Source organism: Terriglobus sp. ADX1 (assembly GCF_036877645.1).
Lineage (GTDB): Bacteria > Acidobacteriota > Terriglobia > Terriglobales > Acidobacteriaceae > Terriglobus.
The window spans coordinates 57,672-409,811 of record NZ_JAEDXV010000001.1 but is presented as its reverse complement, the minus strand read 5'-3'; the positions used below and the strand labels follow the sequence as shown (position 1 = coordinate 409,811).

Below are 352,140 nucleotides of genomic sequence, written 5' to 3'. Positions count from 1 at the left end.
CTGAAGTAGCCAAAGTCCCCTTCATGGTGGACTCCTCCAAGTGGGAAGTCATTGAAGCTGGCTTGAAGTGCCTGCAGGGCAAAGGCATCGTTAACTCCATCTCGCTGAAGGAAGGCGAAGAGAAGTTCCTGCAGAACGCACGCACTGTGCGCAAATTTGGTGCGGCTGTTGTTGTGATGGCCTTTGACGAACAAGGTCAGGCCGCGACGTACGAAGACAAGATCCGCATCTGCGAGCGGGCCTATCGCCTGCTTGTGGACGTTGTCCACTTCCCACCGGAAGACATCATCTTTGATCCCAACATCCTCACGGTTGCTACCGGTATGGAGGAGCATAACAACTACGCCGTGGACTTTATCAACGCCACGCGCTGGATCAAGCAGAACCTGCCGCATGCCAAGGTGAGTGGGGGCGTCTCCAACATCTCCTTCAGCTTCCGCGGCAACAACAAGGTGCGCGAAGCGATGCACTCCGCGTTCCTGTACCACGCCATCGCCGCGGGTATGGACATGGGCATCGTCAACGCGGGCATGCTCGAGGTCTATGAGGAGATCGAGCCGGAGCTCAAGGAACTCGTCGAAGATGTCCTGCTCAATCGCCGTCCCGACGCGACCGAGCGTCTAGTCGACTTTGGCGAGAAGCTGAAGGCTTCTGGATCAGCCAACACGGAAGCTGCGGAGAAGAGGGTTGAAGAGTGGCGGAGTGGCACTGTGGAAGAGCGCATTGCACACGCCCTGGTCAAAGGCATCGACGCATACATCGACCAGGATACGGAGGAGGCACGGCAGAAGTTAGGCCGACCTCTGCTGGTCATTGAGGGTCCGTTGATGGCGGGCATGAGCATTGTTGGTGATCTGTTCGGTGCGGGCAAGATGTTCCTGCCGCAGGTGGTCAAGTCTGCTCGTGTGATGAAGAAGGCTGTCGCCTGGCTAACTCCGTTCATGGAGCAGGAGAAGGCTGCTCTCGCCGCTGCAGGTGTTGAGATCAAGGCACAGGGCAAGATCGTGCTCGCCACTGTTAAGGGCGACGTGCATGACATTGGCAAGAACATCGTTGGTGTTGTGCTTGCGTGCAATAACTTCGAGGTGATCGACATGGGCGTGATGGTGCCCGCGGAGAAGATCCTGGAGCGCGCCAAGGAAGTGCGTGCGGACATCATTGGCCTCAGTGGTCTCATTACACCGTCACTCGACGAGATGGTGCATGTGGCGCGCGAGATGGAGCGGCAGAACTTCACCTTGCCGTTGCTCATCGGCGGCGCTACTACCAGTCGCGCACATACTGCCATCAAGATTGCGCCTCACTACAGCGAGCCGGTCGTGCATGTGTCCGATGCGAGTCGTGCTGTTCCTGTGACAACAAGCTTGTTGAGCGAGGAAGGCCGCGCACAATTCATTGAGCAGCATCAGGCAGAGTATGAGGCGGTGCGCAAGGCGCATGCGGCGCCTAAGCAGCCTATGGTGCCACTGGCTAAGGCACGGGAGCGTCGCTCGCCCATTGAGTGGCGTAGTGAGGATATTGCTGCGCCCGAGTTTACTGGTGTACGCGTACTCCATGACTTCTCGCTGGAGACGTTGCGGGAGTATATCGATTGGTCTCCCTTCTTCCATGCGTGGGGCTTGAAGGGACTGTATCCGCGCATCCTGGATGACGAGAAGCAGGGAGTGGAAGCACGAGAACTCTTCGCCAACGGCAACAAGATGCTTGACCGCATTGTTGGGGAGAAGCTGGTTACAGCCCGCGGTGTTTACGGCCTGTTCCCTGCCAATGCGGTGGGTGATGATGTGGAGCTGTACACCGATGACTCACGCAGTGAAGTCCTCACACGCTTTCACTTCCTGCGTCAGCAGGCGCATCGTGAAGGCAATGAGCCTTGCCGCTCGCTTGTGGACTTCATCGCTCCCAAGGAGACAGGGCTTCCTGACTACATTGGCGCCTTTGCTGTCACCAGCGGGATTGGGTTGAAGGAACTCGTGACGAAGTTCCGCGAAGAGCATGACGATTACAGCGCGATCATGGCCGAGGCTATTGCTGATCGTCTTGCTGAAGCTTTTGCTGAAGCGCTGCATAAGCAGGTGCGTGACGAGTGGGGCTATGGCCGCTGCGAAGGGCTATCGGTGGACGACATGATCCGCGAGAAGTATCGCGGTATCCGTCCTGCGCCCGGTTATCCTGCGTGCCCCGATCACACGGAGAAGGGCACCATCTGGAAGCTGCTGAACGTGCTGGAGAATACCGGCATTGAGATCACCGAGTCCTTTGCCATGTGGCCCGGTTCCAGCATCAGCGGCATCTATTTCGCGCACCGGGAAGCGCGCTTCTTTTCGCTGGGCAAGATCGATCGTGATCAGGCGGAAGACTATGCGCAACGCAAGAACTGGACGGTCGCAGAGGTGGAACGCTGGCTGGGACCGAACCTTGGGTACGATCCAGAGGGGTGACCCCTCCCCCCCTCCCCTTGTTTTTCTAAAATCGTCTTTCTATTGGGTTTACGCCGCTAGTGGCGGTAAAATCGTCTGCCCATTGGGGTTAGGGGCAAAATCGTCTTTCTAAAGGAGTTAGGGCCGCGCTTAGAGCGGCCCTTTTCTCTCTGGTCCTATTTTAGTCGCGCCAAGGAAATATCATGCCAAGTTTATTTCTTTTGGTTTGTTGGGGTTAGGTGGTTCTGGGGCTTGACAAGGTTTCCCACGCGTCGTCGGCCTGACGAACTCTGAGTTGTCGGGTGGTGGAAATGCGGAATAAAGCGGGCCGTTGGCCCTTTCTTTTGCGCTGCCTATCGTACCTAGGCCTGCAGCCTAGGCTAATATCTGGTCGCGCCTTTGGCGCTTATTGCAGTGGCTCGGTAAGGTTCGTCATTTGTTTCAAGTTGACTTCAAAGCGAGTGCCCAGATTCGCATAACGAATCTGGGCATCTTTGGGGTTGGGTTGACGATTTGGGTGGCTATCCGGCTACGGCGGAGTCTGGGATGCCTCGCTGTTGCAGCATGGGGCCAATTTCCGGATCGCGGCCTGCCCATTCGCGGTATAGCTCTGCGGGATCGGCTGTGTTGCCGCGCGAGAGGACCATGTTGCGCAGGCGGTCGCCGTTGGCGCGGGTTAGGCCTCCGTTCTGCTCGAACCAGTGATAGGCATCGCTGTCCAGCATCTCCGCCCACAGGTAGGCGTAGTAGCCTGCGGCGTAACCGCCGCCGAAGATGTGTGCGAAGTAGGTGGAGCGATAGCGCGGCGGCACGAGCGCGAAATTGATCTTCTTCTCTTCCAGGGCCTTTGCTTCAAAGACATCGGCCTGTTGCAATGCATCGCTGGAAGGGAGAGTGTGCCACTGCAGATCGACTTCCGCCGCGGCGAGCACTTCCGTCAGCGCATGGCCACCGTTAAAGTTCTTCGTTGCCTTCAACTTTGCCTGTAGCGGCTCTGGCATCACCTCGCCGGTCTGCCAGTGCTTTGCGTAGTTTGCGAACACCGCGGGATACGAGGCCCAGTGCTCATTGAACTGCGATGGGAACTCCACAAAGTCACGCGGCACAGAGGTTCCGCTGAGTGACGGGTACATAACATCACTCAACATGCCGTGCAGTGCGTGGCCAAACTCATGGAAGAGCGTGTTCACTTCGTCGCTGTCAATAAGCGATGGCTGACCTTCTGCGGGCTTGGTGTAGTTGCACACGTTCGTGATGATGGGTGCGTATCCCAACAGCTTTGACTGAGTGAGTAACGAACTCATCCATGCGCCACCGCGCTTGGAGTCGCGACGATAGAAGTCGCAATAGAGCAACGAGAGGTGTGAACCATCTTCGTTGAAGACTTCATACGTGACGACGTCAGGATGGTAGACGGGCAGGTCTGTACGCTTGGCAAACGTGATGCCGTAGAGTTGCGTTGCGGCAAACAGAACACCGTCTTCAAAGACGCGGTTGAGATCAAAGTACTGCTTTACCTCGTCTTCGTTGATGTCGTACTTTGCCTTGCGCACCTGCTCTGCGTAGAAGGCCCAATCCCACGGTTCAAGCGTGATGCCACTGCCTTCTGCGTCAATGAGTTCCTGCATTGCGATGGCTTCTGCTTTGGCTCCGGCGATTGCGGCGGGGACGAGGTTATCGAGAAATGCGATGGCTGCCTGCGGTGTGCGCGCCATCTGATCGTTCAGCTTCCATGCAGCGTAGTTCCTATAGCCGAGCATGCGTGCGCGCTGGGCGCGCAGTTGTGCCAGCCGTACGATCATCTCGCGTGTATCGCTTGCATTGCCCTTCTCTGCACGCGACAACGAAGCTTCCCACAGTGCCTTGCGTGTTTCGCGGTTTTTCAAGGAAGCCAGCGCGGGCTGCTGCGTGGTGTTCTGCAGCGTGAGATAGAAGCCGCTCAGCTCGCGGCTCCTGGCAGCTTCAGCCGCTTCGGCTATTTCTGCATCGCTCAGGCCATCCAGATCTTCGCGTGTGGCTACCTGCAAGCCGCCTTCTTTCATGGCGGCCAGCACACAGTTGATGAATTTTGCCTGCAGGGTGGATTGTTCCTGATTCAGCGCCTTCAGTGTGTTCTTGTCGGGGTCGCTTAACAGTGCGCCAGCCTTCACAAAGCCGTCGTAGGTAAGCTCCAGAAGCCGCAGGGATTCCGCATCCAAGCTCAACGATGCGCGTTCGTCATAGACAGCCTTCACGCGTGCGAACAGGCGCTCATCCAGATTGATGCTGTCGCTGTGGGCTGCAAGCTTCGGTGCAACGTCCTGCTGCAACTGTAGCAATGTTGGGTTTGTATTTGCACCGGACACGGCGTAGAACGCATGAGCCACGCGGTTCAGCAGGTCGCCGGTTTTCTCCAGCGCGACAACCGTGTTCTGAAACGAAGGCGCTTCCGCATTTGCGATGATGGCGTCAACTTCTGCGCGCGCCTGCGCCATGCCAGCTTCGAATGCAGGCATGTAGTGTTCGTCGCGAATGAGATCAAATGGCGGAGCATAAAACGGCAGGGTGCTTGCCGCATAAAAAGGGTTGGTTGCATCGAAAACTGCTATGGCGGACGTCTGTTCCAGAACTTCAGGTGTGCTCATCTCTTCCCTTTTGACGGCAAATGCTAAAGGCGCGATGCAAATCCGCATCGCGCCTTTGGAAACACAAACTTCTTCATGAAGCTACGACAGCAACTCCACGCGATCTTCGCTGCTGCCGGGCTTCAATGCGCCTGCCGGTGTCGGCATCAGCAGATCTTCCTTGCGCATGACGAGGTTCGTCGCATTCAGGCTGGCCAGCTCAAAGCCGTGACCGTGCGTGATGGCGTCCGTGGGGCACGCTTCGACGCAGTAGCCGCAGAAGATGCAGCGGTTGTAGTCGATGTTGTAGACCTTGGCGTAGCGCTCGGCGGAGGAGATGCGCTGCTCTTCCGTGTTTTCGGCTGCTTCAATGTAAATGCAGTTCGACGGGCACGCGGCTGCGCATAGGAAACAGGCTACGCACTTTTCCAGGCCGTTTTCGTCGCGCTGCAACTGGTGCTTGCCGCGGAAACGCTCCTGGAAGATGGCGCCACGCATCGGCCCCGGGCCGTCGGGGTAGTTCTCAACCTCAGACGGCTGCAGCATCTCCTTGAAGGTGATGCTCATGCCCTTGGCAATGCCGGCAATGTTCTTCACGACTGACATGGCTTGAGTATACGATGCCCGCTCCGTTAGTGTTCTGGTTATGGCTTCTCTCCGCACCGCTCTTGCCGTCCTGATCGCGTTTTCCCCGCTGGTAGCCGCCGCCCAGAAAGAGTCTCCTGAGCTGCGTGCCTACGAATCCTGCGCCTTTCCCGATGGCCTTACCGTGACCGATATTCAGCCGATGCCGCCGGATGTGAAGGATCGGCCCGCCAAAACGAAGCAGGGGGAGAAGAGCATTCCGCTGCTGGCCGGGCGTCGCATCACCTTTTCCTACCCTGGCGCCGATCCTTTTGCCAGCGTGAAGGTGGAGGAGCTGCCGCCGGACAACTATGCCGTCAATAAGCGCTATCTGCTGGAAGATTTTGACGACATTGTGGCTTCGGACAAGGGAGTTGCGAAGAACACCACGCGTCCGGCCCGCCTGAGCGCTTTCAGCGTGACGGGGTTGGATCGAAAAGAAGTTTCCGGGAATACGCTGGGCATCTACATGCTGATGGATGACACGACGCACGTTGTGTCCACGATTTACCTGCTGAACCCGAAGCAGAGCCACTACAAGACGATTGAAGACTACACACGTCAGCGCGACACCTTCCTGTACAACTACACACGCTGCATCCGCAATAACCAGAACGGCGTTCTGTTCGGAGTGACGAAATGATGAAGTCTGTCGTGCTTTCCTGTGCGTTGCTGGCGCCTTTGCTGTCCGCAGCAGGGCAAAGCGGTATGGCTATGAACAAGCCTGCTACGCAGCCCTCCACGTCGCTGACGGTGACGGGGATTAGTGGCACGACCAAGACGTTGTCGCCTGCTGACTTGAAGGCGTTGCCGCATGTCACGGTGAGTGTCCACAACGTTCACACGAACAAGGATGAGAGCTACTCCGGTGTTCCTGTGAAGGATTTGCTGGCGCTGGTTGCACCGGCGAAGGGCGAGGGGCCGAAGGTGTCTGGCAACATGACGCTGATTATTGCCGGAGCCACCGATGGTTTTCAGGTGGCCATTACGCTCTGCGACACCAATCCTGAATGCCGCAATGGCCAGAGCATCGTTGCGGATGCGCTGGATGGTGCGGCGTTGGCGCAGGATGGGGCGTTCAAGCTTGTTCTCTCCGAAGACAAACGGCCTGCGCGCTGGGCGCGTAATCTGCAATCGCTGACGGTGAAGGCAGCGCAGTAGCCCTTACTTTGGCTGTGGTGCTGCTGCTGTAGGCGTAGGAGTAGAAGTCGCCGCGGGTGTTGGCGCGACAGCGGCAGGCTCCGTATTGCTGGCCGGTGGAGGCGTCGCCGGTGCGGCTACGGCATTTGCGGGAGCACTCGCCTTCCGCGGTCCCGTCGCTGGCGGCATGGTCGCTGTTACTGTGCTGATTACTTCCGGATCGTCACGGAGCTTCAGATACAGTGTGCGATTGTCCGCCGGGCGAGGCACGGACATGGATTCTCCGGCAAAGCCTAGCGGCACCTCTGTCTCATTTTGAAAGCTACTGTCGGCAGAGACAGAACCCAGCAGGTACAGGTCTCTGCCCGTGATCTGACATCCTGATTCGTCTTCTTTCGCTGCACCGCGTGTGCAGGTGACGCCTGTGATCACGGGCGTACGTACCAAGGTGCCCAGCGGAATCCAGTCGCCAGCCGTTCCATCGCTGGCAACGGCGCGTGCCTGAATGGGACCGAATGCGGAAGGACCGAAGGTCTTTGCGGGAGTCAGGAAGGCGAGAGCCGTGCGGCTGTCCTGCAGCACCACTGAGCCGTCAGCAAGCGACAGCATCGCCTTCAGCGAGCCATCCGATAAGGCGACCTCAATCTTTTCGCTGCGGGGGAAGCGATCGGGAAAACGCGACCGGAGCGCCAGCGTCACCCTCGCGTTCAGCGGAATGGCGTCCTCACTGTTGAGAATTAATGGGATACCGGAGCCGGCGTCCGCCTTCAATGTTTTGCGCAACAGGTCTACTGCTGGCCGCGCTGTATCCACGCTGTACGACACCGGCATCGTGCGGCCATCGGACAGCTTGGCTTCGGCGGTCCCGCTGTCGCCCGAGTTGAAAACAGGCTTGGCGTGGGAGTCGGGAGTCTGCTTGTCCTGCACTCGTACCAGTTGCAGCGACTTGCCATCCGGCGAAGGGCCGTCGCCGCTGGGTTTGTAGTCCACTCCCGCGATCTTGACCGAGACGATGCCACCCAGGCCTGTGCCAGTCAAGGTGGCAGCAGTATCGCCCGCGTGAATGCTGATTGCCTCCAGGCGAGTTTTGTCGGAATAAGCCGTTACTGCAACGTTCTCAACGTTGGGGGTGCCGTATTGCTTCACGAGCAGGTGGACGCTGCCAGGGGCTGCTTTCTCAAGCGGCAGACTTACCTGCAGTACATTCTTGCGGTCTGCCTGTTTCCATTTCAGGGGGCGATCCTGACCTCCCTGATCCAGCGCAACAGATGCGGTGCATGCTGTGCCGTCGGCGTGGAGGCGAAGCTGGTTCTCGCGGCCGGTGAATAGCTCGGACTGCTCTGCGGCGGTCCAGCCGCCGCCTGGCAACCGTTGCAGCGGCACTGTGACGCCCGAGAACGAGTCGAAGCCCCACATTCCCTGTAACGTGCCCGTGATCTGCAATGGGCCGTCTTTATCGGCGATTAGAGGCGTTGCGGCGTTCTGGTCTGGAACCGGATCGGACGCGGGCTTCTCGCGCGATGGGGCAGCATCACGAGCCTCAGGAGCAGCGACTGGCAGCGGCTTGCGACCACGTGCTTCTGTCAGCACCAAACCGCCTTCGAAGGCATCCGCTATCAGAGGCAAGTCGGTCTTTCCGTTCAAGGTTGCGCCGTTGTTCAAATGCAGATGCAGATCGTGCGCGAAGCTGGTGGCATACACCAGCGGAGCGCCTTCCAGCGGCAACACCATCTTCGGTTGCAGCAGGCAGGATACGTGCGACGCATCCTGAAGCCGAAGCGGGGGAGCCACCGACGACTGGATCGCCGGCAACGCAACCACAATCACCGACTTTGGATTGTGGAATGACGGAGCCGTATTCAAACGCAGGTTGAGCGACTCGTCATCGGGAAATGCGATGGCAGGAATGTACTGAAAGTGCGCGGTATGGATACCGCTCATCAGCCGCACAAGGTCGATGACGGTACCGACGTAGGCGGAGTACATGCCTGCGCCATTCGCAGTTGCCATGGGCGTGCCCGCTACAGCGCCAATCAGGTTCGCAGTGTCACCGGATGTCAGCGCAGCGGCCAGCGTCTGTCCGTGGCCGTCGTCCAGCAACAGTTGGGTTCCCGTCTGCCGCAAGCAATCCATCTGTTGGTCAGCAGGCTTTTTGAAGCAGTCACTGTTCGGCTTCAGGTTCAGTGTGGCCGCCAGTTTCTTGGAGTGATCCAACAACTGATCGGATGATCCATCCGGCACACGCTGCAGCGCCTGCATATACCGTTCAATACGCGCCTGCTCAAAGGACGCTTCATTCAGATCCTGCGAGGCCCGGACAAAGGTGCCGGGACGTCCAGTGACAGCCGATTTCAACGTCGAGAAATCGCCACCCGTCTCTGGAGCAAGGAAGATGAGCGCCTGTTGTGCCTCCTGGGGCACTGTTACCGTGACGCCTTCGGCAAACTTCTTGTCCCAGGTCTTGAGTTCGGTGAACCAGTTGTCCGGCGGCGGGTTTGTGCTGCCACGCAGAAACGCCACAATCAGAATCATGTGGACAGACTGAGTCCGCGGCAGGTCCGCATGAATGGTGAGCTTATCGCCCGCCTGAAGATTCGGCACCATCGCAATAGGCAGCGATTGGTCGCCGCGCTGCACATGCACGTTGATGCTAGGGCCGGTCAAATCAAAACGGCTTGCCTGCCCCAGCGCCATGGAACATGACACCGCTACCGCTGCAAGATGCAGCGCAATGCGAACTCCCAGGCGAAATTTTCCTCTCAAGCGTTGCGACATCCCTTGGCTTTAGACGGCAAACGTTCCAGAAGCGTCGCTTGCTACGCTTCCACAGGTACTCTGATCAGGCAACAATACCTGTCCTTACATCGGTAACTTCCGATGAATCGGCTATTTCCTTGCCCAAAGCGGATGCTGGATCGCTGCCAAATGGCAGAAAAATGCGGAAGGTGGTGCCGCCGGGCCTTCCCTGGCGCGCTTTAAGGCTGCGCAACTGGATTTTGCCATGATGTCGATCCACGATCTCTTTGGAAACCCATAATCCCAAACCAGTTCCCGTGACTCCCTTGGTAGAGAAAAACGGCTCGAAGAGGTGTTGGATCGTTTCCTGATCCATTCCGCTTCCGGTATCCGCAATCGTGATCACGAGTCCCTTTGCTCCCGTTGCGCAATCCTTCGCCTCGGTTGTCCGAATGAGCAACCGTCCGCCAGCGGGCATGGCATCAATTGCATTTCCCAGCAGATTGACAATGACCTGCCGCACCTCTCCCTCATAGGCAAAGAGAGGCTGCTGGCTACGAAAACGCTTGGAAATCACGATGTTCTGGCGGCGGATACGCGATTCAAAGAGTGCCACCACGGTTTCAATCAACTCTGACGGTTCCGTATGCACAGGCCGGCTGGATTGACGATGAAAACGAAGTGTCTGCACGGTAATCTGCGCGACACGGTCAAGTTCCTTCTGAGCCATCTCCAGATAGGAGCGTCCCATCTCGTCCATCTGCGATTGCTGCACCAGATAAAGGCAGTTCGTAATGGCTGCGAGAGGATTATTGATCTCATGCGCGATGGACGCTGCCAGCCGTCCTGCCACGGCCAGCTTCTCTGTCCTTCGCAGGACCTCTTCACTCTTCTTCTGGTGGCGAAGATCTGCGATGAATACAGCAACTTCACGATTCTCTTCTGTTCCACCGCCACCTTCGCGGTCCAGAAAAGTAACTCCCACAAGCGTCTCCACCTGCTCCCCGGAGGCGGTCAGGCAAACAGACTCAAACGGCTCTTCGGCCTCGTCACCATTCAGCTCAGCGAACGACCTTTGCAGATCGGGGAAGATATCCATCAGGGCGATTCTGCCCGTCATCAGTTCTACTTCGTCGTATCCCAGCAGACGGATTGCAGAATCATTCGCGTAGGTAATGCGACCCGAACTCTGACCAATCAACAACCCCAGCGGCATGGCGTCCACCAAGCGGTGGAAACGCATCTCGGAAACTTCCAGAGCGCGTTCCGCAGCGACACGGGAACGACGAGCCGCCGCTTCGCGAAGTTCACGTTCGAGTACAGGCACCAGTCGCGCCAGATTCTGCTTTGTAACGTAATCCTGTGCGCCGCGCCGCATGGATTCCACAGCGGTCTCTTCCGAGATGGCGCCGGACATCATGACAAACGGCAGGTCAAACCCGCTCTGACGAACAAGGTTCAGCGCTTCCGGGCCGCTGAAGTTGGGAAGGTTGTAATCGGCAATGACAATATCCGGCGGATGCGCAGCGATGGCAACGGTCATCTCTGCCGCTGTTTCGACACGTGTCACCGATGGCGCAAATCCATTGCGCTTCAGAAAACGCTCCAACAACGCTGCGTCATCCTGGTTGTCTTCCACCAGCAACAGCGATATGGGCCGCGCCTCTAGCTCAGGGGTGGGCATTCGTTCAACACCAGCCAGTACATGCCAAGCTGACGGGTGGCCTCGGCAAAGTCTGTGAAGTTCACCGGCTTGCGAATGTAGCTGTTCACGCCCAGCTTGTAACTACGCACCACATCGCGCTCTTCATCGGAAGAGGTAAGAACAACGACGGGCAACATGCGCGTGGTCTCATCCTCGCGAATGCGACGCAACACCTCAAGCCCTTCTACCTTCGGCAGCTTCAGATCAAGCAACACAAGTTGAGGACGCACAGCCGCCGGCCCGAAGAGCGCATCCAGAGCTTCTTCGCCATCGCGCGCAACACGCACTTCATTCACGATGTTGCTCTTCTTGAGAGCGCGAATGGTAAGAAGCTCGTGATCGGGATCGTCTTCTACCAGGAGAATGGTACGGCTCGTATCGGGCATGGGTGTCATCCTAACGTAAACCAGAAGGTTGCGCCATCATCTACAGTACTGTCGGCCCAGATACGACCGTGATGACGCCGAACCACACGCGCTACCGTCGCCAAACCAATGCCGGAGCCTTTGAAATCCTTGTCACCATGTAAACGATTGAAGGCATTGAATAGTTTATCGGCATAGTGCATATCGAAACCGGCACCATTGTCGCGCACGCGCCATGCCTTCTTCTCTGCATCCCAACCGAAAGAAATCTCCGCGTGTTCTTTGCGCGAAGTAAACTTCACCGCATTTCCCAAAAGGTTTTCCAGCGCCACCTGCACCAGTTTTGGATCGGCCTGCGCTGTGGGTCCCGGCGTTACGGTAAACGCAATGTTCCGGCCTGGGTTTTCTTCTTTCAGCACACTGATGACGTTTTCTGCGATTTCTACCGGTGAAACGGTCTCCCGCACCAACTCTGCTCGTGTAATGCGCGAAAGCTGCAGCAGCGCATCAATCAACTGGCCCATGCGCTGCACGCCGGTGCGCACGCGACGGATGTAGTCTCTTCCCGTCTCGTCCACAACTTCGGAGTAATCTTCCATGAGGGCCAACGAGAAGCCGTCGATGGTTCGTAGCGGTGCTCGCAGATCATGCGACACAGAGTAGGAAAACGCCTCCAATTCCCTGTTGGTGCTTTCCAGTTCCGCAGTCCGGTCGAGTACACGCTGTTCCAGTTCTGCATTCAACACAAAGACTTCTTCTGCAGATCTTTCTGCTTCTGCCTTGGAACGGATCGCCTCTTCCTTTGCCTTTTCCGCAGCCAGGCGCTGCTCGCGTTCCTGCCCGAAATACCATGTGACCGAGCCGATCATCAGCAGGTCCAGGATGCAGGCAAGACCTATGGCAAACATTGTCCGCACGCCATCCTGATGCACTTCCATCGCACGGTTTGCCAGCAACTTGCGCTCTTCGTTTTCCATGGCGCTTAGCAACTGGCGCGCCCGACGCATCTCTGCCTCGCCCTCACCCGAATCGACTAACGCAACGGCAGCATCCAGCCCGGATGCTTTGCGCGCATTCAGCATGCCCTGCAGCAGTGCCATGCGACGCCCGACGACGCCACGCAGTGCATCCAGATTTTTCTGCTGCTCGGGGTTGTCCACCGTCAAATCACGGAAGATTTCTAACTGTTGCGGGAGCTCGGTCTGTGCTGTATGGAATGAAATCAGCATGGATTCCCGCTGCGGCGCCATCACATACCCACGCACAGAGCTTTCCGCATCCTCCAGAAGCTGCATTACGCGCTCCTCCTGGCCGATGACTTCCCAGGTATGCGCGAGCCATGCTTCGCTTTCCATCAGCGAGCGAAGCGCCGACACAGCAAACCACGTATTCAATCCAACGACGATGAGCGCTGCTAACAGCGCCAGGGGGACTATCGAACGGGACGACCGTGCAGGCATATTCCACACATTGTAACGGCGCAGACTCCCCTGAAGCGCTGACGTCGCTCTTCTTAAAAGCCAATGGCTTCCGAATTGCCAACATAATCTCGCATAAAAAGAAGGCCGCAGCATGGGAGCTGCGGCCTTGGGATGAGGGCACTACGGGTTTGCTTAGAAGTTCAGCTTCAAAGCGGCCTGCACGTTACGTGGCAGGTTCGCCTGTGAGGTGATCTGTCCGAAGTTCGAGGCACCATAGGTGGTGTTTGGCAGGCCAAACTGCACCTTGTTGAGCACATTGAACGCTTCCAGACGGAACTGCAGCTTGATGCTCTCGTGGATTGGGAAGTACTTGATCAGAGAGAGATCATCCTGGAAGGTCTTTACGCTACGCAGGTAGCCCGAGGAACGCGGAACATTGCCGAGTTGGAAAGACTGCGCTTGAGTGAAGCCACTCCAGTTGAAGTAACCGTCCTTATATCCGGCACCGGCAGTTCCGAGATGATTGCGGACGTCGCCGTGGTTGAGAGGATCAACACCCTGAACAAACATGGGTCGTGATCCGGAGAACGCAGGGCCACCGGTTTGCGTGATACCAAGAGCGGCGCCAGACTGCACGGCGATGATGGTGTTCAATCCCCATCCACCGATGATCTGATTGACCCATCCTGATGCGCCGCTGCCGAAACGCTGGCCACGGCCAAAGGGCAATGTGTAATTTGCGTTGGCAACCAGACGGTGCGGTACGTCCGTAGATGCAACGGACCACTCGTAGTCACGGATGTGGTAGCTGTTCTGGTAGTTCGGCGTGCCGTTTGCATTGAGGAAGCCAGCCGTGAGCGGAACAGCGTTCGTCATGCTCTTGGAGAACGTGTAGCTGACAGTTGCCGTCAGGTTTGGCGAAGGCTGCATCGTCACGAAGGCCTGTGCCGCGTTGAACTCTGCAGTACCACCGCCGTAGCCGCTGATGTTGAGCGAACCGTTCGCCATGCCGCTGTTGGTGGTGTATTGCGGGTAGGCCGCGAGCAGAGCTGCGCGCTGCACCGTCGGCGTGTTCAGGTTGCCAACGTTCGGCTGACCATAGAACGGATTCGCAACGCTCGCCTGCAGGTAATTAACGTAGTTCGTGTCGCCGACTGCGCCCCAGTACTTGTCACGCAAATCGTTGGGACGGATGTTCTGCGGCAGGTGAAGGCTGTGGCTGCCGACATAGTTCAAGTGGAGAACGATGCCGCGGGCGAGTTGCCGCTCCACACCGAGGTTCCACTGTTCGTTGTAAGACAGAGGCGTGTCATAGAGAACGCCGGTGACACTGGTTCCTGTGCCTACCTGCACTCCGTTTGCGGCTCCCTGAGGAAGCTGAACGCCGCTTGGGAACGGGTTGGCGATGGTGGTGGTGGGAACCTGCGTGCTGACGAACGTGGTTGCGGTGCTGATGGAGTAGCCCAGCGTGCTGGCGCTATAGAAGCGCTGGCTCGTAGGAAGATACAGGAGCGAGAAGCCAGAACGAATCACCGTCTTTGGCGTTACCTGCCAGGCCAAGCCGAAGCGCGGCGAGAACTTGGTGTAGCTTGTCTTCCACGTGCGGTTGGGATAGTTCACACCGAGAAAGCGTGCGCCACCAGTGAACGGCAGTGCTGCAGTGGAGAGCGGGTTCGCAACGTTCAGATCGAGATCGGCCCAGCGGTTCTGGCGCTCGCGATAGCCAGTTTCGATGTCCCACCGAATGCCCATATTCAGTGTCAGCGTTGGGAATACCTTCCAGTCATCCTGGAAGAAGGGTGCGTGGTACCAGGAGTCATACGCTGGCAGCACCTGGCGCTGGAGCGAAGCGCTGGAGAATGTGCCAAGCAGGAAGGCCGCAAGAGAGTCCACGTTGGCCTGATTGCCTGTTACCGAACCTGTCGAATTCGGCTTCGTCAGAGTCGAATCAAAGGTGAAGTTGCCTACGCCGTTACCGGCGCTCTGCTGGTGCTCCAGAATCAAACGTCCGTCATAGCCAAAGGTCAGAGTGTGCAGCCCGCGTTGCCATACAGCCGTGGAGTTGAGGAAGTGGCTGTAGTGTTCCCAACGATTGGTGTTGGTGGCATTCGACATGTTGGCATAGCCAACTCCGGTGGTGGTGTTGTTGATGGTGATGAACGGCAGGCCTTGTAGCTGCTGCTGCGAATCAAAGCTGGAGTTGAAGCCATACTTCGAAGCCTGAAAGCCCGTGTAGTTCTGCGGGATCTGGAAGTTCTTCTGGTATGCAAAACCGTAGTTCGTCTGCAGCACAAGAGACGGCGTTACGGTCCAGGTGTCACCTGCGGCGAAAAGATAAGCCGTAAGCGCCTGATTGATACCGCTGGGGCCGGTGGTTCCGTTAAAGAGATCGTTCTCGTGGTGATTGTTGACGTCGCGCGAGCCACGCACAAACACGCGCTGGTTTGCCGAGAAGTTGTGATCGACACGGAAGTTGAACTGATCTTCCTTGTCACTGGTGGCATACGAATAGCTGTAGTTGCTCGACAGACCTGCAGCATTCGGCATTGGAAGGAACTGCAACAGTTGCTGTGCGACGGGATTGATGGAGGTCACACCGTAACCTGCGGCGAAGCAGCCAGCAGCGTTGCAGCCCGCGGGCAGCGGCTGGCGCGTGGTGCCGTTGTTGCTGTACGGATCGTAAACCTGCCCTAAACCACCTTCGGTAAAGATGCCCTGCCGCTGTAATGCCGTGGGAACCGTCACCGTGTTGAAGACGTTGGTGGTGTTGCGGGTGGCTTCCCAGCCAAACGTGAAGAAGGTCTTGTCTTTGCCGTTGTAGATCTTCGGTAACCGGACGGGACCATTCACGAAAACACCGTACTGGTTGTAGCGATGAGGAAGACGGAAGTCCTTACGCGTGGGGATGGGATACACACCGGAACGCTTGGTGAAGAAGTTTGCGGCGTCCAGCTTGTCGTTACGGAAGTATTCGTAGGCGGTGCCGTGCAGCCCATTCGTACCGGACTTGGTAACGATGTTCAGGATGCCGCCGGATGTGCGACCGAACTGAGCCGAAGGCGTGGACGTGATGACCTTGAACTGATCCACAACTTCAACCGATGGGGTGAGAGCAGGCTGGCCCTGGCAGCACACGCTGATTGGCACGCCGTCCAGCAGGATGTCATTCGCCGCGCTGAGACCGCCGTTCGCTTCGAAGTTGTTAGTGGCCGCTGCCACGACTGCACCACGTGCCGTCGCTACGCCCGCGCCAAAGCTGCCTCCGGGGTTGATGCCCGGCGACAGTGCAGCCAAGCCATACGGGTTACGACCGTTCAGCGGAAGATCGCTGACCTGACGTGCGCCGACCGTGTAGCTGATGGTGGCATCGCTGGTCTCAAGGTCTGCCTGGCCTGCGGCCTGTACGTCCACAGTTTCCGAATTGCTGCCAATTTCCAGCGTCAGATCGATGGAAGCGGTCTGACCGACAGTGAGGGTCAGATTGCTGGTGGCTTTCTTGAAGCCGGGCTGCTCCACGCTGAGGGTGTACTTGCCCGTACCGAGCGCGGGGAAGGTGTAGATGCCCTCGCTGTTGGTTTGGGTCTTCAGGGTCAGGTTTGTGTCGGTCTTCAGCAGGAGTACCTGCGCGCCGGGGATGATGGCACCGCCCGAGTCCGTAAGACGACCGGTAATGGTGCCGTTTGCGATCTGGGCATACATCGGAACCGATGCACCAGCAAGGCAAGCCACCAGGGAGAGCTTGGATAGATGTTTCATTCAGGGGCCTCTTAAAAGGGGTTGAGTAAGGTGGCGAAATTCGCGTACGAAATTTCGTCGTTATCTACTAGGCCAGCGAGTGTTGTTGAGTGGGACAACAAACGTCCAGTTCCAGCCTGTTACGTAACTGTTACGGACGTTTGTTATCAACCACTTGAAACACTTTCCTATGGCTGGGGGTGAATGCGAGAGCTGGCGTGGTGGGCCTGCTGGTCCAGATGGAGGATCGTTCCGTCCTTGCGGAGGATGCTCTGAAGCTTGTCTACCGGTACCTGCTGGACGGGAATGTTGCCCTGAATGGCGAGTGCCGCTGTGACTCCGGCTGCCTGCCCGATCATCATGTACTGGGGTTCCATGCGGACCGATGAATAGGCCACATGGGAGGCTGAGAGGCACACCGGAACAAGGAGGTTAGTTACCTGTTCGGGCTTGGGCAGGATGGCGCGGAAGCTGATTTCGTAAGGCTGCACGGCCACCTGAACGTCACCTTCGTTGAACACCGAACCGTCAGGCATACTGACGCGCTGCACGTTGTGCGAGTCAGAGTTGTAGCTGCCCATGGCAATGGAGTCGGGCTTGGTGCGGTCGGTCTGAAGATCGGCCTGGTGCATGACGTAAACACCGGTCATGCGGCGACCTTCACGGATGTAAAGCTGGCGCGGCCAGCCGTCCGTGTCGGTGAACTCGTCCTTGGCGCGGCCCCACTTGTTGGTGTCGTCGCGGAGGGATTGAGGGACGGAGGGGTCGGTCGCGAGGAAGTAGAAGAAGTCCTGCGTGTACTTGACGTGCGCCTTCCAGATGGCCTGACGCTCGGCGTAGGTCGCATCGGGATAGGTCCAGCTCTTGCCGATGAAGTCAGTCGAGAACGGGCCGTTGTTATTGAAGTCACACTTGTCGTGATCGAAGCAGACCGGGTTGGTCACAGTGGCAAGGACTGGATCCTTGCCCGTATGTTCCTTATAGCTCTGGACATAGCGCGCGAGCAGAGCGAATTGCTTCGCATCGTACCCGGTGGGTTTGGTCCAGGGCATCTTGTTTGCGGGATCGTTCGTCAGGATCAGGCGGAAGTTATAGGCCTGCACCTTCTTGTCGCCGCTGCCCCCCTTGGCCAGTGGGCCAGCGTCAACGTACGGCAGGAGCTTGTGGGCATCGTCGTAAGGGCTGATCTTCCACAGGAACTGGTGTTTCGGTGTCTCCGGACGAACACCCGCGAGGCTTTCGCTGTAGACCTCTTCGCCTTCGCGACCGACCACGTAGCTGACGTGAGCTTCGGCCATGGCATCGCCTTCGTAGCTGCAATCAGCAAAGACCTTGCCTTCCCAACGCTTGCCGTCCTCAGTGACGAGAGCGGTGACCTGCTTGCCCTTCATCTCGACGCCGCCGTGCTCCTTGAGGCGTTCGCCGAGACGGACATCCACCTTTGCTTCTTTGAGCCAGCGGTTAAAGATGGCCTCGCCGACTTTAGGCTCCGAGAGGAAGTCGGTGGGGTGGTCAAGGTCGCCCTTGCCGTAGGTGCTTCCCGCTTCCTTATAAAACTCGCGGGTGTAGCCGCCGATGATGGGGAAATAGGCGTAGTCCGTGGCGGAGAGACCGCCGGTGACCATGCCGCCCAGGTGCTGTGTGGGCTCCAACAGAATGACGTGGAGGCCCTGCCTGGCGGCGGAGTAGGCCGTCATGACGCCGGACGCCGTTCCACCGTAGACCACCAGGTCAGCGGAGACAGGCTTTGGAGCAGGTGCCGCCGCAAAGGCAGATGCTGCAAGGGACAGGAGAAACGTGGGAACCAAAAACCGTGCGGATGCAATCATGGCTGTCCATACTGCCATCCAAAAGGTGCAATCGTGACGTTTCGAGGGGTATGTTACGGAAAAATTTCTTATGAAATCAGCAACTTACATACTCTTTGAGGGAGGCGCCTTGGTATAGGCGTGCATGGTGACGGGCCAACTGCGGAGAGGCGTATTGCCCTCCAGTTCCGTCATGGTGACCATCTCAAAGAACTTTGGCGAGCCATGTTTGCGCCACATATCTTCAATCGCGTTTGATCCGGCGTTGGAGGAGAGGAGCGAGACCATGCCGCTGGTGTCGCGCGATTCCAGCATTAGCACCTTAAGGCCGGGGGCACGACCGGGGAGGAGCGCGATGATGGATGGTTCCACATGGCGCACGGAGATTCCACCCAACGGGTTGTTTTGAAAGACGCGACGGTATGCCGCTTCCTCCCCCGGTTCCGGGTGAGTGTTGATGACACGCTCTTCTCCGGGGGTCATGACGAAGTTCATCGTATCCATGTACTCCTTCATGGGGCGGAGCGTGTTGTCGGTACCGAGCATGATGACATTCGCCTGCTCAAGGGAGAGTAGCGATGAGTCTCGGGTGACCTCGAAGGAGATTCGCTTCCCCTGACCAATGCGGTCGAGATAACGAGAGATCTGGATGCTGGCGAGCGTGTCCCATGTGACGGTATAAGACTGCTCAAGCCCCATAGGCCCCCATAGCTTTACCAACTCTTGCAGCTTGGGGTCGTCTTTAACCTCGTCGAAGGAGTTGACCTGAACTGAGCGCACCCGGAGTGATGGGCGTTCCTTGAAGCTGAAGAAGATCGGCGTGGGCAGGACGATCCGGACCGGGGCGTCGCCTTCCAGGAAAGCCTTCCAAAAGCTGTTGGGCTTGTCGGGCGGATGCAGAGCAGCAGCCTTCAACTGACGACTTTGCCAGATAGCGAATCCAGCAGTGGTAATCAACAGGACCGCCATCACAATGCAGGAGACGGTGAGCACATCGACCTTATGCGCACGGACCCAGGCCATGCCGGTTGGCGGTGGCTCGGGTTCGGCGACCGGAACTTCCACCTGCTCTTCCGGCGGAGCTGGCGGTTGCAACACCAACTGGTGCGTGCCGGTGGGAATGACCAGCAGTTCGTGTTCGCCGGTTTCGCTGTAATAGTCCTTCAGCTTGCGGCGCAGACGTGAGATGTGAACGCGGATGCTGGCGTCGGTATTTGGATCGAAGTGGCTGTTACGCCCGAGTGCCTCAGTGGCGATGGCGTATTCGCTGAGCGGAAGGTGACGATTGAGCCAGAGGTAGTGCAGCAATTTGCGCTGCGTTTCCGCGCGCATGAACTGCGGACTGTTCAGGACGCGATGGACCGCTTCCTCTACCGCCGGATCGATTTCCTGGTGCACGTCCGGTGGGGTTTCAACAGCCATAGCGGGGATTCTACCGAAGTGAAAATTCGACACACAAGCGCAGCGACATGCGGAGTGTCCGTCAACGTAAGAAAGGTGAGATTACCGCCCCGTTGTCATCTCGGAGAGGGTGAGGTGACGGCTGGCGTGCGATTCATCCGTAAGGAGAATCTGTTGACCGTTGGGGCTTGTGGAAAGGCCTGCGAAACGTGGCGGCAGTCGCTTTAGTTTTGCAAAGTTGATTGTGTTTCTTGTGGCCGGATCATACATGCGCAGCGATGTTTGCGTTGTGTCCAGAAACACTATGCCGCGTGGTGTGACTTCCCAATAGCCCCAGTATCCCGCTGCGGGTTCGGGCAGAACCTGCGTCTCGGGACCGCCTTGGATGGGTACGCGCCAGATGCCAGCTTCGCCGCCGCGCGCGAAGTACAGGAACCTACCATCAGGCGACTCCTGCGGAACAATGCCGTCTCCCGTAGTGATGGGTTGCGGCGAACCACCGTTACGATCGACGCGCCAAAGCTGCCAGCGTCCGCCGCGATTGGAGCGGAAGTAGACGGTGTTGTCGTCGTTGGACCAGCGCGGGGTGATGTCGTTGAAGTCGCCATTTGTGAGTTGGCGAGGCGAGCCACCCGTCGCGTGGATGGCGAAGATGTGGGAGTGACCGCCGGTCCGGGAGTCGAAGAGAACTTCATCGTGTTGATGTCCCCACGATGGGCTGCCTGTCAGCGGACCGTTGCCGTGGGTCAAGGGATGCGCACCCGTGCCGTCGACTGCGGCCATCCAGATTTCCTGGAAGCCGGACCGCTGGGATTGGAAGGCGAACCGGAGTCCGTCGCGTGCGAAGGATGGCGCGGAGTCTTCCTGGGTGGAAGAAAGGAGTTGGCGGGAGACGCCTTCCGCGCCACGCGTTACGGAGATGATGCTCCAGATGGCTGAGCCCTGCGTGTAGGCCACACGAAGGATGTTTCCGGAGCGCGACACGGTGGGTTGTGCAGCGTCTTCTGTGCCGATGGGCATGCGGGCCGGCGTTCCTCCGCGCAGGAAGACACGCCACAGAGCACTCTTGCCGCCGCGGTTTGAGGAGAAGACTATGGATTTGCCGTCCGGGAACCATGCCAGGCTGTCAATACCGGCGCTATCGTGCGTGATCTGGTGGACGGGACCGCCGGTGGCGGCGATCCAATAGAGGTCTCGCACGGCCGTTTCGCTGGCGCGGGAGAAGGCGATGCGTTTGCCATCGGGCGAAAATGCCGGGGTCAGGTCGCCTTCCCAGCCGTCGGGTGGGGTCGTAAGTATCTGTGACTGGAGCGTTTTCAGGTTGAGTAAGACGATGGACGATGATGGATTGCTTCCGGCGTGGTCAGGAAAAGCGAGTGACTCACCATCGGGCGACCAGGTGAGTGCTCCCTGTTCCCACTGCGAAGCGGATTGGGGAACGAAGACCTTGCGCGAGGCGCGGGTCTGAACATCCACCAGGTAGATGCCCATGCCTTCGGCGGAATTCGAAAGGTACGCGATGTGGGTTCCGTCAGAAGACCAGGTGGGGCTGAAGTCGTCGCCGGGGCCGGAGGTTACGGGCGCGGAGCTCTCTGCCGTAATGGACTTTATATATATATGTTGCGGGCCACCGTTTTCAGGAACGGCAACGTAGGCGACGGTCTTGCCATCCGGCGAAAAGGCTGGCTGTAGCTGTTCGCCGTCGCGGCTGGTGAATGGCAACGTCTTCAGGACGGTTTCGTGCGGGGCCGACCACAGGAAATGCCACACAGCCAACGCCACGACTGCAAGGACGACGATTGCGAGCCCCGCAAGAACTGCCGGGTGCAACATGATCTGTCGATCCTGCTTCTGGACGAGCGGCCCGGATGGGCTGACGGTAGGAACTTCGACGCTGACAGAAGCGGGTGTCGGAGATGTCTCAACCGGCTCCTCAGCCGGCTCGGCTGGCAGTTCATGGATGGGGGCCAGCAGACGGTAACCTACCTTCGGCACCGTCTGGATGAAGTGCGGCATGGTCGCGTCATCCTGCGTCACGCGACGGAGCACAGAGATGCAGCGGGTCAGCACATCGTCGCTGACGAAGGTGCCCGGCCAGACAGCGGCGATCAGGTCTTCCTTGGTGACGACGTGGTTCGGATGCTCCGCTAAGGCGAGCAGCACCTTCATCACTTTGGGCTCGAGGTGCTTCTCCTGGTCGTCTTTCCGCAGGCAATTCAGCTCCGGTTCCACGATCCAATCGCCTGCCTGAAATGGCGCTCTGGGGTCTGTACTCAACGCGACGCGCCTACAGTCTGGTCAATCAAATGATTGATGATGAATGACTTGTTAACCATCAGAAAAACCTCAGTGAACTCTCGGCACCATCTCAGGACAATCGTTAGTTCGCGTCCATACCGTGTGGAGCGTTCGGAAAAAGCAGTTGAAAGCAGGTAGCAGAACCGTGACATCTTTTCGATCCAAATTTTTGTTGGCCAGTAATCCCATCTTTCAAGGACCGCTTAGCCGGCTCTGCCCCATTCCGGTGGCATGTGTTCTGGCGCTTGGCGCGGTCTCGACGGCGGGCGCTCAGGTCACGTCGGGCACCATTTTGGGCTCTGTACAGGATACAACCGGTGCACTGATCCCCGATGCCACCGTGAAGGCCGATGCGCCCGCTTTGGGCGTTAGCCGCACAGTCACTTCCACCGGAAACGGCACCTTCTCCATCCCAAACCTGCCCGCGGGAACGTACACCATCACCGTGACGCGTACCGGCTTCCAGCAGTTGAAGAAGGATGGCGTGATCCTGAACTCCGCCGACCGTCTGAACGCCGGAGCCTTCCAGCTTCAGGTGGGTACGGAAAGCACGACGGTCAGCGTTACGGCCGAAACCGGTCAGATGCAGATCCAGGCGAACTCCGGCGAGCGTAGCGATCTGATCACCGGCAAGCAGTTGAACGACATCGCTCTGAACGGGCGAAACGTTCTCGACATCGTCCGCGTGATTCCCGGCGTGTCCGGCACGGGCAGCTTCGGTGTTTCCGGCACCGGTGGTCTGGACAGCTACAGCATCAACGGCACCCGCGCTAACCAGCACGAGTTCACCCTGGACGGCGCCAGCAACGTGGACACCGGCAACAACGGCGGCACGCAGGTCACGCTGAACACCGACGCCATTGCTGAAGTGAAAGTGCTGACAAGCAACTACCAGGCCGAGTTCGGCAAGGCGGGCGGCGGCTCCATCGTGGTGACCAGCCGCGGCGGCACCAACGACATTCACGGTAATGTGCACATCTTCCATCGCAACGAAGGCATGGACGCGCGTTCGTGGATTGAGAACCATAACAAGACGCCGCAGCAGCTATACCGCTACAACACCGTGGGCGCGCAGATTGGCGGACCGATCAAGAAGGACAAACTGTTCTACTTCTTCTCGACCGAGTGGTATCGCCAGCTGATTCCCGGCAGCGTGAACCAGTACCGCGTGCCGACCGCGTTGGAACGCAATGGCGACTTCAGCCAGAGCCGCGACTCCAACAACAACCTGATCACTGTTTACAACCCAAACACGGGGCTGCCGTTTGCGAACAACACGGTTACTCCATCGCAGTTGACGACAGCGCAGGCAACAAACTTTGCGCAGATTCAGCGCATTCTGAATCTGTATCCTCTGCCGAACGTAACGGGCCAGTCCACGTATAACCGGCAGGACCCTCTTAGCTACTCGCACCCACGTACTGAGTACGTTGGTCGTATCGACTGGCAGATCACGCCGAACGAGCGTTTGTTCGCGCGTTACATCAACAACCAGGACAGCAGCACAGGCCCATTCAACAGCTTTGGCAGCCTGAACTGCTCCAGCAACCTGCAGTTTGCGGGCGGCTGCTCCAACCGTCAACCCGGCTGGAACCTGGCTGTCGATCTGACCAGCACACTTTCGCCGACCATTGTGAACGAAGTCAGCGTTGGTCCCAGCGTCTATCGCTCTGAAACGCAGGGCGTGAACGGCAATATCTCAGTTGGTGCGAACAACATCAACCTGCCACTGCTGTACCCTGTCACTTCGGATACGTCGATCCCGGACTTCTCCTACACGGGCAATGGACAGAACTACCCGAGCAGCTACCTTGGCGCTACGCCGTGGCACCAGGCCAACACGACCATCAACGCGAATGACAACCTGACCTGGACACTGAAGAACCACACCATGAAGTTTGGCGTGTTCTACCAGCGTTCGCGTAAGGACCAGATTGCGTGGGGCAATGCAAACGGTCAGTTCAACTTCAATGCCTGCTCCACATCACCTACAGGCTGCTTGAATGGTTCGACCAGCAACAGCAATCAGGGTTCGCCGTTTGCCAGCGCACTGGCTGGTGCATTCACGAGCTTTGATCAGTCATCTTCGCGTCCTACGGGCTACTTCCGCTACAACCAGCTTGAGTTCTACGCACAGGACACGTGGGTGATCAGCCCTCGCCTGACGCTGGACTATGGCATGCGTTTTGCATGGATTCCTCCGCAGTTCGATGCGAAGAATCAGATCGCACTGTTTACTCCTTCGGCTTACAACGCAGCGAACGCGGTGACCATTGATCCGACAAGCGGCGCTATTGTTGGCAACGGCGGCAATCGCTTGAATGGCATGACCTACTCCGCGAATGGCACACTGCCCAAGGGCGGATGGAATGGCCGTGGCATTCAGTATGAGCCGCGCGTTGGTTTCAGCTATGACTTGTTCAACGACCGCAAGGGTGTTCTACGTGGCGGCTTCGGCATCTCGCATGATCGTTCGCAGGGCAACCTGGTGTTCAACACGGTGTTCGGTAATCCCGCGCTGGTGAGGACGCCAACGATCAACAACGCGAACATCACCAACATCGCTACTGCAGCGCAATCGAACCCTGGTGTGCTGAGCGGTATCTATGGCGCAGACATCACAGGCCAGGTACCGACGACGTACAGTTTCTCACTGGGCATTCAGCGTGAAGTGGCTTCTGGCACAACGCTGGATATTGCCTACGTGGGAACACAGTCGCGCCACCAGGTAACCGCACGAGATCTGAACCAGATTCCGTATGGCACTACCTTTACCAAGGCAGCACAAGACCCGAGCCAGTATGCTGGCGGTGTTGTGCCCAATGTGGAACCGAACCTGCCACCGGAATATGCCGCTGCAGGTTATTCCTTCGCCGGTGACAAAGCATACAACCAGAACTATCTTGCACCGTACAAGGGTTATGACCAGCTTGAGTACTACAAGTTCGACGGTACGGCTGGATATAACTCGCTGCAGGTGTCGGTACAGCGCCGCTTCTCGCGCGGTCTGACCTTCGGCGGAACCTATACGTGGTCCAAGGCAATGACGACCTCCACGGCAGACGAAACGTTCGTGGATAAGTTCAACCCGAAGCTGTACAGCTATGGACCTGCGGGCTTCGATCGTCGCAACATTGGCGCCATTAACTACGTGTACGACCTGCCCAAGTTCACGCAACACTTTGGTGGACCGCGCTGGCTGGAATACGTTACGGATGGCTACCAGATCAGTGGTCTGGCGAACTTCCAGAGCGGCAACCCCGTGCGCAATGCACTGTGGTCGCCTGCGAATGTGATCACTGGTGGTCGTCAGTGGAGCAAGACTCCTCCGGCTTACGTAGGAGTGGATGCGCGAGGCAACCTGGTACTGCCGACTATCGGTCAGCCGTCGCAGGGCGCACCGGGCAGCATTCGCAACGACGCTCTCGTCACGTGGGATAACTCGATCTTCAAGAACTTCCCGCTGGGCAAGGGCGACAAGGGTCGTTACATCCAGTTGCGCGGCGAGTTCTTCAACATCCTGAACCACACCAACATCAGCAGCCGCGATTACAGTGCGAACCTAACGCTGCCGTCGTATAACAGCAGCACCAACACCTACACGCCGCTGTCCATCACGAAGAGCAACTCGTGGGGCACGCCCACCGCAGTCCGCAGCCCAAGCGGACCGGGTGGACCGCGCGTGATCCAGCTTGCGGCTAAGGTCTACTTCTAAACCAATCACTTTTCCCATGTGGGCTGGCCATAACATTCGGCCAGCCCATACTTTCTTGCACTACCATTTCCTCACCCAATCAAAGGATGTCTGCGTGATTCCCTACCGCCTCTTGGTGATGTGTTCTTCGTCCCTGCTTCTCTCCGTCGCTTCTGCACAGACGGTTCACGGTGTTCAGACATCCGTTGATCTTAGTAAGACACTTGCTCCACTTCCCGCTGCCAAGTTCGCAAACTCCGCTGCAAAATCTGACGTGACCATTACCGTCGATGAGACGAAGCGTTTCCAGACGATGGATGGTTTCGGTGCAGCCTTTGTCGAAGGCTCCGCCTATCTCTTGCAACACGAACTAACACCGCAGCAGCGCAGCGACGTGATGACACGTCTGTTCGATCCGAAGCGTGGCATTGGTCTGAGCGCAATGCGTCTTCCCATTGCAAGCACCGACCTTTCGCGCGCGCATTACAGCTATGACGACATGCCCGAAGGTGAGAGCGATCCGGAGATGCAGCACTTCTCCGTAGAGAAGGACCGTGCTGATGTTTTCCCCACTGTGCGTGAAGCGTTGAAACTGAATCCACGCATGACATTGATCGCTTCACCGTGGAGCATGCCTGCGTGGATGAAGACAAAGCCCACGATGAATGGCGGCGCATTGCGTGAAGATGCAGAGCCTGCGTTTGCGAAGTATCTTGTGCGTTCGCTACAGGCATTTGCGAAGGAAGGCATTACACCGCAATATCTGACGATCCAGAATGAACCGTTGAATGAAACGAAAAACTATCCCGGCACATTGTTGCTGGCAGATCAGGCAGCGCGTTTCATCGGTAAAGATCTCGGCCCCGCTCTGCGTACAGCAGGCCTGAAAACACAAGTGCTCGCGTATGACCACAACTGGGATCATCCGGAATATCCGCTCAGTGTTATTGCTGATCCAACTGCGCGTCCTTACATGGCTGGTTCTGCAATGCATTGCTACGGTGGTAACGCTGACGTGCAGGACGACATGCACGCCAAGAATCCGCAGATGGGCATCTGGATGACAGAGTGCTCTGGCGGCACATGGCAAAAAGAAGCGCCACTAGCGGTCACGGCTCACCTTGTTATTTCATCCACGCAGCACTGGGCAAAAGCCGTAACGCTCTGGGGCATTGCGCTTGATCCGAAGGGCAATCCACATGCAGGTGGATGTGGAACTTGCCGCGGCCTGCTGACGATTGATGAAACGCAGAAGCCATCCGCCATTACATGGAACGGCGACTTCTATGCGTTGGCGCACGCCAGCAAGTTTGTGCATCCTGGTGCGGTGCACATTGCATCCTCTACGACAACAAACGGCGTGGATCAAGTGGCGTTTCAAGACGCTGATGGAACCATCGCTTTGATTGCATTCAACGATACGGCTGAGGCGAAGACCGTGGATGTGCAGTGGCATGCACGCACTGTGCATCTCTCACTTCCCGCAACCTCGTTGGTTACTTACACGTGGAAAGCGACGCGTTAACGATCGATCTGGATACATGACGCACAATGCCCTGCCATCGCGGATGGCAGGGCATTTTTCTATACGCTTACGACTCAATGCCTTTGTCTTCAGCAGTGCTTGGCATTCGGGTTGTCGAAGGTATCGATATTGTCCGCATCGCTACGATCAATGCAGGCAAAATCTTTTTCAATCGTGATCTGCAACATCTCACCGCCGTAGACTGCCTGTTCGGAATATAAACCCACGGCGATGTTGTCCTGGGACCACGCAACAATATCTTCCGTGGGCGCAGTGATTCGGATGGAAAGCCCATCCTGCTCCGCTGCGATCGCCTTGTAATGAATACCGTGTTCAATCGAGTAGGACAATCGACCAGCAGGATTGGTGGCACTCAGCAGTGTGTGCGATTCGATTCTTCCTTCCTCCGCCAACGTTTGGACTTCCGTCCGCAGCAAGCGGAAACGTATGGAATTATCTTTGATTCTCAATTTCATACGACGCAACACACTCCTAAAGATGCTTTTGGAATTTGTAATTCAACTCAAAGTAGCCGTAGTTCGAATCGCGATTGCGAGGATAGATCGCCGCGATCACCGTCTTCCCATAAGCATGAGCATAATAGGCCGACAGCGATACTTGAGGCGTGATGGCATAATCCGCACTCATGTCGAAGATCGAAGAGAAGCTGGCACTTCCATTGGAAGGACGTCCCGTATAGCCAAACACTTTGTTATCAAACGCTCCCCCTCCCTGATACCAGAAGTCCTGCTTTGAGGTGAGTTGCAGGAAATGCAAGTCACTCCGCACTTCTACCTTCTTATTCGGATTATCGATCAACTGCACAAAGGTATCCGTGGAATTCATCAGGTTGTAGAACGGATAGCGCGCGTACACACGCGGCGTTGGCAAAATTTGGAAGAAAGTATTGTGCTTCCCATCATTTGGATTATTGTCGCCAGTGGAGCGAAGGTATCCTCCGCGAAGCCATGGCGTCGAGGCTACAGTGTTGAGCTTCATGCCCCCTTCTACTGCGATTGCACCTGCGGAGTGATCCAGGACGCCCCAACGTCCGCCTTGCCCAGCTCCCCACAACACAAAATCAACGGTAGTCTTACCGACAGGAAGCGCAGCGACAATATCACCGCCGTATGTACCAATGCGAATGTTTGAGTGATCCAAGGCTCTTGCTGCAGCCGTGCGATTATCTGTTTTTGTAAGCCCAGTACGACCATCGTGATATCCAATACCAAAGCCACGAATCAGCATATGTTGATTGATATAGCGAGAATACGAAAGGTACTGGATATCAACGTTAAGCTCGGGGTTGGCGTTCATATTGAAGACGCCTTGCGTTGCGCGACCTGCCATCGCGGTTACATCCCAGGATGATCCGCCAAACTTCACATCCGCTCCATCAAACGATCGCTGTCCATTGGAGAAACCAAAGTTTCCTACAAGGCGCTGAAGAACACGATTCGTTTGTAGCCAGCGGAGTGATGCATCCCTTGCTGGCATCTCTTGTCCTTCAAAGAATTCGAAACGTCCGATGCGCGCTGTGCTTGCATCCTCGCGGAAGTGATAACGAAGGAATCCCTGACGGAACGACGCGGCCGCGGGATAGGCGTTGTTACTGTTCGCGGCATAATACGTGCCCCCCAGACCAAGTTGGCCTTGAGCGGCAACCGGTGAAACTGCATCCGTTGGAAGAGCCAGCTCAGCGCTCTGTCCAAGATCCAACATGTAGTCAAACTTACGTATTCGTTGCGTTAAGGAAAGACGCAAGAGTGAATCCTGGTACCCATACACTTCAGCATTTGGAGTCGCAGCAAACCACTGCGTAGCATTCGTACGTTCGCGAATGGCTAGGGTAACCACTGGTCGATTTGGTGCCGGTGAAGGAGCCTGAGAAAACAAAGAGGGAGCGATGCTCGCAATCGCGAGCAAGAGGAGGAACTTCTTCATGAGTGTCTCCTGAAAAGTCTCGCGTCTATCTCAAATATGGTTAGGCTTGCGCCTCTCAATGCAGTCAGAGTGTCGTCACTAGGCAGCGACAGCTGAACTCGTTGCTCCAATGGCTTCGGCATCCACAGTGGCAGGAGCAATCGCTCTTCCTCCAACTCCCACCCAGCTCTTCGTCCATTTGCGAGCGACAAATCTCATTACGACCAACACCAAAAAGGCGAAGATGGCATAGACCGCAAAACCAGCAGAAAAGGAACCGGTCTTCTGTTTCGAGATTCCAAGCACATTGGGAAGAATGCTGCCACCGAGAGCACCAATCTCGCCGATCATGCCACCAGCAATTGCTGTCGTTAACGGCCAACGCAGAGGAACAAGCTGGAATGTGGCACCATTGCCCGCACCCAATGCTGCGAAGCACACCATAAAGAGAAACGTGGTTACAGCAAGTGAAGGAGATGTTGTAAGGCCAAAGATCCCTGCGATGGCGACCAGAAATACAACCGAGAGCGTGGTGATTCCGCCGATCTTATCGGAGAGCCAGCCACCAAGTACACGTGTCGCGCTTCCCAACAACGTTGCCATCATGGTCAACGTGCCGGCCTGTGTCTTTGCAATGTGAAATTGCGAAACAAACAGTGATGGCAAGAATGTGGCGAGCCCCAGGAAACCACCGAAGGTAATGATGTAAATGAGATTGAAGTACCAGCCATCGGCTTCTACGAGACATTTCAGATGTTGTCCCAGCGTCTGATGCTCCGTGTCTGGTGGTTCCTTGGCAAAGAAGATCATGGTCAGTAGCGGCAACAGCATGAACAATGCAGCAACACCGTACACGTGCGACCATCCGTAGACCTTGGCAAGACGAGGGGCAAAGAATGCGGCCAGAGCGGTTCCGCTATTACCAGCTCCAGCAATGCCCATCGCAAGGCCTTTGTATTCTTTGGGAAACCAGCCGGCACCAAGGGAAAGGGCTACGCCGAAGCTGGCGCCTGCCGTTCCAAGCAACACGCCCATCGCAAGTACATTCGAGAAGGTGTGTACGAAGAAGAACCCATACATCAAAGCCGCGATGATGGTGAGCATCTCAATAATGGCTGCACTCTTACGTCCGATATATTGGCTAAGAATTCCCAGAGGAAAGCGCATCAATGCACCTGCCATAGTGGGGATCGATATCATCAGTCCCGTCTGCGCGGGAGAGAGATGAAATTGCTCCGTAATGAAAGGGCCCATTGCTCCATTCAGCACCCATACGGCAAAGCTGAAATCGAAGTACAAGAAGGCTGCGAAGAGTGTAGGCGGATGTCCGGAACGTAAGAACGCTTTTGCGCTTGCCATGTTGTGGCTCCTAAGTCGAAGTGAGTTTGCTGTTTAAACTGCGCTTGCGGCTTGTGTTGCGGAGCGAACGTCATGGTTCGGCTCTTTACTGCGGATGGTGCACTCGCGGCGATCATGGCCGCGAGGATCTTAGCGGCTGCGTTCTACACGCACAGCACACTGCTTGAAGTTTGGCTCTCGGCTAATGGGATCAAATGCTCCCAACGTAACGAGATTCGAGTTCTGCTCGGCAAAGTGAAACGGCATGAAGACCTGTCCCGGTGCAACGATGCCAGTAATACGAAGCTCAATGCCTTCGACGCGAGCGCGGCGCGAGACAAGTGTGATCCTGTCATGCTGGCGTAACGAGAGCCTGTCTGCATCAACGGGATTCATTTCCAGCCATGCATTTGGAACCATTCTGTCCAACTGAGGAACCGCTCCAGTTTTTGTCCGCGTATGCCAATGCTCTACCGTGCGGCCAGTGTTCAGAATGAAGTCAAACTCTTTGTCCGGCTGCTCCGTGAAAGGTAAGCATGGAACGCAATGCAATTTAGCCCGTCCACCTTCATAGGGAAAGACGCCATCCCGATACAGACTTGAGCCACCCCATTGAACACCGCCCTGCTCTTCGAGCTGTTTCCATGTGAAGTTGCTGTAGTCGCACAACCGGCCTGCGGAAACACGCTGCCACTCCAGCCACGCATCATGTGATGAAGTCCAGCCAGGGAATAACTTTTCTTTAACACCGAGCCTCTCTGCGATAGAGAGGAATATTCGGAAATCTGAACGGGCCTCTCCAGGCGGTGCAACGAATGCATTTACCTTGCTGACGCGTCGTTCCGAATTTGTGTAGGTTCCTTCCTTCTCTCCCCAAATCGCTGCGGGTAGAACAAGATCGGCATAGTCCATGGTTGGTGTTGGAAAGAAGCCATCCTGAACCACAACGAATTCCGCGGTAGACAAGGCCTGCGTCAACAGCTTCACGTTCGGGAAACTTACAACTGGATTGGTTGCGATAAACCAGAGAGCACGAATGCGCTTGTCGAGTGCAGCCTCAATGATGTCTGGATAAGCGAGTCCGCGCGATTGCGGCAACTCTGCTTCGTCAATACCCCATATTGCTGCCAGTTCCTCACGGTCCTTGGGGCTATCAAATTTGCGATACCCAGGCATGCCTGAGGTAAAGCCACTCTCGCGTGTCCCCATGGCATTGCACTGCCCCGTAATGGAAAAAGGAGCAGACCCTAGTTGCCCGATCTTGCCTGTGAGCAGAGCGAGATTGTTGATGGCCGTAACGGTTACGGCTCCTTGCGTCGAATGGTTCACTCCCATCGTCCATCCGATGAAGGCAGACGAGGATTTCCCGTAAAGAAAAGCTACATACTCAATTGTCTCCACGGGGAGTCCCGTGGTGAATGAAACAGCATCTGGAGTGAATTCAGAAACAAAATTCTGAAATTCGTCTAGACCTTCTGTGTGTTGCTTCAGGAAGCTCGCATCGATCATGCCATCACGCAAAAGGATGTGAGCGATGCCATTCAACAATGCAATGTCTGAACGAGGTTTTACCGGAAGATGAATGTCCGCCATCATTGCAGTCTTGGTGACGCGGGGATCAGCAACGATGAGAACCTGACCTGGCTTCTTGCGCAGACGATTGCAGAGGATGGGGTGGTTGTCGGCAATATTTGAGCCTACTAACAGAACAACATCCGCGTTCTCCATATCAGCATAAGAGCCAGGAGGACCGTCAGAGCCAAAGCTCAGTTTGTAGCCTGAGACTGCGGATGCCATGCACAAAGTGGTATTGCCGTCGTAATTTCGGCTGCGGAAGCCAAGCTGCACTAGCTTGCCGAGCGTAAAGAACTCTTCGGTAAGTAGCTGGCCTGTTCCGATTACGCCAAGTGTATTGGAGCCATGGTCCTGCTGGAGTGCTGTGATACGCGTCACCATCACGTCCAAAGCTTCTTCCCACGTTATCGACTCAAACGGCGAAATCCGCCCGCCTCGACGCAGTAGCGGCGAACGTGCGCGCCCCGGCGTATCAATCATCTGGTGCTCACTCAGTCCTTTGGGACAAAGCTTACCCAGATTTACGGGATGATCTGGATTACCACGCACCGCTACTGCTTTCCCATCGCGCGTACCGACCAACATGCCGCAGCCAACGGAGCAATAACCGCATGTTGTCTTTGTCCACTTATCAGCAATCCTGGATTCCGATATATGGCCATAGATCGGGTCTTGCCCATAGGCATACTTACTGTTCGCAATATCGAGCCCTAAGGCCCTCTTCAGCCGTCTCGTAATGGTCATGCGGCCTCCGCATGATTACCGATAAAGCTCAAGCCCATGCTGAGCGGCACAACGGAAACGAAGAAGAGATATCTTCCGATTACAACGGTTACGAAACCTGCAAACAGTGCAAGCCACGGTAGCGGGGCATACGTAAAAAGAACAGCCGCACCTGCACTTAGGAATGCCAGTGCTACGCGATAGAACAATTGTTCCCCGCGCAGCAGGTTATAGCTGGCGCGCTGCTCGAACACAATCGCGTGGCGAAGTCGAATCATTCGAACAAGCTGATTCACGCTCCATAGCGATGCGAATATCAACACGAAATTTCGGTAAAGAGCATATCCAGGAGCGATTACGTCTGCCACCAAGCTTCCAAGCAAAGCTGCGGAAGCGAGGAAATCAATCGGAGTATGGACCGTGTTCCATGCAGGTCGCGCCTTCACCAGATAGAGAGCGGCACTTGCAAGCGTGCCACATAATCCAAACAAGATGCTGGCATACGCAATGGGTACAACTGCCCACTGCAATTGTGGAAGTCGTGCAGAAATTGCACAGGCGGTAACACTACTGTAGAAGAGGCCAAAGAGCAGAACTTCGCGACTGAGCCACGAACGCCGCCACATGCGAAGTGCGCGCCATGCATAAGCGGGACGACCAAGATGAAACACAGACACATTTAACGCAAAGGTTGTAAGCAACCAAAGCAACGTGAGGATGTTCGCCGTTAGTTGATGCGCAACCGTTGTGACAGCAAGTGCTCCAAAGGAAGCCTGCATCACCGTTGTCATTGCGATCAAGGAAGGATGTGCATGCTCCAGATGAAACGCCCCGGTGTCCACGCGCTCCAACCAGGAGGATGAGCGCTCAGGCAATGTAATGCGTGTTGTCGAGATTGTTTGTCCAGCCGCGGGCATTCCGGGAGATTCCGCGGTATGAAAATCCCTCTGCCATTCCTGCTTATTCACAATTTCAATCTGAATTGCGTTTTCTGGACAAGCGTTCACGCAAGCAGGCTCGCGCCCGTCAAGCAAACGGCCACGGCACATGTCGCATTTCCCTACGACTCCACGTTCCGCATTGAACTGGGGAACGCTATAAGGACAGTTCCACACACAATATTGGCAACCGATACATGCATCTGCAGAATGAAGGACGATTCCCGTAAGTGGGTCTTTTGTGTATGCATTCACCGGGCAGCCGCAAAGGCAATCCGCGCTAAGACAATGGTTACAGCCCATGGAAAGATACGTGCGCTGCGTATCGGGATACACGCCACCTTCGAGTTCGCCGACACGTCGCCACTGAATATGTGCCGGATTGCCATTCTGCTCGTTGCACGCAATTTCGCACGATCTACAACCGATGCACTTCGTCATATCGAAGTGAAAGCGATATTGTTCACCAGCCTCCAGCGGACGCGACGGGATAAGGGCCTGTGCCAGTGTGGGTGACGCTCCATTTGCAACGAGCGTCATCCGCACCAGATCGGCGCTGTCTGCTTCCATCGCGAGTTCCTGAAGAGGTAGAGACATAGGCGTTAGTACACGTCCCGGTGATAACGATGTTGTTCATGCAACGCAGAGACATAATCCTGCGCTGCCTCTGCAGTAAGGCTGCCATGAGTTTCCACGATGCGATGTAGTGCAACGTCTACATCTTTCGCCATGCGACTTGCATCACCACACACGTAGACGGATGCACCGTCGTTCAGCCAACGGAATAACTCCGCGCCGGATTCGAGCATGCGATCCTGAACGTATACCTTGTGCTCTTGATCCCGAGAAAACGCAGTGTCAAAGCGCGTGAGATGACCATCGTCAACGAAAGACTTCATCTCGCAGCAGTAAAGAAAGTCTGTCTTAGCGCTGCGCTCGCCGAAGAACAACCAGTTGCGTCCCGTATGTCCCAGCGCGCGGCGCTCATGCAAAAATGCACGGAAGGGTGCTACTCCGGTTCCGGGGCCAATCATGATGATGGGAGCCATGGAATCGACAGGTAGGCGAAAACGCTTGTTCGGCTGCAGATAGATTGGCACTCGTGCACCAACCTCCATCCTTTTTCCGAGCATGGTGGAAGCTACGCCTCCACGTTCACGTCCATGTGCGGTGTAACTTACGACTCCAATCGTGCAGTGGAGTTCGCGGCCATGTGCGCTGGGGCTGGATGAGATGGAATAGAGCCTGGGTGCGAGTCGAGGCAGAAGTTCTACTAACTCCTCCGCATTTGAAAGAACGCCCGGATAAGCATGGAGCAGGTCAATCAGACCTCGTCCATGCAGGTAGGTTTCCAATTCTCCTGCTTCCGATGTAAGAAGCGAAGAGAGTGTTTGACATTGTGCTTTCTCTGCAAACCTCTGAACGACTTTGCGCGTTAGCTTCGTTATCTGCAGATGGTGACGCAGAAACTCTTCTACAGAGAGCGGTTCTGACTTGGGCAAACTGGCGGTATCAGTCGCAGAAAATGACAAAAGAGTGAGTATCTCATCCACAAGCGCAGGATCATTCTGTGCCAGGACGCCACATGCATCACCAGCTTCGTACTGCAGTTCCGCATCGGTAAGGTCAAAACCGACGTGCACCGTCTGCTTGCTCGATGAAGGATGGGTCAGCAATTTCTTGTCGACCAGCTGCGCATGATAAGGGTTTTCGCGCGTGTGTTTCTGAACTACCGCCGCCGATAAATCAGCAGCTACAGCAGGATCATTCGCGGTCTTGCTAGGTTCAGATAAAGATCGCAACAACTGGCCGCTCCATGCGCCGAATGACGTATCCACATCCACGTCACTCTCCATGCGTCCGATCAGGCGTGAAGCACCCAAAGCCATTAGACGTTCATCCAGTTCGATACCAAACCTGCAGAAATACTCATAGGTTCGATCGCCAAGACAAAAGACGCTGTAACGAAGTTTGTCTATCCGAGGTGCAGTGTCTGCAAGAAGTGCCTCTCGGAATGAGCATGCGGAATCGGGAGCTTCACCGTCGCCGTATGTACTTGCAAAGAAGAGCGCATATTCCTCTTGTGCGAGAGCAGACAGCGCAATCCCTTCCACGGATTGTGCGGTTGCGGAATGACCATTTTCCTTGAGCAGCTTAACCATCTTCTTTGCAAGCCGTTCAGCAGAACCACTCTGAGAGGCGAAGAAGACGCTCACGTGATAACTCTTCGGTGTTCCTGTTTGTACGGGTGCAGAAAACAAACCTTCCAACAGCCTATTCAGCCATGCGCGCTGTTCGGCGCTGAAGGGAGCATCTTCAGGGATTAGGGGCATCCTATTTGTCATGCTGCAACCTCGTCAGCACTCTCCACCTTGCAATAGGAGCGGAGCTCCTCCACCGTATGGCGTGCACAGAAATCCAGAAACGATTCTTCTGATCTGACTCGTTGCGTGTAATGCTGCATGAAACTGTGTAGCGCGGGCCCCACCTCGTCGTATCGCATTGCAGGAAATAATTCGCGAGCGATTGCCTGATGATTGTCAGCGCCGCCACCAAGGTTCACCTGATAACCAGGTTCTCCGCCGATCTTGACGCCCATCAGACCGATATCGCCGATGTAGTGTTGCGCACAGGAGTGCGAGCAGCCGGTCACATGCAGGTTGATTGGTTGCAGGATGGGAAACGCAGCATCCAACGAGCGCGCAAGCTCGAGCGCATGTCCTTTTGTATCTGTTGCTGCAAAGCGACATCCACGGTTGCCAGTGCAGGCGACTGCACCGCTCAAAACATGCCCTGCGGTGAAATCAAGCCCGACAGATCGAATGGCTTCGCATGCAGCAGCGAGATCCTGCGTTTTGATATTTGGTATCAAGAGGTTTTGCCATACGGTTAGCCGTACTTCGCCACATCCATAATGGTCCGCGATATCGGCCAATGCTCGCGCTTGCGATGAGGGGAGCCAACCTACAGGAACACATACGCCGATGTAGTGCAGCCCTGATTGGGGTTGCGCGTGAATGCCGAGATGAGCCGTGCGGTCAATCGGCTGCCTCGGCTCAGACTCCCCTGCAGAGATACGCACGATAGGAAATGCCAGCTTCCGCTCTGTCTCTTCAAGGAAACGGTCGATTCCCCACTTATCAATGAGATATTTCAACCGCGCTTTTTTGCGATCTGTCCGATCACCATGTTCTGCAAAGACACGCACCATTGCAGCGGCAACTGCGACTAACTGGTCTGGGCGGAGAAGCAGTCCGCAGTCAGAAGCAAACTGCCGGTGTCCCGTGATTCCGCACAACAACACACGAAAGTAAATGCCCGCGGGAACGGACTTATTCTCGGAAATACGAACGGCGAGAAAGCCGATGTCATTCGTATCCGCAAGCGTGCTGATTGTGCCACCGCCATCAAAGGCAATATTGAATTTGCGGGGCAATCCGAACAGATCACGTGAGTTGAGAATGTATGCCTGAAGTGCGTCTGCGTATGGACGAACGTCAATCAACTCTGCAGCGTCCATTCCCGCAAGCGGCGACGCGGTGATATTGCGAATGTTATCTGCTCCAGAACCCTGCGAGGTCATGCCAAGGGCACGGACAGCATTCAACACATCGATGATCGTTCGCGGTGCAAACTCGCGAATCTGGATTCCCGCACGTGTCGTAATGTCTAACCGGCCGCAGCCAAACTGGTCTGCGATGTTCGCGAGTCCCCTTAGTTGCCGCGTGCTTAGAATTCCGCCTGGAGCGCGGAGACGCATCATGAAGCTATCCTGCGCTGGAGCTACATGAAACAGCCCATGAAACTTAAACCGGTAACGGTTTTCCGCGTTTGGCACTTTGTTCTCTGCCGCGTGGGCAAGCAACTCATCCCATAGATCAAGCGGATTCGCCTCGTACTTCCAACGTTCTTCCCCACAGAGATCCTCCACAGGTGTATTGAAGAACATTGGCGTGTTCGCCAGATTCGGGCCGCCGACATTGGAATCAGAAGTGAACTGCCCGGACGCAAGCTGTCCGAGGTACGGAGCGCTCTGAGCCACCGCCGCAAAGAAACCTTGCAGATAGGCCTTCTGTTCCGGCAGGAACTCTGCGGAAGCAGCGATTTCAGATGCTTGCAACTCTGTCATAAGCCAGGTCCTCAACACTACGTAGAGGGCGGGCCCAGAGATCACGGATCGGAGTGTGTATTCGCGGCACAAGCCTCGAGAACGCGCGGACGCACACTCAAATACAAAATCGAGTGACATCTGGGCTCGTCGTGGAGCTTGTTTCGTAAAGCCGGAGCTGGCGCGCCTGGGGGCCAGTTTATGAGCAGGAAGAAGATCGTCCGGCGATCATGGCGGGACACACCTTTAATACGCGAAGTATGACACGGCCCGGCATGGACTGCAATAGGAAAGATTCCTAACCACCGTTTGCCCCGGTCAGGTGGCCAACCCAGAATTGCCGCCAAACACGTTACACTCAAGAAAATTCGGCAGTTTCCCGTTACAACCACTGCCCATTCGCGTTGGGAGTCATTGCCATGCGTCACGCCAGCTTCGACGGTCTGCGAGTGTTATCGCTCGAGTCCCGCCGTGCACGCGAGGTCGAAAAGCTGATCCGCACCTATAACGGCGACCCCGTGGTCGTCCCTGCGATGCGTGAGATTCCACTCGAATCAAATACAGATTGTTTCGAATTTGGAGAGCGTCTTCTCAAAGGCGACTTTGACCTGATCATTTTTCTGACAGGCATCGGGGTCACCAAACTGATGCAGACGTTGGAAACGAAATACCCGCAAGAAGTCTTGCTTGAGCAACTGCGTCAACGCGAAATTGTGACTCGCGGCGTCAAGCCTGTTGCAGCACTCCGTGAGTTGCAGATTCCAGTTTCCGCATCCACCGAAGAGCCAAGCACCTGGCATGAGGTACTGGAATTACTCGATTCACAGTATGGTCCCCGGCTTGCAGAACTTCGTGTTGCGGTACAGGAATATGGGGCAACGAATCCAGAGTTCATTGCGGAGCTGGTTACACGATGCGCAGATGTAACGAAAGTCCCCGTCTATCAGTGGGGATTGCCTCTTGATTTAGAACCGTTGCGTAATGCTGTGCGTCGAGTATGCGACGGCGAGATCGATGTTGTTTTATTCATGACCGCCGTGCAGGTCATTCACCTCTTTCAGATTGCCGATGAATTGGGGCTGCGAGAGATGCTGCGAACGGCACTGCAACAAGCCCTTGTTGTCTCCATTGGCCCTACGACAACCGAAGAATTGAAGCACTACGGCGTTCAACCAGACTTTGAGCCGTCGCGTCCTCGCATGGGTTTCATGGTGAACGAAGCCGCTCAATATGCCAAAAAGCTGCTTTCGGAGAAGCGCTCTGTTTCTGCTGAATCCGCCTCCGCGCCGGGTACAAGAACACGCGCTCCGTATCGAGGAACCGTACAGCAGGTTGCGCCCTCAACATCCGCCATGTCCGGCTTCCGTGATGGCCTGGTTCCGTTTGACGTACTGCAGGAGATCAGCAGCCACATCGCTTCTACGGACCCGCTTCACGTAACTCTTTCACGGATCGTGACACTTGTGTCCATCGTGATTCCATGCGATTCCTGCTTCCTCTACACGCTTGAGGACGACAAGCTCATTTTGCGTGCTTCGCGTAATCCGCATAGCGATGAGTTGGATCATCTGAAGCTCTCAGTCGGCGAAGGTGTTACAGGATGGGTCGCAGAACATCGCGAAACTGTTGCCATTTCAGAACGCGCGAGTGAAGATTCTCGTTTCAGTGCGTTTGTAAGCCTGCCGGAAGATCGTTTCGAAGCCATGTTGTGTGCACCGGTTACCTGCGCAAACCGTGTCGTAGGCGTACTGAATCTGCAACACAGGCAGCCGTATCAGCACAGCGAGTTGGAACGGCGCATGCTCTCCACTGTTGGGATTCTGGTGGGAGCTGAGATCGAACGCGCTCGCCTTGAGACAGAGAACTCTGTACTCACCAACAGACTTGAAACCCGCAAACTCGTCGATCGAGCAAAGGGTATTCTGCAACGCGATCTGAATTTTTCAGAAGATGACGCCTATCGCAACATGCAACGCGAAAGTCGGCAGCGACGGAAATCCATGCGCGAGATCGCAGAAGCTATTCTGCTGGCGGACAGCTTGAAACGCGACAAAACTTCCTAACTGTACCTTCTATCGTTGGGCGACGCGCAATGTATCTCAGTGTCTCGACAAACTCAGAAGAAGTGTAGAGAGTCCATTCCAAAGAATCTGGACACCGATGCAAAGCAGAATAAACGCGACCACCCGCAGGATGCCGTGCGCGGTTGATGGAGCAATCGCCTTGGTGATGATCGGCGCATGGGCATAGCAATAATAGACAGACACGCTCAGCACAACAATTGCGATGAAAAGCCCTAGATGTCCGAAAACGATGGCACTTCGCGCTCCATCTGAGAAACGTGCGCTCAACGTCAACAAAACGACAAGCGTGCCGGGGCCAGCTGTAACAGGAAACGTGAAGGGATAGAAGACCTTGTCTTGAAGGTTGTTGAACCCGCGATCTGCATCAAGCTGTGCTTCTTCCCGCTTGTCATTAGCTGCAGCTTCAGAGTCCTTGGCATTTAGAACAGACCATCCAATAGCAGCAATGACAATGCCGCCTGCTACCTGAACAATCGGCAGAGATATCCCGAAGAAGTTGAGAATGGCTGAACCGAGCAGCTCGAAAATTCCAAGGAAGACAACGGTATTGATTGCGACCCTGCGAGCAAGCGAACGGTAGACTGATGGTGGCACATCTCCGACGAGTCCAAGGAAGACGAGCGCGGAGCTAAGCGGGTTGACAAGCGGCAGCAACGCGCTGAACGCAATCAAAAACGAGTCCCAAATGATCAAGCAGGCCCCCCTCAGAAGTGCTCCATCTTCGAATAGTACACATGGAACTCTACTGGTTGCTCATCATTGCATGCCCCAGACGGATCGGCGCTCACCCCGCGGAATGAGTGTATCGCCCTCCGGCGGAATCGACGGCATTGTCTAGAGCTTTACGGGCAGCATCCCTCGCTCAGTAGCGGCAACGACTCGCCTCTGAGAGCTTAATCAGCTTACAGAAGCGAGTCGTTGGGAAGACAGCATTCAGCGTGAAGACTTTCAGGAAAACTGTCCTTGGCTTGTGGGCATTTCCTTTGGAGATATGCCATTTACAGGCGCAGAGCGACCGCCCGGTGGCAGGGGTACCGGACCATGCAATAAAGGATCGTTTGTGGAGTGCATCCAGTCGTCCATGTGTTTTTGCATTTGTTGCAGTATCTCTGCATGCGCAGGATCGCGGGCCAAATCGTTGCGCTCCGCGGGATCGAACACGAGATCGTACAACTCTTCGCTATGCAACAGTTGCTGCTTCTGCCATCCCTCACGTAACCAGTACGATTTCGCTGCCCCGTCGTCGCAGTTAGGCAACACATAGGTAGTTCTTCCGTCATAACGACGCTGATACTTGTACCGCGCTGTCCGGACACAGCGCTTGGGTTCGTAGGCGGCGTGATACGTTACTTCCGCAAAGATCGCGTCGTTGACTTCTTCTTTCTCTCCACGCACAACAGGAAGAAACGATTTCCCTGCTAACCATGCGGGCTTGCTCATCCCCAGGTAATCGCAGATCGTTGGAAAGACGTCAATGTGCGATAGCAGTGCGTCGCAAACTCCTGCTTTTGAAAATTCACCTGGACCACTCATCATGAACGACACGCCTATGCCTCCATCGCAGAGGTTTGCCTTCATCGTTGGAAATGCAATGCCATGGTCTGTGGTGCTGATGATGAGCGTGTTTTCACGCAAGCCCTTCGCTTCCAGCGCATCCAGAATGCGGCCTACAGCCTTATCCATGTCGCGAGCGCTTTGATGAAATCCAGCCATGTCAATTCGAGTGGATGGATTATCCGGTAGCGGCGCAGGCGGCAGGATGTAGTCGGCGTTATCTGTTGGCGCCGGATAATCGCGGTGGGTCTCAAAAAATCCACAGTCGAGGAAGAATGGCTGTTTCGGGGCGCCGTTCAGAAATTCAACTGTATGCGTGGCTACATCGGCCGCAAGACGATGTGTGCCCGGCAATATCTCGTCAAAGCCAATGACTTTGGGATCGACCGCAATGTGCTGCAGTCCAGCAAGCACCGTGTAATAGCCCTTTTGCTCACGCAGGCTATGCAGGATGTGTTGCTTATAGTCATGCAGTTTCCACCCCAGATGAGCAAGACCATTCATCCCCGCTGCGTGCGGGCTTTGCCCCGTCAACAGTGCCGATCGACTGGCGGAACAGGAAGGCGCTGCGCAATGCATCTTCCGAAAGAGGATGCCTTGATTGGCAATGCGCATCAGATTCGGCGTGGGAACATTGTGACCGTAAGGTCGCAGGTAACGACCTGAATCGTGCGAATGCAAATACACGATGTTAGGCAGTGATGATCTAGCCTGTCCCAACGCAGCCACAGGATGAATTGCTGTGGCTGCGGATGCAGTTGCGGCTGCTTTAAGAAAACTGCGACGACTACCGGATGGATTGAACATTTCTTCTCCGCTTGATGACGCTGTATCCGTTGAGACTTTAGCTTTAGAAGGCCAATTTCACGGCGATCTGCAAAATCCTTGCGGCCTGCGTGCTTGAAATGACACCGGCTGTGGGTGATCCAATCGTGGCAGCAGGATTGTTGAAGTTCGACCGGTTGAGTGTATTGAATGCTTCGCCGCGGAGATCGAGGTCGTAGCGATCACCAAAAAGCACATGACGTTCTACTGTCATGTCCACGTTGAAGTAGCCAGGACCGGTGAGGATACCCGTTCCAGAATTGCCAAACGTGTACTGCGCTGGTGCTACAAAGGCTGTCGTATCAAACCAGCGATTGATCGTACGTCCTGATGACAAAGCGCCACTTCCAACGCGATTCGGGCGCTGCGTTCCACCGCCCGAAGAGTTCGATACGTTGCTGCTGTAGAAGACGGTGAAAGGCGAACCGGAATGGAGCGACCACACGCTGCTCACGCTCCAGGGGCCGGCAATGTGCGAGACGAATCCGTGATTGAGAAAACGCCGCTTCGGTCCGAAAGGCAGCTCATACACTTCATTCACCACAAGGTTATGGCGGAGGTCATCAGCGGACCGCCCATAATTGCAGCGCAGGCAACTGTTGTCCTGAATGTCATTGTTACCTCCGCCATTTGGATTGCCGAAGTCTGACAGATACTTTGAATACGTGTAAGAAACACCGAAGTTCAAGCCACCAGACGTTCGCTTCTCTGCATGCACCTGAAGGCTGTTGTAGTTACCATCCGCAACTCCACCACGATATGCCACATTCACAAGATTGGGATTGATGGTGTAGTAGGGGCGACGCGGCCCCTGATCCCCCGCGCCCGGTCGTGATTGGTTCAGGTTCAAACTGTTCACCAATAAATGATGGCTGACTGTACCGACGTAGCTCACATCCAGAATCACATCCTTGCGCAGCTCACGCTGTACGCCAAGACTGAATTGCGTCACGCTGGTCTGCCGCGTGTTGGGGTCCCATACGGTTGGGCTACCGGTGGAGATGGCACTGATGTTATTCGGATCCGGTGCCACCGGCGTCGGCAAGCCGTTGCGCAATAACGCTGTGGGCGCCGCGTTTACAGATGTAGTGATCGCCTGTGCGAAGTAATACGGCAGGTTTTTGTAGAGCTGCGCACCGCCCACAAGCGTATCTACATAGGAGATGCCGAAGCCCGCTCGCAGCACTGTTTTGCGTGAGCCATCCAGTGTGTATGCCAGACCAAGACGCGGCGAGATCGTCTTCAAATCAAAGTTGCGGAGACGACGTCCATTGCCATTCAATCCTGCCACCTTCAGCAGACCAGTCTTTATATCGAGATTCGCCCAGTGATCATGCACCTCATAGGGTGGTGCACTGATGTCCCAACGAACGCCATAATCCAGTGTCAGTCGATCCGTTGCACGCCATGTGTCCTGCACGTACGGAGCAAGCTGGAAGGTGCGCATACCAAAGCTACCGGTGAGAATGTTGCGGCTTGCACTGTCTGTAGCGCCAAGGGCAAGATCCGCCAGAGCGTAATACTGCAACTGCGTGGCTGATACAGTGGCGGCATTATTCAAACGGGTGTATTGACCGTTGAAGTCAAAGGTTCCACGCACGGGAAAGGCTGAAAAACCATTAAACCGATGGCGCAGGAAAAGCAGACCTGCCTTAATCGTATGATTCCCTGCTGTGTGTGTCAGATTGCCGTCGTACTGGAAGGTGGTGATGTGGCTAATTTCGGGATAAGTTGAACTGTCGCCCAGTGCCGAAAATCCGCTGAGAGTAAATGCAGGCAGACCACCTGATTGCGCACTGTAGTTGATGCCGGGAATTCCAAGGTTCGTTGCTGCCGGAACATTCAGATTCACCGGCGCGACATTGGCATTCCACCGTACGATAGCCGCATGCAAATCAAGCAGTGTGTTTGCTGAGAAGACATGCGAGTAGCCCAGTGTTCCCGATTGCGCGAAGGCATCGGTCTGGTATCCGTTGCTGCCAGTTGAAAGATACGGCCCTACCTGAATATTCGCAGCAGGATTGGGATACATGGTGCCGGGTACTGTCTGCGATGCGCGGTCATATGCGTACTTGAAGAAGAGCCTGTCCGAGCTGAATAGATTCTGATCTATACGAACGTCAAATTGGTTATCTCGCAACAGCAAGCTTGGCGTGATGGTGTAGTTGTTCGTCGCGTTGCCATTGGTGGGCAACGGGATCAGGCTTACCAGTTTTACTGCTGCAGGATCCAGATCAGCGGAGAGGTTGTTGCCCGCATACGGCGTGCGCGTTGTCACACCACCTACTGTGGTTGTCGTGTACGGGTTGTAGACCGTGACGGGCGCACCGCTGAAATTGCCTGTCTTCACCATGTTCACCATGGCCTGCGTTGGAATTGTTGTTGTCTGCGTTACAGGCGTGTGCTGCCGAATCCCTTGGTAATCCGCGAAGAAAAAGGTGTGATCGCGAATGATAGGACCACCCACGTTGCCACCAAAAACATTGCGGTTGTACTTTGGCCGCGCAAGTCCAGCCTGTTTTGCGAAGTATGTATTCGCATTCAGCAGATCGTTGCGCAGAAACTCCCACGCAGCGCCATGAAACTGGTTTGCGCCACTCTTTGTGCTGACCAGTGTGACAGCACCGGCCGATTCACCAAACTCAGCCGTATAGCTGCTCGTCAACACGCGGTATTCCTGGATGGAATCCACGACAGGCACGATCACCAGGGTATTCAGCCACTGATTGCGGTTATAAATCCCATCGATCAAGTAAGAGTTGGTTGCAGCGGTTGTGCCATTCACGCTGAAGTTGGCGCCACCGCGAATGGAGTATGCACTACCACCTTCGCCAAGATTGCTTGCTGTGCCCTGATGTGCTCCGGGAGTCAGCAGCACAAGGTCTGTAAAGTTTCGCGTTGCCAGCGGCAGGTTCACTACCTGCTTACTATCCACCAGCGATGACACGGTGCCGCTCTGCGATTGCAGCAATGAAGCCTGCGCACTCACTTCTACGGTTTCCGCAGTGCTACCCACCGTCAGCTCAAGGTCCAGCGTGAGCGAACTCGCCGTGGTCAGCGTGATGCCCGAACGGTCCAACTTCCGAAACCCCTGGGCTTCCACTGTGACGGTATAAGCACCAATCGGCAGCGATGATCCTACATATTCGCCGCTTGCATTCGAATGCAGTGTGCGCGAAAACTGCGTCGAATTATTCGTCAACGTAACTGTTGCATCAGGAACAACCGCGCCGGACTTATCGCGGACGGTCCCCAGGATATTACCCGTCTGCTGAGCAAACGCAGCAGCACTGACAAACAGCAAGGAGGGGAGGATAAACAGTTTCTTCATGGATGGCCTCAAAGATGGATCGTCAAAGTCGTGCATTGTTAAGCGTGCGGCTGTGGCGACGGCAGTTTCTGCCAGCGCCGAATCTGTGCTTTCATCGCTGCACATCGCTCTGCGTTTTCGGGAACTGCGGCAACGTTATGCAGTTCCTGCGGATCGGATTTCAGGTTGTAAAGCTCAGGGATATCGTTTTCCCAAAGGGTGTACTTCCAGTCGCCTTCGCGAAGCATGGTCTTGGGCTGCTTACCGCCCAGAGCGTATTCGGCATATACGGGTCCGAAGGCGTGAGGCTTTCCATCCAACAGCGGACGCATACTGCGTCCATCGTTGGGCTGCAGCAACGGGACACCCGCAAGATCGGTGAATGTGCTGCATAGGTTCACCTGACTCACTGGCTCTGTCACCGTGTTCGCACTCTGTCCGGGAACGCGCAGCAGCAAAGGGATGCCGCATGAACCTTCATAGAACTCAAACTTCGCCCAAAGGCCCAGTTCCCCAAGCATGTCGCCGTGGTCAGACGTGTAGCAGACAATGGTGTCGTTCTCCAGGTTCAGGCTGCGAAGCGTGGCCATGACCTGCCCCAACGCATCGTCCATTTGGGCGAGGTTGGCGTAATAGAAGGCAAGCCGCTTCTTCGCCTCCACGGGATCGTGCAGCTCTGGCGTGGGTGCGTCGAACGCAATTGTCTTTTGCACTTCCTGCGGCAGAGTCGCAAGGTTTGCCTTGCCCCAGCTCGCGGGCAGTTCCATGTCCTGCCAACGAAACATGTCTGCAAAGCGCTTCGCGGGCATAAACGGGTCGTGTGGCTTGAGGAACGACGACACCAGAAAGAATGGTCGATCCGCATTCCCAAACCGCTTGAGAAAGCGATTCGACTCTCGTGCCACAAACGATTCAAAGTGGTCTTGCTCTGGCATTAAGGAGATCTCGCCTACTGCCACAGATCCCTTCCGCGAATCCAGGGTGCGATGCCCTTTCCAGGGATCGCCTTCCTCGCGCCACAGGTCATCAATCTCCGGCAATCCGGAACCGGAGTTGGGACGACCAAGTTCATCCGCATACAACTGCGTCTTGGGTCCGAGTTGTTGGAACCAGTCATTGAAGCCCAGGTGGTAGTCAAAGCCGTGGGTCTGAGCATCCACCCAGTGCATCTTTCCCACTAGCCCTGTCATGTAGCCCGCCGCGGCGAAGTGGTGTGCCATCGTCTTGTGTTCGGGCGCGTACGGTGTCGCATTGTTCTGCGCCTCGTTGTTATGGCTGTACAGGCCCGTCATCAGCGAAGCGCGCGAAGGTGTGCACACGGGGTTCGTGCAATAGGCCTGGGTAAAGCGGCTGCCCGACGCGGCAAGAGCATCCAGATTCGGCGTATGGGCGACGCGGTCGCCGCTACATCCCATCACGCGACGATTGTGCTGATCGGACATTAGCAACAGAACGTTAGGCCGTCGTTGGTTGGGAGTCGACGCTCCCGATCCACGACTGATCGCCGTAACAGCTGCAAGCGATCCGGCCTGAGCAAGAAATGTCCTTCGATTCAAAGCGATATCTCCACTGGATTTATGAACCCTCGAAGCATTGGCTTCCGTACGCTTCCCTGCAAAGGTGAAAACACGGTGTGTTCTGCTAACTGGCGGCGGAAGAATAAGTTATGAATGCGGAGAGGGGTTACTTTACACCGTGTAAAACACGGATTGCGTTTGGCATCATCGGCAACGTACGATGTTCGACCAACAGCTCAGTCGCACATCATGGCGATGCTCGTTTACCACGACACAAATTTTCAGAAGGGTATTAGCGCAGGCAACAACAGGTGGCCGCAGAGGGACAGGCCAGACAACTGTCGAAGATGGGCAGCAGAGTGCTCATGTGCTTTTGCAGCATAACAACAAACGCACCTGGGTTCAAAATCATGGCTGAAGAAAAACGCGTCGCAGAACCCGACAACGGCATTCTCGCCACCAGACGTTCTCGTGTTGCGGAGGTCGCTCAGATTCGCGATGAGTCGTACACCGGCTCACTGGAGTGGCAGGCCGTTCTTCGTATTACAAGCAGCCACGGCTTCGCGAAATCAGCGCTGCTCTCAAACTTTCTACGCTATGTCTGCGAGAAAAAGCTGCAGGGGCGCGTCGGAGAAATCACCGAGCAGCAGATTGGCACACAGGCTTTTGGCCGTCCGGCAGCGTACAACCCTGGCGATGACAACATCGTGCGCAATTACGCACGCATCCTTCGTCAACGTCTCGAAGATTTTTACACCGAGGAAGGGCATGACGAAGCCTTGCGTATTGTCATCCCTCGGGGCAGCTATATACCTCACTTCGAACAGCAAACTCTTCATCGGGAGGATAGCCAAGGTCCTGTTGCAACATCGACTAATCTCCCACCGGCGTTGCCGATCGCACAGTCCTATGAAGGCAATGATCAACCAAAGGGCGCGGAGCCTCTATGGAGGAGCAGAAAAACCGGGACTATCGTAGCGGTAACCGTAGTGCTGCTGATCTTCGCTTTATACGCTGGCAGAAGAATCTGGGTTGCATACCATCCAGATGTCTACACCGAGTTCTGGAATGAAGTACTCACGCCGGGTCGGTCGAATGTGGTGGTGTTGGCCGATAGTGGTTTGGGTGTGTTGCAAGATCTCACCGGGGCTCGAATCGGTCTTCATGAGTATGCGTTCGGAGATACATCGTCGCTATCGACTGCGTTCGCACATCGTTATCCCGAGGCGTCTTTTGGGATTGATCGTTTTAAGAACTTAACCAGTACGGCCGATGTCCATTCCCTGCTCGATCTTGTCGGATTGCCCCAATTTGCTGCGGCCACACCTCGCGTCCGTTCCGCGCAAGAGGTACATATGGATGATCTCTCCGCTTCCAATGCAATCATTGTCGGCGGCCCGCGAGCAAATCCATGGGGCGATCTCTACGAGCCGACCTCAGACTTCCGACTTGAAATCCCAGGTGAATATCGGGCATCCCAGTTGGATGCACGTGTCGTCATCAATAAGAATCCCAAAGCTGGAGAAGCCAGTCGTTATTCCAATGGGTTCAATTCTGAAGAAGGCTATGTGAACCACAGCATCTTGTCCTTCCTGCCCAGTCTGGACGGCCATGGGCATGTTCTGATCTTCCGTGGCGGCAATATGGGAGCAACGCAGGCTACTGCTGACTTCGCCACGGATCGGCTTTCCATGGAACCGATCCTCAAACAAGCACGCAATCCCGACGGAACACTTCGCCCCTTTGAGGTGCTGCTGGAAACTCGTGTGATTGGCGCAAGTTCACCCAAGGCACAAGTACTGCTTGTGCACTACAAGTGAAATTTGTAACGGCCGAAGCCTGCATGTTCGGAGTTCCGGTTCAGGGCTGTGCGGGCAACTGGGTCGTGAACACGGTGGAGTTGTGTCGAAGGAAGCGAGTCGCCAGCAGTCGGCTGCCATCCTGCGCTACGTCAAACCCCTGCGTGACGATCGGAAGAGCTTCGCTATAGGCGGGAATGCGCCACATCGTCCGCTGTGATTTGTCAGCCGGATCGATGCGTTCGATACGCACGTATGGTTCATCGGCTTTGGAAACAGCAACGTAGACGCCGTCGTGTGTGACGACCAGGCTGTTCGTGAAAGCGGGCCGCGCGTCGATGCGTAGTATCTCTTCGGTTGTGCCATCGAACAGGTTCAGCCGACAAAGCCGAACTGGTTCCGTATAGTCGATGTAATAGAGCCACTTGCCGTCCGGCGAGGCGGCAAAGCTGGAGACAACCTGCGTGAAAAGCGGTTCAGCAGGACGCTTTCCGTCTGTGGCGATACGCCATAGACGCGGCGTTCCATCTTCATTGGAAGAGAAGAAGATGTAAGCACTATCGCTGCTGAATACGGGGTTGAAATTCCGGCTGCGTCCGTTCGTTAGTTTTCTTACATCACCACTTTTCGCATCAACAACGTAGATGTTCGTCGCGCCATTCTCGCGAAAACCGAAGGTAATCTGATCCCCGTTGGGTGACCAGTGTGGCGTAAACAGAAAGCCGTCTCCTGAAAAGTGCGTCAATTGTTCTGGCGCGTTGTCCCCTCTCCGGTAGCGCCAAAGCTGCTCTACTCCGGAGCGCGTACTAACGAACGCGATCGTGTTGCCGTCTGGCGAGTAAGTAGGAGCTTCGTCGATTTCGTTGCCGGGGAATAGCGGAGAAGGTGACGTATTGCCGTGCTGCTCAACAATCTCCGTTGCCAGATCGACATGCCGGAAGGCGAGAACGTCCTGGTTCAAAGCAACGGGTTCAACTGCTACGAAGCCATCTGGAGAAACTGGCGCGGGGGTTCCCCCTGTGACAGGAATTTTGTAGATGTTGAAGACGTCGTTCTGCGTGCGATCCGATGCGAACAGAATATTGCGGCTATCCGCCGAAAATGCGATGCCGCGAACACCGCGATTATCCGATGTTAGTTGGCGCACATCGCTTACGTTTTCCCCATTCAACCGCAACACGTATAGATCGCCCAGACCGCCCCGATGAAAGGCAACGTATTTGCCGTCTGGCGAGAACTTTCCCTCCAGATCACCGGAAGAGCGTATGGGCGGAGAGGTAAGCAAAACACGCGCTTGATCCGCAATTCTTAGCAACAACAGCCGCACCGGCACGTTCGGAGATACCTGGTTGTATGTGAGGAGATACTTGCCGTCCGGCGACCAGTCAAGGACTGGATGGTACAAGCTCACACCAAGGTAAGCCGTGAAAGGACCGGTTACCGTCTCATCTCCCGTCGCCATCTGCACGCGCACAATGCCAAAGCGTACGTCGTCAAGGCTTCGGATCAATGCAATCTGACGACCATCCGGTGACCACACAGGTCGGTATTCATTTCCATTGCCCTGAGTTAAACGCTGCGGTGCATGGCCTGGCCGCAATTCCATTGTGTATACAAAGGTCCGGTTATGCCCGTCAGCCTGAACAAATGCCACGCTCTTTTGGTCTGGCGACCATGCCACATCGGTTACATCGGGCGGCAAGAGATCGAGAGGACGCAAGGATTGCAGATTAGCAACCCTGTTGGTGACGTGGCTCTTATCGCCTGGCTTGAACTTTAGGAATGCGACAGTCGCGATAACAATTGCCAAAGTGGAGAGAAGAGCGATCCATCGAAGTGTCAGCGGACGGGCTTCTACAGGGGAAGCTGAAATTACCTGAGCAACCGGTGCAGTGGGTTCAGGTTGGAGGGTGGAGTCAGCTTCCTCCTTTACAATCTCCTGCGATATTTTCAGTGGTTCCGGCTCACATTCTGGCTGCTTCAGCAGCGACTGCGCTCCATTTGCCCAGAGAAACTGTGGCACGTAGCTTCCCTTGGGAAGCTCAATCAGAATTGGATCCCCGCGTCCGGTGGTTCTGTAATAGTGCGCCAGCTTCTCCCGAACGCGTCGGGCATGCACGCGAACAATTGGATCTACTTTGGGATCGTAGCTGGCTTCGCGTAGAAAGACCTCCATTGCAATGGAGGTCTCTTTCAAACTCCAATTCTCCCCATGGATTTTCGAGGTCACACAGTACGAGAGGAACTGGGAAGATCGCGCCGCATTGGCAAAGACATTCGACCGCAGGATGCGGTCCAACTGTGCCAAAATTTCCTCATTTCGCGGCATGCACTCAAGGTTAGTTACCGTCTGTTAACCGGAGTTGAACACTGTAACCCCTTTTTACCCGCGTTACGGCGATTTCTTTCCTGAAGCCGGGGCAACCTTGGCACATGACCTTCCAGCGAAATTCCTCGCTTCTTCGCGGTCCTGTGCTCAGTGCAGCGCTTCTGGCGATCGTTCCGGGAGCTTGGCACAGAGCATCGCGATCAGCGGCCACGTCACAGATGCCTCCGGGGCACCTATCCGCAACGCCAATGTCGATGTCACCAGCGCCGCGACCAATGCTGTCGTCAGCGTTCACACGAACGGTGAGGGTTACTTCCTGTTGCCGCCGCTCAACGCCGGCAAATATACGCTGCACGCAGTAGCGCCGACCTTCGCCCCCTACACGGTCAGCGACCTAACGCTCGAAGTGGGATCTTCACGCGGCGTTGACATTTCATTGAAGGCTGCCAGCGAAGCGCAGTCTGTAGAGGTCACGGCGACGGCTCCCGAACTGGTTACGAATCACCCGGATCGTGGCAATGTAATTGAGAGCCAGCTTGTGCAGAACACGCCGCTTAATGTGCGTAATCCATTGCAGCTGGTGAATTTCGCGCAGGGCGTCACGGCCTACAATTCACAGTCTGGTAACAACGAGCAGAGCCAGGCTTACACGAACACCTTTCGCATCAACGGCGCCAAGCTGGCAACGACGGAAAGTCTGCTGGACGGTGCGGCCAACACCACCACCTACGACTACAACGCTGCAGCGGCAGTTCCGCAGGTGGATTCCATCCAGGAATTCAAGGTGCTGACAACCGCTTACGCTCCGGAATGGGGTCGCACCAGCGGCGGAATCGTCACATTTGCCACGCGTTCCGGTTCCAACCAGTTGCATGGCAGCGTGTTCGAATACCTCCGCAACAGTCTTCTGGACGCGAACGGATACAACGCGAACGCCGCAGGTACCGCGAAGCCGCATTTCCAGCGTAACCAGTTCGGCTATGCGCTGGGTGGTCCAATCATCCTGCCGCATGTCTACAACGGGCGCGAACGCACCTTCTTCTTTTCCACCTTTGAAGGACTACGTCAAAGCCAGGCCGGATCTTACCTTGGCACGGTTCCCACGGCGCTGGAGCGGAAAGGCGACTTCTCGCAGACGCACGATACCAACGGAACCCTGATCACGATGTATGATCCGCGCACCACGCGACTGGATCCGACCGCACCGGCAGGCACCACGCGCTACATCCGTAATCCGTTCGCGGGCAATGTCATCCCGCAGAGCTACCTGAACACAACTGGCCTCGCCATCCTGGGGAACTACCCGCTGCCGAACCGCGCCGGTCAGGGTTACAGCAGCACCAATAACTTCTTCTCCAACGCGACGACCTCCAGCAATCAGAACAACGTCAATCTGCGTGTTGACCATCGCATCTCGGATCGCCAAAGCATCTATGGCCGATTTAACTGGTTCCAGCGCAACAACAACTATCCCGATCCCTTCGGCAATCACTTCAGCCCTGAGCCGGGAAATCAGCGCCTGCCCGGCTACAACATGATGTTGGACCACACATTGGTCCTGAATTCGCGGCTGGTTTTCGAGCACCACATCCTCTACGCGCATCAGGAATCAAACCGCGTGCCCGCCTCACTCGGATTCGATCCGGGAAGCCTTGGCTTCAATAGCAATGTGACTGCCGGGCTCACCTCCACAACCTTTCCAACAGTCACTGCGACACGCCTCAGCTCCATGGGCGCGACCGGCGGTCTGGAAAAGGATTACGGAACAACGTGGCAATATGCAGCGGCACTCACGCAGTTATTGGGTCGTCATTCGCTTAAGTACGGCTTCGACTTCCGCCACTTTTCTGTTGGCTTGAACATCGCACAGCTTGTAACGGTAACGGCCGCAGGCAATTACACGGGCGGCCCGAATCCGCAGGCAGCCGTAGGCACATCGGGGAGCGGCGCAGCGGACCTTCTGCTGGGTGCGGCTACGGTCAGCAGCGGCTATGCTCCTTCCTTCGTTGCCAGCCATCCGTACTTCGCTGGATTCGCTCAGGATGAATTCCACATCACTCCGAGGCTGACGCTGACCTACGGCGTGCGTTACAACCTGGAATTACCAGACCTGGAAGCAAAGAACCAATACGTCTATCTCGATCTGACCACGCCGTCACCGCTGAACAATCAGGTGAGTTCGCTGGGCACGCTGACAGGCGGACCGGGATTCGTTGGCGCCAATGGAAACAACCGTCGCCTTCAAAACACGCAGCACTTTAACTTCGATCCGCGTGTTGGTTTTGCCTACCGTGCGGACGAACGGACAGTGGTGCGTGGCGGCTTCGGTATCTTCCATGCGCCTGCCGTGGATCTGGCGAACTCCAGCATCGGCTATGCTGCCGTGACGACATCGAATCCGACACTTGCCGATGGTGTAACTCCGCAGTTCAACCTGAGCAATCCCTTTCCGAATGGCTTGACCCAACCCACTGGCAACTCGTTGGGGCTGAACACGAACCTGGGACAAAACATCACCGGTTCTGAGCGCCAGCAGCACATCAGCTACTACGAGCAGTGGTCGTTGGATGTGCAGCGACAGTTGCCCGGCAACCTGGTCCTCACCGCCGGCTATGCCGCCAACAACGGTCTGCACCTATACCAGCCGGTGAACTTCAATCAACTTGCGGACAGCAATCTTTCTCTTGGTTCGAGTCTGCTGAGCACGGTTGCGAATCCGTTCTACGGCGTTATCACGGATAAGACCTCCATCTTGAGCGCGCCCACCGTGCAACGTGGACAGTTGCTTCGTCCGCATCCGCAATTCCTGAACATGACAGCCACCACTGGCGTGGGTGCCTCCAACTACAACGCATTCCAGGTTTCGCTGGAACGACGTTTCTCGCAGGGCTTCTCACTGTTGGCCGCATACACCTTCAGCAAGATGTTCGACAACGTAGGCGATTACTTCACGACGGCACAGTTCCAGAACAACAACTGTCCATCGTGTGATCGCTCCATCTCGTCGCAGGACCTGACTCATGTTTTGCGAATCAGCGGTCAGTATGAACTGCCCATGGGACATGGCAAGCCTTTCCTGTCGCACGGCGTCATGAGTGAGGTACTGGGCGGCTTTACTGTCGGCAGCTTCTACACCTTTGACAGCGGCCTGCCCATCACAGTGTCCTCGCCGAATTACTGCAACTGCTTCGGCGTGGTACGTCGATGCGTCCCACACTCACAGGCGCTTCTACCGCAGTACAAGGTGGCCGAAAGATGACCAACGGGAGCCTGTACTTCAACCCTGCCGCATTCACCACGACTGCTCCTTACACCTTCGGCAACGCTCCGCGTTATCTCGCAGGTGTTCGGGCACCCGGAACGAACAACTTCGACATGCTGGCTTCGCGGCGCTTCCAGTTGCCCGAAACCATGGCGCTCGACTTCAAGGTTGAGTTCTTCAATGCCTTCAATCGTGTTCAGTTTGCTGGACCGAACACAAGCATCGCGTCCACAAGCTTTGGGCAGATCTTCCTTACACAATCGAATCTGCCGCGCGAAATTCAGGCGAGCCTTCGCCTCAACTTCTAAACCCCACGCACGAATGGGTTGCGCTCGGTTACTCCGAGCGCAACCAGAAGGATAGACCCATGCAATTTCGTAGTTTTTACGCGCTGCTTCTCGCCTCCGCAGTAACGGGAGCCGCACACGCTGACATCGTCAATCTGAAATGTGTGCAGACTGGCGCAGACGAATACAAGCTGACATACACGCTCACTGGCAACACCAAGTCTGTTGCGGTTCTCGCGAGCGCAGAAGCAAACAGCGTTCCAACCTCCGCCCCGTTGCGCACCGTGTCGGAGAACACTGTCACGATCCACGCAGGCAAGCCGCACGAGCGCATGTATTTCTACCTGAAAGCAGACACCGGCGAAGTGAGCGAAGTTTCCATTCGCCATCTTCCTCTGGAAGGCACACCAAACTTTCGCGATCTGGGTGGCTATAAGACAACCGACGGCCGCACGGTGCGTTGGGGTTTGCTCTATCGTTCAGGCGTGCTGACATACCTTACACCAGAGGATTACAAGTATCTTTCTGGCCTCGGCATCCGCGTTGTGTGCGACTTCCGTACGAAGGAAGAGGCTCAGGCCGCAGCGGAAACCTGGATTCCAGGAAGTTCGGCAGAACAGATCAGCCTTCCCATCGGCGCCAAACCCAAAGAGCCCGGCCAGGAACCCACAGTACGTCAGTCATTTGATCCAAATGCCACACCGGAACAGATGCGCAAGGCTATGTCTTCCACCTACGGCACCTTCGCCTTCTATTCCGCAGAGCAGTACGCGGCAGTCTTTCAGCAGTTGAAGAACGACCACTTGCCGCTGCTGTACCACTGCACCGCCGGGAAGGATCGCACTGGTGTCTTCAGCGCATTGGTATTGCTGACGCTGGGTGTGCCAGAAGAAACAGTGTTGGCAGACTACGCTCTTACCAACGAATACCTGGGCGCGAACATGAACAGCGAAGCCATGAAGAAGATGATGGCAGCGAGCGGCGCAAGCAATCTTAACGCCATGAAGAACCTGACACCGGAGCAACAGAAGGTCATGATGGTCGCCGATCCGGAATATCTAAGGGCAACACTCCGTCAGATCAATGAGAAGTACGGCAGCTTCGACAACTACCGCCGGACAGTTCTGCACGTCTCGGATGCCGATGCGGCGCAGTTACGCGAACGTCTCACCGAGCGATAAAACATGTTTCCAGGACCACCGCTGCGGGGAACCTCAATACCGGTTTCTCGCAGCGGGTCTTGCGTTTCGCTAGCTATTAACACGACTCGCAGCGTTTGCATCGACTTAGCGATGTGAAGCCTCAGAGTCGATGGCGAGGAAAAAGTTACCGCCGGGCATGAAGCTCTACTTCCGGCGGCAGTCAAGCTTAGAAACTGAGGATGACAGATAGGCTACTGCTTGATGACGACGCCTTCATGTAACTAGCGAACGAGTGCTGTCGATGGGACAGGAAACTCGATGGTGATGGAAGCCCCACCATCGTCGCGATTACCGGCCCGTACCTGTCCATCATGACTTCGCACTACAGCCGAGACAAATGCGAGCCCCAATCCATGTCCTGATGAGGCGTCTCCTTTGACATAACGTTCAAAGAGACGTGGGATAAGTTCATCTGGAAAACCGGCGCCATTATCTTCCACTCTCAGCATGCTCCGTTCGCCTTCATGAAGAACCGTCACAATGACCGACGTGCCGGATCGCGTGTGTTTCAAAGCATTGTCCAGTAAGTTTGTGAGCGTGCGCTGAATCAATGCTGAATCCCCGTCAATCATGGCTGGACCATTGCTTCTGAGTTGCAGACTCAATCCTGCCTGTGCAAAGGATGGCTCGTAGAGTTCGACCATCGAACTCACCAGGATCTCCAAGTCGATGGGTTCTTTGCGCAGTCGCAATGCGTCGGCGTTTGCTTCCGAAACATCCAGCGATGTATTGAAAAGGGTAGAGAGCCGATCAAGCTCTTCGATGGAAGAGATCATTGCTTCTTCCCTGACGCTGCCGCTTTCGCTCATCAAGGCGAGCTCGAGCTTTCCACGCATGGATGTCATCGGGCTACGAAGATCATGCGCCAACGAGTCAGACATGGTGTGCAACTGTTGCACGGCTGACTCAATACGGTCCAGCATTCCATTGAATGTGACTGAAAGCTGCGCAATCTCATCGCCAGTCGATTCCGTAGGCACTCTGCTGCGAAGATTGCTCCGCCCGATCAGCGAAGCCGTTTCTGAAATCACTTGGACGCGATGAAGCATGCGACGCGTGCTGACAAAGACAATCGCCGTGCCCAGCACAATGATTGCGCACCAAAGAAATGCAAACTCTATCTGGAGACGATGGAGCACCCGTCGTTCATAACTCGTGGATAGAGCCAGGTAAATATGGCCGCCTGCTGGCAATCTGCTTGATGCAACTCGAAACGGCACCGCGAACCCCGGTATGGCCACATCCCTAGGCCTGGTCAGATCCAAGTGAGTCTCTTGAATCGCCTTTAAATTCTCCGCACCATTCCCGGCTCCTGTATCCAGAAGCAATTCGCCTTGCGGTGTCGTCGCGATGAAGAACACTGCCCGCGTCATGGCATCGGGTGTGTTCTCGTCACGAGGCACTTCGCGGCTGGCGAGCTCTGCAACCTCGCCCACAACGACCTCATGCAGCCGATCTCCAGGCGTACGCTCTGCGACATCGGACAGTACACCCAGTTCTCCGGTCAACCACGAATCGGAGCGGTTCTGAATGTCATTCACCAGAAAGCCTTGTAGAAACCAAAAGGCAATGGCAGTTCCTATCGCAAACGCGACGCCGCTCCATAGCGAGATGCGCCATGCGGCCGTTCTGCCGCGGTGAGGCAAACTAACGGTCCCGGAGGACATAGCCGACGCCTCTCAACGTGCGGATCATTGGCATCTCATTTTCGAGGTCAACCTTGCTGCGCAGACGATAGATGTGTACATCCACCACATTCGTATCAGGCTGCACGTGGACCTTCCACACTTGTTCCAGGATCATCGACCGCGTGACCACACGTCCTGCATTACGAACCAGAAACTCCAACAGAGCAAACTCCTGTGATGTCAGCCGAAGCATGCGTGAACCGCGGGTGGCCTCGCGCCGCAACAAGTCGAGCTCGATATCGCCGGCGCGCAGTAGATTGGCAGAATTGCCACTGGTCGCAAGCGATCGGCGCACCAGGTTCCTCAAGCGCGCAGTCAGTTCCGCAATTGCGAAAGGCTTTGTCAGATAGTCATCGCCCCCCTGCTCCAGACCGCGCACGCGATCGGTTACAGACCGACGAGCTGACAAAATCAGCATCGGAGCAATTACTCCTTGCGAACGCAGGCTTGACATTAGATCGAAGCCATCGCGATCCGGCAATCCGAGGTCTAGCACAATGGCGGCGTAGTCCTGCTCGCAAACAAGGCGTTCCGCTGCCCGCGCCGTCGTCGCCTGGTCGGCCACATAGCCAGCCTCACTGAGACCACGTTTCAGGAAGTCCTGGATCGCCGCGTCGTCCTCAATCACGAGCACTCGCATGGCTTTCATCTTACGAAACGTAGCTGAAGATCGGCTGCAGATGACGCACTTGTCATCTGCGCGTGTCTTTTCCTCCATCTCTCTTGCCTATAAACCAGCTCAGTTGTCACGATTGGAGCTGAAAGCAATGAAGCCCTGGCTGCTTGGAGTGGTTTGTTTCGTCGTCGGCCTTCTGGCCGTTCCTCTGGCTGTCTTTGTGTATCTGGACTACGGCCGCCCACCCGTTGCAGTGTCAGACGCATCCTTTCCATTTGAGCGTCAGATCGTCAGGGCTCCCCTGCACCGCAGGATCGACGCGGAACTCACGCAGCCTCCCACGAAGGCGACCGATGAATCACTGCTTGCAGGTGCGGTCACCTATAAGGAGCAGTGCGCGTTTTGCCATGGCACACCCGATCACAAAACGGACATCGGTAAGAACATGTTCCCCTCTGCTCCGCAGCTCTGGGCGAAACACCGCAACGGCGTAGTCGGAGTCAGTGATGATCCGGTAGGCGAGACATTCTGGCGAGTGAAGAACGGCATTCGCCTTACCGGCATGCCCTCGTACCAGAAGACGTTGAGCGAATCGCAGATGTGGGAGGTCAGCCAACTTCTGGCTTCCGCGGCGGGACCATTGCCCGAAAGTGTGCGCGCAGCTCTGGCGAGTAAGTAATTCGTGGCAGCAGCCATAGACAATCCTCTGAAGCGTTCCATAGCGAATTATGCCAACATCCACGTTGCCAGCACGCAATTCGACCCGGTCCAAGTCCAAGGTGATTCTCTGGAGTGCACTTGGTCTCATCGCACTGTTTGTCTTCGTCACCTCTGAAGTGTTTCTCCTTATCGACTACCCGATGTACCACGCATACCGTTTGCAGGTAATTGCCGACCGCGGTTTTCTCATCCCGCACACACTGTCTGGCATTGCAGCTCTGGTCATCGGCCCGCTCCAATTTTCGTCGAGGTTTCGCACGCGTCATCTCAATTGGCATCGCAGACTCGGCCGCATCTATGTCATCTCAGTATTTGTTGGATCTTTCACAGGGATTGCGCTCGCTTCAGGCCGTCCTGGCTTTCCCGGAACCTGCATGCAGGCCACCGCGTGGATGGTCTGTACGACCGCTGCTTTCATTACAGCGCGCAATCGCCACATCACTGCACATCGTCAATGGATGGCGCGCTCGTACGCCGTGACGTTCACCTTCATCTCCAGCCGCGTACTGAATCTGTGGCCTCGCTACTGGAGCCACCTTGGGGATGTGTTATCTGCAGTTGGCGTTATCGCCTTCACGCTCGCCTCGCTGCTTATCGTCGAGATAGGGCTGAACTGGCACGAGCTCACGAACCGACGCAACTGATCAGGACTTCAAAATTTGGTTCCTTCAAGCTCTGAGCTAACAACCGGTCCCGAGCCACCCAGTTGTCCGAAAATCCTCATCACTTCCGGTTGCTCACCTTCCAGCACCCAGACCATCACGTCTTTCGGTTGCAGACCGAGCATGCGGGCGAACAATCCAACGATACGTCCCAGATCAGGATGGATGCGAAATACAGTTGCCTTAAGAGGCTGGCCTTCCATCTGAAATGGTCGCTCGCCTTCTGAAGATATCTGTATGTGAATTAACCGTCCGCTATTGACTGGCACAAGAAGAGATACACGAAACGGTTTGGTGTTGCGTGGCACATTCACCAACAACGTCCCGACAAACCCGTTCGACAGGTCCTTAGGCAGGTCTATGTGCTCACTCGCAGTGTGGAATCTTCCCTTCTTGTCAGTCGTAATAGTCGTCGCTGTCCCCGTTGTGCCATCCACGGTGAAGTCGACGGGACTTGTAAAGAATGGGCCTTTTTGTACGTGCTGATCACGCACCAACTGAAACGTTCCCTGCTGCCGGTATGTCGTCGTCTCGTCGTCGATGGAACCATCAAGGAATTGATACCTGAGACGCATCGTCACTTCATCGCCTTGCACAACCTGAGTGAATTCAGCGCGCCCGAGGATCTTCCCATTATCTGCACGAACATCCATGAACTGATGCATGAGCATCTGTCGATGCTGAACTTCCAGCTGCTCGGCGTTCGCCGCGATTCCCGGCAGTATCGCGAATGCTGCTCCTGCGAACACCTTCCGTACCACCGCAAGAACCATGCCGCATGAGTTGCTCACTTTGTCATTCTGCATCTCGCCCGCTGCTTTCAAAATGACGTTTTGTTCAGAATGGTCCATTTCTACGCACTTCCGCCGTCTACTAAGTATGTGGCTCAAGAGCGGGATGGGGATGCCATGGAAACGAGGAGAAGATTCATTGCGCAATGAAATCCTTATCATTGGCGGAGGAGTGGCAGGTTGTGCTGCTTCGATTGCTCTTGCGCGCAAAGGGTTAAGTGTCACGCTGATTGAACGCGAACCCACACCGCGCCACAAAGTGTGCGGAGAGTTCCTGAGTGGCGAAGCGTTAGAGGACTTGCATGCACTCGGCATCGACGTGGCATCACTTGGCGCCGTGCCAATTCAGCATGTCCGACTTGCGGCTGCCAGGCGCGCTGCGGAGGCGCCCTTACCGTTTCCAGCAGCATCGCTTACGCGTAAGACCCTTGACACAGCACTCCTTGCTGAAGCCCTTGTAGCGGGCGTTCACGTGAAGAGTGGATGTCGCGTGCAAACTCTCAATCGCAACGCGGACAACGTTTGGGAAGCTACGCTTGACGACGGATCAACACGAACCGCGCCTACCGTGTTTCTCGCCACGGGCAAGCACGATATGCGTGGTCACGGCCGCCCCAAAGACCCTCAACAATGGGTCGCCTTCAAAATGTACTTCCGACTGACGTCCGAGCAGACGGCAGAACTGGCAGATGCATCCGAGTTAATGCTTTACCCAGGAGGCTATGGCGGCATCCAGCCGGTAGAAGGCGGCATCGCAAACCTCTGCTGCGTCGTCCAGCAGCGCTATCTGGCGTGTGCCGGAAACCGTTGGGAGAACTTCCTCGCAAAGATGCAAGAAGACTGTCCACATCTTGCTATGAGGCTCAAAGGCGCAGAGCCGCTGCTCACCAAGCCGATTGCGATTACCCATCTACCGTATGGATTCATTCGTTCCTCCACCGAGGATGGACTGTACTGCATTGGCGATCAGGCTGCGGTCATACCATCCTTCACCGGCGATGGCATATCCATTGCATTGCATACTGCCCGCTGCGCAACAACCGCGTATCTTGCGGGCGTTCTCGCTCCCGCCTTCCAGACGAAGCTACGCTCAGACCTGCTGTTTCAGATGCGACTCGCAGAAGTCGCAGCGAACGGCTTGAATAACTCTCTTGCACGGGCAGTGCTGCCCTTTTGCCTCAAGGTGTGGCCCGGTGTCATGCGCGTCACCGCCAAGCTAACCCGCGTCGCTCAATCGGCAACAGCCCATCCGCATATGGTCACTGAATCTTGAGTGTGCACTCCGACATTTGATCGAAAGGAGATACCGTGCAAAACCTTGCAGTCTTCGCCCTGCTGAGCATTTTGGCTCCACTTGCTTCTGCGCAACATCAGACGTTCACTGTTACCCCTGGTGCCAGCGATGTGAAGATTACACTCAACACGACTCACGAAGTAGTCCATGGTGTATTTCATGTTCAATCCGGCTCGATTGAATTTGACCGTAACGACCCCAAGATATCCGGCTCAGTTGTCGTATCCGCCGGTAGCGGTAAAACGGGCAACGGTACACGAGACAAAAGGATGAATAAGGAAATCCTGAAAGTCGAGCAGTACACGGCAATTTCATTTGCTCCTTCTTCCTATGCGGGCGAGATCGTGCCATCAGGAGACTCAACGATTCAGGTCACAGGAATTTTCAAGCTGCTTGACGTGCCTCATCAAATTACCGTTCCCATGGTCGTCCATACTGAAGGTAAGACCGCAACGGCAAAGACGCACTTCACCATTCCGTATGTCCAATGGGGATTGAAGGATCCCAGCCTTCTGTTTTGGAGAGCGGACAAAGACGTGTCAATCGACCTGACTCTTATTGGGCAACTTTCAAACTAGTCGCCCATCCCAGGCGTGGAGTGGAATGTGGATGTAAAAGCCTACCTGCAACGGATTGCAACAGCAACATTCGACAGCGACGTTCATCGCGCGTTTGTGAGCTATGCCGCTGACATGCTGAAGGAATCTCGCAGCCGAGACTTGTTCCTGCGAATGGCCGAGCGCTCCGGCATTGACGCCCGATACTCGCCACTCAGCGTTGATCGAATCCCCCACGCCGATGAAGTGGATGCTTATCAGTTTTATCGAACAGGACAGTTCCCCTCGACCGGTGAGCGGATGCAGTTGTATAAGCAAGCAGCGCCCAGGTTGATGTATCGCGCACTCGATCGCCTTGCGTTAAACGATGACGAGCGAGCCAGCATCCGCCATGTCATCGTGACAACATGCACGGGCTTCTACGCACCTGGCCTGGATTTTGATGCGATGCGCTATCTGGGGCTCGATTCGTCCGTGGAACGGACAATGATTGGCTTCATGGGTTGCTACGCAGCGATCAATGCACTCAAGCAGGCACGTCACATCGTTCGTTCTCAACCACAAGACAGCGTCCTGGTGATCAATCTTGAATTGTGCACGCTGCATTTGCAGGAATCGCAAGACCTTGGAGAGGTGCTCTCGTTCCTCGTCTTTGGTGACGGCTGCGCAGCATCTCTCATCAGCGCTCGTCCACAGGGGTTAGAGTTAATTGATTTTCACGCGATAAGCCTCGCTGATACGGCCGATCTCATCACGTGGCACATCGGAGACCAGGGCTTTGATATGGTCCTCTCCGGGCAGGTGCCACTCTCGGTAGGCAAAGCACTTCGCGCACACAAAGATGAGCTGCTGCATGATGGCAGGGTGACCCAGTGGGCCGTGCATCCGGGTGGACGCTCTGTGCTGGACGCTGTGGAGGAAGCCCTTGATCTTCCCCCAACCGCGCTCTTGCATTCTCGCGACATACTGCGGCGATTCGGCAACATGTCCTCTGCAACTGTCATGTTCGTCCTGCAATCCATCATGCAATCCAGCGAAGCCGGGCAACTCGGTTGCGCCATGTCATTCGGTCCCGGCCTCACCGCTGAGACCATGCGTTTTGTCACCACGGGGGCGCAGTGATCGACTTTACCGCTCGCGCGAATTTGTCGGAATGGATGGACGAGCCGTGCTCCTACGACGACTTCCGTGACTGCCTTCGCGATCTTGCGCAAGTCAATCGCATGACATTCGGCTATCGTCCAACACTCAACTGGCTCCGCACCATCCTTCCGAAGGATGGAAGCACGTTGCACATCGTGGACGTTGGCTGTGGGGGTGGCGACATGCTGCGGGAAGTTGAGCATATGGCGAAGCGAGAGGACCTTGTTATTCGGCTGACCGGTATCGATCTGAATCCTCATGCAGCCCGCGCCGCTCGTGAGATGACGCCCTCCTCTTCATCAATTGAGTGGATAACCGGCGATGCATTTCACTACGATCCCTCGGTACCAATTGATGTCGTGATCTGCTCGCTCTTTACGCATCACCTTCCAGATGACGACATCGTAAAGTTCCTGCAGTGGATGGAACACGTAACTCAACGTGGTTGGTTTGTGAATGACCTTCATCGAGAACGCAATCCGTATTACGGCTTCATGTTGCTCTCAAAGGTAATGCGCTGGCATCGCTTCGTTCAGCATGATGGTCCTATCTCTTTTCGAAGAGCGTTCCGTCATGAGGACTGGATTGCTCACTTGAAAAACGCAGGCATTCCGAAACACGAAGTTTCATTGTTCACAGCCAGGCCGGCGAAACTCTGCCTGGCGCGAGTAAAGTCATGACAAAGAATGGGAACAAGACGGAATTGAATTCAGAAACGGTGGTGTCAGCGTGACAGACATAGAACAGGAATGCATCCGAAGGATCGCTGAAGCCAAGGCTGTCTCGCCAGACTCGATCACACCAGAGACCACGCTTGAGTCGCTGCAGGTTGACTCACTGGATCGCGTCTCACTCTCTTTCGATATGGAGGAGCAGTACGGCGTTCAGATATCTGACAGTCAACTTCACGAGATTGTGACAGTGCGCGATGTTGCAGTTGCTGTGGAACAGGCCCTCGCGAAAAAGCAGGCAGCTGAATCGAGCAATGCGAGCGCCGCATGAGACGCGTTGTCATCACGGGCGCTGGATGCATCACGGCCATCGGCAACTCCGTCGAGGCATTTAGCGCCAACCTTTTCGCTGGTGTAACCGGCATTCGCGAGATTGAGAACGCACCCCCAGGTTCACTGCTCTTCTCAAAAGTGGCAAGAGTCGTTGATTTCTCCCCAGCCGATTGGCTTATGCAATCACAGGTGCAGCTTGCAGAACGATCGTCACAGTTCGCCATCGCATCTGCGCGGCAAGCAATCTCCTCCTCTGCGTTAACCAACCACTATGCAGGCGAAGACACAGCCGTTATCTTCGGTTGCTCGGCCGGCGGTCGAACAGCAGAAGAGCCAGAGACAGCCAGGCTTTACACACAAGGGACGCGCGTACATCCGCTGACCGTTCCTCGCGCGATGGCGAGCGCAGGCACAAGTCTTGTCTGTATGGAACACGCAATCACTGGTCCCGCCTACACTGTCTCGACCGCATGCGCTTCCTCTGCACATGCGATTGGGCAGGCATTTCACATGGTTCGTTCTGGAATGGTTAAGGCAGCCCTTGCAGGTGGCCACGAGGCTCCGCTGACCTATGGCTTCATGAAAAGCTGGGACAGCCTTCGTGCCGTCTCGCCCACCTATTGCAGGCCCTTCGCTGCAAACCGCGACGGCACCACACTCGGCGAAGGCGCGACGATTTTCAGCCTGGAAGCAATGGACGCGGCCTTGGATCGCGGTGCTCCAATTCTTGCGGAGATCGTTGGATTTGGTATGTCATCAGACGCCACGCACATCACACAACCCAACCCTTCCGGTTCTGCCGCCGCCATGGATCGAGCACTGCGTGACGCCAGCATCAAGCCTCATGAAGTCGGTTATGTCAACGCACACGGCACCGGCACGGAGATCAATGATCGACTGGAGGCGCAGGCGATCCATAGCGTCTTTGGCGAAGCCGCGACCACGCTACCAATAAGCTCCACCAAGGGACTACACGGCCACGCAATGGGCGCCTCAGGAGCTATCGAGCTACTCGCGGCTGTCCTCGCGCTTCAAAAAGGACTTCTTCCGTGTGCAGGCGGCATTTCTAACCCTGATGAAACCTTGGGTCTGCGCTGTTTACTTCGAGAGAATAAAGTTTCGACGACTTCCTATGCGCTTTCCAATTCATTTGCCTTTGGAGGGCTGAATGCCGTGATCGCTCTGAAGCGATATCTTTCCTCGTAACACTGGAGTGCAGTTCGTCATAACGCCCATTGCCCTGCTAAAAGACGCGAAAATCAGGAGATTCTGTGCGCCAAATCTCACTTCGGCGGCGAGTAGCTTGATGGCATGAGGCTATGACATGGATCAAGACGATCCAAATACCTTACGAACAGCTTCCAGATAGGCCGTCCCGTGCTCCATATCTGGCTCCAGATAACTGCCCTCAGTCCATTCGTTCCACGAATTAAGAGTGACCAACTGCTTGCCTGCGGGTAGATGATGCTCGGCAAACTGCCTGGCCGAACGAAGAGAATCTTCAAAGGCTTGCGGAGAGTTGTTAACCACTACGGACGTAAAAGGGTATCCACTTACACGGAAGTTGTCGGTTTGACAGGTGCGAGGCGTGGCATCCCAGCCAACCGTTACATTCGGAAAGTACATACAACCCAGTTCGTCAGATGCCCGATCGCGGTACTTTTCATATTGGCTGCGGACGTCTTCGTATTCCGTCTGGAACCCTTTTGAAAGCTGGGCATGGTGAACCCACACATAAGATGTGGTGCTGTCGATTCGCAATTGCTTCAGAAGTTGTGGCAGATTTTGTACTTCTGCTTCGCCCGGCAGTAGCTTCACTCCCCAGGTGACGGCATTGATGTGGACGCCGGGAAAACCGACAGCACGTGCCTTTTGTCGGAGCGCGTCCAGTGCAAGTGCAGCCTGTGAAATACCTCCCATGCCCGCGATAAATCGAAAGAGTTCATAGATTGAAAAATAAGGTTCTCCATCAAGCTTGAGGTAGGAAGGGTGCTGGAATAGTTGGACAACACGATCGCACATGGTGTCGAAGGCCTGGCGTGAAATTCCTCCTTGAAACTGAACTTTGCCTGGGCTGTCCAACTTGGCAGGATGCAGATCGATCCAATCATGATTGGCCCACATCAGGGCAAATCGAACATCGTGGTTGTTCGGGGCCATGAGATAGCCCTTGTCCAACGCGCCGTTCAGGAATGGCCCATCCTCGTACCAGTACCAGTCGAATAGCAGAGCGTCGACACCATTCTGGCTGGCTGCGGCAATCTTCCTTTGGAAAACCTCAGGGGTCGCCTCGTCAGCGTAGCCCCACTGCGGCACTTTTGGTTGGTGATGACCAGCGAACCGTGGCGCCGCAGCTTTGACCAGATTCCATTCCGTCCACCCACTTCCGTGGGCCGCCTCATTCCTGGGGTCCACATGAAAGTTTCCGAAGTAGTATGCCGCGGTGATGCAGGCATCTGCCTTTGGTGGCTTTATGGCGGCTGGGGTCCCGATCAGACCGCCATGCAACAGCGTGGCGCCAGCCCTGGTAATAAATTCCCGACGATGCACAGAACTCCTTCGCTTGGCGCTTCTAATTGATTCGTTTCAATACAAATTGTCACGGGAGTAGGTGTGCCCCACTCCTGCCTGGCTGGAGACAAGCACTGGGTAGAAACCTTCCAGCCCGCTGGGACAGTTTCGTTTAAGCCCTGTAGCAATTCCCACCGTCGGGCAGGTGCCATTGTGCTGTCAACGTCCTGCCGGAACGGTGTAGGTGCGGTGCTGTATCATGGCTCCTCTGAAACGATTCAGCGTCTGCCGGTGGCTGCCGAGAGATAGACGGAATTCGAGGTGAAGCGATGCTTGCGATAAACGAGATCGAAACCACCTGCGAACGGTCGCAGGGCGAAGTTCATTATTCCTCTGAACAGATTGCGGAAACGTTGGATCAGATCCTCCGTAGCGCACGCTTCAAAGACAGCCAGCAATTGCAGACCCTCTTGCGATATGTCGTGGAAGAGACGGTTAAGGGAAATGACGAAAACCTTAAGGAGAGGATGATTGGCATCTACGTCTTCGGTCGACGTCCCGATTACGACACGACCGAAGATCCGATCGTTCGCTCCCGGATGGGTCTGCTCAGGAAACGGCTTGCTCAGTATTACGAGGGTGTAGCCGCAGATCAGGCCCCCATCCAGATTGTGATTCCGAACGGGACATATCGTCCTGGGTTTACGTCCCGGCCAATCACGAAGGGTAAGCGCACGCCGTCGGCTGTTGGCGAAACCAAGCCCGCCTCCATTGCAGTTCCGGTGATTACGAACATCGTTCCGGCAATTGAAACAACACAACCCATGGTTCCGATCCCGGACTCCCCTGCGGCACTCCCTTCGTCTTTCAGGATAAGAGTGGGCTTCAAAGTGGCATCCATCGCGGCGGCAATCGCTGTGATTCTCTTCGGAACCTGGTGGTTCTTCCTGCGGCCCCAGCAACAAGAGATGGATGCGCTATGGGCACCGATCCTAAAGGGCAAGCAGCCCGTCTATATCTACACCGGGACAATGCCTGTCTATGAACCCGGATCGCCAGCTGACGAAGCCTCCTCTCCGGCGGACCTTTACTGGCCGATACGCGTACCGGAACCTCCTTCAGCAGATCTGCCGAAAATGGGGCCGAATCAAGTCTTCTCATATGGCGAAGGCATGCTCACCGGCTCGGTGTACGCCGACATCAGGGTCTCTGCGTTTCTAAGCAAGTACAACCGAACTCCGGTGATGCGGTCGGGGCCAAATCTCCCCTATATGGACCTGAAAGGTTCGCCTCTCATCCTGATAGGATCCTTCGACAACTACTGGACGCGGGTTATGAATGAGAGTTTGCCCTTTTATTTCGATCGCGGCTTTGGAATTCGCGAACGCTCGGGCGCTCACCGGCGGTGGCATAATCCCCTGAAGGCGGAGATGACGCCACGCATGATGGATGACTACGCTCTGGTATTCCGCGTGATGGATTCGAAAGCCGGAGCGCCAGTGCTTGCCATTGCCGGCCTCTCCACATGCGGAACACATGCTGTCGCGGATTTCGTCACCGATCCCGTGCAGATGAAGGCACTATCCGGTATTCCGAAGGCTGCCCTTCTGAGCAAAAACATAGAACTGGTCCTGCACACATCGCTGGTAAACTGCGCTCCCACCTCGGTCCAGGTAATTGCCAGCAAGGTCTGGTAACGCCCTGCATTTTGACACTGGGCGGCGCCTCTTCCCCCATAACAGAACTTACTCACGGCCGCGATAAGCCGACGGTTGCGGTCATGGATGAACATGCCTCGCCTTGTTAGGTGCTGACGGAACATGGAGGACACTTTCGGAAAATCATTGCCCGCATTTTCCGGAGCGTCTGTACAGCACCGTACCTACACCACACCTCCGGAACATTGACAGTCGATTCGAACGAACCTTAGACCTTGCCGAGGCTATAAATACAGGTCTTTCACAGTTGCTGTGATTTGGAGGTTAAGATGCGATCCTGGTTCACTTCGGAAATCATGCCGCCGGTAGCGGAAGGCAAAAGGCAAATGGCACCGATGCGGGGTGCGGAACGACGAAGAGCGGCGACATTTGCAGGCTTTGTTTTTCCAGCTCTGGTTTCAGCATGCGTTCTGACGATTCCGCAGCGGCAGGCATACGCGCAGACAAACCTGGCCACCTTGTCTGGAGCTGTGACAGATGCCTCGGGAGCCGCAGTGCCGAACGTTCCAGTCAGCATTCAGAATGTGGACACGACGGCCACGCGCGTGGTGACTACGGATGCAAACGGCTTCTATACCGCTCCCTCGCTGACGGTTGGCTCATATCGCGTAACGGTTGCGGTTCAGGGATTTTCCAAGACGGTACTTCCTGCTTCGCTGACTCTGGGTGGCCTCAACCTGGACATACATATGAAGGTGGGCAATGTCTCGGAAGAAGTGACAGTCACCAGTTCGTCAGGATCGGTGGCGCTGCAAACAGACAGCCATGAGTTGGCTACGTCTGTGGACAGTGTGCAGTTGACCACGCTTCCGAATGGCGGACGCAGCATTCTCAGTGTCGCCACACTCGGGCCATCTTCTCAGGCGGGCACGGATGCTTCCACCTCTGCTGGCGACCAAAGCTTTTATGGCCAAACAAGCAATGCAGTCATCCTCGCCGGTTTGGGTCCAAACCAGACGCAGTTTCTTCAGGATGGCATCGATAACACAAACCTACTGACACAGACAGCAAACATTCTTGCGTCTGTGGAAGCAGCAAAGGAAGTGAATACCCTTTACAGCAACGCTCCTGCCATCTTCCGGCAGCCCACCGTGGTTAACGTCATCACAAAGAGCGGCTCAAACAAGTTTCACGGCACACTCTACGACTTCCTGCAAAACGACGCAGCGAATGCAAAGAACTGGTTTGCGACCACGAAGGCTCCGCTACGCTACAACCTCTTCGGCGGAAACGTTGGCGGTCCTATCTATCGCAACAAAATTTTCGGATTCTTTGACTACTCCGGCCTGCGAAGCCATTCCTCCGGTCTCTCACAGAATCGCGTCCCAACGTTGGCAGAACGCAACGGAGATTTCTCTGCTGACCCGACCATTTATGACCCTACGACCTATAACCCGGTGACCGGCACTTCCAACCCATTTCCGGGCAACAGGATTCCTGCGCTCAGCGCGTTCGCACAACAGTGGCTGCAAAACTATCCGCTGCCGAATGTCCCGCTGAACGCCAACAATGTGAACTATGTGACGAATCTGCCGTCGAGCAGCAATTATGACGAGTACCTTGCTCGAGGCGACTGGAACGTTTCACAGAAGAACCAACTCTTTGGCACGGTCGCTCGTTACAGCCACTCGGGCGGTGGAAGCACAATCACTCCCGGCCTTTTTGGCATCAGTGTTCCCCTTACCGGCACGAATGCTTCCATCACAGACACGCAGATCGTCAACGATCGCATCGTGAACGCGCTGAGGATCGGCTACAACCGCAGCAATCTGTTCCGTACGCAGCAAGGGACAGGGGCAAAAAACTACGCGGCCTTTTATGGACTAAACAACCTCAATCCTCTGCTGGAGCAGTCAACACCACCTGCGATTTCGGTATCGAACTACACCTCACTTGGCGATCCATACTCTCCCCAGGGTGCCATCCAGAATCGCTACCAGTTCACTGATCAGGTGACGTGGACACATGGAAATCACACGCTGAGCTTTGGCGGCGAATTCATCCGCGTACAGTTCAACGGCGATTGGGTCGTCACGAATAATGGCAACTACACCTTCGACGGATCAGCGACATCCCAATACGTAGGCGGAAAACGCAGTGCGTCCGACCAGGGCAATGCGCTGGCCGATCTCGAACTTGGATTCCCGGTCAGAGGCAGCGGTCTGACTGGCAACTCGGCCGGTGCGTTCCGCGAATTCGATGTCTCCGGATTTGTTCAGGATGACTGGCGAGCTTCACAACGCCTGACGCTGAACTTCGGCCTGCGCTACGACTACATCAATCCGCCCACTGACAAGAATGGCCGCGGCGCGCTCTATCTGCTTGCAACAAATTCCAACCGATCCGGAGCATGGAACGCCAACTATAACGACTGGGGACCGCGCGTGGGCTTCTCATACAAGGCCACAGATAACCTTGCCATCCGCGGCGGTTACGGCATTTACTACGCTCCTATTCTCTACAACAATCTGCAATTCATGCTGCTGTACTCTCCCAACGTGGTGGCGCAAAGCTACAGCCTGAACATTCAATCGCCGCAGAATATTCAGAACCTGTTCATCGCCAATCCGCCGTCAGTTCCAGGACAGGGAGGTTACTCTATCAACCCAACCCTGAAGGACACGTCTACGCAGGAATGGAACCTAAACGTGGAGAGAACTCTTGGAAGTAGCACCATGCTCACGGTGCAATATCTTGGCAATGTGACTCGTCACCAGTCTGCACGTGCAGATTTGAACCAGCCAATTGCACTCTCTGCGGGGAACACCTCCGGCAAACTCGACGTTCGTCCCTATCCCAGCGCAGGTCCTATTGACGGGCAGCTCAATGCCTATAGCGCGAATTACAACGCGCTGGGTGTGAAGCTTGACCGGAGACTCTCCAAAGACTTCCAGCTTCTAGTCGCCTATACGTTCCAAAAGGCATTGAACAGCATCGACGGTGATAACAGCGACATTCAGTCGATCTACCACCCAGAACTGACCTATGGTCCTGCCAGCTTCAACCGCAAAAACGACATCAACATCAGCCCGATCTATTACCTTCCCTTCGGCCCCGGCAAACATTTCCTGAACTCAAACAACATCATCAACCGCGAGATCATAGGTGGGTGGGAGCTTGCAGGCCTTCAGTACTTTGCATCAGGCCAACCAATTACCGTGACCGCAAATAACAATGCGGATACGAGCCCATACCATAGTGTTTACGCAAATCTCACCTGCAATCCCATGCAGGGATTTCACCGCACGCGATTCAACATCTTCAACCCTGCATGCTTCGCGCAACCTGCTGCCGGCCAGTACGGCACTACTCGCTCAGTAGGATGGCAACCCTGGATTTTTCAAACGAATCTTTCCGTCATCAAGAACTTCCAGATCGCAGGAGAACACCAGCTTCAGTTCCGTGCGGAAGCTTTCAATCTGTTCAACCATCCGCTCTTCAGCACAGGCGGTGGTGGCGTAACCTCACCGACACTCGGCATCGCAACATCGCAGTCAAATAGCCCACGATCGATGCAGTTCGCGCTCAGATACTCCTTCTGACAAAGAGAGTGGCGGTGCGAGTCACCAAACGTCGGTATGATCGGGCAATCGTGTATCGATGCCCGGTCAGCCGAGGATGGCTGACACCAGTCTCCGACACGATCAAGTGAGGCCTCTAGAAAGGTGCCTCCTGGTTCACTCATATACTCCATCTGGCAGACGGATAAGGGCAACATAGTCCAAACTCTTCTCCGGGCCACAAAGGACTATTAGCAGCGTTAGATCGTTGACGACAATCTCAATGCAGCACTGCTTCTTTTCGCTATCGCCAGTCAGCAGCAGACGACGAGGACCTGCGATGCAGTAAAACCGCATCCACTGTGGCTACAATGATTCGATGGCGGGATCGAAGACTCGACATTACGGTTCCGGGACGTTTGATAAAGGACTCGACGTTCTTGAAAGCCTGGAACGCGCTCCGGAGCCGCTGCGCATCCATGACATCGCGCAGCTGACTGGCCTTGACCGTGCTGCGGTTTTCCGTCTCCTGTGCACGCTCGAGGACCGCGGATATATCGAGCGTCTGACCGACAAACGCTACCGGGCAAAAAATCGCAAACGGATGCCACGCGTTAGTTACATCGCGCCACTCACAGGCAATCCGTTTCGCGAAGAGGTCACCAGGAGCCTGCAGCGTGCGGCCGCCAACAGTGGTTTGCAATTGGAGCTCGTCGATACCGGCGACATCGAACTTCCACGCGACCAGATAGACGCTGTACTGCGTTCCGGTGCAGAGGCAGTGATCCTTTTCCAACGTCGCGGCTCGCTCGCGCACTTACTCGCCGATCGTTTTCTTCAAGAGCAAATCCCGCTCATCAGCGTAGAAACACCTATCGCGGGTGCACTCTATTTCGGAGGCAACAACTATCGCGCAGGCCTGCTCGCCGGCGAAACTCTGGGCACATTCGCACGCAGACAATGGCAGGGAAACTTCGACAAGCTCGTCCTCCTCGAGTCGTCACTTTCGGCAGCGGCGACAATGGCGCGCCTCACGGGTACGGTCGAGGGATTAAATACAACGCTCAACATTGATGCTTCCACGCGTGTGATTCACGTGGATGGCCTCGCCTCCAGCGAAACCAGCAGGGCTGCGTGCCTGCGCGTGTTCAAGTCTCTGCCCCGCAGGAGCAAGGTGCTCATCTCGTGCTTCAACGACCTTAGCGCCATGGGAGCTGTGCAGGCTGTGCGAACGCTAGGAATTGCCGATCAGGTTGCCATCGTCGGCCAGAACGGTACAGCCGAAGCACGCGCTGAACTGGCACTTGCCTCGAGCCCGCTCATCGCGACCGTGGCCTATTTCCCCGAGCGTTATGGCGAAGAACTTCTCAAACTAGCCAGCACCGTTATTGCCCATCAGAAGACTCCGCTTGCAGTCTACGTTGACCACATCCTTCTGAATCGCGCCAATCTCAGGCGCTATTATCCCCGCACGTCTGCTTCCTCGCTGAAGTGATTGACTGCTTATGAACGCACTTCCTTACGTTCAATATGTGAACAATACTGAACAAAATGCAGACATTGCACCTGCTCGCTCTTGACAGTGGATTAGCGCAACAAGCATTAATGGTTCCCGCCAACATATACACACAGATGTTCACTATGTGAATAGGCGAGGTGACCATGAATTTTAGGCATTTCCGCTCCTCCCCAGTCCTGCTTGCGCTACCACTCGTAGCCCCTTTCATACTGCCCTGCTCGTTGCTCGGCCAGGGCTCTCAGGGGCAGGTCAATGGCCGCGTTGCTGATCCCACGGGCGCATCCGTCGCTGGGGCAACTGTGCAGCTGACGAACGTTGCAACGGCGCAGGTGAAAACGACAACCACCAATGCCGAGGGCTACTACAGTTTTCCCGCTCTCCTGCCGAGTGAATACAGACTCAGTGTCAGCATGTCCGGCTTCAAGACCATCGAATCTCGCGTCACTCTGGATGTGAATCAGACGCTCAAGGATGATGTGTCGCTTCAGATCGGCGAGACCAGCAGCAAGGTCGAAGTGCAGGCCACAGCCCCTCTGGTCCAAAGTGAGACTTCATCGACCGGCCAGATCATCACGGGACAGCAGGTACTGCAGATGCCGTTGAATGGTCGCAACGTATTTGCTCTTAGCCTGCTGGTACCGGGTGCTTCAGAAAATCCAGGCGCGCAAAGCACCTTCAGCATCAACGGTGCACGCGGCAATCAGACATCGGTATTGCTTGACGGCGTCGACGCCCGTCTCTTTCAGAACGGACGCCCGGCCATTACTCCATCCGTTGATGCCGTGCAGGAATTCAAGATTCAACAGAACGCCAACTCTGCTGCGTACGGCGATGGCCTTGCCATCATCAACACTGCAATCCGATCAGGTAGCAACGGCATCCACGGCGACGTGTGGGAATTCCTTCGTAACAACGTCCTTGATGCCAAGCCATATTTCAGCAAGACGACACCAGTACTGAAACGCAATCAGTTTGGCTTTACGCTAGGTGGTCCCCTATGGAAAGATCACACGTTTGCGTTTGGAAGCTATGAAGGTCTTCGCGTTCGTCAAGCCCAGACACTCTATGCACTCGTACCCACACCGGCTCAACTTGCCGGTAACTTTTCAGGAAGTGCTCAGCTCTACGATCCGTTTATTCTCACCGCCGGTGCTCGCACGCCCTACGCGAACAATCAGATTCCAGCGAACGAAATCTCAAAGATCGGCAAAGCGGCGGCCTCACTTTATCCTGCACCCAACCTGACCGGCGTTGCTGGGTATAACTATGTCGCATCCAGTTCCCTACCAGACGATGCCAACCAATTCAACATCCGCGTCGATCATCAAATCAGCAAATCCGACAACATTTTTGGACGCTTCAGCAACACGTCAGAGAACGCACAAAGCTACAACTTCCCTCTGCCCTACAGCGGCACCGTCAACAGTTACAAGGGCAAGCAGGCCATTCTGCACGAAACGCACATCTTCAACCCAAATCTACTCAACGAAGCAGCAATCGGGTGGACTTATGGTCTCTTCTCATTGCAACTGATTCTTGCGGACCACGATGTTGCTACGCAGGATTTTGGGTTAACCAATCTTAAGATCCCGACTTTTGAGCAAGGCGCGCCAATCCTTAGTGTGCAGGGCTATTCCTCCATGGGATCGCCCATCAACGTACCCACAGGTGGCTACGAGAATAACTATCAGCTCAATGACGATCTCACATGGATACGCGGTGCGCACACGATGCGCTTCGGTTTTGAGGCGCGTCAGTATCGGCCTGCGCAGTATGATCCCGCAACGCCGAATGGCAATCTCTCCTTCGACGGGCGCTTCACAGGCAGGGATGCAACGCATACGGGGAATCCCGTTGCCGATCTCATCCTTGGTATTCCATATACAGCAACAGTGACACAACTTGTCACTTCGAATGGCCTGGTGGTCCTTCGGTGGAATCAGTATCAGGCGTATGTGCAGGATGACTGGAAGGTGGCTCGGAACCTCACCCTGAACCTCGGCCTTCGTTATGAGTACAACCAGCCCTTTCGGGAAGTACACGGCCAGGCAAATGTCTGGGACCGTGGCTGTAACTGCTTCCTCACACCTGGAAATGGCATTGATGGACTGATCAAACCCGATCGCAATAACTTCGCACCGCGTCTGGGTTTTGCCTACAGCATCACGCCGCGCACGGTCATCCGCGGTGGCTCAGGCATCTACTACGGATTCATTCGTGGATCGGAGCTATCGTCAGGCTATGGATTGAATCCCCCTTTCCTCGCGAGCACAACGGTTAACTCTGCCTCCACAACACCAACCCTCACGGGTGGCATCTTCGGGCCGGCGTCACCCGCTGTCACGCCAACGTCCAACATCTTCTCCGTCGACCACAATCTGCCCGACAACTATACGTACCAGTACAACCTCACAGTCCAGCGCCAGTTGACTGATACGTTCGCAGTTCAGGCCGCATACGTCGGCTCGTCCGCGCACAAGCTTACAGGCCGCGACCTGATCAATCAGGCCCGCGTCGACGCGAATCCTGCTAACCCAACTTCTATCGCCTCACGCAGACCCTTTGCCGGTGCGGCAGACATCAGTATCACGCGTGCAATCGATCAGGCGAACTACAATGCGCTACAAGTTACTGCAGAGAAACGTATGTCTCACGGCATCTCCGCGCTAGCAGCGTACACCTACTCGAAAGCAATGGGCATTGCAGAGGCGGGCGATCAATCCGCCATCGGCAATGAGTACGTGCCGCGCCACCGCTACTACGGTCCCACGGTTTACAGTCAGCCACATCGACTGACGATCAGTCCCACCGTCGAACTTCCCATTGGTCGTAACCGTGCCTTCCTCAACAACACTCCGGTGATAGTAGATAAGCTGATCAGCGGTTGGAGTGGTAATGGCATCCTCACCTTTTTCAAAGGAGAGTTCATCTCACCCACCTCAAACATCAGCGCCAACGTTGGCCGTGTTGATCGCAACTTCCCCAACTGCATTGGCAATCCGAATCTTCCTAGCGGCCAACGCAGCATCACGCGCTGGTTTGATACGTCCAAGATTGTCTCGCAGCCGTTCGGTACATTCGGCAATTGTGCAACCGGAGTCATTCAAGTGCCCGGTGAAAACAACATCGATCTTTCGGCAGTGAAGAACACTGTCTTCCATGACCGTTATCGGTTGGAGTTTCGCGCGGAGTTTTTCAATGCCTTCAACCATCCCAGCTTCGGAAATCCCAACACGACTGTCGGATCACCATCGTTTGGTGTAATCACCAGCACACGCACTAACAACCGTCAGATTCAGTTCGGTCTAAAGGCATACTGGTAAGCCCATGAAAAATCCAACTCGACGTGACATCTTTCGCTACGTCGCCGCTTCGACTGTGGTCAGTGCAGCAAGCCGCTCCATCGAAGCGCAGCATGGTGCCGACATGGCGCCTCTGCGTAACGTGCCGTGGCCACAAGAGCCGAATCTTGAGAACACAGCATTTGATCGCGTCACGCTCGAGATGAGCCTCAAACCATTTCGGCAGACCGATCAGGCTTACATCGAAGCTGTCTGCCAGGATCTTTTCCATCAGTGGCTGCCATTGATACGACGAGTGGAGTCGGTCGCAGTCTTGCTGTGGTCTGCCGATGGCAGCGAGATCCTGGACTACCGCGGACGCAGTACAGACGAGTTTGAGTGGGCCAAGTGGATCGGCATCGGCAACAGGCCCGAGGCCGCACCAGGAGATGACCCTGACCGCAAAGGTTTGCACTCCATACCGCACCTTTACATCGATAATCCACCGGTCATGACATACGGCGTACTCGGACGCATTGTCGCCACGCTCAAACGTATCGGAACCGCTGTAACAGGCAAACCGGTCACAGTCGGAGCCACCTTTGATCCAGGGCCGGAGTTCGCGAAGTCATCCTTTAAGTACAAACGTCATCCTGAAATCGCGAATGACAACACGATGGGACACAGCACATTCGTGACATGTGTCACCCATCTTCACGCAGACAATGTTGCGTATGCCGCCTTTCCAAATGGCATCACGGAAGGCATGAGCCTCGGCACTTTTCTTGGAGGTCAGGCCCAGCATTTTCTCTCTGACCTTGGCTTCGATTGTCTCTGGCTTTCCAATGGCTTCGGTTTTTCAGTAAGCCCCTGGGCGGTAAAGGGACCGCTGTTCGATGGTACGAAGTTCGATGTCCACGCCGCCCCCTCACTGCGGGATGCCATCCTCGGTTTCTGGAAAGACTTTCGTAAGCAATGCCCAAAGTTTCCTCTGGAAACAAGAGGAACCAATCTGCTCCTCGGCAGCGATCTCGCAACGAATGCTTGCCCGCTGCAACAGATCTATGAGGGTGGCTTCAACATGATCGCGCCTCCTAATTCACCATGGGCCGCCATCGACGGTGATTTCGGACTTGAACTCGTCGGTTATCTTTCCCGCATCGCAGAGCTACCGCCGGATGGCCGATTCCCTTTCCGCTTCTATGTTCACGATCCCTGGTGGCTGAATAGTCCCTGGTTTGATCGCTACGGACGGGAACCACACGATATCTACCTTCCGCTTGCAGTAGCACGCATCAATGGCAACGCGGGCATCACACGTCCAGCATTCTTCGAGATGCTTACCGTGGACAACAGCTACGGTCGCATGCCGGAGCAAGCCGCAAATGAAGTGACGCCGCATGTGCTCGGTGCGGTCGATGACTTCTCCGACGCTCCGGGATTACTCACATGGATCTGCCCATTCCGTGAATATCACGACATGGTCTTTGGAAAGTCACCCAATCCCCAACTTCCGTTCTTTGCCGACTGGTACCTTCGCGGTGCCGTGAATACGGGACTTCCTCTCAACTCTGTTGTCTCCACGACAAATTTCCTATCTACGCTTCGTCAGAACCCCACGTTCTTTGACGAAACCGTATTACTCACTCTTGTTCCAACTGCAGGTTCGCCTTTGGAGGAAGTCCTACTGGATCGCGTACGCCGCGGCCTTCCTGTGCTCTTCTACGGCCCCGTGACCGATGCCAGCAAGATGATGCTCGAATACCTGGGGCTCACGCTGTCCGATGGAATCGATGGTGAGTTGACACTCCAGAGCAACCTTCATCTCGATGATGTTCAGCACGGTGTGCAGGTCATGCGTTTCCAGCACCGCAGCCTTACGAATGCTGGCAACATCAATACTGTTGCTCAGCCGGGCACAAAGGTTCTTGCAACCGTCAATGCAAACGGGAAGGAACGAGCCTACGCCGTACAGCATGACAACAGCGCATGGATTCGCGGCACCTTCTGTTCACGCATTCCTGAGAATGTCTCTGCCCGTATCCCTATACCGGATGATCCTGCAACATCATTCCCGGCAGAGGCACTTGCCCGCGCAGCGCTTGCGCAGCTTGGTGTCTCTATTGTGGTGAACAAGACCTCTCCAGAAACGCGGTTGCCGGTCATCTTTGGTGCACGCTGCCGCAACGGCTACTTCTTCTCTGGTTATGCACCTTCCACGACATCAAGCGTCCGTTTTCGCCTCTCCATCGGCGCTCCGCTTTTTGTCGGTCGCGAGGCGTGGCTTGAAGACGGCCATGCTGTCTACACATTGCCACGCGCTTGGCATCATGAGGCGCGTGTCTTCGTTCAAACACAGCAGATAGGGGAAGTTTCATGCGTCGAGTACTACGCAGGCATGACTGGTTTCCGACGCCGGACCTTAATCAAGGGACTTAAGGATGCAACGGTCACCTTCCTACCTGAAGACAAAGAACGTGTCATTTTTCAGGTCAACGACATGCGCCTCCATGTGGAACAAAACTCTATCCCTGTGACCCGCAGCGAAAACGGGCGCAGACTTACTGTCCATGGGATTACCGGCTCCCTCTTCATTTCCTGGTAATCAGCTAAGACGCGTAACGACAAAGGAGCTTGAACATGAATCCCCAGTTTGCAGAGACTACGAGCCCCGAAATTGCAGCGGCCACCAAGGTACGGAAAAAGCACACGCGCGCTCGCATTGGTGTTTTCAATGTTGGCTTTCATCGCTACTGGCCACAATTTCCCGGCTTACGCGAAGAACTTGCAGGCTATCGTGATCAGTTCGAAGAGCGACTCCGCGCAATGGATGTTGAGGTGATCTCCGGCGGTCTTGTCGATACGGTAGAAAGTGGCCGCGTTGCGGGAGACCTCTTTGCATCTCACAACGTGGATCTCATCCTGTGCTTCGTCACCACCTATGTACAAAGCGCGTTCGTGGTACCTGTAGCACAACGCGGCAAGGCGCACATGGTATTGGTAGGGCTTCAGCCCACGCCCGGCATGGATGTAAAGAAAGTAACCACGCATGTGCAGTTGGCGCATGATAATTGCACGTCGCTGCCGGAGATCATGTATGCGTTGCGACGCTGCGGACTGCGTGCGGATAGTGTTTTTGGCACCTTGCACGACGACCCTCGTTCTGCACGCATGATTGAAGATTGGATCTACGCGGCGAAAGCAGTCCATACGTTGAAGAATGCGCGCATTGGCTTGTTAGGTCACCCGTTTGAAGGCATGCTCGACATGAACGTCGATCCAACGTCTTTCACGGTTGCGTTCGGTATGCACGTCGACATGATTGAAATGGGCGATCTGGCGAAACGGGTGGACGAGGCGACCGAAGCCGAGATCGAAACCATGACGGAACGTATCCGTGCGTTTTTTACCTTTCCAGAGCCCGGCTCTGATTCCGCAATCGCTGGAAGAGTTACACCAGAGGCCATGCGCGACTCCGCGCGCGTCGCAGTTGGTCTTGAGAAGCTCGTCGCAGACTACAAGCTCGACGGCCTCTCCCACTACTATCGCGGCTTGCCCAACAATCAGGACGAGTTCCTCATCGCGAACATCATTGTTGGCGCATCACTACTCACCGCGCAGGGCATTCCGGTGGCGGGCGAAGGGGATCTGAAGAACTGCACAGCGATGCTCATCATGGATCGCCTGAACGCAGGTGGATCGTTCTGTGAGTTGCATCCGGCAGATTTTCGAGAGGACTTTGTCTTCATTGGCCATGACGGTCCTGGCCACATCGGTATCAGCGATGAACAGCCGGCACTGCGCGGTCTCAGCCTCTACCACGGTAAATTTGGCCACGGTGTCTCGGTAGAGTTCAAGGTGAAGAATGGGCCCATCACAATTACCGGTCTCACCGTACGCGAAGATGGTCGTTTCGCCTTCATCGTTGCGGAAGGATCATCACTTCCTGGAGGCATTCCAGAAACCGGCAATACCAACACACGTGGAAAGTTCGCCCCAGACATGCCCACTTTCGTGGAGAATTGGACGGACGCCGGTGTAACCCACCACTTCGCACTCGGTATCGGAAATCAGATCGACAAGCTTAAGAAGATCGCACGCATTCTCAATTTGGAGATTCAGATCGTCGCGCAATGATGAAACGGAAACGATTCCCGTGGTTCACCGTCGGCATGCTATTCATGGCGACAGCGCTCAGCTTTCTGGATCGCCAGGTGCTATCGATACTCGCGCCTAGTATCCTCGCGAATTTCGGGATAACAAACACTGCGTATTCGCATATCGTGTTTGCGTTTCAATTGAGCTACACAGCCATGGCAGCGTTCGGCGGCTACATGATTGACCGCCTCGGAGTGAAGCTCGGACTCACGCTTTCACTCGGTATCTGGTCGGCAGCCTCTGCGGCGCATGCATTCGTCCGAAACGGTACTCAACTTGCAATAGCACGCTTTGCACTGGGTTTTGGTGAAGGTGCATGCTTTCCTGCAGCTACGCGCGGAGCCGTGGAATACTCCGCTCCGGAAGACCGATCCTTTGCGACTGGAATTGCTATCGGTGGATCAGCACTTGGAGCGGTTCTTACACCACCCCTCACTGTGCTGCTGGCCATCCGTTACGGCTGGCGTGGAGCCTTCCTTATTTCCGGTCTGCTGGGTATCTTGTGGTGCGCGGTCTGGATCATCTTCGTTAAACCCGCTCCACGGAGTACACACAGCAGCACTGCATCGAGTTATGGCGACCTGTTAAAACAACCCGGTCTCATGTGGCTTTTGCTCGCACGCTTTGTCTTTGATCCCGTCTTCTACTTCTATATGTTTTGGATTCCGCAGTTCCTTTCCAAGGAACGCGCGTTGCCATTGCAAACCATCGGCAATCTCTTCTGGATTCCTTTCCTCATGCTGAGCGTTAGCCAGATCTTCAGCGGAAAATTGACTGATGTGCTTTCTGGATCGATGGGATCTGTTGCAGCGAAGCGGCGGATGTTACTGATTGCGGCAGCAATAACTCCCGTGTCCTGGTGCGCCGGATTTGTGGGTAGCATCCCTGCAGCCATTGGGTGCATGAGTCTCCTGTTGTTCGCACATGGCATCTGGATCACCAACTACCTTTCGCTCGTGACCGACTTGCTTCCTGCCGAGAACAATGCCTCCATTGTGGGTCTGACCGGCATGGTGGGTGGTATTGCAGGCATGATCTCAACCCTGATTATCGGCCCGACCGTAGACCGCTTTTCATTTGCACCTGTTTTCGCGGTCTCGGGTGTCGTATACCCGTGCGCGTACATTTTCGTGACGCTCGCCATCCGCTCGGCGGATCGTGCTCACTCGCTGCCCTTAACAGGAGTACCGATACATGCCGATCAATCATCGTAATTTCGAGATATGGACTGTCCTGAGCTTCCTGCTTTTCGTGTTCAGTACAGCGCTCGCACAAGAACCCGTCTTCCCTTCGGAAGAAGGCATGCGGGCAGCTTTTCAGTTACGCGCACGCTATGCCATGACGCCCAACATCACCTATTTACAAGCAAGTGGTGTAGACCTGAAGCTCGATCTCTATCAACGCATCGACACAGATAAACCCATGCCAACCCTCATTTTCATCCATGGCGGCGGATGGATCGGGCTCAACAAGGAGTATTCCATCGGCGCCTTCATGCCTTGGGTGATGATGGGCTGGAATGTTGTGAATGTCGAATATCGCATGGCGCACGTTGCACTCGCACCCGCTGCTGTCGAAGATTGTCTTTGTGCGCTTCGCTGGGTTGCACAGCACGCGAAGGACAAACACTTTGATCTTTCGCGATTAGTCATTGCCGGAGAATCCGCAGGCGGTCACCTCGCACTTACCACCGGCCTCATCCGCGAATCAGCAGGTCTTGATCGCGAGTGCCCCGGCGTGCCACTCCCGCATGTGGCTGCTGTCGTTAGCTGGTTTGGTGTAGGTGACATGGAAAAGCTGCTGCATCAGGACAATTTGCCTCCGGGCCGCGATGATGCTATTGCGTGGTTCGGCAGTATGCCCGACCGAGAAGCGATGGCGCACCGCGTCTCGCCTATTCACTATGTCCGAAAAGACGGTCCGGCTGTCTTCCTCATCGCAGGTAACGAAGATCCTATCCTCGACTTTCACCAAAGTGTTGACATGGACGCAGCATTGAAGAAAGTCGGTGAACCGTCAGAACTAATGATCATCGATCATGGCCTTCATGGACACTTCACTCCCGATCAACAGATCACGATTTACTCGAAGCTCCGCGCATTTCTAAAATCAAATCACGTGGAAGTTCAGCCTTGACCTTTATCTACGCCACAGCCTCGGCCGAATGGTGAAACCCGTTGTTTGTGTGAAACACAAACGTATCTCTGTTCCTCTTGTAAAAGTTGAACAAGTTTATGCACGGGAGCAGAAATAATAGCGGAGGTTCGCCAGGCGATCCTCCGCTATTGTGTTCCGCTATCTGTAATAGTTCACCTAAACAGATGAGTATTTTTTACAGAGACGCCGTATCTCTGCGATCTGAGCAGGGGTTCCACTCAGATCCTTCTCCTCACCTTCGTAGGACATGAAGCCCTTATATCCTGCATCCGCAAACATCTTCCATACGCGGTCCAGGTCGATTGGGGAATTGTCGTCAAAGCCAGCCCGAACGTGCGCGTGCGTGGCATAGGGCAAGCACGCAGCAATCTGCGAATAGCTATCGTGCCCGGGGGAGGGTACGAAGTGTGAGATGTCGATATTGATGCCGGCGTACGGTGAGTTCACACGCTGCATGATCTCAATGCAGACTTCCGCGCTTTGCGAAACGCCGACATGATCTTCCAACCCGAGCGTAATACCCTTCTTGCCCGAATAGTCGCTTGCAGCTTTGAATAGCTCGACGGTCCAATCAACGCATTGCGCCATTGTGCTGCCCTTTGGCTGGGGGCCTGCGAACACACGCAGATGCGGCGCACCAATTCGCTCGGTTACATCTACCCACTTCTTAATGTCCTGCAGTACCTCAGCTCGCTTGGTGGCGTCCGACTGCACCATGCTGGATCCACATGCAACACCGGAAAAGGCGACGCCGTGCTTATATCCCAGGTAGCGCAGATTCTCGATGTAACCGGGATCTGTGTTCTTCATGTAGTACGCCGTCATGTCGAGCCCATCGAGCCGCATGTCGACGGCTTTCTCAATGAAGGTCTCCAGCGTCAATGAGCCATTCAAGAAGAGATGGCGATAGGTGTAGGCGCAACAGCCGGAAAAGATGCGCGCTACTTTTCCTGTAAGGGTGTCTGCAGCGATCGTTCGCTCAGCCATCGACGATGCAGTGGTAAGCGACATGCTCGCAAGCACAGTAGCGCCTGCGTTCTTGAGAAAGTTCCGGCGTTCCATACGAGTCTTCATGGTCTCTCCCCTGGGCGGTTCCAGCATGAAACGATATCCGTCCGCCTGACGGAATACTGCATAATGAGCTTCTTGGTGCTTCACCTTAGCATCAGTGCTTATCACTGTGCAAGCGCTTGCATGCTACACTTCCCACAAACGGAGAACACCCGCTATGACATTGTTGGATCGCCGCGATTTCTTGAGACTAGGCGTCGCCAGTCTTGCTGCTGCCTCCCTGCCGACACTTGCCCAATCAACCAGCGCAGCCATTCCACAACTGGGTATGGTCGCTAAGGTCGTTGATAAAGGCACTGCGGAAGAGACGATTAAGCACGTGAAACAACTGGGGTTCCCGACGTGCCAGATCTACTTTGACAACCTCAACCTTGGCCAGGTGAAACCGTTGCAGGCGGCGCTTAAGACATATGGCGTCACGGTATCCGCGGTGAGCGAGCATAACCCCGGACCACGCGTGTTTGACTTTGATCGGGGACCCGCCACCATCGGTCTTGTCCCATCTTTATATCGTAAAGAACGCATTACCGCGCTCAAGCTTGCTGCGGATTTCGCGAATGCCTGTGGCGTAGATGCAATCCATACGCACCTCGGCTTCATCCCGGAAGACCCAACAAGCTCAGAGTATGAAGTCGCTGTTGCGGCAATTCGTGAGGTAACGGAGCACTGCAAGTCGAAGGGTGTAATGCTGCTGGCGGAGACGGGTGAAGAAACTCCCATTACTCTTCTGCGCACGATTCAGGACGTGGGAACCGGGAACCTGTTCGTCAACCTGGATACAGCCAATCTCATCCTGTATGGCAAAGGTAACCCGGTCGATGCGATGGATGTGATCGGGAAATACGTGCGTGGAACACATATGAAAGACGGGCTGTTTCCAACGAATCCACACACGCTGGGCGAAGAAGTGGCAATTGGAAAAGGCAGAGTCGACTTTCCAGAACTGTTCCGACGGCTGCACGCAGTAAACTACAGACGCACCATCACCATTGAGCGCGAGATTTCAGGACCGCAGCAGACTGCTGACATTCTGGCTTCAAAGGTGTATTTGCAGCGTCTCATCGAGGCGAACTACGGCAAGGGATAGATACCGCTTCACCTCATGACTCCAAGACGGTCTAACGCGGCGATCATCATTGACGATGTGGCAAGAGCCGCTGGGATCTCCACCGCGACGGTATCGCGCGCGTTCAGCCGCCCACATATGCTGCGCCCGGAAACAGTGGCACTCGTGCGGAAGCTCGCCGATCAACTGGGCTACCAACCGAATCCCGCAGCCCGCGCACTGAGCACTGGTCGCCAGGGGAACATTGCGATCGTTCTGCCGGACATTGCCAATCCCTTTTTCCCACCATTGTTACGCGCAGCCCAAGCGGCCGCAGATGCAGCCGGGTATAGCGTTTTCCTCGGAGACTCGGATGAAAACTCCACTCGAGAAGCGCGTTTGATCGGCAAACTAACGATGCAGGTAGAGGGTTTCATTCTTGCGTCGTCACGTATGACTAACCGGAAGATTGTTGAGCTTGGAGAACGGCAGCCTGTTGTTCTGATCAATCGCGATATCCCGGGACTGCCCCGAGTCCTGATTGATCCTGCCAAGGGAATTGGCGCTGCGGTTGAGCATCTCTCACAACTGGGACATAAGAACATTGCGTATGTGAGCGGGCCCGCCGCTTCATGGTCGAATCAGCAGCGCGAATACGCCGTGGAGAAGTCCTGCGCAAAACACAAGCTTCGGTTGCGCACATTGCCTATCGGACACCCGGACTTTGAGTCTGGCCGAGAGATCACAGAGAAGGTTCTTGCACTCAAACGTGTGACCGCCGTGATCACCTTTGATGATTCTGTCGCGCACGGTCTGCTGGCAGGTCTTGCGGAGCGAGGGATCGATGTCCCACGCGCTTTGAGTGTGATCGGGTGTGATGATGTGCTGGGAGCTTCAACCTATCCCGCGTTAACCAGCGTCTCAGCCCGCTGCGACGAAGCTGGTAGGTTGGCCTTTGAGCTTCTTCACAAATCGCTGAATGACGAAGGCGGAGACGACATCCGGTCAGTCCTGGACACCTGGCTGGTTGCCCGAGGAACCACCGGCCCCGCACGCATCGACTAAGAAACACTCCGAATGTCGACTGGATGTGTTTTGTGATTGCTTTATGCAAGCGCTTGCATGTAGTCTGCGAGGCATACGCGGCTATCAGGCTTAGCGCCGCATCGGGACGGTCACAATGATTTCCAGAAGGTCTCTTATCAGTGGCACCGTGATGACGGCTGCCAGCACTGCCCTGTTCGCACACGCGAAAAGCTATGGCAGCATCCTTGGGGCGAATGACCGACTCAATGTTGCAATTGTTGGCACGAATTCCCGGGCGCTTGCTCACCTGTCAGGATTGCAAGCCAACGCTGCAACCACACGGGTGACACACCTGTGTGATGTGGATAGCCGGAATCTCAACGCCTTTGCACAAAAAGCGTCGCACGCACTTGGATACTCGTCAGCCACTACAAAAGATTTTCGCGAGGTCTTAGCGGCACGAGATGTAGACGTGGTCACGATTGCCACGCCGGACCACTGGCATGCTCCCATGGCTATCCTTGCGCTTAAAGCGCACAAGCATGTGTATGTTGAGAAGCCTTCGAGCCATAATCCACGCGAAGGTGAGTTGCTGGTTGCGGCACAGAAGAAATACGGCAAGCTCGTTCAAGTGGGAAATCAGCATCGTTCCTGTACTCATGAGCGCATGATGATTGAGAAGATTCATCAGGGCCTGCTTGGCCGTACTTATGCGGCCACTGCGTGGTATTCCAACACGCGCGCATCCATGGGAGTGGGCAAAGTAGTTGCCGTGCCTGCAGAACTCGACTGGGAGCTATGGCAGGGGCCTGCTCCGCGCTCTGCCTACAAAGACAATATCCACCCGTACAACTGGCATTGGCTGCGGCGCTACGGCACAGGCGAGGCCTTGAACAATGGCACGCATGAGACGGATGTGTGCCGGTGGGCGTTGGATGTGGCCATGCCGAAGGGGGTGAATGCGATTGGGGGACGATACCAGTTTCACGACGATTGGGAGTTTTACGACACACTCAACGTGAGCTTTCAGTACGACGACAAGGTTCTGAACTGGAATGGCAGAAGTGATCAAGGGATGAAGCTTTACGGACGTGACCGCGGCGCTCTTATCCAAGGTGAACGCGGCTCTGTGGTCCTCGCAGCCGATGGCTACGAAGTCTATGACTGGAAGGGCAACAAGACCGATCAGTATCAACTGAAGAAGGCCGCTAGCAGCAGCGATTTGTTGAGCCAGGACGAGATGACCAACCTGCATTTCGCCAATCTGGTGGCAGGCATACGTAATGGCGAACCCTTGCACTCCGCAATCAGTGAAATCAATATTTCTATCACCGCGCTACAGCTGGCGAACATTGCCTACTTCACGGACAGGAGCTTGAAAGTCGATCCCACCACGGGGCATGTGCGGAACGATTCGGAAGCGATGGCTCTATGGAAACGTAGCTACGAGCCGGGATGGGAACCCACACTGTAAGCAACTGCTTACGACTATGGATCAGCGGAATGGATAACCGGTTACGCATTGGATTTGTTGGCCCCGGATGGATTGGCCGCGTGCAGTTGCAGAAGCTGCACAAGAGGACGGATGTACTGGTATCCGCAGTACATGGACGCGACTATGAGTGCACCGCTTCCCTTCTGCATGAGCTTGGTTTGCCAGCAGACTGCAACTGCAGGTCCTATGAAGCGTTACTGGACCGCGAGATTGATGCGGTGTGGCTTGCATCCCCAAATCAGCATCACGGTCCGCAAGCCATTGCCGCCCTCAAGGCTGGAAAGCATCTTTTCTGCGAAAAGCCGACAGCTATTTCGTACCGTGACGATGTGGAACTGCAGAGACTTGCTTCAGAGAGCCCGCACCTCATCTCCTTTGTGGACTTCGTTCTCTATTTCAATCCCATGGAACAGAAGCTTCTTCAGATGGTTCGGGAGGGTGTCTTTGGCGATCTGACACAGGTCCAGATCAACTACCGCCATCCCATCAACACCAGTGGCGGCAGAGCATGGAAGCTAACGAAAGCCGCGATGGGCGATGCTATCTCCATGGGTATTAGTCACGCCATCAGCCTCATCACATGGATCTACGCAGCCAACGGCCAACATCCCGTCTCCGTGTTTGCATTCTCAGATCGTGCTCGCGTACGAAACTTCGAACCCGACCCGATCTGGAACATCCTGATCCGTTTTAGTGGTGGTGGCACAGCATTTTGTTTTGGCAACATCGACTTCAACGCCGGATACGATCTGTACCACAACGTCACAGGCACAGCGGGCTCGTTCACGTTTGACTCTGCGCGGCCACATGAGCAGAAGGTGCGTTTCGTCTCTCAGAACGTAGAGGATGGCCAAACCATCTGGCCGCTTGCAGTCGGAACAGACACAACGCATGCGTGGCCTTCCAACATGACCTTACCGGATAGCGGAGATGTTCTGACGCATGGGCTGGATGACGCAATCGATTGCTTTCTGGCGAGTGTGAGGGCAATGAAGACCTCTCCCCTTAGCCTTCAGCATTCCTCAATCATTGCCGAGATTGGATGGGCCGCTCAACTGTCCGCCGTCACAGGACAGCAGGTTGCGTTGCCACTTGATCCATCACTGATGCAAGCGGTCACAGGCTAGAACTTCAGACTGAGAGTCTTAGTGCTGAACCAGCTTTACAGGGATGCTTCCCTGCTGCAGGCTTTGCTGTGCAGCCTGCATGAACGCGAAGATCTCCAGAGTCTCAGACTCAGCAACGGACGGCGTCTTCTCGCGCATGAAGCGGACGATATCCGCGACTTGTGGTGCGTAGCCAACATTGGTCGAGATCATCTCTGCGTGGCCGCCCTCGCGATACAGCACGGCACCATAGGTAGTACTGTCTTCCATCAAGCGGACAGTTCCGACACTCCCATCGCTCCACGTTGCAACGATCACATCAGCCTTACCGGAACGGGTTTGAGTGACCTGCGCAACTCCTGGCCCCATCAATCGATACAGACTCTCGATGGAATGGATGCCGTAGTAGGTAAGATCCAGCGGGAACTCTTCAATGTAGTGCGCTGGTCCCCATGTTTCCACACCGAGCAGGTGTTCCGGGCGTGGATCACATCCGTAGCGAATGGAAGATGTGCTGAACCAAGGGATGTGCTGCTGATCCAGCAGGGCCGCAATCGCCTGCGCATCTTCCAACGACCCTGCCAATGGCTTGTCAATGAAGATGGGCTTGCCGCAACGCGCGGCTTCACGAAGCTCCTGCAGGCGCAGACGAGCATCCACGCTTAGCAGCAGGATGCCGTCAATGTTGGGGCAAAGCTCAGCGATGGACGATACGAACGGAATCTTCCACGTGGTCTGCACTGTGGTTGAAAGCTTCTCGATGCGGTCATGGCTAATTGCAAGAGAACTGCCGCCGCGATATGCAACAGTGATCCGTGCGCCGGGCACGTGATCTTTTTCTCCTGTGCCATTCAATATGCGTGTGAACTCCACGGCGTGTGTGGAGTCTGTACCAAGCAGAGCCAGCCGCAAGTCCTGCGACTGCGCCTCTAGCTGAACGGGATGCAGGAGAAGAATGGCGACGATGAAGAGCCATAGTCTTACCAATCTGTCGTTACGACTATGGCCCTCAATGCATCCCATCACGCTTCTCCACTGTGGTGTTTTTTAGAAGATCAGTTTAGCGCCCAACTGCAGCACTCGCGTTGCTGCAGCGGATGTGATCTTGCCAAAGCTAGCCGATCCCACAGTTGCTCCCGGCGTGCTGTAGGTTGTCAGATTGAATGCATTGGTGCCATCCGCACGAACCTGCAGGTTGCTCTCGCGGAAGACATGGAACTGACGCATCAGTGACAGATCCACATCTTTATAGAACGGCCCTGTCATCATGTTGCGCGATGAATTGCCATCCACAGCTGCACCCGTCACAGCAGGATTTTGCGCGAACGCGGCGGTGTTGAACCATTGGCTCACGGTGCGATTGGAGAGATTGTAGTTGCCGACAAGTTGAGCACGGTCATACGTGCTGCTGCCATCGAGGTTGGCATCCACGCCATTCAGCACCGTGAAGGGAGTGCCGCTACGCAACTTGGCAATGGTGGATATTTGCCAGCCATTCAGCGTTGCCCGCAGGAGACGACGGTCGCCACTGTACCCGGTGGGCTGCCACACGATAGCAACCGAGGCCATGTGTCGCAGGTCGTCCGAGGCGCGGGCACGCTCTGCGCGCAGATTACGGTTGTCCTGTGCGCCAGAGAAACTCGTTGTGCTGCCCAGATCTACAGAATCAATTGTCTTGCTCCAGGTGTAATAGCCATAGAGACTCAGAGCAGTGCTCAGGCGTTCATGCACTTCCGTTTGAAATGCGTCGTAGTAGGCGCTCTGTGTTGAGTCGATAAGGTTCACAGCACCATAGACCGGGTTGGGACGGCGTGACAACACGTTGGCTGCGGTGGTGGTTGCGGTTGCGTTCGGCACGGGTGCATTCACGTCAGGACCATATGGCAGGTGCTTTCCACGCGATCCGACATAGGCAACCTGAATGCCAAGGCTGCTGGTCAATTGCTGCTGCACAGACAGGTTGTACTGGTAGGTATAGGGCCACTTGAAGTTCAGGCCAATGCCAGATGCCTGTGCACCGGTTACAAAACCGAACGTGAATGGGAATGGATTTGCAATGTTGCCGGTCGTATTTGTGCGGTATGGGTTGGCGAGCGTTGCGCCCGTGATTACGCCAGCATTGGGATAGCTGTAGCTGAGTGCGAAGGGCTGATAGTTCTGTGGGATGTTCCACTCATTGCCCGACACGCTGCCAAAGTACATACCGAAGCCGCCACGAATAGATGTAGCTCCGTGCCCGCTGGGATCATACGCAAAACCGAAGCGTGGAGAGACATGTGTGTAACGCACGGGCACAATGCCACGAGTTACGCCAGCATCGCCAGGAAACAGCTGCCCCGCTGGCGCATTGGCATATACGGTTGACTTGGCTCCCGGAACATATGTGGTGTTCTTGTTCTGCGGATCCGTTGGTGGTGTTTGTACATCCCAACGAAGTCCTAGGTTGAGTGTCAGTTCTCGCAGAATGCGGTAGTCGTCCTGTACAAACAATGCTGTATTAAAGCTGTTTGTAAAACCATACGTTGGTGATGCCTGAACAACGGATGCCGGAGACCCAATGATGAAACTGGCAAGAGCATTGCCCGCGTACTTTGTACTGACACCTGTTCCCGGCGCTGCTGTGGTTCCGGAAGTAAGTGTGGAGTTGAAGGTGAATGTTCCGTAGTTCGGTTGCGTCGCAACCTGAACGTCTTTATCCAGCGAGAACTCACCGCCCAGGCGTAGTGTGTGTTTGCCATGGGTCAGAGTGACAAGGTCGCGTACAGAATAGAAATTAGTACCGGCTTCTGGTCCCGCAATTCCTACAGCGAGACTGAAGTATCCTGTGACACCAATCGACGGAAGCGCTTTGGGCCCCTGAATGGTGTACGTGCTGCCAAGGTCTCCAAGCGAGGTTGCAGGCGTATTCAGACGTGCAGCCAGATTTCTTGTGTATGCAAGCCATACCTGATTGACTGCCGAGGGCGAGATGATCGTGGTCAAGCTGGTGATCGCGTTCTGCTGACGCCACTGATACAGAATGTTCGACCACGGAATGTTTGGACCACCGGATGGAAGGTTCGTATTGCCGCTTGTGTTGAAGTATTCCACCAGCAACTTATTGCGCTCGCTTAGTGTGGCATCGATCTTGGCAAGGAATTCGTCTGTGGTGTACTGCGTTGGAACGTATCCACGCCAGGCGTGTGTTCCAGAGTTTGCCTGCGGAATGTATTGGTCGATGATCTTGCGCGCAACGACATCCTGACGGTTGGAACAGATCACTCCGGCTACGCCGTTACAGGTAAAGAATGTGCCGGTGAGAGGATCAATCGGATAGGACGACGTCGGGTCCGCAGAGAAGTCGCCATTACGCTCCGCAGCAGTGGGAACAATGGCACCTGTGAGAAAGCTGCTGGTGCTTTGCCGCAATCCACCATACGAGCCGAAGAAGAAAATCCTGTCTTTACGAATGGGACCACCTAATGTGGCTCCGAACTGATTGCGTGTCAGTGGCGCTTTGGGCAACGAAGACGATCCCCAGTCGCGCGCTTTGAGTGCATCGTTACGGAAGAACTCAAACACAGAGCCGTGAAATGCGTTGGTGCCGGAGCGTGTCACCACGTTGATCACACCACTGGCAAAGCGGCCCTGATCCGCACTGTAGCCACTCGTCTGAACACGGAACTCCTGGGTGGAGTCGGGGTTAGGAACGATGTTGCCGGTGTTGCGCAACGAGGTCATGTTGGTGGCGCCGTCAAGGTAATAGCTGACAGAGCCGGTACCTGCATCAACGCCACCGTTGATCTTTGTACGCTGCTCGGGATACCCCAGCACGATGGAGTTCGCGTTGGACTGCACACCCGGCGTGATGTCGAGCAACGTATACGGATTGCGGTCCACGAGAGGGAGTTCCGTGATCTGGCGACGTTCAATCGTCGTGCCGATCTCAGCGCTTGCCGTGTTCACCGTTGCAACAGTCGCTGTGACGTCGATCTGCTCACTGGTTTCGCCAACCTGGAGAGAGGTATCCAGAGTAGCGGGAACACCCGCGGATAACGTAATGCCCTGCTGCACCTGCTTCTTAAATCCGGCAGCGGTTACGGTCAGTTGATAGTGTCCCGCGGGTAGAAGGTTGATGCGGAACTCACCCTGCGCATTGGATGTTGCAGAGTATGACTGATTGCGGTCTGTATCGACCAATACAACAGCAGCATTCGCAACGGCAGCCCCGGACGCGTCCGTCACCACACCGACCGCAGTTGTATTTGTAACCTGGCCAAATGCCGCGTTCATCAGAACTGCCGCAGCTGTGATCGTCAGAGACGTCTTGGTATGCATGGATGCTCCCGTTGAAAGAAGAATTTGCGTTTACAATTATGTGATATTTACTGAAATATCAGTTGGCATACTTCATGTCAACTGAAAGATGCGGGCTTTTTGTTCAACTTCGTTATCACGCCGTAATCAGGCATTAAACTGAGTAAGAAACGCATGTCTCACACAGACCACGTCCCATTCGGTGCCAGTCTTTCGCACGAGGCGTATCTCCAGATCCGCGAGAAGATTCTGCGCGGCCAGATTCCCATGGGCGGCGTCTTGTCTCGCCGACAGCTAGCGGAAGAACTCGGCATGAGTTTCTTGCCTGTCACAGAAGCGATGCAAAGGCTTGAGAGTGAGGGACTCGTGGAGAGCAGGCCACGCGTGGGTACGCGTGTCCGCATCCCTACACCGAATGACATTCGCGAGCGCTATATCATCCGCGAAGCATTGGAGACGCAGTCGGCTCGATTGTTCTGCGAACGTGCAAGCCAGCTGGAACGCCGCGGATTAACCGATATGGCTATTCGGTTAGATGAAGAAGCTGCACGAGTCTCTCCGGATCCCAGCGCTCAGTATGCATTCCAATCGTTCCACTTGCAGTTCCACATGCAAATCGCACATTGGGCAGGCAGCAGCCTGCTGTGCGAAATGCTTGAGAAGAACCAGCTTCTGGTTTTCAATTGGCTGTTCGACATCAATGCGGAATCGTCTATGCCCGCCGGTTGGCACACGGAGCTTGCGGAAGTACTTGTAGGCAAAAACCCCGACGCAGCCGCACTTGCTATGGGCAACCACATTCGCTCAGGCATGAGCGAGATTCAGGAAGCCATTGCAAGACGCTTCAGCATCAGCCTGCCTCCTATTGGCCGTCTTGGACGGGAGCCTGCACCACATCCGCCCACACCTGCAAAGCGACGCGCCGTTAAGAAAGCTACGCCTGTTAAGAAATCTACAAAGCGGAAGTAGGACGCATCAAAGAAGCGCCATACTTATGATGATCCCTGTATACATGGTTGGCTAATTCAGGCAAGTTATTCGCCGCGTACGACCTCTTGTATCTGCAGCGAGGTGTCACCATGCTTCCAATGAAAGAGCAGGAGATCAGCAGGAGCACCTACAGCAATGCGGCCCGTCTTGAGGGCTAGTACGTCTGCTGGATTGCTTGTGGCCATACGGATCGCTTGGCCTAGCGTGCAACCGCTCATCATGGGCGCACGAGCGACCGCATCGTTTAATGTGATACCCGAACCTGCAAGCAATCCACTCTCGCGCATGCGAATGCTGCCATCCGCGTAAACCGTGACATCTCCACCAATGTGCGAGTGATAGTGACCTGGAGTAATTCCTCCGAGAGCGACAGAGTCCGATACAAGGACTGAGCGTTCGACTCCCTTGGCACGCAGCATGACGCGAAGCGTATCCGCGGGAAGATGCGCACCATCGGCGATGAGGGCCGCGGTAAGTCGATCTTCCGCAAGCTGCGTCCAGATGGGATTGCTATGACGTGGCAACATTGCAGCAATGCCATTGCCCAGATGTGTTGAAAGCGTCGCTCCAGCATCTACAGCGCGATGAATCTCGTCTGGTGACGCATGCGTATGCCCAAGCGACACCACAACACCCCGCGCTCTAAGAGCGTGAATAAACTCCTCTATACCAGGCCAATGTGGAGATAACGTGACTAAACCGATCAGTCCATCGGCTGCGGACTGCAGTGCATCAAATTCTTCAAGAGAAGGCGGCCGAACATCTGCAACAGGATGCGCTCCACGATAGCCATCCTCAGGAGAGATATAGGGACCTTCCACATGGATGCATGGGATAGCGTTCGCTACGTCTCTGTTCCCTTCTCGCGCATGCACAATTGATCGCAGCCTTGACGACATGGATGCAATGTCAGCAGTGATAATTGTTGGCAAGAACGTCGTGGTTCCAGCGGCTGCAAGCGTACGAGTCAGGCGCGCAATGGCCGCAACGTCACAACCATCCTCGTTCAAATCGATGCCACCGTAGCCATTAACCTGCAGGTCGATCAACCCCGGTGCCAGCCACAGATCACCTGATGGTTCCAACCACGGACGCACTTCGGTGATAACGCCACCATCCACCTCAACTTCCAGGTGTTGCGATGTAATGGGATCTCGACCGCGGTAGCAACGCATCTTCGTTAATCAATCCTTCTTCCATAGTCCCGCAGCGGATTGGGCGTCCAGATACACGGTGCAACCCTCGTGTTTGCGCAGAATCGATGCAGGCGAACTCGCCTCAATCGGCCCTGTAAACGCCCGAGTTACTGCGGCCATTTTCAGAAATCCCGGTACACAGCAGAAGAGTTTACGCGCACGTAGAAGCCTTGGGATGGATAACGTGACAGCAAACTTAGGCACATCCTGCACGGCTGGAAAAAGACCTTCCTCAACCTGCTGCACGCGACTCGTCTGCTCCAGCTCCACCACACGCACATCGTTGGGTTCTTCAAAATCCGCAGGTGGATCGTTGAATGCAATATGGCCATTCATACCAATGCCAAGGCAAACAATGTCGATAGGCGACTCCGCGAGCGAAGCAGCATACTGCTTCGCCACAGATTCCGGATCATCCCCCGGCTCAATCAGATGAACACCACCGAGCGGCACACGATCGAAGAACTCACGCTTCAGCCATGCTCCAAAGCGCTGTTTTGCTCCAAGTGGCAAGCCTACGTATTCGTCCATGTGAAATGCGTGTACGCGTGACCAGTCGATGTTGGCTTCTTTCGCAAGTGCATGCAACATCTCACTCTGGCTTGGAGCAGCGGCAAAGATCATGCGCACCGTCGACTGCGCAGCAAGAAGCACCCGCAATTCCTTCGCCACGTCCGACGCGGCCAGTTCTCCGAGTTCCTTGGGATTCGAGAGGATATGGATGTTGTGGTTGAGCGTTGGGGTGGCGACTGTCATACGTACGTCATTCCTGATAGGTATCTTTCAATACCGGTTAGCGCAGTTCCAGCAGGAGCGCTGCTGCGCGTGGATTGTCATTCGGCCTGATCAGGCCGCTCACGATATACACAATTAATGAAACAACAACCGGGCCGCCGATTGACAGCATTAAGCTGCCTGAGCGTCCATTCACGCTGGATGGGACAAACAAACGAAGTGCAGCAAACATGGCCACTCCGGATATCCAGGACGAAATTGCAGAGAATGCCCCGCAACGTTTGAACACTGGAAGCATCCCCAGCATCATGGGAACGGCTACAGGACCGACCAATGCACCATACCAGAGCAGGATTAACCCAAGCACCCCACCCATGTGATTGGCGAGAAGTGCAATGATCATGCTGCCGGCCAGGAAACCGAAGGTACAAATGCGTCCTGCGGTGAGCTGCTTCGTTTCATTGTCGAGCCACGCTTCAGGCAGCACTGAAGGAGCAATGTCTCGAACAACCACCGCGGATACAGCATTTGCATCCGAAGAGGTCATGGCCATGGAATGTGCGAAGAGTCCTGCCAGTACAAGCCCTACGAGACCCTGCGGAAGCAGTCTCTGCGCAAGGATGGCGTAGCTGTCTTCGGGATGCACCGCGCCGGGCAACAGCAGAGGCGCAGCCCACATGGGATAGAACAGCACCAGAGGCCACACCATGTAAAGGAAGGCTGAAAGCAATGCTGATCGCCGTGCGGAAGCAACATCCGGCGACGCCATAAAGCGTTGTGCAAGACTCCAGGTTCCACCGTTATACGAGAGCAGGTTCACGAGCAGATACGTCAGTGCAAACCCCAGAGTGTACTGCCCATGAAAGAACTGCCGGTGCGATGCAGGCAAGCTACGCCACATCCCAGTAACGGCACCGACGCCGCCCAGATGTCTCATGACAACGACAAACATGCTGATCCCGGAGATCAACTGAATCACAAATTGACTCAGGTCTGTCGCTGCATCTGCCCACAGGCCGCCTACCACCGAATAGATCAAGGTGACCCCGCCAATAAGCAATACGCCCCACAGAAGGTCAATATGGGCGAACATCTGGAGCAGAAGTGCAGACGCTGTCCACTTAGCCCCTACATCAAAAATCTTTAACAGCGATCCACTGCATGCCAGGCATAACTTTGTTCCGTGCCCGTAGCGAGCCGTTAGATATTCCAGCGGAGAAATCATGCCTGTGTGCAGCCGCAGACGGACCCATCGGGTAGCGAACACACTTGATCCAATGATGAGCGCAACTGCAATGGAACACGCCCACCAGATGTAGAGGCTGAATCCTTCGGTGTAAGCAAGGGCCGCATATCCCACAAACACAGCCGCACTATATCCCGACATGTGATGCGAGATGCCTGACAACCACCAAGGCATCTTTCCACCCGCTGTAAAAAAATCGCGTGCGTTCTTCACGCGGCTGCGAATGGCAATGCCAACGGCCAACATCAGCACGAAGTAGAGACCAAGTGTGATCCAGTCAAGTGTTTTCAATTGAGGGGTCGCAATCCTAGTAGCTGTCGATATTACTGATATATCACTTACTATCAGAACGTGGCAAGTCTCAAACTTCCAGCGCACAACCTCCGCTAAAGCCGTTCAGTCCAATCTCTCTTGAACCTCCCATACTACGGACAGCTGCCGGAAGACGGCGCGACACTCTCAGCATCAAACACTCGGAGACATCGGCAACTGGATCCCCTGCGGGGCGAGTTCGGGCGCAACTTCTTGACAGGTTTGAGCTCAGATGCAAAGCTGTCCGGTATATCGATCTTCGACTATTCGATATCCGATGCCAAAGAAGAAGTTATATCCGCTTCCAAACACGGCCTTCCAAATACTTCTCGCACTGGCGGACGAGGACTTGCATGGGTACGGAATCATGCGACAAGTCCAGTCTCAAACGCAAGGGAAGATCAGACTTGGGCCTGGAACCCTCTACAGCTCTCTGCAAAGCCTTTTGGAAGAAGGACTCATTGCAGAAGGGAAACATACAGAACCTGTAGATGGTGATGACGAACGCCGGCGCTATTATCATCTGACCCTTATGGGCCGGAAGTTAGCTTGCACGGAAGCTGATCGCCTGGCAGCGTTGCTCAGAGAAGCCCGGAAGAAGAACATCCTGCGGGGGGAATATGTCTAATCTGTTTTCTTCGTGGTGGATACATTTGTACCCTCAGTCTTTCCGTGAGCAGTATGAAGAAGAAATGCTTTTGCTTTTCCGCGAACAAATGCGGGATGAAGCTGGATTCTCTGGAAAGCTGCGTATTCAATTCGACCTGTTGCGTGACCTGGTCACCACATTGCCGCAGGTCTACTCAGATGTTCTAAGCCGGAGTGGGCGCGCAAAGATCGTTGAGGGAGATGTGCAGGCTTTCCGTCTTCTCGACGACAAAGGACCTGGCTTATGGATCTATACAGCGAGTACAGTCGTCACTCTCTTGATTTTTCAATCGATTAAGAGCATGCATCCCTGCCCCGCGCTTACGCACCTGGGGCTCTCTGCTTTGATGTGGCTACAGATCAAGGGCCATGAACTGATCCATTTCTTTGTCTAATAGCACTACGAAAGTACCCAGTGAGCACATGTTGAAAAAGATTGCGGTGATAGGGGCAGGGCCGGGAGGGCTGGCAGCAGCGATGCTGCTGTCAAGTCGAGGCTTTGAAGTCGATGTGTTTGAGAAAGAGCGCGTCATTGGCGGTAGAAACGCAGAATTGTCGCTTGGCTCGTATCGCTTTGACCTTGGCCCCACCTTTTTGATGATGAAGTTTCTTCTCGATGAGCTGTTCGAGGAAACTGGTCGATCCATTTCGCAGTATCTCGACTGCGTTCAACTCGACCCTATGTACCGACTTACGTTTAAAGATAAGTCGCTCTTGGCTCGTTCCGAACCGGAGGCGATGCGCGCCGAGATTGATCGCGTTTTTCCTGGGGAGGGTGAAGCCCTCAAACTCTTTCTTAAGCGAGAGAGTGAGCGTTTTGAAAAGCTCTATCCGTGTTTGCAAAAGCCCTACGGAACGCTTACATCCATGCTGAGCACCACATTGGCTGCTGCTGTGCCGCACATCGCGTTGGGCCGCTCCCTGTTTGACGTTTTAGGGAACTACTTCAAGTCAGAAGAATTGCGACTCGCCTTCACCTTTCAATCCAAATATCTGGGTATGTCGCCTTGGGACTGCCCGGGCCTGTTTGCGATGATTCCTTACACGGAACATGCACATGGCATTTATCACGTGCAGGGTGGTCTATGCCGCATCAGTGACGCTTTCTCACGGGTTGCCGGGGAAAACGGCGCGAAGGTCTTTACGTCAACTCCGGTAAAACGCGTCTTAACGAAGAATGGCAGGGCGGTTGGTGTGGAGCTTGCTGACGGGGAGAAGCGTTCTTACGACGAGGTCGTATTGAATGCAGATTTCGGTCATGCCATGGGCACGCTTTTTGAGCCTGGAACGATACGGAAATATACGCCTGAAGTTCTGAGCCGCAAGCAGTGGTCATGCTCGACGCTCATGATCTACCTCGGCGTCAATAAGACATATCCCGATACAGACCATCACACCATCGTCTTCGCAAAGGATTATCACCAAAACCTGCAAGATATCTCACAACGCCTCGTGGCGTCAGAAGATATCTCGGTATACGTTCGTAATTCGGTCGTCACCGATCCATTCACCGCGCCAGCAGGCCACTCGGCGCTTTATATGCTGGTGCCCGTTCCCAACAATATGAGCGGCATTAACTGGGACGAAGAGAAGTGGAAGTACCGTGAGCGTATCTTCCGAGTCCTGAAGGAGCGTACTCCATTCAATGACCTGGAACAGCATATCGTCGAAGAGGTGATGATCACCCCTGCAGACTGGGAGAAGAAACAGTCTGTTTACCAGGGGGCGACGTTCAACATGGGCCATAACTGGATGCAGATGCTCTACCTGCGTCCACATAACAAGTTTGAAGAAGTCGATAACTGCTACCTGGTAGGCGGAGGTACGCATCCCGGTTCGGGCCTTCCCACCATCTTTGAATCGGCACGCATTGCGGCCAACCTGATCTGCGACCGATATCGCGTTCCGTACCGCGCAGCAGTTCCCTATCGAAATCTGGCTGTGGGTTCTGTTTGATCTATGGATCCTGCTCACATGATGGAGGCAGCCCGCGCTGCCGGCAGAGAATGGTGGCAGCAGGCGCCTGATGTACGCCGTCAAACGCTTTCGCGTCTGGCAGCAACCCTGGCTGCCAAGCAGGACGACCTAGTTACAGCGATTACCCAAGACACTGGCAAACCTGCGTTGGATGCGTTGGGTGGAGATGTGCTCGTCACTCTGGAGCACATGCGTTATTACCATCGCCACGCACACAAACTGCTTGCGCCGCGCGGCATTCACCGCGACTGGTTACTCTTCCATTCGACTCAGTTTGTGGAGCGGTTTGAGCCCCACGGAGTTGTGCTCGTCTACGGCCCTTCTAACTATCCTCTACAGCTTTCCATGGTCCCTGCTGTTACCGCGCTTTATGCCGGTAATGCAGTTGTACTCAAGCTTTCAGAGCAGGCACCCAGACTCTCTGATCTCCTGCGGCAAATCATTGCAGAAGCGCAACTGCCCGAACATCTTTTGCAGATTACATGCGACCAAGCTGCAACTGCCGGCAGCTATATTGATGCTCGCCCGGATTTCGTCTGTTTTACGGGGAGTTGTGGGAATGGGGCTCAGGTGGCGGAGCGCGCGGCGCGGCTCCTAATACCGACTCTGATGGAATTGGGTGGGAAAGACGCTGCGATTGTTTTCAGCGACTGCAACCTGGAGCGCTCGATCGAAGGTGTGTTGTATGGCGCATTTGCTAATTCAGGACAGGTCTGTGTCGGCATCAAACGGCTTTATGTGGAGCAGAGTTTCTACGCCACATTTCTCCGCCGACTAACCGAACGGATCGCTGGTCTTTCCATAAAGGCGACGGACGGTACGGAGAACGACCTTGCGCCACTTTCTTCCAAGCCGCTTTTGCAGCGTTTGCAGGCCCAGATTGCAGATGCCCTTGCTCGTGGAGCAGAGGTCGTAACGGATTCTGCGGACCTTTCGGGCGCAACTCCGCTGGTGTTGAGCGAGGTTCCCTGCGATGCGCTCTTGTTGCAAGAAGAATCTTTTGGACCTGTGCTTTGTGTATTTCCATTCAAGACCGAAGCTGAGGTGGTTGGACTTGCCAACGATAGCAATTTCGCACTGGGTGCCAGCATTTGGACCAGCGATCTTGCAAAGGCAAGACGTGTTGCTACCAAGATGCGTGCAGCAAATGTCGCGGTCAATGACGTCATCCGCAACATTGCCAATCCAGCCGCTTCGTTTGGTGGAAATCAATCCAGTGGCTATGGAAGGTACCACGGGCCTGCAGGTCTGTTTGCGTTCAGTCGCACGAAGAGCATTATGTATAACAAGTCCACCTCGCCACACCAGCCCAATTGGTTCCCATTCACGGCAGCCAAATATGAAGCTTTGCGAAAGATCATCCGGCTGCGTCACCAAACATTTGCTCGTTTCTCCAGATTTTTTGGAATAGCGATGCTCCTGCTGGGAATTGTTGCTGCGCAGGGCCAGCAAGGTGGCCACATCCATATCAGGGTGACGATACCGGATGGACTCAAGGGGCAGCTTGCCTACTCGATCTTTAACAGCTCCAGTGGCTTTCCCCAGCATACGGCGAAGGCGTTCCGTCATGGCTTTCTGGCAGTCGGTGCTCCGACGAACGACATTGACCTTGGCGAACTGCCGAAGGGGCGGTACGCCGTCAGCCTGTATCTGGATGAGAACGGCAATCACAAGCTTGACTCCGGATGGCTGGGAATCCCCAGGGAAGCTGTTGGAGTGAGTCGCAATCCTCGTCCTCGCATGGGACCGCCCCGGTTTGACGACAGCGTATTTGAGATGGGCGATAAAGACCTGACCCTTGAGATCACTATGGTGAAACCACGATGAAGTCACAGGAAAGTGTTGCAGTGATCGGCGCTGGTATCGGTGGCATGTCCGCAGCGATTCAATTGGCAAAGGCAGGCTTGCGTGTCACGATTCTGGAAAAGAATGAACGACTAGGCGGCAAGATGAATGTCTTGGAGACGGATGGGTTCAAGTTCGATCTCGGCCCGTCTATCCTCACTCTTCCGCAGGTCTTTCGCACTCTCTTTGAAAGTGACGGACGCAAGCTGGAAGACTACGTTCCGATGCGCCGTGTCGATCCGCAGTGGCGCAATTTTTTTGAAGACGGCACCGAGATCGACCTATGGGAGAGAACGGAAGATATGCGTCGCGAACTGGAGAAACTGCCAGACAGCGACTCCGCCTTTCAGGATTATGTTGCTTTTTGCGAATACACACGCCAGCAGTATGACGTTGTAGAGCGTGGCTATCTGAGAGAAGGACTGGACGGTTTCTGGCAGCTCATTCGTTTTTATGGACTGACTGGCGGTCGCGAGATGGACTGGGCTAACTCCATGTCAGGGGCAATTGCGAAGCGTGTACGCAATCCCTATCTGCGCGACATGTTTGGTTACTTCATCAAGTATGTTGGTTCGTCTGCGAACGATTCTCCTGGATTCATGAACCTGATGCCGTATATCCAGCTCGGATTTGGCTTGTGGTACGTACAAGGCGGGTTGTATGAGTTTGCTCGCGCCTTCGAACGGCGATTAAAGGAGCTTGGTGTAGAGGTTCGCCTGAATACTGAGGTTCTTGCCATCAACCACAGTGGAAAGAAAGTCACAGGCGTTCAGATAAGAAATTCTTCTGGCGAAACGGAAACACTACCTGCCGATTTTGTTGTTTCGAACATGGAAGTAATCCCTGCATCGGAACGACTTCTGAAGCAGAAGCCAGCACAGTTGAAGCGACTGCAAAAGTTTGAGCCTGCTTGCTCTGGCATTGTGGTCCACCTGGGTCTGGATCGTGTGTATCCGCAGCTTGCCCATCACAACTTCTTTTATTCAGCAGATCAATCCGCGCACTTTGATCGTGTTTTTCATGAGAAGAAGTTGCCGGATGACCCGACGATCTATCTGGTAGCTCCCACGCGCAGCGATCCGTCACAGGCGCCAGCCGGTTGTGACAACATCAAGATTCTGCCTCACATTCCATACATCAACGACAAAGCGCCTTACACCTATGAAGATTGTGTGGCGCTGAAAGAGTTGTGTTTCACCAAGCTGGAGCGTATGGGCCTGACCGATCTTCGCAAGCACATTGTCGTGGAAGATTTCTGGACGCCATTCGATATCGAAAAAAGTACTACTCCAACCGCGGTTCCATCTATGGGGTCGTGTGCGATCGACGTAAAAACTTTGCCTTCAAGGCTCCGAAACGCAGCAAGGACTATGACAATTTGTTTTTCGTTGGAGGAAGCACGAACCCCGGCGGAGGTATGCCTATGGTGTCTCTGAGCGGCCAGCATGCGGCTCGTATGATTTTGGAGCAGTTGCAGAGATGATTCTGCTGCTCATCCTCTGCGGAATGGGATTGCTCAGTGGGTTTCTGCTCATGGCACGCGTACCACTGTATGCGTCTCCGCAAGATGGTTCCGGTTCCTCTGAGGATGAGCGGGTTGCGATTATTATTCCGGCACGAAACGAAGAACGGAATCTTCCGCGTTTATTGGAATCAATCCAGCATCATCCGGCTCTGGCGGAGGTCATCGTTGTTGATGACGGCTCAACTGATAGAACACCGGCGATTGCGGAGAGCTATCATACACGGATCATCCATCCAGGCGAGCCACCACAAAACGTTACGGGCAAAGCCTGGGCTTGCTTCAAGGGAGCCACGAGTACGGATGTGTCTCACCTGTTGTTTCTCGACGCAGACACGTTCTTTATAGGGAACGGTCTTTCTCGTGTTCTGCAATCCTATGCCCCAGCGGCCAGTGGCACTGCGATTTCCGTGCTTCCGTTTGCCATCACAAAAAAGCCTTACGAGGAGCTTTCCCTATTCTTCAACCTGTTGATGGCCTTCGGAGCCGGCGGCTTCGGGGCATTTCAGCCTCCGCGTCTTTTCGGCCAGTCTCTGTTGATACAACATGCGCTCTACGACAAAGTCGGAGGTCATGCCGCTGTAGGCAATTTCGTGTTGGAGAACTTTCATATGGCGCGCCAACTGGAAGCGGCCGGTGCACGAATCCGATGCTTTGGCGGGAAAGGAACATTGCATATGAGGATGTTCCCGGAGGGCCTTCAACAACTATCCGACGGATGGACAAAAGCCTTTGCAGATGGAGCGCAGTCAACGGATATCCGCGTTTTACTGGTTTCCATTTTATGGCTCTCCGTATTGGCTTCAACGACGATTCTGTTGTGGGTTACGCCACACCAGCAGCGATGGATGGCAGAATTGCTTTATCTGCTGGCGGTAACCCAGGTTTATTTTTTTGCTCGGGAGATTGGGACGTTCCGCCCCTGGACCTGCTTGCTATTTCCGCTGCCGCTCGTCTTTTTCTTCCTTGTCTTCACTCGTTCTTTTCTTCGGAGAGCCTTGGGGCAGCGCACCAATTGGCGTGGACGGAACGTATGACCAGGACTTTAGTCGCGTTGGTCGATATCATCTACTGTCCCGTCGTACAGCTCTCAGTAAGCGCCGTACTGGTTCGCATTCCGGACCGCTTCTTTTCAACGGATACCTGGATTACACGTCCGCGGAATTTTGAACGGTCTCGCCGTTTGTATCGTGCTTTGGCTGTCCATCGCTGGAAGAAGGTTCTCCCCGACGCAGCCTCTTTGGTTGGCGGAACGATTAAACACGTTAAGCCATACTGCCAGACCGATGTCTTGCGATTCGTCACCGACACGCGCCGTGCCGAAACCGCGCATTGGTTGCAATTTGCGCTAATCCTTCCCTCATGGATATGGAATCCCGTGTGGGCTTCCATCCTTATGACAGGTTATGCAATTGGCGCGAATATACCTTTCATCGTGGCGCAACGATACAACCGCCTTCTCGTTCGCGCCAGGTTGCGATCAGTGTGAGTTTCTCTTCTGCGCAACCCGCCTCATTCAACATGCCGTATGAGTTGGGCCTCACAAGCACTTGAGAGATTCTCAATCCTGAACGCCATACTTGGTTTGTTTTTGAGTCGCGGCAACGTCGACTTCAGAAACCGCTGAGTGATTGACTGGCACCGATCCGAACATCCACCACGGGACAATCGAAGGCGTGATGCGTGAGCTATGCAACGCCTTTGTACGCTCCCGCGGACCGCGCCAAACGTACAGCAGTGATGGAGACGTATCGTCTCACTGCATGCCAAGTAGATAGTGTGCTGGGGAACGCAGGCTCTACGAACGTCTTCAAAGCTAGGGTCTCTGAGGAGATCTCTGTTTTCATCGCGAAGGCGAACGCAGAAATGCATTGGGGATCTCTGATTGGAGACTATTCGCCACCTGTTTGTGTTCCAGTAGCTATTCTTTCGGTGCGAGGTCTCCGAACCAATAAGCGGCGGTCACTCCGCCGTCCATAAGAAAGTCGCTTCCGGTGATAAAAGCTCCTTCAGATCCCATCAGCAAGGCGCCAACTGTTCCTACCTCGTCCGGGGTTCCCGCACGCCCTGCTGCAGATATCTCGATCATGCGACGGTATCCCGGGCCACGTGGCCCTGCCAGTTCGTCATTCGCAAGCGGTGTGATGATGATCCCAGGGCTGATCGTGTTGATTCGCGCTCCTCGCTTTCCCCAACGCACGGCTTCGGCCATGACACGCAGGGAGTTTCCGCGCTTAGAGAGCTGGTAGGCGTGAAGGGAGTCCTTTACCTGATCGAGTTGCAAGAATGGCAGGCTCAACAGATCTTCAACGGGGATGGTCGCCAGGCTTGCATTTTGCTCTACGCTGAGCGGCGGCAGACGGTGTCCGGATTGCGATCCGATCACAATGCCTGAGCCGCCTTCGGCGATCACGTTGCCGAAGAGTTCCAGGGCCAGCGCTGTCCCATACAGATCCACCTTGAGGATGGTCTCAGGCGATGCTTGCGTCGGCGAAACGCCCGCAGCGTGGATGAGGCCGGTCACACTGCCAATTTTGGTGGCTGTCTCGACGAGTGTTTCGACGGACTGGCGGGAGGACACATCCACGGAAGCTGTCGCCACGCTGAACCCCGCGTCCGTCAGAACCTTGGCAGCGGCCTCGGCGTTCTCTTTTTTCAGATCGGCGAGGAGGACATGCTTTCCTGGCGCGACTCGCCTGACGATGGCCTGACCGATGGATCCGGCTCCGATCACAACTATTACGCTTGGCATACTTTTCTTCCTCTCCTCAGAACTCTGTGACCTTACTGCTACGGATGTTGAGAGACAAACTGGTTTAAGGCACAGATATCGCACGCCTGCTCAGGCTGACGCCGGATCGATATAGCGCGGAGAACTTGGACTGAGAGCTTGCCTGGCCTCGGCCTCAGCCATTCCGAGTCCGACTTTGGCGAGCGTCATCTTCTGTGAGAAAACCGAAACAGAGGCGCAAGAACAGGCTTGCGAGTAGGATGGGCAATTCGGTTTTCATGATTCAGTTCCCGTCCACCGCGCCTGCCGCAAGCTTCCGCAGATCTTCCAGGACACGCTGGGGTTCTTTGTCCAGCGGCTGATTGGGCATGTCCCGAACGCCGTCGACCGCTCCGGGAAGGTCCGCATCCAGAGCCGCAAAGATTGGGTCCAGGTCCTCTTGCGCAGGACCCTTCTCTGCCACCAGTTCGAATGTCTTGCCGAGGGCAGGTTGCGAGGTCAAGCTGCTTACGAGCACCTGCGCGATCTGCGATCGAGCGATCACTCCGTCACTGGAATTGCCAGCCTGACGTGTGTCTCCCTGGAGGAAGATGAGCTGATTCTCGTCTGACTTGTTGTAGTCAAACCAACCGGGTCGGACGATGGTGTACGGAAACCCTCCCGCACGTACCAATCGCTCCGAACGACGCTTCCAATCGTGAGCTTCCGTCGAACGATTGTATGCTCCGTCACGATTCGTGACACCGATGGCAGTCATCAGCGCGATGCGTGGCCTCGCGGCTCCGAGAGCGTTCAGGATGTTGCGCACACCGCCATAGTCAATCGTCTCTGCTCCGCACTTCCCTTCTCCATCCGAACCATGTGTGAAGACAATGGCATCCATGCCAGCGATGGCAGGCTTGAGTGACTCCGGCTGTGTCAGATCACCGACGGCAATCTCGGCTTCACGCGGTAGCATACGCGCACGCGTTTGATTACGGACCAGCGCGCGTACAGAATGCCCTTGCTTCAGCGCTTCCGCGACAACGAGCGAGCCAATGCTTCCACTCGCGCCTACTACCAGGACGGTCAGACGGTCTGCGCTCATGCGGTCACCTTCATGTCTGGTGCAGGAACTACCTCGTCGACAACACGAAGGCCATTGAGCGTACGAGGATAGCCGATGAATGGAACCAGTTGAGTGAGGACGTCAATCAGCTTTGCGCGATCGTTGCCGACGTGGAGGTTCGCACTGACATGTCCTTTGACTTGCGCGTCACAACCTCCGAGCGCGACAAGCATACTGAATGTAAGCAACTCACGCGTGGGGATATCCAACCCTGTGCGAGTCAAATAATCACCAAAGCAGTTTGCCGAGAGATAGCGTTGAATGTGCTGCTCGTCTACGGGCGCGAACGCATAGAGTCTATCGACTCGGTCCTGGCTAATGATCTGGGCTTGGATGGCGCGCCCCTTTTCATAGCGCGTTTCCGGAGTTGTCGTAGCCTGCCCAGGCAGCGGAAGCTCGATGCCGCGCTCCCTCATAACTTCATTCGTCAGATAAAGAAAATCGATGACCTTTGCGATACCGACATACGGCACAGCCTGATACAAGACCTCTTTTGCCTCGACCGGTGTGACACCCATATTGAGCGCACCGCCCAGCATCACACGATATTCCATTACGGCGTGAGACGCGATGATCGCTGCAAGCTGAACCATCAGACGAGTCCGCTTATCAAGATTGCCGTGCTGAAGAACTTCATCAAAGGCGAAGTTATCGAATACTTCGATCAACTCTGGATCACTTACAGCCATGGTAGAAACGTAATTCGGCAGCAGCTCATCGTGATTCTTTTGTGCGACTGGATTCGGCGCCATTCTTTTCACTCCTCAACCTGTTTGAGTCTTCACGGCCATAGCTTGGATGCCGGGCTATCACAGGTTCAACAGTAGAGGGATCGACGAATCGAGGATATGCGCAACGCGCCATTTCTCTAGCAGAGAACGCCAAGTGGATGGCGAACGATCAATGACGCTTACGAAATCGGCACCATTGATCGAAACGTGCTGGAGGATAGCGAATTGGCACGTACCAAGTGCCCTGGCCGAGCCACGCTGACGTTGACACCTTCCATCTCTGCCTGTATCTCCGCAACGATGGCCAAAGCAATCACCGCAGGATTTCCGGATCCAATACTGAGGCCGACCGGCGCATGAAGACGAGAGAGACACTCTTCGGCTGAGAGGCCAACGTATTCAGAGATTGAGTTGATAATACGTTGGGTGCGTTGCAGCGGCCCAAGTATTCCCAGATAGTGCAAGGGCTTTGCTAGCAAACGCTTCAGGATCGCTCGATCCTGTTCATATGAATGCGTGAGGATGACGACGCTGTCGCCGTCATGGACGCCAAGCTCACTTGAAATCTCACGTGCATCCGATGAGTCAGAGTCATCGAATGGGATCAATTCCAGGTGACGTGCTTCCGGAAACCGCTCCTGGCGTAGCAAGTGGCGTCGTCCGTCGGCAACCGTTACTTCCCAACCTAGCTCCGCTGCAAAACGAACGATGGGTTGCGCATCATCGCCGGCACCGAACACGTGCAGTCGTGGTGGAGGCATGATCGGGATGCAAAGAGCTTTCGGGAGAAGAGACGGATCATCAGAAGATTGCGCGAGGACTCGGCCTTGAGAAAAAGATTCTTTTATAAGGTCTGAAAGCTGTTCAGCGCTGCCGATTTCTGAATGCTCCATGTGCTGTGTATCCACCACAACGGTGCGACATTCAGGCGCAAGGAAGGCCACGGTGACGGAGGCGATCCTTAGATCCAGTGCCTGTTGCGTTGCAGCCATCACCTTGTGCACGCTCTCGCCTGTCTCCATAAGTATCCAGATAGTGCCGCCACATCCGAGCCCGTATGGCACGCCCTCGTTATCGTCATCGAAGGACGACTGATAACTCTGAATGTAAGAGCCATCTTGTGTGAGCCAGGCAATCTTGCGACTCACTTCCGCTTCAAGACATCCTCCGCTAATGGTGCCGGCGCGCTCGCCGCTAGAAGTCACAAGCATGCGAGCACCCGGCTTACGGTAAGAGGATCCCTGGACATGCACAACCGTGGCGAGATACACATCCTCGCCACGAGCTCTTGCACGTTTCCAAAGTTCGACTTGCCGTTCCAGTTCCATGCTGTACCTTACCCTTGAAGGGTTACGCGCGACCCCTGTACTGTTCGTCTGTCACCTTTTCCATCCAGTCCACCGCCTTGCCATCCAGTTTTTCTGCAATCGCAATGTGGCTCATTCCTGTCGTTTCTGTTGCACCGTGCCAGTGCTTCTCGCCAGGCGCAAACCAAACGATATCGCCGGGGCGAATCTCTTCGATGGGACCGCCTTCGCGCTGAACCCAGCCGCACCCTGCCACAACAATAAGTGTCTGCCCAAGCGGATGCGTATGCCAGGCAGTACGGGAAGAGGGTTCAAACGTCACAGTCGCACCTCCCACGCGGGCTGGTTCCGTGCCTTGAAAGGGTTGGTCAACTCTCACAGTCCCTGTAAAGTACTCTGCCGGCCCCACTGCCGACGACTGTGTACCTACACGCTTGATCTCCACCTAGTTTCTCCTTGTGGTTTTGCTTCTATGAGTTGAGTCGGTTGCGATTTCGACTATGCGACATGCATCTTTGGGCCGGACGCTTCCAGCAAGTCTTCGATACGAATCGGCAGCTTGCGGACCCTGACACCAGTCGCGTGATAAACCGCACCCGTGATCGCTGCAGCAACGCCGGCCATACCGATTTCACCCACACCACGAGCGCCGAGAGCGTTCAACTTGTAGTCCGGATAATCCAGGAAGGTCACGTCAATTTTGGGACAGTCCGCGTTCACAGCAACGATGTAGTCAGCAAGGTTAGAGTTAATGGGCGCACCGGTGCGTTGATCGTATTCCGTATTCTCCAACATTGCCATGCCAATGCCCATCACCACAGCTCCTTCGATTTGGTTCTGTGCCGCACGCGGGTTCAACATGCGTCCAGCATCAATAACCGTCACGATACGGCTGACACGGAGGCGTGCAATCTCCGGCTGCCAGGTGACCTCTGCAAACTGGGCGCCGAAGCTATGGAAGGAGTAGTCAGTCTTTCCGCCCATGGTGCCTTCGGATTTCGCAGTGCCGCTTGCCGCTTTCACGTTCGCCATTCGCAGTACATCTCCCTGCGAGAGCTTTTTTGAGGGCTGTTCCTTCAATCGAACCATTCCGTCTGCGAGTTCGAGATCCTCCATTTTCTTACCCGCGAAGGGTGATCCGGGAGCTTTCAATGCAGCCTCCAGAAGAGTCTTCACCGCATTCTGCGTAGCTTCAAGAACGGCCGGCGTAACAGTGGCCGTTGTCCAGGAGCCACCGCTCACTGGCCCTTCCGGCAGGCGTGTGTCACCTAAGACAACTTCCACTTTGTTTAATGGGATGCCGGTCTCATGCGACACCAGTTGCGCAAAGATTGTGTAAGTTCCGCCGCCTATGTCCTGTGTGGCGCACGTCACGCGGGCCGTGCCGTCAGTGAGCAGTTCCACAGTGGCGGACGCATTGGTTCGCATCGCGCCCCAGGAACAGGCCGCAACACCCCAGCCTAACGTCATGCCTTCGGCATTCTTCATGGAACCCACAGCAGGATTTCGCTTGCTCCAACCGAACTTCTCAGAACCAACCGTGAGGCACTCGACGAGATGCCGCGAGGAAAAGGGCTTACCACTGCTCTCGTCCTTCTGGGGTTCATTCATTAGGCGAAGCTGTACGGGATCAATCTTCAACTTCACGGCGAGTTCATCCATCGCGCTTTCAAGCGCGTACAGTCCCGGAACGGCTCCCGGGCCGCGCATGGCTGTCGGAGTTCCGATGTTGCGGCGCGCCAGGCCACTGGTGACGCTTACGTTGGGGCATGAATACATGAGAGCGGTAGCCTCGCCACATGACTCTTCGTAGTCGTCGAGCATCGACGTGTGATTCACGTAGTTGTGCACGATGGTGGTCAGCTTGCCGTTTGTCTCCGCACCGAGTTGAATTTGCTGATCGATAGCAGGACGGTGACCAACGCTTTGGAACATCATCGAACGGCTGACGACCAGCTTCACGGGCCGATTTAGATTCCGCGAGCATGCTCCCGCAAGTGCAGAGTGTGGCCACGGCCACAGCTTTCCACCAAATCCCGAACCGAGAAAACGCGTGATGACCTGCACGTTTTCTTGTGGAACACCGAGGACTGCCGCCATCACGTCACGATGATTCACGACTGCCTGCGATGTCTCATACAGCGTGAACTTCCCGTCCTTGTAAACCGCAACGGAAGCGTGCAGTTCAATGGGATTATGTGTTTCTGATGGTGTCTTATAAACCGCGTCGTGCTTGACGGGAGATTTTGCAAAGCCTATAGAGGTGTCGCCACGGTGTGACTCCGGCTTCATCGCTGCCGTACTCAAAGGTGTGCCAAGCAAGGTTTCGTCAGTATCGTGCTTCGCCTTCTTATACGTGACCTTCACGGCTTCTGCGGCGGCGCGAGCCTGTTCCATTGTCTGAGCGACCGCAACAGCAATGTACTGACCGTAGTAACGTACCGTCGTGTCTTCCAGCGGAGGACGGCGCTCGTCCTGCTTTAGCACCAAACCCGAAGCCGGTGGCGTCCGGTAAAGTGCGCCAATGTCCTCATGCGTATAAACCGCAAGAACGCCAGGCATGCGCTTTGCTGCACCGGAATCAATGCCGGTGACCGTTCCGCTGCTGATCGTTGCTGTCACCGGCCATGCATACACAAGTCCGGGAAAGTTGTGATCGGACGAATACATCGCCTTACCGGTGGTCTTCAGCGGGCCGTCAATGCGTGGCGTTGCTATGCCAAGCACTTTACTGTTGGTGATGGGCTGTGGAGCTTTTTCCTGTGCCATCTTTATCCTCCTCAGGCCTGCTGCGTCACTTGTGTAAGGGCGTGGGTCAGGCAGCGCTTTGCCAGCTCCACCTTAAATCCGTTTTGCGACTGCGGGCGCGCACCATGCATGGCTGCAACCGCGGCAGCTCGGAAGTTCTCCGGTGTCGGCGCTTTCCCTTGCAATGCCTTCTCTGCTTCATGACTGCGCCAGGGCACCGTTCCCACGCCGCCCAGTGCAACCCGAACGAACTCGATGCGTCCGCCGTTCAGCTTCACCGCAACAGCAGCGGACGCAAGCGCAAACTCATACGAAGCACGGTCACGTAGTTTTAGATAGCCGGTCCTGGTTCCAGCTGGAAGAAGCGGAACGCTCACATGGGTGACGAGGTCGCCCGGAGCAAGAACCGTTTCGTTCTGTGGCGTATTGCCGGGAAGAAGATAAAACTCCGAGATGGGAACGGAACGTTCGCCCTTAAGCCCGGTGATGTGGATGGTTGCACCAAGCGCGGCAAGCGCCACGTTTTGATCGGAAGGGTTGCTGGCAATGCAGTGGTCACTCGTGCCAAGAATTGCGAGCATCCGATTATGACCGCCAATCGCGGCGCATCCACTCCCCGGCTGACGCTTGTTGCAGGCCGATGCCGTATCGCGGTAGTAGACGCAGCGGGTCTTTTGCAGGAGATTACCCGCAGTTGAGGCCATGTTGCGAAGCTGCGTTGAAGCACCCGAGAGGATCGCCTGCGATAGAACGGGAAAGTGTTCTTTGATGAGCGCATGATTGGCCACATCGCTGTTGCGAGCCAGTGCGCCGATCCTCACCGAACTGTCGGGCATCTGTTCAACCTTGTCGAGGGACAAGCCGTTGATGTCGATCAGTTGCTTGGGTGTTTCCACGTTCAGCTTCATGAAGTCCACGAGGTTTGTTCCCCCCGCGATGTAGCGAACGGGCGCTCCCTGCTGCGCCGTTGTCGATGAGGCCTGCGCTTTCACCGCATCAGGAATCGTATTCGCCGTAATCAGTTCAAAGGGCTGCATGAACGCCTCCTACACTATGCCGTTACGGCGGCAGGCTTGCACAGCCGCCACAATGTTTGGGTACGCTCCGCAGCGGCAGATGTTGCCGCTCAGGGCTTCCTGAACGTCCTTGTCATCCGGCCCCCACGGCTCTTTGAGCATCGCCGTGGCCGACATGATTTGCCCACTGGTGCAGTAGCCGCACTGATACCCGTCGTGTTCAACAAAGGCGGCCTGCATTGGGTGCATCTTTTCCGGCGTACCCAGCCCCTCAATGGTGGTGATCTCTTTGCCCTGCTGCATCGCAGCGAACAGCAGGCAGCTATTCGCACGCTTGCCGTCCACATGAACTGTGCATGCTCCACACTGGCCGTGATCGCAGCCCTTTTTTGTACCGGTAAGGTTTAACGTTTCGCGCAACGTATCGAGTACGGTCGCTCGCGAATCGATCCGCACGCGGTGCGTTTCGCCATTGACGCGCAGGGTCACCGGAATTGTGCCCGGGATAACATCTGCATGGTCGCTGGCTTCTTGTCTGGCGATTTCTGCGGCTGCAATGGGAGCTGCAAGCGTGCCGGTCGCGGTCGCAACCCCAACCGCACCAGCACGGGAGAGGAACGATCGACGGCTTAGCTTTTCAAGTGATGTCACGGCTTGGATATCGTCTTCTTGATGATTCGCCATCTCTGGACCTCCCGATGGTGGTGTTCGCAAAACGATGGATAGCGGGAGACCAGGGCACCGCGATGCAGTAGCTAACGACCCGTGATCTTCTCCAAATGCTCGGGATAACGATCTCCATCAAGCGGAGCTTTGGCAAGCGCCTGAGTGATCTCATCCATGTCTGATGATGTCAATTCGATCGAGGCTGCCCCGAGATCTTCCTCCAAACGAGAAAGCGCGATCTGAGCCGCTGTGACCTTCTTCTGTAAGGCGAGGTCTCCTTCAACGAAGTGCCATCCATGCGACCATGGAGCGACGATGTCATATGGCAAATGATGTAAGGCTTTATTCAGTCTCCTTCGCTTGGTAACTAGTTGACTTTCGTGTTGCGGTGGGTCTCGCGCCACTGGCCGGGAGGAATGCCTTCCCAGGTCCTGAATGCACGGACGAATGAATTCGAATCCTCGAAGCCAAGGAGGTACGCGGCCTCGTTCAACTCCAAAACAGAATTGCCGAGGTAGTAGCGAGCCATCTGGTGGCGCGCCTCATCGAGCACGCGTTGATAGCTCGATCCAGCTTCCTGAAGCTTTCGCTGCAACGTTCGCGAACTCATGTGCAGGTCGCGAGCGACGTCTTCTACAGCAGGCCGATGGCCGGTCAGCCGGTGCTGAATCGCGCCGAGGACAAGTTCGGTAAAGCTGTCTTCGGTGCGCTGCCTTAGCTCCTCATCAAACTGTGGTGCCAGCATGTCAAGCAACTCCGCATTGCGCGTTACGAAGGGACAGTTCCGATCTGCAGCGCGGAAAACGATGGCGTTTTGCGAAGCTCCCGTAGCAACCTGGCAGCCGAAGTGCCTTTCGAGCAGCCTAATATGGGTCCTCGGTTGGACTAACTCCAGTCGTAAGGGAGTAATTCTCGTACCGCTCCCATGACGAGCAATCGTCTGAATCCAGGCGAAGCAATACTCGGTGAGTGTCGTTGGCTCCTCCTCAACCGCGAGAGTCCAGCGAAACCGGATGCGCCACTCCTCCTCATCACTCTCGTGCAGCATTTCCTCGGGGCACGTGAGCTGCTTATAGCGTGCCATGTGGTCTATGGCCGCACCAAAGCTTTCGGTTGACAGCGCAGCAATCCCGCTGGGATGGAAGCGTTCGGTCCGGTTCTCAGTTCCGAGCTTGAGACCTATAGCTGGATCTTTGCTGATCTGACCAATGGCTCTCCAAAGCGCGAAAAGCTCTTCCGTATCGACAAGCACCCGCGCTTGCTGGAACAGGTCGAGCGGAAGTCCCGCCTGACGCAGCACGCGTGCGACAGGCACTTCCAACTCTTCTAGCTTGAGCGCCAGTCGACCGGGCACACGGAAGTGCTTATTCACTGCAGAGCCTCGCCGGATTCTGGAATTGTTCCGCTCATGATGATCCTCGTCAGTGTGTACGTTTCTGAATGACATAGGCCGTCAAGGGACTGGCTTCCATTTCACGATAGCGACGCGGAACTCATTCGCCCATGCGAAACGCGCCAAAGTACCTTCAGATCGCGCCAGCTCTTTTTTGTAAAGGGAACCCGAAGCAAGAACGGAGTCAGGATCGAAGGCTTGTGTTGTTGTTGCCGTTCGGATATTCATACGGCAAAGAAGTAGCGCACCCCGCGATCGTCGAAGCGCATGGAAGCAACATCCTCGGTCGTTTAGATGTTGAACCCATCCCCCGCAACATTACGATCCGTGCGCCAGTTGCCGCAACGATCACATTACTCAGCGACTAAGCAATAGAAGGCGCCACGACTTACCCCTAGAATCGATACGGCTCAATACGCTTCTAATCGTTCAATCATCACATCCGTGGATTTCACCAATGCTGCCGCGGTATCGCCCTTCTTTAGATCGAGATCGCGTGCCGCATCTGCGGTGATGATGCTGTTGATATGCTGGTCGCCGATGGCGATAACCACCTGGGCCAACAGCCCTTCAATCCGCACACTCACGATTTTGCCAACGAGCTGATTACGTCCGGAGACGCGACGGAAACGTTCGCGCGATTCCGTCGTTGGTTTCGCTTTGTCTGTCGCGAGGAATGGCTTGAGCGCTGCCTGCTCGATACGGTGATGTCCACCAGGTGTGACTGCCGTTGGAAGCTTGCCGGAAAGTATCCACTGCTTAATGGTGGGATAGCTGATGCCAAGCATTCGCGCAGCTTCGCGAGGTGTAAGCGGAGGAACAGTAGCCATGAAGGTATTGTGCATCTTCGGCGGATAAAGAGGAGGTACGATTCGCTCGTCCTCCCCCCTCTCCAGGCTTACCGGCTGAACCGAATGGCAAACTGCGCGACACGTGGATCTGTCACGGTTGCTGTAATCGTGCCGAAGGCTGCTGTGCCAAAGGCTCCACTGGGTTGCGCGTAGCCGGGAGTATTGGTGATGTTGAAGAGTTCCGCACGAAGTTCGAAATCGGTCTTATCGCCAAGCATGGTGTGCTTTACGAGAGACAGATCGGCATCGCGATAGGCCGGACCACGGACAGGGTTGCGGCTGGCGTTGCCGAACTGGAACTGCGGTGTCGTGGTGAATGCCGCAGTGTTGAAGAAGTGCGTAACCGGTCGTGCGTTCGATGGATTGGATGGGTTAGCGATCATGTTGGGGCGCATGAGTGCAACGCCGGCAAAGCTGTTGGTATTGGTGGACTGAGTCACCGTCACTGGCATGCCGCTTTGCAGGGTCATGACAGCATTCAGATTCCAACCGCCGAATGCCGCAGTGGCGACGTGATTGCCAATGCGTTTCGGGAAGGCGTAGGTGGCAGATAGCGTCGTCACGTTGGGCATGTCGCCGCTGGAGGAGTCGCGCTCAAGATATGGGCGGTAAGTGTCTGCAGCAATAAGTGAGCTTGAGTTTGGCGAGGAAAGCACCGTCGAGGAAAAGACGGAGGACGCATCGTCGATGAGCTTGCTGTGTGTGTAGGCGAAGAGGAACGAGAGCGAATGTGTGACGCGCTGCTCCACCTTCGCTTCAATGGCGTTGTAGTTTGTCTGCCCCGTGTTGTTGCGATAGATAGAAACGTTCTGAAAACGGGGATAGGGCTTCAGCAACTGACCTGCGGCGATGGTCCTGGTGCCTAAAGGGCTGCTTGCTGGAAGGATGCCGAAGTAGGGATTGGCAACTTGCGCGGTCAGCAATGAGCCTTGCGCCAACTGCGCCGCGGTGAGCTGGTTCAGGTTACTGTCCGGAATGCCCACATGCACGATGTGCGAGCCGACGTAGGCGATATCCACGGAGAGATTGTTTGTGATGGAGCGCTGTACGGCAAGGTTCCACTGCTGTACATAGCCACTGCCTGCCTTGCGTGTGGCGGTATAGACGGACTGACCAAGGCCCGCGTCGGGCGTAAGCGCGATGGGAGAGACAGTGGGTCCACTCGAGAGCTGGAAGGCTTTGGTGTAGCTGTCCGTTGTCTTCTGCTGCACGTTCTGGATAAACGGATACTGCGGCGTGGTGAAAGGTGTGGTGATGCCGCTCTGGTCGATAAAGACGATTCCAAACCCACTCCGAATAATGGTTTTGTTGTTCACGGAATAAGCGAGACCGAAGCGCGGCGCCACGTTGTCCCAATGCAGTTCGCGGGCGGATCGTGGACTGCCATTCACGCCGAGATAGTCAAGCTGTTGCGTGGCGAGGTTGAAGACGGCACCCTGGTTGCGGGTCTCGGTAGATGGCAGGTGAAGCGTCCAGCGAAGCCCCGCATTCATGACAAGGTTTGGCAACATGCGCCAATCGTCCTGCGCGAAGAATTCGTAGATGTAATCACGTGGGCGGATTGTGCGTTGCTGCAGATCAATGGAGAAGGTATCTACTTGGCCCAGTAGGAAGCTTGCGAGTGCATTGCCGCCAGTGCTGGCGGCCGCTGCTGGTGCTGCCGTCGTCGTATTGGTGCCGGTCGTTGTGAACGCAAAAGAGCCAGTCGGGTTGGGCGGAGCGATGGCATTCAGTTCATAGCGGCGCGCGTCAATGCCCGCCTTGAAGCTGTGCGCACCCTTGGTCCAAAGAACGGTGTCGTTGAGTTCACCTACAGCAGTCTGATACTGCGAAAAGGTGCTGGCCGACTGGCCGAGCTGGGTGAAGCCGGTAATGGTGAAGAGTGGCAGCGCGTTATTAAACGCGGCATTCGTCGGAATGCCGGGAATACCCAGTGCATTGGAGGCAGTGTTGTTGAGGGTAGTGCCGGCCTGCGTGTTGCCTCGGCGCGTATAGCCAATGTGCAGGTTGTTCACGATCGTGGGCGAAAAAGTGTGGGTTTCGCTAAGCACGATCTGTTGGCCGGTGATGTGGGTCAGGCCAGCAACATTACCGGAGTTGATGACGGAACCGGTGATTGCGCCGGAGCCATCAGGGAGTGGCGTGGCCGGCTGTTCTACCTCGTGGTAGTAGCTGTAGCGTGCGAATGCCCGGTCATGCTGACCACGTGCGCCATCAATGCGGATATCGAACTGTTGCTGGTGATCGTCGTCGTTAGCAACGCGGCTGTAGTTGTTGGCTGCCCCTGAAGTGGTAGGCAACGGGTAACGTGCCAGCAGAGCCACGGCGGTGGGATCAAGCGGCGTGGTGATCGTGTCGTTAGGAAATTCACTACGGGTGAGGCGGCCACCGACCGTGGTGGTGGTGCTGGGGTCGTAGATTTTGCTGACGCCACTGAAGTTTCCGGCACGCTCGTTGAGCGTAGGCACCGTCGAGATGCGAGTGACGCCGATGCGCTGAAGAATGCCCTGGTAGTCGGCAAAGAAGAAGAGTCTGTCGTGAAGCGCGGGTCCGCCGAGAGTCGCACCGAAAAGATTGCGGCGGTACATCGGCTTGCGCGATCCGGCGGTAGTGAAGACATTGCGTGCGTTGAACGCTTCGTTGCGGATGTACTCAAAGAGGCTGCCATGGAATGCGTTGCTGCCGGAGCGTGTGCCCACATTCACGACACCGCCGTTGAAGCGACCGAACTCGGCGGGTACGTTGTTAGCTTCCACTGTGAACTCGGCGATGTCGTCGAGGATGGGAAAGAAGGCGACTTGCCCAGGTTCAGGCTGGAGCGCGCTGATGCCGTCAAAAAGATACTCGTTCGTACGCGGACGGCCACCGTTGATGCGTGGCAGCAGCGTGCCGGGTGGAAGGGCTACTCCAGGAGCAAGCTGCGCGAGTTGAATAAAATTACGCGAATTGAGCGGTAACGCCTGAATGGTGCCGCCGGCAATGGTGGTGGCAATGTTGCTGGTTTGCGACTGCAGCAACGGAGCATCCGCGTTCACGGTGACAGCGTCAGCGCCGCTGACGGCAAGCGGCAGATCAAGACCAGCTGTCTGGCCCGTAGTGATGGTGATTCCTGTCTGCCTATAGTGGGCGAAGCCCGTCCTCTCGACATCGAGCGCATAAACACCGGAGACAAGTTGCGGGAAGTCATAGAGCCCCTCCGACGTGGTGACGGCTTCCTGTGTAACGCCCGTCGCGATCTGGGTCAATGTGACATGGGCACCGGAGAGAGCAGAGCCGGACGGATCGAGAACGCGCCCCTTGAGTTCCCCGGCGATCTGGGCATGGAGCGTGCAGGATGTGACTGTGCATGCAGCCAGCGCAAGTGCGGTTAGGCGATGGTTGAGGGAGAACCGCTTGAAAGCCATAATACGAATTTAAACGTATCAATTCATCTATCTGTACGGAAAGCGACGAGCCGGTATTTCGAACTTGGCAAACAGTCCGATTTCGGTGGCGAACGGTTTATCTGCGGCGGTATAACGAAACCTACGTACGCGTCTCTTCGGGGGACTATTTAGCCCTCCCGAACGTAGCGTTCACCCCTCGATCTGTTCCGTTCGCCAGAAAAGCGACTTTCGCGTTTGAGGGAGGGGTAGGGTAGTAGACCCAGAGAGCATGAGAACGGGATTCTCTCTTCTTACTTTTCGACGCGGTGAAATCGCGCGTGGCCACGTAAGTTAAGTGCAGATCCGGGAGGTTTTGGATGCAGACCATCAAGGTAAACGGCAAGATGCGTGAGGTTAACTCTTCGCAAGACACTCCGCTGCTGTACGTGCTGAAGGACGAATTGGGTGTCTCGAGTCCTCAATTCGGTTGTGGGCTTGCACAGTGCGGAGCCTGCTCCGTGCTACTGGATGGCAAGGAGATACGTTCCTGTATCACGCCCGTCTCTCAGGCTACGGGTAAGGAAGTAACCACGTTGGAAGGGCTGCCCGAGCGTTGGGCCATGCACCAGAATCTTTCTCCTTCCAAAGCAAAGGGTGTTCTCCATCCGGTTCAGGAAGCCTGGATTGAGCAGCAAGTTCACCAGTGCGGATTCTGCCAGAGCGGCATGATGATCAAGGCAACTGAACTGCTGGAAAGCAAGCCGAATCCTACCCTGGATGAAATCAAAGAAGCATTCACTACATCCGGCCCCTCTCCTCACCTCTGCCGCTGTGGCACGTACCTCGCCATCGTCGATGCGGTACGCCATGCCTCTAACCTGATGACCAAAGGAGTTGCGTGATGGAACAGCTTCTCGAAGCACTTACAGGCGAGACATTTGAAACGAAGCTGGAACCGATCACAACAGACGTGTACGGTGCGGCACTCACACGCCGTGGCTTTGTAAAGGCAGGCGGCGCGCTTCTTGTGGGCTTCGGCCTGTTGCGCGGTGGTGTTGCGAAGGCGAGCGTGCTTCGTGCTGACGGCAACGCGTTCGACGCATCACTGCCGCAGTCCTGGATCGAGATACGCCCGGACAACACCGTGCTGTACCGCACCGGCAAGAGCGACTTCGGTCAGGGCACCATCTACACCGCATACAAGCAGATCATTGCAGATGAGCTTGACGTCACGTTCGAGGCCATCACGACGGTCGTGACTGCCGACACGGACACAACGCCTGAAGGCGGCGGCACATTTGGTCTGCTCGGTGAAGGCACGCCGAATATCCGCAAGGCTGCAGCTTATACGCGAGAGGCACTTCTGCAGTTAGCTTCACAGCGTCTTGGTGTACCAAAGGAGCAACTGAAAGTCGCCGATGGTGTTGTCTCCGGCGGTGGCAAGCAAGTTTCATACGGCGACCTGGTCAAAGATCAGAATCTGGAACTCACCATTCCAGTAGGCGGCGACCTCACCAGCATCTTCGGTTTGCGCATCACGGGCAATCCGCCGCTCAAGCCCGCCAGCGAAATGAAAGTCGTAGGCAAGAGCTATAAAAACAGCAACATCAGCAGTAAGGCGAAGGCCGAAGAGTTGTGGATCACCAATGTCAAACTGCCAGGCATGCTGCACGCTCGTGTAATTCATCCAGCGACACTTGGTTCCCACCTGGTAGAAGCGGGCAAGGTGGACACCGCAAAGTTCCCGAATACGCAGCTGATCGTAAAGGGTGATTTGGTCGCTGTGGTCGCGCCTACCGAGTGGGAAGCGATCCAGGCTTCATGGCAGGTTGCAGGTAAGACGAAGTGGACAGAGTGGAAGGGCCTGCCCGGCAAGGACAAGGTCTGGGATCATCTCCGCAACGACTCCGATTGGAAGACTGCGCCGGTTGCAAGAGGCCGCAAGAACAAAGGCGATACAGCAACAGCAATGCCAGCTGCACCCAAGAAGCTGGAAGCCACCTATCGACTGCCATACTGGAAACACGCGCCCATTGGTCCAACGCTCGCAGTCGCCGATTACAAGACGGATGGCTCTGTAACAGTGCACGCACATACGCAGAATGCACAGGCATTACGCGGGCAGATCGCGAAGATGCTGGGGACGTCGGTGAACAACGTTGTCGTCAAGACATACTCCGGTGCTGGACACTACGGCCGCTCAAATGGCGGTAACTCCGGTGCGGAGGACGAAGCTGTCATCCTGTCGAAAGAGCTGGGCAAGCCGGTTCGTGTTCAGTGGATGCGCAATGACGATATGCAGTGGTCAACACAGTCCCCCATCGCGTTTGCAGATGTGAGGATCGGCCTGAATGCTGACGGGAAGATCGCGGCATATGAGATCGACCACTTCATGCCAGCCATGCAGGACGACCGGATGATTGGTGCTGTCATTGCCGGATTACCCACGATGAACGCGCCAAGCGAGAAGGGCGGACCTCTCAACGGCATCGCCAATGGACCTTCGGATCAATGGCTGTACGACACTGTTCCAAATCTTGCAGAGCGTGCCCACGGCACCTACCAGGTAGGGCAGAAAGCGTCGCCCGTAGCGATTGGCCTTCGTGATCACTCCATGCGTACGCCCGGTCAATTTCAGCAAAACTTCCCACGCGAAATGGCCATGTCTGAGGCCGCGGGCCTGGCAGGTGCGGACCCGCTGCAGTTCCGTCTGGATCACGCGAAAGACGAGCGGCTGATCAATGTCCTGAAACGCTTGCGAGAAGAGTCCGGATGGGAGACTCGTCCGACTCCGGCTCCAACAGCAACCTCGATGGGTACTGGCGTTGTGCGTGGCCATGGTGTTTCTGCGATGTTGCGTTCCGGAACATATTGGGGATGCGCGTGTGAGGTTTCCATAACACTGGCGACAGGCGCTGTGAAGGTGGATAAATACACGGTCGTTCTCGATCCGGGTATCGTCGTCAATCCTGAGCAACTCAAGCGGCAAGCTCAGGGAGGCGCAATGATGGGTCTCAGCATTGCCTTGCATGAGGAAGTGCCCTTCAATGAAAGTGCCGTCACCGCACAGGACTGGTATTCCTATCCGATCCTGACGATGGCTGAAATCCCAGAGTGCAAGGTAGTCCTGTTGCACCGCCCTGAATTCGGAACAATGGGTCAAGGATCAGAAGCAGCAAACGCACTTGGCGCATCCGCAATCGCATCCGCCGTCTTTGATGCAACCGGAAGCCCCATGCGTCAGATTCCGCTGCGTCCTGCCTATGTGAAAAAGATGCTGGACGCGCGCAACTCGGACACGAACGCAATCCCGCCCCATCATGAGGAACGTAACGACGGCTCAAAGCCCAAGAGCGACGCCCCTGCGGCAAGCACTGTTTAGAGTGCCAGGAAGCAGGCATGGTTGATGGAACAAGCGCAATCCCTGGAAGCGGCTCTCATTGAGCCCTTCCCTCTGGCAGCCGATCACGGTCCGCGACTCCGCGACCGGTTCGGTCGCTGCATTACAGACCTGCGCCTTTCGGTAACAGAGCGATGCAACTACCGTTGTGTCTATTGCCGTACCGGTGAAGAGAGTTTCGACAGCGCAGAGCTTTCGATCGCAGAGTACGAAAGCATTGTGCGACTCATGGTCAGCCTCGGCGTGGAGAAGGTTCGTCTTACCGGTGGCGAGCCGCTATTGCGCGCGGGTCTACTTGACCTGATCCGTCGGCTTTCAAGCCTGAGAACCGCGTATGGACCGGATGACCTGCCCACGGCGACCGGAGCACCGCTTGATCTTGCGATCACAACCAACGGACATCTCCTCGCAAGTATGGCGCACGACCTGAAAAAAGCTGGCCTTAGCCGTATCACCGTCAGCATGGACGCCGTGGATCCAGCCGCCTTTGAGCGCATCACAAGAGTGCCTCGGGCCTATCAACACGTCGTTGATGGTATCCACGCAGCCCAGGATGCGGGCCTAAGTCCAGTCAAAGTGAATTGCGTCTTGCTTCGTGGCTTCAATGACAATCAAATCGAAGGCTTCGCCGAGTTCGCACGGCGGGAAGGTGTGATTCTGCGATTCATCGAGTTCATGCCTCTGGAAGAGGGCCGTATCTGGTCGCCCGAGACGGTTGTGCATGAGGCGGAAATTCTGGAAAGAATCAGCCGTGTGAAGCAATGGATCGAGCTACCACCGAATGCCCTAAGCGAGACAGCCCGCCGCTACGGCTTTGTCGACGGCGTTGGAGAGTTCGGAGTGATTGCGCCCGTCACCAGACCCTTCTGTGGGCACTGCTCCCGCATTCGGGTGACGAGTGACGGCAAGCTGCGCACGTGTCTGTTTTCTCAAATCGATCACGATCTGTTCGGGAGGATCAGGCGCGGTGAATGCAATGCGAGTGTTCGCGCATACATTCGCGGCGTAGTCGACAGTAAGGAACAGCGGCATCACATTGGTGAAGCAGGATTTCTAAAGCCATCACGGTCCATGGTGCACATCGGCGGCTAAGCGTCGCTCACCATAAGGGGCGTGAATCTTGCTGCAAAGACGCGCAATCGATTCACCAACGATTTCGTGCCTTTCATCTTCCACGATGTGCCGTTCGCCAAGAAATCCGTACCTCACATGCATGGTGGTGCATCATGGAAAGACGACGGGAGCTGCCTGCGAGTATGAGTTCGGATCCAATCACGCGTGACGAATCGGTAACGAACCGAACGCTACCGCCCGCAATGGATCGTCCACACTACCCTTCTCTTCGGCTTCTGTTGCTGGCCTGGATTCTCATCGGCGGTATCTCCTATCTTCAAAGCCACTCGATCATCTACCACCCGTCTCGTGTCGATTTCACACAATGGGTGTCATACATCGGCTGCTACCTGCCATGGACATTACTGACCGCGATCACGTTCCGCATGGAAGCACGATTCCCTCTTGGACCGGGCCGATGGCTCACGAACCTGCCCAAGTTGTTTTTGTGCAGCCTCGGCATCAGTCTCGTGTCGTCGCCACTGATGCTGGGATCATTCAGCTTGATGCTCTTCTTATTACGCCGTCCTCTTTGGCATCCTCACTCCCTGTTGCAATGGATCGGTGAGATTCCGCTCGGCGAGCTCTTGTTCTGGGTCAGTATCGCAGCGGCTTACTTCTTGCGAACCACGTATCAACTCCAGAGGCATGAGCAACGTGCCATGCAGCTCGATCTCGAAAAGGCACAACTCGAGACAAGCCTCAATCAGGCGCATTTGGAAGTGCTTCGGTCACGCCTGAATCCTCACTTCCTGTTCAACAGCCTCCAGAACATCTCCATGCTGACGCAACACGATCCGACCACGGCCAGCCGCATGCTCACTCGTTTAGGCGATCTTCTGCGGGCCGTATTGCGACGTGACTCTCAGGCAGAGCACACAGTGTTGGATGAGGTCGAGCTTACGCGGAAGTACACGGCACTGGAACAGATGCGCTTCGGTGACAGATTGCGAGTGGAGTTCTCGATTGCAGCTGACGTATCGCACGCGTTGCTGCCATCGTTCCTATTGCAGCCGCTCGTGGAGAATGCGATTGTGCACGGTCTGCGAGCGTCGCGGAATGTCGGTATCATCTGGATCGACATTCACCGGATTGATGATTCGCTGATCGTATCCGTTTCAGACAATGGAGTTGGTTTACCGACGGATGCAAATCAGGTTAAGTTTGGCTTGGGCCTGGGATCGACTCGTCAGCGTTTGGACCGCATGTTTCCCCACCGTCACACATTCCAGATAGAACGTTCCGCGCAAGAGATCACGACCATACGAATTGAAATACCGTTCCAGATCGATGACGTGAACGATGACGAAGAAGACGAGGCCGCCCATGCGATTGCTCATCGTTGATGACGAACCAGTAATACGTACCGGTATCCGGCATCATCTCGCCTCTCTTCCATGGGTCAATGTCGTTGGTGAGTGCGACTCCGTCTCGGAAGCCGTGAACACTCTTCGAAGCCGCACGGTTGATCTGGTGCTACTGGACGTGCAGATGTCTGACGGAACGGGATTCGACGTGATTCGACGCATCGGTCCGCGATCCATGCCGCCGGTCGTGTTCGTTACCGCATTTGACCACTATGCAATCCAGGCCTTCGAACTCAACGCAGTCGACTACCTCTTAAAACCATTCGACGACACACGCCTGTACCAAAGTCTCGAACGCGTACGCGAGCGTTTTGCAGCGCCCAACACGCTCGTGCAGCAACTGGAATCTCTCCTTGAAGCACGGAATAGCCGATGGCTCCAACGCGTCGTGGTACGCAACGAGGACAGCATCGACCTCGTCCCGGTTGCCACCATCGATTGGATCGAGTCGGCCAACAATTACACGGTGTTGCACTGTGGAGAGCAGACACACATTCTCGGTGAGACGCTAACCAATCTGGAGCAGCGGCTTGATCCGGAAGACTTTCTCAGGATTCATCGCCGAAGAATTGTGCATCTTCCGTGTGTGGTCAGACTGCATCCCATCCCCGGCGGCGTCTATGACGTGGAGTTGCGCAATGGTCAACGTATCCTCACCGGGCGTCAATACCGCGATGCCATTCAGGGACTCCTTCGCAATTCTGTGATTGGGTAGGACACTTGTCACGTTCATTCGCCAAACTTTGCGTACCGTTGGCCACGCAAGCTCTACCGTTCGCGTGTTTGGGGGCAAAAACAGGGTGATTCGCGATACATCTATCTTGTAATGCCCTTCCGCGATTCCAATGGATTGTGACCATGCAACGACAGAATGACGAAGACATGCCCGCGGCTGAACTTCCGTCCTTGTATGTTGAGCACCACCAGGATCTCGTCCGATATCTGCTGCGGCGGACAAAGCAATGGGATCTTGCTGAGGATCTCGCCCAAGAGACGTGGATGCGAGCTTTGACTCGGGGCCATCAATACCGCGGAGAAGTTCCGTACGGCCACTGGTTACGTTCGATCGCCCGAAATCTTCACATCGACTGGGTTCGACATTCCGCGATCCTGCGCCTTCAAAGTCTGGAGCCGGACCTCGAAGGAGAAATTCCACCATTGTCACCCGACCTTCAGCCCTCTGCACTGCAGCAGCTATTGAGCGCAGAAAAATCAGCGTACATCTCGCTCTGCCTGAGGCGGTTGGATCCCGACGCGCAGACACTGATCTTGGAGAAGTTCTACCGGGAGATTCCACTTCGAGAAGTCGCGACTAAATATGCGTTGAACGTCGCCTCCACGAAGTCGAAGATCTATCGAAATTTGAAATCGCTCCGTAAACCACTGCAAGGCTATTTTGCTTCGGATTCCTGGCAGAACTAATGCGAATTGCCGCAAATCATATGAGGAGAATGAAACGATGAAGCAGATTCTGCCTGCGCTTTTGATAGGCACCGCACTTCTAGGAGTTCAGCAGGCACGCACAGTTCATGCACAAGCCGCGTCAACGCCGAAGGTCTATGAACTTCGCATCTATACCGCGACTGCTGGAAGGCTCGCGGATCTCGAGAGCTTGATCGGTAACCAGGGCCTGAGAACATTCGCGAAGCACGGCATCCAGAATGTCTTCGACGGAACCGTACTAGAAGGCGCACCCATCGACGGCGCAGATGCGAGCAACATGCTGGTATGCATCGTTGCGCACAAGGACCGGGCCAACGCAGAGAAAGACTGGACCGATTTCGAAGCCGATCGAATTTGGAAGAACGCGTTAGCAAAGGCTGAAACGAATGGGCCACTGTTGTCAAAACCAACCGCATCACTCCTTCTAGATACCACCGACTTTTCTCCGGCGCTCGAATCCCCAACACCGGCGAGCGCCCCTACACGCATCTTCGAATTGCGCAAATACAACACCGGCCCAGAACGTTTGCAAACGACAGTCGATGAGTTTCAGCAGGGATTAGGGGCCATCCTTGTTGACGTGGGAATGAAGCCAGTCATTTATTGGACCGCGGACAATCGCAGCTCATTTGTGTATCTGATCGCGCACAAAGACCGCGAGACAGCACGTGCATCGTGGGCGGCTTTCGGACCAAAGTTTCGGCCATTCATGGCCGAGTTCAATGCGCGACAGGTCTCCACGACAGCGCCACCATCGGACAGCAATACGCCGCCACGCCGTCGCACACCGGATGACAATCGATTCCTAGTTCCAACAGCGTTCTCCCCCATTCGTTGAAGCTACCTAAAGAGTGGCAGTTCGCACGATTCATTGCTGGCAACTCATAGTGTTTTTCCTTGGTAGGCTTTCGCTGGTGCGCCTCCGCGTTCAACGTGGCATGTGCGTCAATACATCCGTTTTCATCTCAGTTTGATCCTCTGTTTGACGCTCTTGCACAGTTACCAGAAAGGCATGGAGCACCTGTTCAGGTCGGCAGGATCCCGAGAATGCTGATACTGTTCTGCTCGCACAGTGCACCTAGTCTCTTGAGATCGGGTGGTGTTGCTGCGGGTAAGTTGTGGCGATCCCAAACGGGCGTTGCCATCTCAAGCATCATGCTCACGAAACCGACCTTGCCGCCGGGAATTACATGGATCAAAACTTTGGAGCCGTTCGCGCTGCTAACTCGGAATCCATGAGGGACTCCTCGCGGGAGAAAAATGTAACTTCCCGGACCAGCCACAATCTTTTCGCCATTACGGATAACGGTGATTTCGCCTTCCAACACGTAGAACGCCTCATCTTCGTCGTGATGGATATAGTAAGGAGTTTCCAGTTCCGGAGGTGCGCTGAGATGGATCAGCGAATATGCTCCCTCGCCCGATTCGTTATGCGCCAACAAAAGATGGAGGGCGTTCAGAAACCAATAAGCAGGTGCATTGTCCAAGTTGACGCTAAGCGATTCTGGAAACATAAATTCGGGTTCCTTCTGTTTTGCGTTGGCGTGTCGCTTCGATTCGAACTTCATCGATTCGTCGGGATCGACGTCGTTCACAAACATGCGTTGACGACTCTAGGGCAAGCGTATCGTTTGGATTGGATCCGAGAACATAGCGGACGCTACACGAAACGAGCATGTGGAAGCGCACACGTTCCACGTTCCCGCGGATGGCTGTAACGTGCCACCCATGGGATTGGCGACCTGTGTTCCGTCGGAGAGGAGATGCCGTGCTTAGCAGAGGAAAGTGAAGATCCACCATTGCACAATGGAATCGGGTCCCGCCAACACCTGAAAGCGCGTTCGCCAAGTCAATTGAACTAGACGCAGTCTGAAAGAGCGGCTTGGATACCTTGGAATGATGTGATCAGTTGCTCTGCCTCAAGGTTCTGTTCGTGAGCGTAGGTATGTAATGCCCATCCTTTGGCGCCAATCGTCACCGGCACACCTAGCGGCCCAAACATGTTGTGGAGTTCACCCTGCAAAAGTACCTGGGCGTGAACGCAGCGACCATCGTCTGCTTTCCATGCCTGGAGTAAGTTCAGGACTGCATTCGCGGTCGCGTTGGGTGTGGAGTGAATGGCTCGAGCTGTGACGAATGGCTCCACGAAGATGCGTGCATCCGGGAGGGCGGCCTCGGCAAGGTGATAAGCGGAGGCGATATCTTCTTTCTGAAGCTGTTGCATCAGGGCTTGCTGGAGCACCTCCACTCGCTGCATCAGGGGCGCGATGGTGGCTTGTTGCTTTAGCTCTACCAGATGCTGTTGGATCACTGGGTTACTGCTACGTAGACTGACGGAATCCCATACGGGGATCATGCCGCGTCCATGCTCGCCCCACACGCTGGCGTGGACATCATGACGGCTTACCCCCAGAGACCGTGCAATCGAGCGGGCGAAGCGCAATGAATCCTGCTCCGCACCGATACCCAGGATGCGCTTGCGGTCGATCTTCTGCGCGAGTTCCTGAACGGCAAGCTCCACGGGATTGCTAACAACAAGGTATGTCGCCGTGGGCAGATGCTGCCCACAGGCCGCAGCGATCGCGCGGAAGATAGGAAGATTTGCACGGCCCATGTCGCGACGGTCTGTGCAGCCCGGCGGCATGGGTGCACCCGCAGTTAGAACGACCAGGTCAGCTTCAACATCTTCCATCTGTGGTGCGACATCAATGCAGACGCGGAGATCGTCAAAGGCATCCAGCAGATCGGCACGGATAGCGAGGAGGCGACCATGTGATGCGGGTTCGCCGTGACCAACCAGTTGAATACGATCGCCCGGTTCAAGAATGCCGGAGCGCAGAATGTGGGCGCACAAGGCGCTGCCGACGTAGCCGGAAGCGCCAAGAATTGCAATGGAGATAGACACAGGGATTTCCTTTCGTCATGGCGATGCGAGCGGAGGAAGAAAACTCCGCGGACATGGCCCGGCGCAGTTAGTTGCGTTGCGCCTTCCACGGTGCGTGCTCACCGTGAATGCCGTACATGCCAGACATGCCATCAGCAGTCACCTCACCGCGGAAGGTGAGAACGTCGCGGGTGTCCGTGCTGAACTCAACATGATTGCCGCTGATCCAGCCCTGCAGGTGACCCTTCTGGTGCGGACCATGGAAGGTGCCGGAGAGGATGTTGCCATCCTGGCTGATCTGAACCTGCTTCAGCGAACTGCCCGGCTGCGCCACATTGTAGGCGTAGATGGTCCAGTTACCACTGACGTTATTATTCACGGGCGGCGGTGCGGGAGCAGGCGCTTCCGCCACGTTGGGAGTGGTGGGCTGTGCTGGCGGCGGTGCGGGAGCAGGAGCTTCTGCCACGTTGGGAGTGGTGGGCTGTCCTGGCGGCGGTGCAGCCAGTGCGCCCTCATTGGCATCTGCCTGATCGGCTGCAAGGCCAATCTCCTGGTTTGCCTGTGCCAGCAGTTCCTTAGCACGCGCTGCGTGGCCGCCCAGATGCGATCCGTTGTCGCGCTGCGCTTCACCAATACGGTAGTACGCCTGAATAACGGATTCCTGTGCGCTGGCCAGGTTGCCGTGACGTGAAGGATCAATTGTTACGGAGGGAGCCTGCGCATGGGCTACGGCGTAGCTCATGACGACAAAGCCTAAGAGAGCGATCGTGCGGGATTTCATGATGGTGTCCTTTTCTGATCGAAGTTCGTTCTGCTGCGTGTTGGCGCAGCGATTAGTTCCAAATGGCGGTGATGATCTGGCCCTGCTCATTCAGCAGAAGAGTCATGCGATTGGGGTTCGATTCGAAGGAGCCGAGACCATCGCCCTCGCGAATGACGCGGAGGTTGCGCGGCAGTTCCTCTTCGCGCACGAAGCCAGAAGTTGCACCGGCAGGGATAGCCTGTCCTTTGGCAACGAAGATCTTTCCCTGGCAATCCACGCAGTCCTTCGGTGCGGTGGCAGATACGGCGTAACCAGGCAGCGTGTTCAACGTGACGCGATTTGCTGCGCCGTGAACGCGCACGCCCTTAAATGGGTGGCCCGGTTCGATAGTGAAGATCGCTTCGATTTCGGGATACGCGGCGGGTGCAAAGGTGTCCTGAGGAGCCTCCGCAACCAAGGCAAGATCAAGGATGCCGTCGGCAGGAATGCCACGCGTCAGCGGTACAAGCTGTGCTGATTCCCAGCCTTCGGTGGATGCAAGACCGCGTACGCGAATCACATCCAGCTGTGGTGCGTGCGTACTGCGCATGACTTCCACGCTGGATACCCAGAACAGAGGTGCGGTGCTGGATGGCTTTTGGTTTGAGGCGAAGTCCGGTTGCGGATCGGTAGCGGTTGGGGCAGCGGTCTGCTGCATGGCTTGCGGTGCGCTCTGCGCCAGTAAGCAACCCGTAAGCAGGAGCTTGGCAGAGACGAGTGCTGCGAGTTTGAGTTTCGTCATGGTGTCTTCCTTATAGGTACGGTTCAATCGTTTGGTGTTTGTCTCAGGCGAAGGCTGCCACCTGGCCGCCACGCTGTATTGCCGCGGTCAGCGAGTGCTCCATCTGCGAGAAGGCTGAGAGGATAAGATTGGCCGGCGTGATCTGCACCAGGTTGCAGAACGATGTCTGCGTGCTGGCGAAGGTGCCGTTTTCAGAGAGCTTGTTGACGGGGCGCCCCACCGCAGATAGAAAAGTAGCCGCACTCCTGCCGGCATGCCTCTACACCTGCGTTGATGTCGTCGACCATGGCAGTCATTGCGGGGCTATGCAGCATCTGCTCCAGCGTGTGCGTGTGAACATTGCCCACCAGAAAGTCGTGGTACCGCTCGTTGCGATAGCCAAGTAGCTCCGGTGAGAACGTGCCCACATTGCCCTTGCAGTCCACGTTCATCATGGCCAGCGGTTCCACCTGGTCATTGCCTACGTGTGCTTCTTCCGGGCGAAAGATGCGCGTGATGAGCCCGTCAATCTCGCGGATGAAATTGATACCCGGCGTCTTGCGCGACAGTGTCCAGAATGTCTGCAGGAATTGCTGGAACTGCAGTCTGGTCGCAGCGCGTCCCTGCTGCATCAGTTCGGAGACGTGATCGCCTTCGGACTCTTCCACGTTGAAGCAAACATCGCGGATGCCCTCTTCCATGTAGAACGCATGCAGTTCTTCCGGCTTCTGCAGTGCATCCTTCGACAGCACGGAGATGACATGGAACGGAATGCCTTCGGCCTGCAGCAGGCGTGCGCCTCGCATTGCCTTGTCAAACGTCCCTTTGCCGGAGCGCGTGACACGATTTGCATCGTGCATGTCGCGCGGCCCGTCAATGCTGACACCAACGCCCACATTCCACTTGCGAATGAGGTCGCACCATTCCTTTGTCACCAGCGTTCCGTTGGTCTGGAACGAGTGACGCAGGGTTACACCCAGCGGGCACAGATGGTCGATGGCCTGGAACGCCTCCTGGTAGTACGAGACGGGCAGAACCAGCGGCTCGCCTGCGTGCCAGATCACGGTGATCTGCTGGCCTGCATATGACGATTCAAAGACCCTGCGGAAGGTGGCGCGAATGGTGTCCAGGCTCATGGTGGAGACGTCGTCGCGTGTCGGCAGATAGCAGTATTTGCAACGGATATTGCAGAACGGCGTGGGCTGCAGAACGATGGTGTGGATGCGCGTGTTGGTGGTTGTCATGGTGTTTTCTCTTCCCGCCTGAGATCGAAGTGGTTACCAGTTATGCCAGAAGTTGTGCCAGCCGTTGCCCCAGTTGTGCCATCCACCGTTGCCCCAGCCGCCGTTGTGCCAGCCATTGCCCCAGCCGCCGTTATGCCAGCCGTTGCCCCAACCACCGTTGTGCCATCCCCAGCCGCCACCAAAATTCAGCCACTCGGCCAGCGTCAGCTTTACTCCGTTGGCGTCAGTTACGGTCTTGTCTGCGTGATGTTGCATACTTTCGGTGACGGCCTTGCGAATGTTGCTGAGGCGATCTGCCACCGATCCGTTGTTGTCGGCATGTTCTGTTGTCTGTAGTCCGTTCACGGCCAGCGCGGCGGAAAGCCCCATCACGCCGGCTGGAAGAAGTAATGCGAGAGCTGTTGCGGTGCGCTTTGTGGCGCTCATGTTGTTCTCCTTGGTTGCGATACTAGGCAGGCCGCAAGCGGGAAAACATCCGTGTGGCTACACGCGTTGCGGTGTGGCGCTACATGAGGCAACCGTGTGGTTCCGCATGGATTTTCGTGCCGGTGCTCCAACGATCGGGGACGTAGAATGACGAAATCCAGAGTATTGAGCGTGTCCGGGAGGCAGAGTGAAAGCTACGGTGAAACCGCACACGATGCGTTTCTTCGGAACGGTCTTACTCGCGGTTTGCCTGCTGTGTTGGTCAGGCGATGCGCTTTCGCAATACCGCTTTACGCAATGGACAGCCGATACGGGACTACCGCAGAACAGCGTGCGTGGACTAGTGCAAACCCCAGACGGTTTCCTGTGGGTCGCTACCTTGAACGGTGTCGCGAAGTTCGATGGAGTTCACTTTCGGGTCTTCGACAAGAGCAACACGCCTGGCATCACATCGAATCGCTTCATCGGAATGGTGCGGGGCTCTGGCAACGATCTCTGGATGGTCAGTGAAGACGGCAATGTGATCCTGCAGCACGATGGATCATTCCAGGTCATCGGCGAAACAAATGCGCTTCGCCGGAGTTCTGTCATCTCCATTACTGGAGACAATCTTGGTTCAGTCTGGGTACTTTCTGATGGCAAGGTGCTCCGCTGGGACGAATCGAAACGTCGCTTTCAGAAAGAAGCCTTCAGCACGGACTCTCTGCGCTTTAGGGCGCTCGCCTGGGTTGGTACAGGCTTTTGGGCGCCCCGTGGCGATCAGATCATGTGCTTCAATCGCGGCCGTCTGCTTCAGTTTGCGATGCCGCACAAGGTGGACCTTTCTTCCATCGTGGGCGTCGCGGTGAACGCGAATGACGAAGGGTGGATCACGACTCAGGATGGGCGTCTGGGCAGACTCGGTGATAAGCCACCGGTGCTTCTTGCAAAGCCCGATCACTTCGTTCTGAACGGTCCGTTTGAATCCGATTGGAGACTTGAGGTTTCACCCCACCGCTTTGAAAGAAATCTGATTCTGCCGGTGGATGGCAAGCCGCAGTCCATCTGGCTGCAAACCCTGAACAAGGACAAGGAAGGCAATATATGGGTGGGCTCCGAGGGCAATGGACTTTTCCGAATCCAGAAGGAATCCATCTTGACTCTCAGCACCGCGGAGGGACTTGCCAGCAACAACACCTATCCCATCCTTCGTACACACACCGGAGACATGTGGGCCGGAAGTTGGCCCGGTGGCCTTTCCCAGATTCGCGATGGCAAGGTTATTCGGAGGTGGGGTAACTCGGATGGATTGCCTGGCCTGATCTCGTCGCTGGCGGAGGATCGTAACGGTGTTCTGTGGGTTGGGACGCACGGTGGCGTACGAACGATCGTGGACGGGCGACTGACGAAGCCAGTTCTTCCATTTCAGGACACAAACGATCCCGCACAGGTGATTCTTCAGGCAAGCGATGGAGCCATGCTCTTCGGTACGCCGGGAGGATTGAACATTGTGCGTGGCTCCATGCTGCAACATCTGGCAAAAGACCAGGGCCTCGCGACGAATGACGTTCGCACGTTGCTGAACGACCGCAATCACGACCTGTGGATTGGCGGATACGGCGGCGTCACACGCATGCACGATGGTCAGCTGACACGTTGGACGGAGACCGAGGGCCTGCCCAGCAACAACGTTCGTGCACTGATGGAAGACTCGGATGGCGGCATATGGGTTGGCACGTACGATGGCGGCATCGGGTGGTTTCACAATGGCCGCTGGTTCACCTTCAACCAGAAGAGTGGACTCTTCGACAACGGCGCCTTTCAGATTCTTGAAGATGGTCACGGTGCATTCTGGATAAGTTCCAACAGGGGCATTTATCGCGTGTCGCGCCAGCAGTTGGCAGCCGTTGCCGATGGGAAAGAACGTCGCGTGGTTTCCATTGCGTATGGACGTGTGGATGGCATGTTAAGCGCGGAATGCAACGGGGGCTTGTGGCCGGCTGGCGCCATCGACACGGAGGGCCGACTCTGGTTTCCCACACAGATGGGCATTGCAATCGTCGACCCTAACGTGGTCCGGACGGTGACAGCGCCGCCGGGAGTTGCCATCGAAACCACCAGCGTGGAGCATGTTGAACGGCCCAGTGCGGAGTTGATTGTCCTGAAGCCCGGCCAGACAAATCTTGAGATCAACTACACGGCCCTTAGCTACACCAAACCTGACCAGATCACCTTTCGCTACAAGATGGACGGTGTCGATAAGGATTGGCAAGAGGTTGGTTTACGGCGCACGGCGTATTACACGCACCTTCCTCCGGGAAGCTATGTCTTCCGCGTCTCCGCAACGAACAGTGATGGCGTTCGCAGCCAGCAAGATGCGCTGCTCCACGTGCAGGTCATTCCACCCTTCTACCGTCGCTGGTGGTTTATCGCGTGCGGTGTTGTACTCCTTGTCGCGCTCGTCTCCGCATTGTGGCTCATGCGTATACGACAACTGCAACAGGCGCAGGCACGACAGCAGAGGTTTTCGCGCGAGTTGATTGCCTCCCAGGAGGGAGAACGCAGGCGCATCGCAGGTGAACTGCATGACAGCCTTGGCCAGCGCCTAATCATCATCAACAACCTCGCACTGTTTCTACTGCGTTCCAAAGGCAAGGTGCGCACTGAGGAAGAGAGGCGCGAAACGGTTGAGGAGATCAGCGGTGAAGCATCCGCAGCAATTGAAGAAACACGCGCCATCTCATATGCGCTGCGACCGTTTCAGCTTGATCGACTTGGTCTGACGCGTGCCATGCAGGCGCTTTGCACCACGGTGATGAAAGCTTCTGAAATTATCGTACAAACGGAGCTTGCGGATATCGATGATGCATTCCCGGAAGATCTCCGCATTAACGTGTATCGCATCGTGCAGGAGGCTTTGAATAACATCGTCAAGCACTCTGAAGCGTCAACGGCGCGGGTGACCGCGCGGAGGTCTGCCGACACGGTGACCCTGACCATTGAAGACGACGGACGCGGCATGCCGGCCAAGCCTCGCATCCACCAACCGGGCACCGGTGGCTTTGGAATGACTGGCATGCGGGAACGCATCACGTTACTGAGCGGCTGGATGCAGGTTGAAAGTAGTGCGGCAACTGGTACTCTGTTGACAATTCAGCTTCCGATTTCAAAAAGTGCAGCCCATGAGTGACGTGATTCGCGTTCTTCTAGCCGACGATCATCCCGTCGTCCGTCGCGGCCTAAAGGCAACCATCGAAGATGATGAACATCTTCAGGTGATTGCGGAGGCTGCCGATGGTAACGATGCGCTTCGTTTGATCGAAGAAATCCGCCCGGCCGTGGCGATCCTCGATATCGACATGCCCGGCCTGAATGGCCTAGGAGTTGCGCGAGAGGTCACGCAGCGCTCGTTGAAGACACGCATCATCTTCATGACCTTCCATGCGGACGAAGACCTGATGCGCGCTGCCATGGATGTGGGTGGTAAAGGATATCTGCTAAAAGGGAGCGAAACGGAAGAAGTCTGCGCCGCGATTCACGCGGTGAATGCCGGCCGGACCTACATCGGCTCCACCATGGCTGCGGTTCTGCTGAATCAAAAAGCAGAGACTGCCGGTTCCACATCGCTGAATCTGAAGGTGCTGACTCTGACCGAAAAGAAGGTGCTGCGGCTGATTGCGGACGGCCTTTCCAGCAAAGAGATTGGCGACGAACTGGGTATCCACTACCGCACGGTGGAGAACCATCGCACCAACATGTGTCGCAAGCTAGAGATTGAAGGCGCCAACGCATTGGCGCGTTTCGCATTGCAACATCGTGCGGCGTTGCATGAACGCTTGTACTAACGCAATGGGCTTTTGCTTGTCGCCAGGATGATTGCTTCCAGATCAGTCAGATTTGTCTTCAACGCGTAGGCACATGCGCCTGCTTCGCGTGCAGCGGTGCGTACCTCGTCGTCGTCGTAGTCGGTAACAATCACAATGCGAGCCTCCGGGTAGCTGCTGAGAATCTGACGCGTAGCGCTGAGTCCGTCCATGCGAGGCATCTTCACATCCATCAACACGATGTCAGGCTGGTGCTCTTCATAGCCAGCCAGCGCGTCCGCGCCATCCTCCCGCAGAAATGTCTCATCTGCAACATCTGCGGTCGCCCGTTGGATCAGCTTTCGGACGGCCGGATTGTCTTCTACTATCAAAATCTTCATCGTGCTGGTTCTGCCTGCTTTCACTTCAAAATGCATGGTCGATATTACGGAAAGCGGCAGTTCATTTGGAATCCGTATCGCTACATAGAGGACGTATGTGGAAGTACGTTGGCGACCGTGTGGTTCCACATGGTCCGTATGCCATGTGGAACCGCACAGGGTTGCATGTAGAGACACGGATGGGATAGCCCGCCCATATTCCTTACCTTCAGAGACGTGAACGCAGGCCATGCGGCCTGCGATGACAACACCCTGAAGGAGAAATTCCCATGATCCGTACACTCGCACTCTGCGCTCTGACGTTCAGCGCTACCTCAATGTTTGCTGCCCAGGATGTAGCTGGCGCAGTCGTTGGCTCTGTAAAGGCCGTAGACCGCGCAACCAAGGTTGTAGTAGTCGACACGAAGGACGGCGCTGAACACACCTTCCACTTCACAGACAAAGTCGCCGTACATCTTGGCGACGATACAAGCAACGCTTCCAAAGGCGCACTGCGCGGAATCGACAAGGGAACGATTGTTGCTGTGCATTACACCGCAAAGGGCGGACGCGAAACCGCGCACGAAGTGGACCGTCTGGGCAACGACGGCTTGCACGCTGTTAAGGGAACGGTGAAGGGCATGGATCGCAGTGCGAAGACAATTGCCATCGATACAGGCAAAGGCACCGTGGAAACTCTTCACCTTACCGGCGACGCGACAGACGACGCTGCGCGCGCGACTGCAAAAGGCACCGAGAAGGCTGCCACGGTCACGGCGTACTACACGGTGGATGCCGGCGAGAAGACCGCTCACTTCATTGAACGGGCATTCTAACAGCGCTTACGACGAGCCAGAGACCATCCATGCTTAGCTATGTTCAATGCGTTGGCATCATCCTGCTGTGCGTCGTGCTCGCGTGGGGTCTTCTCTACCTGCTGGATTGCAGGCTGGAGGAGACCACACGCAAACGCGCGAACGGCGTGAATGGCTGGCAACTTAGCATCCTTGGCACGCTGTATGCGGTTGCACTGGGCTTCATGCTTTCTGATGCCTGGCTTGCATACCAGACGGCACTTGCGGATGTGCGGGCGGAGGCTTCTGCCGTGTTGTTGGTCGATCGCAACGCCCAACTCATGCCGGTGCCCTGCTCACAGCAATTGCAGGAGCAATCCAACGCCTACCTCGAAGCCGTGATCAACAAGGAATGGAGTGCGATGCAGGAGCATCGCACGGATAGATCTGGAGAGATGGTTCTGCGCGATATGTGGAGCACCCTGGGATCCTGCGGGGCGCACGACTCGATCACCGTGCGTGGCAATGTCGTTGAGGCACTCTCTGCATTGCAGATACGGAGAGATGCTCGAGTGCAGGACTTTGAAGGGCGGCTGCCTGTCATCATGTGGGACGTTCTCCTTTTCGGGGGTGTCATCCTAATCACCGCATCGTGCCTGCTGTGCAATGAACGCAGGTGGGTACATCTGTTCCACGTCACCTCACTCACCGTACTTGTGGTGATGTCGCTACTTGCCATTGCAGATCTTGACCGGCCGTTTGAAGGCGCAACGCATATCGATGCGAGTGCGTTTCGCACCGTACAAGGAGACCTGCAGATTGAGAACTCCCGATGATACGCATGGCTGACGTATTGAAGTTTGGTGGTGGCCTTATTTTGCTTGTTGCGGCTGTGTTTGGCACGTTCCTGTCTGCCAGGGCAGACGATCAACGATTTGACTTGCAGGGGCCTACGGTCCACATGACCGTGACACGCAATGGAGTTACACTCCCCATTGCGCAGGTCCCCACCCTGATGCCAAACGATCACCTGCAGGTGAAGGCAGACCTTCCTCCCACGCAGTTAAATCACCTGTTGATGATCGTGGCTTTTCTGCGCGGCTCGACAAACGAGCCTCCCAACGAATGGTTCACACGCATCGAAACATGGACACCCCAGGGCCAGCAGCCGACGACGATCACCGTTCCGGTGGGCGCACAAAGTGCCGTTGTCTTCGTTGCACCGGAAACCGGTGGGGATTTCGACTCGTTGCGGTCTGTGGTGAAGCGCAATCCTGGAGTCTTTGCACGCGCAGCGGGCTCATTATTCAAAGTTTCACTGGAGCAGCAGCGCATCGAACGCTATCTATCTGGCATGCAAAGGGTCGCGCAGGAAGACGACGCGTTGATCGCTGCGCGCTCTGCGAAGCTGGCGAGTGCATTGGTGCTGAAGCCTAATGCCGATTGCTTCAAGCAACCGGTGGACGATCAGGTGGACTGCCTCATGCAGACCAGCGATCCCATGCTGCTGGACAACGGCAGCGAGCAAACAACTTCTGCTGCAATCTCCACCGGCGCATCGTCCGACTTCATCAATGAAGCCTCGCAGAACGATGGCGGCGTGTACTCAGCCTACGTGGGCACAGTTGTGGATCTGGTGCACCTGCTGGGACTGTTACATACAGCGCAGTACCGTTACATACCGGCGATCACTCTACCGGACGGGGCCTCGTTGAAGACGCGGCTCAACGCTGCCCCTTCGTTTAGCAACCCTAAGTCAGTGATTGTGATTGCGCTGCCGCCTATTCGTCCTTCGCGGTTGCCCGATCTTCATCTGGCAGATCCGCAGAGCATCTTCTGCCTTCGCGACGAAGCAATAGTCCTGCCTCTGCGCGGTTCGGCAATCCTTTATTCCACGGCGTTTGCGCATGACATGGTGGTCGATTTCAACACGCCAGCAGGAGAACGAACGATCCCGTTGCAGCCAGATGTGGTGGCGGGTGGTTTGCTACCTATAACTTCGGCTGATGCAAAGGCCATGACTTCATCCTCTGGTATCGGAGAGGGGGCATTGCTGCGGGGAGTGCTGCGGGGACGATGGGGTTTCGATGCGTTCGATGGACCCACCCTGCTATTCCAACGCGATGAGGCGATTGGGTGGAAGGTTGTCGGCGATGCAAGATACGTGACAGGACAAACTGCTGCGATTCAGCTCAGCGCCAGCGCCACAGCGTGTTTGCACAATGTGTTTGTGGGTCAACCCGACGGATCAAACGACGCAGTCCCATTCACGCGATCCGACGACGGGCATTCGGTGTCTCTCTCCCTCCCGGCTCGTGATAAGGTTCCCGGGGACTACACGTTGCATCTCTTCCAGCAGGGGAACCTTGAAGCTGTGTCGCTCACGCTTCGTGTGGTTGCGGACGGTGGAGGTCATGTGGATCTGGCGACTATAAACGCGAGCGGCGAACGGATACTTCTAACAGGCACAAAGCTTGACCAGATCGTACAGATCCGGCTTGAGGATGGGACGCTTGTGTCGCCGCGGGCTTTCACCATGACAGATGCTACCTTCCAGCTTTCAACGGGTGTTCGCGTGCGCGCTCAGGAGGACATTCAGGTCGAATTCAAGGACGGCCGCGTACAGGCGCTTCCGCTTTCCAGCGAAGCTCCTTCCGTAATTCTTCATGTGCTTTCGGTTCAGTCTTCGCTCAAGCCAATTCCTGGCGAGATTCCTATAGAGTTGCTGTCGTCCAGCGCCATTCCTCTACACAGCATGTTGCATTTTGTTCTTGGCAGCGAAGGCGTGTTTCTGCCCACAGACCGCATCGAGATCTCAACGTCAAACGGACAGGCAATGACTACGCTCGCGTTCCAGCCGCCAAACACCTCGTTGATTCTGGAGGACACGCACACGGCCATGGGAACTCTTGACCTCGACAAAGCATTTGGAGAGTCGGCCTTTGGAGGACTACGCGTGAGGATGATTCGCGCAAATGGGGAACGAGGCGAGTGGGTTAATTTAGGCACGCTTGTCCGCAGGCCCCACCTGACGAAAGCCCACTGCGAAGCAGGACGCTGCACTCTACAGGGACAGGAGTTGTTCCTGCTCAAGGAGATCAGTATGACGGAGGATTTCGACTCCTCAACGCCGATTCCATTAACAACGGCAGGGGAAGAGGTTTCTTTTCCGGGAAAAAATCTGTTGCATCCCAAGGCGCTCTACTGCCGCCTGAGAGATGATCCTTCTGCTGTCGCGATCGTTCCGTTACGGTAGCATTGCGATCATCCAGAATGTTCTTCAACACAGAGAATGCGCCAGAAGTGAGTTTCTCGGAAGTGATACCTTCGACATTTCGCCATTCTCAACTGGTGATAACAGGCCGATGCACTCATGGGCAACTTCCGACAGCGACACGCGTCGTGAAGATAATCCGCGAGCAGATACGCTAGGAGCTGAACCTCACGGCTCCGCTCGTGTAGCACCGAACAAAATTCCTCGCGGAGATCGCCTCGGAGATGGGACCGAAGCAGCTCTTCCGTTTGGCAAGGTTCGGCCTTAGTAACTTTCAAGCCTCAGAGGACACGGCTGCGCTTCTCTTTGACAAGGGACACTGTGGAACACCAATGCGCAAGCAGAATATCAATGCGCGATACGATTTCGGCTCAGAGTGTGGCACTTCGCCAAAGCGGTGCGCGTTTTTCATCGCTGAGCCCTCCGACCAACCTAAAGCAGGGTTCTATGAGCGACTCGGTCTGTTAACGGGCTAGCTCAAATACTCCTGCCTTCACGATGGCGTATACATTCGAAGAAGATTCCGCTTCTTACGTCCGCCGCGGTAGTACTCAAGAGTTTCCGGGGCGTGTGAACTCGAGCACCGCATGCTCGTTTGGTGCCAAACAGCGATCTCTAAGCTGATCAAATAGGAGAAAGAGTTGGTGATACCACATGCTCAAAGAGAACACGCCGGTCGATAGTCGTCCGCAGAACATGAAGGACAGGTCCTGGACCATTGGACTCACAAGCTTGTTTTTTATCTTGCTCCAAAGCGCGTGTACAGCCTTCATGGCTCTCAGTGGTCTTCGACTTCTCGTTGGACTCGGCTCTTTGGCCGCTGCGACAGTCGGCACGAATCTGCTCGCCTCCATTCATGGCGCGGCAATTCGTATCCCTATGGAAATCGTCGCAATTGCCGGGTCAGTGATAAACCTCTATGCAATATGGCGAGTACGATCATTGCGCGCTCGGCCTTCTTCTCAGTGGCGAGTTGCTCCGGTGAGTGCTGATACAAGGCGTGCTGAGGTAATCCAGATAGCCATTGCCGTTGTCACCCTGCTGTTGGTGGTGATCGAATGGGCGATCCACATCCATTTGCATCACTCCATCTAGCCCCAGCATGCTGACTGGGAGAGAAGAGACTCTCACTGTGCGCACCAGTATCTTTGTGTAAGTCTGTTCACCGTTTCTGCGTTCATTGGAGCTCATGTAGAGACCAGAACACCGATACAACTTGCCTCGTTATAACTAGGTCGAGGGCAGTTCCAAGTCGATCCGTGCATGGAGACGTTCACTAAAGCCAACGGGCAGCTCGAAGACACGGTCATCTGCCGTAAGGATGATGATGTTGCGTGTGGAGTCCAGGATCGCAGAACAGATCTCGCAGTGCTCCAAGTGTCTCTGAACAGTATCTCGGGTCTCCTCGGGCAGAGTGCCATCCAGATACTCGGAAATATAGTTCCAAACGTGTTTGCACTCTATGACCATGGGAGCCACCTCCTCTTCGGCGGTCGATTGATTGCTTTGAGTTGAGGCACCAGTTCCTTTTGCAACATCATCCGTGCGCGATGAAGCCTGACTTTTACGTTGGAGATGCTGATACTCAGTGTTTGTGCGGTCTCGTTAACATCCAACTCTTCGACGTCACGCAGCAGAAAGACCTGCCTGTAAATCTCGGGCAGCGTTTCGACGGCCTTCTTGATGAGCGTCCGGACCTCTTCTCGCTCCACCGCCTCGGACGGGATCTCTCGCCAGTCACGAAGAAGCGCGGGTGAAACCGTACCGTCGTCATCCGGAGGCTCATCAAGAGATTGCATGCGGACGATGCTCTGCCGACGCAGTCGGTTCCTCGCCTCATTCAATGTGATGCTAATTAGCCATGTGCTGAACTTCGCGTCACCACGAAATGTTGACAGATTGCGGAAGGCTTTGATGAAAGCCTCCTGAGCGACGTCTTCTGCATCCGCCTCGTTTTTCATGTAGGACAGCGCCATTATGTAGACACTGCGCTCGTAGGGACGAACCAGCTCATGATAGAGCTGCGTTTCTCCTGCAACGATAGCGGCGATAATCTCTGCCTCGGAACGAATTGGCGTGCTTGAGTTCATTCCTGTTCGGCGACCTTCAGTCTCTTCGCAATATAGGTGTCGGCCGCAAAGAAGCCAGCGCCGAAGATCAGAATCATGAGCGAAGCGAACAGGAAGGTATATGGATCGGCCACGTAGAATTTGCCTGGATCAGAGAGGATTGACGCGAGGGCTTCACGGTCAGCCGTCCAATACGCGACCAGCATGTTGCCCGCCAGCAGCAATGCGATGGGCCGGGAAAATAGGCCGAGCATTAGTAGGATACCGCCCACAAGCTCCAGGGTGGAGACGAATGGGGCATTGAAGGCGGGGAATGGAATATTGAGACTGGCGAAGAAGTCCGTGATCTTTGCCAGGTTGTGGAGCTTGCCCCAACCTGTTTGAACAAATTGAAAGCCCCAGTAGAGCCTCACAGCGAGCAGCATCGGAGACTGAAATAGCGAGAGGACAGAAACAGCACGGCAATAGGTACGAAGCAACTGGTTCACGGAGTCCTCTTTCGATGGGTTCTTTCCTTGGGAGCAAAGAGCGCCTTCTCGCTTCGTTAGAGGCAGTGACGGTACTTTGGTTACAACGAATCATTTGTAACCATCCGCAGACTGATACGTCAGAGTGGGGCAATCTTGCTGGAGGTATCCCCATGCAGTTCCGTAGCGTGTTTGCCGTCTCACTATGGTTGTTTTTCATCCATCCTCTGTTGACCGCTGCTCAGCCAGAAAGTCGGGCAGCTAATAGTTTGTTTCCCGTTGCAATCGTCGAGCTTTTCACCTCAGAGGGCTGTTCGAGCTGTCCTCCCGCCGATGCGCTCCTGCGACAGATTCATCTGAAGCAGGCGCCCTCAGGACAACTCATCGTAGGGATCAGCGAGCATGTCACCTACTGGAATAACCTCGGCTGGAAAGATCCATACTCCTCTCCACTCTTCACCGCCAGGCAAAGCACCTATGCATCGCGTCTCTCTCCAGAGGGAGCCTATACCCCGCAGATGGTCTTGAATGGCAGGGATCAGTTCGTCGGCAGCAACGGCGCGGCTCTTGATCGCGCGCTCCTGGACGACACAAAGCGGACACACTTTGATCTGCGGATACTCACCTCGACGCTCTCAGCGGATGGCGTCGAGGTGAAGTTTTCCTTCTCTGGGCACACATCCAAGCCCCTGGATGTCGTCGCGGTACTCACCGACGATGCGGACCGTTCGAATGTTCTGCGTGGAGAAAACTCAGGCCGGCTCCTGCAGCATGTCTCAGTCGCTCGATCTCTGACCAAGGTTGCCACGGTGACAGGAGATGTCGAGAAGTCCATCCATCTATCGCTTCCGGAGGGCTTTCAAGTTGCGGCTAATCCGGGCCACCATCTTGTCCTTTTCGTACAGGAATCGCATCAGGGAACGATCCTGGGAGCTGCCACGGCATCCCTCTGAAGTATCCCCGCCTAGATTCTTATCTTCTCTTGTAACCAATCTTGCTTCCGCGCCTCAAACAGGCGGCATGGGAAGAGCAGCCTCCCAAGTCATAGATCGCGCTCTTCCCGGCCTCCGGGTCATGACCCCAACCTCCAGGTCGAAACACCTGGCCCAACCGAAGAAAGGAAACTCTTCATGAAGACCAACACTGTAAGCAATCTCGCACTGGCGGCAGCTTTCGCAGGCCTTCTGGGCGGCACCGCGGTCCGTCTCAATGCTGAACCCCTCGCTGGCCACACGGGCGTCTCAAGCGTTTCACCGGCTATTGCTGGTGCGATGGCTGAAGATGGCCAGCAAGCGCTCCCCAAGCATGCCTGCAAGGGACAGAACGACTGCAAAGGACAGGGCGGCGGCGACAAGAAGCATGCTGGCAAGAACGCCTGCAAGGGACAGGGTGCCTGCGCTACCGATGGTTCCAAGAAGTAATCTCGATCCGTGTGGGGAGGCTTGTGTGTACAGCATAGGCCTCCTACCGATTACACCGCGTGGTCAGAATCGGAGCTTCTATGCCTGCAAATCGCTTCAACGGATATACCGACTACGGAGTCGGCATTGGCCTGAGAGTTCCTCATTACGATCACATTCTCTCGAAGAAGCCGCTCGTGGACTGGTTTGAGATCATCTCGGAGAACTACATGGTCGACGGCGGACGCCCGCTGAAGATTCTCGACCAGATTCTCGATCAATACCGAGTCGTTCAACATGGTGTCTCCATGTACTTTGGCAGTGCACAGCCCTTGAACCGCGATCATCTCAGGTGGATCAAGGAACTGACGAAGCGTACAAAGACTCCTTGGCTCTCCGATCATCTTTGCTGGGGCAGCGTGGACGGTCGCTATACCCACGATCTACTGCCGCTCCCGTATACCTTTGAGGCCGTACGCACGACAGCCGAACGCATTCGCATGGTGCAGGACTTCCTCGAGATTCCGGTCGCTGTCGAAAATGTCAGCAGTTATGCGGCATACAACGACTCTCAGATGACCGAGTGGGAGTTTCTCAACGAGGTCGTCCATACCGCCGACTGCGGCATTTTGCTCGACGTAAATAACATCTACGTGTCCTCGCAGAACCATGACTTCGATCCGATGGATTACGTCAACAGTATTCCCGCGGAACGCGTCGCGCAGATCCATATTGCAGGCCACTCGAAGTTCGAAAAGTACATCCTGGACACGCACGATCACCCAGTGCTCGATCCTGTTTGGAAGCTGTACGAGCGCGCCATCGAGCGTTCAGGGCCAACAGCTACTCTGCTGGAGTGGGATGACAACATCCCCAGCTTCGACGAGGTACATGCCGAAGCACTCAAGGCGAATCGATTCCTTCTTGCTGCCGAAACGGCGATGAGTAGTGACGTTGAAGTTCGTGAGGAGGCACATGTATGAACCTGCTTGAACTGCAACGTCGCATGGCAGAGGATGTGCGCCGTCCCCTCACTGAGGATTACGAGATGCAAAGCTCAGCGGAGGACGGTACACCGGTCGCCGATATTGCCGCCAGCTATATCAGCCCGAATCATCTGCTAACGTCATTCGAACGTCTGGAGATCTACAACAGGCAGTACTGGTTCCGACTGATCACCGCAGTCTCAGAGGATTATCCGACGCTCAACGCCATACTTGGGCCGAAGCGGTTTGATGCTTTGGTCCTCGCCTATCTTCGTGAGAACCCTTCTACCTCGTGGACCTTGCGCGATCTGGGTGCGAAACTTCCGGCGTTCCTGGATGCCCACCCTGAGTTCGCTGGCCGTCGCCATCGCCTGGCGGTCGACGTTGCAAACCTTGAGTTGGCTTACGTCGATGCATTTGATGGAAAACAACTCGCCCCTTTGACAGCGGAAGAGGCGCAGGCGATCGGAGCGGACTCTCGGCTCTTTCTCCAGCCGCACCTGCGCCTTCTCGAACTGGCCTATCCAGTGGACAATTTGGTGTTGGCTGTGAAGAAGGAAACACCCGAGGTTGACATTGTGAGCAGCGCCGCAACGCAACGCGATGTTACTAATCGCGCCAAAATACCTCCGATAAAAAGAGAGTCTGTGTTTCTCGCTGTACATCGCTACGATGATTCGGTCTATTACCGCCGACTGGAGAAGGAAACGTTCCTCTTATTGAGAGGGCTTCGGTCAGGCGCATCAGTTGCCGTGGCGGCTTCTGAGGCTTTTGCAAAATCGAAGCTGACACCGGATGAACAGGCCAGTCTGTTACAGGAAAGCTTTTCCCACGCTTCCCAACTCGGATGGCTATGTCCACTTAATGAAGCCAGCATAGAGCTAGCAGATTTAGCGATGTAGCTAGAAGAGGAAGCGTCCATGTCTGACGAGCTAGAACCATGCACTCGCAAGGAGCGCCAATATGCAGGTCTATAGCTTCAATCGATTTCAGCACTTGTTCCGTGTTTTCGTGGCTCTATCCGCAGTGCTCTTCGGGACAGCTTCGTTCGCCGAAACACCCGCTGTCGGAGCCAAGGCTGCTGACTTTACCCTTTTGACCCCTACCGGCAAAGCCGTACAGATGTCGAAGGAACTGCATGGACACAACTTGGTGCTGGTTGTGCTGCGAGGCTTCCCAGGCTATCAATGCCCGTACTGCGTTAAACAGGTTCACGACTTCGTCGAACATGCAGCTGAATTTGCGGCGAAGAACGTAAAGGTTCTCCTTGTCTACCCTGGACCTCCCGCGGATCTGGATCAGCACGCCAAAGACTTTCTTGCGAAGCAGCCCGACTTACCCTCGAATATCGTTCTGGTTACTGATCCGGATTACACGATGACTAATTCGTACGGTCTACGTTGGGATGCTCCGCACGAGACGGCCTATCCGTCAACGTTCATTCTCGACAAGAATCGGACAATTCTTTTCGAGAAGATCAGTCACGGTCACGGGGATCGCTTGACCGCACAGGATGCCCTTGCCCAGCTCGCGACGAAGTAGTCGAGGTGGTTAAGATTTGCGAGAAAGCACCGACGACTTGTCGTCCGAATGGACTCTGCTAAACCGTATGAAGTCATCCGCCCTACAGCACCAGGGCATCGAAAGTATCCGCGCAGTGATTGAGGCGCGCAACAAAGGAAGGCGCAAAGAAGTTGCGTCACAGTCCCCTTTTTGGGGCTACTCGATGCTTTCTAAGTTGTTGATTTGATTGGTGGACGCGGTAGGAATCGAACCTACAACCTGTCGATTAAGAGTCGAATGCTCTGCCAGTTGAGCTACGCGTCCAGGTTGGGAACACGCTGAGAACGTACCGAAGACCGGGGGTCAACACGGCAGGGAGCGAGGAGCTCCGTCACAGCTGCGTTACTTCGTAACTATAGCACACACGGGGGCATGCCTCAAAGCGTTCACGCATGAGGAAAACCTGCTTAGAAGGTGAACGTCAGACCTGCCTGCAAGGCACGCGGTGTCTGTGCCAGGTAAAGCGTTTGGCCATCGCTGGAGAGATAAGGCTGATACCCTTCCGCCAACAGATTCTGCAGATCAACGACCGCTTCCAGCCCCTGCGGCAATCCCGGAAAACGTCCCAGCGACTGGCGTACGGAACACGAAAGATACGCTCCATCATCACTGACGCGGAAGGCATCCACCGCCGTTAATGTACGTTTCGGTTGCCAACGATACGACGCGCGCAGCGTTGTTCCCGTACGCAGAATCTTGCCATCGGCAAACGCTGTTCCGGCATACACACGTTCCGGCGAAAGCCCTGCGAGTACCTCATTCAGACTTCCCTGCTGCACAAGAGTCGCACGCAAAGCACGCCCGCTGGCAACCTCTGCTCCGAAGCTCATGCTATGCGTCACTGGCTGACGGAACGAAACACGTACTCCGCCGCTGGAATAGTCTTTGCCCGCGACGCGATAGGTTCCCGTGGTTGGGTCTGCGATGAAACCTTCTGCCGGAATCTCTGCCACCGCCAGCGTACCCGTGCCGCTAATCAACGGGGTCTGCAATGAATCCTGATACAGCGCAACTTCAATAACACCCTCGCCGCGAATCTTCTTCGACGCAGACAGTGCATGGTGGCTTCCCGTTTCCATGCGCAGATGTCCCTTGCGCATGACGGCGACCGGAAGCGGCGCCTGCACACGATCCAAGTCTTCAATGGATTCAGTCCCGCGCGATCGGGTCACTCCATAAGCAAGTATCAGGCCACCGGGGCCATGTGCCTGTACACGCAGGAACGGCTCCATAGCAACAGCATTCCCGCTAAAATTCACCTCGCGCAGGACAGATCCCACATCCACGCGGATCATGTCGCCCAACTCCATCCGTTCCGCGGTACGAAGCACAGCTCCCTGCAACCCGGTCTGTCCCACACCAGACGTGAGTTCCGGATGGCCACTGTAACTCAGAACTGTGCGTGCGTATCCGTTCAGAATGGTGCGACGCTGGAATCCGACACTTACATCAGCCGACGGAGCGACAGGATAGGGCGTCCTTGATCCGGACAGATCGGCGCGCAGAACTGAGCCACTGCCGTGTTCGTCAACACGTGTCAGCACCAGCACCTGATGGCTGCCACCGCGGCCAAATCCACCATCACTGTCCTTAAAGGAGACACTTCCGCCCGTCGCACCGCGGCGGCTTTCCTGCCGGCTGGAGGAGATGCTTAACTGGCCATCCTCGTTCGTATCGACGGTGGTATAGCTCTTTTCGTCCGCGTACCGCAGCATAGGACGGCTGGCAGAGGACCGGAGCGTCCACATCCAGTCATCGCTCGGTTCATTCACAGTGCGACGCGAGGCAGGAATCCACCCGCTGGGTGCGAGCAGCGTGGACAACGTCATATCCACGACCGTGCGACCGCCGCGTGCCAGCACCAGGTGCTGACGAACCGCGGGCATCAGCAAGGCTGCAGTTGCTTTGATGTTGTATTGTCCAGGACGCAGGTTCAGACGATAACGGCCACGCGCATCTGTCACTGCAGAAGCGACTAAACCCGTGTCCGGCAGAACCGCCTCTACCAGCGCACCCATCTGCGGCACGCCTTCTGCATCGCGGATAACCCCAGTCAGAAGCCCACTTCCTGATGCGTCCACAACGCGTCGCGACTGCGCGTCCGCCAACGGCGAACACGCCAGTGCTGCCAGCGTAAGGAGCATTCCGGATTGCAACGTCGACTGCTTCACTGCGTAGGTGTGCCTTCTCTGCGTATCAGCCTCACCCGGAAGTTCTCAACGTGCGAACCCGGGAAAACGAAATACTTGCGGGCGAGCGGCGGTGTCGTATCTTGCCTTTTCTCGTCCCTAAGAACGGGATTCCACTCTTCCGAAATCCGCCCGATGCACTTACCAGCCGAAGCCCTGCCATGGCAAACCAGCCTGCCCAGCAGTTTACTCCACAACAAAGTTCGCTGTCTGCGAAATCTGCTGCTTGGAAATGCCATCGTTCACCTTGATGGCCAATTGGTACTTTCCGGGTGCCAGGCTTCCCAGCGGGAGGCTCTTTTCCAGGGTCACCTGATCAGCATTCGGATTCGTCTTGGTGGTGGACTCCGTTGTGTCCAAAACCTGCTTATTCGTATCCAGGTTGGTCACCTGGTACTGGATTTCTGCGTTATTCTGCTTGCTCTTATCGTCAATACCCAGGTTGTAAACCTGCATCCAGAAGTTCAGGTTGCCGGCCTTCTTGAAGGTTGCAGGTACACCCGGCCCAGTTGTCACGCTCGGCATCACCTTCGTGTTGCCGATAACAAACGAACCAGCACCAATTTCCTTTGAGGGCACACGGCTCATGCTGGAAGCCAGAATCAGGGAAGATGCCGACAGATGGTCATCGTCATACTTCGGAACATTCACTGATCGCTTCCACGTACCGATGTGATCCGGGTTATTAACGTCCTTGATGACGATATCGACCTTGTACATGCCCGGACGTAGCGGCAGGGCCTTCCAATACAGGTTGCGCTGTGCCTGTGTGCGCGCCAGAAATTCGCTGGGCACCTGCACATTGACGGTATCTTCAAACGTCTGCACCACGCGGTGGTTGATGTTCGATACCTGTCCAAGGATGTTCACCGTACCGGTAGAAACACCTTCCTTAGTGTTGAAGGTGATGTCCTGATTGCGGATCTGCAGAGTCACCGGCACCAGAACGGTGTCGTTCGTCACCTTCACATAATCCGTGCGGACGTCGAACAGGAACGGCGGTCCCTTCAAGATTTCAGACGTGGTCAGGTAGTGCTCCATGTCCTTGAACTTGATCGGCGGCGCCGCCATGATCTTTGCGTACAGATTGATGCGGTCAAACTGCTTGGACTGCTGCGAAGTCGCCATCGGGCCGTTACCAAGCTGCTCCAGACCGTTGTTCATACGGTCTTCGCGCTTGGAGATACCCATCTGCTCATACAGCGTCGCGCCTGCACCAGCCACGTACTTCAACGCGTCCTTTTCAGAACGGTCAATGGTCAGGTGGTAGTCGTTGCACTGGCAGGTATCGACAAATTCCAGGTCAATGTTGTCACCAATGCCTTCGAGGTAGCGGTAGTGCCACGTCTCAAACGGGAAGGTCGATGTGGTGCCGCCACCTTCTTCAATCGGACGCTGATAGGTACCGCCTGACGGGTGCGAATCAATCGAATCCGGCTTACCAAACGCAATGTAGATATGGCCGCGATCGGTCTTCCATCCCGGCTTACCCGCTGCGAAGTGTTCGTTCGCGTAGGCAATGCGGCGATAGTGCTCGTCTTTGTACTCGTTTTCGGGCGAATCGGGGTTCGGATTGCGACGCAGCCAGAAGTTCTCCACGAAGTTTTCGCGTTCTTCGTCGTTCTTCAACTGCTTGAACGCCTGCATTTCCTGGTCCGTGATGATCCACACCACGTCCTGCTCCAGCCACTTCTTCCAGGTGCCGTCTGGCTTCAATTCGTTCTTGAGATATTTCTGCTGCTGCACGCGCTCGCGGTCAGAAAGTCGGCGCTTCATGGGGTCCGGACGCTCTTCCGGCGGCGTGCTCTTATTTACGGAGGGGACAGCTTCCTGCTGCTGTTGCTGCGAATCAGGCGGGGTCGAGGTCTGCGCGTGAGCGCTCCCGGTCATTACCATCCATCCACAGATCAGTGCCACTGCACCGATCTTTCCCTGCCAGACTGCCTTAATCATGCTGTTACTGCTCCGCCAACCCGAACGATATTCCGGGTAACTGTATTGTAAAGACCTCACACCAGCCGGGCAAGCGACGCATTGGATGCGCCCCGAGCCACTCCCGCATCGGCTCCGCCACGTCAATTTGCGACTGCTATGATGGTTGCGCGACCGGTTCGAACCGCATCCCAGCGCAATTCCAGGGTGTAATTCAGGGAACCTTCCCGTGAAGCCATCCGTATCCGTGCTGAAACCCGTTTGCTGACGGATAGACGAATCTCTATGAAAAAAGTCCTGTTGATTGTTTTTGGCGTCATCCTCCTCGCTGCCATCATCGGAGGAACCATTTACCACAGCCGGTCCGGTGTCACTGCTGTCACCACCGCAAAGATCACACGGCAGGATCTGGCGTCGGTTGTTACCGGCACTGGCCAGATCAAGCCGAAGAACTACGTGAACATCGGCGCCACCGCCTTCGGTCGCATCACCCGCCTCTACGTACAGGAGGGTGATCACATCAAGAAGGGCCAGACGCTCGCGACCATTGAAAGCGTCCAGCCTGCGGCCACAGTCGCGGCCCAGGAGGCGAACATCGCCTCCATGAAGACGGACGTCAATAGCTACGTCGCCGCGGAAAAGACTGCCGAAGCGAACCTCGTTCAAGCGCAGGCTGACCTCGTCCAAAAGAAGTTCGACATGGAACGCGCCCAGCAGCTCTATGACGCGAAGCTGATTGCCAAACAGGACTATGACGCCAAGAAGGCCGCCTACGACGTTAGCGCCGCCACCGTGCAGCAGCGTCAGGCATCCCTGGCGCAGTCCAAAGCGCAGACCACCTCTGCTGTCAGCCACGTCTCGCAACAGGTCGCTTCCCAGCGCGTGAACTACGACCAGCTCGATCGCACCATCTCGCGCGCGCCTTTTGATGGCCTGGTCACCAACGTTCCCGTCCGCGAAGGCGAAACCATGGTCACCGGCATTCAGAATGCCCTTGGTTCCACCCTGATGACCGTCGCTGATATGTCCGTCGTCACTGCGGAAGTCAAAGTAGACGAAACCGATGTGGTCTTCGTGAAAAACGGCCAGCCTGTGGATGTCACAGTCGATGCCCTGCCCGGTAAGGTCTTCAAGGGGCACGTCACTGAAGTGGGTGATCAGGCGTTGCTGCGTACCACCGGCATCGCCACCTCGCAGTCCACCACTGGCACGGAAGAGGCCAAGGACTTCAAGATCGTCGTCACCCTCGACAATATCGATGGCCAGAATAACGAAGAACTTCGCCCCGGTCTTTCTGCCACGGCGAAGATCACCACTGCCACCGTTGCGCAGGCTGTCGTTCTACCGCTGCAGGCTCTCGTCTCACGCGATACGGCAGCGGAAGCCGCGCTGGCAAAGAATCACGGTAAGCCTGTAGAGAATTCGGGCGACGCTGTACAGGCCGGGAGCTCCAAGTCCGCGACCAAGGTGCAGGGTGTCTACGTTCTGCGTAATCAGGACGGCAAGCTTCGCGCTTACTTTACGCCCATCAAGACTGGCATCACCGCACTGACAGATATTGAAGTGCTCAGTGGCCTCAAGCCCGGCGATGAAGTCGTCACTGGGCGTTACAAGGTCCTTCGCGAACTTACCAGCGGCACTGCCATCAAGCGCGACAACAGCTCCGGCGATAGTAAGAACTCCTGAGCATTACACTGAAGGACACTATGGGTTCAGTAGCAAATTCCGGCGTAACGTGCGATCCGAACGATGTCATCGTCACCAACGACCTTTGGAAAACCTACATCATGGGCGAGCAGGAGGTACACGCGCTGCGTGGCGTGAACCTGCGAATCCAGCGAAATGAATACACCGCCATCATGGGGCCTTCCGGCTCAGGCAAGAGCACGCTGATGAATCTCATCGGCTGCCTTGATTCACCTACCCAAGGCTCCTATTGCCTGAACGGGCACGACGTCTCACGCCTTACGGACGACGAACTGGCTCGCATCCGTAACAAGGAGATCGGCTTCGTCTTCCAGACGTTTAATCTGCTGGCACGCGCATCCGCTCTGCACAATGTGGAACTGCCGTTGATCTATAACGGTACCCCCGCTGCGGAGCGCATTGAACGCGCGAAGTTCGTGCTGGAATCCGTTGGCCTGGGTTCTCGTATGGATCACAAGCCCAATGAAATGTCGGGCGGTCAGCGTCAACGCGTAGCCATCGCGCGCGCTCTCGTTAATAGCCCTTCCATCATCCTTGCCGATGAGCCCACCGGCAACCTTGATTCGAAGACCTCCGTCGAGATCATGAATCTCTTTGAGGAGCTGCATCGCCAGGGCAACACCATCGTCCTCGTCACGCATGAACCGGATATCGCAGAACATGCGAATCGCGTCGTCACCATCCGCGACGGCGTCATCGCAAGCGACAAGCCCTCACATAAGCTCGTTCCTGCTACTGCTGATCGCTAACGGGGAAAGTTCTGCCGGATGCGTAGCAAGTCTGTGAAGGAACGGATGAAATCGCTCAACTTCACTTTCGATCCGGGCACATCGATCCACGTCTGCAACGGCAGTTCGTAGATACGTCCGTCCGGGTTCAATCCTTCAGCACGCCACGAACTTAGGAATCGCGCGAGGATCTCGACATCGAAGATCCATCGCGACACAAAAGGCTTCCACAGCACCTGTTCCAATCGCAGTGTAGCGCGAAAGACCTTCGCACCGCACTGCGAATCGTAGATGGCCAGCCCCAGCATCAGCGATACCGTTGTGGCAAAGACGCGCCCCGCATAATGCCGCATGGGATTACGAGCAACGTGCCGTCCCAGCAGTCGAATGCGTGCTCCAAATACCATCTCCACTTCGGGCCGCGCCTCCAGCACTTCGCGAAACTCAGGATAGGCATCCAGTGGAGTTGCAAGGTCCGCATCCCAAAAACCTACGGTGCTTCCCGGCAACGTCGCCATCGCGTGCAGCATGCCTTTGCGGACGGCTTCGGCTTTACCACCATTTGGCTGAATATCCAGTAAGGACGTCTGCCCCGGATGCTCCGAGCAAAAAGCCTGTAGACGTCCCAGCGTGCCATCACTGCTGCCATCGTTCACAAATAGCAGATGCACATCTGGCTGTGCCGCAAGGAAGTCCGTAAACGCATCCGCGTGAAAGCGAAGCTCTTCGTTATAGCAGGGCACGACCAAAGTGCAGCATGGAACCGGCGTCAGATCCATAGTTGGGCCAGCCGCCTCCTCATGCAGCACAAGCATCATGCTAACGCAGCACTAGGGTTGAAGCTCAGACGATTCGCAAGGCAAGAACAACGCGAATACCGTTCCATGCAACTCGAGGCCCTGTGCAGATCGAAATGTCAGTCTTCCACGATGCCGTTCTACTATCTGTCGCGAGATCCAAAGCCCCAGTCCATTGCCGTTCAAATCTTTCGTGGTGAAGAACGGCTCGAACAGTCGCCGCTGTGTATGGGAGGCCATGCCTGTACCAGTATCGGCCACGGTGATTCTCACTCCGACTTCTCCTGTGTCAGGATTCACCGCATCATGCGCGCGCACGAACAATCGTCCACCGGTCCGCATCGCATCCATAGCATTTGAGATCAGATTGTTCAACACCTGCCGAATATCGTTTTCAAAACACAAGATAGGAACAGCCGTGCTGTAGCCGGCTTCCACATGAATGCCGCTATTCAGCAGTCTTCCAGCGAACAGGTTCAGCACGGCGTCTACTAATTGGGCGGCTGTCACTCGTGATGGCTTGTTCGCCTGCCGGTGAAAACGTAGTGTCTGAGTAGCAATCTGCGAAACCCGAACCAGTTCATCCTGTGCCAGAGACAGATAAGAGCGAGCCTCTTCCGGCAATCCACCCACTCCCTGCACCAGGTACAGCAAATTTGTTACGGCTTCCAGCGGATTATTAATTTCATGCGAGATGGACGAAGCCAGACGTCCCACGGCCGCCAGCTTCTCACTCTGGACCAAAGCCTTCTCCGCCCTGCGCAACTGCGTCACTTCAAGGACTGCTGCGCTGATTGCGCGCACCTCGCCTGTCTCATCCATGATCGGCGAGTAGTTCACATTGAAAGACCGGAGTTCGCCGGGCCTGGTTCGTAACTCCGTCTCGTAAAGCATGTCGCGGATGGTCTCGCCCTTCGCCACACGCTCCCGAAACAGATTGGGAACAGCAGGTGCCACCACAACATCCTCAATCCTTTTACCGATCAACTCTTCCGGAGGAATACCTACCACTTCGCTCTGCCGATCATTTACGCGTAGATAACGAAACTCCTTTGTCTCAAAGAGAGCCAGCCCTACGGGGGCTGTTCGATACACCGCTTCCAGCTCCGCCTTCTGTCGTTCCGTCTCCGCCTTCTCTGCCAGCAGTGCAGCTTCCGCCTGTTTTGAACGTGTAATGTCGCGAAAGAACAACACGACTCCGTCGGCAGCAGGCTGCACCTCTAACCGAAACCACCCATTGAACGGTTCCGGATAATACGCCTCAAACGTAGTGGGAACACGATCATTCATTGTGCGATAGAAGTTCTCTACGAAAGGCGATCCTTCGTAGACCGTCTTCGGGAATATGTTCCACAAGCTCTGTCCCAGCAGGTCCATGCCATCCTGCTCCAGGATCTCTTTCGCACGCCGATTCAGATACGTATAACGCCATTCCCGATTCAGCACGGAGACGCCATCCGATGTCGCTTCAAATACTTGTTGCAACTGCGCTGTCAGCTTCGCGGCTTCAGCCTGCGCGTGATGCAGCTCCGTCACATCACTGAAGATCAAAGCAATGCCACTGGAAATTGGCACAGCACGCAGATGGATCCAGATCTGGAACGGCGGATAAAAAAATTCCAGCTCATCCATCACACGCTGTTCCATCACGCGTCGGTATCGTTGTTCCTGCTCGGTTCCTACTGATGCCGGAAACAGCTCCCAATGCGTGGGACCGTTCAGATCCCCTGGGTGCAGGCGGCTGATCTTCCTTCCCTGTTCATTGGCATAGGTAATCCTCCACTCCCAATCCATGAACAGCACGCCATCTGGCAGCTTATCCAGCACCCAGCGAAGATCCGCTGTCACATCCGCAGCCATCACCGCCTGCTCCAACGCAGACGGTCTCGCCTCAGACTTCTGTTTGTCCTCAACGCCAGGTTCCATGAATGGTTTCCGGGGATTAACTGCACACAGTCTATGTCACACCTGCTGCAGAACGAAGTCACCTGTCAAAACAAAATTAGACAGCGCCACGCGACATACAATAATCGCGGTGGCGGACTTCACCCCAAAACAGCGAATGCTCCTGGCCATCGTCCCACGTGTGGCCAGCGGCCTGCTGCACCTGCTAGGTGCTACGCTGCGCTGGCAGCCTGCGTATGCACCGCTCGCACAGCCTGCCGATGTATATCCCACGGAACCCGAGGTCTATGTTTTCTGGCACCGTTGCCTTCTGCTGGCAGCATGGCGGTATCGCCATCTCGGTATCCGCATCCTGATTTCGGACTCTTTTGACGGAGAGCTGATTGCGCGTCTTGTTCAGCGACTTGGATTCGTTCCCATCCGCGGATCATCCTCGCGCGGAGGTGCGGCGGCACTACTAGCCGCCACGCGCGCCCGCATGGAGGGACACAAGGTCGCCATCACAGCCGATGGCCCGCGTGGTCCTAATTACGTCGCCAAGGAAGGAGCAGCCGCCATCGCCAACCGCAGCCAAAGCACCGCCTCCTGCTTTTACCTGCACCCGGAAAGCGCATGGACGCTAAAAAGCTGGGACCGTTTCCTCATTCCCAAACCTTTCAGCCGTGTTCGCATTGTCTGGCAAGACCCGATTGCCTCACCAACCACAATGCAACTCCAACAAATACTGGATGAAGCGGTAAACAAAGCCGAGACGCCCAGTTAAGAGCTCTCCACACCTAACTGGTCGTAACTTGCTACACTCGCCAAAGCAGCATGAGCCAGGAAACCGCACTCGTCCTTTTTGAATTTGTGGCGTTGATCTTCGCCTTCACCTTCCACGAATTTGCGCATGCGTGGACAGCCTCCTACTTTGGCGACCAGACAGCGCGCATGATGGGTCGCGTAACACTCAATCCCATCAAGCACCTTGATCCGCTGGGCTCCGTGGTGCTTCCGCTGCTCTCCGCTTTTACCCACATGCCGCTTCTCGGCTGGGCTAAGCCGACGCCTGTCACCACGCGCAACCTTCGCAACATCAAGCGCGACGACATGCTGGTCACCCTCGCCGGTCCTGCGTCGAATCTTCTGCTAGCCATCATCTCGCTCATCCTGCTGCTGGCCATCAAGCACATCTTCAAAAACGGAACCGATGCCGTATTCAATGCAGTCGACTTCCGTCACGGCCTGGTCGACGCGTCGCTCTCCGGAACTTCCGTAATCTATCCGCTGGCGCTACTGTTTTATTGCTCGGTCGTCATCAATATCGTGCTGGCCATCTTTAACCTGGTCCCCATCCCGCCGCTGGACGGATCGCGCATCCTGCGTAACTTCCTGCCGTACAACATCCAGCAAAGCTACGACAACATGAGCGGCATCATTAGCCTGGTCGTTTTCCTGCTGCTGATCCGTACGCCCATTCTGGGCTGGTTCTACATGCCGGTGCTTTCCATTTTCGATCATCTAATCGTGCTCGCCTGATGCTTCTCTGAAATCGCTCGCTTTCAGCTATCCTCAAAGAGGAATGACCGAACAACTGAGCAAGCGCCGCGTCCTGAGCGGCATGCGCCCCACCGGGCGTCTTCATCTGGGCAACTACATGGGAGCCCTGTACAACTGGGTGCGTCTGCAGGATCAGTACGACTGCTACTTCTTCATCGCAGACATCCACGCGTTAACCACCGACTACGCCAACCCCGGCAACGTCGGCGCCAAGTCGCGTGAAGTCGCACTCGATTTCCTCGGCGCGGGTCTTGATCCTGAACGCTGCACCATCTTCAAGCAGAGTGACGTGCCGCAGCACAGCGAGTTGAACACACTCTTCGGCATGTTCACGCCGCTCAGTTGGCTGGAACGCGTGCCCACGTACAAGGATCAGCAGGAACAGCTGCGCGAGAAAGATCTGGCCACCTTCGGCTTCCTTGGCTATCCCCTGCTGCAATCGGCCGACATTCTTCTGTACAAGCCAGACTTTGTTCCCGTTGGACAGGATCAGGTTTCGCACGTCGAACTCACGCGAGAAGTAGCGCGCCGGTTCAACCAGCTCTACGGTTCCGCAGTCACTCCCGAAGTCGCGGCCGCAGAATCCGACAAGGAATTGATGAAGGCAGAGATCAGTGAAAATGTTCTCGAACGCCAGATTCTTCCCGAGCCGAAAGTCCTGCTTACGCCTTCGCCCAAGCTTCCGGGGCTTGATGGCCGCAAGATGAGCAAGAGCTACGGCAACACACTTGGCCTGACAGAACCCGCAGACGATGTGCGTAAGAAACTGCGCACCATGGTTACCGATCCGGCACGCGTTCGCCGTACTGATCCCGGAAATCCTGACGTGTGCCCTGTGGGCGATCTGCACAAAGTCTTCTCAACAACCGAGACAATGGCAAAGGTATACGAGGGCTGTCGTAGCGCTGCTATCGGTTGCATTGAGTGCAAAGGCTGGGCTGCGGACAGTGTCCTGCGCGAGATTGAACCGATCCGTGAACGTCGCGCTCATTACGAAGCACAGCCGCAACTTGTGACGGAAATCCTCGCAGCGGGCGCACAGAAAGCGCGAAGCTTCGCGGAATCCACCATGGTGGAAGTCCGCGAAGCCATCGGCCTGTAGTTACGACGCCGCCTGCGCTCGCTGCAACGCCTTCGACACAAACTGTATGTGACCGCGCACAGCCTCTATGGCTCCTGCGCGGTCACCAGCAGCAAAGCATTCCACAATCTCTCCGTGCGCCTTTGGTGTGTCCGTCGACGTGATTTGATAAGTCTGGCACCGGCATAGCCACAGCTTGTCCTGAATGTTGGCGTGGACACGAGTCAATTCCGCGTTCCCTGCGGCCTGCACAATCTGCGCGTGAAACGCAATATCTTCCTCAATATGTGCTGCTTTGTCATCGCGCAACAGAGCTTCCTTTGTCCGCTCTACACTCGTACGCAGCCCCTCCACAAACTCTTCCGTAAGCTCTGCATTTGTCGCGGCGTGAACTTCCAGAATCTCGCGCACGGTATAAAGATCCGCAATCTCCCGCTCGGAAAAAGTCCTGACAAATGCGCCCCGTCGAGGTTCAATCCTCAACAAGCCTTCGCGTTCGAGAGAATTCATGGCTTCTCGCACAGGACTCTTGCTTATGCCCAACTCGCGTGAGAAAAACTCCTCTGTAAGCCGCTCTCCGCGAGTCATATCGCTACTCAGGATGTGGCGTTTAATGCTCTGATGTGCGTGTTCCGTAAGACTGGATGCAGTCTTTGGCTTGGGGGCTGTCATGGAACCTTTGTTTCCACCCTTCTGAGTCGTGTTGTGCCCAATAGCCTACACGCAGATCATGTCTCCTCCTCATGCCAATTACTAAATCTTTCCTCTCGTTCCCAATTTGGGCAACAGAACGTCAACACATCAACACGAAAATAGTTATCGTCCGGTGCCTAAAGGAATTCGAACGTTATAAGTCGTCTTCGAATCCTCATAAATTGCCACGAGCAATACCTGCGCTTTGCCGTGTTCATCAAGAAACATCTGTGGTCGCTCCATCCGTGCCACCGTCTGAATAGGTCGATCTTTCCAATGCAAGATCAGATCAGACACCAACAGATGTTTCGCTGGCTTCCAATCCTTCGCATCCACTGACTCATACAACACCAGCGACGAGCGACCTGTCCCTGAAACCGCTCCCTTGTTGTCCTTCATGATCACGAAGTAACGATTGCGTTGCTGGTCGAACCAGAAATATGGATCTTCAAATGGAAAGTTGTTTCCCGCAATCGTGAACATCGGTGTCAGATTCTTTTGAAACGGTCCTGTCGGCGACTTCGACGTAGCCATCAGATGAACCACTGGTCCGCCAAACGGCAGCGGCTTCTGTTGTCCCACCGCCTTGTACAACAGATAGAACGTCCCATCCTTTCCCCGCGTCAAACTTGGGTTCGAGATGGAAAGCGAATCCGGCGCAGAGGCAGCTGCACTCACATCGATCAGCGGACGATCGAATCGCTTCCAAGGCCCGTTCGGACTATCCGCAACAGCTACGCCTACGCGATTGTTGTTGCGATGTGTCCAGTTCAACGTCGGCTGAATGACACCATCGCCCGTGTTGCCCGTGTAGTACAGGTAGTACTTCTTACCAAACTTCTGCACTGTGGGATTATGCGTCACCATACCGTCCCACATGCGTCGATCGCGTGGCGGCAGCGCAACATCGTGAAATACGAATGGTCCCGTTGGCGAGCCCCCAACAGCGTGTGCCACTTCAGAAGCCGTCACCCAACTCTCGAAACCTGTCGATATTTTCCAACGAGAGTAGTACAGGTGATATTTCCCATCGCCGCTGCGCACCATCGTCCCGCACCACACAAAATATCCGGGATCACGAAACACCGCAGCAGCGGGAATTGGCTGCATCATCGCTGCCAGATCAAGCTCATCATTCTGCGATGACGTCCGCTGGCTGAGAGACGACAAGGACAATAGCAGGAGCAGGAACGATGCAACACTGCTTAACAACCGAGACGAGTGTTTCAGCGAAGATATCGAGCAAACGCCAAAAGTTGAACGATTAACCATCGCCCGCAGTTTCTTCGGCTCAACCGTCGCATGTCAATGACTTCCTAAGTCGTTTTTGCTCTGTTTCGCCAGCGGCACTTCACGACAGGTACGATAATCCCGTCAGAATCAGTACACAGGGAGACGCAATGACGCTGCAGCAGTTGCTGGACGGCGGAAACGATTGGGAGACGCTCCGCACCCACGACGCCGGGCCGCAGGGCGCGCTTCCCATCACGCCGGAGATGTTGCTCCAGCAGCCTTCTGGGAATTTGTTTGGGCTTTCGCAGAATGCCGGCATGGGGTGGGACCCCGCGCGTCTGCGGGACCCGGAGTACCTCATCCTGAGTACCCACGGTGGCCTCCGCGCGGCGGATGGGACGCCGATTGCCCTGGGCTTCCATACCGGGCACTGGGAGGTTGGTCTGTTGGTGGCGGAGGCAGCGCGGACGCTGCGTGACCGCCACGCTATACCGTTTGCCGGGGCATGTACCGATCCGTGTGATGGCCGTACGCAAGGGACAGCAGGGATGCTGGATTCCCTGCCCTACCGCAACGACGCCGCGATGGTGCTGCGCCGCCTGATGCGTTCCCTGCCTACGCGTCGCGGCGTGATTGGCATTGCTACCTGTGACAAGGGATTGCCCGCCATGATGATGGCGCTGGCCTCGTCTGGTGAGTATCCCAGCGTGCTTGTTCCGGGTGGTGTCACGCTGCTGCCGGAGAGCGGCGAGGATGCTGGCAAGGTGCAGACCATTGGCGCACGCTATGCGCAGGGGCAGATCAGCCTGGAAGCTGCTGCGGAGATGGGTTGCCGTGCGTGTGCCTCGCCGGGTGGTGGATGCCAGTTCCTGGGTACTGCGGCCACATCACAGGTAGTCGGCGAGGCGTTGGGGCTGTCGCTGCCACATAGTGCGCTTGCTCCGTCAGGGCAGCAGGTGTGGTTGCGTGCGGCAGCACAGTCGGCGGAAGCCATCCTGCGGATGACGCAGTTGGGTATTGGAACACGTGACGTACTTACGGATGCTGCCATCCGCAATGCCATGGTGGTACATGCAGCCTTTGGCGGGTCGACCAACCTGCTGCTGCACATTCCCGCCATTGCGCATGCAGCGGGTCTCAAGCGCCCCTCGACGGAGGACTGGATCGCCGTGAACCGGTCTGTTCCGCGGTTGGTGGATGCGCTGCCTAACGGTCCTGTGGGCTATGCGACAGTACAGGTCTTCCTGGCAGGCGCAGTGCCCGAAGTGATGCTGCATCTGCGTCGTGCAGGCTTGCTGGATACCTCAGTTCGGACGGTTACGGGTGAGACGCTGGATGCCAACCTGGATTGGTGGGAGCAGACTGAGCGTCGCCGTGGGATGCGGCAGCGACTGCGTGACCTGGATGGTATCGATGCGGATGACGTCATCTTCTCTCCCGATGGAGCACGTGCACGCGGCCTGACTTCCACGGTCAGCTTCCCGGTTGGCAACCTTGCGCCGGAGGGATCGGTGATCAAGAGTACGTCGATCGACCCCACGCTCATCGATGCGGATGGAGTCTATCGCCACACTGGTCCTGCGCGTGTGTTCCTGACGGAAGAGGATGCGATCCGCGCCATCAAGGCAGGCGAGGTGTCACATGGCGATGTGATGGTGATGATCTGTGGTGGGCCGATGGGCGCGGGGATGCAGGAGGTGTACCAGGTGACGTCTGCCCTGAAGAACCTGCCCTTCTGCAAGCACGTTGCAGTGCTCACCGATGCGCGTTTCTCCGGTGTGTCTACGGGAGCGTGCATTGGGCATATCTCACCCGAAGCGCTCGCAGGTGGACCGATCGGCAAGGTGCGCGAGGGAGACACCATTCACATCACCGTCAACCGCACCACGCTCAATGCGTCGGTCGATCTGGTGGGCGAAGGCGATGAGACGTTCCCAGCCGAGGAAGGTGCACGGCGACTGGCGATGCGCAGTCTGCGTGACGACCTGCATCCGCATCCGGCGATGACCAATGACACGCGGCTTTGGGCGGCGCTGGTGCAGGCGAGTGGCGGAGTGTGGGGTGGTTGCGTCTATGATGCGGATGCCGTGATAACCAAGCTTGCACGCGGCGCGAACGCCGCAACGAAGGAGTAACACTGTGAAGCTCTACCGCACGACAACAGGCATCTTCGCCGAGGACAATGGAAGCACGTATCGCCTGAACGCGGCCGATTGGGATGCCCTGCTGAACAGCGAGGATGTGATTGCCGCGGTGACTGCGGCCAAAGGCAGTGCTGAGGCTATCTCTGGCGACCTGCTTACGCCGGTGACGTCGCAGGAGGTCTGGGCTTCCGGTGTGACGTACTATCGCAGCCGCAATGCGCGCATGGAAGAGAGCCAGGCTGCGGGCGGTGGCGACTTCTATGACCGCGTGTATGTTGCGGAGCGACCGGAGCTGTTCTTCAAGGCATCGCCGTGGCGCGTGGTGCATCCGGGCGGTGAAGTGCGTATTCGTCGCGACGCTACGTGGTCAATCCCTGAGCCGGAGTTGACGCTGGTAGCGAACAACAAGGGCAAGCTCATTGGCCTGACGATTGGCAACGACATGAGCTCGCGCGACATTGAGGGTGAGAACCCGCTCTATCTGCCGCAGGCGAAGGTCTACAACGGCAGTTGCGCGATTGGTCCTTGCATCCTGTTGTGGAATGGTCCCGTGGATCGCTCCACGAAGATCGTGCTGCAGATTGAACGTGGCAACGAAACGGTTGTCAGCGGAAGCACGACACTGGCGGAGCTGAAGCGCGATCCGGAAGAATTGCTGGAATACCTGTTCCGCGAACTTGAGTTTCCGACTGGAGCGTTTCTGTTGACTGGCACCGGAATTGTGCCTCCCACGGAGTTCACCCTTTCACACGGTGATGTGATCCGTGTGTCGATTGATGGGATTGGGACGCTGGAGAACAGGGTGGCAGTACGGTAGGGTCCCCCCTCCCCCCCTGTTTTTCTAAAATCGTCTTTCCAAAGGGTTTACGGCTTTAGTGGCTGTAAAATCGTCTTCCCATTGGGTTTAGGGGCAAAATCCTATTTCTAAAAGGGTTAGAACAGCAAGCCAGCAAGTTAGCGAGCGGGTTTGGTGGCTATTTCTATTTTAGAGGTTTCAGCAAAATAGCATGCCAACGCTATTTGTTTTGATTTGTGTAAGTTGGGTGCTCTGGGGGCTTGACAAGAATTTGTCAGCGTCCGCCTGCGGTGGTGTAGACCGATAGCAGTTCCTTCACCAGGCGGGAAAGGCGCTCTAACTCTTCAAGGGCGATCGTTGCCTGCGTGGAGGACTCTGCGTGGGGCGAATTCTGTAACAGGAACAGGGTATTCGTAAGACTTTGTAGCGGATTGTTGATTTGATGCGCGAGGACGTTTGCCATGGCTCCAGCGGCGACGTCGGCAGCGTGCTGCAGGATGACACGTTGCTGTTGCTGCTGGCGTAGCGCGGCTGCCGCGAAGTCCGCCAGAATTTGCATGACACGGGCATCCTGCGAGTCGAACTGCACCGGGTTGGTGCTTGAAGTAATGAAGATGGTTCCGTGCGTGTCTCCGGCCTTCCAGGGGAAAAGAAGACCATCCAGCACAGGGTCTGCTGAGACGCCGAGGAGGCTGAAAAAGCGCTGGTCAACACGGAAGTGCTGAGGGCGGTTACGGTCCAGCGCCACGCCGCAGGCACTGGGGTATTGGGGAAGGACAGCGTTCAGGAAAGGGTGGAAGCGTCCGGAGGTGGCGACCCACTCGTAGTAATTTTCCGCAGAGCCGTCTGTCCGAACGACGGAGATGCCTGCACTGTCTGCTCGACAAAGTTCCAGAGCGAGGTCCACCAGTTGCTGGAGCGCATCTTCTGCCGAGCGCGTGAAGGATTGCGCCAGAAGCTGCATGCCCTCAATGTCACGAAGTGGGTCGCGTGGCCGGAGGGGCCGCGAGTCGACAGAGTTCGCAGCGTAAAGCTCCTGCACGTGCAGGCCGGTTTCTTCGGTGAGTGGTGCGGAGGAGAACATGGAGCGTTCTTCAAGCATACCGTTTTGTGAGCATCGCAAAAAACCGTGCTTTCCTGCGGCTTTGTTGTCGGTTGAGAAGAATGCAGGTCTTTCCGCTGCGCTTCGCTTTTGGGAAGCTGGTTTTGGGTTGGTGGCTGGAAAGATTCGAGGGACTTGGCGGGTGAGAGTTCGTGGGGATTCTTCGCTGCGCTCAGAATGACGGCCTTGGGCCGTATGAGCTTTGCTGGGACGAACTTCGTTCGTGGAAGCTCTGCTGGGGGACGCCCCTGATCGTGGAAGCTCTGCTGACGGAACGCCCCCTGATTGTGGAAGCTTTGCTGGGGGATGCGCCCTACTCGTAGAGTTCTGTCTCGTGGTGGCGAGCTATTGGAGGAAGTTAAGCAGGGATTTGTTGAAGGGTTCTGCGGCTTCGACTGTGGAAATGTGCGCGGCGGGTAGAGTAAGTTTCTGGCTGCCGGGGATGCTGGCGTGGAGAAAGTCGGCGTCTGCGGTGGTGCAGACTACGTCCTGATCGCCTGCGATGACAAGAGTGGGTGTGGTGATGGTGGCGATTTCGTTGCGCAGATCGCATGTACGGAGAGCTTCGCAGCAGGCGGCGTAGCCTTCGACATTGGAGGCGAGCATGCCATCGCGAATGGAAGCGATCACCTGTGGGTGCGATGCGGCGAAGGACCCGGTGAACCAGCGAGAGATCACAGTGTCTGCGATGGAGGCCATGCCGTTGGTGCGGACTTCTGTAATGCGTTTTTGCCAGCCTTCGTCTGTGCCTACTTTTGCCGCGGTATTGCAGAGGATCAGCTTCCCGATGCGGTCCGATGCGTGGATGCCGAGCCACTGACCGATGACGCCACCGAGCGAGGTGCCGCAGAAGTGTGCGCTGCGGATGTTGTGGTGATCGAGGAGTTGCAACACGTCGTTGCCGAGATCGGCAATGGAGTATGGGCCTGCGGGTGATGGGCTGGCGCCGTGGCCTCGCATGTCGTAACGCAGGACGCGGAAGTGTTGTGTGAGCGCCTGTATTTGGGGTTGCCACATTTGCAACCTTGCGCCGAGCGATGTGGACAGCACGATGCATGGCGCATCATTCTGGCCCACGAGTTCGTGATGAACGATCATTTGGGTTGCGCTACCTGTCCGGCCGGCGGCTCAAAGGTCTGGCCAGAGGACGTTGGCGCTGCAGAGGTGTTGGTGCTCTGCGTTGCTGTTTTGGGCTTGCGTGTTGTGGTGCGGCGGCGCGGACGCGATGTGGCTGGTGCTCCTGCGCGGCCATACGATTCGCTGTGGTGTACGACGGCACGTTCGTTGATGGCGCGACCTTCTTCATTGAATGTGGAGCCGACGGAGAGGTAGATGTTTTGCACCTGCGCGATGCCGCCGTCCTTCACGCGTACCTGAATGCGTGAAGCGTCGATGCCCTTCTCTTGTGTGAGGTAGAGCTTCACGTTGACCGCACGCTCCGCGGCCATCGCAGCACTTTCACGCGAGGTGTGATCGCCAAGGACAACCAGCGTGGCATCCTGCTGGCGCTGCAGTGAGAGAGCAACTCCATCAAGGCAGGCCTTGCCTTCGTTGTCGACGCGCGCAGGACGACGACGATCGCGTTCGAAGGAAACGGAGCACATGTCACTTTGCAATGGCAGCGGCGCGAGGTTGGGATCCGTTGTGTAGGCCTCTTTGAGCGTGACCGGGATGGTTACGGACGCGGAGGCCATCTGCCCCTGATCGTCGCGTGCGTTGCAGGTAACGATGATGGTTGTGGTGCTGTTGCTGAGGTTGTTGATGTCGCGCGAGAGTGGCGCGGTGATGGTGGCGGTGTTGCCGTTAACGTTCATACGGCCGCTGGTGGAGTTGAAGGCGTAGATGATTGGCCGATTGTCTGGGCTGATGCCTGTCGCCGTTACCGTTGTGGTGCCGCCTGGCGCGACGGTGGAGGGCGATGCGATGCAGCTTACCGTGGGTGGTTTGGGTTGGCGGATCGAGAAAGCTGCATCGCATTGTGCGGAGCGGCGTCCCTGCGTGACGAGTCCGGTGACACGATAGTCCCCGGGTGGCAGGCCAGCTGTGTCAATGATGGCGCTGTCCGTGCCTTCTCCGAGGATCATGCCGCCGGTGGTGTGCCACGTGTATTGCATGGGCTTTAGAACATCGAAGCCGAGGATCTGCGAGTTGACGGTAACGCGGTCTCCGGTGATGTTGTCGACGCGATTGGCAGAGCAGCTCATCTGCGGCTGCATGTCTGCAGGATGATGGCCGCCGAAACGGAAGACTAAACCGGCGCTGGCGTTCAGCGTGTTGTTCTTTGCTATGCCGCCTGCACGGACGTCAGTGGTGGTGGGGCCAAAGTCGACGTGGTTGTACTCGTAGTCGCCTTGGAAGAGGCGGACGGCTAGCCAGTCATGGTGGTAGGACGGTACCCAGTCCAGACCGACTCCTGCTGTGCCGTTCCATCCGTACTTGCGACCGTTGAGCGCGGGGCCGCCGAGAAATGTGGAACCGCCGAGCACATGGAAGAACGGTGTGAGTCGGTGCGCGGAGGTTTGGAACTGGAGGCCGAGGCCCATGTTGCCTTCGGGGCCATGCACATCGTCAACATGCGAACTGAACTGCGCGGTGACGCCGAGCCAGGGCCGCAGAAAATACGTCAGGCTGCCGATGGCGCCGTACTTCACATCAGGGAACGGGATGTTGTTGATGTCGGCGTCGATGGGATGCCAGTAGGAATAGCCGGTGTAAATCTGCACGCGCGGCGTATCGAGTTCACCAGGAGACGAGGGGCGTGCCTGCGCGGGGAGAGACGCCACACATGTGGCACTGAGAAGCATCGCGACCGTTGCGCGAGAGAACAATCCGGGCATGATGCTTACCACTCTATCCCGCCGCGGACGGAATGTGACTGTGGCAATTGGGTTTGGCCTGCAAAAGTAACAAGGTCACCCACGGATGGGTGACCTTGTTGTGTGGCAGGATTTGAGACCTGCCCCGAGGGAGTATGTCTTAGCGGAGTGCTACGTGCAGGGTGACCGGAACTGCAACCGGCTGACCGTCGAGCGTGCCTGCCTTGTAACGAACCTTGGTGACGGCGTCGGTCACCTTAGCAGCAGTCAGAGCATCGATGGGGGTTACAACCTTCACGTTCTCCGGTACGCCAGCTTCGTTCACGGTGTACTGCACGGTGACGTCAGAGACGTGCGGCGTGTTCAGCGAACCGGCGAGCTTGACTTCCGTGAGGCGGATGGGAGCAACGATACCGCTGAAGATGCGCGGCTTTGCAGCGTTGATGGCGCTTGCCTGGAATCCGAACGCCGGAGCGTCAACGGAAGCGACCAGGCGCGAGATGCCGGAGTGCAGAGCCTGTGCAGGAGCGGCGGCGGGAACGATAGCGAGAAGAGCGGCGGCGAGGACAGAGCGCATTGGGTGATCTCCTTATTTCGATCGTCGTGCGTTTACTGTTAATCGAGGCGTCCCTCGGTGTGTTCAACACCAAAATAAATCCAACAAACAATCACTGTCAAACATTTTCTGAAATTATTTTACGGCTTCAATTAATTTCCTTATTTTACATATACTTACGCTTTCGGTGCGGTTACCGATATGCAAACAGAGAGGCCGCCTTGCAAAAAGGCGGCCTCTCTGAGTGGGTTGCTTTGTTGTGGGTGTTGGCTTAGTTCTTCAGGTCCACCGGAACGATCGGGAGGCTGATGAAGGTGGCCTTCCCTGCTTCGTGGTAGACCTTCTGCGTTGCCTTCTCGTAATCCGAGGGCTTTGCGTTGAAGATGTTGGGTACGTACTTCTGCGGGTTGCGATCGTAGAGCGGGAAGAGCGAGCTCTGGATCTGCACCATGATGCGGTGGCCCGGCTGGAAGACGTGGTTCACGTTGGGCATGTCCCACTTGTACGTAAGTGGTTCGCCCGACTTGAGCGGTTCCGGCTTTTCAAAGCTGTTGCGATAGCGTCCGCGGAAGATATCCATGGAGATGGGCAGCTCGTAGCCGTTCATCTCGCTGGTGTGGCCGTCCGGGAAGACGTCGATCAGCTTCACGACCCAGTCGCTATCGGTGCCACTGGTGCTGGCAACGAGGTTGACCTTGGGAACGCCGCTGACGCGGAGGGGTTCCTTCAACACGTCGCTGGTGTAGACCAGGACATCCGGGCGGCCGTCGATGAAGCGCTGATCGTGCATCAGCCATGTTTGCCATCCGCTGTTTTCAATGGGGCGCGGAAGGAACGGGACGGGGTTTGCGGGATCGGAGACGTACTCGTCGGCTTTGCCTGCACCGGTGGGTGCGTCAAAGCCGAGCTTGCCGTTGGCGCCAAGGTAAAGCGGCTTGGGCTTCCAGTCGCAGCCGGATTCGCAGGAGAGCGGCCACTTGGTGGGCGTGTCCCAGCGGTTCTCGCCTGTGTTGTAGATGTAAACCGGTTTGATGTCGGCCTTGGGGCCGTTCTCACGCAGGTACATGTTGAAGAACGGAAGCTGCACGTTGTCACGGAACCAGGCGGTGGTATCGCCATCCCAGGTGAGTGGGCCGGTCTGCTTGCCTTCGCGATTGATCTGCGAGTGGAACCAGGGGCCCATCGCAAGGATGTTCATGGTGTTGGTCTTGTCCTTGGGCTCCCATGCGGCGTAGGAGTGGTTTGCGCCGTACATGTCTTCCTGATCCCAGAGACCCTGCAGCCACATGGTGGGAACCGTCAAATCAGCCTTGGCGATGAGCTTATCCAGAGCCTGCGACTGCCAGTAGGCGTCGTATGCGGGGTGGTTTTCGACCATCTTCCAGAAGGGCAACTGTTCGCCGCCGAGCCAGCGAGCGAAATCACCAGCGGAACCGATCTGACGGAAGTTCTCGTAGTCGTCGCTGCCCTCGTGCGGTACGCGTGCACCGGCGCCACGAGCGGTGGTTTGCGAGATGAAGTAGTCGAGCATGCGCTGCCGGAAGGCGCCGTACTGGAACCAGTCGTCGCCCATCCAACCGTCAACCATGGGGCTTTCGGGGATGGCGGCCTTCAGCGCGGGATGCGGATGGAGCAGCGCCATGACGACGGTAAAGCCTTCATAGGACGAGCCGATCATGCCGACGCGGCCGTTGGACTCAGGCACGTTCTTCACCAGCCAGTCGATGGTGTCATAGGCGTCGGTGGTGTCGTCGGCGCCGGTGGGGTTCCACGGACCAACGGGTGGAGGCGTCATGAGGTACACGCCTTCCGAGCCGTACTTGCCGCGGACGTCCTGATAGATGCGGATGTAGCCGTCGCGCACGAAGACCTCATCGCTGAGGTTCAGTTCGTCAACCATGTGCGAGGCGGGCGGCTTCACTGCTCCGGGACCGCCGGGGCCACCTGCGCCGGGACGACGACCTGCGGCTGCCGGTGCAGCGGGTTCCGGGGTGCGCGCGGCGTGGGCACGGGCTGCGGCGTTGTAGCAGGTACGCGTCATGAGCATGGGCGCGTTCTTTGCGCCCTTGGGGATCACGATGACGGTGTAAAGCTTGGTGCCGTCGCGCATGGGGATCATGACGACGCGCTTTTCGTAGTCCAGAGGCAGAGGCGGCTGCTGCATGGGCGGGTCATGCCTGGGCGGCGTGAACGTAGGCGGAATCATGTTCTTGTCCGTGGGCCGCGTACCGAGCGGTTCCTGGGCATGAAGCGAAGCGGCGGAAGCACTGACCAGAACGGCCAGCGTCGCCATAGCAAGACGGCGTGTTGCGAGCATAGGAGACGTCCCCTGCGAATGTTGAATATGCGGAATTATCGCAGGTGAAATGGTTTCACGATAGCGACTTACTGCGGCAAGACAAGTTCGTCCATTGCCATAAATTCCTGTAATACCGGGTCGTCGCTGTGTTCCAGCTCAGCCAGCGTGCCAAAGAAACGCGCTGTGCCCTCATGGAGGAACAGCACCCGATCTGCCAGTTTTTTTGCGAAACGCATGTCGTGTGTGACAACGATGCTGGTGAGGTGAAGCTGGCGCTTGAGGCGTTCGATGAGATCGCCAAGGAGATGCGCAATCAGCGGATCGACCATGGTGGTGGGCTCGTCGTAAAGGATGGCTTCCGGCTGCGAGGCGAGGGCGCGGGCAATGGCGACAGAACGCTTCATGCCGGTGGAGAGGTCGCTGGGTAGCAGGTCGTCCATGCCAGCGACGCCGACCATCTCAAGCAGTCCCTTCACAATCTGGCGGATCTGCTCTTCGTCGAGTTCATTCTTTTCGCGCAGCGGGAAGGCTACGTTTTCGCCCACTGAAAAGGAGTCAAAGAGCGCGCCATTCTGAAAAACCATCGTTACTTTGCGGCGCACGGCGAGCATTTCTCGTTCATTGAAACTGCAGATATTTTCACCCGCGACACAGATGGTTCCCTTGTCGGGCTTGAGGAAGCCCATCAACATTTGCAGGGAGACGGATTTGCCCACGCCGGAGCGACCAAGAATGCAGAGCGTTTCGCCAGGACGTACGAAGAAGCTGACATCTTCCAGCACGTTGAAGCTACCGAAAGATTTATAGACGTGTTCGAAGGAGATGTAAGGCTTATCGCTCTCTTCAATGTTGGTTTCATTCTGTTCGGCGGCCTGCTCGAAGAAGTCACCGACTTCTTCTGCAACATCGTCCGAGACAGCCTCCACCAGGGGCTTGTTCAGATCTTCTTCGCTGGTGTTTTCCGCGCCTACGGGTATGCCTTCTGCGTGGTTCTGCTGCTGCGACTGCTCGACGCTTTCCGCGGGCTCTTTCTGCGAGCCGTTTTCCTGTGTGCCGTCTGCCATTCTTTATTCAGATGCGCGTTGCGGAAAAGCGTTCTCCGCGCGCAGCAACTCCTTCGCAGCTTCAAAATCGTCCGGCGTATTTACGTTGGTGAACCATATGGATGCCGTTAGTTCATCCGTGATTTCTTCTGCGGGAAGAACACACATGCCCAGCGGACAAACCGCGTCAGCCGCATCGCGCAGTACCGGCAATAGTGTACGTCGGCCCTGCTGCAGTGCCTGCGCCATCACCTCACGCGTGGAACGGTGCAGCACCACGGGAAGCGGTTGCCGCTTGCCCGGCGCATCAAAACAGGCGACGTTGGGTTTGCCGTTATCGGTCGCCTGGTTCACCAATTCCTGCAATGCGGATGCGGGCAGAAGAGGCACATCCACCGGTACGATCAGCAACCACTCTTCACGCGCATCGTGCAGTGCCGCGTCAAGACCGCTGAGTGGGCCGCTGTCCGGAATGCGATCGACGACAACACGTCCGTATGGGGCGAGTTGTTCGCCGTGCAACTCACTGCCGCAGAGGATGGACACGTCGCTGCACACCTGCTCCAGTTTGTGCAGGGCTATCTGCAGCAATGTGTAGCCACCGACGCGCAGCAATGTTTTGTCGCGGCCCATGCGCGAACTTTGGCCACCGGCCAACACGTAGCCGCTGACGTTTGGCTTCATTGGCCTGCGTGGACCAGGAAGCGCACGATGGATTCTGTGCCTCGGTAGAAGTTGCTGATGTTGAACTTCTCATTCGGTGCGTGCAGATTGTCGTCTGGCAGACCGAAGCCCATCATCACGGTGGGGACGTGTAACTGTCTTGCGAAGTCACCCACGACGGGAATGGAGCCTCCACCGCGCACGAAGACTGTCTCCTTGCCAAAGACTTCACGCATGGCTTCGGTTGCCGCGTGAATAAAAGGATTGTCTGTGCCGACGACGATGGGGTCGCCGGAGTGGATCAAGCGGACTTCTGCGGATACGCCACGTGGAACGATGGTTGCTACGTAATCCTGCAGCTTGCGGAAGGTGTCTGCCGGAGTCATACCGGGGACGAGGCGCAGCGATACTTTTGCCAATGCCTTTGCGGGGATTACGGTCTTTGCGCCTGCTCCGGTGAAGCCACCGGGCATGCCGTGTACGTCCAGAGTGGGGCGTGCCCATGTGCGTTCCAGCACGGAGTAGCCGGGTTCGCCTGTAAGTTCGCTGCTGCCCACTTCGGTTTCGCGATAGTGATCTTCATCAAAAGGCAATGACTTCCATGCAGCGAGTTCCGCATCGGTTGGCTTTTGAATGTCTTCGTAGATGCCGGGGATGAGGATGCGGCCATTGTCATCTTTCAACTTTGCGATGATCTGCGAGAGGGCCACGAACGGATTGGGTGCAGCGCCGCCATACATGCCGCTGTGTAGATCGGTCTTTGCACCGCGCACTTCAATTTCGGTGTAGATCATGCCGCGTAGGCCGACGCATAGCGTGGGCAGATCCGGCGCGAACAATTCCGTATCGCATACGAGCGCTACATCGCACTTTACTTCTTCTGGATGTGCGCGCAGGTATTCGGCGATGCCTTCACCACCGACTTCTTCTTCACCTTCAGCAAGGACGCGGACATTGACCGGTAGTGAGCCGTTCTTCAACAACGCTTCGAGCGCCTTTACCTGCATCCAGAGCTGGCCTTTGTCGTCGACCGCGCCGCGTGCGTAGATGTTGCCATTACGCTCCTCAGGTTCAAAGGGTGGGGACAGCCATTCATCGAGCGGGTCGGGCGGCTGCACGTCGTAGTGACCGTAGCAAAGTACGGTGGGCTTACCTGCAGCGTGCAGATGGTCGGCGTAGACCAGAGGATGGCCTGCGGTTTCAATCAGCCGCACATTTTCCATGCCAATGCGCTTCAGTTCTGTTGCAAGAAACTCTGCTGCGCGACGCACGTCGCCTGCGTTTTCCGGCAGCGTGCTGATGGAAGGGATGCGCAAAAACTGCTTCAGCTCGTCCAAAGCTTTGGCCTTATTTGCTTCGGTAAATTGCAGTGCGGTATCCAACATGCTTCTACGTCCTTCCAAAGTTCTTATGTTAGTTGCGGCGAAAACGCGCGCAGGCGAACAATCAGATGCATGGAAAGCACATCACAGACCGCGCAACAAACGCAAACAGGACAGACATGGAATGCCAGCCAATATGCCGCAAACGGCCGTTTTGTGGCTGACCTTGCAAAAGATGTGGTCGCATTGCTGGCACCACAATCGGGCGAACACATTCTGGATCTTGGCTGCGGTGACGGCGCGCTGACTGAGCAGATTGCAGCCACAGGAGCCGTCGTTACCGGCTGCGATGCTTCGGCATCCATGCTGGAATCTGCGAAACAACGCGGGTTGAACACTGTGGCCGCAGACATGCGTTCGCTGCCGTTTCAGGGTGAGTTTGACGCGGTATTTTCCAACGCCGCGCTGCACTGGGTAACCGACCTACCGGCCGTGGCGCAGAGCGTGCACCGTGCATTGAAGCCGAGTGGGCGCTTTGTGGCAGAGATGGGTGGGCTGGGCAACATAGCGGCCATTCGTGTGGCACTGCAAGCCGTCATGGCGAACTTCGGCATGGATGCTGAGAAGGATGCGGCTTCACGCTATCCTTCACGCGATGAGATGCGCGGCATTCTGGAAGATGCAGGATTTCGCGTGACAAGCATTGAACTGATTCCCCGCCCCACGATGCTGAAGAGTGGCATGGCGGAGTGGTTACGCACGTTTCGCAATGGCATTCTGAGCAAACTGTCAGAGACTGATCAGCAAGCTGCGATTGATCAGACCGTTGCGCTGCTTCGTCCGGCGCTGTGCGATGCGGACGGCGTGTGGTGGGGCGACTATGTTCGTTTGCGCTTCCATGCCGTTCGTAAGTAACGGCCATGTGATTGAATACAAAGAAAGCGGAATCTTCTTAACGACTTTCCGCATCTTGCATGAAACGGCTGGCTCAGGCGAACCGCGTACGCGCTGACTCTCTGCCCTTCGTTCCTTCAAGGAGAGCCTCATCGTGTCAGACCGCCCAGATTTCGATCCATCCACACTCGTTATCCACTCGAATCGCAGCTACGAGAAGCAGTCGAACTCGATCCTGTTTCCCATTCATCAGACGGCAACGTACATCCACGAGAGTGTGGGTGTCACGAAGGGATATGGCTACACGCGTGGCGCAAACCCAACGGTGAATGCGCTGGAGCAGGCGATTGCTGCTGTGGAAGGTACCGCTTCGGCGCTTTGCTTCCGCTCTGGTATGTCTGCGATTACGACGCTGTGTTTTGGGTTGTTGAACGCCGGCGACCATGTGCTGCTGTCGGACGTGATCTATGGCGGCACCGCGCGACTGTTTCATCAGGTGCTGAGCCACTTTGGCGTGGCATATGACTTTGTCGACACGTCTTCATCGGAAGCGACGGATAAGGCTATCCGGTCGGAGACGCGTCTGCTGTTTTTGGAGACGCCTGCGAATCCGACGTTGAAGCTGGCTGACATTCGTGCGCTCTCTGAGTTGGTGCATAGCCGCGGAAACATCCTGGTTGCGGTGGACAACACGTTTCTGACGCCGCTGCTGCAGAACTGCCTGGAACTGGGCGCGGATATCTCCATGATGTCCACGACGAAGTACATTGACGGACACAACGCTACGCTGGGTGGGTCGCTGGCGACGCATGATGAAGCGATCACGGAACGGCTGCGTTTTGTGCGGAAGATCATTGGCAGCATCCAAGCGCCGTTCGATTCGTGGCTGGCACTGCAAGGCATTAAGACACTGCCAATACGACTTGCCACACACTGCGCGCACGCGAAGCAGGTAGCGGCGTGGCTGGAGAAGCATCCGCATGTAGCGAAAGTGAATTATCCCGGCCTGGAATCGTTCCCGCAACATGCGTTGGCAGCGAAGCAGCAGAAGGATTTTGGCGGCATGATGTCGTTTGAGCTGAAGGGCACGACGGAACAGACACTGCACTTTATTGAAGCTCTGAAGCTGTGCACGTGCGCTGAGAGTCTGGGTAGTGTTGAAACGCTGGTGACGCATCCTGCTACGGCGTCGCATTGCGATATGCCTTTGGAAGAGCGTGATCGACTTGGTATTACGGATCGTCTGGTTCGTCTTTCCGTCGGGCTTGAGTCGCCGAAGGACCTGATTGCCGATCTTGAACAGGCGTTTCAGGCTATTTTCGGTTAGCGCACCGGCTTACTAAGAACCAAGAAGACACTTCCAGATGATCTCCACGTCTTCAATGGCGCGCTGGCGTGTCAGTTTGTAGACGGTGGGGTGTGCGATCCACAAGGCCGTTGTGCCGTGGAGAGACTCCATCATGCGACGCAGCGTTGCCCTGACCTGCGCAAGAGGGGTGTCCGGCGGCAAGGCCTCCCGTACAATTCCCGCAATGCCTTCCAGGAACTGCTGGCCCAATTGCTCACGCATGGCCACGACCTCCGGGTCTGCATGACGCACAAGAAAAATCAGTGAATAGTGATCAGGATACTGTTCCGCAAACTGCAGGACTGCCGCAATAAATCGTCGTAGCTTTCGGGTGGCGTCGGGTTCTGCGGCGATTTCGCCGTTAATCCGTGTTGCAAATTTTGTATAAAGGTCGGCACAGATGTGTTGCACCAGTGCTTCCTTGTTCTCGAAATGACGGTACATTGCCATCTGAGAACATCCTGCCTCCTGCGCCACGCGGCGCATGGAAAGCGCGTCGTAGCCACCCGAGGTGAAGAGATGAGACGCAGCCTGAACGATCTTCTGTTTTAGCGTGTCAGTGGAATAGTCCTGGCCGGATTCTTTTTTCATACTGAAGTCAGTATACGCTGTACACACTCTTTGTATACGGCGTATACTCATATTAAGTTTACGGTGTACACAATGAAAACGGATGTATCGATTACGGGTCTTCTGATTGCAGCGGGAGTACTGCTGTGGTGTCCTGGACCGTCTGCGGCACAACATGCTTCCTGTGCTGCGGTGACGAACGTGCGCGATGCAGCACAGTGCATCGGCAGCGCGCCCGCACTGCCGGTGGAGGAATTGAAACACGACCACACCTACACGCTTCCTGAGTTGATTGATCTGGCCGAGAGCAATAGCCCTGAGGGAAGAATTGCCTGGGCACGTGCAAAGACGAGCCTGGAACAAGCAGGCATTGCGCGAGCCTCGTATCTTCCAGTGCTTGCTTTTGCAGCACAGGGTAGCGATGTGCGTGCGATTGTTCCCTTCCCCAAGCCACTGGCGCCACGCGGTTATGTAACGGTGGGACAGCCAGTCGCAGCGGCGCAGATGGAACTGGAATACACGCTGCTGAATTTTGCGCGGGGGCCGAAGCTGGAAGCAGCAAAGGCAACGGAATTGGCTGGGGCCTTGACGCTGAGCCGCACACATCAACAGATTGCTTATAACGTGGCCACGCTGTATTACCGTGAGCAACTGGAAGCAGGACGGCTTGCCGCGGCAAAGACCATCCTGCAAGATGCGGAGACGCTGCGCGATAACGCACAGTCGCAGTTTGATAATGGGCGCACCACGCTGCCTGATCTGCAGAATGCGCAGGCAGGCGTGGCTGAGGCGCGATTCACTCTTGCTGCGGCGGAAGGCGCTGTGAAGAAGGCCAAGATTGCACTTACGGAAGCTGTGGGTGTGGAACCGTCTGTCGAAATTGAATTGCCAGTGCAATCGGAGGGTGTCACCTCTGGCGTGGTGGATTCGAAGGTAGATGAATTGATTCAGGCTGCGTGGAGTTCGCGACCGGATCTGCTGGCGCGGGCGCAGGCGTTGAAGCGAGCACAGCAGAACACTCGTGTGGCGCATGCAGCCTATCTTCCTACGGCGCGCCTTGCGGGTACGGGTGGGCAAACGGCAACGTGGCCTACCGCTGACTATGGACAGCTTGGCTATGCAAACGTGACGACATGGTCTGCTGCGGTGTCATTGAAGTGGGAGATATTCAACGGCGCACGCACACATGAAGTTGCAGCATCGCTGGCAGAGCAACGCGCTGCTGCAGAAGAACAGCGTGCGACGAAAGATCGTGTGACGCGCGAGGTCTGGCAGTCCTATGTGGACTACCAGACAGCGGAAGAACAGCAGAAAGCCGCACAGAGTTTTCTTGCTTCTTCACAGATCTCCTATGACTCTTCTCTGGATGCATTCCGTTATGGTGTGCGTTCGCTGGTGGATGTGGTGCAAGCGGAGAAGCAACTGGCACAGGCGCGACTGGCCGTTGTGGATGCGAATGCACAGGTGGCGCTGAGCGCTGCTGCACTTAACTTTGCCGTGGGAGCCCGGCCATGAAGCGACTTACTTTCTTTGCAGCACTGTTCCTTACCGGCTGCAACCGCAACCCGAATGTAGAGATTGTGGGTTCGTACTTTCCCGGTTGGATGATTTCGCTGGTAATTGGCGTGGTGCTGACCATGCTGACGCATCTACTGATTCGCAAGCGCTATCCCGCTCAGGACTTTGGACACCCAGCCCTGCTGTATCCCGCGCTGCTGACACTTTTCACATGCCTTCTCTGGCTCTTGCTCTTCGCATAAGGACACACGCCATGCCGGAATCAACGTTTCCCGTTCGACGCATTGGATACTTCATTGCCGCTGCTGCTGTTGTTGTGCTGCTGATTGCCATCTGGTCTGTGGACCACAATCCACGCACAGATGATGCGACGGTGCGCGCTAACGCCATTGCCTTTGCACCCGAAGTAGAAGGGCGACTTGTGGCGCTGAATGTTCAGGACAACCAGACGGTTCACAAGGGCGATGTGCTGTTTCAGATTGATCCTCGCCCATATGAATACGCGCTTCAGCAGGCTCGTTCAGAGCAGGCTTCGTTGGAAGGCCAGATAGACGATGAGCGCAGGCGCATTGCCACGGAGAAATCTGCTGTTGGCACGGCACAGGCCGGTGTTGCTGGTTCGCAGAGCAACATTTCCGCGGCCGAAGGCTCCGTGCTGGCAGCAAAGGCTTCTGTTGAACACGCACGCGCTGCGCAGATTTCCGCGGATGCGCAACTGAAGTATGCGCAGAACGATTTGGATCGCATTGCGCCGCTGCTGGAGAAACATTACGTCACAACGCAGCAGGTGGATCAGGCGCAGACTGCGGTTCGTGTGGCGCAGGAAGCAAGTCATCAGGCTGCGTCGCAACTGTTACAGGCACAGGCGCAGGAGAAGATGGCTATTGCTTCCAAACAGGCGGCAGGAGCGAATCTGCAGGCTGCGCAGTCAAAGGTGGGCGAGGCACAGCACGCGGTAGACACGCTGGATACGCTGATTGCTCAACGGCCAGCACGCGAAGCGAAGGTGCATCAAGCAGAACTAAATCTTGCATGGACCAGTGTTCGCGCACCGTTCGATGGCTACGTTACGAACATGAATATCTCGCAGGGTGCGTATGCCCATGTGGGAGCACCGATCTTCACGCTGATCGACACAGGTCACTGGTGGGTGTTGGCGAACTATCGTGAGTCGAAGCTGAAGCATATTCGTGAAGGGCAACACGTAGACGTGTACCTGATGGATCAGCCGAGTCGTCGTTATGACGGTGTGGTGGATAGCGTAGGGCGCGGTGTGTTTCCTGAGGATGGTGGCACGATCAATGGTCTACCGAATGTGGATCGTACGTTGAACTGGGTGCATCTGTCTGCTCGCTTCCCTGTTCGTATTCGTGTGCTGAATCCTGATCCTGAAACATTCCGCATTGGCGCTACGGCGATCACGGTGGTTCGTTAAGAAAACTATGAGCCGCTTTGAGCGAATCTTCGGCGTCATCCGATCCGAACTGCAGTCGTATCCCGGCCGTATTTCTGGATCGTTGCAGGACACGCTGTGCATGGTGACGGCGCTGGTACTGGCCGACACACTACGTGTTCCCGGTATTGGTCTTGCGCTGGCTCTGATTCTGATGCTGCAGCGCGAAAGCCCGGGCGTAACTCTGCGCAACACACTTCAGATTTGGGGCGGCGCGGCGGCTTCTTCACTGTTGTGCTTTGTGTGGGTACAGGTCACAGATGGAACGGAAGTATTCCGTTTTATCGGATTCCTTCTGCTGGTATCGTTCTCTGGCTTCTGCATGACGGCAACGCGCGTGCCGCTGTTCTTCACCATCTTTGGTTTCTACGGATTTGTGGCTCTGTCTGCGTGGGATACGCATCGTTCCGCGAATGCGATTGTCACTGCAACGCTCTACAACCTGGCATCGCTTGCGTTGGCGTTGGGGACGGCGAGCGCGGTTAATTTCCTGCTACGAACGCGGCATCCTGTGGATGCACTTGCTGAGGAGTTGACGAAGCGAATCAAGCTGCTGGCCGCATTTCATCGCGAACAGGCAGAGATGCCGCGAAAGGTCGGCATGACTGCTTTGCATCATCAGTTGGTGCAATACGGTCAGGCTGGTGACCTGAAACTGAATCAGCTTTATGAAGAGGTTCGCAGCAGGTTTCCCAGGCGCATGCCGCCGGGTGTTCACTTCCGCATTGGCGTGCTTGCGCGTGTGATGGAAGAGAGCAATCTTGCCGGCTTTGACACTGACGCAAATGCAGCGGAGGCGCATCTACGCATTGCAGAACAGTGCGACTTTATTCTTGATCAAAGCCTGAAGAAGCCCGAACCACCTTCTGAGGACGCACCGGAACGATTGCGCCGCATCTTTACCGAGTTGAATCTTTACTGTGATGTGGCCCAGGAAGGCGTGACGATTCGGCATGATACTCCCGCGCCGACGAGAAGTTTCCGGTTCTTTCACTCCGATGCTTTCACTTCGCCGGATGCGGCGCTGTATGCGCTGAAGCTCACGTTGAGTGCAAGTGTTTGCTACGTGCTTTACAACGCGGTGGCGTGGCCGGGGATTCTGACCTGCGTTGTGACCGTGCTTTTTACGGGACTGACTTCGACCGGTGCGATGAAGCAGAAGCAATTGTACCGCTTGTTTGGCGCAGCGATTGGTGGTGCACTGGCGATTATTGTGGAGTCACTGCTGTTTCCGAATATGGACTCGATCACTTCGATGGTGCTGGTTACGGGTTCCGTCTGTCTTCTATCGGCGTGGGTTTCACGTAGTCCTCGTATTGGATATACGGGCGTGCAAATTGCATTTGCATTTTTCATTACGGATCTTGCAGGTTTTGGTGCGGCAAGCCAGATTGCACCGGCGCGTGATCGCGTGATCGGTGTGGCACTGGGCATTCTTGTGATGTGGTTTGTGTTTGACCAGATATGGCCTGTGCGCACGTCGCACGCGCTGGAAGCGATACGCAATCGCGTGGTCCACAATGCGGATGCGATGACTGCATCCGCAAAGGCTTCCGCCGTTGCTGCAATGCGTGCGGAGGTATCTGCTGATCTGGCGACCATGCAAACGCTGCTGCAATCTGCATGGTTTGATTTTGGCAAGGGTTACCGCGAGGAACTGGTACGCAGCAGCCGGTTGGGGCGCGAGACGGAGGCGGCTGCTGCACGCTTCTACAGCAATATGCAGCAGGCGCTGGAAAGCCATTCGCGTTAGGCCTGCGTGAGGCCTCCGTTAGCCGCGAGGAAAGAATCGAGCAGGGCTTTGTCACGGAAGGCCTCTGTGCCACCGGAACGCTGCGTTGATAGAGCGCCGCAGATGTTGCCGCAACGCGCAGCAGCCGCGGGTGACATGCCGCGAAGATAGCCGAAGAGAAATCCTGTGTTGAAGCTGTCGCCTGCGCCGACGGTATCAAGAGGAGTGACTGGCACTGGCGCGATTTCCTGTACAACACCAGCGGAGCAGATGAGTGCTCCACGGCTGCCACATTTCACTGCGACGAGCGGCACAATGTTTCCGAGCACTTCAATCGCGGCTTCCGCTGATGTGGTGCGCGTCATGCGGCTAGCTTCATCTTCATTGGGCATGAAGATATCCACGAGAGGAAGCACTGTATCCAGAAGCCCCTCCCAACGGTCGTCGGGATCGTCATTCGTGTCGAGAGAGACGGTGAGTCCTGCAGACTTCATGCGACGAAAGAGTTCTGGCACATCAGGGCGAAGCGCAGTTTGCAGATACAGCGAAGAAAGATGGAAGTGGCGCGCGTTGGATAAGTAATCCAGATTGAGATCGGCCAGCGACATCTTCGCCATAGTGCCGGGATAGGTGAGCGTGTGGCGCTCTTTGCCATGCGGCAGCATCAGCGTTACGCCTGTGCTACAGGCATCGGTGTGCCGAACGCCCCCCAGGTCGACACGTGCCTCGCGCAAGCGTTGCAGAGCGATTTCGCCCAGCGGGTCTGGCCCAACGAGTGTTGCCATGGTGACAGAGGTACCGAGCGTGGAGAGGTTGTGCGCGAGAATGGCGGACGAACTGCCCAGTGTCATGGCGAAGTTGTCGGCAAGCAGTTCTCTTTCACATGGCATGACTTCTGGCAGGCCATAGAGTACGAGGTCGAGGTTGATTTCACCTGCGATGGCTACATCGAAATGTTTGTTGCTCATTAAACCTGCTCCGCTGCTGCGCCGTGAAGCTGAAACTTCTGCACTACGCGATTGATGACGCCGCTTTCAGAAGGCGCGTCTGGTTTTAAGCCTTCGTGCATGCAGCGATAGAACGCGAGTACCTGTCCTGCGGCGACGTGAAGCAACGAATGGAATGCTACGGATGTTTGTGAGAAGACTTCATGCTCAATCACGATGTCTTCTTTCTGAACCAGATCACGCGGCACTGCGAAGCCGATGAAGATCTTTGCTGCGCCCAGCTCTTTCGCATTGAGTTCGCGGATGAGGTCTTCTTCGTATGCACGGGCAAGTGGGTCAGCAGAGAGGAAGCATATGATCAATGCGTCTTTATGAATGGCGCTCATGGGGCCGTGGCGGAGACCAAGGTATGTTTCTGCCACGGTCATGACGCGGCCCGCAGTCATCTCTGTCATCTTCAATGCGGCTTCGCGTGCTGCGCCGAAGGTGGCTGGATCTGCAAGATAGAAGACGCGTGAGCATGTTTGCAGCGACGGTGCGCAGAAGCTTTCGAATGCTTCGGCAAGGATGGTTTCTGCAGCTGTGGCAAGCTTTTCGGCAGAGGACACATAGGCTTCTGTATCGGCGTGCGATGCCATGCCGATGGCAGCGAGCACCATGTTGGTGAAGCTGCTGGTCATGACGAGGCTGCGGTCGTTGGTGCATGCATCCAACGTGAGAGCCTTCAGACGGCCGTCGTGGGCTGCGGCTTTGGCAAGTTTGCCTTCTGCGTTACATGTGATGGCAAGCTGACGTATCCGTGCATCGTCATGCAACATTGCCTGCAATGCGCCAGCGCTCTCAGGGCTGTCACCGGAACGCGCAAAGTGGATCATCAATGCGGGACGCGATTGCGGCAGCATGGAGATGCTGTCTGTCAGCAACGCGCCTGATCCGATGGATTGTGCGGTGACGGAAAACAAGCGTTGAAAGGCAGTGCGTGCGCATTCCGCAGCATATTCGGAGCTGCCGGAGCCAGTAAGAACGACAGCCTGTAGCCCATCGAGCATGGCAGTGTATTGCGGTAGCGCAGCTTTCACTCTGCTTGCGGTTTCACGCCATGTTTCGGGCTGTTGCAGTATCTCTCGCAACGTGTCGCGCAGTCCGTCTTTCTGTTCTGCCTGCTGAAGTAACTCTGCGATAGCGGATGATTGCGACCACGAAGATGCGTTGCTGCCGGAAGACAATGCGGTGACTCCAAGAGCGGAATGGGCTCATTGAGCATGAGCCGCTCAGGAGCAAGGATAACGCAGCACAGCGCATAAGACTGCGTAGCGCATCTGTTGGTGTATCTGCTTTACTTACACTTGCCGCGACAGCAGGCTGGAGGACGAGCGCATCCATGACGGAGCAGGACAAGTTTGTTGCATTGGTGAGTGCTACTGCGGAGGTTTCGCTTCCACTGGGCGAGTTTCAGCCGAAGTCTACGCTTGTGACACCGGACAATACGCCTTTGATGCCGCGCTTTCCTGTGATTGATTATCACAATCACCTGGACTCTATGCAGCCTGAAGATGTACTGCGCATCATGGATAGCTGCGGCGTGGAGCATGTGATCAATATCACGATGAAGGTGGGCGATGAGGCCATTGCCATCCTTGATCGTTACCATTCGGCATCGCCCCGCTTCTCAAGCATTGGATGGATGGACTGGTCTGGTGTGGAGCGTGATGACTTTGTGAGTGTCACGATGGATCGACTGCATCGGCTTGTGGATCATGGCATTGTTGGCATCAAGTTCTGGAAAGACATGGGGCTCACCATTCGTGGCAAGGACGGTAATCTGTTGCGCATTGATGATGAGCGATGGATTCCGATCTTTGAGGAATGCGAAAAGCTGCAATTACCGGTGATGTTTCATACGGCTGATCCGACGGCGTTCTTTGATCCGATTGATCGTTTTAACGAGCGTTATGAAGAACTGGCGGCTCACCCGGATTGGGGATTCAGCAATTCTCCGGTGTCAAAACGAGCGTTGCTGGAGCAGCGCAATCGCGTGATTGCACGGCATCCCGGCATTACGTTTGTGGGCGCACACTGCGCGGAAAGCAGCGAGGACCTGGGCTACCTGTGCGAACAGATGGATGCGTTACCAAACCTGATGGTGGACATCAGCGCGCGTGCTTCTGAGTTAGGACGGCAACCGTTCCGCGCTCGCGAGTTCTTCTTGAAGTATGCCGACCGCATCCTGTTTGGCAGCGATCTGCTGCCGGAGACAGAGATGTATCGGCTGTATTACCGCATGTTGGAAACAGCGGACGAGTACTTCCCCTATCCTTCGCATGCTTCGCGACAGGGGCGATGGAACATCTATGGCCTGTCGTTGCCAGATGACGTTCTGCGCAAGGTGTATCGCGAGAACGCGTTGAAGCTGTTGCCTAAGCTTCGTTAAGAAACGAACCGGGGCTAAAGCCCCTTGGTGGCGTTTTATTTCAGGGGCCTAAAGACCCCTGCTCCCACCTTCTTTACTTGTCATCTTCTTACCCGCTTCCGCCCTTTGCACTTCTGTACAGCAACTACTGCACAGGGTGGCCGCTGAGCGATGCAGGATGTCGCTGCAGCGGCCCGACGATGGGGCGCGCGTATTCGAGGAATGCATCGTTGACGGCGAGGCCATCGTAGCGTAGCCACTCCTGCGGTATGGCACGGTGCTGGCCTGCTACTTCTGTAAGCGGCAATAGTTCAAAAGCTGGATCGCTTCCCACAGGGCGCAGAGAAACCATGCACCCGCTGGATCCTGCGGCCAGTGCGCGAACGCATTCACGCCCTGTCAGTTCTGCATCCGCACGGTCTTGCGCGGAAACATACGGCGATGCAGACCGAGCGATGAGACCGGGCTTTTCGCTACGGCAACGAAGACCGAGACGCTCTGCCAGCAAACCGGAGAGATGCTGCGCGACGCCGCCGATCAGTGGACGCAAGGGTATCTTGCCACCAGAGGGTGGCAACTGCTCAAAGACGGGCGTGCCATCGGCATAACAGGTTCCCTCCGATACGACGGCGGAGGCCCAACCGATGCGCTTCACCGTGGCGTCGATGCGTTGTAGAAAGTCGTCCATCACAAAGGGAATTTCCGGGATGCAGACGATGTGTGGTGCATCGTCAGGATGCTGCTTTGCCAGCACGGAAGCGGCGGCCAGCCAGCCGACATCGCGCCCGAGCGTTTCCATGATGGAGACGGGTTGCGGCAGGGCTTGCAAGTCCATGGAAAGGTCAACCATGGACTGCGCGACATAACGAGCGGCGCTGCCAAAGCCGGGGCAACGATCGGTTGCACGGATGTCGTTGTCGATGGTCTTCGGCGCGCCCATCACCTGGAGTGAAAAACCGCGTGAGGCACAGAACTCAAGAAAGCGGTGTGCTCCGCTCATGGTGCCGTTACCGCCAAGAAAAATCATGTGACCAATGCCATGCGATTGAAGCGCCTTGATGCAATGGTCGAGGTCTTCCTCAGCGGGTTTGAACCGCGAGGTGCCGAGTGCTGCGCCGGGGCTGAGGCGGATGCCTTCCAATGCGTCTGGTGTGAGCGACGTGAGGTTGATCACATCGCCAGAGGACAGGCCCTTCATGCCGAAGCGAGCACCGTAGATGTTGCTGAAACGAAGCTGCTGCGCTTCGTGCACAATGCCTGCAAGGCTGGCGTTGAATACAGCGGTTGGGCCGCCGCCCTGCACAATCATCAGACCGTCGAAATGCATGGCTTCCATGCTACGACGCAGAAGGCTGTGCGAACAGCGCTGATGTCGTTATTGCAACGCTTCATACGCTTCGATTTGCTGCAGTGTGTAGCGCTGCATGTCCTCACCGGCTGCGTGAGCGCGGAACCAGTCGAGCGTCCAATCCAGCGCATCGGCAAGATGAAGATGTGGACGCCAACCGAGTTCGGCACGCGCACGGCTGGAATCGAGTTTGAGATACCCCGCTTCATGCACACCGGCGTCTTTGTCCAATACCCACCTGGTACCGTTGGACCAGTTTTTTGCCAGATGATCGGCGATCCATGACACGGGGCGCGCGTCATCGTCGCTGGGGCCGAAGTTATAAGCCGTTGCGTAGCGCGTGGCGTCTGGTTGCAGAAGATGTTCGGCAAGGCGGATGTATCCCGCCAGTGGTTCCATCACGTGTTGCCAGGGACGGACGGCATGGGGACGGCGGATGAGAACCGGTTCGCCTTTGAGGAAGCCGCGCACCAGATCAGGAATGAGACGATCGTCTGACCAGTCACCGCCGCCAATCACATTGCCTGCTCGTGCCGTTGCTATGGCGACGTGATGCTCATTCCACTTCTCGATTGGGAAGTAGGACTGGCGATAGGCCGCAGACACAAGCTCTGCACATGCCTTTGAGCTGGAGTATGGATCGTAGCCACCGAGTGGATCGTTTTCCCGATAGCTCCAGAGCCATTCCTTGTTTTCGTAGCACTTGTCCGTGGTTACCGAAACAACAGCGCGGACGGAAGGCGTGCGCCGCACTGCGTCTAACAAACGAGCTGTCCCGATCACATTGGTTTCGTAGGTGCCGATGGGATCGACATAGGAAGCGCGCACCAGAGGCTGCGCCGCAAGATGAAAGACCACCTCCGGCTGAAACTCCGTGATGGCCTTTTCGAGCTGTTCGCCATTGCGAATATCACCACGCACGTCTTCCACGCACGAAGGGATGCGCGCTGCTTCCAGCAAGCTGGGGTTCGTGTAGGGATCAAGCGCGTAGCCGCGCACAGTAGCGCCGAGCCGAGTGAGCCAGAGAGCAAGCCATCCGCCCTTGAAGCCGGTGTGGCCGGTCAAGAAAACGCGGCGTCCTGTCCATTTGCTACTTGCTGTCACGGATTCCCTTTCGCGTTTCTTACCAGGTCTTCCAGGGAGCCTTGCCTGATTGCCAGAGCTCTTCCAGATGCTGCTTTTCGCGCAGCGTGTCGACGGCGTACCAGAAACCATGATGCTTGTATGTGTGCAGGTCGCCACGTGAGACGAGCGTTTCAATCGGCTCGCGCTCGAACATCTGCGCGTCGTCGGTGATGGTGTCCAGCGCGGATGGTTCCAGCACGAAGAAGCCGCCGTTGATCCATCCGCCTTCGCCGGAAGGCTTTTCATGAAACCCGGTGACCTGTGTTCCGTTGAGCTGAAGCGCGCCGAACCGCGCCACGGGCTGCACACTGGTCAGCGTTGCCAGCTTGCCATGCTGCCGGTGAAAGGCGAGTTCTGCGGTGAGATCCACGTTGGACACGCCATCGCCGTAGGTCATGAAGAACGGCTCCTCGGGATTGAGGTATTTGCGGATGCGTTTCAGGCGGCCACCGGTGCCGGTGCCGTCGCCCGTGTCTACCAGCGTGACTGTCCAGGGCTCCGCGATGGAGGCGTGGACGGTCATCTTGTTCTGCGACATATCGAAGGTGACGTCCGAGGTGTGCAGGTAGTAGTTGGCAAAGTACTCCTTGATGACGTAGCCCTTGTACCCGCAGCAGATGATGAAGTCGTGGATGCCGTGCTGCGAATACATCTTCATGATGTGCCAGAGGATAGGGCGGCCGCCGATCTCCACCATGGGCTTGGGCCGCACGGACGTTTCCTCTGCAAGGCGGGTGCCTAATCCACCCGCAAGAATGACAGCCTTCATGTGATCTCGATCCCTTGAAGTCTGATTGTATGCCCGGCCAGAAATGTGACTGGGTTGCCTGTATCTCAAACATTACATTCAGGATTTTGCAGAGAGTAGTTTGGCGCTTTCGACGCATCTTACATCTGGAATTCATACGTATTCGGCTTTGCACTTTTCCAGGGCGGCCGCAAACAGGTACAAACACAGGAGATCAACGCGTCGTTTTTCAGAACGCGGCAACGCATGAATCGCCGACAAAGCCACCATCCCGAAGAAGACGAGCCACTCCACGACCACGAAGTCCGTGAGTCGGAGGACGAACTGGGCTCAACTGACGCGGAAGAGGTTGCGGAAGAGATAGAAAATTCCCCGGAAGCGCAACAATCTGACCCCGATGGTGTCGGAGAAGATATGGGCACGCTGGCACTGAATCCGGGAATGCTGGGCGGTGCGGAGGTCGATCAGGACGTCCGCGGTAAGGGTCTGGCGGCTGATCTGAATGCCGTAGCCACGAATGGCAAGGCGTCCGAGACAGGCGATGCGGACATCATGCTGCGGTTGAAGGCAGGCGAGCTGGACTGCTTTGAGTACCTGATGAACAAGTATCGCCGCCCGATTGTTCACTTCATGTTCCGCATGGTGCATAACCAGGCGGTGGCGGAGGAGATGGCGCAGGAGGTGTTTCTGCGGGTGTATCGTGCCCGCGAGACCTATCGCGCTGAAGCCCGGTTCACGACGTGGCTGTATCGCATTGCCACGAACCTGGCGGTAAACTACGCCCGCGACACGAAGAACGAGCGGACCGCTCCGACCATCCACCTGGATGAGCCGGATCCGGAAACCGGCAGCATGCATGACGTGGCGGACGTAACGCCCAACGTGGAAGCCGACCTGCTGCGCGACGAACGGATGAAGGCGATCAAGGCCCACGTGATGGCCCTGCCGGAACGCCAGCGCATGGCCGTGCTGATGCACAAGTATCAGGAGATGGATTACAAGCAGATTGGCGCCGTGCTGAAGTTGAGCGAGTCTGCGACGAAGTCTCTGCTGTTTCGCGCCTACCAGACGTTGCGCGAGCGACTTAAAGAGTTTGTGTAACGTAAGTAAGGTTTGAGGGATATTGCGATGTTTTCTGCCAAGAAAAATTCGGTGAGCGATGAGCAGGCCATGAAGGAGATGATGGCCCTGCTGGACGACTGGAAGGCTCCGGAGCCGTCGCCGTGGTTTGACGGCAAGATGATGGCACGCTTCCGAGAGGAGACGCAGCGACCGCCGGAGAGCCTCTTCGCGCGTCTGCGCGATCGCTGGCTCTTTGGCAACAGCAGCTTCATGAAGCCGGTTATGGTGGGTTCGCTTGCCCTGCTGCTGGTGGGTGTGGGTGGCGGATACCTGGAGATGACACATCTCTCCGCACCGCAACATCCTGCTTCCGTTTCAGCGACCGTGCAGGACCTGCAGATTCTGGATAACAACGATCAGGCGATCCAGGGCATGAGCCAGTTGCTGGATGATGATTCCCCACAGGGATAAACCAACACTTTCACTATTTGCTGTATATAACTGCAATAACGGATGATGTAAGACATGACACCGCTTAACCCCAATGCCACTTCCAAGCTGCGGCAGACTGCCGTCGCGGCCTTGTTTGTGGCGTTGGGGATGACCTGCATGGCGCAGGGAAAGCACGGTCAGGGGCCTTCTGGCGGTAGCGCTCCGCATGCACCGAGCTTTGGTGGTGGGGCTCCTCATGTTCCGAACTACGGTGGCGGTGCTCCCCGTACGCCGAACTATAGTGGCGGCTCGAATGGCGGCTATGGTGGTCGTCCGGGCGGCATTCCGCAGCAGGGTGGACAGCAGCAGGTGGTCGGTCGTCCCGGCGGCAATGGTTTTGCGGGACAGTCTGGCCAGGGTGCGGTGATTGGGCCGCAGCGGCCACGCGGCGAGCACCTGGACCAATGGATGCAGCAGCACCAGAACATGAGTCCCCAGCAGCAGCAAAGAGCTTTGCAGAAAGAGCCGGGATTCAACCAGCTTCCCCAGCAGATACAGCAGCGCATGGTGGAACGTTTGAATCGACTGAACAGCATGCCACCCCAGCAGCGGGAGAAAGTCATTCAGCGCGGCGAGGCCATGGAGCGCCTGTCACCGCAGCAGCGCACGCAGGTACGAGGCGCCATGGGGCAACTGAGTTCCTTGCCAGATGATCGTCGTCGTGCCGTGGCGCGCAGCTTCCGCGAACTGCGTTCGATGCCGCCAGAACAGCAGAACCAGATGTTGAATTCGCCCCAGTATCGCCAGCAGTTCAGCGATCAGGAACGCGGAACGCTGGGCAATCTGCTGTCCGTGGCGCCGATGTTGCCGCAGAATCAGTAGGGTATGCAAAGATAGAAACAAACATTGATGGCTAATCCTGCCTAATGCAATCAGAACCAATAGTGCAACCAGCGCCAACTGGTGACAAGGTGATAGAGACAAATCGCCGGCTGCTGGCATTCGCATGTGCTCTGGCTTTGCCTTTACTCGCGTTGATTATCTGGCCGGTCGCTGAGATGGGTCTCGATGATGACTGGTCTTATATTAAGACCGCTCAGGTTCTCTCCCAGACTGGCCATCTTGTCTACAACGGGTGGGCGACCGCGATGCTTGGATGGCAGCTGTACTTCGCGGATTTATTCATCAAGCTGTTTGGTTTCTCGTTCACCGCAGCACGTTCCACGACCTGGATTATCGCAACCGTCACCGCGTATCTGGTGCAACGCTGCTTTGTACGTTGCGGCCTCCGCCAACGGAATGCCACTATGGGTACTCTGGCGGTAGTCCTTTCTCCCCTCTATCTTGCCTTGACGTTTTCGTTCATGACGGACATCGCAGGTTTTTTCTCCATCGTGGTCTGCTTCTATGCCTGTCTTCGTGCCGTACAGGCTTGTACCAATCGTTCCGCTCTAGCGTGGATCGCATGCGCTGCGATGTCCAGTACGATCTTCGGCAGTTCGCGGCAGATCGCCTGGCTTGGCGTTCTGGTGATGGTTCCTTCCGCCGTATGGTTGCTGCGCCATCGCCCTGGCATGATTCGTTTTGGACTGGTGCTTTACTTCTCATGCATCGCAGTAATCTTCGCCTGTATGCACTGGTTTGGACAGCAACCATACGCAGTGCCCGAACCGATTCTCGCAGGACACATCAATAGATGGCTGCTTGGCCGCGCAGCGGAAAACATTCTGCGCGCCATCCTGGATGCAGCACTCTTCCTGCTTCCGATATCGGTGATTTTTGTTCCGGTATTTCCATACAAAAACCAACGTGCGATCTGGTTCGCAGCAGGTGGTGGCATCCTGTCCACACTGCTTGCACTGACACTGATGCACAACAACACGCTGTTGTCATGGCTTCCGCCTTACACCGAGACGACTGTCACCCGCTTTGGAATTGTCTCGACTGCGGGATCGATATTCCACGGTGATCGTCTCGTCGTCCTACCGCCCACGATCTGCCTCCTGCTTGCAGCCGCCATCGTCATTACGACGCTCAGTTTGATAGCGCTCCAGATAACGCCGGTCCCAAGGGCAATGCCCACGCCTGTTTCCTTCAGGCAGATGTCCTGGCAACAACTTGGTGTATTGGTTGCACCCTTCTTTCTCGCCTATATGACGCTTCTGCTGCCACGCGCCTGTTTCGGTGAGATTCTGGATCGTTACCAACTTCCATTACTGTTTTTTGCTGTGCTTGTGCTCCTGAGGTTTTATCAAGAGCAAGTGCGTCCAGACGTAACATACGCCAGCCTGTTACTGATTGCTCTCTTCGCGGGATGGAGTATCGCATCGCTGCACGATCTGTTTGCGACACGCCGCGCCAGCCTGATGGCAATCGCTGAGATCCAGTCAGCCGGAGTCCCTCGAACTGCCATCGATGGGGGATGGGAGTTCAACGGATGGACTCAAATCGACCACACCGGCTTTGTTACAGATCCGCGCATCCGAAACCTGGGCGGATCGTCCCCCCAGCCGAAACCTTCACATCCTGCCGGTTGCCCACCAGTCATGGGATTTCTGTACCCAGCGGTTTCGCCAAGGTATGCACTCGCGCTCGATCCGACAGTGTGCGGCGGAAAAGCTCCTTTCGCACCAGTCACCTACAAAAACTGGCTTCGTCCACGTTCTTCCACCATCTACGTTATCTGGACAGAAACACCGAGATAGCACCCAACCACGCCCCTGAGACCCGTGCGTTATCTCTAAGCTGGCAGATGCGTGGCAAAGCAGTTGAAGTGGCTCTGCACACGATTCGAGAAGAACCTCAGTACCCAGTTAAATCAAGAGGCCGGAATCGTTGTCGGATACCGTCCGACGATCAGTTCCCGAGACGCGACGTATGGCTTGTAATCGACATAAGGCAGCGTCTGCCGCTGTACCCGACTGTTGAGCAAAATCAGGATCGATGACAGCGTGGTGAATAGAACCTGCAGGAAAATGATGACGATGCCGAATGTGACCGTTGTTGCCCAGCCCGGCGTCGCATACAGAGGGGCGAATACGCGCAGAGAAAGTACCGTAGCAATCAAGACCACTGACAAGGTCACAAGGCCAAATGTGAGCAACATCAGGCGAACCAGAATCGTTTCCGCATAGACCGACATCCCGCTCAGTCCATGCAGAATCAGCGAAACATAGTTCATCTTGGATGTCCCGGCATAGCGCGTGCCTCGATCGATTGGCACCATTTCAATCGGCAACCTTGAGCGCAGCAAGGCGGCGGCGAGATTGTTCCAGAGATCGGAGATCATCACCAGCCGTCGCGCGTAGCCGCGCGAACTCAGGGAGAAATTTCCAAAGTTGATTTTTTTGCCCGTGACCACGCGAAAAACCGTTTTGTAGGCGATATAGGACAGTCGAAAGGTCAGGTCTTCATGCCGTTTGCGGCGTTGGGCTACGATACAGAAATCCTGCCGAGAGCCAGCCTGACGCAGCAACGTTGCAATCTCTTCAGGGGGATCTTCTCCATCACCATCCATGACGAGTATGGCGTCCATATCGTGGTCCGCGACCGCTACGCAGAGGCCGATCGCGATCGCGCGCTGATGCCCGACATTTGCCGCAAGATGGACAATCTCCACGCCGTGGAGATTGGTCAGCAAGGTCAAGTCCTGCAGCGCCGCGTTGGCGCTCTCGGTCGATCCGTCGTCCACAACGGTTACAAATATCTCTGGAGAAAGACTTTTCGACAACTGGTCCATACGTCTTAGCAGAACATTGAGCGAAGACCAATCGTTGAATACCGGGACCACCACACAGAGATTTTTCATATTTTTCGGTCATCCTATACTACGCACGTGGTTTCACAATGACCGCTCCAGGTTCGGCAGTCCCTTGATCTCGATCGGAGTCAAGATCGTGCTGATAGTGCTCTGACTCACAAGATAGCTGACAAAAAATGCATCAGTTGACTATGTTTCCGCACAACGACTACCCTAAGGAGGTGACATACGCTGTCCAAACCTGTTGTTGCCGCCGCTGCTGTTCGTAGCTGAGCGCCGGGTCTTCCCTGTTTTTCCCTTCCTGAACCAAGCGCCGCTGCGAATTTCCCCTCCTCCGGGTTCGTGCGGCGTCTGAGTCGTACCAATCTGCGAGCCGGAACGCCGCCAGTGCGCATCTACTGCCTCTGGAGATCCAAGTACGATGAACGCCCGTTATCTTTCCGTCCTGCTACTGGGAGCCACACTGGCCGCCCCCTTTGCCGTGGCACAACGTCCGGCGAAGCACTGGGCTGGGATCGCCGTGGTAACCAACAACGGTGACGACATTACGACGAATGTCCCGGTGGAACTGGACCTGTCCGCACCTGCAAAGAATGGCTCGATTACGGGCACGTTTTTGAATGGCGATCTGCGCTCGCCGTCCAGCCGCGGCACCCTTACCGGATCGCACCTGAAGCTGCAGTTCCACTCCTTTGCTCGCACGCTGGAAGGCGACATTCATGGCGACACGTTCACCGGAACGTTTGGCGGTGCTCGCATCAAGAAGCCGTATACCGTAACGCTGCACCGCGATGCGGATGGCAAGCCTGCGACGGTGTTTGCTGCGGCGTCGAAGGCTACGGGATCGGCCAAGGGCACTGCCATTAACGGCACGTGGGAGATTGCCTTGCCCGCCAAGAGCGACAAGGGCGAAGACGCGTGGACGATGGCCGTTGCGCCCTTCCGTGGCGATGGTGAAATCCGCGTGGTGATTCAGCGGATCGACGGTGACAGTGGCGCGCTGTTCGGTCGGTTTGATGAGGCTGCAGGTGAGTACCACGTGAGCCGATTTGGTGATTTCGGCGCCACCGCTTACACCATTCGTCCGAATGCGGATGGCACGCTACAGGTGATCAATCAGCGTGATCCGAAGGAGAGCAGCGTGGCTCGTCGGCCCGAGGAAGCACGCAAGGAGAAGCTGGCGCCTCCGACGGAAGCGACGGAGCAAACGACGTTGGTGAATCCTGCGGAGCCTCTGCGATTCCAAGGACCGAACCTTACCGGACAGATCATCACCAGCACTGATCCGGAGTTCAAGGGCAAGGTGGTGATTGTGGCCATTGGCGGAAGCTGGTGCCCAAACTGCCACGACGAAGCACCTATGCTGGTGGAGCTGTACAACAAGTACCATCAGCGCGGGCTGGAGGTTGTCGACCTTTCGTTTGAAGAGGGCGACCAACTGAAGAACCCCGAACGGCTGCGCGCGTTTGTGACGAAGTACAAGATTCCCTACACAGTGCTGCTGATGGGCACGCCCGATGATCTGAACGACAAGCTGCCGCAGGGTAAGAATCTGAACGCGTGGCCCACGTCGTTCTTCATTGGCCGCGATGGTCTGGTGAAACAGATTCACGCAGGTTTCAGCGGGCCCGCGACAGGACAGGCTTACGTGGATCTTCGCAAGGAGACGTTTGCACTGGTGGAGAGACTGCTGGCGGAGCCTGCGGCCCGCTAACCAATCAGGTCTTCTAACGAAACCGCATTTGCGAATGAGCCGTTGCGCCACAGCAGCGGCTCATTTGCGTTTGGGGAGAAACGGATGTCCTCCACAGCGCCGATGAAGACGGTGTGGGTGCCGTAGTCCACAGATGCTTCTGATCGGCAGAAGAGAGTGACCACCGCATCCGCCAGGTATGGCACGCAGGTGTGGTGCGTCTCCCATTCGCCCAGGGTGAAACGTTCTTCTCCCTGTAGCTGGCCGCTGAAGGGCAGCACCAAACTGGTGTGGGTGTTGGAGAGCAGGTTGACGCTGAAGCGTCCACTGCGCTGGATTGCCTTCCACACACCAGCCTCACGGTTCACTCCAACAGCGAGTGATGGAGGGTTGGCTGCGACGCTCATGACGGCTGTGGCCACCATGCCCGCTCGTCCATCCTGATCGCCTGCGGCCACGATGGTGACCGTTGCCACCAGACGGCGCATGGCTTGGCGAAAGCCTTCTATGAGCTCTTGGGATACGGAGAGGTCGGACCTTCGGTTTGCGTCAATCTCAGTCATTTCAAAGGGCGGGAACCGGCAATCGCACGTATTTACGCCTAACGATTGCCATTGTAACGAGAAGCGATGTAGTGTGTTCTGGGTTCGGGTGTGTGGTTCTCTTTTCCCCGAACCTGTTGGGAGTTTTGCAGCACATGCGTAACATCACGCCTACGGTACAAAAAACGGTCAAACTGGCCGCCGAACTTCGCCCCTCCATTCTTCGCCTTAGCCGTCATCTTCGCCGGGAAGCTCTCCGCGGTGGAAGCTCATCTGTGGATATGCAACTGTTAGGCACACTTCGGGAAGAACCCGGCCTGGGTGTGTCAGAACTGGCAGACATGGAGCAGATGAGTCGTCCGGCGATGAGCGCCCATATCAAACGGCTGATGCAGTTGGGTTATGTTCAGCGGGAAACCGCAAAGGGAGAGGTGGATCGCCGCCGTGTGGGGCTTTCCGTCACTCGAACCGGAACACAGTACCTTCGCGCGGTAAGTGAACGCCGCGCGGACTGGTTAGCAGAACGCCTCTCCGAACTGGGGGCTGAGGAACGCACCGCGTTGGATCGCGCGACGAAGTCGTTGAAGTTGATCCTGGAGTCCGCAGGCGAACCCGTTTAAGGAAGTCCACGCCGCCGCCGAGGATGCAGCTTTGCATTCTCGCAGCAAAACTGCATCCCGCGCAGCGGTCTGGCAATCCCCAATTCTCCTTCGTAGCGAATTTCTCTGAGTTTCGTACCCGGCTTTCCTCAGCCTGACGGGATGCCTTCAGGCCGGTTGGGTGATACTGATGTCGTGAGCGACACGACCGCAGAATTGGAACAGGAACAGCCCGAAGCGGCTGAGGAGCAGGCTGCACCCGCAGCAGAGCCGCTGGTTCTGCAATCGCCGCCCGCGCCCGAGCCGCCCAAACCGGCGAAGAAGAAGGAAGCTGCGCCCTCAAAGGAAGAGGTATCGCAGTCGCCGTTTCTGCTGACCGTGGGCAAGGTTTACGAAGGCCCGCTGGACCTGTTGCTGGACCTGATCCGCAAACAGTCCATCGACATTTACGACATCCCGATTGCGAAGATCACCGCACAGTTTCTGATGTACACGGAACAGATTAAGCAGACGGATGTGGACTCCGCAGGCGACTTTATCTACACCGCCTCACTGCTGATTCACATCAAGAGCAAGATGCTGCTGCCCCGCGAGGCTTCCGGCATTGCGGCTGGCGAGATCGAAGATCCTCGGCGTGAGTTGGTGGAACGCCTGCTGGAGCATGAACGCTTCAAGGCGGCCGCGCAGATGCTGATGCAGAAGCAGCAGATTGAGGATGCGACGTGGACGCAGCCGGGTATCAATGAGTTCAAGGAACAGGCCAGCGCGGAACGCGAGATTGCCGCGGACACCACGGATCTGGCGCGTGTGTTCCAGGAGATTCTGGAGCGTCTGCGCAAGCGCCCTGTGCTGAACGTGAACGAAGAGACGGTCACGGTGGCGCAGATGATTGAGTACACCAAGCGCCGCCTGATTCTGGAAGACAAGCCGACCAGCCTGCGCCGTCTACTGCAGAACACACATTCGCAACAGGCACTGATCTGTATGTTCCTGGCGATGCTGGAGCTGGTGCGACTGCAGGCGATCATGCTGCGCCAAGGCGACAAGTTCGGCGACATCCTGATTAAGAAGACCGACAACTTCGACGAAGTCCTTGCGCATCAAGAACGTATGCGCGATGACTGGAGGTAATGCTTTAACGCTGCATGGGCCTCATGCGGTTCGGCGTTACCACCTTCCGCTCGTTCGGACGTAGTGTCAGATGAACGTTAGCGCGCCCCGGTGCAGACATTTCTACAGCGCTTTCCTGTTCCGAGATACCGACGAGAGCCCGGAGATTTCCGTTTCCATCTGTGATCACTCGGACGCCGTAACTGGTCACTATGGCGATGGTTCTTTCATCGATCGATAGCCTTGCGGCACCAGCAACGTAACGAAGATCCACCTGATTTCCGTTGTCGCACTTCATCGTAAACACGGCATCTTCGGCTGCAAAGTGATTGCAGCGCACGTTCCACCACAGTTCGTCGCCTTCTTCATGTACGCCGACGAGTCGCCATGTGTAGGTGATCATGACGAGCGCGGATGGCGAATAGTTTGGCGCTTCTGCTTCGGTAATTGCGCCACTGACGGGGTCAATCTGCTGACGGAAGGTGCCATCGCTCTCCAATGCCGCGCACCACGCGTCCATCATTTGCGCAAACTCTGCCGAGCGGCCGTAGTGATCCATCCAACGCGGGGCGCGCATGGCCGTGAGCGATTGCGATGCTCCACCCCAGGAGTTGCGCGGGATGGGACGCACAAAACTCGGCTCGTCCATGGCCGAGGACGGCAGCGGGTACGTGGGCCAAAAACCATCTTTGCGATGGATCTGTTTCTCCCATAGCGTGTCGAAGAGTGTCTGATCCGGCACATGTTCGCTGCAGACGCGGGCGAGGATGTCGCAGTTGATTTTGACGAATTTGTTCTGCGCGTCGAGGTCGTAAAACGCGTGGTCTTCTGCGACGTAAAGCTTCTGCAGAATCAGGTTGCGCAAGGTTGCAGCGTGCTCTTCCCACCGGGCGGCATCGTCGTTTTTGCCGAGGGCCTTTGCCATGGCTGCGAGCGCGACTCGGGCGCCGTATGTGGTTGCGGAGAGGTCTGGGCATAGCCGTGGCAAGGAGGGATTCGTGGGCATGTTGCGCGCGCTGCCATCGGGGCAGTTGTTGCGCATGCCGCGCCAACGCGGGCTGTTGTCCATGCCGGTGTCGTAGGTGCAGAATCCCTCAACGAGGCCGGTGCCGCGGGTGTTGCGGTACTTCATGAGCCAGTTGTCCCAGCGGGAGCAGGAGGAGTATGCCTTCTCCAGCAACTCCTGATCGCCGGTGGCTTTTGCGACATCCCATGCGGTGGCGGCGATGGGTACCACCATTTGAATCTGCGCCCAGCCGGGCTGGTCGACGTTTGCCTTGTTGTTTGCGGGAAGCTGTCCGTCCACTGCCTGAAGCGTGAAGAAGGTCAGATGGCTGTGCCGCGCCACATCGGGCCGGAACTTGCGATAGAGCAGCGATTCATGCGGTCCGCACTCCATCCAGATGCCGAGATAGGACGATCCTTCAATCAATACAGGACCGGGATAGCGAGGCATGACGCGGACGTTGCCTGCGAGTACGGTGAGGGCTTTGTCATACGTCCGCTGCCAGCGTGCGTTGGAGGTCTGATAGACCGGAGCATCGTCTGCCAGAGCGAACGCCGGACGCGCCGTGGCCAGCACAGCCGCTGATCCCGCAAGGAATTCACGCCGATTCATGCGGCTAAGACTAGCAAAGTTCAGCGAAGGGATGTGTTGTTAGGCAGCGCGGCTCTTCTTCTTCGCAGTAGAAGCAGCAGTGCGCATCCACTTCTGCGTTCCGAAGATTCCCTGAAAGATTCCGGGCAGATAAAGCCCTTCATCCAGTACGGGAAAATAAAGGGCATAACCGCCGGGAAGAATTTCAATGGCCTGCAAAGTGGACTTCGATTTCCCCTGAAGAACCTGCGTCTGCTCTGGATTGATGGCAATTTCCAGATGATTGCTAAGGGTCACCAGCACACGATGCAGACGGGATTCATAGCGCGCAGCCACGGCAAATGGAACGGCTTCACGCATCTTTTCCATACGCTTGCCAGCCGCAACAAACTCACTCGCCATGCAAATTCCTCCACGCTGTACACAGAATATCCAGATTTTCGTTGAGCACGCGGGCGATTCGGTTCATCTCACGCTGTGAGCCGCGCATGCGTTCCCGCAAACGCACGGGCCCCCTCGGACATTGCAATAGAAAAACGAAGACGCTATCCGGGCCGAAAACATGTACGTGCGCAGGGCCGTGATCTTCGGTAAAGATCATGACGCGATACGCGCCGAATCGAAGCACGGTGGGCACAGAGCGATCTTACTTGAGGAGATTGCAGTAGATGTCGTGCGTCTCGTCGTTGTAGGCGCAGAAGATGACTTCCTCCACGCCACTGCCGTCGATGGCTTCGTTTACTGTTGCCACGGCGATGCGGGCGGCGCGGTCTGCCGGGAAGCGGTAGATGCCGGTGCTGATGGCAGGAAAGGCGATGGATCGGACCTCGTGTTCACGGGCAAGTCCCATGCAGCGGCGATAGCAGCTTGCGAGAAGCGCCTCGGCACGTTCCTCTGCTGCGGTTCCTCCGCGCGCCACGCTCCAGACGGGACCGACGGCGTGGAATATCCATTTGGCGGGTAGGCGGAATCCGGGTGTGGGTACGGCGTCGCCGGTGGGGCAGCCGCCAAATTTTGCCGTTGCTGCCAGCAGTTCCTGCGCGCCAGCGGCGCGGTGGATGGCTCCGTCGACGCCTCCGCCGCCCTTTAACTGCTGATTTGCGGCGTTTACGATCGCGTCCACCTGCAGGGTGGTGATGTCCGCCAGAATGCTGTCTAACCTGCCCAAGGATCGTCCTCCCCCTCCCCCTTGGATGCGCCAATGCAGGTACACTGCTTTGAGGCCGCTGTGCGCAGTCGCCGAACCCTTTAAGCCCTGAGAACGAATGAGTCTTAAGTCGAAAATCGAAGCCGTCATCTACGCCTCGGAAGAGCCCGTTACTCTTGCCCAACTTGTTGGCCTGCTGGCCGGCGAGGCACAGGACGAGCTGGATACACTTGCCGCCGACCAGGCGACGCTGCCGCTGGATGAGGGCGATGTTGAAGTCGCTCTGTCAGAAGAGATTGGCGGAGAGGTCACACCGGCTGAGGCGATCGAAGTTTCAGAGGCGGTAGAGACTGCTCCCGAAGACGAAGCGGCACCCAGCGAAGAGATTGTCGCTGCAGAGGAAGCCCCTGTCTCTCCGTCAGAGCAAACTGCAGAAGAGTCTGCCGACACTACGCCTTCCGAAGAGCCGTCTTCTGAAGTGTCCGCCGAAGCCGCGCCATCCGACGAGCAAGCGTCGGAAGCTGCTGCGTCGGCTGAAGTGTCTTCCGAGGAAGACAAGCGCATTCAGCGCGACCGCGAAAAGGCTGTGCGTGAACATATTCGCCGCGTGGTGGATGCGCTGATCCGCGAGTATGCCGAGAGTGATCGCGGTATTGAGATTCGTGAAGTTGCCAGCGGTTATCGCATGGGCACCAAGCCGGAGTATCACGACGCGGTTCGTGGCTTTGTGAAGAGCCTGAAACCGCCTTTGAAGCTGACGCTTCCCGCCCTGGAGACACTGGCTGTTGTGGCATACAAGCAGCCCGTAACGGCAGCGGAAATCAGCGAGATTCGTGGCGTGGATTCGGCTGGCGTGCTGGGTGGATTGATGACGCGGAAGCTGATCGCCACTGCGGGTCGTAAGCAGGTCATCGGGCGTCCGATGCTGTACAAGACCACGCGCGACTTTCTTCTGCGCTTTGGCCTGAAGGATGTGAACGAACTTCCGTCGATGGAAGAGTTCGAGCGCATGGCGGGCGAGCTGGTTGAGCAGGAAGACCTGCCGATGGAATCGGCCGACGCCATCATTGAAGAAGCCAATGCTCGTGGCGATGCGGAGATGTTGCGCGAAGCCGCCGCTGCGGAAACTGGTGCTGAAGCTTCAGAGGGTGAAGAGGAAGCTGTCGAAGCTCCAGAAGAAGCTCAGGCTGAACCAGCTTCGGAGGAAGAGGAGCACCTCGCCTCACAGGACGAGCAGCAGGCCGAAGTCGCCGCCAACGAAGACGAGAATGCTGCCGCGCCGGAAGAATCCGAGGCAGTAGTGGATGGTTCCGCAGAAGTTGTCGCGGAAGAGATCGCAGTCGTTTCTGAGGAAGAAGTTGAGGAAGTGAAGCAGGACGGCGAAACACAGCCGTCCTGATCTTCCGGTTTTATTCGGACGCAATTTCCATGACGATGCGACCGTCGATTTTGCCTGCAATCATGCGGTCAAAGATGCTGTTAATGTCTTCCAGCTTCTCTGTGGAGTAGGTGGATTTGACCAGCCCCTGTGCAGCGAAATCGAGACATTCTGCCATGTCCATACGCGTGCCCACGATGGAGCCGCGCAGTGTCTTGCGTTGCAGCACCAGATCAAAGATGGACACGGGAAATTCACCCGGCGGCAGGCCCACTAATGACATGGTTCCCATGCGTCGCAGCAGGTTTACGCCGAGAGTGAACGCCGCGGGAGAAACCGCTGTGATCAGTGCGCCGTGGACTCCGCCGCCGGTTGCGGCAATCACCTTGCCTGCAACTTCAGGTTCGTTGGCATCCACGGTAATTTCCGCACCGAGCTTTTTCGCCAGGTCGAGTTTGTCCTGCGCCACATCTACAGCGACGACGTGCATGCCCATCGCTTTGGCATATTGCACCGCCAGATGTCCGAGGCCACCAATGCCGGAGATGGCTACCCATTGGCCCGGTTTCACCTCAGCTTCTTTGAGTCCTTTGTAGACCGTCACACCCGCGCAAAGGATCGGTGCGATGGGAGAGAAACCGATTTTAGGTGGGAGATGGGCTACAAAGCTGGGATTCGCCAGAACGTACTCCGCAAAGCTGCCATTCACGGAATAACCGCTGTTCTTCTGGTAAGGGCAGAGGGTTTCCCAACCTTTGAGGCAGTATTCGCAGACACCGCAGGCACTGTACAGCCAGGGAATGCCGACACGGTCACCTTCGCGTAGGCCCTTCACTCCTGCGCCGACAGCAGCCACGTATCCTGCGCCCTCGTGGCCGGGAATAAAGGGAACAGCAGGCTTCACTGGCCAGTCGCCATGCGCGGCGTGCAGATCTGTGTGGCAGACGCCGGTGGACATGATCTTCAACAGAACTTGTCCCGGGCCGACCTCTGGTAAGGGAACGTCCTCCACACTGAGCGGACTACCGAACTGCCGCACCACTGCCGCTTTCATCGTCTTTGCCATTGCCCATTTCCCTCCATACGACCCAACTTACGCCCGCATGGACCATAAGACTGTGACGGGAAGCACGAAACCGTCAGAAAACTGGGCGATAATAGAACGTGATGACCAAAGTACGTAAGACCGCCGTGAAGGCAGCCAGTCCCGCTAAGAAGTCCACCACTACCGCCAAAGAAGAACCGGTAGGGACTCGGCTGCAAAAGATCCTCGCCGACGCCGGCATTGCCTCGCGTCGCAAAGCCGAAGAACTGATCCTGGAAGGCCGCGTCCATGTGAATGGTGAGATTGTCACCGAACTGGGCACGCGCGCCGATGCCGCGAAAGACCACATCCGAGTGGATGGCAAGCTGTTGCAGGGGCCACAGGAACACCGCTATTTCATGGTGAACAAGCCGCGCGGCTATGTAACAACCATGAGCGATCCGGAACGCCGCGAAACAGTCGTTGATCTACTGAAGGAATCAGCGCGTCTCTCCGGCAAGAAGCTGGATACACGCCTCTATCCGGTTGGCCGACTGGATTACAACTCCGAAGGCCTGCTGCTGATGACGAACGATGGCGACCTTGCCAACTCGCTCTCAAAGGCTGCGAACTCCGTTGAGAAGACTTACCTGGTGAAAGTCGCCGGACGTCCCACGCAAGAGGCTTTGGATCAGCTTCGTCATGGCGTGATGATTGATCGCGGCCGTCTTGCTGAGACCCGTGGCAATCGTCGTGACCGCGTTCTGACAGCACCAGCAAAGGTGGAACTGGCGCGCGGCGGTGAAAATCCCTGGTACGAAGTGACGCTGACGGAAGGCCGCAATCGCCAGCTTCGCAAGATGTTTGAGGAGATCGGACATCACGTGGAAAAGATTCGCCGCATTGGTTACGGCGCGCTGGTGCTGGATATTCCTACCGGCGAATTCCGCGAACTGACGCAGGGCGAAGTGCAGGCACTGGGCCGCGCTGCTGCTGGCAAGAAGGTGGAGCGCAAGCACAAGCTACCGGAAGCCGCCCGACTGAAACAGCCGGGACAGAAGACCGGAAGCCGCGGCGCTCGTCCACGTTTCTAAAACGATCACAAACCCACCCTGCAACGGGTGGGTTTTGATTTCTGGACTGCAAAAAGTTGTGCCACGATGCGCAACGCTGCACCTTCTTGCCTGAAAGCGCCATCCAAACGCGCATGAGCATCCAGAAGACATTCCTCCTCGGTGGCGATCTTGAAATCAATCGCCTTGGTTATGGCGCAATGCGAATCACCGGTGACGGCATCTGGGGGCCACCCAAGGACACGGAAAACGCGAAGAAGGTTTTGAAGCGCGCCGTGGAACTGGGCGTGAACTTCATTGATACCGCCGATAGCTACGGCCCGTATGTGAGTGAAGATCTGATTGGCGAAGCGCTCTCGCCGTACAAGAAGGGTCTGGTAATTGCCACGAAGGCTGGCCTTGCTCGCACGGGTCCGAATAAGTGGTTGCCGTTAGGGCGTCCTGAATATCTGGAGCAGGAGGTGCTGATGAGCCTGCGCCGTTTGAAGACGGACGTGATTGATCTTTGGCAGCTTCATCGCATTGATCCGAAGGTGCCGGTAGAGGAATCGCTGGCGCCCATTGTGGAGTTGCAGAAGAAGGGCAAGATCAAACACATTGGCCTGTCAGAAGTGAATCCGAAGGAGATTGACCAGGCGCGCAAGGTGGCCACCATTGTCTCCGTGCAGAACGAGTACAACCTGAGCCAACGCAAGAGTGAAGAAACACTGAATTATTGCGAGAAGAACAACATCGCTTTCATTCCGTGGTTCCCTGTTGCGTCCGGCAAGCTAGCTAAAGAAGGTGGACCGCTGGAGACGCTGGCGAAGAAACATGACGCTACCGTGTCGCAGCTTTCACTGGCATGGTTGCTGCATCGCAGTCCGGTGATCCTGCCGATTCCGGGGACTTCGTCCATCGAGCATCTGGAAGAAAACGTGAAGGCACAGGATTTGGAACTGAGCGATGCGGAGTGGAAAGAGTTGGAAACCGCCGCGAAGTAACCTTCGTTGGCAAACAAACAAGTCCTGCCCTATACGGGCAGGACTTATGCTTTAGCTGCGCGACCACTCGCCGGGGGTAATGCCGACGCGCTGGCGAAAGGCACGGACGAAGTTTGTGGATGAGGAGAAGCCTGCGTTCTGCGCTACTTCGGCAATGGTTAGCTTTCCTAACTTCAGCAGAGTCTTCGCCCGTTCGATGCGTCGTTCCAGAACGTATTGGTGCGGTGTGACGCCGGTGGTTTCGCGGAAGAGTCGCGCAAAGTGAAATGGGCTGAGTTGCGCTTCTGCTGCAAGCTGTTCCAGACGTACATCGGTGTGGAGATGAAATTCAATCCACTCCAGAACTCGTCGCAGACGTGACAGTGGGATGCCTCCACGTACGTCTTTCAGCGTGACCGATGCATTGGCATGACGGCGCAACAATGTTTGCGCCAGCGACATGCCGAGTAGATCGCCGTAAAGCGATCCTGCAGGCCAGCCTGCTTCCGCTTCCCTGCCCATCTCTGCCAGCAAGGCGCGCAGACCTTCGTCATGCAGATGCCATTGCATGACGATGTGCGGAGCTTTACTGAGGCCAGCCTCTTCCGCGGCACGCTGCATGACTGCGGGAGTTACGGAGACGATTAATCGTTCAGACGTGCCTTCCCAGCGCAGGCGATCGCGCGTGCCTTCCGGCAGCAGGATCAACGAACCGGCGTGCGGCTGTTCGACAGCATTGCGACCTTCGCACCACCACTCCATCTCGACGTCGCCGCGCAGTTGCAGGTGCATGCACAAGCTGCCGTGATCGTGTTCCGGAACTTCTACGGACCCCACCGTGTGGCGCTCCAACACAATGCCCTTCCACGGCGAGTCAGAAGACGTAAGGCGCGGTCTGTTTGCCAGCAGGGGTTCTTCCCTGCTGTTGCGGACCACGATGACGCGTTCTGTGGCGGAAGCAGCCATGCTTCTACTATGCGCCAACCGCACCACAGGATGCAGTTCACCGCAAGATTTGCATATTGCCACCTCGGAGTGCCGCTATACCGGATACAGCGAGGTGAAATCACCATGGCAGACATTACGAAACAGCTCGGCGAAGGCTTCATTCTTACCGTTGGCATTACGCCTCCGGGAAAGAACCGCGAACGCACCGCGGCTCGCTACATCACCGGCATGCTGGCGCTTACGGTAGCGGGTGCTGCGGCAATGTTTGCGTTCATCCTGTCGCGCGTACTTTGAAAAAGGAGAATGGCTTTATGAGCGACGAGACAAGACCTCCGCTGCCTCCCTTCACACACGAAACCGCGATAGAGAAGGTGCGTAAGGCGGAAGACGCATGGAACACACGCGACCCTCAGCGCGTCTCCCTGGCTTATACCTTGGACAGCCGCTGGCGCAACCGTAGCGAGTTCGTGACGGGGCGCGAAGCCATCGTGGCGTTCCTTACGCACAAGTGGCAGCGCGAACACGAATACCGCCTCATCAAGGAGCTGTGGGCATTCACGGACAACCACATCGCAGTCCGCTTCGCCTACGAGTTCCGCGACGACAGTGGCCGGTGGTTCCGCGCGTACGGTAATGAAAATTGGCACTTCGACGCGAACGGCCTCATGGCTCAACGACACGCCAGCATCAACGATATTCCCATCCGCGAAGAAGACCGTCTCTTCCATTGGCCACAAGGCCTGCGGCCGGGCGATCATCCGGGACTCAGCGACCTTGGCTTATAGCAGGCCAAGATCGCACCGAAAAAGCAATAGCCAAGCCCAACCTGCCGGACTTTGCCACATCTGCCTCAGCCCTTCGAAGCAATACCGAGGGGCTGTTTATTCCGTGCGAAGCGCCACCATCGGGTCTACCGCAGCAGCGCGACGTGCGGGAAGCCATGTGCCTGCCACAGCCAACAATGGCAGCGTACACAGGACCAGTACAAAGGTGATGGGGTCGTACTGGGATGTTTGGAACAACTGGCTCTTGGCCAGCTTGGCTGCTCCGAAGGCCAACGGAAGCCCTACACCAATTCCGAGTGCTGCCAACGCACACGCCTGACGTAGCACCATCCAGATGACATCACCCCGATCTGCGCCCAGCGCCATGCGAACGCCGATCTCCTGCGTTCTGCGCGATGTGGCAAACGAGAATACGCCATAGATGCCGATGACACAGAGCAGCAACGCTGCCGCAGCAAACGTACCGAATAAGGTCAATGCGAAGCGTGGTCCCGCGTAGCCATATCGATCCAATAGCTGACGCAGCGAGAGGATATCGCTGATGGGCTGATCCTTATCCATGGAGGTAATGATCTGCCGCACCGTTGGGACCAGGCTTTCCGCAGGCACGGCAGTCGCGATCACAAACGTGTCCATGACCGGCGCCACGGTGTACGGCATGAAGAGATGCGGGAAGGTTTGCTGATAGCCGGGATACGCTGGCAGATTGCCTACGACACCAACGATGGTGAAGGTTGTGTTCTCTGCATCTTCTTTCTCAAAGAGATCAGACCGCACCAGTCGCACCGTTTGCCCGAGCGGGTCTTTGCCCGGCAGATACTTCTTTGCAAAATCGTCCGTCACCACAGCGTCGTGCGCGCCTACTGAGATTTCGCGCTCGTCAATAAAATGGCCCTGCAACAAAGGCAAACCTGAGATTGCAAGATACGTTGGGGTAACCAGATGCAGGTTGCTGACATGGCTTGAATCCACAGGCAGATTGCCTGTTTGAATCTGGCTTCCATAACCATAGAGGAATGGCAGTTCGGCATCGAGTGCCACTGACTGCACACCCGGAACATGACTGATTCGCTCTAACGCCTCACGGAAGAAACGAATCTTGTCTTCCGGTTTGGTGTACCGATGACGCGCAAGCGGCACACGCATCATCAGCGTATGTTCCGGCGGAAAGACGACTGGCACTTTTTCGACGGCGATCATGGAACGCATCATCAGTCCGGCAAGCGTGAGCAGCGCGAGAGACAACGCAATCTCCGCAACGACAAAACCGCTAAGAAGGCGACGGTGACCGCGACTGCCGGTACTGCGCATGCTGGTAAGGACGCCGGAGAGACGCGGGTTTGCACTGTGCCATGCGGGCGATGCGCCAAAGAGAATGACCGCGAAAACAGCCATGCCGATGGATGTCAGCAGCACAGGCACGTTCAGCGAAATCAATGCTTCGTCAGGAATGGTATCGGGAGGGACAAGACGCAGCATGGCCTGCAATCCGCCATATGCAAAGACCAGAGCCACCGGCACAGCGAACAGTGCTAACAGCAGCGACTCCACCATGACCTGACGCACCAGTCGAAGGCGCGATGCTCCGATAGCCGCGCGCAGTACAAACTCGTGTTCGCGCTTTACCGCTCGCGCCAGCAACAGGCTGGAGACATTCACGCAAGCAATCAGCAAGAGAACGAACACTGCGCCCAGCAAGAGGTAAAGCGTTCCTGCAAGGCCGGACTGGAACATTTCGTCAAAGCGCATGATGCCGAAGCGAATGCCTTTGTCATAGCGCCGTGGATCCGACTGAATGAAGTCCTTGAAAACAGTTGCAAGTTGAGCCGACGCCTGGGCTTCTGTCACTCCCGGCTTCAGGCGGCCCACAAGCGTGAAGTGGGAGTGGCCTGCGACCATGGGCTGCGGAGTGATTGCCACAGGAAGGTACACATCCGCACCGCGCCACAGGAATCGCTGCGGCATGACACCGATGATGGTGCGTGCATGGCCATCCACATTGATGACCTGGCCCAGCACCGATTCGCTCGCTCCGAAGTGCGATTTCCAGTAGCGATTGCTGAGGATGGCCACCTCTTCGTGGCCCGGAGAAACATCCTGCTGTGTGGAAGCACGTCCCAGCATGGGTTGTACGCCGAGAACATCAAACGTATTCGCGGTGAGGTAGTTGCCGCGTATCTGCTGTGCCTCTCCTGCGCCCGTAAGAGTGACATTGCCCACCGTGGACGCTGTGACGCCGCTGAAGATACTGGTCTTCTGTTCCAGTTCAAGAAACTGTGATGGTGTGTAGGTATCCCAATAACAACGGCCAAGTCTTGGCGAGCATAACTTCGGCGTGGCGAGCGTGTGGACATCTTTATACGGAAACGGATCCACCAGTACTCCATAGGCAACGCTGAATACCGCCGTGGCTGCTCCCACGCCCAATGCGAGAGTGAGTACGACGATGGCCGTGACTCCGCGTGACTTCCAAAGTTGCCGAAGAGCAAACACTGTATCTGCCCAGAGCGATTCCACCGTCTGCCATTGCCATGCTTCGCGGCCGCGCTGTTCCGTCAGCAACACGTTGCCGAATTGCCTGCGCGCGGCGTGCTCGGCGTCTTTACGCGACATGCCTTCTTCCATCAGTTCGTCGACCTTCTCGTCCAGGTGTTCCTGCACGGAGACGGAAAGATCGTCATAACGGCGACGACGCGAAAAGAGCTGCCTGAGCCATCCCATGGTGAACTCCTAAGCCTTTGCGACCGCAAGCACGCGGGTGATTCCTGCAAACATCTTTTCGAAGCTGGACTTTTCCTGCTCCAGCCGTTTCACACCAGACTTTGTCAGCCGGTAAATGCGTGTGGGACGCCCCTTCGCGGAGACCCCTTCTTCCGCTTCCAACCAGCCTTCGCGCAGCATCCGCTGCAACGCCGGATAGAGCGAGCCCTCTTCAATCTGAAGAAGATCGTCAGAAACCTGCTGGATGTGTTTGACCAGTGCGTAGCCATGCATCGGCTTGATGCGCAGCGAATGCAGGACCATCAGCTCCAACGCACCGGCGAAGAGGTCACGATGTTGAGGGCTCTTTCCCATGTGCGCGAGTCTATACCGCGTATACCTATTTTGGAAATAGGTATGTCAACGAAACTTCATTTTGAGACCTACGGATTGGGTGTATTCCTATCGGTGGGCGTGGACTCGAATCCGGTGTTGTCGGGCCTGAATCTAATAAGCCGTGCATAGCCAATACCATTCCGGGGAACGCGAGGCTCAGCGGCTGGCGGGCGAGCAGGACATTGCGGACGCGCGTGAAGGAATGGTGAGGCCAACGATTCCACGGCAAGTCTTCGAGTGGCTGAGAGAGCAAACGCTTCTTGCGATCGCGACGACGGACTCCGCTGGCCACCTGTGGGCGACTGTTATTCCTGGTAAACCCGGATTTCTTCAGCCGGATCCGAACGGCACCCACCTTTGGATAGAACGCACCATGCCTCCCGCTGTCCTCGCCAATTTAAAGAACAGCGGCAACATCGGCCTGCTTGCAATCGACCTTAATAGCCGCCAGCGCATGCGCATCAACGGAACAGCCACGGCTTTACCCGCTGGTCTCCACGTGAGCGTTCAAGAGGCTTTTTTCAACTGTCCCAAATACATCACGCGGCGTACCGCGCTACCTTCCGCAATCAACAGTGAGACAGCCGAGCGGGAAGGCTCGCAGCTTCTTGCCGAGCATCTACGATTACTCAGTGAGACTGACGTACTCTTCCTGGCGACGACTCATCCTGAGCGCGGTCTGGACGTCTCGCATCGCGGAGGCGATCCCGGCTTTGTTCAGCTTCTGCCGGATGGCCGCATCCGTTTGCCGGATTACACGGGGAATTCGCTTTTCAATAGTCTCGGCAATATTCTGATCGATCCCAGGATCGCGATTGCCATTCCCAATCTGCGGACTGGCACCATTCTTGAGATCACCGGCACCGCCACCATTGAGTGGAACGATCTCGATGAGAACGACAGCACAGGTGGCACACATCGCTTCGTCGATATCGTGCCTGTCGCATGGCGTACAGAGGAGGGTGGCCCCGTATCCCGAGGCGATTCAGAGTTATCGCCCTTCAACCCACATCCGACTGCCGCTTAAGCCGCCCCCACATCACTCGTCTCATTTTTGCTATACTTGATCGTGCACCCCACGCACGGCCAATCACGACAATTCAAAAAGAACGAGGCGGAGATGTCTGCGAAATACATCTTTGTAACCGGCGGCGTTGTGTCTTCACTCGGCAAGGGGCTGGCAGCAGCTTCTATCGGGTGCCTGCTGGAAGCGCGCGGCCTGCGCGTAAACCTGATGAAGTTTGACCCGTATCTGAATGTGGATCCGGGTACTATGTCTCCCTTCCAGCACGGCGAAGTCTTTGTGACGGACGACGGCGCGGAAACCGACCTGGACATGGGTCACTACGAGCGCTTTACCCACGCAAAACTATCGCGCGATAACAACCTGACCAGCGGACGCATCTACGAACAGGTCATCACCAAGGAGCGCCGCGGCGACTACCTGGGCAAGACCGTGCAGGTGATTCCGCACGTTACCAACGAAATCAAGAACGCCATGCGCAAGGTGGCCACGGACTGCGATGTGACGATCGTAGAAATCGGCGGGACGGTGGGTGACATTGAGTCGCTTCCCTTCCTGGAAGCCATCCGCCAGATGCGCCAGGACCTGGGCCGCGACAACACGCTCTTCGTCCATGTGACTCTGGTGCCGTGGATTGCAGCTGCACAGGAACTGAAGACCAAACCGACGCAGCACTCTGTGAAGGAGATGCTGTCCATCGGTATTCAGCCGGACATTCTGCTGTGCCGTTCTGAGCGCAACCTTCCCCGCGAAATGCGTGGCAAGATTGCTGCCTTCTGCAACGTGGAAGAGCGTGCGGTCATCGCTGCTCGCGACGTGGCCAGCATCTATGAACTGCCGCTGGCGTTTGAGGCAGAGCATGTGGATCAGCTTGTGCTGAGCTATCTGCGCATTGATGCCGGTGAAGCGGACCTGACAAAGTGGCGCGAACTGGTTCACAAGGCGTACCACCCGAAGGACGAAGTCCACATTGGCATCGTGGGCAAGTATGTCGAGTACGAGGACAGCTATAAGTCGCTGAAGGAAGCGCTGGTTCACGGTGCTCTGGATGCGAACCTGAAGCTGAAGGTGACGTGGATTGAAGCCGAAGGGCTGGAGACCGATGACAAGAGCTACGAGCAGCAGCTTGATACGTTCGACGGCATTCTGGTTCCCGGTGGCTTTGGCAAGCGCGGCATTGAAGGCATGCTGAATGCCATCCGTTATGCACGTGAGAGCGAAACGCCGTACTTCGGCATCTGCCTGGGCATGCAAACGGCTTGCATTGAGTACGCACGCAACGTGGCAGGGCTGAAGGATGCCAACTCGTCCGAGTTTGATCCTGCAACGCCGCACCGCATCATCTATAAGCTGCGCGAACTGACCGGCGTGGAAGAGATGGGGGGAACCATGCGCCTGGGTGCATGGACATGCGTGATGGAGCCTGATTCAAAGGCTGCACAAGCCTATGGAACCACCGAGATCAGCGAGCGCCACCGTCATCGTTACGAGTTCAACCGCGAGTACGAGCCCGTCCTGACCGGAGCGGGTTTGCGGCTGACCGGAACGACGCCGGACGCCACCTATGTTGAGATCGTGGAAATTCCCACGCACCCGTACTTTGTGGCCTGCCAGTTCCATCCGGAATTCAAATCGAAGCCGCTGGAGCCGCATCCGCTGTTCCGCGAATTCGTGAAGGCAAGCTACAAAAACCGCATGGGCCGCGGTCGCGCTCTCTCGCAGGAGTCGTTGACGGGTATCGCGCAGTAATAACTGGTTTGAAACCTGGACCGCCGCGGCAAACCACGCCGCGGCGGTTTTGCGTGACGCAGAATGCTGCATCCTCCGCGTACGTTGTACGATCAAAAGAGAGACACAATGTTGAAGCTGAGCCAATCCGACTACGAAGCACTGCGCGCACATGGCGAGGAAACCTATCCGCACGAATGTTGCGGCATTCTTCTGGGTCATGCGGGCGAAGTGAATCAAGTGGTTGAGATTATGCGTGCGGGCAACACCCGCACCGACTCTGCACACAACCGCTATCACATTGCGCCACAGGAACTGATCAAGGCGCAGCGTGAGGGACGGAAGAAAGGGCTGGATATTGTTGGCTTCTACCATTCGCATCCTGATCATCCGGCACAATGGTCCGTTACGGACTTTGCCGAAGCCCACTGGTTCGGCTGTAGCTACGTCATCACGGCCGTAGCGCAGGGCAAGGCCGAGGTGACGAATGCATTCCTTCTGCGCGGCACCAGCGAAGAGGACAAGCAGTTTGAGGACGAAGAGATCGTCGTCGGCTAGTTCACTTCACCCGGAACACCCCGCTGCATCCAACAACATGCAGTCGTAATCCAAAGGAAGTTATGACGATTCTGATTCCAACACCGCTGCGTGGTTTTACGGACAACAAGTCCACCGTTGATGTGACCGCAGCCAATGTCAAAGAAGCTCTTGCCGCGCTGACTGAAGCGCATCCCGCCATCAAGGGCCATCTGTTCACCGCCGAAGGCAAGCTCCGCTCCTTCGTGAACGTCTATGTGAACGACGACGATATCCGCGACCTGCCCGGCAAGGATGAGACACCGCTGAACGCAGGCGATGAAATCTCCATCATCCCGTCCATTGCTGGCGGCGCACCTGCGATTGCAGAAGAGGCTATCGCCGAAGAACTGCCTACGCTGACGAATGAAGAGATTGCGCGCTACTCTCGCCACCTGATCCTGCCGGAAGTGGGCATGGATGGCCAGCGCAAGCTGAAGGCGGCGAAGGTTCTGTGCGTGGGCACGGGCGGACTGGGCGCGCCGCTGGCTCTGTATCTTGCAGCAGCAGGCGTGGGCACCATTGGCCTTGTCGATTTCGATGTAGTCGACGAGAGCAACCTGCAGCGCCAGATCATCCACTCGCAGCAGACTGTGGGTCAGCTGAAGGTCGACAGTGCCGAACAGATGCTGAAGGGCCTGAACAAGAACATCAATGTTGTGAAGCACAACACGATGTTGACCTCAGCGAATGCTCTTGAGATCTTCAAGGATTACGACGTCATTGCTGACGGCACCGACAACTTCCAGACGCGTTACCTGGTAAACGATGCCTGCGTTCTGACCGGCAAGCCGAATGCTTACGGCTCCATCTTCCGCTTTGAGGGACAGGCATCCGTCTTCGCTACGGAAGAAGGCCCCTGCTATCGCTGCCTGTACCCCGAACCGCCGCCGCCGGGACTGGTTCCTTCATGCGCTGAGGGTGGGGTACTTGGCATTCTGCCCGGCCTTGTGGGTGTGATTCAGGCAACGGAAGTCATCAAGCTGATCCTTGGCATTGGCGAGCCGCTCATTGGCCGTCTGCTGCTGGTGGATTCGCTTGGTATGACCTTCCGCACGCTGAAGCTGCGCAAGAACCCGAACTGCCCCGCCTGCGGCACGCACGAGATCAAGGAACTGATTGATTACAACCAGTTCTGCGGTATCGCTGCACCGACCGAAGTTGGCCCGTTGGAAGTGGCTTCGCATGGCGTGGTGACTGGACTGGAAAATAAGGACGGCATTCCGCAGATCAGCGTGGAAGAGCTGAAGGCCAAGCGCGAAGAAGGTAAGGCGTTCATCCTGGACGTCCGCGAGCCGCATGAAGCACAGATTGTCTCCATTGGTGCTCAACTGATTCCTGTTGGAGAACTGGAGCAGCGCATTGGCGAGATTGCTTCGCACAAGAACGATGAAGTGCTCGTTCACTGCAAGAGCGGCGCGCGTTCTCAGAAGGCTTCCCTCATCCTGAAAAACGCTGGCTTCACGAATGTGAAGAACGTTGCCGGTGGCATTCTGGCATGGGCCGATCGCATTGATCCGAGCCTGCCGAAATACTAATCAAGAACTACAAGAGCGAAACCGGCGTCTCTGATGAGACGCCGGTTTTACTTTGTGCAGGGATACGTTTATTTCGCAGGACACGTTTTCGTACCGGTATCAGCAACGCTGGCGATCTTCCACGTACCGTCGACACGCACCATGTTGAATAGGTCGGTGCCGCAGTGATCGACCTTGCCATCCACAAGGAAATCAAAGGGCGCCCAAACCACTGCGAGATCATTGTCGATGCGGATCAGCGGGTCGTGGATGCGTTCCTCAATTTTTGTGGTGCCGGGTTTGCCGACGCGCGTTGCAAAGTCGGTGAAGGTCATCTGCGCGGCTTTGCCATCGCGCATGAGGACCATCGTTCCACCGGGAAGCGTGGGAGCAGCAATGGCTGCGGCATCGCGCTTCGCCATGCCGTCAAACATGGCCTGGATGGGCGCGAGCACTGCCTGCTCGGTCGGACTCTGAGCCATGCTGACTGCAGCCGGAAGAAGCAGTGCAAACGCAACCACCGAAGTAAGAGAACGTACGCGATGCGGATTCATGCGCCCGATTTTATCGCTCAAGATCATCGGAATTCCTCATAAATCTTCGGGAATTCGATATGCTTGCAGAAACGTCACCACGAAGGGAATCGTTGCATGAAACGCATCGCCGCACTTACCGCTTCCATCCTTCTTATGCCTGCGGCTGTTCTCGCGCAGCAGGCTGCTGCACCGGCTGCTCCGCCCGTGCCGCCTACGCAAAAGGTTCTGATCCATGTCCACTCGAACGATCCCAAGGTGTGGCAGGCTTCGCTGGATAAGGCCGATAGCATCATGTCCACAGCGCCGAAAGGCACCGCAGTGGTAGAGATTCTGGCTACAGGCGACGGCTTGAAGCTGGTGAACAAGGACTTGCAGGGACAGGGCATTGTCACCGGCTCGCTGGATAAAGACGTGAGCTTTGTGGCCTGCCACGCTTCCATGAAAGCTAACCACATGGAGATCAGCCAGCTTCACTCCGGCGTAGGCACTGTGCCTTCTGGTGGGCGTGAAAAGGCTATGAAGAAGGCTGAAGGCTGGACCGTGCTGGACGAGACGGAAGCCAAGTAAAGACCGTTCTGAACAGGAAATGCCCGGCGAACCGCCGGGCATTTTCATTTAGCGACCAAGAATTATGCCGCGGATTTGTGAACGTGAAGCCCGCGTTTCCGTGCGGAACTTTTCGTCTGTTTCGACAACGCCTCATGGCTGGCAGCAGACCTCGGTTCCTTTTTCAGTGCAGTCAATCTGGCGCGACCGCGCTTTGTGTGACCTTCCTCGCCTGTCTGAGGATCTGTCTTGCCTTTCTCCCTATCCAGTTCCGCCTTATGGCGTGTCTCCGCAGAAGTGGTCTCCGCAGACGGCGGGCCCAACGGAATCCCAGCGCGACGAGCTTTGCTGAGGCCGATGGCAATAGCTTGTTTGGCGTTGCGCGCTCCGTGCTTGCCTTCGCGGATGTGATCCATCTCCTCGCGAACGAATTCACCCGCCGCTGTGGAGGGAGACTTCCCTTCCCTCAAATCCTCTTTTGCGGCCTGCATCGTGGCTTTTTCCGGCATTACGACACCTCCTTTACTCGCACACATTCGGATGCGGCATGGGAGTGGCCGCGTGCGCTGAAGGAGGACGCTAGACATGCGACGAAGTGCGTCACACAACTACTTTTTCAATGCTGGCAAAAGCGGCTTTACGGTACCGTCATTCGGTGCGGGCTTCAGGTCCAGCAGCTTCGACACGAAGTCATACACATCCAGATTGCTGAAAGAAGAGAGCTTTACGCCTTTGCGAATATCCGGCCCCGTTGCCAGGAAGAAGGCTTTCATCTCTGGCATGCGCGTTACGTCGTAACCATGGTCGCCTAGGTCTTCACGAGGACTGGTTGCGTGAGAGTGCGCGATGTATGGCCCATTGGGGATCACTACCGGATCGCCGTTGCGCGGGTTGTCGCGCAAGTGCAAATAAGCAGGAGTATCTTTGCGGTGGTACACGGTGAAGCGTGGATCAGGATGCGCGCGAAACTGCTCATAGAGCGATTGCGCTTCCGCTTCCGTCTTTGGATAGAAGGACCACTCGACGACCTTGGTATCTTTCAGATCGACGTACTGATCCCACTGAATCCAGTTGTTGTCATTGAGAATCATGCCGTGGTCCGACACGATGATGAGGTCCACCGGCAGTCCTGTTGCGTTCAAACGAGCACGCAGTTCGCCCATGAGCGAGTCGACGATATGAACGGCTTCATGTTCCTGGACGGAATCCGGGCCGTACCAGTGGCCTGCATGATCTGCAGTGGGCATATAAAACGTGATCAGATGAGGCCGCTGCGCAGCAGGTAACTTCAGCCATGCAATGACCTGTTCCACGCCGACGTGGCCGTCTAGCTGGTCTTCAAACTTTGCATAGCTGTTGGGACGATAGCCAGCAACCTCAGCCTCTGATCCCGGCCACATGAACGTTGCTGCGCGCATGCCCTGCTGGCGAGCCAGCGACCACAATGGCACACCGCCGTACCAGCTTCCATCGCCGCTGGTCTTGGGGTCTTTGTACTGGTAAGTCTCATCTCTCGCAGGATCATAAAAGCTGTTACGCACAATGCCGTGATGCTCCGGCAGTAAGCCTGTCACGAGTGTCCAGTGATTCGGAAATGTCAGCGACGGGTACGAGGGCAACATGCCGTCAGGAGCGCTGGCTCCCACTCTCGCAAGGTCCTGCAGATGGGGAGCGCCGTGCAGCTTCGGGTAGTCGTAGCGGAAGCCATCAAGCGAAACCAGCACCACGTAATGTTGCTTCATGGCATGCGCATTGTTCGGTGTGCCACCGGTATCGACGATGAGGTTCGGCATGGGGTGCGCGGAACCGTACGCCGGATGCTTGACCTGCGCGGCAAGATTTGCGGTGGCCAGAACAAGAGTGGAAGCTGCGACAAGAGTGCGAAAAACAGAAAACATGGGCAATTACCAGTGTAGCGATAGGGTCGTGTTCTGCTCAGGGCAGACTTAGCTTGTTTGCAGGTCGAAAATCTTTTCCATGGGAAGCCATTTTGCGCTGGCGTCTGCGCCGGGATCACTCTGCTGATACTTCGCCATCTCCGCTTCCCAGCGCATGACGACAGGATTGGCGCGGTCCATTTCCGCCTTGCGCTCCATCGTGAACTCGTCGGTGGTTTCCATGATCATCACCATGCGGTAGCCGTCACGGAAGATCTGCATACCCGTTACGCCAGCCGCGCGGATGGACTCCAGAATCTCTGGCCATACAGCCGCATGGCGCTGCACATACCCTTCCATCAACACGGGATCGGGCCGCATCTTCAATGTCAGGCAAAAGCGCTGCATCAGTACCTCGTCTTTCTTATACGTCTCAGTGTCTACCATTCTGCGAGCCCGCAGGACAATCGGCACGCTGAATTGCTATCCTCATCCTCCGCATGACGGAGACCGCTTACTCGCAGCGAATTGATAGCCACCACCACCTTTGGCAATACACGCCGGAAGAATACGGCTGGATTGGCGATGACATGGCTTCGCTGCGCCGCGATTTTCTGCTGGAGGATTTGCGGCGTGAACTTGCGGATGCTGGCGTGGATGGCACCGTGGCTGTGCAGGCTCGCCAGACTTTGGAAGAGACCGACTGGCTACTGGAAGTTGCAGAGGCTGACCACTCGCCCGTTCGTGGCGTGGTGGGATGGCTGCCCATCGCGAGTGCTAGATTCCCTGCCGTACTAGAGGCCTTTCGAGATTCGAACCGCCTATGCGGGCTACGACACATTGTGCAAAGCGAACAACCGGGCTTTCTGGATGGTGATGCTTTCAACCAGGGCATCGCGCAGCTGCAAGATACGGGGCTGGTGTACGACATTCTCATCTACGCACGACAACTAGAAGAAGCCATCCGCTTTGTGGATCGTCATCCGAAGCAATCGTTTGTGCTGGATCATATCGCCAAACCCGATACCCGCAATCATGGTTTCGCCGCATGGGAAGAGGGATTTCGTGAACTTGCGCATCGCGATAACGTGACATGCAAACTCTCCGGCATGGTCACGGAAACAGACTGGAACCATTGGTCACCTGCGGAACTGCATCCGTATTTTGAAACTGCACTCGAAGTGTTCGGCGCCAACCGGCTTATGATCGGCACAGATTGGCCTGTAATTACGGTTGGCTGCACATATTCCAATTGGTGGAAGACTGTGGAAGATTGGACCGCTGCCCTAAGCCAGCAGGAACGCAATATGGTTCTGGGTGGAACCGCTACACGCGTTTACAACTTACGTTCTTGAAAACCTTCACGCGAAGTAACACGCTGCACCGTTGATTATTTCCAGGGAGAAACCATGGCGTTTGCAAGTCAGCTTCCCGAATCTCGGCAGGACAACTCCAGCGGCGCACCGCTGCTGCCAGCAGGCGTTATGCGCACGTTTCTGCTGGTTGCGTTTGTCTTTTTGCTGTGGGGCATTCCTAACAATCTGAACGATGTTCTGATTCGCCAGTTCATGAAGAGCTTTGAACTGAACCGGTTTCAAGCGGGACTGGTGCAGTTTGCTTTCTATTTGGGTTACTTCCTGCTCGCGCTGCCTGCTGGCATCCTCATGCGTCGCAAGGGTTACAAGGCTGGCTTTCTTACCGGCCTTTGCTTGTTCGCGACTGGGTGCCTGAGCTTTCCTTTCGCTGCAAATTCCGGGCAGTACAGTTACTTTCTCGCCGCGCTGTTTGTCATTGCCATGGGACTTTCGTTTCTTGAGACAGCAGCGAATCCGTTCATGGTGCAGTTAGGACCAACGGCTACATCCGAACGCAGATTGAACATTGCGCAGACATGCAATTCACTCGGCTCCATCCTTGGTGTGGTTGCAGGCAATCTGTTCATCTTCTCGGGTGTAGAACTTACACCGCAACAACGTAGCGCGATGCAGGCCGCCGGAACGTATGCGGAATATCTGCACAAGGAGACGCTTCGCATTGCCGCACCTTATGTTGTGCTGGGAATACTTGCACTGGTGTGGGCCGGACTAATTGCTGTCACGAAATTTCCTGCGTTCATTACACAGCGTGAACACACCGCAGAGGTAGCAGGAAAGCCCTCGGAACTGCTGCGCGAAAAGCATTTCCTCTTCTCGTTGCTGGCGCAATTCATGTATGTGGGCGCGCAGGTGGGATCATGGAGCTACGTCATCCAATACGCGCATGACTACGTTCACGCCGCCGAACGCACCGCAGGATGGATGCTAACGGGAACATTGATCGCCTTCGCACTGGGCCGCGTTCTGTCGTCGTACCTGATGCGCAGCATCCTTCCCAGCCGTCTCATGGCGATCTATGCAGGGTGCAACATCGCACTTCTGATCACAGCAATTTTCCTACCGGGCTGGGCAGGATTGTCCGCCGTTCTGGCCACCAGCTTCTTTATGTCGCTGATGTTCCCCACCATCTTCAGCCTCGGCTTGAAGGATCTTGGTCCCAACACAAATGTTGCCGCATCGCTGTTGGTGATGATGATTGTTGGCGGTGCCGTAATGCCGCCCATCATGGGCCTCCTCGCCGAACATCTGCATTCCACCGCGCTCAGCTATCTGGTTCCACTTGTGGGCTACGTCGTTGCGCTTGCGTTTGCACTCTTTATGACTCGTTACAACCGGCATCGCGAAGCGCTCTCCACCTTTGAGGTGTGAGTACTTCGCGGTGCCGGTTGCATATACTTTCACTCAAAGCTTCTGTCGGAGAGAACTTGGTAATGGCCGCATCACCCAGGATTACGCGTTGTCGCACAGTCGATCTGCGATTCCCCACCTCACGCTTCAGCATCGGGTCCGATGCCGTGAACAAAGACCCTGATTACTCCGCTGCCTATTGCGTTCTGGAGACAGACAGTGGCGTGGAAGGGCATGGACTTACTTTCACACTGGGCCGCGGCACAGAGCTATGCGTGATGGCGATTGAGTTTCTTTCACGTTTCATCGTGGGACGCACGCTGGAAGAAATTACCTCCAACATGGGTGCGTTCGCACGCGAACTGACAGGCGATACACAATTCCGCTGGCTGGGACCGGAAAAAGGCGTCATTCATCTGGCCGCTGCTGCGCTGGTGAATGCGGTGTGGGATCTTTGGGCACGCGTGGAGAACAAGCCGGTGTGGCTGCTGCTGGCGGAGATGACACCGGAGCAGCTTGTGCAGTGCATTGACTTCCGCTATATCGACGATGCTCTGTCACCGGAAGAAGCGCTCGCTATTCTTCGTCGCAATGAGCCGACGCGCGCAGAGCGTATTGCTTTCTTGCGCGAAAAAGGTCTGCCTGCTTACACCACCAGTGTTGGCTGGTTTGGCTTTAGCGATGAGAAGATTCGCAGACTTTGCAAGGAAGCCCTTGCTGAAGGCTGGACACACTTCAAGCTGAAGGTAGGCGGTGATCCTGCGGATGATCTTCGTCGCGGCCTGCTGGTACGTGAAGAAATTGGCTGGGACAACAAGCTGATGGTGGACGCGAATCAGAAGTGGGGCGTGCTGGAAGCGATTGACCGCACTACTGCGTTGAAGCCGCTGCAGCCGTGGTGGATGGAAGAACCCACGAGTCCGGATGACATCCTAGGCCATGCACGCATTCGCCGCGAAACAGGCGTCCGCACTGCCACGGGTGAACACTGCCACAGCAAGGTGATGTTCAAACAATTGATGCAAGCTGGCTCCATTGATGTATGCCAGATTGATAGCTGCCGCGTTGCAGGCGTGAATGAAAACCTCGCGATCATTCTGATGGCGGCGAAGTTTGGCATCCCGGTATGCCCACATGCCGGTGGCGTTGGTCTCTGCGAATACGTGCAACATCTGGCCGCGTTTGATTACATCTGGGCATCGGCATCACTGCAGGATCGCGTGGTGGAGTTCGTCGATCACCTGCACGAGCATTTCCTTGTTCCCACTCGTATTGAAAAAGGCCGCTATATGCTGCCGGAAGCGGCGGGATACAGCATTGAAATCCGCAAGGAATCGCTGGAAGAGTATGCCTTTCCGCAGGGAACGTACTGGGCTTCTGCCCCTACCGCCTAAGAGACGCAAGGAGAGATAGATGACATTGCAGGGAAAGCGTGCGCTGGTTACAGGCGCAGCAAGCGGCATCGGCAGGGCGATTGCAGAAGCATTTGCAGCCGCAGGTGCGGAAGTCATTTTGCTGGATCTGAATCAGGATACGGTCACAGCAACTTCAGAGAACATTGCGAAAGAGACGAAGGCAACATGCCGGGCAATTGCATGCGATGTTTCCGATGATGCGAGCGTCACTGCTGCCTTTGCGCAGGCGGGCGAGTTAGATGTGGTGGTGAACAGTGCTGGCATTGCGCACATCGGCACAGTTGTGGATACATCTGCAGATGATTTTGATCGCCTGTTCCGTGTAAATGTACGTGGCACCTACCTGTGTATGCAGGCTGCCGTTCGCAACATGGAGCCGCGCCGCGCAGGCGTCATTCTGAACATGGCATCCATCGCCGCAACGTCCGGCATCAAGGACCGCTTTGCGTATTCCATGACGAAAGGTGCTGTGCTTTCCATGACGCTGTCTGCAGCGAAGGATTGCCTGTCGCTTGGATTACGCATCAACTGCATTTCTCCTGCGCGAGTCCACACACCGTTCGTTGATGGCTTCCTGGCAAAGAACTATCCCGGTCGCGAAGAAGAGATGATGAAGACACTCTCCGCCGCGCAGCCAATTGGCCGCATGGGAACACCTCAGGAGATTGCGCAATTGGCGCTCTTTCTCTGCGCCGATGCATCCAGCTTCATCACCGGAACCGATGTTCTGATTGATGGCGGCTTTACCAACCTGCGATAGATAACGGCTGATTTACGAGTACATGCAATGGATCTTGGGCTGAAGGATCACGTCATTCTTGTCACGGGCGGTGCCAGCGGCATTGGCCAGGCCATTACGCGTGCCTGTCTTGCAGAGGGCGCGCGGGTACTCGTACTTAGCCGCATCTCAGAAGGTGTTGAAGAGTTCATGCAGGAGATGAAAGAACACCATCTCCCCTGTGAACTTCGCGTAACTGAGCTAGATGATCCAGAACACTGTCGCAGCGCGGTGGAATATGTCCAAGAGCACTATGGACGTCTGGATGCGCTGGTAAACAACGCTGGTTTTAACGACGGTGTGGGACTGGAACACGGTACGGTTGACGGCTTCCAGCGGAGCTTGTCAGTGAATGTGCTGCACTGTTATGCGCTTGCTCACCATGCTGTACCGCTGCTCAAGGCCAGCCGAGGTTCCATTCTGAATGTTGCCAGCAAAGTTGCCGTGACTGGACAGGGAGGCACGTCAGGCTATGCCGCATCGAAGGGTGCATTGCTGGCGCTGACGCGCGAATGGGCGGCGGAACTACTCCCTTTCAGCGTGCGCGTGAATTGCATCATTCCGGCAGAAGTCATGACACCGCAATACACAAAGTGGCTGCGCACGCTTGCCGATCCTGATGGAACGGTCGCACATATTGCAGCGCAAGTACCACTGGAGCATCGTATGACGCGCGTGGAAGAGATCGCATCGACCGCGGTTTTTCTGCTATCGCCCACACAGTCAAGCCATACAACGGGACAGCATATTCACGTAGACGGCGGCTACGTTCATCTGGACAGAATGCTGACAGTTAAGGCGCTTCACTAAAAGACTGCGAAGTCGCCTTCTTCCCTTGCGAAGATAACCGTGCCATGCCAGCAAGAAATGCTCGTTGCACATGGCTAAAGCTGCGTCCGCGCAGTACCGCCGCCACAATGGTGCGAGAAGCCCTTGGGTCCATGATCCTGGCGTAGTGACATGCGGTACTGGTATCCATCGCCATTTCCGGCACGATAGACACACCGATGCCTGCGGCCACCATGCCCAGCAGGCTGCTGAACTGGCCGCTTTCAAACGCAATGTTCGGCGTAATACGTGCGTGTGTGCAGGCAGCGATAGTTAGATCGCGGAAACAGTGCCCATCGCGCAGCATGACAAACGACTCACCGCGAAGCTCTTTCATTGTGAGTGTCTTTTTTCGCGCAAGAGAATGAGCCTTTGGTAGCGCAGCAAAGAGCGGTTCCGTGTGGAGTGTGTACGTCTCCAGATCCTTATGACGAAGGGGCAATGCAAGGATCGCAATGTCAATGGAGAGATCGCGCAATCCATCGATCAACACCGGTGTTGTTTCTTCCACGATGCGTAGCTTTGCTGCCGGAAACTTTCGCGTAAAGTTTGACGTGTATCCCGGCATTCGATACGGAGCAATGGTGGGAATGACGCCGACCGTGATCTTACCCTGCGTATCAGCGGATGTCTCCGCGACGCTGTTACGTGCCGCGTCAAGCTGCGACAGAATCGTTCGCGCATGCGGTAGAAATGCTTGCCCTGCTTCGGTAAGTCGTACGCGGCGGCCAAGGCGATCAAACAGTCTGGCGCCTAAATCTTCTTCCAATTTTTGAATCTGCTGCGAGAGTGACGGTTGCGCAATATGGCATGCCTCCGCAGCACGGCTAAAGCTGCCTGTTTCTGCAACAGCACAGGCGTATCGCAGCTGCTGGATTTCCATAGTTTTCTTCTATGCCTCGCATGGTAATTATATATTTCCCCTATCCATTCTCCCGGTGCTACATTCAATCTCGCCCAACCGGTGTGACTTTCCACCGTTACAGACAATTCACAATGCCGTGCGATGGTGCAGCCAGACCTTGCAAGGCATGCGGTCTTGAAGCAAGAGAAGGAGAAACATATGTCCAGCGAATCGAAGTGCCCGTTTCATCAGCCCGGCGCAGGCGCCCCCAGCAACCATGCCGCAGGCGAAGGCACATCTAACCAGCAGTGGTGGCCCAATGCGCTGAAGCTTGGCATCCTCCATCAACACTCCGAACTGTCCAATCCCATGGGCACGGACTTTGACTACAAAGCCGCTTTCAACAGCCTTGATCTGGAAGCTGTGAAGAAGGATCTGCACGCGGTCATGACCACCTCGCAGGACTGGTGGCCCGCCGATTTCGGCCACTACGGTCCGCTGTTCATCCGCATGGCGTGGCATAGCGCAGGCACCTATCGCATGGGCGATGGCCGCGGCGGTGCTGGACAAGGTCTGCAGCGCTTTGCTCCGCTGAATAGCTGGCCGGATAACGTAAGCCTGGATAAGGCACGTCGTCTCCTTTGGCCGGTGAAGCAGAAGTACGGTAATAAGCTCTCATGGGCAGATTTGCTCATCCTTACTGGCAACGTTGCGCTGGAGTCCATGGGCTTTAAGACCTTCGGTTTCGCTGGTGGACGTGAAGACGTGTGGGAGCCTGCGCAGGACGTTTATTGGGGCACCGAAACCACGTGGCTTGGCGGCGATCATCGTTATGGTAAGGGTGGCCACGCGACACTGCCGGCAGATGCGCCGATCCACCAGACAGAGACGGACCGCACGGCAGAAGGCACAAACCAGCGACTGCTGGAGAATCCGCTTGCAGCTGTACAGATGGGTTTGATCTATGTGAACCCGGAAGGTCCAGATGGCAACCCCGACCCAATCGCTTCTGCGCATGACATTCGCGAAACGTTTGGCCGCATGCACATGAACGATGAAGAAACCGTCGCGCTGATTGCCGGTGGTCACACCTTCGGCAAAACGCATGGCGCCGGTCCCGCAGACAACGTTGGCCCGGAACCTGAGGCTGCTCCGCTGGAAATGCAGGGGCTTGGCTGGCATAACAAATTCGGGTCTGGCAAAGGTGCAGACGCTATTACCAGCGGACTGGAAGTGACCTGGACCACCAAGCCGACGCAGTGGAGCAATGACTTTTTCACGCACCTGTTTGAGTATGAGTGGGAGCTGACCAAGAGCCCTGCAGGCGCTCATCAATGGAAGCCAAAGAACAACGGCGGCGCAGGTACCGTGCCGCATGCCTATGATGCGTCGAAGAAGATTGAGCCGCGCATGTTGACGTCGGATCTGGCGCTGCGTTTCGATCCCATCTACGAAAAGATTTCGCGCGACTACTACCAGAACCCTGACAAGCTTGCGGATGCTTTTGCACGCGCATGGTTCAAGCTGACACATCGTGACATGGGACCGAAGTCGCGCTATCTGGGACCGGACGTTCCTGCAGAAGAGTTGATCTGGCAGGATCCGATTCCGGCCCTGGATCACAAGACTGTAGACGAGAACGATATTGCCGAAATCAAGAAGGCGATCGCCGCTTCAGGTCTCACAGTTTCAGAACTGGTGTACACCGCATGGTCGTCTGCTTCTTCCTTCCGCGGTTCCGACAAGCGAGGCGGGGCAAATGGTGCGCGCATTCGCCTTGAGCCGCAGAAGAACTGGGAAGTGAATCAGCCCGCACAGCTTGCCAAGGTACTTGGTGTATTGGAAGGCATTCAGAATGACTTCAATGGCAAGCTGACAGACGGCAAGAAGATTTCACTGGCTGACCTGATTGTGCTTGCTGGAAGCGTAGGCGTGGAAAAAGGCGCGAAGAACGCTGGTTTCGACATCACTGTCCCCTTCACTCCGGGACGCATGGACACTACGCAGGAGAAGACGGACATTGAATCTTTCCGTGTGCTGGAGCCTGTCGCCGACGGTTTCCGTAACTATGTGAAGGGCAAATACAGCATTCCTTCCGAAGCGCTGTTTCTGGATAAGGCGCAGCTGCTGACACTCACCGCGCCAGAGATGACGGTACTGGTAGGTGGTATGCGTGGGCTGAACGCAAACTATGGCGGCACAAAGCATGGTGTGTTCACATTGCAGACCGAATCGCTGACAAACGATTTCTTCGTGAATCTGCTGGACATGAATAATGAATGGAAATCGACGTCGAGCGATGGCGAGTTGTTTGAGATTCGCGATCGCAAGACTGGCACACCGAAGTGGACTGCAACTCGCGCAGACCTGATCTTCGGTTCCAACTCACAACTTCGTGCACTGGCAGAACTGTATGGTTCCTCCGATGCGCACGAGAAGTTTGTGAAGGACTTCGTCGCGGCCTGGACCAAGGTGATGAACCTTGACCGCTTCGACCTTGCATAAAGTAAGTCCTACAAAGTACCGACACAAGACGCCCGATCCTTTACCCGTATTGGCTAAGGATCGGGCGTTTTGCCGTTGTTCATTCCATCCAGGAGTGCGATAGGATTGGCTCCATGGCAGCTTCCCGGCTAAGTGATATCGCCAAACGCGCTGGTGTATCCATTGCAGCAGTCTCCATTGCACTGAACGACCGCAACACCACGCGTGTAAGTGCGGCAAAGCGTGACCTGATTTACAAAATTGCTGAGGAGCTCGCCTATTCTCCAAATGAATTGGCAAAGGCACTGGCAGAGAAGCGTAGCCGCCTGCTGGGGCTTGTTGTCCCCATGCGCGACCCGATCTTCTTCAACCAGTTCATAGCTCAGGCGCTTTCGGGCATCCAATCCACCCTGATGAAGCGAGGCTATAACCTGCTGGTCTTTTCACCTTCGGGACGACCGGGACGCACTACGCGCGATCAGATATTGGAGAGCCGTTTTACTGATGGCCTTCTCTTTATCAACACACGTTCCTGCTCTGCACGCGACATCAATGAAACCATCCACGAATTGAATGAAGCGAAGATCCGCTTCGCCATGATGAACAGCTACTACGGGCGCGCGCCGGTGAACTATGTGGGCGTGGACGATGCTGCAATCGGCGAAGCCGCAATTCGTTATCTGGTGCAGCGTGGCCACAAACGCATTGCGTTCCTTAGCGGCGAAAGCACGCTGCCGACGCACATTCACTTATTGCAGGGATTGCGCAGAGCCATGATTGACTTCGGTCTTGAATTGAAACCGGAACATATTGGCTGCACGCATTACGACCAGACACAGGCTTTCAGCATTATGGACGGCTGGTTCGCCCGCAAAAAGGATCGCCCCACCGCGATCTTTGCCGCAGACGATACGCTGCTGGTGCACGTGTACGACTACATCGAAGCCCGACGCCTGTCCGCGCCCGGTGACGTGGCCATTCTGGCTCGTGCGAACTCCGCAAATGCAGGCGGTTTGCGGCCACGCCCAACGGCTTTCTTTATCCCTGTTTTTGAAATGGGACAGCTTGCAGCCGACATGGTGATTGACGCTATTGAAAAGCCTGAGCGGCCACCACAACGGGTTCTGCTCCCCTTCACTTTTTCTGCCGGAAACACCACCTAGCAGAACTCAGGAAGAAAATGTTTGACACGAGAGGAAAGGGCTTGTTAGGTTAATCGACGTTAAACGATTAACCTAATATGAGCGCCCAAATTTCGTCCGATCCGCTTGCCAGCATCTCGCCGCTCATCACAGGCGAGGTGGCCATTGCGAATGGAAGCGAGACGACGCTTCACGCTGCACATGTTAGCCCGCGGCGATGGCTTTATGCGGGACTGCTATTGCTAGCCTCCGTTGTGAATTACATTGACCGACAGACACTGTCGGTACTCGCAGTAACGATGCAGCACGATCTGCATCTGACCGACGTGGATTATGGCCATGTTGTGCAGGCTTTCCTGCTGGCTTACATGGTGATGTACACGCTTTCCGGACGGTTGGTAGACCGCTTCGGCGCCCGCTGGACACAAGGAGTGTTTCTGCTGGTCTGGTCTGTGGCCGATGCATGCACGGGATTGGCGCATGGCTTCTTTTCGCTGACCACAAGCCGTTTCGCTCTTGGTGCGGCAGAACCGGGCAATTACACCGCTTCCCTTCGCGCCTCCGGCGATTGGTTTAACGAACGCGAACGCTCCATTGCTGTGGGCATTTACAGCATGGGCGGAACACTGGGCGCGGCTATCGCTGTGCCGATTGCTGCAGGCCTTGCAACAGCGTTCGGATGGCGCTCTGCATTCTTCGTCACCGGAGCGATCGGTGCAGTATTGGCAGCGGTCTGGATGCTGTTGTACCGCGATCCTGAAGTGCAGCGTGGGCGCACACCGTCGGTACCGTGGAGCACGGTATTGCATCAACCCCACATCGCCGTTCTGCTCATCACGCGCACCATGACAGATAGCGTCTGGTACTTCTTTCTGTTCTGGTCTGTGAAGTACATGCAGGATGCACATGGCCTCACATTAAAAACAGTGGGCACGACGCTTTGGGTTCTTTATGTGGCCGCAGACATCGGCTCTTTGCTAGGTGGGTTTTTCTCAGGCAAACTAGTGCCGCGTTTGGGTACATTGCGTGCGCGCTTTGCAATCATGTTGCCCGTATCCGCATGCATGTTTGCACTTTGCACCGTGCCACATCTCCATAGCATCGCTGTCGCCATCGCCGTTCTCAGCGTGCTGGCACTATGCCACATGGCGTGGATGACAAATGCCACCGTGATGACGCTGGATCTGTTTCCGCGCTCCATGGCAACCACAGTGCAAGGAATGGTCGGTTCCGCAAGTGCAGTCGGCGGGTTAATAACAGCTGCGGTCATTGGTTCCAGTATTCAGACACACGGCTATGCGCCTGTGTTTTACGGGTTGTGCATGCTGCATCCTCTAGCTGCCCTGCTGTTGTGGTGGCGCATTGGATCGCGTGCAGTTGCAGGAGGACGGGGATGAAGCAACAAACAGAACAATACGATGTGGTGGTGTGCGGTGGCGGCCTTGCAGGTGTTTGCGCTGCCATTGCGGCAGCACGCGGCGGAGCGGCAACATGCCTTGTACAAGATAGACCGGTTCTTGGCGGCAACAGCTCTTCTGAAGTCCGTGTTACACCTCATGGCGCTGCCGCATTTCACGCATATGCTCGCGAAACCGGCATCCTCTCAGAGCTCTTGATTGAAGAACGTGCGCAAAACCATGAGGAGATTTTCGAAAACGGCTGGACCAACTCCGTGTGGGACATGGTGCAGTATGACCTGGTGCAGCGTACACCAAACCTGACGCTTCATCTCAACACCACAGTGCTTGGCGTTGAGATGAACGGTAGCACGCTAAACGCTGTGCGCTGCCGCATTGGCAATGCGGAAGTGGATCTAAAGCTGGAAGCGAAAGTCTTCATCGATTGCACCGGTGATGGCTTGGTGGCGGCTGAAGCAGGCTGCGAATGGCGCATGGGCAGCGAAGGCAAAGCGGAGTTCAATGAACCACACGCTCCTGCCGTGGCCAACGGCGACATCATGGGCAACTCCATCCACTTCCGCGCACGAGATATGGGACGCCCTGTTCCCTTTAAGCGACCGGAATGGGCCATTCATTATGACGATGCGCGCTTCTTCTATGACCAGGGCCGTCTTCCCAAAGAGATCCGTGGCGGCTATTGGTGGATTGAAATTGGTGTGCCGTACGACACGATCCATCAGGCAGAAGCGATTCGTCATGAACTGACACGACACACGCTTGGGGTGTGGGATTGGATTAAGAATCGCGATCCGAAGACGATGAAGTTGGCGGAAAACTGGGCGCTGGACTGGATTGGTCAGGTCCCGGGAAAACGGGAGAGCCGTCGCATCATGGGTCTTTACCTGATGAACGAATGGGATGCTATCCGATCCACCGTTCATGAAGATGAAATTGCTTTTGGTGGATGGTTCATTGATATCCACACGCCGGGCGGATTGTTGGCGCCCACCAGTGAACCAGCCAGCGCAGAAGGTTACTCCGAAACGAGCGAGTATGCCGCGCGCTCTTATGCCGGTCCTTATGGAATCCCTTTGCGGAGCCTTGTATCCAAAGATGTCCGCAACCTGATGATGGCGGGTCGCAACATCAGCGCAACCCATTGCGCATTGGCCACTGTCCGCGTGATGGCCACTACTGCCCTGATGGGACAAGCCGCGGGTGTAACAGCAGCGTTGGCAATTCAACAAAAGACGTCTCCTGCTGATATTACGACGACGGAATATAAGAGCGTGCAGCAAATACTTTTGCGCGAAGGTTGCTTCCTGCCCAATGTGCGCAACGAAGATGTAAACGATCTGGCTCAAAGCGCCACGGTATCTGCATCAAGCGAGGCCAGATTCGCAGGAGTTGGTCCGGAGAGTATTGGTGTGCACGAAGGCCTTGCTTTCTGGCGTGATCAGGCAGTACCGCTGCGTGAGGAGTTGCTGCAAAGGCGCGGACAATGGCTGGCCCTGGGTGGAGAAAGATTGCAAGCGCTGCGCTTCTGTCTCTCGAATGCAAGCAATGAACATCAGTCTGTTTCCGTGCGGCTCATGAACGTACAGCACATATGGGACTATCGCGTGGACGGTGCCATGGAGATTGCTACTGGCGAAATCAATGTGCCTCCCGGAGTGAAACAGTGGATTGAGTGGCAGATTCCCAGCGCTGTCGAGCTACCCAAAGCAGGCTATATCCGCGTCGATCTATTGCCGAGTCCACAGGTGCAATGGCACGTTGCAGGCGCAGTGGAACCGGGCCATGTGTCTGCGTTTGAGATGTCGCCGGGCAAGATGCGCCGTTATGCAAGCGGTGTCACGCTCTCCATGCAGGCGGAACCACCGCAGAGATCGTTTGCCGCAGCAAACGTTTTGAGTGGAGTAACACGCCCGCATGCCACCACGAATTTGTGGCGATCGGATCCGCAGCAATCGCTGCCGCAATGGTTGGAACTGGCCTGGACAACGCCACAAAACGTTTCGGAAATAATCCTGACTTTCCCCGGCCATCTATTGCGCGAATACCACGCTTACGCACCGATGTATCGCGATCCGCAGTGTATTCGCGATTACGACATACAGATTCAGGACGGTGAAGATTGGCACACTGTTGCGCAAGTTCGCGGTAACTATCAACGGCGAAATGCGATTGCTTTTACGGAATCGCTCCACACCGATCGCATACGCGTCGTAGTGCTGGCTACGCATGGCGATCCGTCCGCAGCCATCTACGAAATTCGCCTGTACTGACAGCTATTCACGCCTTATACGTTTCCTTTTCGAGGGAAAACAGACGTGCCCTGAGAAAAGGTCTTGACAATGCAGTCACAGTTTTTCTAATCTCGCCGCCGTCTAGTTAATCGATTAACCATGCAACTTCAAATTTCCCGGATCACATCTCGAATCGTTCGGCAAGAATGCCGCCGCACCGCGATACTCCTGCTCTTTGCAGCAATTCCTGTCTGTGCTGTTGCGCAAAATCAAGGCGATTACACGCTCCGGTATGGCCAGCCGCACCAGGTGATTCGTGGACTGGGATTCGAAATCCAAAGCGACACCATCGCATCCGGCAATGCCGGGATGCCCGAGGAAGTCATCGCCGTTCCACACGATCTGACACCGGCGGAAAAGGTTCGTTTTGCGAAAGAAATGTTGCATGGCTTCCGTTATGCGCGACTAGCCATGGGGCTATATCTGCGCGGTCTGGATGCGGATCAAAAGCACATCGTGGAGCGCTATCCAGGGCAGATGGCGGACCTGAAACAGATGCAAGACTTGTCCGGCATCCAGGGTTTTGATGTGGAGTACTGGTCGCCTGCTCCCTATTGGAAGCTGAACAAAACCTATTATGGCGGCCCCATTGCCGGACATGATTCGCAGTTCGTAGACCAGTTCAGCGATGCAATGGTGCAGGATCTTCGTTATTTACAGTCTCATGGTCTACGCGTAGCCCAATGGGGATTACAGAACGAACCTGTAGTGGGCCATCTGAAATCAACGCCCGGTGCTGCCGCCGGTACGGACAAAGGACAGTCGTACTCCACCTGCTTCTATTCACCGGAGGACTATCACACCGTCCTTACAGCTACCGCCCCGAAAGTCCATGCGCTGTTCCCTACCGTGGAGATTCATGCACCTAGCTGGGACGGTCCCGCAGGCCCGTATGCGGCAGAGATTCGTAAGGACCCAGCACTGCTGAAACAGATTGATGCCTGGACATGGCATCAGATTGGCCACAACTCAAACGACCAGATCGCACTGCGCGATAAATATCTCGCAGGTGCAGGAGGTAAAGCGGTTTACCAAAACGAATACGAGTACCAGCCCTGGGACAAGAGCATGCCGGTTGATGGCTACTTCATGAACACCGGGCAGGCCTTGATGAACTGGATGACGTTTGAGGATTCACCGGTCTGGTACTGGATTCATGCGTTGAAGCCTGTCTCGAATGTAGAAGCCACGGGATATGCGTTGGGTTTCTGGCGTCCTGAAGGCGAGTTGAAAAACAACATTGCACCCACAATCCAGCCAGGCCATTGGGATTACAACCCGCACAGCTATAACGCAATCGCGGGATTTTTGAAATACCTGCCGTGGGACTCTACGCGGCTTGCTGTTGATGAGAGCGAAGTCCGCAATGACCAACGCATTCTCGTCTGGCGTTCAAAGGATGGTCGATTGGGCATTGCTCTTTCCAATCGTGGCAATGCGCCGTTCCAGTTTCATCTGCATGGAGTTCGTTCTGCTCAGCTCAGCGGGCACCGTTACACCGTGCAGTCACGTGACGTTTCTCTTTCCAACAAGAAAGTATCCGCGGATCTCGTAATTACGGTGCCGCCGCAGAGCTTCGAGTTCTGGATTGGGTAAGTAGCAGTACATAAAAACACAGACCTATCCTGGGGTGAAGGTATGTTGAAGTCCTTGAGGCAAACGCAACTGGCACGAACAGCCGTGCTGGCTACGCCCATTTTCCTGTGTGCGCTTCCACTCTATGCACAGCAGGGAACGGGCAACATCTCTGGAACAGTGCACGATTCCAGCGGTGCAGTGGTTCCCAACGCTACCGTCGATATTGAGAACGTCGACCGTAACGACGTTATCCATCTGACGACAAACGACGCTGGTTTTTACAACTCGCCGCCACTTAATCCTGGCAGCAACTACCGCGTAACCGTCACACGACAGGGTTTCGGAAAGTCTGTCATTAGCCACATCATCGTAACCGTGGGTCAGCGCGTGGACGAAGACGCCACACTGACCGTTGGCGGTGTGAACGACACGGTAGTTGTGGAAGCAACGCAGGCTGCTGCGCTTGATACGACGTCCGCAACATTGGGTGCTGTGATTGGTGAAAAGTCCATTGAAGAACTTCCGCTGAATGGCCGTAACACCATCGCATTGACCACACTGACACCCGGTGTTCGGATCAACACCACAGTGGCGCAGTCCGGTTTTGCTAACCGTGGCACCAACTTGTCGGCGATCTCGATCAATGGTTCTCCCACAGGATCGAACTCATACATTCTTGACGGCCAGAGCAACCTCTCGACTACGACCGGCGAAATCGCGGTGAATCCCACGGTAGATGCCATTCAGGAATTTAAGGTACAAAGCGGCGTGTTCTCTGCTCAGTATGGCTTCACACTGGGCGGTGTCGTGAATCTGGTTAGCCGTAGCGGCACCAACACGATTCACGGTTCAGCCTATGAATTCCTGCGCAACGATGTATTCAACGCGCGTAATTACTTCGCTCGTACAGGCGTCGTTTCGAAGCCCGTGCTGCGCTATAACCAGTTTGGTGGTTCGATGGGCGCGCCGATTGTGAAAGACAAGGCATACGTCTTTGGGAACTTTGAAACCTACCAATTCAAGCAGGCATCGCCGCAGTTTCTCAGCGTTCCTACAGCGGCGCAACGGGCGGGCGATTTCAGCCAGTTGATTGATGCCAACGGAAACTTTATTCCGCTTTATAACCCGTACACGACGACGACCACGACTACAGGTGGCAACACGGTCTATACGCGTCAGCGTTATGCCAATAATCAGATAACAAACCTTGATCCGGTTGCTGTCGCTTATCAAAACAACTTCTATCCGCTGCCGAACAACACGCCAGCTACCGTTGCACAGCAACGTACAAACACGAACAATTACCTGTTTAATGCGCAGGGACTATCGCACATGTACAACGCGCTGGGTCGCGTGGATTACCACCTAGGCGAGAAGGACACGCTCTTTGGGCGCTTTGCTTACTATCAGAACTACACCAACGGTGGAACTGGTGGCGGCACGTATTATCCGAATCCCATCGTGGCTAATCGTTACGACACTTACACTGCAGAAGAGCTTCTCATTGGCGACACGCATGTGTTCTCTTCGTCATTGATTAACGATCTTCGACTCTCCATTGAACGCCAGGAATTCCCTTTCCAGGCAGCGAGTGCGGGGCAGAATTGGCCGCAAAAGCTGGGTCTTCCCTCCAACGTTCCCAACTTTGCAATTCCGACTGTGAGCAACGGACTGCCGGGCTCGAATCAGACGATCGGCTACCGTGCTTACACACTGCCTGAAGTTACGGACACCGTTAGCAAGGTTATCCAACGTCACGCGCTTAGCTTCGGCTTCGACTGGCGCTACAACGCCGGTGCGAACCTGCAGCGCAATACACCGTCTGGTAGCTTCAGCTTTGCAGCAAGTCTTACGCAGGATCCATCCGGTGCCGCTGCTGCAGCAGGTACAACAAACTCTGGAAATACGTACGCCACGTTTCTTGCGGGTGCTGTCAGTTCCGCAGGCATCACTACAAATTTGGGTGAATTAGACCGATCATTCAGCGTGTCTGGTTTCGTTCAGGATGACTGGTCAGTGTCAGATCGACTGACACTGAACCTTGGCCTACGCTATGACTTTCAACAGCAGCCTTTCGAGCAGAACAATGGCTATAGCAACTTCAATCCAACACTCAGCTCTGGCGGTTATACCGGCATCATGCAGTATGCGAATACATCAGGTGTAGGTCGCAACTTCGTGCCGGAGAGCTATCGCGATTTCGGCCCACGCCTTGGCTTCGCCTATCAGCTTACGGGTGATGGCAAGACAGTCCTGCGCGGCGGCTTTGGAATCTACTATCCACTGTTCTTCAACTCCATCTACACCGGCCAGACGAATGGCTTCTCATCCACCAGCACAAACTACAACGCGACCACCAACCAACCTGCGTTCCAGTTCAAGAACGGTTTCCCCTACGATCCGTTGCAGCCTGGTGGTGCATCATACGGCCCGCTCGGCTTCCTGGGTCAATCCGTGGGCTATCAGACGCCGGGTGCATGGAAATCACCACAATCGCAGCAGTACACACTGAGTGTGCAACGCCAAATTCCTTATGACGTTGTGCTACAGGCTACGTATGTTGGCAACCACGGTGTTCATCTTCCCGCAGGCGGATGGAATATCAATTCGCTGAATCCCAGCTACTTCTATCTGGGTAAGACGTATCTGCAAACGCAGGTTGCCAATCCCTATGCCGGTAAGTTCGCAGGTTCACTCGGAGCTGCAACGGTATCACGTCAGACGCTGCTCAATCCGTTTCCGTACTACTCCACCATCTCTACATACAACGCGCATGTAGGCAACCTGCACGCGGATTACTTAGAACTGTCGGCGCAGCGGCAGGCAAAGAACGGTCTCACCGTTCTCTTCGGATACACCATGGGCAAGCTGCTTACAGACAGCGTCAACTCGCCGTTGGCGTATCTAAATGGCCTGGCATCGAACAACGGCTATCAGAACCCCTACAACCGTGCAGCAGAATACTCATTGGATCCGTCAGATGTTTCACAGCGTGCCACAATCAGCGCACTCTACAACCTGCCTTTTGGTAAGGGCCAGCATTTCGATCTGCATAGTGGCTTGCTCAATCGAGTGGTTGGTGGATTCCAGCTCAATCTGATCGGTGTATTCCAGACAGGTACACCGCTCGTCATCACCGGAGCAAACTCACAAGGCACTGCAACGCGTCCGAACTACGTACCGGGTGTGAGCGTAGTGAACAAGAACCAAAGCATCAATGCGTGGTTCAACACATTGGCTTTCCAGAACCCGGATGACTACACCTTTGGCAATGTTCCGCGTACCCTGCCTCATGTTCGTGGACCGGGAACACAGAACTTCGATCTTTCCATCTTTAAAACGACAGAAATCTATGGTCGATTCAAACTACAACTGCGAGCGGAAGCATTTAACTTCCTGAACCATCCGAACTTCGGCATGCCAGGAACAGGCTTCGGTGCTTCTACCAACCCCGTGGTCAACGGCAACGGTGTCAGCGCCGGTTGCGCCACAGCAGGGGCGGGTGGATGCAATACAAGCTCCTCCTTCGGTGTGATCAGCTCAGCTGCCGATGGACGTTCGCTGCAGCTTGCAGGCAAGATCATTTTCTAAGGATTGGAATACGCCTCCCACTCTGCAGGACGGAGATTTCCTTCTCCGTCCTGCTTTTCTTTACGGAAGAAAACACAGGAGAAACAAAAGATGAACTACCTTCGCACCACCGCTGCTGCTCTTGCCCTGATGACGCTTGCCAGCACAGCCTTCGCCGCGGAGCGCATCTCATTGGACGGTAGCGGCTGGACCTTCAAAACAACATTGGATAATCCGGTTCCCGTGGAAGTTCCACATTGCTGGACCGGTACGGAACGGTGGCGTCATTACATTGGTTCGGCACTCTATCAGCGCGATTTCGATGCGCCATCGCTCAAGCCAGGTCAGGTGGTCCGTCTTCATTTTGACGCAGTGTATGACGTAGCTACGGTGTGGGTGAACGGTAAGCGTCTGGGTACGCACGAAGGCGGATACACCGCCTTTGAATATGACGTGACCTCGCTGCTGAAGCCCGGGAAGAATCGCATTCTGGTTGAAACGAACAATATTCCCACGGTGAGTTCCATTCCTGCATTGGCTACGGGGAATCCTTCCTCTGTCAATAACAATGGACGCATCACGATCGTGGGATGGCTCCCCTATGGCGGCATTGTGCGGCCAGTGAGCCTGCTGGTGACGGATGCGGTCTATCTGCGCAACATGAAGGTGGATGCCAAGCCTGACCTAAAGACCGGCGACGCGACCATCACTGTGCACGCATGGGCCCACAACGGCAGCAATGCCGACCGCACAGCCGACATCACGGGAACGGTCGCTGGACTGCCTGTGTCGTTCCCTCATAGACGGATCGCCGCCAATGGCGATGAGGAACTTACCTGGACAGGCAAGCTATCTCACGCGCACCTTTGGAGTGTCGCCGATCCTTTCCTCTACGATGCGCATCTACAGACAGCCGGCGATGCGCTGGATGCGAAGGTTGGCGTACGCGATATCCGAGTCGTTGGGACGGAGCTGCAGCTTAACGGCAAGACGGTCCATCTGTACGGTGCGAATCGTGTCGGCGAAGATCCAATCGACGGCTTGATTGAATCTGACGCCACGATTGAACGTGACATGAGTGACATGCTTGCGCTGAACATGCGCATGATGCGCATTGCGCACTATCCTCAACCGCCCGCGTTGCTGGATTATGCAGACAAGCACGGCATGTTGATCATTCCTGAAGCTGGTAACTGGAACATGAGCGCGTGGCAGATGGCTGACCCTGATATTCGCCAGCGTTTTCAAAAGCAACAGCAGGAGATGATTGAGCAGGAATGGAATCATCCATCGGTCATTGCGTGGAGTGTGGGCAACGAATACGAATCCTACACACAGGAAGGCAAAGACTGGACACGAGACATGCGTGCGTTCTCGCTGAAACTTGATCCGACTCGTCTCATTACATTTGCGGACCGCTACACCGGCGATCCTGCAGTGAAGACAGGCGCAGATGATGCAAGTCAGTACAGCGATTTCGTCTCTATCAACACCTATGGCAACTATGCGAAGGCATTCGATCACGTCCATACCCTCTATCCAGATAAGCCAATCTTTGTGACGGAATTCGGGAAGATGGGAGAGCCCGGGCTACACGATCCCAAACGCACAGCAGACATTACAGATGCAGTGAATGCGATGAAGGCGAGACCGTGGATGATTGGCGGCTCGTTGTGGACGTGGGCGGATTATCGCTCGTTCATTAGTGGCACGCCGGACAGCGGCATTCGCAGTTGGGGTGTGGTGGACTTCCTTCGCCAGAAGCGGGACAGTTACCCCGTGGTGCAGCAGTTATTTAAGACGGAACTTCCGTAGCCACTTCAAGCTGCTGTGGCATGTGACCTTCTTCCCTGCTGGTATACACCGGCCACAGCAGCGTAATGGCAATGGGATGCAACACAGCCATCAAGCAAAATACCGGCGTGTAACCTCCATGCATCACCAGATAACCAACAGCCTCACTGGAAAGCATTCCACCAAAACCGCTGCCCATTGCGATCAGACCTGCCGCCTTACCTAACTGTTGCTGAGAATACAGATCCACCAGCACCGCTGTAAGCGTTGCAAGCCATCCCATATGCGCGAATGCAATCAACGCAGCAATCAAGATGGATGAAAGTGTTCCGGGAACGAATGCTGCCAAAGGGCTCAAAGGAACAATGCAAGCTGCGACAAGCATGATGCGCCGATAGGCGATGCCCGGGCGTATTCCAGAACGAATCATTCGCCCGGAAATCAAGCCTCCCATCAGCGTGCCAAGGCCACCTCCTGCATAGACAATCCATCCCACCTTCGCGACAGATCCCAAAGGCAGATGGCGAGCGCTGAGTAGATACTTCGGAAACCAGAACAGCAGGAAGTACCAGACAGGATCAGTAATACTGCGTGCGATCAATAACTTCCATGTTGCAGAACGTCGCAACACCGCCATGGCACCGGCCTTCGCGGGTTGCTGCAATGTGGCACCGTCGTTGCCGCGGTAGATCCAGAACCACACAGGGACGAGAAGTAAACCTGCAACACCGTCCAGAAGAAAAATAGAGCGCCATGGAAGATGCGTTGTGACCGCTGTGATGATGGGAAGCGCAACAATCGCCCCCACAGTTGCGCCCATTGTGTAAATGGAGATCACCAGTGGACGTCGCTTCTCGTCGAAGGTTTCTCCTACTGCCTTCGGGGCAGCAACCCACAGCCCCGGTTCTCCAAGCCCCAGGCAGAAACGAGCAAGACCAAGAAGCCACGCGGTACTCACAAAGGCAGTTGCAGCTTCTGCGAGAGACCACCAACCCACAAAGACCGCCATGGAACGACGCGTGCCAAGTTGGTCAGAGATGAATCCTGAGATGCCATAGGCAATGGCAGAAGCAAAAAGAAAGAGGCTAACGATGTGCGCATAGCCCTGGTCATCCAGATGCAGAAGCGCCTGCATGCGCGGCGCCACTACGGAAAGACTTTGACGATCAAAGTAGTTCACCAGGGCAATCAGAAAAAGCCATATCACCAACTGCCACTGCCGCGCGCTCATCCGGCTGTTCTGCTTCTCCACAGCGCTCTCCTATTTTCGATCAGTAGCAACGTACTTCAAAGATCGCCGGTATCGCATCACCATGACCCACAATCGTTATGGTGAGTTCTCCGGTTGTAACTGGCTCTGCAAGAGCCAATGTGTAACGCGTCTGGTGGTTCTCTTCTACGTGAGCCAGAACGCTATCGTCCGCGCGGAGTTCAAATGCGGTGACACATGCCGGCATCACACGCTCCGGATGTCCCATCAGGACGGACTCCATAGGATGATCAAAATCCGTATCAAAACCAAGCACGACCTGGCGAATGGTTTGAGGTTCATCCCACGTTAGTTTCAACATAGGCTGCGCATCATTCTTTTCCGGTAGCCATGCATTCACGCCGCTCCATGGGCGTGCAATTCCGTTGCGTACATTCTCTGCCGCGAAGAGATCAAGTGCTGGTTCAAATCGCATAGCCAGATTGCGCGCTTGGGGCCTGCGTGTCGGAAGCCAGAATGCAAAGGTATCCACACCAGAGCCTTCCGGCGGCGACTGCACCGTGCTCTTCGCAACGGCTTTATTCATCTTCTGAGCAAGCGTCAAAATTCCTGTTATCTGTTCTGTGCTCAATGCAACAGATACATCCTCATTAGTGTGCAGCATGACAAACGCATGAGTGGACGAGGGCATGGCTGCGGAAAATGCAATCACTGTATCCTGCTCGCCTTCTTTTAATGCGACAGCCACCGCGTCCAGTTTCACATCGGGAGTCGTATTTCCTTCGCGGCTGCCAATCCACAACTCACAGCGGAGTTCAGTAGCAACCTTTGCCCGCACAGGCAATGTAAACCGCGGCACAGTGCCTGCAGCCAATGGCACCAGCAGGGCCATAGGCTGCGACAATGCCTCCCATTCACCAGAGGGTATTAACTCAGCGAGTTTCAGTGTTGAACTAGCCGTGATGTTCGCGCTCTGAGCTTTGTCCTGCTCATCGTGTAGATGCGCACCGGGAATGTGTTGGCCGTGTGCAAGCAGAGCCTGCTGCAGACGGGTCATGCGCTCTGGTTTTGTGAGATCACGCGGCAGTACCTTTTCATGCTTGCAGAACACTGCTGCCATGCCCACTACCTGTGAATTGTGAGCGCACGTAGCCATCACACGCGTGGAACCGAACGCTATATGTGAAGCGGAAAGGATGCGGCCTGTAAGAAACAGGTTAGGCACGTTGCGGCTGTACATGGTGCGATACGGAATCGTGTAGACACCCTTGCTGTGCCACTGTGTGCAGCCCGGTTGTTGGCTATAAACACCATCGGGGGGGTGCAGGTCGACGGCCCATCCGCCGAAGCTAACGGCATCATCGTGGTGGCGTTGTTCGATTACGTCCTGCTGCGTCAGCATATAGTCGCCTTCGAAGCGCCGGCTTTCACGCTTACCTGGAATGGTTCCCATCCATTCCAGCGTCAACGTTTCTGCTTCAGGGAACTCGCCGGAATTCTTGATGTAATTCCAGACGCCGTAAGCGACCTTCCACAGCTCGTACTTGATCTCTTCCGTTTCATACACAGTGTCACGAGCACCGCCATACTCCAGCCACCACAGACGGCATCCAGAATCCGTCACACGTAGCTCACGGAAACGCGGAATTGCTGTGATGTCCTGCAATGCAAATGAGGGCGCCACATACTTCACAGGCTTGCCGGTATCGCGCGTGTAGAAGTAGAGCGAATGCCCCAACAGTGAGTGATCCTCTGCTTCGGGTGCCAGCAATTCACCAAACTCCGCGCGCGATTCCGCCCCCACACGGAATGCCGCACCTGCAAGAAATCCAAGGATGCCGTCACCGGATGCGTCGCAAAAGAGCGGCGCAGCCATGTTGTAGCGAATCTGGTTTTGACTGCAGAATGCACTCACACTTGTAATGCGACCATCTTCGGTTGCCGTCTCGGCGCTATCAACTGCGGTGTTCAGCAGCAGCGTGATGTTGGATTCCCGCAACGTCCATTCCAGCAGAATGGAGTCGAACACAACGGCGTTCCCTTCAGGATTTCGCCACATGTTTTCCACCAGCAACTCGTCGATCACGCCGCCTTCTCGAGCCCAACGATTGTTGTTGCCCATGTGGGAAGTCGCTCCCAATACCCACAACCGAACCTCGCTGGATGCGTTTCCTCCAAGCACCGGGCGATCTTGTACCAAAATGGTGCTTACGCCCTGCCGTGCTGCGGTAATAGCAGCGCAGACACCTGAAAGTCCGCCGCCGACCACAACAAAATCAGCGTCCATGTTCCGTTGGCGCAATGTCCTCGGCCCGGCCTTTGTACTGGCCCCAGTGGCGCCGATTGTGTCTTTCAGTTCATGCATACGGTCGTGATCCAGTCTGTTCAAGAAGGAAAAAGAACTTGTCAAGCTGACGTCGAAGAGAGTACATGTTAAACGTTAAACCTGTAAAGAACCAGGCGGATTTGAATGAGGTTTCGCCCCGCCTGCTGGAGGATGGACCTTGCTTTGCTTTCGTTCTTCGACAGTTGTCATGGCTGTCGCCGCCCTGCTTCCTTTCAGCGCCGTTGCCCAGAACAGTATTCAGATTTCCGCCTCCGGCATTGTGTTTCACGCGGAACGCTCCGGGGGGCGCTTTTCCATGGAGGGCAATGGCAGCAAAACAATCGCTGCTTCTCCTACCGCTGGCATTTTGATCAACGGAAGTCCGTTAACGCTGGCGGGCACTTGCACAGTATCGCCCTGCACCTTGCATGGCAAGACGACTGCGGGTGAAGCAGCGACTCTCTCCATCCGGATTGAGCCCCACCACGTTGCGCTGACGCTCCATCCGACACATGACGGGGTGGAAGTCCGATTCGTCACGGCTGGCGCATCGCCCGCTTATGGATTGGCAGATCATGCTGTGGAACAAAAGCAGTTCTCCACGCTTGAGAACAAACAATTCAACACCGACGTGACAGGATTTAAAGACGATCTCTTCCTGTCTGGTCAGGGGCTTACAAGGCTTGTTAGCAACTTCATCATTTATCCCAAACAAGGCTTCGCGACACTTCTAATCGATCCCTACCGGAAGGTTGTTCACACTAGCGAGGACGAGATTGTGCAGGGCGTGGAACACTCCCATGGCGATGTCCGCATGCATTATTTCTTCGGCGATCCTCATGCAATTTATGCAGCTTATCTGGCTGCCCGGAATGCCGCGGGATACCGAGTGATGACACCGAAGTATGCCGCGTTTGGTGTGGGATGGGAAGCGTTTGGCGCGCTTGGCTGGGATACCAATCAGAAGACCGATACAGATAGCATCGACCATTATTTGAAGGATGGATTCCCTCTTCGCTGGATTGTGGTGGGTTCCGGCTTCTGGCCTGCACAACCGGAATCGATGCATGAAACCACATCGTTCGGTTACTGGGACAAGGAAAAGTATCCTGATCCGCGCGGCATGTTTCAGCACTTCAAAGAAGAGGGTCTTGTCTCGATGCTTGGCCTTCGCATCACCTTCATCACGACAGGACCTTATTCGGAAGAAGGCGTTAAGCATGGCTATTTTTTGAAAGATGCTAATGGAAAGGCAGAGTCCTTTACAGGAGGCTGGCCCAAGATGCCGTACTACCTTCTGGATGCGCATAATCCTGCCGCTCTGGATTGGTACATGGGATTGGTTAAGAAGTGGCAGGACTACGGCGTGAGCGGATGGAAGGAAGACTTCTATGGTTACGGGAAATATCCTCTGCGCGATGACAAGGTAGATCCAACCAACGATCGCCTAATGGCACAGAACCAACTCATCATTGAGCGCAATGGTTATCTCTCTTCAAATGGCGATCTGCACCGTATTAACGACTTCAACTACAACCAGGATCAGGATCGCGGCCCGGTCAATGCGCTAGCGCTAGCCTATGCAGGCTTCCCTCTGGTGTATCCAGATATTGTTGGCGGAACATTTGGCGAGAGCCACTTTAATACGCAACGCACGCCGCAGATGGAAACCTACATGATGCGCAATGCCATGTGGGCTGCGCTGCACAGCAGCATGGGAATGGGAGAACCGCCTTGGAGCTTCCGTCCCGAGGTTGCCAACGTAATGCGCAAAGCAGCACAACTGCATGACCGTATTTCGCCATATCTCTTCCAATATGGCCGTCGCTTTGCGACGGATGGATATCCGTGGACGATGACACCACTACCCATCGCCTACCCAAACGACATCGCTGTCTATGGACATGAAAACGCAACCGATCGACGTTATGAGTGGTTAATTGGCGAAGCGTTGCTGGCAGCACCGCTATACGGTAATGATTACGCTACCGCAACAACACGGGACATTTACCTTCCGGCTGGCGAATGGATGGATTTTGAAACGGGAACCATCTACCAAGGCAATCAGATACTGCGTGCCTTTGCACTGCCAGTAGAGAAAATTCCTTTGTTCGTTGGGGGAACGGGAATCACGCTGGAAAAGCAGGACAAGGATGTTTTTGCCTGCATCTACCCCATCGCTCCCAAAGGTGCTGCCACCCTATCGTTGCCAAATGATCAGCGTCCGATCCGTATCACTGTTGCAGCCGTGTTGAGGGGAGCGCGCAACATTGTGGTGAAGGATCGTTCAGGGAAGGAGGTAACGGTTACCAAGGCAGGATTCGCTTATCGCTTCCGTCCCACCGCGGGCGAATCTTACACCGTTACCGTTCGTTGAAAACATAATGGGTAAGTAGATCGGCAATCTACTTACCCAGATCGCGCGAAATTCGTTGTGTTATTGTCCGGGGAAAATTGTCTTCCAATCGGATTTCATATCGATAACCGTCCAATGTTTCTCACCCGCCTCGTCCAATGCTTTATCGAGAGTTCCAACTTTCGACGTTCTGTCGTAGGCGTATTCTCTTGCCGCATCGGTATGGTGGACTAATGCACCGAACCGCACACCATTGCCAGCGGTAGCGTACTCCAGCATCTGCTGATCGCCATCGGAATTTCCGAAAGCAGCAATGGGGCGTTTGCCTATGAATCGACCGATATTGACTGGCTTGCCTGGACCATCATTCATCGAATCAAGCTGCGGCAGACGCATCAGGACAGCAGACTCTCCATTGTTTACAAATTCCGTCTTCATCTGCGTTCCAATGACATGTTCGCGCGGAATGCCATAGGTCTTCTCTGTCCAGGGGCGCATGAATTCCTGTTCACCGCCGGACACGATGTAATTGGTAAAACCGTTCGCCTGCAGATAACGCAGAAGCTCAACCATGGGCTGATAGATACATTGAGTAAATGGTCGCTGGAAACGAGGGTGTTTTGCATTCAGCATCCAACTTGTCACAATCCCATCAAACTGCTCATCCGTCATACCGGTATGGGTAACCGCCAGAAGCTCCGCAGTTCCCTTCTCTCCGCTTGCGGCGAGTGCTTTCGCGTCGTGGTTCAACACCGCTGCGAAGGGCTGCTTCTTCTTCCAATCTGGATGGTCCGCTGCCATCTGCTGAATGCGCGCTTCGGTGAAGATCGCCTCGGTATAGATCGGTTGCTCTACCCATAGAGTTCCGTCGTTATCAAAGGTGGCGATTCTGTCTTCCACCGGAACGAAGTTCGGTCCCTTGGCAGTGACCTGGCCTACGAAATCGATGATGGCCTTCTTTGCAGGACCGTCGTTCCATGACGGCAAGGGGTCCACGCTTGCGGTTTTTACGTCAGGCGAATTCTGACATCCTGAAAGAATTAGGCTGCATGCCAGCACAATCGTCGAAACCCGAATCAACATGATGCTCGCCTCACTAGGCTTAGGATTTTGGGGGCACTTGTTTTTGAGGTTCTTTCGCAGCCATCATGGATGCATTCGGCCCAACAGCTTTCACACAACGAAATCCAAGGTGGTTCGTACCGGTATCTACATCACCTTTGCCGCGTGTGCCGAGCATGTAGCGTGAGCAGTATTGGTCTGTGCAAAGATACGATCCGCCGCGGTGGACCTTCTTCTTATGTCCTGGTTCGGAAGGATCCCATGATGAATCAGGCCCCTGTGGATTGCGAGTGATCCCGCCTTGCGCGCTTAACTGCTTGTAGTAATCGGGACGATACCAATCCGATGTCCACTGCCATACATTACCCGCCATGTCGTATAGACCATAGTTATTCGGGGCGAAGTGCTTCACCGGGGAGGTTCCTACGTAACCATCTTCGCCAGTGTTTGTATCGGGAAAATGTCCTTCGTGAGTGTTGGCCATCCAGTGCTGATGCGGACGGAATTCATCTCCCCATACATAGGGTTTACCTGTAAGGCCACCACGAGCCGCGAACTCCCACTCGGCCTCCGTGGGAAGACGTTTCCCTGCCCACTTTGCGTAAGCTTGCGCGTCTTCGTAGGCGATCTGCACCACGGGATAATCGTCTTTGCCAGCAATGTTTGAACTTGGTCCCTGCGGATGCTTCCAGTCTGCACCAGGAACATAACGCCACCACTGAAAGTAGTTATCAAGCGACACAGGATGATCCGGCGGAGTGAAGACAACGGAACCTGCAACCAGATTTTCTGGCGGTGCTCCTGGATAGTCCTCTGCTCGCGGCTTACGTTCCGCAACTGTGACGTACCCTGTTGCTTTAACGAATCTGGCAAATTCCGCGTTTGTGACATCCGTCTTGTCCATGTAGAAACCATCGACATAGACCCGATGGATGGGCCGGGAATCATAGGTTGCTTTCATGCCGACATCGTTAGTGCCTGCCGGGGCTTGCGCTCCCATGGAAAACTCCCCACCGGGGATCCATGACATGCCCTCGGGAGTTGCACTGGGTGGCTTTGCTGTATTCAGCACAGTCGGTTGGAAGGCTGGCTCGTTCTTATTGCTCTGGCCATCATGCTGCATGGCATCGTGTTTCTCTGTATCAGCCTTCGTATCTTGAGAGGCTGGAGTGCTTTGTCCATCTGCCGAAGCTGCATTCACTGCGACGGTGGTGTTGACCGGCTTACGAATCACAATTGCAACTGCGACAGCAGCAATCAACAACACTCCAGCAAGTATGTACGGAGCCGCAGTCCTTTTGTTTTTTCTTTTGGACGCAGATCGTTTCGAAGTTTTCATGGGAACCCTTATTCCATGGACTTTGCGGATGCGTGCAAAGTCATTCGTGCTTCAGGTATCGCAGATTGCACAGAGACACCGTACTGTCACAACTAACAGGTAGAGGAGCCAGATCAAATATGAAAAGACGTACCGAACTACTCTCTCCCTATGATCCATTGATAGTAGGCGTTTTCGGGGTCGACGCTTGTGACACGGCGAATCGTCTGCTCCCACGTATTCCGATCGCCAGCATACGCCGCAAGCCCTGCGGTGTAGAAGTCAAAGAGCGCAGAACGTCTTTGTTTGATCTCCGCTGTTAATTCGTTATCCGAACCGATTGCAGGGACGTCTGTTCTAAGGTCAAGCAGTTTGGGCAATACACGCGCGATTTCATTTTGACGCACCCACGGCCCGTACTCGATGCGCGGATGATCATCTGTCACAGCGCGTGCATTGCCCGCAAAATGCTCCAGGCCGGAACGATCTGTGACCCATGTTGCGAGCACCGCAGCAGGAGAATCGATGCCGACTCCCTTCATACTTGCCACAACGCTTTCCGGCGCGAAGCGCTCCTGCAGCTTGTGGACATCAATGCGAATGGGTTGTGGAGAACCTACCAGCAACATCTCATGCAACTCGGTAGTCCAAAGTGTTGCATAAGGAAATGCATCCAGGAAGCTACGCACCAACTCTCGCGTCTGCTGCTCGTTCTGCGTGGCAATGGGAAGCCACTGTGCCAGGATTCCATTCTGATTCAGGCGCTTCTTCGCCAACTCATAAAACTCAAATGAGTAGAGGTTAGCAACTCCCTGCGCAGAGGGTGGTGGTGGCTCCAGCGTAATCACATCGTAGGATTGATTGCTACGCATCAATTCCTGACGTCCGTCACGGACCCGGATGTTTAGTCTGTCATCGTTCCACGCGTTATAGTTTTCCGGAAACATCTTTCCGGCGCGCACGATGGAAGGCAACAGCTCGGCGCACACGCGGGTTGTCAGACCCGGATAGCGCAGTGTTTCGCCAGCCGTAATGCCTGTACCAAATCCAACCACCATGACAGACTTCGGCTCACCGTTGTGTATCAACAATGGGATCATTGTCTGCAAACGCATGTAGCGCATGGACGGCATGGCATCGCCGGAGTTCGATACGCCCTGCACGAACAGGCGACGGAATACGTTGTCCCTGGAACGTTGCTGAGCCACTGCAACCGTTGCGCCGCGTCCCTCCTCATAGAAAACCAATGCACCTCCGCCGCGCGTGGACAAAAGCAAATCTGCAAGGCGGTTCGCAGGTGTCATCGCGGCTGCGACCATCGTCAACACAGCAGTAAGACACACGATCCACTTCATCCAGCGATGTGTGGCGAAAAGTATTGCGACTACACCGATCGCTGCAGCGATGATGGTAAGCAGTGCCAGCGTTCGTACGACACCAAGCGTTGGGATCATCACGAAACCCGTGATCATTGTGCCGAAGATTCCTGCTGTAGTGTTAGCACTTAATGCGTTTCCAACAACACTGCCTGCGCCAGACTTCCCAGCGATGAGTCGTAGTGCTAGGGGAAATGCGGCTCCTAATAGGAGAGTAGGAAGAAATACCAGACCGATGCCTGCTGCTGCGAAGCTTGCGTACATGCGCAAGGCATCGCTTCCCGTAGCGTTCAAAACGGCACTACCAACCCGTAGCTGTGCGAGTACAGTCCAGCGACCCATCATAGAAAACTCCAGCATGGAGATCATCCCCGCACCGCTGATGAGTAGGCCGAACGTACCCCACGAATCCAATCCACGTTTCACGAACCGAGAGCTAAACCATGCTCCCAATGCGAGGCCAGAAAGATACACCGCAAGCACAATCGAGAAGGAAAATGCGCGCGTACTTGCGAACTGCCCGATGGCCTGCGACCAGACAACTTCGTACCCAAGCGCAACCGCTCCAGCAAGTGCATACAAGATGAGCGGGAGATGAGCCGGAATAGCAGAGGAAGAGTGGCGCTTCTCTACTGCGGTTGCTTTCTCTGCCTTGTGCTCGCTCTCCGTTCGTTGTCGCCACGCTACAGCACATGCGACGAGATTGAGGAGTGCTGCGACAAGTGCAGTACCGCGAAGACCAAGCCAAGGGATAAGGGCGAAACTGCAAATCAAAACACCGATGATGCCGCCCATCGTATTTGCGGTATAGAGGAAACCACCTTCCACCGCAATGCGCAGAGATTGCGGTTGCAGAGCACGAACAGCAACAGGGAGCGTTCCTCCCATGAGCAATGCTGGAATGCTCACAACTACAAAAGGCAAGGCCAGAGCAAACAACCCGATGTGATCCTGCAGCCTGGCATACACAACTGCCATTGCAGGCAGCAACAGAGTGACGGCTACCGCAGTTACAGCAATGCCGGCTTCAAGGATTGCGTAGAGACGAAGAGGAGATGCTGCGCGATCGGCTATGCGTCCGAAGAGGGCGCTTCCACCTGCGATTCCTGCGAAGAATGCGGAGATTGCGAGGGTGATCGCATACACTTCAACGCCGACCACCAACGAGAGTTGACGCGCCCAAAGAACCTGAAAAATGAGGGCGGAGATGCCAGAGAGGGCAAGTGCGACGATAAGCGTGATGCGCTTCGGCAGAGACGCGATTGTTGCATCCGTAGCTTTTTTCTGAGTCGCAATCATTGTTGCTGCCGGCATCGACTCTCCGTGAGAGAAGCATTTTAAGAGGACTACAGACTATGTGCGGCTTCTTGTTTGCAGGCTACCTTCTGCAATGCACGTCTCTTTTTCAACAATTCCTCGGCACGCGCGAACCTATAGCAGCGTCCCGAGCGCTTGTGCGGCAATCATAGGAGAGAGTTCGACAGCGGCCACACTGTCAGTTCGAACAGTGGTTACCACTTTCAGCCCCACGCACAATGAGGAACCATAAAGCCCCCTCCTCACTGGAGGTTTTGAAAGAGGCCCCGGCCTCACCAAAAGCAACTGCACTGCCGAGAACTACTCGGGATTGGAGAGTATTTTGTCTCCTCATGACAGCATTGTTGGTCTTACCAACGACATAGGCCGGACCGTACTTGGCCAGGAAGCCATGATTGAACGGCTTTTGATTGGGCTGCTGGCAAACGGGAACCTTCTGGTGGAAGGGCTTCCCGGTCTGGCTAAAACACGCGCCATCAAGAAGCTATCCACATTCCTTGATGCTGGCCTCTCGCGTATCCAGTTCACACCCGATCTATTGCCTTCAGACATCACAGGCTCGGAGGTCTATTACACAACTGCAGGTAAAGGTGAATTCCGTTTTCAACCCGGCCCTGTCTTTAACAATCTTGTGTTGGCCGACGAAATCAATCGAGCACCGGCTAAAGTGCAGGCTGCGTTGCTGGAAGCGATGGAAGAACGGCAAGTGACGGTAGCAGGAATAACGCACCCACTCCCCCCGTTGTTTCTTGTGATGGCGACACAGAATCCCATTGAGCAGGAAGGCACTTATCCGTTGCCGGAGGCGCAGCTTGATCGTTTTCTGATGCACGTTTATGTGGACTACCCTGCCGAAGCGTCCGAACGCGACATTATGCGTTTGGTGCGTGACGAAAAGCAGACGGACGGCAGCACACAGGGGAGCGCGGCAACACTACAGAAAGTTTCTCAGCAGACAATCTTCGACGCACGCAAAGAGATTCATGCGATCCATATGGCCGATGCGGTGGAGAACTATATTGTGAACCTGATTCAGGCCACACGAACGCCCGAACATTACGACAAAGATCTGCGTAAGTGGATTCAAATAGGCGCGAGTCCGCGTGGAACCATTGGGTTGGACAAATGCTCCCGTGCATATGCGTGGCTTAAGGGACACGATTACGTTCGGCCTGATGACGTACAAGCCATCGCGCATGATGTTTTGCGTCATCGCATTCTGCTCAGCTATGACGCACAGGCAGAAGGCATCACTGCAAATGCAGTCATCGACAAGGTTGTCCAACTAGTAGCTGTTGCTTAAGAGAAGTGCATGGGCGCATACGCGGAACTCGATTCCCTCATCGCGTTAGAGTTTCGTGCGCGCGGCTTCTCGCTGCGCCACAGTCAACCAGTTCGCAGTCTCCTCTTTGGCCGTCGCACGTCCCATATTCGCGGACGCGGTCTGGATTTTGAAGAGCTCCGTAACTATGTGGCTGGCGATGATGTTCGATCCATCGACTGGCATGTCACTGCGCGCATGCAGAAGCCATACGTCCGTGTGTATTCAGAAGAGCGAGATCGGCCCACGCTGGTCCTCGTGGATCAACGTATCAATATGTTCTTTGGCAGCAGTCGCAGCATGAAGTCTGTCGTGGCTGCGGAAGTGACGGCACTGCTTGCATGGCGCGTCTTTTCCCAGGGAGATCGTATTGGTGCGTATGTGTTCAACGACACTGGCAGTGAGCAGGTTCCCATGCGACGTAGTCGTGCCACCGTGCTGCGCATATTGGATCGGGTCGTTAAACTCAACCAGGAATTACACAGTGCACAGACACAACCAGCTGCGCCCGAAAAATTGAATGAAATGCTGGAGAAGACGGCGCGCCTGTGTCCGCGCGATGCGCTCATTCTTATTGCAAGCGACTTCGATGGTGCGGATGCAAAGACGCGCGATCTTCTGCTCCATCTCTCGCAATCAAACGATGTGGTCTGCTGCCTTGTTTACGATCCTCTTTCACTCGCGTCTGCCATCCGTAGCCGTTTTGTTGTTTCCAATGCAGCGCTGCAGATCGAACTCCATCTGGAGAAACAGAAAGTGCGTGACGATCTGCATATGGCCTTAGAAGAACGCTTAAACGAGGTCTTGTCCTGGCAACACGAGTTGAATATTCCGATTCTTCCACTCTCCACCAGTGAGGATGTGTCACAACAAATCCGCCATTTATTGGGACATGTCGCCACCCATCGGAGGCGGCTATGAGAGCCCCGCTGGAACAGCTACATGATTTCTATCAGCCACCACCGCCGTCCTGGCGTCCGCAAACGGTGGGGTCCTACGCGACCCTTTCTATTCTGGCGATCCTGTTGATTGCGCTGCTCTCATTTCTTTGGCATCGCTGGAGAAAAGATCGTTATCGTCGAGAAGCATTGCATGAACTTGCACATACCGATGTGCGCCATATCTCAGAACTACTGAAACGCACCGCATTATCTGCATGGCCTCGCACACAGGTTGCGGCATTGACAGGGTCTGCATGGCTGACATTCCTGAATGCATCCGTGAAGCAAGCTCCATTCGACAGTGCAATTGCTGGTCAACTCGAAATGTTAGCTTTCTCGACTGCTGAGCCGTCTCGTGAAGACGAATCGGCGATACGGAGTGCCGCTTCTCTCTGGATAGAGCATCACCAGGCACCGCGAAAGGGGGAGAAGCATGTATCGGCTTGAGCATCCGTGGCTACTTGCGATTCTCCCGCTTCCGCTTGTCCTGTATTGGCTGCTTCCGCCCTATCGTGAGGAACAGGATTCGCTGCGGATTACATTCTTTCATTTTGTGGCATCGTCTCTCGGTCTGACACCGCAACATCAAGCAGTGATCTTAAGAACAAACTGGCTGGAAAAAATTTTTAGCGTGTTCAGTTGGGCCCTGATCGTTGTAGCCCTTGCGCGACCGCAGTACATTGAACCGCCCGTTCAAAAGATTGAACCGGGACGCGATCTGATGTTGGCACTCGATATTTCACAATCGATGGAGACACCCGACTTCCATACGCCCGACGGAAAACGGATGCGTCGCGTGGATGCTGTGAAGCAAGTGGTTGCCGATTTCATCCGTCGTAGAAAGCATGACCAAATTGGATTGATTGTCTTTGGACAAACGGCATACCCTGTAACTCCTTTCACTCTGGACCATGAAGCGTGCCAACAGATGCTGGCACAGATTGATGCTGGTATGGCTGGACCTCAGACCATGATTGGTGACGCCATTGGGCTTGCAATCAAGCAATTCAATGCAAGCGACGCAAAGCAGCGTGTTCTGATTCTGCTGACAGACGGTAACGATACGGGAAGCCGCATGCCTCCTCGGCGTGCTGCCGAGATTGCAAAAGAGAATCACATTGTGATCCATGCAGTTGGACTAGGTGATCCACATGCAACCGGCGAGGACAAGATGGATTATGCCGCGCTAGAGCAGATTGCGAGTTCTACCGGTGGCAAAGTATTCCACGGTGAAAATCGAGCCGAGTTGGAAAGTGCCTATCGCGAATTGGATCGGATCACACCTCAGAACTTCAAGACGCTGAGCTATCAACCGCGCCGCGAACTGGCAATGATTCCTATTGGTGCAGCTCTTCTGCTCATAGTGGGATACAACATGCTGATGCTTCTCATTGGCATTGGGATGAGTCTGTGGCACCGTCGAACACAGAACGCCTCGGGCGCGCAGGCGACTGATATCGCCATGCTGAAAGTGCGCTTATGAGTCTGCGTGAATGGTGGCAGCTTCTCCATTTCCTGCGACCGCATTGGCTTTGGATGATGCTGGCTATTCCTGTGTTTTATGCCTCGCTCTTCATGCGAGAGAATGCTCGCCGTCCGTGGCAGGGATTGATTGAACCAGCGCTTCTGGATCATCTGATTGTTCCACGCAAACATCGCTGGCGTTTTCGTCCGGTGCATCTGCTATCGCTGGTAATTGCCCTGGGGACACTCGCCGCCGCAGGACCTACCTGGCGACGCGAACAACCTCCTTTTGCAGAAGATAAGGCACCACTCGTTATTGCACTTGATCTGTCGACAACCATGAACGCCGTGGATCTGAATCCGACACGACTTGAACGCGTGAAGCTGAAGTTGCGTGACCTGATCCATAGACGCAATGGCGGCCGTACTGCATTGTTCGCTTATGCGGACCATGCATACATGGTGCTCCCTTTCACTACAGATGAATCCTTGTTCGATATCTATCTGGACACGCTCAGAACCAACCTAATGCCGCATGAAGGCAAGGATTCTGCGAGAGCGCTGCATGCCATTGAGGATTTCGTGAAAGATGAAACTGTTCCCGGTACGATCCTTTTCGTTACGGATGGCATTGAACCAAGCGCATTGCCTTCCTTTCAGCAGTTCACAAAAAAACAGGACCAACCGGATGAAATTCTGGTTCTTGGGGTAGGGACATCCGAGGGTGGTCCTGTGCAGGATGGGCCTTCTCACTTTTTGGAAGATCACAGCGGAAGACGTGTGTTCTCGAAGTTGGATATTGCTGCTCTGCGTGCCCTGAGCCGTGACGGCATTGATGCAAGTACGTTGACGCCTGACGACGATGACATTCAGTGGATTCAACATCACACGCAGCATCACATGGAACTGCTGGAACAGAAAAACACGCGCACGCGATGGATTGATGAGGGTTATCTGCTTTCTATACCGCTCGCTGTACTGAGTGCCTTCTGGTTTCGCAAAGGGTGGACGATTCGATGGACGGCGGCGCTGTTCGCATTTGCTCTGCTGCTGCCGACCTCGGCTTTCGCTATGGAAGGACCCGACACGTCGTCGCACTTTTCATGGATGGATATCTGGATGACACCCGATCAGCAGGGTCGTTATTACTTTCAAAAAAAAGATTACAAAAAAGCCGCGGAACATTTCGAAGACCCGATGTGGCGCGGCCTCGCTCTGGCTCGCATGGGAGATTACGATGCAGCACTGAATGCTTTCGCCCTGAACGATAGCGCAGAGGCCTGGTTCAATCAGGGAGACGCGCTGGCACACAGCGGTAGATATCCAGCAGCGGTTGAAGCATTTCATCAGGCATTGCTGCGACGTCCTGACTGGAAGGAAGCGAAAGACAATCTTGCGCTTGTACAGTCGTTGATCCCAAAGCCCAAAGAGCAAAAGAAAGAGAAGAAGGAACAAGTCGAGGAGGCTCCCAATCTGCCGCCGGATCAAGTTCGCTTTGACGACAAAGGGAAGCAGGGAAAGAGGACGCGTACCAATATCAAGCCGGTCACTACAGCGGATATATGGATGCGAAATATTCAAACCTCGCCTGCTGACTTTCTTCGAAAACGGTTTGCGATACAGGATGCGAAGGAGCGTCGTCCATGAGACGTCTTCTTCTGGCTATCATCCTATTTACTTCCCTGCATGTGCTAGCACAATCGCCCGTGGTACGTGCTCATTTTGAGCCGTCACAGAACATCATGGTCGGGCAGCCGGTCAAGTTGATCGTTTCTGTTTTTGTGCCGAACTACTTCACTGGCTCTCCGGATTTCCCTGAATTTGAAATGGAAAATGCGGTGGTGGTTATGCCGCAAGATCGGCCTGAGAATTCGAATACGCAGATCGGTGACGCGAAGTATTTTGGGATCACTCAAACATACGTGATTTATCCGCAGCAGGCCGGCGATTTCCGTCTGCCCACGATCAAGCTGTCTGTCCCTTATGCGCAGACACCGCCTAAAACCACCATGGCACAAGTTGTGGTTCCCACTCTCAGCTTTCACGCAGACGTCCCTGCCGCCGCTCGAGGTCTCGCTTACTTTCTACCGACCACGCAATTGACTATCACGGAGAAGTGGTCACGTTCTCTGAAGAAGATTCAGGCCGGCGACACCATCGAACGCACTGTTACCATCACCGCGAGCAAGATGCAGGCGATGCTAATTCCTCCGCTGCAGTTTGCAGCACCAGATGGTCTTCGCATCTACAGCAGCGAGCCCGCTGTGCGCGATCAGAAAACGCCACGTGGCGACTTCGTTTATGGCCAACGTATTGAAACAGCCAAATACTACGTAGAAAAGCCGGGCGCCTATACGCTACCCGCCATCGAATTGCAGTGGTGGAATCTCAATACGCACCGTTTGGCGACGGCATCATTACCGCCGACATCCTTCCAGGCGGCGACCAACCCCGGCCTGGTTGCGGAGCTTCCACCGCCACAGCGAAACGAACAAACCGAACAAGCACCAAAGAGGAAGGCAAGCATTCATTGGCGACGGATTGCAGTGATCACGTTGCAAGGAATACTCTGCGTGGCCATCATTTACTTCGTGTACCTAACAGTTCAGGCCTTACGACCTCGTGTGGTTGCCCTACGGAAGAAGCAGCAGGAATCGGAAACGGCTTACTTTCACCGGTTAATCCATGCAGCGAAAAAAGATGACGCGCCCATAACCTACAACTGCCTCTTACAGTGGTTCGCCCGCCTGTATCCAGGCCAGTCTTTCAGCGACGTTGTAACCTTACATGCCAGCCCGGATTTACAGACGCAGATTTTCGGACTTACCCGTTCTCTGTATGCGCAGGCAGACTCTCAGCGATGGAGAGGTCAGACACTCGTGAAAGAGCTGCAACATTTCCGCGCAACAGCCGTCGCCCCAAAAACCAGATCGAAAACACATGGCTCTCTGGTCGGACTCAATCCGTAGTCCGAATTGGGATTGACCGAAGATAGTGCACTTTGTCGCTGATTTTTCTGAAACAAAACTGGCTCTCAAGAAAGCTGCGTGAACTGTACGTTATGACAGTTTTTGCGCATGCGACACCGCTTTATTGTCACTTTCTACAGGGCGCGGATGTTTCACCTAATCCGCGTGGAGGATGAGTATGCGACACCCCGGCTTCGTGGTTCCGCCGCTGATCGTTTCACTTTTCACACTTCAGACGGTGAGTGTGATGGCGCCAGCGGTTTCTTGTGCGCAGACGACCACAGCACAAACACAGACGACAACGATGCCGACGCAGGATCAACTGCGCACGCTATTGGCACCGGTGGCACTGTATCCAGATCAGTTGCTATCGCAGATCTGCAATGCAGCCAGCGACCCTCAGCAGATCGTCAATGTGGACAATTGGATTCATCAGCAAAAGGGGCTGACAGGCGAGGCCCTAAGCAACGCAGCGCAGCAACAGAATTTTGATCCTGCGTTCATTGCCCTTGTGAATTTCCCGCAGGTACTCGATCAGATGGCGCAGCATGTCAATGACTACGCTCAGATCGGGTATGCCTACAAGGCCAATCAGAAGATGGTGCAAGACACCATTCAATCTCTGCGCAAACAGGCACAAAAAGCCGGCAATTTGAAGACGAATTCGCAACAGAAGGTCGAGGTGCAAACCACCTCTGGCCAGCAGACAATCGTCATCGAACCGGCCAACCCACAGGTTGTATATGTGCCTCAGTACAACCCGACGGTTGTTTACGCAGCGCCTCCTCCGGGCCCCAGCACAGGGGCGGTGGTTGCGACTGCAGTCATTAGCTTTGGCGCAGGTATCGCCCTCGGTGCGTGGATGAATAATAGCTACCCTTGGGGATGGGGAGGATGGGGCTGGTCTTGGGGACATCCGCCGCCGCCCCCGCCCATGCGACCACCACCGCCGCACTGGGGGCCTCCCGGACCTGGCCCCGGACCTCGCCCCTATGGTCCAAATGGTGGCGGAGGATATGGACCACATCCTCCCAATGGTGGTGGGGGGTATAGACCTCCCAACGGCGGCGGTGGACATCCACCAAATGGCGGTGGTGGCATGCCCCCCAACGGTGGTGGCGGACGTCCTCCTAACGGCGGCGGTGGCGCACCTCCGAACGGAAATGTTGGTCGGGCTGCGCCACCCAATGGTGGCGGGCAGAACCGTTACGGCGCTATGCAGACTCCGCAGCGCGGAGGTGGCAGCCCGCAGGGAATGTCCCACTCTGGCTACCAGCAGCCCCATAACGATATGGGTGGATCATTCCATCCAGGTAACGGTCCATCAACCCGCCAGGCGCAGTCTCGTGGAGCTGGCAGCTTCGGCGGAGCCCGCAGTGGTGGTGGATTCCACGGTGGCGGTGGACGACGCGGAGGTCGTAGATGAACTTGAATCGCAATACTTCCCTAACCTCATGGGTCGCCAAAGTTGCCATCACGACAGCTTTGGCAATCCCCTTCTCCCTGCTGGCGCAGGATCATGAGAAGACCTATCCATCGCCGCAAGCCGCGACTGACGCAATCGTACTCGCGCTTAGAAACAACGATACGAAAGCACTTACGGAGCTGTTAGGTCCCACAGGGCGTGATCTATTGAACTCTGGCGATCCAGGATCAGACAAAGCCGACATACAAGCATTTCTGGAGGCTTACGACAATCATCACGAACTGATGGAAGGCCCGGGCGGCATCCGGATTCTCGTGGTTGGTCCTACGCAATGGCCTGCGCCTATTCCTCTTCGCAAAGGCGCATCCGGATGGTATTTCGACTCAGCCGCTGGTAAGCAGAATTTGCTGTTCCGCCGCGTGGGGCGCAACGAATACGATGCGATGGAAGCCTCTCTGCAGCTCGTGAAGCTGCAACGCACCTACGCCAAGACCTCCCATGATGGAGTGCCGGCAGGTGCCTATGCAGCTCGCTTCTGGAGCCGACCAGGCTTCCATGATGGTCTTTACTGGGAAGCGCAGGGGAACGATACCGAAAGTCCTGCAGGGCCGCTGTTGGCGGCTGCTTCTGATCAGGGCTATGGCATTGTTCGCCCATCGGGTGCCAAGCGAGCGCCTTATGGCGGCTACTATTACAAGATTCTTATCGCACAAGGGCCGCATGCGCCGGGAGGCGCGCGCAATTACTTCACAAACGGTGCACTCACCAAAGGTTTTGCCATTCTTGCCTATCCAGCAGGATATAAGTCCAGCGGTGTGATGACATTCATGACTGATTCGCATGGTCGTACTTATGAAAAAGATCTTGGACCCGATACTGCCAAGATTGCTCCGACACTTACAAGCTTTGACCCGGATCCCTCATGGAATCTGGTGCAACCGTAAACTCTAACTGGCATTTCAAGGATGAATTCCATGAAAACCCTGCACGCGTCTGCCATGCTTCTGTTCGCACTGTCCTCCACGGTTGCGGTGTCTGCCCAGAAAACCAGCGTGGACTACGACCATTCCACAAACTTCAACTCTTACCACACCTACAGCTGGGGACAAGTCAAAACCGTTGATTCTCTCTGGGCTGATCGCATCAAGGCTTCTGTGGATCAACAGCTCCAGGCAAAGGGATGGACGAAGGTTGCCGATGGTGGCGATGTCGCGATTGCGGCGCTCGGCCAGGTGCGCAACCAACAGGAAGAACAGACGTTTTACTCTGGTGGCGGTTGGCGTTGGGGTTCGGGCATAGCCACCACCTCTACTTACAACACACGGCAAGGCACGCTTGTTGTTGCGATGTTTGATACGAAGACGAAGAAACTTATCTGGCGCGGTGTAAGCGACGGAGATCTTTCCGGAAAACCTGAGAAGAACATCGACAAGATGAACAAGTCTGTGGCGAAGTTCTTCAAGACTTTTCCACCTGCTAAGTAGACCTCCTGATCCCCTTCACCTTCTACGAATTGATGATGTAACTCGCTCCTGGAAGTGAGTTACATCATCAATCCCAAGTCAGACTTCGCGCGCGCTCCTTCAGGAATGGACGCCCATATTTCCGTCCCGCGGCCCTTCATGGAATGAATTCGGAACTCTCCGTTCAGCAACTTGACCCTTTCCGTCATGCTGATCAATCCGAGTCCAGACTTGGCGACTCCTGTGTCAAATCCGCTGCCTGTGTCCTGAATAGACATGTAATAAGTTGTCCCGAGCTTAGTAATAATGACGCAAACCTTCTCCGTATTCGCGTGATGGAGTGCATTGTTCAATGCCTCCTGTGATACCCGGTAGAGACAGAGAGCAATATCCTCGGCAATTGGGTCCGCGAACTCATCGATGTGCAGATCCACATGGAAGGCTGGGCGCTCGAAGTCTCTGCACATTGCCTTCATCGCTGGTCCCAAACCAAGGTGCTGCAACTTATAGGAATGAAGGTTGTGCGACATCTCGTGCAGATCCGTGCAGAGAGTATCCAACTCATCGCGAATATGTTTCAACTGCCCTGAGCACATATCCGACAGCAGTTGCGATGAATCGTCAGACAGCGAAGCAATCTGGCTGGTTACCAGCGAAAGTCGCTGTCCGATATCGTCATGGAGTTCACGCGAAAGACGCTTTCGTTCGTCCTCCTGAGAACGAAGTAGCTGTGCTGTAAGCACACGTATCTCACGCTTACGCTGTTCTAACTCCCTTTCTCCATACTCTGTTCCAGAAACGATTTTTAGCGCAACAAGCTGGCGACTTCCAAGGTTCTCCATTGTCGTAATAACGACATTTGCCAACAGCGTAGATCCATCTTTCCGAATCAACATTCGGTCATGCGGAGATCCTGCTTGAAGATCACTTTCCTTCTTGCGTACGGCGCTTCCAGCGCACCGTGCGAAAAGGTCGTCGTAATGCATTGCCCATAGCTCTTGCTGCTCATATCCCAACACAGTTTCAAAGTGCGAATTTACAGAAAGAAACCGTCCTGAAGCATTCAACATGGCCAAGGGAAATGGGACGGACGACAGGAGCAATTCTGCAGCATACGTCGATGAATGCGCCATCTCCACTGACCGACGCGCTTGTTCCGCATGAACCATGAGATCAAGCAACAGATTGGCCTGCGCAGCAAAATCTGCAGACCATGCGATTTCATGACGATGAGAAGCAAGAATGAGAACCGTCTGACCAAATCCGTCCTGGCTGTGCGGAAAGGCCATCATCGAGTTGATTGCGGAAATAGCCGGAGGACTGTCAACGGGATATATATGTGGTGCGGCTTCTTTGCGTTGCCAAAACACTGGGATTCCAAGACTAACCTTCTCCAGAATCCCTTGTAGATCGTCAAAGTCCCCATTCAGAAAACGTAGCAAGACGGAGTTCGGTGAGGAAGGATACACAGGCGCAAGACGGCCACCATCCAGAAGATACAACCATGCAACATACTCGCAGTTGTGAAGGCGCGCGAATGCATCGATGCCCTTTCTTACTGGATCATGTGCATCTTGACTGTAAATCGGTGAGCGCTCGGTTAGCTTATGAAATCCATGGTTTGCTTGTTTCAACGACCACGGAACAAACGATCGATGACTGGCATACACCTTCGCAGACTTATCCATAAGGTCCTCAATTCGTGCACACGTCAGGGTAGGCGTGTAACCCAGGGGATTCACTCAACGGACTTCAGATCAGCAAAGTTTTAGATTCGACAGGATACGGGGCTGTCGGATGGCATTGCGGGATGAGGACGCTTGCGATCGTTCCGCTTCTTCCGTGCATATGCGCTCGCGAATAGCGTACATCAAAATATTTGTTGCTGTGCATGAAATTAGAGTAAGGCGGCCTGTCAAATCTAACAGGCATAGTGATATGTCAGAAAACCTACAAAAATCAGTAACATATCACCGTTTGCTGTTCCATATGGAGCAGTAAAACTTGCCGTGAGCAGCAGACTGCAGTGCTGCAACTAAGTCGGTGGTTAGTTTCTTCTTCAAGACATATCCATCGCCAATTTTGCGAGCGATTTCTATATAGTCATCGTCTTGAATCAATGTCAGAAAGATGATTTTTGTGGGGCAATCTGCCCTACGCATATGTCGCGCTACGGCCAGTCCATCCATCCGAGGCATGGAGATATCGAGGATGGCAAAGTCGGGGCGCAACTTAAGCGCTTGTTCTAAGGCCTCCACGCCATCGCTGGCGGTTGCGACGATGTCGTATGTATCTGACAGCATGGCGCGCACGCGGAGGGTTATGCTTGCGTCATCATCCACACACAGCACCGTCGCTCGATGCAAAACTTCTTGCACGCTGTCTTTCCCCCGCATCCCATCCTGCTGGGACGAACTTTCGTCCGCAACTGTGCACAAAGACAGTTTGCATACTGCGAAACGCGCAGCCTGCATTGACACAGGATTTTTTTGGATGCAATGAAGCATACAGAACTTCATCTTCCACGTGGAAGCCTTTTCTTCCTTGCCGTTTGGTCCTTTACAGGCTTCTTCCCGCTTGTGCGGGACGATCTCGCTTCCGCGCTGCTGAAAGTCCTTGAAATCCAGCCCCAGGCCAGTGCAATGGCCAACAGCGAAACCAGGAGCGATGCCCGTGATACGGACGCCCGCCTGCACGTAATCCTCGGACGGCGCCGTTTCCGTCAGCTCTTTCGCTCTCCTCCGTCTGACTGGACCAGAGCGAAAGAGCTACAGAGCAACGGTTGCTGGCAAAACCATGGCCCGCATTGTTTGTTGAATCAGTGTCGATCTGTATTATCGGTGCTCGCCGTGGCAGACGTTGAATCGCTCTCCGACATCAGAAAGCTTCGCCCAGACTGACGTAGGCTGCATGACTGCTATCACCCCACGCATAATCCGCCCGCAGATTAATGTGATTACGCTTGGCCAGGACAAACCTCAGCCCGAAACCTCCGCCGGGCTTCGGTTGTGAATTGCCAAACCCACCCCAGTCATGCGCAACTGCTCCCGCCCCAGCAAATGCCGTGGCCCCGATTCTCCAGAACAGATCTCTGCGGAATTCCATCTGCCCCACCAGCATGCGATCATCGCGAAACTGTCCAACCTGGTAGCCGCGAAGGTCTTTGGACATGCCCAGTTCGCACACATCGTAGAATGGCGCTCCATCTGTCACCATGCAGGAAGAAGCATGGATTGCAAGGACGTTCTTCGGCCCAAGAGGAAAATATTTGTTATAGGCGAGCGTCAGATTTTGATATGTCCGTGTGCCGCCCAACTGGGGTGCATAGAAATCTGAAAGCACATCAAAAAACGACCCCTTCGTGGGATAAAACGAGCTATCGCTGGAGTCTCGCTGCAATCGGATTCCCAGCGCCGCCGTCCGAAGATTGACGGTAGAAGGCAGTGGAACAGGAAGTTTGCTGGGATCCAACGTCGTTGAATTCAAGCCAGCGGTGCTGCCAATGATGTGATAGCGCGGACCTAAATACCAATCCCGATAAACGCGCATCTTTGGTTCTAAAAGGAAGGCCTTCGATGTCTGCGAGAGCGGAATACTCCTGTTGCCACTATTGGCCCCAATACCGAAGAAGTTGTAATTGAATTTGCCACCGCCAACTGCTACCAATATCCGGTATTTATCGTTGCGCAAGTGAATCTGTCCACCACCACCGGCTGACCAGCTCCCGGTTGAAGTGATAAAACCGGCTGCGCCCAATGCAGATGGCGGTGACTCCGGACTACCATCCAGATGGACGGCGTAAATAATGCCAAGGCCTCCTCCATTTCCGATGGAAGGATTCACCAAAGGAATTGGGGCAAACGCAAATTCACCACGATGCTTTTTCTTCTTTTGATCCTTCTTCTTTGAATCGTAAGCACCCAGACCAAGACTTGTTCCTTTGCTCTTTGCGCCTTGATCGACATCCACATTCGTGCCAAAGAGAACTGGTGAACCATTGCCTCCGGATTGAGGAGATGCAACGGGAGTAGCATTCTGCGCGCGCAACATGCGTGAAAGCAAAACCACTGTCAGGGCAAGGCCGAAACGAATTCCTGTCATAGTGGGCGTCCCCTTTCTTATGAATCGCGGAAGTTGTTTACACGAGCAATAAGGCGGGGCTAATTTCTACCACTGCACCCCGTCAAGCTATCGGGGCACACCGTCGTATGCCACTGGCAGATTTGCCAGACCTCTCGGCAGCCTTCCGCTTCTCAGCGAAAAGACCATCCCACTGTCAGCGAAGTACCTAGATTGTTCGTAGGTGCTGATACCGTAGGACGGTTGTCATAGTTGTCATAGAAACTACCGCGGAAATAGAAGTCTTTGTAAAACTTCACATAGACATCCTGGTTCAACGTCATTCTCACGCGGCCTTCTTGCGTAAGGCTGGGATAGACCCACACCGTGGTATCAAAATCCACGGAATCAAAACGAAAGGTGGAATACTGCACAGCCAATGCAGTATCAACACTGTTGGACCGTGGTGTTGTTGCTTGTGAGGAGTCGTTTTCAACGGTGTAGGCAAAACCACCAATGAAGGTAAGGTCTGTCTTGTTGCTGATGATCGGACGCATTGCAAGCGCCGCTCCCAAAGACGTACGCAGGTTGATCTTCTGTGCTGAACTGGAGAGGAAGTTGGCGATGCCCCCCTCCGCCCAACGCGTTCGTCGCAGCTGCACGAAGTATTCCGCCTTGATGTCCGTTTCACGCGTGTTGCTCGTCTCCAACTGACTCGTGAACTGTGTACTTGCACTCACACCGATGACGCGCTTCATCGTCTGTGAAAACAGGTCGCCCTGCAGCGTCAGCTGCTTCTGGGAGTTCGACTGAGCGAAGTTCATGCCCAGATCAATGTCGCCGCGCCAACTGCGAAAGAACCTTGTATCGGTTTCTTGAATGCTTACAACCAGATGATGAGGTATGGATGCAGACGAGACACCTTCCACCAGAAGCATGGAATCGGTCGTGTCCTGGTGGATCGTCCCGCTAAACGTTTTTCCGTGGTTATCAACGACAACAAACGATTGCTTCGATTGGAGGGTTGCAATGCTCTTCCAATCCAAAATCACGGTCGAAGTTGCATTGGGCTGCTTGATGGTGAGCTGCCCTTTTTCAAGGGAGCGAATTTCGCAGGTGATCACGTCACCATTTTTCAGCGTAATCCTGTCGTTACTCTGCCTGTTGGAAGCAAAGGCAGATGTTGCCATCGCCATAATAATGAAGATGCTTAACCCAATGCGAAAAGAACGACAGATAGCACACAACTGTTTACCGGTCCTCAGCACGGCATAACGCATTGGCCCGCCGCTCCCGAGAACACTGATAACCACTGCTCCCCTCCTGCTGGATACGGCGATTCGATGCAACTCGCATACCATATGCGTGCAGCAACATCACATTGCAATTCCTCTTCAGTCACTACTGCCAGTTCTTACAGGTGCATATCCCTTCACGGATGCTATGCTCAGTGGTCAAGTAACAGGCAGTTCAAACATGGATACTGAAGAACGAGGCTCCCACTGGCATGGGTTCCTCGGTTTCTCTCCCTATACATGTGGCTATCTGAGATAAACAGTCCGCCTGATTTCCCCTGACGCGGTCATGCAGGCAAGAGCGAATGCGGAATGATTTCGAGGTGGGAGAAAGGGGTACACCGTGGATCGGCCTGGTGTTCTGATTGCGGACGACCATATCCTCATCGCAGAAGCTTTGCGAGCGCTTCTCGAGCCGGAGTACCACGTGTTGGATCTTGTCCATGATGGCAAGAGACTGCTGGCACGCGCCGTGGAATTGAAGCCGGAAGTAGTAATCCTTGACCTTGGCATGCCACTGTTAAATGGCATTGATGCCGGTCAACAACTGAAAAAACTGCTGCCGCGAACTAAGTTTGTTGTTGTCACCATGAACGAAGATCCGGATGTGGCCTCCGTTGCTCTGCACAGCTGGGCCTCGGGCTATCTTCTCAAGAAATCCGCAGGCACAGAGCTAAAGCGCGCACTGGGTTCCATCCTGCATGGAAGAACATATGTCACACCTTCCATCGCGCAGCCCCTCATGGATGAATTCATTCGCAATCCGAAGCCAACCAAAAATAAAGAGTTGACACCACGCCAACGCGAAGTACTGCAGCTTCTTGCCGAAGGACGTTCTATGAAAGAAGCTGCAGCTGTTCTCGATGTAGCAGTACGCACGATTGCATTTCACAAATACAAAATCATGGAAGAGTTTGGCCTGAAGAGTAACGCTGAATTAGTGCGGTTTGCCCTTCGTGAACGTCTGGTTGCGGAGGATCCACGCTTTTCTTGAATCACCGAAAACGAAGACGACTCGAACACCGATCCAACTTTCCAGCACGTTATCTCTATCTGTCAGAGACAACGTGCTGGAAAGTTTTATGGCTGCTCATTGGACCTGTTGATACGTTCCAGACATCCCACTGCATGTTTTGCCAGTATTGCTGCAGAGAAGTAGCCCGATAGTGTTTGAGCAAAAGAGAAGATCGCTTCCGAGGAAGCAAATGGAGAGAGCCAGTACATGAAAACATTTCGCGCACTACTGCTACTCATGCTTGGCACGGCGCTTCCCGCGTTTGCCCAAAACAAAATCGACGACCGCCTCGGCACCTCAGCCGAAGTGCTACGCCAGATGCTTGCACACGAAAATGCCATCCCAAAGACGTATCTGGACCGCGCTGTCTGCGTGCTGGTCTTCCCAGCCGTTAAGAAAGTGGGCGTGGGTATCGGCGTTACTTATGGCCGTGGTGTACTTGTCTGCCGGAGTGGTGTGGACATGAATCGTGCCTGGTCTGCTCCTGCCATGTACAAACTCGACGTAGGCAGCCTTGGCGTGCAGCTTGGCCGCTCAGAGACAGACTATGTCATCCTTCTTGAAAATAAGAAGAGCGCCCTCAAACTGCTTAGCGGCAAGTTGAAGCTGGGTGCCGATGCAACCGCAGTCGCCGGCCCGAGCGGCGCTAAGGCCGTAGGCGCCAACGACACGAACTTCGATGTCCTGACATATTCCCGCGCAAAGGGTGGCCTATTCGCCGGCGCGTCCCTCGGTAGCGCATCGATGGCCACCGACGACGATGCAAACAAAGCCGTCTATGGCAAGGACATCACAGCAACCGAAATCGTTCGCGAAGGCGGAGTAACCGTAACGCCAGCAGGCAAGCCCATCATCAAGGTCCTGACCACCGCGTCCCCCAGCAGCCGCTAATCCACAACACATGCAGCTCCATGAGACCGAGTTCGACTCGGCTTCATGGAGCTTTTCTTATTGCGCTGATACGGGTCTTGAACTCGTGCGCGTTTGCAGCACCGCTCCCTTTGATGCGATACTTGTGTTCTCGCCCACCAATCAAAGTAGCGAGCGCCGGGATGGCGGAACTGGCAGACGCAGCGGACTCAAAATCCGCCGAGGGCAACCTCGTGGGGGTTCGACCCCCCCTCCCGGCACCAAGATAATAAAAGACTTATAGGGAAAATGACCTCTCCGGCGCGAGAGGTCATTTTCATTGGTGGCTGTTCTGGTGGCTGTTCGTTTCTGCGAAGTGGCCGAATGGCTGTTTGTGAGCGCTATAGTCTGCAATGAATTGCAGAGAGTGACATTCCCCGGATTTTTGGAGCTTAGCCGAGGTCGGATCGGCGTCAAGGCCGCGCATGCGCGCGCCGCTTCGCGGTCGCAGAGCCTTGACTCCGACTCCTGAACCTCGGCAGATCATCTCGACATCCGGGGAATGTCATGACTCTACGGCCGAGAAGAGAGCTGCAAAACGGAGATGCTCCTTCAAACCCGTTTAGTCCAGCCCTTCAATGGCGAGTACGGTACCAGACGGGCCAATGGAGACCCTACCGGTGTCGTGCGTTCGTTGAAGATTGCCGAGTGTTTCTCTTCGCTCTCTGATCGCTGCACGAACCTCGCCTTGGACATGCGTCGCGGATTCGAGAACCTCGTGTTCAACGCCGATAAACAAGTTAAGATTTCCAATTCCGAGTTCTGGAAACAGCGGTACTCGATATCCGTCGAACCGAACTTCACCCACTTCCTTTATCGTCACAGGCCTGTTCTCCAGAACGTTTCTTGTGCGCGGTGCTATTTCGATGCGGGCCTCGACAGTTGCGGCTGATCTATACTGACCAGCCCAGTTAAGAAGTTGAGCTGATCTTGCATCGGTCGCCTTCTCTTCGAAATGCTCTGGATCGGGGATGAAGTAGATGTTTTCAGAAATCTTTTCAGATGTCGCCTTTGAGTCCTCTACTTTGATGCGTTTGTTGCGCTCTTCTTCAGTCTCGTCATCTTCGGGGTCCACAATGAACACTGTCGTATTGGTGGTTTGTAAAAGAGTAGCGACCACCAACCTTTCCACGGGTCGGCCTTGGAGCCCGAAACGAAGAGCCGGAACCTGTTCGAGGCCCCTTCTGATCTGGTCCATCGACACGCCTCTTTGCGTTTGACTTCCTTTGCATTCGACAACGTAATACGGAGCATCTGGGATATCCTGCCACATCAGATAGTCAGGTTGGAGTCGTCCTTGGCGGCGGATATTCTGATACCTCGTGCGATCGGCTAGGGCCACTGAGACGTCCACCCATGAATTGCTGTTGAAGAGCCTTTCCATAGCGAGACCAGCGAAGCCTACTCCAAATTCATCGGACATAAGTGTCTTTTGATGAAAATCCAGATCCTTGCATTCCTCGTTGATCCGGAATCGGCTAGGCGAAGTATTTGCAGTCGCTATTGCCCAAAAGTACCGCCGAGTCGCCCAACTAGCACTTAGTCGAGCCATGTTGGCCCACTGTGGAGTAGTCAACTCACCCGTCTTACGAAGCAAGTCAATTGCGCGAAACGTCATCAATGGCGTGTTAGCCAAGGCGGGAACAAGTTGGGCAGCTTTCGCACCTGAAGGGGGTTTCCCTGCATCGGCTAGGCTTTGTTCGCGTGCGGCGGCGAGCTGCCGTACCTTGGCGACGGTAGCCTGAGAGCTGTCGATCGAGACGGTGAAGTTCAAGCTTAAAACCTGCCTGAGACGTTGAATCGACATTGCGACTCCCTGTTAGTGGATTCCGGAAGTATAGGTCGAGAACTAGAATCTCAGGGGAATGTCACCAAGAGGCTAAGGCCTACTTCGCTCCAGACGCGATCCGCTCCACCACTGACAGCCGGTGTGCCGGCGACAGGTGGCTATACCGGGCCGACATCGTAATCGTCTTATGGCCCGCAGCTTCCTGAATCTCCTTGATACTCGCCCCTGCCATAGCAAGCCAGGAGCAGAACGTGTGGCGATTGCAATGCCAGACGTACTCGCTGATGCCAGCATCCACAAGGCAAGGCTGGAACCATGAACGGGTGTCGAAGCGGCCCTTGCTGCCTTCGCGAGGGAACACCGGATCAGAAGCATGTTGTCGTGGGCGCTTGAGTGATTCGAGAGCTGCAATGGCATCGGAGTTCAGATGGACAGAACGCGCCGAGCCGTTCTTTGTCTTCGTGAGCTCGATTGTCTTGCGATCAAGATGCACCTGGGACCAGGTGCAGGAGTATTGCTCGCTGAGCCGCATCCCGGTATGCACGCTTACAACGAACTCGGCTACGTGCTCCGGAAAGCGCTTCGAAATCACCGCATGTAGTCGGTCGAAGTCCTCGCGGGTCAAGAATCGCAGGCGGCCAGCACCTTCCTTGCGCTGGCGCACTAAGCGAGCAGGATTGATCGAGACTTTGCCGTTCCGGATGCCCTCGCGATAGCAAAGGGAGATGAAAGCTTTGTATCTGTTCGCCGTTGCCGCAGTCTTGCAGCGGGTGCGGAGCCAGCGCTCCAATTCCTGTGGAGTCAGTTCAGCGGCAGGGCGAGAGCCGAGCGCCCCGCGTACAATCTCACCCTTGCTTATGTATCCGCGCTGATCTTTGTGGTGGGCTGTGAACTCCAAAGCATCGTCAATGAGTTCACTCAGAATGAGGACCTTGGAGTTCCGCAGTTCTGGCAGCTTCCGTCCAGCCGCAGCGTCAGCCTTGCGCGTTTGGTATAGCTTGATGGCATCCGACTTGCGACCGACCTTCTCACGGTGACGCTTGCCCGCCGCATAGTAGTGAATCCACCAGATGCCGCTGTCGATTGGATGTTCGTATACTCCACGCATCGAATCCTCCCGCTGGCCTTCTCAGCGGATATAGAATATCAATACATCCGACAGAACAGCCATCGCAAGTAAGAGAGGCCAGTGCTTACCGAACGCCATAAAGAGATCGCCGGAAAAATCTGGGAAATCGCCAACCGTCTGCGTGGGCCATACCGTCCGCCGCAGTATCGGCTAGTTATGCTTCCCATGGTAGTGTTGCGCCGCTTGGACTGCGTCCTCGAACCAACCAAAGAAGCGGTCCTCAAGGAGCACAAACGGCTCTTGGCCGCCCGAACGCCCGAAAAGGCTCTACCGCGCCTGCTCACAAAGGTCGTCGATGCCGACCGCAAGCAGCCGCTCTACAACACCAGCGCCTACACCTTCCAGAAACTGTTGGACGATAGCGAGAATATCGCTCCCAACCTGGTCGCCTACATCAACGGATTCTCAGACACCGCCCGCCGCATCTTCGAGAAGTTCAAGTTCAGCGACCAGATCGAGAAGCTCGACAGCAGCAACCGCCTTTACTCCATCGTGCAGGCGATGGCGGGTGTCGACCTGCATCCAGATCGCATCGACAACATCCAGATGGGATACCTCTTCGAGTACCTCGTCATGCGCTTCAACGAGCAGGCTAACGAGGAGGCCGGAGACCACTTCACACCGCGAGAAGTCATTCGCCTGATGACTCACCTGGTCTACACCGGCGAAGAGGACGTGTACCGCTCGGGTATCTACCGCGAGATCTATGATCCCGCCTGCGGTACCGGCGGCATGTTGTCGGTCTCCGAGGAGACCATCCGCGCTGGTAACGCCTCCGCGAACCTCGGCCTGTACGGCCAGGAATACAACGACGAAAGCTGGGCCATCTGCTGCTCAGACATGCTCATCAAGGACGAGGAGACCGATCAGATTGTCCTGGGCGACACATTGGGCGACGGTAAGACCCGAGACGGCTTCTCCGGCAGGCAGTTCCACTACATGCTGGCCAATCCGCCTTTTGGTGTCGAGTGGAAGGATCAGCAGAAGGTCGTGGAAAAGGAAGCCGAGGAGCTCGGCTTCTCCGGCCGCTTCGGTGCGGGTCTACCCGCCATTAATGATGGCTCGCTGCTCTTCCTGCAACACATGATCTCGAAGATGAAGGCGTCTCCCGAACAAGGGGGCGAGGGGTCCAAGATCGCCATCATCTTCAACGGCTCTCCGCTCTTCAGCGGCGATGCAGGCTCGGGCCCATCCAACATCCGCCGATGGATCATTGAAAATGACTGGCTGGATGCCATCGTCGCCCTCCCCGATCAGCTCTTCTATAACACCGGCATCTTTACCTACGTGTGGCTCGTCACCAATCGTAAACCGCAGGAGCGGCGCGGTAAAGTGCAGCTCATCGATGGAACGCGCTTCTATCAGAAGATGAAGAAGAGCCTGAACAACAAACGCAATGAGCTGACCGATGGTCCCGGTGGTCACATTGCCCGGCTGACTGAACTCTACGGCAACTTCAAGGACGGCGAGCGCGAGACCGTGCAGATTGACGGCCAGCCTGAATCTAGGGTTGTCAGCCGCAACTTTGAGAATCGTGAGTTCGGCTTCCTCAAGGTCACGGTAGAGCGCCCGCTGCGGATGAACTTTGAGGGCACGGAAGAGCGCCTCGGATTGCTGGAGGAGCAGTCCGCCTTCGCGAACCTCGCTGTCTCAAAGAAGCGCAAGGACGCCAAGACCATCGCCGAGGAAGAAGCTGCGGGCCAGGCTCATCAGGATGCGATTCGCGCCGTCCTGCGCACACTCAGTCCCACGGGCCGCTATAAGGATCGTGCGCTCTTCCTCGAAGACCTGGAGGAGGCTGCGAAGGCGCGCAAGGTCAAACTTCCTGCGCCGGTTAAAAAAGCTATCCTGAACGCGCTGGGCGAGCGCGATCCGAAGGCGGAGATTTGCTACGACGCCGATGGCAATTGGGAGCCGGACAGCGAGCTGCGCGATACGGAGAACATCCCACTGCCCGCTGGCACCACGCTACCGCTGCCGATGCACTTCGGCCCTGACCAACGTAACGATGATCTTGTCGCGCTGATGACGCCGACGATCGACGAGTACATGCAGGCCGAGGTGCTGCCGCATGTGCCAGATGCGTGGGTGGACTACAGCAAGACCAAGGTGGGTTACGAGATTCCTATCAATCGTCACTTCTATGTGTACAAGCCGCCGCGGCCGCTGGCGGAGATTGAGAGCGATATCGGAAGTATTGAAGACGACATAGCCGGGCTACTCAGGGAGCTAGGTGCATGAGCTACATGGATGAGATAGCGCAAAAGCACTATGCGTCCCTTCCATCTGGGTGGTCGACCTCGCGCGTCAAATTCGTGGCGGACATTCAGACGAGCAATGTCGATAAGGTTGCGAGCCCGGATGAAATCCCTGTGCGTCTCTGCAACTATACGGACGTCTACTACCGTGACCGAATCACCGCTGACCTGCAGTTGATGGAGGGCACGGCTACCAAGACTGAAATAGAGAAGTTTAAGTTGCGTGCCGGGCAGGTACTGATCACCAAAGACAGCGAAAGTTGGGACGACATCGGCATTCCCGCATTGGTGGCCGAAGACATTCCCGATGCAGTATGCGGATACCATCTAGCGATCTTCACTCCGCAAACAGGAAGCCTTGACGGGGCTTACCTTGCTTGGCTGTGCCGAGCAGACTCACTAAATGACCAGTTCAAGCTATCAGCGAATGGCGTCACGCGCTTTGGGCTGGGGCAATATGCGATGAAGAATGCGGTGATAGCCGTTCCACCGCTCAAAACGCAGAGAAAAATCGCAGCATTCCTCGACGAAAAGACGGCGCAGATTGATGCCCTAATCGAAAAGAAGCAGCAGTTACTGGAGCGGCTGGCGGAGAAACGTCAGGCCATCATCACCCAGGCTGTCACCAAGGGACTCAATCCTTCCGCGCCCATGAAAGACAGCGGCATCGACTGGCTCGGTCAAATCCCCGCCTATTGGGAAGTTGCTGCTGTTGGTTATCGATATGAAGTACAGCTCGGTCGGATGTTGAATGCTGAACGCTCCGCTGGGGACCATCCGAAACCATATCTACGAGTATTCGATGTTCAGTGGGACACGATCAACGTCATTGATCTGCCGAAAATGGATTTTCCCCCTGAAGCTCAAACGCGCTATCGACTTGAGCCGGGTGATTTGCTTGTAAATGAGGGTGGTAGCTACGTTGGTCGTGCAGCAATCTGGCGCGGGGAACTAGAAGAGTGCTACTACCAAAAGGCGTTACACCGACTCCGCTCTTTCGACAAGAGTCAAGACACAGCTGAGTTCTTCTACTTTGTCATGGAAGCAGCTACAACAAATGCTGTATTCGTCGCTGGGGGCAATCAGACAACGATCGACCACCTCACTGCTGAACAGCTAAGGCATTACAGATTTCCCTTTCCACCCCTTGCCGAACAAGAGTTGATCTCGACGAACCTCCGTGAGCGTCTACGGACTATCTCGCGTATATCAAGCGACGTTGAGCTGTCAGTTGAGAAACAGAAGGAGTATCGTTCAGCCCTAATCACCGCCGCAGTCACGGGCCAGATCGAGGGACTTCAATGAGCCTCGATGCATCAAGCTACTTCGATCATCTTCGAGCGTACCTATCGGACGACTACATAGTTGACGAGGGTGCATCGGGAACTATCAGTCTCACTGAAAAATACTTTCGCGAAGGCTCAACAAGGAAAGTCACTCGCAAGCTCGCCCTACCCTTCGAAGGTAAGGCATTCGCGATCAAGCTCGATGGGCCCAAGGAACGGCTATTCCATTTTCTCGATGACAACGGACGCCCGTGGTCTAAACGCTGCGACTTTGTAGTTTTCCAGTGCTATCAACGCGCCATCAATGCCTATCTGTTCGAGTTCAAAACGAAGAGCCTCGACCCATCGTCTATCATCGAACAGCTAAAATCCGGGGTGCATTGGTGTGCCAGTCTCAAGAAGGTGGTAAGTCAATATACTGGCGATGATCGCGGAATCCGAATTCGTAAGTTTGTGCTAACCGAGAATGAAAACCCAGGTGCGTACTTGGATCAAGCTGGTAGGTATTTAGCCCGTGACCCTTCCATTCGTCACTACCATTACGATCAAATCGCGAAATTGACTCTTGATACGCTGGACAACGATTCGGTTAGAACGGTTTAGGGGAACATCATGCCTGGTCACACGGAAACCGATTTCGAGCGAGCCATCGAACACGGCCTCATCTCAGCAGACCGCTACCAGAAGCGTGCGCCGGAGGCTTTCGATCCAAAGGCAGCTTTGTTTCCTGATGATGTGATCGGCTTCATCCGTGACAGCCAACCCACTCGCTGGGCGCAGCTCGAAGCGATGTTGAAGGACCGCACCGCTCCGACAGTGATCGACAGTCTGACCAAGGAACTGGCCAGCAAGGGCACACTCGGCGTCCTTCGCCACGGCTTCAAGTGCTACGGTAAGGAATTCCGCCTCGCCTACTTCCAGCCCAACTCCAGCATGAACCCGGAGAGCGCCGCGCTGTACGCTGCGAACCGGCTGACCATCACACGCCAGGTTGCATTCACCTCCACCGTCCTCAAAAAGCCGGAAGGCACTCCCCGTCGCTGTATCCTCGACGTCGTGTTGAGCCTGAATGGGCTTCCTGTGGTCACGGTTGAACTGAAGAATCCGCTGACAGGTCAGCGCGCCGAAGACGCACGGCGGCAATACATGACCGACCGCGACGGACGCGACCCGATCTTTCGCTTCAAGGAACGAGCGCTTGTCCACTTCGCCGTCGATCCAGACGAGGCATGGATGACCACCGAGCTCAAAGGTGCGGAGACGCTCTTCCTGCCATTCAATCGCGGTCATAACTACGCCGCCGGCAACCCTCCTGTGGAGGACAACTGGAAGACACACTACCTGTGGGATGAGGTGCTGCGTGCGGATAGCCTGCTGGACATCCTGCAGCGCTTCATGCACCTGGACATCAGCGAGAGAACTGTGGACACCGCCCAGGGTAAGCGCACTGTCCGCCGGGAAGCGATGATCTTTCCGCGCTATCACCAGCTGGACGCCGTGCGCAAACTCACAACCCACGCGCGGGCGCACGGATCGGGGTGCAACTACCTTATTCAGCACTCGGCAGGATCGGGCAAGTCGAACAGCATTGCATGGCTCGCACACCGTTTGGCTGGTTTGCATGATGCCAATGACGCGAAGGTGTTTGACTCCGTCATCGTGATCACAGACCGGCGTGTGCTCGACCAGCAGCTACAGAACACCGTCTACCAATTCGAGCACAAGACCGGCGTCGTAGAAAAGATCGACGAGAATACGCAGCAGCTCGCGAAGGCAATCGCGGGGGGAACCCCGATCATCATCTCCACGATCCAGAAGTTCCCATTCATCAGCCAAGCCATCCGCACCCTGGAGAAGAAGGGCGAAGGCGTTGACCTGAACACCACGGGCAAACGCTTCGCGGTGATTGTGGATGAGGCCCACAGTTCGCAGTCCGGCGAGACGGTCGCGGCACTCAAAGGCATCCTGAACAAGGACGGGATCGCCGACGCTATCGCCGCGCAGCTCAGCGAAGAAGAGGACGATCAGCTGACCGACGAAGCGAGGGCAAATATTCGTCGGGAGATGATGGGTCGCGCGCGGCAGCCGAACCTTAGTTTCTTCGCCTTCACAGCAACCCCGAAGTTCAGGACGAAGGCTGTATTCGATGAGCCGGGACCGTCCGGGAGCTCACCGTTCCACGAGTACTCGATGCGTCAAGCCATTGAAGAGGGTTTCATCCTCGATGTGCTGAAGAACTACACCACGTACAAGCGCTTCTTCGGCCTCATAAAGCAGGTGGAGGATGATCCCGAAGTCCCCAAGCGTGCCGCAGCCAGTGCACTCGGTCGATTCCTGGAACTGCACCCGGTCAACATCGAGCAAATCGTTCAGGTGATCATCGAGCACTTCCGTTTGAAGGTGTTGCATGAGCTTGGCGGTCGCGCCAAAGCAATGGTAGTCACTTCGTCTCGTCTTTCTGCCGTAAAGTTCAAGAAAGCCTTCGACCGCTACATCCAGACGAAGGGATACACGGGCATTCGCGCGTTGGTGGCGTTTTCGGGCACCGTAGAAGATCCCGATCTCCCGGGAGCGACCTTTACTGAGGTCGGCATGAACGATGGTCTTCCGGAGCGGGAGCTTCCAGAACGTTTCGCCGGTGAAGACTATCGCGTGCTCATTGTGGCAGAGAAGTATCAGACGGGCTTTGATCAGCCTCTATTGCAGACGATGTATGTGGTGAAGCGTCTGGCGGGTGTTCAGGCCGTGCAAACACTCTCTCGACTGAATCGCATCGCACCGGGCAAGACGCAGACCTTTGTTTTGGACTTCAGAAACGAAGAGGCCGACATCTTCCAATCGTTCAAGCCGTACTACCAAGCGACCCTGATGGGAGAGAATGCCGATCCGCAAAAGCTGAATGAGCTTCACCACAAACTGCTTCAGTTCGCGATCTTCACGCCGCAGGACATTTTGGATTTTGCCCTAGTGTGGTTCAAGTCTCGTCGCGACCCAAGCGGCCAAGACCACAAACTCATGAATGCCGTTTTGGATCGCTGTGTACAACGATTCAAGGAACGTGAAGAGAAGGTGCAAGAAGAGTTTCGCGGCCTGCTGACCACGTTCCGGAACCTCTACGGCTTCCTCTCGCAAATCCTGCCCTATTTCGATGAACAGTTGGAACAGCTTTACGCTTTCATTCGTAGCCTTGGACCCAAGCTGCCGCAGCCAGGAGACGGAAGCCGCTTCACTCTTGATGACGATGTAGCGCTGAAGTTCTTCCGGTTGCAGCAGGTCAATGACGGAACAATCGACCTCACAAAGGGCGAAGCGGAACCGCTGAAAGGGCCAACCGACGTTGGCACGGCACGCGAGAAGGATGCTGAAGTGGCCCTCTCGACTCTCGTCGAGCAACTCAATGAGCGCTTCGGTACGGACTTCACACCTGCAGATCAGCTGTTCTTTGATCAAGTTCGCGCCACAGCGGAAACAAATGAAAAGATCGTAGAGGCCGCGAAGGCAAACAACCTCACCAATTTCTCTACGTATTTTGGCCGAATTCTCGACGACCTATTCATTCAACGAATGGAAGGCAACGATGAAATCTTCCAACGTGTCATGACAGACAAGCAGTTTCGGTCTATCGCTCAAGAACACCTTGCTGAAGAAGTTTTTCGACGCGTGCATCAGGAAGAATCTCCTCAAGATGCAGACAATGGATCATGATGCAATGCTCAGTGAATAGCGATGCGCTCGTCAGCCAAAAACGCTTCTAGTATTTCGCTGTTTAGCTGATTAGAAAGACTCTGGCGGGGAGCTCCGAGGTCGTCGCGTTCTGCCAGCAAGAGAGGGTAAACTGGCCCTGATTAGTAGGAGAGCTATGGCAGAACAGGTGTATTGGGGCATCCATATCGGCGCGGGCGGAGACTTTATGGCCCGCGAGCAGTCATACGTGGGAATAGGTTGGCAGGAAGTTGGTGACCTCCGCAAGTTAGCTCCCACACGTGATGCATTCAAAGCTGCTGTTGCTCAAATTCTTCCTGACAAGCCGCAGGGATACATCATCAATGCCGGCAGCCAATTGTTCCGGTTCATCCACGAGATGAAGGTCGGGGAGTGGGTGGTCTACCGTTCCAAAATCGACCGAAAATTCTATGTTGGTCGGATTGTGGAGGAGTACGATTTCCGGCCCGATCTGAGTGCAGAATATCCGAACGTCCACAAGGTGAAATGGGACGGTGTCGTAGCCCCGACTAGCGTCTCCGCAGGTGCGCGGAACGAACACGGCTCCGCTCTCACGCTGTATCAAATCAAGAACTATGGCGAAGAGTTCATTCTTGCCGTTCAAGGCGAAAATGTATTGTCCGACGAGCAAGACGAAGAGGAGACTGCAACCGTAGCCGCTGAGGCGGTTCAAAGCACGGAAGACTTCATTCTGGGTGAACTAGACAAACATCTGAAGGGTGCCCCGTTCGAGGAGTTCCTTAAAGATCTGCTCGGGACAATGGGCTACCGAACCGAAGGGGGTGGAAAGCCGGGGACAGACGGAGGCATCGATATTACGGCATATCGCGATGAGCTTCGTCTCATGCCACCTATAATCAGGGTGCAGGCGAAGAGTGGCCATGGACCGATTGGAAGACCAAAAGTTCAAGAGCATTTCGGCACACTGGGTCAAGGAGAATACGGACTCTTTGTCGCCCTCGGAGGGTTTCATCCTAACGCTATTGAATGGGCTAGATCGAGGAACAACCTGCGTATGATAGACGGCCCTGAGTTGGTTCAGCTCATCTTGGCTCATTATGAAGAACTGCATCCGCGTTATAAGGCGCTCCTCCCTCTGACGCGTGTGTACATCCCACAACCTGTACCAGAAACGGTCGGTTAGAGACGGTGAATGATCGTCTCACCGACTGCTCTTGTGCAGTCGGTGGCTCATCTCACTGAAGTCGCTGCTGCGCAGCGGAAGAAGATTGACACGTCATCCCCAAATGGGTGCTGTGGAGCGTCTTCAAAGCGGAATCCGCTAACTTCTTTATCTGGAATGGATTTGCTTTTCTCGTTCACGGGCGTAAACGTGATCTTCTATCGCTGTTGACCTGTGTAAAAGGGCCTTCTACGGACGTAGCAATAGAAACCACAGTAGCCAAGAACGCATCCAAGCGAAGACCAGAGAAGTCTCGATAGGCGGTACTGCTCATGTCCTCGCTCGATACGAAATCGCTGCCACCAGCAGCGTCAGCATCGGTATCTCCCGTTCCGAATGATGCCTCTCGCGTGAAATCCATCGCGACTCGGCTTACAGAAGCCGAGTTTGACGAGATCGAGGCGGCAGCTTTGAAGGCCGGGAAAAGGGTGTCGGAGTGGCTACGTGATACCGCTCTCGCCCATTCACGAGCCCCGCTAGAAGAGCAAACGGACACCCTTCTATTGGCAGAGATTATGGGGATGCGGGATCTCATATTGAACCTGTTTGCCCAGGCATCGAAGGGACCATTGAGTTCCGAAGACATGCGCAAGATATCCGCTTACGCCGACTCTATTAAGGAGCAAAAGGCGCGCGAATTCCTCTCCAAAAGACGGTCGCAAAGCATCGGCAAATAGAAGGGGGAAAGCACAGTGCAAAGATTTGGCTTTCGGCGAGTTTTTCCCTGGAGAACCGCGCTGCTTCTGGGGTCGATTCCAGCTCTTGCATTGGCGATGTTTCTAGTGTGGTTCCGATGGGAATTGCCGCCGCTTCAAGCTTACTATTTGGTGACCTATTGGGAGAGTTCTAAGAGTACTCAGCAGCCCGCAAGCACCACCCCAATCCAGTGGCTTTACAAGGCTGCTCCCGGTCGTCAGAGTGAACCGCTCATTGACCAGGATGTTGACTCGAATGGCTCGGGATTGGTTCCGATTGGACTCTCGTCTTCCGCCAGGCGAGCCGGCTGGACTCAACTGGTCGAGATGCCCGTCCAAAACTGGAACTCATCTGAGCTGGAGAGATTCCTAAAAGAATACTTCTACGGCAATCGAACCTTTCGGGAAGTGCTTTCCGAGCCGCTCTTCTTTCTCGTCGTCATTCCGTTCATTTTCCTCTTTGGAGTGATCCTGATGAAGAGGGAAATTGTCGAAGAATGGAGACAGCTTTATGCAGGCCCATTTGGAGACGACTTGATATTCGATATGCCTGTTCTTTGGAGGCACTGCAAAGAACAGGTGAACGACTGGAAAGGGCGTCTCATTGCCAACACAAAGACGAGTCTTTCAAGCCGTCGATCAGTGCCAAAAGAGCAGGCCATTATGTCTGCGAATGCGAAGTCCTATCGCGCTGAAGCTGGCACGCCTTTGAGATATGAGAAACAGGTTGTTCCAGCAGCCTCTCCTGTGAAGCCAACGCGCCGCTTAGTCTTCCCTGGAGCAGAAGCCATTCGGAACGGTGATGGGCCACCTAAACCGTGGCATGAGTCGCAGTGGATCGACTAGCTTTATCGAAGAGTTAAAGCACACCATTCCGCCCTCAATATCCTCTTACATCCAAGCCTCAAAGATACCTTGATTGACCTCATTTGTGTCTCTGCATTCGTGTGCTGATTCGTCTGTTATGCGATAGCGAATCGACTCACTAATACGCGACGAATCAGAGATGCAATCACTGTTTTATTCAATATCTATGCGGGTATTTGTAGCTAAGACGCTAAAAATATTTCTCAGAATTTCGTCCTATATTTCCACATTTCGGGTTACGCTATGCAGCAAGCAGTTGCGAGATGCTGCAGATCGTGTGTTGAGGTTTCTCTGCATGTTGACTCTCTCCAAAGCGCTGTCTGCTACACAGGCCCGCACATATCATGCGAGAGAGTTCGCATCCGAGAAGCAGAACTACTGGAGTCGTGATCGGCAGGGGCACAGTGAGTGGCAAGGGTCACTTGCTCATGAGTGGGGTTTGCAAGGCTCGGTTGCTGATAAACAATTTGCACTGCTTAGCGAAGGCCAGCATCCAGAGAGTGCTGCACAGCTCATCAAGCATCAACCAGCAAGAACCTACGAAAACGAGTACGGCAAGCAGATTACCAGCTCGGAGCATCGAGCAGGATGGGATGCAACGTTCTCTACACCGAAGTCCGTTTCTCTCACTGCACTCGTGGGTGGCGATGAGCGTGTACGGGAGGCGCATCGAGAGAGCGTTCGCGTAGCGCTGCATGAGTTGGAACGCTACACCCAAGCTCGCATTGGCAATGTTCATGCACCTGAGACAACAGGCAAGTTCATCGCAGCAACCTTCGAGCATGACACGGCGCGGCCTGTCGATGGGTATGCAGCGCCACAGCTTCACACCCACGCCGTGATCTTCAACATCACGGAGCGAGAGAGCGGTCAGACACGTGCGCTGCAGGAGCGCAGCCTCTTTCAGTCACAGCAGTACGCAACAAGTGTGTATCGTTCGGAACTTGCCATGCGTCTGCAACGATTGGGTTATGAGATCGAGCGTGGTCAGCATGGACAGCCAGAAATCAAGGGATACTCACAGGAGTATCTGGAAGCATCGAGTCCTCGGCGTGCGCAGATCAAAGAGCACCTGCATGAGATTGGGCGCGAAGGTGCAGGAGCTGCCCAGGTTGCGGCTCATCGCACCAGAGACAGCAAAGACCTGCTTTCGCGCGAAGAGGTGCTAGAGCGGCATCGCGAGCTTGCTGTGAAGTTCGGCAATCAACCGGATCAGGTCGTTGCTCAAGCGCGGGAGCATGGCCAGAAAGTCGAACAGCAGCACGAAAAGACGGCGCAGCAGTCAATGACTTACTCGCGCAACCATGTCTTCGAGAGGTCGGCTGTGCAGGATGAGCGCAGCATCTTGCAGGCAGCGATGGATCGCAGCATGGGCAAATCCACATATAGCGAGGTTCGCCAGGAGTTCGAGCAACGGGTACGTCATGGCGAGTTCCGCTTGGTTGAGCGCTCAGACGGGAGGGCTGCTCCTCGGTACACAACAGCCGAGATGATTCGTTTGGAGTGGGAGATAGTGGGCATTGTGAAGAAGAGCAATGAGAGCAGGTATGAGAGTTCCATGCTGGTGTCGCCGGTGCTGCGAATCCGTATCGAAGATTCGCATTCCGAATTGAGCAAATCTCAGCTTGCCGCAGTCGATGATATTTTTCTCAGCCGGGAGAAGGTTGTAGGGCTGGATGGTGTCGCAGGCGCAGGAAAGACAACGACCCTCGCTGTCATTCGCGAAGGCGTTGAAGCACAGGGCTACCATGTCGAAGGATTCGCACCTACAAGCCGAGCCGCTCATAAACTCGCTGAAGCGGGCATGACCACATCGACGCTTCAGCATCATTTAGCCAAGGGCGAACGACCCGATACGGGAGAGAAGCGCCTTTTCGTGCTGGATGAGTCTTCTCTTGCGTCCACACGGCAGATGCACGAGTTCCTTTCGCGTCTTCATCGGAATGATCGTGTGTTGCTCGTTGGCGATGTACGTCAGCATGAAGGTGTAGAGGCTGGCCGCCCTTTCGCACAGCTTCAAGAAGCCGGGATGCACACGGTGAAGCTGGATGAAATTCTGCGACAGCGTGACCCTGAATTGAAAGAGGCTGTCGAGATGTTGGCACACGGTCGTGTCGCAGCAGCAATCGAAAGTCTCGACATCCAGGGCCGCGTGCATGAAGTGATCGGACGTGAAGCGCGAATATCTGCGATAGCGCGGGAGTATGCAGCCTCTCCGGAAAACACGCTTGTCGTATCACCGGATAATCGCTCCCGTGCCGAGATCAACAGCGCGATTCATCGAGAGCTACAAGAGCAAGGCATTGTTGGCAAACGGGAACATGCGATGCAAGTGCTTGTCCCACGGCAGGATCTGACCGGCGCGGATCGCAGTTGGGCGCAGCGGTATCAGCCAAACGACGTACTGCACTATTCGCGGACATCGAAAGAAACTGGCATTGGGAAGGGAGAGTATGCCCGTGTTCTTGCCGTGGACGGTCAGGAGAATCTGCTTACAGTTCTATGCGGGAACGGGGAGCAGACGACCTACGATCCACGCCGTCAGATGGGCGTCTCCGTTTATCGAGTTGAAGAGAAGTCGTTTTCCATTGGTGATCGCATTCAGTTCACAGCACCGAATCAAGAACTGAAGATTGCCAATCGTGAGCTGGCCAGCATTGAGAACATCGGCGCGAACGGTTCGATGCACTTGAAACTTGATGGCGGACGCAATGTTGAAGTCGGGATGCGTGGCTTCCCGCACATCGACCACGGTTACGCTGTCACCAGTCATTCAAGCCAGGGACAGACCGCAGAGCGTGTGCTGATTCATGCGGATACCGAGCTAGGAGCTAAGGATTTGCTGAATCACCGCATGGCCTATGTCTCCATCTCGCGCGGGCAGTGGGACGCACAGATATTTACCAATGACCGCGAGAAACTGGCTCGGGCCTTGAGTCACGATGTTTCACACAAGAGCGCATTCCAGCCGGAACAGACGCTCTCGGCAGTGCCGCAGAAGATTGGCCCGTCACCAGAGCGTGTGTTGGAGCGCGGCATGGGATATGGATTGGGTTTGTGAGAACGACGAGACTTTTACTAAAAGGGGTTGATGATGCAGGCGATCAATAACGGATACAAGAAGCCACCGGCGCGAGTCGTCATTCCATCCGAGGCGAAACTACTGGTCAGTCGTGAAGAGGCAGCCCAGTTGCTATCGATCAGCCAGCGCGGTTTGGATTACCTGATAGCGAATCGGCGGCTGCCGACACGGAGAATCGGCGGAAGAGTTCTGATTCCCGTCGCTGACTTGCGGAAGTACGCGCGTGGTGATCATCCCGAACACATCGTTGCGTAGTGTTCCGAGCGAATTGTGGGGTGAAGTGTGCGGCGTAGCGGAAAGTGGATTGACCGAGTTGAATGGCACACAATACCTCCAAAAAAATTGAGGTATTGTGCTTATGGTTCCGTATGGTCAGGATGCGTCCATCGGCTGTTCTAGATTGCCATTGCCGAACGACAAGCGACTTCAGGACCAAGCAAGTCCGTAGACCATCCTACGGAAGGGGTAGGATGATTGATGTGGTGCTCTCAAGGGCACAAATGACTTGTAGGGGAACACAGAATAATATATGCTCTCAAGAGCACCTTATCGCGTTTAGCGTGCTTTTGAGGAAATATGGGTACTCCTAACAAACTGATGATGGCCCCCCCATATGCTGTCGAACAGGCCCTTGCCAAAATTGGTAGAAACCTTCGCCAAGCGCGGCTACGGCGCAAACTGACGATTGAGGAAGTCGCAGAAAAGATCGGTACCGGAGTGCGTGCCATCCGGGATGCCGAGAGCGGCAAAGCCTCCACCGGGGTGGCTGTCTACGCTGCCTTGCTTTGGGCTTATGACTTGCTCTCGCCCTTCGAGGAGCTCGCCGATCCTCTCCAGGACACAGAAGGCCTTGCATTGGCAACGAGCAGAGAGAACCGGCGCGCGCGCAAGAGCGGAGAACTCGACAATGACTTCTAGCGCCGTGTCTGAATGCTTCGTCTACATCACGTTGCCCGGCGAGGTTGCGCCGATAACTGCTGGGCGGTTTGTGCTGGACAAGAATCGGACGGGTATTCCGCTCGGGCGCTTTGTCTACGGTCGGTCGTATCTTGAGAACCCTCGTGCCGTTCCGATTGACCCTGTTGAGTTGAAACTCTCCAGGAACACCTATGAAACGGTGCAGCTCAACGGTGTCTTTGGAGCACTACGCGATGCAAGTCCCGACTTCTGGGGCCGCCGCGTCATCGAGAAGCACGCTCAAAAGTCGATGCTGGGAGAGATGGACTATCTACTGGAGTCGCCCGACGACCGCGCGGGCGCTCTCGGTTTTGGTCTCAATCCAACACCGCCTGCTCCACTGCGTGCCTTCAACAAAACACTCGATCTGGAAAAGCTGCAAGAGGTAGCGGAAGAACTCATCAACGATGAGATTCCCAATGACCCTGCAGCGCCGCAGGTGCAGGAATTACTACTCCTTGGAACCTCGATGGGTGGCGCTCGCCCGAAGGCTGTCGTTCAGGACGACGAAGGGCTTTGGATTGCCAAGTTCAACCGCCCGGACGATCGGTGGAACAATACCCGCGTCGAACACGCGATGTTGCGTCTTGCCCGCCGCTGTGGGATCACCACCGCAGAAAGCCGCGTTGAAACCGTAGGAAGGAAAGACGTACTCCTTATCAAGCGTTTTGACCGTGAAAGGAGTGATGCCGGTTATAGGCGGGCACGGATGATAAGCGGTCTCACCGCACTCCGTGCGGATGAAGCCCCTGATACCCGTTCGCGTTGGTCGTATGTCCTCTTGGTGGAAGAGCTGCGGCGGTTTGTTGCCGAACCGCAAAAAGACGCGCGGGAACTATTCCGCCGAATATGCTTCAATGCATTGATTTCCAACCTCGATGACCATCCTCGTAACCATGCTTTTCTTGCGAAGGATCTGAACTGGGCCCTATCGCCGGCTTACGATTTGACGCCTTCGCCGGTTGTCAGTCAGGACCGTCGGGATCTTGCGATGGAATGCGGCGACCAGGGACGCTTCGCAAACGCAAAGAACATCCTTTCGCAGCACGCGCGCTTTCTTCTCGACAAGGAGGAGGCAGAGAGGATCGTCGCCAAGATGCGTGAAGAAGTCAGCCATTGGTACGACGTTGTTCGCGCCTGCGGTGTCTCGCAAGCCGACGCGGAAACCATTCGCAGCGCATTCCTCTATCCAGGATTTTCTTACTGAACCCTGTCGGTGTAGGTTGGATTATTTATGCGCCACTCGGTCTATCGCTCAATCTGCTTCTTCTTTCTGACGGAACTGCGGATACGCTAGCGGAACTTTATCGGTAGACTCTGTGATTGTAGGAATCAGTTCTATGCGTAATGTTTGGTTCACAGCGGATTTCCATTTCGGACACCTCAATATCATTCGCTATTGCAAACGTCCCTTCGGAAATACGCAGGAGATGGACGACGCGATTGCGGAGCGGGTGAATGCGTGCGCAAAGCCAAACGATGTGCTCTATTTCCTTGGTGACTTCTGCATGGGAAGAGAGGAGCAGGTTATTGCCTATCGAAAACGGCTGGCGTGCAAAACGATCCACTTTATAGAAGGTAATCACGACAAGACCACGCGCAAGCAACAGCAGCTATTCGCCTCCTGGGGTGTTCTGTCGGAGGTCAATGTGGCAAAGCAGCGGATCGTGCTTTGCCACTACGCTATGAGAGTTTGGCCACACCATGCGCAGGGAGCTTGGCATCTCTATGGGCATTCGCACGCCAACCTACCCGATGAACCTCTTTCACTCTCGATGGATGTTGGAGTCGATATGCACGATTTTCGTCCGTGGCATTTCGACGAAATTCGGTCTGTGATGAAGGTCAAGACTGAGGCGCGAGAAGCACGAAAGAATCGGCTTGCCGCACTTGCCGAACTAGCAACTTACGATCAGGAAATTGGAATATGAGGAAGATAACCCGATGCGACTCGTAGTGACCTCCGATACGCACGGCCTTCATGACAAGGTTGACCGTCTTCCTGATGGAGATGTTCTCGTTCACGCGGGAGACTTCATGAACTCCGGCTATGACGTACAGGATATTGTGTCGTTCAATCGCTGGCTGGGAGATCAGCCTTTCAAGCACCGCTTAGTCTGCGGGGGAAACCACGATAGGTACTTTGAGAATGCTCCTCAACTAGCCAGAGAGTTGCTGACCAATGCCACGTATCTGGAGAACACGGGCATCACGCTTGACGGTGTGACGTTCTGGGGCTCACCATACACTCCTGAGTTCCTGAACTGGGCCTTCATGTACCCGCGTGGTTCAGGGGAACGATATTGGGAGCTGATTCCCGACGACCTCGACGTGCTCATTACACACGGCCCACCGTTAGGAATTCTCGATCAGACGGCTCCCAAGGAAGCACATTTGGGATGCGCGGAACTGTTCGATGTGGTCAAAAGGAAGAAGCCGCGAGTTCACATCTTCGGCCATATCCATGGTGGGGCTGGCACGTTTGAGAACGAAACCACTCGCTTCATCAATGCCGCATATCTGAACGAGCGTTACAAACCGCTCCCGCCTGCTGGGAAAATCCACATCGTCGATATCAGCCTACAGAACCTTGAACGTACTCCATAAAGTCCTATATATTGGGCCATATAACGCCATAAGGATTTATATATGGAGCCTTATATGAGATCAGGCGTCTCAGATGTTCTTCCTCCCGCTGTCAGGCGATCGTTGATCAAGTTCGGCAGCGATCTTGCGACCGCGCGGCGTAAACGGGGACTTACAGTCCTGTCTGTAGCCGAGCGAATGGGTGTCTCCAAAAACACTTACCTCCGCGTTGAAAAGGGAGACCCCGGAGTCGGTCTCGGCGTTTACGCGATGGCGCTCTTCGTTCTGGGCTTTGGCGATCCTTTGAGAAGCCTCATTGATGTGAGCCGCGACGATGTCGGCCTTCTTCTCGATGAAGAACGCCTGCCCAAGCGCGTGCGCATGAAGAAGGCGCGGGTACCAAGGCCATGAGGCGCACCATTGACAGAGTGCTGGGAGATGGTCCGCAGATCGGCACTTCGCGTTACGACCTGCAAGGACGACGCGAAAACGCTGCTTTCGAGTATGTAGCAGGCTGGCTTGGCGAACGCGCGCGCTTCGTTGATATCTAACGCAACCAAGTATGAGGCTAGAGTCGTAGCAATACGGAAAGTAGCAGCCGCGATCTCGTCGAGTTCCTAAATCTTGATCTATTTAATTGGGTGTACAATAAATTCATGCATACTGTCGTTGAGACCGCCGAGTTCCAGAAGCAGGCGAAGGCAGTATGGAGCGATACGGAACGCGAAGCGTTCATCGACTGGATTTCCGCCAACCCGGATGCTGGCAATCTCATTCCAGGAGCGGACGGGGCGCGCAAAGTGCGCTGGAGCCGCTCCGGAATGGGAAAGCGCGGCGGAGTAAGGGTGATTTATTTCCACCTGACAGCCGAGAAGATTGTGCTGCTTGTGATGGTCTACGCCAAGGCCGCACAAGCGAACGTAAAACCCAAGGATATTAAACGAGGGGCGAAGCCGTGAAGACACTGAAGAAGATGGACGTAAACAAGGTAGCCCGCGCAATTGAAGACGATGCAGGTCACGCGCTGCCGGGGCTGCGCGAGTCCCTGGCACAAGCCAAGGCGGGCAAGTTTTCGCGGGTTCACACGCCCGAGCAGATCGTTGCGCGCCGTCGAGGCCGTCCTGTGGGAAGCAAACAGGAAGTCACCAAGGAGGCCGTCAAAATCCGGTTGGATGCCGATGTGATGGCAGCGCTCCGTGCAAGTGGAGACGGATGGCAGACACGCATCAACGATACGTTGCGTGCTTCACTGGCTTTGGGCGGGAAAATCACTCCCGCGTAAGCCGAGTCTCCGTGGCCTTCAATGCCAAAATGCAGACACAACGAGCGGTCCTCAGACTTCAATTCGCTTCGCATAGTGGCCGGTTCGCCGCCTCCGAACAGCCATCAAAACAGCCACCGCGACGAATCAGAATCATTCGTAAAATTTGGCTCCGAGACCCGTTCGGACCTTAATCCGCCGAAACAGCCAGTGGCTGTTTTGATGGCTGTTCGTTTCCAACTTTTCTGCTTTTGGCTGCGTCGCACTGCAACTTCAAATTCTCTTGTATCTATCTGTAAATAAGACGTTTGATGCGATCTTATGCGTTACGGTGCAACACCCTGCAAAAGGCCAAAAATCAGACTCAAAATCCGCCGACCCTTGCGGTCGTGGGGGTTCGCCCCCCTCCCGGCACCATAGATACAACAACTTACATCATCGTCGCTCCAAGCTTGGAGCCGACTTTGTCAGTGGTGTGGCTCAGATGCGGCCAAAGCAGGTAAAGGGAAAATCCTAGAGCCCCGACGCTCGATCGTCCGAGCCAGTATATTGCCGCATTCAACCACGGAAAGATTAGGCATGCCTGACGCCAAGGCAACTGACAGCTTGGTCTGACTCCAGTTTGAAACGGTAGGAACCCATTCGAGGTCGTCGATATTCATACCATTGTTATAAATATCGATATATCGCCATGAAACGACGGTAGCTATCCAGCGAGCGAGGATCATGCCTCTCCGGCAGCGATGTGGATATTCGGCAGCGGCGCTTGGCTGTCTTCCCTGCACCGGTAAGCACCCAAATATCCCCCGTTATTCTCAGTACATACCGCAGGTTTCAAAGCGAATATCACCTACGTTCCGTGAATATGGGTTGAAGATCTTGATCGCCTAACGTCATTTACCAGAATTCACTGGCGATGACCGTAGAATTTCCAGTGTTCCCATCCACCACTTCCACTTTCAGAACGGCTTCAAAGTTCTCGCCGCTCCAGTTGGCGGGCGCCTGGCGGAACAATTCGGTAAGTTTGTCTTGTTCCACTACAAACTCGCCTGCTGCTTCTGTTCCATTCGAACTGATGCCAGCAATTACAAAAACCGGACCGTGCGTTGTGGAACTTGTGAAGCGGGACACAATCGCATAGTCTACCGTTTGCTTGTGGAATGGCTGCAGGAAATCGACGTTCCAATCGTGCATAGTGGGATGCTTGGCGTCACGGATATACGTGATACTGCGCACGTTCTCCGGGGTGAACTGAAAGCGAGCATCTTTCATCAACTGCAACGTCCACTTGTTGTCGTTTGCATTCACCAACACAATGGGGCGTTCATGAAAGTCTGAGAGCACATTGGACTCAGAGTCATGGATCGTAAACGGCTTCTTGTGGATTTGAAGAAAGCCGGCAATGTTCGCGATGGCTTTGGCTGTCGTGGTCGAGACGCGAAACTCTGGACGAATGATGTGGTCCTGAATGTTGATGTCCGCAGGTTCAGGTCCAACCGTGACTGGATTAACTGGTCTGCCAGTACTGATGAGTACAGGGTTCTGATTCTCAAGCAGCGGCATCCAGACTCGTTCCACCAGACCGGAGTCAGATTTGCTCGCCAATCGTAAATAGCTCCACCCGGCAAGCAGGAATGCGAGCAAGGAACATGCTGCGATCCCATACCAAAGCACCGGACGCGCGGCAGCGTTGGATCGCAGACGTTCAACGAATCCTGGTACTTCAACGAGGGGCGTAGCCGATTGCGGGAGAGTGGCGGGATCCGTGCGCTTCAGAATCTGAGGCACATAGGTGCCCAAGGGAAGGCGAAACTCAATCGCATGCTCGAACGTGGCATCGCGGTAAAACTGTGCCAGCCTCTTACGGATTTCGCTGGCGCTTATGCGAACGACGGGATCTTCATGTGTATCGTAGTCCGCATCACGACCGAAGACCTCAATGCCAATGGTTCTTTCTTTTAACTGTTCGGGATGTCCTTCCAGGGTCTTCTCTGTGATGTAGCGAAGCATGGCAGGATACCTGCGGCTACTGCGGAAGGTGGGGCTCGCCAGAACTGAGTCCAGCGATTTCAGAACCAGTTCGTGATCCGACTGTGTGGCAGGTGACCATTCGAGTTGGGGGTCGGTTACCACTCGCAAAGCATAAATCTGTGGTTCAGCCTTTGTAAACATTCGTAGAGAAGCTAATAAATAAACTCGATACCCCTGTATTACTCTCTTCGGGATCAAGTGTTACGTTATTGATTTGCAAGGAGATTCCGGCGATACCTCGGGACGCTGCCGTACCGCACCTATCCAATCCATTTCACATCACGAAGAATCCGTCCCATTCTCAGACTGCGACATTTCCTGCGATCTGATTTGGAGGATCCCCGGTTGAAAACGAAAACAAGACTTACCCTTGGACTTGCCTGCCTGCTCATGAATGGAAACATCCTTGCGCAGAGTGGAGCGGGAACGATTCAAGGAACGCTGACAGATTCCACTGGCGCGATTATGGCAAACGCAGCCGTTCATGTACTGAACGTGAAGACGGGGCAGACGACAGATACCGTTACCAATAGCACCGGGTTTTATTCCTTACCTGGCCTTTTTGCCGGTAGCTATACCGTTACGTTTTCCGCTCCAGGCATGAAGCAATACGAACGCAGCGTAGACCTGCAGGTTGCGCAGACTCTTACGGTCAGTCCGGCTCTAACGATTGGAGACAGCTCGGAGAAGATCACCGTAACTGCAGATTCGATCCAGCTTGCGACCTACAACAGTGGCACCATCAGCAACCAGCTGGACAATGCCCGTATCAACCAGCTGCCGATGAACGGCCGCAGCATCTTGACCTTAACGGGGCTCACCACGCCAGGGCTGGAGTCTGGTGGTACACGTGCGAACGGCCTGCTGGCCGCCGGCATTGAATATGTGCAGGACGGTGCCCCGATGACGAACCGCAATATCGGCGGTCAATCCGCGCAGGCGGACCCCGATGCGATTCAGGAGGTGAGGGTGGAGACCAGCGGCTCCAATGCCATGTATGCGACGCCTGCCACCGCGGTGTTGACCACAAAGTCCGGAACAAACCAGTTGCATGGCAGCTTGTTTGAAACAGCCCGCAACAATGCCATTGGCGTGGCCCGTTCTCGAGCGAACCCTGCGAACTTTGTTGCCCCGCGTCTTATCCGGAATGAGTTCGGCGCTTCGGCTGGTGGTCCAGTGCTGATTCCCAAGCTATACGATGGCAGAGACATGTCGTTCTGGTTCCTTGCCTATGAACGCTACTCTCTTCGCTCCGGAAGCTATACGAACGGATATGTACCAACGCAGGCGATGCGCAATGGCGACTTTAGCGGTCTGGTAGCCAGCGGTGCCGCCGTCACTCTGTACGATCCGAATACGACATACGCTGCGGCTAGTTGCCCAAGCACAAGCGGCAAAGCGAATCAGTACTGTCGTACGCCATTTGCCAATAATCAGATTCCTGCGAACCGCCTCAGTCCGTTAGCCAAGACACTGAATGCGATTACGCCTCTTCCGACAAACAGCGCAAATCCATTTCAGGCTCCGAATATCTCGTATCCGGCTACGACGAATACTGATGCGCCAACTATCTCTACGCGTGTAGACCACACGTTCAATGAGAAGAACAATGTGTACCTTCGTTACACCTATTACAACAACCGCACACTCAGTCCCTACAGCACAACGCAGTATGCGGCAACGGTCGCCGGTGGCGGACTTCCGGCAGGCATTAGCAATCAGATCGTGTCGACGACCAAGAGCAACAGTGCAGGTTTCGGATTTACGCACATCTTTTCACCCACCTTTGTGTCGCAGACGGTGATTGGAAATGTTTGGCAGACAACGTGGGCCAATCTGCCACCCAACGGGGCGGATCAAAACTACGAAGCGCAACTTGGCTTGCCGAACAATTTTGGTTCCACCGGTATGCCTGGGATCAGCGGTATGGTGTACGGCTTTAGCGGAACGCAGCTTCAGTGGGGCGGTCCGGAAATCATCACGAACATTGATGAAAACCTTACAAAGACGCTGGGGCGGCATCAGCTGTTTTTCGGTGGACGTTATCGTCATGAACGTCTCGGCATTTTGCCGGATAGGACCGCCGATGGCGTTACATTTGGTGGACTTGGAACAGGCCTTTATGACCCGACGTCGGGCACGAATTATGGCAAAGTGGCAAATACCGGATCAGCAGATGCGGATTTCTATCTTGGGTATGCATCCAACTATAGCTCGCGCCTGAACCCTCCCTACGAACACTGGCGCGATCAGGAGTTTGACGCATACTTCCAGGACGACTTCCATGTGTCCGAGAAGATGACATTCAATCTTGGCTTGCGTTGGGAAGCACATCCCGTTGCAACGGAGCGTATCAATGCCATCAATGGCTTTGATATGAACAACGGAGCGTCGTATTGGGAACACCGCTAAGCACGCTGATTGCGAAAGGCTATACAACTCAGGCGCTCATCACCAATCTGCAGAATTTGGGCGTTGTGTTTGAAACGGCGCAGGCGGCGGGCCTGCCTCCGCATCTAATCTATGGGAACAACGCCATCTTCGACCCGCGTATCGGCTTTGCCTATGCTCCATTAGGAGCAGGCCGTGGCACCGTGTTGCGTGCCAGCTTCGGACGTTACTCGTATCCCATTCCATTGCGTAACTTCTATGCAACCGCAAAGACGAATGCGCCGTTCTCCGCAGTCTATTCGCAGAGCTATACCACGGGCGCGCAATCACCTGATGGCTTGAATAATTACATGCTGCGTGCACCGCAGTCGGTGATCGCAGGGCAGAACAGTTCGGGCGTGGTGAACTCTGCAACCGTCAATTCACTCACGCCGGGTGTGACCGAATTTGTACTGAATCCGCATTACCCGCCTAACATGGTCAACCAGTTGAATGGCACCGTTGAGCAGCCTCTGAAATTCGGTTCTGTTCTACGCGTCAGTTATGTGTTCCAGCGCGCTACAAATCTGGATCAGCAGTACATGTTCAACAACGCAATGTCCACGTACGTATGGGATGTCAGCACGGGCACCACCCCACCGGGCGGCACGTACTCCGCAGTGGCATTAAATCCGTATAACAACAAGACCTATGGCGGGTTGATTCGGGATGACCGCAACGGCTATGCCAATTACAACGCACTGCAGGCGAACTATCAGCGGCTCTACAAGAACGGGTACGCGTTTCAGATTTCGTACGTGTTTGCACGATCCATGCGTGTGGGTGGCAATGCATTTCGCGACGGACTGATTTATCCCGCTGCCGACTATGCTCCGGGCATACTGAAAGACTCCAGCTACGATGGACTGAATCGTCTGCAGAACTACATGATTGATACAGCGACGCCGCTGCATCATCTAGGCTTCAATGGCCTGGTGGATCTTCCATTTGGTCGTGGCAAGAAGTTTCTTGGTAATAGCAATCGGCTTGTGAATGAGCTTGTCGGCGGCTTCCAGATCGCGTACTCCGGTAGCGTTGTCTCGCAATATTTTCAACCCACAGCAACAAACTGGGGAGGCGTTAATCCTCAGGGGACAGGCACCATGGGGTCGGTTGAAATCTACAAGCACAAGCGCAAAGTCACCGACTGCACCAGTGGCACCTGCCTTGCCGGTTATCAATGGTTTAACGGCTATATTGCTCCCCTATCTCTCAGTAATCCCTGCACTGCAAACGTCGTATCTGGTATCCCCGCGGGATATCAGCCGTATCAAACACCAGTAAATATTGATCCCGGTACGGTCACGTGCTCTGGAGGCTCCGCAAAGGCTTCGAACACAAACTATGGAACGAATAACGTCCCCGTAGCGCTGGCGAACAAGACGACAGCGACAGTGGCGTACTCACCGGGACCCGCCGGAGTCAATCCATTCTCAAAGACCGTGCTCCTTGGACCGATGAATTGGAATGCTGACATCTCCATCTTCAAAGTATTTCCAATTACGGAGAAGGTGAACTTCCGCGTCAATATGGATGCATTCAACGCGTTCAATATCCAGGGGAGCATTAATCCAAGCGCAACCTCCGGCATTGAGTACCTGAATTCGTCGTATTGGACTCCGCGTCAGATTCAATTAACAGCACGCCTAACGTTTTAGGGGCCTCCTCCCTGTTGTCGATTTTGAGTGGCATGAATCTAATGCCATTCAAAATCGACTTTTTTGATGCGTAGTATTGAGACCGTAATTTGATAACGCGCAAGAAGGATGTGTGATGGCAGAACACCTCATGATGACGCGGAGAGCGATGCTATCCGGTACGGCGGCATTCCTTACTGCTCCTGCAATGTTTGGCAGCAGAGTACAGCCACAAATAGCGAGCTCCGAACCGCCTAAGCGAATGCTGGTTCCTATCTTCACGGAGAGCATGCTGAATCAACATTTGGCGGGACCTCAACAATGGAAACCATTCGCGCGCGGCTCCGACCGGGCAACGTGGCAGGCGGTTCCTGACGATGTACGCTCTGCATTGATTTCTACTGGCGAGAAGGCGGCGAAATCCGGATGGGACGTGCTGCCTGCATCATTGTTCCTGGGGTTTCGTGAAAAGGGAAATCGTACAGAGTATGAAGCGGTGTACTTTCGCAGGCGACAGACGCTCTGTAGCCTGGTGCTCGCAGAGTGTGCGGAAGGTAAGGGACGCTTTCTTCGTGCTATTAGTGATGGCCTGTGGCTTATCTGCGAGGAAAGCTTCTGGGGTGTCCCTGCTCATCTGGGCATGCAGAAGGCCGGCGTTGGATTACCGGATGTTCAGGATCCGATTATTGACTTGTTCGCGGGTGACACCGCGAGTACGTTGTCAGTCACCAGCTATCTTCTTGGTTCAGAACTGAACTCGGTTTCACCCATGATCCAGAAGCGGGTTGCGTTGGAAACTCAACGACGTGTACTTACGCCGGCGTTGCAACGGACTGACTTCAGTTGGATGGGATTGTCGGAGCATCCGGGACATTTGAACAACTGGACACCGTGGATTTGCTCCAACTGGATCATGACGAATCTGTTGATGGAGACAGATCGCAAACGACAAGTAGAAGCAACGACCAAAGCATGCAAAGTGCTTGATAACTATCTGTCTGAGCAGCCTCTGGATGGTGGATGTGATGAAGGACCGGCGTATTGGAGTGTTGCTACTGGGTCCTATCTGGATTGTGTTTCGTTCATGCAATCGGCAACACGGTCAGATACAGTCACACAGGACAATATATTCCTGCAGCGCATGGTGCATTACATTGTCGATGCTCATATCGCAGGTTCGTATTATGTGAACTACGGGGATGCTCATCCCAAATTGAATTATTCCGGCCTTTTATTGCATCGCCTGGGCCGCATTGCAAGCGATACAACAGTGCAGTCCTTCGGCACATTCCTCTCAAACCAGCAACAGCGTTTCGCGGGCGAGGGACAGGGGAAGTTGATGCGAGACGTTCTCGATCTTGCAGAGATCTCTAAAATGCAAGCGGGAAAGGGACAAGATGCGCTGGTAAGAAACGCCTGGTATCCGGCGCTTGGATTGATGACAGCGCGCCAGGTAGAAGGCTCTGACCGTGGTTTTTATCTGTCTGTGCAGGCAGCGCCGAATGCACGCAGCCACGGCCATAATGATTCCGGCAGTTTCATCATCTTTCACAACGGAAGGCCATTGTTTATTGACGTCGGCGTGGAGGCATACAGCGCTCTGACGTTCAGCTCAAAACGCTACACGCTTTGGACGATGCAGTCGGCCTATCACAACCTGCCTTTGATCAACGGATTGATGGAGAGTGAGAAGAAAGGTATGGGCGCTACATCTCTCACGTTCGCGGAAGAACCACAGAAGGTAAGTTTGAGCATGAATCTGGCAAGCGCATTTCCTGCCGAGGCCAGAATCAATCGCTGGCATCGCCGTGTGGCATTAGATCGCGCCGATGGATCGATTCTTCTTCAGGAAGAATTTGAACTGCAGGATGAAGTGCCGGTGGCCTTGGCATTTATGACGCCGGTGCTGCCAGTGGTGGATGGGGCAAATACGCTACGTTTTCATACGTCCAGCCAAGGAACAGTGGTTATGCAGTTTGATGGCGGCGTACTGCATCCCACATGGGAAGAAAGAACTCTAACGGATACGGGGTTGCGCAAGAGTTGGGGAGACACCATCTACCGAGTCTTGCTGTCATCAAAAAAGCCTGTCCGGGCAGCCGAGTGGGATATCGTGCTGCGCTCGGAATAAGAAAGTTGCAACGAGGCAAGGAAGCAAGGTAGCTCAAATGCCGGCAAAAGTGGCCGCGTTGAAAGCGTCTAGGGATACGGCCATCAATCCGACTACGGGCTAGTCGGCATTGCGAGTATCACCTGGGCCCGCGGTTTGCGAGCGAAATGGATTCCACGAATCTTTTCAATCAAGAACATTGAACCCGACCAGAGGTGTCAGGGCACATTCCTGATTTGCTAAACGTGAACCAGGATGTGCCGAAGATGCCGAGGAAACGACAAAGAAGGAACATGGAGTTTTTGAGAAGGTTCTGGCTCTGAGGATAACGCTTCATTCGATACAGAAGCGCATTTCGGGCATGCTCATTCTCGGACCTGCGGGATCCGGTAACTCGGTGGGCGGCAACCTACAATCGGTCAACAGGTGCAAGGGAGCGATGAACAATGAAGAATTCAAGCGGTTGATTTGTTTATTGCAGAGTTGAGTTGTTGGATAGCTTTAGGATTCAGCGCGGGAGTGCACGTGTTGCGCTGGTGATATGGATGCATCGCCAGAGATCACATACGCAATCGCTGCGCCTACGAGGGCGGGGATCAAGAATCCGTGACCGCCTGTTGTCTCAGCCATGAACACTACCGCCGCCAGCGGAGCCTTGTACGCTGCCGAGATAAACGATGTCATTCCTACAGCTTCATACAGTCCCAGGGTCTGTGTGTGAACGACACTCTGGCCGAATGCTGCACCGAGACTTCCACCGCTCAGAAACAACGGAACAAACATTGCACTAACGCCGCCCACTCCCAGTGTGCAAGCAGTTGCCGCAAGCTTCATCAAGGTGAAGAACAACAACTCCGGCGTTGAGTGATTCTGGCCAATGATCATCCGTACCGCTTCATAATTCGGACCAAGCGGAACAAGAGTTCCAGGATAGAAATGCAAGAATGCAAGACCACATAAAGCTGTTGCCAACCCACCGATTCCCATCTTGATCCAGTGCGCAACCGGACATTGGACGATGGCCCGACGAAGCCTGCGGAATGTAATGACGAATGTCATAGCGATCAAACCGATCAACATTCCCAACAGCGCACACCACACAAGATCTTTCGGCGTGTAAGAAGATGAAGCTGCAAATGCAAATAGTGGTTCGCTGCCGAAGAAGACACCAAGTGTCATGTAAGAAACGACCGATGCAATCAGAGATGGCACAAGCGCCTCGTGCGCCATGTCATCTTTGTAGGGCATCTCCAACGCAAAGACGATACCCGTAAGAGGCGCTCGAAAGACCGCGGACATACCAGCCGCAGCACCACAGAGCAACAAGATGCGACGATGACGCGAAGTCAGTCCTAATGCGGAAATTTTCCGCAATCGCGACCACACCCATGTGCCGATGGCTGCACCACCATAGATCGCCGGGCCTTCCAATGCGGCGCTTCCACCAGAACCAACGGTAGTAATTGCCGCGATCAACTTCACAGGTGTTGAACGCAGATCAATCTTCCCATCGTTCTCGTGATACATCTCGATCACTTCTTCGGTGGAATGCAGATTGGGATCAGGCGTTCCAAACTGCATCAGTAGTCCAGTAACGATGCCGCCAAGCGTCAGTCCCGGAATGATGATCCAATGATGCGCAAGGTACAAAGCAAGCACGCTGGGCCAGACATAGCGCAGAAGAACAGTTGCAACTGCGGTAATTCCCAACCCTGCAGTAACGCCAACAATGGGAGCTACGATCAACCAGCGATGGAGATTCCGTTCATACGTGCTGGAAAGATCCTCATGCACTAGCGGAAGAGAACGGCTTAACCAACCTCCTCTGGGCTTCTCGAAGGTCACTCTATCTCTCCTTCCGATTCGCCATCGAGCAAGATGATCTTATTCAGTGAGGCGATCATTTCAGGCGCCCAGAGGCGCAGTTCGCGAGCGTGATCTCTAGAGAGCCGCCCCAACATTTTTTTACCGGATGGCGTCAGCTGCAGAATCACGTATCGCCGATTCTCTTTTAGCTTGTCGCGTACAAGAAAGCCTGCGGCTTCGCAGCGCTTACAGAGTTCTACCGCGCTGTTGTGTTGTAACTGCAGCCGTTCGGCGATATAGGCAACCGTAACCAGCGTGTCAGGCGGCACCCCGGCCACCTGCAGCAGAAGCTGATGTTGTTGTGGAAGAAGCCCTGCTTTTTCAGCAGCCAATTCACTGTAATGCAGAAAGCGGCGGAGATCAGCCCGAAAGGCTGCCAGTGCTACCGTCAGTTGCTTATCACTAGAAGTCGGCTTCACATACATATCGTATCACGATATGTATGTGAAGCCGACTTCTATTTTCATTAGAACCAGCGACGGTTACGGAAAAATGCGAGAGGCAAAACGACGGACAAAAGCATTAAACCCAAGGCATACGGATAGCCGTGAGCCCAGTGCAATTCTGGCATGTGCTCAAAATTCATTCCGTAAATAGAACCAATCAACGTAGGTGGCAGAAAGATTACGGCCGCTACGCTGAGTGTTTTCATGATTGCATTCTGCTGAATGGAGATGAGACCGATATTGGAATCAAGCAGGAATTGAATCTGCGTCTGCAAGAAGTTGTCGTGCTCCAACAGTGACTGCACATCCAACGTGAGTGTTTTCAGCCTTGTATCCAGCCCCGTATCGTTCTCAATCTCAAGCTTCAAGAAAGGCAGAGCGCGACCGATACTATGAAGACTTTGTCGGACGCGTGCTGCAAGCTCTCCTGCATTCCCGATGCGCGTCAAGACCTGGCTCAAGTCCTTAGCCGCGATGCTTTCCATTGACGTCGACGTATCACGCGAGAAGATCTCAAGCGAGATGGGATCCAACGCATCACCAATCTCTTCGAGGATGTCGGCATCGCGATCTACGATGGTCTCCAGCAAACAAAGCAGCAACGACTGCGACGATGGAAATGCCTGTTCCGGCTTGTGTGTACGCGTGAGAAACTGGGCAAACGACTTAGGTTCCGCATAACGCAACGTAATGAATTGCTGCCCAACCAGGACGAGCGTAAAGCTTGTCAGTCCTGGCTCTCCCCTGCTTCCCCGCTCCACTGCACGCACGGTGATATAGGTAGCATCTCCCTCGTGATAAAGGGCGCTGCTGCTCTCCACCTCACGCATCTCTTCTCGCGTGGGAATCGTGATCTTTAATTCCGCTTCAACGCGCTGCTCTTCTTCAGTGGAAGGAGCATAGAGATCGATCCATGCGGCATCCTTCAGATCACCTTCTGCACCAATTTCCAACTGACCCGCGCGGTCATAGTATGTCGTTAACATTCTGTGGAGGAAGCAGCCTTTCTTTCGGAAAACCGAAACGGATTGAAGGACGTATGTCGATCGAAACTTTCTCCGCCTTCAATTCGCTTCAAAGCATAGATGACGGCATACGTTAGCGGTGTTGCCAATATTTCATAGCCAACCTTCAGCGCGTAGCTGCTGAGAATCATGAAGGTCATCGTTTTTACGGGCACTATGCCGCCAAACGTCAGCACCACCACCAGGCTTGTATCGATTGCTTGTCCGACTACGGTGGACCCAACAGTACGCGTCCAAAGCCAACGCCCGTTAGTCAGCAATTTCAGACGGGCCATGACGTAGCTGTTGGCGAATTCTCCAAACCAGAAGGCGGCGAGACTTGCAGCAAGGATGCGGGGGATGAATCCGAAGACCGTCGAGAAGGCCTCTTGATTGTGCCAACTGGGATCGGCGGGCAGCTTGATCGTCAGCGCTGCTGCGACATAGAGCAATGCCGTCGCAAAGAAACCAAGCCAGATGGCCCGCCGCGATGCTGCGTATCCATACACTTCTGTAAAGACGTCTCCAAAAATGTATGTGATGGGAAAGAGCAAAATCGCACCGGAAACCGGCAAACCGCCGATGCGACATATCTTCTGCGCGAGGAGATTCGACACCAGCAAAATGACGACGAATGCTACCTGCAATACATCCAACAAGCGGCGAGTGGGCTGACTGTGCGTGTGAGTCATTTGCGTTCCACTGGAGACTAGCACCGTTCCTCAAAAGAACGTTTCGCAAATTTTGACATTGAGCTCAGATACGACTAATCTTGGAGATGGCACAGCGTGATTCCACGCTCGAGCGCAAGTGCGTCCCCGTCGTCCAGTGGCCCAGGACACCGCCCTTTCACGGCGGTAACACGGGTTCGAATCCCGTCGGGGACGCCACAGAAAACACTCCACTTACAACAGAATAAAGCAGCAACGCAAATAGATGCGGGACTCCTACGGGACCAGCGCGGACTTCTCTCCTGCGAGTGCAGCTACCGCGAGTCGCGCAGGATGAACGGGACCAAGATGCTTCCTAAGCTCCCTGTCAGCATCTTCGAGCGCCTTCCGATAGATTTCATCCCGGCTATCCACGGTAAGACTCCCACCCAGCGACAAATATCCGTGCCTCAGCGATAGATTTGAACGGGATCATGGCGTGACGGTCATGCATCAGCACCACACACGGATAGTGCGCCGCAGTCGTCAGGCTGAAGAACCGCTTCGCATAGCCGCTATTCTCATGGAGCGTTCCACCGGTAATGTAGACGCGCTCAGAACCTGCGTCCTCCGTGGCAGAGAAGGCCCACTGATGGATGTCACCCATGAATACCAGTTCGCGGTCTGCCGCCTGCTGCCGAACGTACCGGCCTTGGGCGTGAAGGCGGTTGAACATGGAGCCGCCGCGGAACTTATGGCTGGCCGCCGCCTTGTACACTTGCTTACCGACAACGATGTCCGAGTGGCCGATGCCGTTGTGATACACGCACCGGCGCGCCAGGAGATTCTTCACGGCAGACGTACCAGCCTGTGACTCCTGCCGCATCACTGCATGGTTGTCCCATGTTGCAAATGCGACTTTGTGCTGGATCTCGTCCAGCCAGGATTCCATAAACGCCTCTTGCATCTCCGGCGTCAGCACCTGGCTCGTCACTTCAAGGACGCCGCGAAGCCTAATGGCCATCTCAGCGAAATCACCCATGAGTGCAATGTAGAGCCCCGGCGTCTTCACAATCTCTTCTGTCATAGACACGAAGCCATCGTAGTTAGCGCCGTACGAGCCGATGTGCTGGTCGCCGAAGCCGCACAGGATGACAGGCGACTTACCATCGCCAAGTGCAATACGGGCTTGGTCCTGTGACCACGAGGTCGACTTCTTCAAGCGCTGCATCGCCTTCGCGGGCTCGATGAAGTCTCGCCAGTGATATGTGGCAATCTTCTTATCTGCGCTTACGCCCGTAGCCTTCAAGGGTTGCGCCATGCGAGAGCGGATATTCGACACACTTCCAACGGAGATACCGAACTGCATAGCGATGTCCCGGTGAGACAGCTTCGTCGCTAACGCCCGCTCCACCCCTGCCACAACCTTCTTATCGAGAGATTTCTGCATGCGTCTCCGTTATTTATGGAACCAAGTTTTAAACAGCTCGTAACCGACGACGATAGCCAACGTCACACCGGTCCCGCGGACGTAGATGTTTTCAAGACTCCGCAACCGCTTGTCATGCTCGGCCACTTCCGCCTCAACACGGGGCAACCGTCCATGCTCCGTATCACCATCGACGGAGCCCAGCAGTTGAATTAGAAGGTGCTCCATCATGCGCTCAATTCTTTGCAACGAAGTAGTCTCAGGAGGCATTGGCCCCGCCCTCCTGCTTCGCAATCACCACTTCCGCATTCTTTGAGCGGCGATGGTTGAGCGCCACGGTTGCGCAGGTACTACCAGTGCCGGCCAATCCAAGAATCAGCCCCACCAACGCCGCATCCACCCGGTGCTCGTGTGAATGAACGTGGACAAAGCAAAGCGACAGCACGCATGCAAAGAAGCCCGCCGCGAGAACCATGTTCCACGCGAGGTACACCCACTTCGTTGAGCTAGGACCGCCCTCGAACGGCAGCGCCTTCAGGATCGTCCACCAGCGGAACGTCTTTATCTTTTCCAGCAGCTCACCCATTCCGCCTCCTCAGAATCCGATTGCGCAAGCCGCACCGGCGCCCGCGGCACCAATGGCAGCACCCTGCGAACCCTTGAAATAGCCGCCCATAAATGCACCGCCTGCCGCGCATGCAACAGGAATCACAACCCGCTTTACCCGCTGAATCCATGTGCCGCCCTTCAGCGCCTTAACGGCGGCGGCCGTGGCCTGCTTCTGGTCGACAAGATCTGCACTGCACGCCGTTAGGCTTTTCTGCGTTGCATCACAGGCAATCTGCTGTTTTGCAATCGTCTGCGCCTGGGCATCCGTAAGAATCACTCGCTGCGCAGTGTCCGGCGCGGATGGCAGCTCGTCGTACACCTTCGAGCCTCTAAGATCGCCCTGCTCAACGACCGTAACCGGATCTACCGTCTTCAACGCCGGGCCACCTACTGTCGGCGGTGTCGCGATGTAACGCTCAATCACTTGCGCAGCTTGCGGCGCGGATTTAATCGCATCCATCTGTTTCTTTAGGTCAGCGATCGCAGCAGCAGTTTGCGTGTCGCGTTCTTTTTGAGCGTCGGACTTAGCAGTGACTACCGCCTCTGCTGTCACTCGCGCCTCGCGCTCACGGATGTATGCACTCACCAGCAACAGTGCGACGAGTAGGGCGATTCCGATTTCTAATTTCCGTGAGGTTGTCATGGCTTCATGGTGGTTATCCCATGTCATGCAGAATGTGCGCCAAACAAACAAAAGCGGGGCCAGCCAAAGCCAGCCCCATCTTTTCGATCCTCACTCACTATCTATTTCCGCAACCATGAGCATCCACCTGCCGATGGAGACACTAGAAGCGGAGTAAACTCTGCGGTCTGGTTCGGCGAGATGACAGCACTGCCAGCAATCGTCTCGCTGTTCACGCCGCTCACTGTGATGCTATTAGTGGCGCTGCCGTTGAAGATCGTGCGAGGAGTGACCTGACCGAGGCAGTCGACGAGATTGAGCGTAGCGGCCGCGCTTGGTGTGTCAATGAGGTAGTTATCGACATAGGCCATGTTGTACGCATTCGACGTTGTTGTGTTCGGGTTGGATTGCGTGCTTCCGTCGTGCGTGTTGGCATCATTGCTCACCGCCTGCGCGACGAGTCCATAGCCGCTATAAACAGTTCCCGTGCCGTTCAGATACAGAGTTGCGCAGCTACCTCCTGTGCCGCCCGTGCCGGGACCGCGAAGATGGATGGAGTCCGGCTGATAGCAGTTCGTTGTGTCAGCATATGCACCGTCCTGTCCCAGTTTAGGAATTTCCGCGAGATCGACAATTCCGTTGTAGGCACTGCGCCAATCGGATCGCTCCAAGGCGTTCAGGGCATTCTTGTTCGCGTCCTGCCCCGTGCGGGAAATCATCGTCATAATGACTGCGCGATGACCGCGAGCCTGCAGCGATTGTCCACACTGTTTAAGCGCCTGCCAAGTTACAGCAGGTGGCGTGCCGGTGCTTACGTCATTGGTGCCCAGCCAGACATAGGTCGTAGTGTTACCTGGTGCCGTATAGGCGCTGATGCGCTGATCCAGCAGGTTGCACGTATCAACGGCGCTGATGCCGCCGATGCCGAGGTTGTTGACCGTATAGGAGTTGTTGAGCGCAAGAGCTGTAGTCCACTGAGCCGTTCCTAGGAACGAAGCCGTTAGCGAATCGCCAAGTGCATTCAACTGTGGCGTGCGCAAACCCGATGGGATGGGATAGTGGGGATACTGAGGACGAAGCGCGAGATTAGCTTGAATGTAACCAATAATCCCGGCGGCTTGCGCTGCTGTATGGTTCGCGCCCGCTGGATATACCGTTACCCATGTAATGACGCCGCGCCAGTAGGCCGCCAACCCGCTGAGTCCAGCACCAATCTGATAGGTTCCCGTTGTCAGAGGCGTGGATGCAACCGTAGAGCTTGAACCCTGAGCGCCGTACGCCTGCTCAACGGTATCCATATAAATGTGGTCCGTGGTGCCGGGGACATAGCCAACCACATGGCATCCGCTAACCGCGCCGGTGTAATACGTCGGGTAATTGAATGCACTGTACTGGAACACCGTGGGAGCGAATGCAAGCTTCGCATAGGATCCTTGACCGTTAGAGCTTTGGAGAGAAAGCCCCGTTCCTGCTCCTGAAGACCCCCACAAGACAGCATTGGACGTGTAAGGAACTCCGCCAACGGAAGTACCTGTCGTAGATGCTAGGTTGGGTGTGCAGAAGCCGATATAGACGGCACCGAAGGATGTAATCGGCGTGGAGATGTTCTGGTAAGAACCGGCTGTCGTGCCGCCGTCATGGAAAGAGACGCCATACCCGTTCCAGGTAGGCGCCGCCCCACCAGCTCCAAACGTTGCGGTGTTTCCTTGGAGCGTGGCATCGGCTACGGTCGTTCCCGTCTGCTCAAGAAATCTCCACTCTGCCGAAGCCCCAGGTACAGGGTTGGAGTAGATGTTGGTGGGGGCACCAATCAAGTCTGAGTAATTGCCAGTGGCTGATACCTTTGCCAAGGACTCTGCAGGATCCCAGCCCGTGCCGTTGTAGCGACAAAGACGACGCACCGAACCGCCGCCAGCCGTGCAGGGAGAAGCTGCTGTGGCATCGGTCTGAAAGACCATCGTCTTGTTTGCTGTCAAGCCAGTCGTCGGGAACGATGCAAAGGCATACGAACCAAGCGTGGCGTCAGCGCCTGCAGGGCCAGTTGCACCGGTTGCACCTGTCGGCCCCGTGGCACCTGTTGCGCCAGTGGCACCGGGTGCGCCATCATCACCCTTTTGAGCGACGAGCTGCCAGAAGCTCGTGGCCGTGGCGGGATCCTGATTCGTGCTTGCCTGCAACGCAACATAGCTACTGCCATTACGCAGTACCGCTGTCCCGGATGTATACGCGGTGACACTCGACCATGTGCCGCCCCATGTAAGACCAGCGCCGCTGCCCTGGACGTTCACAAACACGCCACCCACGCAGGTACGAATGGCAGAGGGATTAACCGGCGCGTAATAGATCGACGGCACCGTACACCGCGCGGGAACGCTGGGCTGCACGATAATACCGACTGCAGAAGCAACCGCAGTCTGCGGGGCTGAGTAGTGATCCAGCGCGAAAGGTGTCGATCCGCAAGCGGCTGGAGCAGTCGCCGGAATAGTAAAGACCGCGGTCCCCTTCGGAGAGGTGCCGATAATCTGCACCTGGTAACTCACCGGTGAGTTTGGAGTGGTCGCCGTCGCCGTGCACTGATCCGGCACGGAGAATCCGTTCGCAATCGCGCCCGCCGTGACGCTTGCTGATAGCGCTCCTGAAACGAACTTGCCGTCTGCGGTGGTGATTGACAGCGGCTGTCCGTAGCCATTCACCGGTGCGATATAGATGGTGCCCGTTAGCGGCGTGTTTCCGATGGATAGCTGCGTTGCGGTTACAGGCGTCCACGCATTTGTCTGCGCAAGCGCAGCACGCGCGTTTGGAAACCAAAGGAGAAGCGGCAACAGCGCACGAAAGAATCTCATGCGCTGTTTATGTAGGAGGAGTCTTTAAGCGAGCAAGAATACTATGTTGTTCTTCCGGCTACTTTAACGCGATCGAACCCGTAGCCAGCCAGTTCGCCACCGTTACCATTGCGAGCAATTTCAGTGGTTCCCCACGTATAAGAAACGCCTTCCACGGAGTCCGTGCCGAACATCAGCGCGAAGTATTCTGAACTGCCCTTGTTGAAGTTGGCTATCAAATCGAAGTGTTGCGCCGGAGTCCCAAGCGCGGTAGTGTTCGGCGTGGTGAGACTGCCCACAACTGCGAATGGCGATAGCGTATACACATAAACTGTCGACGTGTTCGTTTCGCCAGCCAGCAGCCGCACGGTTCCTCCGCCAGTATTCACCAGCTTTGTGCCTTCACGCGCATTCGCTGTGGCATGCACTAAGAATGAGCCTGCAGTAATCGTGTACGGCGTCGCCAGATCGGCGGTATACAGCCCCACCTTGCTCTTGCCTGTCCCATCATCCACCGTGGCCGCGACATACCAGGTACTACCTACAAGCATCCATTGCGCGTCCCAGGTGGAATGGCCCCCCGGAAAAGCGATTGCATTGGCAACCATGATGTGTGTGCCTACAAGAGGCGCGGTGTAACGGGTATCTCCCACGATCTGGGTCAGTCCAGTGCGATCGAACAGACCAAAAGATGTAGCCGTTACCATCCAGCACTTACGTGTTCGATCAAACACAATCTGCCCTGCATGATGGCCGCAGATATAGCGCAGAGCGCCTGCCGTGTCACTCCAAAGAACACGGCCAACCTGCTTGATCCGATAACTAAGTGGATCAAATGTGAACACACCCATATGGCTTCCGGCGAACACGGCGTCAGACGTCCCATCGTTGTAACCGCCGAGCGTCGCAGTGAAGTAGAACAAGCCCTCTTCTTCATAGGGCGTTCCGTCTTCATACGTTACCCACGAGTAATCCCGTAGCCCAACACCGCCAAAATTGCTTACAGAGAAATTCTTGAAGGTGATGCCGTTCCCGCTGCCGACTGACTGCAGTCCAACGCACCAGTTAAAGCCCTCAAGAAAATTCGCCACATCGCGAGGATCAATATAGGGCTTAAGATTGACGATCGAGGAACGATACTGCGACCCGTCGGGCTTAGTCTGGAGAGTGTAGACGTATGGGCCATCCACAACACACGAGATCGTGTCACCCGCAGCCAGGTTGCTACCCGTCGCCACCTCTCCCAATGTCTGGATCGTTCCGTTGAACATTCGCAGGCGAACAGAGAGCTTATTGCCGTTGAAGTCGTAGCAGGCAAAAATCCAGGTATTGTCCGAGTTAATCATGCCAACGAAAGCACGGACTTCACCTGTAGAGTATGTCGGTAGAGCATCCACCACCACAGTCGCAGTTTCGAAGGAAGTCTGGATGCGCTTACGCAGCGTCCAAACACCCCAACTCGCCGCTCCGGTACCGGAAAAGGGTTCAAGCCTTAGCCCGGTTGCTGTCAGCGCTTCCGTCCCGCCATCAAAGCCTCCGATCGCGCCAACGTAATAGCCCTGGCCTGCACTCCATGGACGCAGAGCGGAGGTGTAATACGAATCACCGATTGGTGAGTAAATGCGTCGATTCGCAACGAGCTGAAATGCGGGCATCACCTCTGGAGACGCGCCGGCCGCCTTCGTTAGTGCAACCGTTGACACCGGCTGCACCAGCGTCAACAAACTATTCGCCGATGCGGCTGCCGCAGAAGCAGACGCTGCCGAGGCTGCCATATCATCCTCGATCTGAGCAATGATGTCCGCCGATGCTCCAGGGGGGCCTGCGGGGCCTTGCGGGCCCGCAACAATCAGAGCAAGTGGATCATCCGTGTTCGGCTGCGCGGTGTCCAGGTTTAGCGTAACGCCGGTCTGCGTCTGCACTTTGCGCATAACGCGCAACACCTTACCACCGCCATCCTTCACTGTTAGCCGTAAGCAGCAGTTCGCTGGCATCGTTACAGATGTATCGATAACCTGGCAGCCACCAGGTATAGCGCCATTTGTGACGACAATAGGACTAATCGAGCCCGGAAGTACCGCACTTCCTCCGCCGCCCGCAGCTACAACCAGCGGGACATCTTTGATGTTTGTTACCAGTACTTCAATAACCCCGTCGGATAATTTATTTCCGGTAGGATCTGCGATGTTGTTTGCGGTGATGGGTACATAACCGGTCGGCATAATCCCTGATTACCGGAAGTGATGCCATCCGAGGAAATTTGCTATTACCCAATCAGCGCTCGATGTCTAAGTCTGGCGGACCATACCAGCTACTTCCGCTTCCACCTGTGATTGATGTGATAGAGCCGTTGCTATCCAAGGTAAGCGTGCAAGCTACCGTTTTCGATCCGTAAGGCTCGTCCCCGTCATTTCCCACAAGCGTTGCGGTAGAGAGAGAAGTGTATCCAGATCCACCGTTGATAAGGTTGAATCCGTCAACCGTGAACCTGGTCCCTACCTGTGAAAGATCCAGCGTTATATAAGCAATGATTGGCTGCGTCTGCACATTGACGGGAATATTTGCAATTGCGCTATGCCCTTGATCGTCGGTTGCAGTTGCGACCAGATTGTAGGTTCCTGGGTCGATTCCACTGTCTACTGTGGCGTTACCTGTGAATGGCGTGTATTGCGACTGCGGCGTTCCCGCTGTGAGTACTAGCGGCGTACTGTGTCCCAACGCTGTCAGATCGACGGATACGACCACGCCGGTGCTTGCCACATCTGGTCGGACGTTTACCGTAATAGTGGCGTCGATCCCTGGCTGGGCCGGACTAGAGGCCACACCGATAATGGCGAATCCTGCAGAGGGACCACCTCCGCCGGTGGGAGGGGTTTCTTTTAGTCCGTCCGGCGCCGGGATGTCATAGGTGGATTGATCGTAATCAACCGCACTTATCTGGCATTGCTCTCCCGGCATGCGCCGTATCTGCTTAATGCGAACCAATTTAGCCTGCCTCGTGGTGGATTGGTAGATATATCCAGCATCCAGCGGCGTCGGCGCCATGGAAAGGGGTGACTCAAGTGTTGCGACATCACCTTTCAGTGCAGAGACGCTCCGTGTCTCCATGACATCGAGATCCCATAAGTCAGCGAACCCCACGGATAATCCCGACACACTATCAGCCTTCAGCACTGTCGCACTTACAACGGTTATCGCAACGTCAATCCCCACCTGTACGAGTCTTTTTACTGGAGTCGTGCCGTCGTAACCTGAAACCGTCAGCATGTTTCCGGAGATAGAAGAAATCGTGACAGTGGTGCGCCGCAGAGCGGGATGCACCACTATCACGTTGCAGCTATCGTCCAAAGGGTTCGGGTAGTCATTCGCCTCAAGAACGATGGATGAGGCGGTGCTACCTTGCTGAATCCTTCCACCGTAACCCCACTGTGGAACGTCGTGTTGAAGTTTCACGATGTTGCCGGTGCGGCAGCGTATCGCCTGCGTGTTCGACTTCCACGTATGGGTCCGCAGCAGCGTCTCAAGTTCGCGGAGCCGGAGCGCAGCCCAGTACCAGGCTTGCACGCGGCTGGTGCATCCAAGCAGGTTGATGTCTGTCTTCTTCAGCGCTTCGGTAGAGTTCTCATCGCTATCCGCAATTACGCGCAGAGGGTTGCGTGTGCGGTAGTCGTCGTCTTCGTCAGCAAAGGTTACAGATACTTCCTGTGCCCGATCTTCCAGATTTAGGTAAGTCTTGGAGTAGCTGTCCGCAAGCATGTTCCCCATGTGGAACATTTGCACCGGGTCATCATCCATATCCAGCCAGCCGGTAATCTTTGTGCCCACGCGCTGAAGGCTGGCACGTGACATCACACCGATGGTTTGCAGCACATCCCAAATACTCTGATCGCTCTGGTCGAATACACCGTTGAACGCCGCGAGCTTCTGCGTACCGCCGTCGCCGTCATCCATCATCGTCTGTGTAAGCGCAGCCCACTGCGCAAAGAAGTTCAGGTCAATGCGCTCGTCGGCTACATCCGCGCCAATCACAGGGTCATGAAGAACGTCATACGCCACCACGGCAGGCGTATCTTCAGGGAGTCCCGCGAGTTCCGCCGGCAAGCTGCTGCGCAGCCCATATTCAATGACCGCTGTCAGGTTGAGGTCTGCACCGGCCAACTGGTCTGATGCCATGATGCGCAGGCACACCTGGATCATGTTCGGGTAGGCCAGCGTGTCGTAGCTCGTCTCCTGAACGCTCTCGACCCATAGCTGATCGCCCCACTTGTTACTCTCGTGCTCGAAGTTATCGAGCGCACTGTGCACAGCGCCGCTGCCGTTCTTCACGACCTTAACGTCATACCTTCCCGGCGTCAGTCCATCAATGATGGTCGCCTGGCGCAGTACTGTCTGACGAATGTTGTAGTAGTAGTGAGTCGAGCCCGTGAAGTCGTTTGAGGTGGCCGGAACATGGATCCATCCGCTATCGCCACTACCGGAGGCACGGTAATAGACGTCGTAATCGATCGCGGCACGCTTGATTTCTTCCGAGTCGTCCAATCGCCAAACTCCCTGGGGGAAGACGACATAGACAGTCAGCTTCTGAGTGTCGGTCCGCTGGCCAGGCAGGACGACGCCAGGGCCTCCAGCGCGAACGCGCTGCCCTTTCGGATAGTTATTGTTGATGGTGTTGAAGTCGGTGGTCGGGTAATCGTTCTGCGTGGTGCCGTAGTTCGTGCGATTGATTACTACCCAGCGCGGATCACTTGCTGTCACCGGCGTCTCATCGTTCACGCCGTAAAGGATGCAGTAGGCCACGTCCGCATAGTTTGAGATGTCCTGGTCGTTGATTCGCAGGTCGCTGATGGAACGTGCAGGACCAAACCCGAAGTTACAGCGGACATTGATGTATTGCCGGCCAATGGTATCCGCGCCGTCGTCGACGTCGTGCTGGTCGCCATTGTTTCCCATAATGTCGATCCACGACTCGATGATGTTCGAAGCTGTGCGGATCGTGCCGTAACCCTTGGCAATGGGAATGCCGGAGCGCGCAGTCGCTACGGGGCCAAGAACACCGTAATTACTGCCGCCGGGCTTCTGCTGGAAAAGCGAGGCTATTGCGCTTACGAATAGGGTGCCGCCAACGCTCACGAGCCCTGTACCTACAGCGCTGTACACCCCAATCATCCCAGTGGAAAAGGAAGCTCCGAAAGCTTGGAATGCCGCCGCGCCAAGAACCGCGCCAAAGCCGGTCGCAGCAGCCGCTACAGACAAGGCAGCCACGCCAATCATTGCGATGGAACGGAGCGTGCTGTTTTCAAGCAGCGTGACGGCCTGCACGTCGTCACCATCTTGCGGAACATACGACAGGCTGCGCTCTGGTGGCAGCAGCTCACCGTTACACGACAGCACATAGCGGCCGTCTAACCCTTCACGCTCTAGAGCTTCGCCAACCGTCTCAGCGGGAAGCAGCGCAATCGAGCGTTGATCTCTTTGAGGATTGAAAGGGTTCTCGCAGACGGTTAGCATCCTACGCTGGAACGTAGAACGACCGGCGCTTTGTGCGCCAAAGCGGAGACTCTAACGTGTCGATGTGAGCATGGCCTACTTCGCTCGTTGTGTGCAGGAAGCGGAAGCCATCCAGCATCGTGCCCACGTGTCCCTCGTTTGGGAAGTACACTAGGCACCCGCGCTCTGCTCGTTTCAGTTCGCGCCACGCAGACCGTAGGATCAACCGCATAGTACGGAGCTGCGCCGTCTCCTCATCGGGGGATGGCGGTATCTTCATCGACACACCTTGCCGGCGCTGCATCTCGATTGCAAGGCTGGCGCAGTCGTACTCCGGCCCACGGCCACCCAGCTTATACGGCGCGCCGATAAGGTCACGGCACTTCATCAGGCCAACACCGCATTGGTGGCAGCATAGTTACCCAATAATTTGATGGCCGCCCGGTCATAGGCTGCGGCCGCCTCTTCAGCGCTTGGGAAATACCCCAAGTGATGAGTGCGCTTTGCCACTCTAATGCAGGCCCGCCAGCGGTTGTAGCCTGCAACCTTAAAGACACCCTTGGCACCCGAAGTGTTATTCCTGTTTAGCGATCGATTCGCGCTGTTCTGCTGGAAGGTGCAGCCGCGTAGATTACCCAATCGATTGTCTAGCGGATCACGGTTTATGTGGTCGATACACTCAAAATCTCCTTCAAGCAGGAAGCGGTGCATCTTCACCTTGCGCTGCCTTGTATCCCCTTGGCGCGGAAGTGTTGTCACGGGGTAATGTCTGCCGTCTGAGTCTGAATCCGCCGACCAATTGAAAGTGCTGAGGCGGTCAAAGTTCTCCGCGTCCACAATGGCAACAAGTCCCTTGGTTAAGGGGATGTATCGGATGGCATTATCGTCTGGCTGCACCACGCCGGTGCGCTTAAGCTTTCTTGGGTAATATCCTCTCGGCATAGCTACCTCGTCACCGCGCGCAGGCCGTTTGAATCCACACCGGGGAAGGCTCCAAAGCGCAGTTGATTGCTATGCGCGCGGCATCCATTGCTGCCACCGAGGCGAAAGGAACACGTCGGCATGGTGCCGGTGTACCCGCACTGTGGTGACTTGTAGCGCCAGATGCAGCTATCTGCCGAATATGGGTGACGTCCGAACATGATGCGGAGTGGCGACTGTGCGCCGAGCGTGAACGTTACCCACTGGGCATCCGAAGTGCAGCCGGTGATGTCGAACGGCAACTCAAGGTCCGGTTCGCGGTTCAGCTTCTGACCATTCACCACGTAGATCGTTACGGATCCACCAACGCCGCCGCCATACTCTTCCAGTAGTGATTCCACGGCGCGATTCACGTTCGAAACCTTTACGGCCCACGAAGGAACGGATCCGTCAGAGTTCTCCTGCAATTCCGAGAACTCCCATGCAAAGGCCGTGTACGTCTGCACACCGTCACCGTCTCCGCAATCAAACTGCACGTCGCCGATGTTGCGGGCCAAGCGCAGCAGAGAGCCGTCAGGCCACTCAATCTTCGCCAGCGCCAGCCACGGCACATTACTGGCCAGCTTCGACTTCTCGACGGATGACGCGACTGAAATGGAAAGAGGCTGACTCAAATCTCCGTCACCTCAAACGTGGCCTTGAAGCGCTTGCTTCCAGCGGCCCACTTGTCGTCGTCTAACTCCGGTAACTTCGTGAACCGGACTGTCAACGTCTCAGGGTTGGCATCATCGCGGTTGTCGGTGAAGTAGAACGGCTGCCAGCTCCCCACGCTTCGCATGAACTGAATGAGGATGCGTCGCGCCTCCGGCGTCAGAAGGCTATACGTCACCTTCAGCGTCTTCCGCATGCGTGTGTAGCGCGGACGCGAAGCAACAGCGCCGTCCTCCATCTTGTCCTTGATGCCTGGATCGTCAAACGTCTCCTTCATGGAGATGTCGGGCGCTTTATACAGATCAGGAAAGGTCTCGTAGGCCACGCGCTATACCTCGCGGAAGAAGACGTGGTTTCCTACGGTGGTTGCATACTCAACGGCGCGCGGGTTCCAGCTCGCGGGGAACGGAACATCTGCGCCACCCGGAAGCATGAAGTGCTTGTAGTGCTCGATACTCTTCGGTGCGTAGTACAGCGTGGCGCCGTGTGTGAGGTCCACAAGTGTTCGCGCCTTCGCCGCCGCGGCAAGCTGCTGCGCCTTGCGCCACGTCTCGTCCGCACCGTTTGGGAAAAGGAGTAGCTGCTTGTCACCTGGGGCCGTCATGGACGAGAACTGCAGAGGCTTCATCACCTCTTCGTCGCACGATGTGCGGTGCTTCGCGGCGCGGTTGGCGAGAACGTTCGCCACAGCCTGCATGCCAATCAAGCCTTCACCGCGCGCTTCGCGCCACAGACCGAGCGCAGTCAAGTCATAGCCCGCATAAGCCTTCAGGTAATTCATACCCGCACTTTGGCTCTAAACGGTGAAAGTGAGCGAATCTGTAAGCATGGCGTATCAGGTAACAGTGGACGCGAGTGGCTTCATAGCGCAGAGGCGCGAGCTGGAGAAGCGTTCGATTCCCTTCGCCTTGGCATCCACACTTACGGCAGTTGCCCAGGACGCGCAGGCAGAAGTGAAGCGCAATGTGCGGAGCTCATTCAAGCTAAGCAACACGTGGACCGAACAAGGCATACGTATCAAACCAGCCGATTCAAGGTCGTACCCCATCACTGCCGACGTCCACACAGATACAGCCAATCGACAGACCGGCGCGCCGGATTACTTGGGACGTCAGGAAACCGGCGGTGAGAAAGTGCAGCATGCCGGTGGACAATTCATCGCCATCCCGACGAAGTACCTGCGGCAGTTCGCGCCCACGACCATCCCTAATGAGTTACGCCCCAAGAACCTGCTCGGCGCAGCCAACGGCCGATTCCTGTACACCGGACGTAAGGGCCAACAGGTGAACGGTAGACAGCGCGTCATTCGCGGATTCATCTTCTTCAAGCAAAAGATGAAGGATGGCCGGTGGGCCATCCTTGCACGTGTCGCCAGCGATAAGAACGCGCGTGATGTGATTCCCTTCTATATCCTGGTCCCATCAGCACACATTCCAGAATCCAGCCTCCATATGGTGCAGACGGTGGCACGCGTGGTGCAGGATCGTTTTGAGCGCCAGTGGGATGTCGCCTGGCAGCGCATATATCGCAACGGAATCCGTATCTAAAGCCCGTGTCCACCCAGGATCTGACGCAGAATACCGCCTGAACTGTAGTCATCCGCGATCGTAGCAATAATCTTGTCGCGGTTATTTCCATCCTGAAAGACGTCGGCCACCTTAGTCGCTCCGGTCACATCCTGCTGCAGAACGATGGTGATGTGTGACGTGGTTCCTTTATCGCCCAGCACGTCGCCTACTGAGTTTCCAAGTGTGCCCGGCACAAAGGGTCGCACCACCGAGGACAGATCAACACCAGATGGCAGCTTCGTCTGAGGCTTCAGAGCACCACTTAAGCCGCTCGACGACTGCCTGAGTATGCCATCGATCTGCGGCTGGATGAGTTCTTTATAGACCTGCTGCGTGATTGACCGCTGGATGCTCTTCGCGAAGTTCTCGAACGCCTTTTGTCCTTGATCGATGTTTTCAAAGAGGCCTTCGAATGCATTGTCAAAGCCGGTGCGCAACGCTTCGGCGGACTCATCGATTGGATTCCGCAACTCCAGAATCTGCTCTTTCAGTTGAGCTATCTTCGCAACAGCATCCGCGGCTGTTCCAGCTTCGCTGGTGTCCGCAATCTTCTGATAGGCATCGACGACTTTCTGTAGCTCGTCCGCCTGCTGTGCGTCGATAGCTTGCCCCTGCAGACGCGCATCATCGGCGGAGATAAGACCTCGACGCTGACGAAAGGCGACATTGCTTCTACCGGCGTCCAGCAGCGTGCTCGCGCGGCTGTATTGCTCCTCGGCATCGCGCCGGTGCGACTCTAGAATCTGTGTCTCTGTGTCGATCCTCTTCTTTGCGGAGTCGCCTTCTATGGTGGCTATCTGCCCCGCAATCTTCTGGCGTTCTGCCATCAGATCATTGATTTTTGCGTCGCGCTCCAGGAGCTTCGCGCCAGCATCAGGACCGCTGAATGTCTGTCCCTGTAAGCCTTCGATCTGCGAGTTGAGCGCTGCCCGTCGTATGTTCGCAGCACCAAGCTGTGTGCCGTTGTACCGTTCCTCGATCGCCAGCTTCTGGCGATAGTAGTCCTCATCGGAAACGAGTTTGAGCTTATGCCCGGCGTCCAACTGCGCCAACTCCTCGTCACTTTCAGCCTTAGCTTGACGCAGAGACTCATCCGCGGCCGCTTGCTGCAGCTTACGCAGAGACTCGTCCATTTTTGCTTGCGCCTCTTGCATCTTGCGACGCAGCTCTTCTTGCTTGCGTGCGGCATCCGCTGAGTCCTTATTCCCCTTCAGCTGACCAAGCGTTGTGCGTTGTCCGGCTATCGTCTCGTCGATGCTTTCAACTCGCATGCGATCACGCAGGATCTGTGCGGCACCTTCGACGTTTGCGATGCGACCGGAGTTATCGATACGGCGCGCCAACGCCGCCGCTGGGTTCAGACCATTTGCTGCCAGGCGATCGCTCGCCACAATCGAATCCGACTGCTCTTTACGAAGTCTGCCTGCTTCAGTCACGTATAGATTGATTTGGTCCTGAAACGCCTTCTTTACGGCGTTGTTGCGGATGGCCGTCGCCGCTTCAATCTTCGCCTTGTCATTACCTGCCTCGTCGAGAGCCTTATCGTAGGCGGCGTTGGCTGTTCGCACCGCACCAGCAAGCTTTTCCCCGTCGGCCCTTATCTCCTCTTCTTGCTTACCGGTCGCTGCAACCCCGGTGAAGATGCTTTGCAGCGTTGATACTGAGTGCTCCCTCAGTAATGCATCCATCTCCTTGCGGTCAGCGTTGAGTGATTGCAGGAGTTCGTCTGCTGCCTTCTTCGCTTCCAATAAAGCTGTCGCCAGGCCATTGTTCGGATGACCAGACAGCTTGTCGATTTCGTCGTTCAGCTTGCTGCTGGTCAGAAGTAGGTCCGTAATGGCCACCTGATTCTTGTCGTGCCACTCCGCAAACGCTTCCGCGCCCTTCTTGCCGGCCTCTTGGGCATCTTTCGCAAGTTCCCTAACCTTCTGAATGTTCTCCAGAAGGATCGCCCCGAAGGCTATGCCGCCAACCACAGGAAACGCAGCTTGCAAGGCATCGCCCAATCCGAGCACGTCCGTAAGAAATCGTTCGACGGCTCGGATAGGGATACTTCCTTCAAGTTCTCGAATGGCACCGCTGGCAGCGGCAACCTTCGGCACTGCATGTTCCATGCCATCGCCGAGCTTCCTTCCAAGGTCGGCGGCAGGAATGGATGCCCGCCGCATCCTCTCTTCGATCTGGTCCAAGACCCTCGAAGTGTCATCCTGCCCCGTAATGACAACTGTTACGCCGCCGCCAATCGCCATAAGTTACGCCTTCAGCTTTCCGGCCGTCCGCTTCTTTTCAGCGCGACCCCACAACTTTTCAAACTTCTCTTCAGCCGTCAGCTCGCGACGTTTCGGCTTGCCGAGCGCAGACTCGAAGTAACGAAGGTCGCCAAGCATCGTCTCGGCGCTTACATCCCGCGCACCGGCACTTCGCAATTGCCAGGACGCACGCCATGCCAGATGTGCCATCGTCTGCGATTGGGCTTCCGCGAATGCGTCACGACAGGCGCGCCACACCGAGAGGGGTAGGCGCCGGAAGTCCTCAAAGCGGATCCCCATGCGCTCCGCATACTTCAGCTCCGCGTGCCAATTCCATGCGTTTGCGCGTGTGCGTCGGAAGGAGATGCGTCGTCCGCGCTTGCGACCACCTCCAGGCCTTCCCCCGGTGCGCCGAAGCTCGCCAGTACAGCCTTGGTGATTGCCGCCTGCATACCGCCCAGTTCGAACGGCTTTGTCTTGCGGCGCATCTCCTCCAGCGTCTCGGTGTAACCTCGGTCGCGGCGATCACCCGCACACAGCGCGTAGACCGCAATCATTTGGTCCGCTGGCGACAGAGCCTTGAGATGTACGGCTTCTCCCTTCTTCGCCATCGCCTGAGGCAGGAAACGTTCAATCAGCCAAAGGTTCCAGTGCGGCCCAACTGCTTCATACAGTGCATCTGCAGCATCCATATCGAACACGATCGGACGCTGTTCGCCGCCAATCTCAATCACACCTGCGCCTGTCACACTATTCATCGACACATCACCTCTTTTGCCAGAGCCTGCGGCGGAAGCATCAGCATGCGGTCACGTCGATGCTCGCGCACCGGTGGCCGCTTCCTTGCCTTCCGCGAGTGTCCGAAGTGCAACCCGCTTCCCACTGGACACTCGTAAAGCTCCATTCCCGACCAGGCTTTACCGCTGGCGAGCATATGGAGCTTGGCTGTGGTCCGATCTGGAAACGATTGCTTGCAGCACACTGCGCAGGTCTGTGGCATACCCCTGTTGTGCCGCGTTTACGCTCTTTCGAGCAAAGCCAAAGGCCATCCGTGGTAACCCGGATGGCCTTCGTGTTGCGATGGGCTTCGCCGAGCCCACCTTGTGCGCAGTGGTGAGACTGACTCACCGAAGCAGGGGCGGATCGCGTATGGGTCAGCCAGCCCTGCATGCCTGGTATCGACACTGGACGCTTATCCAGCTCGCACCGCGCCAGCTTTACGCCTCGATCGTTCCGTCCGTAAGCGCACCACGTCCATAGAACGACAGGTTGACTGCCTGCGCATCAGAGTTACCCGCGCCGAGATCGAAGCCATCGAAATTGATCGTGCCGGAATACATCTCTTCGTCGACGGCATCCACCGGACGAAATTCCAGCGTCACGTCATCGCCATTCACCAGCGCATTGAAGATCGCCGTGCGAGATGCCTGCGTGGTCACATAGAGAAAGCCCGCTGTGCCTGTGAACTCCATCAGGCCGCGCAGTGAGTCTTTCCAGCCGTTCGTGTCGTGGTCGCTGGCGTCAATCTTGTCGGCTTTAATGCTGAGCTTGATGTCCGTAAGGTTCGCGATCTTCGTCTTCGTACCGCTCGCCGCGGTGTCCGTGATGTAAACCTGTCCCTGGCGTCCTGCCAGTTTCCGCGCTGCGCCTGCCGCCATAGTCCTTACCCCTTTTCCGCGGGATCGCCGCGTTTCACAGCAAACTTGACATCAAAGTTGATAGTTAAGCCAATAATGTCGCGGCCCTCTGGAAGAAACACCGGTTCGTCAGTTCCCGTCCACTCGGTACTGATCGCCAGGCCACCAAACGTCTCGTCGCACATCATTGAGCGCACCGCAAAGAGGTACATCGGATCGAGCGCACCGTCTCCGTATTCATGGCCTGTGCCATCCACAATCGCGCGCACATCCACCGACAACAATCGCCCCCATGCATCGTGGTCTGCAGCATCCGGATCGTCTCTCTCCTTACCGGGAGAGATGTCGAAGCATGGGAGCGCAGATTCGTCTCCATCGCTGCGGATCTGGTCCAAGCGAGAGCGGAATACCGCTGCTGCTGGCGATCCGTCGCCGCCGAGTGCCACGGCAATGGCGCGCAGAATCTGTTCTCGTATCGATAGCTCGTTCACTAGCCCACCTTCAACCAGATACGCACGATCCCGCCATCATCCACCGACGTCTGCTTTCGCACCCTGAATGCGCGACCATCCACTGTGATTGCGTCTCCGGACCTAGGCATCGGCGATAGCGAACCCCGACCGATCTCCAGCACATGCGAGGTGTCCTCGACTTGCAAGCCGATGATGTCGTTATCGGATCCTGCTTCGTCCAGGTTGCCGCGCGTTGACTGCGCGCCGAATATTACCGGCACGCCTGAGTCACTGAAGAACACGTCGAGATCGCTGTCGCCGAAAGCCATGTTCTACTTCGCCGCCGCTACCGTGGACGTTGCGGCTTTCGCTTCGAGACGGTGTTCGATGGCGTAGCCCGCAGCGATCAGCTTTTCGGCCATTGCCTTTTCAAACTTCGCGGTCTCATTGGCGGCATACGCTTCGTAGGAACGTAAGAACTTCACAAGCTGCATCGCAATTCTCCAGAAAGAGCGGAGCCGAAGCCCCGCTCTCAGTTAAGTGACGTTTTAGACCGGCAGGATGCGCTGGCCGCCGAGTACGAAGAGTGCGGAGATTTCCGCGGTGTCCGTATTCGCTGCGCTCAGATCCGGCGTAAACTTCAGGCGCACATATTCCTTGGCACCCGCGAGATCCAGCGGAATCTGTACGATGCCACGCACCGTCCCACCACCAGCCGGCCCGGTCGCAACAACCGCGCTCGCACCCGTCGAACCCGTAGCGGCAGTCAGAGTGACGAATGTTGCATTGTCGTCCGAATGCTCAACGACATACGCCAGCGACAGCGTTGCGGCCGCAGCCAGTACAGCCTTGTAGCGAATCGCAGCCACCATACTGAGCGGCTCGTTGACAGCGAAGCGGTCGAAGGACTGGCTGGTCACCTGCACCGCGTCACCGGCACCACCTGCGGTGACAGCTACACTATCGCTGCCATACGCAAGGTCAATCCGATTCCCAAGATCATGATCCTGATAGAAACCCATGTTTTTCTCCTCCTGCGGAGATGCACTGCGGAATGCTTGCCCGGCCGAAGCTAGCTGCAACGGCCGGGACTTCGGTTACGATTACGATCCCAGCGTTACGCCCGTCAGAACCGCGATGGACGTGTCGCGCTTCACGTTGATGTCGTGCTCGACAATCATGCGGATCAGCGTCTGGTCGTTCTGGAAAGCCGATACAGCGCTGCCGTCGACGTCCTGGTAGCTCGCCTCCCCAGAAGTCTCCACACTGATGGCCGGAACGTCGCCGATAACAACGTCAGCAAAGTCCGCCAGAATGATCTCGGTTGCAGTTCCTGCGCCCAAGTTCTCCGGGATCTGCGTCGTCACCTTGTAAGGCATCATGAAGAGCTTGCCCTGCAGCATTTCGGCACGGAACGCGAAGTTGCCGAGTCCGTCGCGCAAGTTCATGAGGAAGTATTCCGTACGTGGCGACAGAATCCAGCCCGGATTCACCATTGGAGTGTTGAACTTACGCAGCGCCAGGACCAGCAGGCCAAGCTGATTCGTCACGTTGCCGAGCGAGCTATCTCCGGTATAGGCAATAACGTTGGCCTGATTCGCCAGCCAGCGGAAGCCGCGCGGGCTGAACTCGCTGCCCGTGCTGCGGATGAAGGAGATGTCTTCCTTCTGCGCGATAGCACGCACCAAGTCGGTCCGGACCCACGCATCAGCGCTGTAGCTGGAGTAACGAATCAGATCATTGGAGATGGGAACCAAAGCCGCAAGCTTCTTCGCGGAAAGCTTTACAGCGCCAGCAGTCATGCCGGTAACCGGGATGGGCTTATTCTCACCGATGTACGAGGCCGCCGTACCGCTAGTGGTCTTATTCATCGTGAAGGATCCGTTAGCCATGGGCGCCAGGGACGGACCAAAGCTACGGACCACGGAAGCGGGGCGAAGCAGTTCAATCACTTCCGCCGAGATGTTTTCGGGGATAAAGATGCCACCGGCTGTCATGGAGCTTGCATTCAAAGCACGCTCAATCACGGCATCCTTCAACACTTCGCGAGCAAAGCGTGCAGAAGCTGCAACACCATTCTTCCCACCCGCGGCGATGGATCGCACGAAGCGAGCGGCACGAATGCCAGGCTCAACCTTATCGGCAGCGTCCACGACGACCACTGCATCAGGGCGCACAGCGCTTTCCGCAGAACGCTTCGCCTGCTCATCGAGCACGTAGCTCTTCGCGTCGGAAACACTTCGCTTGTTTGCAATGAACGTGTCGCGCACAGCCTCGGTGAAAATATCCGGGTACTGCTGACGAACTGCGTCCATCTCGCGGAATTCGGTCATAATCTGGTCACGAGTCGGCGCGGCGGGCGCGGCGGGCGTCGTCTCCACATTCGGAACTACAGCGGGAGTTGCCATGCGTTTGTCCTCTTCTTTTTCGGCCGCAGCCGGTTTTGACTTCGGCGCACTCAAACCGCGCACCGGGTACTGCTCCGCACCATTAAGGCTGCGGCCCACGCCGACTGAAGGATCGGCAGGAACAGCGACTAAGCTGACCTCTACCGGCTCCCACGTCGCGCGATAAGTTCCGAGGTAGTCCTCGTCTTCGTCGTCTGCGGCGTTCGCATCCGCGACACGGTTCAACTGGTGAATGATGTAACCCACGGAGGTGTAGCGGAGGGTCTTGTCGTCGACCTCCTGCCGCGTGGTTTTCGCGAAGCCCGTGGTGCCAAAGTAGGCATCTCCGCGACCAATACCATCAGCATCAATGGCACAGTTCTCAAGGCGGCCCGCACGCTGATCTGGATCATGGTTCACCAGAAGCGTCAGGCCCTGCTTCATGCGCCCGTCAATCACTTCGCCGGCGTCATGGCCCAAGATTTCGTTCCACCAGTAGCCGCCCCAAGTGACACGCTTCACGGGATTATCAGAGGAGAACGAAAGCGGGACGGGCTGGTTGTCGCCGTCCTGCGCCTTCTCCGCCCGCAGCGCGAACGCTCGATATTGAACCGGCAATTGCTGGGGAATCTGCTTGTCAGTGCTCACGATGCGACTATGCGTGTAAAGAGAAAAGGCGGGCAAAATTCGCCCGCCTCCACTTCCTTAAGCACTCGCTTCTACTTCTTCTGCGCATCTCCTCGCGCGTCGCACACCTTCACGCCGCCGAGTGATCGCAAAGCGCCTCCGCTAACTACCGCCCTTGGCGCCTGACTTGTTCCCACCATCCTGTTGCCCGCTGCTTGCTGTTTCTCCATCGTCTTCCTCCACTACACCGTTGCCGGCACTGTCGCCCTTGAGATCCGCTCCGAGTTTTACGCCCTTCGCCTTGATGTACTGCTGCTGGTAGGCGATTTGGTCGATCGTCTCCTCGAAGTCCATGCCCTTCTCTGCCAGGCTGTTCGTGAGCGTTCCCAAGCCATTGTCATTGGCCAGAATGTCCGCCTGAACGTCCTTCATGGGGTCGATGTATCCCCAGCGCCGCGGCGTCCAGACGATGGATTCCTCGACTACATCGCGCGTGACCTTGCCAAGCGTTACAGCGCCCTTCAGGTCCACTGCCTCCAACCACCACGAGAAGACGCGGCAGATGAAGTGCTGGATGAAGTTCTGCTGGCCGATGCGGTAACCGTCGCGGGTCTCCATCATGCCACCGCGCATCGAAGACAAGTTGACGCTCTCCAGGTCATTCGCCAGCGTCGGATAGTCCACGCCGAAGCCAGCGGACACAGCTCGCAGCGCGGTCTTCATGAATACGGCATATGCTGCATTCGGGTGCTGCGGGTCGTACGTCTGCATCTTCCACCCGGTGGGCAGAATGTCAAACTGTCCCGGCTCTACCTCGTCGATAAAACTGTTCTGGTCAAGCTTGTCCTTTTCACCGGTGTACTCCGTCTCGCCTTTCTCGTTGTAGAAGAAGCCCGCCTTCGTCGCGCCAAGACGCGCGGCCTGCGCCTCCGCGTCCTCGTACCCACTGACCATGTTTAGCCGGTAAGCAGATGGAGCCATCTCCGGAATACCGCGGATCTGGTTAACGAACCACGGCACAAAGTAGTGGATGACATCGCTGGCCGGTACACGGATACGCTCGCGAGGCTGCGATGCGCCATAGAACAGGTTCGGCTTAAAGAAGTGATAAGCGACCGGGGCCAACTCCGGATCGAGCTCTACGCCCATGACGATGATGTTGCCGTTTGGCAACGGAATTTGCGAGTTGTAACCGGCGTCGAGCTGATCGGGATCTACGATGCGCAGGGACATGCCGAATGGGTTGGCCTTATCGACGACTCGCTGCACGAAAAACTCGCCGTCCGTGGGTGTCTGCGCCTGCAGAAACTGCTGCATGGCGGCGAAGCCCATGTCCTTCTTCACGGAGCAATACTTCGGCAAGCACCATGTCGTCCACGCCTGCTCCAGTTCCTTGTTGAGCTTTTCGTTCAACTTGTCGCCGCGCTGCTGCTTCACCTTGGCCTGCATCGTCACACCCATATGGCCAACGATGTTTCTCGTCTTCATGCCTGCGAAGCTGGATGCGTAGGGATCATTCATGCGCAGGTATCGCGACCGTGCCCGCAATTGCCGAAGCTGCGAAATCAGGATGGCGTTGATCTGCTGCGGCATGATTGGCCAGTCACGTGTCTGCCGAGACATCTGTGCGGCCTTAAAGGAACGGCGCCCAAATCCGTCATGTGCGCGCTGTTTAACGCGCGGCAAGATTGATCTACGCGCATCAGAGAGGTCGATCGGTTCGATAGCCACTAGCAAGACCTCCCAAAACCGGTTAGGACGCGGCGTCGCTGCACGCGCTCTCCGCGGTCTACCTTTTCCTGTGTCACGATGGATTTAAAGTGTGCGCGAAGAGTAACGAGCTCATCTACAGACATTTTCTTGATGCGCCTTCCGTGGATCTCATACTCTTCAACTCCGTCACCGGCGCGGCCTTCCAGAACAGCATCAATGGCATCCAAGCTGCGTTGTGCTTGGGTTCTCTGATCTGCCGCCGCCGCAGATGCGGCTAAATTTGGCAGGACAACACATGCTCCCTGGCGCAACGTGTGGCGTTCTCCGTTCTCGCTAAGGACAAACTCGACCCACGTATACGTATCAGGAGAGAAGCCCGCAGAGGTGGAGGCGGGAATAGTGGCGTTGAAGGTATCTCCGTCATTCGTTGCCGCCACGTCAAACTTCCCTGACGCGCAAATAAAGCGGTAAGAGAGCGACCAGCCGTTCGAGGGAACGTACTCGGCTACATAACGACTCCACTGCACCGTGTCACCGGCGCGAAACTGTGTCGGCACTGCATCTAGGCAATTCACAGCCAAGGCATATCAGCGGTTCTTGAATCTTGGCGAATCACCATACCTTAACTCGCTTCGAACGGCGACCGATGATTGATTGGACAGGTGGCTTACTTACGTCTACGGCCTCTTTCTCTTCATTCACTGGCTTAGCAGGAGGTGCCGCCTTTTCCACTACTGCCTTCTTTGCTGCATCGGCGCGTTCCAACAGGTTTTTGCGGATAGCCGCATATGCAGGCTTTAGCACACCGACGGCTGCGCGCGCGTAGACGAAGCAATCCAGGGCCTCGTTGCGCTCTCCCTTCTTGTGCCACTCCAGCTTCGCCACGAAGTCCTTTACCACCTTCACCAGCTTCTCGCTCGTCACCTGACGGAAATACTCCGAATCAAGGTCTGCGGAAAAGTGGCAGTAGCCCACGCCCGGTTTGTCATTCTGGAAGCAGGTGTAGATGTCTTCCTTCGCAGTGTCGACGCCAACGGTGTACAGCATAGCGTGCGATGGTCCTTGCTCGCTTCCGCGGCTAACCAGCGGCTTGCCGATGCCGGCACGCCCCACAATCGCATGCCAGCGACGAGCGGCGTTCTTCTTCGTGAAGTCATACACGCGTTGCGTGTGATGGCCCGCGGAGTCAAAGAGCGCCGCATGCACGCGCATCGTAACGCCGAGTTCATGGGGCATCTCTGAGAGCAGGTGGTCCTGCAGCGCAGCCCATGGGCTCAGGTCATTGCGGACCCTAACGCCGTCGACCGTAAGCGTCTCTGGCAGCGCCGGATCGCCACGGAAGATCTGATGGTCGACCACCCAGCGCTCGTCGTCCATGCCCCAGCCGATACGCGAGCACTCCAGGCGATCGTCCTGCACGTCGACGCCGGCAGTAACGAACAGCACACCGGCAGGAAGCATCTCTCCAAAGTTGGTCGCCGCCTTACGTTTCTCCAACTCGTGCAGGTCAGCGCCCTTGCCACGAATTTCCCATGTCTCCGCGAGGCGCGTGTTGATGAATGTCTTCTTCCGCTCCAGTGACTTCTTCGCGGCCAGCCACTCGTTTACGAGATCCGTCCAACGCAGCCATGGCGGGTACAGCGCATTGAGATGAAAGCCTGCGGTTTTTCCATCGCGCGACTGCGCGGTAGCCCGCCACTCACCACGACGAATCATCTCGAATTTCGAATTTTCACGGATTTCACATCCGTACTCGCACGCATAGAACACGTCGACGACGCGGCCGTCTTTCACGCCCTCTTCGCGGGTGAAGGTAAGTCTTTCCCATATGAGAGGCTGCATGGTTCCGCAGTGCGGGCATGGCACGTAGTACTTCCGTTTGTCGCTCTCCTCATAGGCCGCTTCGATGCGGCTGTGATCCTTAATGCCCGGCGTGGATGCAAGGATGTGCTTCCGATTCCAGAACGTCGTCGTGCGGCGCATCGCCAAGTCAACGGGATCGCCTTCAGTGCCTGCAGAATCCGGATAGCGGTCCACTTCGTCTGGCATGAGAATGCGGATGGGCATGGAGGCCAATCCGGCTGGAGCATTGGCGCCTGCCAGGATGAGTACGCCACCGGCGAATTCTTTATTGAGAAGGGTGTTGCCAGAGTCGCGGGCGCGCGGCGACGGAAACAGCTTCCGGAGAACCGGCGTCGCGCGAATCATCTTGGCGACGCGGTTCTTCGAAAACTTCTCCGCTTCGCCTTCAGAGGCCGAGACGAAGAGGATGGGGGAGGGTTGCCAGTGTGAAAAGTATCCTATCGCATTGAGCTGCGCTTGCGTTTTCCCACTTTGGGAACACATCATCAGCACGACGGTCTCAATGCCTACCTCTGTGATGGCATCCTGCAGGCCTCGCTGGTACTCGGCGGTAGACGTACGGAACTTACCAGGCAGCGCACCAGCCTCCGGTGGCACCATAATGTACTTATCCGCCCACTGCGAAAGCGTCATGGGCGGCGGTGGCGCGAAGCGCCCACGGGCCCTGCGTGCGGCAGCTACCAGTCGCGCCATGCCATCCGGCTTTGTTTGGTAGACACTCATTCTTCGTCATCCTCGGCGTCGGTGGCATCGCGAATGTCGTCGATCGTGGCCAGATTGGTTAAGGCCTGCTCGACGAAGCCGGTAAGGATGCGGATGGCCGCAGGTAATTCGGTCAACCCGATAATCTCCGGCGCCGCTTGGGATGGGATCGCCAGAAGTTGTGTCTGCACGGCCAGGTTGGCGGTCGACACGACGCGCTCCATGTCGGCGATCGATGCCACCTCGCCGCGAGCGCGGGCGAGCTGAAGTTCCTTTAGGTCAGCTTCGGCACGCGTCTTGCGGGCGAGTGCGACCTCATAGGTTTCCACTTCCTCGTCGGGGATGGCGGAGAGGCGGCCATTTCCGGTATTTCCGATCTGATAGGTGACGTACCAGGGGAGGGCAACCGCCCAATCGATGCGCCGCTTCTTACCCTCACCAGTGAAAGGTAAACCATTGCTGGTAATCCAGTTACGTACCGTGCGCTCGTCGACCAAGAAGCGTCCGGCTGCTTCCGCGATAGTCAAACTGGATGGATTTTCGGGCATTCCGCATCCACGATGAATCGGAAACGGAAATGATGGCAAAAAGTGCTGTCTCTAGGCAGGGCTGGCGGTGGCGCGTCACCCGTAATGCGGATGGGTGGGGAGGGACCCATGTGTTTTCCACAGGCATGCATTCCAATCACCAAACCTTATGAAGTTGGTGCAATAGGCGTTGACTTCATCAACACTGCCCTTTACGATCTCGGCAACACTGTTCCTCTATCCCCAGGAGTTAACCATGACCTACGAAGTTCGCGTCACGATCCACCAGAAGTCCTCCCTATACAAGCCGGACTACGGCGACATCACACGTCGCTTAGAAGGCAAAGGTTTTAGCCACCTGACGATGATTGGTGGGCAGGCATTCCACACACTTGGCGGAATGTATCGCCTTAATTCACAGCTTCTCACTACCGTGGCTTCTGTAGCAGCTTTGGTCGATTCGGCATTGCGCGGGATCGAATTCGAGATAAGCTACCAGGTCATTAAGGTTGAGTCTGAAAAGGATTACAACTTGAAGCCCGTCTCTGATGCATACGGCTATGCCTTGTCTGCCATCTACAAAGACACTCCGTTCGGATCCACCAAGAAGTAGGAGGCACGGCGCAGTTCAACCTTGCCTGCACCACACCTCACACACCACTGGACCGGCGACCTCACATGCTTGCTGGTCCAGCATCTCTCCTGTGTTGACAGCCAGATAGCGCCCGCCGTCGGTGCAGGTGGCCAGCCGCATCTCACCCGCCACCGTAAGCAACACGATGTCATCAGTGCGCACTGCGGCGCCAGGTGCCACACGCACAATATATCGTCCTGAGCCAGCGCGGAAGTACACACTGTCGGCCGGTATCTCCCATGAATGCAGCTCGTCGTCTCCGTGCCCGAACAGGATGCGCTTGAAGTTGGTTGTGGTTTGTGTCTCCGCTTGAGGTGCAGATACGGCAGATAGCAAAGCAGAATTGTGCGACGTTTCGCCGCAATCGTGCAGGTGTTCCATGGATTTCCTTGGGGGAGGTCCTATCTGATTGTTTGGAGATATGGCAATATGCGCCACGCATCCATAGTACATGTATCAATGCATACATTCATCAATTTATAACTTGATGATTCTGAATGGTTTATGCTGCATTAATGGGGAGTGCTAAGCCGCGCGTGACCGCTAAGAAGACCACAGACACTACTGACCGCTCTAAAGAGACCATCGTCAATATGTCCGTGAGGCTTCCTGAATCCGTGCATGAGCGCCTTCGCAAGCTGAGTTACGAGAAGCGCTTGTCCATGCATGCGGTTGTGCTCGAAGCGATCGAGAAAGAACTGAGCGCGCGGAAGTACTAAGCAGTAATACGGTCCACCTCCTGCATTCTCTCCGCAATCCATCGCACACACGGCACAGCCCAGCTATTTCCAAGTGCCTTATAGCGCGGACCATCCGCTGCTGGCTTTCCTCTGTGATCTACCAGTGTGTAGTCGTCCGGGAAGCCTTGGAGGCGTTCGCATTCGCGTGGCGTGAGGCGACGTACCGCCATCCCTGGTGCAACGTAAGCGCGACTGCTCCCACCATCGGCCGCGCGGAGACTCGCAAGATCTCCTGCATCCTCAGGCATCGCGCCGCCTTCGCGTCCGCGCAGATTAAATGCAGCCACGGCTACCTGCCCACCTGCGTTGCTGTGCGAGTCCTTGTGCCCCATAGCGCGTAGCGTGGGCGAGATGTCACCAACACCGAATCCGTTGCGGCCAGATGCCTTGCTATCGAATGCAATCGGGTTAGGGAAACCTCCCACGGCCAATAGCGTCTCCGTCTCGAAATCCTGCCTGCCCATTCCGCCTGCGTTCAGGCAGTGCGCGATGTGTCCCGTTGAAGAATAGGTTTGCCCCCCCATCACAGGGACTATCGGTGTTCCCCTTCCCGTGCCATCCTCCGACGCATCGAATCCTTCACCACGCAGGGAATGGGCAACGAGCAGGCCTTCGCGGCTTGCGTTGTCACCATAAGGATTGCCAGTCAGCGGCGGCGCGGATTGATTCAATCCGCCGTCGAGATCGAAGTCGGTTCCGAGTCCGCCACCGCCTGAAGGGCGCGCGCTAATTGTGGGGGCAACGTCTTTCCCCGTTTCCCTGCGTGGTGAAGGATGCCCCTGCAAGCTGTAGGCGTCAAAAAGTACCGCTGCGGCACGTCGCCAGTCTCCAAGATGTCCGACAACGAAGACGCGACGGCGCCGTTGCGGTACTCCGGCATACTGAGCGTCAAGCACTCGCCAGGCGACGCCGAAGCGTCCCGGTCCTGCTTCAGGGATGACCCCACTGTTTTGCCATCCACCCGCAGGGACTTCAACCATTCGTCCCGTGAATGCCGAGAGGATTGCCGCGAAGTCTTCGCCACCGGCGCTCGAAAAGACGCCGGGCACGTTCTCCCAAAGAAACCAGCGGACGCCGAGCCGGTAAGCAAGGAGAGTATATTCGAGCGAGAGCTCACCACGCGGGTCATCCAGTCCTGCTCGCTTTCCAGCGACACTGTAGGACTGGCAAGGGGTTCCTCCGAAGAGAACATCAATGTCTGCATGGCCGTGGGATCTCCGTATGTGGCGAGGTCGAATGGTTGTGAAATCACCCCATAGGATCGACTTGCCTTCTATGGAGTCTTTCGTGGTGTACACGCGCTGGTCGACAGCGTGATGACGCTGCTGCAGCACTGAGCGCGGGAACGCTTCAATCTCAGAGAGCAGCATGAAATTGTAGCCAAGGCCTTCACATGCGACAGATGCGGCCGATATGCCGTCGCACACACTGACTGCGTTCACGCCTCGACTCCGAACAGGACAGACTGGGATAGACGCTCCGCGGCCATCTCGCAGTACTCCTCCTTCAATTCAATCCCGATCGCCCTTCTTCCCATCTCTTTAGCTGCGTGGAGAGTCGTTCCACTTCCGCACATTGGATCAAGAACGATTTGCCCTTCATTAGTGAAGAGCGAAACCAATTCCTTCATTAAGGAGAGTGGCTTCCGAGTTTCGTGGCCATTAGATTTCCCGCCATGCCCAAAACCGGAGTCATGTTTGCAATGCGTGAATACGCCGCGCTTACCGCCGCCATTCCAGACACTGTGACCCTCACCAGCCCATGCCGCCACGATGCTTTCGTATCCCATCGCAGGACGATCACCACTTAATTGCGGCGCGCTGTCTGGCTTTACCCATATCATCGCCCGCCGATACTTGGCACCGGCATCCTCTAGAACGTCACGCCAAACTGGGACGGCTTCAGCCTGACAGAACGCCAGAACCCATCCGCGCGACAACCTGGCCGACTCGCTGGCAACAACCTTACGAAGTTCTTCCGTCATTGCTCCGAATGACAGCGGCGCTTCGTGAATTCGCCGAGCGCCCGAGGATAACCCTCTGCCGTTCAAACGCCGCCCTGGTGCGTGCGCCTCAGCTTCGTAGGGCGGGTCAGTTATGACGTGATCTACATCATCAAGCTGCGGCAAAATATCTCTGGCGTCACCGTGATAGATCGTGATTCCGTCCTGCTGGTAGTAGGGCTTCACAGCGCAGCCTCCGCCGGCACGACGCCGTTCTTCCGCCACGCATCGATGTCGTCCTGCATCTGTGGCCAACGGCCTTGGTGTGCGTATTCCATAACGCCCTGGACGTCATCACCTGACAAGAACTCGACGGTGTACGCATCGCTTCCCTCTTCACGGTGAAGCATGACATCTCGCTCAACCTGTAAGGATCGCTTACCAGTTCCCGCATTCCACTTACGACTGCGGCACTTCGATGATGCGCAGTGCGTGGGCACCGTGGTGCCCTGCAGCCATTCATGCCCACACACGTCACATACCCACGCTGCTCTGGTATCGGTCGCCATTAGTAGGCCACCTTTACATGGGGAACTTCTCCCTTTGCCATGGCCACGACAACATTCTTCGCAACCGTCTCAGGCAGACCGAGCTTCACAAAGCACTCGACAATCTCGCGATTTATCTTGCCGCAGTGGCGCTTGTTAGCCTCACGCCTCTCTTCAGCCTGCCTGGCCCGCTCTTCCTCGGCAGCTACACGCTGACGCTCACGTTCTACAGCCGCTTCAGCGTCACGTTTGGCTTGTTCGGCTATGGCTTCTGCACGACGCGTGCGCTCTTCTACTTCGCGCGTCGCACGCTCGGCAGCTTCCTGCGCTATACGCTTTTCGCGTTCTTCCCGTTGACGATCTAACTCTGCAGCACGAAGACGTTCCAACTCAGCGACTTCGGCATCTTTCTTTAGCCTCAGGTCTATCTCTCCCCCGATGCGGCGGAGCGCCGATTCAGAAGCATCCGAGTAGCGAGCTGCGAACTCTTGCCAGTCGCGTGAGGAGAAAGCTTCTACCTGCTGAGCGTTGGCCTGCAAGTATTCGATAGGGTCTGTCGAGGATGAGTGCGATGCAAGGAATTCTATTTGGGCAAGCGCATCCTCGTGTCCTTTGACGCGAGCCTTTTCGCGTTCTTCGTATTCCGTAAGGGGCCTCCGCGCCTCTTCTTTCAGTGCATCCAGCGCGTCCCTCATGCGCTTACGTTCGGCATCGATCACCAGCGCCTGCACTTTAATCTCCGATACCAGGTTCTTACCCAGTTCATCGAGATATGTTTTAGAAGACGCAACCTTGCGGGCAATCGACGCGATGGCCTTGCGGCCTTTCTCTGTCGAGATGTCCGGCTTGTGAGCGTCTACCATCTCGCGTACCTTCGCGATAGCTCCATCCAGACCGTTAGGCACGAAATACTCTGCTGGTGTCTTCTTGCCGGTAACGATGAGTTCTACCGGCGCTTCTGTGGTTTCCTGTACTGCAAGCGTCTGCGTCATGTGTGTGTTATGCACGCAAAACAGAAAAGCGGGCCAATTAAGGCCCGCCACTTACCAACACTCATTAATCCTCAAAAAGGCACATCTTCATTGTCCGCCACATACGCCTGACCGTAGCCGCTGGTTTCTTCAACGGCATATCCCGACGTATCACTGCGCTGCTGCTGTCCACCGTCCCGCTTACTATCCAGCAGTGTCAGGTCGTTGACGATAATCTCGGTGCGGTACTGTTTTCTGCCGCTGTCCTTATCGTCCCAACTGCGCGTCTGGATCTTTCCCTCAATCAGAAGCTTGCTGCCTTTGCCGACGTAATCGCGGATGATTTCTGCAGTGCGACCGAATGCCACCACGTTATGCCATTGGCTCTCATCTACCCATTCACCGTTACGTTTCACACGGTCCGGAGTGGCGAGCGAGAAGCTGGCGACCAACGTGCCTCCCTGCGTGCTCTTTACTTCAGGCGAACGCCCCACATTGCCAAGCAGTGTTGCCCTGTTTATGCCCTTTCCCATGACTCTCCTTAACAGTTCTCGCTTGCAATGCAGACGGGGATGATGTGTGGACGTTGCAGAATCTGCTCGACCATAGCTTCGGCAACCAGCGTGCGCTTGCCGTCATCCATCGTCATCTTCACGGCGAAGGGGTCCATCTCGGTCAGCTCGCCTACCTCTTCGTCCTCGCCGATTTCGTTCTGGATGTGTGCGCGGATAGATGCTTCGTCTTCGCCCATATAGAAATCGTCGCCTTCAGTTTTCATCAGCAGCATGTGGTCTTTCTTTCTTCGGAACAGGTTTACCGCCAGCGTTATGTGAGTTGCGATGGCACCAACGGTGCGCTGGTCCCACGTTGTCCAGGTTGTCGCCGTGCATGCGCTTGTTGCGGATGTGAGCCAATTCGCCCGCAGCGAACGCCACAGGCTTACCGCAGAAGCGACACTTTCCTTTGTGCTCAGCCCATGACTCTTCCCGTAATGCAGTCATGTCTTCGCCCTTCAGTCGTCCCGGGCGCGGCTTCTTCCGGACCGGATTGATGCGGGTGTAGCGCTTGAGTGGCGACCTCTTCACTTCGCCACCATGCCGCAAATGCACCCATTCGAGCCATTTCGACACCACTCATCTTGCGGTTGAATTTTCGCCTTGCATTCGCCTAGCGTTAAGTCATGAGCATGGACTACTGCACCAACAACCGGAACCGCGTGACGCATCCCAAAGCGCGCAGAGTATTGATGAACTTCATGCTGTGCAACGGCTGGTCCTGCCACTTTCTGGAAGCTGACGCGCGTACCGGCATCGGAACGCCGAACAAGCCACCCAGCAAGGCGCGCTACTACAACACGACTCCCGAACGCATCCTGGAACTGCGCGAGCGGTACGGCCTGCCACGCGTTCCAGAGAAAAACGATGTGGAGCATAATCTTTCCATCGGTCGCGGCAGCGTATGGCTCGACCTGCCCGAAGAGGAATACCAGAAGCTGCGCCGGTAGACTGACACCATGACCCTGTACGCCAAGCGCCTGAACCACGGCCGCTCCGAGATCTGGATCGATGACGGTCCGCACCGCGAGACTGCTACCAACAACATCCACTCGGCTTTGGAGAAGTACGCCGCGGACAAGATCGAAGCTTTCCGAGAACTCTTCTACGAAAGCATGGGAAGCATCGCCTCCGTAGAATCCACGCCAGAGATTGTTGATTACCTTTTCCTGTAGCGATACGCTGCGGACATGGAAATTCCGCTTCTCTCCGCAGAGGTCCATTTCCCTAGCAAGCGAATCTACATACGGGAATTTATAGTTCTTCCCGAGGTAGGCGACGTTCACTGTGGCTTCATTGTCGATGCGGTTGAACCCGCCGACGATGAACGCGAAGATGTTGACTTCATAATCAAGCTGGTCGACCTACACTAATGCACCGTCTCCATTCCAAACAGGTTCCCCTGATCCAGCACCGGTACGCAACGGATTGCCTCGAATAGCTCCTCGTCGTCACCCTGGAGCGGCACACTGAGCAGCGCATTCGCCCGCGACTTATCGGCCTGCGCTGTCGTGATGGTTTCAAAGCCCAGGTACACACGCAGATTTCCACGAAGCCTGCGCCAATCCGCGTCCAGAACATGGCAGCAGTTCTTGAAGCTCATGAAATAGGTGTGTATATCGCCATTCGGGTCTGCTTCGCGAAATAACCAGTCAACCGCCAGCACTGCATCATCCGTCGGCAGTCCGTCCTTCACATCGCGCGCTTCCTCTACAGCCGTGTCGATCATGCGCTTGTACATTGCATGCAGCGGCGTCGGGATGCGTGGAGCGATGCCATTCCAATATGGCATGCGCTCTGCAAGATCAATCTCTTTGTCTTCGTGGATCATTGACTCACCTCAGTGCTTACTTGCACCATTTCGGCGCTTTCGCGCAATTTCTTTTGTCGTTCTTCTTCGCGTTCGCGCTCCCATACCCTCTTGGCGCTCGCCATTTCTCGCAGGAAGTCCTTTGCGTCACTGGACTCCCGTTCAACCTTCCGCCGCTCAAGCACGATGGCCACGCATTCATTCACGTCTGCCATGGTTGGCATGAAGCGAGAGCGCTCCATGTGCATCCATAGGGCGTCTCGCAGCACGGCAACGCTATGCCGAAGCGCTATGGCTGACCACTGCCGCATCCACAACTCGGCCTGACCATCGACCAGCGTCTGGCTTGAGTAGTTCGCCACCATCTGCGACGCCAGCGTTTCCATTTCCGCCAGTTCTACCGGCCCCACCGAACGCGTTCGCGATGCGAGAGCGGTTGTCTGCGACTCGTTGCTCAGCAGGCGATCCAACGCCGCCTCCGTTGCCGGTTTGCCGTTGCCGATCCGCTCCATTCGCGCGGCCTCCATCACCGCTCCGTTGCCATTCGCTTTCGTGTTCGAGGTAACGCCCCTGGTGAAACCATGTCGCGCAGTGTGGTGTGAAATCGCCTTGCTGGCCAGCCGGAGATCGTGCGTACAGCAGCGCCCGGCTGTGCAGATACTCCAGCGCTTCCGCGGTCGTCATCACCGGCAGATCCTTGCCGCTTCGGAGATGCACCACAGCCCTGCGGATGGCTTCGCGGCTCTTCGGCGGTGCCGTCTTGCGAGGGTAGGTCATGCGAACCGCGTCCAACTCGGCCTCAGTGGGTTCGCGATGCGGACGCTCTTGCGCGGAACGCGCAGAGAGTTCTTCTTCGTTACGTTCCGTAACGTTACGTTCCGTTATTACCGGGACATCTGTTGCTTGTGTTGTCCTGCTTGCGCCTAGCTGAGCTAGGCATTTTCTCCATCCTTCGGGGCGATGGTCGGTTGAGTCAGAGCCCTTACCGCCGTTGCACGCGTAGCACAGAGGCTGGAGATTATCGATTCCATCGCTACCACCTTGATACAAGGGGACGATGTGGTCTTTAACGACTTCATATTCGTCCGACCCGCACTTAACGCAACGATCACCGCATAAATCCAATAAGGCTTTCCACTCTTCCGGAGTGTGACGGGCTTTCTGGCGCGCGACGGCAAGGCGTCGTGAGCGCTTAGCTGAGTTGCTTATGGATGGATCGTTGAGCTCCGATTCATCCCATCGCCTCGCAGTCGTGGATCGCCCGCCGCGCCGACGTGCTTCTGCTAGGCCTTGGGCTTCCTGCCATTCTTTGTAGCAACGAGGATTGTAGAGGCGGCCATCGCCACCTTTCTCAAACTCGTCCAGTACAACTTCTCGCACCTGATCCCACTCAGCACGCTTGCGGCTAAGCTTCGCAAGCAACCGCTCATCGTCTGGCAACATCCCATCTTCAGACTGAAACTGAGCCATGATTAAGTTGTGAAAAGCTCGGTACTGCGCGTCGTTCATATCCTGAACCGATGCGCTTCCGCACCAAGCATCTATGTCGTGTCTCATCCACGACTGCCATGCCTGCGGCATTTGAATCCTCTTTTCATTCACAAGGCAAAGAGAGTAAGACAGGGCGCGGCTGCAACCGCGCCCTAAGCTTTTGCAGGTAGTTCTCAGATACGCATAGGCATGACGACATATGTCAGCGATGTGGTGTCCGTAGGCTGCGTGCGCAGCATGACCGCGCTCTGATGATCCTTGATGCAGACCTCAACATCACCAGGCATCTTCGCCAAAGCATCCGCCAGGTACGCTCCATTCAAGCCGATGGATTCACTGGACGTCATCCCGGTAGCAACCTCCACGAAGTCGTCGGCCTCTCCCGCTTCCGCGTCATTCGCGAGGATCTTCACACCTTCCGGCTGGAATGTGCACTTGGCCGCTCCGCTCCTGCTATCTGCGAAGGCCGCGCTACGCTGCACTGCATGAAGCAGGTCTGCGGCGGCAACAGTAAAGTTGATGGGATATGCCTGCGGTACCACGGCGGCGTAGTTCGGGAACTGACCTGTCATGCGAAGCGATGTGATCTCAACAGCGCCGAAGCCTTCACGCTGCATCAATACACCGATCTTCTTGTCATCCCAGGAGATCGTTACCGATTCATCGCTGTCGATGAGAGCACCGAGCAGGATCTTACATAGCCCTGCAGGAAGCAGGACGGAGTTCTGCGGAGCGCCTTCAACAGCCATCTTGTACAAGCTCAGGCGATGGCCGTCCGTAGCAACAAGACGCAGCTCTCCATTTGCGACTTCGAGCAGCGCACCGTTTAGGGTGTACCGACTCTCCTCGGTAGAGATAGCGAACGCCACAAGCTTCAAGCCGCGTAGAAGCTCTCGCTGCTGCATCGTCAGTACATTTTGCGAAGCAGGAAACTCCACTGCGGGATAGCCGGATATGGCCATCGTTGGAACCTGAGCTCGACCTCGACCACACGTGAGCGTAACGCGCCCGTTATCCTGTTCTTTGAGCTTAACTTCATCTGCATCCTGCAACTTAACCCACGTACCCAAGCGTTCGCCAACGATAGCGATAGCCTCGCCGCTGTACGGCTCCTGCGTCTGTACGCGAATGGAGTGGTCCAGGTTGGTCGCCAGCATAGAGAGCGCACCATCGCGGCTCTCAATCTTCACGGTGGAGAGAATGGGGATTGTGACCCTGCGATCCAATGCAGGGCGAACGGTATCAAGGCAACGGCGAAGCGCCGCGGTTTTCATTTTCAATTGGCTCAATTCAGCACCTCGACGCTGATTTCGGTTCGTGCCTCTCGGCGTTCTGTGTCGTCGACTTCGAGTAGCCATCGCTTAACTCGCGCGTCGCTATGGATTACACCGGCGTCCACCAGGCCGTCGGCTATGCACTTCCACATGTTGTCGCCGTCTCCGCGCTGCGCCGGTCCAAGTACCACGCGCACGCTCAGTCCGTAACGCACTTTATTGCGTTCTCGCGTGGTCACCGGCGCCACCGTCCGGCCCGCCGCCGCATCGCGCACCATCAGCTTGAACATCTGCGCTTCAGGCTTCACGTAGTAGTGAATGCGCCCACGGCGGATGTATGGCTGCTTGTAGTGGTTCACGCTTGGCGGTGTGGCAGGAACAGTTAAGGAGAGCATCTAGACCAGCACGCTCCGCAGGTCGCGCATTCCGTGTACGACCTCATTGCGCATGGCAGGTGACAGGTGCATCACGATTCCTCGTTCGACCAAAGTGTCGAGGAGTGCGTCTGCTGTGTTGAGCGCACGGCGATACTCATGCTCGTACGTGTCGACTTCAACTTCGACCGTCTTCGTTATCACTGACATCTACTTCCCTCCTGAGTGCTTCATAAGCAGCGAGTCCGCCTTGTTCTCGGTGGCACGCTGCGCTTTGTTATTCGCCCATTGGGGCTGTTGTGAGCAAGCCGCCAGCAGTCTCTGCTTCTCTGCATCAACATGGTTGTCCGCCATCCGCTGCAGATCGTTCGCTGCCTCTGCTGTGTTTTCCCATCCCTCAAGCTCCGCCGTGAACGTGGCAGACACGAGCATGTTTCCGAATGGCTCCGTGGGGTGGCTGAATTTGCGGCCAGCGCTGGCGCTGATGGTTGTAACCTTCATTCCGCCACCTCAGCCAAGTCGTATTCACGCAGCACGCGCACAGGTTCACCGCGACGCTTGTACTTCTCTGCCAGGTGCGGCTGCTCCGCATCGAGCGCGCGCGCGTCGTAGCGCGACTGCCCGCTCTGCCACGTGAAGGTGAACTTCTTCCCTTCACTCGGAACCGCAACGTGTGTGCGGTCGCCCAGCAGCATGCGCAGCTTCTCGCGCTCCTGCTCCTTCTGCGCCGTCGCTTCTTCGATCTGTGCGTCAAGGTCTTTCAGGTTGGCAACAACGATGCGCAGCTCCGGCGAATCATCCGGCTCATGCACCGGCTTCTTGTACTTCACCTTAGGAAGCGCCTCCGCGTTGCGGCAGCCACGGCGATACACGCACTTCTCGCATCGGGTGTCGTTGAAGTCCGGCAGCGCCGCAGGCACGACACCGGCCTGCACCTGCTGCCAGAACGCTTCCTCTGTCGGCAGGATCACGTCCTGAATCAACTCCACGTGACGCTTCACAATGAAGTGCATGAAGCGGAACGTGTACGGCTCCAGCACCGCAAACGCGCCCCACTTCCAGCCAGTCGTCGCCAGTCCATGCTGCATCTGCAGCACGTAATGGTTCGGCATGCCTTCTTCCTGCATGTTGGCGAAGACATGCTGGTTGGCTGTCTTACATTCCAGGTAGCCGGGTCCAATGAGTCCCTGCGACAGCGTGGAAGACTGCGACGGAATCATGCGGTCACAGTTCACACGCATCCATGGACGCGCCGCATTGATACGCGTCGGCATCCGGCGGACACGCATGTCCGTCTCACGCGCGAAGCGGTCGGCAATCAGCGGCTCCAGCGCATGGCCGCGCTCAAAGAAGCCTTTCTCTGCATCGGTGTGTTCGTAATCAGGCTCTACGCCGCTCTTGTCATAGAAGAGAGCCCGTGGGCATCCGTAGCCTTCGGCGAGGACGGCGGCGGCATCGCTTCCTCCGATGCCCTTCTTCCGCTCGCCTAGCCACAGTTCTTGCTGTTCGATTGTTTGCATTACTGCCACCCGCTGTACGGGTTGACAATGTCCCGAATGTCGTCAAGTGGGAACAGGAAAGACTTGTAGACCTTCCAAAGGAATCCGAAACGTCTCTTTTTGCCGATGCAGCGCACATATCGCTCGAATCGCTCTACAACCAGAACTACATGGGCTACACCGCCTGGGAACCACGGGTCAGCAGTGACAACGATTACCTGATCTCCAGGACGAGGGTCACAAAAAATAATCACTACCGCACCTCCGCAGTCATCTCTACCCGCGGCAGCACAGCAGCGAGCAAATCCTTATTGGGGTTGAGTGCGATGACCACGGCAGAACGTTCCCGGCGGTCACCGGTGCAGCCTACGCGCCCCGCCAGCTTCAGTTCGGAAATGCGACCGCTGATGCTGTGCAGTGGCACGCCGAAGTGCGCGGCCAGTTCCTTCGCCGTCATGCCTAGGGGATGGCGACACAGCTTGAGGTACACCAACTCCCGGCTTGTCTGAAACTGCTCGGAGTGTTGCTCGAAGGCGGCGTTGCTGTTGGCGTCGCCACGATGGCGTGAGCGACAGATGTCGGCGGCGTGCGCCGCGTCCGCGGCCAGCACTACCGGCCTCCCAGAAGAGCGATCAGCAAGTGGGACACATGAACGGCGAGCTTGTACGCCGCGTAGTCGATTACGCCACCGGCGAGGAGGCAGAGGGCCAGAGGCAACGACCTGCCCGAAGCGCAGGGCTCATAGCGGCTGGACTCCACCTGCATCCGATCCATACGCAGCCGCGCCGCCTGGACGCGGGTTTGAACAGGAACCTTTTCCTTGTGTCGGGTCGTCCAGATTCCGCCAAGGGTGGAGACGGAGGAGGTGTCGGGTGTCAGCTTTAAAGAGCTGGCGGAAGATGAGATTGGATGGGACATGGTTGCCTCGTGAACGCGAATTATCGTCAACGTGTGACGATATTGCGTTATCAGGTGACAAGATGTCAACGTCAATCTTCTGTGGAAAACTACTTTCCCGAATCGGGAGAAGCTTTACGGGTACAATTCCGCCCATCCCTAACTTTGGAGTTCGTCCATGTTCAAATTCATCGCAGTGGCGCTCTTTGCGTTCACTATGTCTGCCTTTGCTGCCGAGAAAATCCCCTCCGGTTCAAAGATCTACATCGAGCCCATGGAAGGCTTCGAAACTTCCGTGACCGCCGCCATTATCAAAAAGGACGTTCCAGTGAAGATCGTCGACGCTAAAGAGAAGGCCGACTATATTCTCAGCGGCACATCTTCCTTGGAAAAGGCCGGGTGGGCGAAGACTATATTTGTGTCTCCGAAGGCTGCGGCACATGCGGCCGTGCAGCTCAAGACCACAGACGGCACCTTAATTTGGGCCTACTCGGTGGACAAAGGGAGCGCTTACCACGGTGAACAGAGCACTGCCGAGGCGATCGCGAAACATATGAAGGGCGAGGCGGTAGCTGAGGCGAAGAAGTGAGGAGGCCGCTAGTTATATCCCTTGCAACCCTGGCAGTCCTTGGGGTCGCGGCCTGCTTCGAGTGGCGCTATAGCTCGGATATGCAAGAGCATATTTCCCGCGTCAACTCGGATCTTCGATCTGTAGATCTAGATTCGGCTCTTTCAGCCGGCCTCTTAGGCTCTCTTGGAGTGATGCGAGAGCGCATAGAAGTGGGCACGGAGATCATTGAGACCCATGATTACGTGCATACGCTCAAGGATGAGGTTCTGGCCTGGAAGATTAAGAAGACAGTCGAAGAGAACGACACTGTCGGACAAGCAACGTATGCGGTAATTGCAAGATGGCCGAAGCTCATCGAGTAGGAAAACCCATCTGGACGAACAACGCCCACCTCTATGAGGTGGGCAGACCTCTTTCAGGGCTAGCGACATCGCCAAAGTGATCGGCGGGCGAGCACGGGTGGGATTATTTTGAGGATTGTGGTACGAGATTCCCACAGCATTAAAGCGGGTGCCGCACTCCACGATTGCATCGATTCTTGGGCATTTTGCAAATGTTTCGCCTTTCTGACCACAAGTTCCACAAACGCACGTGGATACCGCCCTACATCTTGTGCTTGATTTCAGAAAATGACGTGGTAGCCTGACAAAAGGTAAGCATAAAGAGAAAGGCCGACGGTAGTAACCCCGTCAGCCTCTCCGATTATGTAAGCGACTCGGGAAAGTCGCGTTGTTGAGTTAAGACTAGCCGCCAACTAGCTGCTTGTCAATTCCTCAATACCTTCGAATGACCGCCAAAACGATCCGGGAAGATCGCGCTGGCGCCGCCATCAACCCCAAGCCCCAAGGAGTAACCCATGGGTGGAAACAATCGTCGTCAGGTCCCCTCGGAAGGGGAACTCGTATTTACGCCGTATATCACCCGCTATGGCAAGCGAATTTATCACCCGAATTACCGCAACGGTGGTGTGTTTGTCTTTCCTGCTCGTGAAAAGAAGAACGGTTAACCTGCAAGTTCTCAGCTTGCAGCGAAAGTGGGTCGCCAGTTTTGGCGGCCTTCTTTCATTTTGTCACGCCCAAAAGCGTGCTTTCTTTACATAAGAAAGATGCTACATGTTTTCGAAACGCGCAAGAAAAATAACTCGCAAAGTGAACTTTTAATTTGCACCTAAAATTTCACTCTGATTTTTTCATTTCGGTTTGCAATCAATTGCAGCGATTTCGAAACGGATTTATCGGCGCCTATACCGGTGATGCTCCACCATCGTTCCCACGATCTCAATATGCTGCTCAGTTGAGTGCAGCGTTTCGTAGGCCGGATTCAGCGGCACCAGGTCAAAGCGAATATTTCCGGTGTTCGGATCTACGCCGCGGCGGTGGTATCGCTTAAAAGTCGCTTCCCCGCCCTGATCCTTACCCACTACAAAATCTTCAGGTTGCGGTGCAATCTCCGGATCAATGACGACGATGTCGCCTTCTCGGAACTCCGGCATCATGGACTCACCCCGGACGCGTAGGGCGAACGTGTTCTCTGAGTGTCCGCCCATCGTCGGAATGAAGTCCGTCATTTCCTCGTCGCGGAAATAGGGCGCCACGCCAGCGAAGGCTCCAGCCTGGATGTAGTCGAGGACGGGAACAAGTCGCCCGTTAATCCTTACAGGCTCTACGTTTGCGTCGAATCCGGCAAGCTGGGCCTCTGTTACCTTCAGCCCCTTCGCCAACATGGGGAGGTACGGCGAAATCACATCCATCTCACCGCGCTCAATCTTAGAGAGCGTGGCTTGATGCATGTTGAGTCGTCGGGCAAGTTCCCTTTGTCCGATGCCCAGCTTTTCTCGGAAAGCTTTGATTCTGTTGCCTATCTCGTCCACGATCCCATTTGACATGAAAAAAAGATCGCTTCTGATAGCAATATGTGATTGCGTCATACAACAGTTGACGCTATATTCTTGTCAGAGTTTGCATAACACACTCGCAAACGCGAAAGAGGAACCCATGTCCTACCCAATGCTTGCCGCCGACCTTGTGCTGATCGTTTTCTTCTTCATGGTTCTCCATGTTTCCAGTAAGCCCACCATCGTCCTGTGAAGCTTTGCCCTTACTGCCTGCAACAGAACCCTGCGCCGGAACACCTGAAGCACCACGAAATCAGTCCGTCGCCACTGCAATACGAAAACCAGCGCATGATTGCCGCGCGAAGCGGCACGGAGGCATAGATGCCCCACGATCCCGGAGGAAAGAGCCTGTTCCCGCTGCCGCCACATGTGCGCGGATCGGCTGACTTCGACGGCCCGAACGACGAGTACCGCTACCGCCTGGAGCGTGTATGGGACCAGACCAGGCCTGCCTGCATGTTCGTCCTGATGAATCCTTCCACGGCCACGCCGGAAGTCGATGACCCCACGGTGCGGAACTGCCGCCTCTATGCCGAGCGGTGGGGATTTGGGCGGCTGCTGATTGGCAACACGTTCGCCTACCGGCTCACAGATTCGAAACTGCTGCATAAGGTCGAGAAGCCCATCGGGCCATGGAACGACCTGTACCTGCTGAACATGGCCAGCGACGCGGAGCTCATTGTCTTCGCCTATGGCAAGCCCCACCGCTCGCTACAGGATCGCGGTCGCAAGGTAGCGCAGATGTTCCGCGACCGAGGCCACGACCACAAGATGCATGTGCTGGCGCTATGCGCAGACGGCACGCCAAGCCACCCGCTATACAAGAGGGCTGACCTGCAGCCGATTCCATGGAAGGAGTTCGCCCGGTGAGCCAAGGCAAGCCTAAGTACGTCCCATGCGCCTGCGGCTCAGATCGAGCCTACCCCGGAACGGGAAAATGCCGCGCATGCACTGCAGACTCATTTCGCAAATACCACTTCACGGATGCCACCGATAAGGCGATCCGGGGAGCTTATAGCGACGCCACTAGCCGTAAGGATTTTTCAAAGCGCGTAGAGGCAATCTGCAAAGCGCATGGGTGGCCGCGCCACGTCATCTACTTCCGCGCTCAGACGCTGGGACTGACCAACGGCTTCCGCAATCCGTGGAGCGCGAAGGACATCGGCTACCTGAAGCTGCACGCCGGCACAAAGAGCCTCGACAGGATCGCGCAGGAGCTTGGCCGGTCCTATGAAAGCACCAAGGCGCAGGCGAGCGCTCTGCGGTTAAAGACAAAGGTCTGGACGGGATACTCGCTCCGCGATGTCTGCGAGCTCTTCAGCATCCACCGCCGCAAGCTGTGGGACTGGAGCAAGCTGGGATGGCTGACCGTCGACGCCGAGGGCCGCTATACCCACGCCGCGCTGCAGCGGTTCCTGCGTGACCACATGGACGTCATCGACCTGCGCCGCATTGAACCGAATTGGCTTAAAGAAACCCTACGCGAGATGCTTGCGAGGGTAGAAGATGACGGGCCGCGCCACGAAGGAAACGGCGCGAGAGAAGCAATGAATCAGACACCAGGGAGATCACTCGCATGCTAAGTGCACATCAGACAAAACAGCCCGCAAGTAGTGCGCGAAGGCTTCCTGCAGCTCGGCAGAAACATGCTCAGGAGCGCCCCGACCGGTATTTCTTAAGCCTCGAAGAGGCTGCGCGGACATTGGATATGTCCTATTTCACTCTTCGTGATTGGGGCCTGTCGGGAAGAATTACGACTCACAAATTCGGGTCAAAGGTGAAGATCTCGAACTTAGAAATGGACCGCATTATTGCGGAAGCTGAGCGGCCACGCCTCGCATGAATCGAGACGGAGTTTTTCAACGTAAGGACGCGCCCGGCTGGTACATCAGCTATGTCGACGCAAAGGGTAAGCGCCGCAAGAAGAAAGTCGTAGCGCACACGCGGCGCCAGGCCCTTGACGCCCTGACGGCGATGAAAGCTAAGGTGCAACGCGAAGAGCTCCTGGGAGTAAAGGAAGCATCGGACGTCAGTACGGCGGATGCACTCAAGCGATTCCTGAACCATCAGAAGACTCAAGTCGGTGCAGAAACGCTTGATCGGCAAACCGGCATCGTGAAGAGGTTGCAGAACTCGCTGCCGAAACTCCTGAAAGACATCGATCGCGCGGCCGTGAATGAATATGTGGCAAAACGCTCTGAAAAAGTAGCGCCCGCCACCGTCCACAAAGAAATTGACGTACTGAAGCGCGCCCTTACCTTGTGCATCGAGTGGGAACTCATCCTGCAGAATGTTGCAACGCGTGTGACGCTGCCTAAACTGCCAGAAGGAAGAACCGTATATCTCACTCCGATTCAATTCAGAAAAGCTCTTGAAGAGGCGCCTACATGGGCGCGGGAACCGATAGCCTTCTCAGCGTTTACCGGCATGCGCCGCGGCGAAGTCGTCAAGTTGAGATGGCCCGACCTGGATCTTGTCCGGTGCCTCTCCTATTTGAGGGACACGAAGAACGGGACAATGCGCGTCGTCCCACTTAACCGCGTGGCCATGCAGGTGATTACGGGGGTTGCTCTTCGCCTTCTGGAGAAACGGGGCCACTGGACCGAAGACGGCCTTACACCGAAGCTCACAGCAATTCTCATGAAGACCGACGAACCGGTCTTCCATGGATTCACAAAGGAGAATCTTAGCGTGGCCACCCGCCGCCTATTTATCCGCCTGGGATACGAAGGGGCCAGCTATCACTCACTCCGCCATACTGCGGCTTCATGGCTCGCCATGCAGCGCGTCCCCCTGTACGACATCGGCCAGATTTTAGGACACAAGACGCCCAAGATGACGATGAGGTATGCCCACCTGTCCCCGGACTACAAGGCGAACTCGATTTCTGCAATCGACCAGGCTTTACTGCAGGGCGAAAATCCGGGACTCCCACGGGACCAAGAAGGCTAGATTTGCCACGATTTCGCACTACTCTGGACTACATGACGCGTAGCGTACTATTTGCCAAACAACCAGTGTTTATGCGGCTTTTACTAATGTTTACGGGGATGACCCACTACGCGTTACTCGCCCTTTCACGGCGGTAACACGGGTTCGAATCCCGTCGGGGACGCCATTCCCAATCAACAACTTAGAGCGCAGTTCACGTTAGATCCGCCCGGTCACTCTGTGGTGACTAAGCGCTTCCTATGCCTCCACAAGAGCATTCCTTTTCATGACCCTATCCATCTTGCTCATTGCAAGGTTGTATTCCATGCCTTCCCTGCCAGGTTCAACGCGCGGTTGTGGCATTTGAGGGGCAATGGAAACGTGCTCTCTAAATCAGCCAAAGTTTCTCATTGCTTACGGTCACGGAATTGATTCCGGCATCGAGCAACTGTTCAATCTCGCGAACAGTCTCGATTAATCCTCCACCAATGATTTTCATCCGGGGTTGAACGGCATGAATGCGCTTGGATACTTTTGGTGCCACTGCAGCTGGTAGCACTTCAATCGCGTCGGGCGTAAATTGCGCGAGCAATTTCACCGATGCGATTACAGCTGCGGAATCAATTGCAAATGTTCTCTGCACGGTAAAAGGCCGAGACTCTGCGCGACCTTCAAAACATCAAACCGCGTGGAAACGATGCCTTCCACCTTATGCGCCGCAAGGTATTCAATCGCCTCGCGGTCGCGACTAAGGCCGTTCAGGAAATCCACGTTCACAAGACACCCTTTGCCTGAATCGCGTGCGCGCTTTACGATCTGCGGCAGGGTCATAGGATTGCCCGTAAGCAGATAAAGGCTCTTGGGAGGGGCATGCAACGCAGCCTCGAACATATCCATTGTGTTGACAGCCGCAATAATTGGGGAGCTCAGCAGGCGGTCAGAGAGCGATGGAACAGAACTCCGCGAATCGTTGACCTCACCTGTTGCATGGTATGCACCGATTCTGTTCGTTGATTCCATTGGCACCTTCTTTGGCCCTGACTCCCTAGAGCAGTTGCCTTTGAGATGCAAAGGCATGAGAAGTCTACTTGAAGTAGCGTTCAGGTTTGAAGAGTCGAAAGTGTAGCAGCAATCTGCTCTCTGGGAGAGCAACGCTGGCAGCGCTACGGATCAAGATGTTTGACAGCACTATCTAATCCATTTACGGTGCTCTGCGAAGCGGAATATGGAGACCGCCCCTTGGCCTAATGGCTGCGGGGCGGTTTTGTCTTTTACGGAGAGGCAGCGGAGGAAAGCATCCGCCCAGCGAAGCCACCTTCATTCAAAGAAGAAGTGGGGCGATGATCTGTGTATCAACGTCCGAATCGGAGTGTGCATGTTGACATTGATGAAAGTCGGGCTGGCGGCAGCCATCGCATCGACATTATTTGCAACGCAGGTAAAAGAGATTCACGTCCTAAAGATTCGCAATCAAGCGGATACCCAGGCGTTCTTTCATTACGCCGGTAAGAATCTCCCGATCATTAGCGCACATCGTGGCGGCTCAGAGCCTGGATATCCCGAAAATACGATTTTGGCATTTCAGCACACACTCGAAAACACGCCAGCAATGTTCGAGTTAGATCCTCGTTTGACCAGCGACAACAAGCTCGTGGTCATGCACGATGCAACACTTGATCGCACCACAATGGGACATGGCCCTGTAAGCGCTATGACCTTGTCACAGCTTCAATCACTCACCATGAAGGACGTCAACGATAAAGAAGTTGGTACGCATCCACCTTCTCTCGATGAAATGATCGAGTGGGCGAAAGGCAGGACGATCCTGAATCTCGACATCAAAGATGCTCCCGCCGAACGGCGCCTTGCCATCGTCAGAAAGCATGATGCTTTCGCGACCGTTCTGTTGACGGTGCACGACGCGGATCAAGCCAAATTCTTTTATGAATCTGACCACCGCAGCCTGCTTGCATGCGTCGTTTTCACGCTCGAACAAATGAAAACCTATGAAGACGCCGGCATTCCCTGGGCCAACATTGCCATCGCTTACGTGGGCTCGAAGAGCCTCGCCGAAAGCCAGCCTCTCTACAATGCCTTGCATCGGAAAGGAGTGATGGTGATGGTTGCCACTGCCCCCAGCTACGACAAACTTCCCACTCCATCAGAGCGTGCCGCAGCCTATCGAAAAGTCATCGAAGATGGCGCCGACATTCTTGAAACGGATCGCCCCATCGAAGCCGCACAGGCCCTTCAACCGTTGTACCCCCAGCGAAGTGATCGATACCGTTTTTGGGCCACGGGCAGCAGATAGGCCCTCATTACGCCTGCGCAGCTAAATGTTGACAAGATGTCCGCGAAGTCGGCACTATCAAATGCGTTAGCGGCAGAGAATAGAAAGCCGTCCTGAAGATTGCACGCAGACGTGTGCATGAAGCAGGACGGCTTTTCATTTTTGCGCAGAAAGGTGCCGATAAGTGGAAGCATTGGCAACACGTGAGCGATTCCTCGATCGCATTGGTATTCCTTCTTCTCTCTTCTTTGGTTTCGTAGGGCTTCTGATCTTCATGATTGGAGATGGGGTCGAATCCGGCTATCTCGCACCGTATCTCGTCGGCCGAGGAATTGATATTAAGGACGTAGCCTCGATCTCTGCCGTCTATGGAACTGCCGCAGCATTGGCTGGCTGGTTCTCCGGCGCACTCTCTGATGTATGGGGGCCAAGGCGAGTCATCGCGACCGGACTTGCGATCTGGATGCTATTTCAAGTGGCCTTCCTCAAGATTGGCTTAGCGCATCCAACCGCGGCGTCGGTGATGGTGACGTACGGCCTGCGTGGATTTGGCTATCCGCTCTTTGCTTTCGGATTCCTTGTCTGGATTACCGTAGCTGCACCTCAACACCGGTTGGCATCGGCCATGGGCTGGTTCTGGTTCGCCTTCACGGGTGGCCTCCCGACCCTGGGATCCCTCGTGGCTCGGTATTCCATCCCACGTTTTGGCTCCTATTCCACGTTCTGGATTGCAACAGCGCTTGCTCTTATGGGAGGCGTAATTCTTCTTGCCGGAGTGCGCGAGAAGAGAGGAACGCAACGGCTCATCAAAGAAGACAAGAACCCCTTCGTGGCATTGCTGCATTCCATCACACTGGCATGGCGCAAACCCAAAATTGGTATCGGCTGCCTCGTTCGCATCATTAATACGGCACCAGAGTTCGGCTTCTTTATCATCCTGCCTGGGTTCTTTGAACAGATCATCGGTTTTAGCCAGGCACAGTACCTGACACTGCTCAGTGCGATCTTCTTTTCTAATATCCTCTGGAATCTGCTATTCGGACTCATCGGCGATCGATTCGGCTGGCGCCTTACCGTAGCCACCTGCGGCGGCTTCGGATCTGCCATAACCACACTCCTGCTCTTCTATGTGCCATCAGCAACGCACAGTTATCCAGCGAGCCTTGCTGTTGGGATGCTCTACGGCGCCACACTCGCAGGATACGTTCCACTGTCAGCATTGATGCCGATGCTTGCACCATCCCATCGTGGCGAAGCGCTTTCCATGCTGAACCTGGGTGCAGGAGCAGCCATGCTGGTTGGTCCTGCTCTTGTGAGCCTGTTCTTCGGCGCCGCCGGTATCCGCGGAATGATGTGGATTTTTGCTGTACTTTATCTTGTCAGCGGATTTCTCGCTCTGCTGCTCACCCATGAGGAAGAAAAGGTGGCAATCGCATAATGGCCTGGATAGCAATCGATGCCGGAACCTCAATTATCAAGTCAGTCGCATTCAGCGCGGATGGACATGAACTTGCACTGTCACGAGCCAAGACCAACGTGTTGCATCCCCGCCCGGAATTTTCCGAACAATCAATGGAGGAAGTCTGGCAAGCTGTTTGTCGCACTGTGCGGGAATGCGCAGACATGTGCGGTGAAGCCATCGAGGGTCTCGTGACCACGGCCCAGGGTGATGGTTGCTGGCTTGTGGATGCCAATGGTCAACCGGTCAGGGACGCCATCCTATGGAATGACGCTCGCGCACACGCCGTCGTAGAAAAATGGCGAACTCAGGGAATCATCACCGAAGGCTTCCGCATCAGCGGCTGCGTTACCTATGCCGGTCTTGCGAATGCTATCGCCGCCTGGTTGAACGAGGAAGAGCCGGAGAGTCTGCAACGGGCAGCTTGGATTCTTTCCTGCAACGGTTGGATCGTCTCGCGCATGACAGGGAGATTTATGGCCGATCTCTCCGACGGTTCCAATCCGTACGGAGATGTACGAACAGGAGAATACTCCGCAGAACTTCTACGGTTCTATGGTCGGCAAGAAGACGTTTCCCTGCTGCCAGGAATTGCGAAACACGCTGACCTCAAAGCTCCATTGATTGCCGAGGCCGCGCAACAGATGGGTCTCCGCTCCGGCATTCCCGTCGTCATGGCCCCCTACGACATCATTTCCACCGCCTATGGTTGCGGCGCTTCATCGGTTGGTCAGGCCTGCGTCATTCTCGGCACAACTCTCTGCCCGGAAGTAATCACCGACGATGTAGACCTGACGCTCGAACCAGCGGGAACAACAATTGCTCTTGGTGAAAATCGCTTTCTTCGCGCGATGCCAACCCTTACTGGGTGTGAAGTGATCGAGTGGGCTGCGCGCGCTATGGGATGTGATTCCCTGTACGCACTGGAACAGATTGCAGCAGAAAGCATCTCTTCAGCCGCGCTTCCCTACTTCCTTCCCTATCTCTCGCTAGCCGGCGAGAGAGCACCTTTCCTTGCTCCCGAAGCAAGTGGAAGTTTCCACGATTTGACCCTGACAACCTCGCGAAACGATATTGCGCGTTCGGTCTACGAGGGTCTTTCTTTTGTCGTCTGTGAGTGTCTGCAAATCTCTTCGCCTCGTCTGCATGAAGTACGCGTCACAGGAGGTGGCGCAAAAAGCAACCTCTGGTGTCAGATGATCGCCGACGTTACCGGGCTGACGGTATTGCGTCCGGAGGGTAATGAACAGGGCGCTCGCGGAGCATTTATTTTCAGTCAGGCAATCGAACGGGGCGTACCTCTCTCTCAGATTTTGGACCAAATGCCCCTCGCCACGACCGTCTTTGTGCCGCAGGAAAAAGAACGAACGTTATCACAGCAACGTTTTCAGAGATGGAAGCGTCTGCGATCCATTACGTCATCCACATGGTCAGACCTGCAAGGAGAACAATGACGGAGCCGGTCTATCTTGGAATCGATATCGGCACACAAAGCGTTCGCGTTCTTGCGGTCACAGCATCAGGCCGAATTGCTGGCTCTGCATCGCAACCGTTGCAAAGCATTCGTGATGGCGTACGTCACGAACAATCACCGCAGGAATGGTGGAGCGCAACGAAACAGAGTTGCCGTCAGGTGACGGAGCAGCTTGCCGGATCTTCCGTGCAAGGCATCGCAGTCTGTGCGACATCGGGAACGATTGTTCTGCTGGATGAAAAAGATACGCTGGTCTCAAATGCATTGATGTACGACGATGGCCGTGCGCAGACGGAAGCGGATGAGGTCAACGAAGTCGGGCAGGCTTTATGGAATCGTCTGAGCTATCGCATGCAGCCTTCGTGGGCTCTTCCCAAACTGCTTTGGTTAAGCCGCTCCGGCGCAGTTCGCAAGGGAACGAAGCTTGCGCACCAAAACGACTTGATTCATCTGCGCCTTGCAGGAAAGCTGCTAGCCGCAGATTCCAGTCATGCTTTGAAGACGGGCTATAACCTGATCGACAACCGCTGGCCGCAGGAAATCATCGATGCGCTGCAACTTCCACTGGAGACGTTTCCACACGTGGTGCCGCCAGGTCTTCCGATCGGCGAAGTCTGCGAAGCTGCTGCGATCGAGACCGGCATCCGAGCGGGGACGCCCATCTTCTCAGGAATGACCGACGGATGCGCGGCGCAAATTGCATCGGGAGCAATCACACCGGGAAGCTGGAACTGCGTTGTGGGCACCACAATGGTGATGAAAGGCGTCACACCGCAATTGCTCCATGACCGTTCCGGCGTCGTTTACTCACATCGCTCTTCAGATGGACATTGGTTGCCAGGCGGAGCCTCCAGTTGCGGAGCAGGCTTGATTGCCCAGCAATTCCATGCGGATGAGATTGAGCTTCTCAATCGATCCGCGCTTACATCCGGCCCAACCGGAGTCATCGTCTATCCGCTGCCTGGCACAGGCGAACGATTTCCCTTCTTCGCCCCGGATGCTCACGGCTTCACCATTGGGAATACTACAAACCGCTCTACGCAATACAAGGCCACCTTGGAAGGGCTTGCTTGCGTGGAACGACTCGCGTTGGATCTGTTACGCAAACGTGGCGCTCCTATGCATGGCTCGTACACCATCTCTGGCGGTGCTACGCGTAGTGAGGCATTTAATCAACTGCGTGCCACAATGCTGCAGCGTGCGCTCAACGTCCCGGTTATCACCGAGGGAGCATTCGGAATGGCTGTATTAGCTGCTTCTGCCTCTTCATCACTCCAAGAGGCCACTATGCGAATGATTCGCATGGAGCGCACGATCGAGCCAGCCCCTGAGATCAAGCTATACGCGGATCAGTATGGTTGCTTTGTAAACGAACTTCATCGCCGAGGCTGGATTGACAGCGAGTTGAGTTCGTTTGCCCTGAAAGGAATCGCATGACACGGCTTGTGCTGACGCGACACGGCGAAACCTTCTGGCACGCGGAGAACCGCTACGCAGGACACACCGACATCAACCTGACAGAACGCGGACAGCAGCAGGCTCTACAGCTTGCTGCGTGGGCAAAACTTCAATCTTTTGATGCAGTGTGGAGTTCTCCGCTAACACGTGCCCGTCTTACGGCGCAGCCAGCTGCCGATGCTCTCAATACCGGGCTGCGAATTGAGGATCGCCTGATTGAAGTTGATTTCGGCGCTGCAGAAGGACTTACGGATCGAGAGATGCGAGAGCGCTTCCCATCTCAACGCGAAGCCTTCGTCCGCGATCCATTATCGAACCCTCTTCCTTCGAGCGAACCTATCCATATCGCCGCGGAACGGGGTGAAGACGCGCTACGTTCTATCGCGTCGTTATACCCCGAGGGCAAAGTTTTGGTAGTCGCTCACAACACACTGCTGCGCCTGGTGCTTTGCCGTACGTTAGGCGTGCCGTTGGCGAAATACCGCATCCTTTTCCCAAAATTCGATAACTGCGCAATCACCGAGATTGCTCTTGGTACAACCGGCGAAATCGCTTTGCTCTCTTTTAACGTCCCCCTGTAAAACACATTCCATCGCACTTCGGAGTACGCACCACGATGTCTAAAGAAAAATTGCTGCTGATCGGCGACCACTTTATTCTTCCTTCGGTTATGCGTGAGGCTCTCGGCCCTCTAGCCGATCGCTTCGACATTCATGAGGCGCAAACGCCGTTTCCTCTGGAACCATTTCGCAACATCGCCGAAGTTCGCGAGGCCTCTGGATCGGAAGAAATGATGATAAGGGAACTCGAAGGGGTCTCACTCTGCATTGCGCATCACGCACCACTCACACGTAAAGTAATCGAAGCCTCACCTGCGCTTCGTCTCTTTATCGTTTGCCGCGGTGGCCCGGTCAACGTCAATCTCGACGCCGCCTCCCAACACGGCATCAGCATCGCATACACTCCTGCACGGAACGCGGCAGCAACCGCAGAGCACACCATTGCCATGATGATGTGTGCGATTCGCAAAATTGCAACGCGTAGCGCGGAACTTCGCAAGGGACAGTGGAATGGTGACTACACCTGGGAGACAGCAGCGTTCGAGCTGGAATCTGCAACCGTTGGTCTGATCGGTTATGGCGCCATCGGTCGCATCGTTGGCAGGATTTTGCGAAGCTTCGGTGCAAAGGTACTCGTCTACGATCCATTTGCCCACATCGGTTCAGAGGACGTGGAACAGGTGGCCGAACTTAATACCTTACTTGACCAGGTTGATGTTGTATCGCTTCATGCGCGCGAGACGGCAGAGACTCGGTCCATCTTGGGAGCAGCCCAGATTGGCCGACTGAAGCGCGGCGCCGTTGTCGTCAATTGTGCTCGCGGTTCGTTGATGGACTACAACGCCCTCGGCGCGGCTCTCCTATCCGGGCACCTTTCAGCCGCCGCAGCTGATGTGTTTCCCCAAGAGCCCCTGCTAGCAGATTCACCGCTGCTGAAGCTGCCGAACTTCGTCATGACTCCTCACATCGCAGGAGGCACAAGACAGGCTGCCATCAAGGCGG

300 protein-coding genes, 3 tRNA genes and 2 pseudogenes (1 of these 305 cut by a window edge) are annotated in these 352,140 nt (G+C 55.7%); 153 read left to right on the top strand and 152 right to left on the bottom strand.

Annotation, left to right across the window (positions count from 1 at the left end; genetic code table 11):
- On the top strand, positions 1-2,441 hold a 2,441-nt coding region (metH, locus tag JAO32_RS01735; protein ID WP_334236867.1), incomplete at its 5' end, for a methionine synthase.
- A 500-nt stretch (positions 2,442-2,941) separates the two neighbouring features.
- Here the strand turns inward: metH and JAO32_RS01730 are convergent.
- Positions 2,942-5,044 carry a M3 family metallopeptidase gene (locus JAO32_RS01730; RefSeq protein WP_334236865.1) on the bottom strand — a complete coding sequence of 701 codons (2,103 nt, stop codon included), beginning with the start codon at positions 5,042-5,044 and terminating at the stop codon, positions 2,942-2,944.
- An 81-nt stretch (positions 5,045-5,125) separates the two neighbouring features.
- On the bottom strand, positions 5,126-5,671 hold the full coding sequence (gene nuoI / locus JAO32_RS01725) for an NADH-quinone oxidoreductase subunit NuoI (RefSeq protein WP_334236871.1): 546 nt from the start codon (positions 5,669-5,671) through the stop codon (positions 5,126-5,128).
- Here nuoI and JAO32_RS01720 point away from each other — a divergent pair.
- The gene (locus tag JAO32_RS01720; RefSeq protein WP_334236863.1) at positions 5,670-6,290 is read left to right on the top strand and encodes a hypothetical protein; all 621 of its coding nucleotides are present in this window, start codon (positions 5,670-5,672) and stop codon (positions 6,288-6,290) included. The genes nuoI and JAO32_RS01720 overlap by 2 nt on opposite strands.
- Positions 6,287-6,808: a hypothetical protein gene (locus JAO32_RS01715; protein ID WP_334236862.1), complete on the top strand. Its 522-nt coding sequence runs from the start codon at positions 6,287-6,289 to the stop codon at positions 6,806-6,808. The genes JAO32_RS01720 and JAO32_RS01715 overlap by 4 nt, the downstream gene beginning before the upstream one ends.
- Before the next feature lie 3 nt (positions 6,809-6,811).
- On the opposite strand, the gene JAO32_RS01710 is transcribed toward JAO32_RS01715, so the two are convergent.
- The 8 genes from JAO32_RS01710 to JAO32_RS01675 all read right to left on the bottom strand — a co-directional run bounded on the left by JAO32_RS01710 (position 6,812) and on the right by JAO32_RS01675 (position 22,235).
- Positions 6,812-9,550: a hypothetical protein gene (locus JAO32_RS01710; RefSeq protein WP_334236860.1), complete on the bottom strand. Its 2,739-nt coding sequence runs from the start codon at positions 9,548-9,550 to the stop codon at positions 6,812-6,814.
- A 76-nt stretch (positions 9,551-9,626) separates the two neighbouring features.
- Positions 9,627-11,207, bottom strand: coding sequence for an ATP-binding protein (locus JAO32_RS01705; RefSeq protein WP_334236858.1), 1,581 nt, complete (start codon positions 11,205-11,207; stop codon positions 9,627-9,629).
- A complete protein-coding gene (locus tag JAO32_RS01700) occupies positions 11,189-11,614 on the bottom strand; it encodes a response regulator (protein ID WP_334236856.1) in 426 nt (141 codons plus the stop codon). The genes JAO32_RS01705 and JAO32_RS01700 overlap by 19 nt, the downstream gene beginning before the upstream one ends.
- Positions 11,615-11,619: 5 nt before the next feature.
- Complete coding sequence (locus JAO32_RS01695; protein WP_334236854.1) at positions 11,620-13,053, bottom strand: sensor histidine kinase; 1,434 nt, start codon at positions 13,051-13,053, stop codon at positions 11,620-11,622.
- Positions 13,054-13,206: 153 nt separating this feature from the next.
- The gene (locus JAO32_RS01690) at positions 13,207-16,770 is read right to left on the bottom strand and encodes a carboxypeptidase regulatory-like domain-containing protein (RefSeq protein WP_334236852.1); all 3,564 of its coding nucleotides are present in this window, start codon (positions 16,768-16,770) and stop codon (positions 13,207-13,209) included.
- A gap of 167 nt (positions 16,771-16,937) precedes the next feature.
- Positions 16,938-18,596, bottom strand: coding sequence for an FAD-dependent oxidoreductase (locus JAO32_RS01685; RefSeq protein ID WP_334236850.1), 1,659 nt, complete (start codon positions 18,594-18,596; stop codon positions 16,938-16,940).
- 66 nt (positions 18,597-18,662) lie between these two features.
- Positions 18,663-19,979: a helix-turn-helix domain-containing protein gene (locus tag JAO32_RS01680; protein WP_334236848.1), complete on the bottom strand. Its 1,317-nt coding sequence runs from the start codon at positions 19,977-19,979 to the stop codon at positions 18,663-18,665.
- An 81-nt stretch (positions 19,980-20,060) separates the two neighbouring features.
- Entirely contained in the window at positions 20,061-22,235 is a 2,175-nt protein-coding gene (locus tag JAO32_RS01675; protein ID WP_334236847.1) for a DPP IV N-terminal domain-containing protein, read from the bottom strand.
- 166 nt (positions 22,236-22,401) lie between these two features.
- Here JAO32_RS01675 and JAO32_RS01670 point away from each other — a divergent pair, with 166 nt between their 5' ends.
- Positions 22,402-25,971 (top strand): carboxypeptidase regulatory-like domain-containing protein, encoded by a 3,570-nt coding sequence (locus JAO32_RS01670; RefSeq protein ID WP_334236845.1) that lies wholly within the window; start codon positions 22,402-22,404, stop codon positions 25,969-25,971.
- A gap of 94 nt (positions 25,972-26,065) precedes the next feature.
- On the top strand, positions 26,066-27,475 hold the full coding sequence (locus JAO32_RS01665) for a glycoside hydrolase family 30 protein (protein WP_334236843.1): 1,410 nt from the start codon (positions 26,066-26,068) through the stop codon (positions 27,473-27,475).
- Positions 27,476-27,564: 89 nt separating this feature from the next.
- On the opposite strand, the gene JAO32_RS01660 is transcribed toward JAO32_RS01665, so the two are convergent.
- The 7 genes from JAO32_RS01660 to JAO32_RS01630 all read right to left on the bottom strand — a co-directional run bounded on the left by JAO32_RS01660 (position 27,565) and on the right by JAO32_RS01630 (position 38,101).
- Complete coding sequence (locus tag JAO32_RS01660) at positions 27,565-27,951, bottom strand: DUF7009 family protein (protein WP_334236841.1); 387 nt, start codon at positions 27,949-27,951, stop codon at positions 27,565-27,567.
- A 16-nt stretch (positions 27,952-27,967) separates the two neighbouring features.
- Positions 27,968-29,419 (bottom strand): alginate export family protein, encoded by a 1,452-nt coding sequence (locus tag JAO32_RS01655; RefSeq protein ID WP_334236840.1) that lies wholly within the window; start codon positions 29,417-29,419, stop codon positions 27,968-27,970.
- A 78-nt stretch (positions 29,420-29,497) separates the two neighbouring features.
- Positions 29,498-30,757 carry an MFS transporter gene (locus JAO32_RS01650; RefSeq protein ID WP_334236838.1) on the bottom strand — a complete coding sequence of 420 codons (1,260 nt, stop codon included), beginning with the start codon at positions 30,755-30,757 and terminating at the stop codon, positions 29,498-29,500.
- Positions 30,758-30,886: 129 nt separating this feature from the next.
- Positions 30,887-33,055, bottom strand: coding sequence for a molybdopterin oxidoreductase family protein (locus JAO32_RS01645; RefSeq protein WP_334236836.1), 2,169 nt, complete (start codon positions 33,053-33,055; stop codon positions 30,887-30,889).
- Positions 33,052-34,542, bottom strand: coding sequence for a DmsC/YnfH family molybdoenzyme membrane anchor subunit (locus JAO32_RS01640; protein ID WP_334236834.1), 1,491 nt, complete (start codon positions 34,540-34,542; stop codon positions 33,052-33,054). The genes JAO32_RS01645 and JAO32_RS01640 overlap by 4 nt, the downstream gene beginning before the upstream one ends.
- 32 nt (positions 34,543-34,574) lie before the next feature.
- Positions 34,575-36,305 (bottom strand): diflavin oxidoreductase, encoded by a 1,731-nt coding sequence (locus JAO32_RS01635; RefSeq protein ID WP_334236832.1) that lies wholly within the window; start codon positions 36,303-36,305, stop codon positions 34,575-34,577.
- Positions 36,306-36,313: 8 nt separating this feature from the next.
- Complete coding sequence (locus JAO32_RS01630; protein WP_334236830.1) at positions 36,314-38,101, bottom strand: NirA family protein; 1,788 nt, start codon at positions 38,099-38,101, stop codon at positions 36,314-36,316.
- Between the two features lie 398 nt (positions 38,102-38,499).
- Between JAO32_RS01630 and JAO32_RS01625 the strand changes: the two genes are divergently transcribed.
- Positions 38,500-40,143, top strand: a complete 1,644-nt coding sequence (locus JAO32_RS01625) for a uroporphyrinogen-III synthase (protein WP_334236828.1) — start codon at positions 38,500-38,502, stop codon at positions 40,141-40,143.
- Positions 40,144-40,179: 36 nt separating this feature from the next.
- Here JAO32_RS01625 and JAO32_RS01620 read toward each other — a convergent pair whose 3' ends face one another.
- The 4 genes from JAO32_RS01620 to JAO32_RS01605 form a co-directional block, all read right to left on the bottom strand.
- The gene (locus tag JAO32_RS01620) at positions 40,180-40,857 is read right to left on the bottom strand and encodes a MarC family protein (RefSeq protein ID WP_334236826.1); all 678 of its coding nucleotides are present in this window, start codon (positions 40,855-40,857) and stop codon (positions 40,180-40,182) included.
- Positions 40,858-41,112: 255 nt separating this feature from the next.
- Positions 41,113-42,525, bottom strand: a complete 1,413-nt coding sequence (locus tag JAO32_RS01615; RefSeq protein WP_334236825.1) for a sulfatase family protein — start codon at positions 42,523-42,525, stop codon at positions 41,113-41,115.
- Positions 42,526-42,568: 43 nt separating this feature from the next.
- Complete coding sequence (locus JAO32_RS01610; RefSeq protein ID WP_334236823.1) at positions 42,569-45,874, bottom strand: TonB-dependent receptor; 3,306 nt, start codon at positions 45,872-45,874, stop codon at positions 42,569-42,571.
- Between the two features lie 38 nt (positions 45,875-45,912).
- Complete coding sequence (locus JAO32_RS01605) at positions 45,913-47,409, bottom strand: sulfatase family protein (protein WP_334236821.1); 1,497 nt, start codon at positions 47,407-47,409, stop codon at positions 45,913-45,915.
- A 272-nt stretch (positions 47,410-47,681) separates the two neighbouring features.
- Between JAO32_RS01605 and JAO32_RS01600 the strand changes: the two genes are divergently transcribed.
- Positions 47,682-49,190, top strand: a complete 1,509-nt coding sequence (locus JAO32_RS01600) for a hypothetical protein (protein WP_334236819.1) — start codon at positions 47,682-47,684, stop codon at positions 49,188-49,190.
- Positions 49,191-49,230: 40 nt separating this feature from the next.
- Here JAO32_RS01600 and JAO32_RS01595 read toward each other — a convergent pair whose 3' ends face one another.
- Entirely contained in the window at positions 49,231-51,366 is a 2,136-nt protein-coding gene (locus JAO32_RS01595) for a hypothetical protein (protein WP_334236817.1), read from the bottom strand.
- A 313-nt stretch (positions 51,367-51,679) separates the two neighbouring features.
- Here JAO32_RS01595 and JAO32_RS01590 point away from each other — a divergent pair, with 313 nt between their 5' ends.
- The 3 genes from JAO32_RS01590 to JAO32_RS01580 are packed head-to-tail and all read left to right on the top strand — an operon-like array spanning position 51,680 to position 56,228.
- Positions 51,680-54,757 (top strand): TonB-dependent receptor, encoded by a 3,078-nt coding sequence (locus JAO32_RS01590; RefSeq protein ID WP_334236815.1) that lies wholly within the window; start codon positions 51,680-51,682, stop codon positions 54,755-54,757.
- Positions 54,754-55,068: a hypothetical protein gene (locus tag JAO32_RS01585; protein WP_334236813.1), complete on the top strand. Its 315-nt coding sequence runs from the start codon at positions 54,754-54,756 to the stop codon at positions 55,066-55,068. The genes JAO32_RS01590 and JAO32_RS01585 overlap by 4 nt, the downstream gene beginning before the upstream one ends.
- A 59-nt stretch (positions 55,069-55,127) precedes the next feature.
- Positions 55,128-56,228 (top strand): tyrosine-protein phosphatase, encoded by a 1,101-nt coding sequence (locus JAO32_RS01580; protein ID WP_334236811.1) that lies wholly within the window; start codon positions 55,128-55,130, stop codon positions 56,226-56,228.
- A 242-nt stretch (positions 56,229-56,470) separates the two neighbouring features.
- On the opposite strand, the gene JAO32_RS01575 is transcribed toward JAO32_RS01580, so the two are convergent.
- Positions 56,471-57,916 carry a sensor histidine kinase gene (locus JAO32_RS01575; RefSeq protein WP_334236809.1) on the bottom strand — a complete coding sequence of 482 codons (1,446 nt, stop codon included), beginning with the start codon at positions 57,914-57,916 and terminating at the stop codon, positions 56,471-56,473.
- The gene (locus JAO32_RS01570) at positions 57,897-58,577 is read right to left on the bottom strand and encodes a response regulator transcription factor (protein WP_334236807.1); all 681 of its coding nucleotides are present in this window, start codon (positions 58,575-58,577) and stop codon (positions 57,897-57,899) included. The genes JAO32_RS01575 and JAO32_RS01570 overlap by 20 nt, the downstream gene beginning before the upstream one ends.
- A gap of 127 nt (positions 58,578-58,704) precedes the next feature.
- On the opposite strand from JAO32_RS01570, the gene JAO32_RS01565 reads away from it, so the two are divergent.
- Positions 58,705-59,232, top strand: a complete 528-nt coding sequence (locus JAO32_RS01565; protein WP_334236806.1) for a c-type cytochrome — start codon at positions 58,705-58,707, stop codon at positions 59,230-59,232.
- 49 nt (positions 59,233-59,281) lie between these two features.
- Positions 59,282-59,917 (top strand): DUF2306 domain-containing protein, encoded by a 636-nt coding sequence (locus JAO32_RS01560; protein WP_334236804.1) that lies wholly within the window; start codon positions 59,282-59,284, stop codon positions 59,915-59,917.
- Positions 59,918-59,925: 8 nt separating this feature from the next.
- Here the strand turns inward: JAO32_RS01560 and JAO32_RS01555 are convergent, their stop codons facing one another.
- Entirely contained in the window at positions 59,926-60,873 is a 948-nt protein-coding gene (locus JAO32_RS01555) for a hypothetical protein (RefSeq protein WP_334236802.1), read from the bottom strand.
- Between JAO32_RS01555 and JAO32_RS01550 the strand changes: the two genes are divergently transcribed.
- From JAO32_RS01550 to JAO32_RS01525, 6 genes are read left to right on the top strand one after another with little or no spacing between them, the layout of a single operon-like run.
- Complete coding sequence (locus tag JAO32_RS01550) at positions 60,866-61,999, top strand: NAD(P)/FAD-dependent oxidoreductase (protein ID WP_334236800.1); 1,134 nt, start codon at positions 60,866-60,868, stop codon at positions 61,997-61,999. The two genes, JAO32_RS01555 and JAO32_RS01550, sit on opposite strands and share 8 nt — an antisense overlap.
- A 35-nt stretch (positions 62,000-62,034) precedes the next feature.
- A complete protein-coding gene (locus tag JAO32_RS01545; protein ID WP_334236798.1) occupies positions 62,035-62,598 on the top strand; it encodes a YceI family protein in 564 nt (187 codons plus the stop codon).
- 27 nt (positions 62,599-62,625) lie between these two features.
- Entirely contained in the window at positions 62,626-63,699 is a 1,074-nt protein-coding gene (locus tag JAO32_RS01540) for a type III polyketide synthase (RefSeq protein ID WP_334236796.1), read from the top strand.
- A 35-nt stretch (positions 63,700-63,734) separates the two neighbouring features.
- A complete protein-coding gene (locus JAO32_RS01535; RefSeq protein WP_334236793.1) occupies positions 63,735-64,400 on the top strand; it encodes a methyltransferase domain-containing protein in 666 nt (221 codons plus the stop codon).
- Between the two features lie 49 nt (positions 64,401-64,449).
- Positions 64,450-64,722: an acyl carrier protein gene (locus tag JAO32_RS01530; protein WP_334236790.1), complete on the top strand. Its 273-nt coding sequence runs from the start codon at positions 64,450-64,452 to the stop codon at positions 64,720-64,722.
- Positions 64,719-65,930 (top strand): beta-ketoacyl-[acyl-carrier-protein] synthase family protein, encoded by a 1,212-nt coding sequence (locus JAO32_RS01525; RefSeq protein WP_334236788.1) that lies wholly within the window; start codon positions 64,719-64,721, stop codon positions 65,928-65,930. Before JAO32_RS01530 ends, JAO32_RS01525 begins: the two co-directional genes overlap by 4 nt.
- 123 nt (positions 65,931-66,053) lie before the next feature.
- Here JAO32_RS01525 and JAO32_RS01520 read toward each other — a convergent pair whose 3' ends face one another.
- Positions 66,054-67,274 (bottom strand): glycoside hydrolase family 99-like domain-containing protein, encoded by a 1,221-nt coding sequence (locus tag JAO32_RS01520; RefSeq protein ID WP_334236786.1) that lies wholly within the window; start codon positions 67,272-67,274, stop codon positions 66,054-66,056.
- 290 nt (positions 67,275-67,564) lie between these two features.
- Between JAO32_RS01520 and JAO32_RS01515 the strand changes: the two genes are divergently transcribed.
- The 8 genes from JAO32_RS01515 (at position 67,565) to JAO32_RS01480 (ending at position 83,547) form a co-directional block, all read left to right on the top strand.
- The gene (locus tag JAO32_RS01515) at positions 67,565-68,932 is read left to right on the top strand and encodes a hypothetical protein (protein ID WP_334236784.1); all 1,368 of its coding nucleotides are present in this window, start codon (positions 67,565-67,567) and stop codon (positions 68,930-68,932) included.
- Positions 68,933-69,279: 347 nt separating this feature from the next.
- Positions 69,280-72,495 (top strand): TonB-dependent receptor, encoded by a 3,216-nt coding sequence (locus JAO32_RS01510; protein WP_334236782.1) that lies wholly within the window; start codon positions 69,280-69,282, stop codon positions 72,493-72,495.
- A 337-nt stretch (positions 72,496-72,832) separates the two neighbouring features.
- Positions 72,833-73,948, top strand: coding sequence for a substrate-binding domain-containing protein (locus JAO32_RS01505; protein ID WP_334236781.1), 1,116 nt, complete (start codon positions 72,833-72,835; stop codon positions 73,946-73,948).
- A 167-nt stretch (positions 73,949-74,115) separates the two neighbouring features.
- On the top strand, positions 74,116-77,295 hold the full coding sequence (locus JAO32_RS01500; RefSeq protein ID WP_334236780.1) for a TonB-dependent receptor: 3,180 nt from the start codon (positions 74,116-74,118) through the stop codon (positions 77,293-77,295).
- Positions 77,296-77,299: 4 nt separating this feature from the next.
- Positions 77,300-79,858: a hypothetical protein gene (locus JAO32_RS01495; RefSeq protein ID WP_334236778.1), complete on the top strand. Its 2,559-nt coding sequence runs from the start codon at positions 77,300-77,302 to the stop codon at positions 79,856-79,858.
- A 35-nt stretch (positions 79,859-79,893) separates the two neighbouring features.
- A complete protein-coding gene (locus JAO32_RS01490; RefSeq protein WP_334236777.1) occupies positions 79,894-81,390 on the top strand; it encodes an L-fucose/L-arabinose isomerase family protein in 1,497 nt (498 codons plus the stop codon).
- On the top strand, positions 81,387-82,625 hold the full coding sequence (locus JAO32_RS01485) for an MFS transporter (RefSeq protein WP_334236776.1): 1,239 nt from the start codon (positions 81,387-81,389) through the stop codon (positions 82,623-82,625). The genes JAO32_RS01490 and JAO32_RS01485 overlap by 4 nt, the downstream gene beginning before the upstream one ends.
- Positions 82,606-83,547 (top strand): alpha/beta hydrolase, encoded by a 942-nt coding sequence (locus tag JAO32_RS01480; RefSeq protein WP_334236775.1) that lies wholly within the window; start codon positions 82,606-82,608, stop codon positions 83,545-83,547. The genes JAO32_RS01485 and JAO32_RS01480 overlap by 20 nt, the downstream gene beginning before the upstream one ends.
- A 177-nt stretch (positions 83,548-83,724) precedes the next feature.
- On the opposite strand, the gene JAO32_RS01475 is transcribed toward JAO32_RS01480, so the two are convergent.
- Positions 83,725-84,642 (bottom strand): sugar phosphate isomerase/epimerase family protein, encoded by a 918-nt coding sequence (locus JAO32_RS01475; protein WP_334236774.1) that lies wholly within the window; start codon positions 84,640-84,642, stop codon positions 83,725-83,727.
- 154 nt (positions 84,643-84,796) lie between these two features.
- Between JAO32_RS01475 and JAO32_RS01470 the strand changes: the two genes are divergently transcribed.
- The 4 genes from JAO32_RS01470 (at position 84,797) to JAO32_RS01455 (ending at position 89,332) form a co-directional block, all read left to right on the top strand.
- Positions 84,797-85,726, top strand: a complete 930-nt coding sequence (locus JAO32_RS01470; protein ID WP_334236773.1) for a sugar phosphate isomerase/epimerase family protein — start codon at positions 84,797-84,799, stop codon at positions 85,724-85,726.
- Positions 85,727-85,741: 15 nt separating this feature from the next.
- Positions 85,742-86,749 carry a LacI family DNA-binding transcriptional regulator gene (locus tag JAO32_RS01465; RefSeq protein WP_334236772.1) on the top strand — a complete coding sequence of 336 codons (1,008 nt, stop codon included), beginning with the start codon at positions 85,742-85,744 and terminating at the stop codon, positions 86,747-86,749.
- Between the two features lie 115 nt (positions 86,750-86,864).
- On the top strand, positions 86,865-88,184 hold the full coding sequence (locus JAO32_RS01460) for a Gfo/Idh/MocA family protein (protein ID WP_334236771.1): 1,320 nt from the start codon (positions 86,865-86,867) through the stop codon (positions 88,182-88,184).
- A gap of 29 nt (positions 88,185-88,213) precedes the next feature.
- On the top strand, positions 88,214-89,332 hold the full coding sequence (locus tag JAO32_RS01455) for a Gfo/Idh/MocA family protein (RefSeq protein ID WP_334236770.1): 1,119 nt from the start codon (positions 88,214-88,216) through the stop codon (positions 89,330-89,332).
- Between the two features lie 18 nt (positions 89,333-89,350).
- Here JAO32_RS01455 and JAO32_RS01450 read toward each other — a convergent pair whose 3' ends face one another.
- Together JAO32_RS01450 and JAO32_RS01445 are read right to left on the bottom strand one after the other, a co-directional pair.
- Positions 89,351-90,334: a Gfo/Idh/MocA family oxidoreductase gene (locus tag JAO32_RS01450; protein ID WP_334236769.1), complete on the bottom strand. Its 984-nt coding sequence runs from the start codon at positions 90,332-90,334 to the stop codon at positions 89,351-89,353.
- Between the two features lie 24 nt (positions 90,335-90,358).
- Positions 90,359-93,628, bottom strand: coding sequence for a TonB-dependent receptor (locus tag JAO32_RS01445; RefSeq protein ID WP_334236768.1), 3,270 nt, complete (start codon positions 93,626-93,628; stop codon positions 90,359-90,361).
- A 153-nt stretch (positions 93,629-93,781) separates the two neighbouring features.
- Between JAO32_RS01445 and JAO32_RS01440 the strand changes: the two genes are divergently transcribed.
- Positions 93,782-94,576, top strand: coding sequence for a GntR family transcriptional regulator (locus tag JAO32_RS01440; RefSeq protein ID WP_334236767.1), 795 nt, complete (start codon positions 93,782-93,784; stop codon positions 94,574-94,576).
- 65 nt (positions 94,577-94,641) lie between these two features.
- Here JAO32_RS01440 and JAO32_RS01435 read toward each other — a convergent pair whose 3' ends face one another.
- The 3 genes from JAO32_RS01435 to JAO32_RS01425 are packed head-to-tail and all read right to left on the bottom strand — an operon-like array spanning position 94,642 to position 98,065.
- Positions 94,642-95,772, bottom strand: coding sequence for an N-acetylglucosamine-6-phosphate deacetylase (locus tag JAO32_RS01435; protein ID WP_334236766.1), 1,131 nt, complete (start codon positions 95,770-95,772; stop codon positions 94,642-94,644).
- Between the two features lie 9 nt (positions 95,773-95,781).
- Entirely contained in the window at positions 95,782-96,549 is a 768-nt protein-coding gene (locus JAO32_RS01430) for a 6-phosphogluconolactonase (RefSeq protein WP_334236765.1), read from the bottom strand.
- 37 nt (positions 96,550-96,586) lie between these two features.
- Complete coding sequence (locus JAO32_RS01425; RefSeq protein WP_334236764.1) at positions 96,587-98,065, bottom strand: sodium:solute symporter family protein; 1,479 nt, start codon at positions 98,063-98,065, stop codon at positions 96,587-96,589.
- Positions 98,066-98,363: 298 nt separating this feature from the next.
- Here JAO32_RS01425 and JAO32_RS01420 point away from each other — a divergent pair, with 298 nt between their 5' ends.
- The 7 genes from JAO32_RS01420 to JAO32_RS19985 all read left to right on the top strand — a co-directional run bounded on the left by JAO32_RS01420 (position 98,364) and on the right by JAO32_RS19985 (position 105,567).
- The gene (locus JAO32_RS01420) at positions 98,364-98,714 is read left to right on the top strand and encodes a PadR family transcriptional regulator (protein WP_334236763.1); all 351 of its coding nucleotides are present in this window, start codon (positions 98,364-98,366) and stop codon (positions 98,712-98,714) included.
- Between the two features lie 64 nt (positions 98,715-98,778).
- A complete protein-coding gene (locus JAO32_RS01415; protein WP_334236762.1) occupies positions 98,779-99,129 on the top strand; it encodes a hypothetical protein in 351 nt (116 codons plus the stop codon).
- Positions 99,130-99,157: 28 nt separating this feature from the next.
- Positions 99,158-100,690: a phytoene desaturase family protein gene (locus tag JAO32_RS01410; RefSeq protein WP_334236761.1), complete on the top strand. Its 1,533-nt coding sequence runs from the start codon at positions 99,158-99,160 to the stop codon at positions 100,688-100,690.
- Between the two features lie 18 nt (positions 100,691-100,708).
- Positions 100,709-102,538: an aldehyde dehydrogenase family protein gene (locus JAO32_RS01405; RefSeq protein ID WP_334236760.1), complete on the top strand. Its 1,830-nt coding sequence runs from the start codon at positions 100,709-100,711 to the stop codon at positions 102,536-102,538.
- On the top strand, positions 102,535-103,992 hold the full coding sequence (locus tag JAO32_RS01400; RefSeq protein ID WP_334236759.1) for a phytoene desaturase family protein: 1,458 nt from the start codon (positions 102,535-102,537) through the stop codon (positions 103,990-103,992). The genes JAO32_RS01405 and JAO32_RS01400 overlap by 4 nt, the downstream gene beginning before the upstream one ends.
- A 43-nt stretch (positions 103,993-104,035) precedes the next feature.
- Positions 104,036-105,115 carry a glycosyltransferase gene (locus JAO32_RS01395; protein ID WP_334236758.1) on the top strand — a complete coding sequence of 360 codons (1,080 nt, stop codon included), beginning with the start codon at positions 104,036-104,038 and terminating at the stop codon, positions 105,113-105,115.
- Positions 105,112-105,567, top strand: coding sequence for a hypothetical protein (locus tag JAO32_RS19985; RefSeq protein ID WP_443082563.1), 456 nt, complete (start codon positions 105,112-105,114; stop codon positions 105,565-105,567). Before JAO32_RS01395 ends, JAO32_RS19985 begins: the two co-directional genes overlap by 4 nt.
- Positions 105,568-105,999: 432 nt before the next feature.
- Here JAO32_RS19985 and JAO32_RS01390 read toward each other — a convergent pair whose 3' ends face one another.
- From JAO32_RS01390 to JAO32_RS01345, 10 genes are all read right to left on the bottom strand, one after another.
- Positions 106,000-106,830 (bottom strand): SDR family oxidoreductase, encoded by an 831-nt coding sequence (locus JAO32_RS01390; RefSeq protein WP_334236757.1) that lies wholly within the window; start codon positions 106,828-106,830, stop codon positions 106,000-106,002.
- 262 nt (positions 106,831-107,092) lie between these two features.
- A complete protein-coding gene (locus tag JAO32_RS01385) occupies positions 107,093-107,896 on the bottom strand; it encodes an SDR family oxidoreductase (RefSeq protein ID WP_334236756.1) in 804 nt (267 codons plus the stop codon).
- A complete protein-coding gene (locus tag JAO32_RS01380) occupies positions 107,893-108,669 on the bottom strand; it encodes a carboxymuconolactone decarboxylase family protein (RefSeq protein WP_334236755.1) in 777 nt (258 codons plus the stop codon). Before JAO32_RS01380 ends, JAO32_RS01385 begins: the two co-directional genes overlap by 4 nt.
- A 158-nt stretch (positions 108,670-108,827) precedes the next feature.
- Positions 108,828-109,976, bottom strand: coding sequence for an XdhC family protein (locus tag JAO32_RS01375; RefSeq protein WP_334236754.1), 1,149 nt, complete (start codon positions 109,974-109,976; stop codon positions 108,828-108,830).
- Positions 109,977-109,998: 22 nt separating this feature from the next.
- The gene (locus JAO32_RS01370) at positions 109,999-110,400 is read right to left on the bottom strand and encodes a (R)-mandelonitrile lyase (protein WP_334236753.1); all 402 of its coding nucleotides are present in this window, start codon (positions 110,398-110,400) and stop codon (positions 109,999-110,001) included.
- Positions 110,401-110,453: 53 nt separating this feature from the next.
- The gene (locus JAO32_RS01365; RefSeq protein WP_334236752.1) at positions 110,454-112,724 is read right to left on the bottom strand and encodes a xanthine dehydrogenase family protein molybdopterin-binding subunit; all 2,271 of its coding nucleotides are present in this window, start codon (positions 112,722-112,724) and stop codon (positions 110,454-110,456) included.
- An 11-nt stretch (positions 112,725-112,735) separates the two neighbouring features.
- On the bottom strand, positions 112,736-113,740 hold the full coding sequence (locus JAO32_RS01360; protein WP_334236751.1) for an FAD binding domain-containing protein: 1,005 nt from the start codon (positions 113,738-113,740) through the stop codon (positions 112,736-112,738).
- A gap of 9 nt (positions 113,741-113,749) precedes the next feature.
- Positions 113,750-114,403 (bottom strand): (2Fe-2S)-binding protein, encoded by a 654-nt coding sequence (locus tag JAO32_RS01355; protein ID WP_334236750.1) that lies wholly within the window; start codon positions 114,401-114,403, stop codon positions 113,750-113,752.
- Positions 114,404-114,474: 71 nt separating this feature from the next.
- Entirely contained in the window at positions 114,475-114,714 is a 240-nt protein-coding gene (locus tag JAO32_RS01350) for a hypothetical protein (RefSeq protein ID WP_334236749.1), read from the bottom strand.
- A 38-nt stretch (positions 114,715-114,752) separates the two neighbouring features.
- Entirely contained in the window at positions 114,753-115,739 is a 987-nt protein-coding gene (locus JAO32_RS01345) for an AraC family transcriptional regulator (RefSeq protein WP_334236748.1), read from the bottom strand.
- 239 nt (positions 115,740-115,978) lie between these two features.
- Between JAO32_RS01345 and JAO32_RS01340 the strand changes: the two genes are divergently transcribed.
- On the top strand, positions 115,979-116,146 hold the full coding sequence (locus JAO32_RS01340; RefSeq protein WP_334236747.1) for a hypothetical protein: 168 nt from the start codon (positions 115,979-115,981) through the stop codon (positions 116,144-116,146).
- Positions 116,147-116,188: 42 nt separating this feature from the next.
- On the opposite strand, the gene JAO32_RS01335 is transcribed toward JAO32_RS01340, so the two are convergent.
- Positions 116,189-116,608 (bottom strand): helix-turn-helix transcriptional regulator, encoded by a 420-nt coding sequence (locus tag JAO32_RS01335; protein WP_334236746.1) that lies wholly within the window; start codon positions 116,606-116,608, stop codon positions 116,189-116,191.
- 68 nt (positions 116,609-116,676) lie between these two features.
- Entirely contained in the window at positions 116,677-120,033 is a 3,357-nt protein-coding gene (locus tag JAO32_RS01330) for a TonB-dependent receptor (protein ID WP_334236745.1), read from the bottom strand.
- A 338-nt stretch (positions 120,034-120,371) separates the two neighbouring features.
- Here JAO32_RS01330 and JAO32_RS01325 point away from each other — a divergent pair, with 338 nt between their 5' ends.
- The 7 genes from JAO32_RS01325 to JAO32_RS01295 all read left to right on the top strand — a co-directional run bounded on the left by JAO32_RS01325 (position 120,372) and on the right by JAO32_RS01295 (position 128,155).
- Entirely contained in the window at positions 120,372-120,896 is a 525-nt protein-coding gene (locus JAO32_RS01325; RefSeq protein ID WP_334236744.1) for a (2Fe-2S)-binding protein, read from the top strand.
- Positions 120,896-123,376 carry a xanthine dehydrogenase family protein molybdopterin-binding subunit gene (locus JAO32_RS01320; RefSeq protein ID WP_334236743.1) on the top strand — a complete coding sequence of 827 codons (2,481 nt, stop codon included), beginning with the start codon at positions 120,896-120,898 and terminating at the stop codon, positions 123,374-123,376. Before JAO32_RS01325 ends, JAO32_RS01320 begins: the two co-directional genes overlap by 1 nt.
- Positions 123,377-123,400: 24 nt before the next feature.
- The gene (gene moaA, locus JAO32_RS01315; protein WP_334236742.1) at positions 123,401-124,486 is read left to right on the top strand and encodes a GTP 3',8-cyclase MoaA; all 1,086 of its coding nucleotides are present in this window, start codon (positions 123,401-123,403) and stop codon (positions 124,484-124,486) included.
- A gap of 164 nt (positions 124,487-124,650) precedes the next feature.
- Entirely contained in the window at positions 124,651-125,853 is a 1,203-nt protein-coding gene (locus tag JAO32_RS01310; protein ID WP_334236741.1) for a sensor histidine kinase, read from the top strand.
- A complete protein-coding gene (locus JAO32_RS01305) occupies positions 125,834-126,589 on the top strand; it encodes a LytR/AlgR family response regulator transcription factor (RefSeq protein ID WP_334236740.1) in 756 nt (251 codons plus the stop codon). Before JAO32_RS01310 ends, JAO32_RS01305 begins: the two co-directional genes overlap by 20 nt.
- A 143-nt stretch (positions 126,590-126,732) precedes the next feature.
- Positions 126,733-127,296 (top strand): RNA polymerase sigma factor, encoded by a 564-nt coding sequence (locus JAO32_RS01300; protein ID WP_334236739.1) that lies wholly within the window; start codon positions 126,733-126,735, stop codon positions 127,294-127,296.
- Positions 127,297-127,333: 37 nt separating this feature from the next.
- On the top strand, positions 127,334-128,155 hold the full coding sequence (locus JAO32_RS01295) for an NIPSNAP family protein (RefSeq protein ID WP_334236738.1): 822 nt from the start codon (positions 127,334-127,336) through the stop codon (positions 128,153-128,155).
- 187 nt (positions 128,156-128,342) lie between these two features.
- Here JAO32_RS01295 and JAO32_RS01290 read toward each other — a convergent pair whose 3' ends face one another.
- The 7 genes from JAO32_RS01290 to grrA form a co-directional block, all read right to left on the bottom strand.
- A complete protein-coding gene (locus tag JAO32_RS01290) occupies positions 128,343-128,918 on the bottom strand; it encodes a cupin domain-containing protein (protein WP_334236737.1) in 576 nt (191 codons plus the stop codon).
- 257 nt (positions 128,919-129,175) lie between these two features.
- Positions 129,176-130,222 (bottom strand): lactate/malate family dehydrogenase, encoded by a 1,047-nt coding sequence (locus JAO32_RS01285; RefSeq protein WP_334236736.1) that lies wholly within the window; start codon positions 130,220-130,222, stop codon positions 129,176-129,178.
- 67 nt (positions 130,223-130,289) lie between these two features.
- Entirely contained in the window at positions 130,290-130,982 is a 693-nt protein-coding gene (locus JAO32_RS01280) for a hypothetical protein (protein WP_334236735.1), read from the bottom strand.
- 52 nt (positions 130,983-131,034) lie between these two features.
- Positions 131,035-131,745, bottom strand: a complete 711-nt coding sequence (locus JAO32_RS01275) for a hypothetical protein (RefSeq protein ID WP_334236734.1) — start codon at positions 131,743-131,745, stop codon at positions 131,035-131,037.
- Positions 131,746-131,788: 43 nt separating this feature from the next.
- On the bottom strand, positions 131,789-131,965 hold the full coding sequence (locus tag JAO32_RS01270) for a hypothetical protein (protein WP_334236733.1): 177 nt from the start codon (positions 131,963-131,965) through the stop codon (positions 131,789-131,791).
- Positions 131,937-132,968, bottom strand: a complete 1,032-nt coding sequence (gene grrM, locus JAO32_RS01265; protein ID WP_334236732.1) for a cyclophane-forming radical SAM/SPASM peptide maturase GrrM/OscB — start codon at positions 132,966-132,968, stop codon at positions 131,937-131,939. Before grrM ends, JAO32_RS01270 begins: the two co-directional genes overlap by 29 nt.
- Positions 132,969-133,001: 33 nt before the next feature.
- Positions 133,002-133,394 carry a GrrA/OscA1 family cyclophane-containing rSAM-modified RiPP gene (grrA, locus tag JAO32_RS01260; protein WP_334236731.1) on the bottom strand — a complete coding sequence of 131 codons (393 nt, stop codon included), beginning with the start codon at positions 133,392-133,394 and terminating at the stop codon, positions 133,002-133,004.
- A 187-nt stretch (positions 133,395-133,581) separates the two neighbouring features.
- Here grrA and JAO32_RS01255 point away from each other — a divergent pair, with 187 nt between their 5' ends.
- Positions 133,582-136,563 (top strand): sensor histidine kinase, encoded by a 2,982-nt coding sequence (locus tag JAO32_RS01255; RefSeq protein WP_334236730.1) that lies wholly within the window; start codon positions 133,582-133,584, stop codon positions 136,561-136,563.
- Entirely contained in the window at positions 136,556-137,218 is a 663-nt protein-coding gene (locus JAO32_RS01250; protein WP_334236729.1) for a response regulator transcription factor, read from the top strand. Before JAO32_RS01255 ends, JAO32_RS01250 begins: the two co-directional genes overlap by 8 nt.
- Here the strand turns inward: JAO32_RS01250 and JAO32_RS01245 are convergent.
- Complete coding sequence (locus tag JAO32_RS01245) at positions 137,215-137,577, bottom strand: response regulator (RefSeq protein WP_334236728.1); 363 nt, start codon at positions 137,575-137,577, stop codon at positions 137,215-137,217. The genes JAO32_RS01250 and JAO32_RS01245 overlap by 4 nt on opposite strands.
- A 269-nt stretch (positions 137,578-137,846) precedes the next feature.
- Between JAO32_RS01245 and JAO32_RS01240 the strand changes: the two genes are divergently transcribed.
- The 4 genes from JAO32_RS01240 to JAO32_RS01225 all read left to right on the top strand — a co-directional run bounded on the left by JAO32_RS01240 (position 137,847) and on the right by JAO32_RS01225 (position 142,719).
- Positions 137,847-138,392: a hypothetical protein gene (locus tag JAO32_RS01240; protein ID WP_334236727.1), complete on the top strand. Its 546-nt coding sequence runs from the start codon at positions 137,847-137,849 to the stop codon at positions 138,390-138,392.
- A 29-nt stretch (positions 138,393-138,421) separates the two neighbouring features.
- On the top strand, positions 138,422-139,186 hold the full coding sequence (locus tag JAO32_RS01235; protein WP_334236726.1) for a bestrophin-like domain: 765 nt from the start codon (positions 138,422-138,424) through the stop codon (positions 139,184-139,186).
- 5 nt (positions 139,187-139,191) lie between these two features.
- Positions 139,192-141,606: a hypothetical protein gene (locus JAO32_RS01230; protein WP_334236725.1), complete on the top strand. Its 2,415-nt coding sequence runs from the start codon at positions 139,192-139,194 to the stop codon at positions 141,604-141,606.
- Positions 141,607-142,278: 672 nt separating this feature from the next.
- Positions 142,279-142,719 (top strand): hypothetical protein, encoded by a 441-nt coding sequence (locus JAO32_RS01225; RefSeq protein WP_334236724.1) that lies wholly within the window; start codon positions 142,279-142,281, stop codon positions 142,717-142,719.
- 135 nt (positions 142,720-142,854) lie between these two features.
- On the opposite strand, the gene JAO32_RS01220 is transcribed toward JAO32_RS01225, so the two are convergent.
- Genes JAO32_RS01220 through JAO32_RS01210 form a run of 3 tightly spaced genes read right to left on the bottom strand, consistent with a single transcriptional unit; the run spans position 142,855 to position 144,118 of the window.
- On the bottom strand, positions 142,855-143,094 hold the full coding sequence (locus tag JAO32_RS01220) for an anti-sigma factor family protein (protein ID WP_334236723.1): 240 nt from the start codon (positions 143,092-143,094) through the stop codon (positions 142,855-142,857).
- Positions 143,085-143,714: a sigma-70 family RNA polymerase sigma factor gene (locus JAO32_RS01215; RefSeq protein ID WP_334236722.1), complete on the bottom strand. Its 630-nt coding sequence runs from the start codon at positions 143,712-143,714 to the stop codon at positions 143,085-143,087. Before JAO32_RS01215 ends, JAO32_RS01220 begins: the two co-directional genes overlap by 10 nt.
- The gene (locus tag JAO32_RS01210; RefSeq protein ID WP_334236721.1) at positions 143,711-144,118 is read right to left on the bottom strand and encodes a DoxX family protein; all 408 of its coding nucleotides are present in this window, start codon (positions 144,116-144,118) and stop codon (positions 143,711-143,713) included. The genes JAO32_RS01215 and JAO32_RS01210 overlap by 4 nt, the downstream gene beginning before the upstream one ends.
- Positions 144,119-144,333: 215 nt before the next feature.
- On the opposite strand from JAO32_RS01210, the gene JAO32_RS01205 reads away from it, so the two are divergent.
- The 5 genes from JAO32_RS01205 (at position 144,334) to JAO32_RS01185 (ending at position 148,088) form a co-directional block, all read left to right on the top strand.
- Complete coding sequence (locus JAO32_RS01205) at positions 144,334-145,113, top strand: DUF1223 domain-containing protein (protein WP_334236720.1); 780 nt, start codon at positions 144,334-144,336, stop codon at positions 145,111-145,113.
- A 177-nt stretch (positions 145,114-145,290) separates the two neighbouring features.
- Positions 145,291-145,581 (top strand): hypothetical protein, encoded by a 291-nt coding sequence (locus JAO32_RS01200; RefSeq protein ID WP_334236719.1) that lies wholly within the window; start codon positions 145,291-145,293, stop codon positions 145,579-145,581.
- A gap of 80 nt (positions 145,582-145,661) precedes the next feature.
- Positions 145,662-146,543 (top strand): MNIO family bufferin maturase, encoded by an 882-nt coding sequence (gene bufB / locus JAO32_RS01195; protein WP_334236718.1) that lies wholly within the window; start codon positions 145,662-145,664, stop codon positions 146,541-146,543.
- Entirely contained in the window at positions 146,540-147,448 is a 909-nt protein-coding gene (locus tag JAO32_RS01190) for an HvfC/BufC N-terminal domain-containing protein (RefSeq protein ID WP_334236717.1), read from the top strand. The genes bufB and JAO32_RS01190 overlap by 4 nt, the downstream gene beginning before the upstream one ends.
- Positions 147,449-147,509: 61 nt before the next feature.
- Positions 147,510-148,088: a peroxiredoxin family protein gene (locus JAO32_RS01185; protein WP_334236716.1), complete on the top strand. Its 579-nt coding sequence runs from the start codon at positions 147,510-147,512 to the stop codon at positions 148,086-148,088.
- Positions 148,089-148,297: 209 nt separating this feature from the next.
- Here the strand turns inward: JAO32_RS01185 and JAO32_RS01180 are convergent.
- The 3 genes from JAO32_RS01180 to JAO32_RS01170 form a co-directional block, all read right to left on the bottom strand.
- Positions 148,298-148,373 (bottom strand) — tRNA-Lys (locus JAO32_RS01180).
- Positions 148,374-148,516: 143 nt separating this feature from the next.
- Entirely contained in the window at positions 148,517-150,280 is a 1,764-nt protein-coding gene (locus JAO32_RS01175; protein ID WP_334236715.1) for a carboxypeptidase-like regulatory domain-containing protein, read from the bottom strand.
- A 204-nt stretch (positions 150,281-150,484) separates the two neighbouring features.
- Entirely contained in the window at positions 150,485-152,251 is a 1,767-nt protein-coding gene (locus JAO32_RS01170) for a GWxTD domain-containing protein (protein WP_334236714.1), read from the bottom strand.
- Between the two features lie 264 nt (positions 152,252-152,515).
- Here JAO32_RS01170 and JAO32_RS01165 point away from each other — a divergent pair, with 264 nt between their 5' ends.
- Together JAO32_RS01165 and JAO32_RS01160 are read left to right on the top strand one after the other, a co-directional pair.
- Positions 152,516-153,916, top strand: coding sequence for an efflux RND transporter periplasmic adaptor subunit (locus JAO32_RS01165; protein ID WP_334236713.1), 1,401 nt, complete (start codon positions 152,516-152,518; stop codon positions 153,914-153,916).
- A gap of 20 nt (positions 153,917-153,936) precedes the next feature.
- Complete coding sequence (locus tag JAO32_RS01160) at positions 153,937-154,686, top strand: ABC transporter ATP-binding protein (RefSeq protein WP_334236712.1); 750 nt, start codon at positions 153,937-153,939, stop codon at positions 154,684-154,686.
- On the opposite strand, the gene JAO32_RS01155 is transcribed toward JAO32_RS01160, so the two are convergent.
- Both JAO32_RS01155 and JAO32_RS01150 read right to left on the bottom strand, forming a co-directional pair.
- On the bottom strand, positions 154,683-155,444 hold the full coding sequence (locus JAO32_RS01155; RefSeq protein WP_334236711.1) for a glycosyltransferase: 762 nt from the start codon (positions 155,442-155,444) through the stop codon (positions 154,683-154,685). The two genes, JAO32_RS01160 and JAO32_RS01155, sit on opposite strands and share 4 nt — an antisense overlap.
- Positions 155,445-155,495: 51 nt before the next feature.
- Positions 155,496-157,388: a PAS domain-containing protein gene (locus JAO32_RS01150; protein WP_334236710.1), complete on the bottom strand. Its 1,893-nt coding sequence runs from the start codon at positions 157,386-157,388 to the stop codon at positions 155,496-155,498.
- Positions 157,389-157,524: 136 nt separating this feature from the next.
- On the opposite strand from JAO32_RS01150, the gene JAO32_RS01145 reads away from it, so the two are divergent.
- From JAO32_RS01145 to trpS, 3 genes are read left to right on the top strand one after another with little or no spacing between them, the layout of a single operon-like run.
- A complete protein-coding gene (locus JAO32_RS01145; RefSeq protein WP_334236709.1) occupies positions 157,525-158,130 on the top strand; it encodes a lysophospholipid acyltransferase family protein in 606 nt (201 codons plus the stop codon).
- 50 nt (positions 158,131-158,180) lie between these two features.
- Positions 158,181-158,885, top strand: coding sequence for a site-2 protease family protein (locus JAO32_RS01140; protein WP_334236708.1), 705 nt, complete (start codon positions 158,181-158,183; stop codon positions 158,883-158,885).
- Positions 158,886-158,928: 43 nt separating this feature from the next.
- Positions 158,929-160,008 carry a tryptophan--tRNA ligase gene (gene trpS / locus JAO32_RS01135; protein ID WP_334236707.1) on the top strand — a complete coding sequence of 360 codons (1,080 nt, stop codon included), beginning with the start codon at positions 158,929-158,931 and terminating at the stop codon, positions 160,006-160,008.
- Here trpS and JAO32_RS01130 read toward each other — a convergent pair whose 3' ends face one another.
- Together JAO32_RS01130 and JAO32_RS01125 are read right to left on the bottom strand one after the other, a co-directional pair.
- Positions 160,009-160,659 carry a GntR family transcriptional regulator gene (locus tag JAO32_RS01130; RefSeq protein ID WP_334236706.1) on the bottom strand — a complete coding sequence of 217 codons (651 nt, stop codon included), beginning with the start codon at positions 160,657-160,659 and terminating at the stop codon, positions 160,009-160,011.
- A 144-nt stretch (positions 160,660-160,803) separates the two neighbouring features.
- Positions 160,804-161,850 carry a glycoside hydrolase family protein gene (locus tag JAO32_RS01125; protein ID WP_334236705.1) on the bottom strand — a complete coding sequence of 349 codons (1,047 nt, stop codon included), beginning with the start codon at positions 161,848-161,850 and terminating at the stop codon, positions 160,804-160,806.
- Between the two features lie 230 nt (positions 161,851-162,080).
- Between JAO32_RS01125 and JAO32_RS01120 the strand changes: the two genes are divergently transcribed.
- On the top strand, positions 162,081-164,048 hold the full coding sequence (locus tag JAO32_RS01120) for a YjhG/YagF family D-xylonate dehydratase (protein WP_334236704.1): 1,968 nt from the start codon (positions 162,081-162,083) through the stop codon (positions 164,046-164,048).
- A gap of 4 nt (positions 164,049-164,052) precedes the next feature.
- Positions 164,053-164,874 (top strand): fumarylacetoacetate hydrolase family protein, encoded by an 822-nt coding sequence (locus tag JAO32_RS01115; RefSeq protein WP_334236703.1) that lies wholly within the window; start codon positions 164,053-164,055, stop codon positions 164,872-164,874.
- A 253-nt stretch (positions 164,875-165,127) separates the two neighbouring features.
- Here JAO32_RS01115 and JAO32_RS01110 read toward each other — a convergent pair whose 3' ends face one another.
- A complete protein-coding gene (locus JAO32_RS01110) occupies positions 165,128-165,937 on the bottom strand; it encodes a GAF domain-containing protein (RefSeq protein ID WP_334236702.1) in 810 nt (269 codons plus the stop codon).
- Between the two features lie 170 nt (positions 165,938-166,107).
- Between JAO32_RS01110 and JAO32_RS01105 the strand changes: the two genes are divergently transcribed.
- Positions 166,108-166,278 (top strand): hypothetical protein, encoded by a 171-nt coding sequence (locus JAO32_RS01105; RefSeq protein ID WP_334236701.1) that lies wholly within the window; start codon positions 166,108-166,110, stop codon positions 166,276-166,278.
- Between the two features lie 22 nt (positions 166,279-166,300).
- On the opposite strand, the gene pcaD is transcribed toward JAO32_RS01105, so the two are convergent.
- The 7 genes from pcaD to JAO32_RS01070 all read right to left on the bottom strand — a co-directional run bounded on the left by pcaD (position 166,301) and on the right by JAO32_RS01070 (position 174,717).
- Complete coding sequence (pcaD, locus tag JAO32_RS01100) at positions 166,301-167,053, bottom strand: 3-oxoadipate enol-lactonase (RefSeq protein WP_334236700.1); 753 nt, start codon at positions 167,051-167,053, stop codon at positions 166,301-166,303.
- On the bottom strand, positions 167,050-168,792 hold the full coding sequence (locus tag JAO32_RS01095; protein WP_334236699.1) for a hypothetical protein: 1,743 nt from the start codon (positions 168,790-168,792) through the stop codon (positions 167,050-167,052). The genes pcaD and JAO32_RS01095 overlap by 4 nt, the downstream gene beginning before the upstream one ends.
- A 139-nt stretch (positions 168,793-168,931) precedes the next feature.
- Positions 168,932-169,348, bottom strand: coding sequence for an energy transducer TonB (locus JAO32_RS01090; RefSeq protein ID WP_334236698.1), 417 nt, complete (start codon positions 169,346-169,348; stop codon positions 168,932-168,934).
- 250 nt (positions 169,349-169,598) lie between these two features.
- Entirely contained in the window at positions 169,599-171,644 is a 2,046-nt protein-coding gene (locus tag JAO32_RS01085; protein WP_334236697.1) for a CocE/NonD family hydrolase, read from the bottom strand.
- Between the two features lie 68 nt (positions 171,645-171,712).
- Positions 171,713-172,690 (bottom strand): ABC transporter ATP-binding protein, encoded by a 978-nt coding sequence (locus JAO32_RS01080; RefSeq protein ID WP_334236696.1) that lies wholly within the window; start codon positions 172,688-172,690, stop codon positions 171,713-171,715.
- 3 nt (positions 172,691-172,693) lie between these two features.
- The gene (mobA, locus tag JAO32_RS01075; protein WP_334236695.1) at positions 172,694-173,353 is read right to left on the bottom strand and encodes a molybdenum cofactor guanylyltransferase; all 660 of its coding nucleotides are present in this window, start codon (positions 173,351-173,353) and stop codon (positions 172,694-172,696) included.
- Complete coding sequence (locus JAO32_RS01070) at positions 173,350-174,717, bottom strand: dipeptidase (RefSeq protein WP_334236694.1); 1,368 nt, start codon at positions 174,715-174,717, stop codon at positions 173,350-173,352. Before JAO32_RS01070 ends, mobA begins: the two co-directional genes overlap by 4 nt.
- Positions 174,718-174,786: 69 nt before the next feature.
- On the opposite strand from JAO32_RS01070, the gene JAO32_RS01065 reads away from it, so the two are divergent.
- On the top strand, positions 174,787-175,569 hold the full coding sequence (locus JAO32_RS01065; RefSeq protein ID WP_334236693.1) for a class I SAM-dependent methyltransferase: 783 nt from the start codon (positions 174,787-174,789) through the stop codon (positions 175,567-175,569).
- Between the two features lie 133 nt (positions 175,570-175,702).
- Positions 175,703-176,875 (top strand): trans-sulfuration enzyme family protein, encoded by a 1,173-nt coding sequence (locus tag JAO32_RS01060; RefSeq protein WP_334236692.1) that lies wholly within the window; start codon positions 175,703-175,705, stop codon positions 176,873-176,875.
- A 12-nt stretch (positions 176,876-176,887) separates the two neighbouring features.
- Here the strand turns inward: JAO32_RS01060 and JAO32_RS01055 are convergent, their stop codons facing one another.
- The gene (locus JAO32_RS01055) at positions 176,888-177,487 is read right to left on the bottom strand and encodes a TetR/AcrR family transcriptional regulator (RefSeq protein WP_334236691.1); all 600 of its coding nucleotides are present in this window, start codon (positions 177,485-177,487) and stop codon (positions 176,888-176,890) included.
- A 72-nt stretch (positions 177,488-177,559) separates the two neighbouring features.
- Here JAO32_RS01055 and JAO32_RS01050 point away from each other — a divergent pair, with 72 nt between their 5' ends.
- The 4 genes from JAO32_RS01050 to JAO32_RS01035 are packed head-to-tail and all read left to right on the top strand — an operon-like array spanning position 177,560 to position 182,190.
- Positions 177,560-178,981, top strand: coding sequence for a TolC family protein (locus JAO32_RS01050; RefSeq protein WP_334236690.1), 1,422 nt, complete (start codon positions 177,560-177,562; stop codon positions 178,979-178,981).
- On the top strand, positions 178,978-179,226 hold the full coding sequence (locus JAO32_RS01045) for a YtcA family lipoprotein (protein WP_334236689.1): 249 nt from the start codon (positions 178,978-178,980) through the stop codon (positions 179,224-179,226). Before JAO32_RS01050 ends, JAO32_RS01045 begins: the two co-directional genes overlap by 4 nt.
- An 11-nt stretch (positions 179,227-179,237) precedes the next feature.
- On the top strand, positions 179,238-180,419 hold the full coding sequence (locus tag JAO32_RS01040; RefSeq protein ID WP_334236688.1) for an efflux RND transporter periplasmic adaptor subunit: 1,182 nt from the start codon (positions 179,238-179,240) through the stop codon (positions 180,417-180,419).
- A gap of 7 nt (positions 180,420-180,426) precedes the next feature.
- Positions 180,427-182,190 carry an FUSC family protein gene (locus JAO32_RS01035; protein ID WP_334236687.1) on the top strand — a complete coding sequence of 588 codons (1,764 nt, stop codon included), beginning with the start codon at positions 180,427-180,429 and terminating at the stop codon, positions 182,188-182,190.
- Here the strand turns inward: JAO32_RS01035 and JAO32_RS01030 are convergent.
- Complete coding sequence (locus JAO32_RS01030; RefSeq protein WP_334236686.1) at positions 182,187-183,137, bottom strand: carbohydrate kinase family protein; 951 nt, start codon at positions 183,135-183,137, stop codon at positions 182,187-182,189. The two genes, JAO32_RS01035 and JAO32_RS01030, sit on opposite strands and share 4 nt — an antisense overlap.
- On the bottom strand, positions 183,137-184,342 hold the full coding sequence (locus JAO32_RS01025) for an SIS domain-containing protein (RefSeq protein ID WP_334236685.1): 1,206 nt from the start codon (positions 184,340-184,342) through the stop codon (positions 183,137-183,139). Before JAO32_RS01025 ends, JAO32_RS01030 begins: the two co-directional genes overlap by 1 nt.
- Positions 184,343-184,497: 155 nt before the next feature.
- Here JAO32_RS01025 and JAO32_RS01020 point away from each other — a divergent pair, with 155 nt between their 5' ends.
- On the top strand, positions 184,498-185,547 hold the full coding sequence (locus JAO32_RS01020) for an amidohydrolase family protein (protein ID WP_334236684.1): 1,050 nt from the start codon (positions 184,498-184,500) through the stop codon (positions 185,545-185,547).
- A 124-nt stretch (positions 185,548-185,671) separates the two neighbouring features.
- Here the strand turns inward: JAO32_RS01020 and JAO32_RS01015 are convergent, their stop codons facing one another.
- The 3 genes from JAO32_RS01015 to rfbF are packed head-to-tail and all read right to left on the bottom strand — an operon-like array spanning position 185,672 to position 188,768.
- Positions 185,672-186,853 carry a diphosphate--fructose-6-phosphate 1-phosphotransferase gene (locus tag JAO32_RS01015; RefSeq protein WP_334236683.1) on the bottom strand — a complete coding sequence of 394 codons (1,182 nt, stop codon included), beginning with the start codon at positions 186,851-186,853 and terminating at the stop codon, positions 185,672-185,674.
- A gap of 48 nt (positions 186,854-186,901) precedes the next feature.
- Positions 186,902-187,978 (bottom strand): CDP-glucose 4,6-dehydratase, encoded by a 1,077-nt coding sequence (gene rfbG, locus JAO32_RS01010; protein ID WP_334236682.1) that lies wholly within the window; start codon positions 187,976-187,978, stop codon positions 186,902-186,904.
- 19 nt (positions 187,979-187,997) lie between these two features.
- Positions 187,998-188,768 carry a glucose-1-phosphate cytidylyltransferase gene (rfbF, locus tag JAO32_RS01005; protein WP_334236681.1) on the bottom strand — a complete coding sequence of 257 codons (771 nt, stop codon included), beginning with the start codon at positions 188,766-188,768 and terminating at the stop codon, positions 187,998-188,000.
- A 225-nt stretch (positions 188,769-188,993) separates the two neighbouring features.
- Between rfbF and JAO32_RS01000 the strand changes: the two genes are divergently transcribed.
- The 4 genes from JAO32_RS01000 (at position 188,994) to JAO32_RS00985 (ending at position 192,946) form a co-directional block, all read left to right on the top strand.
- Positions 188,994-189,848, top strand: coding sequence for an RNA polymerase sigma factor (locus JAO32_RS01000; protein WP_334236680.1), 855 nt, complete (start codon positions 188,994-188,996; stop codon positions 189,846-189,848).
- A gap of 27 nt (positions 189,849-189,875) precedes the next feature.
- Positions 189,876-190,280, top strand: coding sequence for a hypothetical protein (locus tag JAO32_RS00995; protein ID WP_334236679.1), 405 nt, complete (start codon positions 189,876-189,878; stop codon positions 190,278-190,280).
- 54 nt (positions 190,281-190,334) lie between these two features.
- A complete protein-coding gene (locus tag JAO32_RS00990; protein ID WP_334236678.1) occupies positions 190,335-191,123 on the top strand; it encodes a DUF3106 domain-containing protein in 789 nt (262 codons plus the stop codon).
- Positions 191,124-191,299: 176 nt separating this feature from the next.
- Positions 191,300-192,946, top strand: coding sequence for a hypothetical protein (locus JAO32_RS00985; protein ID WP_334236677.1), 1,647 nt, complete (start codon positions 191,300-191,302; stop codon positions 192,944-192,946).
- A 113-nt stretch (positions 192,947-193,059) separates the two neighbouring features.
- On the opposite strand, the gene JAO32_RS00980 is transcribed toward JAO32_RS00985, so the two are convergent.
- Positions 193,060-194,049, bottom strand: coding sequence for a glycosyltransferase (locus JAO32_RS00980; RefSeq protein ID WP_334236676.1), 990 nt, complete (start codon positions 194,047-194,049; stop codon positions 193,060-193,062).
- A 373-nt stretch (positions 194,050-194,422) separates the two neighbouring features.
- Here JAO32_RS00980 and JAO32_RS00975 point away from each other — a divergent pair, with 373 nt between their 5' ends.
- The gene (locus JAO32_RS00975) at positions 194,423-195,715 is read left to right on the top strand and encodes a TlpA disulfide reductase family protein (RefSeq protein ID WP_334236675.1); all 1,293 of its coding nucleotides are present in this window, start codon (positions 194,423-194,425) and stop codon (positions 195,713-195,715) included.
- Here the strand turns inward: JAO32_RS00975 and JAO32_RS00970 are convergent.
- Complete coding sequence (locus tag JAO32_RS00970) at positions 195,712-196,182, bottom strand: flavin reductase family protein (protein ID WP_334236674.1); 471 nt, start codon at positions 196,180-196,182, stop codon at positions 195,712-195,714. The genes JAO32_RS00975 and JAO32_RS00970 overlap by 4 nt on opposite strands.
- A 209-nt stretch (positions 196,183-196,391) precedes the next feature.
- Here JAO32_RS00970 and JAO32_RS00965 point away from each other — a divergent pair, with 209 nt between their 5' ends.
- Both JAO32_RS00965 and JAO32_RS00960 read left to right on the top strand, forming a co-directional pair.
- Positions 196,392-196,856 (top strand): MarR family winged helix-turn-helix transcriptional regulator, encoded by a 465-nt coding sequence (locus JAO32_RS00965; RefSeq protein ID WP_334236673.1) that lies wholly within the window; start codon positions 196,392-196,394, stop codon positions 196,854-196,856.
- Positions 196,857-197,030: 174 nt separating this feature from the next.
- Positions 197,031-197,966 (top strand): segregation and condensation protein A, encoded by a 936-nt coding sequence (locus tag JAO32_RS00960; protein ID WP_334236672.1) that lies wholly within the window; start codon positions 197,031-197,033, stop codon positions 197,964-197,966.
- A 4-nt stretch (positions 197,967-197,970) separates the two neighbouring features.
- Here the strand turns inward: JAO32_RS00960 and JAO32_RS00955 are convergent, their stop codons facing one another.
- Genes JAO32_RS00955 through JAO32_RS00945 form a run of 4 tightly spaced genes read right to left on the bottom strand, consistent with a single transcriptional unit; the run spans position 197,971 to position 200,710 of the window.
- Positions 197,971-199,563 carry an MGH1-like glycoside hydrolase domain-containing protein gene (locus tag JAO32_RS00955; protein WP_334236671.1) on the bottom strand — a complete coding sequence of 531 codons (1,593 nt, stop codon included), beginning with the start codon at positions 199,561-199,563 and terminating at the stop codon, positions 197,971-197,973.
- A gap of 39 nt (positions 199,564-199,602) precedes the next feature.
- Entirely contained in the window at positions 199,603-199,944 is a 342-nt protein-coding gene (locus tag JAO32_RS00950; protein ID WP_334236670.1) for a DUF2442 domain-containing protein, read from the bottom strand.
- On the bottom strand, positions 199,934-200,143 hold the full coding sequence (locus JAO32_RS19980) for a DUF4160 domain-containing protein (RefSeq protein WP_443082567.1): 210 nt from the start codon (positions 200,141-200,143) through the stop codon (positions 199,934-199,936). The genes JAO32_RS00950 and JAO32_RS19980 overlap by 11 nt, the downstream gene beginning before the upstream one ends.
- A 45-nt stretch (positions 200,144-200,188) precedes the next feature.
- Positions 200,189-200,710, bottom strand: coding sequence for an O-acetyl-ADP-ribose deacetylase (locus tag JAO32_RS00945; protein ID WP_334236669.1), 522 nt, complete (start codon positions 200,708-200,710; stop codon positions 200,189-200,191).
- Positions 200,711-200,807: 97 nt separating this feature from the next.
- Between JAO32_RS00945 and scpB the strand changes: the two genes are divergently transcribed.
- A complete protein-coding gene (gene scpB, locus JAO32_RS00940; protein WP_334236668.1) occupies positions 200,808-202,088 on the top strand; it encodes an SMC-Scp complex subunit ScpB in 1,281 nt (426 codons plus the stop codon).
- Between the two features lie 10 nt (positions 202,089-202,098).
- On the opposite strand, the gene adhP is transcribed toward scpB, so the two are convergent.
- Positions 202,099-203,133, bottom strand: coding sequence for an alcohol dehydrogenase AdhP (adhP, locus tag JAO32_RS00935; RefSeq protein WP_334236667.1), 1,035 nt, complete (start codon positions 203,131-203,133; stop codon positions 202,099-202,101).
- A gap of 101 nt (positions 203,134-203,234) precedes the next feature.
- Here adhP and JAO32_RS00930 point away from each other — a divergent pair, with 101 nt between their 5' ends.
- Together JAO32_RS00930 and JAO32_RS00925 are read left to right on the top strand one after the other, a co-directional pair.
- Entirely contained in the window at positions 203,235-204,185 is a 951-nt protein-coding gene (locus tag JAO32_RS00930; RefSeq protein ID WP_443082566.1) for a pseudouridine synthase, read from the top strand.
- Between the two features lie 113 nt (positions 204,186-204,298).
- Positions 204,299-205,147, top strand: a complete 849-nt coding sequence (locus tag JAO32_RS00925; protein ID WP_334236665.1) for an aldo/keto reductase — start codon at positions 204,299-204,301, stop codon at positions 205,145-205,147.
- A 51-nt stretch (positions 205,148-205,198) separates the two neighbouring features.
- Here the strand turns inward: JAO32_RS00925 and JAO32_RS00920 are convergent, their stop codons facing one another.
- Positions 205,199-206,092, bottom strand: coding sequence for an AraC family transcriptional regulator (locus JAO32_RS00920; RefSeq protein ID WP_334236664.1), 894 nt, complete (start codon positions 206,090-206,092; stop codon positions 205,199-205,201).
- A gap of 105 nt (positions 206,093-206,197) precedes the next feature.
- Between JAO32_RS00920 and JAO32_RS00915 the strand changes: the two genes are divergently transcribed.
- Both JAO32_RS00915 and JAO32_RS00910 read left to right on the top strand, forming a co-directional pair.
- Entirely contained in the window at positions 206,198-206,368 is a 171-nt protein-coding gene (locus tag JAO32_RS00915) for a hypothetical protein (RefSeq protein WP_334236663.1), read from the top strand.
- Positions 206,369-206,385: 17 nt separating this feature from the next.
- On the top strand, positions 206,386-206,859 hold the full coding sequence (locus JAO32_RS00910; RefSeq protein ID WP_334236662.1) for a nuclear transport factor 2 family protein: 474 nt from the start codon (positions 206,386-206,388) through the stop codon (positions 206,857-206,859).
- Positions 206,860-206,955: 96 nt separating this feature from the next.
- On the opposite strand, the gene JAO32_RS00905 is transcribed toward JAO32_RS00910, so the two are convergent.
- Together JAO32_RS00905 and JAO32_RS00900 are read right to left on the bottom strand one after the other, a co-directional pair.
- Positions 206,956-209,580 carry an ABC transporter permease gene (locus JAO32_RS00905; RefSeq protein WP_334236661.1) on the bottom strand — a complete coding sequence of 875 codons (2,625 nt, stop codon included), beginning with the start codon at positions 209,578-209,580 and terminating at the stop codon, positions 206,956-206,958.
- Between the two features lie 9 nt (positions 209,581-209,589).
- The gene (locus tag JAO32_RS00900; RefSeq protein WP_334236660.1) at positions 209,590-209,934 is read right to left on the bottom strand and encodes a PadR family transcriptional regulator; all 345 of its coding nucleotides are present in this window, start codon (positions 209,932-209,934) and stop codon (positions 209,590-209,592) included.
- Between the two features lie 142 nt (positions 209,935-210,076).
- On the opposite strand from JAO32_RS00900, the gene JAO32_RS00895 reads away from it, so the two are divergent.
- From JAO32_RS00895 to moeB, 5 genes and pseudogenes are all read left to right on the top strand, one after another.
- Entirely contained in the window at positions 210,077-210,982 is a 906-nt protein-coding gene (locus JAO32_RS00895) for a pyridoxamine 5'-phosphate oxidase family protein (protein ID WP_334236659.1), read from the top strand.
- Between the two features lie 93 nt (positions 210,983-211,075).
- Positions 211,076-212,728, top strand: a complete 1,653-nt coding sequence (locus JAO32_RS00890; RefSeq protein WP_334236658.1) for a CTP synthase — start codon at positions 211,076-211,078, stop codon at positions 212,726-212,728.
- A 108-nt stretch (positions 212,729-212,836) separates the two neighbouring features.
- Positions 212,837-213,265, top strand: coding sequence for a Mov34/MPN/PAD-1 family protein (locus JAO32_RS00885; protein WP_083345324.1), 429 nt, complete (start codon positions 212,837-212,839; stop codon positions 213,263-213,265).
- 62 nt (positions 213,266-213,327) lie between these two features.
- A pseudogene (locus JAO32_RS00880) lies at positions 213,328-213,585 on the top strand (MoaD/ThiS family protein); the annotation flags it as partial.
- A 36-nt stretch (positions 213,586-213,621) separates the two neighbouring features.
- Positions 213,622-214,821: a molybdopterin-synthase adenylyltransferase MoeB gene (gene moeB / locus JAO32_RS00875; RefSeq protein WP_443082565.1), complete on the top strand. Its 1,200-nt coding sequence runs from the start codon at positions 213,622-213,624 to the stop codon at positions 214,819-214,821.
- Between the two features lie 68 nt (positions 214,822-214,889).
- Here moeB and JAO32_RS00870 read toward each other — a convergent pair whose 3' ends face one another.
- Complete coding sequence (locus JAO32_RS00870; protein ID WP_334236657.1) at positions 214,890-215,375, bottom strand: nuclear transport factor 2 family protein; 486 nt, start codon at positions 215,373-215,375, stop codon at positions 214,890-214,892.
- Positions 215,376-215,450: 75 nt separating this feature from the next.
- Here JAO32_RS00870 and JAO32_RS00865 point away from each other — a divergent pair, with 75 nt between their 5' ends.
- Positions 215,451-215,903, top strand: a complete 453-nt coding sequence (locus tag JAO32_RS00865; RefSeq protein ID WP_334236656.1) for a DsrE family protein — start codon at positions 215,451-215,453, stop codon at positions 215,901-215,903.
- Between the two features lie 62 nt (positions 215,904-215,965).
- Here JAO32_RS00865 and JAO32_RS00860 read toward each other — a convergent pair whose 3' ends face one another.
- From JAO32_RS00860 to JAO32_RS00850, 3 genes are all read right to left on the bottom strand, one after another.
- A complete protein-coding gene (locus tag JAO32_RS00860; RefSeq protein ID WP_334236655.1) occupies positions 215,966-216,391 on the bottom strand; it encodes a DNA-binding protein in 426 nt (141 codons plus the stop codon).
- Positions 216,392-216,490: 99 nt separating this feature from the next.
- Entirely contained in the window at positions 216,491-217,780 is a 1,290-nt protein-coding gene (locus JAO32_RS00855; RefSeq protein ID WP_334236654.1) for an alkaline phosphatase family protein, read from the bottom strand.
- 48 nt (positions 217,781-217,828) lie between these two features.
- The gene (locus JAO32_RS00850; protein ID WP_334236653.1) at positions 217,829-218,233 is read right to left on the bottom strand and encodes an L-rhamnose mutarotase; all 405 of its coding nucleotides are present in this window, start codon (positions 218,231-218,233) and stop codon (positions 217,829-217,831) included.
- Between the two features lie 26 nt (positions 218,234-218,259).
- Here JAO32_RS00850 and JAO32_RS00845 point away from each other — a divergent pair, with 26 nt between their 5' ends.
- From JAO32_RS00845 to JAO32_RS00825, 5 genes are all read left to right on the top strand, one after another.
- Entirely contained in the window at positions 218,260-219,114 is an 855-nt protein-coding gene (locus JAO32_RS00845; RefSeq protein WP_334236652.1) for an amidohydrolase family protein, read from the top strand.
- 54 nt (positions 219,115-219,168) lie between these two features.
- Positions 219,169-220,503 carry an L-fucose:H+ symporter permease gene (gene fucP, locus JAO32_RS00840; RefSeq protein WP_334236651.1) on the top strand — a complete coding sequence of 445 codons (1,335 nt, stop codon included), beginning with the start codon at positions 219,169-219,171 and terminating at the stop codon, positions 220,501-220,503.
- Positions 220,504-220,565: 62 nt separating this feature from the next.
- Positions 220,566-221,876, top strand: a complete 1,311-nt coding sequence (locus JAO32_RS00835; protein WP_334236650.1) for an enolase C-terminal domain-like protein — start codon at positions 220,566-220,568, stop codon at positions 221,874-221,876.
- 19 nt (positions 221,877-221,895) lie between these two features.
- Entirely contained in the window at positions 221,896-222,657 is a 762-nt protein-coding gene (locus tag JAO32_RS00830) for an SDR family NAD(P)-dependent oxidoreductase (protein WP_334236649.1), read from the top strand.
- Positions 222,658-222,684: 27 nt separating this feature from the next.
- Positions 222,685-223,485 carry an SDR family oxidoreductase gene (locus JAO32_RS00825; RefSeq protein ID WP_334236648.1) on the top strand — a complete coding sequence of 267 codons (801 nt, stop codon included), beginning with the start codon at positions 222,685-222,687 and terminating at the stop codon, positions 223,483-223,485.
- On the opposite strand, the gene JAO32_RS00820 is transcribed toward JAO32_RS00825, so the two are convergent.
- Positions 223,469-224,386 carry a LysR family transcriptional regulator gene (locus JAO32_RS00820; protein WP_334236647.1) on the bottom strand — a complete coding sequence of 306 codons (918 nt, stop codon included), beginning with the start codon at positions 224,384-224,386 and terminating at the stop codon, positions 223,469-223,471. The two genes, JAO32_RS00825 and JAO32_RS00820, sit on opposite strands and share 17 nt — an antisense overlap.
- A 180-nt stretch (positions 224,387-224,566) precedes the next feature.
- On the opposite strand from JAO32_RS00820, the gene katG reads away from it, so the two are divergent.
- The 7 genes from katG (at position 224,567) to JAO32_RS00785 (ending at position 238,645) form a co-directional block, all read left to right on the top strand.
- Complete coding sequence (katG, locus tag JAO32_RS00815) at positions 224,567-226,852, top strand: catalase/peroxidase HPI (RefSeq protein WP_334236646.1); 2,286 nt, start codon at positions 224,567-224,569, stop codon at positions 226,850-226,852.
- Between the two features lie 113 nt (positions 226,853-226,965).
- Positions 226,966-227,994 carry a LacI family DNA-binding transcriptional regulator gene (locus JAO32_RS00810; RefSeq protein ID WP_334236645.1) on the top strand — a complete coding sequence of 343 codons (1,029 nt, stop codon included), beginning with the start codon at positions 226,966-226,968 and terminating at the stop codon, positions 227,992-227,994.
- Positions 227,995-228,071: 77 nt separating this feature from the next.
- Positions 228,072-229,370, top strand: a complete 1,299-nt coding sequence (locus JAO32_RS00805; protein ID WP_334236644.1) for an MFS transporter — start codon at positions 228,072-228,074, stop codon at positions 229,368-229,370.
- On the top strand, positions 229,367-231,661 hold the full coding sequence (locus JAO32_RS00800; RefSeq protein ID WP_334236643.1) for an FAD-dependent oxidoreductase: 2,295 nt from the start codon (positions 229,367-229,369) through the stop codon (positions 231,659-231,661). Before JAO32_RS00805 ends, JAO32_RS00800 begins: the two co-directional genes overlap by 4 nt.
- A 270-nt stretch (positions 231,662-231,931) precedes the next feature.
- Complete coding sequence (locus tag JAO32_RS00795; RefSeq protein WP_334236642.1) at positions 231,932-233,278, top strand: hypothetical protein; 1,347 nt, start codon at positions 231,932-231,934, stop codon at positions 233,276-233,278.
- Positions 233,279-233,320: 42 nt separating this feature from the next.
- The gene (locus tag JAO32_RS00790) at positions 233,321-236,851 is read left to right on the top strand and encodes a TonB-dependent receptor (protein ID WP_334236641.1); all 3,531 of its coding nucleotides are present in this window, start codon (positions 233,321-233,323) and stop codon (positions 236,849-236,851) included.
- A 90-nt stretch (positions 236,852-236,941) separates the two neighbouring features.
- Complete coding sequence (locus tag JAO32_RS00785) at positions 236,942-238,645, top strand: glycoside hydrolase family 2 protein (protein WP_334236640.1); 1,704 nt, start codon at positions 236,942-236,944, stop codon at positions 238,643-238,645.
- On the opposite strand, the gene JAO32_RS00780 is transcribed toward JAO32_RS00785, so the two are convergent.
- Together JAO32_RS00780 and JAO32_RS00775 are read right to left on the bottom strand one after the other, a co-directional pair.
- A complete protein-coding gene (locus JAO32_RS00780) occupies positions 238,626-239,876 on the bottom strand; it encodes an MFS transporter (RefSeq protein ID WP_334236639.1) in 1,251 nt (416 codons plus the stop codon). The genes JAO32_RS00785 and JAO32_RS00780 overlap by 20 nt on opposite strands.
- 19 nt (positions 239,877-239,895) lie before the next feature.
- Positions 239,896-242,121 (bottom strand): FAD-dependent oxidoreductase, encoded by a 2,226-nt coding sequence (locus JAO32_RS00775; protein ID WP_334236638.1) that lies wholly within the window; start codon positions 242,119-242,121, stop codon positions 239,896-239,898.
- A gap of 247 nt (positions 242,122-242,368) precedes the next feature.
- Here JAO32_RS00775 and JAO32_RS00770 point away from each other — a divergent pair, with 247 nt between their 5' ends.
- Positions 242,369-244,537, top strand: coding sequence for a TIM-barrel domain-containing protein (locus JAO32_RS00770; RefSeq protein WP_334236637.1), 2,169 nt, complete (start codon positions 242,369-242,371; stop codon positions 244,535-244,537).
- Positions 244,538-244,597: 60 nt separating this feature from the next.
- On the opposite strand, the gene JAO32_RS00765 is transcribed toward JAO32_RS00770, so the two are convergent.
- From JAO32_RS00765 to JAO32_RS00755, 3 genes are all read right to left on the bottom strand, one after another.
- Entirely contained in the window at positions 244,598-245,599 is a 1,002-nt protein-coding gene (locus JAO32_RS00765; protein ID WP_334236636.1) for an HAD family hydrolase, read from the bottom strand.
- Between the two features lie 19 nt (positions 245,600-245,618).
- Entirely contained in the window at positions 245,619-246,845 is a 1,227-nt protein-coding gene (locus tag JAO32_RS00760; RefSeq protein ID WP_443082564.1) for a formylglycine-generating enzyme family protein, read from the bottom strand.
- A gap of 209 nt (positions 246,846-247,054) precedes the next feature.
- Positions 247,055-249,586, bottom strand: a complete 2,532-nt coding sequence (locus JAO32_RS00755) for a fused MFS/spermidine synthase (RefSeq protein WP_334236634.1) — start codon at positions 249,584-249,586, stop codon at positions 247,055-247,057.
- A gap of 325 nt (positions 249,587-249,911) precedes the next feature.
- Here JAO32_RS00755 and JAO32_RS00750 point away from each other — a divergent pair, with 325 nt between their 5' ends.
- From JAO32_RS00750 to JAO32_RS00710, 9 genes are all read left to right on the top strand, one after another.
- Complete coding sequence (locus JAO32_RS00750) at positions 249,912-250,892, top strand: AAA family ATPase (protein ID WP_334236633.1); 981 nt, start codon at positions 249,912-249,914, stop codon at positions 250,890-250,892.
- Between the two features lie 9 nt (positions 250,893-250,901).
- The gene (locus tag JAO32_RS00745; RefSeq protein ID WP_334236632.1) at positions 250,902-251,831 is read left to right on the top strand and encodes a DUF58 domain-containing protein; all 930 of its coding nucleotides are present in this window, start codon (positions 250,902-250,904) and stop codon (positions 251,829-251,831) included.
- On the top strand, positions 251,828-252,298 hold the full coding sequence (locus JAO32_RS00740) for a DUF4381 domain-containing protein (protein WP_334236631.1): 471 nt from the start codon (positions 251,828-251,830) through the stop codon (positions 252,296-252,298). The genes JAO32_RS00745 and JAO32_RS00740 overlap by 4 nt, the downstream gene beginning before the upstream one ends.
- Positions 252,285-253,334 carry a vWA domain-containing protein gene (locus tag JAO32_RS00735; RefSeq protein ID WP_334236630.1) on the top strand — a complete coding sequence of 350 codons (1,050 nt, stop codon included), beginning with the start codon at positions 252,285-252,287 and terminating at the stop codon, positions 253,332-253,334. The genes JAO32_RS00740 and JAO32_RS00735 overlap by 14 nt, the downstream gene beginning before the upstream one ends.
- On the top strand, positions 253,331-254,962 hold the full coding sequence (locus tag JAO32_RS00730) for a VWA domain-containing protein (RefSeq protein ID WP_334236629.1): 1,632 nt from the start codon (positions 253,331-253,333) through the stop codon (positions 254,960-254,962). The genes JAO32_RS00735 and JAO32_RS00730 overlap by 4 nt, the downstream gene beginning before the upstream one ends.
- Positions 254,959-256,284 carry a BatD family protein gene (locus JAO32_RS00725; RefSeq protein WP_334236628.1) on the top strand — a complete coding sequence of 442 codons (1,326 nt, stop codon included), beginning with the start codon at positions 254,959-254,961 and terminating at the stop codon, positions 256,282-256,284. Before JAO32_RS00730 ends, JAO32_RS00725 begins: the two co-directional genes overlap by 4 nt.
- 178 nt (positions 256,285-256,462) lie before the next feature.
- Complete coding sequence (locus tag JAO32_RS00720; RefSeq protein ID WP_334236627.1) at positions 256,463-257,710, top strand: DUF3300 domain-containing protein; 1,248 nt, start codon at positions 256,463-256,465, stop codon at positions 257,708-257,710.
- Entirely contained in the window at positions 257,707-258,654 is a 948-nt protein-coding gene (locus tag JAO32_RS00715) for a DUF2950 domain-containing protein (RefSeq protein ID WP_334236626.1), read from the top strand. The genes JAO32_RS00720 and JAO32_RS00715 overlap by 4 nt, the downstream gene beginning before the upstream one ends.
- 30 nt (positions 258,655-258,684) lie before the next feature.
- On the top strand, positions 258,685-259,194 hold the full coding sequence (locus tag JAO32_RS00710) for a DUF4136 domain-containing protein (protein WP_334236625.1): 510 nt from the start codon (positions 258,685-258,687) through the stop codon (positions 259,192-259,194).
- Positions 259,195-259,253: 59 nt separating this feature from the next.
- On the opposite strand, the gene JAO32_RS00705 is transcribed toward JAO32_RS00710, so the two are convergent.
- The 4 genes from JAO32_RS00705 to JAO32_RS00690 form a co-directional block, all read right to left on the bottom strand.
- Positions 259,254-260,861, bottom strand: coding sequence for a sensor histidine kinase (locus JAO32_RS00705; protein WP_334236624.1), 1,608 nt, complete (start codon positions 260,859-260,861; stop codon positions 259,254-259,256).
- 282 nt (positions 260,862-261,143) lie between these two features.
- A complete protein-coding gene (locus JAO32_RS00700) occupies positions 261,144-261,869 on the bottom strand; it encodes a response regulator (RefSeq protein WP_334236623.1) in 726 nt (241 codons plus the stop codon).
- 181 nt (positions 261,870-262,050) lie between these two features.
- The gene (locus JAO32_RS00695; protein WP_334236622.1) at positions 262,051-263,274 is read right to left on the bottom strand and encodes a BamA/TamA family outer membrane protein; all 1,224 of its coding nucleotides are present in this window, start codon (positions 263,272-263,274) and stop codon (positions 262,051-262,053) included.
- A gap of 152 nt (positions 263,275-263,426) precedes the next feature.
- A complete protein-coding gene (locus tag JAO32_RS00690) occupies positions 263,427-264,428 on the bottom strand; it encodes a DUF481 domain-containing protein (RefSeq protein ID WP_334236621.1) in 1,002 nt (333 codons plus the stop codon).
- A 442-nt stretch (positions 264,429-264,870) separates the two neighbouring features.
- On the opposite strand from JAO32_RS00690, the gene JAO32_RS00685 reads away from it, so the two are divergent.
- The 3 genes from JAO32_RS00685 (at position 264,871) to JAO32_RS00675 (ending at position 266,675) form a co-directional block, all read left to right on the top strand.
- Positions 264,871-265,521 (top strand): response regulator transcription factor, encoded by a 651-nt coding sequence (locus JAO32_RS00685; protein ID WP_334236620.1) that lies wholly within the window; start codon positions 264,871-264,873, stop codon positions 265,519-265,521.
- A 228-nt stretch (positions 265,522-265,749) separates the two neighbouring features.
- Complete coding sequence (locus JAO32_RS00680) at positions 265,750-266,433, top strand: lipid-binding SYLF domain-containing protein (protein ID WP_334236619.1); 684 nt, start codon at positions 265,750-265,752, stop codon at positions 266,431-266,433.
- Between the two features lie 155 nt (positions 266,434-266,588).
- Positions 266,589-266,675: transfer RNA gene (locus JAO32_RS00675), tRNA-Leu, on the top strand.
- A 338-nt stretch (positions 266,676-267,013) separates the two neighbouring features.
- Here the strand turns inward: JAO32_RS00675 and JAO32_RS00670 are convergent.
- Positions 267,014-268,258, bottom strand: a complete 1,245-nt coding sequence (locus JAO32_RS00670) for a hypothetical protein (protein ID WP_334236618.1) — start codon at positions 268,256-268,258, stop codon at positions 267,014-267,016.
- Between the two features lie 79 nt (positions 268,259-268,337).
- On the bottom strand, positions 268,338-269,348 hold the full coding sequence (locus JAO32_RS00665; protein WP_334236617.1) for a tyrosine-type recombinase/integrase: 1,011 nt from the start codon (positions 269,346-269,348) through the stop codon (positions 268,338-268,340).
- 81 nt (positions 269,349-269,429) lie between these two features.
- On the opposite strand from JAO32_RS00665, the gene JAO32_RS00660 reads away from it, so the two are divergent.
- From JAO32_RS00660 to JAO32_RS00580, 17 genes are all read left to right on the top strand, one after another.
- Positions 269,430-271,610, top strand: a complete 2,181-nt coding sequence (locus JAO32_RS00660; protein WP_334236616.1) for a type I restriction-modification system subunit M — start codon at positions 269,430-269,432, stop codon at positions 271,608-271,610.
- Positions 271,607-272,932 carry a restriction endonuclease subunit S gene (locus JAO32_RS00655; RefSeq protein WP_334236615.1) on the top strand — a complete coding sequence of 442 codons (1,326 nt, stop codon included), beginning with the start codon at positions 271,607-271,609 and terminating at the stop codon, positions 272,930-272,932. Before JAO32_RS00660 ends, JAO32_RS00655 begins: the two co-directional genes overlap by 4 nt.
- Entirely contained in the window at positions 272,929-273,516 is a 588-nt protein-coding gene (locus JAO32_RS00650; protein ID WP_334236614.1) for a hypothetical protein, read from the top strand. The genes JAO32_RS00655 and JAO32_RS00650 overlap by 4 nt, the downstream gene beginning before the upstream one ends.
- A 9-nt stretch (positions 273,517-273,525) precedes the next feature.
- Complete coding sequence (locus tag JAO32_RS00645; RefSeq protein WP_334236613.1) at positions 273,526-276,618, top strand: type I restriction endonuclease subunit R; 3,093 nt, start codon at positions 273,526-273,528, stop codon at positions 276,616-276,618.
- 154 nt (positions 276,619-276,772) lie between these two features.
- On the top strand, positions 276,773-277,780 hold the full coding sequence (locus tag JAO32_RS00640) for a restriction endonuclease (RefSeq protein WP_334236612.1): 1,008 nt from the start codon (positions 276,773-276,775) through the stop codon (positions 277,778-277,780).
- Between the two features lie 311 nt (positions 277,781-278,091).
- On the top strand, positions 278,092-278,496 hold the full coding sequence (locus JAO32_RS00635) for a plasmid mobilization protein (protein ID WP_334236611.1): 405 nt from the start codon (positions 278,092-278,094) through the stop codon (positions 278,494-278,496).
- A 15-nt stretch (positions 278,497-278,511) separates the two neighbouring features.
- The gene (locus JAO32_RS00630) at positions 278,512-279,360 is read left to right on the top strand and encodes a hypothetical protein (RefSeq protein WP_334236610.1); all 849 of its coding nucleotides are present in this window, start codon (positions 278,512-278,514) and stop codon (positions 279,358-279,360) included.
- Positions 279,361-279,676: 316 nt separating this feature from the next.
- Positions 279,677-282,442 (top strand): MobF family relaxase, encoded by a 2,766-nt coding sequence (mobF, locus tag JAO32_RS00625; protein ID WP_334236609.1) that lies wholly within the window; start codon positions 279,677-279,679, stop codon positions 282,440-282,442.
- A 30-nt stretch (positions 282,443-282,472) separates the two neighbouring features.
- Positions 282,473-282,718, top strand: a complete 246-nt coding sequence (locus tag JAO32_RS00620) for a helix-turn-helix domain-containing protein (protein WP_334236608.1) — start codon at positions 282,473-282,475, stop codon at positions 282,716-282,718.
- A 321-nt stretch (positions 282,719-283,039) separates the two neighbouring features.
- Positions 283,040-283,381 carry a helix-turn-helix domain-containing protein gene (locus JAO32_RS00615; RefSeq protein ID WP_334236607.1) on the top strand — a complete coding sequence of 114 codons (342 nt, stop codon included), beginning with the start codon at positions 283,040-283,042 and terminating at the stop codon, positions 283,379-283,381.
- The gene (locus JAO32_RS00610; protein WP_334236606.1) at positions 283,371-284,627 is read left to right on the top strand and encodes a type II toxin-antitoxin system HipA family toxin; all 1,257 of its coding nucleotides are present in this window, start codon (positions 283,371-283,373) and stop codon (positions 284,625-284,627) included. The genes JAO32_RS00615 and JAO32_RS00610 overlap by 11 nt, the downstream gene beginning before the upstream one ends.
- A gap of 133 nt (positions 284,628-284,760) precedes the next feature.
- Entirely contained in the window at positions 284,761-285,351 is a 591-nt protein-coding gene (locus JAO32_RS00605) for a metallophosphoesterase (RefSeq protein WP_334236605.1), read from the top strand.
- Positions 285,352-285,364: 13 nt separating this feature from the next.
- Entirely contained in the window at positions 285,365-286,027 is a 663-nt protein-coding gene (locus JAO32_RS00600; protein ID WP_334236604.1) for a metallophosphatase domain-containing protein, read from the top strand.
- 54 nt (positions 286,028-286,081) lie between these two features.
- Complete coding sequence (locus tag JAO32_RS00595) at positions 286,082-286,417, top strand: helix-turn-helix domain-containing protein (protein WP_334236603.1); 336 nt, start codon at positions 286,082-286,084, stop codon at positions 286,415-286,417.
- The gene (locus JAO32_RS00590; RefSeq protein ID WP_334236602.1) at positions 286,414-286,557 is read left to right on the top strand and encodes a hypothetical protein; all 144 of its coding nucleotides are present in this window, start codon (positions 286,414-286,416) and stop codon (positions 286,555-286,557) included. The genes JAO32_RS00595 and JAO32_RS00590 overlap by 4 nt, the downstream gene beginning before the upstream one ends.
- Positions 286,558-286,647: 90 nt before the next feature.
- A complete protein-coding gene (locus JAO32_RS00585) occupies positions 286,648-286,965 on the top strand; it encodes a hypothetical protein (protein WP_334236601.1) in 318 nt (105 codons plus the stop codon).
- The gene (locus JAO32_RS00580; protein WP_334236600.1) at positions 286,962-287,288 is read left to right on the top strand and encodes a BrnA antitoxin family protein; all 327 of its coding nucleotides are present in this window, start codon (positions 286,962-286,964) and stop codon (positions 287,286-287,288) included. Before JAO32_RS00585 ends, JAO32_RS00580 begins: the two co-directional genes overlap by 4 nt.
- An 876-nt stretch (positions 287,289-288,164) precedes the next feature.
- Here the strand turns inward: JAO32_RS00580 and JAO32_RS00575 are convergent.
- Complete coding sequence (locus tag JAO32_RS00575; protein WP_334236599.1) at positions 288,165-289,439, bottom strand: hypothetical protein; 1,275 nt, start codon at positions 289,437-289,439, stop codon at positions 288,165-288,167.
- A gap of 204 nt (positions 289,440-289,643) precedes the next feature.
- On the opposite strand from JAO32_RS00575, the gene JAO32_RS00570 reads away from it, so the two are divergent.
- The 3 genes from JAO32_RS00570 (at position 289,644) to JAO32_RS00560 (ending at position 295,496) form a co-directional block, all read left to right on the top strand.
- Positions 289,644-291,710 carry a TonB-dependent receptor gene (locus JAO32_RS00570; RefSeq protein WP_334236598.1) on the top strand — a complete coding sequence of 689 codons (2,067 nt, stop codon included), beginning with the start codon at positions 289,644-289,646 and terminating at the stop codon, positions 291,708-291,710.
- On the top strand, positions 291,695-293,386 hold the full coding sequence (locus tag JAO32_RS00565) for a hypothetical protein (RefSeq protein ID WP_334236597.1): 1,692 nt from the start codon (positions 291,695-291,697) through the stop codon (positions 293,384-293,386). Before JAO32_RS00570 ends, JAO32_RS00565 begins: the two co-directional genes overlap by 16 nt.
- A gap of 268 nt (positions 293,387-293,654) precedes the next feature.
- Entirely contained in the window at positions 293,655-295,496 is a 1,842-nt protein-coding gene (locus JAO32_RS00560) for a heparinase II/III domain-containing protein (RefSeq protein WP_334236596.1), read from the top strand.
- A gap of 480 nt (positions 295,497-295,976) precedes the next feature.
- Here the strand turns inward: JAO32_RS00560 and JAO32_RS00555 are convergent, their stop codons facing one another.
- Genes JAO32_RS00555 through JAO32_RS00540 form a run of 4 tightly spaced genes read right to left on the bottom strand, consistent with a single transcriptional unit; the run spans position 295,977 to position 299,483 of the window.
- Complete coding sequence (locus tag JAO32_RS00555; RefSeq protein ID WP_334236595.1) at positions 295,977-297,320, bottom strand: chloride channel protein; 1,344 nt, start codon at positions 297,318-297,320, stop codon at positions 295,977-295,979.
- Positions 297,317-297,760 carry a MarR family transcriptional regulator gene (locus tag JAO32_RS00550; protein WP_334236594.1) on the bottom strand — a complete coding sequence of 148 codons (444 nt, stop codon included), beginning with the start codon at positions 297,758-297,760 and terminating at the stop codon, positions 297,317-297,319. The genes JAO32_RS00555 and JAO32_RS00550 overlap by 4 nt, the downstream gene beginning before the upstream one ends.
- 47 nt (positions 297,761-297,807) lie before the next feature.
- Complete coding sequence (locus JAO32_RS00545; RefSeq protein WP_334236593.1) at positions 297,808-298,773, bottom strand: magnesium transporter CorA family protein; 966 nt, start codon at positions 298,771-298,773, stop codon at positions 297,808-297,810.
- Entirely contained in the window at positions 298,767-299,483 is a 717-nt protein-coding gene (locus JAO32_RS00540) for a queuosine precursor transporter (RefSeq protein ID WP_334236592.1), read from the bottom strand. The genes JAO32_RS00545 and JAO32_RS00540 overlap by 7 nt, the downstream gene beginning before the upstream one ends.
- Positions 299,484-299,605: 122 nt before the next feature.
- Here JAO32_RS00540 and JAO32_RS00535 point away from each other — a divergent pair.
- Positions 299,606-299,681 (top strand) — tRNA-Glu (locus tag JAO32_RS00535).
- 187 nt (positions 299,682-299,868) lie between these two features.
- On the opposite strand, the gene JAO32_RS00530 is transcribed toward JAO32_RS00535, so the two are convergent.
- The 12 genes from JAO32_RS00530 to JAO32_RS00475 form a co-directional block, all read right to left on the bottom strand.
- Entirely contained in the window at positions 299,869-300,891 is a 1,023-nt protein-coding gene (locus tag JAO32_RS00530) for a hypothetical protein (protein WP_334236591.1), read from the bottom strand.
- A gap of 9 nt (positions 300,892-300,900) precedes the next feature.
- Positions 300,901-301,140 (bottom strand): hypothetical protein, encoded by a 240-nt coding sequence (locus tag JAO32_RS00525; RefSeq protein WP_334236590.1) that lies wholly within the window; start codon positions 301,138-301,140, stop codon positions 300,901-300,903.
- A complete protein-coding gene (locus tag JAO32_RS00520) occupies positions 301,130-301,456 on the bottom strand; it encodes a hypothetical protein (protein ID WP_334236589.1) in 327 nt (108 codons plus the stop codon). Before JAO32_RS00520 ends, JAO32_RS00525 begins: the two co-directional genes overlap by 11 nt.
- A gap of 9 nt (positions 301,457-301,465) precedes the next feature.
- The gene (locus JAO32_RS00515) at positions 301,466-302,122 is read right to left on the bottom strand and encodes a hypothetical protein (protein ID WP_334236588.1); all 657 of its coding nucleotides are present in this window, start codon (positions 302,120-302,122) and stop codon (positions 301,466-301,468) included.
- A 101-nt stretch (positions 302,123-302,223) separates the two neighbouring features.
- Positions 302,224-304,944, bottom strand: coding sequence for a GDSL-type esterase/lipase family protein (locus JAO32_RS00510; RefSeq protein ID WP_334236587.1), 2,721 nt, complete (start codon positions 304,942-304,944; stop codon positions 302,224-302,226).
- A 41-nt stretch (positions 304,945-304,985) separates the two neighbouring features.
- Complete coding sequence (locus JAO32_RS00505) at positions 304,986-307,145, bottom strand: hypothetical protein (protein WP_334236586.1); 2,160 nt, start codon at positions 307,143-307,145, stop codon at positions 304,986-304,988.
- A 52-nt stretch (positions 307,146-307,197) separates the two neighbouring features.
- Positions 307,198-310,314: a phage tail protein gene (locus JAO32_RS00500; RefSeq protein WP_334236585.1), complete on the bottom strand. Its 3,117-nt coding sequence runs from the start codon at positions 310,312-310,314 to the stop codon at positions 307,198-307,200.
- Positions 310,315-310,432: 118 nt separating this feature from the next.
- Complete coding sequence (locus JAO32_RS00495) at positions 310,433-310,798, bottom strand: NlpC/P60 family protein (protein WP_334236584.1); 366 nt, start codon at positions 310,796-310,798, stop codon at positions 310,433-310,435.
- Positions 310,798-311,352 (bottom strand): HNH endonuclease, encoded by a 555-nt coding sequence (locus tag JAO32_RS00490; protein WP_334236583.1) that lies wholly within the window; start codon positions 311,350-311,352, stop codon positions 310,798-310,800. Before JAO32_RS00490 ends, JAO32_RS00495 begins: the two co-directional genes overlap by 1 nt.
- A 2-nt stretch (positions 311,353-311,354) precedes the next feature.
- A complete protein-coding gene (locus JAO32_RS00485; protein WP_334236582.1) occupies positions 311,355-312,005 on the bottom strand; it encodes a hypothetical protein in 651 nt (216 codons plus the stop codon).
- Positions 312,002-312,367, bottom strand: coding sequence for a hypothetical protein (locus JAO32_RS00480; protein WP_334236581.1), 366 nt, complete (start codon positions 312,365-312,367; stop codon positions 312,002-312,004). The genes JAO32_RS00485 and JAO32_RS00480 overlap by 4 nt, the downstream gene beginning before the upstream one ends.
- Before the next feature lie 3 nt (positions 312,368-312,370).
- Entirely contained in the window at positions 312,371-312,823 is a 453-nt protein-coding gene (locus tag JAO32_RS00475; protein ID WP_334236580.1) for a cell wall hydrolase, read from the bottom strand.
- A 28-nt stretch (positions 312,824-312,851) separates the two neighbouring features.
- On the opposite strand from JAO32_RS00475, the gene JAO32_RS00470 reads away from it, so the two are divergent.
- Positions 312,852-313,589 (top strand): hypothetical protein, encoded by a 738-nt coding sequence (locus JAO32_RS00470; RefSeq protein ID WP_334236579.1) that lies wholly within the window; start codon positions 312,852-312,854, stop codon positions 313,587-313,589.
- Here JAO32_RS00470 and JAO32_RS00465 read toward each other — a convergent pair.
- From JAO32_RS00465 to JAO32_RS00405, 13 genes are all read right to left on the bottom strand, one after another.
- A complete protein-coding gene (locus tag JAO32_RS00465) occupies positions 313,586-315,859 on the bottom strand; it encodes a hypothetical protein (protein WP_334236577.1) in 2,274 nt (757 codons plus the stop codon). The genes JAO32_RS00470 and JAO32_RS00465 overlap by 4 nt on opposite strands.
- Before the next feature lie 3 nt (positions 315,860-315,862).
- On the bottom strand, positions 315,863-316,069 hold the full coding sequence (locus JAO32_RS00460) for a hypothetical protein (protein WP_334236575.1): 207 nt from the start codon (positions 316,067-316,069) through the stop codon (positions 315,863-315,865).
- 104 nt (positions 316,070-316,173) lie between these two features.
- Positions 316,174-316,617 (bottom strand): hypothetical protein, encoded by a 444-nt coding sequence (locus tag JAO32_RS00455; protein ID WP_334236574.1) that lies wholly within the window; start codon positions 316,615-316,617, stop codon positions 316,174-316,176.
- Positions 316,618-317,076: 459 nt separating this feature from the next.
- Positions 317,077-317,517 (bottom strand): phage tail tube protein, encoded by a 441-nt coding sequence (locus tag JAO32_RS00450; protein ID WP_334236573.1) that lies wholly within the window; start codon positions 317,515-317,517, stop codon positions 317,077-317,079.
- A gap of 5 nt (positions 317,518-317,522) precedes the next feature.
- On the bottom strand, positions 317,523-317,987 hold the full coding sequence (locus JAO32_RS00445) for a hypothetical protein (RefSeq protein ID WP_334236570.1): 465 nt from the start codon (positions 317,985-317,987) through the stop codon (positions 317,523-317,525).
- Complete coding sequence (locus JAO32_RS00440; RefSeq protein ID WP_334236569.1) at positions 317,987-318,277, bottom strand: head-tail joining protein; 291 nt, start codon at positions 318,275-318,277, stop codon at positions 317,987-317,989. Before JAO32_RS00440 ends, JAO32_RS00445 begins: the two co-directional genes overlap by 1 nt.
- 3 nt (positions 318,278-318,280) lie before the next feature.
- The gene (locus tag JAO32_RS00435) at positions 318,281-318,442 is read right to left on the bottom strand and encodes a hypothetical protein (protein ID WP_334236568.1); all 162 of its coding nucleotides are present in this window, start codon (positions 318,440-318,442) and stop codon (positions 318,281-318,283) included.
- A gap of 54 nt (positions 318,443-318,496) precedes the next feature.
- A complete protein-coding gene (locus JAO32_RS00430) occupies positions 318,497-318,970 on the bottom strand; it encodes a hypothetical protein (protein WP_334236566.1) in 474 nt (157 codons plus the stop codon).
- A gap of 81 nt (positions 318,971-319,051) precedes the next feature.
- Positions 319,052-321,019: a phage major capsid protein gene (locus JAO32_RS00425; RefSeq protein WP_334236564.1), complete on the bottom strand. Its 1,968-nt coding sequence runs from the start codon at positions 321,017-321,019 to the stop codon at positions 319,052-319,054.
- Positions 321,020-321,124: 105 nt separating this feature from the next.
- On the bottom strand, positions 321,125-322,585 hold the full coding sequence (locus JAO32_RS00420) for a phage portal protein (RefSeq protein ID WP_334236562.1): 1,461 nt from the start codon (positions 322,583-322,585) through the stop codon (positions 321,125-321,127).
- Between the two features lie 107 nt (positions 322,586-322,692).
- A complete protein-coding gene (locus JAO32_RS00415) occupies positions 322,693-323,232 on the bottom strand; it encodes a hypothetical protein (protein WP_334236560.1) in 540 nt (179 codons plus the stop codon).
- 55 nt (positions 323,233-323,287) lie between these two features.
- Complete coding sequence (locus JAO32_RS00410) at positions 323,288-325,261, bottom strand: phage terminase large subunit family protein (protein WP_334236557.1); 1,974 nt, start codon at positions 325,259-325,261, stop codon at positions 323,288-323,290.
- A complete protein-coding gene (locus tag JAO32_RS00405; protein WP_334236556.1) occupies positions 325,258-325,788 on the bottom strand; it encodes a helix-turn-helix domain-containing protein in 531 nt (176 codons plus the stop codon). The genes JAO32_RS00410 and JAO32_RS00405 overlap by 4 nt, the downstream gene beginning before the upstream one ends.
- Positions 325,789-326,023: 235 nt before the next feature.
- On the opposite strand from JAO32_RS00405, the gene JAO32_RS00400 reads away from it, so the two are divergent.
- Positions 326,024-326,380, top strand: coding sequence for a hypothetical protein (locus JAO32_RS00400; protein ID WP_334236554.1), 357 nt, complete (start codon positions 326,024-326,026; stop codon positions 326,378-326,380).
- A 15-nt stretch (positions 326,381-326,395) separates the two neighbouring features.
- On the opposite strand, the gene JAO32_RS00395 is transcribed toward JAO32_RS00400, so the two are convergent.
- Complete coding sequence (locus JAO32_RS00395) at positions 326,396-326,782, bottom strand: hypothetical protein (protein WP_334236553.1); 387 nt, start codon at positions 326,780-326,782, stop codon at positions 326,396-326,398.
- 155 nt (positions 326,783-326,937) lie between these two features.
- On the opposite strand from JAO32_RS00395, the gene JAO32_RS00390 reads away from it, so the two are divergent.
- On the top strand, positions 326,938-327,120 hold the full coding sequence (locus tag JAO32_RS00390) for a hypothetical protein (protein ID WP_334236552.1): 183 nt from the start codon (positions 326,938-326,940) through the stop codon (positions 327,118-327,120).
- On the opposite strand, the gene JAO32_RS00385 is transcribed toward JAO32_RS00390, so the two are convergent.
- From JAO32_RS00385 to JAO32_RS00355, 7 genes are all read right to left on the bottom strand, one after another.
- A complete protein-coding gene (locus tag JAO32_RS00385; RefSeq protein ID WP_334236550.1) occupies positions 327,117-328,583 on the bottom strand; it encodes a DNA cytosine methyltransferase in 1,467 nt (488 codons plus the stop codon). The genes JAO32_RS00390 and JAO32_RS00385 overlap by 4 nt on opposite strands.
- Complete coding sequence (locus tag JAO32_RS00380; RefSeq protein WP_334236547.1) at positions 328,580-329,329, bottom strand: DNA-methyltransferase; 750 nt, start codon at positions 329,327-329,329, stop codon at positions 328,580-328,582. The genes JAO32_RS00385 and JAO32_RS00380 overlap by 4 nt, the downstream gene beginning before the upstream one ends.
- Positions 329,326-329,652 (bottom strand): hypothetical protein, encoded by a 327-nt coding sequence (locus JAO32_RS00375; RefSeq protein WP_334236546.1) that lies wholly within the window; start codon positions 329,650-329,652, stop codon positions 329,326-329,328. Before JAO32_RS00375 ends, JAO32_RS00380 begins: the two co-directional genes overlap by 4 nt.
- Entirely contained in the window at positions 329,652-330,623 is a 972-nt protein-coding gene (locus JAO32_RS00370) for a hypothetical protein (protein WP_334236544.1), read from the bottom strand. The genes JAO32_RS00375 and JAO32_RS00370 overlap by 1 nt, the downstream gene beginning before the upstream one ends.
- A 71-nt stretch (positions 330,624-330,694) precedes the next feature.
- Positions 330,695-331,135 carry a single-stranded DNA-binding protein gene (locus JAO32_RS00365; RefSeq protein WP_334236542.1) on the bottom strand — a complete coding sequence of 147 codons (441 nt, stop codon included), beginning with the start codon at positions 331,133-331,135 and terminating at the stop codon, positions 330,695-330,697.
- A gap of 8 nt (positions 331,136-331,143) precedes the next feature.
- On the bottom strand, positions 331,144-331,389 hold the full coding sequence (locus JAO32_RS00360) for a hypothetical protein (protein WP_334236540.1): 246 nt from the start codon (positions 331,387-331,389) through the stop codon (positions 331,144-331,146).
- Positions 331,370-331,732 (bottom strand): HNH endonuclease, encoded by a 363-nt coding sequence (locus JAO32_RS00355; protein WP_334236537.1) that lies wholly within the window; start codon positions 331,730-331,732, stop codon positions 331,370-331,372. Before JAO32_RS00355 ends, JAO32_RS00360 begins: the two co-directional genes overlap by 20 nt.
- Positions 331,733-331,782: 50 nt before the next feature.
- On the opposite strand from JAO32_RS00355, the gene JAO32_RS00350 reads away from it, so the two are divergent.
- Positions 331,783-332,106, top strand: coding sequence for a hypothetical protein (locus JAO32_RS00350; RefSeq protein WP_334236535.1), 324 nt, complete (start codon positions 331,783-331,785; stop codon positions 332,104-332,106).
- 9 nt (positions 332,107-332,115) lie between these two features.
- Positions 332,116-332,331, top strand: a complete 216-nt coding sequence (locus JAO32_RS00345) for a hypothetical protein (protein ID WP_334236533.1) — start codon at positions 332,116-332,118, stop codon at positions 332,329-332,331.
- Positions 332,332-332,525: 194 nt separating this feature from the next.
- On the opposite strand, the gene JAO32_RS00340 is transcribed toward JAO32_RS00345, so the two are convergent.
- The 10 genes from JAO32_RS00340 to JAO32_RS00295 all read right to left on the bottom strand — a co-directional run bounded on the left by JAO32_RS00340 (position 332,526) and on the right by JAO32_RS00295 (position 338,522).
- Positions 332,526-332,987, bottom strand: coding sequence for a hypothetical protein (locus JAO32_RS00340; RefSeq protein WP_334236531.1), 462 nt, complete (start codon positions 332,985-332,987; stop codon positions 332,526-332,528).
- The gene (locus tag JAO32_RS00335; RefSeq protein ID WP_334236529.1) at positions 332,984-333,190 is read right to left on the bottom strand and encodes a hypothetical protein; all 207 of its coding nucleotides are present in this window, start codon (positions 333,188-333,190) and stop codon (positions 332,984-332,986) included. Before JAO32_RS00335 ends, JAO32_RS00340 begins: the two co-directional genes overlap by 4 nt.
- A 52-nt stretch (positions 333,191-333,242) precedes the next feature.
- Positions 333,243-334,523, bottom strand: a complete 1,281-nt coding sequence (locus tag JAO32_RS00330; protein WP_334236528.1) for a DUF1376 domain-containing protein — start codon at positions 334,521-334,523, stop codon at positions 333,243-333,245.
- A gap of 107 nt (positions 334,524-334,630) precedes the next feature.
- Positions 334,631-335,731 carry a DNA polymerase III subunit beta gene (dnaN, locus tag JAO32_RS00325; RefSeq protein WP_334236526.1) on the bottom strand — a complete coding sequence of 367 codons (1,101 nt, stop codon included), beginning with the start codon at positions 335,729-335,731 and terminating at the stop codon, positions 334,631-334,633.
- Positions 335,732-335,742: 11 nt separating this feature from the next.
- Positions 335,743-336,126, bottom strand: a complete 384-nt coding sequence (locus JAO32_RS00320) for a RusA family crossover junction endodeoxyribonuclease (RefSeq protein ID WP_334236524.1) — start codon at positions 336,124-336,126, stop codon at positions 335,743-335,745.
- Positions 336,127-336,315 carry a hypothetical protein gene (locus JAO32_RS00315; protein ID WP_334236522.1) on the bottom strand — a complete coding sequence of 63 codons (189 nt, stop codon included), beginning with the start codon at positions 336,313-336,315 and terminating at the stop codon, positions 336,127-336,129.
- The gene (locus JAO32_RS00310; RefSeq protein ID WP_334236520.1) at positions 336,316-336,606 is read right to left on the bottom strand and encodes a hypothetical protein; all 291 of its coding nucleotides are present in this window, start codon (positions 336,604-336,606) and stop codon (positions 336,316-336,318) included. It abuts the gene before it with no gap.
- Positions 336,603-337,625, bottom strand: coding sequence for a YqaJ viral recombinase family nuclease (locus JAO32_RS00305; protein ID WP_334236518.1), 1,023 nt, complete (start codon positions 337,623-337,625; stop codon positions 336,603-336,605). The genes JAO32_RS00310 and JAO32_RS00305 overlap by 4 nt, the downstream gene beginning before the upstream one ends.
- A 232-nt stretch (positions 337,626-337,857) precedes the next feature.
- Complete coding sequence (locus tag JAO32_RS00300) at positions 337,858-338,214, bottom strand: MarR family transcriptional regulator (RefSeq protein ID WP_334236516.1); 357 nt, start codon at positions 338,212-338,214, stop codon at positions 337,858-337,860.
- Complete coding sequence (locus JAO32_RS00295; protein WP_334236515.1) at positions 338,214-338,522, bottom strand: hypothetical protein; 309 nt, start codon at positions 338,520-338,522, stop codon at positions 338,214-338,216. The genes JAO32_RS00300 and JAO32_RS00295 overlap by 1 nt, the downstream gene beginning before the upstream one ends.
- Before the next feature lie 157 nt (positions 338,523-338,679).
- Between JAO32_RS00295 and JAO32_RS00290 the strand changes: the two genes are divergently transcribed.
- The 3 genes from JAO32_RS00290 to JAO32_RS00280 all read left to right on the top strand — a co-directional run bounded on the left by JAO32_RS00290 (position 338,680) and on the right by JAO32_RS00280 (position 340,078).
- On the top strand, positions 338,680-339,090 hold the full coding sequence (locus JAO32_RS00290; protein ID WP_334236513.1) for a hypothetical protein: 411 nt from the start codon (positions 338,680-338,682) through the stop codon (positions 339,088-339,090).
- Between the two features lie 173 nt (positions 339,091-339,263).
- Positions 339,264-339,434: a hypothetical protein gene (locus JAO32_RS00285; protein WP_334236511.1), complete on the top strand. Its 171-nt coding sequence runs from the start codon at positions 339,264-339,266 to the stop codon at positions 339,432-339,434.
- A 494-nt stretch (positions 339,435-339,928) separates the two neighbouring features.
- Positions 339,929-340,078: a hypothetical protein gene (locus JAO32_RS00280; protein ID WP_334236509.1), complete on the top strand. Its 150-nt coding sequence runs from the start codon at positions 339,929-339,931 to the stop codon at positions 340,076-340,078.
- A gap of 225 nt (positions 340,079-340,303) precedes the next feature.
- Here JAO32_RS00280 and JAO32_RS00275 read toward each other — a convergent pair whose 3' ends face one another.
- Entirely contained in the window at positions 340,304-340,957 is a 654-nt protein-coding gene (locus JAO32_RS00275) for a LexA family protein (protein WP_334236507.1), read from the bottom strand.
- Positions 340,958-341,287: 330 nt separating this feature from the next.
- Here JAO32_RS00275 and JAO32_RS00270 point away from each other — a divergent pair, with 330 nt between their 5' ends.
- The 3 genes from JAO32_RS00270 to JAO32_RS00260 all read left to right on the top strand — a co-directional run bounded on the left by JAO32_RS00270 (position 341,288) and on the right by JAO32_RS00260 (position 343,918).
- Positions 341,288-341,836 (top strand): DUF1643 domain-containing protein, encoded by a 549-nt coding sequence (locus JAO32_RS00270; protein ID WP_334236506.1) that lies wholly within the window; start codon positions 341,288-341,290, stop codon positions 341,834-341,836.
- Complete coding sequence (locus JAO32_RS00265) at positions 341,815-342,549, top strand: hypothetical protein (protein WP_334236504.1); 735 nt, start codon at positions 341,815-341,817, stop codon at positions 342,547-342,549. The genes JAO32_RS00270 and JAO32_RS00265 overlap by 22 nt, the downstream gene beginning before the upstream one ends.
- Before the next feature lie 256 nt (positions 342,550-342,805).
- Positions 342,806-343,918 (top strand): tyrosine-type recombinase/integrase, encoded by a 1,113-nt coding sequence (locus JAO32_RS00260; RefSeq protein ID WP_334236502.1) that lies wholly within the window; start codon positions 342,806-342,808, stop codon positions 343,916-343,918.
- A gap of 367 nt (positions 343,919-344,285) precedes the next feature.
- Here the strand turns inward: JAO32_RS00260 and JAO32_RS00255 are convergent.
- Positions 344,286-344,788, bottom strand: a pseudogene (locus tag JAO32_RS00255) (glycerol-3-phosphate responsive antiterminator).
- Positions 344,789-345,272: 484 nt separating this feature from the next.
- Between JAO32_RS00255 and JAO32_RS00250 the strand changes: the two are divergent.
- From JAO32_RS00250 to JAO32_RS00225, 6 genes are all read left to right on the top strand, one after another.
- Positions 345,273-346,208 (top strand): glycerophosphodiester phosphodiesterase family protein, encoded by a 936-nt coding sequence (locus tag JAO32_RS00250; RefSeq protein ID WP_334236500.1) that lies wholly within the window; start codon positions 345,273-345,275, stop codon positions 346,206-346,208.
- Between the two features lie 172 nt (positions 346,209-346,380).
- On the top strand, positions 346,381-347,625 hold the full coding sequence (locus JAO32_RS00245) for an MFS transporter (RefSeq protein WP_334236498.1): 1,245 nt from the start codon (positions 346,381-346,383) through the stop codon (positions 347,623-347,625).
- Positions 347,625-349,100 carry an FGGY-family carbohydrate kinase gene (locus JAO32_RS00240; RefSeq protein ID WP_334236496.1) on the top strand — a complete coding sequence of 492 codons (1,476 nt, stop codon included), beginning with the start codon at positions 347,625-347,627 and terminating at the stop codon, positions 349,098-349,100. Before JAO32_RS00245 ends, JAO32_RS00240 begins: the two co-directional genes overlap by 1 nt.
- Positions 349,097-350,557: an FGGY-family carbohydrate kinase gene (locus JAO32_RS00235; protein WP_334236495.1), complete on the top strand. Its 1,461-nt coding sequence runs from the start codon at positions 349,097-349,099 to the stop codon at positions 350,555-350,557. The genes JAO32_RS00240 and JAO32_RS00235 overlap by 4 nt, the downstream gene beginning before the upstream one ends.
- Positions 350,554-351,159, top strand: coding sequence for a histidine phosphatase family protein (locus JAO32_RS00230; protein ID WP_334236494.1), 606 nt, complete (start codon positions 350,554-350,556; stop codon positions 351,157-351,159). Before JAO32_RS00235 ends, JAO32_RS00230 begins: the two co-directional genes overlap by 4 nt.
- 35 nt (positions 351,160-351,194) lie before the next feature.
- On the top strand, positions 351,195-352,140 hold the 5' portion of the coding sequence (locus JAO32_RS00225) for an NAD(P)-dependent oxidoreductase (RefSeq protein ID WP_334236492.1). 74 nt of this gene lie beyond the right edge of the window; 946 of the gene's 1,020 nt are visible here — the first part of the coding sequence; its start codon is at positions 351,195-351,197; its stop codon lies off the right edge, out of view.

Excerpts from the sequence above, each read along its gene's own strand:
- JAO32_RS01730 (WP_334236865.1), bottom strand. The coding sequence starts at position 5,044 with ATGAGCACACCTGAAGTTCTGGAACAGACGTCCGCCATAGCAGTTTTC.
- JAO32_RS01720 (WP_334236863.1), top strand. The coding sequence starts at position 5,670 with ATGGCTTCTCTCCGCACCGCTCTTGCCGTCCTGATCGCGTTTTCCCCG.
- JAO32_RS01715 (WP_334236862.1), top strand. The coding sequence starts at position 6,287 with ATGATGAAGTCTGTCGTGCTTTCCTGTGCGTTGCTGGCGCCTTTGCTG.
- JAO32_RS01705 (WP_334236858.1), bottom strand. The coding sequence starts at position 11,207 with ATGCCCACCCCTGAGCTAGAGGCGCGGCCCATATCGCTGTTGCTGGTG.
- JAO32_RS01700 (WP_334236856.1), bottom strand. The coding sequence starts at position 11,614 with ATGCCCGATACGAGCCGTACCATTCTCCTGGTAGAAGACGATCCCGAT.
- JAO32_RS01695 (WP_334236854.1), bottom strand. The coding sequence starts at position 13,053 with ATGCCTGCACGGTCGTCCCGTTCGATAGTCCCCCTGGCGCTGTTAGCA.
- JAO32_RS01690 (WP_334236852.1), bottom strand. The coding sequence starts at position 16,770 with ATGAAACATCTATCCAAGCTCTCCCTGGTGGCTTGCCTTGCTGGTGCA.
- JAO32_RS01685 (WP_334236850.1), bottom strand. The coding sequence starts at position 18,596 with ATGGCAGTATGGACAGCCATGATTGCATCCGCACGGTTTTTGGTTCCC.
- JAO32_RS01680 (WP_334236848.1), bottom strand. The coding sequence starts at position 19,979 with ATGGCTGTTGAAACCCCACCGGACGTGCACCAGGAAATCGATCCGGCG.
- JAO32_RS01660 (WP_334236841.1), bottom strand. The coding sequence starts at position 27,951 with ATGAAATTGAGAATCAAAGATAATTCCATACGTTTCCGCTTGCTGCGG.
- JAO32_RS01655 (WP_334236840.1), bottom strand. The coding sequence starts at position 29,419 with ATGAAGAAGTTCCTCCTCTTGCTCGCGATTGCGAGCATCGCTCCCTCT.
- JAO32_RS01650 (WP_334236838.1), bottom strand. The coding sequence starts at position 30,757 with ATGGCAAGCGCAAAAGCGTTCTTACGTTCCGGACATCCGCCTACACTC.
- JAO32_RS01645 (WP_334236836.1), bottom strand. The coding sequence starts at position 33,055 with ATGACCATTACGAGACGGCTGAAGAGGGCCTTAGGGCTCGATATTGCG.
- JAO32_RS01640 (WP_334236834.1), bottom strand. The coding sequence starts at position 34,542 with ATGGAAGCAGACAGCGCCGATCTGGTGCGGATGACGCTCGTTGCAAAT.
- JAO32_RS01635 (WP_334236832.1), bottom strand. The coding sequence starts at position 36,305 with ATGCCCCTAATCCCTGAAGATGCTCCCTTCAGCGCCGAACAGCGCGCA.
- JAO32_RS01630 (WP_334236830.1), bottom strand. The coding sequence starts at position 38,101 with ATGACAGAGTTGCAAGCATCTGAAATCGCTGCTTCCGCAGAGTTCCTG.
- JAO32_RS01625 (WP_334236828.1), top strand. The coding sequence starts at position 38,500 with ATGCGTCACGCCAGCTTCGACGGTCTGCGAGTGTTATCGCTCGAGTCC.
- JAO32_RS01615 (WP_334236825.1), bottom strand. The coding sequence starts at position 42,525 with ATGTTCAATCCATCCGGTAGTCGTCGCAGTTTTCTTAAAGCAGCCGCA.
- JAO32_RS01610 (WP_334236823.1), bottom strand. The coding sequence starts at position 45,874 with ATGAAGAAACTGTTTATCCTCCCCTCCTTGCTGTTTGTCAGTGCTGCT.
- JAO32_RS01585 (WP_334236813.1), top strand. The coding sequence starts at position 54,754 with ATGACCAACGGGAGCCTGTACTTCAACCCTGCCGCATTCACCACGACT.
- JAO32_RS01580 (WP_334236811.1), top strand. The coding sequence starts at position 55,128 with ATGCAATTTCGTAGTTTTTACGCGCTGCTTCTCGCCTCCGCAGTAACG.
- JAO32_RS01575 (WP_334236809.1), bottom strand. The coding sequence starts at position 57,916 with ATGTCCTCCGGGACCGTTAGTTTGCCTCACCGCGGCAGAACGGCCGCA.
- JAO32_RS01570 (WP_334236807.1), bottom strand. The coding sequence starts at position 58,577 with ATGCGAGTGCTCGTGATTGAGGACGACGCGGCGATCCAGGACTTCCTG.
- JAO32_RS01565 (WP_334236806.1), top strand. The coding sequence starts at position 58,705 with ATGAAGCCCTGGCTGCTTGGAGTGGTTTGTTTCGTCGTCGGCCTTCTG.
- JAO32_RS01560 (WP_334236804.1), top strand. The coding sequence starts at position 59,282 with ATGCCAACATCCACGTTGCCAGCACGCAATTCGACCCGGTCCAAGTCC.
- JAO32_RS01535 (WP_334236793.1), top strand. The coding sequence starts at position 63,735 with ATGGACGAGCCGTGCTCCTACGACGACTTCCGTGACTGCCTTCGCGAT.
- JAO32_RS01525 (WP_334236788.1), top strand. The coding sequence starts at position 64,719 with ATGAGACGCGTTGTCATCACGGGCGCTGGATGCATCACGGCCATCGGC.
- JAO32_RS01515 (WP_334236784.1), top strand. The coding sequence starts at position 67,565 with ATGCTTGCGATAAACGAGATCGAAACCACCTGCGAACGGTCGCAGGGC.
- JAO32_RS01510 (WP_334236782.1), top strand. The coding sequence starts at position 69,280 with ATGGCACCGATGCGGGGTGCGGAACGACGAAGAGCGGCGACATTTGCA.
- JAO32_RS01505 (WP_334236781.1), top strand. The coding sequence starts at position 72,833 with ATGGCGGGATCGAAGACTCGACATTACGGTTCCGGGACGTTTGATAAA.
- JAO32_RS01500 (WP_334236780.1), top strand. The coding sequence starts at position 74,116 with ATGAATTTTAGGCATTTCCGCTCCTCCCCAGTCCTGCTTGCGCTACCA.
- JAO32_RS01495 (WP_334236778.1), top strand. The coding sequence starts at position 77,300 with ATGAAAAATCCAACTCGACGTGACATCTTTCGCTACGTCGCCGCTTCG.
- JAO32_RS01490 (WP_334236777.1), top strand. The coding sequence starts at position 79,894 with ATGAATCCCCAGTTTGCAGAGACTACGAGCCCCGAAATTGCAGCGGCC.
- JAO32_RS01485 (WP_334236776.1), top strand. The coding sequence starts at position 81,387 with ATGATGAAACGGAAACGATTCCCGTGGTTCACCGTCGGCATGCTATTC.
- JAO32_RS01480 (WP_334236775.1), top strand. The coding sequence starts at position 82,606 with ATGCCGATCAATCATCGTAATTTCGAGATATGGACTGTCCTGAGCTTC.
- JAO32_RS01475 (WP_334236774.1), bottom strand. The coding sequence starts at position 84,642 with ATGAAGACTCGTATGGAACGCCGGAACTTTCTCAAGAACGCAGGCGCT.
- JAO32_RS01470 (WP_334236773.1), top strand. The coding sequence starts at position 84,797 with ATGACATTGTTGGATCGCCGCGATTTCTTGAGACTAGGCGTCGCCAGT.
- JAO32_RS01465 (WP_334236772.1), top strand. The coding sequence starts at position 85,742 with ATGACTCCAAGACGGTCTAACGCGGCGATCATCATTGACGATGTGGCA.
- JAO32_RS01460 (WP_334236771.1), top strand. The coding sequence starts at position 86,865 with ATGATTTCCAGAAGGTCTCTTATCAGTGGCACCGTGATGACGGCTGCC.
- JAO32_RS01455 (WP_334236770.1), top strand. The coding sequence starts at position 88,214 with ATGGATAACCGGTTACGCATTGGATTTGTTGGCCCCGGATGGATTGGC.
- JAO32_RS01450 (WP_334236769.1), bottom strand. The coding sequence starts at position 90,334 with ATGGGATGCATTGAGGGCCATAGTCGTAACGACAGATTGGTAAGACTA.
- JAO32_RS01445 (WP_334236768.1), bottom strand. The coding sequence starts at position 93,628 with ATGCATACCAAGACGTCTCTGACGATCACAGCTGCGGCAGTTCTGATG.
- JAO32_RS01440 (WP_334236767.1), top strand. The coding sequence starts at position 93,782 with ATGTCTCACACAGACCACGTCCCATTCGGTGCCAGTCTTTCGCACGAG.
- JAO32_RS01435 (WP_334236766.1), bottom strand. The coding sequence starts at position 95,772 with ATGCGTTGCTACCGCGGTCGAGATCCCATTACATCGCAACACCTGGAA.
- JAO32_RS01430 (WP_334236765.1), bottom strand. The coding sequence starts at position 96,549 with ATGACAGTCGCCACCCCAACGCTCAACCACAACATCCATATCCTCTCG.
- JAO32_RS01420 (WP_334236763.1), top strand. The coding sequence starts at position 98,364 with ATGCCAAAGAAGAAGTTATATCCGCTTCCAAACACGGCCTTCCAAATA.
- JAO32_RS01415 (WP_334236762.1), top strand. The coding sequence starts at position 98,779 with ATGCTTTTGCTTTTCCGCGAACAAATGCGGGATGAAGCTGGATTCTCT.
- JAO32_RS01410 (WP_334236761.1), top strand. The coding sequence starts at position 99,158 with ATGTTGAAAAAGATTGCGGTGATAGGGGCAGGGCCGGGAGGGCTGGCA.
- JAO32_RS01405 (WP_334236760.1), top strand. The coding sequence starts at position 100,709 with ATGATGGAGGCAGCCCGCGCTGCCGGCAGAGAATGGTGGCAGCAGGCG.
- JAO32_RS01400 (WP_334236759.1), top strand. The coding sequence starts at position 102,535 with ATGAAGTCACAGGAAAGTGTTGCAGTGATCGGCGCTGGTATCGGTGGC.
- JAO32_RS01395 (WP_334236758.1), top strand. The coding sequence starts at position 104,036 with ATGATTCTGCTGCTCATCCTCTGCGGAATGGGATTGCTCAGTGGGTTT.
- JAO32_RS19985 (WP_443082563.1), top strand. The coding sequence starts at position 105,112 with ATGACCAGGACTTTAGTCGCGTTGGTCGATATCATCTACTGTCCCGTC.
- JAO32_RS01390 (WP_334236757.1), bottom strand. The coding sequence starts at position 106,830 with ATGCCAAGCGTAATAGTTGTGATCGGAGCCGGATCCATCGGTCAGGCC.
- JAO32_RS01385 (WP_334236756.1), bottom strand. The coding sequence starts at position 107,896 with ATGAGCGCAGACCGTCTGACCGTCCTGGTAGTAGGCGCGAGTGGAAGC.
- JAO32_RS01380 (WP_334236755.1), bottom strand. The coding sequence starts at position 108,669 with ATGGCGCCGAATCCAGTCGCACAAAAGAATCACGATGAGCTGCTGCCG.
- JAO32_RS01375 (WP_334236754.1), bottom strand. The coding sequence starts at position 109,976 with ATGGAACTGGAACGGCAAGTCGAACTTTGGAAACGTGCAAGAGCTCGT.
- JAO32_RS01365 (WP_334236752.1), bottom strand. The coding sequence starts at position 112,724 with ATGGCACAGGAAAAAGCTCCACAGCCCATCACCAACAGTAAAGTGCTT.
- JAO32_RS01360 (WP_334236751.1), bottom strand. The coding sequence starts at position 113,740 with ATGCAGCCCTTTGAACTGATTACGGCGAATACGATTCCTGATGCGGTG.
- JAO32_RS01355 (WP_334236750.1), bottom strand. The coding sequence starts at position 114,403 with ATGGCGAATCATCAAGAAGACGATATCCAAGCCGTGACATCACTTGAA.
- JAO32_RS01335 (WP_334236746.1), bottom strand. The coding sequence starts at position 116,608 with ATGGCTACTGTTCCTCCGCTTACACCTCGCGAAGCTGCGCGAATGCTT.
- JAO32_RS01330 (WP_334236745.1), bottom strand. The coding sequence starts at position 120,033 with ATGGCTTTCAAGCGGTTCTCCCTCAACCATCGCCTAACCGCACTTGCG.
- JAO32_RS01325 (WP_334236744.1), top strand. The coding sequence starts at position 120,372 with ATGCAGACCATCAAGGTAAACGGCAAGATGCGTGAGGTTAACTCTTCG.
- JAO32_RS01320 (WP_334236743.1), top strand. The coding sequence starts at position 120,896 with ATGGAACAGCTTCTCGAAGCACTTACAGGCGAGACATTTGAAACGAAG.
- moaA (WP_334236742.1), top strand. The coding sequence starts at position 123,401 with ATGGAACAAGCGCAATCCCTGGAAGCGGCTCTCATTGAGCCCTTCCCT.
- JAO32_RS01310 (WP_334236741.1), top strand. The coding sequence starts at position 124,651 with ATGAGTTCGGATCCAATCACGCGTGACGAATCGGTAACGAACCGAACG.
- JAO32_RS01305 (WP_334236740.1), top strand. The coding sequence starts at position 125,834 with ATGCGATTGCTCATCGTTGATGACGAACCAGTAATACGTACCGGTATC.
- JAO32_RS01300 (WP_334236739.1), top strand. The coding sequence starts at position 126,733 with ATGCAACGACAGAATGACGAAGACATGCCCGCGGCTGAACTTCCGTCC.
- JAO32_RS01295 (WP_334236738.1), top strand. The coding sequence starts at position 127,334 with ATGAAGCAGATTCTGCCTGCGCTTTTGATAGGCACCGCACTTCTAGGA.
- JAO32_RS01290 (WP_334236737.1), bottom strand. The coding sequence starts at position 128,918 with ATGTTTGTGAACGACGTCGATCCCGACGAATCGATGAAGTTCGAATCG.
- JAO32_RS01280 (WP_334236735.1), bottom strand. The coding sequence starts at position 130,982 with ATGAAATCCCGCACGATCGCTCTCTTAGGCTTTGTCGTCATGAGCTAC.
- JAO32_RS01275 (WP_334236734.1), bottom strand. The coding sequence starts at position 131,745 with ATGACGAAACTCAAACTCGCAGCACTCGTCTCTGCCAAGCTCCTGCTT.
- grrM (WP_334236732.1), bottom strand. The coding sequence starts at position 132,968 with ATGACAACCACCAACACGCGCATCCACACCATCGTTCTGCAGCCCACG.
- grrA (WP_334236731.1), bottom strand. The coding sequence starts at position 133,394 with ATGAGCGCCACAAAGCGCACCGCAACAGCTCTCGCATTACTTCTTCCA.
- JAO32_RS01250 (WP_334236729.1), top strand. The coding sequence starts at position 136,556 with ATGAGTGACGTGATTCGCGTTCTTCTAGCCGACGATCATCCCGTCGTC.
- JAO32_RS01245 (WP_334236728.1), bottom strand. The coding sequence starts at position 137,577 with ATGAAGATTTTGATAGTAGAAGACAATCCGGCCGTCCGAAAGCTGATC.
- JAO32_RS01240 (WP_334236727.1), top strand. The coding sequence starts at position 137,847 with ATGATCCGTACACTCGCACTCTGCGCTCTGACGTTCAGCGCTACCTCA.
- JAO32_RS01235 (WP_334236726.1), top strand. The coding sequence starts at position 138,422 with ATGCTTAGCTATGTTCAATGCGTTGGCATCATCCTGCTGTGCGTCGTG.
- JAO32_RS01230 (WP_334236725.1), top strand. The coding sequence starts at position 139,192 with ATGGCTGACGTATTGAAGTTTGGTGGTGGCCTTATTTTGCTTGTTGCG.
- JAO32_RS01225 (WP_334236724.1), top strand. The coding sequence starts at position 142,279 with ATGCTCAAAGAGAACACGCCGGTCGATAGTCGTCCGCAGAACATGAAG.
- JAO32_RS01220 (WP_334236723.1), bottom strand. The coding sequence starts at position 143,094 with ATGGTCATAGAGTGCAAACACGTTTGGAACTATATTTCCGAGTATCTG.
- JAO32_RS01215 (WP_334236722.1), bottom strand. The coding sequence starts at position 143,714 with ATGAACTCAAGCACGCCAATTCGTTCCGAGGCAGAGATTATCGCCGCT.
- JAO32_RS01210 (WP_334236721.1), bottom strand. The coding sequence starts at position 144,118 with ATGCTGCTCGCTGTGAGGCTCTACTGGGGCTTTCAATTTGTTCAAACA.
- JAO32_RS01205 (WP_334236720.1), top strand. The coding sequence starts at position 144,334 with ATGCAGTTCCGTAGCGTGTTTGCCGTCTCACTATGGTTGTTTTTCATC.
- JAO32_RS01200 (WP_334236719.1), top strand. The coding sequence starts at position 145,291 with ATGAAGACCAACACTGTAAGCAATCTCGCACTGGCGGCAGCTTTCGCA.
- bufB (WP_334236718.1), top strand. The coding sequence starts at position 145,662 with ATGCCTGCAAATCGCTTCAACGGATATACCGACTACGGAGTCGGCATT.
- JAO32_RS01190 (WP_334236717.1), top strand. The coding sequence starts at position 146,540 with ATGAACCTGCTTGAACTGCAACGTCGCATGGCAGAGGATGTGCGCCGT.
- JAO32_RS01185 (WP_334236716.1), top strand. The coding sequence starts at position 147,510 with ATGCAGGTCTATAGCTTCAATCGATTTCAGCACTTGTTCCGTGTTTTC.
- JAO32_RS01170 (WP_334236714.1), bottom strand. The coding sequence starts at position 152,251 with ATGATTAAGGCAGTCTGGCAGGGAAAGATCGGTGCAGTGGCACTGATC.
- JAO32_RS01165 (WP_334236713.1), top strand. The coding sequence starts at position 152,516 with ATGAAAAAAGTCCTGTTGATTGTTTTTGGCGTCATCCTCCTCGCTGCC.
- JAO32_RS01160 (WP_334236712.1), top strand. The coding sequence starts at position 153,937 with ATGGGTTCAGTAGCAAATTCCGGCGTAACGTGCGATCCGAACGATGTC.
- JAO32_RS01155 (WP_334236711.1), bottom strand. The coding sequence starts at position 155,444 with ATGGATCTGACGCCGGTTCCATGCTGCACTTTGGTCGTGCCCTGCTAT.
- JAO32_RS01150 (WP_334236710.1), bottom strand. The coding sequence starts at position 157,388 with ATGGAACCTGGCGTTGAGGACAAACAGAAGTCTGAGGCGAGACCGTCT.
- JAO32_RS01145 (WP_334236709.1), top strand. The coding sequence starts at position 157,525 with ATGCTCCTGGCCATCGTCCCACGTGTGGCCAGCGGCCTGCTGCACCTG.
- JAO32_RS01140 (WP_334236708.1), top strand. The coding sequence starts at position 158,181 with ATGAGCCAGGAAACCGCACTCGTCCTTTTTGAATTTGTGGCGTTGATC.
- trpS (WP_334236707.1), top strand. The coding sequence starts at position 158,929 with ATGACCGAACAACTGAGCAAGCGCCGCGTCCTGAGCGGCATGCGCCCC.
- JAO32_RS01130 (WP_334236706.1), bottom strand. The coding sequence starts at position 160,659 with ATGACAGCCCCCAAGCCAAAGACTGCATCCAGTCTTACGGAACACGCA.
- JAO32_RS01120 (WP_334236704.1), top strand. The coding sequence starts at position 162,081 with ATGACGCTGCAGCAGTTGCTGGACGGCGGAAACGATTGGGAGACGCTC.
- JAO32_RS01110 (WP_334236702.1), bottom strand. The coding sequence starts at position 165,937 with ATGTTCTCCTCCGCACCACTCACCGAAGAAACCGGCCTGCACGTGCAG.
- pcaD (WP_334236700.1), bottom strand. The coding sequence starts at position 167,053 with ATGATCGTTCATCACGAACTCGTGGGCCAGAATGATGCGCCATGCATC.
- JAO32_RS01095 (WP_334236699.1), bottom strand. The coding sequence starts at position 168,792 with ATGCCCGGATTGTTCTCTCGCGCAACGGTCGCGATGCTTCTCAGTGCC.
- JAO32_RS01090 (WP_334236698.1), bottom strand. The coding sequence starts at position 169,348 with ATGCGCTCTGTCCTCGCCGCCGCTCTTCTCGCTATCGTTCCCGCCGCC.
- JAO32_RS01085 (WP_334236697.1), bottom strand. The coding sequence starts at position 171,644 with ATGCTCGCAACACGCCGTCTTGCTATGGCGACGCTGGCCGTTCTGGTC.
- JAO32_RS01080 (WP_334236696.1), bottom strand. The coding sequence starts at position 172,690 with ATGGCAGACGGCACACAGGAAAACGGCTCGCAGAAAGAGCCCGCGGAA.
- mobA (WP_334236695.1), bottom strand. The coding sequence starts at position 173,353 with ATGAAGCCAAACGTCAGCGGCTACGTGTTGGCCGGTGGCCAAAGTTCG.
- JAO32_RS01070 (WP_334236694.1), bottom strand. The coding sequence starts at position 174,717 with ATGTTGGATACCGCACTGCAATTTACCGAAGCAAATAAGGCCAAAGCT.
- JAO32_RS01065 (WP_334236693.1), top strand. The coding sequence starts at position 174,787 with ATGGAAAGCACATCACAGACCGCGCAACAAACGCAAACAGGACAGACA.
- JAO32_RS01055 (WP_334236691.1), bottom strand. The coding sequence starts at position 177,487 with ATGAAAAAAGAATCCGGCCAGGACTATTCCACTGACACGCTAAAACAG.
- JAO32_RS01050 (WP_334236690.1), top strand. The coding sequence starts at position 177,560 with ATGAAAACGGATGTATCGATTACGGGTCTTCTGATTGCAGCGGGAGTA.
- JAO32_RS01045 (WP_334236689.1), top strand. The coding sequence starts at position 178,978 with ATGAAGCGACTTACTTTCTTTGCAGCACTGTTCCTTACCGGCTGCAAC.
- JAO32_RS01040 (WP_334236688.1), top strand. The coding sequence starts at position 179,238 with ATGCCGGAATCAACGTTTCCCGTTCGACGCATTGGATACTTCATTGCC.
- JAO32_RS01035 (WP_334236687.1), top strand. The coding sequence starts at position 180,427 with ATGAGCCGCTTTGAGCGAATCTTCGGCGTCATCCGATCCGAACTGCAG.
- JAO32_RS01030 (WP_334236686.1), bottom strand. The coding sequence starts at position 183,137 with ATGAGCAACAAACATTTCGATGTAGCCATCGCAGGTGAAATCAACCTC.
- JAO32_RS01020 (WP_334236684.1), top strand. The coding sequence starts at position 184,498 with ATGACGGAGCAGGACAAGTTTGTTGCATTGGTGAGTGCTACTGCGGAG.
- JAO32_RS01015 (WP_334236683.1), bottom strand. The coding sequence starts at position 186,853 with ATGCATTTCGACGGTCTGATGATTGTGCAGGGCGGCGGCCCAACCGCT.
- rfbF (WP_334236681.1), bottom strand. The coding sequence starts at position 188,768 with ATGAAGGCTGTCATTCTTGCGGGTGGATTAGGCACCCGCCTTGCAGAG.
- JAO32_RS01000 (WP_334236680.1), top strand. The coding sequence starts at position 188,994 with ATGAATCGCCGACAAAGCCACCATCCCGAAGAAGACGAGCCACTCCAC.
- JAO32_RS00995 (WP_334236679.1), top strand. The coding sequence starts at position 189,876 with ATGTTTTCTGCCAAGAAAAATTCGGTGAGCGATGAGCAGGCCATGAAG.
- JAO32_RS00990 (WP_334236678.1), top strand. The coding sequence starts at position 190,335 with ATGACACCGCTTAACCCCAATGCCACTTCCAAGCTGCGGCAGACTGCC.
- JAO32_RS00985 (WP_334236677.1), top strand. The coding sequence starts at position 191,300 with ATGGGTCTCGATGATGACTGGTCTTATATTAAGACCGCTCAGGTTCTC.
- JAO32_RS00980 (WP_334236676.1), bottom strand. The coding sequence starts at position 194,049 with ATGAAAAATCTCTGTGTGGTGGTCCCGGTATTCAACGATTGGTCTTCG.
- JAO32_RS00975 (WP_334236675.1), top strand. The coding sequence starts at position 194,423 with ATGAACGCCCGTTATCTTTCCGTCCTGCTACTGGGAGCCACACTGGCC.
- JAO32_RS00970 (WP_334236674.1), bottom strand. The coding sequence starts at position 196,182 with ATGCGCCGTCTGGTGGCAACGGTCACCATCGTGGCCGCAGGCGATCAG.
- JAO32_RS00965 (WP_334236673.1), top strand. The coding sequence starts at position 196,392 with ATGCGTAACATCACGCCTACGGTACAAAAAACGGTCAAACTGGCCGCC.
- JAO32_RS00955 (WP_334236671.1), bottom strand. The coding sequence starts at position 199,563 with ATGAATCGGCGTGAATTCCTTGCGGGATCAGCGGCTGTGCTGGCCACG.
- JAO32_RS00950 (WP_334236670.1), bottom strand. The coding sequence starts at position 199,944 with ATGGCGAGTGAGTTTGTTGCGGCTGGCAAGCGTATGGAAAAGATGCGT.
- JAO32_RS19980 (WP_443082567.1), bottom strand. The coding sequence starts at position 200,143 with ATGATCTTTACCGAAGATCACGGCCCTGCGCACGTACATGTTTTCGGC.
- scpB (WP_334236668.1), top strand. The coding sequence starts at position 200,808 with ATGAGTCTTAAGTCGAAAATCGAAGCCGTCATCTACGCCTCGGAAGAG.
- adhP (WP_334236667.1), bottom strand. The coding sequence starts at position 203,133 with ATGGCAAAGACGATGAAAGCGGCAGTGGTGCGGCAGTTCGGTAGTCCG.
- JAO32_RS00930 (WP_443082566.1), top strand. The coding sequence starts at position 203,235 with ATGACCAAAGTACGTAAGACCGCCGTGAAGGCAGCCAGTCCCGCTAAG.
- JAO32_RS00925 (WP_334236665.1), top strand. The coding sequence starts at position 204,299 with ATGAGCATCCAGAAGACATTCCTCCTCGGTGGCGATCTTGAAATCAAT.
- JAO32_RS00920 (WP_334236664.1), bottom strand. The coding sequence starts at position 206,092 with ATGGCTGCTTCCGCCACAGAACGCGTCATCGTGGTCCGCAACAGCAGG.
- JAO32_RS00915 (WP_334236663.1), top strand. The coding sequence starts at position 206,198 with ATGGCAGACATTACGAAACAGCTCGGCGAAGGCTTCATTCTTACCGTT.
- JAO32_RS00910 (WP_334236662.1), top strand. The coding sequence starts at position 206,386 with ATGAGCGACGAGACAAGACCTCCGCTGCCTCCCTTCACACACGAAACC.
- JAO32_RS00905 (WP_334236661.1), bottom strand. The coding sequence starts at position 209,580 with ATGGGATGGCTCAGGCAGCTCTTTTCGCGTCGTCGCCGTTATGACGAT.
- JAO32_RS00900 (WP_334236660.1), bottom strand. The coding sequence starts at position 209,934 with ATGGGAAAGAGCCCTCAACATCGTGACCTCTTCGCCGGTGCGTTGGAG.
- JAO32_RS00890 (WP_334236658.1), top strand. The coding sequence starts at position 211,076 with ATGTCTGCGAAATACATCTTTGTAACCGGCGGCGTTGTGTCTTCACTC.
- JAO32_RS00885 (WP_083345324.1), top strand. The coding sequence starts at position 212,837 with ATGTTGAAGCTGAGCCAATCCGACTACGAAGCACTGCGCGCACATGGC.
- JAO32_RS00865 (WP_334236656.1), top strand. The coding sequence starts at position 215,451 with ATGAAACGCATCGCCGCACTTACCGCTTCCATCCTTCTTATGCCTGCG.
- JAO32_RS00860 (WP_334236655.1), bottom strand. The coding sequence starts at position 216,391 with ATGCCGGAAAAAGCCACGATGCAGGCCGCAAAAGAGGATTTGAGGGAA.
- JAO32_RS00855 (WP_334236654.1), bottom strand. The coding sequence starts at position 217,780 with ATGTTTTCTGTTTTTCGCACTCTTGTCGCAGCTTCCACTCTTGTTCTG.
- JAO32_RS00845 (WP_334236652.1), top strand. The coding sequence starts at position 218,260 with ATGACGGAGACCGCTTACTCGCAGCGAATTGATAGCCACCACCACCTT.
- fucP (WP_334236651.1), top strand. The coding sequence starts at position 219,169 with ATGGCGTTTGCAAGTCAGCTTCCCGAATCTCGGCAGGACAACTCCAGC.
- JAO32_RS00835 (WP_334236650.1), top strand. The coding sequence starts at position 220,566 with ATGGCCGCATCACCCAGGATTACGCGTTGTCGCACAGTCGATCTGCGA.
- JAO32_RS00830 (WP_334236649.1), top strand. The coding sequence starts at position 221,896 with ATGACATTGCAGGGAAAGCGTGCGCTGGTTACAGGCGCAGCAAGCGGC.
- JAO32_RS00825 (WP_334236648.1), top strand. The coding sequence starts at position 222,685 with ATGGATCTTGGGCTGAAGGATCACGTCATTCTTGTCACGGGCGGTGCC.
- JAO32_RS00820 (WP_334236647.1), bottom strand. The coding sequence starts at position 224,386 with ATGGAAATCCAGCAGCTGCGATACGCCTGTGCTGTTGCAGAAACAGGC.
- katG (WP_334236646.1), top strand. The coding sequence starts at position 224,567 with ATGTCCAGCGAATCGAAGTGCCCGTTTCATCAGCCCGGCGCAGGCGCC.
- JAO32_RS00810 (WP_334236645.1), top strand. The coding sequence starts at position 226,966 with ATGGCAGCTTCCCGGCTAAGTGATATCGCCAAACGCGCTGGTGTATCC.
- JAO32_RS00805 (WP_334236644.1), top strand. The coding sequence starts at position 228,072 with ATGAGCGCCCAAATTTCGTCCGATCCGCTTGCCAGCATCTCGCCGCTC.
- JAO32_RS00800 (WP_334236643.1), top strand. The coding sequence starts at position 229,367 with ATGAAGCAACAAACAGAACAATACGATGTGGTGGTGTGCGGTGGCGGC.
- JAO32_RS00790 (WP_334236641.1), top strand. The coding sequence starts at position 233,321 with ATGTTGAAGTCCTTGAGGCAAACGCAACTGGCACGAACAGCCGTGCTG.
- JAO32_RS00785 (WP_334236640.1), top strand. The coding sequence starts at position 236,942 with ATGAACTACCTTCGCACCACCGCTGCTGCTCTTGCCCTGATGACGCTT.
- JAO32_RS00775 (WP_334236638.1), bottom strand. The coding sequence starts at position 242,121 with ATGGACGCTGATTTTGTTGTGGTCGGCGGCGGACTTTCAGGTGTCTGC.
- JAO32_RS00770 (WP_334236637.1), top strand. The coding sequence starts at position 242,369 with ATGGCTGTCGCCGCCCTGCTTCCTTTCAGCGCCGTTGCCCAGAACAGT.
- JAO32_RS00765 (WP_334236636.1), bottom strand. The coding sequence starts at position 245,599 with ATGTTGATTCGGGTTTCGACGATTGTGCTGGCATGCAGCCTAATTCTT.
- JAO32_RS00755 (WP_334236634.1), bottom strand. The coding sequence starts at position 249,586 with ATGCCGGCAGCAACAATGATTGCGACTCAGAAAAAAGCTACGGATGCA.
- JAO32_RS00745 (WP_334236632.1), top strand. The coding sequence starts at position 250,902 with ATGGGCGCATACGCGGAACTCGATTCCCTCATCGCGTTAGAGTTTCGT.
- JAO32_RS00740 (WP_334236631.1), top strand. The coding sequence starts at position 251,828 with ATGAGAGCCCCGCTGGAACAGCTACATGATTTCTATCAGCCACCACCG.
- JAO32_RS00735 (WP_334236630.1), top strand. The coding sequence starts at position 252,285 with ATGTATCGGCTTGAGCATCCGTGGCTACTTGCGATTCTCCCGCTTCCG.
- JAO32_RS00730 (WP_334236629.1), top strand. The coding sequence starts at position 253,331 with ATGAGTCTGCGTGAATGGTGGCAGCTTCTCCATTTCCTGCGACCGCAT.
- JAO32_RS00725 (WP_334236628.1), top strand. The coding sequence starts at position 254,959 with ATGAGACGTCTTCTTCTGGCTATCATCCTATTTACTTCCCTGCATGTG.
- JAO32_RS00720 (WP_334236627.1), top strand. The coding sequence starts at position 256,463 with ATGCGACACCCCGGCTTCGTGGTTCCGCCGCTGATCGTTTCACTTTTC.
- JAO32_RS00715 (WP_334236626.1), top strand. The coding sequence starts at position 257,707 with ATGAACTTGAATCGCAATACTTCCCTAACCTCATGGGTCGCCAAAGTT.
- JAO32_RS00710 (WP_334236625.1), top strand. The coding sequence starts at position 258,685 with ATGAAAACCCTGCACGCGTCTGCCATGCTTCTGTTCGCACTGTCCTCC.
- JAO32_RS00705 (WP_334236624.1), bottom strand. The coding sequence starts at position 260,861 with ATGGATAAGTCTGCGAAGGTGTATGCCAGTCATCGATCGTTTGTTCCG.
- JAO32_RS00695 (WP_334236622.1), bottom strand. The coding sequence starts at position 263,274 with ATGACAGGAATTCGTTTCGGCCTTGCCCTGACAGTGGTTTTGCTTTCA.
- JAO32_RS00690 (WP_334236621.1), bottom strand. The coding sequence starts at position 264,428 with ATGGCGATGGCAACATCTGCCTTTGCTTCCAACAGGCAGAGTAACGAC.
- JAO32_RS00680 (WP_334236619.1), top strand. The coding sequence starts at position 265,750 with ATGAAAACATTTCGCGCACTACTGCTACTCATGCTTGGCACGGCGCTT.
- JAO32_RS00670 (WP_334236618.1), bottom strand. The coding sequence starts at position 268,258 with ATGTCGATTCAACGTCTCAGGCAGGTTTTAAGCTTGAACTTCACCGTC.
- JAO32_RS00665 (WP_334236617.1), bottom strand. The coding sequence starts at position 269,348 with ATGCGTGGAGTATACGAACATCCAATCGACAGCGGCATCTGGTGGATT.
- JAO32_RS00655 (WP_334236615.1), top strand. The coding sequence starts at position 271,607 with ATGAGCTACATGGATGAGATAGCGCAAAAGCACTATGCGTCCCTTCCA.
- JAO32_RS00650 (WP_334236614.1), top strand. The coding sequence starts at position 272,929 with ATGAGCCTCGATGCATCAAGCTACTTCGATCATCTTCGAGCGTACCTA.
- JAO32_RS00645 (WP_334236613.1), top strand. The coding sequence starts at position 273,526 with ATGCCTGGTCACACGGAAACCGATTTCGAGCGAGCCATCGAACACGGC.
- JAO32_RS00640 (WP_334236612.1), top strand. The coding sequence starts at position 276,773 with ATGGCAGAACAGGTGTATTGGGGCATCCATATCGGCGCGGGCGGAGAC.
- JAO32_RS00635 (WP_334236611.1), top strand. The coding sequence starts at position 278,092 with ATGTCCTCGCTCGATACGAAATCGCTGCCACCAGCAGCGTCAGCATCG.
- mobF (WP_334236609.1), top strand. The coding sequence starts at position 279,677 with ATGTTGACTCTCTCCAAAGCGCTGTCTGCTACACAGGCCCGCACATAT.
- JAO32_RS00620 (WP_334236608.1), top strand. The coding sequence starts at position 282,473 with ATGATGCAGGCGATCAATAACGGATACAAGAAGCCACCGGCGCGAGTC.
- JAO32_RS00615 (WP_334236607.1), top strand. The coding sequence starts at position 283,040 with ATGGGTACTCCTAACAAACTGATGATGGCCCCCCCATATGCTGTCGAA.
- JAO32_RS00610 (WP_334236606.1), top strand. The coding sequence starts at position 283,371 with ATGACTTCTAGCGCCGTGTCTGAATGCTTCGTCTACATCACGTTGCCC.
- JAO32_RS00605 (WP_334236605.1), top strand. The coding sequence starts at position 284,761 with ATGCGTAATGTTTGGTTCACAGCGGATTTCCATTTCGGACACCTCAAT.
- JAO32_RS00600 (WP_334236604.1), top strand. The coding sequence starts at position 285,365 with ATGCGACTCGTAGTGACCTCCGATACGCACGGCCTTCATGACAAGGTT.
- JAO32_RS00595 (WP_334236603.1), top strand. The coding sequence starts at position 286,082 with ATGAGATCAGGCGTCTCAGATGTTCTTCCTCCCGCTGTCAGGCGATCG.
- JAO32_RS00590 (WP_334236602.1), top strand. The coding sequence starts at position 286,414 with ATGAGGCGCACCATTGACAGAGTGCTGGGAGATGGTCCGCAGATCGGC.
- JAO32_RS00575 (WP_334236599.1), bottom strand. The coding sequence starts at position 289,439 with ATGTTTACAAAGGCTGAACCACAGATTTATGCTTTGCGAGTGGTAACC.
- JAO32_RS00560 (WP_334236596.1), top strand. The coding sequence starts at position 293,655 with ATGCTGAATCAACATTTGGCGGGACCTCAACAATGGAAACCATTCGCG.
- JAO32_RS00545 (WP_334236593.1), bottom strand. The coding sequence starts at position 298,773 with ATGTTAACGACATACTATGACCGCGCGGGTCAGTTGGAAATTGGTGCA.
- JAO32_RS00540 (WP_334236592.1), bottom strand. The coding sequence starts at position 299,483 with ATGACTCACACGCACAGTCAGCCCACTCGCCGCTTGTTGGATGTATTG.
- JAO32_RS00530 (WP_334236591.1), bottom strand. The coding sequence starts at position 300,891 with ATGCAGAAATCTCTCGATAAGAAGGTTGTGGCAGGGGTGGAGCGGGCG.
- JAO32_RS00525 (WP_334236590.1), bottom strand. The coding sequence starts at position 301,140 with ATGCCTCCTGAGACTACTTCGTTGCAAAGAATTGAGCGCATGATGGAG.
- JAO32_RS00520 (WP_334236589.1), bottom strand. The coding sequence starts at position 301,456 with ATGGGTGAGCTGCTGGAAAAGATAAAGACGTTCCGCTGGTGGACGATC.
- JAO32_RS00515 (WP_334236588.1), bottom strand. The coding sequence starts at position 302,122 with ATGACAACCTCACGGAAATTAGAAATCGGAATCGCCCTACTCGTCGCA.
- JAO32_RS00510 (WP_334236587.1), bottom strand. The coding sequence starts at position 304,944 with ATGAGATTCTTTCGTGCGCTGTTGCCGCTTCTCCTTTGGTTTCCAAAC.
- JAO32_RS00505 (WP_334236586.1), bottom strand. The coding sequence starts at position 307,145 with ATGCCGACCGGTTATGTACCCATCACCGCAAACAACATCGCAGATCCT.
- JAO32_RS00495 (WP_334236584.1), bottom strand. The coding sequence starts at position 310,798 with ATGAAGTGCCGTGACCTTATCGGCGCGCCGTATAAGCTGGGTGGCCGT.
- JAO32_RS00490 (WP_334236583.1), bottom strand. The coding sequence starts at position 311,352 with ATGCCGAGAGGATATTACCCAAGAAAGCTTAAGCGCACCGGCGTGGTG.
- JAO32_RS00475 (WP_334236580.1), bottom strand. The coding sequence starts at position 312,823 with ATGAATTACCTGAAGGCTTATGCGGGCTATGACTTGACTGCGCTCGGT.
- JAO32_RS00465 (WP_334236577.1), bottom strand. The coding sequence starts at position 315,859 with ATGGCGATTGGCGGCGGCGTAACAGTTGTCATTACGGGGCAGGATGAC.
- JAO32_RS00460 (WP_334236575.1), bottom strand. The coding sequence starts at position 316,069 with ATGGCACATCTGGCATGGCGTGCGTCCTGGCAATTGCGAAGTGCCGGT.
- JAO32_RS00455 (WP_334236574.1), bottom strand. The coding sequence starts at position 316,617 with ATGAATAGTGTGACAGGCGCAGGTGTGATTGAGATTGGCGGCGAACAG.
- JAO32_RS00450 (WP_334236573.1), bottom strand. The coding sequence starts at position 317,517 with ATGGCGGCAGGCGCAGCGCGGAAACTGGCAGGACGCCAGGGACAGGTT.
- JAO32_RS00440 (WP_334236569.1), bottom strand. The coding sequence starts at position 318,277 with ATGGCTTTCGGCGACAGCGATCTCGACGTGTTCTTCAGTGACTCAGGC.
- JAO32_RS00435 (WP_334236568.1), bottom strand. The coding sequence starts at position 318,442 with ATGCAGCTTGTGAAGTTCTTACGTTCCTACGAAGCGTATGCCGCCAAT.
- JAO32_RS00430 (WP_334236566.1), bottom strand. The coding sequence starts at position 318,970 with ATGGGTTTCTATCAGGATCATGATCTTGGGAATCGGATTGACCTTGCG.
- JAO32_RS00420 (WP_334236562.1), bottom strand. The coding sequence starts at position 322,585 with ATGTCTCGGCAGACACGTGACTGGCCAATCATGCCGCAGCAGATCAAC.
- JAO32_RS00410 (WP_334236557.1), bottom strand. The coding sequence starts at position 325,261 with ATGAGTGTCTACCAAACAAAGCCGGATGGCATGGCGCGACTGGTAGCT.
- JAO32_RS00405 (WP_334236556.1), bottom strand. The coding sequence starts at position 325,788 with ATGCCCGAAAATCCATCCAGTTTGACTATCGCGGAAGCAGCCGGACGC.
- JAO32_RS00400 (WP_334236554.1), top strand. The coding sequence starts at position 326,024 with ATGACCTACGAAGTTCGCGTCACGATCCACCAGAAGTCCTCCCTATAC.
- JAO32_RS00395 (WP_334236553.1), bottom strand. The coding sequence starts at position 326,782 with ATGGAACACCTGCACGATTGCGGCGAAACGTCGCACAATTCTGCTTTG.
- JAO32_RS00375 (WP_334236546.1), bottom strand. The coding sequence starts at position 329,652 with ATGGCGACCGATACCAGAGCAGCGTGGGTATGTGACGTGTGTGGGCAT.
- JAO32_RS00370 (WP_334236544.1), bottom strand. The coding sequence starts at position 330,623 with ATGACGCAGACGCTTGCAGTACAGGAAACCACAGAAGCGCCGGTAGAA.
- JAO32_RS00365 (WP_334236542.1), bottom strand. The coding sequence starts at position 331,135 with ATGGGAAAGGGCATAAACAGGGCAACACTGCTTGGCAATGTGGGGCGT.
- JAO32_RS00360 (WP_334236540.1), bottom strand. The coding sequence starts at position 331,389 with ATGCTGCTGATGAAAACTGAAGGCGACGATTTCTATATGGGCGAAGAC.
- JAO32_RS00350 (WP_334236535.1), top strand. The coding sequence starts at position 331,783 with ATGAGCATGGACTACTGCACCAACAACCGGAACCGCGTGACGCATCCC.
- JAO32_RS00345 (WP_334236533.1), top strand. The coding sequence starts at position 332,116 with ATGACCCTGTACGCCAAGCGCCTGAACCACGGCCGCTCCGAGATCTGG.
- JAO32_RS00340 (WP_334236531.1), bottom strand. The coding sequence starts at position 332,987 with ATGATCCACGAAGACAAAGAGATTGATCTTGCAGAGCGCATGCCATAT.
- JAO32_RS00335 (WP_334236529.1), bottom strand. The coding sequence starts at position 333,190 with ATGCCAACCATGGCAGACGTGAATGAATGCGTGGCCATCGTGCTTGAG.
- JAO32_RS00330 (WP_334236528.1), bottom strand. The coding sequence starts at position 334,523 with ATGAGACACGACATAGATGCTTGGTGCGGAAGCGCATCGGTTCAGGAT.
- dnaN (WP_334236526.1), bottom strand. The coding sequence starts at position 335,731 with ATGAAAACCGCGGCGCTTCGCCGTTGCCTTGATACCGTTCGCCCTGCA.
- JAO32_RS00320 (WP_334236524.1), bottom strand. The coding sequence starts at position 336,126 with ATGCTCTCCTTAACTGTTCCTGCCACACCGCCAAGCGTGAACCACTAC.
- JAO32_RS00315 (WP_334236522.1), bottom strand. The coding sequence starts at position 336,315 with ATGTCAGTGATAACGAAGACGGTCGAAGTTGAAGTCGACACGTACGAG.
- JAO32_RS00310 (WP_334236520.1), bottom strand. The coding sequence starts at position 336,606 with ATGAAGGTTACAACCATCAGCGCCAGCGCTGGCCGCAAATTCAGCCAC.
- JAO32_RS00305 (WP_334236518.1), bottom strand. The coding sequence starts at position 337,625 with ATGCAAACAATCGAACAGCAAGAACTGTGGCTAGGCGAGCGGAAGAAG.
- JAO32_RS00295 (WP_334236515.1), bottom strand. The coding sequence starts at position 338,522 with ATGTCCCATCCAATCTCATCTTCCGCCAGCTCTTTAAAGCTGACACCC.
- JAO32_RS00290 (WP_334236513.1), top strand. The coding sequence starts at position 338,680 with ATGTTCAAATTCATCGCAGTGGCGCTCTTTGCGTTCACTATGTCTGCC.
- JAO32_RS00285 (WP_334236511.1), top strand. The coding sequence starts at position 339,264 with ATGCGAGAGCGCATAGAAGTGGGCACGGAGATCATTGAGACCCATGAT.
- JAO32_RS00280 (WP_334236509.1), top strand. The coding sequence starts at position 339,929 with ATGGGTGGAAACAATCGTCGTCAGGTCCCCTCGGAAGGGGAACTCGTA.
- JAO32_RS00275 (WP_334236507.1), bottom strand. The coding sequence starts at position 340,957 with ATGTCAAATGGGATCGTGGACGAGATAGGCAACAGAATCAAAGCTTTC.
- JAO32_RS00270 (WP_334236506.1), top strand. The coding sequence starts at position 341,288 with ATGCCCCACGATCCCGGAGGAAAGAGCCTGTTCCCGCTGCCGCCACAT.
- JAO32_RS00265 (WP_334236504.1), top strand. The coding sequence starts at position 341,815 with ATGGAAGGAGTTCGCCCGGTGAGCCAAGGCAAGCCTAAGTACGTCCCA.
- JAO32_RS00260 (WP_334236502.1), top strand. The coding sequence starts at position 342,806 with ATGAATCGAGACGGAGTTTTTCAACGTAAGGACGCGCCCGGCTGGTAC.
- JAO32_RS00250 (WP_334236500.1), top strand. The coding sequence starts at position 345,273 with ATGTTGACATTGATGAAAGTCGGGCTGGCGGCAGCCATCGCATCGACA.
- JAO32_RS00240 (WP_334236496.1), top strand. The coding sequence starts at position 347,625 with ATGGCCTGGATAGCAATCGATGCCGGAACCTCAATTATCAAGTCAGTC.
- JAO32_RS00235 (WP_334236495.1), top strand. The coding sequence starts at position 349,097 with ATGACGGAGCCGGTCTATCTTGGAATCGATATCGGCACACAAAGCGTT.
- JAO32_RS00230 (WP_334236494.1), top strand. The coding sequence starts at position 350,554 with ATGACACGGCTTGTGCTGACGCGACACGGCGAAACCTTCTGGCACGCG.